The 345,063-nt window shown below is 70.6% G+C and carries 309 protein-coding genes and 1 pseudogene; 144 read left to right on the top strand and 166 right to left on the bottom strand.

Annotation, left to right across the window (positions count from 1 at the left end; all coding sequences use genetic code 11):
* Window positions 1-167: 167 nt before the first annotated feature.
* From IEY87_RS09545 to IEY87_RS09535, 3 genes are read left to right on the top strand one after another with little or no spacing between them, the layout of a single operon-like run.
* The gene (locus IEY87_RS09545; protein ID WP_189138107.1) at window positions 168-731 is read left to right on the top strand and encodes a hypothetical protein; all 564 of its coding nucleotides are present in this window, start codon (window positions 168-170) and stop codon (window positions 729-731) included.
* The gene (locus IEY87_RS09540; RefSeq protein ID WP_189138106.1) at window positions 731-922 is read left to right on the top strand and encodes a hypothetical protein; all 192 of its coding nucleotides are present in this window, start codon (window positions 731-733) and stop codon (window positions 920-922) included. Before IEY87_RS09545 ends, IEY87_RS09540 begins: the two co-directional genes overlap by 1 nt.
* A complete protein-coding gene (locus tag IEY87_RS09535; RefSeq protein ID WP_189138105.1) occupies window positions 883-1,434 on the top strand; it encodes a hypothetical protein in 552 nt (183 codons plus the stop codon). The genes IEY87_RS09540 and IEY87_RS09535 overlap by 40 nt, the downstream gene beginning before the upstream one ends.
* Window positions 1,435-1,438: 4 nt before the next feature.
* Here IEY87_RS09535 and IEY87_RS09530 read toward each other — a convergent pair whose 3' ends face one another.
* From IEY87_RS09530 to IEY87_RS09475, 12 genes are all read right to left on the bottom strand, one after another.
* Window positions 1,439-2,143 carry an IclR family transcriptional regulator gene (locus IEY87_RS09530; RefSeq protein ID WP_189138104.1) on the bottom strand — a complete coding sequence of 235 codons (705 nt, stop codon included), beginning with the start codon at window positions 2,141-2,143 and terminating at the stop codon, window positions 1,439-1,441.
* An 85-nt stretch (window positions 2,144-2,228) separates the two neighbouring features.
* Complete coding sequence (locus IEY87_RS09525; RefSeq protein ID WP_189138103.1) at window positions 2,229-3,740, bottom strand: FAD-dependent oxidoreductase; 1,512 nt, start codon at window positions 3,738-3,740, stop codon at window positions 2,229-2,231.
* A 55-nt stretch (window positions 3,741-3,795) separates the two neighbouring features.
* On the bottom strand, window positions 3,796-4,668 hold the full coding sequence (locus IEY87_RS09520) for an amidohydrolase family protein (protein WP_189138202.1): 873 nt from the start codon (window positions 4,666-4,668) through the stop codon (window positions 3,796-3,798).
* A complete protein-coding gene (locus IEY87_RS09515) occupies window positions 4,668-5,090 on the bottom strand; it encodes a MaoC/PaaZ C-terminal domain-containing protein (RefSeq protein ID WP_189138102.1) in 423 nt (140 codons plus the stop codon). Before IEY87_RS09515 ends, IEY87_RS09520 begins: the two co-directional genes overlap by 1 nt.
* Complete coding sequence (locus tag IEY87_RS09510; protein WP_189138101.1) at window positions 5,087-5,533, bottom strand: FAS1-like dehydratase domain-containing protein; 447 nt, start codon at window positions 5,531-5,533, stop codon at window positions 5,087-5,089. Before IEY87_RS09510 ends, IEY87_RS09515 begins: the two co-directional genes overlap by 4 nt.
* Window positions 5,530-7,164, bottom strand: a complete 1,635-nt coding sequence (locus IEY87_RS09505) for an AMP-binding protein (RefSeq protein ID WP_189138100.1) — start codon at window positions 7,162-7,164, stop codon at window positions 5,530-5,532. Before IEY87_RS09505 ends, IEY87_RS09510 begins: the two co-directional genes overlap by 4 nt.
* Before the next feature lie 40 nt (window positions 7,165-7,204).
* The gene (locus tag IEY87_RS09500) at window positions 7,205-8,380 is read right to left on the bottom strand and encodes an acyl-CoA dehydrogenase family protein (protein WP_225277732.1); all 1,176 of its coding nucleotides are present in this window, start codon (window positions 8,378-8,380) and stop codon (window positions 7,205-7,207) included.
* A gap of 19 nt (window positions 8,381-8,399) precedes the next feature.
* Window positions 8,400-9,599 (bottom strand): FAD-dependent oxidoreductase, encoded by a 1,200-nt coding sequence (locus tag IEY87_RS09495; RefSeq protein WP_189138098.1) that lies wholly within the window; start codon window positions 9,597-9,599, stop codon window positions 8,400-8,402.
* The gene (locus tag IEY87_RS09490) at window positions 9,599-10,717 is read right to left on the bottom strand and encodes an alpha/beta hydrolase (RefSeq protein ID WP_225277725.1); all 1,119 of its coding nucleotides are present in this window, start codon (window positions 10,715-10,717) and stop codon (window positions 9,599-9,601) included. The genes IEY87_RS09495 and IEY87_RS09490 overlap by 1 nt, the downstream gene beginning before the upstream one ends.
* A gap of 86 nt (window positions 10,718-10,803) precedes the next feature.
* A complete protein-coding gene (locus IEY87_RS09485) occupies window positions 10,804-11,304 on the bottom strand; it encodes a VOC family protein (protein WP_229699312.1) in 501 nt (166 codons plus the stop codon).
* 93 nt (window positions 11,305-11,397) lie between these two features.
* Window positions 11,398-12,483 carry an alcohol dehydrogenase catalytic domain-containing protein gene (locus tag IEY87_RS09480; protein WP_189138095.1) on the bottom strand — a complete coding sequence of 362 codons (1,086 nt, stop codon included), beginning with the start codon at window positions 12,481-12,483 and terminating at the stop codon, window positions 11,398-11,400.
* A 31-nt stretch (window positions 12,484-12,514) separates the two neighbouring features.
* Window positions 12,515-14,017 carry an aldehyde dehydrogenase family protein gene (locus tag IEY87_RS09475; protein ID WP_189138094.1) on the bottom strand — a complete coding sequence of 501 codons (1,503 nt, stop codon included), beginning with the start codon at window positions 14,015-14,017 and terminating at the stop codon, window positions 12,515-12,517.
* Window positions 14,018-14,195: 178 nt separating this feature from the next.
* On the opposite strand from IEY87_RS09475, the gene IEY87_RS09470 reads away from it, so the two are divergent.
* The gene (locus tag IEY87_RS09470) at window positions 14,196-15,197 is read left to right on the top strand and encodes an aldo/keto reductase (protein WP_189138093.1); all 1,002 of its coding nucleotides are present in this window, start codon (window positions 14,196-14,198) and stop codon (window positions 15,195-15,197) included.
* Window positions 15,198-15,219: 22 nt separating this feature from the next.
* On the opposite strand, the gene IEY87_RS09465 is transcribed toward IEY87_RS09470, so the two are convergent.
* From IEY87_RS09465 to IEY87_RS09445, 5 genes are read right to left on the bottom strand one after another with little or no spacing between them, the layout of a single operon-like run.
* Window positions 15,220-16,101, bottom strand: coding sequence for a CoA transferase subunit A (locus IEY87_RS09465; protein ID WP_189138092.1), 882 nt, complete (start codon window positions 16,099-16,101; stop codon window positions 15,220-15,222).
* The gene (locus tag IEY87_RS09460; protein ID WP_189138091.1) at window positions 16,098-17,684 is read right to left on the bottom strand and encodes a class I adenylate-forming enzyme family protein; all 1,587 of its coding nucleotides are present in this window, start codon (window positions 17,682-17,684) and stop codon (window positions 16,098-16,100) included. Before IEY87_RS09460 ends, IEY87_RS09465 begins: the two co-directional genes overlap by 4 nt.
* A gap of 13 nt (window positions 17,685-17,697) precedes the next feature.
* The gene (locus IEY87_RS09455) at window positions 17,698-18,465 is read right to left on the bottom strand and encodes an alpha/beta fold hydrolase (protein ID WP_189138090.1); all 768 of its coding nucleotides are present in this window, start codon (window positions 18,463-18,465) and stop codon (window positions 17,698-17,700) included.
* Window positions 18,465-19,310, bottom strand: a complete 846-nt coding sequence (locus IEY87_RS09450; protein ID WP_189138089.1) for an alpha/beta fold hydrolase — start codon at window positions 19,308-19,310, stop codon at window positions 18,465-18,467. The genes IEY87_RS09455 and IEY87_RS09450 overlap by 1 nt, the downstream gene beginning before the upstream one ends.
* Window positions 19,311-19,316: 6 nt before the next feature.
* Window positions 19,317-20,111 (bottom strand): CoA-transferase subunit beta, encoded by a 795-nt coding sequence (locus IEY87_RS09445; protein ID WP_189138088.1) that lies wholly within the window; start codon window positions 20,109-20,111, stop codon window positions 19,317-19,319.
* 193 nt (window positions 20,112-20,304) lie between these two features.
* Here IEY87_RS09445 and IEY87_RS09440 point away from each other — a divergent pair, with 193 nt between their 5' ends.
* Genes IEY87_RS09440 through IEY87_RS09415 form a run of 6 tightly spaced genes read left to right on the top strand, consistent with a single transcriptional unit; the run spans window position 20,305 to window position 25,011 of the window.
* A complete protein-coding gene (locus IEY87_RS09440) occupies window positions 20,305-21,195 on the top strand; it encodes a DUF6282 family protein (protein ID WP_189138087.1) in 891 nt (296 codons plus the stop codon).
* A 16-nt stretch (window positions 21,196-21,211) separates the two neighbouring features.
* On the top strand, window positions 21,212-22,141 hold the full coding sequence (locus tag IEY87_RS09435; protein ID WP_189138086.1) for a cupin domain-containing protein: 930 nt from the start codon (window positions 21,212-21,214) through the stop codon (window positions 22,139-22,141).
* Window positions 22,138-22,905, top strand: a complete 768-nt coding sequence (locus IEY87_RS09430; RefSeq protein WP_189138085.1) for an HpcH/HpaI aldolase family protein — start codon at window positions 22,138-22,140, stop codon at window positions 22,903-22,905. Before IEY87_RS09435 ends, IEY87_RS09430 begins: the two co-directional genes overlap by 4 nt.
* Complete coding sequence (locus IEY87_RS09425) at window positions 22,902-23,312, top strand: lipocalin-like domain-containing protein (RefSeq protein WP_189138084.1); 411 nt, start codon at window positions 22,902-22,904, stop codon at window positions 23,310-23,312. Before IEY87_RS09430 ends, IEY87_RS09425 begins: the two co-directional genes overlap by 4 nt.
* Before the next feature lie 2 nt (window positions 23,313-23,314).
* Window positions 23,315-24,175, top strand: coding sequence for an amidohydrolase family protein (locus tag IEY87_RS09420; RefSeq protein WP_189138083.1), 861 nt, complete (start codon window positions 23,315-23,317; stop codon window positions 24,173-24,175).
* 53 nt (window positions 24,176-24,228) lie between these two features.
* The gene (locus IEY87_RS09415; RefSeq protein WP_229699311.1) at window positions 24,229-25,011 is read left to right on the top strand and encodes an amidohydrolase family protein; all 783 of its coding nucleotides are present in this window, start codon (window positions 24,229-24,231) and stop codon (window positions 25,009-25,011) included.
* Window positions 25,012-25,070: 59 nt separating this feature from the next.
* Here IEY87_RS09415 and IEY87_RS09410 read toward each other — a convergent pair whose 3' ends face one another.
* The 10 genes from IEY87_RS09410 to IEY87_RS09365 all read right to left on the bottom strand — a co-directional run bounded on the left by IEY87_RS09410 (window position 25,071) and on the right by IEY87_RS09365 (window position 37,620).
* Window positions 25,071-25,958: an SDR family NAD(P)-dependent oxidoreductase gene (locus IEY87_RS09410; protein ID WP_189138081.1), complete on the bottom strand. Its 888-nt coding sequence runs from the start codon at window positions 25,956-25,958 to the stop codon at window positions 25,071-25,073.
* A gap of 16 nt (window positions 25,959-25,974) precedes the next feature.
* A complete protein-coding gene (locus IEY87_RS09405) occupies window positions 25,975-27,516 on the bottom strand; it encodes an ABC transporter substrate-binding protein (protein WP_189138080.1) in 1,542 nt (513 codons plus the stop codon).
* Between the two features lie 178 nt (window positions 27,517-27,694).
* Complete coding sequence (locus IEY87_RS09400) at window positions 27,695-28,894, bottom strand: cobalamin-independent methionine synthase II family protein (protein WP_189138079.1); 1,200 nt, start codon at window positions 28,892-28,894, stop codon at window positions 27,695-27,697.
* Window positions 28,891-29,973, bottom strand: a complete 1,083-nt coding sequence (locus IEY87_RS09395; protein ID WP_189138078.1) for a peptidyl-alpha-hydroxyglycine alpha-amidating lyase family protein — start codon at window positions 29,971-29,973, stop codon at window positions 28,891-28,893. The genes IEY87_RS09400 and IEY87_RS09395 overlap by 4 nt, the downstream gene beginning before the upstream one ends.
* Window positions 29,925-31,181, bottom strand: a complete 1,257-nt coding sequence (locus IEY87_RS09390; RefSeq protein ID WP_189138077.1) for an amidohydrolase family protein — start codon at window positions 31,179-31,181, stop codon at window positions 29,925-29,927. Before IEY87_RS09390 ends, IEY87_RS09395 begins: the two co-directional genes overlap by 49 nt.
* Before the next feature lie 141 nt (window positions 31,182-31,322).
* On the bottom strand, window positions 31,323-33,767 hold the full coding sequence (locus IEY87_RS09385; protein ID WP_189138076.1) for a CaiB/BaiF CoA transferase family protein: 2,445 nt from the start codon (window positions 33,765-33,767) through the stop codon (window positions 31,323-31,325).
* Window positions 33,764-34,792, bottom strand: a complete 1,029-nt coding sequence (locus IEY87_RS09380) for an ABC transporter ATP-binding protein (RefSeq protein ID WP_189138075.1) — start codon at window positions 34,790-34,792, stop codon at window positions 33,764-33,766. The genes IEY87_RS09385 and IEY87_RS09380 overlap by 4 nt, the downstream gene beginning before the upstream one ends.
* A complete protein-coding gene (locus tag IEY87_RS09375) occupies window positions 34,785-35,822 on the bottom strand; it encodes an ABC transporter ATP-binding protein (RefSeq protein WP_189138074.1) in 1,038 nt (345 codons plus the stop codon). Before IEY87_RS09375 ends, IEY87_RS09380 begins: the two co-directional genes overlap by 8 nt.
* Window positions 35,819-36,676 (bottom strand): ABC transporter permease, encoded by an 858-nt coding sequence (locus tag IEY87_RS09370; protein ID WP_189138073.1) that lies wholly within the window; start codon window positions 36,674-36,676, stop codon window positions 35,819-35,821. The genes IEY87_RS09375 and IEY87_RS09370 overlap by 4 nt, the downstream gene beginning before the upstream one ends.
* Window positions 36,673-37,620: an ABC transporter permease gene (locus IEY87_RS09365; protein WP_225277724.1), complete on the bottom strand. Its 948-nt coding sequence runs from the start codon at window positions 37,618-37,620 to the stop codon at window positions 36,673-36,675. The genes IEY87_RS09370 and IEY87_RS09365 overlap by 4 nt, the downstream gene beginning before the upstream one ends.
* 394 nt (window positions 37,621-38,014) lie before the next feature.
* Between IEY87_RS09365 and IEY87_RS09360 the strand changes: the two genes are divergently transcribed.
* Window positions 38,015-39,349: a PucR family transcriptional regulator gene (locus IEY87_RS09360; protein WP_189138072.1), complete on the top strand. Its 1,335-nt coding sequence runs from the start codon at window positions 38,015-38,017 to the stop codon at window positions 39,347-39,349.
* On the opposite strand, the gene IEY87_RS09355 is transcribed toward IEY87_RS09360, so the two are convergent.
* The 8 genes from IEY87_RS09355 to IEY87_RS45595 all read right to left on the bottom strand — a co-directional run bounded on the left by IEY87_RS09355 (window position 39,339) and on the right by IEY87_RS45595 (window position 47,529).
* On the bottom strand, window positions 39,339-40,241 hold the full coding sequence (locus tag IEY87_RS09355; protein ID WP_189138071.1) for a VOC family protein: 903 nt from the start codon (window positions 40,239-40,241) through the stop codon (window positions 39,339-39,341). The genes IEY87_RS09360 and IEY87_RS09355 overlap by 11 nt on opposite strands.
* A 78-nt stretch (window positions 40,242-40,319) precedes the next feature.
* Window positions 40,320-41,312 (bottom strand): PfkB family carbohydrate kinase, encoded by a 993-nt coding sequence (locus IEY87_RS09350; RefSeq protein WP_308112991.1) that lies wholly within the window; start codon window positions 41,310-41,312, stop codon window positions 40,320-40,322.
* Between the two features lie 22 nt (window positions 41,313-41,334).
* The gene (purU, locus tag IEY87_RS09345; RefSeq protein WP_189138070.1) at window positions 41,335-42,201 is read right to left on the bottom strand and encodes a formyltetrahydrofolate deformylase; all 867 of its coding nucleotides are present in this window, start codon (window positions 42,199-42,201) and stop codon (window positions 41,335-41,337) included.
* The gene (gene metK, locus IEY87_RS09340) at window positions 42,198-43,439 is read right to left on the bottom strand and encodes a methionine adenosyltransferase (protein ID WP_189138069.1); all 1,242 of its coding nucleotides are present in this window, start codon (window positions 43,437-43,439) and stop codon (window positions 42,198-42,200) included. Before metK ends, purU begins: the two co-directional genes overlap by 4 nt.
* Entirely contained in the window at window positions 43,436-44,512 is a 1,077-nt protein-coding gene (locus IEY87_RS09335) for a uroporphyrinogen decarboxylase/cobalamine-independent methonine synthase family protein (protein WP_189138068.1), read from the bottom strand. Before IEY87_RS09335 ends, metK begins: the two co-directional genes overlap by 4 nt.
* On the bottom strand, window positions 44,512-45,939 hold the full coding sequence (locus tag IEY87_RS09330; protein WP_189138067.1) for an SAM-dependent methyltransferase: 1,428 nt from the start codon (window positions 45,937-45,939) through the stop codon (window positions 44,512-44,514). The genes IEY87_RS09335 and IEY87_RS09330 overlap by 1 nt, the downstream gene beginning before the upstream one ends.
* 46 nt (window positions 45,940-45,985) lie before the next feature.
* Window positions 45,986-46,951 (bottom strand): methylenetetrahydrofolate reductase, encoded by a 966-nt coding sequence (locus IEY87_RS09325; RefSeq protein ID WP_189138066.1) that lies wholly within the window; start codon window positions 46,949-46,951, stop codon window positions 45,986-45,988.
* A 26-nt stretch (window positions 46,952-46,977) separates the two neighbouring features.
* Complete coding sequence (locus IEY87_RS45595) at window positions 46,978-47,529, bottom strand: methylenetetrahydrofolate reductase C-terminal domain-containing protein (protein ID WP_225277723.1); 552 nt, start codon at window positions 47,527-47,529, stop codon at window positions 46,978-46,980.
* Window positions 47,530-47,956: 427 nt separating this feature from the next.
* Here IEY87_RS45595 and IEY87_RS09315 point away from each other — a divergent pair, with 427 nt between their 5' ends.
* From IEY87_RS09315 to IEY87_RS09250, 14 genes are all read left to right on the top strand, one after another.
* The gene (locus IEY87_RS09315) at window positions 47,957-49,309 is read left to right on the top strand and encodes a TULIP family P47-like protein (RefSeq protein WP_189138065.1); all 1,353 of its coding nucleotides are present in this window, start codon (window positions 47,957-47,959) and stop codon (window positions 49,307-49,309) included.
* A gap of 35 nt (window positions 49,310-49,344) precedes the next feature.
* On the top strand, window positions 49,345-51,459 hold the full coding sequence (locus IEY87_RS09310) for a TULIP family P47-like protein (RefSeq protein ID WP_189138064.1): 2,115 nt from the start codon (window positions 49,345-49,347) through the stop codon (window positions 51,457-51,459).
* Window positions 51,459-52,886 carry a TULIP family P47-like protein gene (locus IEY87_RS09305; RefSeq protein WP_225277731.1) on the top strand — a complete coding sequence of 476 codons (1,428 nt, stop codon included), beginning with the start codon at window positions 51,459-51,461 and terminating at the stop codon, window positions 52,884-52,886. Before IEY87_RS09310 ends, IEY87_RS09305 begins: the two co-directional genes overlap by 1 nt.
* Before the next feature lie 26 nt (window positions 52,887-52,912).
* Window positions 52,913-53,275 carry a hypothetical protein gene (locus tag IEY87_RS09300; RefSeq protein ID WP_189138062.1) on the top strand — a complete coding sequence of 121 codons (363 nt, stop codon included), beginning with the start codon at window positions 52,913-52,915 and terminating at the stop codon, window positions 53,273-53,275.
* Window positions 53,276-53,344: 69 nt separating this feature from the next.
* On the top strand, window positions 53,345-54,565 hold the full coding sequence (locus tag IEY87_RS09295; protein WP_189138061.1) for a cytochrome P450: 1,221 nt from the start codon (window positions 53,345-53,347) through the stop codon (window positions 54,563-54,565).
* 242 nt (window positions 54,566-54,807) lie between these two features.
* Window positions 54,808-56,418 carry an ABC transporter substrate-binding protein gene (locus IEY87_RS09290; protein WP_189138060.1) on the top strand — a complete coding sequence of 537 codons (1,611 nt, stop codon included), beginning with the start codon at window positions 54,808-54,810 and terminating at the stop codon, window positions 56,416-56,418.
* Complete coding sequence (locus tag IEY87_RS09285) at window positions 56,415-57,428, top strand: ABC transporter permease (RefSeq protein WP_225277722.1); 1,014 nt, start codon at window positions 56,415-56,417, stop codon at window positions 57,426-57,428. Before IEY87_RS09290 ends, IEY87_RS09285 begins: the two co-directional genes overlap by 4 nt.
* Window positions 57,415-58,278, top strand: a complete 864-nt coding sequence (locus IEY87_RS09280) for an ABC transporter permease (RefSeq protein WP_189138059.1) — start codon at window positions 57,415-57,417, stop codon at window positions 58,276-58,278. Before IEY87_RS09285 ends, IEY87_RS09280 begins: the two co-directional genes overlap by 14 nt.
* Window positions 58,275-59,372, top strand: coding sequence for an ABC transporter ATP-binding protein (locus tag IEY87_RS09275; RefSeq protein WP_189138058.1), 1,098 nt, complete (start codon window positions 58,275-58,277; stop codon window positions 59,370-59,372). The genes IEY87_RS09280 and IEY87_RS09275 overlap by 4 nt, the downstream gene beginning before the upstream one ends.
* On the top strand, window positions 59,369-60,397 hold the full coding sequence (locus IEY87_RS09270; protein ID WP_225277721.1) for an ABC transporter ATP-binding protein: 1,029 nt from the start codon (window positions 59,369-59,371) through the stop codon (window positions 60,395-60,397). The genes IEY87_RS09275 and IEY87_RS09270 overlap by 4 nt, the downstream gene beginning before the upstream one ends.
* Window positions 60,394-61,503, top strand: a complete 1,110-nt coding sequence (locus IEY87_RS09265; RefSeq protein ID WP_189138057.1) for an NDMA-dependent alcohol dehydrogenase — start codon at window positions 60,394-60,396, stop codon at window positions 61,501-61,503. The genes IEY87_RS09270 and IEY87_RS09265 overlap by 4 nt, the downstream gene beginning before the upstream one ends.
* Before the next feature lie 43 nt (window positions 61,504-61,546).
* On the top strand, window positions 61,547-63,022 hold the full coding sequence (locus IEY87_RS09260; RefSeq protein WP_189138056.1) for an aldehyde dehydrogenase family protein: 1,476 nt from the start codon (window positions 61,547-61,549) through the stop codon (window positions 63,020-63,022).
* Entirely contained in the window at window positions 63,009-63,974 is a 966-nt protein-coding gene (locus IEY87_RS09255) for an LLM class F420-dependent oxidoreductase (RefSeq protein WP_268241354.1), read from the top strand. The genes IEY87_RS09260 and IEY87_RS09255 overlap by 14 nt, the downstream gene beginning before the upstream one ends.
* A 28-nt stretch (window positions 63,975-64,002) precedes the next feature.
* On the top strand, window positions 64,003-65,118 hold the full coding sequence (locus tag IEY87_RS09250) for an NDMA-dependent alcohol dehydrogenase (RefSeq protein ID WP_189138055.1): 1,116 nt from the start codon (window positions 64,003-64,005) through the stop codon (window positions 65,116-65,118).
* Here IEY87_RS09250 and mftF read toward each other — a convergent pair.
* From mftF to mftA, 6 genes are read right to left on the bottom strand one after another with little or no spacing between them, the layout of a single operon-like run.
* Window positions 65,102-66,532, bottom strand: coding sequence for a mycofactocin biosynthesis glycosyltransferase MftF (gene mftF / locus IEY87_RS09245; protein ID WP_189138054.1), 1,431 nt, complete (start codon window positions 66,530-66,532; stop codon window positions 65,102-65,104). The two genes, IEY87_RS09250 and mftF, sit on opposite strands and share 17 nt — an antisense overlap.
* On the bottom strand, window positions 66,529-67,317 hold the full coding sequence (locus IEY87_RS09240; protein ID WP_229699310.1) for a mycofactocin-coupled SDR family oxidoreductase: 789 nt from the start codon (window positions 67,315-67,317) through the stop codon (window positions 66,529-66,531). Before IEY87_RS09240 ends, mftF begins: the two co-directional genes overlap by 4 nt.
* Window positions 67,318-67,345: 28 nt before the next feature.
* Complete coding sequence (gene mftE / locus IEY87_RS09235; protein WP_189138052.1) at window positions 67,346-68,116, bottom strand: mycofactocin biosynthesis peptidyl-dipeptidase MftE; 771 nt, start codon at window positions 68,114-68,116, stop codon at window positions 67,346-67,348.
* A gap of 45 nt (window positions 68,117-68,161) precedes the next feature.
* Window positions 68,162-69,331, bottom strand: coding sequence for a pre-mycofactocin synthase MftD (gene mftD / locus IEY87_RS09230; protein ID WP_189138051.1), 1,170 nt, complete (start codon window positions 69,329-69,331; stop codon window positions 68,162-68,164).
* Window positions 69,332-69,366: 35 nt separating this feature from the next.
* A complete protein-coding gene (gene mftC / locus IEY87_RS09225) occupies window positions 69,367-70,944 on the bottom strand; it encodes a mycofactocin radical SAM maturase (RefSeq protein ID WP_189138050.1) in 1,578 nt (525 codons plus the stop codon).
* Window positions 70,945-70,957: 13 nt separating this feature from the next.
* Window positions 70,958-71,056, bottom strand: coding sequence for a mycofactocin precursor MftA (gene mftA, locus IEY87_RS09220; RefSeq protein ID WP_189138049.1), 99 nt, complete (start codon window positions 71,054-71,056; stop codon window positions 70,958-70,960).
* A 109-nt stretch (window positions 71,057-71,165) separates the two neighbouring features.
* Between mftA and mftR the strand changes: the two genes are divergently transcribed.
* Window positions 71,166-71,771, top strand: a complete 606-nt coding sequence (mftR, locus tag IEY87_RS09215; RefSeq protein ID WP_189138048.1) for a mycofactocin system transcriptional regulator MftR — start codon at window positions 71,166-71,168, stop codon at window positions 71,769-71,771.
* Here mftR and IEY87_RS09210 read toward each other — a convergent pair.
* Window positions 71,768-72,967, bottom strand: coding sequence for an MFS transporter (locus IEY87_RS09210; protein WP_189138047.1), 1,200 nt, complete (start codon window positions 72,965-72,967; stop codon window positions 71,768-71,770). The two genes, mftR and IEY87_RS09210, sit on opposite strands and share 4 nt — an antisense overlap.
* 189 nt (window positions 72,968-73,156) lie before the next feature.
* Between IEY87_RS09210 and IEY87_RS09205 the strand changes: the two genes are divergently transcribed.
* From IEY87_RS09205 to IEY87_RS09175, 7 genes are all read left to right on the top strand, one after another.
* A complete protein-coding gene (locus IEY87_RS09205) occupies window positions 73,157-73,618 on the top strand; it encodes a MaoC family dehydratase (RefSeq protein WP_189138046.1) in 462 nt (153 codons plus the stop codon).
* A gap of 285 nt (window positions 73,619-73,903) precedes the next feature.
* Entirely contained in the window at window positions 73,904-74,899 is a 996-nt protein-coding gene (locus IEY87_RS09200; protein ID WP_189138045.1) for a PstS family phosphate ABC transporter substrate-binding protein, read from the top strand.
* A gap of 1 nt (window position 74,900) precedes the next feature.
* Complete coding sequence (pstC, locus tag IEY87_RS09195; protein ID WP_189138044.1) at window positions 74,901-75,839, top strand: phosphate ABC transporter permease subunit PstC; 939 nt, start codon at window positions 74,901-74,903, stop codon at window positions 75,837-75,839.
* The gene (gene pstA / locus IEY87_RS09190; protein WP_189138043.1) at window positions 75,839-76,729 is read left to right on the top strand and encodes a phosphate ABC transporter permease PstA; all 891 of its coding nucleotides are present in this window, start codon (window positions 75,839-75,841) and stop codon (window positions 76,727-76,729) included. The genes pstC and pstA overlap by 1 nt, the downstream gene beginning before the upstream one ends.
* 9 nt (window positions 76,730-76,738) lie before the next feature.
* Window positions 76,739-77,587 carry a phosphate ABC transporter ATP-binding protein PstB gene (gene pstB, locus IEY87_RS09185; protein WP_189138042.1) on the top strand — a complete coding sequence of 283 codons (849 nt, stop codon included), beginning with the start codon at window positions 76,739-76,741 and terminating at the stop codon, window positions 77,585-77,587.
* A 22-nt stretch (window positions 77,588-77,609) separates the two neighbouring features.
* Window positions 77,610-78,392 (top strand): response regulator transcription factor, encoded by a 783-nt coding sequence (locus IEY87_RS09180; protein WP_225277720.1) that lies wholly within the window; start codon window positions 77,610-77,612, stop codon window positions 78,390-78,392.
* A gap of 210 nt (window positions 78,393-78,602) precedes the next feature.
* Window positions 78,603-80,150 carry an alpha/beta hydrolase gene (locus IEY87_RS09175; protein WP_189138041.1) on the top strand — a complete coding sequence of 516 codons (1,548 nt, stop codon included), beginning with the start codon at window positions 78,603-78,605 and terminating at the stop codon, window positions 80,148-80,150.
* 64 nt (window positions 80,151-80,214) lie between these two features.
* On the opposite strand, the gene IEY87_RS09170 is transcribed toward IEY87_RS09175, so the two are convergent.
* Together IEY87_RS09170 and IEY87_RS09165 are read right to left on the bottom strand one after the other, a co-directional pair.
* Window positions 80,215-81,840, bottom strand: a complete 1,626-nt coding sequence (locus IEY87_RS09170) for an AMP-binding protein (protein ID WP_189138040.1) — start codon at window positions 81,838-81,840, stop codon at window positions 80,215-80,217.
* A 139-nt stretch (window positions 81,841-81,979) separates the two neighbouring features.
* Complete coding sequence (locus IEY87_RS09165) at window positions 81,980-82,570, bottom strand: hypothetical protein (RefSeq protein ID WP_189138039.1); 591 nt, start codon at window positions 82,568-82,570, stop codon at window positions 81,980-81,982.
* A gap of 139 nt (window positions 82,571-82,709) precedes the next feature.
* On the opposite strand from IEY87_RS09165, the gene IEY87_RS09160 reads away from it, so the two are divergent.
* Both IEY87_RS09160 and IEY87_RS09155 read left to right on the top strand, forming a co-directional pair.
* Window positions 82,710-83,702, top strand: a complete 993-nt coding sequence (locus IEY87_RS09160; RefSeq protein WP_189138038.1) for an NAD-dependent epimerase/dehydratase family protein — start codon at window positions 82,710-82,712, stop codon at window positions 83,700-83,702.
* 312 nt (window positions 83,703-84,014) lie between these two features.
* Entirely contained in the window at window positions 84,015-85,364 is a 1,350-nt protein-coding gene (locus IEY87_RS09155; protein ID WP_189138037.1) for a TrkH family potassium uptake protein, read from the top strand.
* 8 nt (window positions 85,365-85,372) lie between these two features.
* Here IEY87_RS09155 and IEY87_RS09150 read toward each other — a convergent pair whose 3' ends face one another.
* A complete protein-coding gene (locus tag IEY87_RS09150; RefSeq protein ID WP_189138036.1) occupies window positions 85,373-86,554 on the bottom strand; it encodes an acyltransferase family protein in 1,182 nt (393 codons plus the stop codon).
* Between the two features lie 176 nt (window positions 86,555-86,730).
* Between IEY87_RS09150 and IEY87_RS09145 the strand changes: the two genes are divergently transcribed.
* Entirely contained in the window at window positions 86,731-87,777 is a 1,047-nt protein-coding gene (locus IEY87_RS09145; protein ID WP_189138035.1) for a class I SAM-dependent methyltransferase, read from the top strand.
* Window positions 87,778-87,900: 123 nt separating this feature from the next.
* Window positions 87,901-88,395: a copper chaperone PCu(A)C domain-containing protein gene (locus IEY87_RS09140; RefSeq protein ID WP_189138034.1), complete on the top strand. Its 495-nt coding sequence runs from the start codon at window positions 87,901-87,903 to the stop codon at window positions 88,393-88,395.
* Here IEY87_RS09140 and IEY87_RS09135 read toward each other — a convergent pair.
* Window positions 88,392-90,509, bottom strand: a complete 2,118-nt coding sequence (locus tag IEY87_RS09135; RefSeq protein WP_189138033.1) for a transglycosylase domain-containing protein — start codon at window positions 90,507-90,509, stop codon at window positions 88,392-88,394. The two genes, IEY87_RS09140 and IEY87_RS09135, sit on opposite strands and share 4 nt — an antisense overlap.
* Window positions 90,510-90,889: 380 nt before the next feature.
* Between IEY87_RS09135 and IEY87_RS09130 the strand changes: the two genes are divergently transcribed.
* The 4 genes and pseudogenes from IEY87_RS09130 (at window position 90,890) to IEY87_RS09120 (ending at window position 94,231) form a co-directional block, all read left to right on the top strand.
* A complete protein-coding gene (locus IEY87_RS09130) occupies window positions 90,890-92,353 on the top strand; it encodes an aldehyde dehydrogenase family protein (protein ID WP_189138032.1) in 1,464 nt (487 codons plus the stop codon).
* Between the two features lie 173 nt (window positions 92,354-92,526).
* Window positions 92,527-93,147, top strand: a complete 621-nt coding sequence (locus IEY87_RS09125; RefSeq protein ID WP_189138031.1) for an ATP-binding protein — start codon at window positions 92,527-92,529, stop codon at window positions 93,145-93,147.
* Window positions 93,148-93,185: 38 nt separating this feature from the next.
* A pseudogene (locus IEY87_RS45590) lies at window positions 93,186-93,428 on the top strand (PhoD-like phosphatase N-terminal domain-containing protein); the annotation flags it as partial.
* A gap of 26 nt (window positions 93,429-93,454) precedes the next feature.
* Complete coding sequence (locus IEY87_RS09120) at window positions 93,455-94,231, top strand: alkaline phosphatase D family protein (RefSeq protein ID WP_225277719.1); 777 nt, start codon at window positions 93,455-93,457, stop codon at window positions 94,229-94,231.
* Between the two features lie 93 nt (window positions 94,232-94,324).
* Here the strand turns inward: IEY87_RS09120 and IEY87_RS09115 are convergent, their stop codons facing one another.
* On the bottom strand, window positions 94,325-94,924 hold the full coding sequence (locus IEY87_RS09115; protein ID WP_189138030.1) for a TetR/AcrR family transcriptional regulator: 600 nt from the start codon (window positions 94,922-94,924) through the stop codon (window positions 94,325-94,327).
* Between the two features lie 161 nt (window positions 94,925-95,085).
* On the opposite strand from IEY87_RS09115, the gene IEY87_RS09110 reads away from it, so the two are divergent.
* Window positions 95,086-96,369, top strand: coding sequence for a YbfB/YjiJ family MFS transporter (locus IEY87_RS09110; RefSeq protein WP_189138029.1), 1,284 nt, complete (start codon window positions 95,086-95,088; stop codon window positions 96,367-96,369).
* Here the strand turns inward: IEY87_RS09110 and IEY87_RS09105 are convergent.
* Window positions 96,281-97,960, bottom strand: a complete 1,680-nt coding sequence (locus tag IEY87_RS09105) for a TROVE domain-containing protein (RefSeq protein ID WP_189138028.1) — start codon at window positions 97,958-97,960, stop codon at window positions 96,281-96,283. The genes IEY87_RS09110 and IEY87_RS09105 overlap by 89 nt on opposite strands.
* A 633-nt stretch (window positions 97,961-98,593) precedes the next feature.
* Here IEY87_RS09105 and IEY87_RS09100 point away from each other — a divergent pair.
* Window positions 98,594-99,733 (top strand): serine hydrolase domain-containing protein, encoded by a 1,140-nt coding sequence (locus IEY87_RS09100; protein ID WP_189138027.1) that lies wholly within the window; start codon window positions 98,594-98,596, stop codon window positions 99,731-99,733.
* Between the two features lie 86 nt (window positions 99,734-99,819).
* On the opposite strand, the gene IEY87_RS09095 is transcribed toward IEY87_RS09100, so the two are convergent.
* Complete coding sequence (locus tag IEY87_RS09095) at window positions 99,820-100,725, bottom strand: alpha/beta hydrolase family protein (RefSeq protein ID WP_189138026.1); 906 nt, start codon at window positions 100,723-100,725, stop codon at window positions 99,820-99,822.
* Window positions 100,726-100,924: 199 nt separating this feature from the next.
* Here IEY87_RS09095 and IEY87_RS09090 point away from each other — a divergent pair, with 199 nt between their 5' ends.
* From IEY87_RS09090 to qcrB, 10 genes are all read left to right on the top strand, one after another.
* Window positions 100,925-102,148, top strand: a complete 1,224-nt coding sequence (locus IEY87_RS09090; protein ID WP_189138025.1) for an MFS transporter — start codon at window positions 100,925-100,927, stop codon at window positions 102,146-102,148.
* Window positions 102,149-102,288: 140 nt separating this feature from the next.
* Window positions 102,289-105,957, top strand: a complete 3,669-nt coding sequence (locus IEY87_RS09085) for a nitrate reductase subunit alpha (protein ID WP_189138024.1) — start codon at window positions 102,289-102,291, stop codon at window positions 105,955-105,957.
* Window positions 105,957-107,612: a nitrate reductase subunit beta gene (gene narH, locus IEY87_RS09080; RefSeq protein ID WP_189138023.1), complete on the top strand. Its 1,656-nt coding sequence runs from the start codon at window positions 105,957-105,959 to the stop codon at window positions 107,610-107,612. The genes IEY87_RS09085 and narH overlap by 1 nt, the downstream gene beginning before the upstream one ends.
* Window positions 107,609-108,235 carry a nitrate reductase molybdenum cofactor assembly chaperone gene (narJ, locus tag IEY87_RS09075; protein WP_189138022.1) on the top strand — a complete coding sequence of 209 codons (627 nt, stop codon included), beginning with the start codon at window positions 107,609-107,611 and terminating at the stop codon, window positions 108,233-108,235. Before narH ends, narJ begins: the two co-directional genes overlap by 4 nt.
* Window positions 108,232-108,954, top strand: a complete 723-nt coding sequence (gene narI, locus IEY87_RS09070) for a respiratory nitrate reductase subunit gamma (RefSeq protein WP_189138021.1) — start codon at window positions 108,232-108,234, stop codon at window positions 108,952-108,954. The genes narJ and narI overlap by 4 nt, the downstream gene beginning before the upstream one ends.
* A gap of 71 nt (window positions 108,955-109,025) precedes the next feature.
* A complete protein-coding gene (locus IEY87_RS09065; RefSeq protein WP_189138020.1) occupies window positions 109,026-109,319 on the top strand; it encodes a DUF3040 domain-containing protein in 294 nt (97 codons plus the stop codon).
* 19 nt (window positions 109,320-109,338) lie between these two features.
* Entirely contained in the window at window positions 109,339-109,911 is a 573-nt protein-coding gene (locus IEY87_RS09060; protein WP_189138019.1) for a TetR/AcrR family transcriptional regulator, read from the top strand.
* Window positions 109,912-109,974: 63 nt separating this feature from the next.
* Window positions 109,975-110,994 carry an SDR family oxidoreductase gene (locus tag IEY87_RS09055; protein WP_225277718.1) on the top strand — a complete coding sequence of 340 codons (1,020 nt, stop codon included), beginning with the start codon at window positions 109,975-109,977 and terminating at the stop codon, window positions 110,992-110,994.
* A 157-nt stretch (window positions 110,995-111,151) separates the two neighbouring features.
* Complete coding sequence (locus IEY87_RS09050) at window positions 111,152-112,105, top strand: S1C family serine protease (RefSeq protein ID WP_225277717.1); 954 nt, start codon at window positions 111,152-111,154, stop codon at window positions 112,103-112,105.
* Window positions 112,106-112,223: 118 nt separating this feature from the next.
* Window positions 112,224-113,837, top strand: coding sequence for a cytochrome bc1 complex cytochrome b subunit (gene qcrB / locus IEY87_RS09045; RefSeq protein ID WP_189138017.1), 1,614 nt, complete (start codon window positions 112,224-112,226; stop codon window positions 113,835-113,837).
* 21 nt (window positions 113,838-113,858) lie between these two features.
* Here the strand turns inward: qcrB and IEY87_RS09040 are convergent, their stop codons facing one another.
* Complete coding sequence (locus IEY87_RS09040; RefSeq protein WP_225277716.1) at window positions 113,859-115,187, bottom strand: M14 family zinc carboxypeptidase; 1,329 nt, start codon at window positions 115,185-115,187, stop codon at window positions 113,859-113,861.
* 125 nt (window positions 115,188-115,312) lie between these two features.
* Between IEY87_RS09040 and IEY87_RS09035 the strand changes: the two genes are divergently transcribed.
* Window positions 115,313-116,809, top strand: a complete 1,497-nt coding sequence (locus tag IEY87_RS09035) for an amidohydrolase (RefSeq protein WP_225277715.1) — start codon at window positions 115,313-115,315, stop codon at window positions 116,807-116,809.
* A gap of 39 nt (window positions 116,810-116,848) precedes the next feature.
* Here IEY87_RS09035 and IEY87_RS09030 read toward each other — a convergent pair whose 3' ends face one another.
* The 5 genes from IEY87_RS09030 to IEY87_RS09010 all read right to left on the bottom strand — a co-directional run bounded on the left by IEY87_RS09030 (window position 116,849) and on the right by IEY87_RS09010 (window position 124,361).
* Window positions 116,849-118,423: an ABC transporter substrate-binding protein gene (locus IEY87_RS09030; RefSeq protein ID WP_189138015.1), complete on the bottom strand. Its 1,575-nt coding sequence runs from the start codon at window positions 118,421-118,423 to the stop codon at window positions 116,849-116,851.
* A gap of 47 nt (window positions 118,424-118,470) precedes the next feature.
* Entirely contained in the window at window positions 118,471-120,465 is a 1,995-nt protein-coding gene (locus IEY87_RS09025) for a hypothetical protein (RefSeq protein WP_189138014.1), read from the bottom strand.
* Window positions 120,466-120,666: 201 nt separating this feature from the next.
* The gene (locus tag IEY87_RS09020) at window positions 120,667-121,563 is read right to left on the bottom strand and encodes a sugar phosphate isomerase/epimerase family protein (protein WP_189138013.1); all 897 of its coding nucleotides are present in this window, start codon (window positions 121,561-121,563) and stop codon (window positions 120,667-120,669) included.
* Between the two features lie 16 nt (window positions 121,564-121,579).
* A complete protein-coding gene (locus IEY87_RS09015) occupies window positions 121,580-123,676 on the bottom strand; it encodes a PQQ-dependent sugar dehydrogenase (protein ID WP_189138012.1) in 2,097 nt (698 codons plus the stop codon).
* A gap of 127 nt (window positions 123,677-123,803) precedes the next feature.
* Window positions 123,804-124,361, bottom strand: coding sequence for a carboxymuconolactone decarboxylase family protein (locus IEY87_RS09010; protein ID WP_189138011.1), 558 nt, complete (start codon window positions 124,359-124,361; stop codon window positions 123,804-123,806).
* A 149-nt stretch (window positions 124,362-124,510) separates the two neighbouring features.
* On the opposite strand from IEY87_RS09010, the gene IEY87_RS09005 reads away from it, so the two are divergent.
* The gene (locus tag IEY87_RS09005) at window positions 124,511-125,599 is read left to right on the top strand and encodes a trypsin-like serine peptidase (RefSeq protein WP_189138010.1); all 1,089 of its coding nucleotides are present in this window, start codon (window positions 124,511-124,513) and stop codon (window positions 125,597-125,599) included.
* A gap of 111 nt (window positions 125,600-125,710) precedes the next feature.
* On the top strand, window positions 125,711-125,929 hold the full coding sequence (locus IEY87_RS09000) for a hypothetical protein (RefSeq protein WP_189138009.1): 219 nt from the start codon (window positions 125,711-125,713) through the stop codon (window positions 125,927-125,929).
* 96 nt (window positions 125,930-126,025) lie between these two features.
* Here the strand turns inward: IEY87_RS09000 and IEY87_RS08995 are convergent, their stop codons facing one another.
* The 5 genes from IEY87_RS08995 to IEY87_RS08975 form a co-directional block, all read right to left on the bottom strand.
* Entirely contained in the window at window positions 126,026-126,691 is a 666-nt protein-coding gene (locus tag IEY87_RS08995) for a response regulator (protein ID WP_189138008.1), read from the bottom strand.
* Window positions 126,684-128,804, bottom strand: coding sequence for a sensor histidine kinase (locus IEY87_RS08990; protein WP_189138007.1), 2,121 nt, complete (start codon window positions 128,802-128,804; stop codon window positions 126,684-126,686). Before IEY87_RS08990 ends, IEY87_RS08995 begins: the two co-directional genes overlap by 8 nt.
* A gap of 11 nt (window positions 128,805-128,815) precedes the next feature.
* Entirely contained in the window at window positions 128,816-129,055 is a 240-nt protein-coding gene (locus IEY87_RS08985) for a hypothetical protein (protein WP_189138006.1), read from the bottom strand.
* A gap of 175 nt (window positions 129,056-129,230) precedes the next feature.
* Window positions 129,231-130,103 (bottom strand): GntR family transcriptional regulator, encoded by an 873-nt coding sequence (locus IEY87_RS08980; protein ID WP_189138005.1) that lies wholly within the window; start codon window positions 130,101-130,103, stop codon window positions 129,231-129,233.
* Between the two features lie 24 nt (window positions 130,104-130,127).
* Window positions 130,128-131,384 carry a carotenoid oxygenase family protein gene (locus IEY87_RS08975; protein ID WP_189138004.1) on the bottom strand — a complete coding sequence of 419 codons (1,257 nt, stop codon included), beginning with the start codon at window positions 131,382-131,384 and terminating at the stop codon, window positions 130,128-130,130.
* Window positions 131,385-131,538: 154 nt separating this feature from the next.
* Between IEY87_RS08975 and IEY87_RS08970 the strand changes: the two genes are divergently transcribed.
* The gene (locus IEY87_RS08970; RefSeq protein ID WP_189138003.1) at window positions 131,539-132,765 is read left to right on the top strand and encodes an SRPBCC family protein; all 1,227 of its coding nucleotides are present in this window, start codon (window positions 131,539-131,541) and stop codon (window positions 132,763-132,765) included.
* 6 nt (window positions 132,766-132,771) lie between these two features.
* Here the strand turns inward: IEY87_RS08970 and IEY87_RS08965 are convergent, their stop codons facing one another.
* Genes IEY87_RS08965 through IEY87_RS08925 form a run of 9 tightly spaced genes read right to left on the bottom strand, consistent with a single transcriptional unit; the run spans window position 132,772 to window position 141,692 of the window.
* Window positions 132,772-133,950, bottom strand: coding sequence for a phospholipase D-like domain-containing protein (locus IEY87_RS08965; RefSeq protein ID WP_189138002.1), 1,179 nt, complete (start codon window positions 133,948-133,950; stop codon window positions 132,772-132,774).
* Between the two features lie 9 nt (window positions 133,951-133,959).
* Window positions 133,960-134,940 carry an ABC transporter ATP-binding protein gene (locus tag IEY87_RS08960; RefSeq protein WP_189138001.1) on the bottom strand — a complete coding sequence of 327 codons (981 nt, stop codon included), beginning with the start codon at window positions 134,938-134,940 and terminating at the stop codon, window positions 133,960-133,962.
* Window positions 134,933-135,931, bottom strand: coding sequence for an ABC transporter ATP-binding protein (locus IEY87_RS08955; protein ID WP_189138000.1), 999 nt, complete (start codon window positions 135,929-135,931; stop codon window positions 134,933-134,935). Before IEY87_RS08955 ends, IEY87_RS08960 begins: the two co-directional genes overlap by 8 nt.
* A 2-nt stretch (window positions 135,932-135,933) precedes the next feature.
* A complete protein-coding gene (locus IEY87_RS08950) occupies window positions 135,934-136,824 on the bottom strand; it encodes an ABC transporter permease (RefSeq protein ID WP_189137999.1) in 891 nt (296 codons plus the stop codon).
* Window positions 136,821-137,747 (bottom strand): ABC transporter permease, encoded by a 927-nt coding sequence (locus tag IEY87_RS08945; protein ID WP_189137998.1) that lies wholly within the window; start codon window positions 137,745-137,747, stop codon window positions 136,821-136,823. The genes IEY87_RS08950 and IEY87_RS08945 overlap by 4 nt, the downstream gene beginning before the upstream one ends.
* Window positions 137,744-138,790: a LacI family DNA-binding transcriptional regulator gene (locus IEY87_RS08940; protein WP_189137997.1), complete on the bottom strand. Its 1,047-nt coding sequence runs from the start codon at window positions 138,788-138,790 to the stop codon at window positions 137,744-137,746. Before IEY87_RS08940 ends, IEY87_RS08945 begins: the two co-directional genes overlap by 4 nt.
* Before the next feature lie 34 nt (window positions 138,791-138,824).
* Window positions 138,825-140,369: an ABC transporter substrate-binding protein gene (locus tag IEY87_RS08935; protein ID WP_189137996.1), complete on the bottom strand. Its 1,545-nt coding sequence runs from the start codon at window positions 140,367-140,369 to the stop codon at window positions 138,825-138,827.
* Between the two features lie 16 nt (window positions 140,370-140,385).
* Window positions 140,386-140,721: a hypothetical protein gene (locus IEY87_RS08930; protein ID WP_189137995.1), complete on the bottom strand. Its 336-nt coding sequence runs from the start codon at window positions 140,719-140,721 to the stop codon at window positions 140,386-140,388.
* 8 nt (window positions 140,722-140,729) lie between these two features.
* Window positions 140,730-141,692 (bottom strand): DUF6772 family protein, encoded by a 963-nt coding sequence (locus IEY87_RS08925; protein WP_225277714.1) that lies wholly within the window; start codon window positions 141,690-141,692, stop codon window positions 140,730-140,732.
* 208 nt (window positions 141,693-141,900) lie between these two features.
* Between IEY87_RS08925 and IEY87_RS08920 the strand changes: the two genes are divergently transcribed.
* Window positions 141,901-144,033 (top strand): serine/threonine-protein kinase, encoded by a 2,133-nt coding sequence (locus tag IEY87_RS08920; protein WP_189137994.1) that lies wholly within the window; start codon window positions 141,901-141,903, stop codon window positions 144,031-144,033.
* A 96-nt stretch (window positions 144,034-144,129) separates the two neighbouring features.
* Here IEY87_RS08920 and IEY87_RS08915 read toward each other — a convergent pair whose 3' ends face one another.
* From IEY87_RS08915 to IEY87_RS08905, 3 genes are all read right to left on the bottom strand, one after another.
* The gene (locus tag IEY87_RS08915) at window positions 144,130-144,957 is read right to left on the bottom strand and encodes an alpha/beta fold hydrolase (RefSeq protein ID WP_189137993.1); all 828 of its coding nucleotides are present in this window, start codon (window positions 144,955-144,957) and stop codon (window positions 144,130-144,132) included.
* A gap of 206 nt (window positions 144,958-145,163) precedes the next feature.
* The gene (locus tag IEY87_RS08910; protein ID WP_189137992.1) at window positions 145,164-146,189 is read right to left on the bottom strand and encodes a LacI family DNA-binding transcriptional regulator; all 1,026 of its coding nucleotides are present in this window, start codon (window positions 146,187-146,189) and stop codon (window positions 145,164-145,166) included.
* Window positions 146,173-148,530 carry a glycoside hydrolase family 3 N-terminal domain-containing protein gene (locus IEY87_RS08905; protein WP_225277713.1) on the bottom strand — a complete coding sequence of 786 codons (2,358 nt, stop codon included), beginning with the start codon at window positions 148,528-148,530 and terminating at the stop codon, window positions 146,173-146,175. Before IEY87_RS08905 ends, IEY87_RS08910 begins: the two co-directional genes overlap by 17 nt.
* A 495-nt stretch (window positions 148,531-149,025) precedes the next feature.
* On the opposite strand from IEY87_RS08905, the gene IEY87_RS08900 reads away from it, so the two are divergent.
* The 4 genes from IEY87_RS08900 (at window position 149,026) to IEY87_RS08885 (ending at window position 153,400) form a co-directional block, all read left to right on the top strand.
* A complete protein-coding gene (locus IEY87_RS08900; protein ID WP_189137990.1) occupies window positions 149,026-150,336 on the top strand; it encodes an extracellular solute-binding protein in 1,311 nt (436 codons plus the stop codon).
* Between the two features lie 8 nt (window positions 150,337-150,344).
* Window positions 150,345-151,244 (top strand): carbohydrate ABC transporter permease, encoded by a 900-nt coding sequence (locus IEY87_RS08895; RefSeq protein WP_189137989.1) that lies wholly within the window; start codon window positions 150,345-150,347, stop codon window positions 151,242-151,244.
* Window position 151,245: 1 nt separating this feature from the next.
* A complete protein-coding gene (locus IEY87_RS08890; RefSeq protein ID WP_189137988.1) occupies window positions 151,246-152,142 on the top strand; it encodes a carbohydrate ABC transporter permease in 897 nt (298 codons plus the stop codon).
* A 94-nt stretch (window positions 152,143-152,236) separates the two neighbouring features.
* Window positions 152,237-153,400, top strand: coding sequence for a N(5)-(carboxyethyl)ornithine synthase (locus tag IEY87_RS08885; protein ID WP_189137987.1), 1,164 nt, complete (start codon window positions 152,237-152,239; stop codon window positions 153,398-153,400).
* Between the two features lie 53 nt (window positions 153,401-153,453).
* Here IEY87_RS08885 and IEY87_RS08880 read toward each other — a convergent pair whose 3' ends face one another.
* Entirely contained in the window at window positions 153,454-154,668 is a 1,215-nt protein-coding gene (locus IEY87_RS08880; RefSeq protein WP_189137986.1) for an NAD(P)/FAD-dependent oxidoreductase, read from the bottom strand.
* Between the two features lie 172 nt (window positions 154,669-154,840).
* On the opposite strand from IEY87_RS08880, the gene folE reads away from it, so the two are divergent.
* Window positions 154,841-155,407: a GTP cyclohydrolase I FolE gene (gene folE / locus IEY87_RS08875; RefSeq protein WP_225277712.1), complete on the top strand. Its 567-nt coding sequence runs from the start codon at window positions 154,841-154,843 to the stop codon at window positions 155,405-155,407.
* A 218-nt stretch (window positions 155,408-155,625) separates the two neighbouring features.
* Window positions 155,626-156,453 (top strand): SAM-dependent methyltransferase, encoded by an 828-nt coding sequence (locus IEY87_RS08870; protein WP_225277711.1) that lies wholly within the window; start codon window positions 155,626-155,628, stop codon window positions 156,451-156,453.
* Between the two features lie 3 nt (window positions 156,454-156,456).
* Here IEY87_RS08870 and IEY87_RS08865 read toward each other — a convergent pair whose 3' ends face one another.
* Window positions 156,457-157,359: a Sco1979 family transcriptional regulator gene (locus IEY87_RS08865; RefSeq protein WP_189137984.1), complete on the bottom strand. Its 903-nt coding sequence runs from the start codon at window positions 157,357-157,359 to the stop codon at window positions 156,457-156,459.
* Between the two features lie 236 nt (window positions 157,360-157,595).
* Here IEY87_RS08865 and IEY87_RS08860 point away from each other — a divergent pair, with 236 nt between their 5' ends.
* Together IEY87_RS08860 and IEY87_RS08855 are read left to right on the top strand one after the other, a co-directional pair.
* Window positions 157,596-159,113 carry an AAA family ATPase gene (locus IEY87_RS08860; RefSeq protein ID WP_189137983.1) on the top strand — a complete coding sequence of 506 codons (1,518 nt, stop codon included), beginning with the start codon at window positions 157,596-157,598 and terminating at the stop codon, window positions 159,111-159,113.
* Entirely contained in the window at window positions 159,107-160,306 is a 1,200-nt protein-coding gene (locus tag IEY87_RS08855) for a tetratricopeptide repeat protein (RefSeq protein ID WP_189137982.1), read from the top strand. Before IEY87_RS08860 ends, IEY87_RS08855 begins: the two co-directional genes overlap by 7 nt.
* Before the next feature lie 3 nt (window positions 160,307-160,309).
* On the opposite strand, the gene IEY87_RS08850 is transcribed toward IEY87_RS08855, so the two are convergent.
* Complete coding sequence (locus tag IEY87_RS08850) at window positions 160,310-162,574, bottom strand: MMPL family transporter (RefSeq protein WP_225277710.1); 2,265 nt, start codon at window positions 162,572-162,574, stop codon at window positions 160,310-160,312.
* Window positions 162,575-162,722: 148 nt separating this feature from the next.
* Between IEY87_RS08850 and IEY87_RS08845 the strand changes: the two genes are divergently transcribed.
* Window positions 162,723-163,196, top strand: coding sequence for a MarR family winged helix-turn-helix transcriptional regulator (locus IEY87_RS08845; RefSeq protein ID WP_189137981.1), 474 nt, complete (start codon window positions 162,723-162,725; stop codon window positions 163,194-163,196).
* A gap of 3 nt (window positions 163,197-163,199) precedes the next feature.
* Here IEY87_RS08845 and IEY87_RS08840 read toward each other — a convergent pair whose 3' ends face one another.
* Window positions 163,200-164,384: a protein kinase domain-containing protein gene (locus tag IEY87_RS08840; protein ID WP_189137980.1), complete on the bottom strand. Its 1,185-nt coding sequence runs from the start codon at window positions 164,382-164,384 to the stop codon at window positions 163,200-163,202.
* Window positions 164,385-164,572: 188 nt separating this feature from the next.
* On the opposite strand from IEY87_RS08840, the gene IEY87_RS08835 reads away from it, so the two are divergent.
* Both IEY87_RS08835 and IEY87_RS08830 read left to right on the top strand, forming a co-directional pair.
* Entirely contained in the window at window positions 164,573-166,360 is a 1,788-nt protein-coding gene (locus tag IEY87_RS08835; RefSeq protein WP_225277709.1) for a flavin-containing monooxygenase, read from the top strand.
* 26 nt (window positions 166,361-166,386) lie between these two features.
* Window positions 166,387-167,112: a YqjF family protein gene (locus IEY87_RS08830; protein WP_189137978.1), complete on the top strand. Its 726-nt coding sequence runs from the start codon at window positions 166,387-166,389 to the stop codon at window positions 167,110-167,112.
* A 379-nt stretch (window positions 167,113-167,491) separates the two neighbouring features.
* On the opposite strand, the gene IEY87_RS08825 is transcribed toward IEY87_RS08830, so the two are convergent.
* Complete coding sequence (locus tag IEY87_RS08825; protein WP_189137977.1) at window positions 167,492-168,274, bottom strand: glycoside hydrolase family 16 protein; 783 nt, start codon at window positions 168,272-168,274, stop codon at window positions 167,492-167,494.
* Window positions 168,271-169,896 carry a serine/threonine-protein kinase gene (locus IEY87_RS08820; RefSeq protein WP_189137976.1) on the bottom strand — a complete coding sequence of 542 codons (1,626 nt, stop codon included), beginning with the start codon at window positions 169,894-169,896 and terminating at the stop codon, window positions 168,271-168,273. Before IEY87_RS08820 ends, IEY87_RS08825 begins: the two co-directional genes overlap by 4 nt.
* Before the next feature lie 165 nt (window positions 169,897-170,061).
* Between IEY87_RS08820 and IEY87_RS08815 the strand changes: the two genes are divergently transcribed.
* The gene (locus IEY87_RS08815; protein ID WP_189137975.1) at window positions 170,062-170,724 is read left to right on the top strand and encodes a hypothetical protein; all 663 of its coding nucleotides are present in this window, start codon (window positions 170,062-170,064) and stop codon (window positions 170,722-170,724) included.
* Here IEY87_RS08815 and IEY87_RS08810 read toward each other — a convergent pair.
* Window positions 170,652-172,505, bottom strand: coding sequence for an ABC transporter ATP-binding protein (locus IEY87_RS08810; protein WP_225277708.1), 1,854 nt, complete (start codon window positions 172,503-172,505; stop codon window positions 170,652-170,654). The two genes, IEY87_RS08815 and IEY87_RS08810, sit on opposite strands and share 73 nt — an antisense overlap.
* 309 nt (window positions 172,506-172,814) lie before the next feature.
* On the opposite strand from IEY87_RS08810, the gene IEY87_RS08805 reads away from it, so the two are divergent.
* Complete coding sequence (locus IEY87_RS08805) at window positions 172,815-173,096, top strand: metal-sensitive transcriptional regulator (protein WP_189137973.1); 282 nt, start codon at window positions 172,815-172,817, stop codon at window positions 173,094-173,096.
* A gap of 25 nt (window positions 173,097-173,121) precedes the next feature.
* Here IEY87_RS08805 and IEY87_RS08800 read toward each other — a convergent pair whose 3' ends face one another.
* The 3 genes from IEY87_RS08800 to IEY87_RS08790 all read right to left on the bottom strand — a co-directional run bounded on the left by IEY87_RS08800 (window position 173,122) and on the right by IEY87_RS08790 (window position 174,793).
* Window positions 173,122-173,316, bottom strand: coding sequence for a CsbD family protein (locus IEY87_RS08800; protein WP_189137972.1), 195 nt, complete (start codon window positions 173,314-173,316; stop codon window positions 173,122-173,124).
* Between the two features lie 63 nt (window positions 173,317-173,379).
* Entirely contained in the window at window positions 173,380-173,766 is a 387-nt protein-coding gene (locus IEY87_RS08795) for a MerR family transcriptional regulator (protein WP_189137971.1), read from the bottom strand.
* Window positions 173,753-174,793 carry an MDR family NADP-dependent oxidoreductase gene (locus IEY87_RS08790; protein WP_189137970.1) on the bottom strand — a complete coding sequence of 347 codons (1,041 nt, stop codon included), beginning with the start codon at window positions 174,791-174,793 and terminating at the stop codon, window positions 173,753-173,755. The genes IEY87_RS08795 and IEY87_RS08790 overlap by 14 nt, the downstream gene beginning before the upstream one ends.
* Before the next feature lie 93 nt (window positions 174,794-174,886).
* Between IEY87_RS08790 and IEY87_RS08785 the strand changes: the two genes are divergently transcribed.
* Complete coding sequence (locus IEY87_RS08785; RefSeq protein WP_189137969.1) at window positions 174,887-175,240, top strand: DUF488 domain-containing protein; 354 nt, start codon at window positions 174,887-174,889, stop codon at window positions 175,238-175,240.
* Between the two features lie 4 nt (window positions 175,241-175,244).
* Here the strand turns inward: IEY87_RS08785 and IEY87_RS08780 are convergent, their stop codons facing one another.
* Window positions 175,245-175,706 (bottom strand): PPOX class F420-dependent oxidoreductase, encoded by a 462-nt coding sequence (locus IEY87_RS08780; protein ID WP_189137968.1) that lies wholly within the window; start codon window positions 175,704-175,706, stop codon window positions 175,245-175,247.
* 115 nt (window positions 175,707-175,821) lie between these two features.
* Here IEY87_RS08780 and IEY87_RS08775 point away from each other — a divergent pair, with 115 nt between their 5' ends.
* From IEY87_RS08775 to IEY87_RS08760, 4 genes are all read left to right on the top strand, one after another.
* On the top strand, window positions 175,822-177,117 hold the full coding sequence (locus IEY87_RS08775) for a serine/threonine-protein kinase (RefSeq protein ID WP_189137967.1): 1,296 nt from the start codon (window positions 175,822-175,824) through the stop codon (window positions 177,115-177,117).
* Window positions 177,118-177,216: 99 nt separating this feature from the next.
* Window positions 177,217-178,476, top strand: coding sequence for a C39 family peptidase (locus IEY87_RS08770; protein ID WP_189137966.1), 1,260 nt, complete (start codon window positions 177,217-177,219; stop codon window positions 178,474-178,476).
* Between the two features lie 68 nt (window positions 178,477-178,544).
* The gene (locus tag IEY87_RS08765; RefSeq protein ID WP_189137965.1) at window positions 178,545-179,594 is read left to right on the top strand and encodes an aldo/keto reductase; all 1,050 of its coding nucleotides are present in this window, start codon (window positions 178,545-178,547) and stop codon (window positions 179,592-179,594) included.
* Window positions 179,595-179,759: 165 nt separating this feature from the next.
* Window positions 179,760-180,056, top strand: coding sequence for a hypothetical protein (locus IEY87_RS08760; protein WP_189137964.1), 297 nt, complete (start codon window positions 179,760-179,762; stop codon window positions 180,054-180,056).
* Window positions 180,057-180,117: 61 nt separating this feature from the next.
* On the opposite strand, the gene IEY87_RS08755 is transcribed toward IEY87_RS08760, so the two are convergent.
* The 7 genes from IEY87_RS08755 to IEY87_RS08725 form a co-directional block, all read right to left on the bottom strand.
* Window positions 180,118-181,368, bottom strand: coding sequence for an NAD(P)/FAD-dependent oxidoreductase (locus tag IEY87_RS08755; RefSeq protein WP_189137963.1), 1,251 nt, complete (start codon window positions 181,366-181,368; stop codon window positions 180,118-180,120).
* Between the two features lie 138 nt (window positions 181,369-181,506).
* Window positions 181,507-183,039, bottom strand: a complete 1,533-nt coding sequence (locus IEY87_RS08750; RefSeq protein WP_189137962.1) for a PucR family transcriptional regulator — start codon at window positions 183,037-183,039, stop codon at window positions 181,507-181,509.
* Window positions 183,040-183,151: 112 nt separating this feature from the next.
* Entirely contained in the window at window positions 183,152-183,628 is a 477-nt protein-coding gene (locus IEY87_RS08745; RefSeq protein WP_189137961.1) for a hypothetical protein, read from the bottom strand.
* A 151-nt stretch (window positions 183,629-183,779) separates the two neighbouring features.
* Window positions 183,780-185,090, bottom strand: a complete 1,311-nt coding sequence (locus tag IEY87_RS08740) for an AI-2E family transporter (RefSeq protein ID WP_189137960.1) — start codon at window positions 185,088-185,090, stop codon at window positions 183,780-183,782.
* 119 nt (window positions 185,091-185,209) lie between these two features.
* Window positions 185,210-185,383 (bottom strand): hypothetical protein, encoded by a 174-nt coding sequence (locus IEY87_RS08735; RefSeq protein ID WP_189137959.1) that lies wholly within the window; start codon window positions 185,381-185,383, stop codon window positions 185,210-185,212.
* A 56-nt stretch (window positions 185,384-185,439) separates the two neighbouring features.
* Window positions 185,440-186,612, bottom strand: a complete 1,173-nt coding sequence (locus tag IEY87_RS08730) for a zinc-dependent alcohol dehydrogenase (RefSeq protein ID WP_189137958.1) — start codon at window positions 186,610-186,612, stop codon at window positions 185,440-185,442.
* Window positions 186,609-187,028: a hypothetical protein gene (locus IEY87_RS08725; RefSeq protein WP_189137957.1), complete on the bottom strand. Its 420-nt coding sequence runs from the start codon at window positions 187,026-187,028 to the stop codon at window positions 186,609-186,611. The genes IEY87_RS08730 and IEY87_RS08725 overlap by 4 nt, the downstream gene beginning before the upstream one ends.
* Window positions 187,029-187,142: 114 nt before the next feature.
* Here IEY87_RS08725 and IEY87_RS08720 point away from each other — a divergent pair, with 114 nt between their 5' ends.
* The 4 genes from IEY87_RS08720 to IEY87_RS08705 all read left to right on the top strand — a co-directional run bounded on the left by IEY87_RS08720 (window position 187,143) and on the right by IEY87_RS08705 (window position 190,873).
* The gene (locus tag IEY87_RS08720; protein ID WP_189137956.1) at window positions 187,143-188,099 is read left to right on the top strand and encodes an NAD-dependent epimerase/dehydratase family protein; all 957 of its coding nucleotides are present in this window, start codon (window positions 187,143-187,145) and stop codon (window positions 188,097-188,099) included.
* 107 nt (window positions 188,100-188,206) lie between these two features.
* Complete coding sequence (locus tag IEY87_RS08715; protein WP_189137955.1) at window positions 188,207-189,028, top strand: SAM-dependent methyltransferase; 822 nt, start codon at window positions 188,207-188,209, stop codon at window positions 189,026-189,028.
* Between the two features lie 82 nt (window positions 189,029-189,110).
* On the top strand, window positions 189,111-189,815 hold the full coding sequence (locus IEY87_RS08710; RefSeq protein WP_189137954.1) for a TetR/AcrR family transcriptional regulator: 705 nt from the start codon (window positions 189,111-189,113) through the stop codon (window positions 189,813-189,815).
* 2 nt (window positions 189,816-189,817) lie between these two features.
* Complete coding sequence (locus IEY87_RS08705) at window positions 189,818-190,873, top strand: VOC family protein (protein WP_189137953.1); 1,056 nt, start codon at window positions 189,818-189,820, stop codon at window positions 190,871-190,873.
* On the opposite strand, the gene IEY87_RS08700 is transcribed toward IEY87_RS08705, so the two are convergent.
* Together IEY87_RS08700 and IEY87_RS08695 are read right to left on the bottom strand one after the other, a co-directional pair.
* Window positions 190,857-191,579, bottom strand: coding sequence for a phosphodiesterase (locus IEY87_RS08700; protein ID WP_189137952.1), 723 nt, complete (start codon window positions 191,577-191,579; stop codon window positions 190,857-190,859). The genes IEY87_RS08705 and IEY87_RS08700 overlap by 17 nt on opposite strands.
* 22 nt (window positions 191,580-191,601) lie before the next feature.
* Window positions 191,602-192,807, bottom strand: coding sequence for a hypothetical protein (locus IEY87_RS08695; RefSeq protein WP_189137951.1), 1,206 nt, complete (start codon window positions 192,805-192,807; stop codon window positions 191,602-191,604).
* Between the two features lie 230 nt (window positions 192,808-193,037).
* Here IEY87_RS08695 and IEY87_RS08690 point away from each other — a divergent pair, with 230 nt between their 5' ends.
* Both IEY87_RS08690 and IEY87_RS08685 read left to right on the top strand, forming a co-directional pair.
* A complete protein-coding gene (locus IEY87_RS08690) occupies window positions 193,038-193,622 on the top strand; it encodes a hemerythrin domain-containing protein (RefSeq protein ID WP_225277707.1) in 585 nt (194 codons plus the stop codon).
* Window positions 193,623-193,673: 51 nt separating this feature from the next.
* Window positions 193,674-194,117: a DUF4383 domain-containing protein gene (locus IEY87_RS08685; RefSeq protein ID WP_189137950.1), complete on the top strand. Its 444-nt coding sequence runs from the start codon at window positions 193,674-193,676 to the stop codon at window positions 194,115-194,117.
* Window positions 194,118-194,403: 286 nt separating this feature from the next.
* Here IEY87_RS08685 and IEY87_RS08680 read toward each other — a convergent pair whose 3' ends face one another.
* On the bottom strand, window positions 194,404-194,619 hold the full coding sequence (locus IEY87_RS08680; protein ID WP_189137949.1) for a hypothetical protein: 216 nt from the start codon (window positions 194,617-194,619) through the stop codon (window positions 194,404-194,406).
* Between the two features lie 108 nt (window positions 194,620-194,727).
* Here IEY87_RS08680 and IEY87_RS08675 point away from each other — a divergent pair, with 108 nt between their 5' ends.
* Complete coding sequence (locus IEY87_RS08675; protein ID WP_225277706.1) at window positions 194,728-195,519, top strand: hypothetical protein; 792 nt, start codon at window positions 194,728-194,730, stop codon at window positions 195,517-195,519.
* Between the two features lie 80 nt (window positions 195,520-195,599).
* Here IEY87_RS08675 and IEY87_RS08670 read toward each other — a convergent pair whose 3' ends face one another.
* Both IEY87_RS08670 and IEY87_RS08665 read right to left on the bottom strand, forming a co-directional pair.
* On the bottom strand, window positions 195,600-196,040 hold the full coding sequence (locus IEY87_RS08670; RefSeq protein WP_189137948.1) for a hypothetical protein: 441 nt from the start codon (window positions 196,038-196,040) through the stop codon (window positions 195,600-195,602).
* 156 nt (window positions 196,041-196,196) lie between these two features.
* Window positions 196,197-197,222: an NADP-dependent oxidoreductase gene (locus IEY87_RS08665; RefSeq protein WP_189137947.1), complete on the bottom strand. Its 1,026-nt coding sequence runs from the start codon at window positions 197,220-197,222 to the stop codon at window positions 196,197-196,199.
* Between the two features lie 60 nt (window positions 197,223-197,282).
* On the opposite strand from IEY87_RS08665, the gene IEY87_RS08660 reads away from it, so the two are divergent.
* Window positions 197,283-197,825: a TetR/AcrR family transcriptional regulator gene (locus tag IEY87_RS08660; protein ID WP_189137946.1), complete on the top strand. Its 543-nt coding sequence runs from the start codon at window positions 197,283-197,285 to the stop codon at window positions 197,823-197,825.
* A gap of 109 nt (window positions 197,826-197,934) precedes the next feature.
* Window positions 197,935-198,618, top strand: coding sequence for a GAP family protein (locus IEY87_RS08655; protein WP_189137945.1), 684 nt, complete (start codon window positions 197,935-197,937; stop codon window positions 198,616-198,618).
* Between the two features lie 55 nt (window positions 198,619-198,673).
* Here IEY87_RS08655 and IEY87_RS08650 read toward each other — a convergent pair whose 3' ends face one another.
* The 3 genes from IEY87_RS08650 to IEY87_RS46620 form a co-directional block, all read right to left on the bottom strand.
* The gene (locus tag IEY87_RS08650; RefSeq protein WP_189137944.1) at window positions 198,674-199,429 is read right to left on the bottom strand and encodes an SDR family NAD(P)-dependent oxidoreductase; all 756 of its coding nucleotides are present in this window, start codon (window positions 199,427-199,429) and stop codon (window positions 198,674-198,676) included.
* Between the two features lie 75 nt (window positions 199,430-199,504).
* Window positions 199,505-200,083: a TetR/AcrR family transcriptional regulator gene (locus tag IEY87_RS08645; protein ID WP_189137943.1), complete on the bottom strand. Its 579-nt coding sequence runs from the start codon at window positions 200,081-200,083 to the stop codon at window positions 199,505-199,507.
* A 15-nt stretch (window positions 200,084-200,098) separates the two neighbouring features.
* Window positions 200,099-202,840 carry an ATP-binding protein gene (locus IEY87_RS46620; protein WP_263652749.1) on the bottom strand — a complete coding sequence of 914 codons (2,742 nt, stop codon included), beginning with the start codon at window positions 202,838-202,840 and terminating at the stop codon, window positions 200,099-200,101.
* A gap of 129 nt (window positions 202,841-202,969) precedes the next feature.
* On the opposite strand from IEY87_RS46620, the gene IEY87_RS08635 reads away from it, so the two are divergent.
* Entirely contained in the window at window positions 202,970-204,229 is a 1,260-nt protein-coding gene (locus tag IEY87_RS08635; protein WP_189137941.1) for an FAD-binding oxidoreductase, read from the top strand.
* Window positions 204,230-204,235: 6 nt separating this feature from the next.
* Window positions 204,236-204,970, top strand: a complete 735-nt coding sequence (locus IEY87_RS08630) for an alpha/beta fold hydrolase (protein WP_189137940.1) — start codon at window positions 204,236-204,238, stop codon at window positions 204,968-204,970.
* Here IEY87_RS08630 and IEY87_RS08625 read toward each other — a convergent pair.
* Together IEY87_RS08625 and lgt are read right to left on the bottom strand one after the other, a co-directional pair.
* Window positions 204,912-205,445 (bottom strand): hypothetical protein, encoded by a 534-nt coding sequence (locus tag IEY87_RS08625; protein ID WP_225277705.1) that lies wholly within the window; start codon window positions 205,443-205,445, stop codon window positions 204,912-204,914. The two genes, IEY87_RS08630 and IEY87_RS08625, sit on opposite strands and share 59 nt — an antisense overlap.
* Before the next feature lie 52 nt (window positions 205,446-205,497).
* On the bottom strand, window positions 205,498-206,298 hold the full coding sequence (lgt, locus tag IEY87_RS08620; protein ID WP_189137939.1) for a prolipoprotein diacylglyceryl transferase: 801 nt from the start codon (window positions 206,296-206,298) through the stop codon (window positions 205,498-205,500).
* A 112-nt stretch (window positions 206,299-206,410) separates the two neighbouring features.
* Between lgt and IEY87_RS08615 the strand changes: the two genes are divergently transcribed.
* Window positions 206,411-207,550: a sensor histidine kinase gene (locus tag IEY87_RS08615; RefSeq protein WP_189137938.1), complete on the top strand. Its 1,140-nt coding sequence runs from the start codon at window positions 206,411-206,413 to the stop codon at window positions 207,548-207,550.
* The gene (locus IEY87_RS08610; protein ID WP_189137937.1) at window positions 207,547-208,182 is read left to right on the top strand and encodes a response regulator; all 636 of its coding nucleotides are present in this window, start codon (window positions 207,547-207,549) and stop codon (window positions 208,180-208,182) included. Before IEY87_RS08615 ends, IEY87_RS08610 begins: the two co-directional genes overlap by 4 nt.
* 26 nt (window positions 208,183-208,208) lie before the next feature.
* On the opposite strand, the gene IEY87_RS08605 is transcribed toward IEY87_RS08610, so the two are convergent.
* The 9 genes from IEY87_RS08605 to IEY87_RS08565 all read right to left on the bottom strand — a co-directional run bounded on the left by IEY87_RS08605 (window position 208,209) and on the right by IEY87_RS08565 (window position 218,865).
* Window positions 208,209-208,874 carry an AIM24 family protein gene (locus IEY87_RS08605; RefSeq protein ID WP_189137936.1) on the bottom strand — a complete coding sequence of 222 codons (666 nt, stop codon included), beginning with the start codon at window positions 208,872-208,874 and terminating at the stop codon, window positions 208,209-208,211.
* 44 nt (window positions 208,875-208,918) lie between these two features.
* Window positions 208,919-209,575, bottom strand: coding sequence for a sensor domain-containing protein (locus tag IEY87_RS08600; RefSeq protein WP_189137935.1), 657 nt, complete (start codon window positions 209,573-209,575; stop codon window positions 208,919-208,921).
* Window positions 209,576-209,658: 83 nt separating this feature from the next.
* The gene (locus IEY87_RS08595) at window positions 209,659-210,894 is read right to left on the bottom strand and encodes a hypothetical protein (protein ID WP_189137934.1); all 1,236 of its coding nucleotides are present in this window, start codon (window positions 210,892-210,894) and stop codon (window positions 209,659-209,661) included.
* Window positions 210,894-211,448, bottom strand: coding sequence for an RNA polymerase sigma factor (locus IEY87_RS08590; RefSeq protein ID WP_189137933.1), 555 nt, complete (start codon window positions 211,446-211,448; stop codon window positions 210,894-210,896). The genes IEY87_RS08595 and IEY87_RS08590 overlap by 1 nt, the downstream gene beginning before the upstream one ends.
* A gap of 160 nt (window positions 211,449-211,608) precedes the next feature.
* A complete protein-coding gene (locus tag IEY87_RS08585; RefSeq protein ID WP_189137932.1) occupies window positions 211,609-214,368 on the bottom strand; it encodes a DUF5682 family protein in 2,760 nt (919 codons plus the stop codon).
* Window positions 214,365-215,480, bottom strand: a complete 1,116-nt coding sequence (locus IEY87_RS08580; RefSeq protein ID WP_189137931.1) for an ATP-binding protein — start codon at window positions 215,478-215,480, stop codon at window positions 214,365-214,367. The genes IEY87_RS08585 and IEY87_RS08580 overlap by 4 nt, the downstream gene beginning before the upstream one ends.
* Window positions 215,481-215,492: 12 nt before the next feature.
* Entirely contained in the window at window positions 215,493-216,887 is a 1,395-nt protein-coding gene (locus tag IEY87_RS08575; RefSeq protein ID WP_189137930.1) for a VWA domain-containing protein, read from the bottom strand.
* Window positions 216,884-218,362, bottom strand: a complete 1,479-nt coding sequence (locus tag IEY87_RS08570; protein ID WP_189137929.1) for a hypothetical protein — start codon at window positions 218,360-218,362, stop codon at window positions 216,884-216,886. Before IEY87_RS08570 ends, IEY87_RS08575 begins: the two co-directional genes overlap by 4 nt.
* Window positions 218,362-218,865, bottom strand: coding sequence for a hypothetical protein (locus IEY87_RS08565; protein WP_189137928.1), 504 nt, complete (start codon window positions 218,863-218,865; stop codon window positions 218,362-218,364). Before IEY87_RS08565 ends, IEY87_RS08570 begins: the two co-directional genes overlap by 1 nt.
* Before the next feature lie 226 nt (window positions 218,866-219,091).
* Between IEY87_RS08565 and IEY87_RS08560 the strand changes: the two genes are divergently transcribed.
* Window positions 219,092-219,919: an intradiol ring-cleavage dioxygenase gene (locus IEY87_RS08560; protein WP_189137927.1), complete on the top strand. Its 828-nt coding sequence runs from the start codon at window positions 219,092-219,094 to the stop codon at window positions 219,917-219,919.
* A 43-nt stretch (window positions 219,920-219,962) separates the two neighbouring features.
* Here IEY87_RS08560 and IEY87_RS08555 read toward each other — a convergent pair whose 3' ends face one another.
* Window positions 219,963-220,484: a hypothetical protein gene (locus IEY87_RS08555; RefSeq protein WP_225277704.1), complete on the bottom strand. Its 522-nt coding sequence runs from the start codon at window positions 220,482-220,484 to the stop codon at window positions 219,963-219,965.
* A 152-nt stretch (window positions 220,485-220,636) separates the two neighbouring features.
* Between IEY87_RS08555 and IEY87_RS08550 the strand changes: the two genes are divergently transcribed.
* The 6 genes from IEY87_RS08550 to IEY87_RS08525 all read left to right on the top strand — a co-directional run bounded on the left by IEY87_RS08550 (window position 220,637) and on the right by IEY87_RS08525 (window position 228,608).
* A complete protein-coding gene (locus IEY87_RS08550; protein ID WP_225277703.1) occupies window positions 220,637-221,740 on the top strand; it encodes an endonuclease domain-containing protein in 1,104 nt (367 codons plus the stop codon).
* A gap of 3 nt (window positions 221,741-221,743) precedes the next feature.
* On the top strand, window positions 221,744-222,421 hold the full coding sequence (locus tag IEY87_RS08545; RefSeq protein ID WP_189137925.1) for a hypothetical protein: 678 nt from the start codon (window positions 221,744-221,746) through the stop codon (window positions 222,419-222,421).
* The gene (locus tag IEY87_RS08540; RefSeq protein ID WP_189137924.1) at window positions 222,418-225,711 is read left to right on the top strand and encodes a helicase HerA domain-containing protein; all 3,294 of its coding nucleotides are present in this window, start codon (window positions 222,418-222,420) and stop codon (window positions 225,709-225,711) included. The genes IEY87_RS08545 and IEY87_RS08540 overlap by 4 nt, the downstream gene beginning before the upstream one ends.
* Before the next feature lie 114 nt (window positions 225,712-225,825).
* The gene (locus tag IEY87_RS08535; protein WP_189137923.1) at window positions 225,826-226,677 is read left to right on the top strand and encodes a DUF1996 domain-containing protein; all 852 of its coding nucleotides are present in this window, start codon (window positions 225,826-225,828) and stop codon (window positions 226,675-226,677) included.
* Between the two features lie 130 nt (window positions 226,678-226,807).
* Entirely contained in the window at window positions 226,808-227,932 is a 1,125-nt protein-coding gene (locus IEY87_RS08530; RefSeq protein WP_189137922.1) for a class I SAM-dependent methyltransferase, read from the top strand.
* 67 nt (window positions 227,933-227,999) lie between these two features.
* Window positions 228,000-228,608 carry a VOC family protein gene (locus tag IEY87_RS08525; RefSeq protein WP_189137921.1) on the top strand — a complete coding sequence of 203 codons (609 nt, stop codon included), beginning with the start codon at window positions 228,000-228,002 and terminating at the stop codon, window positions 228,606-228,608.
* Here IEY87_RS08525 and IEY87_RS08520 read toward each other — a convergent pair.
* The 3 genes from IEY87_RS08520 to IEY87_RS08510 are packed head-to-tail and all read right to left on the bottom strand — an operon-like array spanning window position 228,605 to window position 231,224.
* Window positions 228,605-229,216: a class I SAM-dependent methyltransferase gene (locus IEY87_RS08520; RefSeq protein ID WP_189137920.1), complete on the bottom strand. Its 612-nt coding sequence runs from the start codon at window positions 229,214-229,216 to the stop codon at window positions 228,605-228,607. The genes IEY87_RS08525 and IEY87_RS08520 overlap by 4 nt on opposite strands.
* Window positions 229,213-229,866 carry a TIGR04282 family arsenosugar biosynthesis glycosyltransferase gene (locus tag IEY87_RS08515; protein WP_189137919.1) on the bottom strand — a complete coding sequence of 218 codons (654 nt, stop codon included), beginning with the start codon at window positions 229,864-229,866 and terminating at the stop codon, window positions 229,213-229,215. Before IEY87_RS08515 ends, IEY87_RS08520 begins: the two co-directional genes overlap by 4 nt.
* Window positions 229,863-231,224: a glycosyltransferase 87 family protein gene (locus IEY87_RS08510; protein WP_189137918.1), complete on the bottom strand. Its 1,362-nt coding sequence runs from the start codon at window positions 231,222-231,224 to the stop codon at window positions 229,863-229,865. The genes IEY87_RS08515 and IEY87_RS08510 overlap by 4 nt, the downstream gene beginning before the upstream one ends.
* 138 nt (window positions 231,225-231,362) lie before the next feature.
* Between IEY87_RS08510 and IEY87_RS08505 the strand changes: the two genes are divergently transcribed.
* Window positions 231,363-232,334, top strand: a complete 972-nt coding sequence (locus IEY87_RS08505; protein ID WP_189138185.1) for an NAD-dependent epimerase/dehydratase family protein — start codon at window positions 231,363-231,365, stop codon at window positions 232,332-232,334.
* Window positions 232,331-233,062, top strand: a complete 732-nt coding sequence (locus IEY87_RS08500; RefSeq protein WP_189137917.1) for a glycosyltransferase family 2 protein — start codon at window positions 232,331-232,333, stop codon at window positions 233,060-233,062. Before IEY87_RS08505 ends, IEY87_RS08500 begins: the two co-directional genes overlap by 4 nt.
* Here IEY87_RS08500 and IEY87_RS08495 read toward each other — a convergent pair.
* Together IEY87_RS08495 and IEY87_RS08490 are read right to left on the bottom strand one after the other, a co-directional pair.
* Window positions 232,968-233,606, bottom strand: a complete 639-nt coding sequence (locus IEY87_RS08495) for a hypothetical protein (protein ID WP_225277702.1) — start codon at window positions 233,604-233,606, stop codon at window positions 232,968-232,970. The two genes, IEY87_RS08500 and IEY87_RS08495, sit on opposite strands and share 95 nt — an antisense overlap.
* A 9-nt stretch (window positions 233,607-233,615) precedes the next feature.
* Entirely contained in the window at window positions 233,616-234,173 is a 558-nt protein-coding gene (locus IEY87_RS08490) for a TetR/AcrR family transcriptional regulator (protein ID WP_189137916.1), read from the bottom strand.
* Window positions 234,174-234,391: 218 nt separating this feature from the next.
* Between IEY87_RS08490 and IEY87_RS08485 the strand changes: the two genes are divergently transcribed.
* The 4 genes from IEY87_RS08485 to IEY87_RS08470 all read left to right on the top strand — a co-directional run bounded on the left by IEY87_RS08485 (window position 234,392) and on the right by IEY87_RS08470 (window position 239,080).
* On the top strand, window positions 234,392-236,665 hold the full coding sequence (locus IEY87_RS08485) for a catalase (RefSeq protein ID WP_189137915.1): 2,274 nt from the start codon (window positions 234,392-234,394) through the stop codon (window positions 236,663-236,665).
* A 147-nt stretch (window positions 236,666-236,812) separates the two neighbouring features.
* A complete protein-coding gene (locus IEY87_RS08480; protein WP_189137914.1) occupies window positions 236,813-237,307 on the top strand; it encodes a SigE family RNA polymerase sigma factor in 495 nt (164 codons plus the stop codon).
* Entirely contained in the window at window positions 237,304-238,542 is a 1,239-nt protein-coding gene (locus tag IEY87_RS08475; protein WP_189137913.1) for a TolB-like translocation protein, read from the top strand. Before IEY87_RS08480 ends, IEY87_RS08475 begins: the two co-directional genes overlap by 4 nt.
* A 124-nt stretch (window positions 238,543-238,666) precedes the next feature.
* A complete protein-coding gene (locus IEY87_RS08470; RefSeq protein ID WP_189137912.1) occupies window positions 238,667-239,080 on the top strand; it encodes a VOC family protein in 414 nt (137 codons plus the stop codon).
* A 22-nt stretch (window positions 239,081-239,102) separates the two neighbouring features.
* Here IEY87_RS08470 and IEY87_RS08465 read toward each other — a convergent pair whose 3' ends face one another.
* The 8 genes from IEY87_RS08465 to IEY87_RS08430 all read right to left on the bottom strand — a co-directional run bounded on the left by IEY87_RS08465 (window position 239,103) and on the right by IEY87_RS08430 (window position 247,219).
* A complete protein-coding gene (locus tag IEY87_RS08465; protein ID WP_189137911.1) occupies window positions 239,103-239,543 on the bottom strand; it encodes an ATP-binding protein in 441 nt (146 codons plus the stop codon).
* 159 nt (window positions 239,544-239,702) lie between these two features.
* Window positions 239,703-241,076: a glycosyl hydrolase family 28-related protein gene (locus IEY87_RS08460; RefSeq protein WP_189137910.1), complete on the bottom strand. Its 1,374-nt coding sequence runs from the start codon at window positions 241,074-241,076 to the stop codon at window positions 239,703-239,705.
* Between the two features lie 134 nt (window positions 241,077-241,210).
* Window positions 241,211-242,335 carry a monooxygenase gene (locus IEY87_RS08455; RefSeq protein ID WP_189137909.1) on the bottom strand — a complete coding sequence of 375 codons (1,125 nt, stop codon included), beginning with the start codon at window positions 242,333-242,335 and terminating at the stop codon, window positions 241,211-241,213.
* A gap of 98 nt (window positions 242,336-242,433) precedes the next feature.
* Window positions 242,434-242,973, bottom strand: coding sequence for a PIN domain-containing protein (locus tag IEY87_RS08450; protein ID WP_189137908.1), 540 nt, complete (start codon window positions 242,971-242,973; stop codon window positions 242,434-242,436).
* On the bottom strand, window positions 242,970-244,088 hold the full coding sequence (locus tag IEY87_RS08445) for a helix-turn-helix domain-containing protein (protein WP_189137907.1): 1,119 nt from the start codon (window positions 244,086-244,088) through the stop codon (window positions 242,970-242,972). The genes IEY87_RS08450 and IEY87_RS08445 overlap by 4 nt, the downstream gene beginning before the upstream one ends.
* Window positions 244,089-244,134: 46 nt before the next feature.
* Window positions 244,135-244,968: a carbohydrate ABC transporter permease gene (locus IEY87_RS08440; RefSeq protein ID WP_189137906.1), complete on the bottom strand. Its 834-nt coding sequence runs from the start codon at window positions 244,966-244,968 to the stop codon at window positions 244,135-244,137.
* Window positions 244,965-245,888 carry a carbohydrate ABC transporter permease gene (locus IEY87_RS08435; RefSeq protein WP_189138183.1) on the bottom strand — a complete coding sequence of 308 codons (924 nt, stop codon included), beginning with the start codon at window positions 245,886-245,888 and terminating at the stop codon, window positions 244,965-244,967. Before IEY87_RS08435 ends, IEY87_RS08440 begins: the two co-directional genes overlap by 4 nt.
* Window positions 245,888-247,219: an extracellular solute-binding protein gene (locus tag IEY87_RS08430; RefSeq protein WP_225277700.1), complete on the bottom strand. Its 1,332-nt coding sequence runs from the start codon at window positions 247,217-247,219 to the stop codon at window positions 245,888-245,890. Before IEY87_RS08430 ends, IEY87_RS08435 begins: the two co-directional genes overlap by 1 nt.
* A 225-nt stretch (window positions 247,220-247,444) precedes the next feature.
* Here IEY87_RS08430 and arfA point away from each other — a divergent pair, with 225 nt between their 5' ends.
* On the top strand, window positions 247,445-248,926 hold the full coding sequence (gene arfA / locus IEY87_RS08425) for an arabinosylfuranosidase ArfA (RefSeq protein WP_189137904.1): 1,482 nt from the start codon (window positions 247,445-247,447) through the stop codon (window positions 248,924-248,926).
* 96 nt (window positions 248,927-249,022) lie between these two features.
* On the opposite strand, the gene IEY87_RS08420 is transcribed toward arfA, so the two are convergent.
* Together IEY87_RS08420 and IEY87_RS08415 are read right to left on the bottom strand one after the other, a co-directional pair.
* Window positions 249,023-249,757, bottom strand: a complete 735-nt coding sequence (locus IEY87_RS08420; protein WP_189137903.1) for a hypothetical protein — start codon at window positions 249,755-249,757, stop codon at window positions 249,023-249,025.
* Between the two features lie 226 nt (window positions 249,758-249,983).
* Window positions 249,984-251,015 carry a LacI family DNA-binding transcriptional regulator gene (locus IEY87_RS08415; RefSeq protein ID WP_225277699.1) on the bottom strand — a complete coding sequence of 344 codons (1,032 nt, stop codon included), beginning with the start codon at window positions 251,013-251,015 and terminating at the stop codon, window positions 249,984-249,986.
* A 121-nt stretch (window positions 251,016-251,136) separates the two neighbouring features.
* Here IEY87_RS08415 and IEY87_RS08410 point away from each other — a divergent pair, with 121 nt between their 5' ends.
* The gene (locus tag IEY87_RS08410; RefSeq protein ID WP_189137902.1) at window positions 251,137-252,555 is read left to right on the top strand and encodes a pyridoxal phosphate-dependent decarboxylase family protein; all 1,419 of its coding nucleotides are present in this window, start codon (window positions 251,137-251,139) and stop codon (window positions 252,553-252,555) included.
* A 17-nt stretch (window positions 252,556-252,572) separates the two neighbouring features.
* Here IEY87_RS08410 and IEY87_RS08405 read toward each other — a convergent pair whose 3' ends face one another.
* On the bottom strand, window positions 252,573-253,325 hold the full coding sequence (locus IEY87_RS08405; protein WP_189137901.1) for an SDR family NAD(P)-dependent oxidoreductase: 753 nt from the start codon (window positions 253,323-253,325) through the stop codon (window positions 252,573-252,575).
* A 113-nt stretch (window positions 253,326-253,438) separates the two neighbouring features.
* On the opposite strand from IEY87_RS08405, the gene IEY87_RS08400 reads away from it, so the two are divergent.
* From IEY87_RS08400 to IEY87_RS08390, 3 genes are all read left to right on the top strand, one after another.
* Entirely contained in the window at window positions 253,439-254,374 is a 936-nt protein-coding gene (locus IEY87_RS08400; protein WP_225277698.1) for an AraC family transcriptional regulator, read from the top strand.
* 479 nt (window positions 254,375-254,853) lie between these two features.
* A complete protein-coding gene (locus tag IEY87_RS08395; protein ID WP_189137900.1) occupies window positions 254,854-255,336 on the top strand; it encodes a DUF5946 family protein in 483 nt (160 codons plus the stop codon).
* A 42-nt stretch (window positions 255,337-255,378) separates the two neighbouring features.
* The gene (locus IEY87_RS08390; RefSeq protein WP_189137899.1) at window positions 255,379-255,555 is read left to right on the top strand and encodes a DNA-processing protein DprA; all 177 of its coding nucleotides are present in this window, start codon (window positions 255,379-255,381) and stop codon (window positions 255,553-255,555) included.
* Between the two features lie 20 nt (window positions 255,556-255,575).
* On the opposite strand, the gene IEY87_RS08385 is transcribed toward IEY87_RS08390, so the two are convergent.
* The gene (locus tag IEY87_RS08385; RefSeq protein ID WP_189137898.1) at window positions 255,576-256,520 is read right to left on the bottom strand and encodes a C45 family autoproteolytic acyltransferase/hydrolase; all 945 of its coding nucleotides are present in this window, start codon (window positions 256,518-256,520) and stop codon (window positions 255,576-255,578) included.
* Window positions 256,521-256,765: 245 nt separating this feature from the next.
* Entirely contained in the window at window positions 256,766-257,500 is a 735-nt protein-coding gene (locus tag IEY87_RS08380) for a TetR/AcrR family transcriptional regulator (RefSeq protein ID WP_189137897.1), read from the bottom strand.
* Window positions 257,501-257,597: 97 nt separating this feature from the next.
* Between IEY87_RS08380 and IEY87_RS08375 the strand changes: the two genes are divergently transcribed.
* A complete protein-coding gene (locus IEY87_RS08375) occupies window positions 257,598-258,290 on the top strand; it encodes a GNAT family N-acetyltransferase (protein ID WP_189137896.1) in 693 nt (230 codons plus the stop codon).
* A 29-nt stretch (window positions 258,291-258,319) separates the two neighbouring features.
* Here IEY87_RS08375 and IEY87_RS08370 read toward each other — a convergent pair whose 3' ends face one another.
* The 6 genes from IEY87_RS08370 to IEY87_RS08345 form a co-directional block, all read right to left on the bottom strand.
* Window positions 258,320-260,734, bottom strand: a complete 2,415-nt coding sequence (locus IEY87_RS08370; protein WP_189137895.1) for a glycosyl hydrolase 2 galactose-binding domain-containing protein — start codon at window positions 260,732-260,734, stop codon at window positions 258,320-258,322.
* Window positions 260,735-260,744: 10 nt separating this feature from the next.
* Entirely contained in the window at window positions 260,745-261,620 is an 876-nt protein-coding gene (locus IEY87_RS08365) for an ATP-binding cassette domain-containing protein (RefSeq protein WP_189137894.1), read from the bottom strand.
* Window positions 261,620-262,561 carry an ABC transporter ATP-binding protein gene (locus tag IEY87_RS08360; RefSeq protein ID WP_189137893.1) on the bottom strand — a complete coding sequence of 314 codons (942 nt, stop codon included), beginning with the start codon at window positions 262,559-262,561 and terminating at the stop codon, window positions 261,620-261,622. Before IEY87_RS08360 ends, IEY87_RS08365 begins: the two co-directional genes overlap by 1 nt.
* Window positions 262,558-263,442, bottom strand: a complete 885-nt coding sequence (locus IEY87_RS08355) for an ABC transporter permease (RefSeq protein WP_189137892.1) — start codon at window positions 263,440-263,442, stop codon at window positions 262,558-262,560. Before IEY87_RS08355 ends, IEY87_RS08360 begins: the two co-directional genes overlap by 4 nt.
* Entirely contained in the window at window positions 263,439-264,434 is a 996-nt protein-coding gene (locus IEY87_RS08350) for an ABC transporter permease (RefSeq protein ID WP_189137891.1), read from the bottom strand. The genes IEY87_RS08355 and IEY87_RS08350 overlap by 4 nt, the downstream gene beginning before the upstream one ends.
* Window positions 264,435-264,497: 63 nt before the next feature.
* On the bottom strand, window positions 264,498-266,255 hold the full coding sequence (locus tag IEY87_RS08345) for an ABC transporter substrate-binding protein (protein WP_189137890.1): 1,758 nt from the start codon (window positions 266,253-266,255) through the stop codon (window positions 264,498-264,500).
* Between the two features lie 319 nt (window positions 266,256-266,574).
* Here IEY87_RS08345 and IEY87_RS08340 point away from each other — a divergent pair, with 319 nt between their 5' ends.
* Complete coding sequence (locus IEY87_RS08340) at window positions 266,575-267,624, top strand: LacI family DNA-binding transcriptional regulator (protein WP_189137889.1); 1,050 nt, start codon at window positions 266,575-266,577, stop codon at window positions 267,622-267,624.
* Between the two features lie 45 nt (window positions 267,625-267,669).
* On the opposite strand, the gene IEY87_RS08335 is transcribed toward IEY87_RS08340, so the two are convergent.
* The 3 genes from IEY87_RS08335 to IEY87_RS08325 form a co-directional block, all read right to left on the bottom strand.
* Entirely contained in the window at window positions 267,670-268,365 is a 696-nt protein-coding gene (locus IEY87_RS08335; RefSeq protein WP_189137888.1) for an NAD(P)-dependent oxidoreductase, read from the bottom strand.
* Between the two features lie 66 nt (window positions 268,366-268,431).
* Window positions 268,432-269,628 carry an NAD(P)/FAD-dependent oxidoreductase gene (locus IEY87_RS08330; RefSeq protein WP_189137887.1) on the bottom strand — a complete coding sequence of 399 codons (1,197 nt, stop codon included), beginning with the start codon at window positions 269,626-269,628 and terminating at the stop codon, window positions 268,432-268,434.
* Window positions 269,629-269,679: 51 nt separating this feature from the next.
* Window positions 269,680-270,531, bottom strand: a complete 852-nt coding sequence (locus tag IEY87_RS08325) for an SDR family NAD(P)-dependent oxidoreductase (RefSeq protein WP_189137886.1) — start codon at window positions 270,529-270,531, stop codon at window positions 269,680-269,682.
* A 278-nt stretch (window positions 270,532-270,809) separates the two neighbouring features.
* On the opposite strand from IEY87_RS08325, the gene IEY87_RS08320 reads away from it, so the two are divergent.
* Both IEY87_RS08320 and IEY87_RS08315 read left to right on the top strand, forming a co-directional pair.
* Window positions 270,810-271,739, top strand: coding sequence for an RNA polymerase sigma-70 factor (locus tag IEY87_RS08320; protein WP_225277729.1), 930 nt, complete (start codon window positions 270,810-270,812; stop codon window positions 271,737-271,739).
* A gap of 69 nt (window positions 271,740-271,808) precedes the next feature.
* On the top strand, window positions 271,809-273,032 hold the full coding sequence (locus IEY87_RS08315) for a cytochrome P450 (protein WP_189137884.1): 1,224 nt from the start codon (window positions 271,809-271,811) through the stop codon (window positions 273,030-273,032).
* An 85-nt stretch (window positions 273,033-273,117) separates the two neighbouring features.
* On the opposite strand, the gene IEY87_RS08310 is transcribed toward IEY87_RS08315, so the two are convergent.
* Window positions 273,118-274,683, bottom strand: coding sequence for an FAD-dependent monooxygenase (locus tag IEY87_RS08310; protein WP_189137883.1), 1,566 nt, complete (start codon window positions 274,681-274,683; stop codon window positions 273,118-273,120).
* Window positions 274,684-274,776: 93 nt separating this feature from the next.
* Here IEY87_RS08310 and IEY87_RS08305 point away from each other — a divergent pair, with 93 nt between their 5' ends.
* A complete protein-coding gene (locus IEY87_RS08305; RefSeq protein WP_189137882.1) occupies window positions 274,777-275,424 on the top strand; it encodes a TetR/AcrR family transcriptional regulator in 648 nt (215 codons plus the stop codon).
* Here IEY87_RS08305 and IEY87_RS08300 read toward each other — a convergent pair.
* A complete protein-coding gene (locus IEY87_RS08300) occupies window positions 275,416-275,841 on the bottom strand; it encodes an ATP-binding protein (RefSeq protein WP_189137881.1) in 426 nt (141 codons plus the stop codon). The genes IEY87_RS08305 and IEY87_RS08300 overlap by 9 nt on opposite strands.
* Before the next feature lie 342 nt (window positions 275,842-276,183).
* On the opposite strand from IEY87_RS08300, the gene IEY87_RS08295 reads away from it, so the two are divergent.
* Both IEY87_RS08295 and IEY87_RS08290 read left to right on the top strand, forming a co-directional pair.
* Complete coding sequence (locus IEY87_RS08295; RefSeq protein WP_189137880.1) at window positions 276,184-277,536, top strand: helix-turn-helix domain-containing protein; 1,353 nt, start codon at window positions 276,184-276,186, stop codon at window positions 277,534-277,536.
* A complete protein-coding gene (locus IEY87_RS08290; protein ID WP_189137879.1) occupies window positions 277,533-278,441 on the top strand; it encodes a phosphotransferase enzyme family protein in 909 nt (302 codons plus the stop codon). The genes IEY87_RS08295 and IEY87_RS08290 overlap by 4 nt, the downstream gene beginning before the upstream one ends.
* 101 nt (window positions 278,442-278,542) lie before the next feature.
* Here the strand turns inward: IEY87_RS08290 and IEY87_RS08285 are convergent, their stop codons facing one another.
* From IEY87_RS08285 to IEY87_RS08275, 3 genes are all read right to left on the bottom strand, one after another.
* The gene (locus IEY87_RS08285) at window positions 278,543-278,821 is read right to left on the bottom strand and encodes a hypothetical protein (protein WP_189137878.1); all 279 of its coding nucleotides are present in this window, start codon (window positions 278,819-278,821) and stop codon (window positions 278,543-278,545) included.
* On the bottom strand, window positions 278,814-279,368 hold the full coding sequence (locus tag IEY87_RS08280; protein ID WP_189137877.1) for an RNA polymerase sigma factor: 555 nt from the start codon (window positions 279,366-279,368) through the stop codon (window positions 278,814-278,816). The genes IEY87_RS08285 and IEY87_RS08280 overlap by 8 nt, the downstream gene beginning before the upstream one ends.
* A 184-nt stretch (window positions 279,369-279,552) precedes the next feature.
* On the bottom strand, window positions 279,553-279,780 hold the full coding sequence (locus IEY87_RS08275; protein ID WP_225277697.1) for an AAA family ATPase: 228 nt from the start codon (window positions 279,778-279,780) through the stop codon (window positions 279,553-279,555).
* A gap of 287 nt (window positions 279,781-280,067) precedes the next feature.
* Here IEY87_RS08275 and IEY87_RS45575 point away from each other — a divergent pair, with 287 nt between their 5' ends.
* Window positions 280,068-280,553: a hypothetical protein gene (locus tag IEY87_RS45575; protein ID WP_225277696.1), complete on the top strand. Its 486-nt coding sequence runs from the start codon at window positions 280,068-280,070 to the stop codon at window positions 280,551-280,553.
* Window positions 280,554-281,028: 475 nt separating this feature from the next.
* Window positions 281,029-281,475, top strand: coding sequence for a hypothetical protein (locus IEY87_RS08265; RefSeq protein ID WP_229699308.1), 447 nt, complete (start codon window positions 281,029-281,031; stop codon window positions 281,473-281,475).
* A 166-nt stretch (window positions 281,476-281,641) separates the two neighbouring features.
* On the opposite strand, the gene IEY87_RS08260 is transcribed toward IEY87_RS08265, so the two are convergent.
* Genes IEY87_RS08260 through IEY87_RS08245 form a run of 4 tightly spaced genes read right to left on the bottom strand, consistent with a single transcriptional unit; the run spans window position 281,642 to window position 283,735 of the window.
* Window positions 281,642-282,067: a type II toxin-antitoxin system VapC family toxin gene (locus tag IEY87_RS08260; protein WP_189137875.1), complete on the bottom strand. Its 426-nt coding sequence runs from the start codon at window positions 282,065-282,067 to the stop codon at window positions 281,642-281,644.
* Window positions 282,064-282,342: a CopG family transcriptional regulator gene (locus IEY87_RS08255; protein ID WP_189137874.1), complete on the bottom strand. Its 279-nt coding sequence runs from the start codon at window positions 282,340-282,342 to the stop codon at window positions 282,064-282,066. The genes IEY87_RS08260 and IEY87_RS08255 overlap by 4 nt, the downstream gene beginning before the upstream one ends.
* A gap of 50 nt (window positions 282,343-282,392) precedes the next feature.
* Window positions 282,393-283,124, bottom strand: coding sequence for a phytanoyl-CoA dioxygenase family protein (locus IEY87_RS08250; protein ID WP_189137873.1), 732 nt, complete (start codon window positions 283,122-283,124; stop codon window positions 282,393-282,395).
* On the bottom strand, window positions 283,121-283,735 hold the full coding sequence (locus IEY87_RS08245) for a TetR/AcrR family transcriptional regulator (protein WP_189137872.1): 615 nt from the start codon (window positions 283,733-283,735) through the stop codon (window positions 283,121-283,123). Before IEY87_RS08245 ends, IEY87_RS08250 begins: the two co-directional genes overlap by 4 nt.
* Window positions 283,736-283,865: 130 nt before the next feature.
* On the opposite strand from IEY87_RS08245, the gene IEY87_RS08240 reads away from it, so the two are divergent.
* The gene (locus tag IEY87_RS08240; RefSeq protein WP_225277695.1) at window positions 283,866-284,465 is read left to right on the top strand and encodes an AAA family ATPase; all 600 of its coding nucleotides are present in this window, start codon (window positions 283,866-283,868) and stop codon (window positions 284,463-284,465) included.
* A gap of 40 nt (window positions 284,466-284,505) precedes the next feature.
* Window positions 284,506-285,528 (top strand): zinc-dependent alcohol dehydrogenase, encoded by a 1,023-nt coding sequence (locus IEY87_RS08235; protein WP_225277694.1) that lies wholly within the window; start codon window positions 284,506-284,508, stop codon window positions 285,526-285,528.
* On the opposite strand, the gene IEY87_RS08230 is transcribed toward IEY87_RS08235, so the two are convergent.
* Window positions 285,529-287,490 carry a family 10 glycosylhydrolase gene (locus tag IEY87_RS08230; protein ID WP_225277693.1) on the bottom strand — a complete coding sequence of 654 codons (1,962 nt, stop codon included), beginning with the start codon at window positions 287,488-287,490 and terminating at the stop codon, window positions 285,529-285,531.
* 177 nt (window positions 287,491-287,667) lie between these two features.
* Between IEY87_RS08230 and IEY87_RS08225 the strand changes: the two genes are divergently transcribed.
* On the top strand, window positions 287,668-289,173 hold the full coding sequence (locus IEY87_RS08225; protein WP_189137871.1) for a golvesin C-terminal-like domain-containing protein: 1,506 nt from the start codon (window positions 287,668-287,670) through the stop codon (window positions 289,171-289,173).
* Window positions 289,174-289,294: 121 nt separating this feature from the next.
* Here IEY87_RS08225 and IEY87_RS08220 read toward each other — a convergent pair whose 3' ends face one another.
* Window positions 289,295-292,441, bottom strand: coding sequence for an ATP-binding protein (locus IEY87_RS08220; protein WP_189137870.1), 3,147 nt, complete (start codon window positions 292,439-292,441; stop codon window positions 289,295-289,297).
* A gap of 64 nt (window positions 292,442-292,505) precedes the next feature.
* On the opposite strand from IEY87_RS08220, the gene IEY87_RS08215 reads away from it, so the two are divergent.
* The 4 genes from IEY87_RS08215 to IEY87_RS46965 all read left to right on the top strand — a co-directional run bounded on the left by IEY87_RS08215 (window position 292,506) and on the right by IEY87_RS46965 (window position 297,571).
* Complete coding sequence (locus IEY87_RS08215) at window positions 292,506-294,050, top strand: MFS transporter (RefSeq protein ID WP_189137869.1); 1,545 nt, start codon at window positions 292,506-292,508, stop codon at window positions 294,048-294,050.
* Between the two features lie 109 nt (window positions 294,051-294,159).
* Window positions 294,160-295,662, top strand: a complete 1,503-nt coding sequence (locus tag IEY87_RS08210) for a sugar ABC transporter ATP-binding protein (RefSeq protein WP_189137868.1) — start codon at window positions 294,160-294,162, stop codon at window positions 295,660-295,662.
* Window positions 295,652-296,614, top strand: coding sequence for an ABC transporter permease (locus IEY87_RS46970; RefSeq protein ID WP_308112989.1), 963 nt, complete (start codon window positions 295,652-295,654; stop codon window positions 296,612-296,614). The genes IEY87_RS08210 and IEY87_RS46970 overlap by 11 nt, the downstream gene beginning before the upstream one ends.
* A 6-nt stretch (window positions 296,615-296,620) precedes the next feature.
* Window positions 296,621-297,571, top strand: coding sequence for a D-ribose ABC transporter substrate-binding protein (locus tag IEY87_RS46965; protein ID WP_308112988.1), 951 nt, complete (start codon window positions 296,621-296,623; stop codon window positions 297,569-297,571).
* 76 nt (window positions 297,572-297,647) lie between these two features.
* On the opposite strand, the gene IEY87_RS08200 is transcribed toward IEY87_RS46965, so the two are convergent.
* Window positions 297,648-298,457 carry a DUF1206 domain-containing protein gene (locus IEY87_RS08200; RefSeq protein ID WP_225277692.1) on the bottom strand — a complete coding sequence of 270 codons (810 nt, stop codon included), beginning with the start codon at window positions 298,455-298,457 and terminating at the stop codon, window positions 297,648-297,650.
* Between the two features lie 192 nt (window positions 298,458-298,649).
* Between IEY87_RS08200 and ctaD the strand changes: the two genes are divergently transcribed.
* Together ctaD and IEY87_RS08190 are read left to right on the top strand one after the other, a co-directional pair.
* Window positions 298,650-300,284 carry an aa3-type cytochrome oxidase subunit I gene (ctaD, locus tag IEY87_RS08195; RefSeq protein WP_225277728.1) on the top strand — a complete coding sequence of 545 codons (1,635 nt, stop codon included), beginning with the start codon at window positions 298,650-298,652 and terminating at the stop codon, window positions 300,282-300,284.
* Window positions 300,285-300,358: 74 nt separating this feature from the next.
* A complete protein-coding gene (locus IEY87_RS08190) occupies window positions 300,359-300,586 on the top strand; it encodes a hypothetical protein (RefSeq protein ID WP_189137866.1) in 228 nt (75 codons plus the stop codon).
* 3 nt (window positions 300,587-300,589) lie between these two features.
* On the opposite strand, the gene IEY87_RS08185 is transcribed toward IEY87_RS08190, so the two are convergent.
* The gene (locus tag IEY87_RS08185; RefSeq protein ID WP_189137865.1) at window positions 300,590-301,384 is read right to left on the bottom strand and encodes a hypothetical protein; all 795 of its coding nucleotides are present in this window, start codon (window positions 301,382-301,384) and stop codon (window positions 300,590-300,592) included.
* Between the two features lie 70 nt (window positions 301,385-301,454).
* Window positions 301,455-301,937, bottom strand: coding sequence for a metallophosphoesterase family protein (locus IEY87_RS08180; protein ID WP_189137864.1), 483 nt, complete (start codon window positions 301,935-301,937; stop codon window positions 301,455-301,457).
* 190 nt (window positions 301,938-302,127) lie between these two features.
* Between IEY87_RS08180 and IEY87_RS08175 the strand changes: the two genes are divergently transcribed.
* From IEY87_RS08175 to IEY87_RS08165, 3 genes are all read left to right on the top strand, one after another.
* Entirely contained in the window at window positions 302,128-303,114 is a 987-nt protein-coding gene (locus tag IEY87_RS08175; RefSeq protein WP_189137863.1) for an endonuclease/exonuclease/phosphatase family protein, read from the top strand.
* Window positions 303,115-303,280: 166 nt separating this feature from the next.
* Window positions 303,281-304,507, top strand: coding sequence for an MFS transporter (locus IEY87_RS08170; RefSeq protein WP_189137862.1), 1,227 nt, complete (start codon window positions 303,281-303,283; stop codon window positions 304,505-304,507).
* 30 nt (window positions 304,508-304,537) lie between these two features.
* Window positions 304,538-306,262: an HAD-IIB family hydrolase gene (locus tag IEY87_RS08165; protein ID WP_189137861.1), complete on the top strand. Its 1,725-nt coding sequence runs from the start codon at window positions 304,538-304,540 to the stop codon at window positions 306,260-306,262.
* A 1-nt stretch (window position 306,263) separates the two neighbouring features.
* Here the strand turns inward: IEY87_RS08165 and IEY87_RS08160 are convergent, their stop codons facing one another.
* Together IEY87_RS08160 and IEY87_RS08155 are read right to left on the bottom strand one after the other, a co-directional pair.
* On the bottom strand, window positions 306,264-307,361 hold the full coding sequence (locus IEY87_RS08160; RefSeq protein ID WP_189137860.1) for a sialidase family protein: 1,098 nt from the start codon (window positions 307,359-307,361) through the stop codon (window positions 306,264-306,266).
* A gap of 198 nt (window positions 307,362-307,559) precedes the next feature.
* Window positions 307,560-308,219: a potassium channel family protein gene (locus IEY87_RS08155; RefSeq protein WP_189137859.1), complete on the bottom strand. Its 660-nt coding sequence runs from the start codon at window positions 308,217-308,219 to the stop codon at window positions 307,560-307,562.
* Window positions 308,220-308,401: 182 nt separating this feature from the next.
* On the opposite strand from IEY87_RS08155, the gene IEY87_RS08150 reads away from it, so the two are divergent.
* A complete protein-coding gene (locus IEY87_RS08150; protein ID WP_189137858.1) occupies window positions 308,402-309,274 on the top strand; it encodes a sulfotransferase family protein in 873 nt (290 codons plus the stop codon).
* A complete protein-coding gene (locus IEY87_RS08145; RefSeq protein ID WP_189137857.1) occupies window positions 309,271-310,431 on the top strand; it encodes a glycosyltransferase family 4 protein in 1,161 nt (386 codons plus the stop codon). The genes IEY87_RS08150 and IEY87_RS08145 overlap by 4 nt, the downstream gene beginning before the upstream one ends.
* Window positions 310,432-310,446: 15 nt before the next feature.
* Here the strand turns inward: IEY87_RS08145 and IEY87_RS08140 are convergent, their stop codons facing one another.
* On the bottom strand, window positions 310,447-311,403 hold the full coding sequence (locus IEY87_RS08140; protein WP_189137856.1) for a sporulation protein: 957 nt from the start codon (window positions 311,401-311,403) through the stop codon (window positions 310,447-310,449).
* A gap of 226 nt (window positions 311,404-311,629) precedes the next feature.
* Here IEY87_RS08140 and IEY87_RS08135 point away from each other — a divergent pair, with 226 nt between their 5' ends.
* From IEY87_RS08135 to IEY87_RS08115, 5 genes are all read left to right on the top strand, one after another.
* Window positions 311,630-313,795 (top strand): transglycosylase domain-containing protein, encoded by a 2,166-nt coding sequence (locus IEY87_RS08135; RefSeq protein WP_189137855.1) that lies wholly within the window; start codon window positions 311,630-311,632, stop codon window positions 313,793-313,795.
* A 136-nt stretch (window positions 313,796-313,931) separates the two neighbouring features.
* Entirely contained in the window at window positions 313,932-314,903 is a 972-nt protein-coding gene (locus IEY87_RS08130; RefSeq protein ID WP_189137854.1) for a LacI family DNA-binding transcriptional regulator, read from the top strand.
* A complete protein-coding gene (locus tag IEY87_RS08125; protein WP_189137853.1) occupies window positions 314,890-316,194 on the top strand; it encodes a serine/threonine-protein kinase in 1,305 nt (434 codons plus the stop codon). Before IEY87_RS08130 ends, IEY87_RS08125 begins: the two co-directional genes overlap by 14 nt.
* Before the next feature lie 206 nt (window positions 316,195-316,400).
* A complete protein-coding gene (locus IEY87_RS08120) occupies window positions 316,401-317,462 on the top strand; it encodes a lytic polysaccharide monooxygenase auxiliary activity family 9 protein (protein ID WP_189137852.1) in 1,062 nt (353 codons plus the stop codon).
* A 9-nt stretch (window positions 317,463-317,471) separates the two neighbouring features.
* Window positions 317,472-318,020 (top strand): hypothetical protein, encoded by a 549-nt coding sequence (locus IEY87_RS08115; RefSeq protein ID WP_189137851.1) that lies wholly within the window; start codon window positions 317,472-317,474, stop codon window positions 318,018-318,020.
* Window positions 318,021-318,238: 218 nt separating this feature from the next.
* On the opposite strand, the gene IEY87_RS08110 is transcribed toward IEY87_RS08115, so the two are convergent.
* A complete protein-coding gene (locus IEY87_RS08110) occupies window positions 318,239-321,175 on the bottom strand; it encodes a glycoside hydrolase family 48 protein (protein WP_189137850.1) in 2,937 nt (978 codons plus the stop codon).
* Window positions 321,176-321,504: 329 nt separating this feature from the next.
* On the opposite strand from IEY87_RS08110, the gene IEY87_RS08105 reads away from it, so the two are divergent.
* On the top strand, window positions 321,505-323,820 hold the full coding sequence (locus IEY87_RS08105; RefSeq protein WP_308112987.1) for a glycoside hydrolase family 6 protein: 2,316 nt from the start codon (window positions 321,505-321,507) through the stop codon (window positions 323,818-323,820).
* 47 nt (window positions 323,821-323,867) lie between these two features.
* Here IEY87_RS08105 and IEY87_RS08100 read toward each other — a convergent pair whose 3' ends face one another.
* The 5 genes from IEY87_RS08100 to IEY87_RS08080 all read right to left on the bottom strand — a co-directional run bounded on the left by IEY87_RS08100 (window position 323,868) and on the right by IEY87_RS08080 (window position 328,284).
* Complete coding sequence (locus tag IEY87_RS08100; RefSeq protein ID WP_189137848.1) at window positions 323,868-324,266, bottom strand: DnaJ family domain-containing protein; 399 nt, start codon at window positions 324,264-324,266, stop codon at window positions 323,868-323,870.
* Window positions 324,267-324,283: 17 nt separating this feature from the next.
* Window positions 324,284-325,198: a dihydropteroate synthase gene (folP, locus tag IEY87_RS08095; RefSeq protein ID WP_225277691.1), complete on the bottom strand. Its 915-nt coding sequence runs from the start codon at window positions 325,196-325,198 to the stop codon at window positions 324,284-324,286.
* Between the two features lie 65 nt (window positions 325,199-325,263).
* Window positions 325,264-325,734 carry an ATP-binding protein gene (locus IEY87_RS08090; RefSeq protein ID WP_189137847.1) on the bottom strand — a complete coding sequence of 157 codons (471 nt, stop codon included), beginning with the start codon at window positions 325,732-325,734 and terminating at the stop codon, window positions 325,264-325,266.
* 257 nt (window positions 325,735-325,991) lie between these two features.
* A complete protein-coding gene (locus tag IEY87_RS08085) occupies window positions 325,992-327,050 on the bottom strand; it encodes an NAD-dependent epimerase/dehydratase family protein (protein ID WP_189137846.1) in 1,059 nt (352 codons plus the stop codon).
* Between the two features lie 52 nt (window positions 327,051-327,102).
* Window positions 327,103-328,284 carry a zinc-dependent alcohol dehydrogenase gene (locus tag IEY87_RS08080; RefSeq protein ID WP_189137845.1) on the bottom strand — a complete coding sequence of 394 codons (1,182 nt, stop codon included), beginning with the start codon at window positions 328,282-328,284 and terminating at the stop codon, window positions 327,103-327,105.
* A 194-nt stretch (window positions 328,285-328,478) separates the two neighbouring features.
* Between IEY87_RS08080 and IEY87_RS08075 the strand changes: the two genes are divergently transcribed.
* From IEY87_RS08075 to IEY87_RS08060, 4 genes are all read left to right on the top strand, one after another.
* Window positions 328,479-329,528 (top strand): polyprenyl synthetase family protein, encoded by a 1,050-nt coding sequence (locus IEY87_RS08075; RefSeq protein ID WP_189137844.1) that lies wholly within the window; start codon window positions 328,479-328,481, stop codon window positions 329,526-329,528.
* 107 nt (window positions 329,529-329,635) lie between these two features.
* Window positions 329,636-331,042 carry a family 2B encapsulin nanocompartment shell protein gene (locus IEY87_RS08070; RefSeq protein WP_189137843.1) on the top strand — a complete coding sequence of 469 codons (1,407 nt, stop codon included), beginning with the start codon at window positions 329,636-329,638 and terminating at the stop codon, window positions 331,040-331,042.
* Window positions 331,043-331,080: 38 nt separating this feature from the next.
* Window positions 331,081-332,460 carry a family 2B encapsulin nanocompartment shell protein gene (locus IEY87_RS08065; protein WP_225277690.1) on the top strand — a complete coding sequence of 460 codons (1,380 nt, stop codon included), beginning with the start codon at window positions 331,081-331,083 and terminating at the stop codon, window positions 332,458-332,460.
* A gap of 28 nt (window positions 332,461-332,488) precedes the next feature.
* The gene (locus IEY87_RS08060) at window positions 332,489-334,654 is read left to right on the top strand and encodes a terpene synthase family protein (protein WP_189137842.1); all 2,166 of its coding nucleotides are present in this window, start codon (window positions 332,489-332,491) and stop codon (window positions 334,652-334,654) included.
* A gap of 56 nt (window positions 334,655-334,710) precedes the next feature.
* On the opposite strand, the gene IEY87_RS08055 is transcribed toward IEY87_RS08060, so the two are convergent.
* Both IEY87_RS08055 and IEY87_RS08050 read right to left on the bottom strand, forming a co-directional pair.
* Complete coding sequence (locus tag IEY87_RS08055; RefSeq protein ID WP_189137841.1) at window positions 334,711-335,052, bottom strand: STAS domain-containing protein; 342 nt, start codon at window positions 335,050-335,052, stop codon at window positions 334,711-334,713.
* 355 nt (window positions 335,053-335,407) lie between these two features.
* Complete coding sequence (locus tag IEY87_RS08050) at window positions 335,408-335,677, bottom strand: hypothetical protein (protein WP_189137840.1); 270 nt, start codon at window positions 335,675-335,677, stop codon at window positions 335,408-335,410.
* 521 nt (window positions 335,678-336,198) lie between these two features.
* Here IEY87_RS08050 and IEY87_RS08045 point away from each other — a divergent pair.
* Window positions 336,199-336,609, top strand: coding sequence for a C40 family peptidase (locus IEY87_RS08045; RefSeq protein ID WP_189137839.1), 411 nt, complete (start codon window positions 336,199-336,201; stop codon window positions 336,607-336,609).
* Between the two features lie 256 nt (window positions 336,610-336,865).
* On the opposite strand, the gene IEY87_RS08040 is transcribed toward IEY87_RS08045, so the two are convergent.
* From IEY87_RS08040 to IEY87_RS08030, 3 genes are all read right to left on the bottom strand, one after another.
* Window positions 336,866-337,135 carry a hypothetical protein gene (locus tag IEY87_RS08040; RefSeq protein WP_189137838.1) on the bottom strand — a complete coding sequence of 90 codons (270 nt, stop codon included), beginning with the start codon at window positions 337,133-337,135 and terminating at the stop codon, window positions 336,866-336,868.
* 312 nt (window positions 337,136-337,447) lie between these two features.
* Entirely contained in the window at window positions 337,448-337,894 is a 447-nt protein-coding gene (locus IEY87_RS08035; protein ID WP_189137837.1) for a MarR family winged helix-turn-helix transcriptional regulator, read from the bottom strand.
* Window positions 337,891-338,517: a type 1 glutamine amidotransferase family protein gene (locus IEY87_RS08030; protein ID WP_189137836.1), complete on the bottom strand. Its 627-nt coding sequence runs from the start codon at window positions 338,515-338,517 to the stop codon at window positions 337,891-337,893. The genes IEY87_RS08035 and IEY87_RS08030 overlap by 4 nt, the downstream gene beginning before the upstream one ends.
* Before the next feature lie 61 nt (window positions 338,518-338,578).
* Between IEY87_RS08030 and mads6 the strand changes: the two genes are divergently transcribed.
* Window positions 338,579-339,925, top strand: a complete 1,347-nt coding sequence (mads6, locus tag IEY87_RS08025) for a methylation-associated defense system protein kinase MAD6 (RefSeq protein WP_189137835.1) — start codon at window positions 338,579-338,581, stop codon at window positions 339,923-339,925.
* A gap of 31 nt (window positions 339,926-339,956) precedes the next feature.
* Here mads6 and IEY87_RS08020 read toward each other — a convergent pair whose 3' ends face one another.
* On the bottom strand, window positions 339,957-342,638 hold the full coding sequence (locus IEY87_RS08020) for an AfsR/SARP family transcriptional regulator (protein WP_189137834.1): 2,682 nt from the start codon (window positions 342,636-342,638) through the stop codon (window positions 339,957-339,959).
* A 113-nt stretch (window positions 342,639-342,751) separates the two neighbouring features.
* Between IEY87_RS08020 and IEY87_RS08015 the strand changes: the two genes are divergently transcribed.
* Window positions 342,752-343,663 (top strand): M23 family metallopeptidase, encoded by a 912-nt coding sequence (locus IEY87_RS08015; protein ID WP_189137833.1) that lies wholly within the window; start codon window positions 342,752-342,754, stop codon window positions 343,661-343,663.
* 79 nt (window positions 343,664-343,742) lie between these two features.
* Window positions 343,743-345,063: N-acetylmuramoyl-L-alanine amidase (locus IEY87_RS08010; RefSeq protein WP_229699307.1), on the top strand; the 1,321-nt coding region annotated here is incomplete at its 3' end.

The following is a 345,063-nucleotide window of genomic DNA, read 5'->3' as shown; positions in this document are numbered from 1 at the left end:
CCCGAAACCAGCTTCACCGGTACAACTCAGCCGCCGGATGGGCGGTCACAGGACGTGGAGACTCCGGGATACCGGGGCCTGTGAAGCGTCAAGCATCCTGTCCCACAGTCTCGCCCGCACCCGCGCCGCGAGCTGCTGCGTAAGCAGCACAGGAATCCTCCACATTCATGTGGAGGAGCACGTCAAATGTTCGATCCGGACAAGGAGAGGAGAGCCGCGTCGGCGGTGCCTTCCGGCATCTGGACGCCGCGCTGCAGGAGATCGCCGGGCAGTTGCTCACCGGCGACGAGTACCCGGACGGCAAACTCCCCCACTACATCGCGGTCTGCATCACGAAGTACGACGACCCGAACGTGCTGGGCAGGGCGGTGAACGGCGGGTTCACCGAACGCGATCCCGGCGACGCGCTGCGGATCCCGCACGTGCCCGAGGAGCGGGTCCGCGACTTCTTCCGACTGCTGTGCCGGGAGGCCTGGGACTACAACGCGGAGATGATCCTCGACCTGATCGAGGCGAACTTCCACGCCGACCGCATCAGATACTTCGTGACCTCGGCGGTCGGCATGTACATCGACGAGCGGGGCCGCTTCGACCCCGACGACTTCCTCAACGTCATCCACAACCCGAACGGCAAGCTGACGATCCGGGGCGACATCCGCCCGATCAACGTCATGGAGCCGGTGCTGTGGCTCGGCCGCATGCTCCGTCCCGGGACGATGAGGAGCGGCTGATGGTACGGCTGACCCCCCACTGGGCGACCCTCGGCAAGCAGCCGGCCAGCCTGGACGACTACGAGGTGATCGACCGCAGCGCGGGGGCGATCACCAGGCGAGACATGCACGACGCGCTGGTGAAGGAGCACTTCGCCGGCGACGCGTCGCCGTGCGGGCCCGCAACCGCAAGGTGCTGGACATCGTGCTGACCGAGACGAAGGTGCGCGCCCGGGTAGCCGATCCGCGGGTCATGGAGTCCATCACCCGCGCGTTGCCCCGGCACCGCTATCTCATCGAGGCGATCGACTCCAGCTGCTCCGCCGAGGAGAGCGTCGACTACTACCAGCAGGTGCTCGTGATGGGCCATCGCGCGCAGCTCACCTCGGCCGACATCAAGGAGATCTTCCGGGAGATCGGCCATCCGCCCCCGCCGTTCCAGCTCGCGATCGTGGCCGAGAGCGGGCGGGGGACGGACGCGGCGCTGCTCCGCGCGCTGGCGAACGGCATGCTGCGGGACCTGAACCTGACCGGCCGGCCCATCGCCGATCGCGTCCGGGCCGGCCTCGACCGGGTGACCGCCGCCACGGGCGACGACGGCAGCGGTCGCCGGACGTACCAGCTGGGCTCTCAGACGCTGGTCCCCACCTTGGGGAAGGTGCTCATCGGCGGGGTGATCGTCGTCGTCCTCGTCGCGCTGCTCGCCGTGCGGGTGTGGCTCTGACCGGCTATTCCCGGGCGGTGATCTGCTCCGCGGTGGCGAGCAGGCGTTTGGCGGTGCGCTCGACGTCCAGGTCGACCATCGACACTATGCCGAGACTCGCCTCGAGCGACTGCCCGTCACCGTCGTAGAGCGGCACGGCGATGCCGACCGCGCCCGGCGTCAGGTTGCCGCGCGATACCGCGTAGCCGCGCTCGCGCGCCTCGACGACCCCGGGCGGGTCGTCGGCCTCGGGCGGCCGGGCCAGCATGATGGCCAGGCCGCTGGCCCCCTGGTCGAGCGGATGCCGGGCGCCGCTGCGCTGGGACAGGTGGAAGACCGCGTCGGACGGCTCGACGACCGCCAGCACCACGGCGTCGGCTCCCTCCGACACGACGCACTGCGTGGTGACGCCGAGCTCCTCGGCCAGCGTCCGCAGGTAGGGGACGACCGCGCGCCGCAACTGCGGGTTGGCCTGCCTGGCCAGCTGGATGACGCCCAGGCCGAGCCGGTAACGGCCCGAGCTGCCCTCGGCGGCCAGGCGGTGGTTGCGCAGCGTGGTGAGCAGCCGATAGACCGCCTGCCGGTGCATGCCCAACGACGTGGCCAGCTCCGCGACGGTCATGTCGCGGTCCTCCACGGCGAGCAGCTCCAGCAGTTTCAGGCCCCGATCCAAGGTCTGGGACCCGTTGCCCTGACTCCCGCCGTCCCCGGCGCGATCACCAGTGCTCACGTCAAGCCATCCCTACCGCTGTCGGTTTTCACAACGCGCACTATGCCGATATTGCTGAGGCCCAATGTCATTTGTCGCATGAGAGTCAACTCCCGACAGTCTGGTCGGCTGCGGCATTATGCCCGGCGATCCGGCCGAACGCGAGACATTCGGCGATACTGCCGCCACCTGTCGGATAAAGCAGACCGTGCAAGGATCCTAGCTCACCAGCGGAGTAGAGATTGTCTATCCAACCGCCGTGAATCGAGGCCACCCGCGCTTTCGCGTCACGGCGCGGCCCTCCCACGGTATGCGAGCCCCCCGGCCATAGCGGAACCGCGAAATAGCGGTCACCGCCGAGCGGGGTCAGCGTGCCGGGATCGCGGCCGAAGTCGGCGTCGACGCCCGCCGCGCAGTGCTCGTTGTAGCGGGCGACCGTCTGCTCCAGCGCGACCGGGTCGAGTCCGCAGGCGCGGGCCAGTTCGGGGATCGAGCCTGCCGACTGGATCCAGCCGCGCCGCAGTTCGGCCACGTTGTCCTCGCTCCAGGTGTAGTCCTGCACCGGCCCGGTGGGGCCCGAGTAGGTGGGGACCAGCGTCGCCCGATCGAAGCGGGTCTGATCGAATATCCACCACGTCGGAATCCGGGGGTAAGTGAGCTGATCGGCGTCCATCGCCAAAAGCGACAGATGGGCGGCGTGCTGCTTGCCGGGCTCGCCGATGAATCGCCGGCCCGACCCGTCGACGAAGATCGACCCGGGCGGCCGCACGCCCTCGGCCGGTCCGAACCGGCCTGATCCCCACAGGTCGATGCCCGTTCCGCCGGTGTATCCGGCCTCGGGGAATCGCGCCACGAAATGCCCCGGCCAGACATTCATGTGCCACAGCTCCGCGCCGATTTCGGCCGCCATGGTGATGCCGTCTCCGGTGTTGTGCTCGGTGCCGTAGAAATGCACCGGAGTGACCGGCAGGTACTGCGTTTTCAACCGGTCGCTGGCCTCGAAGCCGCCGACCGCGAGCACGACGCCGCGACGTGCGCCGATCCGCTCGACCCCGTCGGCGCCTTCGGTCTGCACCCCGATGACCGCGCCGCGCGAGTCGGTGAGCAGCCACTTGGCCGCCGTGCCGTACCGGATCTCGATGCCGCGCTCGGCGACCAGGCTCCGCAGGAAGCCGTGCATCGGGCAGCCGGTGTAGCCCTCGGGACCGCTCGTGGGCTGCGCTTTGTAGACCCTGATCGACTCGTGACCGGGCAGGGAGGGGTGTTCGCCACGGATGTCCAGCTTGAGGTACTTGCCGCCGTGCCGGTCGAGCCAGTCCGGGTTGGCCGCCGTCTCCTCCGCCCAGGTGCGGATCAGGTCGGGCTCGATCAAGGGCAGCTCGCCGTTGACCGCGTACAGCGCGGACAGGTACTCCACCGCGCCGTCCACGTCCTGCGGCACGAGGAAGAAGCCGGCGGCGTAACGGCTGTTGGGCCGGTGATCGCCGGCCGCCTGCTTCTCGATGACGAGCACCTCGGCGCCCTCGTCGTGCGCGGTCACCGCGGCGACCGCACCGGCGTCGCCCAGACCGAGCACGACCACGTCGACCGTCCGATCGAAGGGACCGGTGTAATGCATCGCGACCTCCTTAACCGAGCACTGTCCTAAGCGAGCGCTGTCCTGCTGAGTGCCGTCACGTGAGTCCGAAGAGTTTGGCCGCGTTCTCCTTGAGGATCTTCGGCCGGACCTCGTCCCGGATGGCGATCTTGGCGAAGTCGGCCAGCCACCGCTCCGGCGTGATCATCGGGAAGTCCGAGCCGAAGAGCACCTTGTCCTTGAGCAGCGTGTTCGCGTACTGCACGAGCTGCGGCGGGAAGTACTTCGGCGACCACCCGGACAGGTCGATGTACACCTTCGGCTTGTGCATGGCGACCGAGAGCGCCTCGTCCTGCCAGGGGAACGACGGGTGCGCGAGGATGATCTGCAGGTCGGGGAAGTCGACGGCCACGTCGTCGATGTGCATCGGGTTGGAGTACTTCAGCCGCAGCCCGCCGCCGCCCGGGGTGCCCGCGCCCGCGCCGGTCTGGCCGGTGTGGAACAGCGCGGTGAGCCCGTGCTCGGCGATGACCTCGTACAGCGGGTAGGCCATCCGGTCGTTCGGGAAGAACCCCTGCGAGGTGGGATGGAACTTGAAGCCGCGGACGCCGTACTCCTCGACCAGCCGCCGGGCCGCCCGCACGCCCGCCGCGCCGCGATGCGGATCGACGCTCGCGAACGGGATGAGCACGTCGCTGTGCAGGGCCGCCTGCTCCGCGATCTCCTCGTTGGTCGGGGTCTGCTCCCGGCCGCTGACGTGCATCGCGTCGACGCCGAAGACGATCGCCGCCATGTTCCGCTCGCGGTAGTACTCCGCGATCATGGGGACGGTGAACTTCCGGACCGCACCGGCCTTGAAGTAGTCGGCCATCGCCGAGAACTTGTCGTTGTCACCCGACTCCGGCGCCTCATGCACCGATATCTGCACGTGAGTGTGCACGTCGATCGCATCCAGCGCGGCGATGTCCATCACGCCACCGCACTTTCGTCGGCGACGATCGCGGTGGCGCTGCCGGACAGCACTTCCACGCCCGAGGCGTTCACCGCCGAGACGGTGAGCTCGGCGCGCCGCTGCCCGTCGACCGTCTCCACCGCGGTGACGGTCGCCGTCGCGGTGATGGTGTCGCCGGGCCAGACGGGCGCCTTGAACCGGGCGCGGTAACGCCGGATGTTCTCGTGCCCGAACCAGTCGGTCAGCACGCGGCCGGCCAGGCCCATGGTGAGCATCCCGTGCGCCATGACGGTCGGGTTGCCGGCGATCTGGGTGGCGAACGGCTCGTCGGTGTGCAGTGGGTTGAAGTCGCCACCGGCGGCGGCGTACATCACGATCTGTGTGCGTTTGAGGTCCGTCACGACGACCTTGCGCACTTGCTGGTCGGTTGCCACGGTCATCGGCCCGCCTCCGGGGTGTCGTCGTCGGTCTTCGGCTTCGGGGTGACCGTAACCGAGACCGTGGTCGAGCGGGCGACCAGCTCCTTATCGTCGTCGAAGAAGTCGACGTGCCGCTCGGCGAAGTTGAGGACGCCGCGCCCGCCGGTCTTGCTCCACGTCCGTCCCTCCCGCTTGACGGCCGTCAGCGTCTCGCCGACGCGGATCGGGCGGAAGTACTCGAACTCCTGCTCGGCGTGCAGCCCGCCGGCGCCGCCGGACGACTGGCCCGGCCCGGCGCCGGAGCCGTTCCACGGCACGCCGGGCCGCATCCGCAGGCCCCAGTCCGGGTCGAACTGGGCGAAGGCGATCGGGAAGGTGGGCGCGATCACGTCCGCGTCCTCACCCAGGGCGCGGGCGAAGGCCCGTACATGGCCCTGCTCGATCGGGAACGGTATGCCGGTCACGACGCTGTCTCCTCTGCTTTCACCTGGCTGACCGCCAGCTCACGAGCGGACGCACGGTTGATCTTGCCTGCCGGGCTCCGGGGAAGCGAGTCGACCCGGACGATCCGGCGCGGGCGCTTGTAGCCGGCGAGCCTGTCGCTCACGTGCCGGCTCAGCGTCTCGTCCTCGACGTCGGCGAGCGCGTCCGCCGGGGCGACGACGGCGACCACGATCTGCCCCCAGCGCGGGTCCGGCACGCCGACGATGACCGCGTCGGTGATCTTCGGGTGGGTCAGCAGCGCCTCTTCGACCTCTTCCGGGAAGACCTTCTCGCCCCCGGTGTTGATCACGCCGTCGCCCCGGCCGAGCAGGATCAGCTTGCCGTCCGCGTCCAGCGAGGCGAGGTCGCCCGGCGCCGAGTAGCGGACGCCGTCGATGACCCGCCAGACCTTGGCCGTCCGCTCCGGGTCCTTGAGATAGCCGACCGGCTGCGCCCCGGCGCTGGCCAGGATGCCGATCTGGCCGGTGCCCGGCTTGATGTCCTGGTCGTTCTCGTCCAGGATGCGGGCGACGGAGGCCAGCATGAACCGCCCGTCCGCCACGTCGGCCTCCGTGCGCGCCACGGCCAGCCCGAACGGCCCGCCTTCGGAGGCCGAGATGTTGTCGACCAGGGCCAGGCCGTCGCCGTGCCGCAGCAGTTCGCGCTTGACGTCGGCGCTCCAGATGACGCCGGAGCTGGTCATCTGGTTCAGGCTGCTGATGTCGTACGGCTGCCCGGCGCTCTTGGCGGTGGTCAGGGAGTCCACCAGGGGGCGGCCGAACGCGTCGCCGACGATGACCATGTCGGTGACCGCGTGCTGCTGGACGGTCTGCCACACCTCGTCCGCGTTGAGGGACTTGGAGGTGCAGAAGCAGATCGTGCCGCCGCCGTACAGGCTGCGCAGCGTCTGCATGAGGCCGGTGCCGTGGATGAGCGGCGACATCGGCAGCACGATGGGAGTGAGGTTCCTCTCGTGCAGCTCACGGACGGCGGCCCGCACCTCGCTCGGCGTCTCCGGCACCGGGAGGTCGTGCTGGCGGAAGACCGACGAGATGATGCCGAGCAGGCCGTCGCGGTCCCAGATGACGCCCTTGGGGCGGCCGGTCGTGCCGCCGGTGAGCAGGATGATGCCGTGCGGCGAGTCGGTGTTGATCTCCTCGTGGACCGGGCCGTGCTCGGCCGCCCACTCGAAGGACACCGCCGGCGCGACCGGCTCGGCGGCCGAGCCGGCTTCCAGGAACAGGCCCAGCTTGGGGAGTTCGCCGTCCATCTGCTGGACCTGGGCGGCCAGGGTGGTGTCATAGACGAACGCCGCCGCGTCGGTGTAGTTGAGCACGTAGTGCAGCTCGGGGGCGAGGTAGCGGTAGTTGATGTTGACCGGCTGCGCGCCCAGCTTGAACACCGCGTACATGATCTCCAGGTACGCGAACGAGTTGTACAGCGAGATCGCGACGACCGAGCCGGGGCCGACCCCGCGCTCCGCCAGGACCCCGGCGAGCCGCGAGGAGCGGGCGTCCAGCTCGGCGTAGCCGACCTTCCGGTCGCCCTGGATCATCGCGGGCCGGTCGCCCGCGCCTTCCGCCGCGGCGCGCAGGGCTACGGCGATGCTCATCTTCTGTGCGGTGGGCCCAGTGGAGTCAGGCAAGGTGGTCTCAGGCAAGGTGGCCTCCGATTCGGGTATGACCGCGCAACAGGTCGCGCGAGAGAATGAGCCGCTGCACCTCGTCGGTGCCTTCGAAGATGCGCATCGCACGGACGGCGCGATACCACCCCTCTAGGGGAAGCTCCTTGGTGTAACCCATCCCGCCGTGTATCTGGAGCGCACGATCCACGACACGGCCGACCATTCCGGTGCAGAAGAGCTTCGCCATGGCCGAGGCGTGTCTGGCGTCGGCTCCCCGATCGACGTCCCATGCGGCGCGCAGGGCGAGCCAGCGGGCCGCTTCGAGCTCGGTCTCGGAGTCGGCGATCATCCACTGGATCGCCTGGTTCTGGCCGATCTTGCGGCCGAAGGTCTCGCGCAGGCCGGCGTAGTCCACCGCCATCTTCAGGCAGCGCTCGGCGATGCCGACGCACTGCGCGGAGATCACGTAGCGGCCCTTGCCGACCCAGCGCATGGCCAGCTCGAACCCGCCGCCGACCTCGCCGAGGACCTTGCCGGCCGGCACCCGTACGTCGTCGAAGGAGAGGGAGGCGGGCTGGTGCCAGCTGCCCATCGTGCTGATGCGCGAGGAGGTCCAGCCGGCCTCCCGGTCGACGAGGAACGCGGTCGCCCCGTGGCGGGCGCCCTTGTCCCGGTCGGTCAGCGCGATGACGATCGCGTAGTCGGCGTCGTCGCCGTTGCTGATGAACGTCTTCTCGCCGTTGATCAGCCAGTCGTCGCCGTCCCGCCGCGCGTAGGTGCTGATCGCCCCGGCGTCCGACCCGGCGCCCGGCTCGGTCAGCGCGAAGCAGCCGAGGCGCTCGCCCTCGATCGTCGGCTTCAGGTATTCCTCCTGCTGGGCCGCGTCGGCGCCGTACAGGATGTTGTCGGCCTCGCCGCCGAAGCGGAAGGGCACGCAGGTCTTCGCCAGCTCGACGTTGATCAGCGACTGGGTGACCGCGGGGAGCGCCATCCCGCCGTACTCCTCGGGCGTGCTGAGCCCCCAGAAGCCGAACGCGCGCGCCTTGGCGCGCAGCCGGCGCTCCTCGTCCCGGGGCAGCCGCGCGCCGCCTTCACGCACCAGCCGGAGAAAGTCCTCTTCCAGCGGAAGAATCTCCTTGGTGACGAACGCACGCACGGTGTCGCGGATGTCCCGCTGTTCGTCACTCAGCTCGAAGTCCATCAGATCTCCTTCGGTACGCCGGTCATCCGGCCCGCGGCGGCAGGTCGTGGGCGCGTACGTTGGAGATCATCGCGGCGTCCATCATCCAGTCGTGGGCCCGCAGCGGATCCGCCACGATCTCCGACATCTGAAGCTGGAACTTGCGCCGCTCCGACTCGTCCTGCTCCGCCATCGCGGTGGTGGTGCGGTGCGTGAGCTCCTGCACCGCCTCGACCGCGGCCTTGCGCCTGCGGTGCGCCCAGGCGTCCAGCACGTCCGTGCCGGCCTCGCCGCGGAGCACCGCGCTGAGCTGGATGGACAGGTCGAACGCGTCGTGGATGCCGCCGTTGAGACCCATGCCGCCCATCGGGCTGTTGACGTGCGCGGCGTCGCCGAGCAGCAGCACCCGGTCCCGGCGGAAGGTGTCGGCCACCCGCTGGTGCACGGAGTAGATCTTCCGTTCGCGCAGCGGCAGCTCGGGGTGGTCGCCGAAGACGCCGCGCAGCCGGTCCGCGACGTACTGGTCGGACAGGGCCTCTTCGGAGGTGACGTGCGGCGGCACCGAGACGACGATCCGCCAGACGTCCGGCACCCGCAGGATCAGCAGGTGCTCGACGGGGTCGGCGATGTAGTTGACGTCGCAGATCCCCGGCAGCAGCGTCTCCACCGGATAGTCGATGCTCAGCACGAGATAGCGATGCTCGTAGGTGAGCCCCTCGAACGAGCTGCCGAGCGCCTTGCGGATGGTGCTGCGCGCGCCGTCGGCGGCGAGCACCCAGCGGGCCGCGATCTGCTCTCCCGAGGTGGTGGTCAGCAGCGCGCTGTCCTCGTTCTGGCTCATTCCCACCACACCCGTGGACAGCCGTACGTCGACCGGGGCGGCGGATTCGTTGATCGCGTCCTTGATGATTTGAGTGTACTTGTACTGTTCGAGCTGCAGCCTGAAGGGATAAGCGGTCTCTCCGGCGAGCATGCCGAAGTCGAACTCGGCGATCAGCCCGTCGCGGCGGTCGTGCACCTGGTACTTCCGCGCGACGATGCCGGCTTCCAGCATCGTGGAGACGACACCGAGGTCACGGGCGATCTCGATCGTCGGCGGGTGGAAGGTCGAGGCCCGCCACTCCTTGCTGAGCTGGTCGCTCTCCTCCAAGACGGTGACGGACGCGCCCCGTCTGGCCAGCGCGAGAGCGGCGGTGAGCCCTACCGGGCCGGCGCCGACCACGGCCACGTCGATGATGCCCATCACTTGCTCCACTCGGCGATGTGGTCGCACATGATCCTGGCCAGATCGGGGCGACCTTGGAAGTAGTGGTCCGCGCCCTTGATCTCGACCAGCTCACGCCTGTCGTGCGTGACGGCGTCGTACATGGTGCGGGCGTGGCTGGGGAAGGCCGCGCAGTCGGCTGATCCGTAGACGACCATGACCGGCGCCTGCACCTCGGGCAGGGCCACGTAGGCGTTCGCCCGGCTGTTGTCGTAGCTCCACTGGCTCAGCCAGGACCGCAGGCTGGAGAGGTGGCCCAGTGACGCCGGCCGGAAGTTGGCCGCCCAGGGGCTGCCCCACAGGGTGCCGGCCTGCCGGTCGGACGGGTCGAGGGTCAGGTCCAGGAAGCGCGGGTCGGCGGCCGTGCCGTGCACGACGAAGGGAAGGTCGTCGGGCGCCACCTTCTCCCCGGTCGCCGTCTCGCGGACGTGCCCGCGCAGCGCTTCGAGCTGCTCGGTGGCCCAGGCGGTGATCCGGCGGTTGCGCTCGATCTGGGCGAGGCGGTAACGCTCGACGAATTCCTCGCCGTACGCCGGGCCGTTGGCCGGGTCGAACATGTCGAGCGAGGCGTCCCGGTCGAAGGGCCGGTGCTCGTCGGTGATGGCCGGATCGAGGCCCTCGGTGTAGACGATCGCCCGGCCGGGGTGCGCCATGGCCATGACGATCTTGTCAGCCGGGATGAGCCCGGCGCCGACCAGGTCGACGGGGTCGCCGGCCGGGGTGTGGGTGATGGTCGGGTTCTCCGCCTGCGCCTGGTAGAGCGCGGCGAGCCCGCCGCCGCCGGAGTTGCCGACCAGGATCACCCGCTCGTAACCCAGCTCGCGAAGGTGCCGGATCGCCGCGCCGATGTCCAGGAGGCAGTTCTCCATGATGAGCGCGGAGTCGTTGCCGACGTAGCGGGTGGCGAGGCCGACCGCGGCCACCCCGCGGGCGGCCAGCTCCTCCAGCGCGTAATGACCGATGAAGTTGGATGCCGGGTGGACGATCAGCACGGCCGTCGACGGCGGCCGGAGATCGTCCTTCCAGAGGGTGGCCCAGATCTTCCCGCTCAGTCTGGCGACACCGGAGTTGATGTCCAGGCGTCCGCCAGGTGTCATCGGTATGGGGAGTAGTTCGCGGGACAGCACGGGGCGGCTCCTGATCAGCGCGGATGGGGCAGGTGTGGGATCGGCGGGGCCGTGCGCTACCCGCGCGCGGTCCACTTCCGCAGCGTCTCGGCGCCCGCTCGCGCGTCGGCGTCGTTGAGAGAGCGCGTCTGGAACGTCAGCTCGATCCGGACACCGTTCGGGTCGAAGATGTACAAGGACTCCCAGACCCCGTCATGGTCGACGATGCCCACCGTCTCCACGCCCTTGGCCGCGAAGTGCGCCTTCCACTCGTCGAGCTCCTCCATCGAGTCGACGTTGAGCGCGATGTGCCGCACCCAGGAGGGCACCGAGTCAGGGCCGGGGTTGGGCATGTCGTCGACCTCGAAGAAGGCGATGGCGCTGCCGTCGCCCAGGCCGAAGAAGGTGTGCAGGTAGGGCGTGCGGGCTCCGTTGGAAGGCACCTCGTCCAGCTGGATCGCGGTGAGCAGCTCGCACTTGAGGACCTCGGTGTAGAAGTCGTGCGTGGCTTGGGAGTCCCACGTCGGATAGGCGATGTGGTTGAGCGAGCGCGGTGCGCGGAGATCGGCTGTCGCCATCATCTGATCCTCAGTGTGTGTCAATTATCGGACAAGTAGTCCGGAATTTGAATTGATTGTCCGGCCGTGGATGTCAACTTGTCAACTACGACCTCAGGGAACGACCACGCTGCGCAGCGCTTCTCCGGCCAGCAGCCGGTCGTACCCCTCCTGTGCGTCGGTGAGGCCGAACGTGCCCGAGACGTACTCGTCCAGCGGCAGCCTGCCCGCCAGATAGAGGTTCGCGAGCAGCGGCAGATCCCGGGCCGCGACGCAGTCGCCCCAGATGGAGACCCGGATCGACCCTCCGGTCAGGAACAGCCGCCGCATCGGCACCTCGGCCATGTCCCCCTGCTTGGGGGCGCCGACGATCACCAGCCGCGAGCCTGCGGCCCGCAGGCCGTCTGCCGTCGCGAAGGTGGCGGGCCCGCCGACCGCGTCCAGGACGACGTCCGCGCCCAGGCCGTCGGTCAACTCGCGTACGCGGTCGCCCGGGTCCTGCTTGGACGCGTCGATCAGGTGGGTCGCGCCGAACCGCTCGGCGACGGCGAGCTTGCCGGGATTGGTGTCGATCGCGATGATCTGCCGTGCCCTCGCGTACGCGGCCCCGGCGATGGCCGCGATTCCCACCCCGCCGCAGCCGATCACCACCACGTCGTCGGCCGGCCCGACCTCCGCGGTGTTGACCGCCGCGCCGAAGCCGCTGGGCACGCCGCAGCCGAGCAGCGCGGCGATGGGCGGCGGCACCCTCGGGTCGATCGCGATGGCCTGCCTGGCGCGCACGATGACCCGTTCGGCCAGGCCGCCGACGCCGAGCACCGGGGTCGCGGCGACGCCGTCGCCGAGGCCGACCTTCGGCCGGCGCGGCAGCTTCGACGCGCACGCCTCGGGCCGTCCGGAACGGCAGTGCTTGCACTCCCAGCAGGCCACCATCGGCGCGACGACGACGCTCTCGCCCGGCGCGACGCCCGTGGCGTCCGGCCCCAGGGCCTCGACGACGCCGGCCACCTCATGGCCGACCAGGTAGGGGAAGTCCGTCCCCGACGTGCCGTGCATGAAGTGCACGTCGCTGTGGCACAGCCCGCAGGCGGTGACCCTGATCAGCACCTCGTCGCCGGTCAGGTCCCGCAGCGGGATGTCCTCGAAGGTCAGCGGCCCGTGCGCCTCTCGGACGACGGCACCTCGGTAGTGCTCGGACATGGCTCACTCCTCGGATCGAGTCGGCTGAAGGTCAGTACCAGCGGGGCGCGTCGGCGGCGGCGGTGTCCACGATCACCGTCTTGAGCTCCGTGTAGGCCTCATGGCCCACCCGGCCGAGCTCTCGGCCGACCCCGGACAGGCCGACGCCGCCGATGGGGGCGTCCAGCGCCAGCGCCCCGTAGGAATTGATCCAGAAATAGCCGGAGCGGACGGCTCTGGCGGTGGTCAGCGCCCGGTCCAGGTCACGGGTCCAGCAGCCGCCGACCAGGCCGAAGGGCGAGTCGTTGGCGAGCGCGACCGCCTGCTCCGCGCCGCTGAACCGCTGCACCGTGAGCACCGGCCCGAAGACCTCGTCGTACACGATGTCGGGCACGCGCGGCAGGTCCGCGGGGATCTCCAGCACGGTCGGGGCGAGGAACGCGCCGTCGGGATGGGCGCCGGGCGGCCGATCGCCGCCGGCCAGGACGCGGGCGCCCTGCTCCACCGCCGTGTCGATCATCGCGCGGACCCGGGCGGCCTGGCCGGCCGAGATGAGCGCGCCCAGCTGGGTGTCCGGCGCGAACGGGTCACCGACCCGGATCGAGCGCGCCACCTCCACGACCCGCGCGACGAACGCGTCCGCGATCGACTCCTCGACCAGGAGCCGGGAGCCGGAGAAGCAGCGCTGGCCGGCGTTGCGGAAGATGCCGCCGACCGTGGCGTGCAGGGCGGCGTCCAGGTTGGCGTCGGCGTAGACGATGTTCGCGGACTTGCCGCCGAGCTCCAGCAGCACCCGTTTCATCCCGTCCGCCGCCGAGCCCATCACCTGCCGGCCGACCGCGGTGCTGCCGGTGAACGACACCATGCTCACGCCGGGATGCTCGACCAGCCGGCGGCCGACCTCTCCCGCGCCCTGGAGCACTTGGAGGAGACCGTCGGGCAGGCCGGCGGCGGTGAGAATCTCGGCGAACACGGGCGCCGCCAGCGGGCTGAGCTCGGGCGCCTTGATCACGATCGCGTTGCCCGCCGCCAGCGCCGGCCCGGCCTTCTGCGCCGCGAACATGAACGTGGTGTTGAACGGGATGACCGCCGCCACCACCCCCACCGGCTCCCGGAAGGCCATCCGCAGGGTGGAGCCGTCCGCCGGCAGCGTGATGCCTTCGAGGGTGGCGGCCCACCCCGCCGCGGCACGCAGGTGGGCCGCCGCCACGAAGACGTCGCCCCGCGCTTCCGCCAGCGTCTTGCCGTTGTCCAGCGCGACCAGGTGGACGAGCCGTGCGGCCCGCGCCTCGATCAGGTCGGCGGCCGTGCGCAGGATCCGCGCGCGTTCGTGCGGGGAGGTGCGCGCCCAGGCGGGCTGAGCCGCGACGGCGCCCGCGACGGCTTCGTCGACGAACTCGGCCGTGGCCGCCTCGACGTCCGCGATCAGTGAGCCGTCGCCCGGGTGAGAGGTGGTGAAGACCGCCCCGCCGCCGCCGCGCAGGACCCCTCCGGCGAAGCTGTGCGCGGCCGGCGGCTCCGCGATGGCGACGTACTCGGACAGTTTTGTGCTCATCGAGGAGTCTCCTTGGGCCAGATCTGTGCCGCGGCCCAGGTACACATGCGGCCGATTCAGGTACGAAGAACCGTGACTGCCTGCCGGACCAGCGCTCTTTACCTCATCTGCACCTGAACGCTACCATCAAAATTCAAATATAGGACTCATCGTCCGATAAATGGAATCTGGAGATCCCATGGAGTTCACTCACCTCGGTCGCAGCGGTCTGACGATCAGCCGATTGGTCCTCGGCACGGACAACTTCGGCACCCAGACGACCGAGGAGGACGCGTTCCAGATCATGGATCACGCCCACGAGCTGGGGATCAACCTGATCGACACGTCCGACGTGTACGGCTGGCAGTTCGGCGAAGGCCTGACCGAGCAGATCATCGGCCGCTGGCTGGCCACCGGCGGCGGCCGCCGCGAGCGCACGGTGCTCAGCACCAAGCTGTACGGCCGCATGTCCACCTGGCCGAACAACTTCGGCCTGTCCGCCCTGCACATCCGGCGCGCCTGCGAGGCGTCGCTCCGGCGGCTGGGCACGGACTACATCGACATCTACCAGATGCACCACATCGACCGATCGACCCCGTGGGACGAGATCTGGGAGGCGATGGACGTCCTCAAGACCCAGGGCAAGATCGTCTACGTCGGCTCCTCGAACCACCCCGGCTGGCACATCGCCGGCGGGCAGGAAGCCGCCGCCCGGCGCGGACACCCGGGCCTGGTCAGCGAGCAGACCATCTACAACCTGCTGGAACGCACCGCCGAGCTGGAGGTCCTGCCCGCCTGCGCGCACTACGGCGTCGGCATGATGCCCTGGTCGCCGCTCGACGCCGGCCTGCTCGGCGGCATCCTGCGCAAGGAGCGGGAGAACAAGATGGGCACGCCGCTGCCCGGCGCCAACGTGGCGACGCACCGGGGCAAGCGGCTGATCAAGCTGGACCGGCACCGCGCCGCCATCCAGGAGTTCGAGGACCTGTGCGAGGAACTCGGCGAGAACCCCGCCGACGTCGCGATGGCCTGGCTGCTGGGCCGGCCCGGCGTGACCGCGCCGATCATCGGGCCGCGCACCCTGGCCCAGCTCGACGCCGCCACCCACGCCTTCGAGGTGTCCCTGGACGACAAGACGCTCGACCGCCTGGACGCCATCTTCCCCGGCCCGGGACCCGCGCCGGAGGCCTACTCCTGGTAGGCCCCCGGGTGACCGGACCCGCTCAGCGGAACGTCTGCTGGAGACCCAGCAGACGCCGGGCGCCCACCTTCTCCAGATACTCCTGGTGGTCCTTGACCCCGTACACGTACTCGTCCAGGTATTCCTTGGTCCGGTCCTGGGCGGCGAAGTCGCGGTACTCCACCAACTGCTCCCGGTCGTAGGCGTAGTGCCCCGGCGAGGACAGCGGATGCGAGCCGTAGGGCGCGTGGGCGACGATGTCCACGATCGCGCCCGGGATGGACACCAGGCGCGGATCCGGGGCCGGAGCGTACTCGTCCAGGATCTCGTCCGAGCTGATGATGACGTGGTCGCTCGCCTTCGCCATCACGTCCTCGAACCGCCGCTGGCCGAAGATCTGCGTGTTGCCCTTACGGTCGGTGACCTGCGCGTGGAACAGCCCGTAGTCCGCCCGCAGCGCGGGCACCGTGGTCACCGTACGTCCGGTGTAGGGGTCGGTCGTCGTCTTGATGGCCTTGTTGACCTTGGGCAGGTCGGTGCCCTCGTACAGCGGGGGAAGCGGCAGGAACGGCAGCGTGCTCGCGCCGGCGCGGAAGCCGTAGACGATGTACGCCTCATCGCCCTCGACGATCTCGATCGACTGGCTCTCCGCGGCCCGGCGGTAGTTGGGCGCCATGCCGAGAAACTCCAGCCCGACATAGGACACATGCAGCTTCCGCACACAGCCCGCGGCGATGAGCATGTCCACCGGCGCGCCCGCGCTGGGCGTCGGGATCAGCTCCAGATCCCTGGCCCCGCGCCGGATCAGCGCGTTGACCAGCGCCATCGGGCCGTTGTGGGAGTGCACGCCGCCCAGCGCGATCGTGGCTCCGTCGGGGATGCCGGCGACCGCCTCCTCGGGGGTCGTCACCTTGTTCGCGCTCATCGCCTGAACTCCTTAGCCGGACCGGCGTCGCCGCCGGTCGTCACCTCGCCGAGCAGGTGCGTCCCAGTGACGCGCTTCAGCTCAGCCCTCCTGATCTTGCCGCCCTCGTCGACCGGCAACTCGGTCACGAACTCCACCTCGCGCGGCCGCTTGTAACCGGCCAGCCGCTCGGCGCAGTAGTCGAGAACCTGCTGCTCCGTCAGCTCCACGCCGGGCGCCCGCTGCACCAGCGCCTTGACCGACTCGCCGAACCGCTCGTGCGGCACGCCGATCACCGCGGCGCGGGCGACGCCGGGGCAGGCCTGCAGCACCGCCTCGACCTCGCCGGCGTACACGTTCTGCGCCCCCGACCGGATGACGCCCTGCGCCCGGTCGGCGAGATAGATGTAGCCGCGCTCGTCCCGCCAGGCCATGTCGCCGAGCCGCAGCCAGCCGTCCTTGAGCACCGCGCGGGTCACCTCCGGCTGGCTCCAGTAGCCGGAGAACACGCTGGCCGCGCGGATCCGCATCTCGCCGGTCTCCCGGACGGCCACCTCGCGGTCCTCCGTGTCGAAGATCTTGACCTCGGCGAACGCGGCCGGCCTGCCGACCGGGACGATGGAGGCGGCCTCGGTGCGCAGGAAGTTCCGGTGGTCGTCCGGGGTCAGCAACGCCACGAATCCACCCGCCTCCGTCGCCCCGAACGCGTGATAGAAGTCCAGGTCCAGCGCCTCCGCCAGGGACCTGATCAGGCTCCAGGAGACCGAGGCGCCGCCGTACCCCACCAGCTTGAGCGCGCTCGCGCGGGTGAGGTCGAGGTCGGGCAGCGCGCGGACCAGGTCGACCAGCATGGTCGGCACCAGGAAGGCGTGCTCGACCCCGAACCTGTCGATGTCCTCGACGAACGCGGCCGGGTCGAAGCGCCTGCGCAGCAGCAGCGGGACGCCGAGGTAGGCGGTGGTCGTCACGTAGGACGCGCCGACCCCCAGCGTCAGCGGCACCGAGATCCAGGTCGGGCCGCCGCGCGGCACGTTGACCTCGCACAGGTAGTTGGCCGTGCTGGCGAGCTGCTGGTCGTGCGTGGCCATGCAGCCCTTGGACGCGCCGGTGGTGCCGCTGGTGTAGCGCAGCGAGCGCAGCTCGTCGCCGGTGCCCGTCACGGGCACCTCGCCCGGGTCGCCCGAGGCGACCAGGTGCACGAACGACCCCTGCTCGTCGTCGCCCAGGCCGATGGTGTAGATGCCGCGGATGCCCGGCACCTGCCTGGCCGCCTCGACCGCGGCGGGGGTGTCGCAGATGATGATGGAGGCGCCCGAGTGGGTGAGGATGCGGGCGATCTCGGGGGCGGTCAACCGGGTGTTGATCCCCACGGTGACCAGGTTGGCCTTCCACGCGCCGTGGAAGGCCGTCACGATGTGATGGCAGTTGGACATCACCAGCGCGACCCTCTCCTGCGCGCGGTATCCGAGCCCGATCAGCGCGTTGGCCAACCGGTTGGTCTCGATGTCCAGCTCGGCCCAGGACAGCTGGGCCTGGTCGCAGATGACTGCGGGCAGCGGGCCTCGTCGTACCGCGTTCTGCCGCAGCAGGTTCTCGATTCGCATGGGTGTCCGTTCGTCAGCGGTCGAGCGCCCGCTCGACCAGGTCGGCGATGAGGTCGGGGCGCTCGATGTGGACGTTGTGCCCCGCGCCGGGCAGCACGGTGACCGGGTGTCCGAGGACCTCGGCCATGTCCGCGGGCTTGATGCCGGGGTCGTGGTCGCCGCAGGCCAGCTCGACCGGGCAGGTCACCCGGCGCATGCGGGCGGCCAGCTCGGGACCGGTGGCCGGGCCGGACTTGGCGATGCCGGGGTCGCCGGAGAGTCCGTAGCCGTCGTCGCGGGCGGTGACCCCGCTGCCGCGATCCTCGTCGGTGAAGGCGGGTCCGGTCATCCCGGACACCCGTCCGAACAGCTCGCGGGCCTGCTCCTGGTCGGCGAAGACCCGGACCGGCCGGCCGGCCCCGACGGCTCGCCGGGTCAGCTCCTCCTCGGTCCAGGCGACCTTCATCGCGACCACCGCCAGGGACACGACCGTGAGGCCGCGCGTCCCGTCGGCGAGGGCCATCCCGATCATCCCGCCGAGCGAGTGGCCCACGACGGTCACCGGGTCCTGGACGCCGGTGAGCGCGGCGGCCACCGCGTCGGCGTAGCCCTCGGGCGAGTAATCCTGGCGATGGCCGGAGCGGCCGTGCCCCGGCAGGTCGGCGACGAGCCGGCGGCAGCGGGTCCCGCGCTCGCGGAGCTCCGCCAGCACCGGCTTCCAGACGGCTCCTGACGCGCCGGAGCCGTGCAGGAAGAGCACCGCCGGGCCGTCGCCGTCGGACTCCAGGTATACGTCGGCCATCACGCCTCCGCCTTCGTTCGGGCGAGGAACCCGAGCGCGGCCTCGACGAACTCGCCGGCGCGCTCGATCTGCGGATAGTGCCCGCTGTCACAGATGGTCTCGGTCCGCGCGCCCGGGATCTGGGCCGCCAGTTCCTGCCAGGTCAGCGGGGGCACCAACCGGTCGTGCTGGCCCCGGATGAGGAAGGTGGGCACGGTGATGCGGCTGTAGTCGCGGGCGGGCGGGCGCACATGCGGCCGTCCCTCGCCGTCACGTCCCGGTGCCCGCAGGTTGCCCGCCGCAGCGGTCTCCCACGCCCCGCGCACCATGCAGTACTCATGGCGGCGGCGCAGGTAGTCCTCGCTGTTCTTCCAGCGCGGGTCGTGGAAGAGCACGTCCATCGAGGGGCGCAGGCCGTCGAGCGTGCCGTCGAAGTCCTCCAGCACGGCACGGGCCGCCGCCACCGGAGCGGCCAGGCCGGTGCCCACCACGACCATCGACCGGATCGGCCACTCGGGCGCCGGCCGGTTGGCGACGTCGAGCAGCATCCGCCCGCTGAGGGACGTGCCGATGAAGTCCGCCGAGTCGATGCGCAGGGTGCGCAGCACGCCGGCGACCTGCCGGCGCATGAGCCGGCGCTGGCCGCCGCCGAAGTCGCGGAGTTTGTCGCTGTGCCCGAAGCCGACGAAGTCGAGCGCCAGCACGCGGTGGTGCTCGGCCAGCGCCGGGATGCAGTTCTCCCAGGCGAGCCGGGCCGAGGCGCCGTACTCGCCGCCGTGCAGGAGGATCAGCGGCGGGCCGTCACCGGCCTCCAGGTAGTGGGTCGTGCAGCCGTCGGCGACAACGTACCGATCATGGAAGCTCATCGGCGCTCAGGCCACGGACGGGTAGCGGCGCAGCACACCGTCGCGGTCGACCTGGGTGCGGAGCAGGGTGAGCTCCTCCTCGCTCGGCGCGCCGACGGTCTGCACGTCGTCGGCGATCAGCAGCTCGAAGCCGGTCGCCGCCTGGATCTTCTCGATGCTGCTCCACGGGTGCACCTTGAGCACGCGCATCCGCTTGGTCTCCGGCTCGAAGTCGAACACGCCCAACGGGGTGAACACCCGCCGGGGGCCGTCGGACTCGGGGCGGTAGACCTTGGCGCGGGCGTCGCCGCCGTCCAGCCAGCCGGCGCCGCTGACGAAGTCGACCTTGTCGACGAAGATCTTCGGCGTGTGGTGCTGGGTATAGATGTAGCTGGTCTTGAAGCCGCCGGTGAAGATCAGGCCGATGGTGCCGGGTCCGCGCACCTTCGGCTTGTCCCAGTCACCGATCATGGCCATGTTCAGGTTGCCGAACTTGTCGATCTGCATCCCGCCGAGGAAGGCGAAGTCGAAGCGCATCGCCGTCTCGAAGTCCACGACGTCGTCGAGGCTGAAGTGATACTCGCTCGTCACGAGGTTGCGGTAGTCGGCCGAGGACTCGGTCAACCGCTGGATCTTCGGGTTCATCGCGCCGCTGCCTCCACAGAAGAAGGAGAGGTTGGGCGCGTGCGTGAGCTGCGCCAGGCGCAGCCCGGCGGCTGGGATGTGCGATGCGGCGCCCACGGAGCCGAAGGCCCCGTCGGCCATCTCGTGCGAGATGGAGATCGCCATCATCTCCGCCCAGGTATAGGTCGCCTCCGGCACGTGGCCCCCAATCGGGTTCGAGCGACAGCGCAGGTCATCGCGCTGGACATCTCGCCGGGACAAGTACTTGTCAGAACAGCGAGTCGCATTTATCGTACAGTAAGTCCGTAATTTGTAACAATGCTATCGTGACGGTGTTTCTGTCAAGGGTCATCGCGCCCTGGCCGGTGGCTACCGCGCAGGAGGAACAACGATGACCCGACCCGCTATCGAGCGAGTCCTGCACGGCCTTGTCGACCTGCACTGCCACTCCGGGCCCAACCCGCTGCCGCGCAAGTTCGACCATGTCCAGGCCGCGAAGGACGGCGAACGGCTGGGCATGCGCGCCTTCCTGGCCAAGTCCCACCATCACAACACGGTGATGGACCTGCTCGCGATGGGCGAACGACTGTCCGGCGTGCGCACCGCCGTCTACGGCGGCATCGCGCTGAACAACCAGGTCGGCGGCATCAACCCGTACGCGGTGGAGATGTGCCTGCGGATGGGCGGACGGTGTGTCTGGTTCCCCACCATCTCCTCCAGTGCGCACGTCGACCACCACAACCGCGGCGGCGGCTTCCCCAAGCCGACGATCCCGCTGACCACGACCCAGGTGGACGTGCGCGGCCCGGACGGCGCGCTCATCCCCGAGGTCGGCCAGGTCATCGAGGTCATCGCGGAGACCGGCGCGCTGCTGTCCGCCGGGCACATGGCCCCCGACGACATCCGCGAGGTCTTCACCGCCGCGCGCGACGCCGGGGTCCGGCGGCTGATCGTCAGCCATCCGAACTTCGTGATCGGCTCCGACCCGGCCCAGTGCCGGGACTTCATCGAACTCGGCGCCTACATCGAGCACGAGACCAGCATGTACGACCCCGAAGTGGCCAACGTACGGTGGGGTCCTGAGGTGCTGATGGACTGGATCGAGCGGATCGGGCCGGAGCACACCGTGCTCGCCTCCGACCTCGGCCAGGTCGGCCGCCCGATGCCGGTCGACTCCTTCATCCGCGTCGGGTCCGCGCTGCTGGATCTCGGGCTGCCCGAAAAGGACCTGCGGCAGATAGTCCGCGTCAACCCGTCGTACCTGCTCGGCCTGGACGACTGACCGAAGGACGAATCACATGTACAGCCCCACCGATCCGCGCGCCGCGCTCAACACGAACACGAGCACGACGGATCCGCACGCCCCGATCGCCGCGCTGGCCACCTACGAGTTCCTGGCGCTGCCGCCCGACGAGGTCTCCGACCTCGGCAGCAAGACCTGGTACGTACGCGGCCAGAACTTCGTGCTCGCCTTCACCCGCCTGGTCTCCGGCGACACGCTGGCCCGCGACGCCGCCGCGCAGAAGGAGGAGTACGTCATCGTCCTCCCCCACGACGACGTCACGATCGACGTGAGCGCCGGCGCGGAGAGCCAGAAGGTGTCCGGCAGCGGCGTCGTCATCGTGCCGCCCGGCGACAGCGCCGTCACCGGCCACGGCGACGGCGACGTGGTCCGCCTGTTCGACGTCCGGACCACCGACGTGCTCGCGCGCTGCGGCAACGCCGCGACGTACGCCGAGGACCACCCGCGCGTCGCCCTGCTGGAGCCGTGGCCCGACCCGCCCGCCGGCCACCGCCTGCGCGTCTACCGCAACGCCGACTTCCCGCTGCGGCCCGGCCGGTTCGGCCGGATCTTCCGGTCCAGCGCCTTCATGGTCAACTTCGGTGACCCCAAGGACGGGCCGCGCGACCCCGACCGGCTCTCCCCCCACCACCACGACGACTTCGAGCAGTGCTCGCTGACCGTCGCCGGTGACTACATCCACCATGTCCGGACGCCCTGGACGTCGAAGCGCTCGCAGTGGCGCGCCGACGAGCACGCGGCCGTCGGGAGCCCCGCCGTGGCGATCATCCCGCCGCCCACCGTGCACACCAGTCAGGCGGTCGGCGAGGGCGTGCACATGCTCATCGACATCTTCAGCCCACCGCGCGCGGACTTCTCCGCCAAGGCCGGCTGGGTGCTCAACGCCGATGAGTACCCCGCCCCGGAGCACGTGACGACCGCATGACCTTCTTCGCTACCGCCTCCGCCCAGACGCCCCGGATCGGCACCTGGATCAAGCTGGCGACCACCGAGAGCGTCGACATCATGGCCAGCGCCGGATTCGACTTCGTGGTCATCGACCTCGAACACGCCCCCCTCGATCTCACCCTCGCGGCCCGGATGATCAGCGCCGCCAACGCCTACGGCGTCGACCCCCTGGTCCGCGTGCCCGACCATCAGGGCTCGACGATCCAGCGGGTCCTCGACGCCGGCGCGCGGGGCATCCTGGTCCCCCACGTCGACTCGGTGGCCGACGCCGAACGGGTGGTGGCGGCCACCCGCTTCCCGCCCCTCGGCAACCGGGGCGCGGGCGGCACCAGCCGCGCGGGCAGGTGGGGGCTGACCGGCCGGGACGAGTACATCCGGGTCGGCAACGAGGACGTCGTCTGCATCCCCCAGCTGGAGAGCCCGGCCGCCATCGACGCCGCCGACGGCATCCTCGCCGTGCCGGGGGTCGACGCGGTGTTCTTGGGCGCCGGTGACCTGTCCGTCTCCCTCGGGGTCCGGGTGACCGACCCCGTGGTCAAGGAGTCACTCGACCGGGCGCGGGCCGCGGCCGCCGCCGCCGGCAAGCCCTGCGGCGCGGCCTGCGTGGACGCGCCGTCGGCCGTCCGGGCCGCCGCCCTCGGCCACCAGTTCCTCATCATGGGCAACGACGCCACCATGCTCGCCCGCACCGCCCACACGATGGCGCAGGCGTTCCGGGAGCAGATCGGCGCCACCTCGTGATCATCGGAACCTGGCAGCTCGTCGACTACGTGATGGAGGGCGAGCCCGACGACGGCGCTCGCCCCCTCGGGGACCACCCGCTCGGCCGGCTCATCTACGGCGCCGACGGCCACATGTCGGTGCAGTACATGGCCGGCGACCGGCCGCGCCTGCGCTCGGACAACTGGCGCTGGGCCACCGACGCGGAGAAGCTCGAGGCCGTACGGACCTACGGCGCGTACGCCGGACGCTACGAATGGTCCGGCGACCGGGTCATCCACCAGGTCGAAGCCGCCATCTACCCCAACTGGATCGGCGCCAAGCTGGTCCGCCTCGCCGTCGTCCACGGGGACCGGCTGATCCTGCGCGCCGAGCGGACCCCCGGCCGGCCGCCCACCCCCATCCTCACCTGGGAGCGCATCCATTGAACGTGATCGACGCACACGCGCACCTGGTGACCAACGACCCCGCCTACCCGTTCAACCCGCCCGGCGGCTCGGTCAGCGAGGCCGTACGCAACGATCCGATGACCGCGGAGCGGTTGCTCGCCGCGCTGCGCGACAACGAGCTGTCCGGCGCGGTCGCCGTCCAGCGCGCGCACGTGTACGGCTACGACAACAGCTACGTGGTGGACTCGGCGACGCGGCACCCCGACCGGCTGGCCGCCATGTGCGTGCTCGACGCGCAGGCGCCGGACGCGGCGGAGAACGTGCGCCACTGGGCGAAGCGCGGCGCCGTGGCCGTCCGGCTGACCTCGCCGGGCGGTAACCAGCACGGTGGCACGCCCGGCACCGACTGGTTCGCCGGCTCGTCCGCCCGCCAGGTGTGGCGGCAGGCCGAGGAGCTCGGGCTGTCGATGTGCCTGCACATCTACCGCTGGAACCGCGACGAGAGCCTGCGGGCGCTGGACGCGGTGACCCGCGAGTTCCCCGGCGTGCCGGTGATCCTCGACCACATCGCGAGCGTCGAGACCGACCGTGACGCTCCCTACCCGGGGGCCGACGGGTTGCTCGCGCTGGCGGACCTGCCGCAGGTCCACATCAAGGTGACGACGCTCAACTTCGCCCGGATCATCGCCGCGGGGATCTCGCCGACGGTCGTGGTCGAATGGCTCGTCTCCCGGTTCGGGGCCGAGCGGGTGCTGTGGGGGTCGGACGTCACCCAGACCCCCGGCGCCTACGAGGACATGGTCAAGATCGCCCGCGAGTCGGTGTCCGGCCTGTCCAGCCGGGACGCCGCCCTGGTCCTCGGCGGCACGGCGGCCTCGCTCTACCGCATCGCGACGCCATGACTCGCGGCGTGCCGGGCGACCTGACGCCTGCCGGCGACGGCGAGGTGCCTCTTGTGGACACTCATGTCCATCTGTTCACCAGTGCGCTACCACTCGCGGCACGGGCGTGGACCCGGCCCGAGGGTGAGCTGACGGCGGACACGTTCGTGACGATGATGGACGAGCACGGCGTCGACTACGGCGTGCTCTCGGCGATGAGCCTGCTCGGCGATCTGAACGACTACACGATCGCCGCGTTGCGCGCGCACAAGCGGCTGCGCGGGACCGTCATCGTCGAGCCCACCACCGACCGGTACGTCCTGGAACGGATGAAGGCCGACGGCGTGGTGGGCGTCCGCTTCCAGTGGCGACGCCTCGCCGACCTGCCGGATCTCAGCGACCCGGCGTACCGGCGGCTGCTGTTCCGGATCGCGGACCTCGACTGGCACGTCGAGCTGAACATCGAGGGCGTCCGGTTGCCGCCGGTGCTCGACCGGCTGACCGCCTCCGGGGTGAAGGTCGTCGTGGACCACTTCGGCGATCCGGACCGGGACGCCGGCTACACCGGCGACGGCGGCAGGGCGCTGCTGCGCGCCCTCGGCACCGGCCGGGTGTGGGTGAAGCTGTCCGCGGGCTACCGCTTCAACATCAGCCCGGCCATGCTGGCCGACCACGCGGCGACCCTGATCGGGGCCGCCGGACCGGACCACGTCTTCTGGGGCAGCGACGCCCCGTTCATCGGCGCCCGGTACCCGGTCACCTACCGCGACGCCGTCGACTCCTTCGCGCAGCTGGTGCCCGACCCCGCGCTGCGCCGCCGGATCTCGCTCGCCTCACACGCGTTCTACTTCGGCTGAACACAAGATCTCGGCCGCACGCTGAGCCGCCCCAGCTGAGCTGGGGCGGCTCTCGTCGGTTACTTCGGGGGCGGCAGGTGGCTCTGCAGGTGCTCCGCGAAGCCGGGGAAGTCGGCGGCGAGTTGATCCGCGCTCCATCCACCGTCGCGATGCGTGACGAACGCCTCCTTGGGGTGCGCCCAGATCGCGAACCGGTCGCCGCCGAAGCCGATGTACTGCCCGGTGACGTCGGCCGACGCGTCCGAGGCCAGGTAGACGACGAGCGGCGCCACGTCCTCGACCTTGCCGATGCCGCGCCGGCGCAGGTCGGCCGGGACCGGGCCGCCGGCCTCGACCGCCGCGACGACCTCGGTCAGCGACGGGATGGTCGCCGCCATCCGGGTCAGCGCGGTGGGCACGATCGCGTTCACGGTCACGCCCAGCTTCGCCGTCTCGATCGACCACACCCGCACCATGCTGATGATGGCCGCCTTGGACGCCGCGTACGCCGTCTGACCGAAGCTGCCGTACTGGCCGGCCGGTGAGCCGACCAGGATCAGCCGGCCACCGCCGCCCTGCTCACGGAACTGCCGGACCGCGGCGCGACCGCAGGTGAAGGTGCCACGGACGTGGCTGTCCACCACGAGGTCGAACTCCTCGTCCGTGACCTTGGCCAGCGTCCGGTCGCGCAGCGCGCCGGCGTTGGTGCACATCACGTCCAGGCGGCCGAACTCCGAGACGGCCCGCTGAACCAGCGCGTCGGCCGACTCCGTGCTGCCGACGGCGCACACCTCGGCGACGGCACGGCCACCGGCGCCGGTGATCGCCTCGACGGTCTCCTTGGCGACGTCGGCGTCGATGTCGTTGACCACCACGGCGGCACCGGCCGCGCCCAGCGCCTCGGCGTACGCGCGGCCGAGGCCACGCCCTGATCCGGTGACGATGGCCACCTTGTCGTTGAGCCGCATGGGCTTCCTTTCCTCGTTATCCGCTGATCTTCACCGTGTTGAAGTGGTAATCGCCGACCGCCGGCACGTCGAGCCCGGTCACGCCCTTACGGAAGGCCGCCACATAGGTCACGCCGCACACCGGGATCACCGGCGGCCCGGTCTCCGTGACCTTCTTGATGATCTCGTGCATCGGCGCCGAACGCTCGGCGACGTCATCGCTGGCCCGCGCCTTCGCCAGCAGGTCGTCAAGCCCGTCCAGGGAGTAGCCGCCCGGGTTGTACGAGCCGCCCTTCATGTAGAAGTCCTTGACGAACTGGCTCGGGTCGGGCCGGCCGGACTGCACGAGCGCCACCGTGGCGGTGAACTTGCCGGTCCGGCGGGCGGTGATCATCTGCTGGAATTCCAGGACCTTGATCGTGGACTTGATCCCCACCTGCTGCAGCTGTGCCTGCAGCGCCTGGGCCAGCGTCTGGTACGACGTGTTGGGGCCGACCTCCAGCGTCAGCTCCATGCCGTTCGGGAAGCCCGCCTCGGCCAGGAGCTTCTTGGCCTTCTCCGGGTCGTAGGAGGACGACACGTCGTTCAGCTCGGGCACGTTGGCCCAGAAGCCCTCCTGGAACGGCTGCGTCGACGAGACGCAGGCGCCCTCGTACAGGTTCTTGCTGATCGACTCGCGGTCGATGGCGTGCATCAACGCCTGCCGGACCTTGGGGTTGTCGAGCCCCTTGACGGAGGTGTTCAGCAGGATCCCGTTGAAGGTGGTGTTGGGGCCCTTGATGACGGTCATGCCGTCCGCCTCGGCCTCCTTGATCTGGCCGGGCGTGATGGAGGTGCCGTCGGCCTGCCCCGACTTCACCGCGCGCAGGCGGGTCGTCTCGTCGGAGTAGACGGTCATCTCCACGCCGCCGATGGTCGTCTCGGCGGCGTTCCAGTAACCGTCGAACTTCTTGAAGGAGACCTTGCCCACCTGGAGTGTGTCGATCTGGAAGGCGCCGGTGCCGACCGGCTTGGTCGGCAGGTCCGGGGCGTCGAGCGCGCCGGGCGCGACCACGATGCCGGCCTCACCGGCGAGCACGTTGATCATGTAACCGGCCGGCTCGGTGAAGGTCAGCTTCACCTCGGTCGGGCTGGTCACCTCGATCTTGTCGAGCACCGACAGCGTCGTGACCAGCGCGCCGCTCTTCTTGAACGCCTCCAGCGACGCCTTGACGGCCTCGCCGTTGAAGTCCTCACCGTTGTGGAACTTCACTCCCTCGCGCAGCTTGAGGGTGATCACCTTGTTCTCGTCCGAGAACGTCCACTCGGTCGCCAGACCCGGCCCGATCTCACCGGCGGCACTCCGGCTGATCAGGTGCTCGTAGACCACGTCCAGGAACACCGGGTCCAGCGGCGCCGCCTTGCGGGGGTCGAAGGAGGTCGGGTTGCCCGGCACGGCCCACCGCAGGATCGCCGCGGTGTCGGGAGCGCCGTCAGCGCTCGACGTCGTCGGCTTGTCGGTCGTCCCGGCGCCACAGCCGGAGAGGGCGAGACCGGTGGCGAGGAATGCCCCTGCTGTTCTTACTGCTGCTCGTTTCACGGCTTATGTCTCCACATTTCAGGCGAACTTGACTGGTATGACTGGCGACCCGCGGTGCTCCCCGACTCCGTCATCGACGTTCCGGCCCGTATCCGCGTGTCCCCGTTGTGCTCGGTGACCTGTCTTCAGCCGTGACGCTGAATGTCGCCCCCACCAGGTCCTGGTCTTGAGCTGTGGGCTAGTCGGCCCACAGTCGCCTGCTGGCGATCGCGGCGCCTTCGGAGAGCGCGGCGAGCTTCGCCCACACGATCTCCTCGTGGCCCACTCGCGATCCGATCCCGCAGTCGGTCCCTGCCTGCAGGTTCTCCTTTCCCACCACGCTGGCGAAGTTCGTCAGCCGCTCGGCGATCAGTTCAGGGTGTTCGACCAGGTCAGTGGCGTGACTGACCACGCCGGGAGCCAGAATCTTGCCCTCGGGCAGCTTCACGTCCTCCCACACCCGCCACTCGTGCGCGTGCCGGACGTTGCCCGACTCGACGGCGTAAGCCTGGGTGTTGACCTTGATCAGCAGGTCCGCGATGTGTTCGAGGCCGATGTCCTGCGTGTGCGGCCGGTGGCCGCTGCCCCAGCAGGTGTGCATCCGGATCTGCTCGGCGGGCAGCCCGTCGATGCTGTGGTTGATGACCTCGACCGCGAACTCGAGGTAGCGACGCAGGTCCTCGACCGACCAGGTCGGGTGGAACTGCCAGGTGGTCGCGAACTCGGGCTCGTCGATCTGCAGCGTCAGGCCGGCGTCGGTGACCGCCCGGTACTCCTCGCGGAGCGCCTCGGCGACCGCGAACATGTACTCCTCCTCGCTCGCGTAGTGCGCGTTGGTGGCGCCCGCGCCCAGGCTGAGCGGTCCCAGGGCGGCGATGAAGCCGTCCACTTCCTTGCCCTCGACCGCCGTCTTCATCGCCGCGACGTCTCTCGCGATGGCGTCCTGGCCGATGTAGGTGATCGGGGAGGTGCACACCCGGGTCGACGTCGGCGGCTTCGGGGCGTTGCCCGGGGTCGAGAAGCCGGGCCTGATCGGCCCGCCTGCCCCGGCCAGCCAGAGGCCGGAAGCGTAGGTGCCCGGGAAGTCCGCCTTGTCGCGGGCGGCGACGTACTCGCGCTTCGGCGGCACGTCCGGGTCGATGGGCAGGGTCTCCCAGCCGGTCACGCGGGAGTGGATGTAGCCGCTGTAGCCGGCCAGGTTCGCGGCCTTGACGTACTCGCCGTCGTTGACGGTGTCGATGCCGCACTCGACCTGGCGAGCGACGACCTCTTCCACCGCGCCCGGCAGGCGCGCGTCGATGGCCTCCCGGTCGCCCTGGGCGATCAGCTCGTCCAGGTCCTTGGGCCGCGGCAGGTTGCCGCCGTGCGTGGTGAGGATCCGACCGTTTCCGCGCCTCATGCGTTTCTCCTAGCCAAGGTGTCTTCTCCCGCGCCGACGCGCAGGAACTTCTGCAGTTGGTGCCGGCCGCTCGACGGCTCGACCCAGCCGGGTCTGATCGCGAAGCTGTACGTCACCTCGGCGACGTACAGGTCCCCGTGGGAGTCCAGCGCGACCCCGTGCGGTGCGATGAAGTTGCCGACCGCCGTGCGGTCCGTCGTGGAGTCCCCCCACCGCTCGACCACGTGGCCGTGCCGGTCCAGCACGGTCAGCCGGGCGGGCTGGTCCTCCAGCGCCTCGCCGTGCACGAAGGACCGCTTGCCCGCCGGCCGCCACAGCTCGACGACGTACACCGAGCCGTCCGGGGCGATGGTGAGGTCGCACGGGCGCCGGATGTCGGTCCACTCCTCGATGAACTCGCCGTCCGGGGTGAAGATCTGGATCCGGTCGTTCTCCCGGTCGCCGACGAACACCCGCCCGTCCGCCGCGATGTCCAGGCAGTGCGGCAGGTGGAACTGGCCGGGGCCGGTGCCGGGCTCGCCCCAGGATCCGATCAGGTCGCCGGAGGCGGTGAACCTGTGCACCCGGCTGTTTCCGTACCCGTCGGTCACGTAGAGGTCGCCGTCCGGGGCGACGGTGAGGTTGGTGGGGCGGTTGAACGGCCCGCCCGCGTACTGGACGCCCTCGACGCTGTGCACGGTCACGGGCCGGCCGGAGACGAACCCGGTGTCCGACGCCATGCCGGCGACGCCCAGCATCATGAGCAGCTCGCCCTCGGGGGTGAACTTGCGGATCGTGTGGTCGCCCGCGTCGACGCAGTAGACGCCGCCGTCCGGGCCGACGGTCAGCCCGTGCGGCGTGGTGAACAGGCCCTTGCCCCAGCTCCGGACGAAGGTGCCGTCGCGCTCGTACACGATGACCTGGCCGTCGAAGCGGGTGAACAGGTAGACGCGGTCGTCGGCGTCCACGTCGACCGCGGCCACGTCCGCGTGCCGCAAGCCGTCCGGGAGCCGCTCCCAGTCGCCGTCGGCCGCGAACCGCCGCCCGCCCGTCACGACGCCGCCCCCGCGGTCGAACGCGGCGCCGGCAGCCAGCCCCACGGGTGGGTGCCCCAGCCGGGCGCGATCAGCGCGCCGGCCCGTACGGTCTGCACCGGCCGCAGGCCGAAGCCGCCGTGGAAGACCTCCTGCTTGGTGTCGACGAACTCGAAGTCGCCTTCGACCAGGTCGAGCACCGTCACGTCGGCTTCCCGGCCGACCGCGATCGCGCCGAGCTCGTGCTCCGCCCGGATCGCCCGCGCCGCGTTCACGGTGGTCATCCGGACCACCTCGGACAGGGTGTAGCCCACGGCCATGAACTTGGCCATGCACTCCAGCAGGGAGTGGAAGGTCTCTCCCGCCGCGGTCAGGTCGCTGCTGATGGTGTCGGGCAGAAGACCGAGCGCGCGCTGCTCGCTCGCCACCCGGTAGCCGAAGTTGCCCCGGCCCAGCGCCGAGTCGAGGGTGATCCCGCGCTCACGGGCGGCCAGCAGGGCGGGCATCATCCGATCCGCCGCGTCCATCACACCGCCGTGATTAGGCGTGCACAGGTGGGTGAGGATGTCGCCCGCGTCGAGCTGCTCGATGGCGAACCGGGTGGCCGGTTCGAGCAGGTGCGGATCGGGCCGCCGCCGCGCGGACAGGTCGCCGATGTGCACCATGAGCGGGACCCCGTGCTCCCTGGCCACCGCCTTGGTCGCGGACACGATCTCCTTGCCGTGCGTGGCGACCAGCGGTCCGACCAGCCGCAGCTTGATTCCCTGGACCAGGCCCGGGTTGGCGGCGACGCACTTCGCGATCGCGACCGGGTCGATCTCGGCCAGGTCGTTGACGTCGATCATGGTGGGCATGGTGTGCGCATAACTGCCGATGTTCAGGTACGGGATGACCCGCGTCCTGGCGTTCGGCTGGATGTAGGCGGAGAAGACGCCGATGTTGGCGACGCCGACGGATCCGGCGTCCACCAGCGTGGTGACTCCCGACTGCACGCCGATGGCGTCAGGGTCGCAGCCTTCCATGCCCACACCCGGGGTGATCGCGCCGTGCGCGACGTGGGTGTGGATGTCGATCAGGCCGGGGACGACGTACCGTCCAGGGCCGCTCGCGTCGATCACCCGGCGGGCCGACTCGGCCGGGATGTCCGCGCGGATCGCGGAGACCCGGCCGCCGGTGATGGCGAGGTCCATGACGCCGTCGAGCCCTTGCCCGGGGTCCAGGACCCGGCCGCCTTTGATCAAAAGGTCGTACCGGGTGGCCGGGTCGTCGCTCATCAGTCCTCCTGTCAGTGCCGCGATCGCGGCGCGTCCCGCTCAGCGGGCCGGGGATGTGCTGTTGGCTTGCTCGTCCGAGGTCGGAAACGGCCATCGGACGTGGCCAGGGCGGGAAGTGGTCAGGGCGGGAAGTGGCCAGGGTCAGAAGTTGTCCCAGCCGGGGGGAAGCGCGGTCATCTGTACGGCCCAGCCCTGTTCGAGCGCCTCCGCCGAATCGGCGAGCCCGATCCGGCTCAGCACCTCGCGCGCGTCGGCGCCGGGCCGGCGTACCGGATGGCCCAGGCGCGGCGGGGCGCCGTCCACCCGGATGGCGATGCCGGGCATCACCACCTCGCCGACCTCCTCGGAGATCTGGCTGACCGTGAGGCCTCTCGATCGGGCCCACGGGTCGGTCATCAGCTCCGCGAGGGTGATGACCGGATGCGCGCCCAGCCCCGCCGCGGTGAGCCGGTCGGTCCACTCCCGGGCGGTCCCGGCGCGGAAGGCGGCCTCCAGGGCCGCGGCCACCGCGTCGTCGTCGGAGCCGTCCAGGCCGGACAGCGCCTGCTCCAGGCCGGGCACCTCGCGAAGGACCGGCAGGCTGTGCCGGTCCGCCCCGAGGAAGAACCACTGATCGGCCGCCTGGTAGAACCGGTGCCACCCGTCGAGCCCGAGCGCCGACGGCCCGCGCGGCTCAGCCTTGCCCGATGCCCTGCCCGGCTCGGCTTCGCCCGATGGCCTGCTGGGCTCGGCTTCGTCCTTGGCTTGCACCGCGAGGCTCGCCTGCTGGTAGACGCCGGTCTGGGTGAGGCAGGTGCGAACCTGCTGGCCGGCGCCGGTCACCTCGCGATGGTAGAGACCCACCGCGGTCGCGAAGGCGGCCATGGCCCCGGTGCCGTAGTCCAGGAGGTTGTACGGGCCGAGCACGGCCGGTTTGCCGTCGCCGCCCGCCCTGGTCATGATCCCGGTCGCGGCCTGCCCCTGGGTCTCGTAGCCCCGGCGGTTCGCCCACGGCCCGCCGTAGCCGTAACAGCTGACGGAGACGTACACGATGTCCGGGCGGCGGGCCCGCACGTGCTCGTAGCCGAGGCCGTAACGTTCGGCGGTCCGCTCGGGGAAGTTGTGGGTCAGGACGTCCGCGTCCTCGATGAGCCGCCAGAGGATCTGCTGGCCCTGGCTGGACTTCACGTCCACAAGAACGGTCCGCTTGCCCCGGTTGACGAACCCGTGCGCGCCGACCCGCCGCTGCGGTGAGTTGATCTTCACGACGTCGGCCCCGAACTCGACCAGGATCCGTCCCGCGCTCGGCCCGGCCAGGATCTGGGTGAGATCGACGACCCGCCGGCCCGCGTAGGGCAGTGCGGCGACCGCGTCACCCTCCCCGGACGGCAGACCGGCAGCCGGCGAGGCGGCTTCGGCTTCGGTGGATGTCGGGTCGGTGGGAGGCGAGGCGACGGGTGCCGGGTCGGCGAGCGGTGCGGCAAGCTCGGCGAGGATGTCGGCGCGGTCGGCGTCGGGCAGGTGCCGTGGCCTGCCGGGCAGGGTGGGGGTGGCGGACAGCCACACCGCGGCGCCCGGCATCGCCGTCGCCCCGAGCTCCGGATCGTCGACCACGACGACCTGCCCGGCGGCGAGCGCGTGGCCGTTCTCCAGCCACTCGGCCAGCGTCCGGACCGCGGCGAGCGGGACGCCGGCCGCGTTGGCCAGCTCTTCCCACTCAAGCGCCGGCCGGGTCAGGAACAGCGCGGTGAGCCGGTCGTGCAGCAGCCTGCGCAGCTCGGGGTCGCGATCCTGCCGGGCGCGGTCGGTCAGGCCCTCGCCCGCCCAGGCCGTCACCCCGGCCGCGTCGAGGAACCAGGCCAGGAAGCGAGGCGTCGCGCCGATCGGGTTGAACTGCACATACCTGCCGTCCGCGCACCGGTACGTACCGCTGCCGTTGGAGCTGATCGCCCGATCCGGCGGCAGCCCCTGCGCGACCGGGTAGGCGCCGCTCCCCCCGATGGCCTCGAACATCGCGTCGAACAGCGGGACCTCGACGCGGTCGCCACGGCCGGTGCGCTGCCGCGCGGTCAGGCCGGCCACGATCGCGAAGGCGCCGCAGAACGCCGCGAAGTTGGACGCGACCGGGATCGCCGTGTAGGTCGGCCGGGTGTCGTCCCAGCCGTCCGGCGCGTGACCGGCCCGGATCCGGCAGTTGCCGGTGGCGGCGGCGATGACGCCCTCCCAGCCGGGGACCCCGGCGCGCGGGTCGTCGGCCGCGAAGCCCGGCATCGAGCAGTAGACGAGCCGCGGGTTGACGGCGCGCGACTCCGCCCAGCCGAGCCCGAGCCGGTCCATCACCCCCGGCCGGAAGTTCTCGATGAGGACGTCGGCCCGCCGGACGAGGTCACGGGCGACCTTCAGGTCCTCCGGGTCCTTCAGGTCGAGGGTGATGCGCCGCTTGCCGCGGTTGAAGAACGCGTCGTCGGCCGGCGGGGTGACGCCCGGACGGTCGATGTGCACGACGTCGGCGCCCTGGTCGGCGAGCATGACCGCGGCCAGCGGCCCGGCGACGTGGTGACCGAAGTCGACGACGCGGATCCCGCTGAGAGCTCCCGGCCCGCTCATCGCGCCGTCTCCTGTGGCTCGTTGACGGCCGCGTCGTCCTGCGGCGGCTGGTGCAGGATGCAGGCGACCCGGTGATCTTCGCCGATCTGCAGCAACGGCGGGTCCTGGCTCGCGCACGCGTCCTGGACGACCGGGCAGCGGGTGCGGAAGCGGCAGCCCGACGGGGGGTTCGCCGGATCGGGCAGTTCGCCGCTGAGCACGGTGCGGCGCCGCGAGCGCTGCACGTCCGGGTCCGGCACCGGCACCGCCGACAGCAGCGCCTTGGTGTACGGGTGCAGCGGGTGGGTCGCGATCTGCTCCGCGGGCCCTTCCTCGACGATCCGGCCCAGGTACATCACCGCGATCCGGTGCGACAGGTGCCGCACCGTGGCGAAGTCGTGGGACACCAGGACCATCGCCTGCCCGGTGTCCTCCTGGATGGACAGCAGCAGGTTGAGAATCTCCGAACGGGTGGACAGGTCCAGCGCGGAGGTGGGCTCGTCGGCGACGAGCACGCTCGGCGACAGGGCCAGCGCGCGGGCGATGCAGACGCGCTGGCGCTGCCCGCCGGACAGCTCGTCCGGATACCTGTCGACGAACGCCGGGTCGAGGGTGACCCGGCCGAGCAGCTGGGCGGCGCGCTCCCGCATCTCGCCCCGGCCGATCTTGCCGTGGACCAGGAGGGGCTCGGCGATGGCGTGGCCGATGGTCTTGGTCGGGTCGAGCGCGCCGTACGGGTCCTGGAAGATGACCTGGAGCCTGCTGCGCATCTCCTTGAGCTCGCTGCCGCGCGCTCTGCTGACGTCCTTGCCCTCCACCTCGACCGTGCCCTGGTCCGGCTTGAGCAGCCGGGCCATCAGCCGGCCCACGGTCGTCTTGCCCGAGCCGGACTCGCCCACGATGCCGACCGTGGTGCCGGCCCGTACCTCCAGGTCGACGCCGTCGACGGCGCGGACGCTCTCCAGCGTGCGGCCCAGCAAGCTGCGGCGCAGCGGGAACGACTTGGTCAGGCCGCGCACGCGCAAGACCACATGATCCTCAGCCACGGACGGTCCCCTTCAGAATCAGGTCACCGGAGGCGACACGTCCGCACCGGGTGCGGCGATCGTCGGCGATGGCCGTGTCGGCCTGTGGTCGCCGGCAGACGTCTTCGACGCTGTGCGCACAGCGCGGCTCGAACCGGCAGCCGCCGGGGAAGTGTCCCGCCGACGGGACCCGGCCCGGGATGACCGTCAGGCTGGTCCGGGCCCGGCCCGCCTGCGGCACCGCGGCGAGCAGCGCGCTGGAGTACGGGTGCTGCGGCTCGTAGAAGAGCCGGTCGACGGGGGTTCGCTCGGCGATGTGACCGGCGTACATGACGACCACGTCGTCGCAGAAGTCCGCGACCACGCCGAGGTCGTGCGTGACCAGCAGGACGGCGAGATCGAGGTCGCGGCGCAGGTCGCGCAGCAGCTCCAGGATCTCGGCCTGGATCGTGACATCGAGCGCGGTGGTCGGTTCGTCGGCGATCAGCAGCTTGGGGTCGCAGGCGATGGCCGCCGCGATCATGACGCGCTGCTGCATGCCGCCGCTCATCTCGTGCGGGTAGGACCCGAGCCTGCGGTCGGCGTTGGGGATGCCGACCCGGCTCAGCAGCTTCGACGCCTCCTTGAGCGCCACCGACCGCCGCTCGCCCAGGTGCAGCCTGCGCACCTCGGCGATCTGGTCGCCGACGGTCATCGTCGGGTTGAGGCTGCTCATCGGCTCCTGGAAGACCATGCCGACCGGCCCGCCGCGCACCTTGCGGAGCTGCTTCCGGTTGCAGGTGAGCAGGTCGACCCCGTCGAAGTGGATGGAGCCCGCCGCGACCCGGACGGCCGCCGGCAGCAGGCCCAGGATCGCCATGGAGGTCAGCGACTTGCCGCAGCCGGACTCGCCGATCAGCGCGACCGCCTGGCCCTTGCGCACCTCGAAGGTGACGTCCTCGACCAGGCCACGCTGCCGGGCGCCGCCGGGCAGATCGATGGTGAGGCCCTTGACGGCCAGCAGCGGCTCGGCGGCGCCGGCGTCGCTTCGCTGTCCCGGTCCTGCTGTCATGTACGCCTCCTGAGTCCGACGGCGTCACGGATCGAGTCACCGATCGTGTTGAACGCGAGCACGGTCAGCACCATCGCGACTCCGGACGGCACCACCGCGAAGGGCGAGTGGAACTGGTTGGTGTAGGCGGCCTTGAGCATCGAGCCCCAGCTCGCGTCGGGCGGCTGGACGCCCAGGCCGATGAAGCTCAGGCTCGCCTCGACCAGGAGCGCGACGCCCATCAGGATCGTGACCTGGACCAGCAGCGGAGCGGCGATGTTGGGCAGGATGTGCACCCAGAGGGTGCGCCGGGTGGACGAGCCGATCGCCACCGCCGAGTCGACGAAGGTCTCCTCCGCGACGGCCAGCGTCGCCCCGCGTACGACACGGAACAGACCGGGTGCGAAGATGATGCCGATCGACAGCATGGCGTTGACGAGTCCCGGGCCGAGCACCGCGATGATGGCCAGGGCGGCCACGAGCGCGGGGAGGCTCAGGATGGTGTCGGCCAGCCGGCCGGCGATGGCGTCGACGGCGCCTCGGCGCAGCCCGGCCCAGAGCCCCAGCGGCAGCCCGATGAGCAGCGCCACGCCCACGGAGATGAGCGGCGCGGTGACGGCGATGCGGGACGCCTGGATGATCCGGCTCGCGACGTCCCGGCCGAACTCGTCGGTGCCGAGCAGGTGCGTCCAGCTGACCTCGGCGAACCTGTTGCCGAGGTCCTGAACCTCCGGGTCGTGCGGGTAGACGAAAGGCCCGGCGATCGCGAAGAAGACGAGGATGGCGATGAATCCGACAGCGGTCGCGCTGGCCGGCTGGCGCAGGAGCGTTCGGATGACATGGCGCGGGCGTGCGCTCTGGGTGGCCGTGGTCATGCCGTACGCACCTTCGGGTTGATCCAGCCGTAGGCCAGGTCCACGATGAGGTTGATCGCCACCACGATGACGGCGCTGAACAGGACGTATCCCTGGATCATCGGATAGTTCCGTTGGAGCACCGAGTTGATGGCGAGGGAGCCGAGGCCGGAGATGCCGAACACGGCCTCCACCACGATCACGCCGCCGAGGAGCCGTCCGGCCTGCAGGCCGAGCACGGTCACCACGGGGATGGCCGCGTTGCGCAGGATGTGCCGGCGGACCAGCCAGACGCCCGAGGCGCCGCGGGCCCGTGCCGTACGGACATACGGGCGGGTGAGCACGTCGGCCACACACCCTCGGGTATGCCGGGCGAGCTCAGCGGCCGTGGCCAGGCCGAGCGCCGTGGAGGGGAGGATCACGTAGGAGAGCCACTCCCCGAAGCCCTCCCTGATATCGACGTATCCGGTCGCCGGTAGCCAGGGGTTGGCCAGCGCGAACACGGACACGAGCACCATCGCCAGCCAGAAGCTCGGCATCGCGATGCCGAGGGTGGCCAGGGCCGACACGCTCCGGTCGATCCAGCTCCCCTGGGTGAGGCCCGCGACGATGCCGGCCGTCACACCGATCACGACGGCGACCACGATCGCCATCAGGGTGATGATCACGGTCGGCGGGGCCGCCTCGATGATCGTGTCCGCGACGGACCTGTTGGTGAACAACGAGTCGCCGAGATCTCCTTGCAGGATGCCGACGAACCAACTGGAATACTGCTCCAGGATCGGCTTGTCCAGGCCGAGCTCGATGCGGATCCTGCTCACCTCGGCCACAGTGGCGTTCTCACCTGCGATGACCTCGGCGACATCGCCGGGAATCAACTGCACCAGCAGAAAGGTGAGAATCGAAACAAGCCACAAGACCAGCAGACCGCCGCCGAGCCGGCGAATTACCATGCCTGCGCTCACCGCCACCTCCGTCCAGCGCTACGTGGAACGAAGAGAGTGCGGAGCCGGGCGAGACACCCGCCGAGCTCCGTCCGTGCCGCATCGATCCACTGCGCCGTTGTCCGATAATGGGACAAAATGTGCAATAGTTGTAAACGCAATGCTGCCCTGCGGCTACGTGGGCGTCAAGAGGGAGCCGTTGCGTAAATGGGCGGTTTCGGGATCGTTACCGGACACCCTTGGCAAGGCGGTGACCATGCGAAACGCCGTCATGGTGAGACGGCGTCGGACATGGGTCGATTACCACGTATAGCCGACCAGGCGAGGGAGCACTGTGGGCTACAGCACAGTATGGGGGCGTACTCTTTGTCGTCACACACATGGCACCCCCGGCGCTCGACCTTAGGATTCGCTCATGGCGGCAGAGTCACCGTTCACCGGCCTGACCAGCGTCACCAGCGGTTCTACCGCGATCACCCAGGAAAACCGGACGTTGCGCGACCTGGTGGAGATCTACCGCCACCTGTCCGGGCTGGCTCTCCAGGACGCCGACATCGGCACGGTCGCCCACCTCGTCGCCCACCGGACCGACGTGACGGTGGCCATCATCAGCCAGAAGATGGGCATCCTCGCCGCCGCCTCGCCCGGAGAGAGCGACGACAGCGCCATCCAGTACGTCCACGACCATCTGATCCACCCCCGGCTGGCGCACATGCTCGCCGACGCCGGCAAATCCCGGCACCCGCTCCGGCTGCCCGATCCGGCGCGCGGCCGGGCCCGCGTCGTGGCCCCGATCCTCGTCGGCGACACCGTGCCGGCCTATCTCGTCTCGCTCGTCTCGGCAGCCCCAGACCAGGGCGAGGACATCGACCTGCTGATCGCCGAGCACGCCGCGACGATCTGCGGCGTCATCCTGGCCCGCGAGCGGGTCTTCTTCTCGGCGGCCAGCCAGGTGCGGGACGACCTCGTCGAAGGACTGCTGTCCGGGTCGGGCCGGGACAACGACGAGGTCGTGCGCTGGGCCCAGCATCTCGGCTACGACACCGAGCGCGAGCACCGCGTCCTGTCGATCATTCTCGAACCGCCCGCGGGCGACTCCCAGCGCAGCGCCCTCGTCGCCGAACGCGCCGCCGGCGCGACCGCCCGCCTGTTCATCGCCCAGTCCCCGGACGCGATCACCTCCGTACGCACCGACGAGGTCGTCGTGGTGCTGACGGAGAACGCCACGCCGGGCTCGACCACCCGGGCCGAGCAGCTCGGCACCCTGTGCGTGCAGCGGCTCGGGGCGCTGTTCCCCGACGTCGGAGTGTCCATCGGCGTCGGCGGCGCGTTCCACGAGCCGGCGCACATCGCCCGCTCCTACGAGGAGGCGCGGCGGACCAACGAGGTGATCCGGCGGCTCGGCCAGCGCGGCGCCGTGGTCGCGTTCGACAAGCTCGGCATCAGCCGCCTGCTGCTCCAGGTGCCCGACATCGAGACGCTGCGCGAGTTCGCCACGGACATCCTCGGCGAGGTGCTGCGCCACGAGAAGAAGCACCACTCGGAGTACATCTCCACGCTGATGTGCTACTTCCGGGAGAACAACAGCCCGCAGCGGGCGTCGAAGCTGCTGCACGTGCATCCCAACACGGTCACCTACCGGATCCACCGGATCGAGGAGATCACCGGGCTGGACCTGAACAACTATCGCGACCGGCTCGCCGCGCAGGTGGCTCTGGAGATCATCGACGCCCTGGAGGTCAGCGCTTGACCTCGGCGGACGGGTCACCCGCCGTCACGACGGCGGCGGCGGAGTAGACGATGCCGGCCCCGGTCGAGGAGTCGATGTAGCGCGGGATCCAGCTCTCCTCGTCGTCTACCTGCGTCGCGCCCCACCCGTAGCAGACCATGAAGCCGGTCGAGGTGTGCACCCGGAACAGGAACATGTTGTCCGACAGCCGGCGTCCGGGGCTGACGAAGGCGTCCATCTCGTCCCGGGCCAGGTCCCAGGCGATCTCCACCTCCTCCAGCGTGGTCGCCTCGATCATCAGGTGCTCCAGCCGGAGGGTGCCGGCCCCTTCCAGCAGGGCGATGCTGTGATGGCGCGGATTGCACCGCAGGAACCACATCTCGCCGAGGTGCGCGCCGAGGTTGATCGCGTCGGACACCTTCATGCCCATCACGGTGGCGTAGAAGTCGAGACCCCGCTGGAGGTCGGGCACCCGCAGCACGACGAAGCCCAGGCCGAGCTCCCCGGTGACCGTCCGCGACGTCGGCCGCTGCCCCTGGTAGGAGCCCGCCGTCTCCTCCTGGCCGACGAAGAACTCGTGCCGCAGGCCGAAGGGGTCGTCGAAATAGATGAGCCGGTCGACGGAACGGTCCGCCGCGAGGCGCGCCGAGCCCGTCGTCACCTCGAACCCGGCGGCGGTCAGGTGGGCCGCGACGTCCTCCAGCGACTCCTCGGCGCCGATCTCCCAGCCGAGGTAGAGCAGCTGGTCGGAGTCACCCGGGTGGATCGCGAGGCGGTGCGACCGGTCGCACCAGCGCACCCGGACCGTCCCGTCGGGGAGCTGGTAGGCCTCGAAGCCGAAGACATGTGGGCCGAAGTCCAGCCAGTCCTGCGCCGACGCGGACCGCACGCCGACGTACCCGATGCTCCGCATGCCGCATCTCCTCGCACTTCGTGGCGCACAGGGTGCGCCACGACAAGAATACGCGGCCGGACAAATCCGGCATATCCCTCAGCCCAGGGCGGCCCGCAGCACCGGCTCGATGTCCGCCGCCGCCTGCTCACCATAGGCCTCGCGCAGGCGGGCCACGTCGGTGTCGGCGTCGATGGCCCACTCCTGGGCGCCGTTCGACTCCAGCACCAGCGTGGCGACCAGCGCCCCGAGCTGGGCGGCCCGCTCCAGCCCCAGCCCGCCGTTCCCGCCGGCCAGGAACCCGGCCCGGAACCCGTCGCCGACGCCGGTCGGGTCGGCGATCGTCCGGGCCGGCACCACGCCGACGTGCAGCGCGGTGCCGTCCCGGCCGACGAGGTCGACGCCCCGGTCGGACAGCGTGGTCACCCGCAGGCCCACCCGGCCGGTGATCTCGTCGGCGGTCCAGCCGGTCTTGCGGATCAGCAGTTCCAGCTCGTACTCGTTGGTGAACAGGTAGCGGGCACCGTCGACCAGCGCGCGGCACTGGTCGCCGTCGAGGCGGGGCAGCTGCTGCGACGGGTCGGCGGCGAACGGCACGCCCAGCGCCCTGGCCTCCTCGGTCTGCGCCACCATCGCGTCCGGATCGCTCGCGCCGACCAGCACCAGCCCGATGCCGTACCGCTCCACGAGCGGGGCGAGGGAGATGTTCTTCGTCTCCGTCATCGCCCCCGGGTAGAACGACGCGAGCTGGCACTGGTCGTCGTCGGTCGTGCAGGTGAAGCGCGGGGTGTGGGCCGTCTCGACGGTGAGCACCCCGCCGCAGTCGACGCCGTGCCGTTCGAGGATCGCCCGGTAGTCGGCGAAGTCGGCGCCGACCGCGCCCACGAGCAGCGGCCGTTGCCCGAGGACACCCATGCCGAAGGCGATGTTCGCGCCGACTCCGCCCCGGTGGACGACGAGATCGTCGACCAGGAAGCTCAGTGACACCCGGTCGAGCTGATCGGCCACCAGATGGTCGGCGAAGCGGCCGGGAAAGTGCATCAGGTGGTCGGTGGCGATCGATCCGACCACGGCGGTCGTCCCTACGGACACGGCTACTCCTCAGTGAATCTGTCTAGAAGATGATCGTGGTGCGGCCGTTCACCAGGACGCGGTCCTCGCAGTGCCAGGCCACCGCTCTGGCCAGCACGGTCCGCTCGATGTCGGCGCCGCGCCGCGTCAGCTCCCGCACGCTCGCGCGATGCGACACCCGCACGACGTCCTGCTCGATGATCGGCCCCTCGTCGAGCTCCTCGGTGGCGTAGTGCGCGGTCGCCCCGATGAGCTTCACGCCACGCTCCTTCGCCTGCTCGTACGGCCCGGCGCCGGCGAAGGCGGGCAGGAAGGAATGGTGGATGTTGATCACCGGTACGCCGGCCCGGTCCAGGAAGTCGCCCGACAGGACCTGCATGTACCGGGCCAGCACCACCAGATCGACCCGGTTCCGCAGAAGGTCGAGCTGGCGCTGCTCGGCCGCCGGCTTGGTGGCCCTGGTCACCGGGATGTGCGCGAACGGCACCCCGAACGAGGCCACCTCGTCGGCGAGGTCCGGGTGGTTGGACACCACCTGGGACACCTCGATGGGCAGCTCGCCCCGGCGGGCCCGCCAGAGCAGGTCCAGCAGGCAGTGGTCGTACCGGGAGACGAAGAGCGCCACCCGGGCCGGCGCGGCGGCGGCGCGGAAGCGGAAGTCCGCACCGAGCCGGGCCGCGACCTCCTCCCGGAACTCGCGCTCCAGCCGGGGCAGCTCCTTGTCCAGGCCGGGCAGGTGGAACACGACGCGCAGGAAGAACCGGCCGCCCGCAGCCCCGGTGGAGTCCTGGTCGGACTGCACGATGTTGGCTCCGCGCCGGTACAGGAACGCCGAGACGTTGGCGACGATGCCCGGCCGGTCGGTGCAGGACACGACCAGCCGGCCGACATCGGGATCCGTCGAGGTCACAGCGTGGCGGGGACGGCGTCGGCGGACAGCGCGGCCGCCCGGCGGAGCAGGTCGGCCCGGTCGGTCCGCTCCCACGGCAGGTCCAGGTCCGTACGCCCGAAGTGTCCGTAGGCGGCGGTCTGGCTGTAGATGGGGCTGTGCAGGCCGAGGTACTTGCGGAACGCGGCGGGGCGCAGGTCGAAGTGCTCGGCCACCAGCTTGCGGATCAGCGACCGGCTCACCCGCTCGGTGCCGAACGTCTCGATCAGCACCGACACCGGCCTGGCCACCCCGATGGCGTACGCGACCTGCACCTCGGCCCGGCGGGCCAGGCCGGCGGCGACCACGTTCTTGGCGACGTGGCGCGCGGCGTAGGCGGCGGACCGGTCGACCTTGGAGGGGTCCTTGCCGGAGAAGGCGCCGCCGCCGTGCCGGGCGAATCCTCCGTAGGTGTCCACGATGATCTTGCGGCCGGTGAGGCCCGCGTCACCGACCGGGCCGCCGATCACGAACCTGCCGGTGGGGTTGACCAGCAGGCTGCGGTGCAGCGCGTCGGCGTCGTACAGCTCGTCCGGCAGCTCCTGGGAGACGACGTGTTGCCAGAGGTCCTCGCGGATCTGCTCCAGGGTGGCCTCCTCGGCGTGCTGGGTGGAGATCAGCACCTGCTCCACGCCGACCGGGATGTCACCCTGGTAGCGCACCGACACCTGGGTCTTGCCGTCCGGGCGCAGGTAGCCGAGCGTGCCGTCCTTGCGCACCGCGGCGAGCCTGCGGGACAGGCGGTGCGCCAGCGCGATCGGCATCGGCATGAGCTCGGGGGTCTCGTCGGTGGCGTAGCCGAACATCATGCCCTGGTCGCCGGCGCCGGCCCGGTCGAACTCGTCGCCGGAGTGGTCGCTGCGGTGCTCGTGCGCCAGGTCGACGCCCTGCGCGATGTCGGGTGACTGCTTGTCGAGCGCCACGAGGACGGCGCACGAGTGCCCGTCGAAGCCGTAGTCGCCGTTGTCGTAGCCGATCCGGTTGACGGTGTCGCGGACGATCTGGGTGTAGTCGAGCACCTGCGGGGTGGTGATCTCCCCGGCCAGGACGACCATGCCGGTGGTGATCAGGGTCTCGCAGGCGACCCGGGCGTAGGGGTCGAGGGTCAGTGCCGCGTCCAGTACGGCGTCCGACACCGCGTCGGCGATCTTGTCGGGGTGCCCCTCGGTCACGGACTCGGAGGTGAACACATAGTCGTCTTCGATTCCCAGCTGGGTCATGGCGCGGGCTCCTCGTGCGATGGGTTGAGCGGGTTCAGATGGTGGGTGGCGCCGGTCAGCTCGGCGCGCACGGTGGCGGCGCCGGCGACCATGGCGGCGAGCTTGGCCCTGGCGACGGGCGCGGAGATGTTCCGCAGCCCGCAGTCGGGGTTGACGACCAGCCGATCGGCCGGAACGAGATTGAGCGCGCTGCGGATCCTGGTGGCGACCGCCTCCGGGGTCTCCACCTCGGCGGACTTGACGTCGATGACGCCGAGCCCGATCGTGCGGTCCCAGCCGAACTTGTCGATCACCGGCAGGTCGGCGTACCCCTTGCGGGCGAACTCCAGCACGAGCTGGTCCACCCGGGCGTCGAGCACCGCGGGGAACAGGAAGTCGTAGTGGCCCTCCCACGAGGGGCGCGCGTAGCGGTTGCCGTAACAGACGTGCAGCGCCCAGGTGACGTCGACGCCCTCGGTGACGATGTTGACGGCCTCGATCGCCGTCTCCACCTCGCCGGGGTAGCCGGCCAGGAAGGGCTCGTCGATCTGCAGGAGCCGCGCGCCGCGCGCGGCCAGGGCCCGCGCCTCGGCGTTGAGCACCCGCGCGATGGCCAGCACCAGCTCACCGGGGTCGTCGTACGCCTCGTTCCGCACCCGCCGCGACAGCGAGAACGGCCCGGTGAAGGAGAACTTGACCGGACCCGAGGTCTGCTCGGCGGTGAAGGCGAAGTCGTCGGCCAGCATCAGCGACGCCGTGGCCGCCGGCGGCAGCCGCTCGGTGACCCTGGCCTCGTAGTAGTCGAAGTAGAAGTCCTTCGACGTCTGCGGGAGGTCGATGCCCGGCATCCTGGCGAGGAAGTAGTCGATGTCGTTGTCGCGGCGCAGCTCGCCGTCGGACACGATGTCGATGCCGGCCAGCTCCTGGTCCCGGAGCGCCGCCTTGATCGCCATGTCGTGCAGGTCCTGGAGCTGCGCGTGGCTCATCCGGCCGCGGTAGTAGTCGGTCTTCAGCCGCTCCATCCACTCCGGCACGGGGTAGGACCCCACGACGCTGGTGGGAAGGAGCGGCAGTCCGCTCATCAGCTCGGACATCAGTCCCTCACCTGCGCCGTCATCGTGATGATGTTCCCGCCCACCCGATGGGCGAAGGGCGCGTAGTGCACGTCGAAGCCGTTGCGCCGGCCCACATGCGCGAGCAGCGGCCCGTTCACCCAGTTGACGACGGACCCCTCGTACTTCCCGGGGCCCCGGAAGTTCGTCCGGTACGCCTGCACGTCGGTGACGAACAGGTCATGGCAGACGAGCCTGCCGAACGGGTGCAGCAGCTTCAGGCTGTCGGCGAAGCTCGCCACCGCCCCGTTGTTGACGTGCATGCGGATGTCGGCGCCGGATTCGAGCAACGGCCGCAGCAGCTCCCCGCTCATGCCCGGGGCGAGGGAGTAGAGGTCGAGACCGGCCAGCGGGACGTACCGCTCCTCCAGCCTGACCAGGTCCCACACCGCCCGCCAGAAGGCGACGGCGGCGTCCACGTCGGCGAACCGGACCGGATCGGCCTCGGCCAGCAGCCCCGGCCCGAGCCGCAGCAGCTTGTGCACCAGGGCCGGCAGCTCGCCCACCGTGACCCCCAGCGACTCGGCGAGCCCGGCCACGCCGGCGTCGTCGAGGTAGGCGCGGACCTGCACGCAGTAGGTCCGGCCGCCCAGCTGGGCCACCTCGTCGGTCGGCAGGTTGTCGTAGACGTTGGAGATGTAGACGAGGAAGACCTTGTACTTCAGGAAGCCGAGCGAGGTGCCCGGCGTCGTGGCGTCGAGCGCGAACGTGCTGATCCGCGCCAGATGCTCGCTCACCGCCTCGCGGGCCAGGTCGAGCACGTGCTGGGAGTAGTCGCACATCATGTAGTGCAGGCGCCGGTAGTAGTCGCGCCCGTGCGCGGCGTCGAGGGCCCGGAACTCGTCCAGGAAGACCTTCGCCTGGGTGCCGTTGCCCACGCCGAGCTCGACGACGTAGAGCTCCTCGGGCAGGGCGTCGCCGTCGGCCAGCGCGTCCCAGACCTCGAACAGGTCGCGGATCACGTCGCGCGCGGCGTCGTGGTTGTGCGCGTCGCTGTCACCGCCCGGCAGGGCCTGCTCGTACCCCCGGCCGGTGGACTTCTCCCAGAGGTCGAGGTCCTTCCAGTAGCGGGCGTTGAACTCCCACACGCAGCTGCGGCTGCCCGGCCCCCAGTCCTCCAGCAGCACCCGGCCGCCGTCCCGGCGCAGCGCCGCGGCGACCTCCTCGACGGACACGCCGGCACTTCGCCGTACGTCGACCGCGATCTCGATGTCGTCGTCCCGGACGCCCAGGGGCACGATGGCGGGGCCGGGTCCCGTGCTCAGCTCCGGGCACAGGAGGATCGGCCGGACGTCGACCACCTCGCGGAAGTTGGACTTGTACTGGACCCAGTCGCACACGAGCCGGACCTTGCCGAGGTCCGTGGCGGCCCCCCGCAACGCCTCGACGACGGGCGCGAGCGAGGTCATGAGGTCCAGGGGACTCGTACCGCTGAGTTTGGAGTGAGGCCGGAAGTCAACGAGCATGACCGATGCCCTCCATCGGGTGGTGGCGGTTGTGGTCGGGAAGCACGGTCGGCGGCCGGGGGATCCCGGCCCGCCGCAGGATGTCGGGCACGCCGTGCTCGAAGCCGAGCGCCATGAGGTGCACGCCCGCGACGCCGGGGATCGTGGCGAGGCGCTGTACGGCCTCCACGCACACCTCGATCCCCTCCTCCTCGACCCGGCCGGCGGGCACCCCGCGCAGCCTCCGGTCGAGCTCGTCGGGAACGTGCACGCCGGGCACGGCGGTGCGCATGAAGTCCAGGGCGCGCAGCGAGCGGATCGGGCCGACGCCGGCGATGATCTTGCAGTGTTCGGTGACGCCGAGATCCCGCAGGCTCGCCATCCAGCGCTCGAACACCTCGAAGTCGAAGACGTACTGCGTCTGGACGAACTCCGCGCCCGCGGCCACCTTCTTCGCCAGCCGGCGGGCCCGGAAGGTCAGCGGGGGCGCGAACGGGTTCTCGACCGTGCCGATCAGCCAGGCCGGGCGTGGTGAGACGGCCTTGCCGGACATGAGCACGCCGTCGTCCCGCAGGGTGCGCGCGGTCCAGACGAGCTGCACCCCGTCGAGGTCGAAGACCGGCTTGGCCTCGGGATGGTCGCCGAAGCGGGGATGGTCGCCGGTCAGCAGCAGCACGTTCGGGATGCCGAGGGCGCCCGCCGCGAGCAGGTCCGACTGCAGGGCCATCCGGTTACGGTCGCGGCAGGTCAGCTGCATCACCGGCTCGACGCCGGCGCGCTGGGCGAGCAGGCTGCCGGCCAGGCTGGACATGCGGACGTTCGCGCCCTGGTTGTCGGTGACGTTCGCGGCGTCGACCCAGCCGCGCAGGTGATCCGCCTTACGCGTGATCGCCTCCGCGTCGGCCCCTCTCGGCGGGCCGATCTCGGCGGTGACGGCGAACCTACCGGCCGCGAACGCGCCACGCAGCCCGCTCATCGGGGCCTCAACCCCGGGCAGCCCGCTCATCGCGGTCTCAGCCCCAGCTCGCGGCGGAGCAGCGGGCGGGGGTCGTCCTCGCTGGGCGCGATGCCCAGGCCGTCGTCCCGCCCCTGCCAGTAGTTCACCCACGAGCTGCGGTCCCATTCGCGGTGATCGACCGGGCGCTGCAGCAGGTCCAGGTCGGCGCCGTGCCCCGCGTCCTGCGCCCGCTCGATCGCGGTCACCCAGACGCAGACCAGCTCAGGATGGACCTCGCAGCGGCCCTCGGCGGACACCCCGCCGCAGGGGCCGTTGCGCAGCTGCTTCGGGCAGGTCATCGGGCAGGTGTAGCCGGTGTCGGGCAACGCGCACTGGCCGCACATGCGGCATCCGTACAGCTGCTCCTTCGTCACCCGCTCCGCCCAGGTGAACCACCGGTAGGCCGGCCGCCGGCGTTCGAGCCAGGCGCCTAACCGCCGGTACGCGGGCTTGGCGGCGAGGAGATGGTGCAGGGCGTAGCTGACCCGAGCCCCGATCCGGGGAACCACGGGCCGGGGCCAGCCACCACCAGGCACACGCTGCTCGTCGACGCCCACGATCACTCCCTCTGGATGAGCGGCCGCCGACGCGGCCCGAGTGCAGCCGGATCGCGGTCAACCGCTGAGATCGAGGCTGCCAGAGCGCTCAACGCAAGTCTTAGGCCCGCGCACCAACACTGAGGGGACGTTCATTGTGATGACCCACAACCACGCCCGGCTCCCCCGCTCCGGAGCCGAGCACCGTGGCCACGGCCCCCATCACGATCTCGGCGGGCCGGCCGGGCCACGGTCAATGAGCGGCCTGCCATGAGCACCGTAACTTTGCGCGCCGGCGGCTTTGTCTTCCGCCGTGCCGTGGCACAACTGGAATGCGCCTATGACGCCACTCTCCAGAATTCGGTGTCCCCGCCCGGCCGCGCGAAGCCCATTCGGCGCTGCTGACGCAGGATCCAGCGTGCAGCGGTGACACCGGAGGCTTTCGCTGATGAAGACGTACGGCTATGACTATGTTTTCGCGTTGACCGTCGACATGGTCAACGCCATTCTGAACAGCAATCTCAAGAACGTCGACCAGAGCATCGACTATTCGGCGGTGGACCCGGACAGCGGGTCGACGATCACGCTGAACGCCCAGCTCGCGCCCTGGCAGATGGTGGGCGGGCAGAACTCGCTGATCAATCTCAACATCCCCATCGCCCAGGGATCGCTGTCGATGGCGGGCGGCGCGATCACCGGCACCTACGACCTCGGCGGCGTGACGCCGGAGATGCAGATCACGCTCGGCTGGGTCGGCACGGGTGACCAGGCGGTGGCCAGGGGAAGCGGTGACGAGACCCATCTGACCTTCAATCCGGATCCCAGCTCGGACCAGAACAATCCCGGCTACGTCGCGACGCTGCAGGTGCACGATCCCGAGGGCCGGCTGGACGCGATGGCCACGGGCATCCTGTCGGAGTTCATGACCGAAGCACTGTTCGCGAACCGGGACAAGGTCGCCTACATCTTCGCCACCGTGAACCCCGCGCCGGCGGATCTGGCCTCGTGGCTCAGCCCGGGTGAATGGCAGTACTTCGTCTCCCAGGGCAGTGACGGCACCGGCGTCCTGTGCTTCCTGTGCATGCTGACCGACGGCGCCGCCTTCCCGTCCCAGCCCTCCTTCGACCCCTCCGCCCTGCAACCCGCGGCGAACAGCGTGGTGCTGATCTCGCAGCCGGCGTTCTTCGAGAATGTCGTGCTGCCTGCCGTCCAGTCGACGTTCCCCAGCGGGAAGTTCCAGCTCACGTCCGCGGACGATCGGGCCTCGATCGCCAGTGCCGGAGACTTCGACGTCAGCACGGTCACGGTCGACTCCTACACGCTCAGCCCGAGCCCTTCGGGGGACGGCCTGGCCACGAGCTCGTCGGGCGGCGGTCCGCTGACGTTCCTGTTCGGGCTCGCCGATCTGCCGGACGCCGGCTACACCTGGTCGCTGACCACGGTCAACCCGCTGAGCTACGACGGCACCGACATCACGTTCGCCGTCGATCCCCACCCCACCGAGCAGCAGGACTCCACCATCCCCTGGTACGACTGGGTCCTTCTCGTCGTCCTCGGCATCACGGATGCCGCCGGGCTCGCCGACGCCATCTACGAGTGTGTCGAGAAATATGGCGACCAGGCGCAGAACGTCGGTATGTCCACCATCGACAACGACCTGCAGGCCGCCACCGGCGGCGCCGTCATGAACCTCGGCCAGGTCATCGCCTGGACCGAGAACGGCCAGAATCTCACTCCGTCCGCCGTGGGCATGAGCGAATCAGTGTTCATCGCCGGCAACCTCACGATCTCCAGCACGTGAACGAAGAACCCGTAAATAAAGAATGAGGCAGCACCATGAGCACGGATATCAGAGCGCAGAGGCGATCGGCCACGACCGGCGCCGACGGCAACGATGCGGACACCTATGGCTGGGACACGGCCTTCGCCATCAATTTCACCCATGCCAACACCGCCATAACCAACGCCTGGCCGAATATCAGCTCGGGGGCGAAGAATCTGGTGCAGGCCGCCAGCGACGATCCCACATACAACCTCGACGCCGTCCTCGGTCCCTGGCAGCTCACCGTGGGCGGCGACGGTAAGAACATCCGCATGGCCTGCCCCGTGGTGTCCGGTGTCTACAACGCCGGCGGCCAGCAGATCTCCTTCGACGGGAAGAACTGCCAGGTCGTCATCGAGATCGGGATGCAGTGGGTGCCCGACCCCGACCAGTTCTTCTTCGTGATCAACGACCAGTCCCAGGTGGACACGATCAAGGCCGACCTCGACCGGAACACGATCGACGCCACGCTGCGGAGCGCGTTCACGGCCAACGCCATGACCCTCTCGTCCGCCGCCACCGCGCTGGCCGTGCAGCCCGGCGAGGAGTGGCTCATCACGGACGGCACGCAGAACTTCTACATCTTCCACTCCACGGACAAGTACAACAACGAGTTCCTGGACGTCTACCAGTTCCAGCAGAACTGGCTGAACGATCTGCAGGCGCTGGCCGCAGCCGCGTCCGAGGACGAACCCGCCGTCAGCATCATCACGATCGTGAACAACCCGTCCACCGGGATCGCCGCCGCCGTCCTGCCCGACCTGCTGAGCAGCTGGTTCAACACGAACATCGGCGAGTTCAACCACGTCTTCGCCTCGCTCGACCTCGCCCCCGTCCTGTCCGGCGACGGCAACTACGCCTGGATGAAGCCGACGGCCACCAGCTATGCCGTCACCGACCAGGGCACCATGGACTCCAGCGTGTTCGGGGTGCTGACCATGGCTCTCGGGCACCCGCCGTCCGACAACCACCAGGTCTCCCCGTACGCCATCCCGCCCGCTCCCGCGCAGGCCGGCTTCCTCATCAGCGGACCGATGTTCATGCGCAACATGCTGCTGGCGGGCGCCGTGAACATCTTCAACGGCGCCCCGGCGAGCAGCTTCACCATCGGCAACGACGGCCTCACGGTGACGAACAGCACGGATCTCGTGTGGGGCAAGTTCATGATGGACAACAAGAACCTGGGCTCGATCCCCGCCGGCGGCTTCCCGGCGCAGCTCGACCAGGGCACGTTGTCGCAGGACCTGGTCAACGCCCTCCAGCTGGTCGGCGTCTACGTCTCCGGGTACACCGTGTCGGTGACCGCCCAGGGCAGTCAGTGGCTGCTCAGCCAGGGCAGCTCGGAGTACATCCTCGACCTGGACGGCAGCGACCTCGACGTCTACGAGGCGACCATCGTGAACATCGCGGCGGGCGACTTCACGATGAGCCTGGTGCACACCTACGTCGAGATCCAGTTCGTCAACCTGCTCTACTCCTACAGCTCCAGCTACGACGTCCACACCACCTACCTGGAGCAGGTCCAGCTCCAACTGCAGCAGCAGGACGGCAAGCAGATCTTCTGGTTCCAGCCGAACTCCGGCAAGAACCTCACCGTGAACGTGACGAAGACGAAGGAGGCCATCACCCGTGAGATCGTCGAGGGAGCGGTGACCGGCGTGCTCTCCCTCGTCGCCGTCGCGGGCCCGATCATCGAGGGCCTGAGTGCCGGCGCGGAGATCACTCAGCTGAGCGATGACGCCGGCGACGCCGTGATCGAGATGGAGACGTTCTCGCAGATCGAGGAGGACAACCCCGCATCGACCGAGCAGGACGCCCAGGACGCGGCCGGCAAGGCCGCGGACCAGTCCAACGGCAAGCTGACCAACATCAAGAACGCCTTCGCCACCCCGAAGTGGAAGTTCGTCGGGACGTTGGCCGCCCTCGCCGGGGCCGTGGTGGGCGGCGACCAGACGATCTCGGCGATCATCGAGAACGCCGCCAACCAGCAATGGCAGAACGTGCCCGGTTTCGATGACTTCGCGGACCTGGCCATCGCGCCCTACAGCTGGCCGAGCACCCCTGGCTACACGCTGCAGAGCGCGTCGCTGGCGGGATCGCTCCAGGTCGGCCTCACGGTCACCCAGTGATGACCGCGACCGCCACCCTCACGGCCGACGACGCCACCGACGACACGGCCGTTTACACCTATGGCTGGGACACCGCGTTCGCGATCCCGATCCCGGACGTGAACCAGGCCATCGTCGACGAGGGTTCGTCGCCGCCCGGCTTCTCCGTCACCGAGCCGACGTTCAGCGTGACGGGCACGTTCGGTCCCTGGCAGGTGTGCCAGGGCGGCGACGGCAAGGCGGTCCGGATGATCTGGCCGCTCAGCCAGGTGGTGCTGACCTACACCAGCACCGGCAAGCAGCTCACCTTCGACGAAGGCCACGCCGTGGTGGAAGTCGAGTTGCACTACATCCCGCACACCGGGGCGGAGCAGTCCTGCACCGGCAGCCCGCAGGCACTGATCGTCAACTCCACCGCCCCGTCGCCGACGGTGCCGCCGCTGTCGATCATCGACCTCCAGCTCACCCCGGCGCCCGGGACGGTCAGCGGCGCGCTGGTGAGCGCGGCGCTTCTGGACTGGGGTACGGCCAACCTCGGCGACTTCGCGCACGTGTTCGCCGTCGTGGACCTCAACCCGATGGTCGCCCAGGGGCAGTGGGGCTTCGTGACGCCCAACTACACCTCCTATGCCTATCTCGACGGCGACTCCTTGCCGGACAGCGTGCTCGCCGTGCTCTGCATGACGGGGACACGCACCGGCGACCTCCTGCCCGAGCAGGTGAGCCAGGCCGCCATCCCGTCCGGCAGCGTCGCCGGCTTCGTCGTCTCCCAGGCCCGGATGCTGGACGACCTCGTACGGCCGGCGATCATGATGACCTATCCGGGGCTGACCGACGACAATTTCCTGCTCAACTCCGACGCCACCGAGCTCTATCTCACCGAGGGCACGTCCATAGCGCTCGCGCCGGTGACGCAGGACGGCAACTCCTATCAGCCGTACCTGACGAACCTGACCGTCACCGCCGAGGGCGGCACGCTCATCCTGAACAGCTACACGAGCACGGAGGTCGCCGCGGGCATCACCGCGACCTGCGACTCCACCCAGTGGTACACGATCGAGCTCGGCACGTCGTCCAACGGGCAGACGCTGACGTTCACCGCCACCCAGCAGCCCGCGATCGTCCACGACATCCACCAGAGTCCCGGGTCGATCCTCACCCAGCTCATCATCCTGCTGGTCGGCGGCCTCGCCCTGGCGCTGCTCGCCGTCCTGACCGACGGCGCGGCGCTGATCGTCGGCGGTCTGGTGATCGGGCTGATCATGGGGGCCTCGCAGATCACGCCACCACTGATCGAGAAGCTCAACGGTGATGACGCGCCGTCGATCGGCCTGTTGCTGACCAACGCCGTCGATCCGATCACGTGGACCGCCGGCTCGGCCTTCAAGCTGGATCACGCCGGCCTCAATGTGTCGCTCCAACTCGGCGGCGACCCGCTCTTCACCTGACCGCAACGCACCCCGGAGGACCGCACATGAAGCCGTCGACCCCTTCGTCACCGGCCACGAGGGCTGTCCCGCCAGACCGGCGGTTCGTCCGCCTGCGGCAGGCCGGACAGCGTGAGGGGGTCACCACGACCATGACGTTCCTCGCCGCGGACGGGAACGCGTCCGCCGCGACCGACAACGGCGTGCTCGCCGACATCGCGGCGCGCGATCCCCGGCGAGCCGAGCTGATCCGCGCCGGGATGCGGCAGCTCATCGGTCGTGACGACGCGGTGATGCGCTGGCTCGAAGCCGACCCCGCCAACACCGCGCTCTTCACCACCGACCCGGTGACCGCCCTGCACCGCGCACTGCCGGACCTCCCGGCGGACTTCTTCGACGGGTGGCGCTGACACGCGGTCGCGGCAGCGCCTTGCACGGGAACATGACGAGCGTAGTGTGACCGGTTGGAGGGGGTTGCGATGGCCGACTTCGTGGAGCGGTACGACGTTCACCCGCGGCACTTCTGGCTGCACGGCCCGCGATCCGGGCAGCCGGTCGAGTTCGACGCCGAGACCGGCATATGGAACGTGTACGGCTATCCGGAAGCGCAGGCCATCTTCAGCGATCCGGCCACCTTCTCCTCCGACACCATGCGCCTGATCCCCAAGAGCCTGATGCCCGGGGGCGAGGACTTCTCGATGGAGGGGTTCATCACTCAGATCGACCCGCCGGAGCATGGCAAACTGCGCAAGCTGGTCAGCAGCGCCTTCACCCGGAAGGTCGTCGCCGATCTCGAGCCGAGGATCGCCGCCCTCACCCACGAGCTGCTCGACGCGGCGGCCGAGCGCGGCCGGTTCGAGCTGGTGACCGATCTGGCCTATCCGCTTCCGGTCATCGTCATCGCCGAGTTGCTGGGGGTGCCCAGCGGCGATCGGGCCCTGTTCAAGCGGTGGGCCGACGCGCTGTTCGAGCGCGACACCAAGATCTCACTCGCCGAGCCCGCCGAGCCGGCCGAGGACCAGGACGTGGACCAGGACGTGGACCTGCAGGCCACCCTCCGCCCATGGAAGGAAATGTCCGACTATCTCGCCGGACATGCCGCGGAGCGCAGAACCCGGCCGCGCGCCGACCTGCTCACCAAGCTGGTCGAGGCCGAGATGGACGGCGAACGCCTGCCCGACGACCAGGTGGTCAACTTCGCGATCGTGCTCCTGCTCGCCGGGCACATCACCACGACGATGCTGCTCGGCAACACGGTGCTCTGCCTGGACGCCTTCCCCGAGCAGCAGGACCTGGTCCGGGCCGACCGCTCCACGATCCCGGCCGTGATCGAGGAGGCGCTGCGCTACCTGCCGCCGTTCGCCGCTGTCGGCCGCTCCACCACCCGCGAGGTCGAGCTGGGCGGCGTGACCGTGCCGGCCGACCAGATGCTCCTGACGTGGGTGGGCGCGGCCAACAGGGACCCCCGGCAGTTCCCCGCCCCCGGCGCCTTCGACCCCGGCCGTGATCCCAACCCGCATCTCAGCTTCGGCCGCGGCATCCACTTCTGCCTGGGCGCCCCTTTGGCCCGGCTGGAAGGCAGGACCGCCCTCGGCATCCTGCTCGACCGCTTCACCCGGCTGCGCACCGACCCGGACGACCCGGTGGAGTTCATGCCCACCCCGACCATGACCGGCGTACGCCGCCTCCCGCTGGTCTGAGCGCCGTCCCGGTCAAAGATCCTTGACCGCCGTCAAGCGGCGGCGTACGCCGACGAATCTTTTGTCTTCCGTCTCGCGAAAGCCCGCTTTGCTCAGCGGAGGCCACGTCCTTCACTCGTGAGTGAGTGAGCTAGGCCACATCGCCGGGGTATTCGGGCCCACGGTTCTTGTGCTCAGTCGTTGCCTGGAGCGCTTCGCGGCGCCGTCGCCGTGCCGCGATCACCCAAAGCGGGAGGACCCGGATGACGTTACAGAAGCAAGGGATCGCAGCCCTTCTGGCCGCCTTATTGGCCGTTGCCGCGTGCAGCACACAGACCGCCTCCACCGCTTCCCCTTCGCCGGCCGCCGCGCAGACCCCGCAGCAGGGCGGGGAGCTCACCGTACTGGAGGACAGCGCCTTCTCCGGCTCCTGGCCGACCGGGCTGGACCCGGCGACCAACACCACGGGCGCCGCCAACATCCCCCAGATGAGCGCGATCTACGGCGGGCTCTTCACGCTCACCGCCAACGACGACGGCAGCGACGCCAAGGTCGAGCCCAACCAGGCCGAGAGCTACGAGCTGCTGGAGGACGGGCAGGTCCTGAAGATCAAGATCCGGGAGGGCCTGAAGTTCACCGACGGCACGCCGCTCGACGCCAAGGCGGTCGTCTTCAACTTCGAGCGCGGGGTCAAGTCCCCCTGCTCCTGCGCGCCCCGCTGGCCGCTGGTGGAGAAGAACCCCATCACGGTCGAGGAGCCGAACACCGTCGTCCTCCACTTCACCAGGCCGTACGCCTCGGTCATCAACGCCTTCCCCATCTCCAACGTCAACTGGATGGCCTCGCCCACCGCGGTGGACAAGCTGGGCCCGGACCAGTTCCGGGCGAACCCGGTCGGCGCCGGGCCGTTCAAGATCGTGACGAACCGGATGAGCTCCGAGCTGGTGCTGGAGCGCAACCCCGGCTACTTCAAGCCGGGACTGCCCTACCTCGACAAGCTGACGTTCAAGTCGATCGGCGGCGACCAGGCCGCCTTCCAGGCGCTGACGGCCGGGCAGGGGCAGGCGTTCGAGGGCATGAGCACCGTGCCGCTGATCGACCAGGCGAGCAAGAGCGACCGGCTGACGGTGACCCTGCAGCCGCCGACGTCGCCGTACGTCGTGCAGCTCAACACCCAGCTGGCGCCGTTCGACAACGCGAAGGCCCGTGAGGCGATCTACTACGCGACCGACTTCAACGCCATCGCCAAGGGCCTGTTCAAGGACGCCTACCCGGTGAGCCAGTCGTTCACCGCGCCGGGCGGCCTGTTCCACCACGCGACCGTGGCCGGCTACCGGACCCCGGACGTGGCCAAGGCCAAGCAGCTCGTGCAGGAGCTGGGCGGGCTCAAGGTCGAGCTGGGCACCCTGGGCGCCTACGTGGCCAAGCAGGTGATGGTGGCGCTGCAGACGCAGTGGAAGGAAGCGGGCATCGAGGTCACCATCAAGGAGTACGCGCTGTCGACCCTGGTCGAGCAGTTCAACTCCGGCAAGTGGCAGTCGATGCTGCAGACGGCGGGCGCGTGGGACCCGGCGACGGGCGTGGGCGTCGCCTTCCGCTTCCGGTCGAACTCGCCGTTCAGCGGGGTGAAGGACCCCAAGGTCGACGAGCTGATGGGCAAGGCCGAGGCCACCGTGGACGCCGCCGAGCGGGACGCGCTGTACGTGGAGCTGGGCAAGTACGTCAGCGACAAGGCGTACGCGCCGTTCGGGCTGGCCTTCGCCCCGGCGAACCTCGCGGTCAAGGGCGTGCACGGCCCCGGGCTGACCACGAAGATCCCGTCGCTCGCCGTCAACACGGCCGTCCAGTGGGACAAGGTCTGGAGGGAGAAGTGACGGTCGCCTTAGACCGGCGTTACCGGAGCGTCCCGGCCCGCCTGTTCGGGTCACCGGCCTTCCGGATGGTGGGCAAGCGGCTGCTGATGGCGATTCCGATCATGCTGGGGGTCAGCGTCCTCACCTTCTGGGTGCTGAACCTGATCCCCGGCAACGCGGCTCAGCAACTCCTGGGCGCGGAGGCGACCCCGGAGCAGATCCGCGCGCTGGAAGCGCAGATGGGCCTGAACGAGCCCGCTGTGTCGCGGTACTTCGACTGGCTCGGCGGCGCCGTCACCGGCGACCTCGGCCGGTCGTTCGTCAGCGGCCAAGACGTGGCCGGTCAGCTCGGCGAGAGGCTGACGGTGAGCGCCGAGCTGACCGGCCTGGCGCTGATCGCGTCGGTGGCGCTGGCGGTGCCGGTGGCGCTGCTGGCGGCCCGCCGGCCGGACGGGCTGTTCGACCGGGTCAGCATGTTCGTCAGCGTCAGCGGGCTGTCCGTGGCGAGCTACGTGCTCGCCCTGGTGCTGGTGCTGGTCTTCGCGGTGCGGTTCGCCGTGCTCCCGGCGATCGGGTACGTCCCGTTCGCGGAGGATCCGGTGGAGAACCTGCGCGGGATGGTGCTGCCGGCCACGGCCATCGCGGTTCCGCTGTTCTGCTTCTACACCCGCTTCCTCCGGGGCGACCTGGTCGACCAGTTGCAGGGGCAGGACTACATCGTCACCGCGCAGGCGAAGGGCATCGGGCCGTGGCAGGTGCTGCTGCGGCACGCCTTCCGCAACTCCTCGTTCGGGCTGATCACCGTGGTCGGCCTGAACCTGAGCACGCTGATCGGCTCCACGGTCATCATCGAGTCGATCTTCGCCATCCCCGGGCTCGGCCAGCTCATGCTGCAGGCGATCAACACCCGTGACGTGCTGGTGGTGCAGGCGTGCGTCATCGTCTTCGCCGTCGTGACGGTGCTGGCGAACCTGATCACCGATCTGCTGTACGCCGTACTCGACCCGAGGATTCGCTATGGCAGCGGTTGAGGCGCCGGCGGCGGAGCTCGGCCTCGCCCCAGCCCGCCGGCCCTGGGGGCGCAAGTTGGCGTTGTACGTGCCGGCCGGGCTGGTCGCGTTCGTGCTGGCCGGCTGCTTCCTGGGCCCGCTGGTGCTGCCGATCCCCGCCCCGGTCGGCGGCGACGTGCTGGAGTCGGCCCTGCCGGCGTTCTCCCCCGGCCACCTGCTCGGCACCGACCCCAACGGCAACGACATCCTGTCCCGCATCCTGTACGGCGGGCGGGCGTCCCTGCTGGTCACCATCGCGGTGAACCTGATCGGCCTGTTCGTCGGCGGGCTGCTCGGCGCCCTGTCCGGGTACGTCGGCGGCGCGCTGGACACCGTGATCATGCGGGTGCTCGACGTGCTGATCGCGTTCCCGTCGCTGGTGCTCACCCTCGCGGTGGCGCAGAGCCTCGGGCCGAGCCTGACCAACACGATCCTCGCGCTGGCGTTCTTCAGCATCCCGGCCTTCGCCCGCGTCTCCCGGGCGGCCACGCTGGGACTGCGCGAGCTGCCGTTCATGACCGCGGCCCAGCTGTGCGGCACCCCGTGGTGGCGGGTGCTGCTCCGGCACGTCGCGCCGAACATCGGCCCGCAACTGATCACCTTCAGCATGCTCGGCATGGGCATCGTGATCATCATCGAGGGGGCGCTGAGCTTCCTCGGGCTCGGCATCCCGGCACCCGATCCGAGCTGGGGCAACATGGTCGCGCAAGGGCAGGCCAGCCTGTCGGCCACGCCGGACATGGTGGTGTGGCCCAGCCTCGCCCTGTTCGTCTCCGTACTCGCCTTCAACCTCCTCGGCGAGGCTCTGCGCACCCAAGGAAGTGTCCGATGAGCGGAGAACGTGCCGACACCCTCGCCCCGCCCGGCTCCGGCCGCGACGCCGGCAGGGCGCTGCTGGAGGTGCGCGACCTGCGGGTCCGCTTCTCGCGCGGAGGACGCCGGGTGCACGCGGTGAACGGGCTGTCCTACCGGCTGAACGCCGGCGAGATCCTGGCGATCATCGGCGAGTCCGGCTCGGGCAAGAGCGTCAGCGCCCGCACCCTGATGGGGCTGCTGCCGCCGTCGGCCCAGGTGAGCGGATCGGCTCGGTTCGAGGGCACCGAGCTGCTCGGCATGCCCGAGCGGGAGATGCGCGGCTGGCGCGGCGCGGAGATCGCGATGGTCTTCCAGGACCCCGCCAGGTCGCTCAACCCGACCATGCGGATCGGCGCCCAGATCACCGAGGCGATCCGGGCGCACTCCGACATGAGCCGCAAACAGGCCGCGGCGCGGGCGGTGGAGCTACTCAAGCTGGTCCACCTGCCCGCGGCCGAGCGCCGGTTCTACGAGTATCCGCACCAGCTCTCCGGCGGCATGCGCCAGCGCGTGGTGATCGCCATCGCGCTGGCGGGCGAGCCGCGGCTGCTCATCGCGGACGAGGCGACCACCGCGCTCGACGTGACCACCCAGGCCCAGATCATGGAGCTGCTGCTCGAACTCCAGCAGCGGCTCGGCATGGCGATCATCCTGATCAGCCACGATCTGGGGCTGGCGGCGAGCTACGCGAAGAACGTCGTGGTCATGTACGCCGGGCGGGCCGTGGAGTACGCCTCCGCCGAGGAGCTGTTCGCGCACGTGCGGATGCCGTACACGCAGGCGTTGCTGGGGGCGATCCCGCTGCTGGAGCGGGAGCCGCACGCGCTGCTGCCGGTGATCCCCGGTCAGCCGCCGGACCCGGCGGCGCTGCCGGCGGGCTGCCCGTTCCGGCCGCGCTGCGCCGCCGCCACCGACGCCTGCTTGGAGCCGCCGCCCTTCGAGGAGCACGAGCCGGGGCACTGGTGGGCCTGCTGGCACCCCGCAAAGGACCCCGCAGAGGACCCCGCCAGGGACCCCGGCGAGCCCGGCGGCGCGCACGCCCGGCCGGTCAAGGACGGAGTGCAGGGATGATCATGACGCGCGAGGCCGGCGGGCCGCTGCTCGACGTGCGGGACGTCGTGCAGGAGTTCGCCGTGCGCGGCCCCGGCGGGGTGAAGGGCGCGAAGGTGCACGCGGTGTCGAACGTGTCGTTCGAGATGCGCGCCGGGGAGACCCTGGGCGTGGTGGGCGAGACCGGGTCGGGCAAGTCCACCCTGGCCCGCTCCGTCATCCAGGCGCCCCGCCCGAAGTCGGGCGTGGTGAGCTTCCTCGGCACCGACCTGATGACACTCGGGCGGCGCGCGCTGACGGAGGCGCGCCGCCACATGCAGATGGTCTACCAGGACCCGTTCGGCTCGCTGAACCCCCGCTGGCGGATCACCGAACTGGTCGAGGAGCCGCTGCGCGGCTACGGCGTGCGCTCGGCGACCCAGCGGCGGGCGCGGGTCGCCGAGCTGCTCGACCTGGTCGGCCTGGATCCGAGCGTGTACGGCGGACGCCGCCCGCACGAGTTGTCCGGCGGGCAGTGCCAGCGGGTGGCCATCGCCCGCGCTATCGCGCTGAACCCGGCGCTGATCGTCTGCGACGAGGCGGTGGCCTCGCTCGACGTGCTGATCCAGGCGCAGGTGCTGAACCTGTTCGAGCGGCTGCGCACCGAGCTCGGCCTGTCGTACCTGTTCATCTCGCACGACCTGGCGCTGGTCAAGCAGGTCAGCGACCGGGTGGCGGTGATGCACCTGGGCCGGCTCGTGGAGGTCGGCCCGGCCGGGGAGCTGTACCGGCGGCCGCTGCACCCCTACACCTCGGCGCTGCTCGACTCGATCCCCGGCCTGGACCCGGTCACCGGCCGGGTGCGCCGCCCCTCGCCGCCGGCCGGGGAGCCGCCCTCGCCGATCAACCCGCCCTCCGGCTGCCGCTTCCGCACCCGGTGCCCGCTGGCGCGGGAGCGGTGCGCGCAGGAGTCACCCGAGCTGCGCGAGCCGTTCCCCGGCCACCAGGTCGCCTGCCACTTCCCGCTCGCCAGTGCCAGTGAAGATCACGAAAAGAGGCTCACATGAGCATGACCACGCGGGCTGCCATCCTGTACGAACCCGGCAAGCCATGGGAGATCACGGACGTCGACCTGGACGAGCCGAAGGCCAACGAGGTCCGGGTCAAGTTCATGGCCGCCGGGCTGTGCCATTCCGACGACCACATCCAGAAGGGCGACGCCCCCATGCGGATGCCGGTCGTCGGCGGCCACGAGGGCGCCGGCATCGTCGAGGCGGTCGGCGACGGGGTGACCCGGGTGGCGGTGGGCGACCACGTCGTCTGCTCGTTCATCCCCGTGTGCGGCTCGTGCCGCTACTGCTCGACCGGCCGGCAGGGCCTGTGCGACGCCGGCAAGGACGCGGGCACCGGCATGTTCCCCGACGGCACGTTCCGCTTCCACAAGGACGGGCTGGACTTCGGCGGGCTCTGCGTGCTGGGCACCTTCTCCCAGTACGCGGTGCTGTCGGAGTGGTCCTGCATCAAGGTCGACGACGACATCCCGTTCGAGGTCGGCGCCCTGGTGAGCTGCGGCGTGCCGACCGGCTGGGGCTCGGCGGTGTACGCCGCGGGCGTCCGGGCCGGCGAGACCGTGGTCATCTACGGCTCGGGCGGCGTGGGCAGCAACGCGGTGCAGGGCGCCCGGCACGCCGGGGCGAAGAACGTGGTGGTCGTGGACCCGGTCGCGTTCAAGCGGGACATGGCGAAGGTCTTCGGCGCCACGCACACCTTCGCCACCGCCGCCGAGGCGCACGACTTCATCGTCGGCACCACCTGGGGCGAGCTGGCCGACCATGCCATCATCACCGTCGGCATCCTGCACGACGAGGTGATCGAGAACGCCCTCAAGGTCGTCGGCAAGAGCGGCCAGGTGACCATCACCGCGGTCGGCGGCGGCGAGCTGAACACCGGCGCGGGCCTGCTCATCGGCTACCAGCGGCGCGTCCAGGGCGCCATCTTCGGGTCCTGCAACCCGTTGTACGACGTGCCCCGCCTGCTGGGGCTGTACCGCTCCGGTGACCTCAAGCTGGACGAGCTGATCACCCGGCGTTACCGCCTGGACGAGGTCAACCAGGGCTACCAGGACATGTTGGACGGCAAGAACGTCCGCGGCGTCATCGTTCACGAGCACTGAGTCGTTCCGAGCACCGAGTCGATCAAGCACTGAGGAGTTCCCCATGACGAGCGTCCTGTCCGAGTCGGCGACCAACTCGCCTCTCATCATCGACAACGCGCACCTGATCGGCGGCGAGTGGGTTCCCGCGGCAGGCGGAGACACCATCGAGGTGATCAACCCGGCGACCCGCGAGGTGCTCGCCCGGGTGCCGCGCGGCACCGCCGTGGACGTCGACCACGCCGTCAGGGCGGCCACCGCGGCGTTCCCCGCCTGGCGCGACACCAACGCGACCGAGCGCGGCGGCCTGGTCGCCCGGTGGGCGGAGTTGATCCAGCGGCACGCGGCCGAGATCGACCGGATCGAGTCGCAGGAGGTCGGCCGCCCGCACTGGGGCCCGTCGCCGATGCCGAGGATCCTCACCTTCATCGCCGGGCAGGCCGACAAGGTGCTCGGGCACACGATGCCGACCCACACCCCCGGCGTGCTCGGCATGACGTTGCGGGAGCCGTACGGGGTGGTGGGTGTCATCATCCCGTGGAACGCGCCCGGCCCGATGTTCGCCAGTGAGGTCGGCGCGGCCGTCGCGGCGGGCAACACGATCGTGGTCAAGCCGGCCGAGGACGCGCCGCTGACCCCGCTGGCGCTGGCCAAGCTGGCGATGGAGGCGGGCATCCCGGCGGGCGTGATCAACGTCGTCACCGGCTACGGCCACGAGGCCGGAGCGGCGGTGCCGGCGCATCGGGGGGTGAACCGGGTGAGCTTCACCGGGTCGCCGGAGACCGGGTCGCTGGTGATGGCCGCCTGCGCCAAGAATCTCACCCCGCTGCACCTGGAGCTGGGCGGCAAGTCGCCGCAGGTGATCTGCGCTGACGCGGACCTGGACGCGGCGATCCCGACGATCGTGCGCGGCATCACGCTGAACACCGGCCAGATCTGCGCGGCCGGCTCGCGCGTCGTCGTGGAGCGCTCGGTGCACGCCGAGGTGGTGCGCCGGCTCGCCGAGGAGATGCGCCGGATCACGGTGGGGCCGTGGCACCAGCCGGTGCAGATGGGCCCGCTGATCAACGGCAAGCAGCACGACCGGGTGCTCGGCTACATCGAGCTCGGCCGGCAGGAGGGGGCCGAGCTGGTCACCGGCGGCGGCGTGCCCGAGGGCGAGGAGTTCGAGCGCGGCTACTTCGTCGAGGCCACCCTGTTCGACCAGGTGGACCCGGGCATGCGCATCGCCCAGGAGGAGATCTTCGGGCCGGTGCTGTCGGTGCTGCCGGTCGACGACGAGGAGGAGGCCCTGGCGGTCGCCAACGGCACCGACTACGGCCTGGTCGCCTCGGTGTGGACGGCCGACGTCGGCCGCGCGGTGCGGATGGCGCGCGGGCTGCAGGCGGGTCAGGTCTCGGTGAACGCCGCGTTCGGGCCCGGCGTGATCGGCGCGCCGTTCGGCGGCTACCGCAAGAGCGGCTTCGGCCGGACCATGAGCGCCGAGGCCGTGCAGGACTACACCCAGGTGAAGGCGGTGTCGCTGCGTGGCACCCGGTGACGGCATCCGGCTCCGCATCCTGGTGGAGCCCCAGCACGGCGGCGCCTACGCCGACTTCCTGGCGATGGCGCTGGCCGTCGAGGACGCCGGGTTCGACGCCTTCTTCCGCTCCGACCACCTGCTCGGCGTCGTCCCCGACGACCCGGCCTACCAGCCCACCGACTGCTGGACGACGCTCGGCGCACTCGCTCGCGACACCCAGCGGGTACGGCTCGGCGCGCTGATGGGCGCGGCCACGTTCCGCCATCCCGGCCTGCTGGCGACCATCGTCGCCTCGGTGGACCAGATGAGCGGCGGCCGGGTCGAGCTCGGCCTCGGCACCGGCTGGTTCGAGCGTGAGCATGCCGCGTTCGGCATCCCGTTCCCGGCGCAGCGGGAGCGGTTCGACCGGCTGGAGGAGCAGCTCGCCGTCATCACCGGGCTGTGGGGCACACCGCCCGGCGACCCGGACGGCTTCTCCTTCGACGGCGCCCACTACCGGATCGAGGCCAACCGCAATCCGCCACGGCCGGTGCAGTCGCCGTACCCGCCGATCCTGATCGGCGGGTCGGGGCCGAAGCGCACCCCGGCCATCGCGGCCAGGTACGCGAGCGAGTTCAACACCGCGCTCGGCGGCGACCTGCGCGAGCGGCTGGGCACCTTCAGCCGGGCCTGCGAGGCGATCGGCCGCGACCCGGCCGAGCCGCGCCGTTCCTCGGTCATCCCGACGGCCGTCGGCGGCACCCCGGCCGAGACGGAGCGCCGGGCGTCCGTCATCGGCTCGGACTTCATCCGGACCAACGCCCTCATCGGCACCCCCGCGATGCTCACCGAGCGGATCGCGGAGCTCGGCGGTCTCGGCGTCGACACCGTCTACCTGCACATCTACGACATTCACGACCTGGACCACATTGCTCTGCTCGGCGCCGAGGTCCTGCCCCACGTCACGGCGATGAAGGTCGCGACGCCGTGAGATCCCCGACCACGCTCAAGGAGTCCCGATGAGCCTCACCACTCGCGCCGCCATCGCCCGCCGACCGCACACCGGCTGGGAGCTGGCCGAGCTCCAGCTCGACGCGCCCAAGGCGCACGAGGTGCGGGTGAAGTTCCACGCCTCCGGGCTGTGCCACTCCGACGACCACATCACCAAGGGCGACGCCGGCGTGCGCTTCCCCGTGGTGGGCGGCCACGAGGGCGCCGGCGTGGTCGAGTCGGTCGGCCCGGACGTGCGCCGGGTCAAGCCCGGCGACCGGATCATCTGCTCCTACATCCCGGCGTGCGGCGCCTGCCGGCCCTGCTCGACCGGCCATCAGAACATGTGCGTCAAGGGCTTGAACGCCGGCACCGGCATGTTCCTCGACGGCACCTTCCGCTTCCACCTCGGCGAGGAGGACCTCGGCGGCTTCTGCACCCTGGGCACCTTCTCCGAGTACGCGGTGGTCTCGGAGTACGCGTGCCTCCCGCTGGCCGACGACATCCCGTTCGAGATCGGCGCGCTGGTCGGCTGCGGCGTGCCGACCGGCTGGGGCTCGGCCGTGTACGCGGCCGGGGTGCGGGCCGGGGACACCGTGGCGATCTTCGGCGCGGGCGGCGTGGGCAGCAACGCGGTGCAGGGCGCCCGGTACGCCGGGGCGAAGAACGTGGTCGTCGTCGACCCGGTCGCGTTCAAGCGGGACATGGCCAAGACCTTCGGCGCCACGCACACCTTCGCCACCGCCGCCGAGGCGCACGACTTCATCGTCGACACCACCTGGGGACAACTCGCCGACCACGCGATCCTCACCCCCGGCGTGCTCACCGAGGAGATCGTGCAGGCGGCGGTCGCGATGGTCGGCAAGGGCGGCAAGGTGACCGTCACCGCGGTCGGGAAGATGAACGAGCAGGCGGTGCACTTCCGCGCGGGACTGCTGATCGGCTACCAGCGGCAGATCCGTGGCGCGCTGTTCGGCGACTGCAACCCGCTGTATGACGTGCCCAAGCTGCTCGGGCTGTACCGCGCGGGCGACCTCAAGCTCGACGAGCTGATCACCCAGCGGTACCGGCTCGACCAGGTGAACGACGCCTACCAGGACCTGGCCGACGGCAAGAACATCCGCGGCGTCATCGTCCACGATTGACCGGGCGCCGGCCCCGGGCCCGCCGCTGTACGTCCGGTAGCAGGGCCCGGGGTGAACGGCCGCGGATCGCGCCGTACCAGACGCCGCAGCCGTAGGCCGCGTCGTCGAGGCGGCGGGCGAGGGCGTACCTGATCGGGTCCAGGTGCGCCCTCGTGCGGCGTAGATCGACCACGGTGTCGAGCACCGTGGCCGCGACCATGGCGCGGCGCAGTCTCCGGGAGAACAGGCAGCCGACGGCGGCCACCGGCCACCAGTGGCGCAGCAGGAGCGCGGCGGCCTGCCAGACCGAGGCGACCGCGCCGTCCACGGCCAGCCGCAGGCCCAGGCGTCGCGGGTGCGCGCTCCCCTCGACCTTGCGCGCGATCCGCGCGGCGGCCACGCCGAGGAGCAGCGCGGCGACGGGCAGGGACCAGCGCCGCTGGGCGAGCAGCGCGAGGACGAAGCCCACGCTCCAGGGAGCCAGCACGACGGGCGCCACGTTCGTCCCGTGGCGCCGGGCCAGCAGGTGCGCGCCGGTGCCGTAGAACGCCTTGCGGGCGAGCCAGTCGTGCACGTCCGCACGGTGCTCGTGCCGTACGACCGCCGTGGGCTCGTAGCGGATCCGCCGGCCGGCGGCGGCGAGCCGCCACACCAGGTCGACGTCCTCGGCGACGCGCATGTCGGCGCTGAACCCGTCGCCCAGCGCGTCCACCCGGGCCAGCAGACAGGCGCTCGGCACCCAGGAGACGGGGGCGCGCGGCCGGACGATCCCCGGCTCCACCCCGAGGTCGAGCGAGGAGCGCGCGTCCTCGTACCGGCGGATCCACCGGTCCCGGCCCGGCATGCGCAGCCCCAGCACGCGCGGGGCGGCCATGGCCACCCTCGGGTCGGCGAAGTGGCGCAGCAGGAGCGGCAGCGCGTCGGGGTCGAGGACCACGTCGGAGTCGACGAAGGCGACGTAGGGGGTGGTGACCCGGCGCAGCCCCGCGTTCCTGGCCGCGGCGGGGCCACCGTTCACGGCCAGCGCGACCGGCTCGGCCCGATGGGCGGCCGCCACCGCCGCGATGGCCTCCGGCTCCGCGGAGCCGTCGTCGACCACGACCACCCGCAGGCGGCCGTCCAGACAGGCCAGCAGCCTGTCCAGCGGGCCGGGACGGTCGCGGATCGGGACGACGACCGTCACCTGGGACAGGTCGCGGTCGGGCAGCTCCGCCACGATCGGGTCGGCCATGCCGGTGTCGAGCAGCCGGTCGGCGAGCGTGGCCGTGGCCCGGCCGGTCACCCGTACGGTGCGATCGACGATCAGCGCCCTGGCGCGCTCGGTGAGGTAGAGCACCCGCGTCGGCGCCCCGCCGACGAGGGTCCGACCACCGTCACGAACCTGGACGTGCCGATTCAACCGAACGGCGAACCCGACCGGCAGCGGACCGGTCACGGGGTGAAGCCTCCGTCCGCTGACACCACGGATCCGTTGAGGACGCCTCCCTCGGGGGAGCAGCAGAACGCGATCGTCGCGGCGATCTCGGCGGGGTCGATGAGGCGGCGCAGGAGTTGGGAGGAGGCGAAGGCGTCCATGGTGTCCAGGGCGTAGAGGTCGGCGGTGGCGCTGAGCATGGGCGTACGGGTCGAGCCGGGAGAGACGGCGACCGCGGTCACGCCGGTACCGACCAAGTCGGCGGCGAGCCCGCGGACCAGGCCGACCACGGCGTGCTTGGCCATCGTGTAGGCCGACAGGCGGAACAGCCCGTGGGACCCGGCGGCCGAGGCCACCGCGACGAACCGGCACCCGCCCGGCTCGGGCCCGGCCAGCAGGTGCGGGACACACGCGGCGGCCGTGTTCCACACGCCGAGCACGTCGGTTTCCCACAGGGTGTGCACATGCGCGGCCGGCGTCTCCCACAGCGGCCGGCCGCCGACGATGACCGCCGCGGCGGCCACGACCGCGTCCAGCCGCCCGAACCGCGCCACGGCCAGGGCCGCGGCCTCCGCCAGCTCATCGGCGTCACGTACATCAGCGACAGACGGTACGACCGCGCCGGGGTGGTCATCGGCCAACTCCTCCAGCTCACCCTTGGTCGCCAGCGCATAACTCACGCCGGCAGGCCGCTCCGGCCCGTCCCCCGCGCAACCGTCGACCGCGACGACCCGATACCCCTTGGCACACAGAGCCCGTACGGCAGCCGCCCCGATCCCCCGCGCCGCCCCGGTCACCAACGCCACCCGCCCTCCACCGGCAGCCACCGGCCCCTCACTCACCTCTGCTCCCGGACGCGGCCGGTTTCAGGAGGCGGCCTGTGCGGTCTGTTTCGCCGTTTCGGATTCGGGTCGTCACGTCGTCGGCCAGCTGCTCGAACAGGTGGCGGCCGGCCTCGGCGGAGGCCGTGGTGGGGTCGCCGAGCACGCCGGACGGGGACACGGCGGCGACGCCCTCGGCCGTGAGCGTGGGCAAAAGGTCGGCGAGCGGGGTGAGGTTGCCCGGCGCGGCCCATGCCAGGTCCACCAGGTGCGGGGCCAGATGCAGCATGAGCGAGGTCTCGGCATGGCCGGCGTGGGCGTCGGTGCCGGGGGTCGTACAGGGTGCCCACACCACGGCGTGCCCCTCGTACCGTAACCGCGCCACGGCGGCGGCAAGGGCGCGCAGGTTGCCGCCGTGCCCGTTGACGATCACGACCTGCCCGGCCCAGCGGGACAGCGACCGGACGAGCTCGACCAGCAGGACCTGGAGCGCCTCGGTACCGATGGACATCGTGCCGGGGAAGTCCTGGTGCTCGCCGCTGGCGCCGTACGCGACGGCGGGCGCCACCAGAAACCGGAGACGGGCGGCCACGGCCCGCGCCACCGCCGTCGCGATGGTCGTGTCGGTGTGCAGCGGCAGGTGCGGACCGTGCTGCTCGGTGGAGCCGAGCGGCACCAGGACCGTGGGCGAGGCCGGCAGCGCGGACCAGGCCAGACCCGCCAGCGCACGCTCGTCACCCTCCTCGGACAGAGGATCATCCTTCGGGGCAGGCCGCCGCCTCATCGGGTGGTCAGCCGATCTCGCGCAGGCCGCCGCCTCTTCACGCAGTCAGCCGATCTCGCGGGTGAACCCCGGCGGCATCACCACGTCACCGGGCACCAGGTCGTGCACGGAAGCCCGGCCGAGGCCCAGCAGCGCCGAGTCGATCCCGTTGCGCAGCACGTCCAGCACGTTCTCGACGCCCGCCTGCCCGTTCGCCGCCAGCCCCCACAGGCAGGCGCGGCCGATCATCACCGCCCGCGCGCCCAGCGCGACCGCCTTGACCACGTCACCGCCGCGCCGTACACCACCGTCCATCAGGACTTCGATCTCGTGGCCGACGGCGGCCGCGATGCCGGGCAGCAGCCGGATGGTGGCGGGTGTGCCGTCCAGGTTGTTCCCGCCGTGGTTGGACACCGAGATCGCGGTGACCCCGATGTCCACCGCCCGGCGGGCGTCGTCGCGGCGGCCGATGCCCTTGAGCATGAACGGCCCGCCCCACTGCTCCCGCATCCACCGCACGTCCTCCCAGCTCGGCGGCGGTGTCCGCATCCACTCGCCGTACGCGCCGAAGAACGTCGGGGCCGGCCTGCCCGGCTCCGACACGTTGGGCACGGTCAGGTCGGGCAGCCGGCCGGACTTGACGAAGCCGAGCAGCCACCGCGGCCGCGCCAGCGTCTGCGGCGCGAGCCGGGCCATCGCCTTCAGGTCCAGCTTGTCCGGGATCCACGGGCTGCCCCAGTCCCGGCTGTGGGAGAACGTCCAGTCCAGGGTGACGATCAGCCCCTTGACCCCGGCGTCGCGGGCCCGCTCCATGTGCCCGGCCATGGAGTCCTTGCTGCCCATCCAGTACATCTGGAAGAAGGTCCGCGGGTTGGCCGGCACGACCTCCTCCACGGACTTGCTCGCGAAGTTGCTCAACCCCATGACCGTGCCGCGCGCCGCTGCGGCGCGCGCCACCGCCACCTCCCCATCAGGGTGTACGGCCTGCACCCCGGTGGGCGAGATGAGCACCGGCATCGAGATCTGCTGACCCATCACCGTGGTGCCCAGATCCCGCTTGGCGGGCAGGTCCGCCACGTGCGGCGCGAAGCCGAGCTCGGCGAACGCGGCCAGGTTGTCGCGGTAGGTCCGGCCTCGTTCCGAGCCGGCGAGCAGCGCCGAGTAGACCGACCCGGGCAGCCGGCGCCGCGCCCGCCGCTGCGCCTCCGCCACCGTCTCGAACCACGCGTTCGCCATCGAACCTCTTTCCTCGTCGCAGAACCCGGCGATTTCTAGCCGTCGGAGAACCCGGCGAGCGGGCTCTCGGCGCACGCGTGCACAGGTGGAGCGGCTGGGGTGGGGCGCCCAAGGGTCACCGGCACCGGCCGCGCGGCCGGAGTGGGACGGCGCCCGATGGTCACCGGCACCGGCACCGGCCCCGGCCGCGCGCCGCCGGGGCGGGTGCGGTGGGAGTGGTCCTGGCCGGGCTTGGGCGTCGTACGGCCGGGCGCGGCGAGCGCGCCTTCGGCGTGTCCCTGAACGCATTCGGGGTCGGGCCCGTCCAGCGGCAGCCCGGTGAAGAACTTGGCCGCCATGCACCCGCCCCGGCAGGAGTCGTAGAAGTCGCAGCCGGAGCAGGCGCCGCCAGTCTGGGGTGAGCGGAGCTCCTTGAACAGCTCCGACTCCCGCCACACGGTGGCGAAGCCGCCGTCGGTGAGCACGTTGCCGGCGTGGAAGCGGTCATGGATGGCGAACGGGCACGCGTACACGTCGCCGACCGGATCGATCAGGCAGACGACCCGGCCCGCGCCGCACAGGTTCAGCCCCGGCAGTGACTCGCCGTAGCCGGCCAGGTGGAAGAACGAGTCGCCGGTGAGCACGTCCTCGCCCGCCCGCAGCAGCCACTCGTACAGCTCGCGCTGCTGGGCGGCGGTCGGATGCAGGTCGTCCCACACGTCGGCGCCACGGCCCGACGGGCGCAGCCGGGTGAGCCGGAGGGTCGCTCCCCTGGCGTCCGCGATGGCCTTGAACGCGTCGAGCTGGCCGATGTTCTCCCTGGTCATGACCACGGACAGCTTGGCGTTCTCGAACCCGGCCTCAGCCAGATCGTCCAGCGCCCGCAGCGCGGTCACGTACGATCCCGCGCCGCGCACCCGGTCGTTGACCTCCGCCGTGGCGCCGTCGAGCGACACCTGCACGTCCACGTAGTCCGTGGCCGCCAGGAATCGGGCCCGTTCCGGCGTGAGGCGGACGCCGTTCGTGGAGAACTTCACGCCGACCTTCTGGCTCACCGCGTATTCCAGCAGCTCCCAGAAGTCGGGCCGCACGGTCGGCTCACCACCGCCGATGTTGACGTAGAAGACCTGCATGTCGCGCAGCTCGTCGATCACCGCCTTGCACTGCTCGGTGCTCAGCTCGCGGGGGTCACGCCGCCCGGACGACGACAGGCAGTGCACGCAGGACAGGTTGCACGCGTAGGTGAGCTCCCAGGTCAGGCAGATGGGCGCGGCGAGCCCCTGCTCGAACCGCCGAACCAGCGCCCCACTCGCCGCCGCGCTCCCCCCGCCCGTCGGGGTGAGCGCCTGCGGCGGCGTCCTTGCTCCCGTACGTAATCTGATCATGTCGGTCGCCGCCAGGCTGCGCAGCGCCTCGGCGTAGGCGGGCCAGCGGGCGGCGGGCACCCCGGCGTACGTCAGCGCGGCGCGGGCGTCGGGCTGGTCGGCGAGAGCCCCGACGACCGAGACCAGCTCGGTGCGTTTGAGGAAGGTCAGGCGCCGGTTGCCGAAGTGGTAGGCCATCGCCCCGAAGGTCTCCGGCCGCAGGGCGACGCTGGGGGAAAGCTCCCAGGCCTGGTCGAGCGGGCTCGTCATCGCCGCGCGCCGGCTAGTAGACGCCGCACATGCCGTCGATGGAGACCTCTTCCAGCAGCGTCTCCTCGATGAGCTCGTCCGTCTCGGTGGTGGAGGTGGTCTTGTCGTCCATGACTACTCCTCGGTCGGGGGCGGCGCAATTGCGGCACCGAGTGCATCAACTACTTAATGACACCGAGGGCCAAAAAGGAAGGCCCTACTTGTGGAGTACCTTCAGGGGGATGGTGAGCAGCCGACCCAGGCAGGCGCCCGGCCGCCGCCCCGCCACAGACCTCGGCGCGATCGAGCGGGCGGCGTTCCGGCTGTTCGCGGTCCGGGGCTTCGAGGAAACGACCGTGGACGCCATCGCCGAAGCCGCGGGCATCGGCCGGCGCACGCTGTTCCGCTACTACCCATCCAAGAACGACATCCCCTGGGGCCAGTTCGAGGCCGGCCTCGCGCACCTGCGCGCGTTCCTGCGGGCCACCCCCCTGGACATCCCGGTCCACCGGGCGGTGCACCAGGCAGTGCTCGACTTCAACCACCTGGACGAGGCCGCGATCCCCCAGCACCGCGAACGCATGCGCCTCCTCCTCACCACCCCCGCCCTGCAGGCGCACTCCGCCCTGAAATACGCCGCCTGGCGCGCCGTGATCGCCGACTACACCGCCGAGAGGTACGGCCTGTCCCCCCACGACCTGCTGCCCCGGACGGTAGGCCATGTGAGCCTGGGCATGGCGCTGTCGGCGTACGAACAGTGGCTGGACACCGAGGACGCCTCCCTCCCCGCCCTCCTGGACGCAGCCCTCGCGGGCCTGCGCCACCACCTGTGCGAAGAACCCGCCTAACGTCGCAGGTGGGCCATCCCCCGCACGAAGAGCAGGCAGGGCGGGATCACCAGCACCAGCCCGGCCGCGCCCAGGAGGACGGCGTCGGTGCCCAGCAGGGTCGTCAGGGGTCCGGTCAGCGCCTGACCGAACGGCATCAGGCCGAAGGTGCTGAGCCAGGCCAGCGAGGTGATCCGCCCGATCAGGTGGTCCGGCACCTCCCGGTACATCGCGACGTCCCAGGTGAGGGCGTACGTCTCGACGCCGAAGCCGGCCACGAGGTAGCAGCAGAACAGCACTCCGACGGAGGGGGCGTACAGCAGGGCCAGCGGGACCAGCGCGTACAGGGACATCGAGCACACGGCCACGACCCCCGGCCGCCTCGGCTGCCAGGCCATCATGGTGACACTGCTGATCAGGCCACCGGCGCCGTAGCACGCGAGGGCCGTGCCGTACGCCGTGTAGGAGCCGAAGGTGTCGCGGCTCAGCAGCGGCAGCAGGACCTGGCTCGGCGCGATCACGAACATGAGGCTGACCGGGGAGAACAGGAGCAGCGCCGTCAGCCACGGCCGGCGCCCCGCCTCGGCGAACCCCGCCCACGCCTCACCCAGCACCGAGCGGCGAGCCGCCGGCGTCCACGCGGGTTCCCGTACCCGGCGGAACGTCGCCGCGCCGGCCGCGAAGACGACCGCCGCCAGCACGAACGGGAGGAGGTCGAGACCGCTCGCCAGCAGCGTGCCGAGCACCGGGCCGGCGATGACGCCCACCCGCGTGCAGATGTTGACGACGGCCCGGCCGGAGACGCGCTGCTCCTCCGTCAGCGTGCTCGCCAGCATGGCGTTGAAGGCTGGCCGGATGAACGACTCCGCCGCGCCGACCGCGAACAGCACCGCCGCCAGCGACCAGGCGGGCGGCCGGCCCGCGAGGAAGAGGACCGGGACGATCGCGGCGGCGGCGTCGACGCCCAGCATGATGATCAGGATGCGCCGTCGCGGAAGGCGGTCGGACCATACGCCGCCGACCAGGAGCAGGCTCAACGACGCGATGCCCTTGGCGGCGAGCACGACCCCCACGGTGGCGGCGTCGCCTCCGGCGTCGAGCAGCGAGACGGTGACGGCGACCACGAGGATCTGCTCGCCCAGCACGAACCCGAGCTGCGCCGCCGCGAGCAGCCGGAAGGCCGGATTCCGCAGCGCCGTCAGATTGATGGGGGACATCCGCCACAGGATCGCAGACTCACTGCCATGCGGGACAAATGACGTAGGTCGTACGCGCTGGAGGCCCTGCGCCGGTGCCGTCATCGGCCGCATCCGCTGGGCCGCCGTCGCTCCATAACGTCGAACCGGGTCAATACGCCTACCTGCAGGACTTCAAGCCCACCCCGCTCGACCTCGGAGGATTCTGATATGGCGGCCATCATCGTCAACGGCGTCGAGGGCGTGCGCGCACTGCCCATCGGCGAGCCGCTCGGGCAGAGCGGCCTGTACGAGGTCACCCAGGAGGCGGTCAACCGGTTCGCCGACGCCACGGGCGACCACCAGTGGATCCACGTCGACCCCGAACGCGCCAGGAACGGCCCCTTCGGCGGCCCGATCGCGCACGGCTACCTCACACTGTCCCTGGTCCCCCGCCTCCTCCCGGAGATCATCCAGTTGAAGGGCTTCAGCCTGGGCATCAACTACGGCTGCGAGAGGGTCCGTTTCCCCTCGCCCGTCCCCGTCGGGAGCAAGCTGCGCGCCACCGCGACCCTGGACCACGTCGCCGACGTCACCGGCGGGGTGCAGCTCACCATCACCATGGTCTTCACCGTCGAGGGCGCCGCCAAGCCGGCCTGCGCCGCGACCATCCTGCTCCGCCAGCTCGTCTGACGACCCCCACGAACACGTACGGCCCCACGACCACGTACGGCCCGTGAGCTCCGGCTCGCGGGCCGTACGCGCGTCACCGCCGCTGAAGAGGTCATGACCTCCAGGTGAACGCCGGCTGTCCAAGAGTGCCGCCGCCCTGGTGAGCACCCCTCTTACCAAGGGTTCACACCTTTCCGCACACCCCTTCCACCCGTGGTCACGACCCGTTTTCCGTCTGTTCACCTTGTGCCGTTTGTATCGAGATGCAGCAAAGAACAGCTCTTACTACGGAGAAGGACGCACACCGTGACCAGTGGACAGCGCCGCCTCAGCGCGGCGGCGACGGCCGCCATCGTTGTGGCTCTTTCCGCCGCATGCGGCGGCACCAACACCACTCCGCCGGCCGGGGACGGCACCGCGACCGCTTCCCAGGCCGCGGGCGCCGAGCTGAGCGGGCAGGTCAAGGCGGACGGCTCCAGCACGGTAGCCCCCTTGACGAGCGCCGCGGCAGAGTTCTTCGCCGAAGAGCAGCCCAAGATCAATGTGACGGTGGGCACTTCCGGCACCGGTGGCGGCTTTGAGAAGTTCTGCAACGGTGAGACCGACATCTCTGACGCCTCCCGTCCGATCAAGGACGAGGAGAAGGCCGCGTGCGAGGCCAAGGGCGTCAAGTTCTCCGAGCTCACCGTCGCGACCGACGCCCTCACCGTGGTCGTGAACAAGGACAACACCTGGGCGAAGTGCCTGACCACCGCCCAGCTCAAGAAGATGTGGGAGCCGGCGGCCGACGGCAAGATCACCACCTGGAAGCAGGTCGACGCCAAGTTCCCGGACGAGCCGCTGAAGCTGTTCGGCGCGGGCACCGACTCGGGCACCTTCGACTACTTCACCGATGAGATCAACGGCGAAGAGGGCGCGAGCCGCAAGGACTACAGCCCCAGCGAGGACGACAACGTCACCGTCCAGGGCGTCAGCGGCTCCAAGGGCGGCCTCGGCTACTTCGGGTTCACCTACTTCGAGGAGAACGCCGACAAGCTGAAGGCCGTCGAGATCGACTCCGGCGACGGCTGTGTCGCGCCGAGCGTCGCGGCCGCACAGGACGGCACTTACACGCCGCTGGCCAGGCCGCTGTTCATCTACCCGTCCGCCGCGATCACCAAGAAGCCCGAGGGCGTCGCGTTCCTCGACTTCTACGTCGGCAACATCTCCAAGATCGCGACTGACGCGAAGTTCATCCCGCTCAACCCCGAGCAGGAGGCCAAGCTCAAGTCCGACTACGCCGCACTGAAGACGCAGGGCTGACATGGCCACCCCGCCCTCCGCGACCGCGCCGGGGACCTCACCGTCCTTGGCGCGGTCGCGCCCGCGTCACGGTGAGCAGATCATCAAGGTCGTGCTCCTGCTGGCCGCCCTGGTCTCGGTCGCCACCACCATCGGCATCGTGGTGTCGCTCCTGGAGCCCACGATCAGGTTCTTCGGCGAGGTCAGCGCGGTGGAGTTCTTCACCTCCACCAGCTGGGGCCCGCTGTTCGAGCCGCCGGGCTACGGCGTGCTGCCGCTGGTCAGCGCGACCCTCATCACCACGGGCATCGCCGTCGTGGTGGCCGTGCCGCTGGGTCTGGGCGCCGCCATCTACCTGTCGGAGTACGCCAGGCCGCGGGTCAGGCAGATCTGCAAGCCCGTCCTCGAGGTTCTCGCGGGCATCCCGACCGTGGTCTTCGGCTTCTTCGCGCTGAGCTTCGTCACCCCGCTGCTGCGCGGCATCCTCCCGTTCGAGATCGAGATCTTCAACGCGCTCTGCGCCGGTCTCGTCGTCGGCTTCATGATCATCCCGATCGTGGCCTCGCTCTCCGAGGACGCGATGACGGCGGTGCCCCGGGCGCTGCGCGAGGGCTCGTTCGCCCTGGGCGCGTCCAAGATGACCACCTCGGTGCGGGTCGTGCTGCCCGCCGCCTTCTCCGGCATCGTCGCGGCCGTCATCCTGGCGGTCTCCCGCGGCGCGGGCGAGACGATGATCGTCTACATCGCCGGCGGCGGCCAGCCCAACTTCACCTTCGACCTCGGCAAGGCGATGCAGACCATGGCGGCGTTCATCGCGCAGGCCGGGTCGGGCGACGTGCCGATCGGCACGGTGGACTACAACACCATCTTCGCGGTCGGATCACTGCTGTTCGTGATGACGTTCGCGATGAACTACGTCAGCGCCCGACTGGTGCGAAGGTATCGAGAGGTGTACGAGTAATGGCCGTTCTCTCGACACCACGCTCAGCCGTGCAACTGGCGAGCAAGGGCCGCCCGGTCCGGGAGCACCTGTTCCGGATCGCGCTGATCGCCAGCCTGGGCATCGCGTTCGTCTTCCTGGCCGCGCTGCTCTCCTACGTTCTCGTGGAGGGCTGGCCGAGAATCGACTCCCGCCTCTGGGAGAACATGCCGTCGGTCCGCAATCCGGACATCGCCGGCGCCCAGTCGGCCATCACCGGCACCCTCTGGGTCATCTCGCTGACCGCCGTCCTCACCCTGCCGACCGGCATCGCCGCGGCGATCTACCTGGAGGAGTACGCCGACAAGACCCGCTGGTGGAACCGGGTCATCGAGCTCAACATCCAGAACCTCGCCGCGATCCCCTCGATCGTCTACGGCATCCTCGGCCTGGGCATCATCGCCCGGACGTTCGGCCTGGGATTCAGCGTGATCACCGCGTCGATGACCCTCGGCCTGCTCGTCCTGCCCATCGTGATCATCGCCTCCCGTGAGGCGATCCGCGCGGTTCCGCCGTCCATCCGGGAGGGCTCGCTCGCCCTCGGCGCGACGCAGTGGCAGACCATCTCCCGGCAGGTGCTGCCCGCCTCGATCCCCGGCATCGCGACCGGCTCGATCCTGGCGCTGTCCCGCGCGATCGGCGAGGCCGCCCCGCTGCTCATGCTGGGCGCGGTGTCCTTCATCCGCTTCAACCCGGACGGCGTCTTCGCCAGCTACACCGTCCTGCCGATCCAGATCTTCAACTGGATCTCCCAATCGCGCGAGGGATTCCACGTCCTCGCGTCGGCGGCGATCGTGATCCTCCTTCTGATCCTGCTGCTGATGAACTCCGTCGCCATCTGGCTCCGCAACCGCTATCAGAAGCGCTGGTAAGGGAAGACAATGACTGACATAGGAACGTCCATTCCGAGCGTCACGGTCCGTGGCCCCCAGGCTCCTGGCAACACCGCGGCCCTGGACCCGGTCTTCACCGTCTCCGACCTCAGTGTCTTCTACGGCGAGTACGAAGCCGTCCGCCAGGTCGACCTGTCGATCGGCAATCGCGAGATCACCGCGATGATCGGCCCCTCCGGCTGCGGCAAGAGCACGGTGCTGCGCTGCTTCAACCGGATGAACGACCTCATCCCCGGCGCCCGCGCGGCCGGCAAGATCCTTTACCACGGCGAGGACCTCTACGGCGACCACGTGGACCCGATCGAGGTCCGGCGGCGCATCGGCATGGTCTTCCAGAAGCCGAACCCGTTCCCCAAGTCGATCTACGACAACATCGCGTACGGCCCCCGCGTCAACGGCACCAAGGGCAAGATGGACGAGGTCGTCGAGGAGGCGCTCACCCAGGCCGCGCTCTGGGACGAGGTCAAGGACAAGCTCAAGCAGAACGCCCTGTCGTTGTCCGGCGGCCAGCAGCAGCGGCTGTGCATCGCGCGCGCGATCGCGGTCAAGCCCGAGGTCATCCTGATGGACGAGCCCTGCTCGGCCCTCGACCCGATCGCCACCACCAAGATCGAAGACCTGATGCAGCAGCTGGCGCGCGACTACACGATCGTGATCGTCACGCACAACATGCAGCAGGCCGCCCGCGTCTCCAACCGCACCGCCTTCTTCACCGCCGATGTCGACGACAAGGGTGAGCGGCACGGCCGCCTGGTGGAGTTCGACGAGACCAGCCGCATCTTCACGAACCCGACCGACCAGCGCACGGAGGACTACATCACCGGGCGTTTCGGTTAACCCGACGCATAGGAGGCTCCGGGTGACGCAGCCGCAGGCAACACTCGACGGGGGCGAGGACGCCCGAGGCGGTGAGAGCCTGACCCGAGCGCGCCAGGGGGCGCCCGCCAGCGTGCCCATGCTGCTGGTGGCCGACCCCGACACGGCCGGCCTGCAGCTGCTCGCGGACGCGCTGGGACGAGAGGGCGTGGGCGTCACCGGCGTGTCCGACGGCGCCCAGGCCCTTCTCCAGGCCGGCGCCCTGCGGCCGGACGTGGTGCTGGTGAGCGCCTCGCTGCCGCTCATCGGCGCGGTGGACTTCATCAAGGCGATCCGCGCCAGCCGGCCGATGCCGGTGCTGCTGGGCGTGGGCGAGGGGCACGCGGAGCTGGCGGTCCAGGCGCTGGCCGCGGGGGCGACCGCCTGCGTCGCCATGCCGTACCGGCTGCACGAGCTTCTGCCGTTGGTGCAGGCCACCGCGTCGGGTGAGGCGGGCGGCAACCGGGTCCTGACGGTGGGCAACGTGGAGCTCGACCTCAACGCCTACCAGGTCCGGGTCGACGGCGACGTGGTGCACCTGCCGCTGCGCGAGTTCGAGCTGCTGCACTACCTGATGCGCAACCTCGACCGGACGGTCACGCGGGAGCAGATCATGCGGCACGTCTGGCACGCCTCGGGGGACAACGTCGCGACCAACACGATCGCCGTGCACGTCAAGCGGCTGCGGGCGCGGCTCGGCGACACCGACGACAGCGTGATCCAGACCGTCCGCGGAGTCGGCTACCGGCTGGCCGCGCCGCGCACGCACCCGTACGAGGAGCACTGAGCGGCCTCTGAGCGGGCGTGCCGACCCGGCCTCCAGGATGAGGAAGTCGACTCCGCGACAGGAGCGCCCATCGGCCGGCGGGACGTCATCCCTCCTGGGCCTCTCTAGGCCTGCCGCCACGGCACCTGAGGAGGAGGGGTGACTCGTTCCTGAGCCCGATGTCCACCCGTTGGAATTGCTCAAAGATCAATTCCAACGAAAGGACGCATTATGCGAAAGCCTGTACTGATCACGATCCTGCTCGTGCTCGTCCCCCTGTTATCCGTGTCACCCGCGGCTGCGGCCACCGCCTCGCCGCCCGCCGCTACGGAGATCGCGTGGGAGCCGTGTGCGGAGGATTCCGCCGTCGAGTGCGGCACGCTGACCGTCCCCGTGGACTGGAACAAACCCCGGGGAGAGACGTTCGAGCTGGCACTCGCCCGCCGCAAGGCGACCGACCCGGCCGCCAGGATCGGCTCCCTCGTCGTCAACCCCGGTGGGCCGGGCAGCTCTGGCGTGAACTCCGTGCTGCAAAAGAAGTTCGGCTTCACCTCGAAGATCACCAGCCGCTTCGACATCGTCGGGTTCGACCCGCGCGGCGTGGGACGCAGCCACCCCATCCTGTGCTCGGTGGCCCTCGCCGAGCGGGAGCCCGACCTCGTCATCCGCGACCAGGCCGGCTTCGACCGCCGCCTGGCCTACAACGAACAGGTCAGACAGGACTGCCGGGCCCGCACCGGACCGCTGTTCGACCACGTTGACGGCATCAGCGTCGTTCGTGACCTCGACGCCCTGCGCGCCGCGCTCGGCGACGAGAAGCTGACCTTCTACGGCCTGTCGTACGGCACACTGTTCGGCCAGCAGTACGCCGAACACTTCCCCCACCGGGTGCGTGCCATAGCCCTGGACAGCAACATGGACCACAGCCTCGACACCACCGCGTTCGTGAACACCTGGGCGTGGACCGCCCAGGACTCCTTCAACGAGTTCGTCGCCTGGTGCGCAAAGAACACCGAATGCGCCCTGCACGGCAAGGACGTCCGCACCTTCTGGAGCGACCTGCTGGCCCGCGCCGACCGTGGCGAACTACGCTTCCCCGGCCTGCCGGACACCCCACTCACCCGGACGATCCTCATCGAGGAGGTGTTCCGCTCGTTCTACGGGCCCTACTGGGCGGAACTGGCGGACGCGCTGGTGGCGATCGACCAGGGCACCGCGACCGCGCCGATGATGTTCACCACCCCCTCGAAGACACGACAGGAAACCTACAACAACCCCATTCAGGGCTTTTGCCAGGACTTCCACCTGCCGGTACGCGACTACCGCGAGTACGCCAGGCACCTGCGCACCGCGGCCGCCATCGCGCCGGACATGCGATACGGCGCAGGAGCGCTGATCCTGATGACCCCCTGTCTGGGCCAGCCCACCCCGATTCCCAATCCCCAGCGGCCCGTGCACGCCGACGGCGCCGCAACGCTCCTGATCGGCAACGCCCGGCACGATCCCAGCACCGGACTTCCGTGGGCGGCGAGCCTCGCGCGGCAGATCGGCCGTGAGGCCAGGCTTCTTACCTACGACGGCTGGGGCCACGGCGTCTACGGCCGGAGCGAGTGCGTCACCGACGCCTTCGACCACTACTTGGTGTCGCTCACCCTGCCCGCCAAGGGCGCCCGCTGCGCCGCCGTACCGCCGGACCAGGCCGGCACCCGGCAGGCCCGCCCGCAGCCGATCGAGCAGTTCCCGGTGCGGCCTGACCGGCTGGGAACGTTCGCTGACTGACCTCGGCCGAGAACCGCGTGCCGGGCACGGCCGTCCGCCCGGCACGCGGTCCAGCCGAGTTCGCTCACCCCAGAGTCTGCTCCGCGACCACGGACTTGGCCCAGGACACTTCGAGTTTGCCCGTGGGCGTTCTGCGCAGGGCGGACATGATCACGATGGCGCGGGGGACCTTGTAGCCGGCCAGGCTGCGGCGGACCCAGGCCCGCAGGTCCTTCTCCGTCAGGGTGTCGTCCGACGTGGCGATCACCGCCGAGACGCGCTCGCCCCAGGTGTCGTCCGGGGCCCCCACCACGATGGCGTCGGTCACCGCCGGATGGGTGAGCAGCGCGTTCTCGACCTCCTGGGGGAACACCTTCTCCCCACCCGTGTTGATCACCCCGGAGCCGCGGCCGAGGAACCGGATCGCCCCGTCCGCCTCCACCTCCACGAGATCACCGGGGATGGCGTAGCGGACCCCGTCGATGACCCGGAACGTGGCCGCGGTCTTGGTGGTGTCCTTGTAGTAGCCGAGCGGCATCGGCCCGGAATAGCCGAGCATGCCCGCCTGCCCGCTGCCGGGGACGACCTCCGTGTCGTCGGAGGCGATGACCTTGGTCGCGGGGACCGGGAGGAACCGGCCCGGCAGGTCGTCGACCGAGGAGGTGATGGCGAAGGCGAACGGGCCGCCCTCGCTGGAGGCGATCGCGTCGATGATCGTGACGTCGGTGCGCTCGTGCAGGGCCCGCTTGAGCCGGTCGCTGAAGGCCGTACCGGAGCTGAGCACCGACCTGAGCGGGCCGAGATCGTGCGGCCGGCCCGCCTGCTCGGCGGCGATGAGCTCCTTGACCAGCGGCTGGGCCACGGCGTTCCCGGCCACGATGATCGTGTTGGCCCGCTGTTCGGCGACGGTCTCCCAGATGTGCCGCGCGTCGAACCCGCCCTGGCGCGCGGTGATGACCCGCCCGCCGACGAGCAGGGCGCCCATCGAGTTGAACAGGCCGGTGCCGTGCATGAGCGGGACCACCGGCATCGTGGCGGGCGCGCGGCCCCCCGCCCGCGCGCTCACCGCGATCTCCACCGCCTCGCCGAGCGTCTCGGGCAGTGCCGGTACGCCGAGCGGATGGAAGATCGCTACCGCGATCGAGTGCAGGAGGTCGCCCTGCCGCCAGATGACGCCCTTCGGCCTGCCCGTGGTGCCGCCCGTGTACATGAACAGCTGGTCCGAGCTCGGCCGCGGTTCGGCGGGCCGGGGGTCGGTCGCGGCGAGGAGGTCGTTCAGCTCGATCGCCTCGGGACCTGCCGCGCCCTCGGCGCGAGCGCCGACCCGGACGAGCAGGCGCAGCGTGGACACCGTCCGCGCGGCGTGCGCGACGTTGGCGGCGAGTTCGCCGCTGAAGACGACCGCCGCCGCGTCGGCGTCCTCCAGCACCGAGGACAGCTCCTCGCCGGTGTAGCGGTAGTTCGCGTTGACCGGCACGGCGCCGATCTTGAACGCGGCGAAGACCGTCTCCAGGTACGGCGCGCCGTTGTACAGGTAGCAGGCCACCTTGTCACCCGGCCCGACCCCGGCACGCACCAGCGCCGTGGCCAGTCGCGCGGCCCGGTCGTCGAACTCGACGTAGGTGTAGTCGCGACCTGGCTCCGAGATGGCCACGGCTTCGGGCAGGCTCCGAGCGACGGCCTCCCAGATCGTGCCGAAGGAGACGTCCATCAGATCGGTCCCTTCTCTCGCTCTCGGCCTATCTTCGCCACACGGTAGGCGCGGGCGGCGCTCCGGGACACGACCCCAAAGACTGGCCCTCTCCTCGCAGGATGACCAACGACGGACAGGACAAATGACGTAGGTACGATCAGATCACCTGGAGGACGATGATGGCTAGGCCGAGGGTGAGGTCGAGGACGGCGCAGAACTCCGCCAGCGACCGGGTCACGACCTTCCTGGCCCGCCAGGCGATCGTGTCGAGCACGGCGTGGCCGATCAGGGCCGCGGCGACGAGGTAACTGCCGAGGGCTGGGTCGAGGGACAGCGCGGCGAGTGCGGCCCCGCCGAACACCAGCATGGCGGGGACCTGCGCGGCGCTGAGCCGCGGCCCGCGCAGCAGGCCGACCGCCAGGCCGACGATCGCGATGGCCACCGCACTGGCGACCAGCGCGGTCCACAGCTGTACGTCGAGCAGGCGCAGCAGCGTCACCGCCACCACGGAGACGCCGAACAGCGGCCAGGCCACCCCCGGCCGGCCCACCACCGCGGTGGCGAGGTAGATCAGCGCGGCCAGGAACACAACGAGCCCCTGGCTGCGACCGTCGTCCATTTCGGTGGTCATGTCCAAGACGGACACGGCCATGGCCGCCAGGCCGCACAAGGTGGGCCAGCGGTGCGCCAGGAACGTCAGCACGGAGGGCGGGGTGGTTCGGGGTTCTTCGGTAGCGAGGTCTGTCATGGGTCCGACCTTCGCCATCCGACCGGACAGGTGCCAAGGTCGGCCGATCGAGTCGTCCTGAAACTTGGGCATCTGGTCGCAAATACGCCACCTGCGAACTTTTCACCGGCCGGGTGTGCGGGGCGGTTGACTACCAGGCATGAACGTACTGATTCTCGGTGGGACGGCGTGGCTGGGGCGGGTGGTGAGCGGCCTGGCGGTCGAGCGTGGGCATGCGGTGACCTGTCTGGCGCGGGGTGAGAGCGGGCCGGTGGCCGACGGCGCGACACTGGTGACCGCCGACCGGCGTTCCCCCGAGGCGTACGACGGGGTGCTCGACCGCGACTGGGACGCGGTGGTCGAGGTGTCCTGGCAGCCGGGCTTCGTCCGCGCGGCGCTCGCGGCGCTCGGCGAGCGGGCCGCGCACTGGACCTACGTCTCGTCCGTCAGCGCCTACGCCGAGCGGGACGAGATCGGCGCGGACGAGTCGACGCCCCTCCTGCCGGCCACCGACCTGCAAGAGGTGGATCGGGAGCTGTACGGCGAGGCGAAGGTGACCTGTGAGCAGGCGTCCACGGCGGCGGTGGCCGACCGGCTGCTCATCGCCAGGGCCGGGCTGATCGGCGGCCCCGGTGACCACAGTGGCCGCACGGGCTACTGGGTGGCTCGGGCCGCGCGTGCTCCGCAGGACCCGATGCTCGTGCCCGACACCCCGCAGGATCCGACCCAGGCGATCGACGTGCGCGACCTGGCCGGCTGGATCCTCGACTGCGCCCGGTCCGGCGTCACCGGCACCTACGACGCCGTCGGGCCGGTCGTGCCGTTCGACGCCTGGATCGAGCAGTCCCGGCAGCTCGGCGGCCACACCGGCCCGGTGGTCAGCGCCGAGTCGTCCTGGCTGCTGGCGCAGGGGGTCAACGAGTACATGGGGGACGAGTCGCTGCCCATGTGGCTGGCCACGCCCGGCTGGGAAGGCTGGTCGGCGCGTTCGGGCGCGGCGGCGGCGAAGACCGGCCTGCGCCACCGCCCCCGGGCCGAGTTGCTCGCCGACGTGCTGGCCTGGGAGCGTGAGCAGGGCCTCGACCGCCCCCGGCGAGCCGGCCTCACCGCCGCCCGCGAACGCGAGCTCCTCACGGCCCTCACCACAACCTGACCCGCACTACGAGACACCCTCGAACAACTCGCCCACCTTACGTGACATCCGACCGATTCGCCGCCCTCGCCGCAGGCTGACCGGCGAGGTGGCTGTGAGGCGTGACACCTTGAGCCGCCCCCTACGAGATGTGGCCGGCGCGGCCCGTAAGCTGGCCCCGCCCGGGTGACCAGCCCGGCATCGCGCTGATGCGAGTCGCGCCGGGACACCCGGGTCGGCCACCGCCGAAGGAGCGCACCCCGACCCGAGGAAAGGATGATCGTTGGCTGGCAGGAGCGACGGCCACCGGCCCGAGGTCGGTGCGCGGCCTTGATGCGGCGCTCATCGGCGGGCCCCGACCGCGTCCGGCATCCCGCCACGGTGCTGGCCGTCGGTTTCGGTGTCACGATCCTCATCGGCACCGCCGTGCTGGCCACGCCACTGGCCACCACGACGGGTGGCTCGGCGCCCTGGCTCACCGCCCTGTTCACCGCCACCTCCGCGGTGTGCCTGACAGGGCTGGTCGTCGTGGACACCGCGTCCTACTGGTCGGATTTCGGCGAGGTCGTCATCGCCCTGCTGATCCAGGCGGGCGGGCTGGGCATCATGACGCTGGCCACCCTCTTCACCCTGCTCATCTCCGGCAAGATCGGCCTGCGCGCCCGGATGTCGACCCAGTTGGAGACCAAGTCCGTCAACGCGGCCAACCTACGCCAGGTGGTCCGCAAGGTCGTGGTCTTCAGCCTGGTCTGCGAGGTCATCGTGGCCGCGGTCCTCACCGGCCGCTTCGCCATCACGTACGGCGAACCCTTCGGCAGGGCGCTCTACCTGGGCGGCTTCCACGCGGTGTCGGCCTTCAACAACGCGGGCTTCGCGCTGTGGCCGGACAACCTGATGCGCTTCGTCGCCGACCCGTGGATCTGCCTCACCATCGCGATCGCGGTGATCATCGGTGGCCTGGGCTTTCCCGTGGTCTTCGAGCTCCTGCGGTCCTGGCGTCGTCCCAGCAGCTGGTCGATGCTGACCCGGCTCACCATGAGCCTGACCGTCATCCTGCTGACCGCCGGCACGCTCATCTTCCTGGTGACCGAGGCCCGCAATCCGGCCACCATGGGCCCGCTGGACAACCCCGGCAAGCTGCTCGCCAGCTTCTTCGCCGCGGTCATGCCGCGCTCGGCCGGGTTCAACAGCATCGACATCGGGAAGATGGAGCCGTCCAGCTGGCTGGTCACCGACGTGCTCATGTTCATCGGCGGCGGCAGCGCCGGGACGGCGGGCGGCATCAAGCTCACCACCTTCGGCTTCCTGCTGTTCATCATCTGGGCGGAGCTGCGCGGCGAGACCCAGGTCAACATCGCCCACCGCAGGCTGCCGGAGTCCACCCAGCGCCAGGCGGTCACCATCGGCCTCATGGGGGTCAGCCTGGTGGTGACCTCCACCTGGCTGCTGATGACGCTGACCCCGCACAGCCTAGACCAGCTGCTCTTCGAGGCCGTCTCGGCCTTCGCCACCAACGGCCTGTCCACCGGCATCACGCCCGACATCTCGGTGGGCGGGCACGTGCTGCTCAGCGTGTTGATGTTCGTGGGCCGGATCGGTCCGCTCACCCTCGGCTCGGCGCTCGCCCTGAAGAAACGCACCCGGCACTACGAGCTGCCCGAGGAGCGGATGATCGTCGGCTGACCCCCGGGTCACCGGGCCGGCGCGTACCGGACGGCCAGGCGGCGGCCGAGGCGCTGCATGGGCAGCTCAAGGTAGCGGTAGGACAGCCAGCTGGCCGGCAGGAGCAGGCCGAGGAAGGCCACGCCGACGCCGATCTGCGCGAGCGGCGGCGCCCCGTGCATCTCCCCGGCCACCCGCATGAAGACGAGCAGGATCGGCAGGTGCACCAGGTAGAGGGAGTAGCTGATCGCGCCGAGCCAGCTGAGGAAGGCCGGCACCCGGCGGGCCCGCCAGGCCATGGCGGCCGCGAAGGTGACGATCACCAGGCCGATGGTGAGGCTCCACACGGGCGGCCGCACCCACCACCAGCCGGCGTTGAGCGCCCAGAGCGGCGTCAGCGTCACGAGCACGGCCGCGACGGCCACCGGCCACAGCGGCCCATCGCCGCGCTCCCACCGGTGGATCGTCGTGCCGGCGAACATGACCGCGAGCACCGCCGCGGCGAACCAGGGCACGTTGCTGCACAACAGCACCAGCGCCAGCGCCATGACGCCCAGCGCGCTCGCCCCCGCCTTACGGCCACGGCCGGAGACCACGCACGCCAGGCCGATGACGAACACCGCGAACGACGCCCACGCCACCCACCGCCCCGACACCGGCGGCCCGGACAGGACCAGGCCCACGACGGCGCACGTCACCCCGAACAGCACCGGGATCAGCCCTCGGCCGTCCCGCACCCCGACGACGAACAGCGCGGCGGCGATCAGGTAGAAGACCATCTCGTACGACAGCGTCCACATGGTGTTCAGCACGCCGCCCACGCCGACCACGTCGAGCAGCATCGTCGCGTGCGCGGCCACGGTCGAGGCGTCCCTGGCCACCTCCTGACGGATGGGGATCCACCACGCCATGGCCAGGACGACGCAGCCGGCCGCGAGGTAGAGCGGGTACAGCCGGAAGAAGCGGCCGATCCAGAAGGCCCGCACGTCCCCGTGCCGCTCCAGCGAGGCCGGGATGATGTATCCGCTGACCAGGAAGAACACCAGAACGCCGTACACTCCCGCGTTGTACGACAAGGGCCGCAACCAGGGCATGGCCCAGGTGCTCAGATGCTCGCACACGACCGCGAGCGCGCCGATGCCCCGCAGCGCGTCCAGCCACGCAAGCCGGGAAGGCGCCGTATGGGTGGTTACGGCAGGAGTGGTGGCCATATGCCCCGACGATATCGGAGACATGACGCCCTTCAGGTGCCCCGCAGTTCACGCACCAACTGCCTGGTCGACGCTCCCGAACGTGGACAAATTCTCGCCAAAACGTGGTAGTGCCATGGAAGGCAGCCTTCACACCCTGGTGGGTGAGGACCGGTACGACACGAGGGAGGCCGGGGATGAACCAGGAGAAGGTCGACGCGTTCATGGGCCGGGTCGTCGCGGACATGGCGGCCACCGACGCGGCCGGGTCGGTCGTGATCGGCCATCGGCTCGGCCTCTACCGCTCGCTCGCGGCCGGCCCCGCGACGCCCGAGCAGTTCGCCGAGCGCACCGGCTGCCACCCGCGCTACCTGACCGAGTGGCTGCGCGGGCAGGCCGCGGGCGGGTACGTCGGCTACGACCCGGAGACCGGGCAGTTCTCGCTGAGCGAGGAACAGGCGTTCTGCCTGGCCGACCCGGACGGCCCCAACGTGCCCGCCGCGTTCCTCATCTCGCTGGGCGCGATGCGCGCCGAACCACGCATCACCGAGGCCTTCCGTACCGGAGCCGGACTCCCCTGGCGTGACCAGCACGAGGACGTGTTCGTCGGCTGCGACGCCTTCTTCCGGCCCGCGTACGCGGCGGCGCTGGTCTCCAGCTGGATCCCGGCGCTGGACGGGGTCGAGGCGAAGCTCACCGCCGGAGGCCGGGTCGCCGACGTCGGCTGCGGTCTCGGCTCGTCGTCGATGCTGCTCGCCGAGGCGTACCCGCGCAGCACGATCGTCGGCTCCGACTACCACGACGAGTCGATCACGCTGGCGCGCGAGCGGGCCGGGCAGGCGGGGGTCGGCGACCGGGTCGGCTTCGAGGTGGCGACGGCGCAGACCTTCACCGGGACGGACTTCGACCTGGTGACCATGTTCGACTGCCTGCACGACATGGGCGACCCGCTCAGCGCCGCCCGGCGGGTGCGGCAGGCGCTGGCGCCGGACGGCACCTGGCTGCTGGTGGAGCCGAACGCCTCCGACAAGGTCGAGGAGAACTTCACCCCGGTGGGGCGGCTGTTCTACAACGCCTCCACCTTCCTGTGCGTGCCCAACGCCCTGTCCCAGGAGGGCGGGTACGCGCTGGGCGCGCAGGCCGGCGAGTCCGCGATCCGCGAGGTGGCCACGGACGCGGGTTTCACCCGGTTCCGGCGCGCCACGGAGACGCCGTTCAACCTGGTGTACGAGATCCGGCCGTGAGTCCGGCTGGTGTGCGAGATCCGGCCGTGAGTCTGGACATCGCCAACGCGCGGCCATCGCTTCCCAGGCCAGGGGTCGTCCGCGCAGGCCGAGGGTAACCCCAGCTCTGTGCTGCTGGAACCGATGAGATGGCCGATCCTGGTGCTCGCCCTGCTGGTGCTGTGCGCGTGCGGAGGCGACGATCCTCCGGGGCTCAGCACCGCCGAGTACCCGCCCAACGAGGGCGCCAACGCGACCGTCAACGACATGGCGCTCAGGAACGCCTTCGTGCTCGGCGCGAAGCCGGGGAAGTCGCTGCGGCCAGGGGACGACGCCCCGCTCTACTTCGTTCTGGTGAACGACCGCCGCAAGCCCGACGAGCTGGTCTCGGTGAGCGCGAAACCCATGTTCTCCGGCGCCACCATCTCTGGCGACAAGCTCCTGGTACGGACGAACGAGCTGGTCGGCGGCGGCGCGGCGCCCCAGGCGGTGCTGACCGGCCTGACCAAGGACCTGCCCAGCGGCGGCTTCATCCCGGTCACCTTCACCTTCAAAGCCGCCGGCGCGGTGAAGGAACTGGTCCCCGTGCTGCCGCCCACCCAGTGGCGCGCCACCCTGTCCCCCACACCCTCCGGCTAGTCGTCCCCGGGCTCCACCGTGACGTCGCCGTCGCCGTCGTCGGCCGTGGGCCGGCAGCCCTCGGAGCAGCCCTCGAACCGGGCCTGGTCGATGGACGTGAATGAGGTCGGCGGCACGCCCGCCAGCGCGCCCACCATGGTGTCCTTCCAGATCGGGCCGGGCAGGGTGCCCCCGGCCACGGCGCCGTAGTACCGCCCGCCGATCGTCACCCCGGTCAGCTTGTGCCGCTGGGAGCCGCGCGGGTCGCCGAGGCTCACCGCCGCCGCCAGATCCGGGGTGAATCCGGCGAACCACGCGGCGGCGTAGTCGTCCGTGGTGCCGGTCTTGCCGGCCGCGTCCCGCCCGATGCCACCGACGTGGCGCATCGTGCCCTTGGTGAACACGCCGGACAGCACGTCGGCCGTGGCGTCCGCGGTCGCGGGGTCGAGCACCCGGCGGCACTTGGGCCGGTAGGCGGTCGCCTCGCCGTCGCGGTCGGTGATCCGGGTGATCGCCATCGGCGCGCAGTAGGTGCCGCGCGCCGCGACGGCCGCGTACGCGGTCGCCACCGTCACCGGGTCCATCTCGTTGATGCCGAGCGTGAACGTCTCGTACTCCTGCAGCGCGCGCCCGTCCGCGCGCCGGATGCCCAGCGACTTGGCCGTGGTGACCGTCTCGCAGAGCCCGACCCGCTGCTCCAGCTCCATGAAGAAGGTGTTCACCGACCCCCAGGTGCCGGTCCGCAGCGTCTTGAAGCCCGGGGAGCCCTCGTCGTTGGTGACGGTGTGCGTCGGGTCGCCGATGCTCTCGCCCGCGCAGTTCTTGAACGTCGCGTAGCCGGGCGCGCGATATCCGGCACCCGCCGTGAGACCGTCGTCGACCTTCATGCCCTGCTTCAGTGCGGTGATCAGGGTGAAGGTCTTGAACGTGGAGCCCGCCTGGAAGCCGACCCCGCCGCCGTGCGCGGCGTCCGCGACGACGTTGTACGAGATCTCGTTCCTGGCCTTGCTCCGCCCGTACGACCTGCTCGCGGCCATCGCCTTGACCGCGCCGGTGCCCGGCTCGACCAGGGCCTCGGCGGCCACGGGGGCGTCGGAGGCGTGGACGTACCGCTTGATGGCCCGGTCCGCGGCCGCCTGCATGGCGGGGTCGATCGTGGTGGTGATGGTCAGGCCGCCTCGGTTGAGCAGCTTCAGGCGGGCGTCGGCGGTGGGGCCGAAGTCGGGGTTGCTCAGGATCTCCTGCCGGACATAAAGGCAGAAGTACGGATATTTGCTGGATTCGCAGCCACCGGGGAGCTTCGTGCCTTTGTAGCCGAGTTTGGCGGCCTTCGCCTTGGCCGCCGCTGCCGGAGTGATCTTGCCTAGTTCGGCCATGCGGTTCAGGACGACGTCGCGGCGGTGCAGGAGGCGTTCGCGGTGCTTCCTGCCCAGGTTGGGATCGGTGGCGTTCGGGTCCTGCACGGCGCCGGCCAGGGTCGCCGCCTGGGCGAGCGTGAGCCGGGCGGCCTTGACGCCGAAGAACCGCTTGGCCGCCGCCTCGACGCCGTAGGCGCCCGCGCCGAAGTACGCGATATTCAGATATTTCTCGAGAATCTGGTCCTTGGTGTATTTCTCCTCGACGCCCATGGCGTACCGGAGCTCGTTCAGCTTGCGCGCGTAGCTGGCCTCCAGGGCCGCCGCGCGGCCCGCGTCGGTGTCGGCGGAGTTGAGCAGCACCTGCTTGACGTACTGCTGGGTAATGCTCGACCCGCCCTGGCTCACCTGGCCGGACCGCAGGTTCGTGGCGAGCGCCCGGAGCGTGCCCTCCAGGTCGATCGCGCCGTGCTCGTAGAAGCGGTAGTCCTCGATCGCGACGATCGCCGTCTTCATGACGTCGGCGATCTCCTCGAAGGCCACGGCCTGCCGATACTCGTCGTAGAAGCGGGCGAACGCCTTCCCCTTGGCGTCCCGTACGATCGTGATCTCGGCCGGCGGCGGCTCGACGAGGTCGACCGGCTTGATGTCCACCTCGTTCGCCACCGTCCTGAACCCGAGCCCCGCACCCCCCACGACGGGGAGCGCGATCCCCGCCACGAGCACGCCCGCCGCCCCACCCGCGACGGCGAGCCGCGCGACCTTCGTCCCCCAACGCATGCTTTGCCCTTGTTTGTCAGCCAGCAGAGGCCAGGAGCCAACCAGATCCGGTCAGGCGATGTCTAATAGCGCTATCGGCAACGGACCGATATCCGATCCCCTATGAGCGCAGGTCAGGGCTTCCAGAGCCGGTTGCGCCGGGCGTACGACGGCCGGAAGCCCACCCGCGAAGCGACGGATCGACGAGCCCCTCCGGTTCAGGAAAACCGGGCTGCGGTCGTTTGCCTCCTACGTCATTTGTCGTGCGCGACCCCGCCGAAACGTACGGAGTGGAACGGTCCTCTTCACCTAGGCCGTGTGACATAAGTGATATACCGTGCACTAACTCATCAGGTTCGGGACCGGTTACCCGGCCCCCTGGGACTTCGAGGTAACAGTCAATGACGCCGCTGGACCAGCTGCCCGAGATCAGAACCGAGCTCTACATCGACGGCGAGAGCGTCGGGGCCGATGACGCGCTGAAGGTGATCGACCCGTCCGACCTCACGTCGGTCGTGGGCTACGCGGCAGCCGCCAGCGCCAAGCAGGCCACGTCCGCGGTCGCCGCCGCCGACCGGGCCTTTCCCGCCTGGGCCGCGCGCACGCCGCAGGAGCGCGCCGAGGCGCTGATCTCCGCGCTGGCCCCGCTGGAGGCCGACCGGCACGCGGTGGCCGAGGTGCTCACCCGCGAGAACGGCAAGATCCGGATGGAGTCCTTCATCGACTCCATCGTCTTCGACCACCGCTTCCGCCTCGCCGCCGGCCTCGCCGACCAGGTCCGGACGGTGAGCCACCTCCCGGCGCCGCCGTACCGCACCGAGGTCTCCTACCTGCCCCTCGGCGTGATCACGATCATCGTGCCGTTCAACTGGCCGCTGGCGATCCTGGCCGCTTCCCTGCCGCAGGCGCTCCTGGCCGGCAACACCGTCGTGGTGAAGCCGCCGCCCACCACGCCGCTGTCGGTCGTCCGTACCGTGGAGCAGGTCGCGCGGCTGCTGCCGCCGGGCGTCCTCAACGTCGTCACCGGCCATGACGCGGAGATCGGCGCGGCGCTGATCCAGGACGACCGCGTCAAGAAGGTCTGCTTCACCGGCAGCCCCGGCGGCGGCAAGCGGATCATGTCCATGGCCGCGGGCTCCCTCACCCGCGTGGCCCTGGAGCTGGGCGGCAACGACCCCGCGATCGTCCTCGCCGACGCCGACCTCGGCCCCGACGCGATGCAGAAGCTCTTCACCGGCACGTACGACTCCACCGGCCAGATCTGCATGGCCACCAAGCGCGTGTACGTGCACCGCTCGCGCTACGACGAGGTCGTCGAGGGCCTGTCCGGTCTCCTCGCCGCCACCCGCCTGGGCCACGGCCTGGACGAGCAGACGACCATGGGCCCGCTGCACAGCTCGCGGCAGAAGGCGTACGTCCTGGAGCTCCTGGAGCAGGCCCGCGCCTCCGGGGCCGAGATCCGCGAGTTCGGCGAGGCGGCCGACGGCGCGGACATCTCCCGGGGCAACTTCCTGCGCCCGTCCCTGGTCCTCGACCCCGCCGACGACACCCGCGTGGTGGTGGAGGAGCAGTTCGGCCCCACCCTGCCGATCCTGCCGTTCGACGACGAGGCCGACGCCGTGGCCCGCGCCAACGACACCTGGTCCGGCCTGTGCTCCTCGGTCTGGACGGCGGACCTCGACCACGCCGCCGTCGTCGCCGCCCAGCTCCGCACCGGCTACACCTTCGTCAACACCCACGGCGCCGCCCACCTGGACGAGCGCGCCCCGTTCGGCGGCTTCAACCACAGCGGCATGGGCCGCGAGATGGGCCTTGAGGGAATCCGCGAGTTCATGGACACCCACTCGGTCGGCTTCCCCGCCTGACCGTTCGGCCTCCGCAGGATCCCCGGCTCCCCTTCGACCACGTGTCGGAGGGGAGCCGTCGCTTGTTCGGAGGTGTTTCGGTGCGGTTACGGATACGTTTACGCACCATTGACGGCATACATAACAGGTATGTAGGGTCGTGCTCGTTGATCGGCTTTCGCCGCCGGAGGTCCGTGCGGCGGTTCGATTTCTGTGAGCAAGGAGCACTGGATGAACATGCGAAGGATCGCGTTCAGCGGCGTGATGGCCGTGGTGGCGCCGACCGGTTCGGTGACCGCGTCCTCGCCCGCCCACAGCGGCTGATCTTCCACCGTATTCGTGTGATTTCACGGACTGGCCTGACCGCATTGGGAGAAACGAAGCTCGCGCGCGACGCCCAGACGCCGCGCCTGGCTCGCGCGACGGTGACCGCCTGGATCGGGCGCTCTCATCCTGTACGGGACGTTCTGCTCTTGGTGGCATCCGAAATGGTCACCAACGCCGTGCGGCACGCGGACACCGGATGCTGGGTCCTCGTTCAACTCTTCCAGGGCATCGATTTCCTCCGCCTGACGGTGACCGATCCTGGTTCGGCGCTCTCGGCTCCGCACCTCATTCCGACGCAGGAGCAACTCGGCGACGAAGCCGAAGGCGGGCGCGGCCTGGCCATCGTGGCCGAGCTGTCGCGCGGACGGTGGGGCAGCCACCTGCTGCTCCCCAGCATGCACCGTGCCGTCTGGTGTGATGTGGACGCCGAAAGGCACGCGCCCCCGCACGTCTTCCCCACAGCCCCCGGTCAGGCCGAGTTCGCCTGATCGCTGCTTTACCCGTGATCTTCGAAGGACACCCCTCCATGAGTTCTCCGCTCGGACGTACCCTCAGCCGGCGCGGCCTTCTCGGCGGCGCCGGCGCGACCGCCGTACTCCTCGGCACCAGTGCCCTCGGCCACCCCGCCAGGGCAACGCCGCCACAGCGCCACGGTCTCCCGGACGACCCGTTCAAGCTCGGTGTCGCCTCCGGCGACCCGCTGCCGAACTCCGTTGTGCTGTGGACCCGCCTCGCCCCGGATCCCCTCGCCGCCGACGGATCGGGCGGCATGCCGCCGCGGCGGGTCCCCGTCCAATGGCAGGTCGCCGCGCCGCCGCCTTCCAGGCCTACTACGAGAACCTGCCGCTGCGCGCGTCGGCCCTGCCGGACGGGCCGGACATGCAGTTGTACCGGAGGCTCGCCTACGGCGACCTGCTCGACATCAACGTGCTCGACACCCGGCAGTACCGCGACGACCAAGCGGCCGGCGGCGGTCTGGCCGCCCCGAACCCGGGCAGCCTGGACCCGAACCGGACCATGATGGGGCGGGAGCAGGAGCAGTGGCTCCTGGACAACTTCGAGCGCTCCCGCGTCCGGTGGCAGGTGCTGGCCAACCAGGCGCCGATGGCCGAGACCGACATGGACGACACCGAGGCGGTCTCGGTCTTCATGGACCCCTGGGACGGGTACGACGCGAACCGCCGCCGGATGCTCGACGGCGCGCGGGACCGCGGGGTCGACAACCTGGTCGTGCTGACCGGCGACCGCCACCGGCACCACGCCAGCGACATCAAGGCCGACTACCGCGACCCGGCCGCCCCGGTGCTGGCGAGCGAGTTCGTCTGCACCTCGGTCACCGCCGAGGGCAAACGGAGCCGACATGGACTCCTACTCGGAGCTGTCGGTACGCGCCAACCCGCACATCAAGTTCGCCAACTACCGGCGGGGATACCTGCGGTGCACGGTGACCGAGGACCTGTGGAGCACCGATTTCCGGGTGCTCCCGTACGTCGACCGGCCCGGCGCTCCGGCGTCCACCCGGGCCACGTACGTCGTCGAGAACGGCCGCCCCGGCGTCCAACTCGCCAGTGAGGGCCCGATCGTCTGACATCACCCGCACCAGGAGGTGGGTCCGCACGGGCCCGCCTCCTGAGGTTCTCCGGGGCCGGGTCCCGATCCGGTGCGTCAGTCCTGGCGGCCGGGGCGAGCGGCGGCGGACAGCAGGGTGAGGGCGGCCTGGCGGGCGGCCGTCGCCGCGCCGGCCGGGTCGTGGTGCGCGGCGACGACGGTCGCCCCCTCGACCAGCATGAGCAGTTGCCGGCTCAGGCCGGACGGGTCGACGGCTCCGGCGCGGGCGGCGATGCCGGTCAGAAGCTCGAGGTAGCGGTCCAGGTGGCGCGCGGTGAGGGTGCGTACGGCGTCGACGTGGTGTTGGGCGGCCGCGTTCAGCATCGCGCAGCCACGGAAGGCCGGCTCGTCGTACCACCGCTGGAGGGCGTCGAACACCGCCGCGAGCTGGTCGCTTGGGTCGTCCCCGGCGGCCGCGGCCGCTGCGGCCAGCCAGTTCGTCACCCGGTCGCTGCGGGCGCGCAGCACGGCGTCCACCAGGCCGTCCTTGGTGCCGAAGTGCCGGTAGAGCGTCTCCTTGGACACCCCGACACGGGTGCAGAGTTCGGCGACACCGATGCCGTCGAGCCCGCGTTCGTACAGCACCCGGGTGGCCGCCTCGAGGATGGCCGCTCGGGTGCGCGCGGGGTCGATCGTCGAGCCCCTGGGGACTGGCATCCACAGATCGTACCGGTCGGTTCGTTCTGCTGTTAGCATCTCAGGTCGTACCGATCGGTTCGATCTCTTGGGGATGCCATGCCAGACCTGTCAGCTCGGCACGACCTGGGCGCGCGAGACGCGACCGCCCGCGGTGCGGCTGCCGCCGAGAGACGGGACCGATGACGCGAGCACCGCTGCTGGAACGGGCGGTGTGGCAGGCGGGCCTGCTGGCGCTCGGCACCGCTTCGGCGCTCGGGCTCGCGCGCTTCGCCTACGGCCTGCTCCTGCCGGCCATGCGCGAGGACCTGCGCTGGACCCTGGCCGAGGCGGGGACGATGAGCACCGCCAACGGGCTCGGCTACCTCCTCGGCGCACTGGTGACCGCCGCGATCGTGCGCCGCTGGGGCACCGCCGCCGCCTTCCGCATCGGCATGGTGCTCACGGCCGTATCGCTGGCGGCCACCGCGGCGAGCGACGCCTACCTGCCACTGCTGACCGCGCGGGCCGCGGCGGGGGCGGCAGGGGCGGTGGTGTTCATCGTGGGCGGCGTGATCGCCTCACGCGTCGCCGCCCACGCGGCCTCCAGCGTGCCCATCACCGTCTACTTCGCCGGCACCGGGCTGGGCATCATCGTCAGCGGCGTGAGCATCCCCGCACTGGGGAACCACTGGCGCCTGGCCTGGATCGGCCTGGCCACCGCCGCCGCCCTGGCAGCCGCGGCGAGTTGGGGCGCAGCGCGCGGGGGCGCGGGGAGTGGAGGCGCGGCGCGTGAGGGTGGGGGGAGCACGGGCGGGGGCGAGCATGCTGACGTGGCCGGGCGGGCTCGGGTGCGCCCGTTGCTGGGGGCTGCCCTGGCTTACCTCCTGTTCGCCGCCGGGTACATCACCTACATCACGTTCCTGTCGGCCTACCTCGCCGACCAGCGTGCCCCGCTCGGGCAGGTGGTGCTCACCTGGACGGTGCTCGGTCTGGCCGTCGTGGCGGCGCCCGCGCTGTGGAGCCGCCCCACCGCCGAGTGGCCCGCCACCCGGGCCCTGGCCACCCTGCTCGCCCTGCTGGCCGGCGGCGCGGCGCTGGCGCTGGTCGCACCCGCGCCACCCGTCATCCTCGCCTCCGCGATCATCTATGGGGCGACGTTCATGGGCGTCCCGGCGGCCATCACCGCCCTCATCAAGAGCAACGTCCCGCCCGCCGACTGGACCGCCACGCTGGCGGCCTTCACCACGGTGTTCGCTGCCGGGCAGACCGCCGGGCCGTGGATCGCCGGTGTGGTCGCCGATCACACCTCGACCGAGGCCACCCTGGCGTGGACCGCGATCCTGTGCGCCACGGCCTCCGTGATCGCCTTGGCCGGAGGCCGCGTCGTGCTCTTGGCTACGCCCGGACGAAGCCGTTCACGATCAGCGGCAGCGACGCGTCAAGGCCCGCCACGTTCAGCACCCCCGCGTCGGCGGGGTCGCTGATCGAGTAGCCCGCCGCCGTCATCGCCGCCACCACCACCCGAGCCTCCGCCGCCACCGAGCGCCGGTAGGCGTCGAGCTCCTGCGACGGGTGCGCCCGTCCCGCCCACGTCTCGTTGTCGGTGAACACGACGAACCCGTCCACCGCCATCCCCTGCTCACGCGCCCACCGGAACGGCAGCGACAGGTCGGTTCCGCCGCCCGAAGGCCGCCAGCTCTTGATCTCGCGCAGGTTGGTACGCGGCGTCACCTTCGAGGCGTGCACACCGGTGTCCACGTCGATGACGTGCACGTTCCCCTTCTCGATGCGGGCCAGCATGACGGCCAGGGCGCAGCCGACCTCGTACGGCGAACCGATCGAGGAACCGCCGACCACGACGCCGCCGCCGGACCAGCCGCCCGACATCGACCCTGACGAGTCCACCGCGACCAGCAGCCGCCGGCCGGAAGGCTCGACGGTGCCGAACGACAGCTCGTAAGTCTCCTCCAACGCGTCGAGGATCGCCGGGACCGGTGTCCACGTCTGTACGTCGGCGCGCGGGTTCGGCCGGGACCGGCCTGAGCCGTACACGCGCAGCGCGAGGAAGGCGTCCATCGGGTGGATGCGCGCTCGAAGGAGCGCCGCCTGGTCGGTGAGCCGGGCGACCGCGCGCCGCGTCGCGCCGCTCATGGGCTTGAGCGTGCCGATGCGGGTCATGCGGGACAGGTTGCGAATGAGCGCGGTCAGGCCGACCGTGTCGATCAGCGCGTCCCACACGGCGGGCTCGCGCAGCATCGCATCCGGCAGGAACTCCCACGGCACCTTCCGCTCGGTCACCACCTTGATCGCCTGGTGAGCGGTAGTGGCGGCCTTCGCGGTGAGGAACCGGTCCACCGACTCCAGCACGTCGCGTGCGTCGGCGTCGGAGACGTTCCCGGCGATCCAGCCGAACAGCCTTCCCCGCTCCGGGGTGTCGGTCTTGGGGTGGGCGATGCGCAGCACGTCGCGCAGGTCGAACGCCTCGCCCTGCGGCGTCCTGCGCTGGCGGGCCTTGCACACCCGGAAGGCGACGTCGTCCGCGTCGCCGGACAGGAACCAGGAGGCGAGCGCGGTCCGCAGTGACCGGCCGACGACCGGCGCCGTGCCGTGCGCGGTCGGCTTGCCGCCGAGGTTCTTGTAGTAGCCGAAGAACTGGGCTAGGTGGTCGGTGGTGCGGGCCACCTTCGGCAGCGCGAGCTTGGCGGCCTGGCGGGTGGCCGCGTCGCCCTTGGCGTAGGCGGCGGCGAGTGCGAACAGTGCCGGGCGCTGCTTCGGGGCGCGCGGCGGGCGCGCGGTCGAGATGTCGGTGAGCAGCCGCACGACGCGCGGGCCGTCCTCGGCGATCGCCTGGAACAGCGCGTCGGCGTTGTCGGCGGTCATCTTGTTCTCGCTGACGTAGTACGTGCCGCCCGTGGTGCCGAGGATCAGGAAGTCCTCGACGCGCTGCCACAGGTCCTTGGCGAACACGTAGCCGCCTGCCGCGTTCTTGACCTGGTCGGTGCGTCCGGGCAGCCGCTGGGTCTGGGGCGTGGCGATGGCGGAAATGCCGGCGAGAGGGTCACGGTTGCGGGCCATGAACGGCCTCCAAGGGGTTTCGACCCGCCTGGCGGCGGATGTGGGGAGAAGGGGAGGGCGGATATGGGTGTGCCGATCGGATCAAAACCGAAGCTCTACCACTGAGCTATGCACGGCCAAGCCGCACAGCGGGGAATTGAACCCCGCGACCGCCGGTTCCGGAGATAACCGAACGACTTCGACCCGCCCTCCAGACCTTTACCAGCAGAATTCGAGTCGTGCTCCCGGTAGGGCTCACGAAGGGATCGGTGTGGTTCGGAGAAGACACGGATGTGGGATGTTCACCGGTGTTCAGGTGCTCTACCAGCTGAGCTACCGGAGCCGTGACCCCGGGCAGGACTCGAACCTGCGACCGCCCCATTAAAAGTGGTAACCGACGAACTTCGACCCGTGTCCTCTCCGAACCGCACCGATAAACCGTCGAACCGAGAGCGGATACGGATATGAGAATGCATGGGAGGCTGATGAGAGCGCAAGTTCTTTTACTTGCGCGGCCACGCGGCGAGACGCGAATACACATAGTCGATCGGCCGATCGTCCAGCCCGGATCAGTCGAACGGCCGATGCCGGCATGCGTGCTTCCCGCGATCGTGGAACGCGCCCGATCACGCATGCCGACAGAAAGAAACGCTCATGTTCGTCACACATGTGGCCATGGTCGCCGCGCTGACCGCCTCGCTCAATGTCGCACCCGAATACGGCCGGCCGGACCTACGGCGGGATGCCGAGAGGATCGTCGCCGGCGGAGTCACCGGGGTGCAGGCGCGGGTCACCAGCGAGGGCAGGAGCATGGTCGCGGTGGCCGGCGTAGCCGATCTCCGGACGAGGGGCCCGGTACCACCGAACGGATATTTCCGGATCGGCTCCAGCAACAAGACTTTCGTCGCCACCGTGGTGCTGCAACTGGTCGGTGAGGGGAAGCTGGCACTCGACGACACCGTGGACAGGTGGTTACCCGGGCTGATCAAAGGGCGCGGCGACGACGGGCGGAAGATCACCGTCCGCGACCTGCTCCAGCACACCAGCGGGCTCGTCGATGACTACCCGTACCCGACCGCCATCGCGTCCTCCCGCCAATACCGCCGCCACCGGCACGACACCTTCACCCCGCAGCAGGTCATCTCCAGGGCGATGCGCCACAAGCCGGCCTTCGCACCCGGCAAGGGCTGGCTCTACGCCAACACCGGGTACGCCACCCTCGGCCTGATCATCGAGAAGGCGACCGCCCGCCCCTGGCATGAGGAGGTGAAACGGCGCGTCATCGAGCCGCTGGGCCTGAAGCACACGCGCTGGCCCGCGGGGTCGGCCGAGCTGCCGCGGCCCCACGCGCGCGGGTACACCGTGTTCAAGACCAGCGAGGGATTCGTCGACACCACCCGGCATCGCGACGCGGACGCCTCGGGCGGGCTCATCTCCACCACGGCAGACCTCGATCGCTTCTTCACAGCCCTGCTCGGCGGCGAACTCCTGCGGCCCGCGGAGCTCGCTGAGATGCGCAGAACCGTTCCCGTGGCCACGGAGCTGCGGCGCATCTGGCCGGGCGCCCGCTACGGACTCGGCCTGGTGCAACGCCCACTTCCTTGTGGCGGCACGTACGTAGGGCACGGCGGGGACATCCTCGGCTTCATGACCAGAACGGGCGTCACCGCCGATGGGAAACGCAGTGTGGTGATCTCCGTTTCGACCGAGCGCTTCGATTCGGCGAAGCGCATTGTCCAGATCGACGCCGCCGTCAACCGGCTCGTCAACCGAGCTCTGTGCGACACCAGATGATCAGGAGCTCGGTGGCCGCCTGGGAGCGCATCACACCCGAGCCGGCGGGCGGGTAAGGCCGACTCCGGGTGCGGCCTGGGGCAGGCTTACTTGCTCTCCAGCTTTCCCTGCGGGCCGAGGTCCTCCTCCAGGGCGGCCTTCCAGCCGGTGTCCTCGGGGTAGAGGGCGCTGCGCAGGAAGGCGGTGGTGAGCCGCTGGACCAGGGCGACGCGGGCCGGGTCCTCGTCCGTCGTCTCGGCGGCCTCGTACCCGGAGACGCCGCCCAGCGAGTGCTCTCCCCCGAACAGCGTGAGCAGGCCCTTGCTCCCGGAGCTGTGCACGTACGGGTCGATGAACCAGTCCGGGCCACGGGTGGACAGCGCGGACTGGTCGTGGTCCCCCGCGACGATGAGCGCCGGGGTGGTCATGTCGCCGAAGTACGGCTTCATGAAGGGGAAGTGCTCGGCCGCGAACGGGGTCAGGTCGTCGCCCAGGCCGGTCAGGGCGAGCAGCACGCCCGCCTTGACGCGAGGGTCGGACAGGTCCTCGCCGGGCACGCCGTCGGCGTCCAGGATGCGCGCGCCCAGCAGCGTGCTCGCGCTCTGGGCGCCCCAGGAGTGGCCGGCCACCGCGATGCGGTCCCGGTCGAGACGTCCGCCGAGGCCGGGTACGGCGGCTTCGAGGATGTCGAGCCCGTCCATGACGTGCTTGAGGTCTTCGATACGGATCCGCCAGATGTCCGGCGTACGGGGATCCGAAGGCGGGAGGCCGAGCGTCCTGGAGTCCAGGTGGGTGGGCTGCAGGACCACGAAGCCTTGCGCGGCCCAGTGGTCCGCCAGCGGCCCGTAGCCGTTCATCGACATGCCGAAGCCGTGCGAGAAGACGATGACGGGCAGGTCGCGGCCGGTCGCGGGGGCGGACACGCGGACCTGGAGATCCTCGCCGCGGCCCGGGACGGGCAGGATGACCGGCCGGGCGGACAGCACCATGGTGGGCACGGGTGAGTCGGACATGGGGTGCCTTTCACAAGCAAAGTGGAACGTTGCTCCGCCTACGATACGGAACACAGTTCCGCTTCGCAACTTCCGGCTGCCGATCGGCCCGGCAAAGACAGCACAAAGCACTTCGCGCAGGGGACCTTTGTCCCTACGAGGGCATGAGCCTGCTGCGGTGGGATTCAGCCGATGCCCCACGATCCGAGGACGGACGAACATGAGCACCGACCCGACCGGCCCGCGCGGCCCGGCCAACCGGCCCATGGTGATGCTGGCGTTGGCGACCGTGGGATTCGCGGTGAACTTCTGGGCGTGGGCGCTGCTGAGCCCGCTGGGCCCCCGGTTCAAGGACCTGCTCAGCCTGTCGGCCGGCGAGCAGGCGCTCCTGGTCGCGGTGCCGGTGATCGTCGGATCGCTCGGCCGCATCCCCGTCGGCGCGCTCACCGACCGGTACGGCGGCCGGGTGATGTTCCCGCTGGTCTCGGCGGCCACCATCGTCCCGGTGCTGTTCATCGGCGTGCTCGGGCAGAGTTCGCTGGCGGCGCTGCTGGTGGGCGGGTTCTTCCTGGGCATCGGCGGAACGGTGTTCGCCGTGGGCGTGCCGTTCGTCAGCGCCTGGTTCCCGCCCGGACGGCGCGGGCTGGCCATCGGGGTGTTCGGCATGGGCATGGGCGGCACCGCGATCAGCGCGCTGACCACGGTCAAGCTGGTCAGGGCCGGCGGTCCGGCCACCCCGTTCCTGATCACCGCCGCCGTGCTCGCCGTCTACGCCGTGGTGGCCTGGGTCGTGCTGCGGGACGCGCCGGGCCGTACCGCTCCGGCGGAGTCCACCCTGGCGCGCCTGCGCGCGGCCGTGCGACTGCCGATCACCTGGCAGGCCTGCCTGCTGTACGCGGTGGCGTTCGGCGGGTACGTCGCCTTCTCCGTCTACCTGCCGGTCTACCTGGAGTCCGCGTACGGCCTGGAGCAGGCCGACGCGTCCGACCGGATGGCCGGGTTCGTGGTCCTGGCCGTCGCGATGCGTCCCGTCGGCGGCTGGCTGTCGGACCGGCTGGGGCCGATCCCGGTGCTGGCCGGGGTGTTCACCATCGTCGCGGTCTGCGCCTCGGTGGAGGCGTTCACGCCGCCGCTGATGATGCTGGGCACGGCCGCGTTCCTCATCATGGCCGCCGCGCTGGGCGCGGGCAGCGGGGCCACCTTCGCCCTGGTCGCGGCGGCGGCCCCGGCGGACAAGGTGGGCTCGGTCACCGGCCTGGTCGGCGCGGCCGGCGGGCTGGGCGGCTTCGTGCCGCCGCTGGTGATGGGCGAGGTCTACAGCCGGTTCGGCTCGTACGGCCTGGGGCTGGCGCTGCTGGCCATGGTGTCGGCGCTGACCTTGCTGCTGACGGTCACCGTGGTGCGCGCCACGGCCCAGCGGCGCCAGGCGGTGCCCGCACGGTGACGCGGGCGGTTCGGCGACCGGGACAGGACTTTCGTCCCTGACAACGTGAAAAGGGCTCCGGCAAGCTGGCCGAAGTCACGGATTAAACCCCTGCTAGCGGGCATGTCCGGGCTTATCGCCCGAGATGAAGGAGTGCACTCATGACGGGTATGGACGGACCGGTCAGCGACGCCCTGCTGAAACTGGGCCGGCACCTGCGTCCCGGCACCGTGTCCGAGGATCTGCGCACTCTGCACCAGATCGGCGGCCGGCAGGGCGACGTCTTCTACCGTGACCGGTGGAGCCACGACAAGGTGGTCCGCTCCACGCACGGCGTGAACTGCACCGGATCGTGCTCGTGGAAGGTGTACGTCAAGGACGGCGTGATCACCTGGGAGGCGCAGCAGACCGACTACCCGAGCGTGGGCGGCGACCGGCCCGAGTACGAGCCGCGCGGCTGCCCCCGGGGAGCCGCCTTCTCCTGGTACACCTACTCCCCCACCCGGGTCCGCTTCCCGTACGCCAGGGGCGTGCTGGTGGAGATGTACCGCGAGGCGAAGGCCAGGCTGGGCGACCCGGTCGCCGCCTGGGCGGAGATCACCACGGACCCGGTCAAGCGCCGCCGCTACCAGTCGGGCCGGGGCAAGGGCGGCCTGGTGCGCGTCACCTGGGACGAGGCCACCGAGATCATCGCCGCGGCGCACGTGCACACCATCAAGACCTACGGCCCCGACCGGGTGGCCGGGTTCTCCCCGATCCCCGCCATGTCGATGGCCTCGCACGCGGTCGGCGCCCGGTTCGTCTCGCTGATCGGCGGCGCGATGCTGTCGTTCTACGACTGGTACGCCGACCTGCCGGTGGCCTCCCCGCAGGTGTTCGGCGACCAGACCGACGTGCCGGAGTCGGCGGACTGGTGGGACGCCTCCTACCTGATGCTGTGGGGCTCGAACGTGCCCGTCACCCGCACGCCCGACGCGCACTTCATGGCCGAGGCGCGCTACCGGGGTCAGAAGGTGGTCGTGCTGTCGCCCGACTACAGCGACGCCTCCAAGTTCGCCGACGAGTGGCTCGCGCCGAACCCCGGCACCGACGGCGCCCTGGCCATGGCGATGGGGCACGTCATCCTCAAGGAGTTCTTCGTCGACTCTGCCACGCCGGCCTTCACCGACTACGTCAAGCGCTTCACCGACCTGCCGTTCCTGGTCCGGCTGCGCGAGCGGGACGGCGCGTACCTGCCGGACAAGTTCCTCACCGCCGCCGATCTCGGCCAGGAGGGCAAGGAGGCGGCGTTCGCCACGGTGCTGCTGGACGCGCGGACCGGCGAGCCGGTCGTGCCGAACGGCTCGCTCGCCTTCCGCTACGCCGAGGAGGGCAAGGGCCGCTGGAACCTGGACCTCGGCGAGGTGGACCCGCTGCTGACCGTCCAGGGCGGCGAGGCGGTGCCGGTCGCGCTGCCGCGCTTCGACGGCCTCGGCGACGGCGTGCTGCAGCGCGGCGTGCCCGTACGACAGGTCGGGGAGCACCTGGTCACCACGGTGTACGACCTGATGCTGGCGCAGTACGGCGTCGCCCGTGACGGGCTGCCGGGCCGGTGGCCGGCCGGTTACGACGACGCGGCCGAGCCGTACACGCCGGCCTGGCAGGAGGCGTTCACCGGCGTCCCGGCGGTCGCGGCGACCCGCATCGCCAGGGAGTTCGCCCGCAACGCGGAGCAGTCCGGCGGCCGATCCATGATCATCATGGGCGCGGGGACGAACCACTGGTTCCACTCCGACACGATCTACCGCTCGTTCCTGGCGCTGACCACGCTGACCGGCTGCCAGGGCGTCAACGGCGGCGGCTGGGCGCATTACGTCGGCCAGGAGAAGTGCCGGCCGACCACCGGGTGGGCGCAGCTCGCCGCCGCCGCCGACTGGTCGCGTCCGCCGAGGCAGATGATCGGCACCGCCTACTGGTACCTGCACACCGACCAGTGGCGCTACGACACCTTCTCCGCCGACGTCGTCTCCTCCTCACTCGGGGACGGCGCGTTCACCGGCAAGTCCACCGCCGACCTGCTGTCCCAGTCGGCGCGGCTGGGCTGGATGCCGTCCTACCCGACCTTCGACCGCAACCCGCTCGACCTGGCCGACGAGGCCGCCGCCGCAGGACAGGAGGTCGGGCCGTACATCACCGGCGAAGTCACCTCGGGCCGGCTCGGCTTCGCCTGCGAGGACCCGGACGCGCCGGAGAACTGGCCACGGGTGCTGACCGTGTGGCGGGCCAACCTGCTCGGCTCGTCGGCCAAGGGCAACGAGTACTTCCTGCGCCACCTGCTGGGCACCGACTCGTCCGTACGGGCCGAGGAGGCCGGGCCCGAGCAGCGGCCTTCGAGCGTCGCCTGGCCGGAGGAGGCGCCCAGGGGCAAGCTCGACCTGCTGCTGTCGCTGGACTTCCGGATGACCTCGACCACGCTGTTCTCCGACATCGTGCTGCCGGCCGCCACGTGGTACGAGAAGCACGACCTGTCGTCCACCGACATGCACCCGTTCGTGCACGCCTTCACCCCGGCGATCGACCCGCCGTGGCAGACCCGGACCGACTTCGCCGCCTTCCACGCCATCGCCACCGCCTTCAGCGCCCTGGCGAAGACCCATCTCGGCACCCGTACGGACCTGGTGGCGGTGCCGTTGCTGCACGACACGCCGGACGAGCTGGCCAACCCGCACGGGCGGGTGCGCGACTGGCGGGTGACCGGCGACGTGCCCACGCCGGGGGTCGACTTTCCCAAGCTGGTCACGGTGGAGCGTGACTACGGCGCGGTCGCGGACAAGATGGCCGCGCTCGGCCCGCTGCTCGAACGGCTCGGCGCGACGACCAAGGGGCTGACGTTCGACGTCTCCGGCGAGATCGGGCGGATCGCCCGGATGAACGGCACCGTCCGGGGCGGCGTCGCCGACGGCCGGCCGTCCCTGGCCCGCGACAGCGACCTGTGCGAGGCCATCCTGGCCCTGTCCGGCACCACCAACGGGCACCTGGCCGCCCAGGGGTTCGCCACGCTGGGCCGTCGTACGGGGACGTCCTTCGAGGGCCTGGCCGACGAGCACAAGCAGATCACCTTCGCCGACACCCAGGCCAGACCGGTGCCGGTGATCACCTCGCCCGAATGGTCGGGCAGCGAGACCGACGGGCGGCGCTACTCGGCGTTCACCATCAACGTCGAGCACCGCAAACCCTGGCACACCCTCACCGGCCGCCAGCACTTCTACCTGGACCACGACTGGATGCACGAGGCGGGCGAGGCGCTGCCGGTCTACCGGCCGCCGCTGAACATGACCGCGATGTTCGGCGAGCCCAGCCTCGGGGGCAGCGGCATCGGGGACAGCGGCGAGAACGGCGTCACCGTGCGCTATCTGACCCCGCACTCCAAGTGGTCCATCCACTCCGAATATCAGGACAACCTGCTCATGCTGACCCTGTCGCGCGGCGGGCCGACCATCTGGATGAGCCCGGCCGACGCGGCCAAGGCCAAGGTCCGCGACAACGACTGGGTCGAGGCGGTCAACCGCAACGGCGTCGTGGTGGCCCGCGCGATCGTCTCGCACCGCATGCCCGAGGGGACGGTGTACATGTACCACGCGCAGGAACGCGTCGTGGACGTGCCCAAGAGCGAGACGTCGGGGCGGCGCGGCGGCATCCACAACTCGCTGACCCGGCTGCTGGTCAAGCCCACGCACCTGATCGGCGGGTACGCCCAGCTGTCGTTCGCGTTCAACTATCTCGGGCCCACCGGCAACCAGCGAGACGAGATCACCGTGATCCGCCGCCGCTCTCAGGAGGTCGATTACTGATGAGGATCATGGCGCAGCTGGCCATGGTGATGAACCTGGACAAGTGCATCGGCTGCCACACCTGTTCCGTCACCTGCAAGCAGGCCTGGACCAACCGGGCGGGCACCGAGTACGTCTGGTTCAACAACGTCGAGACCCGGCCCGGGCAGGGCTATCCGCGCACCTACCAGGACCAGGACAAGTGGAAGGGCGGCTGGGAGCTGAACCGGCGCGGCCGGCTCAAGCTGAAGGCGGGCGGGCGGCTGCGCAAGCTGCTCACCATCTTCGCCAATCCGCTCATGCCCTCCATCAACGACTACTACGAGCCCTGGACCTACGACTACGACCGGCTCTTCTCCGCCCCGGCCACCGAGGACACGCCCGTCGCCCGGCCCAGGTCGCTCATCTCCGGCGAGCCCACGAAGATCACCTGGAGCGCGAACTGGGACGACGACCTGGCCGGCGGCCCCGAGCTGGCCCCCGCCGACCCGGTGCTGCGCAAGCTGTCTGACCAGGTCAAGCTGGAGTTCGAGCAGGCGTTCATGTTCTACCTGCCGCGCATCTGCGAGCACTGCCTGAACCCCTCGTGCGTGGCCTCCTGCCCGTCCGGCGCCATGTACAAGCGGGCCGAGGACGGCATCGTGCTGGTCGACCAGGACCGCTGCCGTGGCTGGCGGATGTGCGTGACGGGCTGCCCGTACAAGAAGGTGTATTTCAACCACCGCACCGGCAAAGCCGAGAAATGCACGTTCTGCTATCCCCGGGTCGAGGTGGGGCTGCCCACCGTCTGCTCCGAGACGTGCGTGGGGCGGCTGCGCTATATCGGCATCATTCTGTACGACGCGGACAAGGTCGCCGAGGCCGCGAGCGTGCCCGACGAGAAGGATCTGTACGAGGCGCAGAAGGGCGTGCTGCTGGACCCGCACGACCCCGAGGTGATCGCCGGGGCCCGGGCGGCGGGCATCCCCGAGGACTGGCTGGAGGCGGCCAGGAGCTCCCCGATCCACAAGCTGATCTTCGAGTTCGGGGTGGCGCTGCCGCTGCACCCGGAGTACCGGACGATGCCGATGGTCTGGTACATCCCGCCGCTGTCGCCCGTGGTGGACATTCTTGCGAAGACCGGGCATGACGGCGAGGACGCGGGCAACCTGTTCGGCGCCATCGACGCGCTGCGCATCCCGGTGGAGTACCTCGCGGAGCTGTTCACCGCCGGTGACCCCGGGCCGGTCAAGGGCGTGCTGAACCGGCTGGCCGCGATGCGCTCGTACATGCGCCGCATCAACCTCGGCCAGACCCCCGACGAGTCGATCGCCACCGCCGTCGGGATGAACGGCCGGCAGATCGAGGACATGCACCGGCTGCTGGCCCTCGCCCCCTACGACGAGCGGTACGTCATCCCCAAGGCGCACGCCGAGCAGGGCCACCAGCTGGAGGAGCTGGCCACCCAGTGCAGCCTCGACTACGAGGGCGGCCCCGGCATGAACGGCCCGTTCGGCGAGGCGTCCGGGATGCCCTCCCCGGTGGCGGTGGAGAACTTCCACGCGCTGCGCGAGCGGCAGGCGGGCGACGAGCTGGACGACGCCAACGAGCTGCGCGGCCGGGTCAACCTCCTCAACTGGGACGGCAAGGGAACTCCCGAAGGGCTGTTCCCCAAGCGGAACGGGGACGGCTCATGACGGCTCTGCGCGAGAGCGAGCTGCGCACCGCCCACCTGGTGGCCTCGGTGCTGCTCGGCTACCCCGACGAGCGGTTGTACGGCGCCCGTCAGGTGCTGGCCGAGGCGGTGGCCACGCTGCCCGCCGGGGAGGTGCGCGAGCGTCTGACCCGCTTCCTCGACCACGCCGCCGGCACCGTCCAGAGCGACCTGGCCGCCCACTACGTGGCGACCTTCGATCTCAAGCGGCGCTGCTGCCCGTACCTGACGTACTACTCCTACGGTGACACCCGCAAGCGCGGCGGGGCGCTGCTGCGCTTCAAGCACGCGCTGCGCGCGGCGGGTTTCGAGCTCGCGGACGGCGAGCTGCCCGATCATGTGGCGGTGGTGTGCGAGCTGTCGGCCCGGGGCGCGGTGCGGGAGGCGCGCCGCCTGCTGCAGGAGCACCGGGCGGGGCTGGAGCTGCTGCGCACGGCGCTGGCGGACGAGCGCTCGCCGTACGCGGACGTGGTGGCCGCCGTCGCGGCCACGCTGCCGCCCGCCGGGCGGCGCGAGCAGGAGGCGGCGCTGCGGCTGGCGGCCGAGGGCCCGCCGGCCGAGGAAGTCGGACTGGAACCCTACGCCGTCATGGAGGCATCCCGGTGAGCATCCTGTTGTGGGTGGTGGCGCCGTACGTGGCGCTGACGCTGTTCGTGCTCGGGCACCTCTGGCGCTACCGCTATGACAAGTTCGGCTGGACCACCCGCTCGTCCCAGATGTACGAGTCGCGGCTGCTGCGCATCGGCAGCCCGCTGTTCCACTTCGGCATCCTGGTCGTGCTGCTCGGCCACATCGGCGGGCTGGTCATCCCGAAGAGCTGGACCGAGGCGGTGGGCGTCAGCGAGGCCGCCTACCACGTGGTCGCCGTGGTGCTCGGCACCATCGCGGGCATCGCCACCCTGGGCGGCCTGGCGATCCTCATCTACCGGCGGCGCACCGTCGGGCCGGTGTTCACCGCGACCACGCGCAACGACAAGCTCATGTACGCGGTCCTCGGGATCACCATCGTGCTCGGCCTGGCCGCCACGGTCGCGGCCAACATCCTCGGGGGCGGCTACGACTACCGCACCACCATCTCGCCCTGGTTCCGGTCGATCTTCTTCTTCCGCCCGGAGCCGGCGCTGATGGCGGGGGCGCCGCCGCTGTTCCAGCTGCACGCGTTGAGCGCGCTGGTGCTGTTCGCCATCTGGCCGTTCACCCGGCTGGTGCACATGCTCACCGCGCCCATCGGCTATCTGACCCGGCCCTACGTGGTCTACCGCAGCCGCGACGAGCAGCCGACCGGCACCCGCCCGCCCCGGCGCGGCTGGGAGCCGTCCCGCTGACACTTCTCTCCACGGACAGAAAGTCGCATACTGCAATAAAGGGGGTTAAATCAGGAGGCGACATCGCGGTCATGGGCCTTTCACGTGAGGAAGAACGAGCGCTTCAGGAGATCGAGGAGCAACTGGCCTTCGACGACCCCGATCTCGACGCCCTGCTGACCAGCGCACAGCCCGCGCAGCCCGCAACGCCCGCGCGCGAGCGGAAGTTCTCGATGGGCCTGGCCGCGTGGTGGGTACTCGCCGTCCTGGCCTACCTGGTGTTCGTGATCGGCCTGGTCATGACGGTGGCGACGCCCCCGGAGGGGGCCTGTCACGGCGGTCCCTGCGAGCAGCCTGTAGTCCCCAAAATTGGACAGATTATGTAGATCGGTCTAGTTTATCGGCATGGCGGTCAAGGGAGACCAGACGCGTGCGCGGTTGATCGACGCCGCGCGCACGCTGGTGGAGGCGCGGGGCTACTTCGGCACCGGCCTCAACGAGGTGATCGAGGCGGGCAAGGCCCCCAGGGGTTCGCTCTACCACCATTTCCCCGGTGGCAAGGATCAGCTGACCGCCGAGGCGCTCGCCGTCTCCGCGCGGGAGATCGACACGGTGATCGGCGACCTGGCGGAGCGCGCTCCCGACACCAGGGCGCTGGTCGAGGCGCTGCTGGACGCCCTGGCCGACCGGATGCAGGAGGCGGCGTACACCAAGGGCTGCCCGATCGCCACGGTCGCCCTGGAGGTGGCGGCTACCAACGACCCGCTGCAGAAGGTCTGCGCGGACGCCTACGAGGGCTGGCAGCGGGCGCTCGCGGACCGGCTGGTCGCCGACGGGCGCCCGGCCGGGGACGCCGAGGACCTGGCCTGCTCGTTGCTGGCGCTGATCGAGGGGGCGCTGGTCCTGGCCCGCGCCCAGCGCAGCCGGACCCCGATCGAGCGGGCCCGGCGCACCGCGGGCGCCCTGCTCGGCTCGTGACTTTCGCGGGTTGTCGCATGCCGTCAAAATATGTAGATCGGTCTACAGGAAAGAGTGGTCATCGTGCAGGAACCGGACACCCTGGTCGTCGGCGCGACCGGCTTCATCGGCCGATGGCTGACGGCGGAGCTGCTGACGCGGGGCCGGACGGTCGCCGCGACCGTCCGCGGCGGTCCCACCCGCGAGACCGAGCTACGCACCTGGCTACGCGACCACGACGTGAACGACCAGGCGCTCACCGTCGTCCCGGCCGACGTCGGGCTCTCCCGCGAGGACCCGCTGGACTCCGTACGGGATGTCTTCAACGCCGCCGGCGCCTACCGCTTCGGGATGAGCCGGGGCGAGGCCGAGCGCGCCAACGTCCACGGCGCCCTGAACGTCCTGCGCTGGGCCGGTGCGCGCCCGCACCTGCGGCGCCTGGTCCACGTCTCCGGCTACCGGGTCGCCGAGACACTGTCCTACCCCGCCGACGCGGACCGGCTGACCGAGCTCTACCGGCGCTACGGCGCGTACGAGGCGTCGAAGCGCGAGGGCGACGCGGCGGTGCGCGCCCTCGCCGCCCAGGAGGGGATCCCGCTGACCGTGGTCAATCCCGCCACCGTGATCGGGCACTCGGTCACCGGCGAGGCCGGGCAGTATCTCGGCCTGGCCGGCCTGGTTCGGCAGCTGTGGACCGGACGCCTCCCGGCACTGCCCGGCACCCGGCGCACGTTCGTCCCGGTGGTCACCGTCGACCACCTGGCCCGCTTCCTGGCCGCCGTGCCCGCGCACGACCATGAGCCGTACCGCGCCCACTGGCTCCTCGACGACGCCACCCCGGAGCTGCCCGACCTGGTCGCGCTCCTGGCGCGCCACCTCGGGGTGCGCGCCCCGCGCCTGCTCCTGCCCGTCGCGCTCGTACGGCGACTGCCCCGCGCGCTGACCGGAGCCGACCCCGAGACGCTGACGTTCCTGTCCGAGGACCGCTACGACACCTCGTCGGCCGACGCCGTCGGGCTGCGCCACCCGCCCGTGGCCGACGCCCTGCGCCGCTGGGCCGACCGGCTGGTCGCCGACCGGTTCGGCCAAGTTCAGCCCCACTGAGCAAAGAATCGGACTGTTTCCCCAGGTCATGGCTATTTGACCCGTTCCTGCCGGGTAAGCATTCGCCATGTGCCTGGTTCGGTTCCTCGCAGCGCTGACGGCCCTCGCCTGCCTGGCAGGATGCACGGCGACGGCCAGTCCGCCAGTGAGTCCGCCGGTGAGTCCGTCACCCGCGACCGGGCCGACCGGGAGCACGCCGGCCGCGGACGGCCTGGTCAGCCGCATCCCCGGCATCGTGCGCAAGATGGAGCCGTCGGTGGTGACCATCTTCACCGACAATTCGCTGGGCAGCGGGGTGGTCTACCGTGCCGACGGCATCATCCTGACCAACGAACACGTCGTCGAGAGGCAGCGGCGCGTCCAGGTGGCCTTCGCCGACGGCAAACGGGTCGCCGGCCGGGTGCTGGCCAGGGACGCCCGCACCGACCTGGCCGTGCTCAAGGCCGAGCGGGACGACCTGCACCCGGCCACCTTCCAGCAGAAGCTGCCGGTGCAGGGCGAGCTCGCCCTGGCCCTCGGCAGCCCACTCGGCTTCGAGAACACGGTGACCGCCGGCATCATCTCGGGCCTGGACCGCGAGGTGCCGGACTCGGCGCAGGCGGGCCACGCCCTCGTCGACCTGATCCAGACCGACGCCGCGATCTCGCCCGGCGTCTCCGGCGGCGCGCTGGTGAACGGCCGCGGCGAGGTCGTCGGCATCAACGAGGCCTACATCCCGCCGCAGGAAGGCGCGGTGTCCATCGGCTTCGCGATCCCGGCCGGCACCGTCGTCTGGGCCGTCGAGCAACTGCTCGACAAGGGCAAGGTCACCCATTCCTTCCTCGGCGTCGACCTGCGGACGCTCACCCCGGAGATCGCCCGCTCCCTCGACGTCGAGGCCGAGGCGGGCGCCATCATCATCAGCACGGCCAGGGGCGGCCCCGCCGCGGACGCCGGGCTCCGGCAGGGTGACGTGATCACCGCTTTCGCGGGGCAGCCGGTCCGCAGCTCGGAGGACGTCGTCGACCGGCTGCGCGACCTGCGGCCGGGCACGAAGGCCACGGTCGCGATCCAGCGGGACGGATCCGTCCAGCAGGTCAGCGTCACGATAGGCGAGGCTCCGGCGTCATGAACGGCCGCGTAGCCCGGCAAGGCTTGCCCAAGATGGCCCCCCGACTCGGCGTGGAGTCTCGGCCGATCGCTTGCGACCACGTGCGATGGCGGTCGGGACGGTTGAGAGGAGCCCGTACATGACCAAGATCAGCAAGGCGATCGCGGGACCGAGCAGGTTTCTCGACGACCGGCTGGGCGGGGCGAACTTCCTCAAGCGCAACCTGCGCAAGGTCTTCCCTGACCACTGGTCGTTCCTGCTGGGCGAGATCGCGCTGTACTCGTTCATCATCCTGCTGCTGACCGGCACGTTCCTCACCTTCTGGTACGTCCCGAGCATGCAGCACGTCACCTACGAAGGCCCGTACGCGCCGCTGAAGGGCGTCGAGATGACGGCGGCGTACGCCTCGTCGCTGGCGATCACCTTCGAGGTGCGCGGCGGGCTGCTGCTTCGGCAGATCCACCACTGGGCGGCGTTGCTGTTCATCGGCGGCCTGATGGTGCACATGCTCCGGGTGTTCTTCACCGGCGCCTACCGCAAGCCGCGTGAGCTGAACTGGCTGATCGGCCTCGCCCTGTTCACGCTGGCCCTGGTCGAGGGCCTGACCGGCTACTCGCTGCCGGACGACCTGCTGTCCGGGGCCGGGCTGCGGATCACCCAAGGGGTGATGCTGTCGATCCCGATCATCGGCACGTACCTGTCGTTCTTCCTCTTCAACGGCGAGTACCCGGGCGAGTCGGTGATCCCCCGGTTCTACTCGATCCACATCCTGCTCGTCCCGGGCATCCTGCTGGCGCTCATCACCGCGCACCTGGTCCTGATGTGGGTGCAGAAGCACACCCAGATGCCGGGCAAGGGCCGCACGGAGCAGAACGTGGTCGGCGGGCCCTTGCTCCCCTCCTTCATGGCCAAGGCGGGCGCGTACACTCTGTTCACCCTCGCCGTGCTCACCGGCCTGTCGACCTTCACCCAGATCAACCCCATCTGGTTGTACGGCCCCTACACCCCGTCCGATGTCTCCGCCGGGTCGCAGCCCGACTTCTACATGGGCTTCCTGGAGGGGGCCCTGCGCCTGATGCCCGCCTGGGAGATCAACGCCTTCGGCTTCACGCTGGCCCTCAGCGTGCTGATCCCGGCCCTGGTGCCGCTGGGGCTGATCTTCACCGGCCTGGCGCTCTATCCGTTCCTGGAGCAGTGGATCACCGGCGACCGGCGCGAGCACCACATCGTCGACCGGCCGCGCAACAACCCGCACCGCACGGCCATCGGCGTGTCCGGCGTCACGTTCTTCTCCATCCTCACCATCATGGGCGCGAACGACCTGTTCTCCGCCTTCTTCCACATCCCGCTGTTCGTGACCACCTGGGTCGGCCGGTTCGCGCTCTTCATCGGCCCGGCCATCGCCTACGTCGTCACCTACCGCATCTGCGTCGGCCTGCAGCGCGCCGACGCCCGGGTCCTCGCGCACGGCGTGGAGTCCGGCGTGATCACGCGGCTGCCGCACGGCGAGTTCGTCGAGGTGCACGCGCCGCCGGCCGACGACCTGGAGGCGCACGTGCGCGGGAAGAAGTCGATCCCGATGCTGCCGGGGGCGGACGGCGACGGCCAGGTGCCGCCCGAGACCGCGCGCGGGATGCTCGGCCGGCTCCGCACCAGGATGAGCCGGGCCTACGGCAGCGAGAAGATCCCGCCGAAGGAGGACCACGAAGAACCCAAGGTGCCCGCCGGACGGGACGAGCCGCCGCACCGCTGACGCCTTGTCAGCTTGACCTGGTCAGGCGTGGGCCGCGCCCGCGAGGATGGCGCCGTACTGGATGGCCACCAGGTCGTGGATCGGGATCGTGCGGGCCTCGGTCTCGCTCTCCGCGCACCAGCGCGCGTGCAGCTCGGCCAGCTCGCCGGCCCTGGCGCGGATGACGGGCGTGCCGTTGCCGACGGCCAGCTCGCCCTCCAGCGCCCGCAGCAGGATCCCGCCGAAGCGCAGCCGCGCGCTGGCCAGGCTCTCCCGGCAGGAGAACACCTCGGCCACGGTCGCGGGCCGGTCGGCGGCCGGGTCGCCGGCCCGCAGCTCGTCGGTCTCGGCCCATTCGGCCAGCATCGGCACGAACGCCCTGGCGGCGCTGAGGAACGGCGAGGCCGTCACCAGGTCACCGCCGGCGGCGGACAGCGTCGCGTCCAGGATCTCGTACGTCTCCCGGATCCGCGTGGCCTGCTCCTCGATCAGGTCACGGTAGGAGCGGCTCACGGGCGAGGTGTCGGCGGCCGCCGGCTCGGTCCAGTACGGGATCTCGGCGGTCAGCCCGAGCGTGCCGTACTTCTTGATGTAGGAGTCGCTGGCCGCGCCGCCGATGTGCGGAACAGGGTCCTGCCCGTTGGCCTCCAGGTAGTCGTAGGCGTCCTCCATCGTGGGCGCCTGGTAGATCGCCTGCTCGAAGGAGCGGACCGCCGGATGCTCGGGCTCGCCCGCGTGCAGCGGCACGCCGTACCTGCCGGGCAGCTCCTTCAGTACGGCCTGCAGCGCGGGGACCGGCCGGTTCAGGTAGTAGAAGACGCCGCCGGACTCCCCGTTGTGCAGGGTGGTGAAGAAGGCGGGCCGGGTGTCGTCGATGAGCCGCATGAGGGCCAGCGTCTCGGGGAGCACCCGGTCGAAGTAGGAGCGCTTGTAGGCGAACGGGAAGGTCCACTCCACCTGCTGGTCGGGGGCCGGCCGGTAGAAGTGCCTGCCGTAGTGCGCCTTGGTGAACGGCCCGGCGAACCAGCCCTCGTTGAGGCGGGTGCCGTCCGGGTCGAGGCAGCCGACGATGTGCCAGGTGTAGCCGGTGGCGCGGCGCAGGCCGGGGTCGGTGCAGAGCCGGGTGGCCAGGTGGGTGACGGTCAGGCCGCCGATGGGCTCGTTCGGGTGCGGCCCGGCGGCGACGATCGCGTGCCTGGGGCCGTCACCCACGGTGAGGCAGAGCAGGGGGTCGCCGAGGCGGGAGGTGCCGATCCTGCGCAGGGTGGCCACGCCGGGGTGGCCGTCGGCGAGGGCGGCCAGCGCGGCGTGCACCTCGTCCACGGTGGCGAAGCGGTCATAGGCGGGGACGGAGTCGAGTTCGTCGAGCACACTCCAGTGTGCAGCCAGGCCGGCCGGAGGGCATCGTCGCAGGTCCCAACGTCCCAGATGCCGACTTGTCGGAATCGTCAACCCGGTGAGAGCCTGGCGGTGCCGTCCCTCCTAACGTCATGGCCATGTCCTCCTCTCTCTTGCTGCGTAACGCGCGGCTCGGCCTGCGCGGGCCGATCCGGCACGTCCTGATCACCGGCGGCCGCGTCACCGAGGTGAGCGCCGAGCCTCCCCCCGCCGACGAGTCGGTGGACGTTCAGGGCGCCACGCTGCTGCCCGGACTGTGGGACGCGCACGTGCACGCCGTCCAGTGGGCGCAGGCCCGCCGCCGCGTCGACCTCAGCGCCGCGCGCTCGGCGCGCGAGGCCGTCGCCCTGATGCTGCCCGGCTCCGGCCTCACCGTCGGCTCCGGCCTCGCTGTCGGCTCCAGCCTCACCGTCGGGTACGGCTTCCGCGACGGCCTGTGGCCCGACACCCCCGGCAAGACGATGCTGGAGGCCGCGGCCCCCGGCAGACCCATCGTGATGATCAGCAAGGACCTGCACACCGCCTGGCTCAGCCCCGCCGCGCTGGCCCTCATCGGCAGGGGCGATCACCCGACCGGGGTGCTGCGCGAGCAGGAGTGCTACACGGCCGTGGCCGAGCTGCCCCCGCCGCCGCCGGCCGAACTGGACCGCTGGGTGGCCGAGGCGACCACGGCCGCCGCCGCGCGCGGCGTCGTCGGGATGCAGGACTTCGAGCTGGCCGACAACGTCACCGACTGGACCCGGCGGGCCCGCGAGCACCGCCTGGACGTACGGGTCACCTGCACGATCCCCAAGGGCCGGTTGGCGGAGGCCATCGACCGGGGCCTGCGCACCGGCGAGGTCGTGGCGGGCTCCGGCGGCCTGCTGGAGGTCGGCCCGGTGAAGATCTTCGTGGACGGCTCGCTGAACACCAGGACCGCCTACTGCGAGGCCCCCTACCCCGGCACGAGCTCACACGGGCTGCTGGAGACCCCGCCGGAGGACCTGCGCGCCACGATGGCACGGGCCGCCGCGCACGGCCTGCACCCGGCCGTGCACGCCATCGGCGACCTGGCGGCGGGCATCGCCCTGGACGCCTTCGACAGCGTCGGCTGCCCCGGCCGGATCGAGCACGCCCAGCTGCTCCGGCCGGCGGACTTCGCCAGGTTCGCCAGGCCGGACCTGATCGCGGGAGTGCAGCCCGCACACGCGCCCGACGACAGGGACGTGGCCGACCGGCACTGGCACGGCAGGACCGGCCGGGCCTTCGCCTACGCCGACCTGCTGGCCGCGGGCGCGCGGCTGGAGCTCGGCTCGGACGCGCCCGTCTCGCCGCTGGACCCCTGGGACGGCATCGCCTCCGCGATCGCCAGGACCGACGACGACCGCGCCCCCTGGCACCCCGAGCAGGCGATCCCGCTGACCTCGGCGCTGCCCGCCGCCAGCAGAGGCCGGGCGTGGGTGCGGCCGGGCGACCCCGCCGACCTGATGCTCACCGCGCACGATCCCGCCGACCTCGGCCCGGCCGAGCTGCGCGGCATCGAGATCGTCGGCACCCTGCTCGGCGGCCGGTGGACCCACCGTTCGCCCGCGCTGCTCACCCGCTGTTCCACGTGACGGCTGAGCTCCGGCCGGTGGAGACCCCGGCTCCGTCGGTCAGCACGGTGTCTCGACCGGATAGACCGGGACGGTCCTGGGCTCGCCACCCCCCTGAGCGGGGCAGAGCCGCACGACGGCGGGCACCGAGTCGTCGCGGTTGCCGAAGTTGTCGAAGGTGATGTTCCCGCTGGCGCCGCCGACCGTCACGCCGCCCTGGACGAACCCGCCGATCGCGGCGTTGATCTGGGAGGAGGTGACCGACTGCCGCTCGGGAAGGGTGTTGATCGCGCCGGCGACGGTGGTCATGGCGTCGAAGCCGGCGATCGCCCACCCGCTGTTCAGGTGCGCCGGATCGAAGCGCAGGGTGGCGAACGACTGCCGCAGCGTCGCCATCCCGCCGCCGTCCGGCAGCACGTCCGGATCGGCCAGCGGTGTGTAGACCAGCTTGACGGTTCCGCTCGTGAACGTCGGCGTGCGGAGGATCGCCAGGCGCTGCCCTTCGAGATGCGGGTCGACCTCCTTGCCGCGCAGCCTCGCCGCGTCCGAGGTGCTGACGACGGTGATGCCGGTGAACAGGCACTGCCCGCGTTCGGACTGCTCCGCGAGCCGCTGGAGGAACTGCGGCAGGTGGCTGGCCCGCGCGCCGTAGAAGACGCTCACCTCCCCCGCGCTGGCGCAGATGCGCTGCGCCGACTGCTTCACCGTCGTCACGTCCGCGGGATCGAACTTCACCTCCTGCACCGGCCGGGACCTCGTGTCGAACCTGGCGTGCACGAGGGGCAGCGCCGTGCAGGTGTACGGGTCGTCCATGGTGATCGGCGTCACGACGAACTTGAGCGTCCTCCTGGCCGGCTCCAGATACTTCGCGAGCTGCTCGATCTGCACCGCGTTGCGATAGGAGACGCGGTGAAAGTATCCCCTGCCGACGCCGTTCTTGTAGGTGTGCGAGGGGTCGCAGCGCCCGTAGTCGGGGTTGTCCTGCCGTGAGCCGTTCGCGTCGAACCCCTCGGCCGTGATCACGTCGCTGACCATGGGGATGCGCTTGTCCGCCAGCACCTCGGCGGCGTCGGCGCTCTCCTGAAGGCTCAGCCCCATGCCGACGACGGCGACCACGTCACCGGCGAGCAGCCCGGCCGTCTCGGTCGCCGCCTGCTCCGTGGCTCCCATCTGGGCCACCCGCAGCCGGATCGGGTAGACGCACTCGGCCTTGTTCGCGTTGGCGCTCGCCTGGGCCGCGGTGATGCCTTCGAGCTGGTCCAGGGCCCGGCCGCCGGCTCCCACCGAGGTGAGGGTCAGCAGCACGCCGACCGTCACCGGCTCGGTGCCGGGGGCGCACGAGCCCTCCCGCGCGGCCTCGTTCTGCTGCGCGATCTTCGTCATCACGTCGGCGAGCTCAGGACGACCGAAGGCGTACGGCCCGTCGCTGAGCCCGACGCATTCCCCCGCCTGCTCCCACACCTCGGTCACCGGCAGCCCGGGGCGGCAGGAGAGCCGCTTGGCCAGCGCGGGGGTGAGGATCACCACGCCGGGCACGAGGGTGAGGGCGACGGCCAGGCGCCACCAGGGCACGAACGTCTTCGGAAACCGCCTGGGATTCGGGAAGATCTGCCACAGGTAGGTGGGAGTGTCCAATGTCGTTGGCTCCAGTGGGACGATCCCCGCGCGGGCGGGGTGGTCGGTCAGGCCAGGGAGTCGGCCAGCTTCTGGAAATGCTGGGCGCGTTCGAGGAAGGGCAGGGCGTCGGCGTCGGACAGCCGCCTGCACTCCTCAGCCGCGATGACGTACAGGCCGCGGCGGGTCTCCCGGTCGCTGAGCAGCGGATCGGCGAGCCGATGCACGGCGGTGACAAGCTGGGCGACGGCCGCGCGGCGGGGGTCCGCCGCCCGGTCGGGGTGAGCGGACTCCGGACCGGTGGCACTGCGGGGATCCGCCGCCGGAGCGGTGGCGCTGCGGGGATCCGCCGACGGGTCGGTGGTGCGGAGGCCGGGGGTGGCGACGATTCGGTCGAGGTGCTCCAGCCACGTGGTCCCCGGCATCTCACCCAGGAGCCTCAGCAGCTCATCCACGACGACCTCGTGCTCCCCCAGAGCGAGCTCGTGATGGAGTCTGCCGCGGACGTCATGGTCCTCGGTGTGGTCCCGGAGCCGTTCGAAGACCTTGGTCCAGCTCGCCTGGTGGTTGTCCGGCCGCGCGCTCAGCTCGCGTAACAGCAGGAAGCGTACGAACGGCGCCATCGCCCACCTCTCCGGCTCCGTGGACAGCGGGGTCGGCCACAGGGACGGCGAGCAGAACAGGATCGGCTCGGCGTGCACCGCGTTGCCCAGCAGGGACGTCAGGCACCGCGCCTCATCGGTGTCCCGCGCCCCGGCCAGCGTGATCAGGGCCTCGCGGAGAGGCGCGAGGAGCCGCCGGCGCGGGCTCAGATCCATCGTGATCTTGTCGATCAGGTAGCTCTCCATCGTCTGGCCCGGGTCCGGCACGCGCTCGGCCAGCACCAGTCCCAGCTCGTCGATGAGCGTCGGATCCTCCCGGAGCCGGGCCAGCACCAGGTGGGTGGCCTCGGCGTGCCCGTCGGTGAGCAGCCGGACGGCACGGGTGATGGTGCCGGTGCCGAGCGCGGAGGGCCACGGGGTGAGATCGGTCGCCACCAGGTGCTGGACGGCGTCGGCGGTGAGGCCGTCCAGCAGGACCCGCAGCCACGTCCTGGCCTCGCTCAGGTCGGCGTCGGACAGGCCGGCCAGCGCGGACTCCGGCCATTGCATGGCCCGGCCGCTCAGGCCCGCCGAGTCGGCCAGGAGGTAGCCGCCGCTGGTGGTGATCACGGTCAGCGGGTCCCGGGGCACCTGGTGCCGCGCCAGGAGGTCGCGCACCTTGACCAGGGTCTTCATGAACCGGGCCGCCGAGGGGACGTCGCCGTTGTCGAGCAGCACGACCGCGCGGGACGGGTGGTTGACCGCGCGGTCGAAGCTGCTCCGCAGATCGGCCAGCAGCGCCGCCACCAGCAGCCGGTCGACGTCCTCCTGCACGCCGGCGTCCCGCACGTCGGCCTGAAGGCTCAGACGCACCAGCGCGCGCTCGGGGTCGTGCCGGAAGCCCTGGTCCTGGTGCTCGAACCAGGCCAGCGCGTCCCGCCACAGCAGTCTGGACCGCAGGCCCGACCGGTCCAGCCGCCCGGTCATCTGCTCCAGAGTCACATCCAGGCTCGCGGCATCGAGGCCGAGCGAGCCGGCGGCCATGGCCAGCAGCCTGCGCAGCAGCGTGACCACCAGGCTCCGGTCCTGGTAGGCGTTGATCCGCTCGCGCATGGCCAGCATGCTCTTCTTCGGGTCGGCCACGGTGATCGGGGCGGACATCGCGATGTGCGCCAGCACCACCCGGGGGAAGGCGACCCGGTAGCCGGGCACCTCGGCCGTCAGGCCCAGCATGACGGCGGTGAGCACGGCACGCATGGAGTCGCCGTCGTCGGCCCCGACCAGCGGATCCACCTTGGCGATCGGGGTCCGCTTCGCCCACCGCCGCCAGGTGTCATCGAGGATGTGCGAGCGGCCGGAGCCGCCGATCCCTTCGAGGACCAGGATCGGGCGGGGGAAATCCCGGGGAACCTGGGGGCCGGTCTCCACCTGGATGAACTGGTCGATCAGCGAAACCAGGCTCGACCGTGGCGGAACCTCCATACGTATCCTTCCCGATCCTGACCTCAAGAATTGGGAGGAAATTTAGCAGGTCTTTCAGTTCCGCGACTGCCTTTGTTCTGCAGTTCTTCCATGCGCCTATAAATAATGTCCGGTTTTATTATTATTTAAAGGCATATGCGCTGTACGAGGCCGCTGAGCTGGCCGCCGGGCCCGGCAGTGCCGGGCCCGGCGGTACGCGGATCAGTACTTCAGTTTGCGCAGATAGCGATATCCGACCCGCGAGGTCTGCTCCGGAGTGACATCGGGAGTGTCGTTCTCCACGATGTATTCCTGGACCTGGTGCTTGTCGAATATGCGGCGGAAATCGATGGTCCCGGTGCCGAGGTCGGCCATGTCGCCGTCCAGGTGCCGGTCCTTGACGTGGAACTGCAGGACGCGCTGCGGCGCCTTGCGGATGACGTCGAGCGCGAAGCGCACCGGGTCACGGGCGCCGCGCCCGACGCCGCCGGTGACCGCCCAGTAGAGGTCGATCTCCAGGTGGACCAGGCGCGGGTCGAGCTCGGCGGTGAGCACGTCCCACGGCGTCCTGCCGCCGCCGAGGTCGGTGGTGAACTCGTGGGCGTGGTTGTGGTAGCCGTACCGCAGCCCGGCCCGCCGGGCCGCCGCCGCCTCGACGTTCATCTGCTCGGCCCACGTCTTCCACTGGTCCAGGCTGTCGGAGGCGAGGTACGGCACCACCATGTAGCGCTGGCCCAGGGTCAGCGCGTTCTGGATCTTCGTGTCCAGGCCGGCGGCGTCGGGGCTGATGCCGTCATGGCTGGAGGTGGCCCGGATGCCCAGCCCGTCCAGGAACTCGCGGAGTTGCTGAGCCGTACGGCCGAAGTAGCCCAGCGCGACCTCGATCCTCGGATAGCCGATCTCGGCCAGGTACGCGAGGGTGGCGTCGTAGTTCTTGGACAGGTCGTCGCGCACCGTCCAGAGCTGCATGCTGATCTGGCTCGGAGGGATGTGGCGGCGCCCGCCGGGGCGGTGGGGGTGCGCCGCCGCCGCGGCGGGAGAGGCGGCGAGGGCGGCCGCCCCGAGTCCGAGGCCCGCGGCGAGCAGGGACCGCCTGCTGGGGCCGTAGCCATAGCACATGGGGATCTCCTCTTTCCTAAGGTGTGGGATCCAGGACGACCCTGGCGGTGCCGGTCAGCGGCGGCAGGTCACCTTCGCCGGAGTCGGTGTAGGTGGCGACGAAGACGCCGGTGAGGTCGTCGGTGCCCGGGTCGTGCCCGCTCGGCACGGTGGTCTGGATGGAGCCCGTGCAGCCGCGGGCGGTGGACTGGCCGTGGCCGTGCTCGTCATGGCCGAGGATGTAGTCCACGGTCACGCGGGCGCAGTCCACCGCCTGGTCGTCGGTGACCCGCACCTCGAACTCGACCACGTCCCCGAAGGCGAACGGGTCTCCCGTGGCGGGCCGGACCAGCTCCACGACCGGCGGGGCGTTGCCGATCACGATCCGCACCGAGGTGGCGGCGGACCTGCCGCGACTGTCGGTGACCTTGAGCGTGGCGTTGAAGAGGCCGTTCTCCTTGAAGGTGTAGGACGCCTCGGCCCTGCGCGAGTCGACCCTGCCGTCGGCGTTGAAGTCCCACGCGTACTGGAGCCGGTCGCCGTCCGGGTCGGTGGTGCCGTCGCTGGTGAACTGGACGGTGAGCGGCGCGAGTCCGGCGGTCACCGACGCGGCGGCGGCCGGGATGGGCGAGTGGTTGCCGTCGCGGCCGATGTAGTCGATGCGCGCCAGCTGGGCGTCCGGATTCTCCTGGAAGTAGCCGTCGCCGTACTCCAGCACGTAGAGAGCGCCGTCGGGGCCGAACTCCAGGTCCATCGGGTTGTCGAAGACGATGGACGGCAGCACGTCCTCGATCCGCCGCCCGTCCTGGTGGAACGCCTTGACGTAGTCGCGGGTCCACTCGTAGAACAGCGGGACGCCGTCGTAGTAGCGCGGCCAGGCCACACTCGCGCGGCCGTGCGCGGCACGCGGGTCGTAGTCGTACGCGGGCCCGGCCATCGGGCCGATACCGCCGGTGCCGAGCTTCGGGAACTCCTGCGACGCGCCGTAGGAGTACCACACGTTCGGCTGCGACACCGGTGGCAGCTCGCGCAGGCCGGTGTTGTGCGGTGAGTCGTTGACGGGCGCGGTGCAGCTGAACGCCGCGCCTGACGTTCCGGTCGCGAAGTCGTAGTCGCGGTAAGGGAGCTGCGCCGTCGCACAATACGGCCAGCCGTAATTGCCGGACTTGCGAATCGTCGTCCACTTGCCGTGCCCCGCCGGGCCGCGCTGCGGATTGGCGGCGTTCGCGTCGGGCGAGTAGTCGGCGACGTACAGCTCGCCGGTGGACCGGTTCAGCTCGATCCGGAAGGGATTGCGCAGGCCCATCGCGTAGATCTCCGGCCGGGTGGCCTTCGTGCCGGGCCGGAAGAGGTTGCCTCGGGGGATCGTGTAGGACCCGTTCGCGCCGACCTTGATGCGCAGGACCTTGCCGCGCAGGTCGTTGGTGTTGCCGGAGCTGCGCTGGGCGTCGAAGGCCGGGTTGCGGTCGGCCCGCTCGTCGATCGGGGTGTAGCCGTCGGAGGAGAACGGATTGGTGTCGTCGCCGGTCGACAGGTAGAGGTTGCCCTGGGCGTCGAAGACGATGTCCCCGCCGACGTGGCAGCAGATGCCCCGGTCCACCGGCACGTCCAGGACGCGCTGCTCGGTACGCAGGTCGAGGGTGGCGCCGGTGAGACGGAACCGGGACAGCCGGATCAGCCCCTTGAAGGGAGCGAAGTCCGCCGGCGTGCCGGTGAAGGGGGCGTCGCCCTCGTTGACGGTCGGCGTCGCCGGGTCGTCGATCGGGGTGTCGAGCGGTGGCGAGTAGTAGAGGTAGACCCAGTCGTCCTTCTTGGCGCCCGTGCCGAAGCCGGGGCTGAGGGCGATGCTCTGCAGGCCCTCCTCGTCGTGCTGGTAGACGTCGAGCTCGGCGGCCACCGTGTTGAGCCCGGTCTTGGGGTCGTGCAACCAGACGACGCCGGCGCGGGTGGTGTGCAGCACCCGCGAGTCGGGTAACACCGCCAGGTCGATGGGCTCGCCCGGATGGTCGTTGAGCGTCACCTTCTGGAACTGGTCGTCCGGCGGTGGGGCGGTGATGCCGGTGGCCTGGGCAGCGCCGACCGGCATGAGGATCACCGCAGCAGCCATCGCCGCTAACGCGGATCTCGCTCTCATACCTCTCCCTTCAGTCGATGTTGGGGGATAAGAGAGGCAAAGCACCGTGAATGTAACCCGAGTTATGCCGATTGAGGGGGACCTAATCACGCCAGAGCGATCAACTTCCGCGTCTGATCGGACAAAGCTAGGGGACCCGGAAGACGCGTAGCTGCAGCGCCAGGGTCGCGTAGTAGCCGACCAGCGTGCTCAGCTCGAACACCATCCGCTCCCCGCCGACGGACACCGCGTGGCCGTACGTTCCCTCGTCCGCGTCCCCGTCCAGCAGGGCCATGACCAGGCTCATCGCGGCCGCCTCGGCCGGGTCGGCGAGCACGGGCGCCGAGCCGCCGCGCAGCGCGGACAGCTCGTCCTCGGCCAGCCCGGCCGACCGGCCGACCGCCTCGTGCGCGCGGCGCTCGAACGCGCAGTCCCAGCGCGCGGCGACGGCCAGGATGGCCATCTCCCGGACGCGCGCGGAGAGCGAGGACCGGTAGCGGATCGCCACCCCCAGCGCCTGAAGCGCCTGCCCGACCTCCGGCGCGAGCAGCATCGCGTTGAACGGCCCGGCCAGCCGCCCGTCCTCGTCCATCAGGGCGAACAGGGACGGACCCGCCGCGCGGGGCCCGCCGGTAATGGTCTCGTACAGCTCGCGCCGGGCGGGGTCGAGCTCGTTCGGGGTGGGGCGGTGCAACCGGTTCGTCATGACCCCAGTGTCACCCACCGATCACCACGGAAAGCGACAAGCCGGATACCGAACGTAGCTCCGCTATATCCATATGTGCATACCTTGAGGAAGATACGGCGCGCGGTGCGTACCTCCTGATGGCAGATTCCGGTTTTCGGGAGGTAGTAATGCACCGCAGAGTCGCCCTGCTCTCCGCCGTCGCGCTCGCCGTGACAGGCGCCCTCATTCCTGTGAGCGCCGTCCAGGCCAGTGCCTCGACCGGCCTCGACCACAGGCCGGTCCGGTGGGCCGCCGCCGACTCCTGGCAAGAACGCAGAACCGTCTCGAACTACTGGACCTCGCAGCGCATGCTGGCGGCACAGCCGCTGGACGCCCTCACGCCGCGGCGAAGTCGGTCCGGCGGGCCGACCCAGGGCGACCCGTGGGCCACCCGCGGCGCCTTCCAGAGCTCCTCGGGGGCCACGTCGGCCATCACCACCTCGGCCGTCCCCACCCAGGGCAAGCCGTGGTCGGTCAAGGGCACCATGGCCACGGGGGCCGCCGCCGGTCAGCGGGCCCAGGTACCCAACAGTCCCGGCCTGCGCTGGACCGACGGCGGCGCCATCGTCCGCACCACCGGGCGGGTCTTCTTCACCACCGCCGACGGCGCGAACTCCTCCTGCTCGGGAACGGCCGTGACCAGCGCCAACGAGAGCGTGGTGATGACCGCCGGGCACTGCGTGAAGCTGAACGGCGCCGCGCACCGCAACTGGGTGTTCGTCCCCGCCTTCGAGAACGGCCGCCGCCCGTTCGGCACCTGGGTGGCCACCAGGATGCTGACCACCCAGCAGTGGAACGCCAACGAGGACATCAACTTCGACGTCGCCGCCACCGTGGTCGCGCCGCTGCAGGGGCGGACGCTGAGTGACGTGGTGGGCGGGCAGGGGGTGGCGTTCAACCAGCCCAGGCAGCGGCAGATGTTCTCCTTCGGCTACCCGGCCGCCGAGCCCTTCGACGGCTCCAGGCTGGTCTACTGCAGCGGGCGGTCGTTCAACGACACCGTCATGACGAGAGACCTGGGGCTGCGCTGCAACATGACCGGCGGGGCGAGCGGCGGCGGATGGTTCCAGGGATTCAACGAGTCCACCGGGCTCGGCTGGCTGAACTCCGTCAACAGCTTCAAGTACAACTTCGCGCCGAACTTCATGTTCGGTCCCTTCTTCGGGAACGAGGCGCAGGCGGTCTACCAGGCCGCCCAGCGCACCAACGCGCTCTGAGGCCGGCCGGACAGGGCCGATGGCCCATGTGCCCAGGACGGCGGGCGGGTGAAGCTTCGGGTGTTCGAAGAGCCGGGCCTCCGGCTCGAAGCCCAAGGAAGGAAAACCCTCATGAAGCGCATGCTCACCATCGCCAGCCTCCTGATCGCCGCGGTCGCCGTCCCGCACGCCGCGAGCGCCCAGGCGGCCGTGGACCTGCCCATTCACCGGGGCAAGTTCTGGTTCCACAGTGACTGCATCACCGCGGGCCAGCAGGGGATCGACCGCGGGCACTGGTCGCACTACCAGTGCGCCGAAGGCTGGATGTGGAACCTGTGGACCGACCGGTAGGCTGAGCGGCGCCCGGCTCGGGATGGCGTCCCTCCGGTCATCCCGAGCCCAGTCCCGCGCCCTTCCGGTCACCCGAGCCCAGTCCCGCGCCTCCGCTCATCCCGAGCCCAGCCCCGCGTCCCTGGCCCGGACGATCGCGGCCGCCCGGTCGTGCACCTGGAGCTTGGCGAAGATCGAGCCGACATGGTTGCGCACCGTCTTGTCGGTGACGAACAGCCGCTGCGCGATCTGCCGGTAGCCCAGCCCCTGGGCCAGCAGGTCCAGGATCTCGCGCTCCCTGGCGGTGAGGGTCGGGAAGGCCTGCTTGGCAGGGCCGCCGGAGAAGGCGGCGAACAGGCAGGCGAGGCGTTCGGCCATGCGCGGGCTGAACACCGCGCCACCCCGGCCCACCGTACGCAGGGCGAGCAGGATCTCCTCACGCACGGCCCCCTTGAGCAGGTAGCCAAGGGCGCCGGCCCGCATCGCCGCCAGCAGGTTGTCGTCGTCCTCCGACATCGTCATGACCAGCACCCGAAGGTCCGGATGGGCGCGCAGGAGACACCGGGTCGTCTCGATGCCCGACTGGCCGGGCAGCCCGAGATCCATGACGACCAGATCGGGGGCGGTGCGGGCGGCCTCGTCCAGGGCCTGCTCCCCGGTGGCCGCCTGCGCCACGACGGTGAACTCCTCGTCCAACTCCACCGCCGCCGCCAGCCCCTCCCTGAACAGCGGATGATCGTCGACCAGCAACACCCGCCAGACGCGCGACCCGATCTCATCCATGGGATACCTCCAAGGTGGTGGGAAGGGTGGCGGTCACGGTGGTGCCGTCAGGGGCGGTGCGGACGGTGGCGGCGCCGCCGATCTCCTCAGCGCGCTCGGCGACCGAGGCCAGGCCGGTGCCGGGGACGGCGTCCGCGGCGAAGCCCGAGCCGTCGTCGGTGACGGTGATCGTGAGCGCCGCCGGACCGGTGGTGAAGGCCACCTGTACGCGACGGGCGCCGGCATGGCGGACCGCGTTGGTCACGGCCTCGGCGGCGATGCGATAGGCGGCGGTCTCCACCGCGGGCGCCAGGGCGGGCAGCGGCGCGGGCGGGTCGAGCACGGTGACCGCCACGGCTTCCGTGGCGAGGCGATGCGCCAGGAGGCGGGTGGCGTCGAGCAGTCCGCGTTCGACCAGGGTGCTGGGGGTCAGCCCGGCCGTGATGCGGCGTACCTCGGTCAGTGCGTCGCCGAGCCCTTCCGCCGCCGTGAGCAGGTGCGGGTGGGCGGCGGAGGAGGCCGGGCTGAGCGCCTGCGCGATGCCGAGGCGGAGTTGCACGGCGGCGAGGTGCGGCCCGAGACCGTCGTGGATCTCCCGGCGCAGGCGGCGGCGCTCCTCCTCGCGGGCGAGCGCCAGCCGCTCGCGGGCGGCCTGCGCCTCCTCGCCCAGCCGCAGCGCGGCCAGCGCCGGACTGGCCTGGTCGGCCAGCAGCGACAGCAGTTCGCTGTCGCGTTCCGCGGGGGTGCTCGCGCCGTCGCGGGCCACCTCCAGCCGCCCCACCACCTGCCCGTGGTGGCGCAGCAGGAAGACCTGCCCGGGACCGCTCAGCGAGGCACCAGCGGCGGCCAGCACGCGGGTGCCCGAGCGGGTCTCGACCCCGATCCGCGCCCCGGACAGGCCCAGGTCCTCCACGACGCTGCGGCAGATCTGCTCGGGCACGTCACCGGGGTGGGGCGCCTGCTGCAGTCGTACGGCCAGCGCTCGTACGGCCTCGTGCGGGCGGGCGCGCGGCCCGTAGAAGGCCCGCTCGACCGCCAGGACGGCGTGCTGCACGACGGGCCTGGCCAGCCACCCGACCGCCAGCGCGCCGCCCGCCGCGATCCCGGTGGCCGCGCCGCCCCCGGCGGGGAACGCCGCCCACGCCGCCGTCGCGGCGCAGGTGGCGGCGATGACCAGCATGGCCAGAACGAACGCGCGGGCCATCCGATGGCTGGTGACCCGCTCCAGCCGCCAAATGCCGCCCCGGGAGGCCGCCAGGCAGATCATCGCTCCCCACAGCGTGACCCCGGCCGCCCGCGCCGCCACCGCCCAGCCCTCCTCCCACTGGTCCGACAGCAGCAGGCAGGCGTACACCGGGTAGGCGACCGCGATCAGCCCCAGCACCCGGCGGCCTTCACCGGCCGCCGCCCGTAGCGCCCCTCTGGCCAGGTCGGCCGTCACCGCCGCGGTCACCGCCAGCATCACCCAGTCCAGGATGTTGTGGCTGTCGTGCAGCAGGTCGGCGGCCCAGATCCCCGGCGCGCTCACCGACCACGGGCTGAGGAGACCCGGCAGGCCCGGCGTGCCCAGCCCCCAGATGGCGGCGTACTGGAGGCCGGCGGCGGTGGCCGTCACGATCACGCCCCGCCGCCATCGGCGCGAGGACGAGCCGGGCAGCAGGAACAGCGGGAGCAGGAGCACGGTCAGCGGCTGGCAGGCGGTCCCGATGACGCCCAGCAGGATCGTCGCCCCCGCGGCCGGCGCGCTGCGGGCGCTCAGGTCGGCCAGCAGGGCGGAGACCGTGGGCGGCGCGATCCACACCACCCCTGCCGCCAGGACCAGCGCGCCCCTGCGCGCGGCATAGCGGTCGGCCAGCAGCAGCAGCGCGACCACGCACACCGGCACCCCCACCACCAGCCGGGTCATCTCGGCGGTCAGCCGCACCGTGTCCCACCGCTCCCACGCCGGCGGACCCACCGCGAACCGGGCCACCAGGACGGCGAGCAGCAGCGCGGCGGCCATCCCGGCGAGGTGCGCGCCACGGGTGTACGCCCGCACGGCGGCGACCAGGTCCGGCGCCGTGCGCCCCGGAAGGCCCGTGCGCCGGGACACCGCTCCGCCCAGCCGGGACACTGCTCCGCCCAGAGGTCTCATCCGGCGGGGCGCTATTCCACCCAGAGGTCCCAGGTGCCGAGGTAGAAGATCGTCTTGACGCAGGTGTGCTTCGTCCAGCGTCCTTCGCTCCTGCCCTTGCGGGCGGCCTGCTGGCAGCCCGACTCCGTGTAGTAGGAGGCGATGTATCGCTTGGCGGCGTCCACGTCGGCGGCGGCCCCCGGGGGCGGCAGGACCACCACGACGCCGGAGACGGCCAGGCAGACGGCGAACGACCTGAGCGAGGTGCGCATGCTGGCTCCAGGAGAGGGAGAATTACTCCTAGTTACTTTTCAGTCGCTCATCGTAGCAGTGATCCTTCGCCGAACCGCGGTGTCAGAGGGCCGGCCTCATGGGTGGTCGGCTGGGGTCCGGCACCTCGAACCGGCCGCCGGCTGCGGGTACGGAGTCCGTACCGAGGAGGCCGGGTCAGCGCCGGGCGGGTATCACGGTGGACAGGCCGTCCAGCATCCGTTCGAGGCCGAAGGCGAACAGCGACTCCAGGTCGAGCTCCACACCGAGGTCCGTCACCTGGGCCGCCAGCCGCCCCTCGATCGGCAGGCGGGCGGCGACCCACTGCTTGCTGGTCATCCCGGTGTCCCGCTGGGCGGCGACCTCGCTCTCGATGTTCACCGCCGTGCCGCGCACGTAGTTGACCATCGTGCTGTAGATGTGCAGCCGGGTGCTCGGGTCGAGGGCGAGCCCGTCGAGCGCTCCGATGGACCAGCGGGCATATGCCATCATGCCGGGCAGCATGACGGGCCGGGTGAGCGAGACGACCCGCGCCAGCCATGGATGGCGGTGATAGGCCTCCCATTGCAGGCGGGCGGCGAGCCGGAGGTGGGACCGCCAGCCGGGGGGCGGCGTCGGCAGGTCGATCTCGGCGAAGGCGGCGTCGGCCATGTGCTGGGCGAGGTCGGCCTTGGTGTCGATGTGCCGGTAGAGGGTCATCGTCGCGACGCCGAGCCGGGAGGCGACCGTACGCATCGACAGCGAGGCCAGCCCGTCGACGTCCGCGATCTCCATGGCGACCCGCACGATGCGGTCGTGGTCCAGCCCGCCGGCGGGGCGGCCGGGCAGGGCCTGCCCGGCGACCACGGCGCCCACCCGAGGTGCGGACTCGATGGCACCCGCCTGCTTCAGCGTGGTCAGCGCCTTGGTCGCGGTCGCCATGGCGACCCCCCACTCCGCGACGATCGCCCTGGTGGTGGGCACGGGATCGCCCGGCCTCAGCTCCCCTTCGGCGATGCGCCGCTGGATGTCGGCGACGATCCGGAGGTACGGGGGGCGCGGGTCGGTCACGACGTTCACTCTGTCATGCACGGGTCAGAGGTCCGGCAGCCAGTTTCCGTGCAGTCCGAGCGGCACCCGGACCGGAAGGTGAACCCGCGCGACCGGCTCGCCGGTGAAGTCCTGCGCGGAGAGGATGACCAGGTCGCTGGCGCCCCTGGCGGGATTGTGCGCATAGGTGAGGAGGTAGCCGTCGTCCTCGCCTGCCCCCGTGGCGGCGAACACGGCCTCACCGACGGCCTCGTCGCGACCGAACCCGTGCACCTCGGCCGTACCGCGTTGCAGGTCGTGCTTGACCAGCGCGTTGGTGAAGGCCTCGTCGCCGGGCATGCCCTCCGGGGCGAACGGTATGCCGTACAGGGCCGTGGCGGCCGAGTAGCCGAACCGGTGCGGGCGGGTGGTCCGGTCCTGGTTGACGCGCGGGAAGTCCTGGGGCCGGTCGTCGATCCGCCGCTGGTGGACCTTGTCCGCCTCGATCGTCCAACGGTCCAGGACGGGACGGATCGCGCCGGGGTCGGCGGGGTCGAACGGTCCTTCCGCCGTGATCAGGTCGACCACGATCGAGTCGCCGTCGTCGTAGGCGTTGAGCGTGTGGCTGACATGGACGGGGTCGATCTCCAGCCAGCGCACGTCGCCGCCGGTGCGCGGCATGACGCCCACGCGGGTGGGGTGCTCGGGCAGCCAGCGGCACTCGAACCCGTCGAAGCCCAGCGGTGTGTCCCAGATCACCACGTTCTTCGCGGTGAGCGCGAAGTCGTGCATGAACGGCGTCCGTGCCACGGGGATGCCCGTGGCCTGCACGACCGCGCCCTCGGGGTCGATCACGATGTACTGCACGAAGTCGCGCCCCACCATGTAGGACAGCGAGTGCAGCGTGCCGGTGAGCGGGTCGTGCTTGGCGTGCGCCCCGGCCGTGAAGCCCTCGGCCGTGCCGCCGAGCGCGCAGACGCCCACGGTGTTCAGCTCGCCGTCCAGCTCGGCGGGCGGCGCACCCCCTTCGATCAGCGCGAAGGTACGGCGAGCATGCTCGATCACGTGCACCATCGGCCCGAAGTCCGTCCGGACCCAGCGGTTGCGGTACCACTCGGCCCGGCCGTCGCGCAGCCGCACGCCGTGCACCATTCCCTGACCCATCCCCCAGGTGTGCACGACGGGATCTTCGACGTTCAGCGGGTTCGGGCCGTTGCGCAGGTAGCGCCCGTTCAGCTCGGCCGGGACGCGCCCGGTGACCGGCAGATCGTAGACGGTGACTTCCTCGGTGACGGGCTCGAACGGCCCTTCCAGGTACTTCATGGTGACACCGTACGAAGATCCGAACGTTCTCCCTTGCCCAGCGGCTGAAAAAAGTCCTTGTGCACTAGTGCAGAGACAGGCCGGGTGTGGGCATCTGCTGGAGCTTGGGCTCGTCGTGGCCAACGGCTTGCCCGGGTCTGGGTAGGGACGCGCTGTGAAGTCCGAGCGCAAGGGGTTGATGACCATGGCCGCTGATCAGCGTCGCACCACGTGGGCCGATCTCGTGGTCATCCAGGAGGGGCCGTCCCGGTTCCGGATCGCGGGTCTGATGGTGGCCGGCGGGTGCGCGGGGGCGGCTGTCGCGTACCTGCTCGATCCGCAGCGCGGGCACACCCGCCGGGCGCACCTGCGCGACCAGGCCTCGCACGCCACCCACGAGCTGCAGGACGGGCTCGGCGTGCTGGCGCGGGACGCCGGCAACCGCGGCCGCGGGGTGGTGGCCGGCGTGCGCTACCGGATCAGGGGCGGCTCCGCCGACGACCGCGTCCTGCACGAGCGGGTACGCGCGGAGCTGGGCCGGCACGTCACGCATGCGCATGCCGTGGAGATCTCGGTGGCCGACGGCGTGGTGACTCTGGCCGGCGAGGTGCTCGCACGGGAGGCCGAGCACGCGCAACGGGGGATCCGCCACATCCCGGGCGTCCGGCGGGTGGAGCCGTCCTGGAGCGTGCACCGTGACGCGGCCGACGTGCCGCGGCTGCAGGGCGGCCGGCCGCGTCGACCCACCCCCGAGCTGCTGCAGGAGCGTTGGGCGCCGACCACCCGGCTGCTGGCGGGAGCCGGCGCAGTGACGATCTTGAGCATGGCCAGGCGGCTGCCGGGGCCGATCCGCTGGATGGCGCGCTGCGCGGGCGGCGCGCTAGCCGTGCGGGCCGCGACGAACCTGCCGATGAAGCGAATCACCGGGATCACCGCCGGCCGGCGGGCCGTGGACCTCGACGATGCCATCTCCATCGGGGCGCCGATCGAGCAGATCTGGCCGCTGGTGAGCGACTACACCGTCTTCGCCAAGCTCATGCCCGACGTCCGCGAGATCCGCCGCAGCGCGGACGGCCGCCTGTCGCACTGGACGATCGCGGGACCGGCGGGGGTGCCGGTCCGCTTCGACGCCGTGGAGACCAAGCGCCAGGAGAGCCGGGAGATCGCCTGGAAGACCACCGAGGGCCAGCTCGTCGCGCACACCGGCGCGATCCGCCTGATGCCCGAGCCCGGTGGCCGCACCCGGGTCCAGGTGCGGTTGACGTACAACCCGGTGGCGGGCGCGGTCGGTCATGCCATCGCGGCGATGCTCGGCGCGAACCCGGCGCACCGGATGAAGCAGGACCTGATGCGGCTGAAGTCGTACGCCGAGGCCCGCGCCACCCAGCCCGTCCGGACCTGAGGCTCGTCAGGTCACCGAGACGGCTGCCGCGCGCATGGTGTCGAAGTTGGCCACGTACTGCCGGTAGACGGTCTTGTTGTTGAGTCGCAGAAGGGCCTCGTCGTTGCGGCGCAGAGAGGTCAGGTTGTAGTTGTGGCTGCCCGTGAAGACCCAGTGGGCGTCACGCTCACCGTCGTAGGAGCCCTCGATGAGGAGATACTTCGAGTGGACGCGGCCGGGCAGCGCACCACCGGTGCCGAGGGTGCGCAGCTCGACGCGCGGCTCGCTCAGCAGGACCTGCTTGACCTCGTCGTCCATGATGCCGTAGACGACCTTGACCGTGCAGCCCTGGGCGGCCAGGTCGCGCAGCTTCTCAGGGATCGCGATGCGGTAGGTGTCCCACTCCGACATTCCGACCCGGACGGTCGTGCGACCGCCCTTGCAGGAGACCTTGTCGAGGTATTCGACGATGGGGTCGGCGGTGCCGGCCTTGGGGAAGAAGTGCGCGCGTACGGACCCGCCCTTGGAACCGGTGTTGACCACGCGGTAGTAGTCGAGGTTCTTCCGCTCGGCCGCCAGGTCCTCGAAGTAGCCGTCGTAGGCCTGGTAGAGGCGCTTGTTGCCGGGCAGGACGACCGCGTTGTTCCAGTACGTCGAGGAGTTCAGGTCGGTGAGGTTGGCCGACGACTGCACCACCACGTTCGAGGCGTCGCCGGTCTTCGAGAACAGGTAGAACTTGTTGTGCTGCCCCTTGTCGCCGATGCAGGCGGCCGTGCCGCCCGACATCGGGCCGGTGCAGACGTGCAGCCATGAGGCGGCCGACCGGTCCGTGCCCAGCCCGCTCGCCAACTGCGCCGCCACCGCGCCGCCACGGGTGTCACCGTCCAGGATGACCTGCACCTTGACGCCGCGCTGGTGCGCCTTGATGAGCTCGTCGGCGAACTCGGTGCCCGCGGTGCCGGACATGACGAAGTGGGCGACCTGGATGCGCGCGCCGGCGGGGGTCTGCTTGACCAGGGCGCAGATCTTCCGGACGATCGCGACCGGGTCACCGCCGACCGGCTCGCTGAAGACCGCGCCGGCCGACACCGGCGCCTCGGGCGCGTCGGCACAGGCGCCGGCGCTCGCCGTGGCGGAGCCGCTCAGTCCGAGCACCGGCATGGCCACAGCGGTGGCCGCCAACACGGTCAGTAATCTGCGGGGCATGGTGACTCCTTATGAAGGGGCGGGGAAATGGCAGGCGACCGGGTGATCCGTGTCGCGCTCGATCAGCGCCGGTTCCTCCTCCCGGCAGCGATCCTGGGCCTGCCAGCAGCGAGTTCGGAAACGACAGCCCGAAGGCGGGGACAACGGGGAGGGAACATCTCCCCCGAGGACGATCTCCCTCCGCTCGTCGTCCCTCCAGTCGTCGAGGCTCGGCGCCGCGGACAGCAGAGCCTGCGTGTACGGGTGCGAGGGGTGCCGGTAGACGCTGTCCTTCGAGCCGACCTCGACGATCTTGCCGAGATACATCACGGCGACCCGGTCGCAGATGTGGCGGACCACTCCGAGGTCATGGGAGATGAACAGGTAGGCGACGCCGAGATCGCGTTGCAGGTCCTTGAGCAGGTTGAGGATCTGCGCCCGGACGGAGACGTCGAGGGCGGACACCGACTCGTCGCAGACGATCAGCCGGGGTCGCACGGCCAGGGCGCGGGCGATGGCGATGCGCTGCCGCTGGCCGCCGGAGAACTGGTGCGGGTAGCGGTCGGCGTGCTCGGCGCGCAGGCCGACGCGGTCCAGCAGGCTCCGCACCTCCTCGTCCCACCGCTCACGTGGCACCAGCCCGCGATGGATCCGCCAGGGCTCCTTGAGCAGCGCCGCCACGGTCATCCGCGGGTTGAGCGAGGCGTACGGGTCCTGGAAGATCAGCTGGATGTCCTGCCTGAGCAGGCGCATCTCCTGGGCCGGTAGCGTCGACAGGTCGCGGCCCTCGAACAGCACCCGGCCGCTCGACGGGCGCACCAGGCCGACGATGGTTCGCGCGACCGTGGACTTGCCGCAGCCGGACTCACCGACCAGGCCCACGGTCTCGCCCGCCCGCACGGTGAGGCTCACCCCGGCGACGGCCCGGACCTCGCCGCCTGAGCGGCCGATCCCGCGCGTGAGCCGGTAGCTGGTGACCAGGTCGTCCAGCTCCAGGATCGGCTCATCCATGACCGGTGTGGACACCCGTCATCACCTCCTCGGCGAAGTGGCAGGCGCTGGCCCGGCGCGGCCCCAGCTCGTGCTGCTCGGGGTCCACCTCCCGGCACTTGTCCCGGGCGAAGGGGCAGCGCGGATGGAAGGCGCAGCCGTCCGGCGGCGCCAGGAGGTCGGGGGGCTGGCCGTCGATCGCCTCCAGCGGAGCTCCGCCGTCGCGCGGCGTGGGCACCGCCCGCATCAGGCCCAGGGTGTAGGGGTGGGCGGGACGCTCGTACACCTCGGCCACGGTGCCCGTCTCGACGATGCGGCCCGCGTACATGACCGCCACCCGGTCGGCCGCTCGGGCGACCACCCCCAGGTCGTGACTGATGATGATCATGCCGAGCCGGTCGGCGCGCTGCCGCTGCCGCAGCAGCCTGAGGATCTGCGCCTGCACGGTGACGTCCAGCGCGGTGGTCGGCTCGTCGGCGATGAGCAGCCGGGGGTCGAGGGCGAGCGCTATCGCGATCATCACGCGCTGGCGCATCCCGCCGGAGAAGCGGTGCGGGTGATCGTCCAGGCGCCGCTCGGCGTCCGGGATGCCCACCTGCTCCATGAGGCCCACGGCCAGGCGCCGGGACTCCTTGCGGCCGAGACGGCGGTGCCTGCGGAACATCTCGGCGATCTGGTATCCCACGGTCAGCGACGGGTTCAGCGCGCTCAGCGGGTCCTGGAAGATCATCGCGATCCGCTCGCCGCGGAGTTCGCGCCACTCCTTGTCCGAGAGCCCGGTGACGTCGCGGCCCTCGATCGTGACACGTCCCGAGACGATGCGCGCCCGCAGCGGCACCAGGCCCATCAGCGTGTGCGCGGTCACGCTCTTGCCGCTGCCTGACTCGCCCACGATCGCCAGCGTCTCGCCCTCGCCGACCTGGAAGGAGACGCCCCGCACCGCACGCAGCGGGCCTTTCGGCGTGTCGAACTCCACGGCCAGGTCGTCGACCTGCAGCAGTACTCCGGTCATCGTCAGAGCTCCGTCATCGGATCGGAAGTGTCGCGAAGCAGGTCACCGAGGATCCCGATGCTCACGACCACCAGGGCCAGGGCCGCGCCGGGCACCGCGGCGATCCACCAGGCGGAGGCCAGGTAGTCGCGGCCCTCGGCGATCGTCGATCCCCAGGACGCCTGGGACGACGGCACCCCGAGACCGAGAAAGCTCAGCGACGCCTCGGCCACCATGGTCAGTCCCACCTGTACGGTCGCCGCCACGAGCAGCGGCGGCAGGCACGAGGGCAGGATGTAGTGCAGCAGGATCCGCCCGTGCGAGGCGCCCATCACCCGCGCCGAATCCACGAACTCCCGGTCGCGCACGGCGATCGCGGACCCTCGCACCACCCGGGCGAAGATCACCCAACGGGTCACCGCCAGGGCGATGATCACGTTCACCATGCTCGGGCCGAGCACTCCGGCCAGGAGGATGGCGAGCAGCAGGCTGGGGAAGGCGAGCTGGATGTCGCCGACCCGGGAGATGATGCCGTCCGCCCAGCCGCCGAAGTAGCCCGCGACCAGGCCGAGGAACAGGCCGACCGAGCCGCCCACGAGCACGGTGACCAGGGCCACGGTCAACGAGGTCCGCATGCCCGCCAGCACCTCGGCCAGGATGTCCTGCCCCACCTGGTCGGTGCCGAGCCAGGCGACCGCGCCGTCGGACAGCCGGGCCCCCGGGGGCAGCAGCCGGTCCGGCGGGCTGGTGCGCGCGGAGTCGTACGGCTTGATCAGTGGTCCGAGCAGCCCCGCGACCGCGAACACCAGCACCGTCCCGATGGCGAGGTGCGCGCGCAGTGGCAGAGCGGCCAGTCGTCGCAGCACCGGTGCCGGCCCACCGCTCCGGCCGGGCGTGGTTCGCACCGCCGTCATGCGTTCTCCAGCTGGATCCGGGGATCGAGGTACGCGTAGAGCACGTCCACGATCAGATTGAGCACGATGTAGCAGAGGGTGATCACTGTCAGGATGGCCTCGACCACGGCGTAGTCGCGGAAGGTGATGGAGTCCACCAGCAGCGAGCCGATCCCGGGCCAGGCGAAGATCACCTCGACGATGACGCCGTTGGCGATGAAGTAACCCATCAGCAGCCCGAGCATCGTCACGATGGGGACCAGGGTGTTGCGCAGCACGTGGATGTAGAAGACCACCCGGTGGCTCAGGCCCTTGGCGTGCGCCGTGCGGACGTAGTCCTGGTTCATCTCCTCCAGGATCCCGGTGCGCACGAGGCGGCCCAGCCAGCCGACGAACGGTAGGGCGAGGGTGAGGGCCGGCAGCAGAAGGCTCGCCATCGACCCGTCCGCCGTGCTGGGCAGGATCTGCAGCATGCGCGCGAAGATCAGCGACAGCATGATGCCGATCCAGAAGGGCGGCAGCGCCTGGCCGACCAGTGAGGTCACCGAGATCAGATGGTCGATGGCGGTGTTGGCGTGGCGGGCCGCGTAGGAGCCGGCGACGAAGCCGAGCACCACCGTGATGATCATGGCCCAGGCCGACAGCACCAGCGTGGGCCCGAGCCGTTCCAGGCAGGCGTCGAGCGCGGCCACGCCCTGCCGCCACGAGTCGCCGAAGTCGAGCCGCACGACATCCTGAAGGTGGCTGATGTACTGCGCCGGCAGCGGATCGTCGAGACCGAGCTCGGCGCGCAGCTCGGCGAGCTGCTCGGGCGTGGCCTGGCTGCCCAGGATCAGCTCGGCCGGATCCCCGGGGAGCACGCGCAGCGCGATGAAGACGATGGTGATGGCGCCCCAGATCTGCAGCAGGGCCTGGGCCAGCCGGCGTCCGACGAACGCGGTCATGCGCCGCCTCCGCTCGATGCCCGGGCGACCAGCCGGGGCGGGAAGAGGATCTTCTCCGGCGCGCCGTCCGCCGGGCGCCGCTTGAGCCGCCGGAGCATGTGCTCGACCGCGGACAGGCCGATCTCGGCCGCGGGCAGCTCCACCGTGGTCAGCGACGGTATGACGTACGGCGCGAACGGGTCGCCGCCGTAGCCGATCACGAGCACGTCGTCCGGAATGCGGAGACCCTCCTCGTTGGCCACCCGGTACACGCCGAGCGCGAAGTAGTCGTTGCCCGCCACGAAGGCCGTCGGCCGCCGCCGCTCGCTCAGCAGCACCTCCCGCGCCAGCCGATAGGCCTCGCGCGGGTCCCAGGGCATGGCGCTCTGCTCCAGCCGCCGGGTCGGCACCTTCATCATGCTGTCCGGCTCGATGCGCAAGCCGCTGTCCGCCATGGCCCGGCGGTAGCCCTCGACCCGGTCGGTGACCGACGAGACGCCCAGGTCCTCCTCCAGGAAGTAGATCTTGCGGGCTCCCTGGGCGATGGCGTGCCGGGCGGCCTCGTAGCCGCCCTGGACGTGGTCAACGCCCACCAGATCGGTGTTCAGCTCCGGCAGGTCACGGTTGATCAGGACGACGGGCACTCCCGCCGAGCGAAAGCGCCGCCAGTGGTCCGCGCCCTCCTGCACCGCCACCACGAGCACTCCGTCCACGCCACGGCGCAGCAGCTCCTCGGCCGCGCGCCGCTCGTTGGCCAGGCTCTCCTCCGTCGCCATGAGCAGCAACGAGTAACCGTGCTTGCGGCAGTGCTGCTCCATGCCGCTGATGAGCTGCGCGTAGAACGGGTTGGACGGGTTGGTCATGACCATCCCGAGCGTCGTCGCCGAACCCAGCACCAGGGACCGCGCCGTGGAGTTCGGCACGTAGCCGAGCCGCTCGGCCTCGGCCTTGACGCGGTCCCTGGTCTCCACGCCGACGCTGTCCTTGTCGGCCAGCGCACGCGAGACGGTGTTGACCGACACGCCCAGGCTCTCGGCGATGTCCCTCAAGGTCGTACGGCGCATGGTGTCCCCAAGCTGGTCGGGTCGTGCGGGCCCATCAGGACGTGGTCACCGCGCGGAACTCCGGCTGGCTGTTCGCCACCGGGACGAACTGCTGGACCGTCGAGCGCAGACCGTACGTGGCCGCCAGGGCCGCCGGGAAGACGCCGACCGCGTCCCGCCAGATGATCTCGCATGCCCGCCCGTAGAGCGACTTGCGCCGCTCCTGGTCGGAGGTCGTGCGGGCCTCGGTCAGGATGCCGTCGAGCTCCTTGTTCTTGTAGCCCATCCGGTTGGCCTCGCTGGTGTAGAGCCTGCCCAGGGTGTAGTCGGCGTCTCCGGTGGTCACCGTGTTCACCTGCAGCTCGATGTCCCAGTCGAGGGCGGTCAGCCGTTTGATCCAGGCGGCCTTCTCAATCTGCTGCGGCTCCACGATGACGCCCACCTTCGCCCAGGCCGAGATGATCGACTGCGCCAGCTCGGTCGCGAGGGGCCCGGTGTCCTTGAACCACATCAGCGAGGTCTTGATGCCGTCGGCGTGCCCGGCCTCGGCCAGCTCCTTCTTGGCCAGGTCGGGGTCATATGCGTAGGGCTGCTGGGGGGCGTGGCCGAAGACCGCGGGCGGGATCGGGGCGTCCATGACGGTCGCGGCGTCGCCGTACAGGTTGGAGACGATGCTCTTCAGGTCCAGCGCGTGGTGCAGCGCGCGCCTGACGCGGGGGTCGGAGAAGGGCTCGCGTCCGCAGTTGAACCAGGTGAGGAAGTAGTTGAGGCCCGGCTCGCTCTCGATCCGCAGGCCGTCCACGCCCTGCAGCCGCTTCAGCTCGTCCGGCGGGATGATCCACGTGACGTCCACCTCGCCGTTCTGCAGCGAGGTCATCCGGGTCGACGCCTCGGGGATGTACGGCAGGCGCAGGCCGGGGAGCTTGGACGCGCCGGCCCAGTGGCTCTTGGCGGGCTCCAGCAGGAGCTGGGCGGACGGGGTGAACGACTTGACGGCGAACGGGCCGCTGCCGATGGGCTTGCGGAAGAAGCCGGCCTCGCCCATGCGGGCGGCGGGGAGGATGAAGGCGAGGGTCAGATTGGCCAGCAGGGTGCCGAGGGGGGCGGTGGTGGTGATCCGGACGGTGAGCGGATCGGGGGCCTCGATCGTGTCGATCATGGACCACAGCGGCTTCTGCGGGCCGTCCGACTTGGCCAGCCGGTCCAGCGACGCCTTCACATCGGCCGAGGTCAGCTTCGTGCCGTCGTGGAAGGTGACGCCGTCGCGCAGCGTGAACTCCCATGTCTTGTCGTCGGGCTGCTGCCAGGACGTGGCCAGACGGGGGGCCGGCTTGTCGCCGTCCCGGCCGACCAGCGTGTCGTAGATCTGCCGGTTGGCCAGCAGCGACGCCTCGTCGACCGCGCTCGCGCCGTGCGGATCGAGGTCGTTGATCGCCTGGTAGAAAGCCGCGCTGAGCGGCCGGCTGCCGCCCGCCGCCGGGCCGGTTCCGGAGCCGCCGGGCGCGCAACCCGCGACCAGCGTGGGAAGCGAGACGCCCGCGGCTCCGGCCCCGAGAATGGTCAGGAAGCGCCGCCTGCCCAACCCCTCCATCGGTCCCATGTCCGGTCTCCTTCCGTCAGCTCTTGAGAGCCAGATAGATCAGGACCTTCGCCTTGGGGTCGCCCCCGCGCAGCGTGGCCCGCAGTCGCAGCCAGTGGCCGAACTCCTGGACCCGCCAGGTCACCAGGCCCGGCTCGGTCGTCACCTGCACGGGGGTCTCGTCGTCGCACCAGTGCAGCCCGTCCGGGGAGACCTGGGTGGCCAGGTGCAGGTGGGGCTCCTCGCCCTCCAGCGCCAGGGTCCGCACGAACCAGCGGGCCTCCCTCGCCCACCCGGCCTCGTACGGCTCGGTGGCGAAATCAGCGGTGAAAGTGGTGTTGCGCTCCAGAACAGCGGTGAGAGCATGCTTCATTTCCGGTGTCACCAATCCACGGAGATAAGTGCGGAGTCGAGGAAAAGGAAATTGCGGACCGGAGAATGGGTTCGCACGCTGACATAGAAGTTCAGCAGGTTCTCCAGACCTTCGTACTTGTCCGCGTACTGCGGGACCGGGACGTGCCGCATGTCCATGACCCGATCGTTCACCTGGAGCTCGATGTTCGTCCGGGTGCGGGTGTCGAACTGCCAGCGCAGGTAGTGCCAATTGACCTTGGTCGGGACTTCGTTGTAGCAGAGGTACTGGGGCTTGTCGTCGATCGGGCGCCAGTCCTTGGGATCAGGGGCCGTGAAGTCCTCGGTGGGCGACAGGTTCTCCTGGTTGTGCAGGTTCTCGCGGGGGGTCGGCTCCGGGACGGTCGGGTAGATCCAGCGCCGGGTGAACTTGTTGTCCAGGTCGGTGTTCTGGTAGCGGGCGACGCAGTGATAACGGATGCCGTCGCCGTCGCACAGGTCCGTGGCCACGGTGAACGCGCCGAACTGGGCCTCCGACGGGTGCAGGTTGCCGTCCCACTCCACGTCGCCGAAGCTGTTGCCGAGCGACGACTCCTCGGTCGCGGCCTCGCCCTTGTACGTGAAGTAGGTCTCGAACTGGATGACCCCGCGCTGGGCCATGGTCAGCCGGCGGATCGCGACGGCGGTGTGCCCGGTCGCCGGCCGGGTGGCGATCTTGAGCGCGTAGTTGCCGCTCATCGCGCCGTGCGTGCCGATGTCGAAGAAGTCGCACGCGCTGAGCTGCGGCGGCCGGAAGTCGCGCATGTGGACGTCCACGGTGTCGAGGTTCCCGTGGCCGTCGTGATTTCCGATGAGTTCGCACCAGCCGTGTGTTCCGGTGTTGAACTCGTCGTAGGCGAGAATTCGGGGCAACGGGTTGAACTTGGAAAGTCTCGGATCCGCCGCGATCAGTGCGCGGCGAAGGTCGTCAGCCGGAACATGGGTGGTCTCCACGCTCAGTTGGCTCCTTCTTCTAGACGATTTCCGCCTCCAGCATTAACGTTCACGTGAACGTTAATTCCGGGTTTCGAGGACGCTAACTCCCCCGTCCGAGCCTGTCAAGGGCCTTCGCCCGGCTCGCGGGCGCGGGGGGCTCCCCTTCCGGAGCCGACGCGCGCCCCTTATCGTGTGAAATGCCGAGAGATCCGAGAAAGGACGTGGGATGCCGGATGTACGCCCACTTGGGCCCGGCGATCCCGAGCGGATCAACGGTTATCGCCTCACCGGCGTGCTCGGCTCCGGCGGGCAGGGCGTGGTCTACCTGGGGGCCGGCGAGAACGGCCGCGACGTGGCCATCAAGCTGCTGCACAGCCACCTGAGCCACGACGACGACGTCGCCAAGGGCTTCATGCGCGAGGTCGAGGCGGCGCGCCGGGTGGCCGCCTTCTGCACGGCGGCCGTGCTGGACGTCGGCATGCTGGACGACCGGCCGTACATCGTGAGTGAGTACGTCGCCGGCGAGACCCTGCAGGCGCTCGTCCGGACCTCGGGGCCGCGGACCGGGGGCGGGCTGGACCGGCTCGCGATCTCCACCCTGACCGCGCTGGCCGCCATCCACCAGGCCGGGATCGTGCACCGCGACTTCAAGCCGGGCAATGTGCTGATCGGTCCAGAAGGCCCGATCGTCATCGACTTCGGGATCGCCAAGGCGCTCGACGCCACCACGCGCGCCTCGGGGCCGGTCGGCACCCCTACCTACATGTCGCCGGAGCAATTCAGGGGCGAGCGGATCGGGCCCGAGTCCGACCTTTTCAGCTGGGCGGGCACGATGGTGTTCGCGGCCACCGGACGGCCCGCCTTCGCGGCCGAGAGGGTGCCCGCCGTCGTGCACGCCGTGCTGAGCGGCTCCCCCGACCTCACCGGTGTGCCGCCGCACCTGCTGGAGCCCATCCAGGCCTGCCTGGCCAAGGACCCGGCGGCCCGCCCGAACACGGCCGACCTCTTACAACGGCTGATCAGACAACAGCCAGGAACACCGATCCACCAAGCCGGCCAGCAGCCGGGGCCGATGGGTCAGCCTCAGGGGGGTTGGCAGCCGGGGGCGCCGTCGGGGCCTGCGTCCGTATCTCTGCCGGAGGTTACGACCGCGCCGCCCAGGCGGGCCAGGCCGGTCAGTCGCCGGGCTCTGATCAGCGGGGGCGTCGCGGCCACCGCTGCGATGGCGGTCTCCGCTTTCGCTGTGTTCCGGCCGGCCGGCGGCACCCCCGGGGCGGACGGTAAGGAGCTTCAGCCGCGCGGCGGTGTACAGCAGCCCGGCACTCCGACGGCCTCCGCCGTGGCCACGACCGCCGCTACGCCGGCGGCCACGCCCACCCCGACGGCCGAGCCCTTCGGCACGCCGGTCAAGGAGCCCGTCTCCCTGCCCGGAGGCAGCCAGGCGACGGCGCTGGCCGCCACGGGCGACACCGTCGGCTGCGGGACGAAGAAGGGCGTGGTGCTCGCCTGGGAGCTGGGCGCGACGGAGGTCACCCGGCTGGGCGACGGCGGCGCGGCGGTGACCTCGGTGGCGACCGGCGAGCTCGACGGGAAGACGGTGGTCGCCTCCGGTCACTCCGACGGCAGAATGCGGCTGTGGAACGTGACAGGCGAGAGCCTGGGCACGCACCGGGCCGGTGACCCCGTCCTCGCCGTCACGGTCGCCGGTGGAAAGGCGGTCGCGGTCACGCAGAAGTACGACGGTCTGACCGACCTGTACAGCGTCGTACGGCTCTGGGACATCGCCACCGGCAAGCAGATCGGCGCCACGATCAAGGACCACTTCCAGGGCATCCACGGCCTGACCTTCGGCAGGCTCGGCGAACAGGACGTGCTGGTCACCGGCTCCGGCGGCAACCGGGTCCGGGTGTGGCGGCTGTCGACCGGCAAGCTCATGCGCTCCTTCCACACCGGCGAGGTCGGCGGCATCGAGCGGTTGGCCTGCGGCCGGGCCAAGGGCAAGGACGTCCTGGTCTCCACCCACCTGGACGCCACCCTGCGCGTGTACGACCTGGCCACCGGCAAGCGCCGCAAGAAGTGGACCTTCAGCGGCCAGAGCCCCGACGACCGAGGCACCTCCGCCCTGGTCGCGGGCCAGATCGGCGACCAGCCCATCGCGGCCGTCGCGCACACCCCGTTCGGCGGCGACGTCATCGTCCGGGTCTGGGACCTGGACGACGGCGACATCGTCGGCGTCCTCGGCCCCGACGCCGGCGGCGAGATCCGCGCCCTGGCCCTGAGCGAGCTCGGCGGCCTGCCGGTCATCGTGGGCACCGACGAGCAGCAGGCACTGCACGCCTGGAGCCTCGGCTCGGAGTGACACCGCGACCGGACCGAGGACGCCGTCGCCAACGGCCCCCAGCCGGACCGAGGACGCCGTCGCCAACAGCCCCCAGCCGGATCGAGGGCGTCGTCGTCAATCGTCCCGGAGGAAGCGGTCGATGAGAGGGGCGATCTCGGGGAGCTTGTCCTCCAGGGCGAAGTGGCCGGTGTCGAGCACGTGCAGCTCGGCGTCCGGCAGATCACGCAGGTAGGCGTGGGCCCCCGGCTCGGGGAAGAAGGCGTCGCCCCGGCCCCAGACGATCAGGGTCCTGGGCCGGTGCTCGCGCAGCCACGCCTGCCAGACCGGGTAGAGCTCGACGTTGGCGCCATAGTTCTCGGCCAGTGCCAGCTGGGCCTGCTTGCGGCCGGGCAGGTCGAGGAAGTGCTGGTCCAGGGTCCAGCCGTCGGGCGCGATCAGCGCGGCGTCAGCCACCCCGCCTTCGTACTGGCCGCGGGTCACCGGCAGCGAGAACAGCTCCTCCGTGGGATGCGGGATCAGCTGCCTGGCCAGGTCGGACAGGCCCTCTTCGTAGGCGTTGGCGTTCTGCACGATGAGGCCGGCGATCCACTCGGGGTGCCGGGTGGCCAGCCGGAAGCCGACCGGCCCGCCGAAGTCGAAGGCGTACAGCACGAAGCGGGTCAGCCCGAGCCGCTCGACGAAGCCCTCGACCACGTCGGCCAGCCGGTCGAAGGTGTACGTGAACCCCTCGGGCGTCTCGGTGTGCCCGAAGCCCGGATAGTCGGGGGCGATCAGCCGGTGCCGGTCGCCGAGCGCGTCCATCAGCCGCCTGTACTGATGTGAGCCCGACGGGAAGCCGTGCAGCAGCAACACCGGCAGCGCGTCGGCCGGGCCCGCCGCCCGGTAGAAGACCCGCACTCCGTCGACGTCCACGAACGCGTGCCGTACCTCAGGGATGCTCATTTCTAACGCCTCCAGTACCTTCAAAGCATTAGTTATAGTCCCGGCTGGGGCTCCAGGCAAGGCAGCTCATCGCACCATCCGGACCGCTCACCGATGACGCCCTGCGGACGCTCCGGGCGGCGCGGGGACCGGCGACAGCCCAAACGCGGCGACGGCTCAGGCGGGCGGGACACGGCAAGGGCTCAGGCGGGCGGGACGGCAGGGGCTCAGGCGTCGGGGGCGGCGGGGGCGGTCGAACCGCGGACGATCAGCTCGGTGGCGAGCTCGACGTGGTGAGAGTCGATCTTCTCGGTGGCGGCCAGCCGCAGCGCCGTACGCAGGGCGACCTTGCCCATCTCCCGCAGCGGCTGACGGACCGTGGTCAGCGGCGGGGAGGCCCGCGGGGCGAGCTGGGTGTCGTCGAAGCCCACGATGCTCAGGTCCTCGGGAATGCGCAGGCCACGCCCCCGGGCGGCCTCCATGACGCCGAGCGCGGTCTCGTCACTGCCGGCGAAGATCGCGGTCGGCGCCTCCGGCAGGTCGAGCAGGGTAGCGGCGGCCGCCACCCCGTACGTGTACCGAAAGTGTCCTGTCTGCACATAGTCGGGCAGCACCGGCACCCCCTCGGCCTCCATGGCGGCCCGGTAGCCGTGCAGCCGCGCCTGGTTGCACGCGGCCGTCGCCGGACCGCCGATATAGGCGATGCGGCGGTGGCCGAGGGAGAGCAGATGCTGGGTGGCGGCCAGGCCGCCGGCGAAGTTGGTCGATCCGACGCTGGTCATCCGGGCCCGCGGCAGGTTCAGCGGGTCGATCACCACCAGCGGCAGGTGCGCCCGCGACACCGCCGACAACTGCCCCGAGGTCAGCTCGCTGGTCACCGCGATCAGCGCCTTGCGGCCCGCGGCCATCAGATCACGAGCCCAGGCGGCGGTACGGTCCGAGTCCCGGCGGATGCTGACCACGACCCCGACACCGACCTCGGCCCCGGCCTCCACCGCGCCCTGGATGATCTCGGTGGAGTAGGCGTTGAGATCCACGTCGAACTGCACCTCGACCGTGGACAGGGTCATGGCCTTCGCGCGGCGCGGCGACGGCGCGACATAGTCGTGCCGCTGCAGCAGCGACTGCACCAGCGAGCGGGTCGCCGGCGCCACGTCGCTGCGGCCGTTGAGCACCTTGGAGACCGTCGCGACCGACACCCCGGCCGATGCGGCGACGGTCGCCAGTGTGGCGCGCCTAGGACTGACCGGCATCTGCGCCCTCCTGTCGCCCGGCCGCCGCGGCCGGGCTCACGTCCACCGGGGTGATGAGCCGCCGGTCGTGCCCGACGGCGCGCGTCGGGCCGGTCAGCCGTACGACGCCCTGGCACGGCAGGTCGCCCGCCGAGGTGCCGACGAGCACCTCGACGTCCCCAGGCTCGACGATCCGCCGCAGGTCACGCCCGGTGAAGGCGGTCCGGTCCGTGTGCACGTGGAAGCGCACGTCGGCGCTCTCCCCCGGCGCCAGCCGGACCCGCGCGAACCCGGTCAGCTGCTTGACCGGCCGGGTCACCTGGGCGAGGACGTCGTGCAGGTAGAGCTGCACGACCTCCTCACCGGCCCGCCCGCCGGTGTTGCGGACCCGTACGGAGGCCGTGAACTCGCCGTCGGTGGACACCTCGGTGTCGCTGATCCGCAGGTCGTCGACCTCGAACGTGGTGTAGGAGGTGCCGTGGCCGAACGGGAACAGCGGGGTCGGGTCGAGGTTGCTGATGCCCTTGCTATTGGCGCCCAACGGCGGCTGCAGGTAGGTGCCCGGCTGTCCGCCCGGCCCCTGAGGGATCTGTACGGGCAGCTTGCCCACCGGCTGGACGCGGCCGGACAGGACGCCGGCGATCGCCGCCCCGCCTTCCTCGCCGGGCATGAACGCCTGGACCAGCGCGGCGGCCTCGGCATGCACCTCGCCCAGGGCGTACGGACGGCCGGAGACGACCACCACGACGACGGGCGTGCCGGTGGCGGCGAGCTCGGCGAGCAGGTCCGCCTGCACGCCGGGCAGGCGCAGGTCGTCGGCGTCGCAGCCTTCGCCCGAGGTGCCCAGCCCGAACATGCCGGCCCGGTCGCCGACGACGGCGACGCACAGGTCGGACTCCCGCGCGGCGGCCACCGCGGCGGCGAAGCCGGAGCGGTCCTCGTCGCGCACGTCGCAGCCGCGCTCATGCACGACGGCGCTGTCCGGCAGTTCCGTGCGCAGCGCGTCGAGGACGCTGGGCGCCTCGATGCCCATCCCGAGCTCGGGGTGGCGGGGCAGCACGTGGTTGGGGAAGGCGTAGCAGCCCATGAAGGTGTGCGGGTCGTCCGCGCAGGGGCCGACGACGGCGATCCGGCCCGGGGCGGAGCGGCCCTCGCCGAGCAGGGGCAGCGTGCTGCCGGCGTCGAGCAGGATGACGGAGCGCTCGGCCATCTCCAGGGCGAGCTCGCGGTTGGCCCGCGAGTCCAGGTCCACGGTGGCGGCCCCGGTCACCGAGCCTTCCGGCGTCCAGTCCGGGTCGAGCAGGCCGAGCTCGACCTTCTGGGTGAGCAGGCGGCGCGCCGCCCGGTCCACCAGGGACTCCGGCAGCTCACCCCGGCGCACCCGCTCGACCAGGCCCTCGCCGAAACCGATGGTGTCGGGCAGCTCCACGTCGAGGCCCGCGGCGAGCGACAGGGCGCCGGCTTCGGCGACGTCGGCGGCGACCTGGTGCATCGAGGCGAGGAACGGGACCGACCAGTAGTCGGAGACGACGGTCCCGGTGAACCCCCACTCATCGCGCAGCAGGTCGGTGAGCAGCCAGGAGTCGGCCACGGCGGGGACGCCGTCGACGTCGGAGTAGGAGTTCATCACCGAGCGCGCGCCGCCGTGCGTGATGGCCGCCTCGAACGGCGGCAGGATCATGTCCATCAGCTCGCGGCGGCCCATCGAGACGGGGCCGTGGTTGCGGGCCGCCCGCGAGGCGGAGTAGCCGGCGAAGTGCTTGAGCGTGGCGATGATCCCGGCCTTCTCCAGGCCGCGGACGTAGGCGGCGCCGAGCGTCGAGACGAGGTGCGGGTCCTCCCCCATCGTCTCCTCGACCCGGCCCCAGCGGTAGTCGCGCACCACGTCGAGCACCGGGGACAGACCTTGGTGCGCGCCCACGGCGCGCATGTCGCGCCCGATCGCGGCGGCCATCCGCTCGACCAGGTCGGGGTCGAACGTCGCGCCCCAGGCGATGGCCGCGGGATAGACGGTCGCCCGGTAGGCGGTGAAGCCGGTGAGGCACTCCTCGTGCACGATCGCGGGGACGCCCAGCCGGGAGCGCTCCATGATCGTGCGCTGCAGCCTGACCACCTCCGCGGCGCCTTCCTGCGCGCTCACCGGCCCGCTGCCGAACACCCGGGTCAAATGGCCGAGCCCGTCGCGCACCGCTTCTTCGAAAGGGACCGCCTGGGAGGCCGCGAACACATCCTGCATCGGCGCGACGTTCTGCGTGCCGCCGGCGTCGGGATCAATGGCGGGCTCGGGTTTGTCCTCTTGGGCACGCATCGCGTTGCCGACCCAACGGCTGCCGAGCTGGCCCACCTTTTCCTCAAGGGTCATCTCCGCAAGGAGAGCATCGACCCGGGCGGCAACAGGAAGAGTAGGGTCCTGCCACGGGCGAAGCGCCCGGCCTGCCGGCGTGGTCGCGTCTAGAGCGGTCATCTGCTGCTCTCCTTTAGGCATGGTTCTCACCGCGGGTTTCGAAACATTTCGGCGCCGTGAGCAACCCGGGGCGGGAACCTCTCGACACCATATCGCCGGGACAACCCCCTGGCGGAAGTACCATACACGTGGTTTTCCCGAGACCTGTTCGAGACCCTGGGCAGGAGTCTTGACACACCAATTGCCGATACTTAGATTGGCGTGCCACAGTCTGTTTCGTAAATGTTTCAATAGCCGGCTCACTGAGGAGTGGACGAGCGGCATCGGGGGGTGCTGATCCACCGCCGGCCCGTTCGTAGATCAGCGAGCCGCGGCGAAGCCCCCGGCATACGAAGTACGGAGATCAGCGTGGAGCCCAGGACAACATCTCGTCGCAATTTCCTTGCCCTTTCCATGGGTCTGCCTCTGGGAGCCGCGCTCGCCGCGTGCGGCACTTCAGGCCCGAGCAGGCCCGGCGCCGAAGCGAGCAGCAGCGGCGGCGCCGCCGGTGCCGCCACCGCCACCTACTGGTACCTGTCGGTCCAGCCGCAGGAAGGCGTCCGCACCAGGGCGATGGAGCGGTTCAACAAGGCCAACCCCTCCGGCACCCTCAAGGGGACGACCTTCGCGAACGACGCCTTCAAGACCAAGATCAAGACGGCGATCGGCGCCGGCCAGGCCCCCACGCTCATCTGGGGCTGGGGCGGCGGCGGCCTGCGCAGCTACGTGCAGGCCGGCCAGGTCGAGGACCTCACGTCGTGGTTCGAGGAGAACGCGGCGGTCAAGGACAAGCTGTTCCCCTCCTCCTTCGGCGCCGCCACCATCGACGGCAAGATCTACGCGATGCCGTGCGAGACGATGCAGCCCATCGTCCTCTACTACGACAAGCGGGCCTTCGAGAAGATCAACGCCAAGCCGCCGGAGAGCTGGGCCGACATCATGGCCCTGGTGCCCAAGTTCAACGCCGCGGGCATCGCACCCTTCTCCCTCGGCGGGCAGTCCCGCTGGACGAACATGATGTGGCTGGAGTTCCTCTTCGACCGCCTCGGCGGCCCCGAGGTGTTCCAGGCCGTGTTCGACGAGCAGAAGGACGCCTGGAGCAACCCGATCGCCATCGACGCCCTGACCAAGATGCAGGAGCTGATCAAGGCCGACGGGTTCATCAAGGGCTTCTCCTCGATCACCGCCGACTCCAACGCCGACCAGGCGCTGCTCTACACCGGCAAGGCCGCCATGATGCTGCACGGCGGATGGTGCTACGGCAGCATGAAGGCCGACGGCGGCGACTTCGTCTCCGGTGGCCACCTCGGCTACATGAACTTCCCGCCGATCGAGGGTGGCAAGGGCGACCCCTCCAACACCGTCGGCAACCCCGGCCAGTACATGTCGATCTCCTCCAAGGCCACCCCCGAGGAGAAGGAGATCGCCAAGAAGTTCTTCGCCACCGAGCTGGTGAGCGAGACGTCGGCCAAGGAGTGGGTCGCGACCGGCGCGGTGCCGGTCATCAAGGGCGCCGACAAGGAGTTCGCCACCTCTGAGGACAAGGACTTCCTGGGCTTCGTCTACAACACCGCGGTCAACGCCAAGGCCTTCGCCCAGTCCTGGGACCAGGCCCTCAGCCCGACCGCCGCCGAGGTCCTGCTGGACAACATTGCCAAGCTGTTCCAGCTGTCGATCACACCGCAGGAGTTCGCCACGAACATGAACGCGGTCATCGGCAAGTGAGCACGTTCGTGACATCCGCCACGGCCCCCAGAAAGAAGGGCCGTGGCGGCTCGCTCGGTTGGCTGGCCCTGCCGGCGCTGGCGTTCTTCCTCGCCTTCGCCGTAGTCCCGCTGGTCGGGGTCCTGTGGCTCAGCTTCACCACATGGGACGGCCTCGGCGAGATCCGGCTGACGGGACTCGACAGCTGGCACGCCGTCCTCGACAACCCGGGACTCATGCACTCGCTCTGGGTGACGTTCCTGGTGATGGCCCTGTCGTGGGCCTTCCAGACGCCGCTCAGCATCCTGCTCGGGGTGTTCCTGGCCGGTCGGCAGCGCTACCGCGCGGTGCTCGCGGTGGTCTACTTCATCCCCCTGCTGCTCAGCTCGGCCGCCATCGCGATCACCTACAAGGCGCTGCTCGACCCGAACTTCGGGCTCGGTGCGGGCCTGGGGATCGACATCCTGATCCAGGACTGGCTCGGCGAGCCGACCCTGGCCCTCGGCGTGGTGATCTTCGTGGTGTCCTGGCAGTTCATCCCGTTCCACTCACTGCTCTACCAGGGTGGCGTACGTCAGATCCCGCGCTCGATGTACGAGGCCGCGGAGCTGGACGGCGCGGGCCGGGTGCGCATGTTCTGGAGCATCACGCTGCCACAGCTGAAGTACACGATCATCACCTCGTCCACGCTCATGGTCGTCGGGTCGCTGACCTTCTTCGACCTGATCTACGTGATGACCGCGGGCGGACCGGGCGACGCGACCCGGGTGCTCGCGCTGGACATGTACAAGCGCGGCTTCCAGGCCAACCTCATGGGCCCCGCCAGCGTGATCGCCGTCATCCTCGTCGTGGTCGGCCTGCTTTTGGCGATGCTGCTGCGCCGAATCGGTGGCGGTAACAACAGTGACAGCCAGTTGGAAGGTGCCTGATATGGGGACGCCCGTAGCGACGCGCCCCAGAGAGAGCGCTCCCAGACAACATCGACGCCGCCGCAGCAACGTCCGGCCGACCAGCAACAAGAACTGGCTCGGCGGTGCGGCCGGGTGGATCTGGCTGCTGATCGTCGTCGTGCCGATCTACTGGATCGTCATCACCAGCTTCAAGTCGCAGAGCAACTACTACGCGACCAACCCGCTGGTGCCGCCGACCGAGCCGACCCTGGCCAACTACATCATGGTCATCGAGTCGGACTTCCCGCTGTACTTCGTCAACAGCATCATCGTCACCCTCGGCGCGGTCGTCCCCGCGGTCGCCATCTCCTTCATGGCGGCCTTCGCGATCGTCCGGGGCGGCAGAGGGCGGTTCCTGAAGTCGGTCAACTCGCTCTTCCTCATGGGCCTGGCCATCCCCCTGCAGGCGACGATCATCCCGGTCTACCTGATCATCATCCGGCTGAACCTGTACGACTCCCTGCTGGGGATGATCCTGCCGTCGATCGCCTTCGCGATCCCGCTGTCCGTGCTGGTGCTGTCGAACTTCATCCGGGACATCCCCAAGGAGTTGTTCGAGTCGATGCGGCTGGACGGCGCCACCGAGTGGGGAACCCTGTGGCGGCTGGCGTTCCCGCTCACCCGGCCCGCCGTGGTCACGGTGGCGATCTACAACGGGCTGACGATCTGGAACGGCTTCCTGCTGCCGCTGATCCTCACGCAGAGTCCGGACAAGCGGACCCTGCCGCTCGCTCTGGCGGCCTTCCAGGGCCAGTACAGCGTGAACGTGCCGGCCGTGCTCGCCTCGGTCCTGCTCACCACGCTGCCCATCCTGGTCATGTACATGGTCGGCAGGCGTCAGCTGCTCAGCGGTCTGACCGCCGGTTTCGGCAAGTGACGGCGGCCGTCCGCGTGCACCACGCGGACGGCCCGTCTAAAAGCTCCCTTTACATCCCTTGTGCTAAACATGGGGTCTATTAAGGGAGCCATTCATGGATCAGCTCACTCTCGGAGTCGTGTCGAAGTCACGCAAGGAGAACGAGCACCGGCTCGCCATTCACCCGCTGCACGTCGAGCGGATCGACGCGGACCTGCGTGCGCGCACCTACCTCGAACGCGGCTACGGCGAGCGGTTCGGCGTCTCGGACGAGCAACTCGCTCCCCTCGTCGCCGGGCTGCTGCCACGCGAGGAGCTCGTGGCGCGGTGCGACGTCATCCTGCTCCCCAAGCCGCTGGCCGAGGACCTGCGGGAGCTCCGGGAGGGGCAGGTCCTGTGGGGGTGGCCGCACTGCGTCCAGGACGAGCGGGTGACGCAGCTCGCGATCGACCGTCGGCTCACGCTGATCGCCTTCGAGGCGATGAACCACTGGAAGAGCGACGGCACCTTCAACCTGCACGTCTTTCACAAGAACAACGAGCTGGCCGGCTACAGCTCGGTGCTGCACGCGCTGGCGCTCACCGGAACGACGGGCGACTACGGCCGGCGGCTGCGGGCGGTCGTCATCGGCTTCGGGGCGACCGGCCGCGGCGCGGTGACGGCCCTCAGCGCCCACGGCGTGAACGACGTCGATCTGCTCACCTTCCGCGACGTCGCAGCGGTGGCCTCCCCGATCCACTCCGCGCGCATCGTCAGCTTCGAGCACGAGGCCGACGACCCCAACCGCAGTTACGCGCTCACCGACGAGGGCCGGGTGCCGCTGGCCGCCTTCATCGCCGACCACGACATCGTCGTCAACTGCGTGCTGCAGGACACCGATCATCCGCTGGTGTTCGTCACCGAGGAGGATCTGGCCGCCTTCGCCCCTGGCACCCTCATTGTCGACGTGTCCTGCGACGAGGGGATGGGCTTCAGCTGGGCGCGGCCCACGCCGTTCACCGAGCCGATGTTCGAGGTGGGGGACAACGTCCACTACTACGCCGTCGACCACAGCCCGTCGTATCTGTGGAACTCCGCCACCTGGGAGATCAGCGAGGCGCTGCTCCCCCACCTGCGGACGGTGCTCGACGGCCGCGAGGCGTGGGAGGAGGCCGGCACCATCAGCAGGGCCATCGAGATCCGCGACGGCGTGGTCCAGAACCCCGCCATCCTCTCCTTCCAGCACCGGTCGCCGGACTACCCGCATCCGCGCGAAGAGGGCGCCGCCCTGACCTCGTGATTTTCGCGTCAGCTGTACGGGGCCGGACGGTGAGAGCCGGCCCCGTGGGCGCGTCAGACCTGGTCCAGCGGGACGGCGGGGTCGGCGAGTTTGGCCCGGTCGACGGGGCGGGCGGCGCGGATCAGCGCCTCGACCTGGTCGGTGACGTCCCAGATGTTGACGTTCATGCCGGCCGTGACCCTGTCGCCGTCGAGCCAGAACGCGATGAACTCGCGGGCGCCGAGATCACCCCGGACGACCACGTCGTCGTTGTGCCCGGGGACGGCGAGGCCGATGTACTCCATCCCGAGGTCGTACTGGTCGGTAAAGAAGTAGGGCAGCTTGTCGTAGGCGGCCTCCTGCCCGAGCATCGAGCGGGCGGCGACGGCGGGCTGGTTGAGCGCGTTGGCCCAGTGCTCGACGCGGATGCGGCTGCCCAGCACCGGGTGGTGGGCGCTGGCGACGTCGCCGACGGCGAAGATGTCCGGGTCCGAGGTGCGCAGGGCCGCGTCCACCACGATCCCGTCGTCCACCTCCAGACCGGCCTCGACCGCCAGGCCGGTGTTGGGGACGGCGCCGATGCCGACGATGACGACGTCCGCGGGCAGGTGCGTGCCGTCCGCCAGGCGGACCCCGTCGGCCTTGCCGCGGGCGCCGGTGATCTCGCTGACCCGGACGCCGAGCCGCAGGTCGACGTCGTGCTCGCGGTGCAGCCCGGCGAAGACGGAGGCGATCTGGGTGCCGAGGGCGCGCAGCAGCGGCTGCCGCTCGGCCTCCAGCACGCTCACCGCCACGCCGGCGGCGCGGGCCGCGGCGGCCACCTCCAGGCCGATCCAGCCGGCGCCGATGATCACCACGCGGGAGACGGTGGCCAGGGTGGCGCGCAGGCGCTCGCAGTCGTCCACGGTGCGCAGGTAGAGGACGCCGTCGAGGTCCGCGCCCGGCAGGGGCAGGCGGCGCGGCCTGGCGCCGGTGGCCAGCAGCAGCTTGTCGTAGCCGAGGCGCTCGCCCCGGGACAGGGAGAGCCGGCGCTCGGCACGGTCGATGCCGATCACCGTGGTGCCCTGGCGCAGGTCGACGTCGTGGGCGTCGTACCAGGCGGCGTCGTGGACGAAGATCTTGTCTCGCTCCGAGCCGCCCTGGAGGTAGTCCTTGGACAGCGGCGGGCGCTCGTAGGGCAGGTGGGGCTCGTCGCCGATCAGCACGAGCCGCCCGTCGTAACCCTGCTCACGCAGGGCCTCAGCGGCCTTGGCGGCGGCCAGGCCGCCACCGGCGATCACGAATGTCATGGTTGGGCTCCTGTCGGGTCGCGGACGGCTCCCCTCCATTTAACACCCATGCTGGTTGACAAAATAGCTAGTCATCGCGCCCGTATCCGGATATAACTAACAACTATTGGCTAAATTGGAGGTGGGAGCCATCCGTTCCCTCGCATCACCCCGACACGCCCCCGCCCAGGGGATGGACCTGGCCGCGGCCGAGCTCGCGGCCGAGCGGTTCCTGGCCGCCCTGGGCATCGACACCGACGCGGAGAGTCTGCGTGACACGCCTCGCCGGATGGCCCACGCCTACGCCGAGATGCTCACCCCACGACCCTTCGAGCTGACGACCTTCCCCAACGACGAGGGCTACGACGAGCTCGTCCTGGTCCGCTCGATCCCCGTCCGCTCGATCTGCGAGCACCACCTGCTGCCCTTCACCGGCGTGGCGCACGTCGGCTACCTGCCGGGCGAGCGGATCGTGGGCCTGTCGAAGCTGGCCAGGATCGTGGAGCACTTCGCCCGCCGCCCTCAGGTGCAGGAGCGCCTCACCAAGCAGGTCGCCGACTCGCTCCAGGACCGGCTGGCGCCTAGGGGCGTCGGCGTGGTCATCGAGGCGGACCACAGCTGTATGACCCTGCGCGGTGTCCAGGCGCCCGGCGCGATGACGGTCACCTCGACCCTGCTCGGCACGCTGCGCGACGACGCCCGCTCCCGCGCCGAGTTCTTCGCCCTCACCGGCCAGCCGGGCTCCGCCGCCCGCCCCTGACCACCCGGCCGCCCCTCCCCGCCCGGCGCTGCCGGGCGGGGCGGCGTCATGTCCGCCCCCGGCGCCTTTCACACCATCCCGTACGGCGGAGCAACATCACCCTTTTGCCGTATTTTTCGTTAAAAGTCGGTAGATGGCGCGAGGTCGGCTGACAGGTCAGCAGAATGCCACGACACTGGGTTGATCACGGCGGATGCGACATAACAGGAGAAGCTCTCGTGACAGAGGAATCAGGCATTCCCGACCCGGCGCTTTCCCCCATCATCGACACCTCCGTACCGCACTCGGCGCGGATGTGGAACTACTGGCTCGGCGGCAAGGACCACTACCCCGTCGATCGCGCGGCGGGCGACGAGTTCAGCCAGGCGTTCCCGGACATCGTGAACATCGCCCGCCTGTCCCGGCACCTGCTCGCCCGCGTGGTGCGCCATCTCGCCGCCGAGGCGGGGATCCGTCAGTTCCTCGACATCGGTACGGGACTGCCCACCGTGGACAACACCCACGATCTCGCCCAGCGGGTGGCCCCGGACTCGCGGGTGGTCTACGTGGACAACGACCCCCTGGTGCTGACGCACGCCCGCGCGCTGCTCATCGGCACCCCCGAGGGCGCCACCGACTACATCGAGGCCGACCTGCGCGACCCCGACGCGATTCTCGCCGCGGCGGCCAAGACGCTGGACTTCGGCCGGCCGGTCGCGCTGATGCTGATGGGCATCGCGGGATACCTGAGAGACGGCGACGAGCCGTACGCGATCGTCGGGAGGCTGGTGGACGCGCTGCCTTCCGGCAGCTACCTGGCCATGTGGGACGGCGTCAACGTGGTCACCGGTCAGGCTCTGGAGGAGGCCCAGGAGGACTTCAACGAGGGGGCCGGCGCGCCCGCGCCCTACACCCTGCGCAGCCGCGCCGAGTTCAGCGCCTTCTTCGACGGGCTGGAGCTGGTGGAGCCGGGCGTGGTGTCCGTCCCGCTGTGGCGGCCGGACCCCGACCCGTTCGGCTCGCCGGCCGAGGTCGACGCGCTGTGCGGCGTGGCCCGCAAGCCGTAGGGGCTACAGCGAGGCCATGATCTCGCGCAGGATCGCGGGGGTGTCGGTCGCGGGCCGGGCGTGCATGCCCAGCTCGTTCATCAACTGCTGGTACGGATCGACGTCGGACTGCTTGGTGAGGTACTGGGCGCTCGCGATCTGCTCCATGTAGACCACGTCCTTCACCTCCGCCTCGGCGAAGCGGAGGATGGTGACGGAGCCGACGCCGCCGACGTTGCCGCCGTAGTCGAGCGGGAGCAGCTGGATGGTGACGTTCGGCCGTGCGGCCATCTCGCGGAGGTGGTCGAGCTGGGCGCGCATGACGGCGGCGTCGCCGACCCGGCGGCGCAGCACCGACTCGTCCATCACCACCCAGAGCCGGTGGGAGGTGGGGGGCGCGAGGATCCGCTGGCGGCGCATCCGCAGGGCGACCCGGGGCTCGACGCTCTCGGGTGCGTCCTCGTGGGCCCGTCCGAGGACCGCGCGGGCGTAGTCCTCGGTCTGCAGCAGACCGGGCACGAACTGCACCGCGTAGGTGCGGATCAACGCCGCGTCCTGCTCCAGCCCCAGGTAGGTGTCGAACCAGTCGGGCACCGCGTCCCGGCACTCGTGCCACCAGCCCACGGCGTTGGCCCGCTCGGCCAGGATGAGCAGGGCCGAGCGCTCGGTCGCCTCGACCACCCCGTAGAGGCTGAGCAGGTCGGCCACGTCGCGCGCCTTGAACGTGCTGCGGCCCAGCTCCAGCCGGCTGATCTTGGAGTGCGACCCCCGGATGGCATATCCCGCCGCTTCGCGGGTGATGCCCTGGGATTCGCGCATGCGGCGCAGTTGGGCGCCGACCAGGATACGCAGTGCCGTCGGCCCGGACTGGCGAGGATCCTTACCGGTATTTTCGGTCAGATCGCCCACGCTCCGAGCGTTCGGCATATGTGCTCCCATATCGGCAAAATTGATTTCCTATCCTTTGGTAATCCTGCCACGCCGGTTGGCAGGAATGCCACGACCATGCCAGCACGACCGTTGCACTTTCATCTACCACGGCGGTGCCATTACCCTGCCCCTCTGTTTCGGCAGAAGCGCGAGCCGCACCTGAGGGCTTCCGGTTTCGATAGCCTTGCCTGGTTTGAGACCGACCGAATCCTGCCACAGAAAGGACCGGACACGTGCTCGACGACGCCGGCCTCCAGCCGCTCCGCGAAGCCGCCCGGCTGTCTCCGGACAACCTCCCCCTCCGGCAGCTCCTGGCCAACCAGCTGCTGGCCAAGGGCTACCTGGCCGAGGCCGAGGCCGAGTTCCGCGCCGCCCTGGTGCTCGCCCCCAAGGACGTGAACATCACGATGGGGCTGGCGGAGGCGTTCGTCAGGCAGAGCGCGCACGGAGCCGCGCTGGCGGCGCTCGAGCCGTTCCTGGTCACGCCCGGCTATCCGCCGCCGATGGGCGTCATCGCGGCGCGGGCGCTGCTCGCCGAGGGTGACGTGGCCGCCGCGGCCTACCGCTACCACGAGGCGGTCTCCCGCGATCCGTCCGTCGCCGACGCGGCCCTGGCCACCAGGCTGGCGGCTCCTCCGGTCACACCGTCGGCTCCCGCCCACCCGGCCGCCTACACGACACCGGCGCCGTCGCCCTCGCCGTACGCGACACCGGCGCCTCCCTACACGACACCGGCGCCGTCGGCTTCGCCGTACGCGACACCGGCGCCGTCGGCATCGTCGGCTTCGCCGTACACACCCTCCGCGCCGCCTGCCCCGGCGTACGGGACCGGCGCGCAGCGGCCCGCGCCGCCCGACAGGGCGAACGCGGAGGTGGAGCGCTCGGGCACGACGTTCGCCGACGTGGCCGGCATGGAAGCGGTCAAGGAGGCGCTGCGGGTCAAGCTGCTGCTGCCGGTCCAGCAGCCGGAGCTGTTCGCCGCGTTCGGCAAGCGCGCCGGTGGCGGCGTGCTGCTGTACGGGCCGCCGGGCGGCGGCAAGACGCACCTGGCCAGGGCCGCCGCGGGCGAGCTCGGCGCGTCGTTCGTGAACGTCGGGCTGGCCGACATCCTCGACATGTACATCGGCTCCAGCGAGCGCAACCTGCGCTCCACCTTCGAGATGGCCCGCCGCAACCGGCCGTGCGTGCTGTTCTTCGACGAGGTCGACGCGCTGGCCGCCCGCCGCTCCGACATGCGCCAGGCGCACAACCGGCAGCTCGTCAACCAGTTCCTGGCCGAGCTCGACGGGGTGGACCAGAACGCCAACGAGGGCGTCCTGGTGCTGGCCGCCACGAACGCCCCCTGGTACATCGACGTCGCGTTCCGCCGTCCCGGCCGGTTCGACCAGTTGGTGTTCGTACCGCCGCCGGACGCCTCGGCCCGTGCGGCCATCCTGCGCATCCTCTGCCGCGACAAGCCGCTGGCGGAGATGGACTTCGACGCGGTGGCCCGGGTCACCGAGCACTTCGTCGGCGCGGACCTCAAGGGCGTGGTGGACCGCGCGGTGGAGGCCAAGCTGCACCAGTCCATCAGCGCGGGCCGCGCCATCCCGCTGGAGACGCCCGACCTGCTGGCCGCGGCCCAGGCCGCCCGGCCCACCTCCGTACGCGAGTGGTTCGGGACCGCGCGCAACTACGTGATGCACGCCAACGACTCCGGCGCCTGGGACGAGCTGATGCCCTGGATCAAGGGCGGCAAAGGCAAGTGGTAGCCGTCTCCGACGCGATCGACCGGGCGCGGGCGCTGCTGGAGTTGCGCCGCCCGGCCGAGGCGGAGCGCGAGCTGCGCGGCCTGCTCGCGCAGAACCCGGAGCACAGCGCCGGGCACTCCTTCCTGGCCCTCGCCCTCCTGGAGCAGGGCGGCACGGCCGACGCGGTCACCGAGGCGCACGAGGCGGTGCGCCTGGCGCCCGACCACTGGTTCCCGCACTATGTGGCCGGGCACGTGCACTATCGCGGGCGCCGGCTCGATCTGGCGATGGCCGCCGTCCAGGCGTCGCTGGCGCTCTCGCCCGAGTACGTGCCGACCTGGACGCTGCTGTCCCGTACGCACATGCTGGCGGGCCGCTGGCCCGAGATGGCGGACGCGGCGCGCCGTGGCCTGGCCATCGATCCGAACGCGGCCGAGCCGGCCAGCCTGCTGGCGCTGGCCCTCGTCGCGCTGGGCGAGGCCGCGCCGGCCCAGGCCGCCGCCGCGCAGGCCGTACGCCTGGACCCGGACAGCGCCACCGCGCACCTGGTGTACGGCCGGGCGGCACTGGCCTTCGGCGATCCGCGCGAGGCGGCCGACGCCTTCCGCGAGGTGCTCCGCCTCGATCCCGGCTACGACCAGGCCAGGGATCTGCTGGTGTCGGCGCTGCGGCAGCGCAACCCGCTCTACCGGTGGCTGGCGCGGTTGCAGAGCAGGTTCCGTGGCGGCTGGTGGCTGGTGTTCCTGCTGCCCGCCGTGCCGCCGGTCATCGTGGTCTTCGTCCTCATCGCGCTGCTGCACTGGGCAGCGTGGATCGCCGAGTCGTGGACGACGCTGCGACTGGCCCGCGCCAAGGCCACCCGCCTGCTGTTCGAGGAGGCCGAGTCGCGAGTGGCCCTGCTGTGCTGCGGCCTGCCGGTCGTGGGCGCGGCGCTGCTCGCCCTCGGGATCACGCTCGGCCAGGACGTGCTCGGCACCGGCGGCGTGGCCGTCATGGCCCTGGTCACGCCCGTACAGGAGGCCGCGCACACCGGCTCGCCGCGCGCGCGGGCCGTCCTGTACGGCTGGACCGGCCTGCTGGGCATGGCCATCGCCGCCGCGGTGGCCCTGGACTCCTTGGGCCCCGCGATGCTGACGCTCTACGCGGCGCTGGCCACGATCTGGGTGGCCGCAGGTGTCCGGCGCCTGTTCCGCCAGGAGCAGGCGCCCCTGTGATCCTCAGGGCTTGCGGCGAGCGAGCTTGCCGGGCCACCACATCCACCGGCCGAGGTCCAGCGCCAGCGCCGGGACCAGCAGCGAGCGGACGATCAGCGCGTCGAGCAGCACGCCGAACGCCACCAGGAAGGCGAGCTGGAGCAGGAACAGCAGCGGCAGCACGGCCAGGGCGGCGAACGTCGCGGCCAGGACCACGCCCGCCGAGGTGATGACGCCGCCCGTCAGGGTGAGGGCGCGCAGCATGCCCTCGCGTTCGCCGTGCCGTACGGTCTCCTCCCGCGCGCGGGTCATCAGGAAGATGTTGTAGTCGATGCCCAGCGCGACCAGGAACACGAACGCGAACAGCGGCACCACCGGATCCGCGCCGGGCAGGTCGAGCACGTGGTTGAAGACCAGCGCGCCCACGCCCAGCGCCGAGCCGAACGACAGCACGGTGGTGGCGATGAGCAGCAGCGGAGCGACCAGGGACCGCAGCAGCACGATGAGCACGAGCAGCACCACCAGCAGGACCAGCGGGATGACCACCCGCAGGTCGCGCGATGAGGTGTCGAGGGTGTCCAGGGTGATCGCGGCGGCCCCGCCGACCAGCGCGCCGGCGTCGGGGACGGCGTGCACGGCGGCGCGCAGGTCGCGGACGATGTCCACCGCGGCGGCGGACTCGGCGGGCTGGGAGAGCGTGGCGTGCAGGAGTGCCCGCCCGTCCACGATCTTGGCTTCGCCCGTCGGCCGGCCGGTCCCGCCGTCGCCGACGGGGGTCACCTCGGTCACCCCTGGGACGCTCTTGGCGGCGGCGGTCACCGCGTCCACCTGGTCCGCGTCGGTGACGATGATGGCGGGGGTGGTCGAGCCGCTGGAGCCGAAGCCGCGCTCCAGCGTCCGCTGGCCTTGGACCGACTCGACCTCGGTACGGAACACGTCGAGCTGCGAGGTGCCCTCGGCGCGGAACGTCGGCACGAACGCGGCCGCCACGGCCAGCAGGGCGATCGTCGCGGCCCAGTAGACCCGGGGCCGCCGGTCGACGGCCGTGGCGATCCGCCCCCACAGCGGATTGCGCCGGACGACGTCGTCGGTCGTGCCGGCGACGGTCCCGCTGCCGCGGGTGGTGCCGATGTCGGTCGCGGTGTCGCCGGTGGTGCCGGTGGTGCTGACGTCGATCGCGGTGTGGCCGGTGGTGCCGGTGGTGCTGACGTCGGTCGTGGCCGTCTGGCGGGGCTTGACCGGCCAGAAGGCGGCGCGGCCGAGCAGCAGGAGGACCGCGGGGAGGAAGGTCAGCGCGGAGATCAGCGCGGCGCCGATGCCGAGCGCGGCGACCGGTCCCAGGCCGCGGTTGGAGGCCAGGTCGCTGGCGAGCAGGCACAGCACGCCGAGGATGACGGTGCCGCCGGAGGCGAGGATCGGCTCGATGGTGCCGCGCACCGCGATCCGCATGGCCTCGATCGGCCGCTCCCGCTCGTACAGCTCCTCCCGGTAGCGGGCGACCAGCAGCAGGGCGTAGTCGGTGCACGCGCCCACGACCAGGATGAACAGAATGCCCTGGCTCTGGCCGTTCAGCTGGATCCAGCCGGCGTCGGCCATCAGGTAGACGACGGCGGCGGCCAGCACGAGGGCCAGCATCGCGGCCATGATGACGACGAAGGGCAGCAGCGGCGAGCGGTAGACCGCGATGAGGATGATCAGGACGGCGCCGAGCGCGACGCCGAGGAGCGCCCCGTCGATCCCGCCGAAGGCGGCGCCGAGGTCGCTGGAGAGCGCGGCGGGGCCGGCCACCTGCACCGTGACGTCCGGCAGCTCGCTGTCGGCCAGCAGCCCCCGCAGCTCGTCGACGGCGGCGCGCACGTCGGCCTGCTCGCCCACCGGGACGATGAGCTGGGCGACGCGCTGGTCCTCGGTGCCGGGGATGGGTCCGGCGACGGCACCCTCGACCCAAGGCCGCGCGCCGATCCGCTCGGCGTCCTTGGCGATCGCGGCGAGGCCGTCGCGGGCGATCGGCTCGGTGGCGGAGTAGACGACGATCGCCGGGATGGCGCCGCTGTCCTTGAAGGCCTCCTGGGCCTCCTGCACCTCGCTGGACTCCGCCCCGATCGGCAGGAACGCCGAGGAGTCGTTGGTCTGCACGTCCGTCAGCGCGCCCATGAAGCTGCCGAGGGGACCGGCCGCGGCGAGCCAGACCAGCGCGATGAGCACGGCGGTGCCGTACCAGACTCTGCCGCTGCGCCGTCCCTGCTGTGGCGGCGTCAGTCGCTGTCGCGCCGCGTTGTCGGTCGTCATCCTGGCCCTTCCAGTGTGTCTAGATATTCGAGTATCTCGAAAAACAAGATACATTGTCACACGAGGGCCTCCGCCAAACGCGAAGTGGGCGTCTACCCCGAAGTCGCCCCTACAATCACGTGCACCACGAACAGCCGTGAGGAGAACGATGGACAGCGCGCCGGGGAGGTCCCGGGAGACCCTCTACCTGGCGATCCAGCGGGACGGGCAGCGGCTGGCGACCGGGCTCATCCGGTTGCTGCACGCGATGTCCGTCGGCGTCGATCTCAATCCCAGCGACTTCCAGTGCTACGCGCTGCTGCGGATCGAGGGGCCGATGACGCCCGGCGAGATCTCCCAGTCCATGAAGCTGGCCACCGGCTCGGTCACGGTCCTGATCGACCGGCTGGAAGCCCGTGGCCTGGTGATCCGCGACCGTCACCCCGACGACCGGCGCAAGGTGATCGTCCGCCTCGCGGAGCCGTCCGGTGACATCCCCACCGACGGCGCCGCGCTCGGCATCCGCGACGTCATGCTCACCCTGCACGACCGCTATTCGGAGGCCGAGCTGGAGGTCATCGCCGACTGGCTGGCCCGCGCCGGCCAGGCGCTCACCGAGCTCTCGGCCCGCGAGCCCCGCTGACGGTCACGGCCGGCACATGGCGAACGTGACGGACTCGGTCCTGGCGACCGGCGAGGTGATCCTGAACGTGACCCGGTGCCTGCCGTCCCGCGGCCGCATCCTCCTGGCGGCCACGTAGTCGCTGCGGCTGCCCGACGGCATCCGCGACGACCCGCTCTCGACGACCTTCCCGTCCTGGATCCACTGATAGGAGTACGGCGCGGCCGGCCTCGTCGTGGCGATCCCGACGCCGAAGATCATCGATCCCGTGTAGCAGGTCACGCCACCGTGGTCGACCTTGGAGGAGCCCCGGACCCGCAGGTGAGCCAGAGAGAACGACGCCCTGGTGGGGCCATAGGTCGTCGTGGGGCGTGATCGCGTGGTGGGGCGGGTGGTTCTCGATTTCGGGCGGCGGGTCGCGCGCCTGGTCGCGATCGTCTCGTCCCAGGCCGTCTCCCGTGGGGCGCTCGGCGATTCGCCGGCGTGCGCGACGATCTCCGGGGTGCTCGGCCCGCCGGTCACGGGCAGGTCCCAGAGGGCCGCGACGGCCACGGCCAGCGCGACGGCGGCGGCGGTCACGGCGAGCAGCGGGGCTCGCACGGGCCGGCGGACCGGCTGCGGCCCGGCGGCGAGCCGCGTCAGCACCTCTCGCATGGCCGGGCGGTCGGCCGGGTCCTTGGCCAGGCAGTCGAGCACGATCGAACGCAGCGGCTCGGGCAGGTCGCCCAGCCACGGCTCGGCGTACCTGATGCGGCCGGTGACGGCCGGCACGGAGTCGTCGCCGAACGGCGGCGTACCCGTGGCCGCCGAGGCGATGACACACCCCCACGCGAAAACGTCGGCGGCCGACCCCACGTCCAAGCCCGCGAGCTGCTCAGGGGCTAAGTAGGCAGGCGTGCTGCCGTCACCACCGCCACTGCCGCCGCTGCCGGTGCCGCTGCTGCTCCCGCCGCTGCCGCTGTTGTCCGTTGCCGAGGTGTCGGGGAGGCGGGTGGGGTTGAAGCCGGTGAGGTGGGGGTCGTCGCCGATGAGGAGGATGTTGGCGGGGTTGACGTCCCCGTGCACGGTGCCCGTCTGGTGGGCGGCGGCCAGGGCCGTGGCCGTGGCCAGCGCCAGTCGCTGCAGGGCCGCGCCCGTGTGGCGGCCCGCCTCCGCCAGGGATCGGCCGTACTCGGGATCGCCTTCGCGGGGAGGTGCTGCGTTCGGCATGACGGGGGCGACTCCTGAGGGGACCGGGGGTTCAACCCCACGCACCTTAACGGCATGAGTCAAGACATGCTGGCACAACGTGCTACTCTCGCCGACGTCGGGGCGGCCTCAGGCGTGGCCTCCTCGTCCAGGCGATGGCCCGAATGCCTGCCCCTAGCAGGCAGATGATCTCCGGATCGGGAGCAGGCATGTCTGTCGACAAAGAGACGCTGCGCCGGAAATACCGGGAAGAGCGCGACAAACGACTCCGCCCCGACGGCAACGACCAGTACCTCCGGCTGACCGGCCGGCTGGCGTCCTACCTCGACGACCCGTACACCCCCAGGACCGAGCGCGAGCCCAGGACCGACCACGTCACCGTCGCGTTCGTCGGCGGCGGCTTCGCCGGCCTGGTCACCGGCGCGCGGCTGAAGGAGGCCGGGGTCGACGACGTGCGCGTCATCGACAAGGGCGGCGACTTCGGCGGCACCTGGTACTGGAACCGCTACCCGGGCGCGCAGTGCGACACCGCGTCGTACGTCTACATGCCGCTGCTCGAAGAGACCGGGCACATGCCGACGGAGAAGTACGCGCACGGCCCCGAGATCCTGGAGCACTGCCGCCGCATCGGCGAGCGGTACGGCCTGTACGACCACGCGCTGTTCCACACCGAGGTCCAGGACCTGCGCTGGGACGAGAGCCGATCCCGCTGGCGCATCCGCACGGACCGGGGCGACGACTTCACCGCCACGTTCGTCGCCCTGGGCATCGGCCCGCTGCACGTGCCGAAGCTGCCCGGCATCCCGGGCATCGAGTCCTTCCGCGGGCACTCCTTCCACACCAGCCGGTGGGACTACGCCTACACCGGCGGCGACCCCTCCGGCGCGCCCCTGGACAGGCTGGCCGGCAAGCGGGTCGCCATCATCGGCACCGGCGCGACGGCCGTACAGGCGGTGCCGCATCTGGCGCGGGCGTGCGCGGAGCTGTACGTCTTCCAGCGCACGCCGTCGTCCGTGGACGTGCGGGACAACCGGCCGACCGACCCGCAGTGGTTCGCGGAGATCGCCCAGCCCGGCTGGCAGCAGCGCTGGCTGACGAACTTCGCCGCCAACCAGAGCGGCGCGATGCCCGACGAGGACCTGGTGATGGACGGCTGGACCGACATCGCCGGCCGGGTCCGCGCGAAGATCCAGGCGCTGCCCCGTGAGGAGCGGAGCCTGGAGCGGATGCTCGCGGCCTTCGAGGACTGCGACTTCGAGAAGATGGCGGAGATCCGCGCCCGGGTCGACGCGGTCGTCTCCGATCCGGAGACCGCCCAGCGGCTCAAGGCGTGGTATCGCCAGCTGTGCAAGCGGCCGTGCTTCCACGACGAGTATCTGCAGGCGTTCAACCTGCCGGGCACGCACCTCGTCGACACCGACGGCAAGGGCGTGCAGCGCCTCACCGAGACCGGGGTGGTCGCCGCCGGCCGGGAGTACGAAGTCGACTGCGTCATCTACGCCTCCGGCTTCGAGGTCGGCACCACCTGGACGCGGCGGGCCGGCTTCGACCTGACCGGGCGCGACGGCGTCAGGCTCTCCGAGCACTGGGCCGAGGGGATGCGCAGCCTGCACGGCATCCACGCCCACGGCTTCCCCAACGCCTTCCTGGTGCAGCAGGCGCAGGGCGCGAACCTCATCTCCAACATCCCGCACAACCTCACGGAGTCGGGCCGGACCATCGCCGCCGTCGTCGAACACGCCCTCGCCCACGGCTACCGCGAGGTCGAGGTCTCCGAGCAGGCCGAGGAGGCGTGGGTCGAGCTGCTCAGGTCGGGGGCGGGCCGCATCCTGGGGTCGCCGGACTGCACTCCCGGCTACTACAACAACGAGGGCCACGCGCCCGGACCGGCGACCCGGCTCCTGGTCGGGCACCCGCACGGCGCGATGGCGTACTTCGCCCACCTCGACCGCTGGCGCGAGTCCGGCACGTTCGAGGGCCTGGAGTTCCGGGCATAGGGCCGACCACCCCCGCGAGAGGTCTCATGGACGAGCGCACCGGCGGCCCGCCGCCCACGCCGAGAGTCGCCCGGCCGGTGATGCACCACCGGTGGTCCGACATCACCTTCCTGCACTGGCGCTATCCGGCCGCGCTCATCCAGTCGATGCTGCCGCCCTCCCTCACGGTGGAGCCCTTCGACGGGACGGCGTGGATCGGGATGACGCCCTTCCTCATGGAGGACGTACGGCCGCCGGGGCTGCCCGCGCTGCCATGGCTGTCCCGCTTCCCCGAGACCAACCTGCGCACCTATGTGCGGGACGCCCGTGGGCGTAGCGGGATCTGGTTCCTGTCGCTGGACGCCGGCCGGCTGCCCGCCGCCCTCGGCGGTCGCGCGAGCTACGGGCTGCCCTACTTCTGGTCGGACATGTCCGTACGGATCACCGGCGCGCTGAAGCAGTACCGGTGCCGCCGGACCTGGCCGGGCCCCAGCGGCGCCCGGTGCGACGTGGACGTGGAGAGGGACCCGGCGTCCTGGGACGGCGACGAGCTCGCGTGGTTCCTGACGGCGAGGTTCAGGCTGTTCACGATGGTGGCGAACCGGCTGGCCTCGGCCCAGATCGAGCATGACCCGTGGCCGTTGCGCCGCGCCGCGCTGATCCGCCTCGACCAGACCCTGCTCCAGGCCGGCGGCCTGCCGGCCCCCGACGGCGATCCCGTCCTGCACGCCTCTCCAGGGGTGCCGGTACGGGTGGGCAGGTGGAGTTGGTGAGCCCGAACACAGAGCCCGAGCACAGAGCCCGGACACAAGAGAGAGCCGGCGGTGATTCGCCGGCCCTCAGTTTCGGATCGTCAACTGCTACCACCACCAGGACGACCTGCGCCAGCCGCCGCCCCAGCCGCCGCCCCAGCCCCAGCGGCCACCACCGCATCCGCACCTACGGCGACGACAGCCACCGCCGTTGAAGGTTTGGTATCCACTGGTCAGCATCTCGTCTCCCCCTTTCGGTACTTCCAAAAGGACACTAGTGCTTTTATCGCTATAAATCACGCCCTGCACCTCGATCAAAAAAGACTTGACCGGCGTCACGCGTACTGAATAGCAAACTTTGGGTTAAGGCAAAAGCCGGGTCATGCGCTATTCGCTTAGGTCAAAGCGGGCGATATCCCCGGACATAATCGACGACGAATTCCTTGGGATAGGGGCGTTCCCCCGCCACAGGCTCTCCCGGAAACTCGTAGATGTTGAGCATGAGCTGCATCGGATAGTCCGGCGCCTGCGGCACGGTCCTGACATGTCGGCCGTCGACGAAGAAGGACACCTGGCCGGGCTGCCACTCGGCCGCGTAGACATGGAAGTCGCGGGCGTCGATGGGCAGCGGCTCCACGGTGAAGTCCTCGGTGATCGCCGGGTCGCCGAAGGGGTGGACGCCCATGCCGACCCGGGTGGCGTCCGGCCCGACGTCACGGCCGAAGATCTCACAGACGCAGATCTCGGCCGAGCGCTCGGGCCGGTCCTCATACCCGATCATCCACAGCGCGACCATGCTGCGCGGGTCGTCGGTCGCCTTGGCGCGCATCTCGACCAGGCCGTAGTGCGGGGTGTAGAGCCGGACGTCCCGCTGGGCCTCACGGACGACCGCGCCGGAATCACGCCCGTGCTGCCCGACCGTACTGCCGACGGGTCCGGCGAAGACGCCGGTCTGCAGGGACGACACCCGCAGCCCGCCTTCCAGTTCCGGGGACCACGGCGGCTGGTCCTCCTCGATCAGCAGGCGCAGCCGCCCGCCGCCGACCCGGTGACGGGCGGCCGAGGCGGCGGAGGTGGTCCACTGCGGCAGGTAGTGGGCGACCCAGCGGGTATCGTCGAGACGCTCGCCTTCGAAGGTGTCCTCGAACTCCAGCTCGTATCCGTCCTTGGTGACGTCCGTCACGAGGCCTTCACCTTCCTCAGCACCCGGCCGGCGCGATCGGCCGCCAGATAGCCGCTACGGCTGTACTCGTCGCTGACGTACACCATCAGCGCCGTCTGCGAGCCGTCGAACGCGAAGCCGGGGTTCACGATGAGATAGCGCGCGGTGGGCTTGGCGACGCCCAGTTCCTTGTTCGCCCTGCGGACCAGGCCGGGCAGGACATTCCAGTTGAACGTGCTGAGGTCCATCACCGACATGTTCGCGTCGATGGTGCCGCCCGGTCCCTGGCGCGAGGCCACGCCCTCCCGGTAGTAGAAGCGGTCGAAGACGCCCTTCTTCCCCTTGACCGGGGCGTCGACGCTGGCGTAGGTCGGGTAGACCACCATCCGGACGACCTTGCTGCCACCTATCACCGGCCTGAGCGTCTTGATCATGGCGCGGACCCCCGTGGGAGTCAGCAGGTTCTCCGGCGCGGCGTCGGCGTTCTCGCTCTCACGGGGGTTCTCGGGGTCGTCGGCGCCCTCGGGGTCGCCGGCCTGCTCGGTCCTCTCGGCGGGGGGCTTCGAGCGGGACTCCCCCGCGTCGGCGGACGACTCCAAGCCGGTCAGCCTGTCCTCGGGATCGATGCCCGCCGGCGGCAGCATCGCCCACACCAGCGCGCCGGCCGTCACGACGGCGGCGACCCCCACGGCCGACACCCCGGCGATCAGTGCGCCCATGCCTCGGCGCGGGCGACGCGAGGGCATGGTCGTCGCGTGCGGGATCGGCTGCTGCTGCAAGCCCCATCCTGGCGGAGGGGGCCCGGGTAACAACGGGCCGCCCGCGGCCGCCGAGGCGAGCATGCGGTCCAGGCTGTCCGGGTCGGGGCGCGCGGGCGGGTGCCGCCTGAGCAGCGCCAGCAGCACGGGGCCCAGGGGTCCGGCTCGCTCGGGCGTCGGCACGTCCTGGTTGAGCACGGCCGCCAGCGTCGCCATCGTGGTGGCCCGGCGCAGCGGGTGGCGGCCCTCCACGGCCACGTACAGGAGCATGCCGAGCGACCAGAGGTCGGAGGCCGGGTCGCCTTCGTAGCCGTTGATCCGCTCGGGCGCCATGTACTCGGGTGAGCCGATGAACGCGCCGGTCGCGGTCAGGCCGGTGAACTCGCGGATGGCGGCGATGCCGAAGTCGGTGAGCACCGACTGGCCGTCCTGGCGGAGCAGGACGTTGGCGGGCTTGACGTCGCGGTGCTGGATGCCGACCGCGTGGGCCGCCCGTAGCGCGGACAGGACCTCGCGGCCGAGGCGAGCCGCCTCCCCCGGCGCCATCGGGCCCCGGGCCAGCCGGTCCTGCAGCGACCCGCCGTTGACGAGTTCCATGACCAGCCACGGGTAGTTGTCCGGGCCCTCGTCGACGATGTGGTGGATGGTCACCACATGCGGATGGTTGAGCCGGGCCAGCGCCCGGGCCTCCCGCAGGACACGCTCGCGCAGCTCGCGCACGGTCGCGGGGTCATGCTCCGCCATCGCGGGGTCCGGGGGGCGGACCTCCATCAGCGCGACTTCCCTGTGCAGTGCCGTGTCCCAGGCCCGCCACACCAGGCCCATTCCCCCACCGCCGAGCCGCTCCACCAGCTCGAATCGGTCATCGATCACCCGTCTGTGCATTCCAGCAAGAGTACGCGTTCGGCGGTGTTCAGGCGGATATCAATGACCACGGGCTGAACACCAGTCCAGAACGGTAAAGAGTGTCTGATCCAACCATTAAGTAGATGATCCACTTCTGCGGGTAATGATCACGCGGATGATCAGTGACCACCCTCAGGGGGACCCATGTACAAGCACGTCATCACCACACTGACCGCGACCGTCACCGGCTTGGCCTTGCTGACCGGCCCCGTCTCCGCCGCCGAGGGCGCCGCCGCCGGCCCGGTCGCCGCCGCCGATGACGCCGCCGCCGCGCTGCCGTGCCCGGACGGCGGCCTCGTCCTTCAGGCGTCGACCGGCTCGGTGCTCGACGTCATCCCCGCCGACGAACTGCTCCAGGGCCTGTTCGGCGGCGTGGACGAGGACGGCGTGGTGGCCGAGGACTGGACCTCGTCCGTGTCGCTGCCCGACGAGGACGACGTCGAGGCGTTCGCCCAGGGACTGCTCGCCGACGTCTACGACGACCCCTTCCTGGCCGCGTACCGGCCCGAGTGGGCGCCGGACAGCGGCCGGATCCCGGCACAGACCCGCGCCGTCGGCGTCGACGACCTGCTCCAGGGCGTGCTCGGCAGGACCACGGCGGTCTGCGTGAGCGACACCGGCGTCGTCTCGGCCGCGCCGTGGGGCGCCACGCTCATCTCGGGGGACGGCATCGCCGTCGTCTCGCGGTACGACCGAGGCGCCGTACCGCCTGCCGACACGACGCCGGCCCGGCCTCAGTCGCTCCTCGACACCCTCGGCGGCGTCAGCAGGATCGTCGAAGGGATCTTCAGCGGCCTCACCTCGTGACGCCGCCGGCGCTTGAGGCGGAGCCGGTCCTGCCGGGCCACCGGCTCCAGTTCGATCACCCGCGCGTCGTGCGGCACCTGGCGCAGGTCGTGGGTGATGAGGATCGTCGTCCGCCCGGCCATCAGCAGGCGCAGCGGCTCCATGATCCGCGTGGCCGTGGCCTGGTCCAGGCCGGTCATCGGCTCGTCGAGAACGAGCACGGGGGCGTCGCGCAGGATCGCCCTGGCGATGGCGACGCGCTGCCGCTGGCCTCCGGACAGGAGCCTGCCGCGCTGCCCCACCCGCGTGTCGTACCCCTGTGGCAGCGTCCTGACGAAGTCGTGCACGCCGGCCAGCTCCGCCGCGCGGATCACCTCGTCGAGCGTGGCGGCCGGGCGGCCATAGGCGAGGTTGTCGCGCACCGACCCGGAGAACAGCAGCGTCTCCTGGTGCAGGACGGTGATGTTCGCGCGCAGCGAGTCGCGGGTCACCTCGCGGATGTCGACCCCGTCCAGCAGGATGCGGCCGCTGCCGGGGTCGTAGAACCTCAGCAGCAGCTTGGCCAGGGTGGACTTGCCGGCCCCGCTCGGCCCGGTGCAGACCAGCAGCTCACCCGGCTCGGCGACGAACGACAGGTTCTGCAGGGCGGGCCTCCTGCGGCTGGGGTAGCGGAAGCCGACGTGCTGGAACTCGACCCGGCCGCGCGGCCTCGTGGCGAAGGGCGTGGCGGTGTCGCCGTCGGTGACGGCCGGCCGGGTGCCGAGGATCTCCATGACGCGGTCGGAGCCCGCCGCCGCCTCCGACACGGTGAGCGCGATCTCCCCCAGGCTCTGCACGGCCGGGTAGAGCATCGCCAGGTAGGCGGCGAAGGCGAGCAGGCCGCCGATGGTGAGCCGGCCGGCGGCTATCTCCCAGGCGCCGAAGCCGAGCACGACGATGAGGCAGCAGGTCTCGAGCACCCGGACGGCTGGACCGTACAGGCCGGAGAGCCACGCCTGGGTGAGGTTGGCGCGCAGCCAGCCCAGCCCCGTGCGGTGCAGGCGCTGCGACTCGCTCTGCTGACGGTTGTACGCCTGCACGAGCGACTGGTTGGCCAGGCCCTCCTCCAGGACGCTGTTCATGTCCCCGTTGCTGCGCCGCTCGCGGGCGGCGGCCGTCCTGAACCTGGACGCGAAGACCTTCGAGACCACCAGGAAGAGGGGCACCAGTGCCATCGTGACCAGCGCGAGGTCCCAGCGGACGTAGAAGGCCGCGCCGGCGAAGAAGATCACGCTGGCGATCGTGGTGAACAGCTTCACCAGGCCGGAGCCCATCAGCTCCTCGATGGCCTCGATGTCGTCGGTGAGCCGGGCCATCAGGTCGCCCAGGCGCCGGTTCTCCGAGAAATCGGGGGACAACCGCTGCACGTGCGAGAACACCCGGTCACGCAGCCGCAGCAGGAAGCGCTCCGCGCCCACGGCCGTGGCGTACGTCCCGGCGAGCGAGGCCAGCCCGGCCACCACCGCCAGCGCCAGCCAGGAGAACGCCGGTCTCCAGAACGCGTCCAAATCCCGGGTGGTGAGCACCTCGTCGGTGATGCGGCCGAACAGCCCGATGGCCGCGACCTCGCAGAGGGCGGCCAGGACCGCGCACAGCACACCCGCCGCGAGCAGCCAGCGCAGGCCCTCGGTGTCGGGCCAGAACTCGCGGAAGGTGCGGCGCAGGGAGACCGCCGGCGCGAGAGCCGGACGGTCTCCCCTGCCTGTACCGGAGAACGAGAGCCGGCGGTGGGGCCGCCGGCTCTCAGGGCGTTCTACCACCACCAGCCGCACCTACGGCGACGCCAGCCGCATCCGCAGCAGCGACGACGACGGCAGCCGCAACAGCCTGACCTGAAACCAGCGGGAATGAGCTTCATGTCTACCCCCTGTGGTTGGAGCGTCGATTAGGACGCTAACCGCTATATACCCATAAACCACACCAAACACGTAAGCCAAAGAAGGCTTGACCTTTATCGCCTGTACCGAAAGGCGTTTCCTGAATTACGGCAAACGGCGGCTAAAAAGCATCGAGTTCCGGCTTGGCGCACGGACCGGCCTGACACGCATACCGTACGGGGGTAGAGTACGAGGATGGTCGGCTACACCGAGAACAAGCAGAACCACCAGCGGCGGCTGCGCCGCATCGAAGGCCAGGTGCGCGGCCTGGAGCGGATGGTGGAGGACGACAAATACTGCATCGACATTCTCACCCAGGTCTCCGCGACCAGCAGCGCCCTGCAGTCCTTCGCGATCTCCCTGCTGGAGGAGCATCTGGCCCACTGCGTGGCCGAGGCCACCCTCAAGGGCGGCCCGGAGGCGGAGGCCAAGGTCAAGGAGGCGTCCGAGGCGATCGCCAGGCTCGTCCGCTCCTGACCTGACGACCACCCCGCGGCCTGACTCAGTGCTTGAAAGCGTCCTTGACGTTCTTCGTGGCGTCCTTCGCCTTCTCGCCGGCCTGCTTGAGCTTGCTCTTGCCCTGGTCGGCGTGGCCCTCAGCCTCAAGGCGCTCGTCGTCGGTCACCCGGCCCACGCCCTCCTTGGCCTTGCCCTTCAGCTCTTCGGCCTTGTTCGAAACCTTGTCGTCGGCGCCCATGTTCCGCCCCTATCGCTGTCTCGGATGAACCCGTCCTCTATCCGAGCCCACCGGCGGAAAACCTCAACGGGCGGCGACGCCGTGGCCCACGGCCTCCCTGAGCTGGTCGCGCAGCCCGGCCAGACGGGAGATCTCGGCGTTGAGCACATCCAACCGGCGCTCGATGATCGCCGACGTCTGCGTGAACGCGCACTCGGGCGCATCGCACGGCGGCAGCGTGTCGCCGTCGAACACGACCACCGGATCCGCCAGGCAGCCGCGCACGTCCTCGACGGTCAGCCCCACCGACAGCAGCCGGCGGATCAGCCGCACCCTGGCCACGTCGCGCGGACCGTAGCGCCGCTGCCCGGTCGCGGTCCGCGAGGCCGGGGGCAGCAGCCCGCGCTGCTCGTAGAACCGCAGCGCCCTGGGCGTCGTGCCCGCCGCAGCCGCCGCGTCACCGATCCGCATCCGCTCTCCCGTTGACGTCCACGACGACGGTCCCCAGATGCCGCCCGTCGATCGTCTCCTGCAACACCCGGGTGGCGTGCTCTATGCCTGCCACCCGGACGTGCGGGAAGGTGATGGCCCCGGAGCGGAGCCAGCCGTCGAAGCGCTCGATCCACTCCGGCAGCGCGTCCGGATGGTCCTGGGCGGTGAAACCGAGCAGCTGGATCCGCCTGAGGATGAGCAGGCTCGCGTCGAACGTGACCGGCGGCGCCGTCGCGCCGGTGCCCTCCGGGGACAGTTGCGCGGCCAGCACTCCCACCAGGACGAGCCTGGCTTCGGGCCGGGCCGCCGCGACCGCCGCCTCCAGCTGGTCGCCGCCGACGGTGTCCAGCAGCACGTCGATACCTTCCGGCGCGGCCTTGGCCAGCTGGTCGGCGATCGGCTCCGCGCCACGCAGCAGCGCCGCGTCGTAGCCGAACTCGGCGACCATCCTGGCCGCCTTCTCCGGTGACCCGGTGGTGCCGATCACCCGCCCCGCGCCCAGCAGGCGGGCGATCTGCCCGGCCAGCACACCGACCGCGGTCGCGCCACCGGTCACGAACACCGTGTCGCCGGGCCGCACCTTGGCGGCCCGGGTGAGCGCGCCGTACGCCGTCCACCCCTGCGACAGGTGGGCGACCGGGTCGGGCAGCGTGTCGTCACCCAGCGGGGTGCAGGCCTCGGTGGGCACGGCCGCGTACTCACGCCAGCCCAGCCAGTGCGAGACCAGCTCACCCGTCCGCAGCGGGCTTGTCCCGGGGGCCGAGACGACCTCCCCGACCGCCGGCCCCAGCAGCGTGTCGCCCGGGAACAGCGCCGGGTGCGCCTCGGTGCCACCGCCGATCATGGTGCGCAGCATGGCGGGGAAGACCTGGAAGTAGTGGTTCCTGACCAGGACCTCGCCGTCCTTCGGCACCGGCAGCGGCGTCTCGGTGACAACGAAATGCGCCGGCCCCGGCAGCCCTGCGGGCTTGCTGACGAGCCGGACTTCACGAGAGGTGCGGGTCATGACGATCCTTCCGAAGGGTCTGTACGGCTCCGCGACGGTAACCCTTGACCCGCACGTCAAAGGCAAATCGCAGCCCCTGGGTAGGAGGTGAGGATGGGACCGATCAGCATCCAGCGCGTGTACGACCACACGACACCGTCAGGCGCGGTTTTCCTCGTGGACCGCATGTGGCCCCGAGGCGTACGCAAGAGTGACCTGCGGCTCGACGGCTGGGCGCGCGACGCCGCCCCTTCGACGGAGCTGCGCCAGTGGTTCGGCCACCGCCCCGAACGCTTCCCCGAGTTCGCCACCCGCTACCGAGCCGAGCTGGCCGAACGCCCCGAGGCGATCGAGCCCCTGCTGGAGGCCGCCGCGAAGGGCCCGGTGACGCTGCTCTACGCCGCCAAGGACACCGAGCACAACCAGGCCGTCGTGCTCCGCGACCACCTCAAGGACCAGCACGGCTGACCGGCTACGCCAGGCGGGCGGGGAAGCCGCCGGTCGCGATGGGGCCCCAGCGCTCGATGTGCAGACGGATCAGGGACTTGTCCTGGCGGCGCATGGCCGCACGGTATTCGTCCCAGTCCGGGTGCTCACCGGAGATGCACCGGAAGTATTCGACGAGCCCGTCCAGGGCCTCCGGCATGTCCAGCACCTCGGCACGGCCGTCCACCTGGACGTACGGGCCGTCCCAGGTGTCGGACAGGACGCAGATCGAGGCCCGCTGGTCGCGGCGGGCGTTGCGGGCCTTGGCCCGGTCGGGATAGGTGGAGACCACGATCCGGCCCTCGGCGTCGACCCCGCAGGTGACCGGCGAGAGCTGGGGCCGGCCGTCGGCGCGAGTGGTCGACAGCAGGCCGTGATGCCTGGGGCGCAGGAAGTCGAGCAGTTCGGGCAGTTCTACGCGATCAGCTTTCGCGATGTTCGGGGCCATCTCACAGGTGCCTTTCCGCTTACGGTGATGAACCCGATCCTTCCACGCGCGCGATCTGTGCGGTGTTGAGCAGATGCGTTGTGCGAGGTGACCTTGATCCGATAGTTCTGGCTATATGGCCAATGCGCGGTACGAAGGATGGTTGCTGGGCGGACGCTATCGATTGCGGGCCAAGCTGGGCTCCGGCGGCATGGGCACCGTCTGGCGCGCCCACGACGAGCTGCTGGACCGCGAGGTGGCGGTCAAGGAGCTGACCGTCTCCGGACCGCAGCACGAGGAGCAGATCGCGCGCACCATGCGGGAGGCGCGCATCGCCGCCCGCCTGACGCATCCGAACATCGCGGCCGTGTACGACGTGGTGCTGGCGGACGAGCGGCCGTGGATCATCATGCAGTACGTCCCGTCCAGCAGCCTCGCCACCGTGATCGCCGGCCGGGGGACGCTGCCGGTCGCCACCGTCACCCGGATCGGGCTGGAGGTGCTGGCCGCGCTGCGCGCCGCGCACGCCGCAGGGGTTCTGCACCGCGACGTGAAGCCGGCCAACATCCTGCTCACCGGCGAGGGGAGCGCGATCCTGACCGATTTCGGGCTCGCCACCACGCTGGACGACGAGCGCCCGCAGGCGAACGTCGTGATGGGCACGGCCGCGTACATCGCCCCTGAGCGTGCTCGTGGCGGGCCCGCCACTGCGCGGTCGGACCTGTGGTCGCTCGGCGCGACGCTGTACGCGGCCGTCGAGGGCCGCACCCCGTTCGCCCAGGGCAGCGAGCAGGCCACCCTGAGCGCGGTGGTGACCTCCTCGCCCGCGCCGTTCGACCAGGCCGGGGAGCTGGCCCCGGTCATCAGCGGTCTGCTGGAGAAGGACCCCGGCGAGCGGACCGGTTCGGCCCGCGTACAGGAGCAGCTTGAGCGCGTCGCGGCGCTGTTCGAGCCGAAGCCGGCCGCCGCCGCGCCGTCCACCGAGACGCGCGCTCCCGCGAGGCCCCTGGGCGTGCGGTGGCGGGCGGTGCGCCGGAAGGTGGCGGTGCACGGGCGGGAGGCCGCGGCCATGGCGGCGCTGATCGTCTGCGTGGTCACCACCTCGGGGCACTCCGAGCCCACGCACCACCCCGCCGCGATCATCCCGCCGTCCGCCATGGAGACCCCCTCGGACGCCGCCCGCGCGGCGAAGAGCGGCATTCTGTACGTCCAGCGCATGTCGCACAAGCGGACCAAGTCCCCGTCGTCCCGGCGTACGCAGGACCGGGACCAGCCGCAGGCCACCGCCACGAAGTCCAGCAGCTCCTGGGTCCCACCCGGCCAGGCGAAGAAGAAGCGGATCCCACCGGGCCAGGCCAAGAAGCAGGTGCCGCCCGGGCAGGCCAAGAAGCAGGGCACGGCCGGTAAGGCCAAGGGGCGGTACAAGGGCTGAGGCCGCATGGCCGGTGCCATACGTAGATTTGCCGATGTGTTTCACGCCCACGTTGCCTACTGTCGGCCGCGATCGAGCGCCGTCAGAGAAGGTAGGTCCATGCGCAGGCTGACCGTGGTGACCGGCTTCCTCTCCACCGTCCTGCTGGCGACAGCGCTCGCCACCCCCGCCGCCGGCCAGGAGAAGGTCGGGACCAAGCCGGCCGACGTCGTCTACCAGCGGGCCGTGTTCGCCGCCGGCGCCGCCGACGGGACGGGCACCGACGACGGCCTGTCCTTCGCCGCCGCCACCGGCACCACCTCCTACACCGACGCGCTCGGCACCAGCACGTGGGAGTACGCCCGCTGGACCGGCCCCGAGCGGGCGCTCGGTTTCCCCGCCACCGAGCTGATCGCCTCCTGGACCGCCGACGTCCCGGCCGGGAGCTGGATGCAGGTCGAGGCGCGCGCCCGCAACGGCTCCGGGCTGACCAAGTGGTACGTGCTGGGCCGCTGGGCCTACGGCGACGGCGACATCCAGCGCACCTCGGTGCGAGGGCAGGGCGACGCCGACGCGAACGTGGCCGTCGACACGCTCGTCGCGGCGAAGGGCCGGCGGATCGACGCCTACCAGCTCCGGGTCACCCTCTACCGGACGCCCGGCTCCACCGTCGCGCCGCGCGTGCGCACCCTCGGCGCGATGGCCTCCCGCGTTCCGCGGCGCGAGAAGGTGCCGGTCAGCCCGGCGGGCGGCGCCTGGGGGACCGAACTGGACGTCCCCCGCCGCTCCCAGCGGGTCCACCAGGGCCACTACCCGGAGTGGAACGGCGGCGGCCAGGCCTGGTGCAGCCCCACCTCGACCACCATGGTGCTCGGCTACTGGGACCGGTGGCCGAGCGCGCAGGACACCTCCTGGGTGAACCCGGCCGACCCCGATCCGGAAGTGGACCACGCCGCCCGCCACACCTACGACCACGCCTACCAGGGCGCCGGCAACTGGCCGTTCAACGTCGCCTACGCCGGCCGCTACGGCGTGGACGGGTTCATCACCCGGCTGCGCACGCTGACCGAGCTGGAGCGCCTGATCGGCGCCGGCATCCCGGTGATCACCTCGCAGTCGTTCAAGAAGGACGAGCTGCCGGGCGCGGGCTACGGCACCGACGGCCACATCATGGTGGTCGTCGGGTTCACCGCGACCGGCGACGTGATCGCCAACGATCCCGCCTCCCCCAGCAACGCCCGCGTGCGGCACGTCTATCCGAGGGCCGCGTTCGAGAACGTCTGGCTGCGCGGCTCCAGCAGCGGCGGCATCGCCTACGTCATCCACCCGCCGGGCCACGCCCTGCCCCCGACCACCCCGGGCCTGCCGGCCAATTGGTGAGGATTTGACCTGGAGCGGGGTCCACGCTTTACGGTGCGGATCACGTACCGAGTCTTAGGAGGGTGGCCATGCGCTACCGCGCTCTTGGCGGCACCGGCATCGAGGTGAGCGTCCACTGCCTGGGGACGATGATGCTGGGCGCCGTGGGGAACCCGGATCACGACGACTGCGTCCGCATCATCCACGCCGCGCTCGACCAGGGGATCAACTTCGTCGACACCGCCGACATGTACTCGGCGGGCGAATCCGAGGAGATCGTCGGCAAGGCGCTGCGGGGGCGCAGGAACGATGTCGTGCTCGCCACGAAGGTGCACTTCCCGATGGGAGAGGGGCCCAATCGGGGCGGCAACTCGCGGCGCTGGATCGTGCAGGAGGTCGAGGAGAGCCTCAAGCGGCTGCGGACCGACTGGATCGACCTCTACCAGGTGCATCGGCCGGACCGCTCGACCGACGTCGAGGAGACGCTGTCGGTGCTGGGCGACCTGGTGCGGCAGGGCAAGATCCGCGCGTTCGGCTGCTCGACCTTCCCGGCCGAGCAGATCGTCGACTCCCACTACGTGGCCGAGCGCCGCGCACTGCCGCGATTCCGTACGGAGCAGCCTCCGTACTCCTTGCTGGCCCGTGGCGTCGAGGCGTCGGTGCTGCCGGTGTGCGAGCGCTGGGGGATGGGCGTGCTGACCTGGGGGCCGCTGGCCTCCGGGTTCCTGTCCGGCCGCTATCGCAAGGGCGTGGACGGCGACCTGTCCCGTGGTCGGGCCCTGCTCAACCCGGCCCGGTTCGACCCCACGATCCCGGAGAACCAGGTCAAGCTGGAGGTGGCGGACCGGCTCGCCGAGCTGGCCGGGCAGCTGGGCCGGACGCTGCCGGAGCTCGCGGTGGCCTTCCCGCTCGCGCATCGTGCGGTCACCTCGGTGATCATCGGGCCGCGGACGATGGAGCAGCTTGACGGGCTGTTGAAGGGCGCTTCCTTGACTCTTGACGACGAGACACTGGACCGGATCGACGAGATCGTCCCGCCGGGGACGAACCTGTACCAGCCGGACGGCGCCTGGCGTCCCCCCGCGCTGGCCGATCCGGCTCTGCGGCGTCGCCCTCTCGCGGACCGGGCCGCGGTCTGACTCCGCGCGCAGCGAGGGCGGTTCGCCCTACCGGGTCGTGACGAGGATTTGACCATTGTGCGCCATGGCTTTCCTGCGGGACGGTGGCCCTTGCCGCGAGCATGACTACGCAACGTAACGACTCGCGGCATCGGGTGACCGGCGCCGCCTCACACGGAGGTAATCATGCTCAAGCGCACCCTTGTCATGCTCGCCACCCCCGGCCTGATCGCCGGTGGTCTCATCTTCTCCGCGGGCACCGCCTCGGCCGCCGCGGCGCCGCCGATCGAGTGCAAGCTGTACTCCATCAACGACACCTCGATCGCCAGCTGCCGTTACTCCCGTGAGTACCAGCACTGGATCCGCTGCGAGAACGACAACACCACCGCGGAACTGGTCGAGAAGTTCAACGGCAAGCGCAACCACCTGTCCTGCCCGGCAGACTACGACCTGGTCGACCACGCGATCGGCGCCGCTATCTGACGCAGGCAGCACCGTCGCCGCCACCTCGATGAGGTGGCGGCGACCGCGTTTTCCGAGCTGGTCAGCGGGTGGGATCGAACTCCCGCAGCGCCGCCGAGAGCTTGCCGGTCGTGATCCGCTCGGCGAGCATGCGGCCGGTGGCCGGGCCGTGGGTGAACCCCCACATGCCATGGCCACCGGCGACGTAGACGCCGGGCACGGCCGTGGCGCCGACCAGCGGCTTGCCGTCGGGGGTGACGGGGCGCGGGCCGACCCAGGTGTCGGTGCGCTCCTCCCAGGAGACGCCGGACAGCAGCGGCCGCGCGGACGAGATGATCGCCTCGACCCGCCGCTGGTAGAGCGGGGCGTCGGCGTCGCGGAACTCCATCGTGCCGGCCACCCGCAGCTTGCCCTGGTACGGCGTGCACGCCACCCGGACGGCCGGCAGGTAGATCGGGCCGGGCACGGGCTCGTCCGTCGGCACGGTGAAGGAGTAACCCCGCCCGGCGCGCACCGGCGTCCGGACGCCCCACTGCTTGCCGAGTTGGTTCAGCCAGGCGCCGGTGGCCAGGACGACGGCGTCGGCTCGGAGCGACTCCCCGGTGTCGGACACGACCGTGTGCCCGCCGGCCTCGGCGCGTACGCCGCTCACCCGGAAACCGGCGCGGATCGTGGCGCCGCGCGCGGTGACGGCACTGGCCAGCGACTCGGTGAACGCGCCGGGGTCGACGTAGCGCTGACCGTCCAGCCGGATGCCCGCCCGCGCCCCGGACGAGAGCTGGGGCGCCTGCTCGCGCAGCGCCTCGCCCTCAAGGGCGGCGTAGCGGATCTCCAGCCCGGAGTCGTTGATCCGCCGCAGCTCGTGCAGGAGCGACACCGCCTGCCGGGCGTTCGCGAACGCCGCCATGATCGGGGCGTCGTGGGTGGGCGCTTCGACGCCGTTGGCGGCGAGCACGTCGAAGGCCTCCAGGGCCTCCTCGTTGAAGGGCATGTTGGCCTGTACGGCGCGGCCCCAGTCCGTCCAGTTGCAGTGCAGCGCGAACCGGGCCAGGAACGACCACAGGCCCACGTCCGGAGTGGCCGGCACGTGCAGCGGGGCGTCCCGGTCGAGCAGCGAGCGCAGGCCGTAGCGCAGGACGCCGGGCTCGTTCAGCGGGATGGCGAGGCCGGGCGAGAGCCAGCCCGCGTTGCCCCAGGACGCGCCGGCGGCCACGCCGTCGCGGTCCACCACGGTCACGTCCACGCCGCGCTCCTGGAGGAACCAGGCGGTGGACAGGCCCACCACACCGGCACCGATCACCACGGCCGTACGCGGTCCACCGTCGATAGCCATCGCCACTTCTCCGCTCTTATGACGCGCGTTTCCCGTAAGGGACTTATCGCCCTTTTCGTCTTCTAGGACGAGCATCACCCGTACGAGGGAGAAAGGAGCTGTGGGCGGCGGACAACCGAGAGATCGACCTTTGTCCTGCTACGACAAGCCCTGGTCGACCGCCAGTGCGATGATCATCGCGAGCCGCTTCTCCGGGGCGTCGAGGCGCAGGGTGGTGATCGTGCCCATCTTGCGCAGCCGGTAGCGGACCGTGTTCGGGTGCAGGCCCAGGCGGGCCGCCGCCTCGCCCAGCTCGCCCTGCGCCTCCAGCCAGGCCCGCAACGTCTCGATGTAACGGGTGCCGTGCTCGGCGTCATGCCTGGTCAGATCGGCCACCGGGCCACGCGCCGGGGTGCGGCCCGCCGAGGCGGCGGCCCGCAGCCGCTGCAGCAGGATCTCGTCCCACGACTCGTCGTACACCACCGGCTGGGCGCCGCCGCCCGGCCTGGCCGTGCGCAGGGCCAGGCTCTCGTCCGCCTCCTGCCGGCCCGCCGCGAGCTGCGCGGGCGCCGCCGGGCCGCCCACTCCGGCGAACACCGTCACCTGCCGGGGCAGCACGTTCACGATCCCGGCCAGCCAGTCGCGGGCCGGGGTGACGTCGTTGCCGCAGGGCAGCACCGTGTACAGGGTGTTGCCGAACAGCGCGCTGCGCCCCGGCCGCGACCAGCCGAAGCCCGTGGTGGCACGCTCGAAGGCGAGCAGGATCGCCGCGTGCCGCTCCTCGCCGATGTGCGCCTGCAGCGCGATCACCCGGAACTGGCCACCGGGCAGCCCGAGCCGGCTGACCAGCGCCGGCGCGTCGGCGGTGCCCTCCAGGAGCTGGATGACCAGGTCGGACTCCACCTGCCGCTCCAGGTCGGCGCTGACCCGCGAGCGCAGCAGGTGCAGCGCCACCGCCCTGGCGCCGTCGCTCAGGACGGTCCGGGCCGTGCCGGTCAGCGGGCGCTCGCACTCCACCCAGATCGACCCCAGCAGCTCCCGCCCGGCACGCACCGCCACCACCATCCGGCCGCGCAGCCCGTGCTCCGGCGCGGGCTCCACGAACAGCGGCTCCTCCGAGGTCGCCAGATGCGCGAAGACGCCCCGGCTCTCCAGCAGCCGGCGCATGCCCTCCGGCACCCGGCGGCCCAGGATCGTCTCCAGCCGCACCGGGTCGGCCGCCTGCTGGGAGCCGGAGTAGGCCAGCACCCGCGACATCTGGTCCTCGATGGTCACCGGAGAGGCGAGCTCCCCGGCCAGGGTGTCGGCGAAGGAGAACAGGTCGGTCGGTCCCCGCCCCGCCTCGGTCTCCCGCCCTTCCAGCACCAGGCCGTACACCACGCCGAACAGCTGGCTCCAGGACACCTCGGGATCCACCAGCAGGACGGCGAGGCCGCCGTCGCGGGCGCCGGCATCGAGCGGCGCGCCCTCGCGCACCAGCACCACCGCGGCCCGCGCCGCCCGCGCCAGCCGCACCGCCTCGTCCGCCGACTCCACCCCCACCGGCAGGAACACGTCGCCGCTCGCGGGCCTGGGATCGGCCGGATCGTGGACGACCACGCTGCGGAGCTCCACCTGCCGGGACACGGGGGCGGTGAGCAGCCGGGCGCCGTAGCCGCCGAGCACGTTCACCAACCGATCCAGCTTCAGCATGCGCCGCGCCCCATCTGCCCCTGTCCTGGCGATACGTCGCAGCGTACAGGCAGGTTGACCATAGGAAAGGCCCCGGCATCGGGTAGGGATGCCGGGGCCGGTGAAGCAGGTGTCAGCCGCAGTTGGCGAACTTGCCGCGCCTGCCGTGGGCCAGGGCGTAGTCGACGCGGGTGTCGGTGGTGAAGCCCTCGAAGTCGACGCACTGGCCCTTGCCGTAGCCGATGGCGGCGGCGTACTGCTTGTACTTCTTGGCGGTCAGCTTGCCCGGATCCCGGTAGGCGCCACCGCCCTGGACGTGCAGGATCGCCTGCGTGTAGGTGGGGGTGCCGGCGAAAATGGTCTTGATCGCGGCGACGCAGTTCTTCTGCAGCGACCTGTTCCACATCAGATAGACGTAGCCGTAGACGGTCTTGCCGTCCTTCATGGCCCGCTTGTTGTCGCGCACGTGGACCCAGCCGCCGCGCCCGGACTCCTTGGCGCAGGCCGCCTCAGGGGAGTAGGCGGCCGCGAGGGCGGGGGCGGGATGCACGAGGACCGTGCCGGCACTCAGCATCGCGGCGAGGGCGAGAGCCTTGGCAGGCTTGCGCACGTGTTCGTCCTTTCGAAAGGCGGTCAAGAAAGCCTCATGACCGACACCATGACAGCGAGTCGGCGTCATCAGGCCCGCGTCATGCTCTCACACCAGAGATCCCTTTGCGGGTATTTAAGCGCCCAGAATCCGATATTTCCGGATGGGTCGGCTAGAGGCGGGGAGTTTGTTGCTGAGTGTCCGCTGGGGCTCCCCCGGGCCCTTCCTGGGGTTTCTCCACGAGGTTCTCCGCCGGCTCTTCCCCGGGCACTTCCCCGGGCATTTCCTCCGGTTTTTCCTCGGGCGGTGTCAGGGCGGGCTCGATCGCGTGGCGGGTGCCGAACGTGTCGAGGACTGAGAGGAGCATCGCCACCACGGGGATGGCCAGCAGCGCGCCGACCGCGCCGAAGAGCATCGCGCCCATGATCGCCGCCGCGAAGGAGACACCCGGGTGGATGTCGACGGAGCGAGCGCTGATGCGCGGCTCCAGGGTCAGGTTCTCCACCTGCTGGTAGACCACCGCCCAGATCAGCACCGCCACCCCGATCCAGGGGGTGGGCGAGGCCAGGCCGACCACCACCGGCAGCGCGATCGAGATGTAGGTGCCGATCGTCGGCACGAACTGGGCGACCACACCGGTCCACAGGCCCAGCGCCAGCCAGGACGGCATGCCGAGCACCAGGAACACCAGCGCCGACGTGCTGCCGTTGATGCCCGCCAGGACGAGCCGGGCCGCGACGTACCCGCCGGTCTTCTCGGTGGACAGCTCCCAGATGCTGACGAAGACCTGCTGGAAGCGGCCGGTCAGCAGCCCCGCGATCCAACGGCGGGCGCGGGGGCCGTCGGCCGAGAGGTAGTAGGTCAGCAGGACGAGGGCGAAGGCGTTGAACACCACCCCGGCGACGGTTCCGACCAGGCCGAGCAGCCCGCCCAGGACGTCCTGCGCATAGCCGGCGGCGTCCTGCGGGGTCAGGCGGATGGACTCCAGAATGTTGGAGATCTCGTACCTGGTGCCGAGCCGGCCGTTGATCCACCGCGTGACCGCGCTCAGCACGTCCGGCAGGGACTCCACGAGCAGCGCCACCTGCTGCAGGAAGAGCTGCCCGAACAGGACAAGGAAGATCGCCGCCGCGATGCCCATGCCGGCCATCACCAGCGCCGTGGCCGCGCCGCGCCGCATGTGCCGGGCCAGGCGCGCCACCGGCGGCTCCATCGCCAGCGACAGAAACCAGGCCATCACCACCACGAAGAGGAACGATCCCGCGTCCGTCAGCACGAAGTGCAGGAAGAACACCAGGGCGACCATGGCCGCGACCGCGAACCCCACCCGCCACACGTTCGACGGCGACAACACCACCTGAACGGTCGACGACGCCCCCTCCTCGACCGACGCCGACGCCGGTGCCGGCTTTCCGCTCAGCGCGGGGGGCCGCTCCTCGCCCGACGCCGTCCCGGGGGGATGCTCATCGCTCGACGCCGCCATGGGCTCTCCTTCTGCTGGGAGCACGCGTGTTACCACGGCCAAGTGCCCCCGGAACTCCCGATATCACCTGGGTTCCCGGCGAGCGAACCGGCCTGACGACAGTCTCGCAGGGCGATCAGCTACTCGAAATCGTCTGGGTTCAGCTCCTTCAGCCGCTTGAACTCGTAATCAGCTGCGGTGTCGAACTTCCCCGGGCCGCCCGGATGCGGCGACGTCTCCTCCTCCGCCGGTGGCGCCTTGGTCGCGGCCTCGCCCTGCTCGGTCTCCTGCTCCCGCCGGATGCTCATCATCATCGTTACCTCAAAAGAGAAAACCCCTGGTCAGGATCCCCTCCCCGGAGGTTTCGCGGTCAAACCGCAGGCTGGAACACGGCCCGTACGCACCCGTCCCGCTTGTGTTTGAACAGCTCGTAGCCCTTGGGCCCGTCCTCCAGGCTCATCGGGTGGGTCAGCAGGTGCGAGGCGTCGAGCTCGCCGCGCGCCATCCGCTTCAGGATCATCGGGATGTACCGGTGGCCGTGCTGCTGGGCGCCGCGCATCGTCAGGCCCTTGTTCATCAGCGCGCCCATCGGGAACTTGTCGACCAGCCCGAGATAGACGCCCAGAACCGCGACGATGCCCCCCTTACGGCAGGCGTGGACGGCCTGGCGCAGCGGCAGGCCGCGGTCGGTCTGCAGGCGCAACGCCTGCTTGGCCCGGTCGTAGGCGTACTGGGCGCCAGTGCCGTGGCCCTCCATGCCGACGGCCTCGATGCACTTGTCCGGCCCGCGCCCACCGGTCAGCTCCTTGAGCGCGTCCAGGACGTCGGTCTGCTCGTAGTCGAGCGTGGTCGCGCCGAGGCGCTCGGCCATGGCGAGCCGTTCGGGAAAGCGGTCGATGGCGATCACCTGCTCGGCGCCCATCTGGATCGCGGCCATGGTCGCCATCTGGCCCACGCCCCCGCAGCCCCACACCGCCACCACGTCGCCGGGCCGTACCTCTGCCAGGTCCGCACCCATCCACCCGGTGGGCACCGCGTCGGAGGCGAACACCGCGGAGGCGTCGGCGACTTCGTCGGGGACAGGGAAAGCGTTGACGTCGGCGAAGGGCACGCGGACATATTCGGCGTGGCTGCCGGCGAAGCCGCCGAGGGCGTGGGAGTAGCCGAAGATGCCCGCCGAGGCGTGGCCGTTCATCTTCTCCAGGAAGCCGGGGTCGGGGTTGCTGTTGTCGCACAGGGAGTAGAGCTGGGCGGCGCAGTAGTGGCAGCGGCCGCAGCCGATGATGGAGCAGACCGTCACCCGCTCGCCGACCCGCCGCTCGCGCACGTCCGGCCCGATCTCGATGATCTCGCCGACGAACTCGTGGCCGATCACGTCACCGGCCATCATCGTCGGCACGTACCCGTCGAGCAGATGCAGGTCAGAGCCGCACACCGAGCTGGCGGTGACCTTGACGAGCGCGTCCTGGCGGTTCAGCAGCCGGGGGTCGGGCACCTCCTGGACGCTCACCTCGTTCACGCCCGACCAGCACAGCGCCCTCATCGCGCTCCCCTTCGCATCAGCTGCCGCATCGTCGGGAGCCCGACCTGGCCGAGCGGGGTGCGGTGGCCCTCCGGCTGACCGTCCACCCGCAGCACCTCGCCGGTCTCCAGGAGTTGCTTGAGTGCCCGCACCCGCTCTCTGATCTCGCCGTCGTCGGTGCGCACCGCGATCTGACTGCCGCGCCCGCCAGGGGCGGGGGTGATGCGGACCTCGTGGTGTTCGGCGAGCCAGGCGAGCAGGTCGGGGCGCTCGGCGCCGGTCAGCGCGGCGGGCGCGGTGGTGACGGTGACGGCGTACCACCCGGACGGGCGCGGCCGGGGCGGGCGCCCGGCCAGCGCGCGGGTGGCGGCCGCCGCGCCCGCGCCGAGCGCGACGCCGGCGACCACGGCGCCGATCAAGCCCTTGGTACGTCTCATGCCCCGCGGCTGCCCGAACCCGTTGGTACGTCTCATGTCCCGCGGCTGCCCGAGCCCGCCATAGGCAAACCGCGGGGGTTGCCGAGCGCCGGTACGGGCGGACAAGCTGGACGCATGCGAGTAGTGGTGATCGGCGCCAGCGGGCACATCGGCACTTATCTGGTTCCCCGGCTGGTGGCGGCGGGGCACGACGTGGTCGCGGTGAGCCGCGGCAAGCGGGAGCCCTACAGCCCGCACGGAGCCTGGCGGCAGGTCACCACGGTGATCGCGGACCGCGAGGCGGAGGAGGCCGACGGCGTCTTCGGCAGGCGGATCGCCGAGCTGGAGGCCGACGTGGTCATCGACCTGATCTGCTTCGAGGAGGCCAGTGCGCGCGAGCTCGTCACCGCCCTGACCGGCCGGGTCCGCCACTTCCTGCACTGCGGCACGGTGTGGGTGCACGGCCCCAGCGGCCAGGTCCCGACGACGGAGGACCGGCCGCGCCGGCCGTTCGGCGACTACGGCGTCAAGAAGGCGGCCATCGAGGCTTACCTGCTGGAGCGGGCGCACCGGGACGGCTTCCCGGCCACGATCATTCATCCGGGTCACATCACCGGTCCCGGCTGGGTGCCGGTGAATCCGGCGGGCAACGTCAACCCGGCCGTGTTCCAGACCCTGGCCGACGGCGAGGAGCTGGTCCTGCCGAACCTCGGCCTGGAGACCGTGCAGCACGTGCACGCCGACGACGTGGCGCGGATCTTCATGGACGCGCTGGCCAGCCGGGCCACGGCCGTCGGCGAGAGCTTCCACTCGGTCGCCACCACCGCTCTGACGCTGCGGGGTTACGCCGAGGCGGTGGCGGGCTGGTTCGGGCGGGAGGCGCGGCTGGCGTTCCTGCCGTGGGAGCAGTGGCGGACCACCGTGCCGGCGGAGGACGCCGAGATCACCTGGGATCACATCGCGCACAGCCCGCACTGCGGCATGGCCAAGGCCGAGCGGCTGCTGGGTCACCGGCCGCGGCACACCTCGCTGGAGGCCATCGCCGAGGCGGTGGACCGGCTGATCGTGAACGGGGTGATCCGACGGCCGTGACCTGCGGCGACTCGCCTCACGAATTGGTCCCATTTATCGGACAGTAAGCACACATAGCGGATGTAGTAGTTGCTAACGTTTTACCTGCTACCCCCAGGAGGTGACCAATGAGTGAGGCGTCCCAGCGACCGTCCGCGCGCGTGTCGGCCAGCACTCCAAGCGTCGCCCGCATGAACGACTACTTCGTGGGCGGCAAGGACAACTTCGCTGTCGACCGGGACGTCGCGGACCAGGTTCTCGCGCTCGCCCCCGAGGCCAAGGCCATGGGCGAGTACGTCGAGGCCTTCCGCGAGCGGGCCGTCCGGCACCTCGCCAGGCAGGGAGTCAGGCAGTTCGTGAACATCGGCGTGGGGCTGCCGACCGAGCGCAACGTGCACTCCATCGCGCAGTCGATCGCGCCCGAGTCCCAGGTGATCTACGTCGCCGACGACCCGGTCGCGCTCAACCACTCCCGCGCCCTGCTGGCCACCAACGAGCGGACCGGGGTGGTCGAAGGGGACATCCTCCACCCGGACGAGTTGGTCGCCGACCCTGTCATGCGGCGGCTCATCGACTTCGAGCAGCCGGTGGCCGTACTCATCTTCGGTGGCACCCTGCAGTACATCCCCGACGACGAGAAGCCGCAGGAGAAGGTGGCCCGGCTACGCGACCTGCTCGCCCCGGGCAGTCATCTCGGCCTCACCCACGCCGTCTTCGACAACCGGCCGGACATCCGCGACGCGATCAGCGACATCTTCCGCAAGGCCCTCGGACGCCCCACGGGCGCCCCGCGCGACCGCGAGCAGGCGCTGCGCTTCTTCGACGGCCTGGAGCTGGTGGAGCCGGGCTTCGTCTACGTCCGCCAGTGGCGCAACGACGCGTACGTCTCCCACTCCGAGATCGAGCGAGCCTGGGTCATGGCCGGCGTCGCCCGCAAGCCCCACGCCTGAACCCTCCTTTATGTCGTGACGGGGTAAACCCTCGGCACTTGGTGACCAATGTGCTAATTTGGTCATCAGTCACCGGAGTTCCATGCTCGACGACGACCGGCTCGCCCGTGCCGACCGGATCCTTGACACCGCCAAGGACCTGCTGCTGCGCTGGGGTTACCGGCGGGTGTCCATCGACGAGATCGCCAAGCGGGCCGGGGTCGGCAAGGGCACCGTCTACCTGCACTGGCGCTCCCGCGAGCAGCTCTTCTTCGCCGTCGGCGCGCGAGAGGCCGTCGAGATGATCGACGCCGTCGTCGCGGCGATGCGCGCCGATCCCACCGAGGTCGCCCTGCACCGCTACATGCGCCGCTTCTTCGTCGAGGCGATGCGGCGGCCGGTGCTGCGGGCCATCTTCACCCGGGACGCCGAGACGCTCGGCGCCTTCCTGGCCAGCCCCGCCCGCAGGCCCCTGGAGGGCGCCAAGCTGCTGGCCTCGCACGACTACCTCGCCGTGCTCGCCGAGTACGGCCTGCTCCGCGAGGATCTCCGCCCCGAGGACCTCGACTATCCGCTGCCGACCATCGTCTTCGGCTTCTTCGGCGTCGAGCCGCTGCTGCCCCCGCATCTCGATCTGGACCTGGAAGCCAAGGCCGAGCACCTGGCCGACATCCTGCGGCGCGTCTTCGGCCCCGCCGCCGAGCCGGCCGCGACCGCGTACACCGGCGCGGCGAGCCGGGCCATCACCATCTTCGGCCGGCTCGGCCGCGATTTCCGGGACGCCGCCTACACGACACCCGAGAGGTGATCATGCTTCATCACATCGGCCATCTCGTGCACGACATGAGCGAGGCGATCGAGCGCTACCGCCGCCTCGGCTTCACGCTCCCGGCTCCCGCCTATCCCGTCATGCCGACGTCCCCGGGCGCCGCTCCGGAGCCGTTCGGCGTGGCCAACACGCACGCGTACTTCCCGCGCGACTTCATCGAGCTGGTCACCGTCGCGGGCGACGGCCGGATGCCCGGCGACGCCCGCCCGATCCCGCTCAGCGTGCCCGACGACCGGCTGCCCGCCATCGTCGAGGCCGTGCCCGCCACCGCCGCCACCCTCACCGCGAGCCTCCGGCGCTTCCAGGGTGTGCACATTCTCATGATCGACGCGCCCGACCTCGACGCCGCCACCGCCCGTCTCGACGCCGGCGGGGTAGGCCACGGCGGGGTCCATGCGGTGCGGCGCCCCATCGAGACGGCCGACGGCACCCGGATGGAGCCCGTCCGCTTCCTGGAGTTCGGCGCGGAAGGCCGCGTGCCCGAGGGCAGGGTCGGGCTCGCGGAGAACCCGCCGTCCCAGGCGCTGCGCACCGACCATCCCAACGGTGCTATCGGGCTGGCCGGGTGCCTGTTGTGCGTCGCCGACGCGGACCTGGCCGAGACCGAGAAACGGTACGCCGCCTACCTCGGACAGGCCGCGCGACAGGACGGCCCAGCGCGCACGTTCGACCTTCCCGCCGCGCGGCCGGACGGTTCCGCCGGCACGTTCGACCTGCCTGGAGCGGCGATCGACCCGCCTGGAGCGGTGATCACCCTGGTCCCCGCCACCGCGCTGGCCGACCTCCTGCCAGGCGAGCGTCCCCCGGGCATACCCGGTTTCGCCGCCTACACGGTCACCGTCCGGGACCTGCCCGCCGCCGAGCGGTTGCTGGTCGCCAACGGTGTCCCGCTCGGCCGGAGCTCTGCCGGTGACCCGTTCGTGCCGTCGGCCGAGGCGCTTGGCGTGGCGATCATTTTCAAGCAGGCCAACCTCGTCGACCAGGTCGGCGAGCGGCGCCGGGTGGGCGCCGGCGTGGTGCTCAACCAGGGCTACTGACCTGCCCCGTGTCCACCTCGGCGGCTCTGGCCTGGCGTGAGCCCAGGTAGGCGCCACGCCGCAGCCGCCGCAGCCACCCGGGCTGACGCAGTGCCGGGTGGCTGTTGAGCACCGGATCGAAGGCCACATCCAGCTCCGGCCGCGGCGTGCGCACCCGCAGCGTCGCCACCCGCACCGCGGCTCTGTCCTTCCGTACGGCATGCAGATGGAACAGCAGCGGACCCCGGCCGAGCACGCCCGGCAGCAGCCGCGGGTTCGCGGAGGTCGCCGGGGCCTCGGGCCAGGCCACGATCCAGACGGAGCCCGTACCGGTGTCATAGGGAACGAGCGAGGAGTACGGGCCGGCGGTGAAGCCGGTCCTCGGCCGGAGCAGCCAGGGCACCGCGCCGCAGGTGGACAGCAGCAGGTCGAGCGGGCCAGGCAGCCGGACGGCCAGCCCGAGCACGTCGGGGAGGCCGCCCGGCAGCGAGCCGCCCTTGGACAGCCGGGCGACCACCTCGTGCTCGCCCGGCACGTCCAGCACCGGCACGCCGAACGCCGCGCCTCCGGTGACTTCGAGCGTGCCCGCCACCATCAGGCCGCGCGGGTGCAGCGCCCGCCCGTGGCGCAGGCGTGCCACGAGCCGGGCCGACACGCCGGCGGCGCGCTCCGTCCTGGCGTGATCGACGCGGCCGGGCCGCGGCCGCGCCGTCACGCGCTCAGCCATCACGCGCTCAGTCGTCACGCGCTCAGTGGCGGTCAAGGCGCAGGCTGCCGACAGGGTGCGGGCCCTCTGTCTCCATCCGGTACTCCTCGCCGGACTTGTCGCGGTTCTCCTGCATGACGCGCTCCGACGGGGGCTTCTCGCCGCCCATGATGTCGTTCTGCATCTTCTCGAAGCGCTCGTGGGCGTCCTGGACGTAGCCGGTGCCCAGCGTGGTGAAGTCGATCTGGGTGCTGAGCAGCTCGCGCAGGTAGGCCTTGTTCGGCTCGAAGGTGACCGGCGCGGGCAGCGCGGGCGCGCACACCTGCTCGGGGTCGCGGCCGTCGTGCCTCTTGAACAGCTCCGCCGCCAGCCGCAGGTGCTCCAGCTCCATGTTGAGGTGCAGCTCCCAGATGGCCTTCACCTTGGGGTCGGACTCCGTCTCCATGAAGGAGTGGTAGAGGTAGCACTCGTTGTACTCGTGGTTGAGCAGCATCTCCCACCAGCTCTCGCCCGGGTCGACGAGCGACTCGTAGTGGGTGACGTGCTCCTCCTCGATCAGTCCGATCTCCTGGTAGAGCTGGCGGGCGATCGGCTCCATGTAGGTGGGGCCGACGTTCATGTAGAAGTTCATGGTCTGCTGCTCGGCCGACATGATGGTCAGCGCGTGCAGCTTGGAGATCGGCGCCGCGGTCGACTTGTCGTACGGCTCGCGTACGTTGTCGATGGGATTGCGGTGGTGCAGGTAGGTCGGACGGCCGGGCATCACCTCGGTGAGGTTGTCGACGATCTTCTCCGCCTTGCGGTGCTCGATCATCTCGAACAGGTTGGCATACCGGTAGAGGTGGTCGAAGTCCTCCAGCACCCCGAACTGGTAGGCCTGCATGAGATACGGGTCCGGCTCCATCCGGGCCACCCAGGCCGTCAGGTCGACCGCGACCTGCTCGTACGCGATGGTCGTCTCCAGCACCGAGGCGACGCCCGGCAGCAGCCAGTTGACCACCTTCTGCTGCTGCGCCTCGATGTAGCGGACCTGGGCCAGTTGCCGCTTGACCTCCAGGTCGGGGCAGTGCCGCGCCATGTGGTGGCTGAACATGATCGCCTCGACCTCGATGCCGTTCATCGTGATGACGCGGCAGCGGGTGTACGGGTCGGCGTGGTCCGGATCGATCGGCATGACGTTCAGCTCTTGCCAGTTGCGTAGCTGCCTGTCCAGCGGGATGCCCCGCTCCTGCAGTGGATTGAAGGTCATGTCCCTTGCTCCCCTTTGGCCTGCTCGACTGGGCTCAGCCGCCTGTTTTCCGCCCGCAGCACCCCCTCCAGGGCGACGGACGACCGCGGCGGCGCCATCCGCAAGCGGCCTACCCGAGGACATAAGCGACAATCTCCGCGCCTCGCCGTGGGGAGGCCCGGACTTGGTAAGGGCGGGCGTGGCCGGCCGCCGGGCGGGTAGGCCCCGGCCGTACTCGAGAGGAGATGGACATGACCTACCAGAAGACGGCTCCCGAAAGAATGGCGGAGACCGACGTCATCGACCTGCTCCAGGCGCAGCACGGGATGATCAGGGATCTGTTCGACGAGGTCGAGCGGGCGCCCGCGGACCGCCGGGGCGAGGCCTTCACCCGCCTGGTGCGGCTGCTGGCCGTACACGAGACGGCGGAGGAGGAGATCGTGCACCCCTACGCGCGCGCCAAGATCGACGGCGGCGAAGGGATCGTCAACGACCGCCTCACCGAGGAGGACCAGGCCAAGCGGCTCCTGCAGCAGTTGGACCAGGCCGGGCCGGACGCGCCCGACTTCATGGAGAACCTGCTGGTGCTGCGCGGCGCCGTCGAGGCGCACGCCCGCGCCGAGGAGCGCTACGAGTTCGCCCAGCTCCGCGCGCACACCAGCGAGGCCGAGCGCCGGGCGCTGGCGGCCGGGGTCAAGGCCGCCGAGGCCATGGCCCCCACCCACCCGCACCCCGGCACCACGTCCGCGACTAAGAACCTGCTCGTGGGCACCCCGATGGCGATGATGGACCGGGCCCGCGACGTGATCCGCAAAGCCATGGGCAAACAAGACTGACCCGATCATCAAGGGGTAGTCGGCGGTGACTCAATTCGGAAGGGAGCAGTTATGGTCACCCCACGCAGCACGGCAACCCGGTCTCCCGTACAGCTCGCCGCGCTCGTCGTCGGAGCGGTGTTCCTGCTGGTCGGCGTCCTGGGCTTCGTCCCCGGCGTCACCACGAACTTCGACGACCTGCAGTTCGCCAGCCACCATTCGGACGCGCTCCTGTTAGGCGTCTTCCAGGTTTCGATCCTGCACAACATCGTGCACCTGCTGTTCGGGGTCGCCGGCATCCTGATGGCCAGAACCGTGCCAGGAGCCCGCAACTACCTCATCGGCGGCGGGGTCATCTACCTGCTCCTGTGGCTCTACGGCATGCTGATCGACCACGACAGCGCGGCCAACTTCGTCCCGCTCAACGGCGCCGACAACTGGCTCCACCTGCTGCTGGGCATCGGCATGCTGGCCCTCGGCTTCCTCCTCACCAGAGGCCGCCCCACCACCCGCTGACCCGTCCTTCTGAGCGCGGCTGCCCCCGGCAGCCGCGCTCAAGACTGTCCATGCGGTACGACTCCGTCCGGCTTCTCCGCCAAGCGGACACAAGCCCGGCAAGCTCGCGTGACCGTCGGTACGAACGGCAAGGACCAGCCAAGGGTCGGCAGCGGGGACACCTGCTCCCCGCACAGGCTGATCCCCCCGTCGGCGGCCACGGCATGCTGCACCGCATCCCGTTCCAGACAGGACAGTCCAAGGCGATAGCGACTGGCGCTCTTGTCCAGCCCGGCCTGCGACGTGCTCATAGCGCCTTCTCCGTCTCTTCCTGGTTCTTCAACTGCTCCGCGAGTTGCGTGACGTCGTCGGCGTCGAGTGTTTGGCAGAGGCCGTGATAGATCTCCAGCGAGGACAGGCGCCGCCCATTCCTGGTCGCCCACATGCGCCCCGCTGAGCTACGCCAGATGCACCATCCAGGAAAGGCCGCTTGAAGGTCTTCGAGAATCGCCGGTGTTGACATGGGATCAGCATTCTTACTTTTACGCGACAACTACACCGCGTTATCGAGACGTCCAGGACGTTACAGCGTTACGCTGCGAAACGTCCCTGACGTCCTCAGCCTTTCGAGGTGTACGTGACCAATGTCGCTCTACGCCGCGCCATGCTTGACGCGCACGTCACCCGCCAAGACCTGGCGGATCGGTGTGGAGTGGACGTCAAGACGGTAGAACGCTGGTTGCAGGACGAGGCCCGCGTTCCGCACCTGCGGCATCGATGGTCCGCCGCGGAGGCACTAGGAGTTGAGACAGCGGTGTTATGGCCAGACGCTATTCGCAATACGGTGAAAACAGGTCCAGACCGAGAAGTCTTGACCGTTTATCCGTATCGTTCCGCTTGCCCGAAATCCATTTGGCGTAATCTCATCAGTGCGGCGGACAGCGAGATCGTATTCGCCGGTTATACGAATTATTTCCTGTGGCTGGAGCACCCCAATCTGGCCAAGGTCCTCAAGCGGAAGGCCCAGCAGGGGTGCAAGATCCGGTTCCTCCTGGGCGACCCGGAGAGCGACGTCACCCGCCGCCGCGAAACCGTGGAGAACGTCCCCCTGACCGTCTCTACGCGCATCAGGATCACCTTGTCGGAGATCGAGCACCTACGCGACGTCCCAGGAGTGGAGGCACGGTACGGCGACGAGCACATCGCCATGAGCGTCTTCCGGTTCGACTCCGAGATGCTGGTGACCCCTCATCTGGCCAAGCTCGTCGGCCATGACTCGCCGATGCTCCACCTACGCCGGCACCAGGCTGACGGCCTGTTCGACCGGTTCGCGTACCACGCCTCCGAGCTGTGGAGCAACGGCCGGAACGTGTGGGCGGACGAGTCGAGCGAACAGACAGAGGAAGCGACTCCCCAGGGGTGACCCCACCCGGGCAAGCGCTCACAAGGCCCTACCGGGGACAACGTACGTTGATCTGAAGGATGATGCGGGTCAGCCGGGCGTCAGCGTCGTGGGGCGGGGATCAGGCGTGACAGGAGCCAGCAGACTGCTCCCGTTGCCGCGCCGACTCCTACGCCGGTGAGCAGGCTGCTGCCGAAGGCGAAAGTGCGGAGCAGTACGGCTTCCGTCGCTGGTGACAGGGTGCCTGCCAGGTTACCGCCAAGAGTGGGCGGGGTGTCGCCGAAGGACTGCGACCACAGCACCTGGTGGGTGAGCCCGAGCAGGACGCCGTAGGTGGTGCCGATGGCCAGCAGGGTGAGGAACGAGTTCGGGACGCGTTTCCACAGAACGACGGCCAACCACAGGGCGATCGGCAGGAAGACCAGCAGGGCGTTGACCGTGGGGCCGACCAGGCTCAGGTCGTGCGCGATCACCCGGGGGACGCCGAGTGCGGCGAGGGCCAGGATGGCGATCGGCGACAGGCCGAGGGCCTTGGTTCTCATGAGACGGGGACCTCCGCGTGTCGGGGGCGGGATTCTGCCCGACGTTAGGTTCGAGGTCGGCGGCCTGTCGTCCGCCTTGTGTCCCGTTCGCTCCGTGCGTCCGTACGGCCCGGGTTGTGGTGGGTGTCAGCACGAAGATGTACGGGGCCGGCGGCGTCAGGCCGTGTCGCCCACCGTGACGACGACCTTGCCTTTCGCGCGGCGGGTTTCGACTCGGGCGAACGCGTCCGCCGCGTGCTCGAAGTCGTAGGTGCTGTCGAGCATGATCTCCAGGTCACCGGAGTCGATGAGAGCGGTGAGCTCTTTCAGATCCGCGCTGCTGGGCCGCATCGAAAGGAAGCGATAGGTGGATTTTCCCTTTCGGGCACGGCGTCGTTTCCCGAAAGTGGCGATCCACAGGACGGTTTCGAGGGCTGCGGCGCGCAAGGGGCTCATCGCGTAGTCGTATCGGATGGAGCCGGGAGTCGGCGTCGAGGACACCGAGACCAGACGGCCACCGGCCGACACCAACGTCAGGAGGGTGTCGGTCTGCGCACCGCCGACCAGGTCGAAGACCTTGTCGAACCGGCCCAGGCTCTCGTCCACCGGACGCGACCGGTAATCGATCACCTCGTCGGCGCCCAGGCTGCGGAGCAGCGGTTCACTGGCGGCGGAGGCGGTGGTGACGGTGTGCGCGCCCACGCGTGCGGCCAACTGGATGGCGAACATGCCCACGACGCCGGACCCGCCCGTGATGAGCAGTCGGTCATCGGGCCGCACCGACAGGGCGTCCCGGATGCCCTGGAGAGCGGTCGTGCCGGCCAGCGGGACGGCTGCGGCCGAGGCGAAGTCGAGCGAGCGAGGCATGGGGGCCACGAGAGTCGCTTCGATGGTGACCCGCTCCGCGAGTGCGCCCAGCCGGGCCTTGTCGGTGCGGCCGATGACGGCGTCGCCGATGGCGACAGACGTCACCTTCGATCCCACCGCGGTGACGACCCCGGAGAACTCGTTCCCCGGCACGAAGGGAAAGCGCGGCGGATTGGCGAACCGGAGGGTGCCCGACCGCTGCAACAGGTCGATCGGGTTCAGTCCTACCGCTCGAACGTCCACGGTCACGTCGCCGGCCGCGGCGGGCGGATCGGGCCGCTCACCCAGCCGGAGCACTTCAGGGCCACCGAACCGGGTCACCTCGTACGCCCGCATGCAGGCCTCCCGTTAGAATGTGGACAACGCTCACATTGCCGAGTCAACGGGATGTTATCAGTGTCAACATCACCGTACCATCACGGAGATCTTCGGAATGCCCTGCTGCGTAGCGCCCGCGCCCTGCTCGAACGCTCGGGCGAGGCCGACCTCTCCCTGCGTTCCGTCGCTCGTGATGCCGGTGTGTCGTCGGCGGCCCCCTACCGCCACTTCGCCGACAAGGACGAACTGCTCGCCGCGCTGGCCGCGATGGGCTATCGCGAGCTCACCGAGCGCTTCGGCTCGATGCCGGCCACGGACGGTGCTCTCACCGATCTGGTCGAGGGCTTCCTGGCCTTCGCCGAGGCGGAGCCCGGCCTGTTCCGCCTGATGTTCAGCTACCCCTGTACGCGCGGGGACAAGGAACCCGCACGCGCCGGCCGCGCGGCGCTCGAAGCCCTCCAACACCAGCTGCCTGGCTTCTCGGAGGAAGCTCTCACCGGGGCGTGGGCCCTCGGGCACGGCCTGGCGGCGCTCATCGTGCACAACCAACTCAGCCCGGGCGATGATCGCAGGGAGTACGTCGCGGCCATCATCAAGGCGGCTGCGAAAGCCTCGTCCTGACCGACGCCCCGGCGAACTTCCCGTTGTACGGGGATGTCAGCACAAAGAGGTACGGGGCTTCGGTCTCCGGCAGGATGTGCGGGGCGGCGCCGGGCGGGAAGATCGGCTCATGACCGCCGGCCTGCTGCTCGCGCTCGCCGCTCTGGCTCTCGTCGACAGCACGAGCTTCGGGACCCTGGGCATCCCCGTCTTTCTTCTGCTGGCCTCCGGACGGGGGCAGGTGTCGCGGCTGCTCATCTACCTGGGCACCGTGGCGGGGTTCTACTTCCTCGTGGGCGTCGGGCTCATGCTGGGGTTATCCACAGTTGTGGATAACTTCGGTGAAGTGCTCCGCAGCCAGGCGGCGTACTGGGTGCAGCTCGGGCTCGGAGTCGGGCTGTTCGCGTTGAGTTACCGGTTCGATCCGAAACGGCGGGAGAAGCTCGGCAAGCCCGAGCGGCGTTTCGAGCCGCGGCTGGGCGGCCCGGGGGCGATGGTGCTGCTGGGGCTGACCGCCGGCCTGCTGGAGGTCGCCACCATGGTGCCGTATCTGGCGGCGATCGGCATGATGACGACCTTGGACCTGCTCGTCGGTCAGTGGGTGCCGCTGCTCGCGGCGTACGTGCTGGTGATGGTGCTGCCGCCGCTGGTGCTGCTCGCCCTGCGCGGCCTGGCCGGTGGGTGGCTGGGGCCGAGGCTGGAGCGGTTGCGGGCCTGGATGGTCAAGCACTCGGCGTCGACGGTCAGTTGGACGCTGGCCATCGTGGGCGTCTGGCTGGCTCTGGACGCGGCCTCACACCTGTTCTCCAGCTGACGGCTTCGGTCAGCCTGACGGCCTCGGTCAGGCGACCCCCACCTGACGGCATCGTTCAAGCGGTGACTCCGCCGTCGATGACCAGGTCGTGGCCGGCGACGAAGGACGACTCGGCGCCGGCCAGCCAGAGCACCGCCGCGGCGATCTCCCCCGGGTCGCCGACGCGGCCGAGCGGGATGTGCGGCGCGAGCCTGGCGTCGCGGTCGGCGGTCGTCTCACCGGGCCGGTAGGACATGGCGGTGTCGCTGGCGCCGGGGCTGAGGGCGTTGACGCGGATGCCGTCACCGGCGTACTCGCGGGCGGCGGCGCGGCTGAGGGCGCTGACCCCGGCCTTGGAGGCGGCGTAGGCGGCCAGGCCCTCCAGGCGGCGGTGCGCGCCGATGTTGGACGCCATGTTGACGATCGCGCCGCCGCCGTGCTCCTTCATGTACGCGATCTCGTACTTCATCGACAGGAAGACTCCCGTGAGGTTGACGTCCATGACGGCCGACCAGGCGGCGGAGTCGAGGTCGGCCAGCGGGGCGAAGTCGCCGATGATGCCGGCGTTGTTGAAGGCGACGTGCAGGCCGCCGTGCCGCTGGACGGTGGTCTCGACCATGCGGGCACTGTCCTCGGGGCTGGTCACGTCGGCGATGACCTGGTCGGCCCGGCCTCCTTCGGCCTGGATGTCCTTGACGGCGTCGGCGAGCCGGGCGGGGTCGCGGCCGGCGAGGACGACGGTGGCGCCCTCGGCCGCGAACGCCTGGGCCGTGACGCGGGCGATGGCTCCGGCGCCGCCGGTGATGAGGACGACCTTGTCGGTGGATCGCATGGTTGAGCATCCTTCCTATTAAGAACGATCGATCTCGAATTAAGGCATGAGGGTCGCTGACCTCGCGCGGCGGGGTCAGTCGAGCAAAGTGAGCGCCTGTGCGGCGGCGTCGCGCAGGCGGGGGCCGCCGCCCGAAGTGCGGCCGAGCACGCGCATGCCCTGCAGCAGCACCAGCAGCAGCCGGGCGATCGCCCGCGGATCCTTGGCGTCGGCCAATTCGCCCCGCGCCTGGGCGCGCACCAGGGCGGAGGTCAGCGCCGTTTCCAGATGGCTCCAGCTCGACTCGACGAACCGGGCCGCCGCTGGATCGTGCGGCGCCAGCTCCACCGCCGCGTTCACCACCATGCAACCGCGCCGGTCCTCGCTCGCGGACTGCTCGGCGTAGGACCGCACCAGCGCGCGCAGCGCCGGCAGCACCGGGCCCGGCTGCGACAGGGCCGTCATGATGTCGGGGTCCGCCGTCTCCAGGTAGCGCTCCAGCGCCTTCAGGTAGAGCTCGTGCTTGCCGCCGAACGTGGCGTAGATGCTGGCCCTGGCGACGCCCAGCCGCGCCACCAGGTCCGCCATCGAGGTCGCTTCGTAGCCGCGCTCCCAGAACAGCTCCAGGGCCCGCTGGAGCGCGGCCTCCGGATCGAACTCCTTGGTCCTCGCCATGCCGCGACGCTAACGCTATCGAGACCGTTCGGTCAAATAAGCGGCCAGTTCTGCACGGCCCTCGTCGGCGCGCTCGGGCAGCAGGGCGAGGGTGCAGGCGCGCTCGAACCGGGCGCCGATGCGTTCCCAGCCGTCGACGGCGGCCTCCAGGGCGGCGGTGTCGCCGTACAGCCTGCCGGTGGCCCGGGACAGGCAGGCGGCGGCCCAGTCGTTCTCCCGCCCGGCCTCGGCCGCCGCGGCCAGGCGCTGCCCGGCGTCGGGGAGCCCGGCGACGACGGCCAACTCGGCGCAGGCCGCGGTGGCGTACCTGTCGAACTGACCGGGCGTGAACCCGGCCGCTGCCCACTCCACCAGCTCGGCCACGTCCCTGACGGACCGGCCGGTGTGGACGGCGACGCGGGCGTCCACGAACGCGATCAGACAGGTCTGCGGCGACGACACGGTGAGCTGCCCGACCGTCAGCGCCCGCGTACGCCAGGACCGGTACGCCTCCTCCTCGCCGAGCAGGCCGTGGGCGAGCGCCACCGAGCACAGCGCGTGGGTCATCCACTTGCCCGGCGGGCTGTCCGTGCGCGCCTGGCCGTCCCACATCTCGGCGGCCCTGGCCAGCGCCTCCTTGAAGTCACCCGCGAGCACCAGCGGCGGGACGATCTTGCTGGCGGCGAGCGCGGGACGGCTGCCGGTGACGTCGTCGCGCATCGCCCTGCCCGCGATGTCCAGGGCCTGCCGCAGGTCGCCGGCGGCGATGGCGTGGACCGTGGCCGCGTGCAGGGAGTCGACGATCTCGATGCCCGAGCGCGGGTCAGCGCGGTCCATCGCGTCGAGCAGGGGGAGGCGCTGCCTGGACCACCGGAACGCCTCCCGTGGGTGCCCCCGGCGGGCCGCCGCCGAGGCCACCGTGTCCAGGGCGGAGCTGACGAGCACGGGGTCGCCGGTCTCGCGCGCCGCCGCCAGGGCGTGCTCGGCCAGGACCGGCCCGCCGGCGAAGGCGTCCCCACCGCTCCAGGCGACGGCCGCCGCCACATGAGCGGCCACGTACGGGTCGTCCGGATCGCCGGCCGCCGCCGCCTCCTCCGCCAGGGTGTCCAGGCGTTCCTTCGGCACGCTGATGCCCACGCCGAAGCCCGAGTGACGCTTAGCGATCACCGCGGCGCGGGCGAGCGCGATCGCCCGCGCGTCACCGTCCCCGGCCGCCCCCGCCTGCTCGGCCGCGGCCAGCTGCAGGTCGACCGCCTGCCCGGCATCGGCGTACGCGAGCGCGCACTCAGCGGCGTCAGCCAGGTCACGTGCCGCCTCCCGCGGCCCCGGCGCCAGCCTGGCCGCCTGCCGGTAGTGCGCCAGCGCCTCGCTCAGGAACCGGCGCCCATAGGTGAGAGCCGCCAGCGCCCGAGCCAGCCGATGCGCGGCCTCGTCCCGGTCCACCCCTTCGGATCCTGGTGCGGCCGTCAGTGCGGCGCGCAGGTCGTCGGCCACCGCGTCGAAGGCGTCGCGCCAGCCGTCGTCCGGGCTCTTCGAGGTCGCGCGGCGGGTCAGGGCTTCGGCTGTCGTGGCGGCCCAGCGCAGGTGGCGCTCCTGGAGGGCGGGGCGCTCGCCGCTGTCGTCGAGGTGTTCGGCGGCGAACGCGCGGACCGTCTCCAGCAGCCGCCACCGGCCGGCGTCACGCTGGTGCGCGACCAGGCTCTTGCCCGTCAGCCTGCCCAGGACGTCGGCCACCTCGGCGCGACCACCGGCCACCACGGCGGTGACCGCGTCCAGGTCGAAGCCGCCGGTGAAGACCGCCAGGCGGTGGAACAGCGTACGTTCGTCCTCTTCCAGCAGGTCGTGGCTCCAGCCGAGCACGGCGCGCAGCGAGCGGTGCCGCTGGTCGCCGCCGCGTCCGCCGGCCAGCAGCCGCAGGTTGTCGTCGAGCGCCGCGAGGAGCCCGCCGGGCCCGAGCGCGGCGCTGCGGGCGGCGGCGAGCTCGATCGCCAGGGGGAGCCCGTCCAGCCGGGCGCAGATCTCCGCCGCCTCCCCCGCGTCGACGGCGAAGGCGGGGTCGGCGGCGGTCGCGCGGTCGCGGAAGAGCCGTACGGCGTCGGAGGACAGCGGCAGCGGCGCCACGGGCACCACCCGCTCGCCCGGCACGCCCAGCCGCTCCCGGCTGGTCACCAGGGCACGGGTGCCGGGGCAGCGCGACAACAGCCGGTCCACGAAGGCGGCCACCGCGTCGAGCAGGTGCTCGCAGTTGTCCAGGACCAGCAGCACCCGGTCCCGGCCGAGCCGGTCGGCGATCGCGTCCTCCAGCGGCTGCTGCGGCCGCTCGGACACCCCGAGCGCCGCCGCCACCGCCTCCGCGACGAACGCGTCACGCACCGGCACCAGGTCGACGAACGCCCCACCGCAGGAGAAAGAACCCGCCGATGCCACCGCCAGGCGGGTCTTCCCGACGCCGCCCGGCCCCACCAACGTCACCAGCCGGGCCGACTCGAACGCGGCCACGATCGCCGCCAGCTCCGCGTCCCTGCCCACGAACGTGGTACGGGCCGTGGGCAGGCCCGCCACCTCCCCGGACGGCGCCCCCACCTCCTCCTCGGCGAGGGCCGCCAGCTCCCGCCGGTCGGCGACGCCGTGCTTGCGCAGCAGCGACGAGACGTGGCTCTCGACCGTGCGGATCGAGATGTGCAACCTGCTCGCGATCTGCGCGTTCGTCAGCCGGGCGCCGAGTGCTTCGAGCACCTCCGCCTCACGCCGCGACACCCCACCCGCGCCTGACACCATCACACGCCACATCATCGCCCACCCACGGACGTACGTGGTTTTTCCGTGGTGAATCCGTAGTGAGCACGGATGCCCGTGATGTCCCTCCCCACGGAAGCTGATCTCAGCCGAGAACAAGGGGACGAAACAATGAGCCAGCTGGTCGTGAACAGGATCGACGCGTTCCGTGGAGCCGTATATCTGCCGGGCGACGAAGGGTACGAAGACGGGCGCAAGTCGCTCAACCCGGCGGTCGACGCGCGGCCCGTCATGGTGGCCGAGGCGGCCGGGCGCGACGACGTACGGGCCGCCGTGGTCGCCGCCGCCGCGCGGGACCTGCCGCTCGCCGTGCAGGCGACCGGCCACGGCACGCACGTGCCGTCCGACGGCGGCATCCTGCTCAGGACGTCGCTGCTGGACACGGTCGAGATCGACCCGGCCAGGCGGGTGGCCCGGGTGGGGCCGGGCGTCCGGTGGGGCCAGGTGCTGGCCGCCGCCGCGCCCTACGGCCTGGCGCCGCTGTCGGGCTCCTCGCCGCAGGTCGGCGTCACCGGTTACACGCTGGGCGGCGGGGTGGGGTGGCTGTCGCGCCGGTACGGGTTCGCCGCCGACAGTGTGCTGAGCGCCGAGGTGGTCACCGCCGGCGGACAGGTCGTGACGGCCGATCCGGAGGTGCACGGCGACCTGTTCTGGGCCCTGCGGGGCGGCGGCGGGAACTTCGGCGTCGTCACGTCGCTGGAGTTCAAGCTGTACCCGGTGGCGCAGGTCCACGCCGGCATCGCCTACTTCCCGTACGAGGTGGCGGGCGAGACGCTGGCCCGCTACCGCGACTGGGCCGCGACCGCGCCGGACGAGGTCAGCACCGCCGTGATGCTGACCGGCCTGCCCGACGGCCGGCGGGCGCTCGGCATCAAGGCGATGTACGCCGGGCCGCCGGAGCGCGGCAGGCAGGTGCTGCGGCCGCTGTGGGAGACGGCGGGTCCGGCGCTGGTGGACGAGATGCGCACGATCCGGTACGCCGACGCGGCGATGGGCGGCACCCCCGCCCGCTACCTCGACTTCTTCGACACGCTGCCGGACGAGGTGATCGGCACACTGGTGGCGACGGGTGCGCACGCGACCGTGGAGATCAGGCACTGGGGCGGCGCGATGGCCGCCCCCGGGCCGGACGCCGGCCCCGTGGGGCACCGCGACGCGCCCTTCTCCGTCATCGTCGACCAGCACTCGCCCGGTCTGGCCGAGGCGCTCGGCCGGCACGGCACCGGCGGCACGTTCCTCAACTTCCTGGCGGACCGCACCAGGGTGCGCGACGCCTACACACCCGGCGACCACACGCGACTGGCCGCCGTGAAGAAGGCATACGATCCCGGCAACGTGTTCCGGCTCAACCACAACATCGCGCCCCGGTGACCTGCCATGGCCATGGTCAGATCGTGCGACGGGACCTCGATCGCGTTCCGCCGGTACGGCGCGGGGCCGGCGATCGTGCTGGTGGGCGGGGCTCCCGGAGTGGCCGGACGGCTCGCGGGCCTGCTGGCGGCGGGCTTCACCGTCTTCCATCATGACCGCAGGGGCACCGGTGACAGCGGCGACACCGCGCCGTACGCACTGGCCCGCGAGGTGGAGGATCTGGAGGCCGTCATCGCCTCGGCAGGTGGCCCGGTATCCCTGGCCGGACTCGGCTCCGGCGCCGTCCTGGCCCTCGAAGCGGCCCGCACCCTGCCTGGCATCACCCGGCTGGCGCTCTGCGGCCCGACGTCGCGAGCACGTCCGCACACACCGCTGACCCACCCGGCCGCCCCCGACCTCCCCGTCACACGATTCACGCCCGCCCCTGGCCCGCTGGGCACGGGGGTCACGGCCGCCCCTGGCCCGCTGGGCACGGGGGTCATGGCCGCCCGGTGGTCGTGCGTCTCGATACCGACGTTGGTCCTGGACGAGCCCCCGACCTGTGATGAGCCCCCGGCCGGTTCCGCCGCCGACGGCTCGGCCTTCGACGGCGAGCACCTGGCGAGGCTGTTGCCGGACGGCCGCCACCGGTCCGTGTCCCCTCTGGCACCCGCCACCCTCGCCCCCCACCTGGCCGAGTTCTTCACGACGAGTACGCAGCCACCATGCCGACGAGCATCCCGGTGGCTCCCAGTGCGGTGATCGCGGAGCCGGCGACCACCGCCGCCCTGCGGCCGCGCCGTACTCCCAGCCAGTACATGATCACGTACGGCAGGAAGCCGAGTCCGCCCAGTCCCACCGCGGGCAGCGTGGCGGCTGCCAGCACGCCCCGCACCCCGTCGGGCAGGGCGCGGTCGCCGTCGGGGGTGAGGCGGGCGTGGGTCACGTCGCCCGCCCGCGAGTCCGGGGATGCCTTCACCAGGACGGGAGGCGCGCCGGAATCCGGGACGAACCGGCCGCGGCAGTCGTACCTGCCCTCGCCCAGCGCCGCGCAGGAGACCACGGTGAGCGTCCCGGGTGTGCCGGTCCTGCCCAGGGCGAGCTCGAAGTCCGGCACCGACAGCGCCACCGGCGCCAGGCACACCACCAGCCAGAGCAGGACGACGATGATCCTGCCGACCGGCCCGGGTCCGGGGTTTCCCCGGCCGGCGGGCACCACCATCTCGAAGTCGTTCATCGGGCAAGGATGCCGAGCGCCACCTGACGGTTGGCTTGCAGGTGACTTGGCCTCAGCGAGGAGGACCGTCGGCCCTGCGCGTGGCGGTCAGATAGACGAGCGCGGCGGCGAGGACGAGCAGGGCGGTCCAGTCGTTGAGGCGCAGGCCGAGAATGTGGGGGGCGGGGTCGATGCGGAGCCATTCGATCCACACCCGGCCCGTGGCGTAGGCCGCGGCGTACACCGCGAACGTCCGGCCGCGGTCGAGCCCGAACCGCTTCTCGGCCCAGAGGACGAACCCGGCCACCCCCAGGTTCCACAGCGACTCGTACAGGAACGTCGGATGGTAGGTGGCCGTGGCCGCGAGGCCCGGCGGCCGGTGGGCGGGGTCGATCTCCAGCGCCCAGGGCAGCGTGGTCGGCCGGCCGTACAACTCCTGGTTGAACCAGTTGCCCCAGCGGGCGATCGCCTGCCCGAACGCGATCCCGGGGGCGACGGCGTCGGCGAAGGCGCGCAGGTCGATGCCGCTGCGGCGGCAGGCCAGCCAGGCGCCCACCGCGCCGCCCGCGAGCGCGCCGAAGATGCTGATCCCGCCCTCCCAGATCGCGAAGGCGCGCAGCGGCTCCATGCCGGGGCCGAAGTACTGCTGCCAGTCGGTGGCCACGTGGTAGATCCGGGCGCCGACCAGGCCGAACGGCACGACCCAGGTGGCGATGTCCCCCACGGCGCCGGGCTCGCCGCCCCGCGCGACCCAGCGGCGGTGGGTCACCCAGGCGCCGACGAGGACGGCGAGCACCATCAGCAGGGCGTAGGCGCGGATCGGGATCGGGCCGAGGTGCCAGACGGCTTGGGACGGGCTGGGGATGGCGGTCACGCCGTCGAGTCTGGTTCCGGTACGGCCACGCCCGCATCGAGCGGTCCGCCGATCTCACGATCAGTCGACTGGTTGATGCCGAGCCGACGGGTGGCTGATTATCGTCAGCGGTGTGGAGTCCTGGGAGCGGTCGCGGCGCCGGTGGCAGCACGCCTTCTTCGCCTCGTGGCTGGTGCTGACCTCGGGCGGCGCGCTGATGGAGGCGGGCCAGGTCCTCCCGGTGGTGCTGGTGGCCGGGCTGGCCGCCTGGTACGCGGTGTGGTTCGTGCTGCGCTCGCCGCCCTCGGGCGACGTGCCGGTGCCTTACGTGCTGGGCGGCGGGCTGCTCTGGCTCGGGCTGTTCGCCGTCGACTCCTCCTTCCTGGTGGTCGGGCTGAGCGTGCTGGTGCCGTACTGCATGGACGCCGTGCGGGTCGGTCTGGTCGCGGTGGTGTCGTGCGCGGGGGGCTGGTTGTGGCACCGGTTCCACGCGAACGGGACGATCACCTGGACCGAGATCGCCATCAGCGCGCTCATCGCGATCAGCGCGGCCACCGCGGTCGGCTACTTCAACGCGGTGGCCCGGCAGAGCGCCGAGCGCAAGCGGCTCATCGATGAGCTGCAGGCCGCGCAGGAGGCGCGGGCGGCGGCCGAACGGCGGGCGGGCGTCGCGGCCGAGCGGCAGCGGCTGGCCCGCGACATCCACGACAGCCTCACCCAGGGGTTCGCCAGCGTGGTGATGCTGCTGGAGGCGGCGCAGGCGACGCTGCCGGACAACAAGCACCTGACCCAGGCGCTGCGGGCGGCCCGGGAGAACCTGACCGAGAGCCGCCGCGTGGTGGGGGCGCTGCGGCCCGGCGAACTCGACGAGTGCGGCCTGCCGGAGGCCCTGCGGCGGCTGTCCGACCGGCTGTCCGACGAGACCGGCATCGAGGCGCACACCGTGATCACCGGCACGCTCCGGCCGCTGGACGCCCAGGTCCAGGCGGAGCTGCTGCGCGTGGCGCAGGAGGCGGTCGCCAACGTCCGCCGTCATGCCGCTGCCGAGCGGGTCACGCTGACCCTGTCGTACATGGAGGGCCTGGTCGTGCTGGACATCCATGACGACGGCGGCGGGTTCGATCCCGAGCGGGCCGCCTCCGGCCACGGCCTGTCGATCATGCGGGAGCGGATGGAGCAGCTCGGCGGCACCCTGCTCGTGGAGAGCGCTCCGGGCGCGGGCGCCACGGTCGTGGCCAGTCTGCCGGCGGTGGCGCCGATCGGGGCGCGATGAGCGTCCGGGTCCTGATCGCCGACGATCATCCGGTGGTCCGCGACGGCATCCGGGCGATGCTCGGCACCCAGGACGATCTGCTGGTGGTCGGCGAGGCGGTCTCCGGCACGGACGCGGTACGGCTGGCCCGCGACCTGCGGCCCGACGTCACCCTGATGGACCTGCAGATGCCCGAGATGGACGGCGCGACGGCGATCACCCGGATCCGCGAGCACGACCCCGGCGCCAAGGTGATCGTCCTGACCACGTACGACACCGACGGCGACATCTCGCGGGCCATCGACGCGGGAGCCATCGGCTACCTGCTCAAGGACGCCGGCCGCGAGCAGTTGTTCGACGCGATCCGGGCGGCGGCGCGCGGGGAGAGCGCGCTGTCGCCGGCGATCGCGACCCGGGTGCTGTCGTGGGCGCGGGCCGATGCGCGCGACGCTCTCAGCGGGCGGGAGATCGAGGTGCTCCGCGTGGTCGCCCAGGGGTTGAGCAACAAGGCCATCGCCGCGCACCTGTGCATCAGCGAGGCCACGGTCAAGACGCACCTGCTGCACATCTTCGCCAAGCTCGGCGTCGACGACCGCACCGCCGCCGTGACGGTCGCCGTGTCCCGGGGGATCCTCCGCCTCGGTGCCGGCTAGGAGGCCTGACGGTCGCCGCGCGCCGGCTAGGAGGCCTGGACGACCGGCACGCCCTCGCTCGCCTGGACCAGGACGAACCCCTGTCCCTTGAACGCGAGCTGCATCGCCTCGCCGCTGCCCCGGCCGATGAGCGCGCCTGCCTTCATGGTCCGGTTGACGCCGACGTGCAGGGCGGTGCTCCAGCAGACGGCGGACTGGCCGTCGGCGTAGGTCGGCATCGCGGCGGCGTCGAGCAGCACAGGAGTGCCGTGGGTGGTGATGGCCACCCAGCCGGTGCCGTTGAGCGTGGTGTTGAACAGCCCGCCCGCCGCGATGCCGGCGCCCTGCACCCGCTGGATGTCCCAGGTGAGCTGCGGCTGGAAGGCCAGCAGATTGCGCCCGTTGACGGTCAGGCCCTCGTTCTCCAGGTAGAACAGGTGGATGTCGTCGGCGTTGTCGGCGAGGTAGAGCAGCCCCTGGCCGCGCACCCGCATCAGCGACGCCCCCTCGCCGGTCATGGCCTTCTTGAACAGCTTGCCGATCCCGCCGGAGCCTTCGTAGTCGAAGTCCATCTGGCCTTGGAAGGCCACCATCGAGCCCTGCTTGGCCAGCACCTCGTCGGGGAGTTGGACCCGGAGCATCTTGCCGTTCTGGAGGGCGAAACCGGCGGGGAGCTGCTGAGCGTCCAGGTTGCCGAAGAATGAGCTGCGCACGTTCGACCCTTTCGAGAGTGTTCCGGACCCTCCACGATATGAGCTCAGTACAGGCCGGTGGCGGGGGTGCGCGTGGTCATCGTGCGCTGCGGGTAGCTGGGCCGGGTCAGGAGCGCTTGGGCGATGGCGGCCTTGGTCAGGGCGGCGCCGCGCAGCACCGGCAGCGCGGTCACCGCGAACAGCGCGCCGGCGGCCATGTTGAAGACCACGGCCAGCACCGGGCTGTCACCGAGGCCGAGCAGGCTGGGCAGGCTCTGGGAGTCGGTGAGGTCGGCGAGGAACCACGCGTAGAGCGGGGACATCAGCCCGGCGATCGCCCCGGCCCACCAGGTGACGGTGACGACGAACCCCACCACCGCGACCGGGAAGGCGATGATGGCGTGCAGCAGGTCCATGACGGCCTGGCCGCTGGCCAGCGGGTTCATCACGCGCCGGAACCAGCCTGCCGACACCGGCGCCTCGGCGTAGTCGGGCCGTTCCATGGGGGCGTCGAGCACGCCGGGCAGCGCGGCCCGCTCGACGTCGGCGAAGCGGCGGGCCACGAGGGCGGTCGCGGCCAGGGCGGGCAGGCCGATGAACGCGACCATGCTGCCCAGCCCGAAGGCGAGACCGGTCACGATCAGGCTGAAGGAGATGAGGGCGAGCGGGAAGGACAGCAGGAGATAGCGGCTGTCGGCGGCGACACGGTGCACGAAGGTCATACCCGCAACGCTAGGAGCGGAAGAGCTCCGGGTCTCTCCCGCTCACGGGCGTGCTGAGGTAGGGCGAGCCCTACCCGCTCAGGTCAGGGCCGCTCGCCGATCCGGTCGACCCAGCCGGTCTCCTCCAGGGTGACCCGCAGCAGCGACGCCGGCTTGTCCGCGTCCGCGACCTCGTACTGCAGCAGCTCGGCGGAGTCCGGATCGATGATCAGCCGGTACTCGATCCGCTCACCCTCGGGCGTGGTCTCCTTCGTCGTCAGGGCGGCCCCCGCGCGCCCCGCCGTGTCGGTGACCTCGCCCTGCGAGACGATGTCCCGCTGGCCCGCCAGCACCCTGAACAGCGCCTCCCGCGTCCCCGGCGTGATCGGCGCGCCCAGCAGGTCCACACTCGTCTGCCACAGGTAGACGGAGAACGCCTCCTTGACGCCCGGCTGCTGCCGGTAGAACTGCCGGAGCCGGCTCTCCAGCGCCTTCCGCTCGGTGGGGAGCTCGTCCACGTTGCGCATGTTCAGGGTGGGGTTGCTGATCGACAGGACGCGCTCGATGTCGTCGTTGTCCTCGGGGTTGCCCGCGTCCTTCGGGCGCAGATCGGGGCTGCCCGCCTGCCGCCACATCTCCTCGTCGGCGGGTGAGGCGAAGGAGATCTCCTTCTCACGTCCCCGCTCGGTGCGGTGCTTCATGCCCGACTCGCGTGGCCGCCACGACTCCCACGTGTCGGAGAGGTAGGCGTTGTACGGCAGCGTCGCGCTCTTGAGCTTCGTCAGCTCCCGATTCAACTCCCGCTCGGCGGCCTTCAGCTCGCCGGATTTGCCCTTGAGCTCCTCCTGGCGCTGCTTGTACTCCTTCACCAGGGCGTTGACCTTGGCGACGTACTCGCTCTCGACGTTGTGCAGCCGCTGCACGGTCCGGTCGCGCACGTACCAGTAGCGGCCGGAGTCCGCCGGGGTCCGGGTGGCGCTCTCGGCCGCCGCGAGGAGCACGGTGTGGGCGTCCAGCTTGCGGCTCTGCGCCGGGCGGGTGCTGGAGGCGGTGGGCGAGACGGTCGTGGGGGCGGCCTGCGGGGGCGTACCGGAGTCTGTCAGCCCCGGCACGACGACGACGGCGGTGGCGGCCACGCCGGCGGCCAGCGCGCCCGCCAGGATGAGCGGCCGCCCGCGCCTGATCCGCGCGACCGGCGCGGGCGGGGCGGCGAAGGCGGCCGCCAGATCGGCCGAGCGGCGGCGCTGGTAGGCCTCCTCGGTCAGTTCGTCCAGCCCTTGGGGCTTGAGCTGGGCGAACGTGCGGTCGTTCATGTCGTCCTCCTCGGGGATGCTCGGCATCAGGCCTCCTCGACGAACCGCTGCGGTGCGGCGGTCCGGAGGTGGGGCGTGGCCGATCTCGACTGGGTGTGCAGCGCCCTGCCCAGGCGCTTGCGGGCGCGGTGCAGCCGGACGCTGTACGTACGGGTGGAGCAGCCCATGACGGCGGCGGCCTGCTCGGGCGGCAGGCCGTGCCAGGTGGCCAGGGCCATCGCCTCCACGTCCTGCTCGGGCAGCGCGGCCAGTACGGCGAGCGCCAGGTCCCTGTCCACGACGTGTTCGGCGACGTCCCAGCTCACCCGGTCCCGCTCGGTGGTGAGGGCGGCGACCCGGTCGAGCAGCGCCCGCAGCCGGAACCGCGAGTCACGCTGCTTGGCCAGCAGGTTGCGGGCGACGCCGAGCAGCCAGGGCAGCTCGAGGCTGGGTAACTCGCCGATCCGCCGCCAGGCGATCAGGAACGTCTCGCTGCACACGTCCTCGGCCACGCCGCGCTCGGCCCGCAGCAACGCGTAGCCGAGCACGGCGCGATAGTGCCGGTCGTAGAGCTCGGTGAATCGTTCTTCGGGATCGTTCACATGCAGTAGTCCTCCCGGGCGCCCCAGGATTACCACCACACATCAACTTTTCTCACGACAAACCGACGGATGCGCCGAACAGCCCCTCAGACCCCGGAACGCAGGCGCGTCCCGGGGCGCGGTCAGGAGGTGGCGCCTCCACCCAGCAGCCCCGGGGCGGTCAGGAGGTGGCGCCTCCACCCAGCAGCTCCGCGACGGCGGTCACGGTGGCGGGATGCCGCGTGAGCAGTGCGCCCGCCGGCCCGGAGCCGGACGGGACGGCCTGGCCGAGCGGCTGCCAGCCACCCTCGCAGCCGAGCAGCGCCGCCACCGCGTCGATCGCCGCCGGATGCGCGGCCAGCAGCTCGGCCACCGGCCCGCCGGCGACGACCGGCCGGGCTTCGGCGCGCGGCGCGGGCCGGGCCGTCCACGGCGGCACCCAGGCGTCCACGGCCGCCAGGGTGCCCGGGAACGTGCGCCCGGCCTCGCGGACGAGCACCGGCACCAGCTCGGGCGCCTCCTGGCGCAGAGTGGTGATCAGCATCGGCAGCCACGGCAGCAGCACCTCGTCGGGCAGCCGGGCGAACGCGTTGGAGATGACCTCGACCACGAACGGCGTCAGCGCGGGCGCGGGTTCGAGCGCCTGGACGAAGCCGCTGATGTACTGCGGGAACGACGGGATGACGAGCGGGTTGGCGAGCAGTTCGTCGCAGCGTTCGCGCAGCTCGGCCAGCGGCAGCACGCCGAGCCGGAACTGCGCGCCCCACAGCAGCGCCACCTTGCCGGGGGTCTCCGGATGCGACTGCCGCACGGCGAGCTCGAGCTGGGCGCGGTCACAGCCGAGGGACAGCGCCAGGCCCTCCATCGAGGACAGGAAGCCGAGCATGGCGGCCACCTGGCGGACGCCGATGTCCTCGGCCACGAAGGCGCTCGGCAGCAGGGTGCAGTAGTGCGCGTAGCCGGTGGTGACGAAGCGCTCGCACCAGTCGGGCAGGGCGGGCTCGGTCGCGCGGTAGTGGGCCAGCAGCCTGCGGATCCCGCGCAGCACGTCGGGCGCGTCGTCCACGGTGCGCTCGGCGGCCAGCAACTCGACCGCCCGCGCGCCCAGCTCCTCGGTGAGGCGCCGGCTGCCCAGGAACACGATGGCGTCCTCGACCGCTTCGAGCGCGACGGCGGCGGTCGCCTTGGGGTCCCACACGCGGCGGCGCAGCCGCTGCTCCAGCACCTGCTCGACGGTGACGCCCTCGTAGCCGAGCTCGATGAGGGCGCGCTGGTGGTGGCCGAGCGCCAGGTCCCAGCTCTCCTGGACGGACCGCTCACCCAGCCGGCGACTGCCCATGATGGGCCGTACGGCTCCGTCGGGGAGCAGCCGGTGCAGGATCCACAGCAGGTGCGAGCAGGGCGCCAGGGCGGGGTCGGCGTTGAGGTCGAGCAGCGCCCGGTGCACGGCGCGCTTCTTCAGGTCGAAGCCGAGCGGCGCGAGCCGGTCGTAGACGTCCTGGGCCAGCGGCGGCATCGCCGTGTAGCCGACCTCGCCGATCCGGTCACCGCCGAGGAGGATCTCGCACAGGCGGCGCACGTCACGGCGGCCCGGCACGGTGTCCTTCTCGATGCAGGTGACCGCGGCGTCCTGGAAGTCGTACGGGGTGGGCCGCGCCCTGTTGCGCATGCCGGCCAGCAGGATCGAGGTCTCGAACACGGCGATGGCGTCGGCGGTGCTGGCCAGGTAGCCGTTGCGACGGGCCAGCCGGACGATGTCCACGCTCCAGCCGAGCAGCTCCGCCTCGTCCAGCTCGTCCAGGACCGGCGGCCTGGACAGAAAGCCGGACAGCCGGTCGGCGAGCGGCTCCCGCCGGACGGGCGACGCCGCCTTGCGGGCCCGCGCCGGGCGCTTCGACGCGTGCTCCTTGAGCTGGTACGGCTTGACGCCGCCGCGCGACACCGCCTTGGCGAAAGTCGCGGCGGCGATGGACACCGAGCCGCCGGCCAGGCCGAACTGCTCCTCGATGGCCGAGTGACTGGCCGGGACGATGCCGTACAGCCAGGTGGTGGCGGTGCGGGGAGTGATGGCGAACTCCGTCCGCTCCGCCGCCAGCCCGAACTCCTCGACCCGGCTGGCCGCGTGGAAGGCGCCGCACACGTACAGGCATCGTTCGGGGTCGGCGCCGGAGGTGGCGAGGTGCTCGCGCATCCGCGTCCACATGTAGCGCTCGCGGTCCTCGTCACGGGCCAGCCGCCCGGCGTCGTCCGGGCCGAGGCGCCTGAACAGGCTGCCGATCAGCACCATGACCTGCCGGTAGGTGTCGTAGTCGGCGCCCGCCAGCGGTTGTTCGACGTACTGGTCCCACCACTCCGACCAGTGCCGGACCTTGCCGTGGTGCAGCAGGTGCTCTTCGAGCTCGGCGAAGCGCGGACGCAGGTCGCCGATCTCCATGCCCACCGCGTCGGCGGGCTGGTCGGGCTGTTCCTGCGGTGACCACTGGAAGACGTGGTCCGCCGAGCGGTCCACCAGCACCAGCTCGACGCCCGGCGTGTCCAGCGCGTACGCGATGGCCTGGTATTCGGCGGACGCCTCGGTGATCGGCGCGACGACGCTGAGCGGCCCCCAGGCGTCCGGGAAGCCGTCCAGCTCGGTCGCGAACGCCTGCAGCGACACCGGCAGGCGGCAGTTGCGCAGCTCGTCGAGCACCGGCCGCAGGTCCTCGCACAGCTCCAGGTAGATGACCTCGGGCTGCTTGTCACGCAGCCGCCGCGCCATGGCCAGCGCCGAGCCGGGCGAGTGGTGGCACACCGGGAAGATCTCCAGCTGCTCGCCCAGCGCCCGGTCGACGTCGTCGACCATGCCCGACAGGATGCCGGACAGCGCGCCGGGCGTGCCGGCGAAGGCCGCCGCGGCGTCGCTCAACTGCTCGCGCAGGGCGGCGAACGGGCTCTGGGTCATGAGAGCGTGGCGATCGCCTGGCGGCCGCCTTCGAGGAAGTCCACCCACTCGCCGCCGTCCTTCTTGCTGCGGGGCTCGATCACGCCGTGCCAGTACTTGTTGAGGATGGCCAGGTCCTCGGGCTGGCGGCGGGCCAGCGAGCCCACCAGCGAGCCGGCGAGCGTCTCGGCGCGCAGCGTGCGGTCGCCGAAGAAGTTGCTGTGCAGGATCGCGTCCTCCAGCACGCCGATCTGCTCGGCCGTGGACAGCGCCGACTCGAGCTTCTCGTCGTCGCTGCGCGCCGAGGCGGCCGCGGCGCGCAGGTCGGCGAAGCTCTGCAGCAGGATGTCCAGCAGCGTCGGCGGCAGCTCCAGCTCGATGCGGTGGCGGCGCAGCAGCTCCACCGTGCGGAAGCGGACGATCTCCGCCTCGCTCCGCTTGTTCGTCACGACCGGGATGCGGACGAAGTTGAAGCGCCGCTTGAGCGCCGACGACAGGTCGTTCACGCCGCGGTCGCGGCTGTTGGCGGTGGCGATGATGGAGAAGCCCGGCTGGGCGAAGACGATGTTGTCGTCGTCCAGCTCGGGGATGGAGACGTACTTCTCCGAGAGGATGGAGATCAGCGCGTCCTGCACGTCGCTGGTCGAGCGGGTGAGCTCCTCGAAGCGGCCGATCACGCCGCCCTCCATCGCCGTCATGATCGGCGAGGGGATCATCGAGTCACGCGACTGGCCCTTGGCGATCACCATGGAGACGTTCCACGAGTATTTGATGTGGTCCTCGGTGGTGCCCGCCGTGCCCTGGACGACCAGCGTCGAGTTGCGCGAGATGGCGGCGGACAGCAGCTCGGCGAGCCAGCTCTTGCCGGTGCCCGGATCGCCGATCAGCAGCAGGCCACGGTCGGAGGCGAGGGTGACGATACTGCGTTCGACGAAGCTGCGGTCGCCGAACCACTTCTGCGGGATCTCCCGGTCCAGGCCGTCGGAGCGCTCGGAGCCGAGCACGAACAGCCGGACCATGCGCGGGCTGAGCCGCCAGGAGAACGGCTTGGGGCCGTCGTCGATCGACTCCAGCCAGTCGAGCTCTTCTGCGTACTTGACCTCGGCGGGGGCACGCAGCATCTCGTCGGTCATTTCCAGGGTCTCCTAGTTGAGGAAGCTCTTGAGCTCGAACACGAGTTTGCGGATGTGGCCCGAGATCACGGGCGTGCCCAGGTCCTTGAGCTTCTCGCGGAACCAGGGGTCCACGCTCTGGCTGCCTGAGCTGTTGACCGACCCGACAGGGATGAGCTTCACCCCGGACCGGTGCACTGCCTCGAACTCACGCTGCAGGTCCCGGTTGTCGTAGAAGTCGGAGATCCACACCATCGCGGTGTTACGCGGGTCGAGAACCTTCGGGCGGGCCTGCGCCATCGCGACCAGGCCGTTCGTGCCACCGCCGAGTTGGGTACGCAGCAGCACCTCGAACGGATCGTGCACCCATGGGGTCAGGTCGAGCGCCCGCGTGTCGTAGGCGATCAGATGGACGTCCACCTTGGGCAGACCGGCGAAGATCGACGCCAGGATGGTGCAGTTGACCATCGCGTCGACCATCGAGCCCGACTGGTCCACGACCACGATCATCCGGGCCGGGGTGGTGCGCTTGGCGGTGTGCCGGTAATAGAGGCGGTCCACGTACAGGAGCTGATCTTCTGGGCTCCAGTTGGGGAGGTTCTTCCAGATCGTGCGCTCGATGTCCAGGTTGCGGAACACCCGCTTCGGCGGCACCGACCGGTCGATGGTGCCCGCGCTGGTCTGCCGCACCTGCGTGCGCAGCACCTCGGCCACCTCGTCGACGAACCTGCGGATCAGCGCCTTGGCGTTGGCCAGCGCGACGTCGGACAGGTTGTCCTTGTCGCGCAGGAGCTGCTCGATGAGGGACATGCTGGGGGTGAGCTGCCTGGCCAGCGCCGGGTCGGCGAGCACCTCGCGCAGCCGCATGCGGCGGACGAGGTCGCCCTCCAGCTTGCCCAGCACGCCCGCCAGTCCGCCGTGGCCGTCGCCCCGGCCTGGACCATGGCCGCCGCCCTGCTGGGTGCGCAGGTCGCCCGGCTGGTGCCCGAGCGCCCGCTCCAACCAGCCCGCGTCCTGCTGCCATCCGGCCAGGTCGGTGGCGGTGATGTTGCCATGGCCGGTCGCGAACAGGTTCAGCAGGAGCTTGGCGGCCAGCGCCGCCGTACGGGCCCGGTCCCTGGGCCGCTCGTCCTCGCCCGGGAGCATCAGGGCGTCGAACTCGGCGGCCAGGTCGGGGAAGCGCTGCACCAGGGTGTCGACCGACACCGACGGGTCGAGCAGCGCGGTGGGCAGGCCGAGGTCCTCGACGACGGCGACGCTGGCCGCCTCCAGGGACGGCTGCTCGTCGGTCTCGAACACGCGGGCCAGCAGCCGCCAGAGCAGCACCTGGCGCCGATTCTCCTCGGCCGTGGCCACTTCCTGCGCCGAAGTCGTCTGAGGTGCCGTCGCCGCCTGAGGTGCGGTCGTCGCCGGCTCCGGGGTGGTCATCGGCGCAGCAACCGTCCGGCTCGCTCGCGCAGGACCGTCACCGCGTCGCCCGCCCTGGCCAGTGACCTGACCACCTTGGGATCGGTGGGCCCCTGCGCCCAGGCGCCGGTGTGCTCCTCCACCGGCTGTTTCTTGACCGTGGCCTGGATCGCGAGTGGCTGCAGCAGCCACCGGCCGGCGTCCCAGCGCAGCAGCCCGACGCACGCGGTGGAAGTGGCCATGAGCTTCGGCGTGAGCGGGCCCGAGGAGGGCAGGCGATCGACGGCCACCGCCAGGTCGTGCCCGTCCAGCGAGATCCGGTCGCCGGTCTTGGCCGTGGTGTAACCCTCCAGGAACACCGGCTCGGCGATGCGCGCCGGATGGCGGTCGAGGGGCGGCGTGGCCGGCGCGAGCGCGCCCGCGAGCATGACCCGGGCGGTGGCGAACGGGTCGGCGGCCCCCTGCGGAGCGGCCCGATCCTCCTGCCACACCAGGTCGCCGCCGCCCAGCAGAGGCATGTCGGTGATCTCCACCGATCGTCCCCCGGCCAGCGCGCCCGTCAGCACGGGGTAGCCCTCCAACAGCGACCAGATCGCCGGGCCCACGATCGTGTCCACCTTGCCGGCGGAGACGGCGGCCCGCACCACCCTGGCCTCGCCGCCGGCGGACTCCAGCACGGCGTGCACCTGCGCCTGCACGACGGTCGCGTGCTCGTGTACGTCCACGCCGAGGATCAGCAGCCGGCCCGAGACGAGCTCCGCCGGCTCAGGAGTGCCGAGCCAGTCCGGCTCGGACAGCAGCACGGCCCGCGTCCACAGGTCCGCCCACCGGCGCACCGGCACCTTCTCCATGGCCGCGACCGGCGACGACGCCCTCAGCTCCCCCGCCAGACCGTCCGTCAGTACGGCCAGCCGCCGCAGGCCGGGCTCGGCCAGCACCGCTTCGATCGCCTGGTCAGCGGCGGAGGCCAGATCGTGGCCGACCCCCCGCCAGCCGGTGATGGCCAGCTCATGCAGCCAGGACCGGCAGCCAACGAGCAGATTCCCCATCGCAGCGCCAGCCCCACCCACAGCCGCCGCGGTTTGGGCGGTGGAGCCCGGCCCTGCCGCAGCTTGGGCGGTGGGGCCCGCCCCGGCCGCAGAACCCTCGGCGGGTGCGGGCGGCCAGGGTGCTCTGGTGCGGCCCAGGGAGTCGTCCAGGTGGGTCAGCAGGGCGTCGTGGACGGCGCCGAGGAGGGCGGCTCGCGCGCCGGCCAGGGCCGTCAGGTGCTCGCCCGCCACCGATCCGGCGGCGACCTTCTCGGCCGCCTCGCCGGCCCGGTCGCCGAGCGGCGTGGCCGCCACGGCTCCGGCCAGGCCGATGATCGCCTGCGTGCCCCGCTCGTCCAGCCGGCCGAGGCCGTTGGCGAGCGCCTCGTCGAAGGCCGTCACCAGCTCCAGGGCCTCCGCCGCACCGGGCGGGTCCTCGGCCAGCGCGGCCAGCTGCATCGCCAGCATCAGCGCACCGCCCCGGAGGCCGGGAACCAGTGCAGCTCGGGCAGCGGCGCCGTGGTGGCGGGCAGCTCCAGGTAGGCCAGGTGGCGCAGGAAGCGGCTGAACACGACGGCTGCCGGGGCCGGCTCGTGCTGCCCCTCCAACATGGACCGCCGCAGCTCCCCGGCATCGGTGCTGTCGGGGTCGGGGACCCGCAGGTAGCGGGCGACCCGCTCGATGCCGTACTGCACGACCGCCTCGTCGACCAGCGACCGCAGGTGCTTGCAGGGGTAGCCGGTCAGGCCGCCGCACTGCCGGTTGTTGTTGGTGCTGCAGTTGTAGGCGTAGGTCCCGGCGGCGATCGAGGAGACGTACACCCGCTCGATGTCCGAGCCGCTCGACACCACTCCCTGCAGACGCCCGTCGGCCAGCTCGACGAAGGGGACCTTCGCGAGCTTGCGCGGTTCGAGGGGCGGCACCACCCGGGTCACGCTGCTCTGCTCCCACGCGGTTAAGTCCGCGGTCACGATCCTCGACCTCCAGCACAAGACAGCTCGGGGAATGCCGCCGGCACGGCGACACCTACACGTACGGCTGATCAATGATCCGGAAATGTACCGGATGCCACCGACAACAACAGGCGGATTGGATCTTTGGCGGTACGCCGGAATCGTGCCTACCGGATCATCACCTTTCGGCGGATTGTAGGGGCGTATTTCCTAATATGAGGCTCCCCTACCGAAGCGAGACTTCATGCCGCACGACCACGAAGGACAGCGGGTCAGCAGGCGCAAGCTGATCGCCGGCATCAGTTCCCTGGGGCTGGGCAGCCTGCTCGCCGCCTGCGCCCCGGACGCCCCGCCCACCTCCCCGTCCGTGGCCGCGACCGCCACCACGGCGAAGGACCTCACGCCCCTGTTCGACAAGGCCGGCACCTGTAGGCTCACCCCCGCGACCACGGCCGGCCCCTTCTACTTCGATGCGGACCGCATCCGCGGCAACATCCGCGAGGACCGGCCCGGCGCACGCCTACGCGTCGCGATCAAGGTCCAGGACAGCGAGACGTGCGAGCCGCTGCCCAAGGCCGTGGTGGAGATCTGGCACTGCGACGCGGCCGGCTCCTATTCGGGCACCGGCTCCCCCACCTCAGGCGGCTCCAACTCCGGCCCCCAGTCCCCCACCTCAGGCAGCGGCTCGGCCGGCGCTCCGCCGGACGGCTCGGCCGACCTGAAGCCTGTGGACGACGCGCGGTACCTGCGCGGCGCCCAGGTGACCAACGCCGACGGCATCGTGGAGTTCACCACCATCTGGCCGGGCTGGTACCAGGGCCGGACCATCCACATCCACGCGATGGTGCACTTCACCGACGCTCGCGTGCTCACCACCCAGGTGATGTTCGACGAGGCGCTCAACACCGAAGTGCTCGCCCGGGCCCCCTACACCGCCCGCCCCGGCCGCGACACCCGCAACGACGACGACGGGATCTACCGCGACGACCTGCTGCTCACGGTCACCAAGGACGGCGACGGCTATCTCGGCGCGATCGTCTTCGCCGCCGACTCCGACCGAGACGGCGGCTGACCGCCGATCAGGCCGCCACCCTGCGCAGCGGGCTGACCGCCGTTCAGGCCGCCGCCACCCTGCGCAGCTCGGCGAGCTGCGTCCAGGACAGTACGGCGCTCGCGCCGAGCAGCGTGATCCCCGACAGGACCCCGCTCACGAAAGGCACCCACGCGAGCGCCGACGTGCCCGCCATGACGAACCCGGCGATGCCCAGCACCGTCGGGATCACCCCCGGCACCAGCATGCTCGGCGCCTTCCACACCGGCGCCAGCGCGACGAAGTGCGCGCCGACGACGAACGCGATCCAGGCCACGTTCACCTGCTCCGGCACCCCCAGCGCGCCGAGCACCGGCAGCCCGCCGAACAGCAGGACCACCTCCACACCGACGATCACCAGGTAGGCCTTGCCGAACATCGGCCCGCCCGCCGGCCCGCCCTGCGGCACGGCACCAGTTTTGATCATCCTTCCCGCCGTCATGTACACGAAGATCACGAACATGAGGGCGAGGACCGCCGCCACCCGCAGCAGGGTCCCCGCCAAGGAGGGCAGCGGCTCGTTCGCGTTGATCGCCACGAAGAGCATGCCGAATACGGCCCCAACCAAAAGCCCAATAAGACGTTGCATGAACGGCGACTTTACCGACCGGCCTACAACGTCATATCGGGTGACAGCGTCAGCGGCGCCGTATAGCGTCGCAGGGTTGTCAGAGTGTCGGCATACGAGGGCGGCGAGCGGTGCGTTCCTGGACGGCGTTACCCGTCGACAGGGTCGTACGGCTGGACGGCGCCGACGCCGACACGGTCGCGCTGGCCATCGACCCACTCCCCTCGGACGCGCCCGCGATCGTCACCTACGCCGCCGTCCAGGAACGCTCCACCACGTCCATGGTCACTTCCGTCCTGGACGAGCTGGAAGCGGCCGCCGCCGCCCTGTTCCCCGCGTGGCTGCCCGGCGCCGAGGGCATCGGCGGGCCGGGCGGCGCCGGCGTGCCCGCCGTACGCGTCCTCGCCCGGCGCAAGGCGGCGGACGGCGAGGACTTCGGCCCCTTCCTCGCCGGGCTCGCGGAACGGGCGCTGACTGGGCGGCCCAGCCGTTTCCCTCCCGAGATCAGGGCCGCCGGGCTCGCCAGAGCACTGGCCGCCAGCTTCGGCCGGTCACGCATGTCACTCCTGGTCCGGGTCCCCGACGGGCTCACCGACGCGGCGCAGGAGGTGCTGGTCGCCGGCTGCGAATGGCTGGCCCACCGAGGCGGCTTCGGCGTCTGGCTGGTCGGAGCCGACCTACCGGCGGTGGACCGGGTGCCGAGAGTGCCGTTCCCGCTGAAGCCAGGAAGTCCTGGCACCCTCACTCCCTCGCTGACCGCCGCCGAAGCCGGCCCGCCCCGGGTTCTCCCGGGAGCTCCGCCAGGGGATCGTGCCGCAACGCTCCCGTCAGCAGGCAGCGCCGAAATGCCTCGCGCGATCGTCAGCTATCCGGCGGTCGCGGGGCGGCCGCATCCGGCCAGTCCCAGTGAGCGGGCGCTGGAGGCCGCGCTGGGCTCGCGCGGCTGGGCGGCGGGGCGCGGCTGGAACCAGACGCTGTGCCCGCACCCGCTCGCCGGCCCGGTCCGGGTGGACCTGCTCTGGCAGGCGGAGCGGTGCGTCGTCGAGGTGGACGGGCCCGACCACAGGGGCGCGCTCAAGTTCGCCGAGGACCGCAGCCGGGACGTGCGCCTGCAGCTCGCCGGCTACGCCGTGCTGCGCTTCACCGATGATCAAGTGCTCACCGATGCCCAGGGCGTGATCCGCCAGATAGAGCTGTTCCTCCGGGACCGGCGTCGTGCCACTCAAGAAGGATGAGACATGTCAGAGCAGAACCTGTCGCTGCCCGAATTCTCGGCACTGATCGCCCTGGCCGTGACGGCAGGAGAGATCTCCAACAACGAGCTCTACGAACGCTTCGGCCTGAAGATCGACGGGGAAAGACGGCGCAGGCTGAACGAGCTGAAACTGGTGGACAGCTGGAAACAGGGCCGCCAGTACGTTCACATGCTGACCGACCAAGGCACGGCCCGCCTGGCGGAGGACCTGAGCGCGGGCCTGGTGCCGGCCCTGCCCGGCTCCGCGGGAAGCATCGCCCGCGCGCTGCTCGGCTGGCTCCCCCTCTACCTGAAGCACTCCGACCAGCGACTCGCCGACATCTTCCAGCCGTACGACAACCCCGGTTCTTCCGAAGGGATGGCCCCGCCATCGGCCCCCGAGGAACCGGAGGAACTGGAGGAACTGGAGGCGCGCATCCGAGCCGCCTACGCCGAGCTGGCGCCGAGGCAGGGCTCCTGGGTGGGGCTGGCCCGGCTGCGGCCACTGCTGGGCGACGTGCCGAGAGGGCAGGTGAACGAGGCGTTGACCAGGATGGAACGCCTGCCTGACGTGAACATCGTCCCGGAGTCCAACCAGAAGACGCTCACCCCCGGCGACCGCGAAGCCGGGGTGATCATCGGGGGGCAGGAGAAGCACCTGTTGTGGATCGGTGAGGCATGACAGACGCCAAGGCGCTCACCGCCCTGAGCTTCAACTACACCGAGGGCGCCGACGACGTGTGGCGTCCCTCCCCCTTCCATGTGGAGGGCCTGCACGGCGGCTCGACGAAGATCCTGCTCGACGGCCTGGCCGAAGCACGCGCCCAACCGGACGGCAGCCCCATCGGCGTGGTCGTGCAGGGTCAGCGCGGCACCGGCAAGACGCACCTGCTGGGCTGGCTGCGCGAGCTGACCCAGCGGGAGGGCGGCTACTTCGTGCTGGTCGGCCTGCTGGACGCGAAAGGCTTCTGGGAGAGCACCGTGGTGTCGATCCTGGACAGCTTCTCGCGGGCGGGCGAGGACGGGAAGTCGCAGCTCAGGGTGTTCCTGTCCCGCCTGGCGGCGTCCGTGGACGTGTCGCGGATGACCCGGCGGGCGGTGACGGGCAGGAAGGAGGTCACCCGCGACGAGCTCGACTCCTTCATCGGCGCGCTGCGCCGCCTCGACGAGCAGGTCGGCAGGGGCTGCCAGGACACCGCGCGGGCGCTGACACTGTTCGCCTCGGCTGACATGGGGATGCAGGACATCGGCGAGGCGTTCCTCTACTCGATGCCCGAAGGGGAGCCCGGCGAGCGCGCCCGGTGGGGCATCCGGCCCGTCGACAAGACGCCGCAGGAGATCGTCCAGGACATCTCGCGGCTGCTGGCGCTCACCGGGCCGACCGTGATCGCGATCGACCAGATCGATCCGCTCATCGCCCAGTCGTCGGCCGCGACCGATTCCGCCCTGTCCCCGGCCTCGCCCGTCTCCGGCGTGGTCCTCGACGCGGGCGGGAAGCTGCTGCTGGAGCGCATCGCGGGTGGGCTGATGGCGCTGCGGGAGGTCTCCCGCAAGACGCTGACGGTCCTGTCCTGCCTGCCGAACAGCTGGGCGCTGATCCAGCAGGAGGCCGTCGACACGGTCCGCGACCGGTTCAAGGAAGCGGTCCAGCTCATGACCATCCCCGACGCCGGCACCGCTCGCGAGCTCGTCACCAGGCGGTTCGAGGCGCAGTACCGGGCGGCGGGCGTCGAGCCGCCGTATCCGACCTGGCCGATCCGGCCCGAGGCCTTCGAGCGGGCCCCCGGCATGACCCCTCGGCAGCTCCTCATCGCGATCGAGGCGCACATCAGGTCCTGCGTACGGGACGACGAGGTCAGGGAGCTCACGACCTTCGACGGCGTGGCCGTGGGAACGCCGGCCAAGCCGACGGCACCGGAAGGGCTCACCGAGCCGGTGGCGCAGGCGGTGATCGCGCTGGATGCCCGGTTTGCCGCGTTGCGGGACGGGCGGCAGCCGCCGATGATCGACGGCGCGTCCGAGGACGTCCTGATGCCCGCACTCCTGGCGGCGGGCCTGTCGGCGTGGATCGCCGGCCAGGGCGAGAACGGCCTGACGTTCACCGTGGACCCGCCACCGAGCGCCAAACCGCCCCTGCACGCTCGCTTGCGCCAAATCCTGGACGAGTCCACCGAGGACGAGACGCACTGGGCGTTCCGGGCGGTCACCGCGAACAACGCCATCGCGGCGCTGAACCGGATCCGCAAGGCGTCGGTGGCGGCCGGGCTGGACGCCGAGGTCCCCAAGAGGCGGCTCTTCCTGCTGCGCAACCGGGACTGGTCAGGGGGCGAGCGCACCCAGGAGGTGGTCGCGGCGTTCGAACGCGCGGGCGGCCGGAAGCTGACCTTCAACGGCGACGACCTGCGCGTCCTGTCCGCACTCAGCGAACTCATCGCCGAGAACCCACCCCACCTCAACACCTGGCTCGCCGTACGGGATCCAGCGGGCGACGTCAGCTTCCTCAGAGAGGCCCTGACGGAGCTCTGGAGCGTTCCCACCCCACCGACCCCCACGGCGGCCACCACTCCGGGTAACGACCCTGAACGACCGCAGGACCGTACAGACAACCGTGAACGAGTGCAAGACCGTACAGACGACTCTGAACGAGCGCAGGACCGTACAGTCGTCTTTGCCGCGACCGGCGGAGCGGCGCAGTCGGCCCGTGCGGCGGGGCGGGGGGCGGCGGGTGAGGGGCCCGGCATTCCCGTCGGCAGGCGGATGGCCACCGGGGCGCAGGTGAGCGTCCCGTTGGAGGCGCTCAGGAAGCACACGGCGATCTTCGCCGGCACCGGCTCCGGCAAGACGGTGCTGATCCGGCGGCTGGTCGAGGAGTGCGCGCTGCAGGGCGTGTCCGCCATCGTGCTCGACCCGAACAACGACCTGGCCCGCCTGGGCGACCCGTGGCCGCAGGCGCCGCACGGCTGGCAGGAGGGGGACGAGCGGAAGGCGGCCGACTACCTGGCGGGCACCGAGGTGGTGATCTGGACGCCGAGGCGGGGGGCCGGACGCCCGCTGAGCTTCCAGCCGCTGCCCGACTTCGCGGCCGTGGCGGACGACCCGGACGAGTTCACCGAGGCCGTGGAGGTGGCGGTGGCGGCGATCGCGCCACGGGTCAAGCTGGAGGCCAGGACCGACAAGGCGCAGCGTGGGCAGGCGGTGCTCAGGAGGGCACTGGCCCGCTACGGCCGGCGGGGTGGCCGGAGTCTCAAGGGCCTGATCGCGCTGCTGGCCGACCTGCCGGACGGGGTGAGCGAGCTGGCGAGCGCGCCGAAGATCGCGGCCGAGCTCGCTCAGTCGCTGACCGCCGCGATGGACAACGACCCGATGTTCGGCGGCGGGGGTGAGCCGGTGGATCCAGGGGTGCTACTGACCCCGTCGGAGGGGCGCCGGGCCAGGGTGTCGGTGATCAGCCTGGCGGGGCTGCCGGGCGAGGAGCAGCGGCAGAGCTTCGTGGGGCAGCTCCAGATGGAGCTGTTCGCCTGGATCAGGCGGCATCCGGCGGCTGACCGGCCGTTGGGCGGCCTGTTCGTGATGGACGAGGCGCAGACGTTCGCCCCGTCGAACGGCCGGGTCACGCCCGCGACCCGCAGCACGCTGGCGCTGGCGTCGCAGGCCAGGAAGTACGGCCTGGGCCTGATCTTCGCGACCCAGGCGCCGAAGGGCCTGCACAACCAGATCCCCGGCAATGCCGCGACGCAGTTCTTCGGCCTGCTGAACGCCTCCGCGCACGTCAACACGGCCAAGGAGATGGCCCGGGCCAAGGGCGGCGACACCCCGGACATCGCCAAGCTGAGCACCGGTGAGTTCTATGTGGCGCTGGAGGGCCGGTCCTTCGACAAGGTGCGCGTTCCGATGTGCCTGAGCCACCACCCGAAGGCACCGCTCACCACGGAGGAGGTCATCGCCCGAGCCGCAAGAGAGAGCGCTCTCTAACTCTCCTGCCAACCTGGCTACACGTTACAACCTGTCACTTGACAGAAGTTTCTGACAAGGCCAGTCTCCGTCTCAGGGAGCGCTCCCCCCCACGCTCCCCGAGACGGAGTCCGTATGCCCGCCTTACGACCGATCCTCATCCTGACCCTGCTGGCCGCGCTGCTCGGCGCCCCTCTCGTGCAGCAGCAACCCGCGTCCGCCGAGCCGGTACGGGTGGCGGAGTTCCTCGCCGACTGCCCCTACAGTCACCGGCTGCCCGACGACCCGATCGTCTTCCCCGGCCTGCCGGGTGCCTCCCACATGCACAGCTTCTTCGGCAGCCGCGTCACCAACGCCCACACGACCGTGACCGACCTGCTGAACGGCCCCAGCAACTGCAACCCGGCCGTGGACAAGTCCTCCTACTGGGTGCCGACCCTCTACAACAACAACGCCCCGGTCGAGCCGACCATCACCACGTTCTACTACCTGGGCGAGGGCGTCCGGCCGGACATCACCGCCCGGATCCAGCCGTTCCCGCTCGGGCTGCGGATCGTGGCCGGCAACGCCAGGGCCACCGGGCCCGACGCGACCACCATCGCCCGCTGGTCGTGCCTGCACGCCGGGCATGTCGTCGCGTCCAAGGACTTCGTCACCTGCCCGTCCGGCACGATGCTGGAGTCGTACCTCGACTTCCCGCAGTGCTGGAACGGCCGCGACCTCGACTCGGCCGACCACAAGAGCCACATGGCCTATCCGGTCGGCGACCAGTGCCCCTCCAGCCACCCCGTCCCGGTGCCCAAGCTGCGCCAGGTGCTGCGCTATCCGGTGAGCGGCAATCCGGCGAACTTCCGGCTGGCCTCCGGAGGCGGCTTCACCATGCATGGCGACTTCTTCAACGCCTGGCCGGTGGCGGAGCTGGAGCGCCGGGTGCGCGACTGCATCCGGCCGATCATCAAGTGCGGGGCCGACGGCCGCCCGTCATGATCGCGGTAGGGCGGGCCGCCCGGCCTGCCCTACCCTTACCGCTTCGCGATGGTATGCAGGCGATCGCGATGGAATAGTCAGGGACGCACTGGGCAATACCTTTCGGCATTCGGCTGCTTGGGGGTTTGCAATGGTCTCTGCTCGACGACTGCTCGGCCGGCTCGCGTACGGCGCCCGCTACAACCGGGTGCCCTGGGGACAGCGGGTCTACGTCCGGCCGGGCGAACGGACGCTCCGCGAGGCCCAGTGGCGATGGCGGCTACGCCGCTCCCCCGTCCTGTCCCTGGAGGAGTATCAGGCGAACGTGCCGCTCGGCGAGATCGAGGAGTTCCTGAGCTGCACGCTGTGCGGGGAGACCAGCCAGCAGCCGCTGTTCCAGCCGACCGGCGGCGGCAAGTGGCGCTACCGGGTCGTCCGCTGCCCGTCCTGCGGCTTCCTCTACCGCAATCCGAACGTGCGCCCCGAGCGGCTCGGCGACCTGTACGCCACCGGCTACAGCAAGTTTCTGACCGGCAAGTACGCCGCCAACCGGCAGCGCCGCTACAACCTCACCATGCAGGCGTTCTCCCCCATTCTCGACCACGGGGAGGGGCGGCGGCTGCTCGACTTCGGCTGCGGCGCCGGGCTGTTCCTTGAGCTGGCCGAGCAGCGCGGCTTCGACGCCTGCGGGGTGGACCTGTCCCCCGACTCGGTCGCGCAGGCCAACGAGAGGCTGACCAAGGCGCGGGCCTTCCACGGCGCGCCCCATGACGTGCCGGAGATCGCGGCGGGCGGCTTCGACGTCATCACCCTCTGGTCGGTGCTGGCGCACCTGCCCCGGCCGCTCGACGACTTCACGATGTTCCGCGAACTGCTGGCGCCCGGCGGGGTGCTGCTCATCCTGACGGTGAACGCGCGCTCACTGCTGCTCAAGGCGTACGGGTCGGAGTGGAGCGGCTTCACCAAGAACCACCTGATGTTCTACTCCTCGGAGACGCTGCCGAGGCTGCTGCGCCGTACCGGCTTCGCGGGGGTCGGTTACGTCCCGAGCTACGGCGACACCATCGAGGCGGGCACCACCCGCCTGCCCGACTCGCTGCGGGAGCGGCTGCGGCGCACGGTCGAGGCGACCGACGGCGGCAACATGATGCGCGCGATGGCCTTCGCCGACGATGAGGCGATCATCCGCTGGGGCGACCGTCTGGACATCGACCGCCTGCGCGACGCGAGCGTCAGCAAGCCGCCCCTCGACCTCACCGGCTCCGCGGGCCTGTGATTTTCCCCGGCGAAAGGCAGAAGGAGGTAGCTGCGGAGAAATAGTTGAAAGGTCTACGGTTAGCAGCATGGCTGCTACCCCAGAAACGGTGCACTGGCGGGGCGTACACCACCTTGCCCTCATCACTCCGGACATGGACGCCACCGTCCGGTTCTGGCACGGCGTGCTCGACGCCCGCCTGGTCACCACCCTCGCCATTCCCTCCTTCAGGCACTACTTCTTCGAGGTGGGCGCCGGCAACACCGTCGCCTTCTTCGAGTACACCGACCAGGAGCTCGACAGCTTCGCCAAGCCCGCCGGCGTGCCGTACGCCAAGGCCGCGCAGTTCGACCACCTGTCGCTGCACCTGCCCGACGAGGACGCCCTGGTACGCCTGCGCGACCGGCTCAAGGAGCACGGCTGCGAGGTCACCGACGTCATCGACCACGGCTACCTGCGGTCGATCTACTTCAGCGACCCCAACGGCATCGCGATGGAAGCCTCCTGGTGGACCATCGACCCGACGGGCAGACCGGTCGACTACACCGACGAACGCCTGTTCGCCGACCCCGACCCGGTCCCCGCCGTCCGCGAACTCCGCGACAACGGCCGGCTGACCCACACGGTCAGCACCCGCCTGGTCGACGGCATCATCGAGGATCTCCGCCGGGAGGGCATCACCCTGGACCCGTCCTAGTGCAGACGGGCCAGCCAGCGCCCGTGCGCGGTCCAGCAGTCGACTTCCGCGAACCCGCCGGCCAGCCCGATCCGCTGGATGTCACTCGCCGAAACGGTCGCCCAGCCGAACCAGTCCCCCGCACGTGGCCCCCGCCGTAACCGGAGCCGGTCCACCCGGCTTCGGGTTCCGGGCGGCGCGACCTCGGCGAGGATCGTGCCACCCGGCCGGAGGAGCTGCCTGACCCTGTGCAGCAGCGCTTCGGGGTTGCCACCGATGCCGATGTTGCCGTCGGCGAGCAGCGCCGTCGCCCAGCGGCCGCTGCCGGGTACGTCCTCGAAGACGTCCCGGAGCAGGGCGAACCCTCCGGCGAGGCGGGTCAGGGCGACGGCGCGCGGGGTGATGTCGATGCCGAGTGAGCGGATTCCGCGCCGGGTCAACGCCGCCGTGAGACGTCCAGGACCGGAGCCGACGTCCAGCGTGGGGCTGGCGCAGCGGCTCAGCAGCTCCTCGTCCCCGTCGATCGGTTCGAACCAGCGTGCGGTCTCCAGCATGACCCGGGTACCGTCCACGTACTCGATCTCGGCGGACTCCCCCGCGAGGGCGTCGGCGTAGATTTCCCCGATCATCGGCCCAGCTCGCGCAGCGTGGCGGCGAAACAGGACGCGGGCGCCGCGGCGGCCACGGCGACGGCGTCCGCCGCGGTGTCGACGTCGATCAGCTCGGGCAGGTGGTGTACGGCCAGCCCGGCGCGTTCGAGCCGGTCGAGCTGGAGCTTGCCGGTCTCCGGATGCGACATGGGAACCCCCAGGAGCAGCGCCGGGTCCGGTCGCCGCAGGCCGAGCAGCCAGAAGCCGCCGTCGGCGGCCGGACCGTACACCGCGTCGTGCCGCTCCAGCGCCTGCCCGGCCTCGCGCAGCAGCGCGGGGGTGACCTGCGGGGTGTCCATGCCGATCAGTACGACGGGATCCGGCCGCAGCCGGAGGGCGTCGGCGAAGGCCGCCGCCAGGCGCTCGTCCAGCCCCTCGCCGCGCTGCGGGATCACCACGAATCCCGCGGGCAGCCAGCGGCCCGGCAGCCCGTCCAGGGCGAGCACCCGCTGGGTGGCCGGGGCCGCGGCGACCGCGCGCACGCTGTCGCTGAGCGCGGCCTCGGCGAGGGCGGCGGCTTCAGCCGGGCTGTACGGCGGGGTCAGCCGGGTCTTGACCTTCCCGGGCAGCGGTTCCTTGGCGATGATCACGATCTGCGCCGGCGAGTGGTCGACAGTGTGCTGGCTCAATGGCGTAGCTCCGCTCGATGCGGCCGCCGGGCGGCCCAGCCGATCAGCACGGCCAGTGCGGCGGCGACGTAGAAGGGGGTTCCCGGGTTGCCGGGGGCGGCCGGTCCGGCGGTGTAGGCGACCGCGCCCGCCAGGGCCACGCCCAGCCATTCCCACCGTCCGTCCATGGCGGCCAGCGCGACGACCAGCAGCGCGTACCACGAGTACCCGGGGGTGAGCAGCAGCAGGAGCGAGCCGCTGACCAGCAGCGCGCCCTGCCAGGGCCGGTCGGCGTCGCCGTAGCGCAGCACGAGGAGGACGACGAGGCCGAGCAGCGCGATCGCGGCATAAGGGGCCCACGAGTCCGGCATGACCAGCCGCAGGATCGCGTAACGGTTGCCCCCGTCGGGCCCGTCGTAGCGCTCCTCCTTGAGGTAGCCCGGCAGGTATCCCACCACCGAGGCTCCCGAGGCCAGGACATAGGGCAGGTAGGACAGCGCCACCACGAGACCGGCGGGCACCACGGCGCCGAGAACGCGCCGCCACGCCACGCCGCCCGCCGGCACGCCGCCCGCCGGCACGCCGCCCGCCGGCACGCCGTTCGCCAGCACGCCGGACAGGGCGCCGGGGAGCGCTGTCACGGGCAGCAGCTTGGCCGCCACGGCCGCGCCGAGCAGCGCGCCGCGGGCGGGACCCGCGCGGACGGCGCCGAAGGCCAGCACCACGAGCAGCACGCCGAGCATGTCGACGTGCGCGTTGTTCACGGCCTCGACCGGTACCGCCGGACACCACGCCCAGTACGCCGCCCGGCGGGCGCCCGCGAGCCGGCACAACGCCACCAGCACCAGCACGGCCATCACCCAGCCGCCGAGCTGGAGGGCCTTGTGCCGCGAACCTTCTGGCGACAGCCAGTGGACCAGCAGAAAGTATCCCTGCGCGACCGGCGGATAGATCGTGGGCTCGGTGGGGCGGTTGATCCGCGTGCAGCCACCGTCGGGCAGGCCCCGCAGGTCGGGGGCGCCGCAGCCGGAGGGGAAGAGCCATTCGTCACGCAGCCCGGCCAGCGCCGGGTCCGACGGTGGATGGTCGTAGGGGGAGATGCCCGCGGCCTGCACCCGGCCGTCCCACGCGTACCGGAAGGAGTCGGTGCTGCTGCTCGGCGGGGCCGCCAGCCCGGTCGCGGCCAGGGTGACACCGCCGGCGACGACCAGCGCGCCCAGCCGCTGTTCGGGCATCCGCCGGGCCAGCCACAAGGCGGCCGCGAACAGCGCCCAGGCCAGCAGATACCAGCCCAGGCCGGGTGGCCCGGCCACCATCCTGAGCAGGACGGCCGCCAGGGCGGCGAGGACCCCGCTGACCACGAGCAAGCTTCGACTCACAGGCGGCAGCCTCGCATCCTGAAACCGCTTCGGAACCGCGGCGGCGTCCCCTGTTCGCCCTCCGTAAGAACCCTTACGAAGTGCTTACACAGCTTCGGTGCGCGCAGGTGGCGGGTTACCGTCGGCGGCGTGAGAGTGATGGTCACCGGCTCGGCCGGTTTCATCGGCGGACACGTTGCCGAGATCCTGCAAGCGGCGGGTCACGACGTCGTCGGCCTGGATCTGCGGTGCGGCGCCGACGTCCGCGACGCGGCGACCCTGGACACGCTGCTGCCGGGCGTCGATGTCGTCGTGCACCAGGCGGCCAAGGTGGGTCTCGGCGTGGACGTCTCCGATCTGCCCGACTACGCCTCGGTCAACGTGTACGGCACGGCCGTCCTGCTGGCCGCCATGGCCAGGCACGGCATCGGGCGGCTGGTGCTGGCGTCCTCGATGGTGGTCTACGGCGAGGGCCGGTACGAGTGCGCCACGCACGGCCAGGTCAGGCCCGGCCCCCGTGCCGTCGATGACCTGGAGCGCGGCCGGTTCGAACCGGCCTGCCCGCGATGTGGCGAGCCGGTGCGCAGTGCGGTGATCAAGGAGGACGCACCACCCGATCCGCGCAACGCCTACGCCACCAGCAAGCTCGCCCAGGAGCACCTGGCCGCCAACTGGTCCAGGGAGACGGGCGGGAGCGCGGCAGCGCTGCGCTATCACAACGTCTATGGGCCGCGTATGCCCCGCGACACCCCGTACGCCGGAGTGGCGGCGATCTTCCGCTCCGAACTGCGGGCGGGCCGGGCGCCGAAGGTGTTCGAAGACGGCCGGCAGCTCCGTGACTTCGTCCACGTGCGCGACGTGGCCAGGGCGAATCTCGCGGCTCTGGTGGCGCCCGGCCGGCCCGGCGAGTCGCGGGCCTGGAACATCGCCTCCGGCACCCCCCACACCGTGGGCGAGATGGCCTGCGCGCTGGCCACCGAACAGGGCGGGCCGAGCCCGCGGGTCACCGGGGATTACCGGCTGGGCGATGTCCGCCACATCGTCGCCTCGCCCGAGCGGGCCGAGACCGAGCTCGGCTTCCGCGCCGAGATCGGCTTCGATACGGGGATGAAGGAGTTCGCCCGGTCATGACGATCGACGTGATCCTGCCCTGCCTGAACGAGGAAGCCGCGCTCGGCTGGATACTCGGGCGCATGCCCGACGGCTATCGCCCCATCGTGGTCGACAACGGCTCCACCGACCACTCCGCACAGATCGCGCACGACCTCGGGGCGCAGGTGGTCCACGAACCCAGGCGCGGCTTCGGTGCCGCCTGCCATGCCGGATTGCTGGCCGCGTCCGCCGAGCTCATCTGTTTCATGGACGCCGACGCCTCGCTCGATCCCGCCCAGTTGCCCCGGGTGGCCAGTGCGGTGCTCGACGGGAGCAGCGACCTCGTACTCGGACGACGCGTGCCGCAGACCGCAGGGGCCTGGCCCCCGCACGCCCGGCTGGGTAACGCCGTCCTCGCCCGCACCTTGCGCCGGCGCACGAGCGCGCCGCTGCACGACCTCGGCCCCATGCGGGCGGCCAGGCGCTCCTCGCTGCTGGCCCTCGGCCTGACCGACCGCCGCTTCGGCTACCCCCTGGAGACGGTGCTCCGGGCCGCCGCAGCCGGCTGGCGGATCGCCGAGGTAGACGTGGACTACCTGGCCCGGACAGGACGTTCCAAAGTGACCGGCACCCTCCGTGGGACCCTGCGCGCCATCGCCGACATGCGACGAGTCATGGCCGAGATTCAGCCCAGTGGGGGCGATCAAGTGGGGAGGTGCGGGTCCGCCAGAGGGAGAGCGCAAGCCACCCGCATCCGGCGGCCATGAGCACACCGTGCGCGATTCGCCCGGCCTCGCCGACGAAGAACTGCGGGATGAACAGGGCGAAGGCGATGCCGAAGAGCACTGCGCTGAATCGAGGCAGCACACCGGAGCGCCAGATCGCGACGGCGGCGGTGAGTGCGCCGGCGCCCAGCAGGATCAGGCCGATGAGGAACGTGGTGGCCGCTACCGGGTGGTAGCGGATGCTCTCCGTGAGGTCGAGCAGGTCCAACTGCTGTCCGTCGCTCACCTTGATGGCGAGTGCGTTCAGGGCGAAGTTCTCCGCGCCGTAGTAGGGCAGGGTCAGTCCCGCGCCGATCCACATGATGACGGCGGCGGTACGGTTGATCGGCAGCAGCGCCAGCGGGACGAGGATGAACCCGATCATCGCGAAGAGGTGGGTCGCCACCCACCATGGCGAGGACAGCGCGTGCAGGGCGCCGTCGGCTGTGGACTCATCCGCCCACGGGCGAAGCGCCGGGTAGAGGAAGAACAGCACACCGGCCGCGGTCAGAGCGGCGGCAGCGAGCCGGGTGTGGGTGAGGGGCACGGCGATCTCCTAAAGCGGGGGGAGGGTGGCCAGGAACAGCCGGATCAGGCGCTCGTAGGTTTCGTCGAGGTCGTGTGGCAGACCGAAGCCACCCGCCGCCTCCAGTGACGCGAAGCCGTGGACGATGACTCTGGCGGCCCGGATCGTGTGGATCAATTCGTTCTCGTCGAGCTGCCAGGGGCGCAGCGCGGCTTGCATGACCCCGAGCATGCGGCGCCCGGAGGCGGCGTATTCCTGCTGGTGCAGCGGGTTGACGGGGACGGCCGCGTAGCGGGCGGGGTGTGCGGTCACGTAGGCGCGGTAGGCCCGCATGAGCGAGGTGATGGCGTCGGTGCCGCTGCGGCCGAGCACGGTGGCCGTGAAACTGTCCGTCATCTCCTCCATCACACGAATGCCGACCAGAGTGCGCAGGTCCGCGATGTTGCTCACGTGCTTGTAGAGCGACGGGGCCGCGACGCCGCAGTGCTCGGCGACGGCGGCGAGGGTCAGCGCTGGAAGGCCGTGCTTGTCAACGAGTTCGATGGCGGCGTCGACGACCCGGCTGGGGGTGAGCCCGGCTCTAGGCATGGTCAGTGTCCCCGTTCCCGTAGCTACGTTGCATATCTTAAAAGCTATTGGACATAGCTAAAGATGTCAATCGGTACGCGCCCGTTGACCTGGCCATCGCTGCGGATCAACAGCGGATGCGATTCGCCTGAGGGCGCTGTAAAGCTCAGCGTGGCGGCCTGCCGTGGGGGTATCTGCCCACGCCACCCAGTGACGCAGCCGCACGCCAAGGAGAGAGCATGGAGCAGTCCCACCCCATCAGATCGGCAGTGGACAAGGTCGTCGGCGCGGTCACCGGCGATGGGGGTCCGGCCGAGATTCCCGGGGTTCCGAACAGTGCGCCACCGTCCCTGGAGGAGCCGACCGAGCCCAGGGAGCCGCTGCCGCCCAAGCCCGACCAGAGCGGGCCGGACACCTTCTCGCCCACCGGGCAGCCCACCGGCGCTCCGCAGGCGAAGGTGGCGCAGGACGGCGCGTACCTGACGACCGCCCAGGGGCTGCGGCTGCGGGACACCGACCACTCGCTCAAGGCGGGCCCGCGCGGCCCGGTCCTGCTGCAGGACCACCACCTGCGCGAGAAGGTCATGCACTTCGACCACGAGCGCATCCCCGAGCGGGTCGTGCACGCGCGCGGCGCGGGGGCGCACGGCGTCTTCCGTGGTTACGGGGCCGCCTCGAACATCACCAAGGCCGCCTTTCTCGGCAAGGATGTCGAGACGCCGGTCTTCGTGCGTTTCTCCACCGTGATCGGCTCGCGCGGGTCGGCGGACACCGTACGGGACACGCGGGGGTTCGCGACCAAGTTCTACACCTCCGAGGGGGTGTTCGACCTGGTCGGCAACAACATACCGGTGTTCTTCATCCAGGACGCGATCAAGTTCCCGGACGTCATCCATGCCGCCAAGTGGCATCCGGATCGGGAGATCCCGCAGGCGCAGACCGCGCACGACACGTTCTGGGACTTCGCCGGCCTGCACACCGAGGCGACCTTCCACACGCTGTGGAACATGTCCGACCGTGGCATCCCGCGCTCCTACCGGATGATGGAGGGCTTCGGCGTCCACACCTTCCGGCTGGTGGACGCGGAGGGGGCGACCACGCTGGTGAAGTTCCACTGGAAGCCCAAGCTCGGCGTGCACTCCCTGGTCTGGGAGGAGGCGCAGCTGCTCGGCGGCGTGGATCCGGACTTCCACCGGCGCGACCTCGCCGACGCGATCGAGGCGGGCGCCCACCCGCAGTGGGAGCTGGGCATCCAGGTCTTCCCCGACACGCCGGAGCAGACGTTCGAGGGAATCGACCTGCTGGACTCGACGAAGATCGTCCCTGAGGAGCTGGCCCCGGTCCAGCGGATCGGCCTGCTCACCCTCAACGCCAACCCGGCCAACTTCTTCGCCGAGACCGAGCAGGTCGCCTTCCACGTCGGCCACCTGGTGCCCGGCATCGACGTCACCGACGACCCGCTGCTGGCCGGGCGGCTGTTCTCCTATCTCGACACCCAGATCACCCGGCTGGCGGGGCCCAACTTCGCGCAGATCCCGATCAACCGCCCGCACGCGCCGGTCAACGACATGCTGCGGGACGGGTTCCATCAGACGGCCGTGCATCGGGGTGTCGCGCCGTACCGGCCTAACTCGCTCGACGGCGGCTGCCCCTTCACCGCGGGCGCGGCCGAGGGGGCGTACGTCGAGGTGCCGCTGGAGGTGTCCGGCCGGAAGGTGCGTGAGGCGCCCGCCTCGTACGCCGACCACTTCAGCCAGGCGCGGCTGTTCTGGCTGAGCATGTCGCCGGTCGAGCGTGAGCACATCATCGCGGCCTACACCTTCGAGCTGGGCAAGTGCTACGAGCAGGCCGTCAAGGAACGCTACCTGGGAGTGCTCGCGAACATCGACTCCGTCCTGTGCCGGCAGGTCGCCGAAGGGCTCGGGCTGCCCGCGCCGGCCGCGTCCCAGCCGCTGGCGGACTCGCCGCCGAGCCCGGCGCTGTCCCAGATCGGGCAGACCTGGCCGGCCGACGGCCGGATCATCGGCATCGTCGCCGGAGACGGCGACGGCAACGGCGACGTGGCGGCGCTCGGCGCCGTGCGCCAGGCGGTGCTCGACGGCGGGCTGGTGCCGTTGATCATCGCGCCGACCGGCGGGAAGCTCGGCGGGACGCTGCCGGTGCAGCGCACCTTCGTCACCGCACGGTCCGTCGAGTTCGACGCGCTGCTGGTGGCGGGCGCCCCCGCACCCGGCAAGGACGCGTACGGAGCGCGCGACGCGAAGGCGGCCGGTGGCGCGGACGCGCCGGTCGACCCACGGGTGCTGCTGTTGATCGCGGAGGTCTACCGCCACGGCAAGCCGCTCGGCGGCTGGGGAACGGCTTCGCAGGCCTTCTCCGAGGCGGGGGTGCCCGCGCAGGCTCCGGGCGTGCTCCTCGGCGACGACGGCACGTCGGTCCTGCGGGAAACGCTCGAACTCCTGGGGACGCACCGCGTCTGGGACCGCTTCCCCGCCGCCGCCTCCCTGACCTGACCTCTGCCTGCCGTGGTGCACCGCGCGAGACGGCGGTCCGGTTCCGTCGGACCGCGCTGACCCTTGAGCCGTATCGAGGCATTTGACGCCAGGTGCAACACTTGCCACCTCCGTTCCGTCTAGACCGGGACGGAGGAGGATGCGGGAGTGCAGGAAGATCCGCTGTTCGAGCAGTACGTGGCCGAACGCGTGGACGGATTACTCCGCTACGGCTACGTACTGACAGGCAACCCCCACGACGCGGCCGACCTGGTGCAGGAGGCCCTGGTCCGGCTGCGCGGCTCGTGGTCGCGGGTGCGCCGGAAGAACGCGCTGGACGGCTACGTCCGGACGACGATGACACGCCTGCACATCAACTCCTGGCGGATGCGCAGGCGTGAGCACATCACGGCCACGCCACCCGACAGCGCCTATGAGGACGCCCCCTACGAGGGCTCCGGCCTCTGGAGGACGCTGTCCAAGCTGCCGCCCCGCCAGCGTGCCGTGCTCGTGCTGCGGTACTACGAGCAGTTGACGGACGCCGAGATCGCCGACGTCCTCGGCGTCTCTCGCGGAACGGTGCGCAGCCAGGCCTCCCGCGCCCTGGACAAGCTCCGTGGCGACCTGCCCGAAATCGTAAAGAACATGGGGTACGTCACGTGACCGACGACCTGGAGATGTCCCTGACCGCTGAGCTCGCCGCCGCGGCCCGGCACGCCCCCCGCCCCGCTGACGACCTGCTGGCGCGCATCGAGGAGGAGCACCGCAAGCGCCACCGGCACGGCGCGGTGTGGTTCGCCGCCGCCGCGTCCGTGGTCCTGTTGACCGCCGGCGCGCCGTTGGTGATCGACGCCGCAGGAGAAACGCCGGCGGCGACGCCCTCGCCCGCCGTCGCCACCACCGAGGCGCCGGTCCCGAAGGCGGACAAGACCTACCCGCCCATCGAGAAGGTCTGGCCCGGTGCCGTGCACGTCGTGCCCGCGATGCTGCCGAACGGCAGGCCTTTCACGCCGGAGGTGTTCCTCGACGACCGCACCGTGCTGGTCCGCACGGAGAAGGACGGCGACGCCGACAAGGTGGACGGCCTGTGGGCCTACGACGTCAAGGCACGGACGGCGCGGCTGCTCGTGCGGGTCACGCCGCCTCCCAAGACCGTCATCACCACGGGGTCCGTGCTGGCCGACCGCGATCGGCTGTACTGGTGGACCGTGCGCAAGCAGGAGCGCAGGCGGATCGTGGACATCTGGACCGCGCCCCGCGCCGGCGGCACGCAGAGCCGGCTGACCACCTTCGAGGGCGTGCCCGGCTACGGCGGCATCGACCTGGAGATCGTCGGCGACAAGGCGGTGTGGACGCGGTGGGGCAAAGGCGGCGTCTTCGAGATGCCGCTGTCGGGCGGCACGCCCCGGCTGCTGCCCGGCACGTCCGCGTACACGCTGATCAGCTGGCCCTGGGCCGCCACCCCGCCCTACGACCACAAGAAGTGGAAGAAGAAGCGGGTGATCTTCGGCGATCTGCTCGACATCAAGACGGGCAAGCGCAGCAAGGCCGCTGTCGAGCCGCCCGCCTTCTGCGGGATCAGCTGGTGCGTGAAGAGCGGCACCCTGGTGAGCCGCGAGGGCAGCACCCGGGACCTGCCCGGCATGACCGATGCCTCCTCCTCACCGGCGCTCGACCGCTTCCTCCTCCTGCTGCAGCGGGCCGAGGGAGGCGGGCCGCGCGGTCAGGTGCTGTACGACGTGACCACGCGCCGGGGCGCCGACCTCGGGATGCGGCCGGCCAAGAGAGGGGAGCAGTGGGGAATGCCCGTGGCGGTGCTGGACGCCCGGGCGCCCGGGCTGTTCCGGTACGACCGGGACGGCAAGCAGGTGATCGTGAATCTGAGGGCCATCCGATGATCGTCCGGAACCCGCGGTGACCCGGCAGAACGGACGGCCGAAGCGAGCACGAATGGAGAAGCGCCCGGCAGGGGGTCGTTTGTAGCGTTGCTTGCATCACCCCGAAGCACCAAGGAGACCAGGCATGAAAGCGCACGTGAGCTCGATCCTCCTCGCCGTCCAGGACATGGACAGGGCCAAGCGGTTCTACACCGAAGGGCTCGGCTGGAAGATCAAGAACGACTACGGCATCTCGGTGTTCTTCGAGTCGGACGGCGCCTCGCCCGTCGGCTTCTACGGTCGCGAGGGCCTGGCCGCCCAGGTGGGCACGAGTGCGGAGGGCAGCGGCTTCAGCGGGCTCGTCCTCACCTATGTGGTCCGCAGCGAGGCACGGGTCGACGAGATCATCGCGGAGGCCGAGAAGGCCGGCGCCACCATCCTCAAGCCCGCCGGCGCCCTGCCGTGGGGCGGGTACGGCGGCTCCTTCGCCGACCCGGACGGCTACATCTGGAGTCTCGGCTACAGCGCCCAGGGAGCGGACCAGCCCTACGCGGAGTAGGCGCCGTAAGCGTTCCTTCCTGTCAGGTCGCGCCGGCGGTGCGGGGAAGGGCGAACCAGGTGGCCTTGCCCGTCAGCTCGGGCCAGGTGAGATAGTGCCGGCGGTGGCTGCCGTGCACGCCGTTGGACAGTGCCGCCACGATGTGCAGCCCCCGGCCGCCCTCGGAGTGCAGGTCAGGAGCACGTGGGGCGGGCAGCGGCTCCCCGCTGTCCACCACCACGCACACGATCTCCTTGTGATCGACGTTCAACACCATCTCGTACGGCGCGTCCCCGTACAGGAAGGCGTTGGTCACCAGCTCGCTGACCATCAGCACGGCGTCGTCGACGATGTCGGCTGTGATTTTCAATTGGGTCAACAACGTTCGGATGGTCGTCCGGGCATGACCCACCGCCTGGACGTCGCCGTCCAACGGCCACACGTACTGCATGCGGCTCTGCGGTGCTGATCGCAGTCTGGTCATGTCGTCCCTCTCCTCAACGGGGCGGAAAGGCCCGTCTGCGAGCACTGTCCAAACGTGTACGCAAAGAGGTGGGTCTCGGGTTGAATGTCCGGGCGTCCCGTTGGAGTGATAATTCAAGCACGCGCGGATATGGGCGACCATCCACTTGGACAGGGAGACTTAGCCTTCGACGTCGGGGGTGGCCCAGGAGTCACGGAAGGCGAAACGCTTCGGCGCACTCCGGTAACGGAGGAAATTGGGCGAGGCCGTGCCCACCGCGCTGGCGTTGTGATAAAAACGGCAGCCCTCGTAAATCATCTTGCCGTGGGTCAAGGCGGACCCGGCGGCGTCGACGTCATGGAAGCCGGCCAGCGTGCAGTCCTGGTAGCGGACGATCGGCAGCCGGTTGGCGGTGGCGGCGTACCGGTGCAGGCCCCAGTTCACGGCGGCGTGGCCACCGGGGTTGGACGACTGGAGCGCGGCCATGTCGGAGCACGAGGTGAACACCACCGAGCCGTTGTTCCAGTTACAGTCGATGATCTTGTGCTGGGCGCCCTTCGGCTCGAACCGCACCCCGGTGACGTACAACCGGGTCGCGCTGATCTCGCCGTTGGCCAGCGGCATGTAGAAGTAGCGGACCGGCTTGTCGTTGCCCACCGTCGACCAGGAGCCGCCGATCACGTTGATCGACCCGCCCCGGTCGAACCGGAAGAAGTCGCCGCCGGCCACCGCGAAGTTGCAGGACAGCATGAAGTAGTTGAGGAACTGGTTCTGCAGATTGCGATCGGCGGGGCTGGAGATCCCGCAGTGCAGGAACGCGTCCTTGAACTCCGAGACGGTGTCCGTCGAGCACAGGATGAAGTGGTGCTCGCTGTTGTTGTTGGCCTTGTGGTCGCCGTCGAGCCCGATGACCCGGTCCCACTTGCCCTTCCACTCAACGTTCTCGTAGACGAAATACTGGTTCTGCCCGTGGCCGTAGTCGGGATACTGCGAGTTGTCGTCGCTGGCGTTGACCGACCAGAAGTAGGCGAAGCGGTTGTTCAGGTTGTCGGACTTGAACGCCATGTCCTGGAAGTAGGTGTAGCGCAGCCGGACCGCCGACGTGATCAGGTTGTTCTCGCGGGGGTCGTCGGTGGCGCCGAAGGTGGTGTCGAAGGTGATGGTGGTCACCCGCGCGCCGCTGCCGCGGTAGCGCAGGCCGAAGATCTGGTCGGCGTTCCCGGTGGTGGGCGACCACATCAGGGTGTCCTTCTTCGTCACCCGGTAGTTGCCCGGCGGGAAGAAGATCTCCTTCTGGACCACGCCCGCGTTCCGGCCGGCGATGGCCGCGGTGACCGCCGCCCTGATCGCGTCGGAGTCGTCGGTCCTGCCGTCGCCCTTGGCGCCGTAATCCTTCACGTCGACCCGGTAGACGGACGGGTCGACGGCGGTCGCGGCGGCGGCCGCGGCCGTGGCGGGATGGGCGCCCCAGGCCGCCAGCGCGCCCACACCTGTGGCGGCCAGCGCGCGTCGGCTGAGCTTGCTGGGCTGCTCATCCCTGTTGTTTCCGGACATGCTGACAACAGCTCCTTGCGTTGATGAACGCCCGAGGGGGCATGATCACCGCCACCGTAGAGTCCCGCGCCCCGCCGTACCATCGAAATGGGCTAATTTTTCACGCTATGTGGGTAATTGCCCGTCATGAGCCCTCAAGTGGCGGACACGATGACGATGCCCAGGCACATCTCGTCGCTGGTGCCCTCGCCCCACACGACATAGCGGGGCTCCAGCTTGCTCAGCTCCGGCAGCATCGAGCGCAGTTTGGCGTCGTGCGTGCAGGTCACCCGGACCACGTCACCCCTGTCGACGGTCACCGGCTCGGGCAGCGGCCGCAGCGCCTGGTCGTCGAAGTTGTACGTGGGCACGTCGAGCAGCGTCCGCGCCCGGTCGGTCCCCGGGTTGAGCTCGACCTTGATGGCCCGGCCGAGCAGGTGCATGTGGCCGGCCAGGGCGTGCACCTTCGCGGGACCCTCGATGGGAAAGTCGCAGTGCTGGGTCGGCCCCGGCTTCGGTGTGCCGCACTCCTGCGCGAGCACCCCCACCTGGGCCTCGGACCCCTGACCGAACCGGCGCCCGACATCCTTGACGGCGGCCTCCCGGTCGCACAGCGGACCGGACTCCTCCTTGGTGCAGGGCAGCTCCACCGGAGCCGGGAACAGCACGGTGTCCAACTCCTTCACCTTCCTGCCGGTGACCCGCAGCCGGATCCCCGACCGGTCGCTGCCCGGCTCCCCTTCCACGTTCAGCGTGTTGTAGTGCACCTGCATGACCAGCTTGCTCCCCGGCGGCATGGCGTAGCCGTACGCCGGATCGAGCAGGATCTCCTTGGTGCCCGGCGCCCAGTGCGCCACCCACGCCGCCTCCTCGATCCCGGCGTCGCCGAAGCAGGTCCACCCCTGACCGGGCGTGCTCTCGTCCCGCCGGCTCGCCTCGGCCGCCCGCTCGGGATCGAGCCTGAAGAAGATCGCGTGGTGCACGATCTCGACGTTCTGCGGCAGGAACTGAGCACCGGTCAGAAACGCCTGCTCGCTCAGCCCTGGGTCGATGACGAAGCACCGGTAGTCATCGGTACCGCCCCTGGGCGCCGACGGCGTGTACGCCTCCGCCATCGTCAGCGACATGAACCGCTCCCCGTCCCGCAACGGCGCGACCACCGGCGCACCCCCCTGCCCGCCATGCCCGCCATGCCCAGCGGACTCCGGCGGCGTAACCCCACACGCTGCGAGCAGAACGACCACGGCCAGAGCGACGGCCGTCCGGATGAGTGGCTTCATCCCTCAACTGTGACCCGCGAAACGCCGCAGGACATCCTTCCGCAGAACGTTTCCGTAGTCCTCCAGAAGGAGGCCCGTGGTCGTAGCCGGGCACGGGTTCACAGGCTGGACGGGCTGGGCGGCACGCGAACCGCCCGGCCCAGGCGGCTCATCTCCTGGAGAAGCTTGAACCCGTCATCCCGGCTGACGCACCCATCTTGGACGCCCTCAGAGATCAGATCCTGCGTGTCGCGCGTGGCGATTCCCTGACCTTTGGCGTACTCGGCTGCGTCACGATCGTCGGTGATCCAGAAGGAAGCGGAGAATTCGGGCCTGGATCGAATGACGTGGCAAGTCAACGCCTCACCGAGGTGCTTGCGAGGCTGGTCAGCAGGTCCACCGAAGGCCGCTCGGCGAATACGTTCGACGAGCAGCTGCTCTTGACTGCTCGTCACCTCGATCGGATCACCGAGCCACGCCTCCCGAGCGATGTCGGCCAAGTCGGGGTAGAAGCGAGCCGATCGTGCAGCTTCGTCGGCGATCGCGTCCGTCCACCGCCCACGACCCCGGAGGATCTCCTTCAGGAGATCCAAGCGTGAGACACACGCGAAGTTGATCAGGACGGTGTTGTCGGGGAACCAATAGACGTAGTAGCTCATGAGGACAGGGGAGATTCCTCTCGTGCCCCGTCCATGGCTTGCCGCAGATGTGCGGTGTCCACGCGGAGGAGATTGGCGAGGGGGCGCAGCGTGGTGTCTCCCTGCTGGTAAGCCTGGAATGCCGTTCGCACCAGAGGCACGGAGATCCGTGGCTGTCCGGCCGAGGCGATCCACGCCCAGTGGGACTCCAGCCGATCGGCGAGCGTAGCGGCCTGTAGTGCGGAGATGGCCCTGAATCTGGCGCACTGTTCGCTGTCGATCAGATCGAGATTGAACAGACGCCAGGCGAGGTTCACAGGTGAGACGTAGAGATCACAGGCCAGCTCAGCGAACGATCGATCCGACCAGTCCCTCTCCCGGGCCTTCTCCTTCAACACCTCGCGGGGCAGGAGGAACTCCGTGGCGAAGGCATTGGCTCGAATCTCGGAGGGGTTCTTCCTGTGCGCCGCGTCACTCAGGTTGGGATCCAGGTGCAGCCCTTGGTCGTCCCCTGCGATCAGGTGGCCGAGCTCGTGGGCGATCGTGAACCGTTGCCGTGCCGGGATGTCCGAGGTGCCGACGATCACCAGTTTGCAGGCGTCGTCACTCCAGCTCAACCCCTCGTAGCCGGCCGAAAAGCGCATGATCCGAACGTCGATGCCGAACAGGTCCTCGACCAGGGGAGCGAGGTCTCGTTTCTGCCACGGCTCGACGTTCTGGCTCTTTGCGAGCCGCAGGGCCGACTCCGCGAGCTCACGTCCCTGGTCGATGCATCTGCCTCGTGGGGGGAGGGCGGCCAACGCCACCCGCGGCTGTTCGTAGCCGAGGAAGGTCAGGTCGGCCCAGAACTGCGCCAGCCGTTCGGCTTCCGCAACGGCTTCCTGCTCGGACGTCGTGGAGCCTCGGGTCCGGGCGGCGAGCGCAGGCGCCGGCCTGTCGATGCCTAGCAGCCAGTCGACGGTGACACCGCCGACCTCAGCGATGCGGGCCAGGTCCAACGAGGTGAATCGCCGTACGCCGCTCATGGACTTGGAGAACTTGGAGGCGTCGAGACCGGCCCTGGCGGCGAACTCCGTCTGGGTGAGAGCGCTTTCGGTGATCAGCCGCTGTATTCGCTTGGTCGTCTCCCCGGGCATGGATCCGAGCCTACGTTTCTTTTGCGAAAATCGCAATAACGCTGTGTCACTGGCCGGCGAGGCCGGTGTGGGCGACTCCTCGGATTATTTGGCGTTGAAAGAGGACGAACACCACCAGGAGGGGAAGGCCGGCGAGCATCACCGAAGCCATGATTTGGGCGTAGCGCAGGCCGAAGGTGCCCTGGACGACGTTGGCCAGGCCTACCGGCAGGGTCATCGTGTTCGGGTCGGTGGAGACCAGGAAGGGCCAGAGGAAGTTGTTCCAGGTGGTGATGAAGGTGAAGATCGACACCGCTGCCAGCACCGGGCGGGACAGCGGCAGGACGATGGTGAAGAACACCCGCCAGCGGCCCGCGCCGTCCACGAACGCCGCCTGCTCCAACTCCGGCGGCACGTCCTGGAAGAACTTGTACAGGATGAAGACGATCAGCGGCGCCGCCACCTGCGGCAGGATGATCGCCCACCAGGTGTCGACCAGCCCGAGCGCCACCATCTGGGCGAACAGCGGGGCGATCAGCACGTGCGGCGGCACCATGATGCCGGCCAGGATCAGGCCCAGCAGCGCCCGCTGCCCTCTGAACTGGGTGCGCGCGAAGCCGTACGCCGCCATCGCCGAGAACAGCACGGTCAGGAAGGTGACGATGACGGCGGTGACCACCGAGTTGATCGCCCACTTGACGATGCCGCCGGTGCCCAGGACCAGCGCGTAGGCGTCGAAGGTGAGCTCGCTGCCGAACCACTGCAACGGGATGACGGTGGTCTCGTCCTCCGGTTTGAGCGACGTCGCCAGCCCCCACGCGATGGGCGCGATCCAGACGGCGGCCAGGATGACCGCGATGACCAGCAGGACGAGCTGGCTCGGGCTGAACCTCTTGGTCATGACGAGGCCTCCTCGCGCTTGCGGAACAACCGGAGCTGCACCAGGGAAACGACAACGATCAGAACGAAGAGGATGTACGAGACGGCCGACGCGTAACCGATGCGATAGCTGGTGAAGCCCATGTCGTAGGCGTACTCGATGATCGGCCGGGTGGCGTCCTCGGGCCCGCCGCCGGTCATCAGGTAGATCTGGTCGAAGACCTTGAGCGAGGCCAGGAGTTGCAGGATCACGATGAGCGCGGTCGTACGGCTCAGCATCGGCAGGGTGATGGCGCGGAGCTTGTCCCAGGCGGAGGCCCCGTCGATGGCGGCGGCCTCGTACAGGTGCTGCGGGATGGACTGCAGGGCGGCCAGGTAGAGCAGGAAGTTGAAGCCGACCGTCCACCACACGGTGGTCAGCACCATCGACCACATGGCCAGGCCGGGGTCGCCCAGCCACAGGATGTCGGTGCCCAGGGTGCCGTTCAGCAGGCCGAAGTCGGGCGGGTAGATCATCCGCAGCCACAGGATCGACACCACGGCCGACGGCAGCAGGAACGGCCCGAAGAACGACAGCCGCCACAGCCACTGCATGAACCGCAGGTTGTGCACCAGCAGCGCGAACAGCAGGCCGAGGAGCACCAGCGGGACCGTGCTGAGCGCGGTGAAGACGACGGTGTTCCACAACGAGCGCCACATGCGGGGATCGCCGAACGCCTCGGCGTAGTTGGCGAACCCGACGAGGCGGTCGTTGCTGCCCGCGATGTTCACGCTGGACAGGCTCATCCGCAGGCCGAGCAGGGTCGGCCAGACCAGGAAGGCGAGGTAGACCAGCAGGAAGGGCGCGACGAACAGCAGCCCGTGCTGGGTCCAGCTCCGGCGGACCTTGGCCTCGGCGAGCGGCGCGCTGCCGGTGGTGGGCGCGGCGACGGTGGTCGTCATCATCGCTCCTCGGCGGGGAAGGGGATCGGGGCGGCCATCAGCCGGGCCAGCGCGGCCTTGGCCAGGGCCAGTCCCTCCTCGGGGGTGCGCTCCCCGCTGACGACCGGCGAGAACGCCCCGCCGAAGTCGATCCACAGCCGGGAGGCCGAGCCCGCGTACCAGACCTGCGGGTCGAGGGCGACGTCGGCGATCACCGAGCGGTACTCCGACTGCGGCTGCAGCGCCAGGTAGTCCGGCTCCTCCAGCGTGGGCAGGTAGGCGGGCACATGCCCGGCCACGGCCCAGTCGGCGCTGTTCTTGACCAGGTAGGCGATGAACCGGTAGGTCGCCCGTTCCACCTCCGGGTCGCGGTCCCGCTGGTGCGGCAGGACGAACACGTGGCAGTCGGCCTGCGCGGCGCCGCTGCCGAAGACGCTGGGGAAGCGGGTCATGCTGAACGGCGTCCCGCGCTCCTTGAGACCGGTGGTCTCCCAGTCGCCGTTCCACATGAAGGCCGCCTGACCGTTCGTGAACTGGGCGACGGACGCACTGTAGTCGGTCCGCGGGTCGCAGAGTCCTTCCTCGCCGAGCTGCCGCATGAACCGCAGCGCCTGGAGCGCCTTGGCGTCGTCGATGGTGATCCGCGTGCCGTCGTCGGAGACCAGGGTGCCGCCGCTCTGCGGGTAGAGCGACCACCACACCCGCCAGGGCCCGACGGTGCCGAGGCCGAGCACGTCCACGGCCAGGGGCGGCGCGCCGCCGAGCGCCTCCTTGGCCTTGCGCAGCGCGGCCAGCAGCTCGTCCGGGCCGTTGGTCGGCCGCAGCTTGCCGTCCGGGCCGAGCAGGCCGGCCCGCCCGCAGACGTCGGTGTTGTAGTACTGCACCATGGGGTGGGCGTCGAACGGCACCGCGTACAGGGTGCCGTCGTAGTGGGCGCGTTCCCAGATGGGCGGGCTGAAGTCAGCTGGTCGAAGGCCGTTCTCGGCGAGCAGGTCCACGTTGATCGGGTCGAGGATCTGGCCGGGGCCGATGCCCGCCAGCCGCGCCAGGTGGAAGGTCGCCAGGTCGGGCGACCTTCCACCTGCCCCCGCCATGGCGATCTTGGTGTAGTAGGCCTCACCCCAGGCGAGCACGTTCTCCTCGACGAAGATGCCGGCGTTCTCCTGGGCGAACGCGCCGACCATCTGGTTCATGATGATGCCGTCGCTCGCGCCGAGGAAGTGCCAGTACTTGACGCGGGTCTGGGTGGAGCCGAGGCCGACCGGGAGGGCGCAGCCCGCGGCGGCGGTGCTGAGGAGGGCGAGGCCGCCGCCGAGCAGGTGCCGGCGGGCGATGGCGGGGGGACCGGGCACGGGGAGCCTCTTCCTAAATGTTCTCGCTAACATTTGAAGGGATTCGGCAGAGTGGAGCGGTATCCGACGAGAGCGTCCGAGGTGCGCTCACTTCGGAATTACCCGAGTGTTAGCGGTAACAGACACGCTGTCAAGGGCCCACCGGCAAGCGCTTGCCGTCCTTGACCCACGCTGGTGATAGCGCTAACAATCAAGGTCATCCGACTGTGCACCCAGGGAGTCGCCGTGCAGCAGGCCCACCTGACGATCGACCCCGCGTTCCGGGTCGCCCCCGTGCGTCGCCGCACCTTCGGCGGCTTCGTCGAGCACCTGGGCCGATGCGTCTACACGGGCATCTACGAGCCCGGCCACCCCACCGCCGACGCGGACGGCTTCCGGCGCGACGTCCTCGACCTCACCCGCGAGCTGGGCGTCTCCACCATCCGCTACCCGGGCGGCAACTTCGTCTCCGGCTACCGCTGGGAGGACGGCATCGGGCCCAAGCAGGACCGCCCGCGCCGGCTCGACCTCGCCTGGCACAGCACCGAGACGAACGAGGTCGGCGTCGACGAATTCGTCCTGTGGTGCCGCAAGGCCGGCGTGGAGCCGATGATGGCCGTCAACCTCGGCACCCGGGGCATCCCCGAGGCGCTCGACCTGCTCGAATACTGCAACCACCCGTCCGGCACGACGCTCTCGGACCTGCGGGTCGCCCACGGCGCCAAGGAGCCGCACGACATCCGGATGTGGTGCCTGGGCAACGAGCTGGACGGCCCCTGGCAGACCGGGCACAAGACCGCCCGCGAGTACGGCCGGCTCGCCGCCGAGACGGCCCGCGCCATGCGCATGATCGACCCCGGCCTGGAGCTCGTCGCCTGCGGCAGCTCCGGCTCCGGGATGCCGACCTTCGGCGAGTGGGAGGCGACCGTGCTTGAGGAGACGTACGACGTCGTGGACCTTATCTCCTGCCACGCCTACTACCAGGAGAAGGACGGCGACCTCGGCAGTTTCCTGGCCTGCTCCACCGACATGGACTACTTCATCCGCTCGGTCGTCGCCACCGCCGACCACGTCGGCGCCAAGCTCAAGTCACGCAAGCGGATCGACATCTCCTTCGACGAGTGGAACATCTGGTACCAGTCGCGCTTCCAGGCCGCCGCGCCGGGGAGCGACTGGCCGGTGGCGCCGCCGCTGCTGGAGGACCACTATCACCTGGCCGACGCGGTGGCCTTCGGCGGCCTGCTGATCAGCCTGCTGCGCAACAGCGACCGGGTGACCGCCGCCTCGCTCGCCCAGCTCGTCAACGTCATCGCCCCGATCATGACCGAGCCGGGCGGCCGGGCCTGGCGGCAACCCACCTTCCACCCGTTCGCCCAGGCTTCTCGGTACGCCGCCGGCGACGTGCTGCGCGTCGAGCCGGTCTCGCCGCTGTACGACAGCGCGCAGTACGGCGAAGTGCCGTTGCTGCACGCGGTCGCCACGCGCTCGGACGAGGGGGTCACGGTCTTCGCCGTCAACAGGGCTGTGGACGGGCCGCTCTCCCTGGAACTCGACGCCCGCGGCCTGCGCATCACCTCGGCCACTACCCTCACCGACCCGGACGTCTACGCCCGCAACACCGCCGACGACCCCGACCGGGTCTCTCCCCGGCCCAACGAGAACGTGGAGCAGGATCCGATGCGCGTCCTTCTGCCGCCGGTGAGCTGGAACGTCATCCACCTGTCCTGAGAGAGGCGCGGAAGGCTGTCCTGAGAGAGGCGCGGAAGGCGAAGACCCCGCTTCGTGAGCACGTCGAAGTTCTCCGCCTGCTCGGCTCCACTCGGGTCAGCCCAGCTGCTGGGCGTTCAGGCCGGTGAGGCGTTCGTAGGCAGGGCTTTGGTCGGGGTAGACGACCTGGATGTCGATGAGCAGGGCCGTCCCGGGATCGACGCTGTGCCCGCCCCCATGGGGGGAGCCGAGCAGGACGGCGCCGTCGGTGCCGTCGCGGAGGATTTCGCCCCAGAAGGTGTCGATGAAGGTCTTGGACAGTGAGCTTCCCTCCGGCAGGCCACCGAAGCCCACGGCCCATTTCATGACGCGGGTGTCCTCGGCGTGCATCGTGAGCCGGTAGGAGTAGAGATGCCCTGGGCCTTCCGCCCAGTGGCCCCGCAGTTCCTGATCGACGCGCAGATTCCCGACGAAGCGGGCTGCCAGCGCGGACTGGGCCTGGTCGTTCCAGGAGCCGTTCGGACTCCCGGCCATGGGGATGTCCGACAGCCTCGCGATCGAGACCCCACGCTCCACCGGTAGCGAGTGTCCCTGCTGGTCGGCGGCCGAGAAGAGCGCGTTGTCCTCGACCGTGTTGTTGACGACGGCGCTCACCCCGTCGCCGCTGTGGTCGAAGCCGTACACGGAGAAGTCGTTGACGTGCGCGCCCGTCGGGATGGCCAGGATCTTGTCGCCACGCCCCGGGGTCTGACCCGCGTTGAAGTTATTGGCCCGGTAAAGACAGAAGTTCCCCTCAGGGCACGCCTCGGCCCCCTGGCCGTAGATCAGCTTCGGTTCCGTGTTGTCGCTCATTGCGCTCCCTTACCGTTATCGGCTGACGCGGCACCCCCAGAAGGGGTTGAACCGCGCCGGGCGGGCGGCGTATCCGGCCCGCCGGCCGTGATCTCCTGTAGGGATCGTCTATCTGGTGAGCTGCTTCTACCAGCGGAAACGCTGCCTCGCACCGTAATGAGGATCATCTTTTGGGCTGCCGTGGATCGTTGCGCGAGAGCGTGTCACGACCTTGCCCCGTCGAGGATCAGGCGGGAGCGGGGCCGGTGCTCTCTCGTACGACCAGCTGGGGTTCGACCAGGCGGCGGGCCGGCTCGGTGTGGCCCGCCATCCGGTCCAGCAGCAGGCGGAAGGCGTGCCTGCCGACCTCGCCGAACTCCTGCCGTACCGTGGTCAGCGGCGGCCAGAAGTAACCCGCCTCCGGCACGTCGTCGAAGCCGACCACGCTCACGTCCTCCGGCACCCGCCGGCCGGCCTCGCGCAGCGCCCGCAGCATGCCGAGCGCCATCTGGTCGTTGCCCACGAACACCGCCGTCACCGACGGGTCGGCCGCCAGCCGCCTGCCCAGCTCGTAGCCGGAGCGCGGGCTCCAGTCGCCGCGCAGTGGCTCGGGCACCGGCCTGCCCTCCGCCTCCAGGACGCCGCGCCAGCCGTCGATCCGGTAGTTGGCGTCCAGCCAGTCGACCGGCCCGCCCAGATGCCACACCGTCCGGTGGCCGAGACTGAGCAGGTGCCGGGTCGCGCGGGCGGCCCCGGCCCGCTGGTCCACGGTCACCACCGGAACCGGGATGTCCTCCCCCGCGTCCACCGCGACCACGGGCAGATCGAGCGGCAGGTGGCGCAGCCCGTCGGCCGCCGACTCGTGCGGCGCGAGGATGATCACCCCGTCGACCGACTGGGCGCGTAGCCGGCGCACGGCCTCCTGGATGGACCGGCGGCTGAGCATGCCGAGGCTGGCGATGCTCACGCTGTAGCCGCTGAGCCTGGCCGCCTGCTCGATGCAGTAGAGGGTGGAGGCGGGACCGTACAGGGTGGTGTCGATGCTGACCACGCCGAGGACGCCGGAGCGGCCCGTGACGAGCTGGCGGGCGGCCAGGTTGGGCCAGTAGTCCAGCTCGCGGACGGCGGCGAGGACGCGGTCGCGCGTCTCGGCCCGCACCCGGTCGGGCGCGTTGAGCACCCGGGAGACCGTCATCGCCGAGACCCCGGCGAGCGCGGCGACATCGCCGAGCACCGCGGGCTTGGTGCGCGGGGCGCCCTCATCCGACCTCATGGTCATGCGATAACGCTAACAGCCCGATTGACCGGGCGGCTTCGGTCGGTCTACGTTCTCGGGAGCACCCGAGCGGCTTCGATCGGTCTACGTTCTCGGGAGCACGCGGGCGGCCGAAGGAGAGCACGTGAACCTGCCCGAGACCGGGAGAACGGCGGAGGACCTGCTGGCCGAGCTGGCCAGGCTCAAGGAGCACGACCTGCCCGTGCGCGGCGGCCAGGTGACGTCCTACGTGTACGACACCGGGCGGCCCGAGGTGCACGAGGCGGCGGCCCGCGCCTACTTCGAGATGCTGGAGGTCAACAGCCTCGACCCGACCGCCTTCCCGAGCGTGGTGGAGATGGAGAAGCAGGTCGTCGGCGCGGTCGCGGACCTGCTCGGCGGCGGCCACGGCATCTTCACCAGCGGCGGCACCGAGTCGATCATGCTGGCGGTGAAGGCGGCCCGCGACGAGGCGGGCCTCGACCGGCCCAACCTGGTGCTGCCCGTCACCGCGCACCCCGCCTTCCACAAGGCGGCCCACTACCTGGGCGTCGAGGTCAGGCAGGTGCCGGTGGACCTGGCGACGTACCAGGTGTCCGCGCGGGCCGTGGCGGAGGTGATCGACGCTGACACGGTGCTGGTCGTCGTGTCCGCGCCGTCCTACCCGCAGGGCGCGATCGACCCGGTCGAGGAGGTCGCCGCGATGGCCGCCGCGGCGGGCGTGCGCTGCCATGTGGACGCGTGCGTGGGCGGCTGGCTGCTGCCGTGGCTGCGGGAGGCGGGCGCGGACGTGCCGCCGTTCGACCTGTCGGTGCCGGGTGTCACCTCGCTCTCCTGCGACCTGCACAAGTTCGGGTACGCGCCGAAGGGGGCCTCGGTGGTGCTGTTCGCCGATCCGGGGACGCGGCGCAGGGCCTACTTCGCCTCGGCGGCCTGGCCCGGTTACACGATCATCAATGCCACCGTGCAGAGCTCCAGGTCGGCGGGTTCGCTGGGCGGCGCCTGGGCCACCCTGCAGTCCCTCGGCCGGCAGGGCTACCTGGAGCTGGGCCGGGCCACGCTGGAGGCGGCGACCCGGCTGCGCAAGGGCATCGCGGCGATCGACGGCCTGCGCGTGCTGGGCGAGCCGGAGTCCACGCTGATCGCCTTCGCCGGGGACGACGTGGACGTGTTCACGCTGGCCGACGAGGCGCGGGCGCGCGGCTGGTTCCTGCAGCCGCAGCTCTCGTACGCGGGCATCCCCGCCAACCTGCACATCACCGTGACCGGGGTGACGCTGGCCGGGGTGGAGGCGATGCTGTCGGTGATCGCCGAGTCGGCTGAGGCGGCCCGGCGGCTGGGTCCCCCGGCCGTGCCCGACGGGCTGGTGGAGCTGATCACCGGCCTGGACCTCGACGCGCTGGACGACGCGACCTTCGCCGAACTGGCCGCCTCGGTGGGGGTGGACCTGCGGCCGGGGGCGGGGCAGCCCCGGATGGCCGTGGTCAACGCCGTGCTGGACGCGCTTCCGGCGGAACTCAGGGAGGCGATCCTGGTGCGCTTCCTGTCGGTGATCTACGGGTAGTGCCATGCGGTGCCTGCTCAGATCTGGTTCGTGCCACCGTCGACGTAGATGTTCGAGCCGACGACATAGCTGCTCTGTTCCGAGGCCAGGAAGGCTACGACTGCCGCGGCCTCCTCAGGCTGACCCATGCGGCCCTTGGCCACGGTCGCGGCGACATTCTCCTTGACGGCCCGGGCGGTCTCCTCGTCGCCGAAAGCGGCGGTGCCCCCGGGAGTCTCGATCCAGGCCGGCGAGACCACGTTGACCCGGATGCCACGGTCCTTGAGCTCGTTGGACCACGTCCGCGCGAAGGACCGGACGGCCGCCTTCGACGCCGCGTACGCGCCGAACGCCTCTACTCCACGGTCGCCGGCCGTCGAACCGACCAGGACGATCGAGGCTTCGTCGTTGAGCAACGGCAACGCCTTCTGCACGGTGAACAGCGTGCCTCGGACGTTGACCGCGAAGGTCTGGTCGAAGTGCTCCTCGGTGGTCTGTTCCAGCGTCACGAACGCACCGACCGCCGCGTTCGCCACGAGCACGTCCAAACCCTTGCCTCGCACCCGGACCGCCTCGTAGAGCCGGTCCAGATCCTCCGGCTTCGAGATGTCGCCGACGACCGCGGTGGCCCGGTCTGCTCCGATGGTCTTGGCGGCGGCCTCCAGTTCGGACTCGCGTCGGCCGGTGACGAACACGTACGCGCCCTCGTCCGCCAGCCGTACGGCGGTGGCCAGACCGATACCGGTGCTGCCCCCGGTCACCACCGCCGTCTTGCCTTCCAGCTGTCCCATGTGGGTGTCTCCATCACTCTCTCGATGCCGATCCGTTCGACATCGATACTGCGGGACATCGGGGATACTATCCATGATGCAGAGTCCGGAATTCTTTACGTATCGTCCAGGAGGTGTCGTCGGTGCTGGGATTTCGGGATCCAGTGGCTGACGCGATCAGCCTGCTCAGGCCCCGCACGGTGATCGGGCCCAATCTCCGGGCCACGGGAGAGTGGGCTTTGCGCTTCGACACGTTCTTGCACGTGCGGGTCGGGGGCCTCGTGCGCGGCACGTGCTGGTTGGTCCTCGAAGGCCACGAGCCGGTGCTCCTGCGGGAGGGTGACACCTTCATGCTGGGCAACCCGCCGCCTTACGTGCTGGCCAGCACGCTCGACGCGAGCCCGCGCCCTGCGGAGCCGGTGTGGGCGGGTGCCGAAGACGGGTTCGTGCGGATCGGCCCGGAGGCCGAGGAGGACCTCTACCTCTGCGTCGGGCACATCGCGTTCGACGACAGGAACGCGGCCCTCCTGACCGATCTTCTGCCGCCGCTCGTGATCGTCCGCGTGGCCGATCCTCATGGCAGGCGGCTCGCGCAGCTGATCGATCTGCTGGCCACCGAGGTCGGGCTCGGGGTCGCCGCCGCCGGCGGCCCGCTGGTGCAGAACCACCTCGCACAGATCCTGCTCGTGCACATGCTGCGTGCTCACGCCGGTCAGACAGACCGGCCCACCGGCTGGCTGGGCGCCCTGAACGAGGACGGCATCGGTGCCGCCCTGCGTGCCGTGCACGCGGACATGGCCCACTCCTGGAGCCTCAAGGAGCTCGCGGAGATCAGCCACATGTCGCGTTCCGCGTTCGCCCAGGCCTTCAAGAGCCACGTCGGGGTTCCGCCGTTGGAGTACCTGATCCAATGGCGCATGAGCCTCGCGCGCGACGCCCTCGCCCGCGACACGCTGTCGATCTCCGAGCTCGCACGGGCCACGGGCTACCTTTCCGAGAGCGCGTTCAGCACCGCGTTCCGCCGCGTGGTCGGCTCATCGCCCGCACAGTTCCGGAACCAGGCACGGTAGGCGAACGGAAGCTGATCGACTACCGCTAGGGTCAGCCTGCGAGAGAGAAGCCCGGGTTATCCCATGTCACCTGGGCGGCGGCGGTCGCCGTCGCGGCCGTCCCCACCTGGCAGGAATGGCAGCCACAGCCGGAGCCGGCAGGGCTGTTCTTCTCCTATGGCCCTTGCTGTCTCTCGCCGCCGATCAGCAGGGCGGCGCTGGTCTCGGCGGCACACGATCTGCTCGGCGACGCCGCGGAGTTCGCGCTGCTCTGGGCGATCCCGGCAACGTCCGCACCAGCTTCGGGGCGGAGAACAACGACCTCCTCACTCGATTGCTGTACCGAACCCCGCTGTCACGGCTGGCGTTGATCCCCCGGACAAGGGCGCCTCACGATTTTTCGATAGAGATCGCCATACGGCCGATGAGCCCGCTAGGGGCACTTCGATAGCGCGAAATGCCGTCGACAACGCGGTTACCCGCTGCCTATGTTGCGGACCATGACAGAAAGCGTGGAGCAGTGCGACTGCGGTGCGACGGCCGGCCCCCTCGGACTGTGCGCGGACTACTACCACCGCATCCTGACCGAGGAGCAGACCGACCCGCAGATGTACAGGTGGCACGCCCCTGTGGTCTGCGCCTATCTCCTGCAGCACCCTGCCGAAGCTCACGACAAGCACCTCGACGGCCAGTTCCGCTGGCTGCAGTTCTACCTGGACAAGGGCATGGACGCGATGATCCGCGTGCAGCGCCATCAGGTGGCCCGGAACAGTCACCGCGCACGGTCGAGCTACGACCAGGCGCCGCTGGCGCCTTACGCGCCGCTTCCGGCAGGCACGTCCCCGGGGTCTTTCCGTGCCACGTTCAGCGGGTTGCCGTTCGATGACGACAGCTTCGTCTTCGACGGACATGCGGCGTACGGGCGCCGCATCGACGCCCTGGTGGAAGCGACCCTGGAGTCCTGGGAATCCGTCCGGGCCTGAGATCGCCCTTGCCCAAGCCCGGCCGATGTCAACGGCTCGGTCATGGATGCCGTGCTCTCCCAGTTCTGGCCGAACAGAGGTCCGGACAAGACGACGTTCCCGATACGCAACGGCACGATGTCGGGCTACAGTCTGGCGACGATCATCGTCGAGGCGGGCGAGAGGGCCTGTCGGCAGCGGGTGAAATCACGTTCCTGCAAGATCTTCGCGCAGGGGTGAGCAGGAGTCCGGAAAGCTTCTCAGCCGGCCCGACCCAAGGTCACGGTGCGGGATCCGGGGGTGAAGTCGCCGAAGGACTGTTGCCAGGACTCACCGGGCCAGTAGTACGTCACCAGGCCCTCGGCGGGTCGGTAGTGGGCGGTGTAGAGCGTTACCGTCCCCTGCTCGTCGACGGATCGATACAGCGGCGGCTTGAGCATCGCCGCCACGTCCACGCCCGCGGCGCGGATGGCTCGCAGCCGCTCCTGCGTCCGCATGGCCCGCTCCTGCTCGTCGGTCACCGGCAGGTGCTGGTGATTGGCGGCGCAGGCGTCCGGTGCCACTGTCGGCGGCATATCCGGTCCCACGAACACCGTCATCGCCTTCTTGGGATCGACAAGGGTGAGGTTCTGGGGGACGGCGACCGGCAGGGACCGCAGCCTGCCGACCGCCTCATCGACGGTGTCGCACGTCTCCAGCAGGTAGCGCACGAGGATGAGAATGGCGAAGCCGCGTCCGTAGACGGAACGTCCGCCCCAGGTGAGCGAGACCGCGAGACCGGCGTCGTTCATCCCGTCCAGCAAGCCCCACAGCATGTCCTGCATCCCGATCACGGGGCGCAGGAAGCAGGAGGAGACGATGGTCCCCTCGCACTGATCGGGCCGTAGGTCATAGTTGCGCAGCAGAGTGCCGTTCTGGCCGATCTGGGTGCAGGCCTGGGAGAACGGCCGCAGTGCCGCGTGGGTGAGGAAGACTTCCGCCCCGGGCCGGTCGAGTTGGCCGGCCAGGCGGTCCAGAACCGGGACCAGTTCCGACATGTGCGCACGGAACAGCGCCCGAACACGATCCGCGCCCTCCGGAGTCCGGCCCTCGTCGGTCAGCAGGCCCTCCATCTCCTGCCACAGGGCCCGGGCGTAGGCGGCCCACCGCCCGTCGCCGCCGTCGCCGACTTCGATCGCCTGGAAGGCCTTGTGCTGCTGCCGCACGGCTGCCACTCCCCCGTGAGAATCGGACAAGGCGAGGACAACCTAGCTAATTGGGCAAGTATTCACCAGGCGACCGCCATCGGCGACATGACGTGTGATCAGGCTACGACGGTCTCGTCGCGCTCGACCAGAAAGCCGTTCTCGAACGTGGCCTCGGAGCGAATGCCGTTGGCCGTTCGGTTGTTGTCAAGGGTCCCGCCGCCAGGTGATAATCGCGTTCCTCCTCACCCAGCGGCCGGGGCCGGCTACCGGGCTGAGCGGGCGATCAGCGCCTCTATGCCGTCCAGCAGGAGGTCGAGGCCGAACCGGAAGTCGGCGTCCTCCATCCAGCCGGTGGAGTCCCTGAGCAGGCCGGAGTTCATCATGGCCGACAGCGCCGGGTACGTCGCGGGGTCCAGGACCTCGGCGAGTATCTCGCCGTACTCGGTGGCTCCCTTGGCCCCGGCCGCGAACTTCTCGCCACCTGCGCCGAGCGAGTGCGTGAGTGTGGCGTTGGTGAGGGCGTAGCCGGTCAGCGCCGTGGCGGCGTTGAACTTCTCGCCGTCGTCCAGCCCAGTACCGGACAGCGCGTCCAGGGCGCGGTCAAGCCAGAGCAGTCGCCGCGGGCCCATGGGCGGGGTGCTCTGGCGCAGGTCCAGCAGCCAGGGGCGGGACAGCAGGAGGTCGCGGTTGAGCCGGGTCCACGTGGCGAGATAGGCGCGCCAGGACAGGTTCCCGCGTTCGGGCGGTGGGGGCACGGCGCTCTCCGCCATAACGGTCAGCAGTTCGTCCTTGCTGCCGACGTACCGGTAAAGCGCCATCGGAGCGACGCCCACCTGGGCGGCGACGTTGCTCATGGAGACGGCGGCCAGCCCCTCGGTGTCGGCGATCTCGATGGCGGCCATCGTGATCGTGGCCAGGTCCAAGCGCGGCCTCGGGCCTCTGCGCGTGGTGGGTTCGCGGTCCCACATCCGCGCCACGACGGGTGGCAGCTCTGCCATCGAACGTCCTCTCGTGCGGTCGGAATCTGTGTACGTCATATAGTCTAGCTATCGTGTATGTCGTACAGAGTAGACTGTACAGAATGAGGGAGGCGTCATGGAGATCCGTACGTTCGCACCGAGCGACCGCGCCGAGCTGCGCGAGCTGTTCGAGCGCGTGGGCGAGGGCGCTCCCACGGCGTCGCTGTGGGGGCACGTGGACTCGGAGGCGGCCGTCTACCTGGACCCCTACATGGAGCTGGAGCCGGACTCGCTCTTCGTCGCCGTCGCCGGGGGCGCCCTGGTGGGCTACCTGACGGGATGCCTCGATAGTGCGAGGTTCCCCGGGGAGGGCGAGCGCATGGAGAAGGCGATGCGGACCTACCGGCTGGTCTTCCGACCCAGGCCCGCGGCCTTCTTCGCGCGCAGCCTGGCCGATCTGGCGTGGGCCGCGGTCCGCAGGGAGCCCGGCGTCGGCGAGTTCGCCGACGCCAGGTGGCCCGCGCACCTGCACATCAACGTGGCACCCGAGGCGCGAGGGACCGGCGCCGCCGACGGGCTGATGAGCCGGTGGCTTGACCGGCTCAGGAAGGCCGGATCTCCCGGCTGCCACCTGCAGACCCTGGTCGAGAACCCCCGGGCGGTGCGGTTCTTCGAGCGCATGGGCTTCGTCGAGCACGGCCCGGCACCACTGGTGCCCGGCCTCCGGCACAACGGCCGGCGGGTCCACCAGCGGACGATGATCTGGAGCGCCGACCGCGCTGCTGAGGAGGCCGCGACCGGAGCGGGGACGTCCGCCAAGCGTCAATAATCCCGGGCCGCACCGCCACCGGCGCTCGGTCACGATGCGTGTTCGCGTACCTCGTTGACGCAGCGCAGCACCGGGTAGGTGGTGAGCGCCTGCGGGTCGAGGGGCTGGTCCGTGGTGATGTGGAAGGTGGTTTCCTCGCCTGGCAGCAGGGTCACCAGCATGGCGTCCACCGAGGCCGCCGGGTCCAGGCGGTCCGGGAACAGGGCCAGCTCGCGCACGAGCGTGCGGGCCGTCACGGTGACGCGGTAGCCGTCGTCGGCGGGCTCGGTGCGGGCGTCGTAGTCGGCGGGGGCGAAGGCCACGGCGGTGTCCTCGGCGAAGAACGACACCACGCGCTCATCCCCGAACTGAACGGTCAGCAGCTCGGCGGCCGGGTCGTCGGGGTCGCCGACGGTGGCGGGCAGCGCTACCCTGGCCACCGACCTGGGGGCCGCCTCGACCGGGACGGACTCCTTGGCCAGCGGCCGGCCGGTGAGGCTCTGCCGGGTCAGGACCAGCTCGCCCAGCCACGGCTCGTCGCTGTCGTTGACCACGGCCACCTCCTCGTCCTGTACGGTCAGCAGCCGGTCGGCGTAGGAGTGCCGGAGCGCGTACCAGAGGGGTTTGCGTCTGCCGTCGCCGTCGACGGCGGCCCACGAGGTGACCGGCCAGCAGTCGTTGAGCTGCCAGACGATGGTCCCCATGCAGAAAGGCGCGAGCGAGCGGAACCGCTGCACGCCGAAGGCCATCGCCCTGGCCTGGTTGAGCTGGGTCAGGTAGTGCCAGTCGTCGAACGTGCCCGGCTGCGGCAGGTGCTCGCCGAGGCCGCGCAGCAGCTTGGTGTTGCCGTCGTCGGCCTTCTGGTGGTGCAGCACCAGCGGCGCGTCGGCGGCCAGCTCGCCGCTGACGGCGCGGCGCAGCGTGGAGTACGCGGGCGGCCCCTGGAAGCCGAACTCGGCGACGAAGCGCGGCGTGTAGGCGGCGTAGTGGCCGTAGTCCTCGCGGTTCCACACGTCCCAGATGTGGATCGTGCCGCTGGCCGGGTCCTGCGGCGGCTGCCCCGGCGTGGCCGAGAACGGGCTGCCGGGGATGTACGGGCGGGTCGGGTCGAGCTCGGCCACGATCGACGGCAGCAGGTCGAAGTAGTAGCCGCCGCCCCAGCTCCGGCCGTCGAGCCGCTCCTGCCACTGCCAGTCGGCGTGGCCTTCGAGGTTCTCGTTGTTGCCGCACCACAGCATCAGGCTCGGGTGCGGGGCGAGCCGGACCACGTTCTCCCGGGCCTCGGCCACCACTTCGGAGCGGATCGGCTCCTCCTCCGGGTAGCTCGCGCACGCGAACGGGAAGTCCTGCCAGACCATCAGGCCGAGCTCACCGGCCAGGTCGTAGAAGTCCTCGCTCTCGTACAGGCCGCCGCCCCAGACGCGCAGCAGGTTGACGCCCGCGCCGGTGGCCTGGGCGAACCGCTCGGCCAGCCGCTCCCGGGTGACCCTGGTGGGGAAGCAGTCGTCGGGGATCCAGTTGACGCCGCGCACGAACACCGGCACGCCGTTGACGACCAGCTTGAACGCCTCGCGCTCCACCTCGACCGACCGGAAGCCGATCTTCCTGGTCCACGCCGAGTCCCCGAGGCGCACGGCCAGCTCGTAGCGGTGCTGCTCGCCGTACCCGCGAGGCCACCACAGCGCCGGGTCCGGGACGGAGAGCGACACGACGGCCTCGCGCTGCCCGGTGGCGAGCCGTACTTCGGCGGTGACGCCCGCCACCTCGGCGCTCAGCGTGAGCGGCGCCTCGGTGGCGCGCTCGACCTTGACGTGCACGTCGACGGTGCCCACGCCGTCGCCGACCCGGACGAGCGGGCGCACCTCGGCCAGCCGGGCGCCGCTCCAGCTCTCCAGGCCGATGGGCCGCCAGATGCCGGCGGTGACCAGCGCGGGCCCCCAGTCCCAGCCGAAGTTGCAGGCCATCTTGCGAATGAAGGGGTACGGCGCCGCGTACGCGCCGGGCCGCTCGCCCAGCACCGCGCGCTGCTCCTCGGCGTAATCGACGGCGGAGTCGAAGGTCACGGTGAGCGTGTTGGCGCCCTCGCGCAGCAGGTGCCGCACCGGGAACCGGTAGGAACGGTGCTGGTTGGCGGTCCGCCCGACGGTCACGCCGTTCAGGGTGACCGTGGCGACCGTGTCCAGCCCCTCGCACACCAGGTCAGTGCGCTCGTGCTCGTCGCCGGACCAGGTGAAGGAGGTGGTGTAGGACCAGCCGGTACGGCCGATCCAGGCCAGCCGGTTCTCGTTGTCGTCCAGGTAGGGGTCGTCGATGAGGCCCGCCGCCAGCAGGTCGGTGTGCACACAACCCGGCACGGTGGCTGGCGTCTCGATGTCCCGCGAGACGACCGACGAGGCAGACGACGAAACGGCCGATAGAACGGCCGACAGGATCCAGCCGTCGTGCAACGGTCGGTACGAGCTCAAGTAGGTCTCCTTAGCAGTCACTGAGCTGAGCACAGGCCACGTAGTGTCCCGGATCGGCCTCCAGCAGCCCGCCGACGCCCCCGCGCTCGTGGTACAGGCAGGTGGCCGGCGGCTCGATGTCGTCCCACGGGGCGTGCAGCCGGGGGACGGCCGACAACAACTGCCTGGTGTAGGGGTGCAGGGGGTCGTCGAAGACCTTCGAGGTCAGGCCCATCTCGACGATCGTGCCACGCCGCAGCACGACGGTGCGCTCGGCCAGGTAGTGGCCGAGCGACAGGTCGTGGGTGACGTACAGCACGCCGAGGCCGCGCGCCTTAAGCTCGGCCAGCAGGTTGAGCACGTCGATACGGGTGGAGGCGTCGAGCATGCTGGTGATCTCGTCGGCGATCAGCAGCTTGAGGTCCAGCAGCAGCGCCCTGGCGATGAGCAGCCGCTGCAACTGCCCGCCGCTGAGCTGGTGCGGGAACTTGCCGAGCACCTCGTCCGGGTTGAGCCGTACGTCCTGGATGGCCGAGCGGACCCGCTCGGTCCACTCGGCGTCCGGCACCGACGGGTAGTAGCTCTCCTTGATCAGCGCGAAGACGCGGTCGGCCTTGAAGACCGGGTTGTAGCAGCTGAACGGGTCCTGGAAGACGCCCTGGACCGTCCGGTAGTAGTCCTTGCCCGGCTGGATCGGCACGCCGTCCACGGTGATCGAGCCGCTGGTGACCGGGGTCAGGCCGAGGATCATCTTGCCGATCGTGCTCTTCCCGCTGCCGCTCTCCCCGATGAGGGAGACGACCTCGCCGGGCCGCACGTCGAAGCTCACCGTGTCCACGGCCGTCATGGTCCGGCCGCCGAAGGTCCCGACCTTGTAGACCTTCGTGACGTTGTCGACTTTCAGCATCAGGCCTTCCAGCACGCGACGAAGTGGTCAGGCTCGATCTCGGCCACGGGCGGCTCCTCGGCGCACTCCCCGCCCGCGATCGGGCATCGGTCCCGGAAGCGGCAGCCCTTCGGCGGGTTCAGCAGGGACGGCGGGCTGCCGGGGATGCCGGCCAGCTTGCGCTGGTCGTACCGGACGCCGATCTCCGGCAGCGAGTTGATCAGAAGTTGCGTGTACGGATGCCGCGGCGCTTTGACGACCTTGTCCGCAGGGGCCTTCTCGGCCAGTTTGCCCGCGTACATGATCATGACCGTGTCGGCGAGGTTCGAGGTGAGCGCCAGGTCGTGGGTGATGAAGATCATGCTCTTGACGAAGCCGTTGTCGCGGAAGCCGAGCATGGCCTTGACGACCGCCTTCTGCGTGGACACGTCCAGTGCGGAGGTGATCTCGTCGGCGATGAGCAGCGACGGGTCGAGCAGCGTGGAGATGACCATGACCATGCGCTGCTTCATGCCGCCGGACAGCTCGATCGGGTAGCGGCTCAGCACCTCGCGCGGCAGTCCGACCAGGTCGATGCGGTGGTGCAGCTCCGCGGTGTCGAGCGTGACGCCGCGCGACCTGAGCAGCTCGCCGATCATCTTGCCGATCCGGCGGGTCGGGTTCATGGCGCTCATCGAGTACTGCGGGATGAGCGAGACCTCGTGGAAGCGGAACGCGTTCATCGCCCGGTCGTCGCCCACGGGCAGGTTGCGGCCGTCCAGCTCGACCGTCCCGCCGGCGTGCCGCATCCGGCCGTCCATCCGGATGAGACTCTTGCCCAGGGTGGTCTTGCCGCAGCCGGACTCGCCCGCGAGGCCGAGGATCTCCCCGTCCGCCATGGTGAAGGAGACTCCGTCCAGGGCCTTCACCTCGCCCTTGAGGGTGCGGTAATGCACCCTCAGATCATTGACCCGCAGACTCATGTCTCCCTCAGCTTCGGGTTGAAGACCTCGTCGAGACCGACGTTGGCGACGTACAGGGCGCCGACGACGGCGGTGATGCCGGCGCCCGGCGGGACGAACCACCACCACAGGCCGAGCTGGAGCGCGCTCCACTGGGTGGAGTTCTGCAGCATCAGGCCGAGTGAGACGCCTTCGGTGGGCCCGAGCCCGATGAAGTCGAGCGAGGAGGCGATCAGGATCGAACCGCCGAACAGCAGGATGAAGGTCATGAACAGGTAGGAGCTCATGTTCGGCGCGATCTCCCGCGTGATGATCTTGCGGGTGGTCATGCCGCTGAGCCTGGCCAGGTCCACGAACTCGCGGTTGCGCAGCGAGAACGTCTGCGCCCTGATCGAGCGCGCCGCCCACGGCCAGGAGGTCAGCCCGATGAACAGCGCCTGTACGCCGACGCTGCGGATGCCCAGGTAGGCGTTGATGATGAGCAGCACGGCCAGCGTCGGGATGACCAGCACGACGTTGGTGAGCATGTTGAGGATCTCGTCCACCCAGCCGCCCCGGTAACCGGCGACGAAGCCGATCACCATCGCGATGACGGCCGCGATGCCGCCGCCCAGCGCCCCGGCCACGAACGTGGTGCGCAGGCCGTACACGAACTGGGTGAAGACGTCCTGGCCGAACGTGGTGGTGCCGAACCAGTGCTCCGACGAGGGCGGCAGCATGGCCGCCGCGACGTACTCGTTGGGATCCTCGACGTTCGCGAGGATCGGCCCGAAGATGCCCACGAGCAGCAGGAACAGCACGATCCCGAAGCCGATCATGAGCTTGGTGTTGCGCACCGCGAAGTACAGCGCCTCCCGGCGCACCACCCGCTCCTCGGTGGGCAGGGTCGTCGTCGTGGTCATGCCTGGGCACCCGCCATTCCGGTCCGCGTCCGGGGATCGATCAGCACGTAGACGATGTCGATGAGGAAGTTCGCCACCAGCACCCCGATCACGATGAACATGAACGTGCCCTGCAGCAGGAAGAAGTCCTGGTTCTGGATGGCCTTGAGGATCAGGCTGCCGAGCCCCGGATAGGAGAAGACGATCTCGGTGACCAGCGCCCCGGCCACCAGCACGCCGAGCTGCAGCGCCAGGCCGGTGATCTGGGGCAGGATCGCGTTGCGGTAGGCGTAGCGGCGGATCAGCCGCGACGGCGCGCCGAGCGCCGACAGGTAGTTGGAGTAGTCCGACTCCAGCTCATAGATGATCATGTTGCGCATGCCGATCGCCCACCCGCCGAGCGCCACCAGGAACAGCGACAGGAACGGCAGTATCCAGTGGTGCAGCAGGTCGAGGAAGAACTCCCAGCTCCAGCTCGGCTGCAGCGAGAAGCTGTAGCCCCCGGCCACCGGGAACCACCCGGCCACCACGCCCAGCCCCCAGGCCAGGATCACCGCCAGCCACATGTACGGCGTCGCCGTCAGGATGTAGCCCACCGGCAGGACCGTGTTGTCGAGCAGCTTGCGCCGCGCCGCGAACGCGCCGAACCGGTTGCCGACCCAGTAGCTGAGCAGCACCGACGGGATCATCAACGCCAGCGTGTACGGCACCGCGGCCAGGATGACGTCGGCCACCGGCGTCGGGAACACCCAGATGCTGATGCCGAAGTCCCCCTGGAACAGGGCGCCCCAGAAGTTCAGGTACTGCTGCCAGATGGGCTGGTCGAAGCCGAACAGGTTGGTGTAGTAGGTCCGCATGGCCTCGACCGCCGCGGGCTGCGACACGCGGGCCCTGGCCAGCATGCTCGCGACCGGGTCGCCGGGCATGAAGCGCGGGATCATCCAGTTGACCGTGACGGCGACCACGAAGGTCAGCCCGTAGATGAGCAGTTTCCTGCCGAAGTATCGACGCACGTGAGGTCTCCCCAAGGGCCCCCTCCGCCCGGGTGAGCGGGCGGAGGAGGCACGGTCATCCGGTCAGCCGGCTACGGGCTGGAGCTGGGTGAGCGTCTCGAATCCGCCCAGTTCGAGCCAGTTACGCCACATAACGGGCGCCGTCTTGGGCGCTCCCGGCGCCGAGGAGGGCCAGTTCTTCCACACGCCGTTGCTGGACTGGGCCCACAGGCCGTTGTACCAGAGCGGGATGTTCGGCATCTCGTCCAGGTGGATCTTCTGCAGGTCGGAGATGACGGACTTCATGCCCTCGATGTCGTCGGTCTTGACCTGGTCCAGTTTCTGGACCAGCTCCCACGCCTTCTTGTTCTCGTAGCGGCCGAAGTTGACGGTGTTCTGCGCCTTGCGGATCGGCAGCTGGAACAGATAGTCGTAATAGGTCCACGGGCTGCTGGACAGCTGGCGCTCGTTGTTGACGATCAGGTCGAAGTTGCCCTTGCTGCGGTTCTCGACGAGCGCGTTGAAGTCGGGGAACTCCGGATTGACGTCGATGCCGGCCGCCTTGGCGCTGCTGGAGATCACCCGGGCCGCCTCCATCCAGTCCGTCCAGCCCGCCGGCACCTCCAGCTTCAGGCTGATCTTCGAGCCGTCCTTGTTCTCCACCAGCCCGTCGCCGTCGGTGTCCTTGTAACCGGCGTCGGCCAGCGTCTTCTTGGCCTTGGCGGTGTCGAAGGTGAAGCCGTCGGAGCTCACCACGCCCTGGTCGACGAACTGGTCCCACTGCGGCAGCAGGCCCGTCGGGCTGGCGGCCTTGACCAGGTTGCCGTACACGCCTTCGACGATCTTCTTGACGTCCACGGAGGCGGCCAGCGCCCTGCGGAAGGCCGGGTCGTTCATCGGCTTCTTGGTGGTGTTGGGCACCAGCCAGGCGGTGTTCGCCGACAGCATGTACGGGGGCTCGTTGTAGAACGTGGTGATGCCGAAGTTGCCCTTGACCAGGTTGGCCACGCCGGGCATGAAGTTGTTGCTCATGTCCATGCCCTTCTGCAGCAGAAGGCCCATGGCCACCTCGTTGCTGGGCGTGGCGACGTCGACGATGTACTTGGGCTTGGGCTCCATGTTGAGCACCGTCTTGCCCCACCAGTCGTCGCGCTTGACCCAGACCACGCGGTCCTGGTCGTGGCTCTGGTACTTGTACGCGCCGCTGCCGATGGGGTTCTCGTTGACCCCGTTCAGCACGTCCTCCTCGGACCGGCCGCTCCAGATGTGCTCGGGCACGATGACCCGGCCGTACAGGTTGAAGTCCCATTCCTGGTAGTTGGCCTGGGAGAACGAGAAGCGGACCGTCTGGTCGTCGACCGCCTCGACCGTCTTCAGCCAGTCCCAGATGTTGTGGTAGGGGACCGTCTCCATCTTGCCCAGGCTGTAGGAGAAGGCGACGTCCTTGGCGGTCAGCGGCTTGCCGTCCGCCCAGGTGACGCCCGTGCGGACCTTGACCTCGTACGTCGTGTCGTCCGTCCAGCTGCCGCTCTCGGCGATCCACGGCGTGAGCTTGGCCGCGTTGGCGTCGTAGTGGAAGAGCGTCTCGTACACCAGGCCCTTGGTGCCGGTGGCGGAGTCCCACTCGCGGATCGGGTTGAAGTTGGCGGGCGGGCCCCACTGGGTGCCCGTGGTGTACAGCGTCTCGTTGCGCGGGAGCGCGCCGGTGTTGCCCTGTGGAGCGGGGGCGGCGCTGCCTGCCTGTGAGGCTTGCGGAGCCGGCGTCGCGCCGCCTCCCGAACAGGCGGTCGCGGCCATGCCCACCGCGAGAAGCGGTATCAGGATCCGTGCCCGGGTCTGCATGTGCGTTTCTCCTTCCCCCACCGAAGCGGAGGTCGACCATGTGTCCAACCCCGAAGTCGGCGGCCCGGGACTTACGCCGCCGTCGTGCCTGGTCAGCGCCCTGATCGGCGGGTACGGAGAGGCTTGGGAGCGCTCTCATGCACTACCGGGCAGAACCGCGCTGAACCGGATAAGTACCGAGAACGTAAATTCGCGATGACAACCCCGTCAAGGGCCGTGACGCGTTTGAGACAATAGCGGCTACCGGATGTACGACGCTCCGGCCAGGGGTAAAGTGCGACTAGACACGTGGCTAACCGGTTCAGAAACAGGGGGCTCGGTGAAGCGACCGACGATCGCCGACATCGCTCGGCAAGCGGGAGTCTCCAAGGTGGCCGTCTCCTACGCGCTCAACGACCGCCCCGGGGTCTCCCCCGCCAGACGCGCCGCCATCAAGGCCATCGCCGAAGAGATCGGCTGGCGCCCCAACAGCGCCGCCCGCGCCCTCAACGGCGCCCAGGCCCGCACCGTCGGCCTCACCCTGTGCCGGCCCGCGCGCATACTCGGCGTCGAGCCCTTCTTCATGGAGCTGATCAGCGGCATCGAGACCGAGCTGTCGACGCGCTCCTACGCGCTCATGCTCCAGGTCGTGACCAGCCCCGAGCAGGAGATGGAGATCTACCACCGCTGGTGGGGCGAGGGCCGCGTCGACGGCGCCTTCCTCGTCGACTTGCGCTTCGCCGACCCCCGCGTCAGCGCGCTCAAGGAGCTCGGCCTGCCCGCAGTCGTCATCGGCCACCCCTCCGCGGCCGGCTCGCTCACCCCCGTCTGGTCCGACGAGGCCGTCCCCGTCCGCGAGACCGTCGAATACCTGGCCGCCCTCGGCCACCGCGGCATCGCCCGCGTCGCCGGCCTGCCCGACCTCGTCCACACCGTGCTCCGCGACCAGGCCTTCACCGCCGCCTGCCAGGACCTCGGCCTCGACCGGCACACCATCATGCACACCGACTACACCGGTGAGGAAGGCGCCCGCGCCACCCGCCGCCTCGTCAGCTCCCCCACCCGGCCCACGGCCATCGTGTACGACAACGACATCATGGCCGTCGCCGGCATGTCAGCCGCCCACGAGATGCGCCTCGACGTGCCCGGCGACCTGTCGATCGTGGCCTGGGACGACTCACCCCTCTCCCAGGTCGTACGGCCGGCCCTGAGCGCCCTCACCCGCGACATCCCGGCCTACGGCGTGCACGCGGCCCGGACGCTGCTGTCATTGATCGACGGCGAGGAAGTGGAGGGAGTCGAGGACCGGGCGGCCCGCCTCCTCCCCCGAGGCAGCACGGCCCCACCGAAAGAAAAGACCCCGCCAGTCCCGGAGGACGGCGAGAAGTAATCCGTACAGGGGCGTCTTACCACCCGGCCGTTGCCCATCCGCGCCTCAGCTCTTGACGAGTGCTTCGCGGCGGATCCACTGGAGCAAGGTGGGGTTGTCGACGGTGGTGATGACGCCCACGGTGGCGCGAAGGTAGCGGTCATCGTCCAGCAGGGCCAGCATGCTCGCGGCCAGGTCCGCACGGGCGGTGAACCTGCCGTCGGCGTGGCCCTTCACGAGGGTGTAGTCGGTGACCGACGGCAGGTGGTAGAGCCCGCTCGGGCGCACGATCGTCCAGTCCAGATCGCCGGCGCGGACCAGCGTTTCCATCCGCCGCATGTCGTCGTACAAGGTCTTACCGAGCACCCGTGTCACGTAGGGCAGCAATAGCCGGTTGAACAGGAACCCGCCGTCGGAGTACGGGTGCGGGTCCACCCCGCTTGAGCTGACCACGGCGAGCCGACGCACCCGATGCCGTTTCATCGCGGCGGCGATATTGGCCACACCCTGCGAGTAGGTGCTGATCGGTTCCTTCCCAGCGGGTACCCCGAGCGTCGACAGCACCACATCCCGCTCCGCCACGGCGGCGTCGACGGCCACCGGATCGAGCACGTCGGCCGCGACCACCGTGAGCCGATTATGGCGTAGTGGAAACGAGCCCGGCTGCCGGGTGACCGCGGCGACCTGGTGTCCGGCGGCGAGTGCCTGGTCGGTGAGCAAGCGGCCGGTGAGGCCATTGGCCCCGAAGACTGCGATACGCATGACGACTGTCCTTGTCTGATCATGTCCGGGTATTCGGTTGCTGTCCACGCGGACCGCCCTAGGCGGTTACGCGAGCGCCTTCCCGCAGGCCGCATCCCGCGCGGCGGCCAGGCGGAGCTTGCGCTTGGGCAGGCCGAAGGTGGGGTGCGAGGTGGCCCACAGCGAGGTCTTGAGGATGCCGGACTTGATCCACGCGGCCTTCCGGCCGCCCATGTACGTCGGTTTTGCTTGCCCTTCGTCGTCGACCATCTGCAGGATCGCGTCCCGCCGTCCGAGGCTGATGTGGTTGCCCGGGTAGGCCAGCTTGCCCGTCGCGATCTTGCGGCCGGTCAGGTGTCCCACGATCGCGTGGATCGCCTGCCCGCCGGTGAAGCCGGCCGAAGCGCAGGACATCAGCAGCGGCCGGCCGTTGTCGCCGATGGCGTAGGCGCTGTCGCCGGCGGCGTAGACGTTGGGGTGCGAGACCGACCGCATGGTGCGATCGACGACGATCTGGCCGTTCTCGGTGACCTCCAGCCCGCCGGCGGCGGCGATGGGGTTGACCGCGAACCCGGCCGTCCACACGGTCACGTCGGACGCCAGAGCGGTGCCGTCGGCGCACCGCACCCGCGTCGCTTCGACGGCTTCGGCGCTGGTGTGCTCCAGGACGGTGATGCCCAGCCGGTCGCAGGCCCGGCGCAGGTGGCTGCGGGCTCCGGCGGAGAGCCGGGCGCCCAGTTCGCCGTGGGCGATCAGTGTCACCGACAGGCCGGGCCGGGATTCGGCGAACTCGGTGGCGGTCTCGATGCCGGTCAGCCCGTCGCCGACGACCAGCACACTGCCGCCTTCACCCCGTCTGTCCAGGCTGTCCAGGCGCTCGCGCAGGCGCAGCGCCGCGGGCCGGGCGGTGACGTGGAAGGCGTGCTCGGCCACGCCGGGGACGCCGTGGTCGGCCACGTGGCTGCCGAGCGCGTACACGAGCGTGTCGTAGCCGAGCTCGCTGCCGTCGGCGTCGGCCACGGCGACGACCTGGCGTTCGGGGTGGACGGCGGCCACACGGGCCAGGCGCAGCCGTATCCCCGTGCCCGCGAAGACGTCGGCGAGCTTTTGAGTTTCGATCTCCTGGCCGGCCGCGAGCTGGTGCAGCCGCAGCCGTTCGACGAAGTCCGGCACAGCGTTGACCACGGTGATCTCGGTGTCCGCCGGGGACAGCCGGCGGGCCAGGTTCCCGGCCACGTAGGCCCCGGCATAGCCGGCGCCGAGGACGACGATGCGGTGCTTCATGCGTTGCTCCTGTCAGTTGGCTTGCTCTCGGTGAGTCGACTCGGCCCTGGGTCACCGATCTTTCTGATCGAGGTTGCCGTGAGCCTGCGCCGAGAGGTCCTGCCAGTCGGCCCAGGTCTTGAGCCGGTCGGCGTAAGCCTGCTGGAGCATCGGGTAGAAGCCCTGGCCGAACAGCACCCTCAGGGGCGGGTTGTCGGAGTCGACGATCTTGAGGAGTGCCTGGGCCGCGGCGGCCGGGTCACCGGCGGGCTGCCTTCCCGCGAACGCGGCGATGTGCCGGCGAAGGCCGTCGTAGATCGGGTTGGGCTCGGACAAGTGGCCGTTGTGGAGGGGATCGGGGTTCTTGCCGGACCGGGTGGCGAAGCCGCCGGGCTCGATCACGGTCACCTTGATGCCGAAGTCGGCGACCTCGTGGGCGAGGGATTCGTTCAGGGCTTCCAGCGCCCACTTGGAGGCGCTGTAGGCGCCGCTGAGCGGCATCGCCATGAGCCCGGCCGCCGAGGAGATCTGGATGACGTGCCCCGAGCGCTGCTCGCGCAGGTAGGGCAGCGCGGCCTGGATCACCCACACCGCGCCGAACAGGTTGGTCTCCAGCTGGTCGCGCAGCTCCTGCTCGGCCAGCTCCTCGATCGTGCCGACCTGGGCATAGCCGGCGTTGTTCACGATGACGTCCAGACGGCCGAAGTGCTCCATGGCCCGCTTGACGCCCTCGAAGACGGCGGTCTTGTCGGTCACGTCCAGCTCCAGCGGAAACACCGCCTCGCCAAAGACGGCGACCAACTCGTTAAGGCTTGCGGTGTTCCGGGCGGTCGCGGCCACCTGGTCACCGCGCGACAGAGCGGCCTCGACGAAGGTGCGGCCGAGGCCGCGGGACGAACCGGTGACGAACCAGACCTTGCTCATGATGTCTTTCCGTTCTGCCTGCGGTGGCGGTTGCGCGGCGGTCACCACGCAATGGGGCCAAGGCGATCAACTCGGGGAGTTGCGTGCCGCGCGAATCGTTCGCGCGGCGTCCTGACGACCATGAGGCGCCGGCGCCCCGAACTTTGTGACAGTGCGGTCATGTGACGTACGCCACCGAGCATGGGGTGTCACACAGCGGTGAGGGCCGGCGTCTTGTGGTGGAGCAGGAGTTGCGGGTGAACAGGCAGGAGCCAGGCATGAACGAGCGCAGGGATGCGATGACGCGCACAGCCAAGCCGATGGCTGGTGGTGACCGCACGGATTGCGCCACCGAGGCGACCGAGGCGTTCGTCGCCCACCGCAACCTGCTGTTCACCGTCGCGTACGAGATGCTCGGCTCGGCGGCCGACGCCGAGGACGTCCTGCAGGAGACCTGGCTGCGGTGGGTCAAGGTCGACCTCGGGCAAGTGCGCGACCAGCGCGCCTACCTGGTCCGGATCACGACCCGGCGCTCGCTTGACCGGCTGCGCGCCGTGAGGCGGCGCAAGGAGGCTTATGTCGGTCCTTGGCTGCCCGAGCCGCTGCTCACCGCGCCGGACGTGGCCGAGGACGCCGAGCTCGCCGAGAGTGTGTCGATGGCGCTGATGCTGGTCCTGGAGACGCTGTCGCCGACCGAGCGCGCCGTCTTCGTGCTGCGCGAGGCCTTCGACGTCGGCTACGACGAGATCGCCGCCGCCGTCGGCAAGAGCCCCGCGGCCGTCCGCCAGATCGCGCACCGCGCCCGCCGGCACGTCGATGCCCGCCGCCCCCGCCAGGTGGCCTCCCCGAGCCAGACCCGGGCGGCTCTGGAATCGTTCCACCGCGCGATCGAGACCAGGGACCTGCGGGGCCTGCTTGACGTCCTCGCTCCTGAGGTCGTCCTCATCGGCGACGGCGGCGGGGTCAAGCAGGCCGTGCAGCGGCCGGTCACCGGCGCCGAGAAGGTGGCCCGCATGATCGTCGGCGGTCTCGGCAAGGCCCAAATCGTGCTCACCAGCGAGCCCACCGTGATCAACGGCAACCCGGCACTCCTCCTGCGCGTAGACGGCGAGCTCGACGGCGTCATAGCAGTCCGGGTCGAGGACGCCCTGATCACCGGCCTCTACTACGTCCGCAACCCCGAGAAGCTGACGCGCATCGCATCCGAGATTCCGCTCACCCTGCGGTGAACACCGGCTACGAGCCGGCCGCCGACAAGCACGACCAACTCAGCCAGATCCGCTACCAGGAGATCATTCATGACGAAGAACATCGCCAATGGACTCGCCGATCTGGAGCTGCCGGTCGAGCGGGGCTGTCCGTTCGCCCCGCCCGCCGCCTACGAGCGACTGCGCGAGCGGGCGCCGATCAACAAGGTCCGCCTGACCAGCGGCGGCGAGGCCTGGTGGGTGGCCGGGCATGAGGAGGCCCGTGCCGTCCTCGCCGACGCCCGCTTCTCCTCCGACAAGCGCAAGAACGGCTTCCCGCTCTTCACCCTCGATGCGGCGACCCTGCGGCAGTTCCGCAGCCAGCCGCCGTTGATGCTCGGCATGGACGGCGCGGAACACGCCGCGGCCCGCCGCCCGGTGATCGGCGAGTTCACCGTGAAGCGACTGGCCGCGCTGCGCCCGCGCATCCAGGACATCGTCGACCACTTCATCGACGACATGCTCGCCACCGACCAGCGCCCGGTCGACCTGGTGCAGGCGCTGTCCCTGGCGGTGCCCTCCCTGGTGATCTGCGAACTGCTCGGCGTCCCCTACGCCGACCACGACTTCTTCCAGAGCCGCACCACCATGATGGTGAGCCGGAACTCGCAGGAAGACCGCCTGCGAGCCCTCGGCGAACTGCGCGCCTTCATCGACGACCTGATCACCCGCAAGGAGTCCGAACCCGGCGACGACCTGTTCGGCCGGCTGATCGCCCGGCAACGCCAGGAGGGCGCCCTCGACCACGCGGGCCTGGTGAGCCTGGCCTTTCTCCTGCTGACCGCCGGACACGAGACCACGGCGAACATGATCTCGCTCGGCGTGGTCGGACTGCTCACCCACCCGGAGCAACTGACCCTGATCACGGCCGACCCGGGCAGGACGCCCATGGCCGTGGAGGAGTTGCTGCGCTACTTCACCATCGCCGACGGGGTCACCTCCCGGGTGGCCACCGAAGACGTGGAGATCGGCGGGGTGAGCATCAAGGCCGGCGAAGGCGTCGTCGTCTCGATGCTGTCGGCCAACTGGGACCCGGCGGCGTTCAAGGATCCGGCCGAACTGGACATCGAGCGCGGGGCCCGCCACCACGTCGCCTTCGGGTTCGGCCCGCACCAGTGCCTCGGCCAGAATCTGGCCCGGATGGAGCTGCAGATCGTCTTCGACACGCTGTTCCGCCGCATCCCCACCCTGCGGCTCACCGCACCGGTCGATGACCTGCCGTTCAAGTCCGACGCCGTCATCTACGGCGTTCACGAGCTCCCGGTCACCTGGTGAGCAGGACATGATGCGGATCCAAGCGGACACCGGCCAGAGCGCCGCGCAGGCGCGCCACGCCGTCACCCTGTGCCCACCCCGAGCCCTATCCATTTGGCCGCCACGGGGCCTTCTTCGCGGTGCCGAACCAGCGGCCGAGCGCTCCCCTGAGGCCGGCCGGATCGGTTCCTGACCAGGCGACGTACCCGTCGGGACGGATGAGCAGCGACGGCGCCGACGGGGTCGCCGCACGCGCGGCCACGCGGGCGACGCGATCGGACCAGGGCGACGCGGCCTCGGCGAGCGCGGCGCCGGCGGAGAGGTCCACGAGCAGCGGGCGGGCGTCGCGGCGGAGTTCGGCGAGGCGGAGCTTGCGACCGTCCTCGGTCGTCAGGTCGAGGCGCGGCGCGAACCACCCGGTGGCGTCGGCGGGCTCGGGCTCGCCCATGTCGTAGCGGACGTCCACGCCCGCCATCAGGTCGGCGATCAGCCGTACGTTCTCGCGCTTCGCCAGTAACTCGGTGAACAGCTCGCGCAGGGCGGTCACGGCGCTGCCCGGCGCCATGAGGGCCGTCTGCGACTGCGTCTGCGTGAACACGCGCTCGCCGAGCGCGCGGCGTTCCGGCTCGTAGCTGTCGAGCAGTCCGCCGGGGGCCCACCCGTGCAGGTCCGCCGCCAGCTTCCACGCCAGGTTCGCGGCGTCCTGCAGCCCCAGGTTGAGGCCGGGGCCGCCCGAGGCGGCATGGACGTGGGCGGCGTCGCCGGCGAGGAAGACCCGCCGGTCGCGGTAGCGCTCCGCCAGCCGCGTGTTCCGCCCGCAGATCCGGCGCAGGAGGGCCGGCGAGCCCTCCGGCGGCGCGGACAGGGCCACCCGCACGCCGAGGACCCGTTCGACGCTCGCCTCCAACTCCTCGAACGTCATCGGCGCGCCCGGACCGGGGTAGCTGCCGACGGGGTGGTCCTCCCATTCGAGCGTCGTGATGAAGGGATGCTCGGGATCGAGGAACGCGATCAAGACGACCCCGCGTTCCGTCCGGTGGAAGTAGCCGGAGATCTCCCCGAACCCGTCGATCGCGACCCGGCCGCCCGGCACCGGCCTGATCTGCTCGGTCGCTCCGATGATGGCCCCTCGCGACACCACCCGTTCGTCGACGATTCCCGGGAACGCGATGCCCGCCTGCTTCCGGACCTCGCTGTGGCCGCCGTCGCACCCGACGAGGAACCGGGCGCTGAGGTTCTCCTGCGCGCCGTCGGGGCCCGCGACGACGAGATCGACGTGGTCGTCCGCCTGCGCGAACTTCAGCACCTCGTGGCCGCGGCGAACGTCGACGCCCAGTTCGGCAGCCCGCTCGGCGAGGAGACGTTCGAGGTCGCGCTGGTTGATCTGGAGCATGAACATCGGGTTGTCGTCGCCGAGCACGTGCACCGGCAGCGTCAGTGTCCCGAAGTAGAACGTGGGCAACGGCTCGGGGGCCCCCGACCCGCCGAACCGCTCGTACAGGCCGCGATCGTCGAGCAGGCGCACCGCCTGGCCGACGACGCCGTGGGCCTTGTCGTCCTGACTCTGCTCGGGCAGTCGTTCGAGCACCACCGGGTCGACCCCCGCGAGCTTGAGCTCGCAGGCCAGAAAGAGCCCGACGGGCCCTCCGCCGACGATGACGACGTCGATCATCTCGTACACCCTGTTTCTACTCAAGAGAGGAAAAGCTCTCTTGTAACAGTAGGCGCGTTTGCTTAGAAAGGAAAGCCTCTCTAGGGTTGAGGGATGGCAGAACTCGTCCCGAAGGCCGCTCGCCGCCGGCACGGCGAAGAGCTCCAGGCCGCGCTGCTCGAAGCCGCCTGGGAGGAGCTCGTCGAGACCGGCTACGCCAAGCTGACGATGGAGTCCGTCGCCAGACGAGCGCACACCGGGATCGCGGTGCTCTACCGCCGCTGGGCCAACAAGGACCAGCTCGTGCTCGCCGCCATCGAGCACTACCCCAACGTCCACCCGGTCCCGATCCCCGACACCGGCACGCTGCCCGGCGACCTGCTCGCCCTGCTGACCAGCATGGGCGAAGGCCGCGCCTCCTTCTTCGCCATCGCCGCGGCCAGCGTCTTCTCGGGGCTGCTCACCGACGCCGGGCTGACCCTCGCGCAGGCGCGCGAGAAGATCCTGGGTGACGCGCCACTGTCACGCGTCGAGACCGTCTACCGACGCGCCCACGACCGCGGCGAGATCGATCTTGACCGCATCCCCCCTGCGGTGCTCGCCATGCCCTTCGACCTGGTGCGCCACGATCTGCTCATGAGCCTGGAGCCTCTGGAGCCCGCCCGCATTCAGTCGATCGTCAACGACCTCTTCATGCCCCTGGTCCATGACCAACAGGGCAGGCCCGCAGCGAGCTCGCGCCGGGCCGGCCGCCTACCGTAGGCAAGGAAGCTCGAACCAGACGCCGGTGCCCAGTTGGCCGGTGCCGCACAGACGGGTCCACTCGGCGCCGCAGCGGCCGTGGGTGAACTCGGCGACGATCCGCAGGCCCCGCCCGCCCAGGGCCAGCTCGTCGATGTCGTCCGGGACGGTGAGGGGGCGGCGCAGCAGGCCGTCGATCAGCCCGGCGCCGGCGCCGGCGTCCACCACCTCGACCCTGACCGGGGCGCCGTCGTCGTGCACGATCCGCAGCTCGTAGGGGCCGGGCGCGTAGCTGGCCGCGTTGGTGGCCAGTTCGGCGACGACCAGCTCCAGCTCGACGAGCACGTCGCGGGCGAGGTGCTGCTGAGCCAGGTGGTCGCGCAGGAGTTCGCGAGCACGGGTGGTGGCACTGTCAGGGGGCAGGCACCACGCGATCATCCGAGAGCTTTCATGGGATCTGTCTGATATGGCGGAGCCTGACGTAGGCACATCGCCTTCCTCTCCGGTAGGTACCGAGAGCGTGCATCGGAGCCTCCTTCCTGTGGAGCGGCGCCCTGTCGGGACCGGCGGCGGAGGGACCAGCGGGCGCAGGCGGCAGCCAGTTGCCATCGTGCCGAGTGAAATCCATGTACGGAGAGTCGCGATGCCGATACTCTCCGCTTGTCAGATGGGTGATCGGCCGAGCCGATCGCCTTGGGTGATAGGCCCGCGGATACGACCTCGAGCGCGGTGGGACGCCCGTTACCGTGAGCCCAACGAATCGGCCGTGGAAAGGTCGGGATGAACGTCAGCAACGCCAGCGCGCACGACATAGACCCCACCATCTGGGACGACCCACAGATGCGTCAGGCTTTGTACGTCCGCGACATGGCCACTGTCTATCGGCTGTTGCAACGCATCGGCATCTCCCAGCGTCACATCGCCACCCTCACGACCCAGTCCCAGTCGGAGATCTCCGAGATCCTCAAAGGCCGCCAGGTGATGGCCTACGACGTGCTGGGCCGCATCGCCGACGGGCTGGGCATCCCGCGCGGCTACATGGGACTGGCTTACGACACGTCCTGCCCCGAGCCCGCCAAGCCGACGAAGGAGCCCGAGGCAGACCTTGACGAGGACGAACAGGTACGGCGCCTTCTCGCCCGTGCCGCACAGGTGACCGTCGGCGCGGCGGGGGAGGACAGCGACACGTGGACGCATCCCCTGGCCTCCGTGGCGACGCCCGCACCGCAGCGGATCGGGCTGGCCGACATCGAGCAGGTCGAGACGGTGACGCGCACCCTGCGGGCGCTGGACTACCAGCACGGCGGCGGCGTCTGCCGGGACGCGGTGGTGGCCCAGCTCGCCTGGACCCAGCGACTGCTGCACGCGACCTGCTCGGAGCAGGTCGGCTTGAGGCTGCACCAGGCGCTGGCGGACCAGCACAATCTGGCGGGCTGGACGTCCTTCGACGTCGGTCTGTACGGCCCGGCGCGGCAACACCTGGCCCTCGCGCTCGAACAGGCCAAACACGCCAGAAACTTCTCCCTCGCGGCCAACGTCCTCTACCGGATGGGCCGCGTACACCTGCACTGTGACCGGGTGCAGGACGCGTTGCGATTCTTCCAGCTAGGGCAGATCTGCGCACAGGATGCCAACTGTGAGCGGACGGTGGCGATGTTGTGTGCCAACGAAGCCTGGGCGTACGCCCTGCTGGGCGACGCCGAGCTCGCCCTCAAGTCGATCCACCGGGCGCGGGACGAGTTCGCCCGCTCCTGCGGCCGGCCCCTTCCGGCCTGGGTCAACTTCTTCGGCCCGGCCGACCTCGACGCGCTGAGCGGCATGGTCTACGCCGACCTCACCGACGGACACCTCGACGTCGCCTCGGAGTTCCTCACCAAGGCGCTGGAGGGCCGCGACCCGAGCATGACGAGAAGCAGAGTGTTCGAGCTGACCGCGCTGGCGACCGTGCAGCTCCGGGCCGGTGAGCTGAACAGCGCGATCGCCAACGGCCACCAGGTCGTCGCCCTGGCGAGCCAGATCCGCTCAAAACGGATCCTCGACCGGCTCGCCCCCCTCCAGGCCGCCGCCGTCGCACGGCCCCACGCCGACGCGCAGGACCTCGCCCAGCGCATCGCGACGGTGCGTGCGGCATGACGGCGACCGCCGACCACACCTGCGGACTCACCCGCGACCGGCTCGACACGCTGCTCACCGCCGTCTGCGACCAGGCCGGCCTCCCCTCCGCCGGCGCCGAGCTGATCAAGTTCACCAACAACGCCGTCTTCCGCCTGCCCCACGCGCCCGTCGTCGTCCGCATCGCGGGCTCCACCGCCGCCCGTGTCACCCTGCCCACGGTGGTGCGGGTCGCCCGCTGGCTGGCGCATCACGACTTCCCGGCCGTACGACTCCTGCCGGGGGTCGAGCAACCCATACGGGTGGACGACCAGCTGGCCACCTTGTGGACGTACATCCCCGAGGTGGGACCGCGTCCCGGCGGCGCGGACCTGGCCACCCTGCTCCAGCGCCTGCACACCCTCCCCCATCCACGCCACAGCCTGCCGCCGTGGCAGCCGATGAACCAGATCCGCTGGCGGCTCGCCGAACCGGAGGACCTCTCCCCCGACGACCACGCCTTCCTCCTGGACGAGTGCGACGAGCTCGAAGACCAGCTCGGCACGCTCCGCTACGTGCTCCCGCCGGGCGTCATCCACGGGGACGCCTTCCTCGGCAACGTCATCGCGGGGCCGGACGGGCCCGTGCTGTGCGACTTCGACAGCACCACCATCGGCCCCCGCGAATGGGACCTGACCCCGGCGGCGGTCGGCAGCCTCCGGATGAACTACCCGGTGAACGAGCACCTCCCGCTCGCGGAGCAGTACGGCTTCGACGTGATCGGCTGGGAGGGCTTTCCGGTGCTGCGCCGCCTCCGCGAGCTCAAACTGGTCACCAGCGTGCTCCCGATCCTGCGCAGCAACCCTTCGATCCGGTCACAGTGGCAACACCGCATGCACAGCTTCAAGACCGGCGCCACAAACGTCCGCTGGGAGCCTTACAGGTGATGGACTACGCACCTACCTGAAACGGACCGCTCCTGACCAGGATCTGGCCACGGCTCCACTACCCCTCTACCTGGCCCGATCGGGATCGGGTCAGGTGACCTTCAGGCGCTGCTTCGGGGGCGTTCGGCGACTTTCAGCTCGCAAACGCCGTCCGAGCACGAACGCTGTAGTCGTCCTCTTGAGATCGTCTGCGCCAGCCCGATCGCCCAGCAGGTCGGGCACCCGCGGAAAGCGAACACGCCGACGGCGGCGAGCAGCAAGCTGACCGGCCCGACCACCGGCATGAGCGCCACCGAGCAGATCAGCGCCCCCAAGCCGACCACACCGCGCACCAGATGGCGCGGCAGCGACGAGCTCGCGAAGCTCTGGCCATCAGTCATCGAGACCCCCAAGAGCCGGGCCGGACAACGTGCGCTGCACCGCCGCGCGGGCGCGGTGCAACCGTGACTTCATCGCCGAGGTGCTGAGCCCCAGCAGGTCGGCGACCATCCGCCCGCTGAGCCCTTGCACATCCCGCATGATCAGGATTTGCCGCTGGTCGGTAGGTAGCGCCGCGATCGCCGCCGCCACCCGCGCGGCCTCCAGCCGCTCGAACACCTCGTCCTCGGCCGACGGCGCTGCGGTGGCCTCGGTGCGCGGCGGCTGAGACCGCATCATGAGCCGTGCCCGCCGAACGCACTCATTGCGAATGATCCGGAACATCCACGAAACGAGCGCGCTGGAGGCGCGCAAGGTGCCGATCTTGCGATACAGGACGATGAGCGCCTCCTGGGCGGCGTCCTCAGCGTCCTCGGGCGTGGCGCACAACGACCGCGCGAGCCTCTGCACGTGCGGGTGCGCGCCCGACACCAGCGCCGTGAGCGACTCGATGTCACCACTGCGCGCGGCGGCGACCAACCGCTCGTCCGACCATGTCGTCTCAGCCACGTCCACGCCTCCTCCGGCGGAGCACGACGAAACTACACGTACAGATGAGCACGGCAGCGACAGCGATACCTACTACCACGACAACCTCCATGTCCGTTGTCGCCGGCGGGGTCTGCCGGGACGTGTATGAGAGGCACCGAAGTCGCGAAAGGATTCGCCTCGCCGACGAGAAAGCCGGTCGGGTTCAGGCGGAAGGACTCTCGGGAGCAAGCATCTGCAGCCAGGCCAGCGCGGCCACGACGTTCGACTTGCCGGACGCGTTGGGCCCGAAGACGGCCGCGACGGGCAGGAGGCTCTCGCCCAGGTTGGCGACCGGCCGGGCTTCCTGCCGATCGCGGTCGACAGCGACCATCGACAACTCGACCGGGGTGAGGATCGAGCGGAAGTTGGCCACCTCAAAACGGATCAGCACAACGCCCCTCCTGCATTCAGACGGCCATCATGGCCTCCATTTCGTCGATTCTTGGCGAAGACAGGCTTCTGGTCGCGCATTGGAAGCAGCAATCAGCCGCATCGGTGCACGGATGGCGGAAGCGGTCAGGAAGGCGTCCGAGCGGAGCGAGGTCCACTCGGGGAGGCGGCCCGAGCGGTCAGCGAGGACCTTTGGGGGGCGGGCGTAGATGGCCCGGCGGGGGTGGATGGGGATCTGTGGTGTGGAGGTCTTCCTGGGGGCCGGTCGGTGCTGGGAGCATGTCGGCCATGTCGGTCGCTTCGCAGGATGACTCCGCACAGCAGGCACCACGTAAGCGAAAGCGCCGGCGGTGGATCTTCTACGCACTTGTCGCGCTGACGCCGTTCGCTCTGCTCTATGCGCTCCTCATGGCGCCCGTCTGGATCCACGACTATCAGCTGACAGGTCTTGCGGATCGCATTCTGCGGCATCCGACGCCACCGGGCGGCACCGGCGTCAGTTCTTACGAGCCGCAGCAGAGGATCAGCGGCGACTCGGGCGACTGCTGGGTCAGCGTGCGCTTCAGCCTGGTCACGGACAGGCCCGCGGAAGAAGTGCTGAAGCACTATGAAGCGGCCGATTTCGCGAAGGGCGATGAACGCTACACCGACTTCTCGGTCAATGCATGGGTGCCCTATGGATCAGATCCGGAAGAGTACGGCTACAAAACGATCATCATCGAAGTCGACGCCACCTACCAAGGCGACAGCGGCTGGGACTTCCGCTGCTTCTGAGACGGCGGCCACGTCTCGCCTGGTGGCGAGTCACGCCTTCTTGACGACGCTCGAGTCCGGGACCAGCCTCTCCAGGTCGTCCACGTCCGAGCTGAAGATGGTGACCTGCCTCTTCTGCTGTATCGAGAAATCACCCCCGTGTTATCCAAATTTGAACCATTATCGGGAAATATCGAGACAGACATCAGCATGGCGACACCTGGCCGAGTCAAGGCCCCAGTCAGCCATCGACGCGGCGTAGTCAGGCGGCCACAAGTCGTTGTTATCGATTGGAATCCCTAATTACCAGAATGACTTCTGGTCAAGGGAAGTTGAGCAGTGATAGCTTTCCCTTTGTCGCGAATATGGGGACGGGGGAAAGGGAATCCCGTGGGCATCGTCCTGCTCTGGGGCGCCTTCCGACCTCCTGTGGACCACATCGTTTCACCTGGAAGCGATATGGGTCGGCGAAGACACGCGCAGAGAGGACATCGGGGTGAGAAAGGCGATGAGAGTCGCTCTGGCGGGAGCGATGACAGTAGTGGCCATGGGGATGGCCGGGCCTCCCGCATCGGCGAACGGCTACCGCGACTACCACGTCCAACTGAGTCAACAAATGAGTGCCATCGTCAATATCTGCCTGAAGGCGGAGAGCTATGACGAGGCGAATCGGGAGTATCAAGAGAGCTGCACCGGAAAAGTGGCCTCTTTCACCAAACACGATCTCACGGTGCGGATCACCGACCGCCACCGGGTCTGGCTCAATGTGAATGTCCTCGCCGGGGAAAGTGCCGATCAGATCACCCTGCACAACGGGTACAGCAATACGCTGCAGCGGCACGTTTTCGAGGTGCATTGGTGTGCGCCGGTGGGCACCCTGTACATCTGGCAACTCGAGTGCAGCTCAGACTCGAATGGAAAGGAGGTCTATCACTGGCAGTGATCCGGTGAATGTGCTTCGGATATCGCCGATCGGCGGTCGGCGGGTGTGATTCGATTCGCCCACAGGTCCTGGTCAGGTGTACAGCCGACCAGGACCTTCCGTTCATCGCAGGTCCGCCGAACGCCGAGTTCGACGAAGCGGCAACGACGTCTCAGCTGGTGACGAGTCACACCTTCTTGACGACGATCGAGTCCGGGACCAGCCTCTCCAGGTCGTCCACGTCCGAGGTGAAGATGGTGACCTGCCCCTTCTGCTGTCGTGCGACGACGGCGAGCATCGCGTCGATCGCGTACTTGTGACCGTGCAGGCCGGCGTCGGCCAGGAGCCGGTGGGCCTGGCGAGCCTCCTCCTTGCCGATGTCGGCGACGTTCAGCCGGGAGAGCACCCAGTCCCAGCGTTGCTCGGTGGTCCTGCCGTCGTACGCCTCGACCAGCGTCATCGGGGACGTCACCACGTCCGCTTGGCCCCGGGCCGCGAGGTCGAGCCAGGTGATCATCTTTCTGTCACCTCGTACGGCCAGGGACAGGGCTTCGCAGTCCAGTACGAAGATCCGTAGCGGCGGCTGCCCGTACTCACCGCTTCGCTTGGTCACGCGGCTTCACCCGAGCCGCGCTTACCGGTGGCGCGGCGGCGCTCATGCTCGGCGTCAAGATCTTCAAGCTCCTCGATCGCTGCCGCGCGATCCTCCTCGGTGACAGGACCGTGCTCTTCTTGCAGCCAGTTCACCAACTCCTGCAGCCGGTCCCGATCACGCTTGGCACGCAACGCCTCGGTGACGTACGCGGACAGACCCCGTTCCGCCGCGTCCGTGCGGATCTCGTCGAGGAGTTCCTCGGGGATCGTCACCGTCACTTTCTTGGTGGCCATACAAGAGACCATACTTCAGGTATAGGCGTCCTTACCAGAGGAAACGGCGGTCAGGAGAGGAGGCGTTGGGGGTGCATGCCGTCCACCAGGCCCGTGTCCGGTGGGTGGATGCTGTAGCCGAGCATGCGGCGGACCCGCCGGCTCAGCTGGCGGGCGACGTCGCGGCCCGGTGACAGGGTGAAGGCCTCGCGGGTGCGTAGCCACGGCTCGCAGTAGTGGGCCTTGACGGTCAGGCTCGGGTTCGCGCCGCGCGGGGTCGCCGGGCGGGCGTGCCAGAGGGTGCCGAGCAGGACCGTACAGGAGCCTACGGGTGGGGTCAGGGTGTGGCCGGGGCCGGTGGGGAGGCGGCTGTCGGGCCAGCGGTGGCTGCCCGGCCACACGGTGAGGGCGCTGCCGGCGTCGATCGTCCACAGAGCCGCCACCGACAGGGCGGGGCGGGGGCGGGACAGGGGATAGTGCTCGTCGTCGGGGCGCGGGTGCCGGGCGGCGGCGCCTGGGCGTACCTCGACCACTTCGAGTTGTGAGAGCAGGAAGTTGGGCAGCAACAGGCGGTCCAGCAGGGCGAGCACGTCCGGTCGGTCGATGAGCTCGTCGACGGCGCGGGTGTTGTGCAGGACGCCGAAGACCTGGCGGGTGTGCCGAGACTGGAAGGGGTCGCGCCCGGCGGGGCCGAGCAGCGGGGTGAGCTCCGCCCGGATGCGCCGGCAGCGTGCCTCCGGCAGGAGCGTGGGAAGCACCACGTAGCCGTCGCTGTGCAGGAGCGACATGGGACTTCGCGTCATGGCAGGTGCTCCTCGCGCAGCGCGGCGTCGTCGGCTCCCAGCGCGGCGATGGTGAACTTCCAGATCTCGGCGACGACCGTGTCGCGATCCGGTCTGGGGGTCTTGTCCAGAACGATGGTGAAGATGGCCCGCATGCCGCCGACCACTCCCGCCGCCAGGAGCTCGGGGTCGCGGTCGGCGGCCACGGCGCCTTCGGCCTGGCCCGCGGTGATGTGGGTGACGCCGGTGGCGATGATCTGCCGGACGCAGCGGGCCTCCATGGCGGCGACCTCGGCGTCGCCGACCATGCGGCCGAGCACCACGGGCGCCAGCGGGTCGGCGTAGACGCGGTCGACCCAGGTGACGACCTGGGTACGCCAGCGCTCCAGCCAGGTGCGGCCGTCGAAGCTCGCCAGGACGGTGTCGGCCACCAGCCGGTCGTAGAAGTCGGCGAGCAGGGCGCTCATCAGGCCGCTGCGGGTGCCGAAGTAGCGGTACGGCAGCCCGACGCTCAGCCCCGCGCGCCGGGCGACGGCCGCCACCTCGACGTCGCCGGTCTCGATGAGCTCTTCGGCGGCGGCTTCCAGCAGGCGTCTGTGGGTAGCGGCCGCACGGCGGGACAGCGATTCCATGGCATCCATATTGGTTGAGCTCAACTCAACTTGCAAACACTATCTTCTCGTCGGTGGAAAAATATGATCATGTACGCGGGCCCGCCTATACTGACGCGTCGTCTACGGGTCGTGGGGAAGTGAGTAGGCCGTGACCGTCTCGTTGCCCGCCGCCTGCAACGCCGCGGAGTCGTTGCGCTATCCGGCGGGGTCGCTGGTCATCCTCACCGGGCTGCCCGGTGCGGGCAAGACCACTTTATTGAGACGCCTGTACGCCCTGGACGGCACCGAAGCCATGCCGGTCACGGCGGGTGAGGCGACGGTGATCGACTCGATGCAGTCCCGCCTGCGCTGGGCCGGGCGGCTCGGCTGGGCCCCCAAACCGGTGCGTACCGGCGTGGTGTTCGCCACGCACCTGTGGCGTATCCGGGCAGCGGTGCGCAGCGGCCGGTCGGTGGTCGCGCACAACCGGGGCTGCGGTCCGGCCGTGCTGCGCGTCTTCGCCTGGATGGCCCGGCGTTCCGGAGCGGCTTTCCACCTGCTCTTGCTGGACGTGGCTCCCGAGGCCGCGCTCGCCGGGCAGCACGCCAGGGGCAGGGTGGTGCCCGAGCGCACGTTCGCCCGCCACCGCCGCCGCTGCCGGCGGCTGCTGGCTCGGGCCAGGGCCGGCGACCCCACCCCCGCCGCCGGCGCCCACGTCCTGGACCGCGCGAGTGCGAACGTCCTGACCAGCATCCGGTTCGTACGATGAGCACGCGCACCTCCGCCACCACCGGCATCCGGTTCACGCCATGAGCATGCGCGCGTTCGTCATCACCGGTCCCGGTCAGGGCGGCGTGGGGGGTGTCCCGTCGCCCGAGGCGCGGCCCGGTCAGGTCGTGGTGGACGTCGAGCGGGCCGGCGTGTGCGGCACCGACGCCGAGTTCTTCTCCGGCGCCATGAGCTACCTGCACACCGGCCAGGCCCGCTACCCCATCCGGATCGGCCACGAGTGGTGCGGCGTGGTCTCGGCCGTGGGTGCGGGCGTCGACCCCGTCTGGCTCGGGCAGCGCGTCACCGGCGACACCATGCTCGGCTGCGGCCACTGCGACCGCTGCGCCGGCGGGCGCCACCACCTGTGCGCCGACCGGTACGAGATCGGCATCCGCAACGGCTGGCCGGGGGCCCTGGCCGAGCGGCTGCCCGTCCCGGTCACGGCTCTGCACAAGCTGCCCGGCACCCTCGATCCCGCGCTCGGCGCGCTGGTCGAGCCGGGTGGCAACGCGCTGCGGGCGGTCCGCGCCGCCCGCCTGTCACCGGGACGGCGGCTGCTCGTGCTCGGCCCCGGTACGATCGGCCTGCTCGCCGCCATGCTGGCCGCCGCCCAGGGCGTCGAGGTGCACCTGATGGGCCGCGACGATCCCTCGCTGGCCTTCGCCCGCACCCTGGCGCTCGGCCCCACCTGGACCCGCGAGACCCTGCCCGGCCTGCGCTTCGACGCGATCATCGACGCCTCGGGCGCGACCGCGCTGCCGGCGCTGGCCGCCGAGCTCGTGGAGCCCGGCGGCACCGTGGTCTACATCGGCATCGCCGCCGCGCCCAGCCTGCTGGACACCCGCACGCTCGTGCTCAAGGACGTCACTGCCACCGGCGTCCTCAGCGCCTCGGGCGGCCTGGCCGACACCATCGACCTGTACGCCTCGGGCGCGGTCGATCCGCGCCCGCTGATCGCCGCCACCGTGACGCTGGAGGAGGTCGCACGGGTGCTCGCCGGCGACCGCCCCGCCGCGTGGGGACACGCGCCGAAGGTCCACGTCGATCCCCGAACCGGGTGATCAGAGCCGGGTGATGCGGATCGCGTCGGCGATCACGTACCCGCTGGTGGAGGTCCAGCGGCTCACGCCGACCACGTTGTAGGTGCCGGCGGCGAGGGTGAAGTCGCCGAGCGAGCGCCACTGCCCGCCGCCTGTGCGCTGGTCCACGGTGATGGTCCGGTTACCGCCGTCGGCGGCCACGATGTACGGCGCGGCGCTGTTGTAGCCGGCGTCGGCCGGATGCCAGACCTCCACCCGGTAGCCGCCCGCGCTGGGGATGCCGGCCCGGAACCACGCGGGGTCGCTCGCTGACACCGGCTCCGCGAAGCGGTAGTCGGCGCCGTGCAGTTGGCCGGAGAAGGCCGAGGTGCCCCAGCCCGAGCCGGCGGTGAAACCGGGGTCGGCGTTGTCGATGACGACGCTGAACCCGCCGCCCGACCCCGCGGGGACGGCCTTGCCGGCGCTCGGCGGGCTCTCCTGGTGGGTGCGGTTGAGCGCGGTCACGTAGTAGGTGTAGGCGGTGCCGGCCGTCGCCGAAGCGTCGGTGAAGGTGGTCTTCCTCGTGGTGGTGAGCAGGTTGCGGGCGTCGGCGAAGGTGCACGGGTCGGCGGCGGCCGGGGTGCCGGTCACCCGGTGGACGGCGTAGGAGGTCGCGCCGCCGCCCTGCCAGGCGAGCGCGACGCCGCCGGAGCCGCGGGTGGCCGAGGTGATCGCGGGGGCGGCGGGCGCGGCGGACGTGCCGCGGGCGGGCAGCAGCGCGGGCTTGGTGTAGTGGGCGTTCGCCAAGGTGGAGAAGGAGTTGATCCGGTCGGCCTTGACGTCCCTGGCGCTGAAGAAGATGTCGCCGGCCACTTCGGGGTGCCGCCTGTTGACGTACAGGTGGTCGCTGAGCTCGGCGCGGTCCTGCCAGGCGGGGTCCTGGCCGCTCGCGCCCGCGCGGTAGGCGGCCTGGCCGATGAGGAGCTGGACGCCGGTGTCCCTGGCCACGCCCGCCCACCAGGCGGTGAGCACCTCGTAGTCGGCCGGGCCGTACCCGATGTACCAGTAGAGCTGCGGTGCGATGTAGTCCACCCAGCCCTGCTTCACCCAGAGGCGGGTGTCGGCGTAGATGGCGTCGTAGGACTGCAGGCCGGAGGTGCGCGAGCCGAGCGGGTCGGTGCCGGCGTTGCGCCAGATGCCGAACGGGCTGACGCCGAAGGAGACCCAGGGCTTGGCGGTGTGGATGCGCTGGTCGAGCTCGCGTACGAGGAGGTTGACGTTCTCGCGGCGCCAGTCGTGCACGTTGGCGAAGCCGGCGCCGTGCGCGGCGTAGGCGGCGGCGTCGGGGATGGTCTGGCCGGCGGCGGGATAGGGGTAGAAGTAGTCGTCGAGGTGCACGCCGTCGAGGTCGTAGCGGGTGACGGCGTCCATGATCACGTCTTGGATGAAGTCGCGGACGACGGGCAGGCCGGGGTTGTAGTAGAGCTTGCCGTCGTAGGCGAAGCGCCAGCTCGGGTTGCGGCGAGCGGGGTGGCTCGCCTGCAGCCTGCTGGGGTCGTCGTGGTTGGCGATCCGGTACGGGTTGAACCAGGCGTGCAGTTCCAGGTTGCGCGCGTGCGCCTCGCTGACCATGAAGGCGAGCGGGTCGTAGCCGGGGTCGCCGCCCTGGGCGCCGGTCAGCCACTGCGACCACGGCTCCAGCGACGACGGCCAGAACGTGTCGGCGGTCGGCCTGACCTGCACGAACACGGCGTTCATCCGTCGCTGCACGGCCAGGTCCAGCCAGGCGCGGAGCTCCGCCTGCTGCGCGGAGGCGCTCAGGCCGGTCCGGCTCGGCCAGTCGATGTTGGCGACGCTGGAGATCCACATGCCCCGCAGTTGCCGCTTGGGCGTGGCGGGGTCGACGGTGCACCCTCCGGCCGTCGCGGGAGCGGCGGCGGGAGTGACGACGAGAGCGAACACGGCGGTGAGGGCCACGAGGACGATCCGCAGAAGCGTGGTCACGAAGAGAAGTTTCAGCGCACTTGCCACAAAGCGCAATAGTCTTCACTCGGTTCATATGAGCCCGATGGCCATCGCGCGGGCGGAAATTTTCCTTTCATGCCCTTGTAATGTCAATTATCGACATCGGTCATGGAATGCCCTTACTGTGCGACCGACACCCCTCGGTGAGGAGCACCCATGACATCCCCTCGCATGCGATTAGTCGCCCTCGTCATCGCCTCCCTCATGGTCCTCGCCGGCCAGCCCGCCCTGGCCGGCACGCAGAACCCGCTGTCGGACTCCTTCGACCGCGCCGCCGCCGCCCACGACGTCCCCCGCGACCTGCTCGTCGCCCTCGGCTACGCCGAGACCCACCTCGACGGCCACGGCGGCGAGCCCAGCGCCAGCGGCGGGTACGGCCTGATGCACCTGGTCAGCAACCCGACCAGCAAGTCCCTGGAGAAGGCCGCCGAGCTCACCGAGCTGCCGGTCGGCAAGCTGCGCGCCGACGACGCCGCCAACATCCTCGGCGCGGCCGCCGTGCTCCGCTCGCACGCCGACGCGCTCGGCCTCGACGAGACGGCCAGGAAGGACCCCGGCCGCTGGTACCAGGCCGTCGCCAAGTACGGCAACGCCACCACCCCCGAGCTGGCCCGCCTGTACGCCGACGCCGTCTACGAGAGCCTCGGTCTCGGCCTCGAAGCCCGCGGCGTGACCGTCAAGCCGCAGGAGGTCACCGCCGACCGAGGCGACCTCGCCAACGCCCGTGACCTCAACGCGCGGGCCGCCGTGGCCAGCGCCGACTACCCGCCCGCCGCCTGGGTCGCCGCCAACTCCGGCAACTACCGGGTCTCCAGCCGCGAGACCAGCTACAACATCGACCGGATCGTCATCCACGTCACCCAGGGCTCCTACGCGGGCACCATCTCCTGGTTCCAGAACCCCAGCGCCAACGTCTCCGCCCACTACGTGATCAAGTCCTCCAACGGCGCGGTCACCCAGATGGTGCGGGACAAGGACGTCGCCTGGCACGCCGGGAACTCCTCCTACAACAACCGGTCCATCGGCATCGAGCACGAGGGCTTCGTCGCCGACGCCTCGTGGTTCACCGACGCGATGTACCGCTCCTCCGCCGCGCTGGCCCGCTACATGTGCGACAAGTACGGCATCCCCAAGACCCGCACCGGCATCATCGGCCACAACCAGGTCCCCGGCGCGACCCACACCGACCCGGGCTCGCACTGGAACTGGACCACGTACATGAACTACGTGACCGGTGACGACGGCGGCACCCCCACCTGGACCACCACCGTCGACAACGCCGCCGCCGGGTTCACCGCCAGCGCCAACTGGGGCACCTCGGCCTTCTCCGGCGACCGGCACGGCGCCGACTACCGCTTCGCCGACCCGGTCGCCGCCAGCGACCCGGCCTGGTTCCAGGCGGCCATCCCCAGCGCCGGCAACTACCGGGTGGAGGTCTGGTATCCGAGCGACGCCGGCTACAACAGCTCCGCGCCGTACATCGTCGCCGCCGCCGGCGGCAACCAGACGGTGTACGTGGACCAGCGCTCGGGCGGCGGAGCCTGGCGCACCATCGGCACCTTCGCCCTCAACGCCGGCACCCAGAACGTGGTCGGCGTGAGCCGCTGGACCTCCGGCACCGGCTACGTCATCGCGGACGCCGTACGCATCTCGCGCGTCTGATCCTCAGCCCCTGAGACCCGCCCGGCTCGTCTCCCCGCCAGAGTGGACGAGCCGGGCGGGTCCAGGCGCGTTCGCACACCACAGCCGACCCGAAGCGCATGTGCGGCCCCGCTCGCCGCGCTCAGCCGGCGAACGCGTAGGCCTCCTCCGGTGACATCCGCGCACCCAGGTCGAAGGCCTCGGTGAACGCATCCTCCCCCAGGTCGCGCCGGGCCGCCGCCTCGATCCGGTCGACGTCCCCTCGCTCACCCGGCGGGAGCGGCGCGCCGGTCGAACGGCGGGCCCGGTCGGCCGCGCCGAGCAGGACCGCGGTCTTACGCGCGGCTCCCGCGAGCGCCTCGGCCCCGGCCAGTCCCTCCAGCGCGAGAGCGAGGCCACGCGGATCCCCGAACACCCGAGCCTCCTCGAACCCCTCCGCGTGCAGCCGCCTGGCCTCGGCCGCCTCCCCGCGCAGCTCGGCCACGAAGCCGAGCTCGGCCATGAGCAGGGCGGTCGCGCCGTAGTGGTCGTACTCCCGGAACCAGTCGAGCACCTCGCGCAGGTGCCGTTCGGCCTCCTCCAGCAGCCCCTGCCTGCGGGCGCCGAGAGCGAGCCCGATCTGGGCGTACCTCTCGCCGGGGGTGAACGCCTGCTCGGCGGCGAGCCGTACGGCGCGCTCGTGCAGGGCTCGGCCGCCGTCGAAGTCGCCGACGAGAAGCGCGATCCTGCCGAGCGCGGTCAGGCGGTCGGAGACCTCGCTCCACAGGCCGAGTTCCTCGGCCATCCGCAGGCCCTCGCGCAGCAGCCGGGCCGCCTCCGGGTAGTCGCCGCGGATCTCGGCGAGCACGCCCAGCGGGTAGCTGGTCTGGGAGATCCCCCAGTGGTCGCCCAGCTCGGTGAAGAGGGCGGCGCTCCGCTCGGCCCGCTCTCTCGCCGACGCCAGCTCACCTCGTGCCAGCGCGGTGTTGGCCAGCGCGCACAGCGCCGCCGCCTCCCCCCAGCGGTCGTCCAGCGCCCGGAACCCGTCCAGCGCCCGCGCCAGCAGCCCCTCGCCCAACGCCAGTTCGGCCGTGCCGTACCCGGCGTACCCGAGGAACCAGCGGGCCCGCGCCAGCCCGGACGGGTCCTCCAGCTCGCGGTAGGCGGCGAGCGCTCGCTCGATGCGTGTGCGGCGGTCATGACCGTGGCCCCGGAGCAGCTCGACGCCGACCTGCCACACCCGCGCCTCGGCCAGCAGGCCGCGGACCCCTTCCGCCTCGTCCTCCAGCGGCGGCCACGGCTCGTCGACCCGCCCGCACACGGTCTCCAGCGCCGAACGGGCCTCGTCGAGCCGCCCGCGCAGCACCCAGTACCAGGTCAGGGCGTTGACCAGGGACAGTGCCCGGCTCCTGGGGGCGTGGCGGACAGCCCGGCGCAGGTTGCCGGCCTCGGCGTCCAGGCGGCTGAGCCAGTCACTCTGACCGCGCCCGCGCAGCTCGGCCCGCTCGGCCAGGCGCACGTAATGGCGGACGTGACGGCCGCGTACGAGATCGTCCTCCCCCGCCTCGCTTAACCGCTCCCGGCAGTATTCGGCCACAGACTCCAGCAGCCGGTAGCGGGGACCGTCGGTGACCGTCACCAGCGACCGGTCCACCAGGCGTCCCAGCGCGTCCAGCACGTCGATCCCGTCGCCGCCGCAGATCTCCTCCGCGGCCTGGAGGGTGCAGCCGCCGACATGCACGGCCAGGCGTCTCAGCACCACCCGCTCCTGCTCCTCCAGCAGCTCCCAGCTCCAGTCGATCACCGCCCTGAGCGTCCGCTGCCGCGACGGCACGCCGCGCTGCCCGTTGCCGAGCAGCCGGAACCGGTCGTCCAGCCGCGCCGCGAGCTCCCGTACGCCGAGCACGCCCACCCGGGTGGCGGCCAGCTCCAGTGCCAGCGGCAGCCCGTCGAGCCGGCGGCAGATCTCCGTCACTACGGGCTCGTCCTGCGGCGCCGGCGCGAACCCGGGCGCCGTGGCGGCGGCTCGCGTCACGAACAGCCGGACGGCGGACGGAAGCGCCAGCGGGGTGACGGGGAGCACCACCTCGCCGGGGAGGCCGAGCCGTTCGCGGCTGGTGGTCAGCAGGCTCAGGCCGGGGGCCGACCGCAGCAGGTGAGCGGCCAGCTCGGCGACGTCCGCGATCAGGTGTTCACAGTTGTCCAGCACGAGCAGCAGCCGCTTGACCGCCAGGGCGGCGGCGAGCCGGTCCGGCGGGTCCAGCGGCTCGGCGGGGGTCAGCGGGCCGGGGGCGTCGTCGCGGATGTCCAGCGCCCTCATGACCAGCCCGGCGAGCGCGTCCGGACCGCCACGCGGGTCGAGGGAGGCCAGCTCGACCAGCCGGACGCCGTCGGCGAAGTCGCCGATCATTCCGGTGGCGGCCTCGACCGCGAGCCGCGTCTTGCCGACGCCGCCGGGACCGGTGAGCGTCACCAGCCGCCCGCCCGCCACCGAGGAGCGCACGCCCTTGACGTCGTCGTCCCTGCCGATGAGGTCGGTGACCTGGGCCGGGAGGTTGTCGCGCCGGGTGGTGGGGGTGAGTCCGCGGTCCTGGCGCAGGATGGCCTCGTAGAGCTCGGACAGCTCCGGGGAGGGATCGACGCCGAGCTCGGTGACCAGCCGATCGCGCAGGTCCAGATAGCCGGCCAGCGCCTCGCTCTGCCGCCCGGCGGCGTACAGGGCCCGCATGCGCACGCCGTGCAGGCGCTCGCGGAGGGGATGGCGGGTGACCAGGCCGGCCAGCTCGGCGGCCACCTCGGCATGCTCGCCGAGCGCCAGCCGGGCCAGCGCCCGCTCCTCCAGCACGAGGAGCCGCTCCTCCTCCAGGCGTGCGGCGGCGCTCCTGGCGAACGGCTCCTCCGCGAAGCCGTCGAACGCGGGACCTCGCCACAGCGCGAGCGCCTCACCGAGCAACCGGGCGCGCTCGCGCGGGTCCTCGCTCCGGCGGGCGCGCCCGGCCAGCGCCTCGAACCGGCCGGCGTCCACCGTCTCGGGCTCGGCCCGCAGCAGGTAGCCGCCCGGCTGCTTGACCACGAGCCCGGCGGCCCCCAGCGACCCGCGCAGCCGCGAGACCTTGGTGTGCAGCGCCGCCGCGGGGTTCGCCGGCAGTTCCTCTCCCCACAGGTCACCGACCAGCCGGTGGACGGGGACGGGATGCCCGGCGTGCGCGAGCAGATCGGCCAGCAGGACGCGGACCTTCGCCTCACCGATCGCGACGTCCTCCCCCTCGGCCGTCCACACCCGCAACGGGCCGAGCACCCCGAATCGCATACCGCCACGTTACCGACAGACGACCGACCGGAAACCGAGAGCCGGCCAGGGCACGCTCGCCCCCATGACGACGAACCCTACGACGAACGCTTCGCGCGCCGGGCGGAGAGAATGGGCCGGCCTGGCCGTCCTGGCGCTGCCCACCGTGCTCCTCGCCCTCGACCTGAGCGTGCTCCATCTGGCCGTCCCGCACCTCAGCGCGGCCCTGGCCCCCAGCGGCACCGAGCTGCTGTGGATCCTCGACGTGTACGGGTTCATGATCGCGGGATTCCTGGTGACCATGGGCTGGGTGGGCGACCGGATCGGCCGCCGCCGTCTGCTGATGATCGGCGCCACCGCCTTCGGCCTGGCCTCGGCGCTGGCCGCCTACTCCACCGGCCCTGGCATGTTGATCGTCTCCCGGGCGCTGCTCGGCGTGGCAGGGGCGACGCTGATGCCCTCGACGCTGGCCCTGCTCGGCACCATGTTCAAGGATCCACGGCAGCGGGCGATGGCCGTGGGCGTGTGGATGACCTCCTTCATGGGCGGCACCGCGATCGGCCCGCTGGTCGGCGGCCTGTTGCTGGAGCGCTTCTGGTGGGGGTCGGCGTTCCTGATCGGGGTGCCGGTGATGGCGCTGCTGCTTCTCGCCGCACCGCTGCTGCTCCCCGAGCAGCGTGATCCACAGCCGGGCAGCATCGACCTGGTCAGCGTGGCTCTGTCGCTGGCCGCGCTGCTGCCCGTCGTCTACGGGCTCAAGGAGCTGGCCAAGGACGGTCCACGCCCCTTGGCGCTGGCGGCCCTGGTGGCCGGAGCGCTGTTCGGCATCTGGTTCGTGCGGCGGCAGCGCACGCTGGACGTGCCCCTGGTGGACCTGCGGCTGTTCAGTGAACGCGGGTTCGCCGCGGCACTGGCGATCATGCTGCTGGCGGTGGTCACCACCGGAGGCGGGTTCCTGATGGTCGCCCAGTATCTGCAGCTCGTCGCCGGGCTCTCGGCCCTGGAAGCCGGGGTCTGGCTGCTGCCGGCCACGCTGCTGACGATCGCCGGCTCGCTGCTCGCGCCGAAGCTGGCCGGCCGGATGCCGATGGGGCACCTCATCGGGGCCGGGCTGGCGCTCGCGGCCGTCGGCTATCTGCTGCTCGCCCTGGTGGACGGCTCGCCGGCCACGGCGGTCGCGGGCATGGCGATCGCCTTCCTCGGCGTCGCGCCCATGATGGTGCTGGGCACCGACCTGGTCATGGGCTCGGCGCCGCCGGAGAAGGCCGGTGCGGCGTCGGCCCTGTCGGAGACCAGCGGCGAGCTCGGCATCGCGCTGGGGGTCGCGCTGCTGGGCAGCGTCGGCACGGCCGTCTACCGGGCGCTCGTCACCGTGCCGGACGGGGTGCCCGGCGAGGCCGCCGCCGCTGCCCGTGACACCCTGCCCGCCGCCCTGGCCACCGCCGCGGACCTGCCCGCAGACGCCGGAGCCGAGCTGCTGGAGTCGGCGCACGCCGCGTTCATCGCCGGGCTGAACGTGGTCGGGGTGGTGAGCGCCGTCATCGCGCTGGGCCTGGCCGCCCTCGCCCGCACCGCGTTCCGCGACCGCGGCACCGCCCCGATCGAGGATGGAGAGTGCCTGCGGCGGTGACGGTCCGGGCGCCCGAGGTGCGGCCCGTGCGTGGGCGGGCAGGTGGCCTTCAGCCGTTCTACCTGCGCATATGTGATTCGCCGGTCGCTCGGCCGGAAAGGACCACAGGGTGAGCGAGCCGATACTCCGGGCCGAGGGCCTGCGTAAGGGCTTCCCCGGCGTACAGGCCCTGGACGGGGTGGATCTGAGCCTGTGTCCCGGCGAGGTGCACGTACTGCTGGGTGAGAACGGCGCGGGCAAGAGCACGCTGATCAAGATGCTGTCCGGCGCCTACCGCCCTGACGAGGGCCGGGTGCTGATGGACGGCCGCCAGGTGGACATCCGCACGGCCGGGGACGCCCAGCGGCTCGGCATCTCCACCATCTACCAGGAGTTCAACCTGGTGCCCGAGCTGAGCGTGGCGGAGAACCTGTCGCTGGGCCGGCCGCCGCGCAGGTTCGGGCTGATCGACAAGGGCGCCATGGTCCGGCAGGCGCGAGAGCTCCTGGCCCGGGTGGAGGTGGACGTCGATCCGCGCACGCCGGTCGCCAGGCTGGGCATCGCCCGGATGCAGATGGTGGAGATCGCCAAGGCGCTGGCGCTGAACGCCCGGGTGCTGATCATGGACGAGCCGACGGCGGTGCTCACCACCAGCGAGGTCGACAAGCTCTTCGTCCTCGTCCGGCAGCTCCGGGACGAGGGCGTGGCGGTCGCGTTCATCACCCATCACCTGGAGGAGATCGCCGCGATCGGCGACCGGGTGACGGTGCTGCGCGACGGCCGTTCGGTGGCCGAGGTGCCGGCCGACACCGCCCAGGACGAGCTGGTACGGCTCATGGTCGGCCGCCCGATCGACCAGCAGTTCCCGCGCCGCCCGGCCGAGCTGGGCGAGCCCCTGCTCAAGGTGACCGGGCTGAGCCGCAGGGGCGCGTTCGACGACGTCTCGTTCGAGGTGCGCGCCGGTGAGGTGGTGGGCATCTCCGGGCTGGTGGGCGCGGGCCGCACCGAGGTGGCCAGGGCGGTCTTCGGCGCCGACCGCTACGACTCGGGTGAGGTCACCGTACGGGGGCGTCGGCTGCCGCCGCACGACGTGCACGCCGCCATGGAGGCGGGGCTCGGGCTGGTGCCGGAGGACCGCAAGGGGCAGGGCCTGGTGCTGACCGCCGACATCGGCGAGAACCTGGGCCTGGTCACCCTGCGCGACGCCACCCGCGCCGGTTTCGTGGACCGCAAGGGGCAGCGCACGGCGGCGACGAAGGTGGCCGATCAGCTCGCCATCCGGATGACGGGCCTGAACCAGGAGGTCCGCACCCTGTCCGGCGGCAACCAGCAGAAGGTGGTCATCGGCAAGTGGCTGGTCGCCGACGCGCACGTGCTCATTCTGGACGAGCCGACCCGCGGCATCGACGTGGGGGCGAAGGTCGAGATCTACCAGCTCGTCAACGAGCTCACCGACTCCGGGCGCGCGGTGCTGATGATCTCCAGCGATCTGCCGGAGATCCTCGGGATGAGCGATCGGATCCTGGTCATGGCGCGGGGCCGGCTCGTCGGCGAACTGGCCGCGGGCGAGGCCACGCAGGACGACGTGATGGCGCTGGCGGTCACCGAAGTGGAGGGCAGTCGTGCCCGGTAACGTGCTCGCCCGCCGCTCCCCGGCGGCCGCCTGGCTCGCCGAGAACGGCGCGGTGGCCGCGCTCGTCGTGCTGGTGGTGGCGCTGTCGCTGCTGTCGTCGGACTTCCTCAGCCTGACCAACCTGCTCAACGTGGGGGTGCAGGCGGCCGTCACCGCGATCCTCGCCTTCGGCTCGACGTTCGTCATCGTCACCGGCGGCATCGACCTGTCGGTCGGCTCGGTCGCGGCGCTCTCGGCGATCACCCTGGCCTGGACGGCCACGGACGCGGGGGTGGCCTGGCCGGTGGCCGTGGTGGTGTCGCTGGCGGTCGGCGTGATGGCCGGGCTGGTCAACGCCTCGCTCATCGCGTACGGGAAGCTGCCGCCGTTCATCGCCACGCTGGCCATGCTCGGCATCGCCCGCGGCCTGGCACTGGTCATCTCGCAGGGCAGCCCGATCGCGATGCCGGAAGCCGTGTCCGCCCTGGGCGGCAACCTCGGCCGCTACCTGCCGATCCCGGTGATCGTGATGGTGGTGATGGGCGTCATCGCCGCGGTGATACTCAACCGCACGTACACGGGTCGCGCCATGTACGCGATCGGCGGCAACGAGGAGGCGGCCCGGCTGTCCGGCATCAAGGTCGACCGGCAGCTGCTCATCACCTACGGGCTGTCGGGCGCCTTCGCCGCGGTCGCCGGCATCGTGCTGGCCAGCCGCCTGGCCTCCGCCCAGCCGCAGGCCGCCGCGGGCTACGAGCTCGACGCGATCGCGGCCGTGGTGATCGGCGGCGCGAGCCTGTCGGGCGGCAAGGGCAAGGCGCTCGGCACGTTCGTCGGCGCGCTCATCCTGGCCGTGCTGCGCAACGGGCTCAACCTGCTCTCCGTATCGGCTTTCTGGCAGCAGGTCGTGATCGGCGCGGTGATCGCGCTGGCGGTCCTGGTCGACACCCTGCGCCGCAGGGGAACGTACTAGAAGGGGATGATCATCATGCGGACGCCCGCGATCGTCGTGGCAGGAGTGGCGCTGGCGCTGGGCCTGGCCGGGTGCGGCTCGGAGGGTGGCTCGTCCGGCGGCGGGGAGCAGGCAGGCGTGAAGATCGGGATGTCGGTCTCCACGCTGAACAACCCGTTCTTCGTGCAGTTGCGCGACGGGGCGCAGGCGCAGGCCGCCAAGCTCGGCGCGGCGCTCACCGTCACCGACGCCCAGAACGACGCCTCCCAGCAGGTGAACCAGGTGCAGAACTTCACCAGCCAGGGCATGAAAGCGATCATCATCAACCCGGTCGACTCCAACGCGGCGGCGCCGGCCGTCACCCTGGCGGACCGTGCCGGCATCCCGGTGATCGCCGCCGACCGTGGCGTCACCGGCGCCCAGGTGGCCCAGACCGTGGCCTCCGACAACGTCGCCGGCGGCAAGCTGGCCGCCGAGGAGCTGGCCGTGCAGCTGGGCGACAAGGGCCAGGTCATCGTCCTGCAGGGCACGCCGGGCACCTCGGCGTCCCGCGACCGTGGTCAGGGCTTCGAGCAGGGCATCAAGGCCTTCCCTGGCATCAAGGTGGTGGCCAGGCAGCCGGCCGACTTCGACCGCACCAAGGGCCTGGACGTGATGACGAACCTGCTGCAGTCCCATCCGGACGTCACCGGCGTCTTCGCCGAGAACGACGAGATGGCGCTCGGCGCGATCAAGGCGCTCGGCGACCGGGCGGGGCAGCAGGTCAAGGTAGTCGGCTTCGACGGCACCCCGGACGGCCTGACCGCGATCCAGAACGGCACCCTGGCCGCCTCCATCGCCCAGCAGCCCAGGCTGCTCGGTCAGCAGGCCGTGGACGCGGCGGTGAAGGCGGCCGGCGGCGCGACCCTGGAGAAGACGATGGCCGTGCCGGTGAAGGTGGCGACCAAGGAGAACGTCGCAGAGTTCCTGACGTCCTAGTTCCTTGACGTCCTAGTTCCTTGACGTCCTGGTTCCTTGACGTCCTGGTTCCTTGACGTCCTGGTTCCCTGACGTCCTAGGTGCGGCGCCAGCGGGACTCGCCGAAGCAGTAGCCGGCGAACAGCATCAGCCCCACCGCCACCGCCACCAGCAGCCACGGGCCCGCCGGGGTCTCGGCGAACGCGTGCAGCGTCGCGTCGATGCCACCGGCCTTGTCCTTGTCGTGCGTGATCGCCGCCTGGACGATGAAGATCCCGGCGAGGCCCGCGATGGCGCCCCGGGCCGCATAGCCGGCCAGGCCGAGCTTCTCCATCACCGAGCGGGCCCGCGCGGACATCTGCCCGAGGTTGAGCTCCTCGCGGAACTTCTTGGCGACGCCCTGCCACACCCAGTAGACGCCCAGCGCGATGACGCCCAGGCCGACCGCGCCCACGATCCACTGCCCGGCGGGCAGGTCGAGCAGCTTGCCGGTGATGTCCTGGGACTTCTCGTCCTCGGAGGCGGCCCGGCCGGCCAGCAGCACGCTCAGCAACGTGCTGAAGATCAGCACGTACACGGCGGACCTGCCGGCCGCCTCGACCCGGTCGAAGGCCTTCTGGTGGCTGAAGATCGCCTCGGAGGCCTGCCACAACGCCAGCGCGGCGAAGCCCGCGACCATCACCCACAGCAGCACGGCCCCGAACGGCAGCTCGGCCACCGTGGTGATCGCGCCGCCCTTGTCCGCCTGCTCCCCCGCGCCGCCGCCGAGGGCGATCTGGATCGCCAGCACGCCGATCAGCGCGTACAGCACGCCTCGGCAGGCCAGTCCTACGCGGGCCAGCCGGTCGAGCATCGGGTGGTCGGCCGCCCGCCGCGCCGCGGCTCTCGCGCTCTGCGCAGTACTCACCGGTCCTCCAAAGGGGTCGAGGGGAAAACCTTCTGTGCCCGGATTCGGGACGGATAGGCACGGCCGATCAGCGGACGAGTCATGGGCGTACGCAGAGATGACTGTGGGTAATCATGCGCGTACGTCTGGCGTATGAGAGGGAACCACGTGACGATCAAGAAGCCGTCGGACCGCGAGCAGCCGACCTCGCCGGTGGCTCCGGCCCGCAGCGACCGGACCGGAACGGTGATCGTCAACTGGCTGACGTCCACCGATCACAAGGTCATCGGCTACCTCTATCTGATCACCTCCTTCTCGTTCTTCCTCGTGGCCGGGCTGATGGCCATGGTCATCCGGGCGGAGCTGTGGCAGCCGGGCATGCAGGTGGTCAACCCGCAGCAGTACAACCAGCTGTTCACCATGCACGGCGCGGTCATGCTGCTGCTGTTCGCGACACCGCTGTTCGCCGGGTTCGCCAACGTGATCATGCCCCTGCAGATCGGCTCGCCCGACGTCGCCTTCCCCCGGCTCAACATGGTCAGCTACTGGCTGTTCCTGTTCGGCGGGCTGATGGCGGTGAGCGGGTTCTTCGTCAGCGGCGGCGCCGCCGACTACGGCTGGACCGCCTACACCCCGCTGTCCCACTCCACCTACAGCCCACAGGTGGGCGGCGACCTGTGGATCATGGGACTGGTGCTGTCCGGGCTGGGCACCATCCTGGGCTCGGTCAACTTCTTCACCACGATCGTGTGCATGCGGGCGCCCGGCATGACCATGTTCCGGATGCCGATCTTCACCTGGAACGTGCTGCTGACCAGCATGCTCGTGCTGATGGCCTTTCCGGTGCTGGCCGCCGCGCTGCTGGCGCTGATGGCCGACCGCAAGTTCGGCACCCATGTCTTCGACGCCACCAACGGCGGGCCGATGCTGTGGCAGCACCTGTTCTGGTTCTTCGGCCACCCCGAGGTCTACATCATCGCGCTGCCGTTCTTCGGGATCGTCACCGAGGTGTTCCCGGTCTTCAGCCGTAAACCGATCTTCGGCTACATCGGCCTGGTGGGGGCCACGATCGCGATCGCCGGGCTGTCGATGACCGTCTGGGCGCACCACATGTTCCCCACCGGGCAGGTGCTGCTGCCGTTCTTCTCGTTCATGACGTTCCTCATCGCGGTGCCCACGGGGGTGAAGTTCTTCAACTGGGTCGGCACGATGTGGCGCGGCCATCTGAGCTTCGAGACGCCGATGCTGTTCGCGATCGGTTTCCTCATCACGTTCCTGCTGGGCGGGCTGACCGGGGTGATCCTCGGCTCGCCGCCGCTGGACTTCCACGTCACCGACACCTACTTCGTGGTCGCGCACTTCCACTACGTGGTCTTCGGCACCGTGGTGTTCGCGATGTTCGCCGGCTTCTACTTCTGGTGGCCGAAGATGACCGGCCGGATGCTCGACGACCGCTGGGGAAAGGTCCACTTCTGGATGCTGTTCGTCGGCTTCCACACCACGTTCCTGGTCCAGCACTGGCTCGGCATGCTGGGCTTCCCCCGCCGCTACGCCGACTACAGCGTCAGCGACGGCTTCACCACGCTCAACCAGATCTCGTCCGTGGGGGCGTTCCTGCTCGGCGCCTCCACGCTGCCGTTCCTCTACAACGTGTGGAGGACGGCCAGGAAGGCGCCCAAGGTGACGGTGGACGACCCGTGGGGGTTCGGCGGGTCACTCGAATGGGCGACCTCCTGCCCGCCGCCCCGGCACAACTTCTCCTTCATGCCGACGATCCGGTCCGAACGGCCGGCCTTCGACCTGCATCACCCGCACATGTCGCACCGGCGCGAAGAGATCGAGCCCTGACCGCATACTTTCGTCACTCGACCGCCTACGCAGGTCCGATCCGGATCAGGACCCCGCCGTCTAGCGTTTCGGTCATGCGCAAAGCCATCCAGTTCGCAGGCGTGGTCCTGGCTCTCCAGGGGTTCAGCGGGGCCATCGACCGTGTGTTCGTCCAGCCCGTCATGGGGATCGTCCTGAACTTCTTCAACCGGGTGATCATCCCGAGGGTGGACCTCCTGACCGGCTACGAGCTCTTCGCGAACCTGGCACTGGCGGCCCTGGGGGTGGTGCTGATCATCGCGGCGGAGCGGGCGCCCCGGTGACGCTCACACGGGCTGCCGGGGCGAGACGTCCAGGTGGTCGTGCAGGACGATCGGCGCCGACAGCATGGTGTGCCGCTCGCCCGCTCGCCCGACCAGCACCGGCCAGGTGCCGATGTTGCGGCAGCCCTCCGCCAGCGGGCGCAGCTTCTCAGGCGGGTCCAGAAGCGAGACGAACCGCCCGCCACGGGTGTGCACCACGCTGTGCGCGGAGACCAGCGTGTGCTTCCACACCTCCGCCCGCGCCGCACCCCGGCACGCGGTGGTGTTCGCCACCCGGACGGTGAGCCGGAAGAGCCGGGCACGCAGCGGCTCGGCGCGGACCTCGACCCGGCCGCGCAGCTCCTCCCAGCCGCGCAGCACGGCCCCGGCCGGGCCGTCCGCGCCGATCAGCCACATGGCCTCCTGGTCCGCCGGTACGTCGATCTCCATCACCCGCGGCGCGCCGGCCAGCCGGCCGAGCTCCAGCCCCGACACCGCCTCCTCACGCTCCCGGGCCTCCTGGCCCGCGCGGTGCCGGGTGCCGTCGACGCTCAGCTCCGCCACCGGCTCCAGCTCGCCGCCGCGGGCGCGGGCCACCTCCCGGGTGATGACGTGCAGGAAACGTACGTGCACGTCCACGGTGTCGGCCGGACCGGCCTCGACCAGGCACTGGGTCTGCATCTGCCATGGACCGCCGGCGTGCGCGCCGCCGGCGGCCGGAGGGTGGAGGCCCCCGGGCGCCCACGGGTGCCGGTCCGGCGGCCAGGGCAGATGGCGTTCGTACAGCACGGCCTGCGCGATCCGCCGTACATGATCCATTTTGCGCCTGCCAGATCGTGTCCGAATGATTACTCTTCGTGACTTACCCGGACGGTCACCCATGAACCACTCAGGTCACGGGGACAATCCTGGCCTCGACGAGCACGCCGCGCTCGACGGTCAGCACCCCCACGGTGCCGTGCGGCTGACGGCGGCGGTCGGTCGGCGAGCCCGGATTGAAGATGCGCAACCCGTCGGCGGACTCGTCCAGCGGGATGTGCGAATGCCCGAACACCACCAGGTCCGCCTCGGGGAAGCGGCGGCGCATCCGGGCCGGCCTGCCCTTGGCCTGGCCGCTGTCGTGGATCATCGCCACCCGCAGGCCGTCCAGGGTCAGCTCCAGGGTCTCGGGCGCCGCCACGTCCGGCCCGTCGTTGTTGCCCTTGACCACGTGGACCGGCGCGTACTCGGCCAGCTCGCCGAGCACGGACGCCACGCACACGTCACCGGCGTGCAGAATGACGTCGGCGCCCCTGAGCTGCTTGGCCACCCGAGGCGGGCAGGACTTCCAGTACCGGGGAGCATGCGTGTCCGACAGCGCCACCACTCTCACCCCAGCATCACTACCCACCCATGAAGCCGGGGCGCTGGGAGCGTCCATCGCGTTCCCGGCCCGCTCGGACGCGCAGCCCGTTCGGACCGAGACCTTACGTGCTGATGACGGACCCTGGTGGCGTCGCTCGCCCCCTGTGCCGCTTAGGCTCCACTGAGCAAGGTCAGGATCGAACCGAACGGCGGCACGCGTGAGCATCACGGTCGAGGCTGGTCAGGAGGCGGACGGCGGGAAGGTCGCGCCACGACGCCGCAGGCACTGGCTGTCCTGGCTGATCGTCGTCTTCCTGGCGGGCTGGGCGGTCGTCCGGGTCACCGGGGCCGAGAGTGGATCGTTCCTCACCCAGTTGATGACGCTCACCCCGTACAGCCCTGTGCCGGCGTTGATCGTCGCCGTCGCGCTGGTCCGGCGCGACCGCCGGGCCGCGATCGTGGCCCTGGCGGCCTGCGTGACGCTGGCGGCCACCGTGCTGCCCAGGGCGTTCGCGGCGGGCGAGCCGGCCACCGGCGGCACGTCGTTCAAGGTGCTGACCATCAACCTGTTCGGGCGCGCGGACGCGCGGGCCGTGGTCGAGCTGGTGCGGCGGCTGCAGCCGGACGTGTTCAGCGCGCTGGAGCTCACCTACGCGCAGGTCGCCGCGCTGGACGCGGCCGGACTGCCCGCGCTGCTGCCGCACCGCGTGCTGCTCGACGAGCGCGGCGCCTCCGGCAGCGGCCTGTACGGCAGGCACCCGCTCAGGGAGCTGCACGGCCTCTTCACGCCCATCGGGCACAACATGCCGGCCGCCGAGGTGTCGCTGCCGTCCGGGGTCAAGGTGGAGGTGGTCGCCGTCCACCCCAACCCGCCGCTGGGCAGGATGGTCGAGGAATGGAACGCTTCACTGGCCGCCCTCCCGCCGCCCACGACGGGCCCGATCCGGGTGCTGGCCGGCGACTTCAACGCCAGTCTCGACCACCGGGCCATGCGCGACCTGCTGGCCAAGGGCTATCACGACGCCGCCCGCCAGGTGGGCCAGGCGCTGACCCCGACCTGGCCGAACGTACGCGTCATGCCGCCGTTCATCACCATCGACCACGTCCTGGCCGACCGGCGGGCCGGCGTGCGCGCCGTCGAGGTGCTGGACGTGCCGGGCACCGACCATCGAGGGGTCTTCGCCGAGCTGCGCCTGCCCTCATGAGCGCGGGCCGCGCTTTTAAGGACAGGCGCCGGCGCGGTGGCTCGATTACCATCGCAGACATGACCTGGCGACATTGATGCATCACCAGAGGCCGACGCGGGGCACGCGGGCCTCCGAGGCGACAGGCGCTCGGAGTCCCTGATCCTCCCTTCGGAAGGCCTCACGCATGTCCTCGCTCACCCGTGTCTTCAGCGCGCCCGCGGACCGGCTGGCCGGCACGCTGTACGTCTACACGTTCCTCGATGAATTCGTCCTGCTCTACCCGGTGTACGCGCTGCTGTTCACCGACACCGGGCTGTCCGTCGCCGAGATCACCTCGCTGTTCGTCATCTGGTCCGTCACCGGCATGGTGCTGGAGGTGCCCTCCGGCGCGTGGGCGGACACCGTCTCCAGACGGCTGCTGCTCTGCCTGGGTCAGCTGCTCGCCGCGACGGGCTTCGCGCTGTGGGTGATCTTCCCGTCCTACTGGGCCTTCGCCGTCGGCTTCGTGCTTTGGGGCGCGTGCGGCGCGCTCGTCTCGGGCGCCATGGAAGCCCTGGTGTACGAGAGCCTCGACCGGCACGGCCAGGCCGGGCGGTACGCCCAGGTGATGGGCCGGGCCTCGTCGGTCGGGCTGGTCGCGAACGCGCTGGCCATCGCCCTGGCCATCCCGGTCTTCGCCGCCGGCGGCTATCTCGCGGTCGGCGCGGCCAGCGTCCTGGCCTGCCTCCTCTGCTCGGCCACCGCCCTGGCCTTCCGCGAGCACCGCGCCACCGCGACCGCCGAGGATGAGCTCGGCTACTGGGCGACCATGAAGGCGGGGCTGGCCGAGGCGCGAGGGGACCGGCGAGTGCTGCACGCCGTGATCCTGCTCGCCGTCGTGACGGCGATCTGGGGCGCTCTGGAGGAGTACGTCCCCTTCCTCGGCACGGAGGCGGGGGTGGCCGCCACCGGCATTCCAGTGCTGGTGCTCATCGTGTGGATCGGCGCCACCGGCGGCGGGCTGCTGGCGGGGGCCGCGCGACGGCTGACGGAGCGCGGGCTGGCCGTGACGCTGGTGGCGGCCGCGCTGGCCATGGCGGGCGGCGCGCTGAGCGGGCATCCGGCGGGGATCGTGCCGATCGCGGTGGCGTTCGGGCTGTTCCAGATGTCCGGCGTGGTGGCCGACGCCCGGCTGCAGGATGGCATCACGGGCCCGAGCCGCGCCACGGTGACCTCGGTGGCCGGCCTCGGCACGAACGTGGTCACCCTGTTCGTCTACGCCGGGTACGGCACCGTCTCGTCGATGACCGGCCACGGCGTGGGCTTCGCCGTGCTCGCCGCGCCGTACGTGCTCGTCGCGCTCTGGCTGGTCCTGCGACGGCGGGACCAGGTCGATCGTCGAAGGCCCGCACCCGCGAAGAGCGGGACGTGAACCACGACGTTCCTCGGGTACGGGCCGCCCATGAGATATCACGTGCTCGCCTGTGACTACGACGACACGCTGGCCACCCTGGGCCAGGTCGACGAGCACACCGTCAAGACCCTCGAACGAGTCTCCCGCTCGGGCAGGAAGCTGCTGCTCGTCACCGGGCGGGAGCTCGACGACCTGCTGACGGTCTTCCCGCACACCGACCTGTTCGACCTGGTCGTGGCCGAGAACGGCGGGCTGCTCTACGACCCCGGGCAGCGCACCAGAGAGCCGCTCGCCGACGCCCCGCCGGCCGAGCTCGTCGAGCGGCTACGCGCTCAGGGGGCGACCCCGCTCGGCGTCGGCGCCGTCGTGGTCGCCACCCGGGAGCCGTACGACGCGCAGGTGCACGAGGCGATCCGGGAGCTGGGGCTGGAGCTGCAGGTGATCCGCAACAAGGGCGCCGTGATGGTGCTGCCGCCGGGCGTGAACAAGGCCTCGGGGCTGGCCGCCGCACTGGTCCGGCTGCAAATGTCCCGCCACAACGTGGTGGCGGTCGGTGATGCGGAGAACGACCACGCCTTCCTCACCGCCGCCGAGTGCGGGGCCGCGGTCGCCAACGCGGTGCCGGCCCTGCGGCGGCAGTGCGACCTGCCGCTGGACCACGACGCGGGCAAGGGGGTCGAGCAGCTCGCCTCGCTGCTGCTGTCGGGTGAGCTCGACGAGGTCGAAGTGGCGCGCCATGACGTGCTGGTCGGTCACGAGAACGAGCAGGGCGACGAGGAGGTGCGGCTCTCGCCGTACAGGACCGGCCTGGTGGTGGCGGGGCCGTCGGGCAGCGGCAAGTCCACGGCCACCACGGCGCTGATCGAGCGGCTCGTCGAGGACGACTACCAGTGCGTGGTGATCGACCCGGAGGGCGACTACGCGGAGTTCCCCGACGTGGCCGTGCTCGGCGAGCCGGACCGGCCGCCCAGCGTGGAAGAGGTGCTGCGGCTGCTGGAGTCGCCGGAGCGCAGCGCGGTGGTGAACATGATCGGGCTGCCGCTGCGGGACCGGCCCGCGTTCTTCACCGAGTTGCTGCCCCGGCTGACCGCGCTGCGCGCCAGGCTGGGCCATCCGCACTGGGTCGTGGTGGACGAGGCGCACCATCTGATGCCGGCCGAGCTGCAGGAGGTGCCGATCAAGGACGTGGGCGAGGTCGGCTCGATGCTGATGATCACCGTGCATCCCGAGGCGCTGAGCCCCGCCGCGCTCACCCTGGTGGACAGCGTGATCGCGGTCGGGCCGGAGCCGGGCGCCACGCTGTCGGCCTTCGCCGGCGCGCTCGGCCGCTCGGCTCCGGACATCGAGGGCGACGGCGACGGGATCGTCCTGTGGCGGACCGCCGCGGACACCGCCCAGCGGGTGCGGATCGCGCCCGCCCGCCAGCAGCGCACCAGGCACCGCCGCAAGTACGCGGCCGGCACCATGTCGAAGGACAAGAGCTTCTACTTCACCGGCCCCGAGGAGCGGCTGCGCCTGCGTGCGCGCAACCTGCACACGTTCGTCGAGCTCGCCGAAGGGGTGGACGACGGCACCTGGACCCACCACCTCAGGCAGGGCGACTACTCCTCTTGGATCCGCGACAAGCTGGGTGACGACGAGCTGGCCGACGAGGTCGCGGCGGTGGAGCGGGACGAGCCGGACGACAGCCTCCGCCAGGTGGCCGACCTCATCGAGCAGCGCTACACCCTGCCGGCCGAGCCCACCACGTACGACCCCGACCACGACGACTGACTCAGGCGAGCTCCGTCGCCGCGATCCGGCGGAAGGCGATCGAGGCGTACGGCCCGAAGTCGCCGGTCTCGTACAGCAGCCCGATCGTCCCCGCGTCCACCGCGGTCAGGTCCGAGTAGGCGGCGGGCAGGCCCGAGACCGTGTGCACGGGACGCCAGGTGAGCCCGTCGTCGTCGCTGGCCCGGAGGGTCAGGACGGCGCGGGCGTCCGGGGCGGCGGGGGCCGAGAACAGCAGCGGGCCGGCCGGCTCCCGGTGCAGGAGGCTGCCTTCGACCACCGGGCAGACCAGTCCGGCCTGGGGGCGGAAGGGCAGTTCCAAGGTCTGTCCGCCGTCCAGGGAGTAGGCGTCGGCCCGGGTGCCGGGGGCGGTGGAGTCGGTGCGGGTGTTGAGGTAGAGGCGGCCGTCGGGCAGCTCGGCGGCCGTGGTCTCGTTGACGTTGACGTACCCGTCGGGGTTGTCGTCGACGTAGCCGATCCGCCAGCTCTCGCCGCCGTCGTCGCTGAGCAGCGCGTGACCGCCGTTGTACTGGCCCTCGGTGCCGTCGTCGCCCTTGGCCGGCGGCAGGGAGTGGTTGGCGGGGACCACGATCCGGCCGGCGTGCGGGCCGTGGCGCAGCTGCAGGGCGTGTCCCGGGGTGGTCGCGTACCAGCGCCAGGCCGGCCGCTTCACGCTCTCGGTGATCTCGCGCGGCGCCGACCAGGTGACCCCGTCGTCGTCGCTGTGCTGGACGTAGACCCTGCGGCCGTCGGCCGCGGCCACCTCGCCGCGCCTGATCTTCTTCTCGGTGGCCGCGGGGCCCTGCCGCACCGAGACCAGGATGATCCTGCCGTCGGCGGTCACGACCGGTGCGGGGTTGCCCACGGTGCCCTGGCGTGGCTCCGCGGCGACCACCCGCAGCTCGCCCCAGGTGCCGCCGCCGTCGGTCGAGCGCTTCAGCACCAGGTCGATGTGGCCGGAGTCGCCGGCCGAGCCGTGCCGTCCCTCCGCGAAGGCCAGCACGGTGCCCGCCCGCGTCACCACCACGGCCGGGATGCGGAAGGTGTGATAGCCGTCCGTGCCCGCCCGGTACGGCACCGAGGTGGGGTGGCGCTCTGCCATGGGGTCCTCCCGTCGCGGGGCTGCGCTCCGAGGGGAAACCCTAGATCGACGGCTTGGAACGGCGAGTGACGGCGACGCGAACGCCGTACGGCCGACGGATGACCGCGGCTCCGCCGAGGTCGGCGGTCCAGCCGAGGTCGGCGGTCCAGCCGAGGTCGGCGGTCCAGCCGAGGTCGCGGCTCAGCTGAGGTCGGCGGCTCAGCTGAGGTCGGCGAAGCGTTCCACCTGGTCGGTGCGGCCCGAGACGAGGATGATGTCGCCGTAGGACAGCTCGGTGTCGGCGGTGGCGTAGGTGAACTCCTCGTTCTCCTTCTTGACCGCCACTACCGTGACGCCGTACTTGCGCCGCAGCCCCGACTCCCCCAGCGGGAGGCCGACGTACTCCTTCGGCGGCCGGGTCTTGATGAGCGCGAAGTTCTCGTCCACCTCCATGTAGTCCAGCAGCCGCCCGCCCACCAGGTGGGCGACGCGCTCCCCCATGTCGTGCTCGGGCAACACCACGTGATGGGCGCCGACCCGGCTGAGGATGCGCCGGTGCTGCTGGCTGACCGCCTTGGCCCAGATGTCGTCGATCTCCAGCTCCACCAGCAGCGAAGCGGTCAGGATGCTGGCTTCGAGGTCGCCGATCGCCACCACGGCCCGGTAGAAGTCGGGTACGCCGAGCTGCTGCAGAGCGTCGAGGTCGGTGGCGTCGGCGGTGGCGAGGTGGGTGATGTTCCCCGCGAGGCCCTGCACGATCTTGGGCCGGTTGTCGATGGCCAGCACCTCGGTGCCGCGCCGGGTGAGCTCGAGAGCCAGTGAACTGCCGAACCGGCCGAGGCCGATCACCACGACCGGGTCATTGCTTCTCTCAGCCAACGATGATCCGCTCCTCAGGTAGGACGTGAGGCTCCACGGGTCTTCCGACGGGCCGTACAGCGACACGATGCACCCGAGGATATCCGCCCTGAAAGCCGCAAACCGTGACGCCTCCCGTGCCTGCTCCACCTGCCCTAAGGCTGCCAGGTAACTACCAGGAACGCTGGGTAGTGTCCCTCGGCATGAGCTGGCAGCGTAAGATCAACAAGGCGCTTGTCAGGTTCACCGGAATCCAGATCCACCGAGTAGGGAACCAGGGGATCGTCAAGGCGTCCGCGCCGACGCCGGCCAAGCCGAGCGACGTCGAGGTCCGGCCGCCCGCGGACCCGCGGGCCGACCGGTTGCTGACCGCACCCGTCTTCATCATCTCGCCGGTGCGGTCCGGCTCCACCCTGCTCCGCGCGATACTCAACGCCCATTCGGCACTGCACGCCCCGCACGAGCTTCACGTACGGCGGCTGCGGGTGGACTTCGGCACGAGCCTGGCACAGAAGGCGATGGCGGCACTCGGTCACAACCAGGCCGACCTTGAGCATCTCCTCTGGGACCGGGTGCTGCATCGGGAGCTGCACCGCAGCGGCAAGCGGTTCATCGTGGACAAAACGCCCGCCAACGCCTTCGCCCACGAGCGCATCGCCACCTGCTGGCCCGACGCGCGCTTCGTCTTCCTGCTGCGCCACCCCGCCTCCATCGCGACGTCCTGGCACGAGGCGAGCCCCGACAAACGCACCCCGGAGGAGGCCGCGCTGGACGCGCTGCGCTACATGAAGGCCGTACAGCGGGCCAAGGCGGCGCTGCCCGGCCTGACCGTGCGCTACGAAGACCTCAGCGCCGATCCGGAGCGGGTGACCCGCGAGATCTGCGCGTTCCTCGGCCTGGACTGGGAGCCGCAGATGCTCTCGTACGGCGAGCAGACGGTCATCCAGAAGGGCCTGGGCGACTGGCGAGACAAGATCCGTTCGGGCACCGTACAGCCCGGCCGTGAGCTCCCCGACCCGGAGTCGATCCCCGAGTCGCTGAAGCCCATCAGCCGGAGCTGGGGGTATCTGCCGTGAAGATCCGTTACCTGATGCTGCACGCCTACGGCATGGGCGGCACCATCCGTACGGTGATCAACCAGGCCAACGCGATGGTCAAAGCCGGGCACGACGTGGAGATCGTCAGTGTGGTGCGCCGGCGTGGCAAGCCGCAGTTCGCCATCCATCCGAGCGTCCGCCTCAGCACGCTGGTGGACCAGCGCGAGGGCAGGCAGGCCGACTCGCTGCGGCGCAAGGCCTGGCGCAGGGTGCGGGGCAAGATGGTGCCGCGGGGCGAGTTCGCCGCCGACTACTTCACCGAGCGGGTGGAGAAGGCGGTCATGGACTACGTCGCCGGGCTGACCGACGGCATCCTGGTCACCACCCGGCCGGCGCTCAACCTGATCTCGGCCCGCCGCGCCGGCAAGGGCGTGATCCGGGTGGCGCAGGAGCACATGAACCTGAACGCCTACCCGGAGACCATCCGCCGGGAGATCGGCCGCTACTACGACCGGTTCGACGCGGTGGCCGTGCTCACCAGGACCAACCAGCTCGAATACCAGGAGCTGCTGCCGAAGTCCAAGATCGTGTCGATTCCCAACGCGGTGCACAAAGCCGATCAGCGGCACTCCAGGCAGGACAACCCGATCGTGGTCGCCGCCGGGCGGCTCGTGCCCCAGAAGGGGTTCGACCTGCTCATCCCGGCCTTCGCCCAGGTGGTGGCGGAGCATCCGGAGTGGCGGCTGCGCATCTTCGGCACCGGCCCCAGGCAGGCCCAGCTGTCCGCGAAGATCGACGAGCTGGGCATGCAGGACCACATCGCGCTGATGGGCCGCACCGAGCGCCTCGATGAGGAGCTGGCCGCCTCCTCCGTCTACGTGCTCAGCTCCCGGTTCGAGGGGCTGCCGATGGTGATGATCGAGGCCATGACGCACGCGCTGCCCATCGTCGCCTTCGACTGTCCCACCGGGCCGCGTGACGTGCTGACCGACGGCGTCGACGGGATCCTGGTGCCGCCGAGGGATGCCGACGCGCTCGCCGTCGCGCTCAGGGAGGTCGTGTCCGACCGGAGGCGGCGGCTGGAGATGGGCGCCGCGGCCGCCGCGGCCGCCCATGCCTACGCGCCAGACGTCGTGATGCCGATGTGGGAGAACCTGTTCACCGAGCTGCTGCACGGCGAACAGGTCAACGCCTGACGAAGCGGACGGCGGCTACCAGTCGCCGTCCCCGCCCTCGTCGTCGCCCTCGAACACCTCTTCGATGATCTCGCCGGCGACCAGTCCGCCGGCCACGCCCAGGGCGCCGGCCGCGACCATGCCGCCCACCCCGCCCATTCCGCCGCCGCCGTGGTGGTGGTGCTCCTCGTGATGGTGATGCTCGCCGTGATGGCCACCGTGATGGCTGCCGTGCCCGTGCTGCTCCAGGTTGCGCAGCCAGTCGCCGAGCTCGGCGACCCAGTCCATCCGCAGCGCTTCCTCGTGGCGGACCCGGAACCGGCCGATCGCGTCACTCGATCCGTGCCCGGACCGCTTGTCCGCCTCGATGACGATGTCCATCCCGTCGGCGTCGGTGACGAAGGTCAGCTCCGCCTCCTTGATCCGTCCGGGCGGGCCGTAGAACTCGATCTCCTGGTAGAAGGCCAGCTCCTGGCGGACGCCGTAGATCTGGCCCGCCTCCAGGTCCGCCGACTTGAAGGTGAAGCCGAGCGCCAGGAACGCCTCCAGCACCCGCTCCTGCGAGGGCAGCGGCTCGACCGAGATCGGGTCCAGGTCGCCCTTGTCGACGGCCTTGGCGATGGCCAGCTCGGTGCGGACACCCAGCGCCATCCCGGTCAGCGGTTGCCCGCGCACCTCGCTGATCGGCGTCTCCCACGACACGGGGGTCTCGAACGGGATGACCTTGTCCTCGCCCTTGGCGAGCTTGAACGGGCCGGAGACCCGCATCCGGTAGAGCTCGGCCGCGCCGCTGTGCTCGCCCTCGGCGTGCTCCACCTCGGCACGGGCGACCAGCCCCAGCGTCACGTGCTCGATGTCGGCGTCGAACTCGCCGCCCTTCAACCGCACCTGCCCCGTCAGCGTGCCACCCGGCCGCACCCGCGGCGTGGTGAGGACGGTGTCCACCGAGGGGGCTCCGACGCCGAAGGCGCCCAGCATTCTCTTGAATACCACTGCATACTCTCCGTTCAGGTACGGCTCGCGACCGTACCTGAAACGATCACCAAGTTCCCGGGGTTCCCGGAAACCCGCGGTCGGTGGCGTATCTTGACCGGATCTGGCGTCCTGGTCTGCCGGGTGACGTCCGCCACTGCGGCATTCGCCCCTATACGGAGTCAGCTGAATCGCCGTGCCTATAAGGTTTGAAGTGGTTCTCATGGCGAAAGGGAGGTTCTATCACATGAGCCGTGGTTCGAACATCCTTCGACTGGCGGGAGCGGCCGCCGCCGCGGGCGTGCTGACGGCGGCCATCGCGCTACCGGCGATCGGCGGCGCCGGCGCGATGTTCATCACCGCGTCAGAAGACCTGAACCTCAAGCCCGAGGACCTGAAAGAGCCGCCGCTGGCGGAGAAGACTGAGATCCTGGACGCCAAGGGCAACCAGATCGCCCAGTTCTACGAGGAGTACCGCGAGGTCATCCCGCTGGCCGACGTCTCCGAGGTGATGAAGACCGCCATCATCTCGATCGAGGACTTCCGCTTCTACGAGCACGGCGCCATCGACATCGAGGGCACCATCCGCGCCCTGGCCAAGAACTTCACGGCGGGCGGCGTCGCCCAGGGCGGCTCCAGCATCACCCAGCAGTACGTCAAGCAGGTGCTGTACAACTCCGCGGACACCGAGGAGGAGAAGGCCAAGGCCCTGGAGACCAGCTACGCCCGCAAGCTCAATGAGCTGCGCTACGCGATGGCGATCGAGAAGAAGTACACCAAGGACCAGATCCTTGAGAAGTACCTCAACATCGCCTACTTCGGTGCGGGGGCCAACGGCATCGAGGCCGCGGCCAAGCGGTTCTTCGGCGTGAAGGCCTCTGAGCTCGACCTGGCGCAGGCCGCCACCCTGGCCGGCGCGGTGCAGGACCCCAACAGGACCGACCCCAACCTCGGCAAGGACCACCGCAAACGGCTGCTCGAGCGGCGCAACTTGGTGCTCTACCGGATGGACCAGCTCGATAAGATCACGCCGGAAGAGGCCGAGGCGGCCAAGAAGAAGAAGCTGGGCTACAAGGGCACCGAGCTGCCCGGCGGTTGCGGGGCCAGCCGCTATCCGTACTACTGCATGTACGTGCGCGCCGAGGTGCTCCGCAACCCGGTCTTCGCCAAGACGAAGAAGCAGCGCGCCCAGCTCCTCAACCGCGGCGGCCTGACGATCAAGACCACGCTCGACCCCAAGATGCAGAAGGCCGCCGAGGCCGCGATCAAGAAGCACGTCTTCGCCTCCGATCACCCGGTCGCCTCCGAGGCCCTGGTGGAGCCCGGCACCGGGCAGATCAAGGCGATGGCCGCCAGCCGCAAGTACGGCAACTCCAAGCGCAAGAACGAGATGTCCTACAACGTGGTGGCCGACGCGGAGCACGGCGGGGGCACCGGTTTCCAGCCCGGCTCGACGTTCAAGACGTTCACCCTGCTCACCGCCCTCAAGGAGGGCATGAAGGTCAACGACGGCTTCTCGGTGGGGGCCGGTTATCGCGCCCCGTTCTACTCGACGTTCAAGAACTGCAAGGGCGAGAGCATCGCCGACCCGACACACACCGTCACCAACGACGAGGGGTCGGGCGGCTTCAAGACGCTGCAGACGGGCACCTGGGGCTCGGTCAACACCTTCTTCATGAAGCTGGAGGAGAAGGTCGGCCTCTGCGACACCATCAAGACCGCCAAGTCGCTGGGCATCAAGCGCGCCGACGGCCTGGACCTGCTGGAGTTCTCCACGTTCACGCTCGGCACGAACGAGATGGACCCGGTGACCGTCGCCAACGCCTACGCCTCCATCGCGGCCCGCGGCAAATACTGCGAGCCCATGGTCGTCACCCAGATCACCGACCGCTACGGCAAGGTCAAGAAGTATCAGCCGACGTGCAAGCAGGTGATGGACAAGGAGGTGGCCGACGCCGCCGCCAACGTGCTGACCGGCGTCTTCACCGAGGGCACGATGCGCGGGGTCGGCGGCATCGGCCGTCCCGTGGCGGGCAAGACCGGCACCTCCGACGCCCAGGCCACGGCCTGGTTCGCCGGGTTCACCCCCGATCTGGCGGGTGCGGTCAGCATCGGCGACCCGCGCGGCTCGCAGAAGTACAAGCTGAACAACGTCACCATCGGCGGCCGCTACTACGGCTCGGTCTTCGGCGCCAGCGTGCCCGGCCCCATCTTCAAGGACACCATGCTGGTGGCCCTGAAGGGAGTCCCGGCGACGCCGTTCCCGCCGATCGACTCGGCTCGCTTCGGCGGCTGCGGCCAGGGCTGCGCGCCCGTGCGGCAGCAGCCCGACGAGGACCGCAGAGGGCCCGATGACCTGCCCGACGTGGGGGACGACGACTTCACCCTCGCGGATCCGCCCGGCGGCAGGTAAGCGCGCAGAGGGTCCCCGGCCGACCGGGGACCCTCTTACTGGCGCCTAACTACGCGTACAGTGGGCCTGTTAACGACGCGGAAACATTGGTAACGTGGGAGCGCTCCCAGGGATCTTTGTCGCGAGGTGCTGACGCATGTCCGAGCAGCCCACACTTGCACAGGTCGCCGCGGCCGCCGGGGTTTCCCCGGCGACCGCCTCCCGAGTCCTCACCGGCTCGGTGCGGGTCAGCACGTCGACCCGGCGCCAGGTCTACGAAGCGGTCTCGCGGATGGGCTATGTGCGTCACCGGGCGCCCAGGGGCTCGGTCTCCAGCGGCGCCGCGGCCGGGGTCACCGTGGTGGTCTGCGATCAGTTACCGCGATTATTCACCGAGCCGTACTATGCCCGGCTCCTCGCGGCCACCGGCGCCGTCGTCGCCGAGCACGGCACCCACCTCATGGTGACGACCGTCAGCCCGACCTCCTCCATCCTCCCCGCGCTGTCCGGCGCGGTGCTCCTGGTCGGCGCGCGGGAGCGGCACCCCCTGGCGATCAAGCTGTGCACCTCCGGCATCACCGTGCGCAACATCGGCCGGCCGCCGCACGACCTCAAGCTTCCGTACACCGACGTGGACAACCGCGACGGCGGCCGGCAGGCGGCCGAGCACCTGCTGCTGACCGGCCGCCGGGCCGTGGCCGCCATCGGCGGCCCGCCCTCGCTGCCCGCCGCCCGCGACCGGCTCGACGGTCTGGTGAGCACGCTGCGCGAGGCGGGCGTCGCCGACGTGCCCGTCGCCTACGGGGACTTCACCGCCGCCTCCGGCACGCACGCCACGCAGTGGCTGCTCCGCCACGCCCCCGGGCTCGACGCGATCTTCGCCGCCTCCGACCTGATGGCCGCGGGCGCGATCCAGGCACTGCGCCGGGCCGGGCGCAGGGTGCCCGCCGACGTCGCGGTGATCGGCTTCGACGACGCGCCCCTCGCCAGGCGCACCAACCCGGCACTGACCACGGTCCGACAGCCCGTCGAGGAGGTCGCCACGATCGCCACCCGGCTGCTCCTGTCCGGTACGACCGGCATCGACCCCATCCTCCCGACGGAACTGATCGTCCGTGACTCGGCATGAACCCGGGGACCTCCTGGCCCGCAGATATCTGCTGCTGGAGCCGCTGGCCGCCGGCGGCATGTCGGTGATCTGGCGGGCCTTCGACCAGTCGTTGCAGCGCACGGTGGCGGTCAAGGTGGTGACCTCGTCCCTGCAGACGGGGCTCGGCGACCGCGCCCGCGCGCGCACCGAGGCGCGCGCCGCCGCCCGGCTCCTCCATCCGGACGCCATCGAGATCTACGACTACGGCGAGGCCGTGACCAGGAACGGCGCCGTCGCGGCCTTCGTCGTGATGCCCCTGCTGGACGGGACGCCGCTGGCCGAGCGCATCGCCGAGGGCCCGCTGCCGTGGCCCGAGGCCGCGAGCATCGGGGTGCGCATGGCCCGGGTCCTGGCCGCCGGGCACGCCCGTGGCCTGGTCCACCGGGACGTCACCGCCGAGAACGTGCTGCTCACGCCCGACGGGCCGAAGCTGCTCGACTTCGGGATCGCGGCTCGGGCCGGCACCCCCGACGACGACCGCGGCACCCCTCCCTACGTCGCCCCGGAGCGGCTCGACGGCGCGGCCACCCATCCGGCCGTTGACGTCTACGCGCTCGGCGTGCTGCTGTTCGCCATGATCACCGGCCGTACGCCATACCCCGAGACCACCTGGGAGCAGCTTGAGGCGGCCCGCCGCACCGCTCCGCCACCGCGCCTGACCGGGGTGCCGCACTCGGTGGCGGCGCTCTGCCAGCGCTGCCTCGCCCACGACCCGGACCGCCGGCCCTCGGCGGCCGCGGCCGCCGACGCGCTCACCGCCGCACTCAAACTCGGCAAGCGCGTACGGCGCGGCCTGGCGATGGCCGGGGCCGGGGCCGGCGTGCTCGCCCTGTCCCTTCTGGCCTGGCTGGAGTATCCGCCGGGCGAGCTCGGTCCCGTGGTGACGGCGCCCACCCCCTCCGCCACCCCCTCCGCCGTCCCCTCTGCCGTCCCCTCCGCCGTCCCCTCCGCCGTCCCCTCCGTCACCGCCTCCCACCGGCTCACCGAGCGGGTGCAGGTCGAGGTGCACACCGTCCGGCAGGCCGTCGACGGCTTCCACGCGACGCTGGAGCGGCCCGGCGTCTGCGGATCCACCGGCGGCGACGTCGCCCTCGACATCAAGCAGGTGCTGCGCGGCTCCTTGGTGACGCCAGGCAAGGAGGAGTCCGGCCTGGCCGGGCTGCGCCGCAAGCTGGCCGACCGGGAACGCGAAGGCAGGCTCGACCCAGCCTGCCGCGACGAGCTGGAGATCCGGCTCACCGAGATCACCGCGGCCCGCCGCCAGCCGTGACCCGCTGACATGGGAGCGCTCCCACAGTGCTCCCCACAGCGCCCTCACACAGCGCTCTCACGCTGCGGTGTGAAAGTTTCACGCGACGTTGTCGAGCGTGTCGAGGCGTGCTGTAATGCGGCCACGCGAGTGCTGCCGGGCGGGCGGAGTCGTGGGGGGTTCCACAGTCATGCGAGCAGAGTCAGGCGAGCAAAGGAATCTTCCTCATGAAAGTCATCCGAACGGCGGTTCTGGCCGCCGCCGCGGCGTTAGCCATGATCGTCGCGGCCCTGGTGGTCCCTCCGGCGCAAGCGCACGGCGTCACGATGTTCCCCGGCAGCCGCACCTTCCTGTGCTGGCAGGACGGCCTGCGGGACAACGGGCAGATCGACCCCTACAACCCCGCCTGCGCGGCGGCGCTCGCGCAGAGCGGCGCCACCCCGCTGTACAACTGGTTCGCCGTGCTGCGCTCCGACGGCGCGGGCCGGACCAGCGGCTTCATCCCCGACGGCCAGCTCTGCAGCGGCGGCACCAGCGGCCCGTACGACTTCACCGCCTACAACGCCGTCCGCTCCGACTGGCCGCTGACCCACCTGACCTCGGGCGCCAACATCCAGATCCGGCACAGCAACTGGGCCGCCCACCCCGGCTCGTTCGTCTACTACGTCACCAAGAACGGCTGGAACCCGAACGCGCCGCTGAAGTGGTCCGACCTGGAGTCCTTCGGCAGCGCCGCCAACCCGCCGCAGAGCGGCGGCGTCGGCGGGCTCAACTACTACTACTGGAACGTCCAGCTCCCGTCCGGCAAGACCGGCCGGCACATGATCTACATTCACTGGATCCGCTCCGACAGCAACGAGAACTTCTACAGCTGCTCCGACGTGGTCTTCGACGGCGGCAACGGCGAGGTCACCGGTGTGGGCCCCGGCGGCTCCACCCCCGACCCCGACCCGGACCCGACCGTGACCCCGACGCCGACGGGCGCCTGCGCCGCCACCTTCCGCGCGATCGACAACAACTGGCCCGGCCACTTCCAGGGCGAGGTGACCGTGCGCAACACCGGGACGGGCACGCTGAACGGCTGGACCGTCCGCTGGAACTACACCGGCGGCCAGGGCTTCGAGGGATCCCCCTGGAACGCCACGCTGACCGGGCAACCACCCTCGGTGGCGGCCAAGAACGTGGCGCACAACGGGCAACTGGCGCCGAACGCCTCCACCACGTTCGGCTTCAACGCCACGGGTACCGCGCCCAGCCCCGTGCCGGCTCTGACCTGCACCAGCCCGTAGGCCGCCGGCATGCTTGACGAACTGAGGAGGCCGACGGCCCGGCGGGGACGCCTCGTGGCGATCACCGCCGTGGTCGCGGCCTCCGTCGCCGGTGCGGCGCTCTTCGCGGGCCTGCGGCAGCAGGGGCTGCCGGCCGAGCTGCGCGATCCGCTCGCCGCCCGGGTGACGGCGATCCTGGAACAGTCCTCACCCGCCGAGCATCACGAGCACGGCCACGAGTTCGGCGAGGACGCGGGCCGGGTCGTGTGCGCGGTGGACCCCTTCGGGATCGAGCCCGCGGACGCGGCCACGGTGGCCGAGGTGGACTGGGTGTACGCCCGGCACCTGTGCGCGATCACCGGTGCGGGCGAGGACTGGGCGATGTCCGTACGCGTGTCCGGCCCGCTCGCCGTACGCCTCGGCGAGCATGCGCAGATCCTGGTGCCCGAGCCCGGCATCGGCTACCCGGAGCGGGTCAGACAGGCGATCCCCGAGCGCTACCACGAGGAGGCGTTCGGCGCGTTCGCCGACGACGAGGCGATCGACGCGGCACGGGCGAGATTCTCCCGGGCGCGCTGATCCGGGCACGGGAACGCGGCCGGCGACGAGGGGGAGGACTCGGCCGGCCGCGTTCCTGCCATCCGGGCGGGATGGTGTCGCAGGGTGCTTACCTGGGTGGGATCTGCGGCCTCACCTCCTCGGTGACTCGTCGGCAGGGCTGGCCAGGTGACCCGGCTCGATGCGCCGGTAGGCCCCGCCCCGTCGCGGGGGACGGCGGGGCGGGGGCTGTCGGGTGGTCAGGGGAAGAGCCGGCCGTACTCGGCCAGGGCGACCGCCACGTCGACCTGCGCCCAGAAGCGGTGGTAGTTGAACACCGGGGCCGGCCCGCTGCCGTCGAGGAACGCCTCGACCTTCGGCCAGTCCGGGTCGTCCTCGTAGAAGGACCTGATCGACAGGAACGTGGAGTCGGCGTTGACCGGGTCGCCGTTCGGCATGGTGCCGCTCCAGCCCGGCGGCACGTAGACCGGGTCGTCCACGCGCCGGTAGTCGGTCTTGGTCTCCGCCACCGAGACGCCCTTGGCGTCGCGGTTGTCCCAGACGCCGTCCAGCAGCGCCTTGGCCATGGCCTGCGCCTCGGCGTCCTGCGCGCGGGCCGCGTAGTACATCAGCACCTTGGCGTACGAGCCGGCCACGCCCACGTCCTGGGTGTGGTCCAGCACCTCGACGTGCAGGCCGGGGTTGGCCGGCGGCATGCCGCTGGTGGCGTTGAAGCTCCCGGCCGGCTGGCCGGTCCAGCGCAGCGTGGACGGGATCTGATAGCTGCCGTCGGCGTTGATGGTGGTGTGGTCCATGGCCCACGCCACCCACTTGTCGAGCAGCGCCTTGGCGGCGGCGTTGCCGGTGACGTTGTAGAGCTCGGCCACCCGCTCCATCGTCCACGCCTGGAAGCCGAACCACTGGTTGGACGGCGGGTCGTGGTAGACCGGCTGCCAGTCGTAGGCCATGCCGTGGAACTTGGGCAGCCCGCTCGGCGGGGTGGCGTAGTGGCCGTCCCAGCTGTTGGTCGCGCCGCCGGCGATGGCGCCTTCCGCCGACTGCAGCCAGGTGTAGAACTGCAGCTGCCGGGTCAGGCTGGTGCCCCAGTCCTGGGCGCCCGTGCCGCTCAACGGCCGCAGCTCGGAGACGTTCGCCAGCGCCCAGGCCGCGAACGGGTTCTGGTAGCCGGAGTGGTTGTGGCTGGAGCCGATCCGCCAGGCCCAGCCGGCGTTGGCGTCGGTCGCGCCGCCCCACGCGTAATACCAGGACAGCAGGTAGCTGGCGGCGTTCTTGCCGGTCCCGGCCGGGCACGACGGGCTGGTGCAGCCGGGCTGCTTGAAGTACTTGTCGTACATCGCGTAGCGCAGGTAGTCGCCCATCTTGGCGGCCTTGGCCACGGTCGCCGAGATCTGCGACTCCTTGCCCTGGGCCTCGGCCCAGGTCTGCGCCCAGTACGCCACCTGCACCGCGCGGGCGTCGGCGTCGGGGGCGTTGGTGTACTTCCACTGCTTGGCGTACGAGCTGTCGTCGATGAACAGGTCGAGGAAGCCGTTCGTGCCGCCGTGCGCGAAGGTGTCGCAGGACGGCTGCGGGATCGTCTCGAAGACCGACTCCTCCGGGCCGCGCTGGTAGGTGTTGATGTAGGCGGGCTTGGTGGTGCCGTCGCCGCAGCGGCCGAAGCCGTAGGTGTTGTCGACGTCCAGCAGCCAGTGCATGCCGTAGATGTTCGCCGAGCCGTAGGCGCTGCGCAGCTCGCCCGCGATCGGGTCGGAGCCCACGCTGACGCCGGGTTCGATCGCCGTCGGGTAGTTCTCGATCTCCAGGTGCTCGGCCGCGTACGTGGCCGGCTTGGCCGGGTCGTAGAAGGAGTTGGTCGGCTGGTCGGCCGTGGCCGGGATGATGTTGGTCTCCATCGAGTCCCAGGCGGCGTTGAACTTCGACCAGTCACCGGTGACCTGCCCGTAGACGGCCTCCAGCCACAGGTAGTAGCTGTAGGCCTCCGAGGTGGTCTCGTGCCCGTGATCGGGCGCCTCGACCATGAAGGTCTCCACCGAGTGGTACGGCACCCCCTCGGGCGAGAAGTAGCCGTTGGCGGGGTCGTGCAGCTCGTTGTAGAGCTCGGTGAACCGCGCGATGTACGCGTTGTCGCCGCCACCCGGCGTGTCGTTGTCGGCCTCCGTCACGGCGACGTCGACCGGGCTGTAGCCGGTGGCGCTCACCCTGAAGACGGCCGAGCCGCTGGTGGCGTCGGCGTCGTCGGCGGCGGCGATCGTCACGTGCTGGGCGGTGTTCCAGTTCGCCGGGGTGAAGGTCCGCGTCGCGCCGGAGCTGACGGTCAGGTCGGTGTCGCCGCTGACCCGCGCGGTGCTGACGGTCACGTTGGCCGTGGGCGCCCTGGACAGCCTGACGCCGAAGGAGGCGTCCCCCGTCTCGGGCACGGCCAGGCTCAGCGGGCTCACCACGAGCACGGGAGTGCTGTCGGCGGAGACGGTGATGCCGACCGGGGACGAGGTGGTGGTCGCACCCGCGTTGTCGGTCGCCCTGGCGGTGATCGAGTAGTTCCCGGCCGCCACGTTCTGCCAGCTGTAGGCGTACGGGGCGCTGGTGTCAGTGCCGAGCAGCGTCGAGCCCTGGTAGAAGTCGACCTTGGCGACGGTGCCGTCCGGGTCGGCGGCGGTCGCGGCGATCGGCACGGTGGCCGGGGCGGCGAAGGTCTGGCCGGCGGCCGGCGAGGTCAGCGAGACGGTCGGGGGCTGGTTGGCGTTCGTGCCGCCGCAGGTGGTGCCGTTGATGGCGAACGAGGTGGGCTTGGGGTTGCTGCCGGACCAGGTGCCGTTGAAGCCGACGGTGACGGCGGCGCCGGTGGCGAGGGCGCCGTTCCAGGGCATGTTCGTGGCCGTGACCCTCGTGCCTGACTGGCTCCAGTTGGCGCTCCAGCCGGTGGGTGTGTACCGCTGGGTGGTGGTGGGGAAGTCGAAGGCCAGCGTCCAGGCGGTGAGCGGGTCGCCGAGGTTCTTCAGCGTGAGGTTCGCGGTGAAGCCGCCCTGGTTCGGGCCGCTGGTCCACTCGTTGGCGGTGTAGGTCACCTCGCAGGCGACGGCGGCGCCGGCGGGGGCCTGGCCCAGCACGGTCGTGGTGCCGGCGACGAGGACCAGGGTCGCGGCCCCGGCGAGCCGCCTGGCCCATCGGGCGAACATAGATCGGGGTCTGTGGGTCACGGTCTCTCCGGTCTCTCCATGGGAGTAGGGGGGTGGGAGCGCTCCCATCGCGATTGTGCGGTGCGACCGACGCCGGCTGTCAAAGAAACGGCCGCCGCCGAAGCGCCGCGCTTACTCCCACCTGGTAGCGCGGTATGAAAGTTTCAACCCGGTTCGGCGGCATTCGGCGAGCGTGTGGGCCGGAGCGGGCGACGGCTCCGGCCGCTCGCTGTACACCCCTCGGGACCCCGCTCACTATGGGAGCGCTCCCAAACAACCGCTGGAGATGATGACTCGTGAAAATCCCGCGCGCCCTCCGGAGATGGGCCGTGACCGCCACCGCGACCTGCGTCGCGGCGGCCGGCCTCATCGCCGGGCAGGCCACCACGGCGCACGCCGCGGTCGCCTGTGACGTCGTGTACACCCCCAACACGTGGACATCGAGCCCAGGACAGGGCGGCTTCACCGCCAACCTCACGCTGAAGAACCTCGGCGACCCGCTCACCGCCTGGACGCTGGCCTTCGACTTCCCCACCACCACCCAGCGGTACACGCCGAGCGGCTGGGGCGCTAACTGGAGCCAGTCGGGCACCCGCGTGACCGGGACGAACATGCCCTACAACGGCGCCCTCGCCACCGGCGCCGCCGTCACCGTCGGCTTCAACGGCACCTGGTCCGGCACCAACCCGAACCCCACCTCCTACACCGTGAACGGCACCACCTGCGGCGGCCCCGGCGGCGCGACCCCCTCGGTCGTCACCTCCGCGAGCTCCGTCGCCGTCAACGAGGGCGGCACCGCCACCTTCACCGCCCGGCTGTCGTCGGCCCCGGCCGCCAACGTGACCGTCAGCACCTCGCGCACCAGCGGCGACACCGACCTGACCGTCAGCTCCGGCGCCTCACTCACCTTCACCCCCGCCAACTGGAACACCCCGCAGACCGTCACCCTGGCCGCCGCCCAGGACGCCGACACCACCTCGGGCACCGCCGTCTTCACCGTCGGCGGGACCGGCGTCACCTCCGCCACCGTCAACGGCACCGAGATCGACGACGACGCCGTACAGGAACAGTCGCTCGTCGTCACCCCGACGTCGGTGACCGTGCCGGAAGGCGCCGGCGCCACCTACACCGTGCGCCTGGCCGCGCAGCCCTCCTCGAACGTGACCGTCACCACGAGCGCGGGCAGCGGCGACACCGACCTGACCGTCAGCTCCGGCGCCTCACTCACCTTCACCCCCGCCAACTGGAACACCCCGCAGACCGTCACCCTGGCCGCCGCCCAGGACGCCGACACCACCGCCGGCACCCGCGTCTTCACCGTCGCGGCCACCGGCCTGACCTCCCGTACGGTCACCGCCACCGAGGCGGACGACGACGGCACCACCCCCGTGCACGTCGAGAACCCGTACGCGGGAGCCACCGGCTACGTCAACCCGAACTGGTCCGCCAAGGCGGCCGCCGAGCCGGGCGGCGCCGCCATCGCCAACACCTCCACCGCCGTGTGGATGGACCGCATCGCCGCCATCGCCGGCTCCGCGGACGCGATGAGCCTGCGCGAGCACCTGGACGAGGCCGTACGGCAGGACGCCGCCAACGGCGCCGCGCCGCTGACCATCCAGGTCGTCGTCTACAACCTGCCGAACCGGGACTGCTCCGCCCTGGCCTCCAACGGCGAGCTGCGCATCGCCGCGAACGGCTTCAACCGCTACAAGAGCGAGTACATCGACCCCATCGCCGACATCCTCGACGACCCGCAGTACGCCGGCCTGCGCATCGTCACCGTCATCGAGCCCGACTCGCTGCCGAACCTGATCACCAACATCGACAGCTTCGCGGACTGCCGCGAGGCGAACGGCCCCGGCGGCTACGTCGACAGCGTCCGCTACGCGCTGAACAAGCTGCACGCGATCTCCAACGTCTACACCTACATCGACGCCGCCCACCACGCCTGGCTGGGCTGGGACTCTAACTTCCAGCCCGCGGTGGACCTGTTCCACTCCACCGTCGCCGGCACCACGGCGGGCGTGGACAGCGTGGACGGCTTCATCGTCAACACCGCCAACTACTCGACCACCACCGAGCCGCACTTCACCATCAACACCACCGTCAACGGCACCACGGTGCGCCAGTCCGAGTGGGTGGACTGGAACTTCTACGTCGATGAGCAGACCTTCGCCGCCGCGCTGCGCACCGCCCTGATCGCCAAGGGCTTCCGGCAAGGGCTGGGCATGCTCGTCGACACCTCGCGCAACGGCTGGGGCGGCTCCGCGCGCCCGAGCGGCCCAAGCGGCTCGACCAACCTGAACACGTTCGTGGACGACTCGCGCGTCGACCGCCGCATCCACGCCGGCAACTGGTGCAACCAGAGCGGCGCGGGCATCGGCGCCAGGCCGCAAGCCGCCCCCGCCAGCGGCTTCGACGCCTACGTCTGGATCAAGCCGCCGGGCGAGTCGGACGGCTCCAGCAGGGAGATCGACAACGACCAGGGCAAGCGGTTCGACCGGATGTGCGACCCCACCTACACCGGAAACGAACTCAACGGCAACAACCTGACCGGGGCGCTGGCCGACGCGCCGATCTCCGGCCAGTGGTTCTCCGCCCAGTTCAGGCAGCTCGTGGCGAACGCCAACCCGCCGCTCTCCTGACCCCGATCACAGGGCCCAGGCAGCCGCCTGGGCCCTGTTCCAACCCGTCAGCGCCGCGCCCGCCACTCCGAGACGACCCGCTCCACGTCGAAGGGCATCAGGTTCAGCGGCGGCCCGGACAGGCCGGTCCTGATGGCCGCACGGATCCTGTCGTTGATCTCATTGATGATCAACCGTACCTCGCCCTCGGACCTGGCCTTGGCGGCGGCCTCGAGCGACTCCTCGGCCTCCTTGCGCAACGCCAGCGTCGGCGGCAGCGGCATGGACAGCCCCTCGCCGCGCAGCTTCTGCTTCACCCACCACAGCTCGTCGCCGACCTTGTCCAGATCTGGGATCGGCTTGCCCTTGCCGGGCAGGTTGTCGAACTCACCCCGCTCCTCGGCTTCGCGAATCTGCCGGTCCACCCAGGTCTCGAACGGCATTCCCAGTGGCTTGCGCTCGGTCACGCGCGCCTCTCCCCTCTTCAGGCCAGGTTGTGCTTGGGTGCCACCGGCGCCCGCCAGCCGAGCATCGCCTCGGTCATCCGCACCGCCGCCACCGTGGCGGGCACGTCGTGCACCCGGACGATCCGCGCCCCGCGCAGGATCGCCATGACGTTGGCCGCGATCGTCCCCTCCGTCCGCTCGCCCTGCGGGCGGTCCAGGGTCTCCCCGATGAAGTCCTTGTTGGACAGCGCCACCAGCGTCGGATATCCGATCGCGGTGATCTCCTCCAGCCGCCGCATCAACTCCAGCGAGTGGTAGGTGTTCTTGTTGAGATCGTGTCCGGGATCGATGATGATCCGGTCGGCCGCGATCCCCGCCGCCAGCGCGGCCCGCACCCGCTCCCGCAGATAGGCCGACACGTCGGGCACGATGTCGGCGTAGTGCGGCCGCATCACCCGCCTGCCGGGCCCGCCGAGGCTGTGCGTCACCACGACCGTGGCGCCCGTCCGCGCCGCGACCTCCGCGAGGCCCGGCTCCCGCAGCCCGTTGGTGTCGTTGATCACGTCGGCGCCCGCCGCCAGCGCGGCCGCCGCCACGGCGGCGCGATGGGTGTCCACGCTGATCACCGCGTCGGTGACCCGGCGCACCTCGGAGATGACCGGCACCACCCGGTCGATCTCCGCCGCGACGTCGATCTCGGCCTGCGCCGCGCTGAAGGCGAACCCGCCGATGTCCACCCAGTCGGCCCCGGCGTCCACGGCTCGCCGCGCCGCCTCGACCGCCCGCTCAAGCTCGAAGGTCCGGCCCTGGTCGTGAAAGGAGTTGGGCGTACGGTTGACGATCGCCATGATCGCCACCTGCCGCCGGAAGTCGAACTCGCGCCGCCCGATCCGCCGCACGGGCTCGACCATCTCCGTCAAGGGGGAGAACGTCGTGCCGGCTCCGCTGCTCATGGCACCCATCCTCCAGAAGTCCGGTCACCACGAGCGAGCCTACCCGCCCGTTCCGCAGCCACCCGTCAGGCGGTGAAGCGCCCCGCGTGCGGGTGGATCCCGTTCGCCGCGACCCGGACGCGCTTCATCGGCGAGGTGCGCCTGGGCCCGCGCCGCGGCAGGCGCATGGTGATCTGAACCGTGGTGCCCGCGGGCCCGGTGCGCAGGTCGACGCCGTCACAGAGCCGCCGGATCAGATAGATCCCCCGGCCCGCGTACGCCGTGTCCGAAGGCTGCCCGTCGTTGAGGTAGGGGCCGGGGATGCCGGGGCCGTGGTCGACGGTCTCGACGCGGAGCAGCCCGTCGGCGCTCCACATCTTGAGGTGACCGCGCCCGCCGCCGTGCTCGACGGCGTTGACGATGCTCTCGTGGACGGCAAGCACGAAGTCCTCAAGCCGGGCACCCGCCAGCCCCGAGGTCGAGGCATGCCGTGCGACGGCACGGCGCAGGGGGGTGATCTCCTGAATGGTGAAGGGCTTGGTCAGTAACGTACTCATGGCAGGCTCCTCGCGATCGCTTGATCACCTGTCTGGACACGCCGACATGCGGGGTTCGAAGGGCGGTCTCCGGCGCCTTCGAACGGAGGGTCAGCGGGGTTCGCTCGGCGGGAGGGGACCGGCCGAGGCAGGTTCGATGGATCCATGAGTGACCTCCGTGTCGTAATGGACACCTAGGCCGCGCTTCTGGACCTCACGTGACTCTAGTCCTGCCCGACGAGCACGCCCTTACACCATCTGCCGGAAACATCGGAGGACTATCCCTCGGGTGTGGAGCGGGCCCCCGCGCCGGTGGCGAACTCACGCAGGCGGCGTCGGCCGGAGTCGGGGGCGAGCGGCGCGGTGTCCAGGCCGGCGCCCTCGCGCATGCCCTCCAGCACCGACCGGACGGCGTCGACGGACGAGTAGGCGGGCGTCCAGCCGAGCACCTCACGGGCCCGGTCCATCCTCATCAGCGGGATCTGCAGGGCCATCTCCAGCAGGCCGGGCGCGGCGGGCACGAGCCGCAGGTGCCAGCCCGCCGCCACGGCCGCCCGCGCCAGCCCCGGGGAGACCGGCACGAGCCGCGCGCCGAGCAGGTCGGCGAGCGCCGGCGGGTCGAGCACCGGGTCCGCGGCCAGGTTGAAGGCCCCGCTGACGGGCCGCACCACGGCCAGCCGGTACGCCTCGGCGGCGTCCTCGGTGTGCAGCACCTGCAGCTTGAGCCCGGGGATGTCCGGCACGAACGGGATGTTGCCCGCCTTGACCAGCCTGCGCGGCAGCAGCGGCCCGGCGAACAGCCTGCGCTGCTCGGTGGCCGCCGCCCGCTTGAAGATGAAGCCCGGCCGCATCCGGACCACCCGAATGCCGGGGTTGCCGTTCTCGAACACGTCGAGCACCCGCTCGACGTAGGCCTTCTCCCGCCCGTACGCGGCCCCGGCGCAGCCATGCGTGGGCCAGCTCTCGTCCACCGGCTCGTCCTTGGGCCGGGGCGAGTACGCGCCGACGGAGGAGGCGTAGACCAGGGCGGGCACGCCTGCCTCCGCCACCGCCTGGAAGACCCGCATGCTGCCCAGCACGTTGGCCCGCCAGGTGGCCATGGCGTTCCGGGTGGGCTGGAACAGCCAGGCCAGATGCACGACCGCGTCGGCGCCGTCGAAGATCTGCGACAGGTCGCTGGTGACCACGTCGGCCCGGTGCCACACGGTGCGGCCGGACTTCAGGCCGGGCAGCCGCCGGGCGACACCGGCAATGGACGTCACGCTCTCGTCGGCCTCCAGCGCCCGCACCACGCTCGTCCCGACGTTCCCTGTCGCACCCACCACCACGACTCTCATGCGGCAGTGGCTGCCCCGGCTGACGCCCGCGAAACCGTCTGAGCTGCGAAGTTCATGGTTTCAGCAGCACTTTGACGGCACCATTCGCCTTCTTCTGGAACATCTCGTACGCGTGCGGCGCCTCCTCCAGTGGCAGCCGGTGGGTCGCCAGATCCATCACGCCGAGCGGGTCGGCGTCGTCGGTCACCAGAGGCATCAGGTCGCCGATCCAGCGCCGGACATGAGCCTGGCCCATCCGCAGCGTGATGCCCTTGTCGAACAGGCGCAGCATCGGCATCGGGTCGGTCATGCCGCCGTAGACGCCGATGACGGAGATCACGCCGCCGCGCCGTACGGACTCGATGGCCTGGTTGAGCACCGCCAGGCGGTCGACGCCCGCGTGGGCCATGAGCGGCGCGGCGATGGCGTCGGGCAGGAGGCCGGTGATGGCCTGGGCGAACTTGGCGCCGGGCGAGCCGTGCGCCTCCATGCCGACGGCGTCGATGACGGAGTCGGTGCCGCGGCCGGCGGTGAGCTGCCTGATCGCCTCGGGCACGTCGGTGACGTCGCTCGCGTCGACGACTTCGATGCCGTGGCGGCGGGCCATCTCCAGTCGTTCCGGCACGCCGTCGACGCCGATCACCCGGTGGCCGAGGTAGCCGGCGATGCGGGCGCACATCTGGCCGATGGCGCCGAGCCCGAAGACCGCGACGCTGCCGCCTTCGGGCAGGTGGGCGTACCGGACGGCCTGCCAGGACGTGGGCAGCACGTCCGACAGGTAGACGAACCGCTCGTCGGGCGGGCCGGCGGGCACCTTGATCGGGCCGAACTGGGCCTGCGGGACGCGTAGGTACTCGGCCTGGCCGCCGGGCACCTGGCCGTACAGCTTGGTGTAGCCGAACAGCGCGGCGCCCATGCCGTGCTCGCGGACCTGGGTGGTCTCGCACTGGGCGTAGAGCTCCATCCCGCACATGTGGCAGTGGCCGCAGGAGATGTTGAACGGCACCACGACCCGGTCGCCGGGCTTGAGGCCGGTGATCTCGGCGCCGACCTCCTCGACGATGCCCATCGGCTCGTGGCCGAGGATGTCGCCCTCGGTCATGAACGGCCCGAGTACCTCGTACAGGTGCAGGTCGGAGCCGCAGATGCCGCTGCTGGTCACCTTGATGACCGCGTCGTTCGGCTCCTTGATCTGCGGGTCGGGGACCTCTTCGACCCGGACGTCGCGCTTGCCGTGCCAGGTGACGGCCTTCATGGCTCTCTCCTCACTGGGGGGCGCCTGCTCTCGCATACCCACATACCTGCCGTCAAACGAGTCGGCCGCCCTGTACGGAGTCATGCGCGGGTCTCGTCAGGTGCGAGAAAAACTCTGATCCCCCAATCGGCTTTACACCCTCCGTATTGAATGAGTAACTACTGGTGATGAAGCTCGACAGAAGGAGCCGGCTCATGACGGTCAGCTTTACCCCCAACCTTTTGGGACCGCGTGTGGACGAACGGCTGGCCGCGTTCCTCGACGGCTGGCGGGCGCCGGTGACCGACCAGGACGTGGTGGCCGCCTACCGATTGCTCATCGACTTCATCCTCACGGGCGGCAAGCGCGTCCGTCCCCAGCTGTGCTACTGGGGATGGCGGGGCGCCGGTGGCGAGGACTGCGAGGAGATCATCAGCGCCGCCGCTTCTCTTGAGCTCTGCCATGCGGGCCTGCTGATCCACGACGACATCATGGACGGCAGCGAGCTGCGCCGGGGCCGCTCCACCGTGCACCGCAGCCTCGCCCACCTGCACGCCGGGCCGGGCGCGGAGGCGTTCGGGCAGGCCGGCGGCATCCTGCTGGGCACGCTCAGCCTGGCCTGGTCCGACGCGCTGCTGTCCTCGTGCGGGGTCGAGCCGGCCCGCCTGCGCGCGGCGCACCACCTGTTCGACGCCATGCGCGCCGAGGTCATCAGCGGCCAATACCTGGACATTCTCTCCCAGTTGCGCACCGGGGCCAGCGTGGAGCAGGCGCTGACCACGATCCGCTACAAGACCGCCAAATACACCGTGGAGCGTCCTTTGCAGATCGGCGGCGCGCTGGCCGGGGGGACCCCGGAGCTGCTGGCCTCCTACTCGGCGTTCGGGCTGCCGCTGGGCGAGGCCTTCCAGCTCCGTGACGACGTGCTCGGCACCTTCGGCTCCTCGGAGGAGACCGGCAAGTCCGCGCTGGACGACCTGCGCGACGGCAAGCAGACGGTCCTGTTCGCGCAGGCGGTGGAGCGGGCCACGCCCGCGCAGCTCGCCTACCTGCGCACCTGGCACGGCAATCCCGAGCTGGCCGAGGAGCACGCCGCCGAGATGCGCCAGATCCTGCTCGACACCGGCGCGATCGACCGGGTCGAGTCGATGATCGAGGAGCGGGCGGGCCAGGCGGTCGAGGCTCTCGACGCCGCCCCGATCATGCCCGAGGCCCGGGTCGCGCTGACCGCGCTGACCGCCCAACTGGCCCACCGCGACAGCTGACCCGAATGGATCAGCCAGGAGCGGCGCTTCGGCCTGCCCGAGATCGATTACCCAGAGCCACTTTTTCTCACTGTTCGTAGTCAATCCTTCATGATCGGTGGTGCACGATGACCGAATCGACCGAATCGACCGCGCAGGGCAACGGCCAGCAGCTCAGCCTGAGCACCGATGCCGCGCGCAATCTGGCGACGACGACCAAGACCGCCCCGCAGATGCAGGAGATCACCTCCCGCTGGCTGCTGAAGCTGCTGCCGTGGGTGCAGACCTCCGGCGGCGTCTACCGGGTCAACCGGCGCCTGACCTACACCCTCGGCGACGGCCGCATCACCTTCAGCACCACCGGCGCGGAGGTGCGCGTCGTGCCCGCGGAGCTCTGCGAGCTGCCGATGCTGCGCGGCTTCGGCGACATCGAGGCCCTGGAGGCGCTCGCCTACCGCTTCGCCCAGCGCGAGGTGGAGGCCGGCGAGGAGATCGTCCGCGAGGACGACCCGATCGAGCAGCTCGTGCTGATCGCGCACGGCCGGGTCGCCAAGGTCACCACCGGCGCCTACGGCGACCAGCAGAGCCTCGGGATGCTGGCCGACGGCGACCACCTCGGCGAGCAGCTGCTCCTCGGCGGTGGCCAGTGGGAGTTCTCCGCGCGGGCCAAGACCGCCACCACCGTGCTGACCCTCTCCCGCGAGGACTTCCAGGCGCTGCTGGACCGCTCGCCGAGCCTGCGCGAGCACCTGGAGGCCTGGCAGGCCAGCGGTGAGCGGGCGCACAACGACTACGGCGAGGCCGCCATCGACATGTCGTCGGGCCACAGCGGCGAGCCCACCCTGCCCGGCACGTTCGTCGACTACGAGCTGAGCCCGCGCGAGTACGAACTGAGCGTGGTGCAGACCGTGCTGCGGGTGCACAGCAGGGTCACCGACCTGTACAACCAGCCGATGAACCAGCTCGACCAGCAGCTCCGCCTGACCATCGAGGCGCTACGCGAGCGGCAGGAGGACGAGATGATCAATAGCCGGGACTTCGGCCTCCTGCACAACGCCGACTTCAGCCAGCGCCTGCGCGCCCGCACCGGCCCGCCCACCCCTGACGACATGGACGACTTGCTGGCCAAGGTATGGAAGGACCCGGCCTTCTTCCTCGCGCACCCGCAGACGATCGCGGCCTTCGGCAGGGAGTGCAGCAAGCGCGGCCTGTATCCCCAGGCCGCCGAGGCGAGCGGTCACCGGGTGCCGGCCTGGCGCGGCGTGCCGATCTTCCCATGCAACAAGATCCCCGTTTCCGGGCGGCGGATGAGCTCCGTGCTGCTCATGCGCACCGGCCAGGAGAGTCAGGGCGTCGTCGGCCTGCACCAGACCGGCCTCCCCGATGAATACCAGCCGGGCCTGTCGGTCCGGTTCATGAACATCAACGAGAAGGCCGTCATCTCCTACCTGGTCACCGCCTACTACTCGGCCGCCGTGCTGGTCCCCGACGCGCTGGCCGTACTGGAGGACGTCGAGATCGGGCGCGAGGACTGACCGAGCATTTTCGCTCCCAGGGATAGGTGGTGTTTCGGTTGACGGAGTTGGACGAGCGGGGCTCGCGGCTGAGCCTTGATCCGGCCGCGGCGCGCAAGCTCGCCACCACGACCAAGACGGCTCCGCAGATGCGGGAGATCTCCCCGCGCTGGCTGCTGCGGGCGCTGCCTTGGGTCGAGCTCGCGGCCGGCGCCTACCGGGTGAACCGCCGGCTCACCTACGCGCCGGGCGGCGGGCGCGTGTGCTTCACGCACACGGGCGCGCGGCTGCGGGTGGTGCCGCCGAGCCTGACCGAACTGCCGCCGCTGCACGGGTACGGCGACCCTGCCGTGCTGGAGACCCTGGCCGGGCTGTTCGAACAGCGGGAGTACGCCCGCGGCGAGGCGATCGTGCGGGAGGGCGAGCCGGCCGGCGAGCTCGTCCTCCTCGCCTACGGCAGAGCCGCCAAGGTGCAGGCGGGCACGTACGGCGACAGCCTGGTGCGGGCCAGGCTGTCGCCCGGTGACCAGGTCGGGGCGGAGTTGCCGACGCCGCCCCGGTGGGGGTTCACCCTGGAGGCCGGCACCACCTGCACGGTGCTGGCCCTGCCCTGGCAGGCGCTGCACGACCTCGCCGGGCGGACGCCGTCGCTGCGCGAGCAGTTGGAGTCGCACCTGGCCGGGCTCGCCGAGCCCCGCACCAAGCACGGCGAGGCGCTGATCACGCTGGCCTCCGGCCACCGGGGCGAGCCGGTGCTGCCGGGCACCTTCGTCGACTACGAGCTGAGCCCGCGCGAGTACGAGCTGAGCGTGTCCCAGGCCGTGCTCCGGGTGCACACCAGGGCCGCCGACCTGTTCAGCGACCCCATGGACCAGACGGAGGAGCAGATCAGGCTGACCGTCGAGGCGGTCCGCGAGGCGCAGGAGCGCGAGCTGGTCAACAACCGCGACTTCGGGCTGCTGCACAACGCCGACCCGGCCCAGCGGCTGACCACGCGCTCCGGGCCGCCCACCCCGGCCGACCTGGACGATCTGCTCTGCCGGCGGCGGAAGACCCGCTATCTGATGGCTCACCCGCTGGCCATCGCCGCGTTCGGCAGGCAGTGCAGCGCCTCCGGCGTCTATCTGGACAGCGTCGAGCTGGACGGGAGCAGGCTGAGCGCCTGGCGGGGCGTGCCCATCCTGCCCTGCGACAAGATCCCGGTCAGCGGGGCGGGCACCAGTTCGATCCTCGCGTTCCGGACCGGCGAGGAGGACCAGGGAGTCGTCGGCCTGCACCAGACCGGCGTCCCCGACGAGTACCGGCCCGGCCTCAGCGTGCGGGTGATGGGCATCGACGAGCGGGCGGTCACCACCTACCTCGTCAGCGCCTACTACTCCGCCGCCGTTCTCGTCCCCGACGCGCTCGGGGTGCTCGGGGACGTCGAGGTCCACGGCTGATGACCCTGACCACACGAGCGGAGTGACGATGGCTCAGCCCTTCGAACTGCCCGACTTCTACCTGCCGTATCCGGCACGGCTCAACCCCCACCTCGAACAGGCTCGTGCGCATACCAAGCAGTGGGCTCGGGCGATGGGCATGCTGGAGGGCTCCGGCGTCTGGGAGGAGGCGGATCTCGACGCCCACGACTACGCGCTGCTGTGCGCGTACACGCATCCTGACTGTGACGGACCCGAGCTGAGCCTGATCACGGACTGGTACGTGTGGGTGTTCTTCTTCGACGACCACTTTCTTGAGATCTTCAAGCGGTCCGGGGATCGGGTGGGAGGTAAGTCCTACCTGGATCGGTTGCCCGCCTTCATGCCGATGGAACCGGGCGCGGAGGTGCCCGAGGCGACCAACCCGGTCGAGGCCGGGCTGGCCGACCTGTGGGCGCGTACGGTGCCCGGCACCTCCGCCGACTGGCGGGCGCGCTTCACCGAGAGCACCCGCAACCTGCTGAACGAGTCGCTGTGGGAGCTGTCCAACATCAACGCGGGCCGGGTGCCGAACCCCGTCGAGTACATCGAGATGCGCCGCAAGGTGGGCGGCGCGCCCTGGTCGGCGGGCCTGGTCGAGCATGCCGTGGGCGCCGAGGTGCCGGCCGTGATCGCCGGGTCGCGACCGCTGCGGGTGCTGCGCGACGCCTTCTCCGACGGGGTGCACCTGCGCAACGACCTGTTCTCCTACGAGCGCGAGATCGGGCAGGAGGGCGAGCTGAGCAACGGGGTGCTGGTGCTGGAGACGTTCCTCGGCTGCACCACGCAGGAGGCCGCCGACGCCGTCAACGACCTGCTCACCTCGCGGCTGCAGCAGTTCGAGCACACCACGCTCACCGAGCTCGGGCCGCTGTTCGCCGAGCACGCCCTGGACCCGCTCGCCTGCATGGGCGTGCTGGCCTACGTCAAGGGCCTGCAGGACTGGCAGTCCGGCGGCCACGAGTGGCACATGCGCTCCAGCCGCTACATGAACAAGGAGGCACGGTCCGCCCCCGCCCTGGGCATGAAGTCGGTCGTCGACCTGCTCGGCGCGAAGCGGATCCGGTCCTACGCGCACGTCCCCCACCAGCACGTCGGCCCCAGCCAGGTGCCGGAGCTCTACATGCCCTTCGAGGCGCGGCTGTCCCCCCACCTCGACGCCGCCCGCCGCAACCTGGTCGACTGGGCGCACCGGATGGGCATCCTCGAAGCCCAGCCGGGCGTCACCGGCTCGGCCGTCTGGGACGAAGCCAAGATCATCGACTACGATCTGCCGCTCTGCGCGGCGGGCATCCACCCCGACGCCTCGCTGGAGGAGCTCGACCTCTCCTCGGCCTGGCTCGCCTGGGGCACCTACGGCGACGACTTCTTCCCCGTCGTGTTCGGCCGCACCCGCAACCTCGCCGCCGCCCGCGCCACCGTGGACCGGCTGTCGGCGTTCATGCCGCTCGACGGCGCCACCTTCCCCCCTCCGGCCAGCCCGCTCGAATGCTCGCTCGCCGATCTGTGGCGCCGCTCGGCCGGGCCGATGGAACCACGAGCACGGCGTACGTTCCGCGAGGCGATCGAGAAGATGGCCGAGAGCTGGCTGTGGGAGCTGGCCAACCAGGCGGTGAACCGCATCCCCGACCCGGTCGACTACGTCGAGATGCGCCGGCTGACCTTCGGCTCGGACCTCACCATGGCGCTGTGCCGGCTGTCCCGCGCCGCCGCGATCCCGCAGGAGGTCTACGACAGCGGCCCGATGCGCTCGCTGGAGAACGCGGCACAGGACTACGCCGCCCTGCTCAACGACGTCTTCTCCTATCAGAAGGAGATCGAGTACGAGGGCGAGGTGCACAACGGCGTGCTGGTGGTGCAGAGCTTCTTCGCCTGCGACTACCCGACCGGGCTCAAGATCCTCGTCGATCTCATGGAGTCACGGATGCGGCAGTTCCAGCACGTGGTCGCGCACGAGCTGCCCATCCTGTGTGACGATCTCGACCTGGGCGAGGAGGCGCGGGGGGCGCTCGCCGATTACGTGCGGGAGCTGGAGAACTGGATGTCGGGCATCCTCGTCTGGCACCGCGGCTGCTTCCGCTACGACGAGGAGTCGCTGCGCCGCCACCATCGGCCCCCACGGTCCCGGCTGATCGGGCCGACCGGGCTGGGCACCTCGGCGGCGCTGGTCGTCTAGCCGGTCGTCTGGCGATCGTCTGGCTGATCGTTCGAAATGGGCGTTCGGGTGGGCGTTCAGCTGAGCGCCTGCTGGTGGGCCTCGTGGAACCAGCCCACCAGCTCCATCAGCCGTCGCTGGGACGGCGTGACGTTGTGCAGGCGGATCCAGCGCTGGGCGGGCGGCAGGGTGGGCAGCACGAGCACGCGGATGCCGGACAGGTCGATGAAGGTCAGCGCGCCGGTGTCGACGTCGATGTGGGTGCTGCCCTGCCGGGACAGCTCCAGCGTGTGCGCCAGGGCTCGGCTGTTGGTGACGTCGACCTCGCCGGTGAGTGTCACGGCGGGGACCGGCCTGGTGGCGCGCAGGGTAACGCGGAGCTGCTCGTCCTCATAGAGCAGCCGCTCCATGTCCGTCATCTGGCGCTCACCCCCATCACGTCGAGTCCCGGGGGCTGTAGCCGTTGTGTCACGAGCGAAGCTCTCGCGGTGACCGCATCGGCAGTGACCGAGAACCAGATTACCCGGAAGTCATCCGGAAAGGTGATTTTCGCGGAGTAATGACCGAATTGAGGCGCTTTTATAGACCGGAACGCCGACCGGCCCCGGCACGCGAAGTGCCGGGGCCGGTGGGGATGAGCCGGTGCGCCGTTCGTCCCCCGGTGGTGACCCCGAACGCGCGGCCACGCTGGCACCCTGCGTCCAGGGTGTCCGCCAGGAAGGGGGCGTGGCCGGCGGGATGCCGTGGGGTTCACCGGGGAGCGGCGCCCGCTCCCTAGTGGTGGTGCTCGTGCGTCTTGGTCTGGTTGTTCAGCAGGTCGACGTCGACGTTCTGCAGGTTGACCGCGCTGAGGACGTTGACGTACTTGAGCGAGTCGTTCAGCACGTCGTTGGCCAGGGTGGCGTCGTCGACGACCGCCCACTGGCCGAGGACCGCGCTGCCCGTGTTGGCGGTGCTGGGGCCGACGTCGGCCGAGGCCGCGGCGGCGGAGAAGCCGAACAGGGCGCCGACCATGGCGGCACCGACGAGGATGCGACGCATCATTTCTTTACTACTCCTTCGGATGGAATCCGCGCGGGGATGCGCGTCATCGCTGTCGTTCACTGGAATCGAGATGCCGCCGACAACAATCCAGCATCCGCGGCCCGGCCCACAAGCGATCGGGCCTAAACATGAGTAAAAAAGAATTCCCGATCCCAGAGCTTTTCAGCCAACCCCACATATGCGGACTTCTCAGCATATATCGGGCTGGTTGTGCATGTGATTTTTCAGGTTATGGCCACCTGCGGATCCAGCCTCCCCAAAGGGCGTTTTATCGCCATCGACGGGGAGGAAAATGCAGGGTGAAACGTCTTTCCAGGCGCCTGGCCGGCGAGGGCCCGGCGCGAAACGATTAACAGAAGCGGTGAATAGCCATGCGGATAGCAAGAATGCTTATCCTGATGGCCATGACAGGCGGCTGGTGCACGTTCCCCGAAATAATCGGTCCGACCGCCGTGATGGCCCGCTGCGCAGACCAGGATCCGGCGCGATGCGGATCGACGTATTCGCATGCGGCCGAGCGGATGCGTTATGCCGCCAGCGGCACGGCGCTGCGGGCGGCGATGGACATGATAGGCGTGCCCTACTCGTGGGGCGGTGGCGGCGTGCACGGGCCGAGCCGTGGCGTCGGCCGGGGCGCCAGAACCCGGGGGTTCGACTGCTCCGGCCTGACGCAGTACGCGTGGGCGAGCGCCGGCGTGCTGATCGGCCGCACCGCACGGCAGCAGTGGCGCCACGGGACCCGCGTGCCGAGGGAGCAGCTGCGGCCGGGAGATCTGGTCTTCTACGACAGCGATCCCCGGCAGCGCGGCCCCGAGCACGTCGGGCTGGTCGTGGACGGCGAGCACATGGTCAACGCCCCCTTCACCGGGGCGTCGGTGCGGGTGGAGCCGCTGGACAGGCCGACCTTCAAAGGCGTGGTCAGACCTGGATAGGCCGACCTTCAAGAGCGTGGTCAGGCCTGGATAGGGACGCGGCCCGGGTCACCCGCTCTTGAGTCAGGTCACCCGGGCCGCCCGCCGGACGGCCGGACGGTGCGCACCGAGCGGTCCGCGGCCTCGAGTATCCACGGTCGCTCTTCCGGAAATCACCTCACGCGTTCACACGTGAGACGGGCCGAGCCGGCGGTTCACCGGTATCGACCGGTGAGCTGGACGCGACGTGCCGCGCGCTTTCGCCGCGGACCGGCGTTTAGTGGCGGTGGTCGAAGTTGCCCTGCTGGTTGTTCAGCAGGTCCAGGTCGACGTTCTGCAGGTTGCCGATGGAACCGACGTTGATGTACTTGAGCGAGTCGTTGGCGACGTCGTTCAGCGCCGTGACATCGTCGACGATGCTGAACTGGCTGAGCACAGCCTGGCCGCCGTTGTAGGTGTTCGGGCCGACGTCCGCCGAAGCGGCGGCGGCTGAGAAGCCGAGCGCCAGGCCCACGATGGCTGCACCGGCGAGAATGCGACGGATCATGATCTGTATCCTCCATTGATCGGCGCGGTATTCCGACGCCATAGTCGTTTCTGCAGGGCTGTGAGGTGCCGCCAATTACTGTCCCGGCAGTGGCGTGGAACCGCAACCTGTTCTGCTCAGGCCGGGGTCAAGGAGCCGCCTCGTTTTCTTGGCCTACGGATTTCACGAGCCGCTGAACGGGTACACATCTGCGTCATCTCGGCCGCCGTCGAAAAGGCATTTATTTTGTCTGCCGCGAGAATGACCTAGCCGTTCCAGCACCTGCGGTTAGACAATGATCAACCGGCCCTTGAGAAACGTGCGCGCGTATCCTCAGTCGATCCGGTCCAGAGCCGCAGAGAGGCGGTGAAGGGCCGCCAAGGACTCCTGGAAAGCCGGCAATCCCAATTCGGCGGCGAGCCGGTCGGCCAGCTCCTGGTGGGCGGGGCCGATCTCACTGATCGCCGCGCGCCCCTCGGGGGTCGGCCTGAGCAGCTTGGCCCGGCGGTGCGCGGGGTTGGGCAGGTATTCGGCCAGCTCCTTCTCCACCAGCAGGTCGGCGATGCGCTGAACGCCCTGGCGGGTCATGCCCATGGCCCTGGCGATGCCCGCGACGGGCAGCGGCTCGCGCAGGACCGCGCCGAGCACCTGCCACCAGGCCGCCGTCAGCCCGGCCGGCCGGGCCAGCCGCTCGGAGACCTCGAGCAACCGGCCGTTGAGCCGGAAGACGGCCAGCGCGGTGCCGGAGAGCAGGTCGCCCGAGGCCATCGGCTCGCTCATGCCGACATCAGCACCTCGTAGGCCGAGCCGTCGCTCCTGGCGAACAGCCGGTGCCACGCGTCGAGGACCTCGGGCGTGCAGACGTCGAGCCTGCGGAAGATCTCGCGGGCGAAGGCCACCGGCTCGGTGGGGCCGGCGGTGACCAGGTCGCCGCCGGTGACCGCGTCCTGGTCGAGGTAGTGCCCGGCCCCCGCGTAGCCCTCCTGGGCCGCCAGGTAGTGCACGACGGCGCTGGTGTGCGCGCGCTCGTCGAGCAGGCCTTCGCGGGCCAGTCCGGCGACCGCGCCGCAGATGGCCGCGACCGGGACGCCCTCGTCCAGGAACTCACGGGCCTTGCGGGCGAACGGCGCCAGGTCGTCCCCGGCGTCCCACAGGTCGGCGCCGGGCAGGATGAGCATCGCGCTGTCCCGCGGCGAGAGCCGGTCGAGCGCGCGGGCGGGGGTGACGCGCAGGCCGCCCATGCTGGTGACCGGCTCGGTGGTGAGCCCCACGGTGACGATCTCGTAGCCGCCCGGCTCGCGGTGGAAGCGGCCGCTGCGGAGGTGGGCGGTCGCGTGCCCGACCTCCCAGTCGGCCATGGTGTCGTAAACGCCGACATGGACCGTCTTCTTCGATGTGCTCATGACAGTATGTTGTCATCACGACAGCATGTTGTCAATCCATTCCCGTGCGAGGATAGAGCCCATGGCAGAGATCGTCGGCGGTGGACCTCCGGTCAACGACGCCGAGCGGCGGGTGATCTCCCATCTGCGGGATCAGGCGCCGGCCGAGTGGCTGCTGCTGCACAACGTCGAGGTTCCGCGCGGCGAGGACGTCTTCGAGGTCGACCTGCTCGTGCTGACCGGGCACTCGCTCGTGCTCGTGGACGTCAAGGGCAACCGGGGCCGCATCGAGGTGTCGGGGTCGCGCTGGTTCCCCTCCCGCAGGGAGGCGTTCGGCTCTCCCGCGACCAAGTTGCGCGGCACCGCCAAGGCGCTCAAGGGCCTGCTCGTCTCCAGGGCCACCCAGCTCGAACGGGTCTACGTCGACAGCCTGGTGGTGCTCACCGCACCCGACGCCGAGCTCGTCGACCCGGCGGGACGCGACGTCGCCAACGTCACCGACCTGCCCCGGCTCATCACCACGCTGAGCGACGTCTCCCGGGTCAGACGGGGGTGCAGCCCCGACGCCAGGCCGTACATGACGGCCATTCTCGACGCGCTCAACCAGACCGTGCGGCGCAGCACCGCGCCCCCCAGGTTCGGCAACTGGGAGGTCCAGGAGCGGCTCGGCGGCGACGCCAAGACCACCGAATACCGCGCCTTCAACGTCACCCTGCCCGGCAGCGAGACCGTGCTGCTGCGCGTCTACCAGGCCGACCCGCTGGCCGACCAGGCCGGGCGGGCCGCGGAGCGGCAGCGGATCGCCAACGCCTACCAGACGCTGGCCAGGATCCCCCCGCACCCGTGCGTGGTGCGCTCGCGTGACTTCTTCGCCATCGACGACGAGAGCCGGTTCGTGCTGGTGCTCGACGACGTGCACGGCCAGGCGCTGCACCTGCGCCTGGGCGAGGGGGTGCGGCTGAGCGTGATCCAGGACCTGCTCAGCGGCCTGGCCCACGCGCACGCGCACGGCGTCGTCCACCGCGCGCTCACCCCGGCCAGCGTGCTGGTGACCGACGACGGGCACGCGGTGCTCACCGGCTTCGACTACGCCAAGCCCGGCCCGCGCGACTACACGGTCGCCCACGAGCTGCACAACATCCTCGACGCCCACTATGTCGCGCCCGAGTGCCAGGAGCGGCCCGACCGGATGACCGCCGCCTCCGACGTCTACTCCGCCGGGGTGATCGCCTACCAGCTGCTCACCGGCGAGCTGCCGACCAGCGCCGACGCGCACGGCCCCGATGTGCCCGAGGTGGTGCGCCGGATGCTCGACCACGCCCCGGCCAAGCGCCCGAGCGCCGCCGAGTCCCTGGCCGCCCTCCAGGGTGCGGCGGTTCAGGAGTCCCCGTTCAGACGCCTGCTGCGCCGCCTGACGTCCAGGGCATAGCTCACAGGCTTGTTCGAAGCGAGGGCGTAGCTCACACGGGCAGTGCGCGGCGCAGCTCGCTGGCTTGTTTGAGGTAGTCGAGGGCCAGTCCGGTACGGCCGGCCGAGTGGTGCAGCTCCCCCAGCAGCTGGGTGGTCGAGGCCTCGCCGCTGCGGTCCCCCAGCTCCTGGAAGACCAGTAGCGAGCGTTCCAGCCCGGCGGAGGCCGGCGCCAGCTCGCCGCGCGCCACCTGCAGCCCGGCCAGGCTCTGCAGCGCGTACGCCCCGCAGTGCCGGTCGCCGAGCGACTCGAAGATCTCCAGCGCGTGCCGGTGGAAGGACATGGCCTGGTGCAGGTTGCCCATCTGGAGGCAGACGCAGCCCTCGCGGTGCGCGTCGCCGAGCTCCTGCGCCAGCCGCATGGCCTGGCCGAGCGACTCCGACGCCTGCGCCAGGTCGCCGGACTTCAGGCAGGCACGGCCGATCGCCTGCCGGGCGAAGGCCTCGCCGTGCTGGTCACCAGCCGCCAGGAACATGGCCAGGGCCTGCCTGAAGTGGCCGAGCGAGCGGGCCTGGCCACCACTGAACTGGCTGACCGCGCCCAGCCCGCAGACCGAGGTGGCCTCCGCCCTGGTGTCGCCCAGCTCACGGAACAGCCGCCGGGAGAGGGTGAAGCCGGCGGCGGCCTCCTCGTACCGGTCCTGGTAGAGGGCGACCTGGGCCAGGCCCCTGAGCATGGCGGCCTCGCCGTAGGTGTCGCCCGCCGCGCGGGCGGCGGCCAGCGCGACGGTGTGCGTGCGCTGCCAGGTGTCCAGGTGGCAGTGCAGATCGAGGTACGGGACCATGGCGGCGGCCAGTCCCCAGGCCGAGGCGGCCAGCCCTGCCTGCGCCGCCACGCCGACCGCCCCGGCGAGCGCCTCGTGCTCGGCGTCGAACCAGGACAGCGGGTCCGAGGTCAGTCGTTCCAGCGTGGTCTCGGGCAGCCGCCAGCGGGGCACGACCGCCGTGGTGAGGCTGAAGACCGTGGTCGGCAGGCGTTCCATGGCGTGTTCGGTGGTCGCGGTCCAGGCGGCCAGCACCCTGGCCAGGCCGGCCCGGTCGGGCTCGCGGCCGACGGCGTGCCGGCGGATCAGGTCGGGCAGCCGGTAGCGCGGCTGACCCACCGGGTCGGTGCCGACCAGCTCCAGCAGGTTCACATCGACCAGCAGGTCGGTGACGTCGTCGGCGCGGTGCCGGTCGAGCGCGGGGCCGACCACCCAGCCCGGCTGGGCGGACCCGCCGAGCAGGCCGAGAGTGCCGAGAGTGCTGGCCGCCTCGTCCGGTAAGTAGCGGTAGCTGCGGTCGAGGCTGGCCCGTACCTCCTTGAGCTCGCCGAGCCGGTCGTCGGCGAGTCGCTGCCTGAGGACCGCCAGTGACCAGCCGGGCCGGCCCGCCAGGCGGGCGCCGACGCTCCTGAGCGCCAGTGGCAGCCGCCCGCAGGCGGTCACGATGGCCAGGGCCTCCTCGTGCTCGCGGGCCACCCGGTCGGCGCCCGCGATCCGGCCGAGCAGCAGCAGCGCCTCCTGGGTCGGCAGCTCGCCGAGGTCGATCTGCAGGGCGCCGGGCAGCTCGGTGATCCGCCGCCTGCTGGTGACGATCACCGCGCAGTCGTTGCCCGGAAGCAGTGGCCGTACCTGGTCCGCGTCCAGGGCCTTGTCGAGCAGCAGCAGCATCGGCTGCTCGGCGAGCAGCGAGCGCAGCAGGGCCGAGCGCTCGTGCAGCGTGGCCGGCGGGCTCTCGACGCCGAGCGCGCGCAGCGCCTCGGCCAGCAGCTCGGCCGGTTCCTTGCCGTCGAGGTCGAGGTAGAGCTGTCCGGCGGGGAAGCGGCCGCGCAGGGCGTGCGCGGCGTGCACGGCGAGGGTGGACTTGCCCGCGCCCGGCGCTCCGGAGATCACCGCGATGGTGAAGGGCCGGGCCAGCGCGGCCAGCTCCTCGCTCCGGCCGGTGAAGTCGGGCACGTCCGGGGGAAGCTGGTGCGGCACGGGCGGCGGGGCCTCGTCGGTGAGGATCGTCTCGTAGGCCCGGCGCAGCTCCGCGCCGGGCTCGACGCCGAGCTCGTCCACCAGCCGGGCGCGGACGGCGGCGTAGGCCCGCAGCGCCTCGGCCTTCCTGCCGCCGCCGTGCAGGGCGAGCAGCAGCCTGCTCCACAGATCCTCCCGGTACGGGTGCTCGGTCAGCAGGGCGCGCAGTTCGCTGACCGCGCCGGCGTGGTCCCCTCGTTCGACGCGCTGGCCGATGAGCCGCTCGGCGGCGTATAAGCGCAGCTCCTGCAGCGGTTCGAGGCGGCGGTCCCACAGGGGGTGGCCGGGCAGGTCGGCCAGGGGCGCGCCCCGCCAGAGCGCGAGCGCGTCGGCGTAGCGGGCCTGGGCCGCCAGGTCCTCGAAGGCCAGCAGGTCGAGGGCGCCGTCCGGCACGTCGATGGCGTAGCCGGAGCCGTCGCCGCGCAGCAGGGGACCGGAGTCGGCGCCGGCCAGGTCGGACCGCAGCGAGCTGACGTAGGTGCGCAGGTTGGCCTGGGCGGAGCGCGGCGCGCACCGCGGCCAGAGCACCTCCACCAGCTGGTCGGCGCTGACCACCCGGCCGGCGTCGAGGAGCAGCGTGGCGAGCAGCAGCTTGGGCTTCCTGCCGGAGACGCGGACGGCTCGCCCCGCCGACCGGACTTCCAGCGGTCCTAGCACATGAAAGGTAACCGTCATGACGCACCAGCTCCTTTTGGAGGCCTGACAGCTTTTTGTACCGGTTCTGGACGTTTTCTGTGCGGCTTATCCGGACTCTGGTGCCAGAGATCCCTCCCGAAAGGATCACCCTCATGAGGTTCAGCGGCGCATTGGTCGCGGGCATCGCCCTGTTGGCCAGCCTCGGAACGGCCTCGACGGCCTCCGCCGATCCGGAGGTCGGGTCAGAGCAGGCACAGATTCTCGCCACGAACTTCCAGCTGCCCTTCCCCTGCGGGCAGAGCTGGACGGGCAACTCCAACGCGAGCAGCGCGCACCAGTCGTACGAGATCGACTTCAATCGCGGCGACTCGGCCAACGCCGACCTCGGCGACACCGTCGTGGCGGCCGCGGCCGGCACCGTGGCCATCTCCGCGCACCAGGGCTCGACCAACGGGTTCGGCAACCTGGTCAAGATCGACCACGGTAGTGGCTGGGCCACGTACTACGCCCACCTGGACACCCGCTCCGTCAGCGCGGGCCAGAGCGTGTCGCAGGGCCAGAAGGTCGGCACCGTGGGCCGGACCAGCAAGCCCGGCAACAACATCAGCGCCCACCTGCACTACGAGGTACGGCAGGGCGAAGGCTACCCGGGCAACATCCGCCAGGCCGTCTTCAACGGCACCACCTTCGGCTATCCGAACCAGACGGTGACCTCGCGCAACTGCGGCGGGGCGACCAACCCGTACACGCCGACGGAGGTGTGCGGCGCGGGCTTCAGCGTGATCGACTCGGCCGCGCTCGGCTCGGCCGGCACGGTCTATCTGCTCTACAACACCGCCAACGGCCAGAACTGCGTGGTCACGCTGAAGAAGACCTCGCTCGGCCAGGCCACCGCCACCTCCGCCTACCTGGAGGTCCAGGGCAGCGCCAGGAAGACCGACTCCGGCAACTTCGCCTACTACGCCGGACCGGTCAAGGCCTCGGCGCCCGGCACCTGCGTCAAGTGGGGCGGCAAGGCCGGCTCGTCCACGTACGACAGCCTCTTCGAGCACTGCGGCAGTTAACGCAGCACGCCGCCCCGCCGGAACCGCAGCTCCGGCGGGGCGGCCCCCCTCCGAACAGTCCTAGGGAGCACACCGGATCGTGAAAGCCAAGATCCTGATCGTGACCGCCGGGTTACTCGTCCTGTCCGGCCAGCACGCCGCCCAGGCGGCGCAGAATCCGCTGTCCGACGCCTTCGCCAAGGCCGCCGCCACCTATGACGTGCCGCGCGACCTGCTCGTCGCGGTCGCCTATGCCGAGTCCCGGCTCGACGGCCATGCCGGCGAGCCAAGCGCCAGCGGCGGCTACGGCGTCATGCACCTGGTCAGCAACCCCGCCACGCACACGCTGGAGGAAGCCGCCAAGATCACCGCCAAGCCGGTGAGCGAGCTGAAGTCCGACGACGCCGCCAACGTGCTCGGCGGCGCGGCCGTGCTGCGCGCCCAGGCCGACGCCCTCGGACTGAGCGCCGCCGCGCGCAAGGACACCGACGCCTGGTACCCCACGGTGGCCGCCTACAGCCACGCCGCGGCCGCCGACACGGCCAAGATCTACGCCGACGCCGTCTACGAGACGCTGGCCGGCGGGGTCGACGCCCGAGGCGTCCAGGTCAAGGCGCAGTCCGTCGACCCCGACCTGGGCAAGTACGCCGAGGCTCCGCGCCGGCTCGCCGCGGCCACCGACTACCCGGGAGCCCGCTGGGTCGCGGCGAACGCCGCCGGATACGCGGTGTCCAGCCGCCCGACCAGTGATGCGATCGACCGGATCGTCATCCACGTCGCCCAGGGCTCGTACGCGGGCACGATCTCGTGGTTCCAGAACCCGGCGGCCAAGGTGTCCAGCCACTACGTGGTGCGCTCGTCCGACGGCCAGGTCACCCAGATGGTGCGGGAGAAGGACCGGGCCTTCCACGCCGGCGACTACAACAGGCGCTCGGTCGGCATCGAGCACGAGGGCTTCGTGGACAACGCCTCGTGGTTCACCGACCAGATGTACCGGGCCTCGGCGGCGCTGACCCGCAACATCGCCGACAGGTACGGCATCCCCAAGAACCGCACGCACATCGTCGGCCACGTCCAGGTGCCCGGCACCGACCACACCGACCCCGGCCCGCACTGGAACTGGACCACGTACATGAACTACGTGACCGGCGGCTCCGGCGGCGGCACCAACCCGCACACCCCCGAGGAGGTCTGCGGCAGCGGCTTCAAGGTGATCGACTCGGCCGCCCTCGGCACGGCGGGCAAGGTCTACCTGCTCTACAACACCGGCAACGGCCAGAACTGCGTGGCCACGATGAAGCTCACCTCGCTCGGCCAGGCCACCGCCACCTCCGCCTACCTGGAGGTCCAGGGCAGCGCCAGGAAGACCGACTCCGGCAACTTCGCCTACTACGCCGGACCGGTCAAGGCCTCGGCGCCCG

Origin of the sequence: Nonomuraea glycinis, assembly GCF_014646515.1 — a bacterium.
Classification (GTDB): Bacteria; Actinomycetota; Actinomycetes; order Streptosporangiales; family Streptosporangiaceae; genus Nonomuraea; species Nonomuraea glycinis.
The sequence above is the reverse complement of the archived record's forward strand: the minus strand, read 5'-3'. Positions and strand labels throughout refer to the sequence as shown.

Coding starts and splice junctions, on each gene's coding strand:
- IEY87_RS09355 (WP_189138071.1), bottom strand. CDS start 40,241: ATGCGGAGCATCGGGTACGTCGGCGTGCGGTCCGCGTCGGCGCAGGAC.
- IEY87_RS08670 (WP_189137948.1), bottom strand. CDS start 196,040: ATGAGAACCAAGGCCCTCGGCCTGTCGCCGATCGCCATCCTGGCCCTC.
- IEY87_RS08545 (WP_189137925.1), top strand. CDS start 221,744: ATGTCAGAGCAGAACCTGTCGCTGCCCGAATTCTCGGCACTGATCGCC.
- IEY87_RS08160 (WP_189137860.1), bottom strand. CDS start 307,361: ATGGCAGAGCGCCACCCCACCTCGGTGCCGTACCGGGCGGGCACGGAC.
- IEY87_RS45575 (WP_225277696.1), top strand. CDS start 280,068: ATGTCGGTCGCTTCGCAGGATGACTCCGCACAGCAGGCACCACGTAAG.
- mftR (WP_189138048.1), top strand. CDS start 71,166: ATGGTGAGCAGCCGACCCAGGCAGGCGCCCGGCCGCCGCCCCGCCACA.
- IEY87_RS08075 (WP_189137844.1), top strand. CDS start 328,479: ATGACGGTCAGCTTTACCCCCAACCTTTTGGGACCGCGTGTGGACGAA.
- IEY87_RS08750 (WP_189137962.1), bottom strand. CDS start 183,039: ATGCTGAAGCTGGATCGGTTGGTGAACGTGCTCGGCGGCTACGGCGCC.
- IEY87_RS08360 (WP_189137893.1), bottom strand. CDS start 262,561: ATGAGTCTGCGGGTCAATGATCTGAGGGTGCATTACCGCACCCTCAAG.
- IEY87_RS08985 (WP_189138006.1), bottom strand. CDS start 129,055: ATGCGCACCTCGCTCAGGTCGTTCGCCGTCTGCCTGGCCGTCTCCGGC.
- IEY87_RS09135 (WP_189138033.1), bottom strand. CDS start 90,509: ATGCGTTGGGGGACGAAGGTCGCGCGGCTCGCCGTCGCGGGTGGGGCG.
- IEY87_RS08420 (WP_189137903.1), bottom strand. CDS start 249,757: ATGAGCGACAACACGGAACCGAAGCTGATCTACGGCCAGGGGGCCGAG.
- IEY87_RS09270 (WP_225277721.1), top strand. CDS start 59,369: ATGATCATGACGCGCGAGGCCGGCGGGCCGCTGCTCGACGTGCGGGAC.
- pstA (WP_189138043.1), top strand. CDS start 75,839: ATGGCCGTTCTCTCGACACCACGCTCAGCCGTGCAACTGGCGAGCAAG.
- IEY87_RS08215 (WP_189137869.1), top strand. CDS start 292,506: ATGACGACGAACCCTACGACGAACGCTTCGCGCGCCGGGCGGAGAGAA.
- IEY87_RS09410 (WP_189138081.1), bottom strand. CDS start 25,958: ATGCGGCTCAACGACAAGGTGGCCATCGTCACCGGATCAGGGCGTGGC.
- IEY87_RS08755 (WP_189137963.1), bottom strand. CDS start 181,368: ATGGCTATCGACGGTGGACCGCGTACGGCCGTGGTGATCGGTGCCGGT.
- IEY87_RS08520 (WP_189137920.1), bottom strand. CDS start 229,216: ATGATCGGGGAAATCTACGCCGACGCCCTCGCGGGGGAGTCCGCCGAG.
- IEY87_RS09495 (WP_189138098.1), bottom strand. CDS start 9,599: ATGGGCATCATCGACGTGGCCGTGGTCGGCGCCGGCCCGGTAGGGCTC.
- IEY87_RS08780 (WP_189137968.1), bottom strand. CDS start 175,706: ATGGCCCCGAACATCGCGAAAGCTGATCGCGTAGAACTGCCCGAACTG.
- IEY87_RS08465 (WP_189137911.1), bottom strand. CDS start 239,543: ATGACCAGACTGCGATCAGCACCGCAGAGCCGCATGCAGTACGTGTGG.
- IEY87_RS08285 (WP_189137878.1), bottom strand. CDS start 278,821: ATGACTGATGGCCAGAGCTTCGCGAGCTCGTCGCTGCCGCGCCATCTG.
- IEY87_RS08060 (WP_189137842.1), top strand. CDS start 332,489: ATGGCTCAGCCCTTCGAACTGCCCGACTTCTACCTGCCGTATCCGGCA.
- IEY87_RS08795 (WP_189137971.1), bottom strand. CDS start 173,766: ATGCGGATCGGTGACGCGGCGGCTGCGGCGGGCACGACGCCCAGGGCG.
- IEY87_RS08300 (WP_189137881.1), bottom strand. CDS start 275,841: ATGATCGCGTGGTGCCTGCCCCCTGACAGTGCCACCACCCGTGCTCGC.
- IEY87_RS09290 (WP_189138060.1), top strand. CDS start 54,808: ATGACGTTACAGAAGCAAGGGATCGCAGCCCTTCTGGCCGCCTTATTG.
- IEY87_RS09330 (WP_189138067.1), bottom strand. CDS start 45,939: ATGACCTCGCTCGCGCCCGTCGTCGAGGCGTTGCGGGGGGCCGCCACG.
- IEY87_RS08390 (WP_189137899.1), top strand. CDS start 255,379: ATGGATGCCGTGCTCTCCCAGTTCTGGCCGAACAGAGGTCCGGACAAG.
- IEY87_RS08725 (WP_189137957.1), bottom strand. CDS start 187,028: ATGAGACGTACCAAGGGCTTGATCGGCGCCGTGGTCGCCGGCGTCGCG.
- IEY87_RS09305 (WP_225277731.1), top strand. CDS start 51,459: ATGACCGCGACCGCCACCCTCACGGCCGACGACGCCACCGACGACACG.
- IEY87_RS08880 (WP_189137986.1), bottom strand. CDS start 154,668: ATGACATTCGTGATCGCCGGTGGCGGCCTGGCCGCCGCCAAGGCCGCT.
- folE (WP_225277712.1), top strand. CDS start 154,841: ATGGACCTGGCCGCGGCCGAGCTCGCGGCCGAGCGGTTCCTGGCCGCC.
- mftE (WP_189138052.1), bottom strand. CDS start 68,116: ATGAGGCGGCGGCCTGCCCCGAAGGATGATCCTCTGTCCGAGGAGGGT.
- IEY87_RS08310 (WP_189137883.1), bottom strand. CDS start 274,683: ATGATCGACGTCGTCATCGTCGGCGGAGGGCCCGTCGGGCTCTTTCTG.
- IEY87_RS08715 (WP_189137955.1), top strand. CDS start 188,207: ATGAGTGAGGCGTCCCAGCGACCGTCCGCGCGCGTGTCGGCCAGCACT.
- IEY87_RS09540 (WP_189138106.1), top strand. CDS start 731: ATGGTACGGCTGACCCCCCACTGGGCGACCCTCGGCAAGCAGCCGGCC.
- pstB (WP_189138042.1), top strand. CDS start 76,739: ATGACTGACATAGGAACGTCCATTCCGAGCGTCACGGTCCGTGGCCCC.
- IEY87_RS08190 (WP_189137866.1), top strand. CDS start 300,359: ATGCGCAAAGCCATCCAGTTCGCAGGCGTGGTCCTGGCTCTCCAGGGG.
- IEY87_RS08960 (WP_189138001.1), bottom strand. CDS start 134,940: ATGGATGAGCCGATCCTGGAGCTGGACGACCTGGTCACCAGCTACCGG.
- IEY87_RS08485 (WP_189137915.1), top strand. CDS start 234,392: ATGGAGCAGTCCCACCCCATCAGATCGGCAGTGGACAAGGTCGTCGGC.
- IEY87_RS09115 (WP_189138030.1), bottom strand. CDS start 94,924: ATGCCAGTCCCCAGGGGCTCGACGATCGACCCCGCGCGCACCCGAGCG.
- IEY87_RS08575 (WP_189137930.1), bottom strand. CDS start 216,887: ATGACCACCCCGGAGCCGGCGACGACCGCACCTCAGGCGGCGACGGCA.
- IEY87_RS09210 (WP_189138047.1), bottom strand. CDS start 72,967: ATGTCCCCCATCAATCTGACGGCGCTGCGGAATCCGGCCTTCCGGCTG.
- IEY87_RS09545 (WP_189138107.1), top strand. CDS start 168: ATGTGGAGGAGCACGTCAAATGTTCGATCCGGACAAGGAGAGGAGAGC.
- IEY87_RS08785 (WP_189137969.1), top strand. CDS start 174,887: ATGGGACCGATCAGCATCCAGCGCGTGTACGACCACACGACACCGTCA.
- IEY87_RS08625 (WP_225277705.1), bottom strand. CDS start 205,445: ATGAACGACTTCGAGATGGTGGTGCCCGCCGGCCGGGGAAACCCCGGA.
- IEY87_RS08235 (WP_225277694.1), top strand. CDS start 284,506: ATGAGCATGCGCGCGTTCGTCATCACCGGTCCCGGTCAGGGCGGCGTG.
- IEY87_RS08135 (WP_189137855.1), top strand. CDS start 311,630: ATGAGCCGTGGTTCGAACATCCTTCGACTGGCGGGAGCGGCCGCCGCC.
- IEY87_RS09250 (WP_189138055.1), top strand. CDS start 64,003: ATGAGCCTCACCACTCGCGCCGCCATCGCCCGCCGACCGCACACCGGC.
- IEY87_RS08705 (WP_189137953.1), top strand. CDS start 189,818: ATGCTTCATCACATCGGCCATCTCGTGCACGACATGAGCGAGGCGATC.
- IEY87_RS09460 (WP_189138091.1), bottom strand. CDS start 17,684: ATGCGAATCGAGAACCTGCTGCGGCAGAACGCGGTACGACGAGGCCCG.
- IEY87_RS09005 (WP_189138010.1), top strand. CDS start 124,511: ATGCACCGCAGAGTCGCCCTGCTCTCCGCCGTCGCGCTCGCCGTGACA.
- IEY87_RS08685 (WP_189137950.1), top strand. CDS start 193,674: ATGGTCACCCCACGCAGCACGGCAACCCGGTCTCCCGTACAGCTCGCC.
- IEY87_RS09490 (WP_225277725.1), bottom strand. CDS start 10,717: ATGACACCTGGCGGACGCCTGGACATCAACTCCGGTGTCGCCAGACTG.
- IEY87_RS09400 (WP_189138079.1), bottom strand. CDS start 28,894: ATGAGGCGCGGAAACGGTCGGATCCTCACCACGCACGGCGGCAACCTG.
- mads6 (WP_189137835.1), top strand. CDS start 338,579: ATGGCAGAGATCGTCGGCGGTGGACCTCCGGTCAACGACGCCGAGCGG.
- IEY87_RS08220 (WP_189137870.1), bottom strand. CDS start 292,441: ATGCGATTCGGGGTGCTCGGCCCGTTGCGGGTGTGGACGGCCGAGGGG.
- IEY87_RS08800 (WP_189137972.1), bottom strand. CDS start 173,316: ATGGGCGCCGACGACAAGGTTTCGAACAAGGCCGAAGAGCTGAAGGGC.
- IEY87_RS08330 (WP_189137887.1), bottom strand. CDS start 269,628: ATGAAGCACCGCATCGTCGTCCTCGGCGCCGGCTATGCCGGGGCCTAC.
- IEY87_RS08760 (WP_189137964.1), top strand. CDS start 179,760: ATGCTCAAGCGCACCCTTGTCATGCTCGCCACCCCCGGCCTGATCGCC.
- IEY87_RS08765 (WP_189137965.1), top strand. CDS start 178,545: ATGCGCTACCGCGCTCTTGGCGGCACCGGCATCGAGGTGAGCGTCCAC.
- IEY87_RS08905 (WP_225277713.1), bottom strand. CDS start 148,530: ATGACCCTTGAGGAAAAGGTGGGCCAGCTCGGCAGCCGTTGGGTCGGC.
- pstC (WP_189138044.1), top strand. CDS start 74,901: ATGGCCACCCCGCCCTCCGCGACCGCGCCGGGGACCTCACCGTCCTTG.
- IEY87_RS09275 (WP_189138058.1), top strand. CDS start 58,275: ATGAGCGGAGAACGTGCCGACACCCTCGCCCCGCCCGGCTCCGGCCGC.
- metK (WP_189138069.1), bottom strand. CDS start 43,439: ATGACCCAGCTGGGAATCGAAGACGACTATGTGTTCACCTCCGAGTCC.
- IEY87_RS09010 (WP_189138011.1), bottom strand. CDS start 124,361: ATGACGAACCGGTTGCACCGCCCCACCCCGAACGAGCTCGACCCCGCC.
- IEY87_RS08440 (WP_189137906.1), bottom strand. CDS start 244,968: ATGACCAAGAGGTTCAGCCCGAGCCAGCTCGTCCTGCTGGTCATCGCG.
- IEY87_RS08165 (WP_189137861.1), top strand. CDS start 304,538: ATGAGATATCACGTGCTCGCCTGTGACTACGACGACACGCTGGCCACC.
- IEY87_RS09440 (WP_189138087.1), top strand. CDS start 20,305: ATGACCCGACCCGCTATCGAGCGAGTCCTGCACGGCCTTGTCGACCTG.
- IEY87_RS08840 (WP_189137980.1), bottom strand. CDS start 164,384: ATGCCGAACGCAGCACCTCCCCGCGAAGGCGATCCCGAGTACGGCCGA.
- IEY87_RS08645 (WP_189137943.1), bottom strand. CDS start 200,083: ATGGCGAGGACCAAGGAGTTCGATCCGGAGGCCGCGCTCCAGCGGGCC.
- IEY87_RS08450 (WP_189137908.1), bottom strand. CDS start 242,973: ATGAGCTACTACGTCTATTGGTTCCCCGACAACACCGTCCTGATCAAC.
- IEY87_RS08120 (WP_189137852.1), top strand. CDS start 316,401: ATGAAAGTCATCCGAACGGCGGTTCTGGCCGCCGCCGCGGCGTTAGCC.
- IEY87_RS09035 (WP_225277715.1), top strand. CDS start 115,313: ATGTCCTCCTCTCTCTTGCTGCGTAACGCGCGGCTCGGCCTGCGCGGG.
- IEY87_RS08020 (WP_189137834.1), bottom strand. CDS start 342,638: ATGACGGTTACCTTTCATGTGCTAGGACCGCTGGAAGTCCGGTCGGCG.
- IEY87_RS08455 (WP_189137909.1), bottom strand. CDS start 242,335: ATGAAGCCACTCATCCGGACGGCCGTCGCTCTGGCCGTGGTCGTTCTG.
- IEY87_RS08070 (WP_189137843.1), top strand. CDS start 329,636: ATGACCGAATCGACCGAATCGACCGCGCAGGGCAACGGCCAGCAGCTC.
- IEY87_RS09480 (WP_189138095.1), bottom strand. CDS start 12,483: ATGTCCGAGCACTACCGAGGTGCCGTCGTCCGAGAGGCGCACGGGCCG.
- IEY87_RS09065 (WP_189138020.1), top strand. CDS start 109,026: ATGGGCCTTTCACGTGAGGAAGAACGAGCGCTTCAGGAGATCGAGGAG.
- IEY87_RS08250 (WP_189137873.1), bottom strand. CDS start 283,124: ATGACGCGAAGTCCCATGTCGCTCCTGCACAGCGACGGCTACGTGGTG.
- IEY87_RS09390 (WP_189138077.1), bottom strand. CDS start 31,181: ATGAGCGACGACCCGGCCACCCGGTACGACCTTTTGATCAAAGGCGGC.
- IEY87_RS08820 (WP_189137976.1), bottom strand. CDS start 169,896: ATGCACAGACGGGTGATCGATGACCGATTCGAGCTGGTGGAGCGGCTC.
- IEY87_RS09175 (WP_189138041.1), top strand. CDS start 78,603: ATGCGAAAGCCTGTACTGATCACGATCCTGCTCGTGCTCGTCCCCCTG.
- IEY87_RS09020 (WP_189138013.1), bottom strand. CDS start 121,563: ATGTGCTATGGCTACGGCCCCAGCAGGCGGTCCCTGCTCGCCGCGGGC.
- IEY87_RS08470 (WP_189137912.1), top strand. CDS start 238,667: ATGAAAGCGCACGTGAGCTCGATCCTCCTCGCCGTCCAGGACATGGAC.
- IEY87_RS09465 (WP_189138092.1), bottom strand. CDS start 16,101: ATGAGCGCGAACAAGGTGACGACCCCCGAGGAGGCGGTCGCCGGCATC.
- IEY87_RS08085 (WP_189137846.1), bottom strand. CDS start 327,050: ATGAGAGTCGTGGTGGTGGGTGCGACAGGGAACGTCGGGACGAGCGTG.
- IEY87_RS08695 (WP_189137951.1), bottom strand. CDS start 192,807: ATGACCTTCAATCCACTGCAGGAGCGGGGCATCCCGCTGGACAGGCAG.
- IEY87_RS08030 (WP_189137836.1), bottom strand. CDS start 338,517: ATGAGCACATCGAAGAAGACGGTCCATGTCGGCGTTTACGACACCATG.
- IEY87_RS08950 (WP_189137999.1), bottom strand. CDS start 136,824: ATGACGGCGGTGCGAACCACGCCCGGCCGGAGCGGTGGGCCGGCACCG.
- IEY87_RS09280 (WP_189138059.1), top strand. CDS start 57,415: ATGGCAGCGGTTGAGGCGCCGGCGGCGGAGCTCGGCCTCGCCCCAGCC.
- IEY87_RS08890 (WP_189137988.1), top strand. CDS start 151,246: ATGGGGACGCCCGTAGCGACGCGCCCCAGAGAGAGCGCTCCCAGACAA.
- IEY87_RS09385 (WP_189138076.1), bottom strand. CDS start 33,767: ATGAGCGGGCCGGGAGCTCTCAGCGGGATCCGCGTCGTCGACTTCGGT.
- IEY87_RS09525 (WP_189138103.1), bottom strand. CDS start 3,740: ATGCATTACACCGGTCCCTTCGATCGGACGGTCGACGTGGTCGTGCTC.
- IEY87_RS09455 (WP_189138090.1), bottom strand. CDS start 18,465: ATGGCCGACGTATACCTGGAGTCCGACGGCGACGGCCCGGCGGTGCTC.
- IEY87_RS09130 (WP_189138032.1), top strand. CDS start 90,890: ATGACGCCGCTGGACCAGCTGCCCGAGATCAGAACCGAGCTCTACATC.
- IEY87_RS08305 (WP_189137882.1), top strand. CDS start 274,777: ATGGCAGAACTCGTCCCGAAGGCCGCTCGCCGCCGGCACGGCGAAGAG.
- IEY87_RS08655 (WP_189137945.1), top strand. CDS start 197,935: ATGACCGCCGGCCTGCTGCTCGCGCTCGCCGCTCTGGCTCTCGTCGAC.
- IEY87_RS08945 (WP_189137998.1), bottom strand. CDS start 137,747: ATGACCGCGTTCGTCGGACGCCGGCTGGCCCAGGCCCTGCTGCAGATC.
- IEY87_RS08600 (WP_189137935.1), bottom strand. CDS start 209,575: ATGACCTTCGTGCACCGTGTCGCCGCCGACAGCCGCTATCTCCTGCTG.
- IEY87_RS08035 (WP_189137837.1), bottom strand. CDS start 337,894: ATGAGCGAGCCGATGGCCTCGGGCGACCTGCTCTCCGGCACCGCGCTG.
- IEY87_RS09310 (WP_189138064.1), top strand. CDS start 49,345: ATGAGCACGGATATCAGAGCGCAGAGGCGATCGGCCACGACCGGCGCC.
- IEY87_RS09520 (WP_189138202.1), bottom strand. CDS start 4,668: ATGGACATCGCCGCGCTGGATGCGATCGACGTGCACACTCACGTGCAG.
- IEY87_RS08525 (WP_189137921.1), top strand. CDS start 228,000: ATGGCTGCTACCCCAGAAACGGTGCACTGGCGGGGCGTACACCACCTT.
- IEY87_RS08540 (WP_189137924.1), top strand. CDS start 222,418: ATGACAGACGCCAAGGCGCTCACCGCCCTGAGCTTCAACTACACCGAG.
- IEY87_RS08845 (WP_189137981.1), top strand. CDS start 162,723: ATGGACAGCGCGCCGGGGAGGTCCCGGGAGACCCTCTACCTGGCGATC.
- IEY87_RS09485 (WP_229699312.1), bottom strand. CDS start 11,304: ATGGCGACAGCCGATCTCCGCGCACCGCGCTCGCTCAACCACATCGCC.
- IEY87_RS09000 (WP_189138009.1), top strand. CDS start 125,711: ATGAAGCGCATGCTCACCATCGCCAGCCTCCTGATCGCCGCGGTCGCC.
- IEY87_RS08335 (WP_189137888.1), bottom strand. CDS start 268,365: ATGCGTATCGCAGTCTTCGGGGCCAATGGCCTCACCGGCCGCTTGCTC.
- IEY87_RS09150 (WP_189138036.1), bottom strand. CDS start 86,554: ATGGCCACCACTCCTGCCGTAACCACCCATACGGCGCCTTCCCGGCTT.
- IEY87_RS08170 (WP_189137862.1), top strand. CDS start 303,281: ATGTCCTCGCTCACCCGTGTCTTCAGCGCGCCCGCGGACCGGCTGGCC.
- IEY87_RS08405 (WP_189137901.1), bottom strand. CDS start 253,325: ATGGGACAGCTGGAAGGCAAGACGGCGGTGGTGACCGGGGGCAGCACC.
- IEY87_RS08355 (WP_189137892.1), bottom strand. CDS start 263,442: ATGACCACGACGACGACCCTGCCCACCGAGGAGCGGGTGGTGCGCCGG.
- IEY87_RS09505 (WP_189138100.1), bottom strand. CDS start 7,164: ATGAGCATCGCCGTAGCCCTGCGCGCCGCGGCGGAAGGCGCGGGCGAC.
- IEY87_RS09370 (WP_189138073.1), bottom strand. CDS start 36,676: ATGACCACGGCCACCCAGAGCGCACGCCCGCGCCATGTCATCCGAACG.
- IEY87_RS09375 (WP_189138074.1), bottom strand. CDS start 35,822: ATGACAGCAGGACCGGGACAGCGAAGCGACGCCGGCGCCGCCGAGCCG.
- IEY87_RS08630 (WP_189137940.1), top strand. CDS start 204,236: ATGGCCATGGTCAGATCGTGCGACGGGACCTCGATCGCGTTCCGCCGG.
- IEY87_RS09470 (WP_189138093.1), top strand. CDS start 14,196: ATGGAGTTCACTCACCTCGGTCGCAGCGGTCTGACGATCAGCCGATTG.
- IEY87_RS08650 (WP_189137944.1), bottom strand. CDS start 199,429: ATGCGATCCACCGACAAGGTCGTCCTCATCACCGGCGGCGCCGGAGCC.
- IEY87_RS08555 (WP_225277704.1), bottom strand. CDS start 220,484: ATGCTCTTCGTGGCGATCAACGCGAACGAGCCGCTGCCCTCCTTGGCG.
- IEY87_RS08225 (WP_189137871.1), top strand. CDS start 287,668: ATGACATCCCCTCGCATGCGATTAGTCGCCCTCGTCATCGCCTCCCTC.
- IEY87_RS08295 (WP_189137880.1), top strand. CDS start 276,184: ATGAACGTCAGCAACGCCAGCGCGCACGACATAGACCCCACCATCTGG.
- IEY87_RS08965 (WP_189138002.1), bottom strand. CDS start 133,950: ATGCCCCGCAGATTACTGACCGTGTTGGCGGCCACCGCTGTGGCCATG.
- IEY87_RS08050 (WP_189137840.1), bottom strand. CDS start 335,677: ATGATGCGTCGCATCCTCGTCGGTGCCGCCATGGTCGGCGCCCTGTTC.
- narH (WP_189138023.1), top strand. CDS start 105,957: ATGAGGATCATGGCGCAGCTGGCCATGGTGATGAACCTGGACAAGTGC.
- IEY87_RS09160 (WP_189138038.1), top strand. CDS start 82,710: ATGAACGTACTGATTCTCGGTGGGACGGCGTGGCTGGGGCGGGTGGTG.
- IEY87_RS08365 (WP_189137894.1), bottom strand. CDS start 261,620: ATGCTGAAAGTCGACAACGTCACGAAGGTCTACAAGGTCGGGACCTTC.
- IEY87_RS08375 (WP_189137896.1), top strand. CDS start 257,598: ATGGAGATCCGTACGTTCGCACCGAGCGACCGCGCCGAGCTGCGCGAG.
- IEY87_RS09095 (WP_189138026.1), bottom strand. CDS start 100,725: ATGTCCGACTCACCCGTGCCCACCATGGTGCTGTCCGCCCGGCCGGTC.
- IEY87_RS08395 (WP_189137900.1), top strand. CDS start 254,854: ATGACAGAAAGCGTGGAGCAGTGCGACTGCGGTGCGACGGCCGGCCCC.
- IEY87_RS08830 (WP_189137978.1), top strand. CDS start 166,387: ATGGACGAGCGCACCGGCGGCCCGCCGCCCACGCCGAGAGTCGCCCGG.
- IEY87_RS08635 (WP_189137941.1), top strand. CDS start 202,970: ATGAGCCAGCTGGTCGTGAACAGGATCGACGCGTTCCGTGGAGCCGTA.
- IEY87_RS09170 (WP_189138040.1), bottom strand. CDS start 81,840: ATGGACGTCTCCTTCGGCACGATCTGGGAGGCCGTCGCTCGGAGCCTG.
- IEY87_RS08150 (WP_189137858.1), top strand. CDS start 308,402: ATGAGCTGGCAGCGTAAGATCAACAAGGCGCTTGTCAGGTTCACCGGA.
- IEY87_RS08815 (WP_189137975.1), top strand. CDS start 170,062: ATGTACAAGCACGTCATCACCACACTGACCGCGACCGTCACCGGCTTG.
- IEY87_RS08560 (WP_189137927.1), top strand. CDS start 219,092: ATGCCGCACGACCACGAAGGACAGCGGGTCAGCAGGCGCAAGCTGATC.
- IEY87_RS08505 (WP_189138185.1), top strand. CDS start 231,363: ATGGTCACCGGCTCGGCCGGTTTCATCGGCGGACACGTTGCCGAGATC.
- IEY87_RS08990 (WP_189138007.1), bottom strand. CDS start 128,804: ATGAGACCTCTGGGCGGAGCAGTGTCCCGGCTGGGCGGAGCGGTGTCC.
- IEY87_RS09100 (WP_189138027.1), top strand. CDS start 98,594: ATGTTCGTCACACATGTGGCCATGGTCGCCGCGCTGACCGCCTCGCTC.
- IEY87_RS46620 (WP_263652749.1), bottom strand. CDS start 202,840: ATGGTGTCAGGCGCGGGTGGGGTGTCGCGGCGTGAGGCGGAGGTGCTC.
- IEY87_RS08805 (WP_189137973.1), top strand. CDS start 172,815: ATGGTCGGCTACACCGAGAACAAGCAGAACCACCAGCGGCGGCTGCGC.
- IEY87_RS08245 (WP_189137872.1), bottom strand. CDS start 283,735: ATGGAATCGCTGTCCCGCCGTGCGGCCGCTACCCACAGACGCCTGCTG.
- IEY87_RS08915 (WP_189137993.1), bottom strand. CDS start 144,957: ATGAGCATCCCTGAGGTACGGCACGCGTTCGTGGACGTCGACGGAGTG.
- IEY87_RS08865 (WP_189137984.1), bottom strand. CDS start 157,359: ATGCCGAACGCTCGGAGCGTGGGCGATCTGACCGAAAATACCGGTAAG.
- IEY87_RS08045 (WP_189137839.1), top strand. CDS start 336,199: ATGCGTTATGCCGCCAGCGGCACGGCGCTGCGGGCGGCGATGGACATG.
- IEY87_RS08110 (WP_189137850.1), bottom strand. CDS start 321,175: ATGTTCGCCCGATGGGCCAGGCGGCTCGCCGGGGCCGCGACCCTGGTC.
- IEY87_RS46965 (WP_308112988.1), top strand. CDS start 296,621: ATGATCATCATGCGGACGCCCGCGATCGTCGTGGCAGGAGTGGCGCTG.
- IEY87_RS09335 (WP_189138068.1), bottom strand. CDS start 44,512: ATGTCCGAGCTGATGAGCGGACTGCCGCTCCTTCCCACCAGCGTCGTG.
- IEY87_RS09260 (WP_189138056.1), top strand. CDS start 61,547: ATGACGAGCGTCCTGTCCGAGTCGGCGACCAACTCGCCTCTCATCATC.
- IEY87_RS09120 (WP_225277719.1), top strand. CDS start 93,455: ATGGCAGGTCGCCGCGCCGCCGCCTTCCAGGCCTACTACGAGAACCTG.
- IEY87_RS08850 (WP_225277710.1), bottom strand. CDS start 162,574: ATGACGACCGACAACGCGGCGCGACAGCGACTGACGCCGCCACAGCAG.
- IEY87_RS08835 (WP_225277709.1), top strand. CDS start 164,573: ATGTCTGTCGACAAAGAGACGCTGCGCCGGAAATACCGGGAAGAGCGC.
- narJ (WP_189138022.1), top strand. CDS start 107,609: ATGACGGCTCTGCGCGAGAGCGAGCTGCGCACCGCCCACCTGGTGGCC.
- IEY87_RS08700 (WP_189137952.1), bottom strand. CDS start 191,579: ATGGCTGAGCGCGTGACGGCGCGGCCGCGGCCCGGCCGCGTCGATCAC.
- IEY87_RS09360 (WP_189138072.1), top strand. CDS start 38,015: ATGGCGGCAGAGTCACCGTTCACCGGCCTGACCAGCGTCACCAGCGGT.
- IEY87_RS08490 (WP_189137916.1), bottom strand. CDS start 234,173: ATGCCTAGAGCCGGGCTCACCCCCAGCCGGGTCGTCGACGCCGCCATC.
- IEY87_RS09315 (WP_189138065.1), top strand. CDS start 47,957: ATGAAGACGTACGGCTATGACTATGTTTTCGCGTTGACCGTCGACATG.
- IEY87_RS08290 (WP_189137879.1), top strand. CDS start 277,533: ATGACGGCGACCGCCGACCACACCTGCGGACTCACCCGCGACCGGCTC.
- IEY87_RS09090 (WP_189138025.1), top strand. CDS start 100,925: ATGAGCACCGACCCGACCGGCCCGCGCGGCCCGGCCAACCGGCCCATG.
- IEY87_RS08585 (WP_189137932.1), bottom strand. CDS start 214,368: ATGACCCAGAGCCCGTTCGCCGCCCTGCGCGAGCAGTTGAGCGACGCC.
- IEY87_RS08500 (WP_189137917.1), top strand. CDS start 232,331: ATGACGATCGACGTGATCCTGCCCTGCCTGAACGAGGAAGCCGCGCTC.
- IEY87_RS08940 (WP_189137997.1), bottom strand. CDS start 138,790: ATGCGCCGTACGACCTTGAGGGACATCGCCGAGAGCCTGGGCGTGTCG.
- IEY87_RS09205 (WP_189138046.1), top strand. CDS start 73,157: ATGGCGGCCATCATCGTCAACGGCGTCGAGGGCGTGCGCGCACTGCCC.
- mftD (WP_189138051.1), bottom strand. CDS start 69,331: ATGGCGAACGCGTGGTTCGAGACGGTGGCGGAGGCGCAGCGGCGGGCG.
- IEY87_RS08530 (WP_189137922.1), top strand. CDS start 226,808: ATGGTCTCTGCTCGACGACTGCTCGGCCGGCTCGCGTACGGCGCCCGC.
- IEY87_RS08380 (WP_189137897.1), bottom strand. CDS start 257,500: ATGGCAGAGCTGCCACCCGTCGTGGCGCGGATGTGGGACCGCGAACCC.
- IEY87_RS09145 (WP_189138035.1), top strand. CDS start 86,731: ATGAACCAGGAGAAGGTCGACGCGTTCATGGGCCGGGTCGTCGCGGAC.
- IEY87_RS09165 (WP_189138039.1), bottom strand. CDS start 82,570: ATGACAGACCTCGCTACCGAAGAACCCCGAACCACCCCGCCCTCCGTG.
- IEY87_RS08130 (WP_189137854.1), top strand. CDS start 313,932: ATGTCCGAGCAGCCCACACTTGCACAGGTCGCCGCGGCCGCCGGGGTT.
- IEY87_RS08080 (WP_189137845.1), bottom strand. CDS start 328,284: ATGAAGGCCGTCACCTGGCACGGCAAGCGCGACGTCCGGGTCGAAGAG.
- IEY87_RS08955 (WP_189138000.1), bottom strand. CDS start 135,931: ATGACCGGAGTACTGCTGCAGGTCGACGACCTGGCCGTGGAGTTCGAC.
- IEY87_RS09155 (WP_189138037.1), top strand. CDS start 84,015: ATGCGGCGCTCATCGGCGGGCCCCGACCGCGTCCGGCATCCCGCCACG.
- IEY87_RS08790 (WP_189137970.1), bottom strand. CDS start 174,793: ATGACCCGCACCTCTCGTGAAGTCCGGCTCGTCAGCAAGCCCGCAGGG.
- IEY87_RS09060 (WP_189138019.1), top strand. CDS start 109,339: ATGGCGGTCAAGGGAGACCAGACGCGTGCGCGGTTGATCGACGCCGCG.
- IEY87_RS08460 (WP_189137910.1), bottom strand. CDS start 241,076: ATGTCCGGAAACAACAGGGATGAGCAGCCCAGCAAGCTCAGCCGACGC.
- IEY87_RS08735 (WP_189137959.1), bottom strand. CDS start 185,383: ATGATGATGAGCATCCGGCGGGAGCAGGAGACCGAGCAGGGCGAGGCC.
- IEY87_RS08665 (WP_189137947.1), bottom strand. CDS start 197,222: ATGCGGGCGTACGAGGTGACCCGGTTCGGTGGCCCTGAAGTGCTCCGG.
- IEY87_RS09300 (WP_189138062.1), top strand. CDS start 52,913: ATGAAGCCGTCGACCCCTTCGTCACCGGCCACGAGGGCTGTCCCGCCA.
- IEY87_RS08580 (WP_189137931.1), bottom strand. CDS start 215,480: ATGACCGACGAGATGCTGCGTGCCCCCGCCGAGGTCAAGTACGCAGAA.
- IEY87_RS09110 (WP_189138029.1), top strand. CDS start 95,086: ATGACGCGAGCACCGCTGCTGGAACGGGCGGTGTGGCAGGCGGGCCTG.
- IEY87_RS08720 (WP_189137956.1), top strand. CDS start 187,143: ATGCGAGTAGTGGTGATCGGCGCCAGCGGGCACATCGGCACTTATCTG.
- IEY87_RS08920 (WP_189137994.1), top strand. CDS start 141,901: ATGCCGGATGTACGCCCACTTGGGCCCGGCGATCCCGAGCGGATCAAC.
- IEY87_RS09435 (WP_189138086.1), top strand. CDS start 21,212: ATGTACAGCCCCACCGATCCGCGCGCCGCGCTCAACACGAACACGAGC.
- IEY87_RS08320 (WP_225277729.1), top strand. CDS start 270,810: ATGACGCGCACAGCCAAGCCGATGGCTGGTGGTGACCGCACGGATTGC.
- IEY87_RS08090 (WP_189137847.1), bottom strand. CDS start 325,734: ATGAGTACGTTACTGACCAAGCCCTTCACCATTCAGGAGATCACCCCC.
- IEY87_RS09430 (WP_189138085.1), top strand. CDS start 22,138: ATGACCTTCTTCGCTACCGCCTCCGCCCAGACGCCCCGGATCGGCACC.
- IEY87_RS08445 (WP_189137907.1), bottom strand. CDS start 244,088: ATGCCCGGGGAGACGACCAAGCGAATACAGCGGCTGATCACCGAAAGC.
- qcrB (WP_189138017.1), top strand. CDS start 112,224: ATGACCAAGATCAGCAAGGCGATCGCGGGACCGAGCAGGTTTCTCGAC.
- IEY87_RS08610 (WP_189137937.1), top strand. CDS start 207,547: ATGAGCGTCCGGGTCCTGATCGCCGACGATCATCCGGTGGTCCGCGAC.
- mftA (WP_189138049.1), bottom strand. CDS start 71,056: ATGGACGACAAGACCACCTCCACCACCGAGACGGACGAGCTCATCGAG.
- IEY87_RS08255 (WP_189137874.1), bottom strand. CDS start 282,342: ATGGCCACCAAGAAAGTGACGGTGACGATCCCCGAGGAACTCCTCGAC.
- IEY87_RS09025 (WP_189138014.1), bottom strand. CDS start 120,465: ATGGAGGTTCCGCCACGGTCGAGCCTGGTTTCGCTGATCGACCAGTTC.
- IEY87_RS09450 (WP_189138089.1), bottom strand. CDS start 19,310: ATGAGCTTCCATGATCGGTACGTTGTCGCCGACGGCTGCACGACCCAC.
- IEY87_RS08930 (WP_189137995.1), bottom strand. CDS start 140,721: ATGAAGCATGCTCTCACCGCTGTTCTGGAGCGCAACACCACTTTCACC.
- IEY87_RS08055 (WP_189137841.1), bottom strand. CDS start 335,052: ATGACGGACATGGAGCGGCTGCTCTATGAGGACGAGCAGCTCCGCGTT.
- folP (WP_225277691.1), bottom strand. CDS start 325,198: ATGAGCAGCGGAGCCGGCACGACGTTCTCCCCCTTGACGGAGATGGTC.
- IEY87_RS08775 (WP_189137967.1), top strand. CDS start 175,822: ATGGCCAATGCGCGGTACGAAGGATGGTTGCTGGGCGGACGCTATCGA.
- IEY87_RS08115 (WP_189137851.1), top strand. CDS start 317,472: ATGCTTGACGAACTGAGGAGGCCGACGGCCCGGCGGGGACGCCTCGTG.
- IEY87_RS09085 (WP_189138024.1), top strand. CDS start 102,289: ATGACGGGTATGGACGGACCGGTCAGCGACGCCCTGCTGAAACTGGGC.
- IEY87_RS08325 (WP_189137886.1), bottom strand. CDS start 270,531: ATGAGCAAGGTCTGGTTCGTCACCGGTTCGTCCCGCGGCCTCGGCCGC.
- IEY87_RS08415 (WP_225277699.1), bottom strand. CDS start 251,015: ATGACCATGAGGTCGGATGAGGGCGCCCCGCGCACCAAGCCCGCGGTG.
- IEY87_RS08435 (WP_189138183.1), bottom strand. CDS start 245,888: ATGACGACCACCGTCGCCGCGCCCACCACCGGCAGCGCGCCGCTCGCC.
- IEY87_RS08885 (WP_189137987.1), top strand. CDS start 152,237: ATGGATCAGCTCACTCTCGGAGTCGTGTCGAAGTCACGCAAGGAGAAC.
- IEY87_RS08910 (WP_189137992.1), bottom strand. CDS start 146,189: ATGCCGGTCAGTCCTAGGCGCGCCACACTGGCGACCGTCGCCGCATCG.
- IEY87_RS09105 (WP_189138028.1), bottom strand. CDS start 97,960: ATGGCCCGCAACCGTGACCCTCTCGCCGGCATTTCCGCCATCGCCACG.
- IEY87_RS08710 (WP_189137954.1), top strand. CDS start 189,111: ATGCTCGACGACGACCGGCTCGCCCGTGCCGACCGGATCCTTGACACC.
- IEY87_RS09325 (WP_189138066.1), bottom strand. CDS start 46,951: ATGAGCGGGCTGCGTGGCGCGTTCGCGGCCGGTAGGTTCGCCGTCACC.
- IEY87_RS08570 (WP_189137929.1), bottom strand. CDS start 218,362: ATGCTGGCGATGCAGCTGGCCGCGCTGGCCGAGGACCCGCCCGGTGCG.
- IEY87_RS08315 (WP_189137884.1), top strand. CDS start 271,809: ATGACGAAGAACATCGCCAATGGACTCGCCGATCTGGAGCTGCCGGTC.
- IEY87_RS08595 (WP_189137934.1), bottom strand. CDS start 210,894: ATGCCGAGCATCCCCGAGGAGGACGACATGAACGACCGCACGTTCGCC.
- IEY87_RS08900 (WP_189137990.1), top strand. CDS start 149,026: ATGGGTCTGCCTCTGGGAGCCGCGCTCGCCGCGTGCGGCACTTCAGGC.
- IEY87_RS09140 (WP_189138034.1), top strand. CDS start 87,901: ATGAGATGGCCGATCCTGGTGCTCGCCCTGCTGGTGCTGTGCGCGTGC.
- IEY87_RS09015 (WP_189138012.1), bottom strand. CDS start 123,676: ATGAGAGCGAGATCCGCGTTAGCGGCGATGGCTGCTGCGGTGATCCTC.
- IEY87_RS08935 (WP_189137996.1), bottom strand. CDS start 140,369: ATGGGACCGATGGAGGGGTTGGGCAGGCGGCGCTTCCTGACCATTCTC.
- IEY87_RS08345 (WP_189137890.1), bottom strand. CDS start 266,255: ATGCAGACCCGGGCACGGATCCTGATACCGCTTCTCGCGGTGGGCATG.
- IEY87_RS08680 (WP_189137949.1), bottom strand. CDS start 194,619: ATGTCAACACCGGCGATTCTCGAAGACCTTCAAGCGGCCTTTCCTGGA.
- IEY87_RS08740 (WP_189137960.1), bottom strand. CDS start 185,090: ATGGCGGCGTCGAGCGATGAGCATCCCCCCGGGACGGCGTCGGGCGAG.
- IEY87_RS08015 (WP_189137833.1), top strand. CDS start 342,752: ATGAGGTTCAGCGGCGCATTGGTCGCGGGCATCGCCCTGTTGGCCAGC.
- IEY87_RS09295 (WP_189138061.1), top strand. CDS start 53,345: ATGGCCGACTTCGTGGAGCGGTACGACGTTCACCCGCGGCACTTCTGG.
- IEY87_RS08995 (WP_189138008.1), bottom strand. CDS start 126,691: ATGGATGAGATCGGGTCGCGCGTCTGGCGGGTGTTGCTGGTCGACGAT.
- IEY87_RS09265 (WP_189138057.1), top strand. CDS start 60,394: ATGAGCATGACCACGCGGGCTGCCATCCTGTACGAACCCGGCAAGCCA.
- mftC (WP_189138050.1), bottom strand. CDS start 70,944: ATGACGAGCCCGCTCGACCAGGCCTGGGAGCTTTCCCCCAGCGTCGCC.
- IEY87_RS08040 (WP_189137838.1), bottom strand. CDS start 337,135: ATGATCCGTCGCATTCTCGCCGGTGCAGCCATCGTGGGCCTGGCGCTC.
- IEY87_RS08690 (WP_225277707.1), top strand. CDS start 193,038: ATGACCTACCAGAAGACGGCTCCCGAAAGAATGGCGGAGACCGACGTC.
- IEY87_RS08730 (WP_189137958.1), bottom strand. CDS start 186,612: ATGAGGGCGCTGTGCTGGTCGGGCGTGAACGAGGTGAGCGTCCAGGAG.
- IEY87_RS08535 (WP_189137923.1), top strand. CDS start 225,826: ATGCCCGCCTTACGACCGATCCTCATCCTGACCCTGCTGGCCGCGCTG.
- IEY87_RS08185 (WP_189137865.1), bottom strand. CDS start 301,384: ATGGATCATGTACGGCGGATCGCGCAGGCCGTGCTGTACGAACGCCAT.
- IEY87_RS09515 (WP_189138102.1), bottom strand. CDS start 5,090: ATGACCGTGGCAACCGACCAGCAAGTGCGCAAGGTCGTCGTGACGGAC.
- IEY87_RS08975 (WP_189138004.1), bottom strand. CDS start 131,384: ATGAAGTACCTGGAAGGGCCGTTCGAGCCCGTCACCGAGGAAGTCACC.
- IEY87_RS09475 (WP_189138094.1), bottom strand. CDS start 14,017: ATGAGCACAAAACTGTCCGAGTACGTCGCCATCGCGGAGCCGCCGGCC.
- IEY87_RS08770 (WP_189137966.1), top strand. CDS start 177,217: ATGCGCAGGCTGACCGTGGTGACCGGCTTCCTCTCCACCGTCCTGCTG.